General features: G+C 73.0%; 399 protein-coding genes and 10 pseudogenes (2 of these 409 cut by a window edge). 230 read left to right on the plus strand and 179 right to left on the minus strand.

Annotation, left to right across the window (positions count from 1 at the left end; all coding sequences use genetic code 11):
* The 3 genes from OHA89_RS32585 to OHA89_RS32595 all read left to right on the plus strand — a co-directional run.
* A protein-coding gene (locus OHA89_RS32585; RefSeq protein ID WP_266611338.1) for an ABC transporter ATP-binding protein crosses the window boundary here: on the plus strand, positions 1–400 show its end. 1,466 nt of this gene lie to the left of the window's left edge; the window shows 400 of its 1,866 coding nt (coding positions 1,467–1,866); the start codon falls outside the window, past its left edge; the stop codon is at positions 398–400.
* Positions 401–463: 63 nt separating this feature from the next.
* Positions 464–1,333 (plus strand): endolytic transglycosylase MltG, encoded by an 870-nt coding sequence (mltG, locus tag OHA89_RS32590; protein WP_266611339.1) that lies wholly within the window; start codon positions 464–466, stop codon positions 1,331–1,333.
* Positions 1,334–1,474: 141 nt separating this feature from the next.
* A complete protein-coding gene (locus OHA89_RS32595; protein ID WP_406367746.1) occupies positions 1,475–2,338 on the plus strand; it encodes a hypothetical protein in 864 nt (287 codons plus the stop codon).
* A gap of 4 nt (positions 2,339–2,342) precedes the next feature.
* On the opposite strand, the gene OHA89_RS32600 is transcribed toward OHA89_RS32595, so the two are convergent.
* The 4 genes from OHA89_RS32600 to OHA89_RS32615 form a co-directional block, all read right to left on the minus strand.
* On the minus strand, positions 2,343–3,416 hold the full coding sequence (locus tag OHA89_RS32600; RefSeq protein WP_406368671.1) for an FAD-dependent oxidoreductase: 1,074 nt from the start codon (positions 3,414–3,416) through the stop codon (positions 2,343–2,345).
* Between the two features lie 49 nt (positions 3,417–3,465).
* Positions 3,466–4,854: a cytochrome P450 gene (locus OHA89_RS32605; protein WP_406367747.1), complete on the minus strand. Its 1,389-nt coding sequence runs from the start codon at positions 4,852–4,854 to the stop codon at positions 3,466–3,468.
* Between the two features lie 84 nt (positions 4,855–4,938).
* Positions 4,939–5,616 carry an HAD family phosphatase gene (locus tag OHA89_RS32610; RefSeq protein ID WP_266611343.1) on the minus strand — a complete coding sequence of 226 codons (678 nt, stop codon included), beginning with the start codon at positions 5,614–5,616 and terminating at the stop codon, positions 4,939–4,941.
* Between the two features lie 45 nt (positions 5,617–5,661).
* Positions 5,662–6,141, minus strand: coding sequence for an Lrp/AsnC family transcriptional regulator (locus tag OHA89_RS32615; RefSeq protein WP_215146913.1), 480 nt, complete (start codon positions 6,139–6,141; stop codon positions 5,662–5,664).
* Positions 6,142–6,280: 139 nt separating this feature from the next.
* On the opposite strand from OHA89_RS32615, the gene OHA89_RS32620 reads away from it, so the two are divergent.
* Together OHA89_RS32620 and OHA89_RS32625 are read left to right on the plus strand one after the other, a co-directional pair.
* Positions 6,281–7,843 (plus strand): SDR family oxidoreductase, encoded by a 1,563-nt coding sequence (locus OHA89_RS32620; protein ID WP_406367748.1) that lies wholly within the window; start codon positions 6,281–6,283, stop codon positions 7,841–7,843.
* On the plus strand, positions 7,840–9,213 hold the full coding sequence (locus tag OHA89_RS32625; protein WP_406367749.1) for a cryptochrome/photolyase family protein: 1,374 nt from the start codon (positions 7,840–7,842) through the stop codon (positions 9,211–9,213). The genes OHA89_RS32620 and OHA89_RS32625 overlap by 4 nt, the downstream gene beginning before the upstream one ends.
* Before the next feature lie 37 nt (positions 9,214–9,250).
* Here OHA89_RS32625 and OHA89_RS32630 read toward each other — a convergent pair whose 3' ends face one another.
* Positions 9,251–9,961 (minus strand): YoaK family protein, encoded by a 711-nt coding sequence (locus OHA89_RS32630; RefSeq protein WP_406367750.1) that lies wholly within the window; start codon positions 9,959–9,961, stop codon positions 9,251–9,253.
* A gap of 72 nt (positions 9,962–10,033) precedes the next feature.
* Here OHA89_RS32630 and OHA89_RS32635 point away from each other — a divergent pair, with 72 nt between their 5' ends.
* The 5 genes from OHA89_RS32635 to OHA89_RS32655 all read left to right on the plus strand — a co-directional run bounded on the left by OHA89_RS32635 (position 10,034) and on the right by OHA89_RS32655 (position 14,804).
* Complete coding sequence (locus OHA89_RS32635; RefSeq protein WP_215146916.1) at positions 10,034–10,627, plus strand: histidine phosphatase family protein; 594 nt, start codon at positions 10,034–10,036, stop codon at positions 10,625–10,627.
* A 47-nt stretch (positions 10,628–10,674) separates the two neighbouring features.
* A complete protein-coding gene (locus tag OHA89_RS32640) occupies positions 10,675–12,186 on the plus strand; it encodes an APC family permease (protein ID WP_266611349.1) in 1,512 nt (503 codons plus the stop codon).
* 9 nt (positions 12,187–12,195) lie between these two features.
* Complete coding sequence (locus tag OHA89_RS32645) at positions 12,196–12,624, plus strand: universal stress protein (protein WP_215146918.1); 429 nt, start codon at positions 12,196–12,198, stop codon at positions 12,622–12,624.
* Positions 12,625–12,779: 155 nt separating this feature from the next.
* On the plus strand, positions 12,780–13,691 hold the full coding sequence (locus OHA89_RS32650; protein ID WP_266611352.1) for a methyltransferase domain-containing protein: 912 nt from the start codon (positions 12,780–12,782) through the stop codon (positions 13,689–13,691).
* 3 nt (positions 13,692–13,694) lie between these two features.
* Positions 13,695–14,804, plus strand: a complete 1,110-nt coding sequence (locus OHA89_RS32655; protein ID WP_266611354.1) for a terpene synthase family protein — start codon at positions 13,695–13,697, stop codon at positions 14,802–14,804.
* An 8-nt stretch (positions 14,805–14,812) separates the two neighbouring features.
* Here OHA89_RS32655 and OHA89_RS32660 read toward each other — a convergent pair whose 3' ends face one another.
* From OHA89_RS32660 to OHA89_RS32685, 6 genes are all read right to left on the minus strand, one after another.
* Positions 14,813–16,177: a cytochrome P450 gene (locus tag OHA89_RS32660; protein WP_266611356.1), complete on the minus strand. Its 1,365-nt coding sequence runs from the start codon at positions 16,175–16,177 to the stop codon at positions 14,813–14,815.
* On the minus strand, positions 16,174–16,797 hold the full coding sequence (locus OHA89_RS32665) for an ATP/GTP-binding protein (RefSeq protein ID WP_257557812.1): 624 nt from the start codon (positions 16,795–16,797) through the stop codon (positions 16,174–16,176). The genes OHA89_RS32660 and OHA89_RS32665 overlap by 4 nt, the downstream gene beginning before the upstream one ends.
* Complete coding sequence (locus OHA89_RS32670) at positions 16,778–17,137, minus strand: DUF742 domain-containing protein (protein WP_406367751.1); 360 nt, start codon at positions 17,135–17,137, stop codon at positions 16,778–16,780. Before OHA89_RS32670 ends, OHA89_RS32665 begins: the two co-directional genes overlap by 20 nt.
* Positions 17,134–17,541: a roadblock/LC7 domain-containing protein gene (locus tag OHA89_RS32675; RefSeq protein WP_215146923.1), complete on the minus strand. Its 408-nt coding sequence runs from the start codon at positions 17,539–17,541 to the stop codon at positions 17,134–17,136. Before OHA89_RS32675 ends, OHA89_RS32670 begins: the two co-directional genes overlap by 4 nt.
* Positions 17,538–19,070 carry a sensor histidine kinase KdpD gene (locus OHA89_RS32680; protein WP_266611359.1) on the minus strand — a complete coding sequence of 511 codons (1,533 nt, stop codon included), beginning with the start codon at positions 19,068–19,070 and terminating at the stop codon, positions 17,538–17,540. Before OHA89_RS32680 ends, OHA89_RS32675 begins: the two co-directional genes overlap by 4 nt.
* 304 nt (positions 19,071–19,374) lie before the next feature.
* A complete protein-coding gene (locus tag OHA89_RS32685; RefSeq protein ID WP_266611361.1) occupies positions 19,375–20,574 on the minus strand; it encodes a PP2C family protein-serine/threonine phosphatase in 1,200 nt (399 codons plus the stop codon).
* Positions 20,575–20,698: 124 nt separating this feature from the next.
* Between OHA89_RS32685 and OHA89_RS32690 the strand changes: the two genes are divergently transcribed.
* Together OHA89_RS32690 and OHA89_RS32695 are read left to right on the plus strand one after the other, a co-directional pair.
* Positions 20,699–22,696: a WD40 repeat domain-containing serine/threonine protein kinase gene (locus OHA89_RS32690; RefSeq protein ID WP_406367752.1), complete on the plus strand. Its 1,998-nt coding sequence runs from the start codon at positions 20,699–20,701 to the stop codon at positions 22,694–22,696.
* Positions 22,697–22,978: 282 nt separating this feature from the next.
* Positions 22,979–24,475: an FUSC family protein gene (locus OHA89_RS32695; protein ID WP_266612550.1), complete on the plus strand. Its 1,497-nt coding sequence runs from the start codon at positions 22,979–22,981 to the stop codon at positions 24,473–24,475.
* Here OHA89_RS32695 and OHA89_RS32700 read toward each other — a convergent pair.
* Positions 24,465–26,762: a HelD family protein gene (locus OHA89_RS32700; protein WP_406367753.1), complete on the minus strand. Its 2,298-nt coding sequence runs from the start codon at positions 26,760–26,762 to the stop codon at positions 24,465–24,467. The genes OHA89_RS32695 and OHA89_RS32700 overlap by 11 nt on opposite strands.
* A gap of 142 nt (positions 26,763–26,904) precedes the next feature.
* On the opposite strand from OHA89_RS32700, the gene OHA89_RS32705 reads away from it, so the two are divergent.
* From OHA89_RS32705 to OHA89_RS32715, 3 genes are all read left to right on the plus strand, one after another.
* Positions 26,905–27,498, plus strand: a complete 594-nt coding sequence (locus OHA89_RS32705; RefSeq protein ID WP_266611367.1) for a GNAT family N-acetyltransferase — start codon at positions 26,905–26,907, stop codon at positions 27,496–27,498.
* 237 nt (positions 27,499–27,735) lie between these two features.
* Positions 27,736–28,872, plus strand: coding sequence for a nitric oxide synthase oxygenase (locus OHA89_RS32710; RefSeq protein WP_266611369.1), 1,137 nt, complete (start codon positions 27,736–27,738; stop codon positions 28,870–28,872).
* A gap of 55 nt (positions 28,873–28,927) precedes the next feature.
* Positions 28,928–29,998, plus strand: coding sequence for a lactonase family protein (locus OHA89_RS32715; protein WP_406367754.1), 1,071 nt, complete (start codon positions 28,928–28,930; stop codon positions 29,996–29,998).
* A gap of 72 nt (positions 29,999–30,070) precedes the next feature.
* On the opposite strand, the gene OHA89_RS32720 is transcribed toward OHA89_RS32715, so the two are convergent.
* The 3 genes from OHA89_RS32720 to OHA89_RS32730 all read right to left on the minus strand — a co-directional run bounded on the left by OHA89_RS32720 (position 30,071) and on the right by OHA89_RS32730 (position 32,871).
* Positions 30,071–30,985, minus strand: coding sequence for a sirohydrochlorin chelatase (locus OHA89_RS32720; protein WP_215145407.1), 915 nt, complete (start codon positions 30,983–30,985; stop codon positions 30,071–30,073).
* 96 nt (positions 30,986–31,081) lie between these two features.
* Positions 31,082–31,768, minus strand: coding sequence for a uracil-DNA glycosylase (locus tag OHA89_RS32725; protein WP_257557831.1), 687 nt, complete (start codon positions 31,766–31,768; stop codon positions 31,082–31,084).
* Between the two features lie 11 nt (positions 31,769–31,779).
* Complete coding sequence (locus OHA89_RS32730) at positions 31,780–32,871, minus strand: exo-alpha-sialidase (protein ID WP_215145411.1); 1,092 nt, start codon at positions 32,869–32,871, stop codon at positions 31,780–31,782.
* Between the two features lie 213 nt (positions 32,872–33,084).
* On the opposite strand from OHA89_RS32730, the gene OHA89_RS32735 reads away from it, so the two are divergent.
* From OHA89_RS32735 to OHA89_RS32745, 3 genes are all read left to right on the plus strand, one after another.
* Complete coding sequence (locus OHA89_RS32735) at positions 33,085–34,425, plus strand: wax ester/triacylglycerol synthase family O-acyltransferase (protein WP_406367755.1); 1,341 nt, start codon at positions 33,085–33,087, stop codon at positions 34,423–34,425.
* Between the two features lie 80 nt (positions 34,426–34,505).
* Positions 34,506–35,606: an NADH:flavin oxidoreductase/NADH oxidase gene (locus tag OHA89_RS32740; RefSeq protein ID WP_215145415.1), complete on the plus strand. Its 1,101-nt coding sequence runs from the start codon at positions 34,506–34,508 to the stop codon at positions 35,604–35,606.
* Positions 35,607–35,689: 83 nt separating this feature from the next.
* The gene (locus OHA89_RS32745) at positions 35,690–36,052 is read left to right on the plus strand and encodes a helix-turn-helix transcriptional regulator (RefSeq protein WP_266611375.1); all 363 of its coding nucleotides are present in this window, start codon (positions 35,690–35,692) and stop codon (positions 36,050–36,052) included.
* Here the strand turns inward: OHA89_RS32745 and OHA89_RS32750 are convergent.
* Entirely contained in the window at positions 36,049–37,407 is a 1,359-nt protein-coding gene (locus OHA89_RS32750) for an FAD-dependent oxidoreductase (protein WP_266611377.1), read from the minus strand. The two genes, OHA89_RS32745 and OHA89_RS32750, sit on opposite strands and share 4 nt — an antisense overlap.
* 52 nt (positions 37,408–37,459) lie before the next feature.
* Positions 37,460–38,137, minus strand: coding sequence for a DUF305 domain-containing protein (locus OHA89_RS32755; RefSeq protein ID WP_406368673.1), 678 nt, complete (start codon positions 38,135–38,137; stop codon positions 37,460–37,462).
* Between the two features lie 84 nt (positions 38,138–38,221).
* On the opposite strand from OHA89_RS32755, the gene OHA89_RS32760 reads away from it, so the two are divergent.
* Positions 38,222–39,706, plus strand: a complete 1,485-nt coding sequence (locus OHA89_RS32760; RefSeq protein ID WP_257557838.1) for an LVIVD repeat-containing protein — start codon at positions 38,222–38,224, stop codon at positions 39,704–39,706.
* On the opposite strand, the gene OHA89_RS32765 is transcribed toward OHA89_RS32760, so the two are convergent.
* From OHA89_RS32765 to OHA89_RS32780, 4 genes and pseudogenes are all read right to left on the minus strand, one after another.
* The gene (locus OHA89_RS32765) at positions 39,703–40,323 is read right to left on the minus strand and encodes a TetR/AcrR family transcriptional regulator (protein ID WP_257557840.1); all 621 of its coding nucleotides are present in this window, start codon (positions 40,321–40,323) and stop codon (positions 39,703–39,705) included. The genes OHA89_RS32760 and OHA89_RS32765 overlap by 4 nt on opposite strands.
* A 37-nt stretch (positions 40,324–40,360) precedes the next feature.
* The gene (locus OHA89_RS32770) at positions 40,361–41,044 is read right to left on the minus strand and encodes a phosphatase PAP2 family protein (protein WP_266611381.1); all 684 of its coding nucleotides are present in this window, start codon (positions 41,042–41,044) and stop codon (positions 40,361–40,363) included.
* 50 nt (positions 41,045–41,094) lie between these two features.
* Positions 41,095–42,034: pseudogene (locus OHA89_RS32775) on the minus strand (M56 family metallopeptidase).
* Between the two features lie 81 nt (positions 42,035–42,115).
* Positions 42,116–42,637 carry a DUF5134 domain-containing protein gene (locus OHA89_RS32780; RefSeq protein ID WP_257557846.1) on the minus strand — a complete coding sequence of 174 codons (522 nt, stop codon included), beginning with the start codon at positions 42,635–42,637 and terminating at the stop codon, positions 42,116–42,118.
* A 146-nt stretch (positions 42,638–42,783) separates the two neighbouring features.
* Between OHA89_RS32780 and OHA89_RS32785 the strand changes: the two genes are divergently transcribed.
* Positions 42,784–43,323 carry a GNAT family N-acetyltransferase gene (locus OHA89_RS32785; protein ID WP_215145431.1) on the plus strand — a complete coding sequence of 180 codons (540 nt, stop codon included), beginning with the start codon at positions 42,784–42,786 and terminating at the stop codon, positions 43,321–43,323.
* Positions 43,324–43,348: 25 nt separating this feature from the next.
* Here OHA89_RS32785 and OHA89_RS32790 read toward each other — a convergent pair whose 3' ends face one another.
* Positions 43,349–44,041, minus strand: a complete 693-nt coding sequence (locus OHA89_RS32790; protein ID WP_257557847.1) for a glycerophosphodiester phosphodiesterase family protein — start codon at positions 44,039–44,041, stop codon at positions 43,349–43,351.
* A 191-nt stretch (positions 44,042–44,232) separates the two neighbouring features.
* The gene (locus OHA89_RS32795) at positions 44,233–44,862 is read right to left on the minus strand and encodes a PadR family transcriptional regulator (protein WP_257557848.1); all 630 of its coding nucleotides are present in this window, start codon (positions 44,860–44,862) and stop codon (positions 44,233–44,235) included.
* Between the two features lie 49 nt (positions 44,863–44,911).
* Here OHA89_RS32795 and OHA89_RS32800 point away from each other — a divergent pair, with 49 nt between their 5' ends.
* The 6 genes from OHA89_RS32800 (at position 44,912) to OHA89_RS32825 (ending at position 51,080) form a co-directional block, all read left to right on the plus strand.
* Entirely contained in the window at positions 44,912–46,036 is a 1,125-nt protein-coding gene (locus tag OHA89_RS32800; RefSeq protein WP_266611384.1) for an LLM class flavin-dependent oxidoreductase, read from the plus strand.
* Positions 46,033–47,070 carry an alpha/beta hydrolase fold domain-containing protein gene (locus OHA89_RS32805; protein WP_406367756.1) on the plus strand — a complete coding sequence of 346 codons (1,038 nt, stop codon included), beginning with the start codon at positions 46,033–46,035 and terminating at the stop codon, positions 47,068–47,070. The genes OHA89_RS32800 and OHA89_RS32805 overlap by 4 nt, the downstream gene beginning before the upstream one ends.
* Positions 47,071–47,151: 81 nt before the next feature.
* Complete coding sequence (locus tag OHA89_RS32810) at positions 47,152–48,558, plus strand: DUF6421 family protein (RefSeq protein WP_257557851.1); 1,407 nt, start codon at positions 47,152–47,154, stop codon at positions 48,556–48,558.
* A 26-nt stretch (positions 48,559–48,584) separates the two neighbouring features.
* Positions 48,585–49,346 carry an SDR family NAD(P)-dependent oxidoreductase gene (locus OHA89_RS32815; RefSeq protein WP_257557852.1) on the plus strand — a complete coding sequence of 254 codons (762 nt, stop codon included), beginning with the start codon at positions 48,585–48,587 and terminating at the stop codon, positions 49,344–49,346.
* Positions 49,325–50,419 carry a low specificity L-threonine aldolase gene (locus OHA89_RS32820; protein ID WP_374199287.1) on the plus strand — a complete coding sequence of 365 codons (1,095 nt, stop codon included), beginning with the start codon at positions 49,325–49,327 and terminating at the stop codon, positions 50,417–50,419. Before OHA89_RS32815 ends, OHA89_RS32820 begins: the two co-directional genes overlap by 22 nt.
* Positions 50,420–50,477: 58 nt before the next feature.
* Complete coding sequence (locus OHA89_RS32825) at positions 50,478–51,080, plus strand: transglutaminase family protein (RefSeq protein ID WP_266611388.1); 603 nt, start codon at positions 50,478–50,480, stop codon at positions 51,078–51,080.
* Here OHA89_RS32825 and OHA89_RS32830 read toward each other — a convergent pair.
* On the minus strand, positions 51,016–52,254 hold the full coding sequence (locus OHA89_RS32830) for an MFS transporter (RefSeq protein ID WP_406367757.1): 1,239 nt from the start codon (positions 52,252–52,254) through the stop codon (positions 51,016–51,018). The genes OHA89_RS32825 and OHA89_RS32830 overlap by 65 nt on opposite strands.
* 80 nt (positions 52,255–52,334) lie before the next feature.
* On the opposite strand from OHA89_RS32830, the gene OHA89_RS32835 reads away from it, so the two are divergent.
* Positions 52,335–52,886, plus strand: coding sequence for a CGNR zinc finger domain-containing protein (locus OHA89_RS32835; protein WP_266611392.1), 552 nt, complete (start codon positions 52,335–52,337; stop codon positions 52,884–52,886).
* Between the two features lie 106 nt (positions 52,887–52,992).
* Positions 52,993–54,201 (plus strand): alginate lyase family protein, encoded by a 1,209-nt coding sequence (locus OHA89_RS32840; RefSeq protein WP_266611394.1) that lies wholly within the window; start codon positions 52,993–52,995, stop codon positions 54,199–54,201.
* 63 nt (positions 54,202–54,264) lie between these two features.
* Here OHA89_RS32840 and OHA89_RS32845 read toward each other — a convergent pair whose 3' ends face one another.
* Positions 54,265–54,987 carry a 1-acyl-sn-glycerol-3-phosphate acyltransferase gene (locus tag OHA89_RS32845; RefSeq protein WP_215145450.1) on the minus strand — a complete coding sequence of 241 codons (723 nt, stop codon included), beginning with the start codon at positions 54,985–54,987 and terminating at the stop codon, positions 54,265–54,267.
* Between the two features lie 236 nt (positions 54,988–55,223).
* Here OHA89_RS32845 and OHA89_RS32850 point away from each other — a divergent pair, with 236 nt between their 5' ends.
* From OHA89_RS32850 to OHA89_RS32870, 5 genes are all read left to right on the plus strand, one after another.
* Entirely contained in the window at positions 55,224–55,553 is a 330-nt protein-coding gene (locus tag OHA89_RS32850) for a thioredoxin family protein (protein WP_257557860.1), read from the plus strand.
* 313 nt (positions 55,554–55,866) lie between these two features.
* Positions 55,867–56,397 (plus strand): flavin reductase family protein, encoded by a 531-nt coding sequence (locus tag OHA89_RS32855; protein WP_215145454.1) that lies wholly within the window; start codon positions 55,867–55,869, stop codon positions 56,395–56,397.
* 200 nt (positions 56,398–56,597) lie between these two features.
* Entirely contained in the window at positions 56,598–57,383 is a 786-nt protein-coding gene (locus tag OHA89_RS32860) for an electron transfer flavoprotein subunit beta/FixA family protein (protein WP_215145455.1), read from the plus strand.
* Between the two features lie 58 nt (positions 57,384–57,441).
* Positions 57,442–58,404 (plus strand): electron transfer flavoprotein subunit alpha/FixB family protein, encoded by a 963-nt coding sequence (locus OHA89_RS32865; protein ID WP_266611399.1) that lies wholly within the window; start codon positions 57,442–57,444, stop codon positions 58,402–58,404.
* Positions 58,405–58,581: 177 nt separating this feature from the next.
* Positions 58,582–59,880 carry a DUF6986 family protein gene (locus OHA89_RS32870; RefSeq protein ID WP_215145458.1) on the plus strand — a complete coding sequence of 433 codons (1,299 nt, stop codon included), beginning with the start codon at positions 58,582–58,584 and terminating at the stop codon, positions 59,878–59,880.
* A gap of 57 nt (positions 59,881–59,937) precedes the next feature.
* Here OHA89_RS32870 and OHA89_RS32875 read toward each other — a convergent pair whose 3' ends face one another.
* Positions 59,938–60,369, minus strand: coding sequence for a WD40 repeat domain-containing protein (locus tag OHA89_RS32875; RefSeq protein ID WP_406367758.1), 432 nt, complete (start codon positions 60,367–60,369; stop codon positions 59,938–59,940).
* 513 nt (positions 60,370–60,882) lie between these two features.
* Positions 60,883–61,881, minus strand: a complete 999-nt coding sequence (locus tag OHA89_RS32880) for a LacI family DNA-binding transcriptional regulator (protein WP_257559545.1) — start codon at positions 61,879–61,881, stop codon at positions 60,883–60,885.
* A 189-nt stretch (positions 61,882–62,070) separates the two neighbouring features.
* On the opposite strand from OHA89_RS32880, the gene OHA89_RS32885 reads away from it, so the two are divergent.
* Positions 62,071–63,108 carry an NUDIX domain-containing protein gene (locus OHA89_RS32885; RefSeq protein ID WP_406367759.1) on the plus strand — a complete coding sequence of 346 codons (1,038 nt, stop codon included), beginning with the start codon at positions 62,071–62,073 and terminating at the stop codon, positions 63,106–63,108.
* A gap of 7 nt (positions 63,109–63,115) precedes the next feature.
* Here OHA89_RS32885 and OHA89_RS32890 read toward each other — a convergent pair whose 3' ends face one another.
* Together OHA89_RS32890 and OHA89_RS32895 are read right to left on the minus strand one after the other, a co-directional pair.
* On the minus strand, positions 63,116–63,814 hold the full coding sequence (locus OHA89_RS32890) for an MBL fold metallo-hydrolase (protein WP_406367760.1): 699 nt from the start codon (positions 63,812–63,814) through the stop codon (positions 63,116–63,118).
* Between the two features lie 107 nt (positions 63,815–63,921).
* Positions 63,922–65,292, minus strand: coding sequence for a dipeptidase (locus OHA89_RS32895; RefSeq protein ID WP_406367761.1), 1,371 nt, complete (start codon positions 65,290–65,292; stop codon positions 63,922–63,924).
* A gap of 280 nt (positions 65,293–65,572) precedes the next feature.
* Here OHA89_RS32895 and OHA89_RS32900 point away from each other — a divergent pair, with 280 nt between their 5' ends.
* Positions 65,573–66,775 (plus strand): geranylgeranyl reductase family protein, encoded by a 1,203-nt coding sequence (locus OHA89_RS32900; protein ID WP_406368676.1) that lies wholly within the window; start codon positions 65,573–65,575, stop codon positions 66,773–66,775.
* A gap of 173 nt (positions 66,776–66,948) precedes the next feature.
* On the opposite strand, the gene OHA89_RS32905 is transcribed toward OHA89_RS32900, so the two are convergent.
* Entirely contained in the window at positions 66,949–67,407 is a 459-nt protein-coding gene (locus OHA89_RS32905; protein WP_266611408.1) for a nitroreductase/quinone reductase family protein, read from the minus strand.
* Positions 67,408–67,563: 156 nt separating this feature from the next.
* On the opposite strand from OHA89_RS32905, the gene OHA89_RS32910 reads away from it, so the two are divergent.
* Both OHA89_RS32910 and OHA89_RS32915 read left to right on the plus strand, forming a co-directional pair.
* The gene (locus OHA89_RS32910) at positions 67,564–68,262 is read left to right on the plus strand and encodes a TetR/AcrR family transcriptional regulator (RefSeq protein WP_406367762.1); all 699 of its coding nucleotides are present in this window, start codon (positions 67,564–67,566) and stop codon (positions 68,260–68,262) included.
* 178 nt (positions 68,263–68,440) lie between these two features.
* A complete protein-coding gene (locus OHA89_RS32915; RefSeq protein WP_266611410.1) occupies positions 68,441–69,433 on the plus strand; it encodes a spherulation-specific family 4 protein in 993 nt (330 codons plus the stop codon).
* A gap of 30 nt (positions 69,434–69,463) precedes the next feature.
* Here OHA89_RS32915 and OHA89_RS32920 read toward each other — a convergent pair whose 3' ends face one another.
* A complete protein-coding gene (locus tag OHA89_RS32920) occupies positions 69,464–70,207 on the minus strand; it encodes a maleylpyruvate isomerase family mycothiol-dependent enzyme (protein ID WP_266611411.1) in 744 nt (247 codons plus the stop codon).
* Positions 70,208–70,244: 37 nt separating this feature from the next.
* Here OHA89_RS32920 and OHA89_RS32925 point away from each other — a divergent pair, with 37 nt between their 5' ends.
* Both OHA89_RS32925 and OHA89_RS32930 read left to right on the plus strand, forming a co-directional pair.
* Positions 70,245–70,898 carry an alpha-ketoglutarate-dependent dioxygenase AlkB gene (locus tag OHA89_RS32925; RefSeq protein ID WP_257557881.1) on the plus strand — a complete coding sequence of 218 codons (654 nt, stop codon included), beginning with the start codon at positions 70,245–70,247 and terminating at the stop codon, positions 70,896–70,898.
* Between the two features lie 43 nt (positions 70,899–70,941).
* Entirely contained in the window at positions 70,942–72,204 is a 1,263-nt protein-coding gene (locus OHA89_RS32930; protein WP_266611413.1) for an ROK family protein, read from the plus strand.
* 122 nt (positions 72,205–72,326) lie between these two features.
* On the opposite strand, the gene OHA89_RS32935 is transcribed toward OHA89_RS32930, so the two are convergent.
* On the minus strand, positions 72,327–72,875 hold the full coding sequence (locus tag OHA89_RS32935; RefSeq protein WP_257557884.1) for an ATP-binding protein: 549 nt from the start codon (positions 72,873–72,875) through the stop codon (positions 72,327–72,329).
* A gap of 198 nt (positions 72,876–73,073) precedes the next feature.
* Between OHA89_RS32935 and OHA89_RS32940 the strand changes: the two genes are divergently transcribed.
* A complete protein-coding gene (locus OHA89_RS32940) occupies positions 73,074–74,273 on the plus strand; it encodes a PLP-dependent cysteine synthase family protein (RefSeq protein WP_257557886.1) in 1,200 nt (399 codons plus the stop codon).
* A 58-nt stretch (positions 74,274–74,331) separates the two neighbouring features.
* Here the strand turns inward: OHA89_RS32940 and OHA89_RS32945 are convergent, their stop codons facing one another.
* Positions 74,332–74,823, minus strand: coding sequence for an SRPBCC family protein (locus OHA89_RS32945; RefSeq protein WP_406367763.1), 492 nt, complete (start codon positions 74,821–74,823; stop codon positions 74,332–74,334).
* Positions 74,824–74,885: 62 nt separating this feature from the next.
* Between OHA89_RS32945 and OHA89_RS32950 the strand changes: the two are divergent.
* Positions 74,886–77,370, plus strand: a pseudogene (locus OHA89_RS32950) (hypothetical protein).
* Here the strand turns inward: OHA89_RS32950 and OHA89_RS32955 are convergent.
* The 5 genes from OHA89_RS32955 to OHA89_RS32975 all read right to left on the minus strand — a co-directional run bounded on the left by OHA89_RS32955 (position 77,312) and on the right by OHA89_RS32975 (position 83,523).
* Entirely contained in the window at positions 77,312–79,774 is a 2,463-nt protein-coding gene (locus OHA89_RS32955) for a right-handed parallel beta-helix repeat-containing protein (RefSeq protein ID WP_406367764.1), read from the minus strand. The pseudogene OHA89_RS32950 and the gene OHA89_RS32955 sit on opposite strands and share 59 nt — an antisense overlap.
* A 102-nt stretch (positions 79,775–79,876) precedes the next feature.
* Positions 79,877–80,488 carry a hypothetical protein gene (locus OHA89_RS32960; protein WP_266611417.1) on the minus strand — a complete coding sequence of 204 codons (612 nt, stop codon included), beginning with the start codon at positions 80,486–80,488 and terminating at the stop codon, positions 79,877–79,879.
* 229 nt (positions 80,489–80,717) lie between these two features.
* Positions 80,718–81,542 carry an MOSC domain-containing protein gene (locus OHA89_RS32965; RefSeq protein ID WP_266611419.1) on the minus strand — a complete coding sequence of 275 codons (825 nt, stop codon included), beginning with the start codon at positions 81,540–81,542 and terminating at the stop codon, positions 80,718–80,720.
* 55 nt (positions 81,543–81,597) lie between these two features.
* The gene (locus tag OHA89_RS32970) at positions 81,598–82,098 is read right to left on the minus strand and encodes a DUF6643 family protein (RefSeq protein ID WP_215148488.1); all 501 of its coding nucleotides are present in this window, start codon (positions 82,096–82,098) and stop codon (positions 81,598–81,600) included.
* 246 nt (positions 82,099–82,344) lie between these two features.
* Positions 82,345–83,523, minus strand: a complete 1,179-nt coding sequence (locus OHA89_RS32975) for a glycosyltransferase (protein ID WP_266611420.1) — start codon at positions 83,521–83,523, stop codon at positions 82,345–82,347.
* Between the two features lie 96 nt (positions 83,524–83,619).
* Here OHA89_RS32975 and OHA89_RS32980 point away from each other — a divergent pair, with 96 nt between their 5' ends.
* Positions 83,620–84,411 carry a glutamate racemase gene (locus tag OHA89_RS32980; RefSeq protein WP_266611421.1) on the plus strand — a complete coding sequence of 264 codons (792 nt, stop codon included), beginning with the start codon at positions 83,620–83,622 and terminating at the stop codon, positions 84,409–84,411.
* Positions 84,412–84,451: 40 nt separating this feature from the next.
* Here the strand turns inward: OHA89_RS32980 and OHA89_RS32985 are convergent, their stop codons facing one another.
* Both OHA89_RS32985 and OHA89_RS32990 read right to left on the minus strand, forming a co-directional pair.
* Positions 84,452–85,378 (minus strand): ADP-ribosylglycohydrolase family protein, encoded by a 927-nt coding sequence (locus OHA89_RS32985; protein WP_266612553.1) that lies wholly within the window; start codon positions 85,376–85,378, stop codon positions 84,452–84,454.
* An 8-nt stretch (positions 85,379–85,386) separates the two neighbouring features.
* Positions 85,387–85,977, minus strand: coding sequence for a TetR/AcrR family transcriptional regulator (locus tag OHA89_RS32990; protein WP_257557908.1), 591 nt, complete (start codon positions 85,975–85,977; stop codon positions 85,387–85,389).
* Positions 85,978–86,077: 100 nt separating this feature from the next.
* On the opposite strand from OHA89_RS32990, the gene OHA89_RS32995 reads away from it, so the two are divergent.
* The 4 genes from OHA89_RS32995 to OHA89_RS33010 all read left to right on the plus strand — a co-directional run bounded on the left by OHA89_RS32995 (position 86,078) and on the right by OHA89_RS33010 (position 89,961).
* Positions 86,078–87,136: an NAD(P)/FAD-dependent oxidoreductase gene (locus tag OHA89_RS32995; protein WP_266611423.1), complete on the plus strand. Its 1,059-nt coding sequence runs from the start codon at positions 86,078–86,080 to the stop codon at positions 87,134–87,136.
* A gap of 111 nt (positions 87,137–87,247) precedes the next feature.
* Entirely contained in the window at positions 87,248–87,763 is a 516-nt protein-coding gene (locus OHA89_RS33000) for a hypothetical protein (RefSeq protein WP_266611425.1), read from the plus strand.
* A 30-nt stretch (positions 87,764–87,793) separates the two neighbouring features.
* Entirely contained in the window at positions 87,794–89,446 is a 1,653-nt protein-coding gene (gene lnt / locus OHA89_RS33005) for an apolipoprotein N-acyltransferase (RefSeq protein WP_406367765.1), read from the plus strand.
* Positions 89,447–89,475: 29 nt separating this feature from the next.
* On the plus strand, positions 89,476–89,961 hold the full coding sequence (locus OHA89_RS33010; RefSeq protein ID WP_215148502.1) for an NUDIX domain-containing protein: 486 nt from the start codon (positions 89,476–89,478) through the stop codon (positions 89,959–89,961).
* 17 nt (positions 89,962–89,978) lie between these two features.
* On the opposite strand, the gene OHA89_RS33015 is transcribed toward OHA89_RS33010, so the two are convergent.
* Both OHA89_RS33015 and OHA89_RS33020 read right to left on the minus strand, forming a co-directional pair.
* Positions 89,979–90,761 (minus strand): serine protease, encoded by a 783-nt coding sequence (locus OHA89_RS33015; RefSeq protein ID WP_266611427.1) that lies wholly within the window; start codon positions 90,759–90,761, stop codon positions 89,979–89,981.
* Between the two features lie 120 nt (positions 90,762–90,881).
* A complete protein-coding gene (locus OHA89_RS33020) occupies positions 90,882–92,345 on the minus strand; it encodes a hypothetical protein (RefSeq protein WP_406368678.1) in 1,464 nt (487 codons plus the stop codon).
* Between the two features lie 160 nt (positions 92,346–92,505).
* Between OHA89_RS33020 and OHA89_RS33025 the strand changes: the two genes are divergently transcribed.
* Entirely contained in the window at positions 92,506–93,795 is a 1,290-nt protein-coding gene (locus OHA89_RS33025) for an ATP-binding protein (RefSeq protein WP_215148506.1), read from the plus strand.
* Between the two features lie 286 nt (positions 93,796–94,081).
* Here the strand turns inward: OHA89_RS33025 and OHA89_RS33030 are convergent, their stop codons facing one another.
* The 5 genes from OHA89_RS33030 to OHA89_RS33050 all read right to left on the minus strand — a co-directional run bounded on the left by OHA89_RS33030 (position 94,082) and on the right by OHA89_RS33050 (position 99,265).
* Positions 94,082–94,660, minus strand: a complete 579-nt coding sequence (locus tag OHA89_RS33030; protein ID WP_266611429.1) for a hypothetical protein — start codon at positions 94,658–94,660, stop codon at positions 94,082–94,084.
* Positions 94,657–96,279, minus strand: a complete 1,623-nt coding sequence (locus OHA89_RS33035; protein WP_406367766.1) for a serine/threonine-protein kinase — start codon at positions 96,277–96,279, stop codon at positions 94,657–94,659. Before OHA89_RS33035 ends, OHA89_RS33030 begins: the two co-directional genes overlap by 4 nt.
* A 118-nt stretch (positions 96,280–96,397) precedes the next feature.
* Positions 96,398–97,654, minus strand: coding sequence for a Tm-1-like ATP-binding domain-containing protein (locus OHA89_RS33040; protein ID WP_266611433.1), 1,257 nt, complete (start codon positions 97,652–97,654; stop codon positions 96,398–96,400).
* Positions 97,655–97,700: 46 nt separating this feature from the next.
* Entirely contained in the window at positions 97,701–98,180 is a 480-nt protein-coding gene (locus tag OHA89_RS33045; protein WP_406367767.1) for an NUDIX domain-containing protein, read from the minus strand.
* A gap of 65 nt (positions 98,181–98,245) precedes the next feature.
* Positions 98,246–99,265 (minus strand): cation diffusion facilitator family transporter, encoded by a 1,020-nt coding sequence (locus OHA89_RS33050; protein ID WP_406367768.1) that lies wholly within the window; start codon positions 99,263–99,265, stop codon positions 98,246–98,248.
* Positions 99,266–99,427: 162 nt separating this feature from the next.
* On the opposite strand from OHA89_RS33050, the gene OHA89_RS33055 reads away from it, so the two are divergent.
* Genes OHA89_RS33055 through OHA89_RS33065 form a run of 3 tightly spaced genes read left to right on the plus strand, consistent with a single transcriptional unit; the run spans position 99,428 to position 103,388 of the window.
* Positions 99,428–101,791, plus strand: coding sequence for an FHA domain-containing protein (locus OHA89_RS33055; RefSeq protein WP_266611438.1), 2,364 nt, complete (start codon positions 99,428–99,430; stop codon positions 101,789–101,791).
* Between the two features lie 5 nt (positions 101,792–101,796).
* Positions 101,797–102,423 (plus strand): hypothetical protein, encoded by a 627-nt coding sequence (locus OHA89_RS33060; protein WP_266611440.1) that lies wholly within the window; start codon positions 101,797–101,799, stop codon positions 102,421–102,423.
* The gene (locus tag OHA89_RS33065) at positions 102,423–103,388 is read left to right on the plus strand and encodes a serine/threonine-protein kinase (RefSeq protein ID WP_215148522.1); all 966 of its coding nucleotides are present in this window, start codon (positions 102,423–102,425) and stop codon (positions 103,386–103,388) included. The genes OHA89_RS33060 and OHA89_RS33065 overlap by 1 nt, the downstream gene beginning before the upstream one ends.
* Positions 103,389–103,428: 40 nt before the next feature.
* Here the strand turns inward: OHA89_RS33065 and OHA89_RS33070 are convergent, their stop codons facing one another.
* Positions 103,429–104,715: a streptophobe family protein gene (locus tag OHA89_RS33070; protein WP_266611442.1), complete on the minus strand. Its 1,287-nt coding sequence runs from the start codon at positions 104,713–104,715 to the stop codon at positions 103,429–103,431.
* A gap of 93 nt (positions 104,716–104,808) precedes the next feature.
* On the opposite strand from OHA89_RS33070, the pseudogene OHA89_RS33075 reads away from it, so the two are divergent.
* Positions 104,809–106,089: pseudogene (locus tag OHA89_RS33075) on the plus strand (DUF6777 domain-containing protein); the annotation flags it as partial.
* Between the two features lie 299 nt (positions 106,090–106,388).
* Here OHA89_RS33075 and OHA89_RS33080 read toward each other — a convergent pair.
* Positions 106,389–106,631 carry a hypothetical protein gene (locus tag OHA89_RS33080; RefSeq protein ID WP_266611444.1) on the minus strand — a complete coding sequence of 81 codons (243 nt, stop codon included), beginning with the start codon at positions 106,629–106,631 and terminating at the stop codon, positions 106,389–106,391.
* 293 nt (positions 106,632–106,924) lie between these two features.
* Here OHA89_RS33080 and OHA89_RS33085 point away from each other — a divergent pair.
* Positions 106,925–107,275: pseudogene (locus OHA89_RS33085) on the plus strand (response regulator transcription factor); the annotation flags it as partial.
* Here the strand turns inward: OHA89_RS33085 and OHA89_RS33090 are convergent.
* Entirely contained in the window at positions 107,272–107,565 is a 294-nt protein-coding gene (locus OHA89_RS33090) for a hypothetical protein (protein ID WP_406367769.1), read from the minus strand. The pseudogene OHA89_RS33085 and the gene OHA89_RS33090 sit on opposite strands and share 4 nt — an antisense overlap.
* Here OHA89_RS33090 and OHA89_RS33095 point away from each other — a divergent pair.
* Positions 107,564–109,633, plus strand: a complete 2,070-nt coding sequence (locus tag OHA89_RS33095) for a SpoIIE family protein phosphatase (protein WP_266611448.1) — start codon at positions 107,564–107,566, stop codon at positions 109,631–109,633. The genes OHA89_RS33090 and OHA89_RS33095 overlap by 2 nt on opposite strands.
* 10 nt (positions 109,634–109,643) lie before the next feature.
* Here the strand turns inward: OHA89_RS33095 and OHA89_RS33100 are convergent, their stop codons facing one another.
* The 3 genes from OHA89_RS33100 to modA all read right to left on the minus strand — a co-directional run bounded on the left by OHA89_RS33100 (position 109,644) and on the right by modA (position 113,572).
* Entirely contained in the window at positions 109,644–110,459 is an 816-nt protein-coding gene (locus OHA89_RS33100) for a DUF4328 domain-containing protein (RefSeq protein ID WP_266611450.1), read from the minus strand.
* Positions 110,460–110,595: 136 nt separating this feature from the next.
* Positions 110,596–112,563: an ABC transporter permease gene (locus tag OHA89_RS33105; RefSeq protein WP_406367770.1), complete on the minus strand. Its 1,968-nt coding sequence runs from the start codon at positions 112,561–112,563 to the stop codon at positions 110,596–110,598.
* A gap of 187 nt (positions 112,564–112,750) precedes the next feature.
* On the minus strand, positions 112,751–113,572 hold the full coding sequence (modA, locus tag OHA89_RS33110) for a molybdate ABC transporter substrate-binding protein (RefSeq protein WP_406367771.1): 822 nt from the start codon (positions 113,570–113,572) through the stop codon (positions 112,751–112,753).
* A 212-nt stretch (positions 113,573–113,784) separates the two neighbouring features.
* Between modA and OHA89_RS33115 the strand changes: the two genes are divergently transcribed.
* Complete coding sequence (locus OHA89_RS33115) at positions 113,785–114,186, plus strand: RNA-binding S4 domain-containing protein (RefSeq protein WP_406367772.1); 402 nt, start codon at positions 113,785–113,787, stop codon at positions 114,184–114,186.
* A 4-nt stretch (positions 114,187–114,190) separates the two neighbouring features.
* Here the strand turns inward: OHA89_RS33115 and OHA89_RS33120 are convergent, their stop codons facing one another.
* The 3 genes and pseudogenes from OHA89_RS33120 to dhaK all read right to left on the minus strand — a co-directional run bounded on the left by OHA89_RS33120 (position 114,191) and on the right by dhaK (position 116,302).
* The gene (locus tag OHA89_RS33120; RefSeq protein WP_406368679.1) at positions 114,191–114,670 is read right to left on the minus strand and encodes a PTS-dependent dihydroxyacetone kinase phosphotransferase subunit DhaM; all 480 of its coding nucleotides are present in this window, start codon (positions 114,668–114,670) and stop codon (positions 114,191–114,193) included.
* Positions 114,644–115,246 (minus strand): annotated as a pseudogene (gene dhaL, locus OHA89_RS33125) (dihydroxyacetone kinase subunit DhaL); the annotation flags it as partial. The pseudogene dhaL and the gene OHA89_RS33120, both read right to left, overlap by 27 nt.
* 51 nt (positions 115,247–115,297) lie before the next feature.
* The gene (gene dhaK, locus OHA89_RS33130; protein ID WP_406367773.1) at positions 115,298–116,302 is read right to left on the minus strand and encodes a dihydroxyacetone kinase subunit DhaK; all 1,005 of its coding nucleotides are present in this window, start codon (positions 116,300–116,302) and stop codon (positions 115,298–115,300) included.
* Positions 116,303–116,440: 138 nt separating this feature from the next.
* Between dhaK and OHA89_RS33135 the strand changes: the two genes are divergently transcribed.
* Positions 116,441–117,082, plus strand: coding sequence for an alpha-ketoglutarate-dependent dioxygenase AlkB (locus OHA89_RS33135; RefSeq protein ID WP_406367774.1), 642 nt, complete (start codon positions 116,441–116,443; stop codon positions 117,080–117,082).
* Positions 117,083–117,122: 40 nt separating this feature from the next.
* On the opposite strand, the gene OHA89_RS33140 is transcribed toward OHA89_RS33135, so the two are convergent.
* Together OHA89_RS33140 and OHA89_RS33145 are read right to left on the minus strand one after the other, a co-directional pair.
* Positions 117,123–117,401: a YkvA family protein gene (locus OHA89_RS33140; protein ID WP_406368681.1), complete on the minus strand. Its 279-nt coding sequence runs from the start codon at positions 117,399–117,401 to the stop codon at positions 117,123–117,125.
* A gap of 58 nt (positions 117,402–117,459) precedes the next feature.
* Positions 117,460–117,924 (minus strand): MarR family winged helix-turn-helix transcriptional regulator, encoded by a 465-nt coding sequence (locus OHA89_RS33145; RefSeq protein WP_257557981.1) that lies wholly within the window; start codon positions 117,922–117,924, stop codon positions 117,460–117,462.
* A 124-nt stretch (positions 117,925–118,048) separates the two neighbouring features.
* Between OHA89_RS33145 and OHA89_RS33150 the strand changes: the two genes are divergently transcribed.
* The gene (locus tag OHA89_RS33150; RefSeq protein ID WP_266611463.1) at positions 118,049–118,621 is read left to right on the plus strand and encodes a DoxX family membrane protein; all 573 of its coding nucleotides are present in this window, start codon (positions 118,049–118,051) and stop codon (positions 118,619–118,621) included.
* A gap of 82 nt (positions 118,622–118,703) precedes the next feature.
* Entirely contained in the window at positions 118,704–120,509 is a 1,806-nt protein-coding gene (locus tag OHA89_RS33155; protein WP_266611464.1) for a glycoside hydrolase family 15 protein, read from the plus strand.
* Between the two features lie 20 nt (positions 120,510–120,529).
* Here the strand turns inward: OHA89_RS33155 and OHA89_RS33160 are convergent, their stop codons facing one another.
* Positions 120,530–122,623, minus strand: coding sequence for a SpoIIE family protein phosphatase (locus OHA89_RS33160; protein WP_406368683.1), 2,094 nt, complete (start codon positions 122,621–122,623; stop codon positions 120,530–120,532).
* 46 nt (positions 122,624–122,669) lie between these two features.
* Complete coding sequence (locus tag OHA89_RS33165) at positions 122,670–124,151, minus strand: MFS transporter (RefSeq protein WP_266611466.1); 1,482 nt, start codon at positions 124,149–124,151, stop codon at positions 122,670–122,672.
* 115 nt (positions 124,152–124,266) lie between these two features.
* On the opposite strand from OHA89_RS33165, the gene OHA89_RS33170 reads away from it, so the two are divergent.
* Positions 124,267–125,262, plus strand: a complete 996-nt coding sequence (locus tag OHA89_RS33170) for a LysR family transcriptional regulator (protein WP_406367775.1) — start codon at positions 124,267–124,269, stop codon at positions 125,260–125,262.
* A gap of 131 nt (positions 125,263–125,393) precedes the next feature.
* Complete coding sequence (locus OHA89_RS33175) at positions 125,394–126,140, plus strand: class I SAM-dependent methyltransferase (RefSeq protein WP_266611468.1); 747 nt, start codon at positions 125,394–125,396, stop codon at positions 126,138–126,140.
* A 9-nt stretch (positions 126,141–126,149) separates the two neighbouring features.
* On the opposite strand, the gene OHA89_RS33180 is transcribed toward OHA89_RS33175, so the two are convergent.
* Positions 126,150–127,058 (minus strand): alpha/beta hydrolase fold domain-containing protein, encoded by a 909-nt coding sequence (locus tag OHA89_RS33180; RefSeq protein WP_257557988.1) that lies wholly within the window; start codon positions 127,056–127,058, stop codon positions 126,150–126,152.
* Between the two features lie 215 nt (positions 127,059–127,273).
* Here OHA89_RS33180 and tdh point away from each other — a divergent pair, with 215 nt between their 5' ends.
* The 3 genes from tdh to OHA89_RS33195 all read left to right on the plus strand — a co-directional run bounded on the left by tdh (position 127,274) and on the right by OHA89_RS33195 (position 130,559).
* Positions 127,274–128,302, plus strand: a complete 1,029-nt coding sequence (gene tdh, locus OHA89_RS33185) for an L-threonine 3-dehydrogenase (RefSeq protein WP_257557989.1) — start codon at positions 127,274–127,276, stop codon at positions 128,300–128,302.
* Positions 128,303–128,423: 121 nt separating this feature from the next.
* Positions 128,424–129,632 (plus strand): glycine C-acetyltransferase, encoded by a 1,209-nt coding sequence (locus OHA89_RS33190; protein ID WP_266611471.1) that lies wholly within the window; start codon positions 128,424–128,426, stop codon positions 129,630–129,632.
* A gap of 12 nt (positions 129,633–129,644) precedes the next feature.
* Positions 129,645–130,559, plus strand: a complete 915-nt coding sequence (locus OHA89_RS33195) for a LysR family transcriptional regulator (RefSeq protein WP_266611473.1) — start codon at positions 129,645–129,647, stop codon at positions 130,557–130,559.
* Between the two features lie 18 nt (positions 130,560–130,577).
* Here OHA89_RS33195 and OHA89_RS33200 read toward each other — a convergent pair whose 3' ends face one another.
* The gene (locus OHA89_RS33200) at positions 130,578–131,354 is read right to left on the minus strand and encodes an MBL fold metallo-hydrolase (RefSeq protein ID WP_266612558.1); all 777 of its coding nucleotides are present in this window, start codon (positions 131,352–131,354) and stop codon (positions 130,578–130,580) included.
* 8 nt (positions 131,355–131,362) lie between these two features.
* Positions 131,363–132,142, minus strand: coding sequence for a DeoR/GlpR family DNA-binding transcription regulator (locus OHA89_RS33205; RefSeq protein ID WP_257557994.1), 780 nt, complete (start codon positions 132,140–132,142; stop codon positions 131,363–131,365).
* 146 nt (positions 132,143–132,288) lie between these two features.
* Between OHA89_RS33205 and OHA89_RS33210 the strand changes: the two genes are divergently transcribed.
* From OHA89_RS33210 to OHA89_RS33220, 3 genes are all read left to right on the plus strand, one after another.
* A complete protein-coding gene (locus OHA89_RS33210) occupies positions 132,289–133,191 on the plus strand; it encodes an SIS domain-containing protein (RefSeq protein ID WP_406367776.1) in 903 nt (300 codons plus the stop codon).
* Positions 133,188–134,024 carry a class II fructose-bisphosphate aldolase gene (locus tag OHA89_RS33215; protein WP_257557998.1) on the plus strand — a complete coding sequence of 279 codons (837 nt, stop codon included), beginning with the start codon at positions 133,188–133,190 and terminating at the stop codon, positions 134,022–134,024. Before OHA89_RS33210 ends, OHA89_RS33215 begins: the two co-directional genes overlap by 4 nt.
* Before the next feature lie 145 nt (positions 134,025–134,169).
* Positions 134,170–135,360 (plus strand): acyl-CoA dehydrogenase family protein, encoded by a 1,191-nt coding sequence (locus tag OHA89_RS33220; protein WP_406367777.1) that lies wholly within the window; start codon positions 134,170–134,172, stop codon positions 135,358–135,360.
* Between the two features lie 33 nt (positions 135,361–135,393).
* On the opposite strand, the gene OHA89_RS33225 is transcribed toward OHA89_RS33220, so the two are convergent.
* Positions 135,394–135,792: a DUF4440 domain-containing protein gene (locus OHA89_RS33225; protein ID WP_266611479.1), complete on the minus strand. Its 399-nt coding sequence runs from the start codon at positions 135,790–135,792 to the stop codon at positions 135,394–135,396.
* A gap of 106 nt (positions 135,793–135,898) precedes the next feature.
* On the opposite strand from OHA89_RS33225, the gene OHA89_RS33230 reads away from it, so the two are divergent.
* The 3 genes and pseudogenes from OHA89_RS33230 to OHA89_RS33240 all read left to right on the plus strand — a co-directional run bounded on the left by OHA89_RS33230 (position 135,899) and on the right by OHA89_RS33240 (position 140,466).
* The gene (locus OHA89_RS33230; protein ID WP_406367778.1) at positions 135,899–136,840 is read left to right on the plus strand and encodes an oxygenase MpaB family protein; all 942 of its coding nucleotides are present in this window, start codon (positions 135,899–135,901) and stop codon (positions 136,838–136,840) included.
* Positions 136,822–138,859 (plus strand): annotated as a pseudogene (locus OHA89_RS33235) (protein kinase domain-containing protein); the annotation flags it as partial. The gene OHA89_RS33230 and the pseudogene OHA89_RS33235, both read left to right, overlap by 19 nt.
* A 17-nt stretch (positions 138,860–138,876) precedes the next feature.
* Complete coding sequence (locus OHA89_RS33240) at positions 138,877–140,466, plus strand: phytoene desaturase family protein (protein ID WP_406367779.1); 1,590 nt, start codon at positions 138,877–138,879, stop codon at positions 140,464–140,466.
* A 15-nt stretch (positions 140,467–140,481) separates the two neighbouring features.
* On the opposite strand, the gene OHA89_RS33245 is transcribed toward OHA89_RS33240, so the two are convergent.
* Positions 140,482–140,937, minus strand: coding sequence for a nitroreductase family deazaflavin-dependent oxidoreductase (locus tag OHA89_RS33245; protein ID WP_266611487.1), 456 nt, complete (start codon positions 140,935–140,937; stop codon positions 140,482–140,484).
* Between the two features lie 134 nt (positions 140,938–141,071).
* Between OHA89_RS33245 and OHA89_RS33250 the strand changes: the two genes are divergently transcribed.
* Positions 141,072–141,668, plus strand: a complete 597-nt coding sequence (locus OHA89_RS33250) for a TetR/AcrR family transcriptional regulator (RefSeq protein WP_266611489.1) — start codon at positions 141,072–141,074, stop codon at positions 141,666–141,668.
* Between the two features lie 23 nt (positions 141,669–141,691).
* Here the strand turns inward: OHA89_RS33250 and OHA89_RS33255 are convergent, their stop codons facing one another.
* Positions 141,692–144,007, minus strand: a complete 2,316-nt coding sequence (locus OHA89_RS33255) for a family 20 glycosylhydrolase (protein WP_406367780.1) — start codon at positions 144,005–144,007, stop codon at positions 141,692–141,694.
* Positions 144,008–144,329: 322 nt separating this feature from the next.
* On the opposite strand from OHA89_RS33255, the gene OHA89_RS33260 reads away from it, so the two are divergent.
* Complete coding sequence (locus tag OHA89_RS33260) at positions 144,330–145,424, plus strand: mechanosensitive ion channel family protein (RefSeq protein ID WP_266611493.1); 1,095 nt, start codon at positions 144,330–144,332, stop codon at positions 145,422–145,424.
* 25 nt (positions 145,425–145,449) lie between these two features.
* Here OHA89_RS33260 and OHA89_RS33265 read toward each other — a convergent pair whose 3' ends face one another.
* Positions 145,450–147,309 (minus strand): serine hydrolase, encoded by a 1,860-nt coding sequence (locus tag OHA89_RS33265; protein ID WP_406367781.1) that lies wholly within the window; start codon positions 147,307–147,309, stop codon positions 145,450–145,452.
* 150 nt (positions 147,310–147,459) lie between these two features.
* Here OHA89_RS33265 and OHA89_RS33270 point away from each other — a divergent pair, with 150 nt between their 5' ends.
* The 3 genes from OHA89_RS33270 (at position 147,460) to OHA89_RS33280 (ending at position 151,373) form a co-directional block, all read left to right on the plus strand.
* Complete coding sequence (locus tag OHA89_RS33270) at positions 147,460–148,566, plus strand: nitronate monooxygenase family protein (protein ID WP_266611497.1); 1,107 nt, start codon at positions 147,460–147,462, stop codon at positions 148,564–148,566.
* Between the two features lie 14 nt (positions 148,567–148,580).
* Positions 148,581–150,131: an acyl-CoA synthetase gene (locus OHA89_RS33275; protein ID WP_257558017.1), complete on the plus strand. Its 1,551-nt coding sequence runs from the start codon at positions 148,581–148,583 to the stop codon at positions 150,129–150,131.
* A gap of 138 nt (positions 150,132–150,269) precedes the next feature.
* Entirely contained in the window at positions 150,270–151,373 is a 1,104-nt protein-coding gene (locus tag OHA89_RS33280) for a calcium:proton antiporter (RefSeq protein ID WP_266611499.1), read from the plus strand.
* A gap of 27 nt (positions 151,374–151,400) precedes the next feature.
* On the opposite strand, the gene OHA89_RS33285 is transcribed toward OHA89_RS33280, so the two are convergent.
* From OHA89_RS33285 to OHA89_RS33305, 5 genes are all read right to left on the minus strand, one after another.
* Positions 151,401–153,842 (minus strand): penicillin acylase family protein, encoded by a 2,442-nt coding sequence (locus OHA89_RS33285; RefSeq protein WP_406367782.1) that lies wholly within the window; start codon positions 153,840–153,842, stop codon positions 151,401–151,403.
* A gap of 180 nt (positions 153,843–154,022) precedes the next feature.
* Positions 154,023–154,904: an oxidoreductase gene (locus OHA89_RS33290; protein WP_406367783.1), complete on the minus strand. Its 882-nt coding sequence runs from the start codon at positions 154,902–154,904 to the stop codon at positions 154,023–154,025.
* A 69-nt stretch (positions 154,905–154,973) separates the two neighbouring features.
* Positions 154,974–155,837: a YihY/virulence factor BrkB family protein gene (locus OHA89_RS33295; RefSeq protein ID WP_257558022.1), complete on the minus strand. Its 864-nt coding sequence runs from the start codon at positions 155,835–155,837 to the stop codon at positions 154,974–154,976.
* 71 nt (positions 155,838–155,908) lie between these two features.
* Positions 155,909–157,219: a phenylacetate--CoA ligase PaaK gene (paaK, locus tag OHA89_RS33300; RefSeq protein ID WP_266611504.1), complete on the minus strand. Its 1,311-nt coding sequence runs from the start codon at positions 157,217–157,219 to the stop codon at positions 155,909–155,911.
* Positions 157,220–157,380: 161 nt separating this feature from the next.
* Positions 157,381–159,012 (minus strand): acyl-CoA synthetase, encoded by a 1,632-nt coding sequence (locus tag OHA89_RS33305; RefSeq protein ID WP_406367784.1) that lies wholly within the window; start codon positions 159,010–159,012, stop codon positions 157,381–157,383.
* A 176-nt stretch (positions 159,013–159,188) separates the two neighbouring features.
* On the opposite strand from OHA89_RS33305, the gene OHA89_RS33310 reads away from it, so the two are divergent.
* The 9 genes from OHA89_RS33310 (at position 159,189) to OHA89_RS33350 (ending at position 168,739) form a co-directional block, all read left to right on the plus strand.
* On the plus strand, positions 159,189–159,989 hold the full coding sequence (locus tag OHA89_RS33310) for a crotonase/enoyl-CoA hydratase family protein (RefSeq protein ID WP_406367785.1): 801 nt from the start codon (positions 159,189–159,191) through the stop codon (positions 159,987–159,989).
* A gap of 264 nt (positions 159,990–160,253) precedes the next feature.
* A complete protein-coding gene (locus OHA89_RS33315; protein ID WP_266611508.1) occupies positions 160,254–161,216 on the plus strand; it encodes a Zn-ribbon domain-containing OB-fold protein in 963 nt (320 codons plus the stop codon).
* Entirely contained in the window at positions 161,216–162,286 is a 1,071-nt protein-coding gene (locus tag OHA89_RS33320; RefSeq protein WP_266611509.1) for a thiolase domain-containing protein, read from the plus strand. The genes OHA89_RS33315 and OHA89_RS33320 overlap by 1 nt, the downstream gene beginning before the upstream one ends.
* Positions 162,283–163,458, plus strand: coding sequence for a thiolase domain-containing protein (locus OHA89_RS33325; protein ID WP_257558033.1), 1,176 nt, complete (start codon positions 162,283–162,285; stop codon positions 163,456–163,458). Before OHA89_RS33320 ends, OHA89_RS33325 begins: the two co-directional genes overlap by 4 nt.
* Positions 163,459–163,589: 131 nt before the next feature.
* Positions 163,590–163,817 carry a DUF397 domain-containing protein gene (locus OHA89_RS33330; protein ID WP_406368685.1) on the plus strand — a complete coding sequence of 76 codons (228 nt, stop codon included), beginning with the start codon at positions 163,590–163,592 and terminating at the stop codon, positions 163,815–163,817.
* Positions 163,818–163,942: 125 nt separating this feature from the next.
* Positions 163,943–164,350 (plus strand): ACT domain-containing protein, encoded by a 408-nt coding sequence (locus tag OHA89_RS33335; protein ID WP_266611510.1) that lies wholly within the window; start codon positions 163,943–163,945, stop codon positions 164,348–164,350.
* 90 nt (positions 164,351–164,440) lie between these two features.
* Positions 164,441–167,344, plus strand: coding sequence for an AAA family ATPase (locus OHA89_RS33340; protein WP_266611512.1), 2,904 nt, complete (start codon positions 164,441–164,443; stop codon positions 167,342–167,344).
* Positions 167,345–167,378: 34 nt separating this feature from the next.
* Positions 167,379–168,140 (plus strand): maleylpyruvate isomerase family mycothiol-dependent enzyme, encoded by a 762-nt coding sequence (locus OHA89_RS33345; RefSeq protein WP_406367786.1) that lies wholly within the window; start codon positions 167,379–167,381, stop codon positions 168,138–168,140.
* 98 nt (positions 168,141–168,238) lie between these two features.
* Positions 168,239–168,739, plus strand: a complete 501-nt coding sequence (locus OHA89_RS33350; RefSeq protein ID WP_073918350.1) for a hypothetical protein — start codon at positions 168,239–168,241, stop codon at positions 168,737–168,739.
* Between the two features lie 10 nt (positions 168,740–168,749).
* Here OHA89_RS33350 and kstD read toward each other — a convergent pair whose 3' ends face one another.
* Complete coding sequence (kstD, locus tag OHA89_RS33355; protein WP_406367787.1) at positions 168,750–170,543, minus strand: 3-oxosteroid 1-dehydrogenase; 1,794 nt, start codon at positions 170,541–170,543, stop codon at positions 168,750–168,752.
* Between the two features lie 197 nt (positions 170,544–170,740).
* A complete protein-coding gene (locus OHA89_RS33360; RefSeq protein WP_257558039.1) occupies positions 170,741–171,865 on the minus strand; it encodes an aminoglycoside phosphotransferase family protein in 1,125 nt (374 codons plus the stop codon).
* 231 nt (positions 171,866–172,096) lie between these two features.
* Here OHA89_RS33360 and OHA89_RS33365 point away from each other — a divergent pair, with 231 nt between their 5' ends.
* Positions 172,097–173,593, plus strand: a complete 1,497-nt coding sequence (locus tag OHA89_RS33365) for a hypothetical protein (protein ID WP_257558040.1) — start codon at positions 172,097–172,099, stop codon at positions 173,591–173,593.
* A gap of 93 nt (positions 173,594–173,686) precedes the next feature.
* On the opposite strand, the gene OHA89_RS33370 is transcribed toward OHA89_RS33365, so the two are convergent.
* Positions 173,687–175,108 (minus strand): PP2C family protein-serine/threonine phosphatase, encoded by a 1,422-nt coding sequence (locus OHA89_RS33370; protein WP_266611520.1) that lies wholly within the window; start codon positions 175,106–175,108, stop codon positions 173,687–173,689.
* Between the two features lie 511 nt (positions 175,109–175,619).
* Here OHA89_RS33370 and OHA89_RS33375 point away from each other — a divergent pair.
* The 4 genes from OHA89_RS33375 (at position 175,620) to OHA89_RS33390 (ending at position 181,881) form a co-directional block, all read left to right on the plus strand.
* Complete coding sequence (locus OHA89_RS33375; RefSeq protein ID WP_406367788.1) at positions 175,620–177,848, plus strand: molybdopterin cofactor-binding domain-containing protein; 2,229 nt, start codon at positions 175,620–175,622, stop codon at positions 177,846–177,848.
* A 20-nt stretch (positions 177,849–177,868) separates the two neighbouring features.
* On the plus strand, positions 177,869–178,324 hold the full coding sequence (locus OHA89_RS33380) for a (2Fe-2S)-binding protein (protein WP_266611525.1): 456 nt from the start codon (positions 177,869–177,871) through the stop codon (positions 178,322–178,324).
* Between the two features lie 161 nt (positions 178,325–178,485).
* Entirely contained in the window at positions 178,486–179,901 is a 1,416-nt protein-coding gene (locus OHA89_RS33385; protein WP_406367789.1) for a helix-turn-helix domain-containing protein, read from the plus strand.
* Positions 179,902–179,952: 51 nt separating this feature from the next.
* Positions 179,953–181,881 carry an APC family permease gene (locus OHA89_RS33390; protein WP_266611529.1) on the plus strand — a complete coding sequence of 643 codons (1,929 nt, stop codon included), beginning with the start codon at positions 179,953–179,955 and terminating at the stop codon, positions 181,879–181,881.
* On the opposite strand, the gene OHA89_RS33395 is transcribed toward OHA89_RS33390, so the two are convergent.
* Entirely contained in the window at positions 181,811–183,061 is a 1,251-nt protein-coding gene (locus tag OHA89_RS33395) for a helix-turn-helix domain-containing protein (protein ID WP_266611531.1), read from the minus strand. The two genes, OHA89_RS33390 and OHA89_RS33395, sit on opposite strands and share 71 nt — an antisense overlap.
* A gap of 127 nt (positions 183,062–183,188) precedes the next feature.
* Here OHA89_RS33395 and OHA89_RS33400 point away from each other — a divergent pair, with 127 nt between their 5' ends.
* On the plus strand, positions 183,189–183,746 hold the full coding sequence (locus OHA89_RS33400) for a TetR/AcrR family transcriptional regulator (RefSeq protein WP_266611533.1): 558 nt from the start codon (positions 183,189–183,191) through the stop codon (positions 183,744–183,746).
* Positions 183,747–183,777: 31 nt separating this feature from the next.
* On the opposite strand, the gene OHA89_RS33405 is transcribed toward OHA89_RS33400, so the two are convergent.
* Positions 183,778–184,299 carry an allene oxide cyclase barrel-like domain-containing protein gene (locus tag OHA89_RS33405; RefSeq protein ID WP_266611535.1) on the minus strand — a complete coding sequence of 174 codons (522 nt, stop codon included), beginning with the start codon at positions 184,297–184,299 and terminating at the stop codon, positions 183,778–183,780.
* Between the two features lie 176 nt (positions 184,300–184,475).
* The gene (locus OHA89_RS33410; RefSeq protein WP_266611537.1) at positions 184,476–185,780 is read right to left on the minus strand and encodes a M48 family metallopeptidase; all 1,305 of its coding nucleotides are present in this window, start codon (positions 185,778–185,780) and stop codon (positions 184,476–184,478) included.
* A 139-nt stretch (positions 185,781–185,919) separates the two neighbouring features.
* Between OHA89_RS33410 and OHA89_RS33415 the strand changes: the two genes are divergently transcribed.
* From OHA89_RS33415 to OHA89_RS33450, 8 genes are all read left to right on the plus strand, one after another.
* Positions 185,920–186,867 (plus strand): DUF4304 domain-containing protein, encoded by a 948-nt coding sequence (locus OHA89_RS33415; protein WP_406367790.1) that lies wholly within the window; start codon positions 185,920–185,922, stop codon positions 186,865–186,867.
* Positions 186,868–186,961: 94 nt separating this feature from the next.
* The gene (locus tag OHA89_RS33420) at positions 186,962–187,249 is read left to right on the plus strand and encodes a helix-turn-helix domain-containing protein (RefSeq protein ID WP_406367791.1); all 288 of its coding nucleotides are present in this window, start codon (positions 186,962–186,964) and stop codon (positions 187,247–187,249) included.
* Positions 187,250–187,409: 160 nt separating this feature from the next.
* Positions 187,410–187,820, plus strand: coding sequence for a hypothetical protein (locus OHA89_RS33425; RefSeq protein ID WP_266611541.1), 411 nt, complete (start codon positions 187,410–187,412; stop codon positions 187,818–187,820).
* Entirely contained in the window at positions 187,817–188,608 is a 792-nt protein-coding gene (locus OHA89_RS33430) for a transcriptional regulator (protein WP_406367792.1), read from the plus strand. Before OHA89_RS33425 ends, OHA89_RS33430 begins: the two co-directional genes overlap by 4 nt.
* 71 nt (positions 188,609–188,679) lie before the next feature.
* Positions 188,680–189,144, plus strand: coding sequence for a roadblock/LC7 domain-containing protein (locus OHA89_RS33435; RefSeq protein WP_257558061.1), 465 nt, complete (start codon positions 188,680–188,682; stop codon positions 189,142–189,144).
* Positions 189,145–189,219: 75 nt separating this feature from the next.
* Positions 189,220–189,594, plus strand: a complete 375-nt coding sequence (locus OHA89_RS33440; protein ID WP_257558063.1) for a hypothetical protein — start codon at positions 189,220–189,222, stop codon at positions 189,592–189,594.
* Positions 189,595–189,801: 207 nt separating this feature from the next.
* On the plus strand, positions 189,802–193,380 hold the full coding sequence (locus tag OHA89_RS33445; protein ID WP_266611546.1) for a bifunctional glycosyltransferase family 2 protein/CDP-glycerol:glycerophosphate glycerophosphotransferase: 3,579 nt from the start codon (positions 189,802–189,804) through the stop codon (positions 193,378–193,380).
* A 138-nt stretch (positions 193,381–193,518) separates the two neighbouring features.
* A complete protein-coding gene (locus OHA89_RS33450) occupies positions 193,519–194,007 on the plus strand; it encodes a VOC family protein (RefSeq protein WP_257558067.1) in 489 nt (162 codons plus the stop codon).
* A 27-nt stretch (positions 194,008–194,034) separates the two neighbouring features.
* Here the strand turns inward: OHA89_RS33450 and OHA89_RS33455 are convergent, their stop codons facing one another.
* Positions 194,035–194,790, minus strand: coding sequence for an SIR2 family NAD-dependent protein deacylase (locus OHA89_RS33455; RefSeq protein WP_406367793.1), 756 nt, complete (start codon positions 194,788–194,790; stop codon positions 194,035–194,037).
* A gap of 239 nt (positions 194,791–195,029) precedes the next feature.
* On the opposite strand from OHA89_RS33455, the gene OHA89_RS33460 reads away from it, so the two are divergent.
* Both OHA89_RS33460 and OHA89_RS33465 read left to right on the plus strand, forming a co-directional pair.
* Positions 195,030–195,467, plus strand: coding sequence for a hypothetical protein (locus OHA89_RS33460; protein WP_266611549.1), 438 nt, complete (start codon positions 195,030–195,032; stop codon positions 195,465–195,467).
* A 109-nt stretch (positions 195,468–195,576) separates the two neighbouring features.
* Positions 195,577–196,425: a GNAT family N-acetyltransferase gene (locus tag OHA89_RS33465; RefSeq protein WP_266611550.1), complete on the plus strand. Its 849-nt coding sequence runs from the start codon at positions 195,577–195,579 to the stop codon at positions 196,423–196,425.
* 6 nt (positions 196,426–196,431) lie between these two features.
* Here the strand turns inward: OHA89_RS33465 and OHA89_RS33470 are convergent, their stop codons facing one another.
* The 4 genes from OHA89_RS33470 to OHA89_RS33485 all read right to left on the minus strand — a co-directional run bounded on the left by OHA89_RS33470 (position 196,432) and on the right by OHA89_RS33485 (position 198,772).
* Entirely contained in the window at positions 196,432–196,896 is a 465-nt protein-coding gene (locus OHA89_RS33470) for a M20/M25/M40 family metallo-hydrolase (RefSeq protein ID WP_266611551.1), read from the minus strand.
* Between the two features lie 106 nt (positions 196,897–197,002).
* A complete protein-coding gene (locus tag OHA89_RS33475) occupies positions 197,003–197,446 on the minus strand; it encodes a subtilase-type protease inhibitor (protein WP_257558089.1) in 444 nt (147 codons plus the stop codon).
* Positions 197,447–197,843: 397 nt separating this feature from the next.
* The gene (locus OHA89_RS33480) at positions 197,844–198,299 is read right to left on the minus strand and encodes a Crp/Fnr family transcriptional regulator (RefSeq protein ID WP_257558091.1); all 456 of its coding nucleotides are present in this window, start codon (positions 198,297–198,299) and stop codon (positions 197,844–197,846) included.
* Between the two features lie 170 nt (positions 198,300–198,469).
* Positions 198,470–198,772, minus strand: a complete 303-nt coding sequence (locus tag OHA89_RS33485; protein ID WP_257558093.1) for a hypothetical protein — start codon at positions 198,770–198,772, stop codon at positions 198,470–198,472.
* Between the two features lie 357 nt (positions 198,773–199,129).
* Between OHA89_RS33485 and OHA89_RS33490 the strand changes: the two genes are divergently transcribed.
* Positions 199,130–201,862 carry a DNRLRE domain-containing protein gene (locus OHA89_RS33490; RefSeq protein ID WP_266611553.1) on the plus strand — a complete coding sequence of 911 codons (2,733 nt, stop codon included), beginning with the start codon at positions 199,130–199,132 and terminating at the stop codon, positions 201,860–201,862.
* 19 nt (positions 201,863–201,881) lie between these two features.
* On the opposite strand, the gene OHA89_RS33495 is transcribed toward OHA89_RS33490, so the two are convergent.
* Entirely contained in the window at positions 201,882–202,292 is a 411-nt protein-coding gene (locus tag OHA89_RS33495; RefSeq protein ID WP_266611555.1) for a DUF3224 domain-containing protein, read from the minus strand.
* A 119-nt stretch (positions 202,293–202,411) separates the two neighbouring features.
* On the opposite strand from OHA89_RS33495, the gene OHA89_RS33500 reads away from it, so the two are divergent.
* On the plus strand, positions 202,412–203,419 hold the full coding sequence (locus OHA89_RS33500) for a helix-turn-helix transcriptional regulator (RefSeq protein ID WP_406367794.1): 1,008 nt from the start codon (positions 202,412–202,414) through the stop codon (positions 203,417–203,419).
* 46 nt (positions 203,420–203,465) lie between these two features.
* On the opposite strand, the pseudogene OHA89_RS33505 reads toward OHA89_RS33500, so the two are convergent.
* Positions 203,466–203,956, minus strand: a pseudogene (locus OHA89_RS33505) (GNAT family N-acetyltransferase).
* Positions 203,957–204,370: 414 nt separating this feature from the next.
* Positions 204,371–204,823, minus strand: coding sequence for a hypothetical protein (locus OHA89_RS33510; protein WP_266611557.1), 453 nt, complete (start codon positions 204,821–204,823; stop codon positions 204,371–204,373).
* Positions 204,824–204,929: 106 nt separating this feature from the next.
* On the opposite strand from OHA89_RS33510, the gene OHA89_RS33515 reads away from it, so the two are divergent.
* A complete protein-coding gene (locus OHA89_RS33515) occupies positions 204,930–205,226 on the plus strand; it encodes a hypothetical protein (protein WP_257558103.1) in 297 nt (98 codons plus the stop codon).
* Between the two features lie 25 nt (positions 205,227–205,251).
* Here the strand turns inward: OHA89_RS33515 and OHA89_RS33520 are convergent, their stop codons facing one another.
* On the minus strand, positions 205,252–205,692 hold the full coding sequence (locus OHA89_RS33520) for a hypothetical protein (RefSeq protein WP_406367795.1): 441 nt from the start codon (positions 205,690–205,692) through the stop codon (positions 205,252–205,254).
* A 191-nt stretch (positions 205,693–205,883) separates the two neighbouring features.
* On the opposite strand from OHA89_RS33520, the gene OHA89_RS33525 reads away from it, so the two are divergent.
* Entirely contained in the window at positions 205,884–207,197 is a 1,314-nt protein-coding gene (locus OHA89_RS33525; protein ID WP_406367796.1) for an MFS transporter, read from the plus strand.
* 95 nt (positions 207,198–207,292) lie between these two features.
* Positions 207,293–208,018, plus strand: coding sequence for a peptidoglycan-binding protein (locus OHA89_RS33530; RefSeq protein WP_266611563.1), 726 nt, complete (start codon positions 207,293–207,295; stop codon positions 208,016–208,018).
* Positions 208,019–208,026: 8 nt separating this feature from the next.
* Here the strand turns inward: OHA89_RS33530 and OHA89_RS33535 are convergent, their stop codons facing one another.
* A complete protein-coding gene (locus tag OHA89_RS33535) occupies positions 208,027–208,770 on the minus strand; it encodes an SDR family oxidoreductase (RefSeq protein ID WP_266611565.1) in 744 nt (247 codons plus the stop codon).
* Positions 208,771–208,922: 152 nt separating this feature from the next.
* Here OHA89_RS33535 and OHA89_RS33540 point away from each other — a divergent pair, with 152 nt between their 5' ends.
* The 5 genes and pseudogenes from OHA89_RS33540 (at position 208,923) to OHA89_RS33560 (ending at position 213,774) form a co-directional block, all read left to right on the plus strand.
* Entirely contained in the window at positions 208,923–209,999 is a 1,077-nt protein-coding gene (locus tag OHA89_RS33540) for an RNA ligase (ATP) (protein WP_266611567.1), read from the plus strand.
* Positions 210,000–210,331: 332 nt separating this feature from the next.
* A pseudogene (locus tag OHA89_RS33545) lies at positions 210,332–210,982 on the plus strand (glycoside hydrolase family 3 protein); the annotation flags it as partial.
* A gap of 200 nt (positions 210,983–211,182) precedes the next feature.
* Positions 211,183–211,296 (plus strand): annotated as a pseudogene (locus OHA89_RS33550) (hypothetical protein); the annotation flags it as partial.
* 47 nt (positions 211,297–211,343) lie between these two features.
* Positions 211,344–212,654 (plus strand): glycoside hydrolase family 3 C-terminal domain-containing protein, encoded by a 1,311-nt coding sequence (locus tag OHA89_RS33555; protein WP_406367797.1) that lies wholly within the window; start codon positions 211,344–211,346, stop codon positions 212,652–212,654.
* Positions 212,655–212,685: 31 nt separating this feature from the next.
* Positions 212,686–213,774 (plus strand): LacI family DNA-binding transcriptional regulator, encoded by a 1,089-nt coding sequence (locus OHA89_RS33560; RefSeq protein WP_406367798.1) that lies wholly within the window; start codon positions 212,686–212,688, stop codon positions 213,772–213,774.
* Positions 213,775–213,789: 15 nt separating this feature from the next.
* On the opposite strand, the gene OHA89_RS33565 is transcribed toward OHA89_RS33560, so the two are convergent.
* Complete coding sequence (locus OHA89_RS33565) at positions 213,790–215,112, minus strand: ROK family protein (protein ID WP_406367799.1); 1,323 nt, start codon at positions 215,110–215,112, stop codon at positions 213,790–213,792.
* 157 nt (positions 215,113–215,269) lie between these two features.
* On the opposite strand from OHA89_RS33565, the gene OHA89_RS33570 reads away from it, so the two are divergent.
* The 5 genes from OHA89_RS33570 to OHA89_RS33590 all read left to right on the plus strand — a co-directional run bounded on the left by OHA89_RS33570 (position 215,270) and on the right by OHA89_RS33590 (position 220,900).
* Positions 215,270–216,583, plus strand: a complete 1,314-nt coding sequence (locus OHA89_RS33570; protein WP_406367800.1) for an ABC transporter substrate-binding protein — start codon at positions 215,270–215,272, stop codon at positions 216,581–216,583.
* A gap of 10 nt (positions 216,584–216,593) precedes the next feature.
* The gene (locus tag OHA89_RS33575; protein WP_266611571.1) at positions 216,594–217,592 is read left to right on the plus strand and encodes a carbohydrate ABC transporter permease; all 999 of its coding nucleotides are present in this window, start codon (positions 216,594–216,596) and stop codon (positions 217,590–217,592) included.
* Complete coding sequence (locus OHA89_RS33580) at positions 217,582–218,445, plus strand: carbohydrate ABC transporter permease (protein WP_266611572.1); 864 nt, start codon at positions 217,582–217,584, stop codon at positions 218,443–218,445. Before OHA89_RS33575 ends, OHA89_RS33580 begins: the two co-directional genes overlap by 11 nt.
* On the plus strand, positions 218,442–219,848 hold the full coding sequence (locus OHA89_RS33585; protein ID WP_406367801.1) for a GH1 family beta-glucosidase: 1,407 nt from the start codon (positions 218,442–218,444) through the stop codon (positions 219,846–219,848). The genes OHA89_RS33580 and OHA89_RS33585 overlap by 4 nt, the downstream gene beginning before the upstream one ends.
* A gap of 134 nt (positions 219,849–219,982) precedes the next feature.
* On the plus strand, positions 219,983–220,900 hold the full coding sequence (locus tag OHA89_RS33590) for an NADP-dependent oxidoreductase (protein WP_257559555.1): 918 nt from the start codon (positions 219,983–219,985) through the stop codon (positions 220,898–220,900).
* Positions 220,901–220,989: 89 nt separating this feature from the next.
* On the opposite strand, the gene OHA89_RS33595 is transcribed toward OHA89_RS33590, so the two are convergent.
* From OHA89_RS33595 to OHA89_RS33620, 6 genes are all read right to left on the minus strand, one after another.
* Positions 220,990–222,729: a discoidin domain-containing protein gene (locus tag OHA89_RS33595; protein WP_406367802.1), complete on the minus strand. Its 1,740-nt coding sequence runs from the start codon at positions 222,727–222,729 to the stop codon at positions 220,990–220,992.
* A gap of 46 nt (positions 222,730–222,775) precedes the next feature.
* Complete coding sequence (locus OHA89_RS33600; RefSeq protein ID WP_406367803.1) at positions 222,776–223,855, minus strand: DUF1996 domain-containing protein; 1,080 nt, start codon at positions 223,853–223,855, stop codon at positions 222,776–222,778.
* 129 nt (positions 223,856–223,984) lie between these two features.
* The gene (locus OHA89_RS33605) at positions 223,985–226,141 is read right to left on the minus strand and encodes a discoidin domain-containing protein (RefSeq protein WP_406367804.1); all 2,157 of its coding nucleotides are present in this window, start codon (positions 226,139–226,141) and stop codon (positions 223,985–223,987) included.
* A 301-nt stretch (positions 226,142–226,442) separates the two neighbouring features.
* On the minus strand, positions 226,443–229,295 hold the full coding sequence (locus OHA89_RS33610) for a poly(A) polymerase (RefSeq protein ID WP_406367805.1): 2,853 nt from the start codon (positions 229,293–229,295) through the stop codon (positions 226,443–226,445).
* The gene (locus OHA89_RS33615) at positions 229,295–231,046 is read right to left on the minus strand and encodes an RNA ligase family protein (protein WP_406368688.1); all 1,752 of its coding nucleotides are present in this window, start codon (positions 231,044–231,046) and stop codon (positions 229,295–229,297) included. The genes OHA89_RS33610 and OHA89_RS33615 overlap by 1 nt, the downstream gene beginning before the upstream one ends.
* 109 nt (positions 231,047–231,155) lie before the next feature.
* Positions 231,156–231,788 carry a TIGR03086 family metal-binding protein gene (locus tag OHA89_RS33620; protein ID WP_406367806.1) on the minus strand — a complete coding sequence of 211 codons (633 nt, stop codon included), beginning with the start codon at positions 231,786–231,788 and terminating at the stop codon, positions 231,156–231,158.
* 78 nt (positions 231,789–231,866) lie between these two features.
* Here OHA89_RS33620 and OHA89_RS33625 point away from each other — a divergent pair, with 78 nt between their 5' ends.
* Entirely contained in the window at positions 231,867–232,832 is a 966-nt protein-coding gene (locus tag OHA89_RS33625; protein WP_257558139.1) for a YafY family protein, read from the plus strand.
* 23 nt (positions 232,833–232,855) lie between these two features.
* On the opposite strand, the gene OHA89_RS33630 is transcribed toward OHA89_RS33625, so the two are convergent.
* The 3 genes from OHA89_RS33630 to OHA89_RS33640 form a co-directional block, all read right to left on the minus strand.
* A complete protein-coding gene (locus tag OHA89_RS33630) occupies positions 232,856–234,343 on the minus strand; it encodes a hypothetical protein (protein ID WP_406367807.1) in 1,488 nt (495 codons plus the stop codon).
* Positions 234,344–234,404: 61 nt separating this feature from the next.
* On the minus strand, positions 234,405–234,566 hold the full coding sequence (locus OHA89_RS33635; RefSeq protein WP_266611585.1) for a hypothetical protein: 162 nt from the start codon (positions 234,564–234,566) through the stop codon (positions 234,405–234,407).
* A 368-nt stretch (positions 234,567–234,934) separates the two neighbouring features.
* Positions 234,935–236,161, minus strand: a complete 1,227-nt coding sequence (locus OHA89_RS33640; RefSeq protein WP_406367808.1) for a DUF418 domain-containing protein — start codon at positions 236,159–236,161, stop codon at positions 234,935–234,937.
* Between the two features lie 280 nt (positions 236,162–236,441).
* Here OHA89_RS33640 and OHA89_RS33645 point away from each other — a divergent pair, with 280 nt between their 5' ends.
* The 5 genes from OHA89_RS33645 (at position 236,442) to OHA89_RS33665 (ending at position 240,588) form a co-directional block, all read left to right on the plus strand.
* Positions 236,442–237,482 (plus strand): NUDIX domain-containing protein, encoded by a 1,041-nt coding sequence (locus OHA89_RS33645; RefSeq protein WP_266611589.1) that lies wholly within the window; start codon positions 236,442–236,444, stop codon positions 237,480–237,482.
* 78 nt (positions 237,483–237,560) lie between these two features.
* Positions 237,561–238,073, plus strand: a complete 513-nt coding sequence (locus OHA89_RS33650) for an SRPBCC family protein (RefSeq protein WP_215150014.1) — start codon at positions 237,561–237,563, stop codon at positions 238,071–238,073.
* Positions 238,074–238,192: 119 nt separating this feature from the next.
* A complete protein-coding gene (locus tag OHA89_RS33655) occupies positions 238,193–238,864 on the plus strand; it encodes a GNAT family N-acetyltransferase (RefSeq protein ID WP_266611591.1) in 672 nt (223 codons plus the stop codon).
* A 79-nt stretch (positions 238,865–238,943) separates the two neighbouring features.
* Positions 238,944–239,495 carry a hypothetical protein gene (locus tag OHA89_RS33660; protein WP_266611592.1) on the plus strand — a complete coding sequence of 184 codons (552 nt, stop codon included), beginning with the start codon at positions 238,944–238,946 and terminating at the stop codon, positions 239,493–239,495.
* A 154-nt stretch (positions 239,496–239,649) separates the two neighbouring features.
* A complete protein-coding gene (locus OHA89_RS33665) occupies positions 239,650–240,588 on the plus strand; it encodes a class I SAM-dependent methyltransferase (protein ID WP_406367809.1) in 939 nt (312 codons plus the stop codon).
* Positions 240,589–240,634: 46 nt separating this feature from the next.
* On the opposite strand, the gene OHA89_RS33670 is transcribed toward OHA89_RS33665, so the two are convergent.
* Positions 240,635–242,122, minus strand: a complete 1,488-nt coding sequence (locus OHA89_RS33670) for a DEAD/DEAH box helicase (protein ID WP_406367810.1) — start codon at positions 242,120–242,122, stop codon at positions 240,635–240,637.
* A 70-nt stretch (positions 242,123–242,192) separates the two neighbouring features.
* Positions 242,193–242,687, minus strand: coding sequence for a MarR family winged helix-turn-helix transcriptional regulator (locus tag OHA89_RS33675; protein WP_257558165.1), 495 nt, complete (start codon positions 242,685–242,687; stop codon positions 242,193–242,195).
* A gap of 92 nt (positions 242,688–242,779) precedes the next feature.
* Here OHA89_RS33675 and OHA89_RS33680 point away from each other — a divergent pair, with 92 nt between their 5' ends.
* Positions 242,780–243,148, plus strand: coding sequence for an HGxxPAAW family protein (locus tag OHA89_RS33680; RefSeq protein WP_406367811.1), 369 nt, complete (start codon positions 242,780–242,782; stop codon positions 243,146–243,148).
* Here OHA89_RS33680 and OHA89_RS33685 read toward each other — a convergent pair.
* Positions 243,066–244,103, minus strand: coding sequence for a 2-oxoglutarate and iron-dependent oxygenase domain-containing protein (locus OHA89_RS33685; protein ID WP_406367812.1), 1,038 nt, complete (start codon positions 244,101–244,103; stop codon positions 243,066–243,068). The two genes, OHA89_RS33680 and OHA89_RS33685, sit on opposite strands and share 83 nt — an antisense overlap.
* Positions 244,104–244,301: 198 nt before the next feature.
* Between OHA89_RS33685 and OHA89_RS33690 the strand changes: the two genes are divergently transcribed.
* On the plus strand, positions 244,302–244,508 hold the full coding sequence (locus OHA89_RS33690) for a cold-shock protein (protein ID WP_215149998.1): 207 nt from the start codon (positions 244,302–244,304) through the stop codon (positions 244,506–244,508).
* Positions 244,509–244,790: 282 nt separating this feature from the next.
* On the plus strand, positions 244,791–245,534 hold the full coding sequence (locus tag OHA89_RS33695) for a bifunctional 2-polyprenyl-6-hydroxyphenol methylase/3-demethylubiquinol 3-O-methyltransferase UbiG (protein ID WP_215149996.1): 744 nt from the start codon (positions 244,791–244,793) through the stop codon (positions 245,532–245,534).
* Positions 245,535–245,541: 7 nt separating this feature from the next.
* Here OHA89_RS33695 and OHA89_RS33700 read toward each other — a convergent pair.
* From OHA89_RS33700 to OHA89_RS33720, 5 genes and pseudogenes are all read right to left on the minus strand, one after another.
* Positions 245,542–246,119: pseudogene (locus OHA89_RS33700) on the minus strand (TetR/AcrR family transcriptional regulator).
* Positions 246,116–246,469: a DUF1304 domain-containing protein gene (locus tag OHA89_RS33705; RefSeq protein WP_215149992.1), complete on the minus strand. Its 354-nt coding sequence runs from the start codon at positions 246,467–246,469 to the stop codon at positions 246,116–246,118. The pseudogene OHA89_RS33700 and the gene OHA89_RS33705 overlap by 4 nt, the downstream one beginning before the upstream one ends.
* 101 nt (positions 246,470–246,570) lie before the next feature.
* Positions 246,571–246,765, minus strand: coding sequence for a ferredoxin (locus tag OHA89_RS33710; RefSeq protein WP_406368690.1), 195 nt, complete (start codon positions 246,763–246,765; stop codon positions 246,571–246,573).
* Between the two features lie 21 nt (positions 246,766–246,786).
* The gene (locus tag OHA89_RS33715; RefSeq protein ID WP_266611599.1) at positions 246,787–247,983 is read right to left on the minus strand and encodes a cytochrome P450; all 1,197 of its coding nucleotides are present in this window, start codon (positions 247,981–247,983) and stop codon (positions 246,787–246,789) included.
* Positions 247,984–248,113: 130 nt separating this feature from the next.
* A complete protein-coding gene (locus OHA89_RS33720; protein ID WP_215149987.1) occupies positions 248,114–248,452 on the minus strand; it encodes a co-chaperone YbbN in 339 nt (112 codons plus the stop codon).
* A 108-nt stretch (positions 248,453–248,560) separates the two neighbouring features.
* Between OHA89_RS33720 and OHA89_RS33725 the strand changes: the two genes are divergently transcribed.
* The 5 genes from OHA89_RS33725 to OHA89_RS33745 all read left to right on the plus strand — a co-directional run bounded on the left by OHA89_RS33725 (position 248,561) and on the right by OHA89_RS33745 (position 252,656).
* Positions 248,561–248,830, plus strand: coding sequence for a hypothetical protein (locus tag OHA89_RS33725; protein WP_215149985.1), 270 nt, complete (start codon positions 248,561–248,563; stop codon positions 248,828–248,830).
* 71 nt (positions 248,831–248,901) lie between these two features.
* Entirely contained in the window at positions 248,902–249,519 is a 618-nt protein-coding gene (locus OHA89_RS33730; protein ID WP_266611603.1) for a hypothetical protein, read from the plus strand.
* A 152-nt stretch (positions 249,520–249,671) separates the two neighbouring features.
* Positions 249,672–250,028, plus strand: a complete 357-nt coding sequence (locus OHA89_RS33735; RefSeq protein ID WP_215149980.1) for a YciI family protein — start codon at positions 249,672–249,674, stop codon at positions 250,026–250,028.
* A 57-nt stretch (positions 250,029–250,085) separates the two neighbouring features.
* Positions 250,086–251,318 carry an RNA polymerase sigma factor gene (locus OHA89_RS33740; RefSeq protein WP_266612567.1) on the plus strand — a complete coding sequence of 411 codons (1,233 nt, stop codon included), beginning with the start codon at positions 250,086–250,088 and terminating at the stop codon, positions 251,316–251,318.
* 114 nt (positions 251,319–251,432) lie between these two features.
* Complete coding sequence (locus OHA89_RS33745; RefSeq protein WP_266611605.1) at positions 251,433–252,656, plus strand: S8 family peptidase; 1,224 nt, start codon at positions 251,433–251,435, stop codon at positions 252,654–252,656.
* Here OHA89_RS33745 and OHA89_RS33750 read toward each other — a convergent pair.
* The 5 genes from OHA89_RS33750 to OHA89_RS33770 form a co-directional block, all read right to left on the minus strand.
* Positions 252,644–254,122: a condensation domain-containing protein gene (locus tag OHA89_RS33750; protein ID WP_266611607.1), complete on the minus strand. Its 1,479-nt coding sequence runs from the start codon at positions 254,120–254,122 to the stop codon at positions 252,644–252,646. The genes OHA89_RS33745 and OHA89_RS33750 overlap by 13 nt on opposite strands.
* Before the next feature lie 86 nt (positions 254,123–254,208).
* Positions 254,209–255,180 (minus strand): ABC transporter ATP-binding protein, encoded by a 972-nt coding sequence (locus tag OHA89_RS33755; RefSeq protein WP_406367813.1) that lies wholly within the window; start codon positions 255,178–255,180, stop codon positions 254,209–254,211.
* Positions 255,177–257,924: a hypothetical protein gene (locus OHA89_RS33760; protein WP_406367814.1), complete on the minus strand. Its 2,748-nt coding sequence runs from the start codon at positions 257,922–257,924 to the stop codon at positions 255,177–255,179. Before OHA89_RS33760 ends, OHA89_RS33755 begins: the two co-directional genes overlap by 4 nt.
* Complete coding sequence (locus OHA89_RS33765; RefSeq protein WP_406367815.1) at positions 257,921–258,241, minus strand: hypothetical protein; 321 nt, start codon at positions 258,239–258,241, stop codon at positions 257,921–257,923. The genes OHA89_RS33760 and OHA89_RS33765 overlap by 4 nt, the downstream gene beginning before the upstream one ends.
* Complete coding sequence (locus OHA89_RS33770) at positions 258,235–261,249, minus strand: ABC transporter permease (protein ID WP_406367816.1); 3,015 nt, start codon at positions 261,247–261,249, stop codon at positions 258,235–258,237. Before OHA89_RS33770 ends, OHA89_RS33765 begins: the two co-directional genes overlap by 7 nt.
* A gap of 178 nt (positions 261,250–261,427) precedes the next feature.
* Here OHA89_RS33770 and OHA89_RS33775 point away from each other — a divergent pair, with 178 nt between their 5' ends.
* Together OHA89_RS33775 and OHA89_RS33780 are read left to right on the plus strand one after the other, a co-directional pair.
* Complete coding sequence (locus OHA89_RS33775; protein ID WP_215146973.1) at positions 261,428–262,156, plus strand: ABC transporter ATP-binding protein; 729 nt, start codon at positions 261,428–261,430, stop codon at positions 262,154–262,156.
* Positions 262,157–262,251: 95 nt separating this feature from the next.
* Positions 262,252–263,103 (plus strand): hypothetical protein, encoded by an 852-nt coding sequence (locus OHA89_RS33780; protein WP_266611613.1) that lies wholly within the window; start codon positions 262,252–262,254, stop codon positions 263,101–263,103.
* Positions 263,104–263,135: 32 nt separating this feature from the next.
* Here the strand turns inward: OHA89_RS33780 and OHA89_RS33785 are convergent, their stop codons facing one another.
* Complete coding sequence (locus OHA89_RS33785; protein ID WP_266611615.1) at positions 263,136–264,044, minus strand: LysR family transcriptional regulator; 909 nt, start codon at positions 264,042–264,044, stop codon at positions 263,136–263,138.
* Positions 264,045–264,115: 71 nt separating this feature from the next.
* Here OHA89_RS33785 and OHA89_RS33790 point away from each other — a divergent pair, with 71 nt between their 5' ends.
* Positions 264,116–265,021 (plus strand): NAD-dependent epimerase/dehydratase family protein, encoded by a 906-nt coding sequence (locus tag OHA89_RS33790; RefSeq protein WP_266611616.1) that lies wholly within the window; start codon positions 264,116–264,118, stop codon positions 265,019–265,021.
* 27 nt (positions 265,022–265,048) lie between these two features.
* Here OHA89_RS33790 and OHA89_RS33795 read toward each other — a convergent pair whose 3' ends face one another.
* Positions 265,049–265,801 carry a GntR family transcriptional regulator gene (locus OHA89_RS33795; protein WP_266611618.1) on the minus strand — a complete coding sequence of 251 codons (753 nt, stop codon included), beginning with the start codon at positions 265,799–265,801 and terminating at the stop codon, positions 265,049–265,051.
* A gap of 206 nt (positions 265,802–266,007) precedes the next feature.
* Between OHA89_RS33795 and OHA89_RS33800 the strand changes: the two genes are divergently transcribed.
* The 7 genes from OHA89_RS33800 (at position 266,008) to OHA89_RS33830 (ending at position 273,481) form a co-directional block, all read left to right on the plus strand.
* Complete coding sequence (locus OHA89_RS33800) at positions 266,008–267,171, plus strand: ABC transporter substrate-binding protein (RefSeq protein WP_406367817.1); 1,164 nt, start codon at positions 266,008–266,010, stop codon at positions 267,169–267,171.
* On the plus strand, positions 267,171–268,058 hold the full coding sequence (locus tag OHA89_RS33805; protein WP_266611620.1) for an ABC transporter permease subunit: 888 nt from the start codon (positions 267,171–267,173) through the stop codon (positions 268,056–268,058). The genes OHA89_RS33800 and OHA89_RS33805 overlap by 1 nt, the downstream gene beginning before the upstream one ends.
* A complete protein-coding gene (locus OHA89_RS33810) occupies positions 268,046–268,978 on the plus strand; it encodes an ABC transporter permease (RefSeq protein WP_266611621.1) in 933 nt (310 codons plus the stop codon). Before OHA89_RS33805 ends, OHA89_RS33810 begins: the two co-directional genes overlap by 13 nt.
* 5 nt (positions 268,979–268,983) lie before the next feature.
* Complete coding sequence (locus OHA89_RS33815) at positions 268,984–270,090, plus strand: ABC transporter ATP-binding protein (protein WP_266611622.1); 1,107 nt, start codon at positions 268,984–268,986, stop codon at positions 270,088–270,090.
* Positions 270,087–270,752 carry an HAD family phosphatase gene (locus OHA89_RS33820; RefSeq protein ID WP_266611623.1) on the plus strand — a complete coding sequence of 222 codons (666 nt, stop codon included), beginning with the start codon at positions 270,087–270,089 and terminating at the stop codon, positions 270,750–270,752. The genes OHA89_RS33815 and OHA89_RS33820 overlap by 4 nt, the downstream gene beginning before the upstream one ends.
* Positions 270,753–270,819: 67 nt before the next feature.
* Positions 270,820–272,703 (plus strand): serine/threonine-protein kinase, encoded by a 1,884-nt coding sequence (locus tag OHA89_RS33825; RefSeq protein WP_406367818.1) that lies wholly within the window; start codon positions 270,820–270,822, stop codon positions 272,701–272,703.
* Between the two features lie 10 nt (positions 272,704–272,713).
* Positions 272,714–273,481, plus strand: a complete 768-nt coding sequence (locus tag OHA89_RS33830; RefSeq protein ID WP_266611627.1) for a GntR family transcriptional regulator — start codon at positions 272,714–272,716, stop codon at positions 273,479–273,481.
* Here the strand turns inward: OHA89_RS33830 and OHA89_RS33835 are convergent.
* Together OHA89_RS33835 and OHA89_RS33840 are read right to left on the minus strand one after the other, a co-directional pair.
* On the minus strand, positions 273,471–274,034 hold the full coding sequence (locus tag OHA89_RS33835) for a phosphonate degradation HD-domain oxygenase (protein WP_406367819.1): 564 nt from the start codon (positions 274,032–274,034) through the stop codon (positions 273,471–273,473). The genes OHA89_RS33830 and OHA89_RS33835 overlap by 11 nt on opposite strands.
* Positions 274,031–275,161 carry a TauD/TfdA family dioxygenase gene (locus OHA89_RS33840; RefSeq protein WP_406367820.1) on the minus strand — a complete coding sequence of 377 codons (1,131 nt, stop codon included), beginning with the start codon at positions 275,159–275,161 and terminating at the stop codon, positions 274,031–274,033. Before OHA89_RS33840 ends, OHA89_RS33835 begins: the two co-directional genes overlap by 4 nt.
* A gap of 148 nt (positions 275,162–275,309) precedes the next feature.
* On the opposite strand from OHA89_RS33840, the gene OHA89_RS33845 reads away from it, so the two are divergent.
* Complete coding sequence (locus tag OHA89_RS33845) at positions 275,310–276,380, plus strand: DUF2330 domain-containing protein (protein WP_406367821.1); 1,071 nt, start codon at positions 275,310–275,312, stop codon at positions 276,378–276,380.
* Between the two features lie 23 nt (positions 276,381–276,403).
* On the opposite strand, the gene OHA89_RS33850 is transcribed toward OHA89_RS33845, so the two are convergent.
* From OHA89_RS33850 to OHA89_RS33860, 3 genes are read right to left on the minus strand one after another with little or no spacing between them, the layout of a single operon-like run.
* Entirely contained in the window at positions 276,404–277,996 is a 1,593-nt protein-coding gene (locus OHA89_RS33850) for a carboxylesterase/lipase family protein (RefSeq protein ID WP_406367822.1), read from the minus strand.
* On the minus strand, positions 277,993–278,913 hold the full coding sequence (gene surE, locus OHA89_RS33855; protein WP_266611632.1) for a 5'/3'-nucleotidase SurE: 921 nt from the start codon (positions 278,911–278,913) through the stop codon (positions 277,993–277,995). Before surE ends, OHA89_RS33850 begins: the two co-directional genes overlap by 4 nt.
* 44 nt (positions 278,914–278,957) lie before the next feature.
* Positions 278,958–280,220, minus strand: coding sequence for an MFS transporter (locus tag OHA89_RS33860; RefSeq protein ID WP_266611633.1), 1,263 nt, complete (start codon positions 280,218–280,220; stop codon positions 278,958–278,960).
* A gap of 498 nt (positions 280,221–280,718) precedes the next feature.
* Here OHA89_RS33860 and OHA89_RS33865 point away from each other — a divergent pair, with 498 nt between their 5' ends.
* Together OHA89_RS33865 and OHA89_RS33870 are read left to right on the plus strand one after the other, a co-directional pair.
* Positions 280,719–282,269, plus strand: a complete 1,551-nt coding sequence (locus tag OHA89_RS33865; RefSeq protein WP_266611635.1) for a carboxylesterase/lipase family protein — start codon at positions 280,719–280,721, stop codon at positions 282,267–282,269.
* A 44-nt stretch (positions 282,270–282,313) separates the two neighbouring features.
* Positions 282,314–283,321, plus strand: coding sequence for a LacI family DNA-binding transcriptional regulator (locus tag OHA89_RS33870; RefSeq protein ID WP_257558229.1), 1,008 nt, complete (start codon positions 282,314–282,316; stop codon positions 283,319–283,321).
* Positions 283,322–283,402: 81 nt separating this feature from the next.
* Here the strand turns inward: OHA89_RS33870 and OHA89_RS33875 are convergent, their stop codons facing one another.
* Positions 283,403–284,377 (minus strand): alpha/beta hydrolase, encoded by a 975-nt coding sequence (locus OHA89_RS33875; RefSeq protein ID WP_266611638.1) that lies wholly within the window; start codon positions 284,375–284,377, stop codon positions 283,403–283,405.
* 220 nt (positions 284,378–284,597) lie between these two features.
* Here OHA89_RS33875 and OHA89_RS33880 point away from each other — a divergent pair, with 220 nt between their 5' ends.
* Positions 284,598–285,026, plus strand: coding sequence for an ATP-binding protein (locus OHA89_RS33880; protein ID WP_406367823.1), 429 nt, complete (start codon positions 284,598–284,600; stop codon positions 285,024–285,026).
* 15 nt (positions 285,027–285,041) lie between these two features.
* Here the strand turns inward: OHA89_RS33880 and OHA89_RS33885 are convergent, their stop codons facing one another.
* Positions 285,042–287,261 carry an MMPL family transporter gene (locus OHA89_RS33885; RefSeq protein WP_406367824.1) on the minus strand — a complete coding sequence of 740 codons (2,220 nt, stop codon included), beginning with the start codon at positions 287,259–287,261 and terminating at the stop codon, positions 285,042–285,044.
* Between the two features lie 275 nt (positions 287,262–287,536).
* Here OHA89_RS33885 and OHA89_RS33890 point away from each other — a divergent pair, with 275 nt between their 5' ends.
* A complete protein-coding gene (locus OHA89_RS33890) occupies positions 287,537–288,715 on the plus strand; it encodes a sensor histidine kinase (RefSeq protein WP_266611641.1) in 1,179 nt (392 codons plus the stop codon).
* Entirely contained in the window at positions 288,712–289,395 is a 684-nt protein-coding gene (locus OHA89_RS33895; RefSeq protein ID WP_215147002.1) for a response regulator transcription factor, read from the plus strand. The genes OHA89_RS33890 and OHA89_RS33895 overlap by 4 nt, the downstream gene beginning before the upstream one ends.
* Here OHA89_RS33895 and OHA89_RS33900 read toward each other — a convergent pair.
* Genes OHA89_RS33900 through OHA89_RS33915 form a run of 4 tightly spaced genes read right to left on the minus strand, consistent with a single transcriptional unit; the run spans position 289,392 to position 293,121 of the window.
* On the minus strand, positions 289,392–290,456 hold the full coding sequence (locus tag OHA89_RS33900; RefSeq protein WP_406367825.1) for a zinc-dependent alcohol dehydrogenase family protein: 1,065 nt from the start codon (positions 290,454–290,456) through the stop codon (positions 289,392–289,394). The two genes, OHA89_RS33895 and OHA89_RS33900, sit on opposite strands and share 4 nt — an antisense overlap.
* A 33-nt stretch (positions 290,457–290,489) precedes the next feature.
* On the minus strand, positions 290,490–291,350 hold the full coding sequence (locus OHA89_RS33905; protein ID WP_215147006.1) for a DMT family transporter: 861 nt from the start codon (positions 291,348–291,350) through the stop codon (positions 290,490–290,492).
* 56 nt (positions 291,351–291,406) lie between these two features.
* The gene (locus OHA89_RS33910; RefSeq protein ID WP_266611646.1) at positions 291,407–292,219 is read right to left on the minus strand and encodes a RimK family alpha-L-glutamate ligase; all 813 of its coding nucleotides are present in this window, start codon (positions 292,217–292,219) and stop codon (positions 291,407–291,409) included.
* Complete coding sequence (locus tag OHA89_RS33915; RefSeq protein ID WP_215147010.1) at positions 292,216–293,121, minus strand: RimK family alpha-L-glutamate ligase; 906 nt, start codon at positions 293,119–293,121, stop codon at positions 292,216–292,218. Before OHA89_RS33915 ends, OHA89_RS33910 begins: the two co-directional genes overlap by 4 nt.
* Positions 293,122–293,292: 171 nt before the next feature.
* On the opposite strand from OHA89_RS33915, the gene OHA89_RS33920 reads away from it, so the two are divergent.
* On the plus strand, positions 293,293–294,024 hold the full coding sequence (locus tag OHA89_RS33920; protein WP_215147011.1) for a hypothetical protein: 732 nt from the start codon (positions 293,293–293,295) through the stop codon (positions 294,022–294,024).
* A 432-nt stretch (positions 294,025–294,456) separates the two neighbouring features.
* On the opposite strand, the gene OHA89_RS33925 is transcribed toward OHA89_RS33920, so the two are convergent.
* The 4 genes from OHA89_RS33925 to OHA89_RS33940 form a co-directional block, all read right to left on the minus strand.
* Positions 294,457–295,182, minus strand: coding sequence for a zf-HC2 domain-containing protein (locus tag OHA89_RS33925; protein WP_215147029.1), 726 nt, complete (start codon positions 295,180–295,182; stop codon positions 294,457–294,459).
* The gene (locus OHA89_RS33930; RefSeq protein ID WP_215147031.1) at positions 295,179–295,790 is read right to left on the minus strand and encodes a sigma-70 family RNA polymerase sigma factor; all 612 of its coding nucleotides are present in this window, start codon (positions 295,788–295,790) and stop codon (positions 295,179–295,181) included. The genes OHA89_RS33925 and OHA89_RS33930 overlap by 4 nt, the downstream gene beginning before the upstream one ends.
* Positions 295,791–295,952: 162 nt before the next feature.
* The gene (locus OHA89_RS33935) at positions 295,953–296,732 is read right to left on the minus strand and encodes a DUF1996 domain-containing protein (protein WP_406368693.1); all 780 of its coding nucleotides are present in this window, start codon (positions 296,730–296,732) and stop codon (positions 295,953–295,955) included.
* The gene (locus OHA89_RS33940; protein ID WP_406367826.1) at positions 296,732–296,884 is read right to left on the minus strand and encodes a hypothetical protein; all 153 of its coding nucleotides are present in this window, start codon (positions 296,882–296,884) and stop codon (positions 296,732–296,734) included. Before OHA89_RS33940 ends, OHA89_RS33935 begins: the two co-directional genes overlap by 1 nt.
* Positions 296,885–297,009: 125 nt before the next feature.
* Between OHA89_RS33940 and OHA89_RS33945 the strand changes: the two genes are divergently transcribed.
* From OHA89_RS33945 to OHA89_RS33960, 4 genes are all read left to right on the plus strand, one after another.
* Complete coding sequence (locus OHA89_RS33945; protein ID WP_406367827.1) at positions 297,010–297,783, plus strand: DUF1838 family protein; 774 nt, start codon at positions 297,010–297,012, stop codon at positions 297,781–297,783.
* Between the two features lie 370 nt (positions 297,784–298,153).
* Positions 298,154–299,905 (plus strand): S8 family peptidase, encoded by a 1,752-nt coding sequence (locus OHA89_RS33950; RefSeq protein ID WP_406368695.1) that lies wholly within the window; start codon positions 298,154–298,156, stop codon positions 299,903–299,905.
* 261 nt (positions 299,906–300,166) lie between these two features.
* Positions 300,167–301,492: an AAA family ATPase gene (locus OHA89_RS33955; protein WP_406367828.1), complete on the plus strand. Its 1,326-nt coding sequence runs from the start codon at positions 300,167–300,169 to the stop codon at positions 301,490–301,492.
* Between the two features lie 37 nt (positions 301,493–301,529).
* The gene (locus OHA89_RS33960; protein WP_406367829.1) at positions 301,530–302,951 is read left to right on the plus strand and encodes a LuxR C-terminal-related transcriptional regulator; all 1,422 of its coding nucleotides are present in this window, start codon (positions 301,530–301,532) and stop codon (positions 302,949–302,951) included.
* Positions 302,952–302,998: 47 nt separating this feature from the next.
* On the opposite strand, the gene OHA89_RS33965 is transcribed toward OHA89_RS33960, so the two are convergent.
* From OHA89_RS33965 to OHA89_RS33975, 3 genes are all read right to left on the minus strand, one after another.
* The gene (locus OHA89_RS33965) at positions 302,999–303,919 is read right to left on the minus strand and encodes a glycoside hydrolase family 19 protein (RefSeq protein ID WP_266611654.1); all 921 of its coding nucleotides are present in this window, start codon (positions 303,917–303,919) and stop codon (positions 302,999–303,001) included.
* A 164-nt stretch (positions 303,920–304,083) separates the two neighbouring features.
* On the minus strand, positions 304,084–304,497 hold the full coding sequence (locus OHA89_RS33970) for a rodlin (protein ID WP_257558270.1): 414 nt from the start codon (positions 304,495–304,497) through the stop codon (positions 304,084–304,086).
* 171 nt (positions 304,498–304,668) lie between these two features.
* Positions 304,669–304,860: a DUF5302 domain-containing protein gene (locus OHA89_RS33975; RefSeq protein ID WP_215147036.1), complete on the minus strand. Its 192-nt coding sequence runs from the start codon at positions 304,858–304,860 to the stop codon at positions 304,669–304,671.
* Between the two features lie 255 nt (positions 304,861–305,115).
* Here OHA89_RS33975 and OHA89_RS33980 point away from each other — a divergent pair, with 255 nt between their 5' ends.
* Positions 305,116–306,477: an FAD-dependent oxidoreductase gene (locus tag OHA89_RS33980; RefSeq protein WP_257558274.1), complete on the plus strand. Its 1,362-nt coding sequence runs from the start codon at positions 305,116–305,118 to the stop codon at positions 306,475–306,477.
* A 67-nt stretch (positions 306,478–306,544) separates the two neighbouring features.
* Here OHA89_RS33980 and OHA89_RS33985 read toward each other — a convergent pair whose 3' ends face one another.
* Positions 306,545–307,027 carry a hypothetical protein gene (locus OHA89_RS33985; RefSeq protein WP_266611658.1) on the minus strand — a complete coding sequence of 161 codons (483 nt, stop codon included), beginning with the start codon at positions 307,025–307,027 and terminating at the stop codon, positions 306,545–306,547.
* A 211-nt stretch (positions 307,028–307,238) separates the two neighbouring features.
* Between OHA89_RS33985 and OHA89_RS33990 the strand changes: the two genes are divergently transcribed.
* Complete coding sequence (locus tag OHA89_RS33990) at positions 307,239–307,901, plus strand: NADPH-dependent F420 reductase (protein ID WP_257558276.1); 663 nt, start codon at positions 307,239–307,241, stop codon at positions 307,899–307,901.
* A 13-nt stretch (positions 307,902–307,914) separates the two neighbouring features.
* Here OHA89_RS33990 and OHA89_RS33995 read toward each other — a convergent pair whose 3' ends face one another.
* Both OHA89_RS33995 and OHA89_RS34000 read right to left on the minus strand, forming a co-directional pair.
* Positions 307,915–308,424: a DinB family protein gene (locus tag OHA89_RS33995; RefSeq protein ID WP_406367830.1), complete on the minus strand. Its 510-nt coding sequence runs from the start codon at positions 308,422–308,424 to the stop codon at positions 307,915–307,917.
* 51 nt (positions 308,425–308,475) lie between these two features.
* The gene (locus OHA89_RS34000) at positions 308,476–309,993 is read right to left on the minus strand and encodes an MFS transporter (RefSeq protein ID WP_406367831.1); all 1,518 of its coding nucleotides are present in this window, start codon (positions 309,991–309,993) and stop codon (positions 308,476–308,478) included.
* Positions 309,994–310,138: 145 nt separating this feature from the next.
* Here OHA89_RS34000 and OHA89_RS34005 point away from each other — a divergent pair, with 145 nt between their 5' ends.
* The 3 genes from OHA89_RS34005 to OHA89_RS34015 are packed head-to-tail and all read left to right on the plus strand — an operon-like array spanning position 310,139 to position 311,554.
* Complete coding sequence (locus OHA89_RS34005) at positions 310,139–310,591, plus strand: MarR family winged helix-turn-helix transcriptional regulator (RefSeq protein WP_257558282.1); 453 nt, start codon at positions 310,139–310,141, stop codon at positions 310,589–310,591.
* A 16-nt stretch (positions 310,592–310,607) separates the two neighbouring features.
* Positions 310,608–310,979, plus strand: coding sequence for a DUF4180 domain-containing protein (locus tag OHA89_RS34010; protein WP_266611663.1), 372 nt, complete (start codon positions 310,608–310,610; stop codon positions 310,977–310,979).
* A complete protein-coding gene (locus OHA89_RS34015; RefSeq protein ID WP_266611665.1) occupies positions 310,976–311,554 on the plus strand; it encodes a HutD family protein in 579 nt (192 codons plus the stop codon). Before OHA89_RS34010 ends, OHA89_RS34015 begins: the two co-directional genes overlap by 4 nt.
* Before the next feature lie 12 nt (positions 311,555–311,566).
* On the opposite strand, the gene OHA89_RS34020 is transcribed toward OHA89_RS34015, so the two are convergent.
* Positions 311,567–313,381 carry a glyoxal oxidase gene (locus OHA89_RS34020; protein ID WP_266611667.1) on the minus strand — a complete coding sequence of 605 codons (1,815 nt, stop codon included), beginning with the start codon at positions 313,379–313,381 and terminating at the stop codon, positions 311,567–311,569.
* 204 nt (positions 313,382–313,585) lie between these two features.
* Between OHA89_RS34020 and OHA89_RS34025 the strand changes: the two genes are divergently transcribed.
* Positions 313,586–314,251: a DUF4360 domain-containing protein gene (locus OHA89_RS34025; protein ID WP_257558289.1), complete on the plus strand. Its 666-nt coding sequence runs from the start codon at positions 313,586–313,588 to the stop codon at positions 314,249–314,251.
* Positions 314,252–314,348: 97 nt separating this feature from the next.
* Here the strand turns inward: OHA89_RS34025 and OHA89_RS34030 are convergent, their stop codons facing one another.
* The 4 genes from OHA89_RS34030 to OHA89_RS34045 all read right to left on the minus strand — a co-directional run bounded on the left by OHA89_RS34030 (position 314,349) and on the right by OHA89_RS34045 (position 318,967).
* Entirely contained in the window at positions 314,349–315,407 is a 1,059-nt protein-coding gene (locus tag OHA89_RS34030; protein WP_257558290.1) for a LacI family DNA-binding transcriptional regulator, read from the minus strand.
* A gap of 97 nt (positions 315,408–315,504) precedes the next feature.
* The gene (locus OHA89_RS34035; RefSeq protein ID WP_406367832.1) at positions 315,505–317,019 is read right to left on the minus strand and encodes a glycoside hydrolase family 64 protein; all 1,515 of its coding nucleotides are present in this window, start codon (positions 317,017–317,019) and stop codon (positions 315,505–315,507) included.
* 25 nt (positions 317,020–317,044) lie between these two features.
* Positions 317,045–318,490, minus strand: coding sequence for a glycoside hydrolase family 16 protein (locus tag OHA89_RS34040; protein WP_406367833.1), 1,446 nt, complete (start codon positions 318,488–318,490; stop codon positions 317,045–317,047).
* 240 nt (positions 318,491–318,730) lie between these two features.
* Positions 318,731–318,967 (minus strand): hypothetical protein, encoded by a 237-nt coding sequence (locus tag OHA89_RS34045; protein WP_266611674.1) that lies wholly within the window; start codon positions 318,965–318,967, stop codon positions 318,731–318,733.
* A gap of 329 nt (positions 318,968–319,296) precedes the next feature.
* On the opposite strand from OHA89_RS34045, the gene OHA89_RS34050 reads away from it, so the two are divergent.
* Positions 319,297–319,485 (plus strand): acyl-CoA carboxylase epsilon subunit, encoded by a 189-nt coding sequence (locus OHA89_RS34050; protein WP_266611676.1) that lies wholly within the window; start codon positions 319,297–319,299, stop codon positions 319,483–319,485.
* A 50-nt stretch (positions 319,486–319,535) separates the two neighbouring features.
* On the opposite strand, the gene OHA89_RS34055 is transcribed toward OHA89_RS34050, so the two are convergent.
* Positions 319,536–321,173 (minus strand): FAD-dependent monooxygenase, encoded by a 1,638-nt coding sequence (locus OHA89_RS34055; RefSeq protein WP_266611677.1) that lies wholly within the window; start codon positions 321,171–321,173, stop codon positions 319,536–319,538.
* A 275-nt stretch (positions 321,174–321,448) separates the two neighbouring features.
* On the opposite strand from OHA89_RS34055, the gene OHA89_RS34060 reads away from it, so the two are divergent.
* The 9 genes from OHA89_RS34060 to OHA89_RS34100 all read left to right on the plus strand — a co-directional run bounded on the left by OHA89_RS34060 (position 321,449) and on the right by OHA89_RS34100 (position 328,485).
* On the plus strand, positions 321,449–322,549 hold the full coding sequence (locus OHA89_RS34060; protein ID WP_266611679.1) for a SchA/CurD-like domain-containing protein: 1,101 nt from the start codon (positions 321,449–321,451) through the stop codon (positions 322,547–322,549).
* A 59-nt stretch (positions 322,550–322,608) separates the two neighbouring features.
* A complete protein-coding gene (locus OHA89_RS34065; protein WP_215147071.1) occupies positions 322,609–323,052 on the plus strand; it encodes a cupin domain-containing protein in 444 nt (147 codons plus the stop codon).
* Complete coding sequence (locus OHA89_RS34070; RefSeq protein WP_215147073.1) at positions 323,049–324,320, plus strand: beta-ketoacyl synthase; 1,272 nt, start codon at positions 323,049–323,051, stop codon at positions 324,318–324,320. Before OHA89_RS34065 ends, OHA89_RS34070 begins: the two co-directional genes overlap by 4 nt.
* Positions 324,317–325,543, plus strand: coding sequence for a beta-ketoacyl synthase N-terminal-like domain-containing protein (locus tag OHA89_RS34075; protein WP_266611680.1), 1,227 nt, complete (start codon positions 324,317–324,319; stop codon positions 325,541–325,543). Before OHA89_RS34070 ends, OHA89_RS34075 begins: the two co-directional genes overlap by 4 nt.
* A 75-nt stretch (positions 325,544–325,618) precedes the next feature.
* Positions 325,619–325,873: an acyl carrier protein gene (locus OHA89_RS34080; protein ID WP_215147077.1), complete on the plus strand. Its 255-nt coding sequence runs from the start codon at positions 325,619–325,621 to the stop codon at positions 325,871–325,873.
* Between the two features lies 1 nt (position 325,874).
* The gene (locus tag OHA89_RS34085) at positions 325,875–326,354 is read left to right on the plus strand and encodes an SRPBCC family protein (protein ID WP_406367834.1); all 480 of its coding nucleotides are present in this window, start codon (positions 325,875–325,877) and stop codon (positions 326,352–326,354) included.
* Between the two features lie 21 nt (positions 326,355–326,375).
* A complete protein-coding gene (locus tag OHA89_RS34090) occupies positions 326,376–326,717 on the plus strand; it encodes a TcmI family type II polyketide cyclase (protein WP_215147081.1) in 342 nt (113 codons plus the stop codon).
* A gap of 141 nt (positions 326,718–326,858) precedes the next feature.
* A complete protein-coding gene (locus tag OHA89_RS34095) occupies positions 326,859–327,776 on the plus strand; it encodes a MurR/RpiR family transcriptional regulator (RefSeq protein WP_215147083.1) in 918 nt (305 codons plus the stop codon).
* Between the two features lie 322 nt (positions 327,777–328,098).
* The gene (locus OHA89_RS34100) at positions 328,099–328,485 is read left to right on the plus strand and encodes a hypothetical protein (protein ID WP_215147240.1); all 387 of its coding nucleotides are present in this window, start codon (positions 328,099–328,101) and stop codon (positions 328,483–328,485) included.
* Positions 328,486–328,498: 13 nt separating this feature from the next.
* On the opposite strand, the gene OHA89_RS34105 is transcribed toward OHA89_RS34100, so the two are convergent.
* On the minus strand, positions 328,499–328,873 hold the full coding sequence (locus tag OHA89_RS34105) for a toxin Doc (protein WP_266611682.1): 375 nt from the start codon (positions 328,871–328,873) through the stop codon (positions 328,499–328,501).
* Between the two features lie 122 nt (positions 328,874–328,995).
* Positions 328,996–329,811, minus strand: coding sequence for a serine protease (locus tag OHA89_RS34110; protein WP_215147086.1), 816 nt, complete (start codon positions 329,809–329,811; stop codon positions 328,996–328,998).
* Positions 329,812–330,063: 252 nt separating this feature from the next.
* Between OHA89_RS34110 and OHA89_RS34115 the strand changes: the two genes are divergently transcribed.
* Together OHA89_RS34115 and OHA89_RS34120 are read left to right on the plus strand one after the other, a co-directional pair.
* Positions 330,064–330,555 (plus strand): hypothetical protein, encoded by a 492-nt coding sequence (locus OHA89_RS34115; protein WP_215147088.1) that lies wholly within the window; start codon positions 330,064–330,066, stop codon positions 330,553–330,555.
* 50 nt (positions 330,556–330,605) lie between these two features.
* Positions 330,606–330,854, plus strand: a complete 249-nt coding sequence (locus OHA89_RS34120) for a hypothetical protein (RefSeq protein ID WP_215147090.1) — start codon at positions 330,606–330,608, stop codon at positions 330,852–330,854.
* A 41-nt stretch (positions 330,855–330,895) separates the two neighbouring features.
* Here OHA89_RS34120 and OHA89_RS34125 read toward each other — a convergent pair whose 3' ends face one another.
* The 6 genes from OHA89_RS34125 to OHA89_RS34150 form a co-directional block, all read right to left on the minus strand.
* Complete coding sequence (locus OHA89_RS34125) at positions 330,896–331,540, minus strand: response regulator transcription factor (RefSeq protein WP_215147092.1); 645 nt, start codon at positions 331,538–331,540, stop codon at positions 330,896–330,898.
* Positions 331,504–332,748 (minus strand): sensor histidine kinase, encoded by a 1,245-nt coding sequence (locus tag OHA89_RS34130; protein ID WP_266611684.1) that lies wholly within the window; start codon positions 332,746–332,748, stop codon positions 331,504–331,506. The genes OHA89_RS34125 and OHA89_RS34130 overlap by 37 nt, the downstream gene beginning before the upstream one ends.
* The gene (locus tag OHA89_RS34135; RefSeq protein WP_406367835.1) at positions 332,745–333,584 is read right to left on the minus strand and encodes a CPBP family intramembrane glutamic endopeptidase; all 840 of its coding nucleotides are present in this window, start codon (positions 333,582–333,584) and stop codon (positions 332,745–332,747) included. Before OHA89_RS34135 ends, OHA89_RS34130 begins: the two co-directional genes overlap by 4 nt.
* A 141-nt stretch (positions 333,585–333,725) precedes the next feature.
* Positions 333,726–334,016 (minus strand): SHOCT domain-containing protein, encoded by a 291-nt coding sequence (locus OHA89_RS34140; protein ID WP_257558315.1) that lies wholly within the window; start codon positions 334,014–334,016, stop codon positions 333,726–333,728.
* Between the two features lie 142 nt (positions 334,017–334,158).
* Positions 334,159–334,824 carry a response regulator transcription factor gene (locus tag OHA89_RS34145; protein WP_257558317.1) on the minus strand — a complete coding sequence of 222 codons (666 nt, stop codon included), beginning with the start codon at positions 334,822–334,824 and terminating at the stop codon, positions 334,159–334,161.
* The gene (locus OHA89_RS34150; RefSeq protein ID WP_406368698.1) at positions 334,821–336,020 is read right to left on the minus strand and encodes a sensor histidine kinase; all 1,200 of its coding nucleotides are present in this window, start codon (positions 336,018–336,020) and stop codon (positions 334,821–334,823) included. Before OHA89_RS34150 ends, OHA89_RS34145 begins: the two co-directional genes overlap by 4 nt.
* A 237-nt stretch (positions 336,021–336,257) precedes the next feature.
* On the opposite strand from OHA89_RS34150, the gene OHA89_RS34155 reads away from it, so the two are divergent.
* The 4 genes from OHA89_RS34155 (at position 336,258) to OHA89_RS34170 (ending at position 344,527) form a co-directional block, all read left to right on the plus strand.
* Positions 336,258–337,415, plus strand: a complete 1,158-nt coding sequence (locus OHA89_RS34155; RefSeq protein WP_257558319.1) for a hypothetical protein — start codon at positions 336,258–336,260, stop codon at positions 337,413–337,415.
* Positions 337,416–337,750: 335 nt separating this feature from the next.
* Entirely contained in the window at positions 337,751–341,497 is a 3,747-nt protein-coding gene (locus OHA89_RS34160; protein ID WP_266611688.1) for a bifunctional glycosyltransferase family 2 protein/CDP-glycerol:glycerophosphate glycerophosphotransferase, read from the plus strand.
* On the plus strand, positions 341,490–342,971 hold the full coding sequence (locus OHA89_RS34165; RefSeq protein ID WP_406367836.1) for a hypothetical protein: 1,482 nt from the start codon (positions 341,490–341,492) through the stop codon (positions 342,969–342,971). Before OHA89_RS34160 ends, OHA89_RS34165 begins: the two co-directional genes overlap by 8 nt.
* A 50-nt stretch (positions 342,972–343,021) precedes the next feature.
* Positions 343,022–344,527 (plus strand): hypothetical protein, encoded by a 1,506-nt coding sequence (locus OHA89_RS34170; RefSeq protein WP_266611691.1) that lies wholly within the window; start codon positions 343,022–343,024, stop codon positions 344,525–344,527.
* On the opposite strand, the gene OHA89_RS34175 is transcribed toward OHA89_RS34170, so the two are convergent.
* Both OHA89_RS34175 and OHA89_RS34180 read right to left on the minus strand, forming a co-directional pair.
* Positions 344,514–345,446, minus strand: a complete 933-nt coding sequence (locus OHA89_RS34175; RefSeq protein WP_215147116.1) for an endonuclease/exonuclease/phosphatase family protein — start codon at positions 345,444–345,446, stop codon at positions 344,514–344,516. The two genes, OHA89_RS34170 and OHA89_RS34175, sit on opposite strands and share 14 nt — an antisense overlap.
* Positions 345,447–345,471: 25 nt before the next feature.
* Positions 345,472–346,224: a class I SAM-dependent methyltransferase gene (locus OHA89_RS34180; RefSeq protein WP_266611692.1), complete on the minus strand. Its 753-nt coding sequence runs from the start codon at positions 346,222–346,224 to the stop codon at positions 345,472–345,474.
* A gap of 220 nt (positions 346,225–346,444) precedes the next feature.
* Here OHA89_RS34180 and OHA89_RS34185 point away from each other — a divergent pair, with 220 nt between their 5' ends.
* The 4 genes from OHA89_RS34185 to OHA89_RS34200 all read left to right on the plus strand — a co-directional run bounded on the left by OHA89_RS34185 (position 346,445) and on the right by OHA89_RS34200 (position 350,842).
* Positions 346,445–347,407 carry an aldo/keto reductase family oxidoreductase gene (locus tag OHA89_RS34185; RefSeq protein ID WP_406367837.1) on the plus strand — a complete coding sequence of 321 codons (963 nt, stop codon included), beginning with the start codon at positions 346,445–346,447 and terminating at the stop codon, positions 347,405–347,407.
* 102 nt (positions 347,408–347,509) lie between these two features.
* On the plus strand, positions 347,510–349,021 hold the full coding sequence (locus OHA89_RS34190; protein ID WP_406367838.1) for an alpha/beta hydrolase: 1,512 nt from the start codon (positions 347,510–347,512) through the stop codon (positions 349,019–349,021).
* A gap of 123 nt (positions 349,022–349,144) precedes the next feature.
* Positions 349,145–349,954 (plus strand): MBL fold metallo-hydrolase, encoded by an 810-nt coding sequence (locus OHA89_RS34195; RefSeq protein ID WP_406367839.1) that lies wholly within the window; start codon positions 349,145–349,147, stop codon positions 349,952–349,954.
* A gap of 168 nt (positions 349,955–350,122) precedes the next feature.
* Positions 350,123–350,842: a helix-turn-helix domain-containing protein gene (locus OHA89_RS34200; protein ID WP_257558356.1), complete on the plus strand. Its 720-nt coding sequence runs from the start codon at positions 350,123–350,125 to the stop codon at positions 350,840–350,842.
* 64 nt (positions 350,843–350,906) lie between these two features.
* On the opposite strand, the gene OHA89_RS34205 is transcribed toward OHA89_RS34200, so the two are convergent.
* The gene (locus OHA89_RS34205; RefSeq protein ID WP_406367840.1) at positions 350,907–352,361 is read right to left on the minus strand and encodes a nucleobase:cation symporter-2 family protein; all 1,455 of its coding nucleotides are present in this window, start codon (positions 352,359–352,361) and stop codon (positions 350,907–350,909) included.
* Between the two features lie 302 nt (positions 352,362–352,663).
* Positions 352,664–353,473, minus strand: a complete 810-nt coding sequence (locus OHA89_RS34210; protein ID WP_266612574.1) for an endonuclease/exonuclease/phosphatase family protein — start codon at positions 353,471–353,473, stop codon at positions 352,664–352,666.
* 110 nt (positions 353,474–353,583) lie between these two features.
* Here OHA89_RS34210 and OHA89_RS34215 point away from each other — a divergent pair, with 110 nt between their 5' ends.
* Positions 353,584–355,392: a glycoside hydrolase family 3 protein gene (locus OHA89_RS34215; RefSeq protein WP_406367841.1), complete on the plus strand. Its 1,809-nt coding sequence runs from the start codon at positions 353,584–353,586 to the stop codon at positions 355,390–355,392.
* Between the two features lie 9 nt (positions 355,393–355,401).
* On the opposite strand, the gene OHA89_RS34220 is transcribed toward OHA89_RS34215, so the two are convergent.
* Complete coding sequence (locus tag OHA89_RS34220) at positions 355,402–356,706, minus strand: MFS transporter (RefSeq protein WP_266611699.1); 1,305 nt, start codon at positions 356,704–356,706, stop codon at positions 355,402–355,404.
* A gap of 113 nt (positions 356,707–356,819) precedes the next feature.
* Between OHA89_RS34220 and OHA89_RS34225 the strand changes: the two genes are divergently transcribed.
* Positions 356,820–357,869, plus strand: a complete 1,050-nt coding sequence (locus OHA89_RS34225) for an AI-2E family transporter (protein ID WP_266611701.1) — start codon at positions 356,820–356,822, stop codon at positions 357,867–357,869.
* Between the two features lie 30 nt (positions 357,870–357,899).
* A complete protein-coding gene (locus OHA89_RS34230) occupies positions 357,900–359,933 on the plus strand; it encodes a prolyl oligopeptidase family protein (protein ID WP_266611702.1) in 2,034 nt (677 codons plus the stop codon).
* A 44-nt stretch (positions 359,934–359,977) separates the two neighbouring features.
* Here the strand turns inward: OHA89_RS34230 and OHA89_RS34235 are convergent, their stop codons facing one another.
* Complete coding sequence (locus OHA89_RS34235; RefSeq protein WP_257558364.1) at positions 359,978–360,673, minus strand: TetR/AcrR family transcriptional regulator; 696 nt, start codon at positions 360,671–360,673, stop codon at positions 359,978–359,980.
* Positions 360,674–360,801: 128 nt separating this feature from the next.
* Here OHA89_RS34235 and OHA89_RS34240 point away from each other — a divergent pair, with 128 nt between their 5' ends.
* The 6 genes from OHA89_RS34240 to OHA89_RS34265 all read left to right on the plus strand — a co-directional run bounded on the left by OHA89_RS34240 (position 360,802) and on the right by OHA89_RS34265 (position 368,011).
* Entirely contained in the window at positions 360,802–362,499 is a 1,698-nt protein-coding gene (locus OHA89_RS34240; protein WP_266611703.1) for an amidohydrolase, read from the plus strand.
* A gap of 155 nt (positions 362,500–362,654) precedes the next feature.
* Positions 362,655–364,328: an ABC transporter substrate-binding protein gene (locus OHA89_RS34245; protein WP_406367842.1), complete on the plus strand. Its 1,674-nt coding sequence runs from the start codon at positions 362,655–362,657 to the stop codon at positions 364,326–364,328.
* Complete coding sequence (locus OHA89_RS34250) at positions 364,325–365,293, plus strand: ABC transporter permease (protein WP_257558370.1); 969 nt, start codon at positions 364,325–364,327, stop codon at positions 365,291–365,293. Before OHA89_RS34245 ends, OHA89_RS34250 begins: the two co-directional genes overlap by 4 nt.
* Positions 365,290–366,174 (plus strand): ABC transporter permease, encoded by an 885-nt coding sequence (locus tag OHA89_RS34255; protein WP_266611706.1) that lies wholly within the window; start codon positions 365,290–365,292, stop codon positions 366,172–366,174. Before OHA89_RS34250 ends, OHA89_RS34255 begins: the two co-directional genes overlap by 4 nt.
* The gene (locus tag OHA89_RS34260) at positions 366,171–367,145 is read left to right on the plus strand and encodes an ABC transporter ATP-binding protein (protein WP_266611708.1); all 975 of its coding nucleotides are present in this window, start codon (positions 366,171–366,173) and stop codon (positions 367,143–367,145) included. The genes OHA89_RS34255 and OHA89_RS34260 overlap by 4 nt, the downstream gene beginning before the upstream one ends.
* On the plus strand, positions 367,142–368,011 hold the full coding sequence (locus tag OHA89_RS34265) for an ATP-binding cassette domain-containing protein (RefSeq protein WP_266611709.1): 870 nt from the start codon (positions 367,142–367,144) through the stop codon (positions 368,009–368,011). Before OHA89_RS34260 ends, OHA89_RS34265 begins: the two co-directional genes overlap by 4 nt.
* Here OHA89_RS34265 and OHA89_RS34270 read toward each other — a convergent pair.
* Positions 367,971–368,870 (minus strand): endonuclease/exonuclease/phosphatase family protein, encoded by a 900-nt coding sequence (locus OHA89_RS34270; RefSeq protein ID WP_406368700.1) that lies wholly within the window; start codon positions 368,868–368,870, stop codon positions 367,971–367,973. The two genes, OHA89_RS34265 and OHA89_RS34270, sit on opposite strands and share 41 nt — an antisense overlap.
* Positions 368,871–369,100: 230 nt before the next feature.
* Here OHA89_RS34270 and OHA89_RS34275 point away from each other — a divergent pair, with 230 nt between their 5' ends.
* The 3 genes from OHA89_RS34275 to OHA89_RS34285 are packed head-to-tail and all read left to right on the plus strand — an operon-like array spanning position 369,101 to position 374,292.
* A complete protein-coding gene (locus tag OHA89_RS34275) occupies positions 369,101–369,973 on the plus strand; it encodes a hypothetical protein (protein WP_266611713.1) in 873 nt (290 codons plus the stop codon).
* Positions 369,973–372,138 (plus strand): bifunctional serine/threonine-protein kinase/ABC transporter substrate-binding protein, encoded by a 2,166-nt coding sequence (locus OHA89_RS34280; RefSeq protein WP_266611715.1) that lies wholly within the window; start codon positions 369,973–369,975, stop codon positions 372,136–372,138. The genes OHA89_RS34275 and OHA89_RS34280 overlap by 1 nt, the downstream gene beginning before the upstream one ends.
* Positions 372,139–372,144: 6 nt before the next feature.
* The gene (locus OHA89_RS34285) at positions 372,145–374,292 is read left to right on the plus strand and encodes a bifunctional serine/threonine-protein kinase/ABC transporter substrate-binding protein (protein ID WP_406367843.1); all 2,148 of its coding nucleotides are present in this window, start codon (positions 372,145–372,147) and stop codon (positions 374,290–374,292) included.
* On the opposite strand, the gene OHA89_RS34290 is transcribed toward OHA89_RS34285, so the two are convergent.
* Together OHA89_RS34290 and OHA89_RS34295 are read right to left on the minus strand one after the other, a co-directional pair.
* On the minus strand, positions 374,265–374,936 hold the full coding sequence (locus OHA89_RS34290; protein WP_266611717.1) for a hypothetical protein: 672 nt from the start codon (positions 374,934–374,936) through the stop codon (positions 374,265–374,267). The genes OHA89_RS34285 and OHA89_RS34290 overlap by 28 nt on opposite strands.
* A gap of 138 nt (positions 374,937–375,074) precedes the next feature.
* A complete protein-coding gene (locus OHA89_RS34295) occupies positions 375,075–377,129 on the minus strand; it encodes an RICIN domain-containing protein (RefSeq protein ID WP_406367844.1) in 2,055 nt (684 codons plus the stop codon).
* 441 nt (positions 377,130–377,570) lie between these two features.
* Here OHA89_RS34295 and OHA89_RS34300 point away from each other — a divergent pair, with 441 nt between their 5' ends.
* Positions 377,571–377,957 (plus strand): MazG-like family protein, encoded by a 387-nt coding sequence (locus OHA89_RS34300; RefSeq protein WP_406367845.1) that lies wholly within the window; start codon positions 377,571–377,573, stop codon positions 377,955–377,957.
* 67 nt (positions 377,958–378,024) lie between these two features.
* Here the strand turns inward: OHA89_RS34300 and OHA89_RS34305 are convergent, their stop codons facing one another.
* A complete protein-coding gene (locus tag OHA89_RS34305) occupies positions 378,025–378,222 on the minus strand; it encodes a hypothetical protein (RefSeq protein ID WP_266612622.1) in 198 nt (65 codons plus the stop codon).
* 72 nt (positions 378,223–378,294) lie between these two features.
* On the opposite strand from OHA89_RS34305, the gene OHA89_RS34310 reads away from it, so the two are divergent.
* A complete protein-coding gene (locus OHA89_RS34310; protein WP_406367846.1) occupies positions 378,295–381,561 on the plus strand; it encodes an amidohydrolase family protein in 3,267 nt (1,088 codons plus the stop codon).
* On the opposite strand, the gene OHA89_RS34315 is transcribed toward OHA89_RS34310, so the two are convergent.
* On the minus strand, positions 381,558–382,331 hold the full coding sequence (locus tag OHA89_RS34315; protein WP_266611724.1) for an SGNH/GDSL hydrolase family protein: 774 nt from the start codon (positions 382,329–382,331) through the stop codon (positions 381,558–381,560). The two genes, OHA89_RS34310 and OHA89_RS34315, sit on opposite strands and share 4 nt — an antisense overlap.
* Entirely contained in the window at positions 382,318–382,887 is a 570-nt protein-coding gene (locus OHA89_RS34320) for a PadR family transcriptional regulator (protein WP_266611726.1), read from the minus strand. Before OHA89_RS34320 ends, OHA89_RS34315 begins: the two co-directional genes overlap by 14 nt.
* An 87-nt stretch (positions 382,888–382,974) precedes the next feature.
* Here OHA89_RS34320 and OHA89_RS34325 point away from each other — a divergent pair, with 87 nt between their 5' ends.
* Complete coding sequence (locus OHA89_RS34325) at positions 382,975–383,406, plus strand: nuclear transport factor 2 family protein (RefSeq protein ID WP_215147154.1); 432 nt, start codon at positions 382,975–382,977, stop codon at positions 383,404–383,406.
* On the opposite strand, the gene OHA89_RS34330 is transcribed toward OHA89_RS34325, so the two are convergent.
* Entirely contained in the window at positions 383,403–383,582 is a 180-nt protein-coding gene (locus OHA89_RS34330) for a hypothetical protein (RefSeq protein ID WP_215147156.1), read from the minus strand. The two genes, OHA89_RS34325 and OHA89_RS34330, sit on opposite strands and share 4 nt — an antisense overlap.
* Positions 383,583–383,770: 188 nt before the next feature.
* Here OHA89_RS34330 and OHA89_RS34335 point away from each other — a divergent pair, with 188 nt between their 5' ends.
* Positions 383,771–386,167 carry a hypothetical protein gene (locus OHA89_RS34335; RefSeq protein ID WP_406367847.1) on the plus strand — a complete coding sequence of 799 codons (2,397 nt, stop codon included), beginning with the start codon at positions 383,771–383,773 and terminating at the stop codon, positions 386,165–386,167.
* Positions 386,168–386,202: 35 nt separating this feature from the next.
* Here OHA89_RS34335 and OHA89_RS34340 read toward each other — a convergent pair whose 3' ends face one another.
* A complete protein-coding gene (locus OHA89_RS34340; protein ID WP_266611730.1) occupies positions 386,203–386,943 on the minus strand; it encodes a class I SAM-dependent methyltransferase in 741 nt (246 codons plus the stop codon).
* 204 nt (positions 386,944–387,147) lie between these two features.
* Here OHA89_RS34340 and OHA89_RS34345 point away from each other — a divergent pair, with 204 nt between their 5' ends.
* From OHA89_RS34345 to OHA89_RS34370, 6 genes are all read left to right on the plus strand, one after another.
* The gene (locus tag OHA89_RS34345; protein WP_215147162.1) at positions 387,148–387,933 is read left to right on the plus strand and encodes a 3-hydroxybutyrate dehydrogenase; all 786 of its coding nucleotides are present in this window, start codon (positions 387,148–387,150) and stop codon (positions 387,931–387,933) included.
* Positions 387,934–387,996: 63 nt separating this feature from the next.
* Complete coding sequence (locus tag OHA89_RS34350; RefSeq protein ID WP_257558402.1) at positions 387,997–389,409, plus strand: MFS transporter; 1,413 nt, start codon at positions 387,997–387,999, stop codon at positions 389,407–389,409.
* An 88-nt stretch (positions 389,410–389,497) separates the two neighbouring features.
* Complete coding sequence (locus tag OHA89_RS34355) at positions 389,498–391,432, plus strand: helix-turn-helix domain-containing protein (protein ID WP_406367848.1); 1,935 nt, start codon at positions 389,498–389,500, stop codon at positions 391,430–391,432.
* A gap of 101 nt (positions 391,433–391,533) precedes the next feature.
* Positions 391,534–391,830 (plus strand): hypothetical protein, encoded by a 297-nt coding sequence (locus OHA89_RS34360; RefSeq protein ID WP_266611734.1) that lies wholly within the window; start codon positions 391,534–391,536, stop codon positions 391,828–391,830.
* Positions 391,831–391,923: 93 nt separating this feature from the next.
* The gene (locus OHA89_RS34365; RefSeq protein ID WP_266611736.1) at positions 391,924–392,082 is read left to right on the plus strand and encodes a hypothetical protein; all 159 of its coding nucleotides are present in this window, start codon (positions 391,924–391,926) and stop codon (positions 392,080–392,082) included.
* A gap of 228 nt (positions 392,083–392,310) precedes the next feature.
* Entirely contained in the window at positions 392,311–393,795 is a 1,485-nt protein-coding gene (locus tag OHA89_RS34370; protein ID WP_406367849.1) for a UDP-N-acetylmuramoyl-L-alanyl-D-glutamate--2,6-diaminopimelate ligase, read from the plus strand.
* A gap of 9 nt (positions 393,796–393,804) precedes the next feature.
* On the opposite strand, the gene OHA89_RS34375 is transcribed toward OHA89_RS34370, so the two are convergent.
* Together OHA89_RS34375 and OHA89_RS34380 are read right to left on the minus strand one after the other, a co-directional pair.
* A complete protein-coding gene (locus OHA89_RS34375; protein ID WP_257558412.1) occupies positions 393,805–394,425 on the minus strand; it encodes an L-threonylcarbamoyladenylate synthase in 621 nt (206 codons plus the stop codon).
* 34 nt (positions 394,426–394,459) lie between these two features.
* Positions 394,460–394,690, minus strand: a complete 231-nt coding sequence (locus tag OHA89_RS34380) for a DUF6296 family protein (protein WP_215147175.1) — start codon at positions 394,688–394,690, stop codon at positions 394,460–394,462.
* 200 nt (positions 394,691–394,890) lie between these two features.
* On the opposite strand from OHA89_RS34380, the gene OHA89_RS34385 reads away from it, so the two are divergent.
* A complete protein-coding gene (locus OHA89_RS34385) occupies positions 394,891–396,108 on the plus strand; it encodes an MFS transporter (protein ID WP_406367850.1) in 1,218 nt (405 codons plus the stop codon).
* Here OHA89_RS34385 and OHA89_RS34390 read toward each other — a convergent pair.
* Positions 396,084–396,596, minus strand: coding sequence for a pyridoxamine 5'-phosphate oxidase family protein (locus OHA89_RS34390; RefSeq protein WP_215147179.1), 513 nt, complete (start codon positions 396,594–396,596; stop codon positions 396,084–396,086). The two genes, OHA89_RS34385 and OHA89_RS34390, sit on opposite strands and share 25 nt — an antisense overlap.
* A gap of 138 nt (positions 396,597–396,734) precedes the next feature.
* On the opposite strand from OHA89_RS34390, the gene OHA89_RS34395 reads away from it, so the two are divergent.
* Positions 396,735–397,688, plus strand: a complete 954-nt coding sequence (locus OHA89_RS34395) for a DUF5996 family protein (RefSeq protein WP_406367851.1) — start codon at positions 396,735–396,737, stop codon at positions 397,686–397,688.
* Here OHA89_RS34395 and OHA89_RS34400 read toward each other — a convergent pair.
* The 3 genes from OHA89_RS34400 to OHA89_RS34410 form a co-directional block, all read right to left on the minus strand.
* Entirely contained in the window at positions 397,685–398,038 is a 354-nt protein-coding gene (locus tag OHA89_RS34400) for a UBP-type zinc finger domain-containing protein (protein ID WP_406367852.1), read from the minus strand. The two genes, OHA89_RS34395 and OHA89_RS34400, sit on opposite strands and share 4 nt — an antisense overlap.
* A 101-nt stretch (positions 398,039–398,139) precedes the next feature.
* The gene (locus OHA89_RS34405; RefSeq protein WP_406368702.1) at positions 398,140–399,681 is read right to left on the minus strand and encodes a cellulase family glycosylhydrolase; all 1,542 of its coding nucleotides are present in this window, start codon (positions 399,679–399,681) and stop codon (positions 398,140–398,142) included.
* A 46-nt stretch (positions 399,682–399,727) separates the two neighbouring features.
* The gene (locus OHA89_RS34410; protein ID WP_266611747.1) at positions 399,728–400,180 is read right to left on the minus strand and encodes a MarR family winged helix-turn-helix transcriptional regulator; all 453 of its coding nucleotides are present in this window, start codon (positions 400,178–400,180) and stop codon (positions 399,728–399,730) included.
* Positions 400,181–400,282: 102 nt separating this feature from the next.
* Here OHA89_RS34410 and OHA89_RS34415 point away from each other — a divergent pair, with 102 nt between their 5' ends.
* Complete coding sequence (locus OHA89_RS34415; RefSeq protein ID WP_266611748.1) at positions 400,283–401,149, plus strand: SDR family oxidoreductase; 867 nt, start codon at positions 400,283–400,285, stop codon at positions 401,147–401,149.
* A 31-nt stretch (positions 401,150–401,180) separates the two neighbouring features.
* Here the strand turns inward: OHA89_RS34415 and OHA89_RS34420 are convergent, their stop codons facing one another.
* The 3 genes from OHA89_RS34420 to OHA89_RS34430 form a co-directional block, all read right to left on the minus strand.
* Positions 401,181–401,804 (minus strand): class I SAM-dependent methyltransferase, encoded by a 624-nt coding sequence (locus OHA89_RS34420; protein ID WP_406367853.1) that lies wholly within the window; start codon positions 401,802–401,804, stop codon positions 401,181–401,183.
* A 103-nt stretch (positions 401,805–401,907) separates the two neighbouring features.
* Positions 401,908–402,147: a chaplin gene (locus OHA89_RS34425; RefSeq protein WP_266611751.1), complete on the minus strand. Its 240-nt coding sequence runs from the start codon at positions 402,145–402,147 to the stop codon at positions 401,908–401,910.
* Positions 402,148–402,335: 188 nt separating this feature from the next.
* Positions 402,336–403,235: an aminoglycoside phosphotransferase family protein gene (locus OHA89_RS34430; RefSeq protein WP_406367854.1), complete on the minus strand. Its 900-nt coding sequence runs from the start codon at positions 403,233–403,235 to the stop codon at positions 402,336–402,338.
* Between the two features lie 275 nt (positions 403,236–403,510).
* On the opposite strand from OHA89_RS34430, the gene OHA89_RS34435 reads away from it, so the two are divergent.
* The gene (locus OHA89_RS34435) at positions 403,511–404,674 is read left to right on the plus strand and encodes a hypothetical protein (protein WP_406367855.1); all 1,164 of its coding nucleotides are present in this window, start codon (positions 403,511–403,513) and stop codon (positions 404,672–404,674) included.
* Between the two features lie 78 nt (positions 404,675–404,752).
* Here the strand turns inward: OHA89_RS34435 and OHA89_RS34440 are convergent, their stop codons facing one another.
* The 5 genes from OHA89_RS34440 to OHA89_RS34460 all read right to left on the minus strand — a co-directional run bounded on the left by OHA89_RS34440 (position 404,753) and on the right by OHA89_RS34460 (position 409,714).
* Positions 404,753–405,862 (minus strand): hypothetical protein, encoded by a 1,110-nt coding sequence (locus OHA89_RS34440; RefSeq protein ID WP_406367856.1) that lies wholly within the window; start codon positions 405,860–405,862, stop codon positions 404,753–404,755.
* Positions 405,863–406,132: 270 nt separating this feature from the next.
* Entirely contained in the window at positions 406,133–406,531 is a 399-nt protein-coding gene (locus OHA89_RS34445; RefSeq protein ID WP_257558450.1) for a hypothetical protein, read from the minus strand.
* A 126-nt stretch (positions 406,532–406,657) separates the two neighbouring features.
* Entirely contained in the window at positions 406,658–407,620 is a 963-nt protein-coding gene (locus OHA89_RS34450; RefSeq protein ID WP_266611759.1) for an alpha/beta fold hydrolase, read from the minus strand.
* Positions 407,621–407,742: 122 nt separating this feature from the next.
* Positions 407,743–407,991, minus strand: coding sequence for a DUF6059 family protein (locus tag OHA89_RS34455; RefSeq protein WP_257559567.1), 249 nt, complete (start codon positions 407,989–407,991; stop codon positions 407,743–407,745).
* A gap of 124 nt (positions 407,992–408,115) precedes the next feature.
* Entirely contained in the window at positions 408,116–409,714 is a 1,599-nt protein-coding gene (locus OHA89_RS34460; protein WP_266611760.1) for an AMP-binding protein, read from the minus strand.
* Positions 409,715–409,948: 234 nt separating this feature from the next.
* On the opposite strand from OHA89_RS34460, the gene OHA89_RS34465 reads away from it, so the two are divergent.
* The 14 genes from OHA89_RS34465 to OHA89_RS34530 all read left to right on the plus strand — a co-directional run bounded on the left by OHA89_RS34465 (position 409,949) and on the right by OHA89_RS34530 (position 430,971).
* Positions 409,949–411,232 (plus strand): condensation domain-containing protein, encoded by a 1,284-nt coding sequence (locus OHA89_RS34465; protein ID WP_266611762.1) that lies wholly within the window; start codon positions 409,949–409,951, stop codon positions 411,230–411,232.
* Positions 411,229–412,524: an MFS transporter gene (locus OHA89_RS34470; protein WP_406367857.1), complete on the plus strand. Its 1,296-nt coding sequence runs from the start codon at positions 411,229–411,231 to the stop codon at positions 412,522–412,524. The genes OHA89_RS34465 and OHA89_RS34470 overlap by 4 nt, the downstream gene beginning before the upstream one ends.
* 89 nt (positions 412,525–412,613) lie before the next feature.
* Positions 412,614–415,058 (plus strand): ATP-grasp domain-containing protein, encoded by a 2,445-nt coding sequence (locus OHA89_RS34475; RefSeq protein ID WP_406367858.1) that lies wholly within the window; start codon positions 412,614–412,616, stop codon positions 415,056–415,058.
* A 90-nt stretch (positions 415,059–415,148) separates the two neighbouring features.
* Positions 415,149–416,807, plus strand: a complete 1,659-nt coding sequence (locus OHA89_RS34480; RefSeq protein WP_406367859.1) for a carbamoyltransferase C-terminal domain-containing protein — start codon at positions 415,149–415,151, stop codon at positions 416,805–416,807.
* Entirely contained in the window at positions 416,804–418,183 is a 1,380-nt protein-coding gene (locus OHA89_RS34485; protein WP_406367860.1) for a KamA family radical SAM protein, read from the plus strand. The genes OHA89_RS34480 and OHA89_RS34485 overlap by 4 nt, the downstream gene beginning before the upstream one ends.
* Positions 418,180–419,460 (plus strand): pyridoxal phosphate-dependent aminotransferase, encoded by a 1,281-nt coding sequence (locus tag OHA89_RS34490; RefSeq protein WP_266611771.1) that lies wholly within the window; start codon positions 418,180–418,182, stop codon positions 419,458–419,460. The genes OHA89_RS34485 and OHA89_RS34490 overlap by 4 nt, the downstream gene beginning before the upstream one ends.
* Entirely contained in the window at positions 419,457–420,173 is a 717-nt protein-coding gene (locus OHA89_RS34495; RefSeq protein WP_406367861.1) for a maleylpyruvate isomerase family mycothiol-dependent enzyme, read from the plus strand. Before OHA89_RS34490 ends, OHA89_RS34495 begins: the two co-directional genes overlap by 4 nt.
* A 29-nt stretch (positions 420,174–420,202) precedes the next feature.
* Complete coding sequence (locus OHA89_RS34500; RefSeq protein ID WP_406367862.1) at positions 420,203–421,351, plus strand: hypothetical protein; 1,149 nt, start codon at positions 420,203–420,205, stop codon at positions 421,349–421,351.
* Between the two features lie 62 nt (positions 421,352–421,413).
* Positions 421,414–421,695, plus strand: a complete 282-nt coding sequence (locus OHA89_RS34505; protein WP_215150329.1) for an acyl carrier protein — start codon at positions 421,414–421,416, stop codon at positions 421,693–421,695.
* Positions 421,692–422,864, plus strand: a complete 1,173-nt coding sequence (locus OHA89_RS34510) for an acyl-CoA dehydrogenase family protein (protein ID WP_406367863.1) — start codon at positions 421,692–421,694, stop codon at positions 422,862–422,864. Before OHA89_RS34505 ends, OHA89_RS34510 begins: the two co-directional genes overlap by 4 nt.
* A 28-nt stretch (positions 422,865–422,892) precedes the next feature.
* Positions 422,893–424,011, plus strand: a complete 1,119-nt coding sequence (locus tag OHA89_RS34515) for an acyl-CoA dehydrogenase family protein (RefSeq protein ID WP_266611780.1) — start codon at positions 422,893–422,895, stop codon at positions 424,009–424,011.
* A complete protein-coding gene (locus OHA89_RS34520; protein WP_266611782.1) occupies positions 424,008–425,543 on the plus strand; it encodes an AMP-binding protein in 1,536 nt (511 codons plus the stop codon). The genes OHA89_RS34515 and OHA89_RS34520 overlap by 4 nt, the downstream gene beginning before the upstream one ends.
* 108 nt (positions 425,544–425,651) lie before the next feature.
* On the plus strand, positions 425,652–430,283 hold the full coding sequence (locus OHA89_RS34525; RefSeq protein ID WP_406367864.1) for a CHAT domain-containing protein: 4,632 nt from the start codon (positions 425,652–425,654) through the stop codon (positions 430,281–430,283).
* On the plus strand, positions 430,267–430,971 hold the full coding sequence (locus OHA89_RS34530; protein WP_266611785.1) for a hypothetical protein: 705 nt from the start codon (positions 430,267–430,269) through the stop codon (positions 430,969–430,971). Before OHA89_RS34525 ends, OHA89_RS34530 begins: the two co-directional genes overlap by 17 nt.
* A 21-nt stretch (positions 430,972–430,992) precedes the next feature.
* On the opposite strand, the gene OHA89_RS34535 is transcribed toward OHA89_RS34530, so the two are convergent.
* Complete coding sequence (locus OHA89_RS34535; protein ID WP_406367865.1) at positions 430,993–432,102, minus strand: serine hydrolase domain-containing protein; 1,110 nt, start codon at positions 432,100–432,102, stop codon at positions 430,993–430,995.
* A 327-nt stretch (positions 432,103–432,429) separates the two neighbouring features.
* Here OHA89_RS34535 and OHA89_RS34540 point away from each other — a divergent pair, with 327 nt between their 5' ends.
* Positions 432,430–432,834, plus strand: a complete 405-nt coding sequence (locus OHA89_RS34540) for a hypothetical protein (protein ID WP_215150318.1) — start codon at positions 432,430–432,432, stop codon at positions 432,832–432,834.
* 8 nt (positions 432,835–432,842) lie between these two features.
* Positions 432,843–434,963, plus strand: a complete 2,121-nt coding sequence (locus tag OHA89_RS34545; protein WP_406367866.1) for a tetratricopeptide repeat protein — start codon at positions 432,843–432,845, stop codon at positions 434,961–434,963.
* Positions 434,964–435,051: 88 nt separating this feature from the next.
* On the opposite strand, the gene OHA89_RS34550 is transcribed toward OHA89_RS34545, so the two are convergent.
* Positions 435,052–436,017 (minus strand): CHRD domain-containing protein, encoded by a 966-nt coding sequence (locus OHA89_RS34550; protein ID WP_266611790.1) that lies wholly within the window; start codon positions 436,015–436,017, stop codon positions 435,052–435,054.
* Between the two features lie 178 nt (positions 436,018–436,195).
* Here OHA89_RS34550 and OHA89_RS34555 point away from each other — a divergent pair, with 178 nt between their 5' ends.
* Complete coding sequence (locus OHA89_RS34555; protein WP_266611792.1) at positions 436,196–436,669, plus strand: hypothetical protein; 474 nt, start codon at positions 436,196–436,198, stop codon at positions 436,667–436,669.
* A gap of 147 nt (positions 436,670–436,816) precedes the next feature.
* Here the strand turns inward: OHA89_RS34555 and OHA89_RS34560 are convergent, their stop codons facing one another.
* Positions 436,817–438,445, minus strand: a complete 1,629-nt coding sequence (locus OHA89_RS34560; RefSeq protein WP_406367867.1) for a carboxylesterase/lipase family protein — start codon at positions 438,443–438,445, stop codon at positions 436,817–436,819.
* Positions 438,446–438,672: 227 nt separating this feature from the next.
* Between OHA89_RS34560 and OHA89_RS34565 the strand changes: the two genes are divergently transcribed.
* The 13 genes from OHA89_RS34565 to OHA89_RS34625 all read left to right on the plus strand — a co-directional run.
* A complete protein-coding gene (locus OHA89_RS34565; RefSeq protein ID WP_257558502.1) occupies positions 438,673–439,848 on the plus strand; it encodes an ABC transporter substrate-binding protein in 1,176 nt (391 codons plus the stop codon).
* Position 439,849: 1 nt separating this feature from the next.
* Positions 439,850–440,728 (plus strand): branched-chain amino acid ABC transporter permease, encoded by an 879-nt coding sequence (locus OHA89_RS34570; protein WP_266611796.1) that lies wholly within the window; start codon positions 439,850–439,852, stop codon positions 440,726–440,728.
* 86 nt (positions 440,729–440,814) lie between these two features.
* Positions 440,815–441,738 carry a branched-chain amino acid ABC transporter permease gene (locus tag OHA89_RS34575; RefSeq protein ID WP_266611798.1) on the plus strand — a complete coding sequence of 308 codons (924 nt, stop codon included), beginning with the start codon at positions 440,815–440,817 and terminating at the stop codon, positions 441,736–441,738.
* The gene (locus tag OHA89_RS34580) at positions 441,735–442,496 is read left to right on the plus strand and encodes an ABC transporter ATP-binding protein (protein ID WP_406367868.1); all 762 of its coding nucleotides are present in this window, start codon (positions 441,735–441,737) and stop codon (positions 442,494–442,496) included. Before OHA89_RS34575 ends, OHA89_RS34580 begins: the two co-directional genes overlap by 4 nt.
* Positions 442,493–443,200 carry an ABC transporter ATP-binding protein gene (locus tag OHA89_RS34585; RefSeq protein WP_323186041.1) on the plus strand — a complete coding sequence of 236 codons (708 nt, stop codon included), beginning with the start codon at positions 442,493–442,495 and terminating at the stop codon, positions 443,198–443,200. The genes OHA89_RS34580 and OHA89_RS34585 overlap by 4 nt, the downstream gene beginning before the upstream one ends.
* Positions 443,201–443,463: 263 nt before the next feature.
* A complete protein-coding gene (locus OHA89_RS34590) occupies positions 443,464–445,518 on the plus strand; it encodes a SpoIIE family protein phosphatase (protein ID WP_406368704.1) in 2,055 nt (684 codons plus the stop codon).
* A 280-nt stretch (positions 445,519–445,798) separates the two neighbouring features.
* Positions 445,799–446,566, plus strand: coding sequence for an ABC transporter substrate-binding protein (locus OHA89_RS34595; protein WP_266612581.1), 768 nt, complete (start codon positions 445,799–445,801; stop codon positions 446,564–446,566).
* Entirely contained in the window at positions 446,563–447,363 is an 801-nt protein-coding gene (locus OHA89_RS34600) for an amino acid ABC transporter permease (RefSeq protein WP_406367869.1), read from the plus strand. Before OHA89_RS34595 ends, OHA89_RS34600 begins: the two co-directional genes overlap by 4 nt.
* A 37-nt stretch (positions 447,364–447,400) precedes the next feature.
* Complete coding sequence (locus OHA89_RS34605) at positions 447,401–448,219, plus strand: amino acid ABC transporter ATP-binding protein (RefSeq protein WP_266611802.1); 819 nt, start codon at positions 447,401–447,403, stop codon at positions 448,217–448,219.
* Between the two features lie 156 nt (positions 448,220–448,375).
* Positions 448,376–448,579, plus strand: coding sequence for a cold-shock protein (locus tag OHA89_RS34610; RefSeq protein ID WP_073907826.1), 204 nt, complete (start codon positions 448,376–448,378; stop codon positions 448,577–448,579).
* Between the two features lie 197 nt (positions 448,580–448,776).
* Positions 448,777–450,777 carry a hypothetical protein gene (locus OHA89_RS34615; protein WP_266611804.1) on the plus strand — a complete coding sequence of 667 codons (2,001 nt, stop codon included), beginning with the start codon at positions 448,777–448,779 and terminating at the stop codon, positions 450,775–450,777.
* 4 nt (positions 450,778–450,781) lie between these two features.
* Positions 450,782–452,260: a branched-chain amino acid ABC transporter substrate-binding protein gene (locus OHA89_RS34620; protein ID WP_406367870.1), complete on the plus strand. Its 1,479-nt coding sequence runs from the start codon at positions 450,782–450,784 to the stop codon at positions 452,258–452,260.
* Positions 452,261–452,333: 73 nt separating this feature from the next.
* On the plus strand, positions 452,334–452,738 hold the 5' portion of the coding sequence (locus OHA89_RS34625; RefSeq protein WP_215150294.1) for a PadR family transcriptional regulator. Its footprint extends 150 nt past the window's final position; the window shows 405 of its 555 coding nt (coding positions 1–405); its start codon is at positions 452,334–452,336; the stop codon falls past the right edge of the window.

Below are 452,738 nucleotides of genomic sequence, written 5' to 3' on the forward strand. Positions count from 1 at the left end.
GTACGAGACCCTGGTGGGCGAGCGCGGCTACCGGTTCTCCGGCGGCGAGAAGCAGCGCCTCGCCATCGCCCGCACCATCCTGCGGGACCCGCCCGTGCTGATCCTGGACGAGGCCACCAGCGCCCTCGACACACGGACCGAGCACGCCGTCCAGCGGGCCATCGACAACCTCTCCCAGGGCCGCACCACGATCACCATCGCGCACCGCCTGTCCACCGTTCGCGACGCCGATCAGATCGTGGTCCTGGACGCGGGCCGCATAGCCGAGCGCGGCACCCACGAGGAACTGCTGAAGGCGGACGGCCGGTATGCCGCCCTGGTCCGCCGGGACCGGGATGCCGCGCAGCCGCCGGAGGCGGTCGCGGAGGCGGAGGCCGAGCTCGCTCCGGTGAACGTGTGATCGTATGACCGGCGCACGAGTCGGCTGCCGGAAATCTGATGTTTCGCGGGTTAGCGTTCCCGCATGCGTCATGAGTACCGGCCGCCGCAGCGCCGTTCCCGGCTCACCCGCCGGGGCCGGCTGGCGCTCTTCCTCGGCACGCTGCTCGCGATCGGTGCGGCAATCCTGATCACGGTGTTACGGAGCCCGGAAGCACCGCAGAAGCCACGCCAGTTGGTGATCCCCGAGGGCTGGCGGGCCCAGCAGGTGTACGCCGCCATCGACCGCGAGCTGAAGCTGCCGCCGGGATCCACGAAGTCGGCGGTGGCCACCGCCGGGCTGGCTCTGCCCGCGGAGGCCAAAGGCAATCCGGAGGGCTACCTCTTCCCGGCGACCTACCCGGTGACCTCGCAGTCCACCCCGGCCGCGCTCCTCGCGTACATGGTGCGGACGGCGAACGAGAAGCTCGCCACCAAGGCCGTCGCGGACGGCGGCAAGGCCCACGGGATGACCCCGTACCAGACCGCCACCCTGGCCAGCATCATCGAGGCGGAGGCCGACAGTCGCGCCGACATGGGCAAGGTGGCGCGGGTGGTCCACAACCGGCTGGCGAAGTCGATGCCGCTCCAGATGGACTCCACCATCAACTACGCGCTGAACCGCAGCACCCTGGACACCACCCTGAGCGACACGCGCATCGACAGCCCCTTCAACAGCTACGAACGCCAGGGACTGCCGCCCACGCCGATCGACAGCCCCGGACTGGAGGCCATGACGGCCGCCGTCGCGCCGACACCGGGTGACTGGCTGTTCTTCGTCACGGTGAAGCCGGGGGACACCCGCTTCTCGGCGACGTACGAGGAACACAAGAAGCACGTGGCGGACTTCAACCGGATCCGCGCCCAGGCCAGTTCGGGCTCCCGTGCAGGTCAGGAGGGTGACGCCGGGAAATGAGGGGCGGCGGCCCCGGGGGCGGCTCTACGATCGGCGGCCTGCCGGACGCGTGACCGAGGGGGTCGAGCCGTGAAGTGGCCATGGAAAGCGAAAGCGAAAGCGATAGAGAAAGCCGAAGCGAAGGCTGAGGCGCCGCAGAGCGTGCCCGCCGACGAGGCACAGGCGCAGGAAGCCGCACCGCCGGTGGACGCGGCTGCCGTGGCCGCTGCCGCCGCCGAGCGGGCGGCGCAGGAGCGGGTGGCCCAACGCTGGGGCCGCCATGCGGCGGAGTGGCAGCACTGGCTGGCCCGTTCCCCGGTCGGAGTCGACCTGCTGCATTGGTGGTTCGACGAGGCCGACCTGACCGCTCTGGTCGGCGAGGACCGGTTCGTGGAGCGGCTGGGAGAACTGCTCTCGCAGGCCGCGCCGCGCGACATCGCGGCGACGGGGCTCGGCTGCACCCGGCGTGTCGACCGGGCCTGCCGCTTCGCCGAGGTCTGCAGTCAGGATCCCGTCGTACCGCCGGGAGGAAAGATCGAGAGCTATCGGCACGGGGAGGTACCCGGGGCTTGCAGCAGTTTCATCGACTGCTGGACCCGGCACCAGATCGAGGTGGATTTCACCGCCGGCGACCGCCACCGATCGGTGCTCCTGTTCCGCGACAGCCCTGCCGAGGCCCGGCTCTGGGTCAACGGCGTGCGCGTGGGGGAGGGCGAGTGGCTGGACAAGGGCGGTTTCTGGGAGGACGAGCGCTTCTTCACCATTCGGATCGAGGGGCCGACGGACCACCCGCAGCAGGGGCTCGGCCACATCGGTGCCCAGCTCTACAACATCGTCTCGCTGCTGATCCACGACGCGGAGCGGGGCGCCACGCGCATCCTCGTCCCTGAGGACACCGAGAACTGGACCGATCCCGTTCTGGACGTGCGGGACGGGAGGGGCTACGTGTACCCGACCCGGGAGGCCCGCGCGGCCGGCGGCACCCCGGACCGGACGTTCCCGATCGACGAACCGGAGGCCGGCTGAGGGCTCAGCCCACGCGAGCTCCGACCGGCCCCCCGGCCCGTTCGCGGGCCAGCAGCCGGCGGATTTCGCGCACCGCCGCCGCTCCCGCGCGGTTGGCACCGATGGTCGACGCCGACGGGCCGTAGCCGACGAGGTGGATCCGCTCGTCGCGCACGGCCCTGGTCCCCTCGACCCGGATGCCGCCGCCCGGCTCGCGCAGGCGCAGTGGAGCCAGGTGGTCCACGGCCGCCCGGAACCCGGTCGCCCAGAGGATGACGTCCGCCTCCACCCGGCTGCCGTCGGCCCAGGCGGCGCCCGTGCGGGTGATCCGGTCGAACACGGGCCGGCGGTCCAGCACCCCCGAGTCGAGTCCGGCCCGTACGGCCTCGTTCAGCGGGAGTCCCGTCACGCTGACCACGCTCTGCGGCGGCAGCCCCCGGCGGACGCGCTCGTCCACCAGCGCCACCGCCGCCCGGCCCTCGGCCTCGCCGAAGCTGCCGTCGCGGAAGACCGGGGGCCGCCGGGTCACCCAGGTGGTCTCCGCGGCCACCGCCGATATCTCGAGCAGGTGCTGCACCGCCGAAGTGCCGCCACCCACGACGATCACCCGTGCTCCGGCGAACTCCTGGGGCCCCGGGTAGTTCGCGGTGTGCAGCTGCCGCCCGTGGAAGGTCTCCTGACCCGGGTAACGCGGCCAGAACGGCCGGTCCCAGGTGCCGGTGGCGTTGATCAGGACCCGGGCGGACCAGGTGCCGGCCGAGGACTCGACCAGCAGTCGCCCGTCGGCTCCCTCGCGGACCGCCGAGACGTCCACGGGCCGCCGTACGCGCAGGCCGAAGCGCTCCTCGTAGGCGGCGAAGTACTCCCCGATCACCTCGGAGGAGGGCCGCAGCGGATCGGCGCCGGACAGTTCCATGCCGGGCAGGGCGTGCATCCCGTGGACCTTGCCGTAGGTGAGCGAGGGCCAGCGGAACTGCCAGGCCCCGCCCGGACGGGGCGCGTGGTCCAGGGCCACGTGGTCGATCCCCGCCCGGGCGAGGTGGTAGGCGCTGGACAGCCCCGCCTGCCCGGCCCCGACCACCACCACGTCCACGCCCATGCCCACGTTCGCGTCCGCATCCCGCGTCAGAACATTGTTCACGGTTCTACTAACTGCGGGGCACGGCCGGATCTTCCCCGCCCGGCACCGGGCGCAGCGTCGCCCGCACCGGTCCGGTCGGCTGCAGGGTGAGCCCCGGGAACACCCCGGCCCGCTCGCTCCCGCTGTCCAGGTGGAACCGCTGCCCCAGCACCGCCAGTACGAGCACGGCCTCCACCAGCGCGAACCGCGCCCCCAGACACGCCCGCGGGCCGCCGCCGAAGGGGATCCAGGCGTGGTCGGGCACCGGATGCGGGGCATCCGCGTCCCACCGCTCGGGCCGGAAGGCTTCCGGATCCGGGAACCAGCGTTCGTCCCGGTGCATCGACCACGGGCTGGTCCACAGCGCGGTCCCCGCGGGTACGGGGCGCCCGCCGATGCTCGCGCCCTCCCCGGCCACCGCCGAGATCAGCCAGATCGGCGGGTAGATCCGCAGCGACTCCTTGACCACCTGCCGGGTCCAGGGCAGCCGCGCGTAGTCGTCGTACGTCGGCAGCCGCCCGCCGAGCACCCGGTCCAGCTCCCCGGTCAGCCGGGCCCGCGCCCCGGGCGCCCCCGACAGGAGTTGCCAGGCCCAGGTCAGGGTGGTCGAGGTGGTCTCGTGGCCGCCGATGTAGAGGGTGATCGACTCGTCCCGCAGCTCCTTGCGGGACAGCGGGGCGCCGTGTTCGTCGCGGGCCGCGAGCAGCCGGCTCAGCAGGTCGTCCCGCTCGGCCCCGGCGGCCGAGGCCGCCTCGTGCTCCCGTATGACGTGTGCGATCTCCCGGTCCAGGACCGCCACGGCCTCCCGCATCCGCCGTCGCCCGGGCGTCCGCACCCACGGCGGCAGAAACAGCGTCAGCCCCCGGAACTCGGCCCCCAGTTCCCGCTGGGCGGTGGCCATGGCGGCGCTGATGGGCGCCTCCCGGCCGGCGGCGTCGCTCCCGAACAGCGTGCGCACCGCGATCCGCTGGGTGAGTCCGGCCATCTCCCGGTGCACGTCGATCCGGTCGCCCTCGCGCCAGCTCCCGGCCAGCGCATCCGCGCACTCCACCATCGTGGCGGCGTACGAGCGCACTTGGCGCGGCCGGACCGCGGGCTGGACCAGGGCCCGCTTGCGCCGCCAGTCGTCCCCGGTGGCCACGACGACCCCGTCGCCCAGCAACTGGTGGAAGGCCCAGCCCAGTTCCATCGGCTTGAAGGTGCCCTCCACGGCCCCGAGCAGCTCACCGGCGTGCTCGGGCCGCGAGATCAGCACGTTGCGCTGCGGCCCGAGCGCCCACGGCACCCAGTCCCCGTGGTCATCGCGCAGCGACTCGAAGAAGGCCAACGGGTCGCGGGCGAAGGCGGGCAGATTCCCGATCAGGGGCCACTGGCGCGGCCCGCTCCCGGTGCCCCGGGGCAGCGTGGTGGCGGTCACGCAGGCATCCTGGCAGCGACCGCGCCAGGGCACCAGAGGACCGCGAGGCCCGGCGGTGAACGGCCCCCGCCGCCCCGGCGGGCGTCAGGGCGCGGTGCGCGCGGTCAGCCAGTCGTAGGCCGCGTCGGCGGTGAACTCCCGCTGTCCGCCCGGGAAGAGCAGCCCGGCGTCCGCGAAGGCGGCGTCGTGCGCGCGCTCCGCCACGTACGGGATCGCCACGCATTCCATGCCGGCCGCGCGGGCCGCCAGCGCTCCCGGCTCCGCGTCCTCGACGACCACGCAGCCGGCGGGCTCGGCGCCCAGCCGGCGGGCCGCCTCCAGGAACACGTCCGGGGCGGGCTTGCCGTGCGCGACCTCCTCGGCGGAGACCACCGTCGTCAGCAGGGCGTCCAGACCGGTACCGGCCAGCACCGCGTCGATCGCCTCGCGCGAGGAACCGGAGGCCACCGCCATCGGCACCCCCTCGGCGCGCAGCCGCTCCACGAACTTCCGCATCTCCGGGAAGACTTCCGTCCCCGTCCGGGCCAACTCGAGGTAGGCGGCGTTCTGTTCGGCGAGCAGCTGCTCCACCGGCGCCTGGATCCCGTACCGTTCCCGGAGGATCTCCAGCGTCTCCAGGGTGCCGATGCCGATGAAGCGGGAGTGTTGCTCCCAGGTGAAGTCCGGGACCCCGTGCCGCTCCAGAGTGCGGCGCCCCGACTCGTAGTAGTTCGGCTCGCTGTCCACGAGGGTGCCGTCGAGATCGAATATGACGGAAATCATCCGTTGTGTCCGTCCTGCCGGTCGTGTCCTGTCTTTACCATCCTGTCAGGTTTTGCGGGCAGCCCGTCCCACGGCCTCGACCAGCGGCAGCAACCGGTGCGCGACCCGCTCGCGCAGGGCCACCTCGGTGCGGGTGCGGACCACCCCCGGCAGCTGGATCAGCCGCTGGATCACGTCCTCCAGATGTGCGTTGTCGCGCGCCGCCACGCGCGTCAGCAGGTCCCCGCCACCGGTGATCGAGAAGGCCTCGATGATCTCGGGAACGGCCGCCAGCGCCTCGCCCACGTCGTCCAGGTGCCCCTGGGTCACCTCGATGTGCACGAAGGCCAGCACCGGATGCCCCAGCGCGGCGGGGGAGAGCGAGGGTCCCGTCCCGGTGATCACCCCGGTGCGCTCCAGCCGGTCCAGCCGTGCCTGCAGCGTGCCGCGGGCGACGCCGAGGATGCGGGCGTACTCGCGGACACTGGTGCGCGGCTGCTCGATCAGCAGGCGCAGGATCCTCGTGTCGAGCTCGTCCACCGCCATGCCGAGACTGTACCAATGGCCCAGTTCGCCGGATCTTGACCAGGCGGTGCTCCGCGGGGACGCCGCATGGCACTCCCGGAAGCGAGGGGTGAGTGTGTTGTGGGCGGCATTCGCACCGGATCCACGAACGGAGAGAGCCATGACAGGTATGAACTGCCTGGTCACCGGGGCCACCGGCTACATCGGCGGCCGACTGGTGCCCGAGCTCCTCGCCGCCGGACACCGCGTCCGCTGCCTGGCCCGGTCCCCGGAGAAACTCCGTGACCATCCCTGGGCCGGACAGACCGAGATCGTCCGCGGCGACGCCACCGACCCGCAGTCCGTGGCCGAGGCCCTGGACGGCATCGAGGTGGCCTACTACCTCGTGCACGCCCTCGGCGGCGGCTCCGGATTCGAGGAGCGCGACCGCGCCGCCGCCCGCATCTTCGCCGAGCAGGCCCACTCCGCCGGAGTCCGCCGCATCGTCTACCTCGGCGGGCTCACCCCCGCCGGCATCCCCGTCCGCGAGCTCTCCCCGCACCTTCGCTCCCGCGCGGAGGTCGGCGAGATCCTCCTGGCCGGCCCCGTGCCGGCCACCGTCCTGCGCGCCGCCGTCATCATCGGATCCGGTTCGGCCTCCTTCGAAATGCTGCGCTACCTCACCGAGCGGCTGCCCGTCATGGTGACGCCCAGCTGGGTGGGGACCCGCTGCCAGCCCATCGCCGTCCGCGACGTCCTGCGCTACCTCGTCGGCAGCGCCACCATGGCGCCCGAGGTGAACCGGGCGTTCGACATCGGCGGCCCGGACGTGGTCACGTACGAGGAGATGATGCGCCGCTACGCAGCCGTGGCCGAGCTGCCCCGCCGGCTCATCCTGCGCGTCCCGATGCTCACCCCCGGCCTGTCCAGCCACTGGATCGGCCTGGTCACCCCCGTACCGCGGGCGCTGGCCCGGCCGCTCGCCGAATCACTGCGCCACGAGGTGGTCTGCGCGGAGCACGACATCGCGCGCCACGTCCCCGACCCGCCCGGTGCGCCGGTCGGCTTCGACCAGGCCCTGTCGCTGGCCCTGCGGCGGGTGCGGGAGGCCGAGGTGACCACTCGCTGGTCCTCCGCCTCCGTGCCGGGCGCGCCCAGCGACCCGCTGCCCACGGACCCCGACTGGGCGGGCGGCAGCCTCTACACCGACCGGCGGGAGATGGCCGTCGAGGCCTCGCCCGGCGCGCTGTGGCGGGTGGTGGAGGGCATCGGAGGCGAGAACGGCTGGTACTCCTTCCCGCTGGCCTGGTCCGTACGAGGCTGGCTCGACCGGCTCGTCGGCGGAGTCGGCATCCGCCGCGGCCGCCGCGACGCGACCCGGCTCCGGGTGGGTGACGCCCTGGATTTCTGGCGGGTGGAGGAGATCGAACCGGGCCGGCTGCTGCGCCTGCGCGCCGAGATGCGGCTGCCGGGCCTGGCCTGGCTGGAGATGTACGCGGATCCCTGCCCCGAGCCCGGCCGCGCGCGCTACCGGCAGCGGGCGCTGTTCCACCCGCACGGATTGCTCGGCCACGTGTACTGGTGGAGCGTGTCCCCCTTCCACGCCGTGGTGTTCGGCGGGATGGCCCGCAACATCGCCCGCGCCGCCGAACGTCCGGCCGCTTCCGATGCCCCCGCATCCGCCGCGGCCGGAGTACCGCACGACAACCGTCCTGCCCAGCCCGACCCGGAGCGAGATCCATGAACGTCGCGGTGGTCCTGTACACCTCCGACCTGCGCCTGCACGACCATCCGCCGCTGCGCGCGGCCCTGGCCTCCTGTGACCGGGTGGTGCCGCTCTTCGTCCGCGACCACGCCCTCGCGGCAGCCGGATTCGCCCCGCCCAACCGGCAGGCCTTCCTCGCCGACTGCCTCGCCGACCTGGACGCCGGACTGCGCGAGCGCGGCGGCCGCCTCGTGATCCGCTCCGGGGACGCCGTCCGGGAAGTCTGCGCCCTCGCGCGGGAGACGGACGCCGACGAGGTCCACATGGCCGCGGGGGTCAGCGGCTACGCCCACGCCCGCGAGGATCGGCTGCGCACCGCCCTCGAAGCAGAGGGCCGCCGGTTGCACGTGCACGACATGGTGATCACCGCGGTCGCCCCCGGGGCCGTCCTGCCCGCCGGCTCCGACCACTTCGCCGTCTTCACGCCCTATTTCCGCCGCTGGGCCGAGCTGCCGCCGCGGGCCCTCGCCGCGGCCCCCCGCACCGTCCGGCTCCCCGAAGGCCTCGGCTCCGAGCCGCTGCCCGTGCGCGGCGCCCTCACCGGAGTCTCCCCGGGCCTCGCCCGGGGCGGCGAGACGGAGGCCCGCCGGCTGCTGGCGAACTGGCTGCGTTCCGGCATCTCCCGCTACGAGGACACCCACGACGACCTGGCCGGCGACGCCACCTCCCGGCTCTCCCCGCACCTGCACTTCGGCACCCTCTCGGCCGCCGAGGCCGTCCACCGGTCCCGGGCCGTCGGCGGCCCGGGCGCCGAGGCCTTCGTCCGGCAGCTGTGCTGGCGCGACTTCCACCACCAGGTCCTCGCCGCACGCCCCGAGGCGGCCGCCGAGGACTACCGCCCCCGCCACGACCGGTGGCGCACCGGCCACGCCGCCGAGGAGGAGACCGAGGCCTGGAAGGAGGGCCGCACCGGCTACCCGGTGGTGGACGCCGCGATGCGCCAGCTGCGCCAAGAGGGCTGGATGCCGGGCCGCGGCCGGCTGCTCGCCGCGAGCTTCCTCACCAAGACCCTGTACGTCGACTGGCGGACCGGCGCCCGCCACTTTCTGGACCTCCTGGTCGACGGAGACCTCGCCAACAACCAGCTCAACTGGCAATGGGCCGCGGGCACGGGCACCGACACCCGCCCCAACCGCGTGCTCAACCCCGTCCGGCAGGGCCTTCGGTACGACCCGCAGGGCCGCTACGTCCACCGCTGGGTGCCGGAGCTCGCCGGGCTCCCCGCGCCTCACGTGCACGAGCCGTGGCGGCTGCCGGGCCTCGAGCGGGCGCGGTACGACTACCCGGACCCGGTGGTGGGGCTCGCCGAGGGACTCGACCGCTTCCGGCGGGCGCGGGGGACCGGGTGAGCGCCGTGCGCCGCCGACGCCCCCGTGACGACGCGCACTAGCGGGTGTGCAGCCGGGGCAGCGTCCGGTGCGCGAGGGCCACCGCCGACACCACGGCCGCAGCGGGCAGCAGCAGCTCGCCCACGGTCCACCCGGCCCGGATCAGCAGGGCCCCGGTCAGCCCGCCCGCGAACATCGACAGCACCGCCTTGGCCCGAAGCCGCCAGGCTCCCGTCCCGTACCCGAAGGCGCTGTCGTGTCCCAGGGCCGAGCTGCCGATCAGCGAGGTCATGGACCGGGTGACCAGGGTCGTCGGCACGCCGGGCACGTTCACCCGCATGCTCGTCACCGTGCGGATGCCCATCGCCGTCGCCAGCAGCACGGTCACCGTCACATGCGCGGCGGCCGGATGCCCGTACCGCGGCGCCACGTCCCATCCGACGGCCGCACCGGCCAGGATCAGCGCGGCCTCGACGTACAGGCCGAGCCCGACCCAGCGCCACCCCCGGGCCTCCGCGGCCGATTCCATCCGCGCCCCGCACACGGCCCCGGCGGCGAACGCCACCAGCGACACAGCGGACGACACCGCGGGCAGATTGCCCTCCCGCGCGAGCCCGAACGCCAGGAAGAGCACATTGCCCGTCTGCATCGCGGTGAAGACCGGCCCGAGGGCGAGCAGGCTCACCGCCTCGATCAGCCCGGTGACCGCGGTCAGGACGATCAGCAGCCCCGTCAGGGACGGACGCAACGGGTGCGCACCCACCTTCATGAGGCCCGACAGTGACACGCCCACCCCCGGCCCTCGGCGCCGACATGCCGGACAGGGCCTAGGGTCCGGAGGATGAGCGACCTGCTGCTGGTGAGGCACGGCGAGACGGCGTGGAGCGCGAACGGACGGCACACCGGGCTCACCGACCTCCCGCTGACCGCGCGAGGGGTCGAGGAGGCCATCTCGCTGGCCCCCTACTTCCGCGACCGCCACCCGGCGATGGTGCTGACCAGCCCGCTGCGCCGGGCCGTCGCCACGGCGCAGCTCGCGGGGCTCACCGGCGGGGTCACCGACCCCGACCTGCACGAGTGGGACTACGGGGGCTACGAAGGCGTGACCACCGCGGAGATCAAGCGGACCACCCCCGACTGGTCCCTGTGGACCGACGGGGTGCCGCCCGGCGACGAGGCCCACCCCGGCGAGAACGCCGCCCAGGTGGGCGCCCGCGCGGACCGCGCCCTGGCCCGGGTCGCCCCGGTGCTCCGCGCGGACGGCGGCAACGTGGTCATCGTCGCCCACGGCCACTTCCTGCGCGTCCTCACCGCCCGCTACCTGGGCCTGGGCCCCGAGCAGGGCCGGCTGTTCCTGCTGCGCACCGGCACGGTCAGCATGCTCTCCACGGAGCACGGGCTCCCCGTGATCGCGGGCTGGAACACCCGCCCGTAGAGGTCTCCCGCCTCGCGCGGCGGCCGCCCTCGGGCGACGATGCCTACATGGCCGAAGACAGCACGGGCCGCGACGGCCCGCAGGTCGCCGTCCCGGAGCCGGGACTGAAGGCCAACGCGATCGGATTCCTCGACGCGCTGGTCATCGGCCTGAACTCCACCTCGCCCGCCTACTCCCTGGCCGCCGTGCTCGGGCCGATCGTGGCCCTCGTCGGGATCTACGCGCCGGGCGTGATGCTGGCCTCCTTCGTCCCGATGCTGCTGATCGCCGCCGCCTTCTACTACCTCAACAAGGTCGACCAGGACTGCGGGACGACCTTCTCGTGGGTCACCCGGGCCATGGGCCCCTGGGCGGGCTGGCTCGGCGGCTGGGCCATCGCCATGACCGGCGTGCTGGTCATCGGCTCACTGGCGGACGTCGCCGTCACCTTCGGCCTGCTCGCCTTCGGACTCGACGACTGGGCCGCCAACGACGTGATCCGCCAGACCCTCACCGTCGCGGTGATCCTGGCCATGACCGCCATCTGTGTCATCGGCACCGAACTGTCGGCCCACCTCCAGGACATCCTCATCCTCGCCCAGGTCTTCTTCCTCCTGACCTTCGCGGTGGTCGCCATCTACCGCACCTACACCGGCACCAGCACCCTCGAGGAGATCGAGCCGTCCCTCAGCTGGCTCAACCCGTTCGGCGCCGGTGGCGCCGCCCTCACCGGGGGACTGCTGCTCGGCGTGTTCATGTACTGGGGCTGGGAGTCCGCGGTCAATCTCACCGAGGAGGTCGAGAACTCGGCCACGGCGCCGGGCAAGGCCGGACTGTGGTCGACGGTGGTCCTCCTGGTGACCTACGTGTCCGTGGGCTTCGCGGTCGTCGGCTACGCCGGGACCACCTTCCTCGCCGAGAACGCGGCCGAGGAGGAGGCCATCTTCGCCGTACTCGCCCACGAGGTCATGGGCGGCTGGGACTGGGTGGTGCTCCTCGCCGTCTGCACCTCCGCGCTGGCCTCCACCCAGACCACGATCATCCCCGCCTCCCGCACCGCCCTGTCCATGGCCCGCCGACACGCGCTGCCGCCGCCCCTCTCGCACATCCACCCGCGTTTCAGGACCCCGGACGTGAGCACGTGGTGGGTGGCCGGCATCGCCATCGGCTGGTACCTCGTCGTCAACCAGATCAGCGAGAACGCGCTCCTGGACTCGCTCACCGCGCTGTCCCTGCTCATCGCCTTCTACTACGCGCTCACCGGCCTGGCCTGTGCCGTCTACTACCGCCGCCACCTGCTCGAGAGTCTGCACAACCTGCTGTTCATCGGAGTCGGCCCGGTGGTCGGCGCAGCCCTGCTGCTCTGGCTGCTGGTGGAGTCGGTCGGGGACATGTCCAACCCGGAGAATTCGGCCACCGGTGCCTCCTGGTTCGGTCTCGGCCCGCCCCTGGTCATCGGCATCGCGATCGCCGTCGCCGGCGTTCTGTTCATGGGCTACTGGCGGCTGCGGGACGGCACGTTCTGGCAGGAGCGCCGCGGGGTGGTCGACCCGGACCTCGTCCACGGCAGGAAGAGCTGAGGAGGCCCGATGTCCGTCGTCCTCGGATACGACGAGTCGCCCGGCGCGGAGCGGGCGCTGCGCGTGGCGCTGGAGGTCGCCACCGCCTTCGGGGAGCCCCTCGTCCTCGTCTACGGGGCGGCCGCCCCCGGCCCCACCGGCGAGGAGTACCGGGCGCACCGTGAGGCCGTCCGCCAGACGGGCCGCAGCGCCCTGGCGCGCGCCGTCGAGGCCGCCGACGAGGCGGGTGTGCCCTCGGCGGTCGAGGTGGTCGACGACAAGCCCGCGCAGGCCCTGCTCGACGCCGCCCGGCGGCACGACGCCCGGGTCATCATCGTCGGCACGTGGGGCGACAGCCCGATCCGCGGCGCCCTGTTGGGCTCCACCCCGCACAAACTCCTGCACCTGTCTCCGATTCCGGTGCTGTGCGTGCCCACGGAGCACGGCGAGACTCTCTGACGAGTCGCCGCAGTCGACCAACTTGGCCGGAAAACTGGCTATTTCATGTGTCACTATGCTCAATCCCTGAGTGATCAAGGCGTTTTCTCGATCACGGATGGGCAGAGTGGGGCGGCCGATCAACACCCCCACGTGACCGCATGACCGGAGAACCGATGGACAGAAACCTCGTCATCCAGCCCCCCACGGGTGGCCAGGCGTTCGATGAAAGCCAAGTGCGCCTCTACTACAGCCGCAAGACGGCTGACATCCTGCACAAGTACGGGCCGGGACCGCGGGTCCACTTCCACATGGGGCTCTTCGCTCCCGGCGCGACACCGAACACCACCGTCTCCCAGCGGGTGCTCAAGCGCCGCATCGTCGAGTCCCAGGAGGCGATAGTCGAGCACGCGGCCCGCACCTGGGGCGCGTACGCGACCCCGCCCGGCCGCCTCCTCGACATCGGCTGCGGTATCGGCGGCGGTTCCCTCTACTGGGCCCAGGAGCACGGCACGAAGGTCACCGGCCTCACCGTCGCCGCCGACCACGTCCCCGTCATCGAGGACTTCGCCAGGCAGGCCGGTGTGTCCGACCGGGTAACCCCGCTGCTCGCCGACGTCCACACGTTCGGCACCCGCGAGAAGTACGACGCCGCGTACGCCAACGAGAGTTCCGGCTACATGGACCGTGAGCGGCTCTTCGAAGTCGTGGCCAAGTCCCTGAAACCGGGCGGATGGTTCGGAATCCAGGAACACTTCATCTGCCGTCCCGAGTGGACCGAGTTCATCGACGGCTACTACAAGACTCGCCTCGGCACCCTCACCGAGTACATCACCGCCGCCGAGGCCGCCGGCTTCGAACTGGAGCAGGACGAGGACGTCACGGACCGGGTCGCCGAGTTCTGGGTGCAGTCCATGGCCTGGAACACCGCCGAACTGGACCGGGTGGAGCGGTGCGGCGCCCCGTCCGCCTGGTCGCGCGAGCGGCTCCAGGAGTCCACCATCACGCACGGCAAGCTGTTCCGCATCTGGCGCGACCACGCGCTGGAAACCCGGCTCCTGCTGTTCCGTCTGGGCGGGGGCAACTGACCGATGGCACCTCTCTACCGCGAGGACGTCCGCCCCTCCCGCATCGGCTGGCAGCTGCCGCCGTTCTACTGCCCGTTCGAGAAGGACCTCATCCACCCCGCTGCGGGGGAGATCGAGAAGCGGGCCATCGCCTGGATCGACACGTACGGGTTCTACCCGGACGCCACCGAGCGAGCCTGGGGGCTGGCCACCCGCGCCGCCGATTTCACCAGCCGGATCATCCCGTACGGCGACGTCGAGCCGATGCTGCTCTTCAGCGAGTGGAACTACTGGGCCTTCGCCACCGACGACTGGCAGGACTCCAACACCGGTGCGTCGAGCACGGCGTCCGTCGCGGACCACGGCGCCCGGCTGGTCCGCACCATCGAGGCCCCCGGCTCCGGCCTGCTGCCGCGGGGGCCGCACACCGCCGCGCTGGAGGACCTCGCGGCCCGCACCCGGGAGATGCTCACCCCCGTCCAGCTGCGCCGCTTCACCGAGGGCGTCCGCGACTGGGTGGCCGGCGCCAGCTGGCAGACGGCCAACGCCGAGCGGGGCATCATGCCGAGCCTGAACGACTTCGTGGCGGCGCGGATCTCGAGCAACGGCACCCGTTTCACCCTCACGTGGTGCGATGTCGCGAACGGGATCGCCGTGCCGGGCGAACAGCTGTACTCCGCGCCGGTCCAGGCCCTGACCGACGCGGCCGGGTTCATCGTCAGCTGTGACAACGACCTGTTCTCGTACAACAAGGACGACCACCACGTCCCGTGGGAACAGAACCTGGTCAACGTCCTGGCCGCGCAGAACGGGTGCACTCCGGCCGAGGCGCTGCCCGCCGTCTACGCGCTGCGGGACCGGACGGTGACCCTGTTCGTCCGGCTGCGCGAACAGCTCGGCCGCGGCGCGGGCGAGCAGCTGGAGCGCTACCTCGGCTCGCTGGAGCACTGGATCGCGGGCGATCTGGAGTACCACTGCCGGGCGCCGCGCTACGCCAGTCCGCGCAACCGCAACGAACTCCCGGTGGACGGCGCCCGGTTCGACGTCACCTGGAGCGACACGCCCAGCGACACGCGGGTCGAGCCGCCGCCGGTCCCGGCTCTCGCCTGGTGGTGGCAGCAGCTCGACGCCTGACGCGCGGATCAGCGACGCCGGCGGCCCAGCAGCCGGGCCCACCACGAGACCCGCACCGCCGGCCGTTCCCCGGGAAGGGGGGCGGCCGGCGCGGCGGCCGCCGCGGCCGGTGCCCGGGTGGTCCCCGTGACCGAGGTTCCCCGCGGGGTGAACCGCACCGGCAGGGCGACCAGGTGGCGGGACATCAGGGACGCCGTCCACCGCAGTTCGTCCTGGGGGACGGCCAGTTCCAGGTCGGGCAGCCGCGTGAGCAGCGAGTCGATCCCGGTGTCCGCGATGGCCCGGCCGATGTCCTGGCCGGGGCACTCGTGGGGGCCGCTGCTGAAGGACAGGTGGGAGCGGTTGCCGTGGACGGGCACCGTCAGGTCGGGGCGGATCTCCGGATCGACGTTTCCGGGGGCGAGCCCCAGCAGCAGCATGTCCCCGGCCTTGATCTGCGCCCCGCCGAGCTCGGTGTCGCCGGTGGCCCAGCGTCCCAGGATCGTGGTGAACGGAGGCTCGTCCCACAGGACCTGCTCCAGGGCGTCCGGCAGCGTCATGTGCCCGCCGGAGAGGTTCGCGCGGAAGCGGCCGTCGGTGAGCACCATGCGCAGGGTGTTCGCGATCAGGTTGGCGGTCGACTCGAAGGCCGCGATCATCACCAGGCGCAGGTGCTCCACGATCTCGTCGTCGCTCAGCGACGTCGGGTGCTCCGTCATCCACGTCGTGAAGTCGCGGCCGGGCACCGCCCGCTTGCGCATCACGAGTTCGCGCAGCGTGGCCGTCACGTACGCGTTGCTGGCGACGGCCGTCTCGGTGCCCTGGAGCATGTCGCGGGCGGCCTCGACGAGGCGCGGGCCGTACGAATCCGGCGCCCCGACGAGCTGGGTCATCACCAGCATCGGCAGCGGCTCGGCGAAGTCCGCGACGAGGTCGCCCCGCCCGGACTCGGCGAACTGGTCGATCAGCTGATCGGCGAAGCGCTTGACGTACCGTCGCACGCCGCGCCGGTCGAAGCGCTCCAGCGACTCGGTGACCGCACCGCGCAGCCGCTCGTGCTCCGCACCGTCGACCAGGTGGCACACGGGCTGCCACGCCGTCATCGGCGTGAGGGGGTGGTCGGCCGGGACCCTGCCCTCCTGCTGGTCCCGCCAGCCGCGCGGGTCCCGGGAGAACCGCGACGGAGTGCGTGCCACGTCCAGGTTCTCGCGGTGGCCGAGCACCAGCCAGGCCGGCAGATCGCCCTGGACCAGGACGGGGGCCACCGCGCCGTGCTCGGCACGCAGCTTCTCGTACAGGCCCATCGGGTCGGCCTCGGCCTCGGGGCCGTAGAGCCGGTGTGCGGGGCAGCCCGGCGGCGGAGTGGGAGAGGCGGGGTAGGGGGGAGTGGTCACGATATCTCCGGAGTCACGGCGAGGGAGTGCAGATGGCGCATCAGCGTCATCAGGACGTCACGGCTGGAGTCGCGCCGCCGGGCGTCGCAGAGCACCAGCGGGACGGACGCGGGCAGGTCGAGGGCGCTGCGCAGCTCCTCCACCGGGTGCTGGGGCGCGTCGGGGAAGGAGTTGACGGCCACCACGAAGGGCACCCCGCGCTCCTCCAGCCGGCCGATCACATCGAAGCTGACTTCCAGCCGGCGGGTGTCGACCAGGACCACCGCGCCCAGCGCGCCCTCGAACAGGCCGCGCCAGAGGAACCAGAAGCGCTGCTGGCCGGGCGTGCCGAAGAGGTACAGCACCAGTTCCTCGTTGATGCTGATCCGGCCGAAGTCCATGGCCACGGTGGTGGACGTCTTGCGCTCCACGCCCGCCGTGTCGTCGACGCCGACCCCGGCCTGGGTCATCGTCTCCTCGGTGGTCAGCGGCCGGATCTCGCTCACCGCGCCGACCAGGGTCGTCTTGCCGACCCCGAAGCCGCCCACGATCACCACCTTGACCGCGGCGGCGGCCGTGGCCGGCAGTACGTCCTCGCGCCGCGGCCCGGCGGGCGACGCCTCAGAGCTTTCGAAGTCCATCGATCACTGCCTCAATCAATGCCAGGTCGGGGAGTTGGGCGCGGGCCACGGGTGCGCGGGAGAGCACCTGGCCCGCAGTGAGCAGATCGTCGATCAGGACGGTGACCACGCTCACCGGCAGGCCGAGGTACGCGGAGATCTCGGCCACCGAGAGGGGCGCCTGACACAGCCGCATGATCGCCGCGTGCTCCGGCTGCATGCCGGGCCGGGGCCCCGACTTGGCAACGATCAGTGTGACCAGGTCGAGGCCGCTGGGAACTAACGGTCCGCTGCGACCGCCGGTGATGACGTAGAGCCGCTCGGGGCTCCCGTCTTCCCAGTTGTTGCCCGGCTCCCTCACGCGGTCTGCCTGTCGCTGCGCGGCGGGCTGCTGAGGTGCTCTCCGATCCGCGCCACGAGGTCACGCATGCGCTGGCCCATCAGCCCCGCGTCGACGCCCTCGCCGGCCAGTACCGCCAGATAGGCTCCGGCGCCCGCCGCCATCAGGTAGAAGAAGCCGCCGTCCATCTCGATCACGACCAGCCTCATCCGGCCGTTGCTGCCCGGGAGTTCGGAGGCGACCGCGCCGGCCAGGCTCTGCAGTCCGGCACAGGCGGCGGCGAGCCGGTCGGCCGTGTCGGTCTCCGCGCCGTACTGGGCCATCCGCAGGCCGTCGGCGGAGAGCACGATGACGTGCCGGGTCTGCGGAACGCTCTCGGCCAGGTCCTTGAGCATCCAGTCCATATTGGTCTGATACTGACTCATGGCTGTTCCCCCTTGCTCGCCGAGGCCGGCGAGGCGTCTGTGGTCTGGCTGTCCGCGATGTGGCTCCCGGCGGTCCGGCTGTCCCCGGACAGGCCGCTCTGGAAGGCGGCCAGCCACATCCCGGGCTGTGCTTCGGTCCGGTCCGGGACCTCGGCAGTGGTCCGCTCGACGGCGGCGGGCTCGTCGGAGGCCGTGGCACGGGCCTTGCGGCGACGCTGCGGCAGCCCGTTCGGGGTCCGCTCGGTCACGAGGGGAACCTCCTCGGCGAACGCCGGAACCTGCGGGCCCGTGGCCGGCCGGGACGGCTGCGCAGGCGCGGCCGCCGGCTCGAGGGCCGCGCGGGGCCCCGAGGCGGTGCCGATGCCGTGGGCGACGCCGGTCGCGGTCGAGACGGTGGTGATCAGCCCCTGCGGGACGACGAGGACGGCCCGTACCCCGCCGTACGCCGACGAGCGCAGCGAGACCCGGAAGTCGTACGCCTGCGAGAGCCGGCCGACCACGGCGAGGCCCAGTCGCGGGGTCTCCCCCAGGTCGGTGAGGTCGATGCCCTCCTGCGCCTGGCGCAGCATGCGCTCGGCCCGGTTGCGGGCCTCCTCGCTCATGCTCAGGCCGCCGTCCTCGATCTCGATCGCGATGCCCGAGTTCACGTCGACGGCGGTCAGATGGACCTTGGTCTGCGGCGGCGAGTAGCGGGTGGCGTTGTCCAGCAGCTCCGCCAGCGCGTGGATGAGCGGCTCGACCGCCGGGCCCACCACGGCGACCTGCGAGACGGAGTGCAGCTCCACGCGCTGGTAGTCGATGATCCGGGACATGGCACCGCGCAGCACGCTGTACAGCGGCACGGCCTTGTTCCACTGGCGGCCGGGCCGCGCGCCGCCGAGCACGGCGATGGAGTCGGCGAGCCGGCCGATGAGCGCGGTGCCGTGGTCGAGCCGGAGCAGATCGCCGAAGACTGCCGGAGACTGGCCGTGCCGGTCCTCCATCTCCCGCAGTTCCTGGGCCTGTTGGTGCACGATCGCCTGGACGCGGCGGGCGATGTTCACGAAGGCGCGCTGCGCCGAGTCGCGCAGGTCCTCCTCGGCGACCACGGCATCGAGCACCGAGCGCAGCACCGCGTGGTGGGCGGCCCTGAACGCGGGGGTCAGCCCGGGCTGGTAGGTACTGGCATCCTCCAGGGAGGCGAGTACGTCCTCCGGGAACTCGCCCTTGCGCAGGCGCCCCACGACATCGGGCAACAGCGCCTCGGCCAGCCGTACGGTCTCGGTCTGCTGCCGGAACAGTGCCGCCTCCTGCGCCGCGACCGTGGCACGCAGCGCCGCCACCGCCTTGCCGCGCCGGGCGGCCTCACCGCACGAGAGCGCGACGGCGACGAAGGCCGCGGCACCGACCCAGGCCACGGGGGTGCGGGCAGGCGCGGCGACCAGCGCCACGGTGACGGCCGCGAGCGCGGCGGTCAGCAGGGCGGGCAACGCCCATACGACGGGTGAGGTGGGCCCTGGACTTCCGGGCGACGATCCCTCTCGAACCATCAGAACCCTCAAACGATCGAAAGCGAAAGATCATTGGACAACAGCCCGGGATCTTATCCGCTGAACTTGAGTCTCTTGACAACAGGTCATGATGCGGACGTGACGACTCCGTTGGCGTGGTGCGCCGTGACCTGAAATGGATCCGCGCACGACCGGTCGCTCCGGCGGGCCGGGTTCGTCGTCCGCGCCGTCAGAATCCGTGCGACGCTTGCCCGCCACCCCGTGCGCGAGCCCGGCCCGACGCGGCGCGACGCCCCTGCGATTCGGCTGATTTCCATCGGACGGCCGGGACGCCGCCGGGAACTCACGTACCGGCGTGCGGGGATGGCCGGGGGCGCAGGCGTGCGGCCAGGACGGCGACGTCGTCCTCGGCGTGCTGCGCGTCGAGCCCGTCGCAGACCGCGGTCACGATGTCCTCGACGCGTGCCCCGGGTGTCATGCGCAGACCCGCGAGCCTGTCCAGTGAGGTGTCGATGTCCTCGCCCCGCCGTTCCACCAGGCCGTCCGTGTAGAGCAGCAGGGTCTGGTCGGCGGTGATCGGCCGGGCGAGGGCCTCGTAGCCGCCGATGCCCGTTCCCAGCGGCGGGCCCACCGGCACCTCGAGCAGCTCGCCCGTGCCGTCGCCGCTGAAGACGGCGGGCGGCAGGTGCCCCGCGCTCGCGTAGACCGCCATGCCGCGGGCGGGGTCGATCCGTACCAGCAGGCAGGTCGCGGGCCGGCGGCCCTCGTCCGACGCGGACAGGGTGTCCAGCCGGCGCAGCACGCGGTGCGGGGCGAGTTCGGTAGAGGCGACCTCGCGCAGGACGGAGCGGTAGGCGTTCATGTCGACGGCGGCGTCCAGGCCGTGCCCCATGACGTCTCCGACCACCAGCAGGGTGCGGCCGAAGTGCAGCCGGACGGTCTCGAACCAGTCGCCGCCGACCAGGGCGCGCAGACCGACCGGAAGATAGCGGCTGGCGATGTCCAGGTTCGGGTGCGGCCGCCCCGGTTCGGAGACGAGGGCCCGCTGGAGATCGAGTGCCGTCTTCTCGGTGGCCGCCAGCCGCCGCGCATGCCCGATGTGGACGCTCGCGAGCCGCGCCGCGAAGTGCAGCGTGGCCGTCTCGTGGTCGCTGAAGTCCTCGCCGGACCGGACGACGAGAAGCCTGCCGTACGCCTCGCCCCCGCCCGGCCCGATCAGCGGTACCGAGACGAGGTACAGGGGCCGGTCCCCGGCCCGCCCGCTCCACGTCCGCACGGGATGCCCGTGGTCCAGGGCCCGGACCGCACTCGTGGCGTCGGGGGAGGGGTCTCGCAGCAGATCCGTCGCGCCGGCCTCCGCCACCCGGTCGCTCACCGTGCCCCGGCCGGTCAGATCCACGGCGGCGGCGTCACACAGCGTCCGGAACAGGAATCCGGTGAGCTCCCGGCAGGTCCCCCGCTCGTTGCCGGACGTCCCGATCCGCTCCAGAGCCTCTTCCATGGCGCGCAGCCGCGCCTCCAAGCCGTCGCGCTCCGACACCATGCCAGCGTCACCCCCTCCCGGCCGTGCCGCCCGTCGAGGAAGGCATTCCATCACCGTTCCACGTTTTGGTGACGAATCCCCGGGACCGGCGCGGCTCGGGCTCCGGAGGCCTACAGTGACCGCCATGACGGGGGCAGGGGCACGCCTGGTGGGCGGGCGTTACAGGCTGATCGAGCTGGTCGGCCAGGGCGGTATGGGGCGGGTGTGGCGGGGCCACGACACCACGCTGGACCGGCAGGTCGCGGTCAAGGAGGTCCTGCTGCCCGAGGGCATCGCGCCCGGCGAGCGCGAGGAGCTGCTCCGGCGTACCCTGCGCGAGGCCCAGGTGGCCGCCCAGCTCAACCACCCGGGCATCATCACCGTCCACGACGTGGTCGAGCACACGGGTGCGCCCTGGATCGTCATGGAGTTCGTCGCCGGCCGGTCCCTCGGCGCTCTGGTCGAACAGGACGGCAGGCTGCCGTGGGAACGGGTCGCGGCCATCGGCGCGGAGATGGCCGACGCACTCGCGCAGGCCCATGCCGCCGGGGTCGTGCACCGGGACCTGAAGCCCGACAACGTCCTTCTCCAGGGCCGCCGTACGATCATCACCGACTTCGGCATCGCCCGGGTCCTGGACGGTTCCGGCGCGACGAGACTGACGCGCACGGGGATCATCGTCGGCACCCCCCAGTACATGCCGCCCGAGCAGCTCGAAGGCGGGGACGCGGGCGCTCCGGGCGACATGTGGTCGCTGGGCGCCACGCTGTACGCCGCCGTCGAGGGCGCCGCCCCCTTCGCCGCTCCCAGCCTGATGTCGTTGTTCCACGCCATCATGACGAAGCCGCTGCCACCGGCCCGGCACGCGGGCCGGCTCGCCCCGGTCCTGGAGGAGCTGCTCGCCAAGGACCCGGGGAAGCGGCCCACCGCCGCCGCGCTCGCCGAGCGGCTGGCCGCGGTCCCGCACCCGCGCACACAGCCGGACCAGCGCCCCGCCGGGCCGCTTCAGGTGCACCACCTCTCCACCGTCACGGCGCCCGCCCCGCGGGCGAACGCGGTCCACCCGCCGACCCGGCACGAGGCGCCGCCCGCCCGGCCGTCGCCTGCCGCAGCGCCGCGGCCGGCCCCGGCCCCGCCCGCCGACCGTCCACCCCGCACGCCCGGCCGCCGTACCGTCCTCTTCGCGGGCGCCGCCGCCGTCGCCGGCGCCACCGGTGCCGTGTGGGCGTGGAAGGCCGGTTCTTCCGACACCTCCGACCGGCCCGGTATCGCCACCCTCCGCGGCCATACGTACATGATCAACTCGCTGGCGTTCAGCCCCGACGGCAAGACGCTCGCCAGCGCGAGCGACGACAGCACCGTGCGCCTCTGGGACGTGCCGGCACACGCACACCTGGGCACGCTGACCGGCCACACCGACATGGTCTTCTCCGTGGCGTTCCACCCCGACGGGAAGACCATCGCCACCGCGAGCGCCGACAAGACGGTGCGCCTGTGGGACACCGCGTCCCGAAAGGCGGTGGCCACCCTCGGCGGCCACACCGCCCGAGCCCGGGCGGTGGCCTTCGACCCCACGGGGAAGACCCTCGCCAGCGGCGGTCAGGACAACACGGTCCTCCTGTGGAACGTGGCGGCCCGGACCAGGATCAGCAGCCTCGCCGTCCCCGGCGAGGCCGTGTACGCGGTGTCCTTCAGCCCCGACGGGAAGACCCTTGCCGCCTCCGCGGGGCAGGGTCCCGCCGCACGCCGGTGGGACATGAGATCCATGAAGAGCACCGACATCGCCGAGAACGCCGACACCACGCAGTCGATCTCCTTCAGCCCCGACGGGAAGACCCTGGCCGTCTGCGAGCCCTACCGCACCGCCTCGCTCTGGGACGTGGCCTCCGGGACCCTGACCGGCACGCTCGCCACCGTCCACACCGACTTCGTCAACATGGTGGCCTTCAGCCCCGACGGCAGAACGCTCGCCACCGCGAGCGACGACAAGACCGTCCGCCTCTGGGACACCGCCACCCAGCGCAAGGCCGCCACCATCACCGGCCACGGGGACCAGGTGATCTCCCTGGCGTTCAGCCCCGACGGAGCCCTGCTCGCCACCGGCAGCCGGGACAAGACCGTACGGCTGTGGGCTCTGACCTGACCATCCCCGCCGCACCGGTCCGTTGGCTCTCCCGTGGCCGAAGATCGCCGCCTGCCACTGTGCCAATGGCCCAGTCCTCCGAGGCCGTGTTGAGCCAGTGGGCTCCCAGGTGGTTATCTGTGGCGTATCCATGTACTTACGGCGCCGCGCAGCGCCGGACGGCAACGAGGCCGGATCCGGAGCGCGGCGCCTTCGCCGTGCCCGTGCACCGCCCACCACCCCCGGGCGGCTGCGGGCCGGCGCGCACCACTGCAAGGGGGGCGGCGCACCGCCGTGAAGAGGATGTTCGTGGCTCCGGATCCGGGGCGTATGAGACTGCGGAACTCGGCCCGCGCGGTGATCGGCGTCGGCGCCGCCGTGGCCCTCGCGGAGCTGTGCGGTCTCTCCCTGACCGCCTCCATCACCGGGGGACTGGCCGCCCTGCTCGCCCTGTTCACCGTGGTCGACTCGAGCGTGCGCGCCCAGCGCGCCACCACCGCCCTGCTGCCCCTGGCCGGGTTCCCCGTCCTCGCGCTGGCCACCACCCTGCACGGGGTACCCCTGGCCCGGGACGCCGCCTTCCTCGCCGTCGTGTTCGCCGGGGTCTACGCCCGCCGCTGGGGCCCGCGCGGCCACGCCCTCGGCATCTTCGGCTTCATGATGTTCTTCGTCACCCAGTTCCTGCACGCCGTCCCCGGACAGCTGCCCGAGCTGTACGCCGCCGTCGGGCTGGCCCTCCTCGCCGCCGGTGCCGTGCGCTTCGCGCTGTGGCCCATCGAGCGGCGCACCCCGCCCGCCGCCGCCCCGCCCGGGCTGCCGGGCGCCGGCCTCGCCCGGCCCACCACCCGTCAGGCCTTCCAGGCCACCGCCGCCTGCGCCTTCGCCCTCGCCATCGGCCAGGCGCTCTCCGAGGACCGCTGGTACTGGGCCGTGGGCACCGCCTGGTGGATCTTCGTCAACACGGCCTCCCGCGGCGAGACCCTCGTACGGGGCTTCCGCCGGGTCCTCGGCACCGTCCTGGGCATCGCCGCCGGGCTGCTGATCGCCGTACCGCTGCACGGCGCGCCCGCTCCGACCGCCGCGCTCGTCGCCGTGTGCGTCTTCGGGATCTTCTACACCGCGGCCCCCTCGTACTCCTGGATGATGTTCTTCGTCACCGTCATGGCCGGGCTGCTCTACGGGCTACTCGGCGTGCTGCACCCCGGACTGCTGCTCCTGCGCTTCCAGGAGACCGCGATCGGCGCGCTCGGCGCGGCACTCGCCGTCGTGATCATCCTCCCGGTGACCACCCACGGCGCCAACGACGCCTGGATCCAGCGCGCCCTGCAGTGCGTCCGCGCCTCCACCGCGGCCGCTCTGGACCGGCTCGCGGGGGACCCTGCCGCCGACCCCGCCCCCCACGCCGCCGAGCTGGAACTGCTGCTGGGCCGCGTACGGATGGCCCTCGCGCCCCTCGTCCACCCGCTGAGCCCGCTGCGCGCCCGCAAGGCCCGGGCCCGGCAGGTCCTGGCGCTGCTCGACGACTGCGCCCGGGAGGTCCGCGGGCTGGTCGCCGTCGCCGCCGACCCGCAGGCCTCGCACGACGCCCGGCTGGCCGCCGCCTGCTGGCGCGTGGAGGCCGCCGTGCAGGCGCTGACCGCCCGGGACAGCACCCCGGAGCTCACCGCCCCGCCGAAGCCCCGGCCCGTCGCGCCCGCGGAACCGGCCCTCGCCCACCTGCACGGCCTCGAGCACGCCCTCGTCGCGCTCGCCGTCCCGCTGCGGACCGATCCGCGGGCACCCCTGGTCATCAGCGCCTGAGCAGCCCCTCCCCGGCCGCCTCCAGCCCCGCCGGCAGCCGGCCGGCGGTGTGCACCATCCCCAGGGCCTGCGTGGCCCGGGTCAGCGCCACGTACAGGTCGCTCGGCTGGAGGTCGGCCGGCTCCACCACGATCACCGTGTCGAACTCCAGCCCCTTGGCCTGGCGCGGGTCGAGGAGGACGACCTCCCGGGTCAGATCCGGTTCCGCCCCGGCCCGTACCCCCGGCAGCTCCCCGGCCAGCGAAGCATGCAGCTCCCGCGGCGCGATCACCGCGAGCCGCCCCTCGGCCGGCAGCTCCCGCCGCACCGCGTGGGCGACGGCCCCCGCCAGGTCACCCGTCGCCCGCGCCCACGGGCGCACCCCGGTGGCCCGCACCGAGCTCGGCGGGGCGAAACCGGGGTCGCGGGCCCGCAGTACGGACGCCGCCACCTCCATGATCTCGGCGGGCGTACGGTAGTTGACCCCCAGCCGGACCAGCTCCCAGCGCCCGCCCACGTACGGGCGCAGGATCCGCTCCCACGATCCGCAGCCCGCCTCCTCGGCGGTCTGGGCCGGATCGCCGACCAGCGTCATGGACCGGGTCGGGCAGCGCCGCATCAGCAGCCGCCACGCCATCTCCGACAGCTCCTGCGCCTCGTCCACGATGACGTGCCCGAAGGCCCAGGTGCGGTCGGCGGCGGCCCGCTCGGCCGCGCTGCGGTGGTCGGCCTCCTCATGGCGCTCGGCCATCCGCTCGGCGTCGATGATGTCGTGCGCCGCGAGGTACTCGTTCTCCTCGTCCTCGAACTCGTAGGACCGGGAACCCTCCGACAGGTCCAGCACGCCCTGCGCGTACGCGATGCGCCGCTGCCGCTCGCGCTCCTCGGCGGCGCGCCGCGCGCTGTCGTCCTCCCCGAGCAGTTCCGCCGCCTCGTCCAGCAGCGGCACGTCGGCCGGGGTCCAGTCCGGCCGCGCCGACGGCTCGCGCCGGATCAGCCCGGCCTCGTGCGCCGGCAGGTGCGTGGGCTCCGCCAGGAAGTCGGCGACGAGCCGCTCGGGGGTGAGGGAGGGCCACAGCGAGTCGATCGCCGCATGCACGGCCGGACTCATCGCGATCTCCTTCCCGAGCTGGGCGACGTCGTCCGAGCCGAGCAGGTTGGGGCCGCCGTACGGATCGGCCCCCAGCCGGTCGGCGAGCTGCGCCGTGAGCGCGTCGATGATCCGGAAGGCGAAGGAGGGCCGCGCCTGGTTGTGCGGCAGCCCGGTGGCCCGGGCCCGGTCCCGAGCCTCGTACGCCATCGTGCGGTCCAGCAGCAGCGTCCCGTAGTCGTCGTGGTCGATCTCCAGCGCGGGCTCGGGGACCGTGTCGTACTCCTCGCCGGTGCCCGTCGGCACCGTCTCGGGCAGGCACTGCCGGTCTTCGACGACCCGCGCCAGGACCTCGGCCATCGAGGCCCGGCCCTTCACCGCGGCCGCGCCGGGCCGGTCGGTGCCCGTCGCGTGGACACCGGGGAAGAGCTCGCCCGGCGTCGCGAGCAGGACGCCCGTCTCGCCGAGCGCCGGCAGCACCCCGCCGATGTAGCCGAGGAAGGCCGGGCCCGGCCCGACGATCAGCACCCCGCGCTTGGCGAGCAGTTCGCGGTGCGCGTACAGCAGGTACGCGGCACGGTGCAGGGCGACCGCCGTCTTCCCGGTGCCGGGACCGCCCTCGACGACCAGCACCCCGCGGTGCGTGGAGCGGATGACCCGGTCCTGCTCGGCCTGGATGGTGCGCACGATGTCGTGCATCCGGCCGGTCCGGGCGGCGTCCAGCGCGGCGAGCAGCACGGCGTCCGCGTCGGCGCCCTCGTAGCCGGTGCGCTCCGCGTCGGTCAGGTCCAGGATCTCGTCGTGCAGGGCGGTGACGGCCCGCCCGCGGCTGCTGATGTGCCGGCGGCGGCGCAGGCCCATCGGGGTGTGGCCGGTGGCGAGGTAGAACGGGCGGGCCACCTCCGCGCGCCAGTCCAGGACCAGCGGCGTGCGCTCCGCGTCATCCGCGCGGATTCCGAGCCTGCCGATGTGGTGGTCACGGCCGTCGGAGAACTCCAGACGGCCGAAACACAGGCCGTTCTCTCCGGCATTCAGCGCGGAAAGCAGGCCGGACTGCTCGGCGACCAGGACATCGCGCTCCAGACGTGCCTGAGCACCGTTCCCGACCTCGCGCAATGCCCCCTCGACAGCGTGTTCGGCCTGGTCACGCAGGTGGTCGAGGCGCACATAGAGGTCGGTGACGAATTGCTGCTCTTTCCGGAATTCCTCGGTTGACAATTGCACTCCTGCCGCGATACAGTGTCCTCGAAAGCTTCCTCATGTCTTCGTTTTCCGGCGAAGTCATGAACCATTGAATATACGCTCTTCCCTCCCTCGGCAGCCAATTCCGCCGGGGGATTTTTTGCGTACCGTGGATCCCATGACCACCGCACACGGCTCCGCCGACGGCATCGTCTACCGCCTCGCCCGACCCGAGGACGCGGGCGCCATCGAGGCCCTCGACGGTTCTTTCACCACCGACACCGTCTTCGAGGTGGCCGCCTCCGACACCGGCTTCGGCGCCGGCTTCGGCTTCCAGCTCCGCGAGGTCCCCGCGGACCCGCCCCTGTACAAGGAGTTCCCGCCCGAGGAGCACGACGAGCAGGGAACCGGCGGCGGCGCGGGTACCGGCGGGGACGCGCGGACCTACGTGGCCCTCGACGGCGGCCGGGTGTGCGGCTTCGCCGCCGTGGGCTACGCCGCGTGGAACCGGCGGCTGACCGTCGAGGACATCGAGGTCTCGCCCGGCCACCGGGGCCGCGGCATCGGCCGCGCGCTGATGGAGTGCGCGGCGGACTTCGCCCGTGAACGGGGCGCGGAACACCTCTGGCTGGAGGTGAGCTCCGTCAACGCCCCTGCCGTGCACGCCTATCGGCGCATGGGCTTCACCCTCTGTGGTCTCGACACCACTCTGTACGGCGGCACGCCCGCCACGGGGGAGCAGGCGCTCTTCATGAGCCGGCCCTGCCGCTGACCCCCGCCGGCGCGCCGGGCGACCACCGATCCGGGGTCAACTCCCGAGCTGCGGCGGATCGTACGCTCCGTCGGGCCCTGACCGCAGGCCCATCCGTGAAGATCACTCGGAGGAGTGTTCCGGGCTTGCGCTTGACCACGGCGCTGACCTGCGGCATGTACAACGGGTGATTGTTCATTGCACATTCATCCGGCATGTACAGGGTGGATCTGGTCGGACAGGGGGTAACCGCCCGGGATGGAAATACTTCAACAGCGCTCCACCACCGCTCAGGTGTGGGAAGCGGCCGAGGAGTTCATCCGACTCTTCCACAGAGAGGACCGCGATGCCGGTGATCCGCGTGACCGGCTCGCCGCCGTACGGGCCGAGCTCGCGGCGACCGGCACCTACCGGCACACCCCGGAGGAGCTGGTCCACGGGGCCCGGGTGGCCTGGCGCAACAGCAACCGCTGTATAGGCAGGCTCTACTGGAACTCCCTGCGGGTCCGTGACCGCCGGGAACTGACCGACGCCGACGGCATCGCCGCCGAATGCTTCGGGCACCTGCGCGAGGCGACCAACGGCGGCCGGGTCCGGCCCACGATCACCATCTTCGCCCCGGACGCCCCGGACCGCCCTGGCCCGCTGATCTGGAGCGAACAGCTCGTCCGGTACGCCGGCTACGGGGACCACCACTCCGTCACCGTCGGCGACGCCCGCAACGCCCCGCTGACCGAGGCCCTGCTCCGGCTCGGCTGGCCCGGCGGCGCCGGCACCCCGTTCGACCTCCTGCCGCTCGTGGTCCAGGGCGTCGACGACAAACCCCGCTGGTTCGACACCCCCGAGGACGCCGTCCTGGAGGTCCCGATCGGGCACCCCGACGACGAGGGCTGGGCGGACTGGGGGCTGCGCTGGCACGCCGTGCCCGCCATCTCCAACATGTGCCTGGAGATCGGCGGCATCCACTATCCGGCCGCCCCGTTCAACGGCTGGTACATGGGCACCGAGATAGGCGCCCGCAACCTCGCCGACACCGACCGGTACAACCTGCTGCCCGCCGTGGCCCGCCGCCTCGGCCTGGACACCTCCAGCGACCGCTCGCTGTGGAAGGACCGCGCGCTCGTCGAGCTCAACCGGGCGGTCCTGCACTCCTTCGACCGCGCCGGGGTCACCATCGCCGACCACCACACCGAGTCCCGGCACTTCCTGTCGCACATGGAACGGGAGGAGCGCAAGGGCCGGGACGTGGGCGCGGACTGGTCCTGGATCGTGCCGCCGATCTCCGGCTCGGCGACCCCGGTCTTCCACCGCACGTACGAGGACCGGCCGAGCAGCACCTCGTACGTCCACCACCACGGCGCCCAGGAACGGGCCCAGGGACGGGATTTGGTATAGACCTTCTGTTACCGTCGGCTCCGGACGGATCCGGAACGGCGGAGAGGGGCATCCCGTGGACGGCGCGCACAGCACGGACCAAGGCGGCGGACACCGGGCCTACATCGGCTCGTTCACCTCGGGGGGCGGCCGCGGTGTCACCACCGCGGCCGTGGATCCGGCCACCGGAGCCCTGACCCTGCTCACGGCCACCGGCGCCGCCGTCGCGGACCTCTCGTACCTCGTCCTCGCCCGGGACACGGGAGTGCTCTACGCGGTGAGCGAGACCGGGCAGGGGGCGGTGGCCGCCTTCACCCCCACCGCCGAAGGCCTCGCCCCGCTCGGCGCACCCGTTTCCGTCGGGGGCTCCGGACCCACCCATCTCAGCCTGGCCGGGGGCCGGCTGCTCACCGCCAACTACACCTCGGGGGGCGTCAGCAGCCTTCCGCTCGCCGCGGACGGCAGCCCGGGCGGCCCCGCCGCCGTCCTCGCGCACGAGGGATCCGGCATCGACACCGACCGGCAGGAGCGGCCGCACGCCCACCAGGTGCTGTCCGACCCGAGCGGCCGCTGGGTGCTCAGCGTGGACCTCGGCACCGACTCGGTACGGGTCTGCGCCCTCGACCCGGCCACCGGGGAGCTGCGGCTGCACACCGAGACCTTCCTGCGGGCCGGAACCGGACCGCGCCACCTCGCCTTCCACCCGGACGGCGCGGTGGCCTACGTGCTGCACGAGCTGGAGCCGCAGCTGACCGTCTGCCGCTGGAACGCGGCCTCCGGGCAACTGGAACCGGTCGCCGAGGTTCCGGTCGCCTCCGCGGGCCCCTCAGGGGCCGTACGGGCCTACCCCTCGGCGATCGTCGCCTCGCCCGACGGGCGCTTCGTCTGGACCGCGATCCGCGGCACCGACACCATCGCCACCTTCTCCCTCACCGGAGGCGCCGAGAAGCCGGAGCTCACCGGCGTCGTGGGCTGCGGCGGCAGCTGGCCGCGCGATCTCGCCGCCGACCCCGCGGGGCATCGCCTGTACGCGGCCAACGAGCACTCGGGCGACGTCACGTGGTTCGACGTCGACCCCCTGACCGGGCACCCGCGCCGGGCCGGTTCGGTGGCCGTGCCCGCCGCCACCTGCGTGGTCTTCGGCTGACACGCCGAACGCGAGTGCCCCCGCCGTCCGGCGGGGGCACTCGCGTTCTTTGCGGAGCGGAGCGGGGCGGGCTCAGTGCGCAGAGGCGCCCTGGGTGATCCCGAGAGCCGCGGAGTACTGGGCGACGGCGAGCTTGCCGAGCGCCCCGTAGGCGCCGAGCACCTCGGAGGCGGCGCAGTCGGCTTCCTTGCAGGCGGTGTCCAGCAGCCCGTCGGCGGCCTCCGGGCCGATCAGGTACGGGGCGAGCGCGAGCTGCGTGGAGCCCTCGCGGCGCAGCTGCTCGGCGACGGCGGCCACCGAGCCCTCCTCGTCGAGCGCGGCCGCCTTGACCGGCACGGCGAGCCGGGCGGCGAGCAGCATCCCGGTGATCCCGGCGGCCTGTACGGCCTCCTCGCCGCCGGTGGTGGCCAGGACGATGCCGTCGGCGGCGGTGGTCACGGTGAACAGCCGGGCGCGGTCGGCGCGGGCCAGGCCCGCCTCGGACAGGCGCACGTGCAGGCCCTCGGCGAGCAGCGGGTGCGGGCCGAGTACGTCGGCCAGCTCGGCCGCGGCCGAGGAGTCCATCAGCGCCTGGCGGACCCGGCGGAGCAGATCGCCGTCCGGACCGGCCAGCAGCGGGACGACCACGGCGTCCGGGCCGGTCGGCGCGGGCACCTCGTGGCCGGCCGCGCGGGCGAACTCCGCACGCGCGGCACGCTCGCTCGCGACGGCGGTCAGCACGCCGGACAGGGACGGGAACTCGGAGGCGTCGTCACCCTCGAGGAAGCCGATGCGGGCATCGAGGCCCGGCAGCTCGGAACGGCCGATGCTGATGATCTCTTCCGCCAGCCCGCGCGAGGCGGCCGAAGGGGCACCGGGCACGGCGAGCACCAGCGCGGGCGCGCCCTCGGGCGCCACCGCGGGCTCGGGCCGGCGGTGCCGTCCGGTCTGGCGGGGTCGCGGCATTCGTACGGGCAGGCCATTTGCGGGCCCAGTGGGGGAGCTCATGGCGCCGCATGCTACTGGCTTATCGGAACCAGGTGTTCGGGCAGGGCCTTCTCCGGTGGCATCTGTCCGTATTTATCCGGTGAATGGCAGGCAGGTTCAACTGACGGACGGCAAGCGCCAGTCCACAGGCTGTGAACCTTGGTCCACCAGCAGCTGGTTCGTCCTGCTGAACGGCCTGGACCCGAAGAACCCGTAGTCGGCGGACTTGGGGGAGGGGTGGGAGGATTCCACCACCGGCAGTTCGCCGAGCAGCGGCCGCAGGTTGCGGGCCGCCCGGCCCCAGAGGATGGACACCAGCGGCTTGCCGCGCGCCGCGAGCGCCCGGATGGCCTGGTCGGTGACGGCCTCCCAGCCCTTGCCCTGGTGGGCGTTGGACCTGCGGGGCGCGGTGGTCAGCGAGCGGTTGAGCAGCAGCACGCCCTGCCGGGTCCACGACGTGAGGTCGCCGTTGGCGGGCCGGCCGGTACCGAGGTCCCGGTGCAGTTCCAGGAAGATGTTGTCGAGGCTGGGCGGCACCGGCCGCACCTCGGGCGCCACCGAGAAGGACAGGCCCACCGCGTGCCCCGGGGTGGGGTACGGGTCCTGTCCCACGATCAGGACCTTCACCTCGTCGAAGGGCTGCTGGAAGGCCCGCAGGACATTGGCCCCGGCGGGGACGTAGGTTCTGCCCGCCGCGATCTCGGCGCGCAGGAAGTCGCCCATCGCGGCGATCTGCCCCGCAACCGGCTCCAGAGCCCGGGCCCAGCCCGGCTCGACGATCTCGTTCAACGGTCGTGCTGCCACGGTCGATCACTCTACTGGCCCATCGTCGCCGCCCGCACGCACAGCACGTCGGGCAGGTGCTCGGCCAGCAGCTGCCAGGTCTCGCCGTCGTCGTGGCTGGCGTACAGCTCGCCGTTGCGGTTGCCGAAGTAGATCCCCGCCGGGTCGGCGTCGTCCGTGCACAGCGCGTCGCGCAGCACCGTGCCGTAGTGGTCCCCGGCCGGCAGGCCCTTCGAGAGCGGCTCCCAGCTGGCGCCCGCGTCCCGGGTGCGGAAGACCCTGCACCGGTGTCCGGCCGGGACCCGGTCGGAGTCGGCGTTGAGCGGGAAGACGTAGGCGGTGTCCGGCCGGTGCGGATGGGCGGCCACCGCGAAGCCGAAGTCGGAGGGCAGTCCGCCGCCGATGTCGGTCCACCGCGTCCCCGCGTCGTCGCTGCGGTAGACCCCCCAGTGGTTCTGCAGGTACAGCCGGTCCGTGTCCCCGGCGTCCTGGGCGATCTTGTGGACGCACTGGCCGAACTCGGGGTGGGGATCGGGCAGGAAGACCGCCGACACCCCGTCGTTGGACGGCTCCCAGCTGGCCCCGCCGTCCTTCGTCCGGAACACCCCGGCGGTGGAGACCGCCACCGTCACCGCGTCCGGGTCGCGCGGATCGGTGATCACCGTGTGCAGTCCCTCGCCGCCGCCGCCCGGCTGCCAGCTGCTCCGGCTCGGGTGCTCCCACAGCGGGCGGACCAGCTCGAAGGACTCGCCGCGGTCCGCCGAGCGGAACAGCGCGGCCGGCTCGGTGCCCGCGTAGACCACGTCCGGGGCCTCGGGCCCGGCGGGCTGGAGCTGCCAGACCCGCTCCAGCGAGGCGCCGGTGTCCTTGGGGAACTTCACCGCGGCCTCGGCGGGCTCCCGCCACGTCGCCCCGAGGTCGTCGGAGCTGAAGACGGACGGCCCCCAGTGCGAGCTGTCCCCGCCGACCAGCAGCCGGGGCGCCGGACCCCGCCGGTCGACGGCGACCGCGTACACGGCCTGGGCGTTGAAATGGGGCCCGTCGAACTCCCACGGCGCCCCGCCCCGGCGGCGGCCGATGAAGAGCCCCTTGCGGGTACCCACGAGCAGCAGTACGTCGGCCATGGCCGGCACCTCCGGACCTCGTCGTCCATCTGGCATTCACAGCTTTCCGGCCAGTCTGCACCCGCCCACTGACAGCGGCTCGGCGGGCGGCGCGGGGCCCCGAGCTGCCGATTGATACCGATTATTTACGATCGAGAAATGATTGCTGCTTGCCTGTAAGTGTTCGGAATGGGTTGACTTCAGGCCACCGCAGCCGCACGCGAGAGGACCTACGTGGCCACCGAGCACTTGTCCCCGCTCGACCTCGCCTTCTGGCGGATCGAATCCGCCGCCCACCCCATGCACCTCGGCGCCCTCGCCGTCTTCACGGCCGCGGGCCGCCGCGGGGCGCGCGCCGCCGAGCGCGCCGCCGAACTGCTCACCGCCCGCTGCGCCACCGTGCCGGGCCTGCGCCGCCGGATCCGGGACGTGCTGCTGCCGGTCGGCGCGGCCGCCTGGTCGCCCGACCCCCACTTCGACCCGGCGCGGCACGTGTTCCTCCTCCGCACGGACGAGCCCCTCGCGCACACCGCGGCGGGCCCGCTGATGGCGCGGCCCCTGGACCGGGACCTGCCGCCCTGGGAGGCGCACGTCCTGGCGGGGCCCGACCCGGACTCCTTCGCCGTGCTGTTCAAGTTCCACCACGCCCTCGCCGACGGCCTGGGCGCGCTCGCCCTGGCCGCGGCGCTGTTCGACGAGGGTTCGGACCTGCGGCCGCCCGCGCGGCCCGTCCCCGAGCCGGCCCCCGGCTCCGAGCAGCGGGCCGGCTCCGCCCTGCGGCGTCTGCCCGGAGTCCTCGCGGCCCGGGTCCAGGAGGTCGGCCAGGCCCTCGAGATCGGCGCCGCCGTGGCCCGCGCAGGACTGCCCCTCGGGGTCCCGGCGGCTCTCACCGCGGAAGCCTCCGGCACGGGATCGCGTACGGTCGCGGGCGTCGCGCTCGACCTGGACGAGGTCAACCTCGTCCGCAAGGCCGCCGGGGGCACCGTCAACGACGTGCTGATCTCCGTGGTGGCCGGCGCGCTGCGGCGCTGGCTGGAGGGCCGGGGCGACCCCGCGCCCAGCGGACCGGGCCCGCGTGCCCTGATTCCCGTGTCCCGCCGGGGCCGGCCCGGCGGCGGGGGCAACCGGCTCTCCGGATACCTGCTGCGGCTTCCGCTGGCCGAGCGCGACCCGCTGCTGCGCCTGGACCGCGTCCGGGCGGCGATGGACCGCAACAAGGACGCCGGACCCGCCCGCGGCGCGGGGGCCGTCGCCCTGCTGGCCGACCACGTCCACCCGCTCGGCCACCGGCTCGGCGGCCCGCTCGTGGCCCAGGCCGCCCGGCTGCTCTTCGACATCCTGGTCACCAGCGTCCCGCTGCCGGGCCTGACCTTCTCCCTCGGCGGCAGCCGGGTCCGCGAGGTCTACCCGCTCGCCCCGCTGGCCCACGGCCAGTCCCTGGCCGTGGCGGTCTCCACGTACAAGGGGACGGTTCACTACGGCCTCGTCGCCGACGCCGCGGCCGTCCCGGACCTGCCCGCCCTGGCGGAGGCGCTGCGCGCCGAGCTCGACGCGCTTGTACGAGAGGTCTCGTAGTACGAGAGATTTCGTAGTACGGTGAGTCTCGTACTTAGCCGCCGATCCCCGGTGCGCCCGGTGACGTCTGGAGAGCCCTGATGAGTGCTGCCCCCGCTGCCTTCGCTGCCCTGTTCGCGCCCTACACCCTGCGCTCGGTCACGATCCCGAACCGCGTGTGGATGGCCGCGATGTGCCAGTACAGCGCCGAGGCCTTCGGCCCGAACGCGGGCGTGGCGCACGACTGGCACTTCGCCCACTACGCCGCCCGCGCCGTCGGCGGCACCGGCCTGATCATCCAGGAGGCCACCGCCGTCTCCCCGGAGGGCCGGATCTCCCCCTACGACCTCGGCATCTGGAACGACACCCAGGTCGAGGCGCTGCGCCGGATCACCTCCTTCCTCAAGGCGCAGGGCACCGTCCCCGGCATCCAGATCGCCCACGCCGGACGCAAGGCCTCCACCGACCGGACCTGGAAGGGCGGCGCCCCCGTCGGCCCCGAGGCGCACGGCTGGCAGCCGGTCGCGCCCAGCGCCGTGCCCTTCGCCGACGGCCACGCGGTCCCGCACGAGCTGACGGTCGATGAGATCCGGGAGATCACCGGGCAGTTCGCGGCCGCGGCCGAGCGCGCTCTCGCGGCGGGCTACGAGGTCGTGGAGGTCCACGGCGCCCACGGCTACCTGATCGGTGAGTTCCTCTCCCCGCACAGCAACAAGCGGACCGACGCGTACGGCGGCTCCTTCGGCAACCGCACCCGCTTCGCCCTCGAAGTCGTCGACGCCGTACGTGCGGTGTGGCCCGAGGAGCTCCCGCTGTTCTTCCGGATCTCCGCCACCGACTGGCTGGAGGCGGACGGCTGGACCGCCGACGAGACGGTCCGGCTGGCCGCACTGCTCCAGGAGCACGGGGTGGACCTCCTCGACGTCTCCACCGGCGGCCTCGCCCCCGGGGTGACGATCCCGGTCGGCCCCGGCTACCAGGTGCCCTTCGCGGCCCGGGTCAAGGCCGAGACCAGCCTCCCCGCGGCCGCCGTCGGTCTGATCACCGAACCGGAGCAGGCCGAGAAGATCCTGGCCAACGGCGAGGCCGACGCGGTCCTGCTGGGCCGGGAGCTGCTGCGCGACCCGTACTGGGCCCGCCGGGCGGCCGTCGAACTGGGCGCGGAGATCCGTACGCCCGCCCAGTACCACCGGTCCTGGTGACGCGGGAGGCGCACCCGGCCGTGCTCATACGATGACTCTCGTACGATGGAGGCCCGACCAAGCCGAGCGAGCGGAGCAGGGACATGACGGAACGTGACGCGGCCCGTGCCCTCGCCCACCCCGAGGCGGCCGGGATCCGGCTGGAGGGCGTGCTGCACGCGCTCTCCGACCCGGTCCGGCTCTCCATCGTCCGGGATCTGGCCGGCTCGGCCTCGGAGCTGGCCTGCTCGTACTTCGACCTGCCGGTCACCAAGTCCACGACCACCCACCACTTCCGCGTCCTGCGGGAGAGCGGTGTCGTACGCCAGACGTACCGCGGCACCACCAAGCTCAACGCCCTGCGCCGCGAGGAACTGGAGGAGCTCTTCCCCGGCCTCCTCGACAGCGTCCTCACGGCGGCCGCCGCCGAGGAAGCGCGCCTGGACAGGGTCCTGGGCAGGGCCTAAGCGAGCCCGGCCGCGCCCAACAGGCCCTGCCAGTCGGGGATCTTGACCGAGCGGCGGCCCAGGGAGCGGCCCAGGTCGGCCTCGGCGGCCTCTATGGCCAGCCAGCCCGGCCACTCCACGGGGTGCAGGCCCGCCGCGCGCAGCGCGTCCAGCGGGTCGCCGGGCAGCTCGCGCCGGGCCAGCATTCCCGCGTCCTGGAGCAGCGAGGACGCGGTCTCCTTGGCGCAGGGCCGGTTCGTGCCGATCACCCCGGTCGGGCCGCGCTTGATCCAGCCCGCCACGTACTCGCCGAGAGAGGCGCGGCCCGCGCGCACCACCCGGCCCGCCGCGTGCGGGACCGTGCCCTTCGCCGGGTCGAAGGGCAGGCCCGCCAGCGGGACGCCCTTGTAGCCCACCGAGCGCAGCACCAGCTGTGCCTCGATGTCCTCGTACACGCCCGTCCCGGTCACCCCGCCGCGGCCGTCCGGGGCGGTCCGCTCGAAGCGCACGCTGCTCACCCGGCCGTCGGGCCCGCCCAGGATCTCCACCGGGCGCAGATAGAACCGCAGGTCGATGCGTCGCCCCGCGTCGCCCGGACCCCGCTCCGCCCAGCCGCGCAGCACCTCCAGGTTGCGCCGGGCCACCGCGGGCAGCGCCGCGGCCGCGGCCGGATCGCCGTACACCGGATCGAGGGCCGCCTCGGCGGGGTCCACCACGGCGTCCACATCCGGCAGCGTGCCCAGTTCCCGCAGCTCCTTGGTGGTGAACTTGCCCTGCGAGGGACCGCGCCGGGCGACCATCGCCACCCGCCGCACCCCGCTGTCGGCGAGCGCGCCGAGCGCCGGCTGCGGCATGTCCGTCGGCGCCAGTTCGGCCTCGCCCCGGGCGAGGATCCGTGTCACGTCCACGGCGACGTTGCCCGCGCCGACCACGACCGCCGAGTCCACCCCGGTCAGGCCGAAGGTCTCGGCGACGGCGTCCGGGTGACCGCTGTACCAGGACACGAATGCCGTGGCGGAATGCACCCCGGCCAGCTCCTCGCCGGGGATCCCCAGCAGCCGGTCGCGCGCCGCGCCCACGCAGTACACGACTGCGTGGTACAGCTCCAGCAGCCGCTCCGTGGACAGCAGCTCCCCGCCGACCTCGACGTTTCCGAGGAAGCGGATCCGTTCGTCCTCGAGCACGGTGCGCAGGTTGCCCTGCAGCGACTTGATCTTCTCGTGGTCGGGCGCGACCCCGTACCGCACGAGCCCGTACGGGGCCGGCAGCCGGTCCAGTACGTCGACCCGCACCCCGGGCACCTCACGCTGCTGCACCAGCGTCTGGGCCGCGTAGACCCCGCTGGGGCCCGATCCGACGACGGCGATACGAAGCACGGCGGAGCTCCTCCCGCAGGTGGTCCCAGCATGACACCGGGTGCCCCGGCCGTCAGCCCATCGCGCGCATCCGGTGGATCTCGGCGCTCTGCGTGGCCACCACCTCGGTGGCCATCTCCTCGACCGCCACGTTGTTGCCGCCCGCCAGCGCCTCGCCCGCCATCTTCAGCGCGCCCTCGTGGTGTGCGGTCATCAGCTTCAGGAAGAGCCGGTCGAAGTCGGCGCCCGTGGCCTCGGCCAGCTCCCGCAGCTGCTGATCCGTCGCCATGCCCGGCATCGCGCCGTGGTCGTGGCCCTGTCCGCCGGAGCCCGCCGACGGCGCCGGATGGAGCTTCAACCACTTCTCCATCGCCCCGATTTCGGGCTTCTGGGCGGCCGCTATCCGCTCGGCCAGCCGTTTGACCCCGTCCGCCGAGGCCCGCTGCGGCGCCAGCGCGCTCATCGTCAGCGCCTGTCCGTGATGTTCGATCATGCCCTGTACGTAGGCGTGGTCGGCGGCGTTCGGGCTGTCGTCGGGTTTTTCCTTCGCGGCCTGTTCAGGGGTGAGGGTGCGCGCCTTCTCGCCCGGCTTGCCCGGTGCGACGACCACGGACCGGCCGTCCTCGGCCCCGTTCGCCCGGTCGTCCTCCTCCTGGCAGCCGGTGAGTGCCAGCAGGAGGCCGGCGGCCACGACCGCTCCGGTGAATCGGCTCCGCCGTAAGGCCTGGGGCCTACGGGGGTCTTTTGCCATGTCCATGGAAAGGAAGATACTGCCGGGGTCCGGGTTCCGTTCCCCCATCGAGCGGAACCGATCGGACTCCCATGGGAGGGCACAGTGAGCTCGTTCCACAGCACGAGAGTGCGCAAAGGGAGGGTGGGAGCGGCCGTCGCGGCGGCCGGGCTCCTCGCCACGCTTCTGACCGCCGGACCGGCGGCCGCCACCCCCGACCCGGGTGACTTAGTGCCCGGCAGCGGCAGCCGGCAGGACGCGGGCCTCGTCGAGGGCAGGGAGCTCGCCCCCGGCGAGATCCCCGGCCAGGACGAGATCGTGCACAGCGCGAACATCAAACCCCTGGCGAACATCCCCCTCGCCCCGACCGCCACCGTCAATTCCGACCTGGCCTTCCAGGGCAGGTACGCCTACGCGGGCAATTACAACGGCTTCACGATCTACGACATCGCCAACCCGAAGGCACCGAAGACCGTCACCGAGGTGCTGTGCCCCGGCGGCCAGAACGACATCTCCGTCCTCGGCGACCTGCTGTTCCTCTCCACCGACTCCTCGCGCAGCGACGACTCCTGCAACAGCGTCTCGCAGCCCGCGACGGAGAAGTCCTCGTGGGAGGGCATCAAGATCTTCGACATCAAGGACAAGAAGAACCCCAAGTACATCAAGTCCGTCGAGACCAACTGCGGTTCCCACACCCACACCCTGGTGCCGAGCGGCCGCGACATCTACCTCTACGTCGCCTCGTACTCCCCGAACGAGGCCTTCCCCGACTGCAAGCCGCCGCACGACGGCATCTCGGTGGTGAAGGTCCCGAAGAAGGCGCCGACCCAGGCCGCGGTGGTCGCCTTCCCGATCCTGTTCCCGGACGGCGGCAACCCGGGCGGGCCCACCAACCCCGGCGTCTCCAAGACCACCGGCTGCCACGACATCACCGTGCTGCCGTCGAAGAACCTGGCCGCCGGTGCCTGCATGGGTGACGGCATCCTCTTCGACATCAGCAAGCCCGAACAGCCGCGGGTCATCGACCGGGTGCAGGACAACGTGAACTTCGCGTTCTGGCACTCGGCCACCTTCAACGAGCGGGCCGACAAGGTGGTGTTCACCGACGAACTCGGCGGCGGTGGCGGCGCCACCTGCAACGAGGCAACCGGCCCGAACCGGGGCGCCGACGGGATCTACGACATCACCGGCCGCGGAGACCAGCGCAAGCTCGCCTTCCGCAGCTACTTCAAGATCCCGCGCCACCAGGCCGACACCGAGAACTGCGTGGCCCACAACGGCTCGCTGATCCCGGTCGGCGGCGGCCGCGACATCATGGTGCAGGCCTGGTACCAGGGCGGTGTCTCGGTGTGGGAGTTCACCGACTCCGCCCAGCCCAAGGAGATCGGGTACTTCGAACGCGGCCCGCTGACCACCGACAAGCTGGGACTCGGCGGATCCTGGTCGGCGTACTACTACAACGGCCACATCTATTCGAACGACATCGCCAAGGGCTTCGACGTGCTACGGCTCGACGACTGGCGCACCGAGAGTGCCAAGTGGGTGTGGATGGACCGGCTCAACGTGCAGAGCCAGCCCGAGTACCACTAGTGAATCGTTCCGCCGGGCGGCCCGCCGTCCGGCGGGACGCCCAGCTCCCAGTCCAGTCCGTAGCGCTGGAACAGCTCGGCCCGCAGCCGGGCCAGCGGCATGGGCGCACCCGGCAGCAGGACCGCCACCACGGCGCCCATCAGCAGCGCCCGCAGCAGCGGATAGTCCGCGTCCACGTCCGGCGAGCCGTACCGGGTGACGGTGTCCCGCAGCAGCTCGGCGAGGCGCTGCTGCTCCGGGCACTGCACGAAGCCCTCGGCCGTGAGGATGCCCGCCATGTGCGTCCGCATCAGCAACGGCTGGTCCCGGGCCAGCCCGAGGATCGCGTCGATGGCGCGCGCCAGCCGCTCGCGCCCGTCGTCGCTGCGCGGCTCGCGCTCCAGTGCCGCGTGCAGGGTGAGGTGCATCAACCGGTGGACGGCCGACTGCAGCAACTGCCGTTTTCCCGGAAAGTAGTACGAGACCAGGCCGCGTGCCGCGCCCGCCCGGTCGGCGATGTCGCCGAGGGTCGTGGCCTCGTAGCCCCGCTCGGCGACGAGCTCGACCGTGGCCTGGAGCAGCCGCTCCCGGGAACGTCTGCGCAATTCTTCATTGACCGATGCGCTGCGCGGGGACATGCTTACTCCTGCGTTGACTGGCTGGGAGCCAATATACTCAGCGCGCGGGGCCGCCTGCTCTGGGTGACACGGGGGATCGCCCAGGGCAGGCACATCCCCGGCGGGGGCCCGGTACGGCGATGACGAGTGCCACCAGGGCCACGCCCAGCAGCCATCCGCCGAGTACGTCCGACGGCCAGTGCACCCCGAGGTAGACCCGGGTGAAGCCAACCCCGAGCACCGAGACCACGGCCGCGGCCCAGGCGGCGCGCACCGCCCACCGCGGGGTCCGGCGGGGGAGCAGCCACAGCAGCAGACCGCACACCACCGTCGCCGTCATGGCGTGGCCCGAGGGATAGGCCGCGAAGTGCGCCGAGTCCACCGGGTCCGGCCACACCGGACGCTCACGTCCCACCAGCGCCTTCAGACCCTGCTGCACCGCGGCCGCCACGAGCATCGCCACCGCCACCCGCAGCGCCCGCTCCCGCCGGCCCCGCCGCCACAGCAGGACGCAGGCCACGGCGGCCAGGGCCCGCATGGTCCACGGGTCCCACACCCAGTCGCTGAGGATCCGCATCGTGTGGGTGACCCCGGGATGGGCGACGGCATGGCTGTGAAGATCCCGTACGACCTGGTCGTCGTACGCGAGGAGCGGCCGCCACCGCGCCACCACCAGCGCTGTCAGGACGGCCGCGAGCACCGCACAGCCGATGCCCGCCTGCCGCAAGTGATCGCTCCGCATGGAGGGATCCTCGCACCGACCGGGCGTGAGCCCCGACGGCGCGCTACGGCTTAGGCCAGGGCGCTCAGCCCCGGTACGAAGGCCACCAGCAGCGGTACCGCCGGGACCAGGGCGGCCGTCGCCGTCAGCCGGAGCCGGTTCATCGCGGAGAGCCGGGGCGCGGCCGACAGCAGCCGGCGCACCCGCTCCTGGACGTGCGCCTGCGGGGCCGCGGAGGGCCCGAACACCCCGCGGTCCTCGTTCAGTCCGACCAGGGCCAGCGCGATCGTGAGCCGCCCGTACCGCCGCGAGGCCACGTCGTCGGCGGCCAGTTCGACCAGGCGGTGCATCTCCGCCTCGAAGGCCGCGAAGACCGGCACCTGCGGGAACCCCCCGGCCAGCGCCCGCGAACAGTGCAGCAGCCAGTCGTGCCGGGCCGCCGCGTGCCCCTGCTCGTGGGCCAGTACGGCATCGAGCTGGCTCCCCTTCAGCCGGCCCAGTGCCGCCGTCGTGACCACCAGCTGCGGGGCCGCCCCCGGCAGCCACCAGGCGTCCGGCCGCGGGCCCTCCAGTACGACGAGCCGCGCGCCCGTGGGGTCCTCCCCGGGCAGCAGAGGGGCCCGCACCAGCAGTTCGCTGCCCTGGGCGCGCCGCCGGGCCCGCGCCCGCAGCACCTCTCCGGGCCAGCATCGCCGCCGTCCACAGCGCCCCGCCGGCCAGCGCGAGCGCGGTGCCGGCGGCCCAGGGGCCGCCGGAAGCGCCCAGGGCGTAGGCGTCGACCACCCCGTGCGGGGCGGCGGCGAAGAGCCGTCCGCGCACCGCCTGCCAGGCCGCCGCCGCGCTGAGCAGCATCGACAGCCCGAGGCACAGGAGCACCGCGGCCACCACGCACTGCCACACCCACAGCGCCACGACGGGTTCGCGCTCGGGCCATCGGGCCCGGGCGAGCAGCCGGGGCGCGAGCACCGCGGTCAGGGCGCCGAGCATCAGGAGAACGGCGGGGACCATCATGGCCGCCAGCCTATGAGCGCGGGGCTACCTGCGGGTACGGTCGCGGGGCATTGGTGACGCAGGACACGTGTGCCCGGACCGTCACATGGTGAGCAGCATGGCCAACATCCCCATTCCCATGGCCAGTCGGCAGGCCCGGGTCAGCTCGGCCGACTCGGCCGGCGCCACCGGGTACGTCCTTTGCGCGCCGCCGCCGCCCGCCGCGACCAGCCGGGCCCCGCCCAGCAGGACGTACCCCGCGTAGTAGAGCAGCAGCAGTCCGGTGACCAGGGGCAGCCCCCCGCCGTGCCCGTACCCGGCGGCCGTCGTCAGCGCCATGTACGCCATGGCCAGCGAGCCGACCAGGTGGTGCGCGTGGTGCACCCCGCCGCGCAGCAGCCACACCGCGTGCAGGGCGGCGCCGCTGAACACCGCCCCGAGCACGAGCGCCTGCCACCCGTCACGGTCCCCGAGGGGCACCGCCATCAGCGCCATGCCGAACGCCATCACGGTCTCCCCGGCCGCGGCGCCGCCCGATCTGCGCACTTGCCGGAGGCAGTACGCTCCGCTCACTGCGCACAGCACGACGAGCAGCCAGGCGGAGGCGAAGTCGGCGGAGGACATGGCGGAACCGTGCACGGCGGAACCTCCCGGTTCGTCGGCGTCACGGGAAGAGATGCCCCTCTCACACCGCCCTCACTCGGCCCCGGGATACGCTCTCCCTGCCGTACCCGGTATGGCACATGCCACCGCGCAGAACGGAGTCACCGATGTCGACCGCCAACCCCGCCGCCCTCAGCTTCCGCAGTGCCGTCGAGGCGGACGTGACCGAGCTGGTGGCCCTCGTCGAGTCGGCTTACCGGGGTGAGGTCAGCCGCGGCGGCTGGACCACGGAGGCGGACTACCTGGACGGGCAGCGCACCGACCCGGACGGGGTCCGCCAGATCATCGACGCTGCCGACAGCACCCTGATCGTCGTCGAGCGCGCGGACGAGCTCGTGGCCTGCTGCCAGCTCGAACACCGCGGGGACTACGTCTACTTCGGGATGTTCGCGGTCCGCCCCGGGCTCCAGGGCGCGGGCCTCGGCAAGGAGATCCTGGCCGAGGCCGAGCGTCGCGCCATCGAGACGTGGGGCGCCAAGGAGATGCGGATGACGGTGGTGAACGTACGGGAGGAGCTCATCGCCTACTACGTGCGCCGCGGCTACCGGCGCACCGGCGAGCTGAGCCCCTTCCCCTACGGTGACGAGCGCTTCGGCGTCCCGCTCCGCGACGACCTGGCCTTCGAGCTGCTGGTCAAGTCGCTGTAGCCGAACGCCCGGCGCGCCCCGCCCGCTACGCGGTGAAGCGGCCGGTGCTGCGGATCTCCGGGAAGTCGGTCGCCGCGCCGTCCAGGCCGAGCGCCCGCGCGAGCCGCAGCTGGTCGAGGGTGTTGACGGTCCAGCCGGTCACCCGCAGCCCGGACGCGTGCGCCGATTCGACGGTCTCCAGGGTGAGCCGCCGGATGTCCAGGGCGATCGTCGCCGCACCGGCGGCCGTCGCCCGGTCCACGGCGTCCTCGGCGTCGTCGCCGGGAGCGGTCGCCTGCAGCACGGTCCGGACGCCCGGCACCAGCCGCGTGACCTCGACGAGCAGCGCGTCGTCGGAGGAGGCCACCTCCACCCGGGCGGTCAGGTCGCGGCGCAGGAGCAGCTCCGCGAGCACCCCGACGGCGGCCCGGTCCCGTACGGAGACCTGGAGCGGGGTCCGGACCGCGTCCAGGACGTCCTCGAACACCGGCACGTGCTCGCCCTGGCCGGCGTCCAGCCCGCGCAGTTCGGCCAGGGTCAGATCGGCGACGGCCCCCGAGCCGTCGGTGGTCCGGTCCACCTCAGGGTCGTGCAGGGCGACGAGGGCGCCGTCCTTGCTCAGCTGGACGTCCAGAGCGATGACGTCCATGCCGGAACGTTCCGCTCGCAGATACGACCGCAGGGTGTTCTCCGGTTCGACACCCATGACCCCGCGGTGACCGATGGTGAGGAAAGTCAAGGTTCTCTCGCTTCCGTCGACGGCGGCTCCCCGCGCGGACTCGGTGTCCCGACCGGCCGCGCGCGATGAGGACGCATGCTAGTGCGCCGAGGGTGCGAAGGGACCGCCCGTGCAAGGCCCCGGAGAGGCGCACCGGCCGCTTCCCGTCGGGGTTGTGAGCCCCTGCGAGGCCGGTGGCGGTGGCGGCGCCGTCACCCGGGCGTGGGCGCGTCCCCGCCGGCTTGACGGGCCTCGCCGGTCAGATCGGCCAGATCGGTCAGGAGGGCTTCGCCCAGCTCCAGTTCCGCGAGGTGCTGCCGCTCGCTCCAGCGCAGCGCGAGTGCGGGGAAGGCCCACTCCGCGACCGCACCCGCCTGCTCCATGGCCTCCCGTACGGCGGCCAGCTCGGCCCGGGTGCGCTCCAGGTGCTCGCCGACCATCGCGCGCAGCCGCTCCGGCTCGGCCAGGTGTCCGAGCCAGACCCGCAGGAGCAGTCCGTGCTTGAGCACCGGGGGCCCGGCCTCCGCCGTGTCGGCGGCCCAGCCGGCCAGTGCCTCGCGTCCCGCGTCGGTGATGGCGTAGCGCCGCTTGGCCCGCGCCTCCTCGGGCCCCGAGCGCGCGGAAGCCGCGTAGCCGAGCTCCTCCAGGCGGCGCAGCTCGGCGTAGATCTGGCTGATGGCGGGTGACCAGTAGAAGAAGCGGAGCGAGGAGTCCGCCCACTTCTTCAGCTCGTAGCCCGTGCGCTCCCCGGGGAAGGAAAGAAGGCCGAGAACCGCCCACGCGGTCGGCGGCAACTCCTGCCTCCCCGTCTCTTGCTTCTTCGACTTCTGACTACTAGTCATATTCCTAATTGAAGTAAGACCGGGCACGGGACGCAACCCTGGAGGCACCGTGAAATTCTCCGTGATCTTCGAAGCTCAGCTCGCCGACCCGACCGTGGAGCGGGAGCACCAGGTGATCCGCGACTGCGTGGAGCAGGCCGTGCTCGCCGAGCGGATGGGTTTCGACCGGATCTGGGCGGTCGAACACCACTCGCTGAAGTGGTACGCGCACATGTCGGCCCCCGAGATCTTCCTGACCTGGGTCGCGGCCAGGACCAGCACCATACGCATCGGGCACGGCGTCGTGTGCATGCCCTTCAACTTCAACCACCCGGTCCGGGTCGCCGAACGGGCCGCGATGCTCGACCTGCTCTCCGGCGGGCGGCTCGACCTCGGGGCCGGGCGCGGGGGCACCGAGCAGGAGACCTCGCTGTGCGGGGTGGACCGGGAGCGCACCACGGCGGAGGTCGAGGAGGCGCTGCGGATCATCGGCCGGGCCTGGCAGGAGGAGGAGCTGGAGTACCACGGCGAGCTGATCGACATCGACCCGCACCCGATCCTGCCGCGGCCCGCGCAGACCCCGCACCCGCCGCTGTTCCTGGCGTGCAGCCGCGGCGAGACCCTGGTGCAGGCCGCCGAGCTGGGGATCGGGGCCCTGGTGATGGGCTTCGCCGGACCCGAGTCGATCGCGGGGATGCGGGCCGTCTACGACGCCGCGATCGCCGGGCGGGACGGCAGCCGGTTCGTGTCCACCGCGGTCAACGACCACTTCTCGGTGCTCTGCCCGACCATCGTGCTCGACGACCGGGAGGAGGCGCGCCGGATCGGCATCCGAGGCCAGCGGTTCTTCGCCCAGTCCATCGGCCACTGGTACGGCGGCGCGGGCATCCCGGACGAGGCCGTGGTCGCGGGCGCCGACGAGGCCGCCGAGATGCGCAAGGCGGCCGAGCAGGTCGTGGCCCGGCTGCACGAGCTGGACATCCCGGTCCGGCCGACCTCGACGGCCACCTTCCGGGCCGACCACGCCTACGGCAGCGCCGATGACGCCATCGCCCACGTGGAACGGCTGAAGGAGGCGGGGGCCGACGAGATCATGTGTCTGATCCAGATGGGCACCGTGGAGCAGGAGGCCTGTCTGGAGACCCTGCGGCAGTGGGGCGAGAAGGTCATCCCCCACTTCCGGGGCCGGCGATGACCGACCCCCGACCCCGCCCCTCGGACCGGCTCGGCCCCGCCGACCGCCTCGACCCCGCTGTCCGGCCCTACGTCGAAGCGCTGACCGCCGCCTTCCCGGATGTCGGCGGGAGCGTCACCGACGCCGACGAGGCCCGGCGCATTCTGGCGGCCGCGCCCCGGCAGCCGGCGGACCCGCCCCGCGTCGGAGCCGTCGAGGACCGGACGGTCCCCGGCCCGTCCGGAGCCCCGCCGGTCCCCGTACGGATCTACCTGCCCGACCCCGAGGAGTGGCCGGGGCCGCGCCCCACCGTGGTCTTCCTGCACGGCGGCGGCTTCGTCCTCTGTGACCTGGACACCCATGACACCACCGCCCGCACCCTCTCCCGGTCGGCCGGCGCGGCCGTGGTCTCGGTGGACTACCGGCGGGCTCCCGAGCACCGGTTCCCGGCCGCCCTGGAGGACGCGTACGCCGCCCTGTGCTGGGCCGGCGGACACCTCGGCGAACTGGGCGGCGACCCGGGCGCCCTGGTGGTCGCCGGGGACAGCGCCGGGGGCAACCTCGCCGCCGCCTCGCTGCTGATGGCCCGGGACCACCGGAAGTACACGGGACCGGCCGTCGCCCTCCAGGTGCTCGTCTATCCCGCCCTGGACGCCGCCCAGGCCGGCGGGTCGTACCGGACGTACGCCGAGGGCTGCTTCCTGACCGCCGCGCACCTGCGCTGGTTCTGGGAGCAGTACCTGGGCCCTGACGGGGACGGCGGGCATCCGCTGGCCTCCCCGCTGCGCGCGGACCTGACCGGGCTGCCGCCCGCGCACCTGGTGGTCGCCGGGTGCGATCCGCTGCGGGACGACGGACGGGCGTACCACCGCAGGCTGACCGCGTGCGGAGTTCCCTCGGTCCTTGACGCCCATCCCGGGATGTTCCACGGCTTCCTGGCGCTGGCCGGCGTACTGCCACAGGCCCGGGAGGCCATGGCGCGACTGGGCGGAGCCATCGATTCCACGCTGACGAACGGGAAGACTTCCGGTGAAGCGGGGGGTATCACAGGATAATTTCCCGAGATGCCTCTTGAACGGGAGAGCCTCCGCCGCTTACGCTGCCTTGACGTGAGGTTCTCCTGTGGAGGAAGTGACATGACGGAAACTCTTGTGCCGGGTGCCGGCGGTGCCGTGATAACCGCCGGGGCGCGGGTGGTCGACCACCCCGCGTGGCCCGCGCTCAAGGCCGCCGTGGAGGAGATCCGCCCCTGGCAGGCCAATGACGGCTCGATCGACTTCGAGGCCGCCGGCGCCCCCACCCGGGCCGAGGCCGAGTCCGCGGTCGAGTGCGTGATCGAGGGCGTCGAGGCGCTGTCCCCGCTGCTCCCGCACGCCGCGGCCTACCACCAGGCGCTCGTCGCGGACCTGCGCAAGTGGGTCGCCGACGACTTCCGGGTGCCGGACTTCCTCGACTCCCTGCTGGCCTTCCAGCCGGCCGCCGAGCGCACCGACGGTCTGCAGCACCTCGTGGTCTTCCCCATGTACACGCAGAACGGCAACCCGGACCGCAACCTGGAGGCCGTCGCCCTCCGGATGGTGTGGCCCGAGTGGCTCGCCGAGCTGGAGCGAACCCGGTACGACAACCCGCTCTTCCTCGGCATCACCTTCGAGGACTTCACCCCGGGTTACGACACCAACTCCGCCGTGCTCTTCCCGGAGACCATCGCCGTGCGCGAGGCCCCCGAGCGCTTCACCTGGGGCGGCATCTTCTGCGACCGCGAGGCCGCCCGCTACCGCAAGGTCACCGAGGCCGCGGTCGACATCCTGGGCATCGAGCTGCCCGAGGACATCGCCGCCATGGTCCAGGACCAGGAGCGCTGCGAGAAGGCCTTCGTCCTGTGGGACATGGTCCACGACCGCACCCACAGCCACGGCGACCTGCCGTTCGACCCCTTCATGATCAAGCAGCGCCAGCCGTTCTGGATGTACGGCCTGGAAGAGCTGCGCTGCGACCTCACCGCCTTCAAGGAGGCCGTGAAGCTGGAGTCCGAGGGCAACGAGCACGGCCGTGACGTCCAGTACGCCGTCCTCTTCGACCGGATGTTCCGCTTCCCGGTCTCCGGCGACCGCAACCGCAACTACGACGGTCTCGGCGGCCAGCTGCTCTTCGCGTACCTCCACAAGCACGACGTCGTGCGCTGGACGGACAACAAGCTGAAGATCGACTGGATGCGTGCCCCGCAGGTCACCAACCAGCTGTGCGCCGAGATCGAGGACCTCTACCGGGCCGGCATCGACCGCCCGAAGCTGGTCCACTGGTTCAAGGCCTACGACCTGGTCTCGACGTACCTCGCCCCGCACCCGGGGTCCAAGTGGGCCAAGGGCCCCGACGCCCTCGACATGACGCAGCCTCCGCGCAAGCTCGTCGACGACGTGCTTCCGGACGAGTTTCCGCTCAGCATGTTCTATGAGGCGCTCGCCAAGAAGCTCAAGGGCGTGATCGCCTCGACCAAGGGCATCACCGCCCTCAACGCCGAGCAGGCCGAGCGAGTCGCCGCGTGAGCGACCGCCCACAGGAGGCTGTACAGATGAACGGCTCCGGGAACGGCAACGGAAAGCTGCACGGAGCGGTAGTGGCGGTGGCCGGGGCCGGTGGCCCCGCCGGCCGCGCCACCCTGCTCCGCCTCGCCGAGGCGGGTGCCGTGGTCGTCGCGTCCGACGCCGATGCGGCGCGGCTCGCCGAGGCGGTGGACGCGGCGCGCTATGCCCACGGCGGCGCCAGCATCACCGGTGACACGGTGGACCTGCTCGACCTCGCGGCCACCAAGGCCTGGGCCGAGCAGATCGAGAAGGAGTTCGGCCGGATCGACGGGCTGGTCCACCTGGTCGGCGGCTGGCGCGGCAGCGCCTCCTTCACCGAGACCGACCTCGCGGACTGGGCCTTCCTGGAGAAGCTGCTCATCCGCACCGTCCAGCACACCTCGCTCGCCTTCCACGACGGACTGCTGCGCAGCGACCGCGGCCGCTACGTTCTGGTCAGCCAGTCCGGCGCGCACAAGCCGGTCGCCAACAACGCCGCGTACAACGCGGGCAAGGCGGCGGCCGAGGCCTGGACCCTGGCCCTCGCGGACTCCTTCCGTAAGGCGGGGGGCGAGGAAGGCCCGGGCGCGGCGGCTGCGATCCTGGTCATCAAGGCACTGGTGCACGACGCGATGCGCGCCGAGCGTCCCAATGCGAAGTTCGCGGGCTTCACCGACGTCAAGGAGCTGGCCGAGGCCATCGCCGGCGTCTGGGAGCGACCCGCAATCGATGTGAACGGACAGCGTCTGTGGCTCACTCCGCAACCGTGAGAACCGATGCCGGGAAGACCGACGCCCGGCGCCACCACGACCCGGCGGTGCGCGGTTTCGCGAGCGACAACTACGCGGGGGTGCACCCCGAGGTCCTCGCGGCCGTCGCGCTGGCCAACGGCGGGCACCAGGTCTCGTACGGCGAGGACGAGTACACCGAACACCTGCAGAAGATCTTCCGCAGCCACTTCGGGCCGTACGCGCAGGCCTTCCCGGTCTTCAACGGCACGGGCGCCAACGTCGTCGCCCTGCAGGCCATGACCGACCGGTGGGGTGCGGTGATCTGCGCCAAGACCGCCCACATCAACGTGGACGAGGGCGGCGCGCCGGAGCGGATGGCGGGCATCAAGCTGCTCGCCGTCCCGACGCCGGACGGCAAGCTCACCCCCGAGCTGATCGACCAGGAGGCCTGGGGCTTCGAGGACGAGCACCGGGCGATGCCGCAGGTCGTCTCGATCACCCAGAACACCGAACTCGGCACGGTCTACACCCCGGACGAGATCAAGGCCATCTGCGACCACGCGCACGGCCTGGGCATGAAGGTGCACCTCGACGGAGCCCGGATAGCCAACGCCGCGGCCTCGCTCGACGTGCCGATGCGCACCTTCACGAACACGGTCGGCGTGGACGTGCTGTCGTACGGCGGCACCAAGAACGGCATGATGTTCGGCGAGGCCGTGGTGGTGCTCAACCCGGACGCGGTCCGGCAGATGAAGCACATCCGCAAGATGTCGATGCAGCTCGCGTCCAAGATGCGGTTCGTGTCGGTGCAGCTGGAGGCGCTGCTCGCCAAGGACCTGTGGCTGCGAAACGCCCGTCACGCCAACGCGATGGCGCAGCGGCTCGCCGCGGGCGTGCGCGAGACGGACGGCGTGGAGATCCTCTACCCGGTGCAGGCGAACGCGGTGTTCGCGCGGCTGCCGCACGAGGTGTCGCGCCGGCTGCAGAAGCGTTACCGCTTCTACTTCTGGGACGAGGCCGCGGGCGATGTCCGCTGGATGTGCGGCTTCGACACCCAGGAAGAGGACGTGGACGGATTCCTCCAGGCGCTGAAGGAAGAGATGGCGCGCTGAATCCCTTCCGCATAAATCGATAGTCATGCGAAGAATGGCATAGGTATGCTCCTGGATCATGGAACTGATCCAGGAGCAGCCTGACCTCGCCGCCTATCTGGCGGCCGACGAAGCCATAGATCACGAGCATCCGCTGGTGCGTGAAACCGCCGACGCCTTCTGGACCGCCACGGGCGGCGACGCGTACGCATACGCCGAGGCGGTCTTCGAGTTCGTCCGCGACACCATCCCGCACTCCGCCGACTCCGGCGACCTGCGCGTCGCCTGGCGCGCCTCCGAGGTCCTGGCCACCCGCAACGGCATCTGCCACGCCAAGTCCCACGCCCTGGCGGCCCTCTTGCGCGCCCAGGGCATCCCCGCGGCCCTCTGCTACCAGCGGCTCGCCGACGACGACGGCGGCAACCACCTGATCCACGGGCTGATCGCGCTGCGGCTGCCCGGTGGTGAGGGCTGGGCCCGGGTGGACCCGCGCGGCAACAAGCCCGGTGTGGACGCCCGGTTCAGCCTCGACGTGGAGCGACTGGCCTTCCCCGTGCGCCCGGAGCTCGGCGAGGTCGACCACCCCGAGTTGTACGCCGCCCCGCACCCGGCCGCGCTCAAGGCGCTCCAGGACTCTGCCGACCGGCCGCAGTTGTGGGAGAACCTGCCGACAGCCCTGTGACCGCTGCCGCCGGGGCGGGCTTGCGCGCCGCCGTCAGGGCGTGCAGCAGGGCCGCCGCGAGCTGGAGTCCGGCGATCCCGGTCAACAGCGTCCACGCGGGCGCGTCGGCCGCGAACCCCACCAGGGCCGCTCCGGCCGACGCCGCCGTCACCTTGAGCCCGGCGCCCAGGGTGAACACCTGCGTCCGCACCGCGTCCGGGGCGTGCTCCGAGCGGATCCGCAGGGTGGCCGTGAGCAGCGGTCCGTCGCACACCCCGGCCACTGCGAACAGCGCCGCCGTGGCGGCCACCGAAGGCGTGAACGCGGCCGCGGCCAGCGCCGCCCCCGTCCCGGCCAGGGCCCACCGCACCAGCCGGCCCGGCTCCACGGCCGTCATCCGGCCCAGGGTCAGCGAGCCCACCAGGGCGCCCACCGCGAAGGCCGTCATCAGCACACCCCCGGCGCCCGGGCTGCCGAGCCCGGCGGCCAGCAGGACCGAGGTGGTGGTGAGGGAGCCGATGCCCACGAAGGCCAGGGTCGTCGCCGAGGTGACGGCCCGCAGCTCCCGGACCCGCCACAGCGCCGCGAGCCCCGACCCCAGGCCGGCCCGAGGCCCGTCCTGGGGCCTGCCCGCGCCCGGGGCCCCGTACGGGAGGGTCGCGGCGAGCGCGGCCGCCAGTGCGCCGGACGCCGCCAGGACCGCCATCGCCGGAGCCGCCGAGCCCAGTGCCGTGGCCAGGCTGACCGCCGCCGGTGCGGTCACCGAGGCGCCGTTGTAGGTGGACGCGTCCCAGCCGTAGGCCCGGTCGCGCCCGGCGCCCGCCGGGACCAGCCCCGTGACCAGGCTGGACAGCCCGCCCGTCACCATCGGCCCGCAGCTGCCGCCGAGCGCCGCCACCGCGAGCACCAGCGGCATCGGGGCCCGGCCCAGCAGCAGGGCCAGCGCCGCCACGGCCGCCGTGAACCCGGCCAGGGCGCCGACATGGAACAGCCGCGGGCGCCGGGCCCGGGCCGCGGCGGCGCCCGCGAGCGGAGCCGCCAGGACGTGCGGCGCGAGCCAGGCCGTCAGCACGAACGCCCCGTACGAGGCGCTCCCGGTGCGCTCCAGGGCGAGCAGGACCACGGCCATGCCCATGCCCTCGGAGGCGAACCGCGCGGCCAGTGCCGCCGCCAGGTACCGCCCGAACCCGCTCATCCCGACCCCTCCCCGCTGCTGTAACGTGATAACAGCTCAAGACGTTACGTCATTCGGGTGTACAGGGAAAGGATCCGGGCATGGCGGACTCGCGAGGGGGCTTCTCGGCGGCCAGGCGGCTGATCGACCTTGCCGAGGCGGTCCGGGTGGACCCCGAACTGCCGCGCGCCGCACTCGCGCAGCTGCTCGCCGCCCACGGGGAGCGTCCGGCGGACCTCACCGCGGAGACGTTCCCCGAGGCCGGCGCCGCCGAACTGCGGGCCGCCGCCCGGCGGATGGCGGGGGTCCTCGGCGAGAGCGACGAGGACCGGGCCGCCGACGCCCTCAACGCCCTGCTGGAGGAGTGCGCCACCCGGCCCCGGCTGACCCGGCACGACGGGCATCCCTGGCACCTGCACGTGGACCGGGGCGAGGAGGCGGGCTGGGGCGACTGGTTCCTGGCCTCGGGCGCCCTCGCCCTCGCCCAGCTGCTCACCGAGTACGGGCGGATCGCCTGGGGCGCCTGCGCCGCCGAGGGCTGCGGGCGGTTCTTCCTCGCCACCGGGCCGGGCAGCGCGCGCCGGTACTGCTCCACCACGTGCTCCAGCCGCTCGCGGGTGGCCGCCCATCGCCGCCGCAAGCGCGAAGGCTGACCTCTCGAAGAGCGACAGGAAACTTTCTTGTCAGACATCGTTGTCAGCTTGGCATGGGCATGAGTATCTTCGGGCCACCGGAACCCCTCCTACCGGAAGGCCCCCCATGCGTTTCGGACTCCCCGCCGGGCTCGCCGCCCTGGCCCTCGGCTTACTGGTGGCGGTGGTCCCCGCCCCCACCGTCGCGGCGCCGCCCGCTCCCACTCCCGCCGCTGCCGCCGCCCCCGCGCAGTTCGCCCATCCCGGAGTGCTCAACAGCCGCGCACAACTGGACTTCGTACGGTCCAAGGTGCAAGCGGGCCAGCAGCCCTGGAAGTCGGCGTTCGACGCCATGCTCGCGAGCAGGTACGGATCGCTGTCCCGCACGCCCAAGCCGCGCGCCGTCGTCGAGTGCGGTTCGTACTCCAACCCGAACAACGGCTGCACCGAGGAGCGTGAGGACGCCATCGCCGCGTACAGCCACGCGCTCGCCTGGTACATCACCGGGGATGCGAAGTACGCGAAGAAGTCGATCGAGCTGATGGACGCCTGGTCCGCGACGATCAAGGACCACACCAACAGCAACGCGCCCCTGCAGAGCGGCTGGGCCGGGTCGACCTGGCCGCGCGCCGCCGAGATCATCAAGCACACGTACGCCGGCGGCTGGGCGAACCGGACGCGCTTCGCGACCATGCTGCGCGAGGTCTACCTGCCCGAGGTGATCAACGGGAAGCCGAACAGCAACGGCAACTGGGAACTGATCATGATGGACGCCGCCGTCGGCATCTCGGTCCATCTCGACGACCGGGCGAGCTACGACAAGGCGATGGGCATCTACCTCGGCCGTGTCCCCGCCTACTTCTACCTGGCGTCCGACGGCGCGCAGCCCGTCTACCCGCCCCGTTCCAGCATCGACACCCGGAGCGAGCTGATCGGCTACTGGCACGACCAGAGCACCTTCGTGGACGGCCTCGCCCAGGAGACCTGCCGGGACTTCGGCCACACCGGCATGGGCATCGCGGCCACCATGCACGTCGCGGAGACCTCGCGGATCCAGGGGCGCGACCTGTACCCGCAGTTCAAGGACCGGTTCCGGCACGCCCTGGGCTTCCACGCGAAGTACGAACTCGGCGAGCCCGTGCCGTCCTGGCTCTGTGGGGGAAGCCTGACCAAGGGCATCGGCCCGGCCACGGAGGTCGGCTACAACGCCCTGCACACCCGGCTCGGCGTCACGATGGAGAACACCCGCAGGCTCACCGAGGGGCGGCGGCCGGCCGGCACCGAGAACCACTTCGAGGCGTGGGAGACCCTGACCCACGCCGACAACCCCAACTGAGCGGCTACGACGAACAGCGCGGCCCCGTCCCGCAGGGGGCCGGGCCGCGCTTCGACGGCAGGGTCAGCCGGCTTCCTTGACCTGGGCCGCCGTCGGAGCGGTGCCGCCCAGGTGGGCCGGCAGCCACCAGGAGTCGGTGGCGTCCTTGGGCTTGTCCGGGTAGGCGCGCTGCGCCGCGTCCAGCAGCTCCTGCACGCGCTCGCGCACGCGGCGGGTGATCGCCCCGGCGTACTGGTCCGTCGGCGCCTCGATCGGCTCGCCCACCCGCATCGTCACCGGGATGTGGCTGCGCTTCAGGTTCTTCGGGCGGCCCTTGGTCCACAGCCGCTGGGTGCCCCACAGGGCCACCGGAATCAGCGGGACACCGGCCTCCTGGGCCATGCGCGCCGCACCCGACTTGAAGCTCTTGAGGGTGAAGGACTGTGAGATCGTCGCTTCCGGGAAGACCCCGATGATCTCGCCGGCCCGCAGCGAGTCCAGGGCGTGCTGGTATGCCGTCTCACCCTGCTTGCGGTCCACCGGGATGTGCTTCATCGCACGCATCAGCGGACCGGACACCTTGTGCCGGAACACCGACTCCTTCGCCATGAAGCGCACCAGGCGCTTCTGCGGCCGCGCGGTCAGGCCGGCGAAAATGAAGTCGAGGTAGCCGATGTGGTTCGACACCAGGACCGCCCCGCCCTTGCGCGGGATGTTCTCGGTGCCCTTCATGTCGATGCGGATGTCCAGCGCGCGGAACAGTCCGTGCGCGGCGCCGATCACGGGAGGGTAGACGAGCTCAGCCATGGTGGGGAGACCCCGCTTTCTGCCTGGGGAGGTGCTCCCGGCCGGAAGTTACGGAAGCGTAGGTACGCGACCCATGGGGGATCGTGCCCCATAGGCGGGCTGCTGGCCAGCCCAGACGAGTGTGCCCGGAGAGATTCTCGTCACGCCGGGAATGCGGGCCCTTTGTTGGGCGCTCCGATCAGAGTACGAGCGTACGAGGATGGTGCGCGTAAGCGAGGACGGCGACGGGAGCGCGGGTGCTCGGGCACGAGGACGGGCGGGTACGGCTGGGTGCCGCTGAACTGGGCGCGGAGCCGGGGGAGCGGGCGAGCCTGGTGCAGTTCTCCAGCGCCTTCTGCCAGCCCTGCCGGGCGACCCGGCGGATACTCGCCGAGGTCGCGGCGATGGTCGCGGGGGTCGCGCACATCGAGATCGACGCCGAGGACCGGCTGGACCTGGTCCGGGCCCTGGGGATCGAGAAGACCCCGACCGTGCTCGTCCTGGACGCGGCGGGTCGGATCGTCCGGCGGGCTGCCGGGATGCCGCGCAAGGCGGATGTGATCGCGGCCCTGGGTGCCGCCGTATGAGGCCCGGTTCGAGGCCCGGTTCGAGGCCCGGTTCGAGGCGCGGTTCGAGGCGCGGTGGGAGCAGCGCGCCGGTACACGCGCCGTCGCGCGGGCCCGCACGCAGCGTGACGCGCCTGACATCTGACGGATCCCGCTTGACTGTGTACACGGGAGATCGCCACGCTGGCCGTATGCCGTATGAACTCCTGCTCTACGGGCGGGTCCACGTGGACCTCGTCCGCCACGCGAGCGCGCGCTGTCGGGACCACTGAACGTCCCCGGTCCCCGATCCCCTACAGCGCCCGCGTGCTCCGCGGCAGAAGGAAGTACCCCGATGACCGCTCCTGCGGCCCCGACGGCTTCGTCCCACCGATTCGGCACCGGGCACCCCGGCTCGCCCGACCTCCTGCGCTCCGTGTTCCGGCGGCACGCCGCCGGAGTCGCCGTGATCACCGCGGAGACCGGCGGGCGCCCGGCGGGCTTCACCGCCACCTCGCTCAACTCCGTCTCCGCGGATCCGCCGTTGCTGTCCTTCACCATCGGCACCGGATCCTCCAGCTGGCCCGCGGTGCGCGACAGCGACCACCTCGGCGTCCACATACTCGGCGAGCACCAACGGGAGCTGGCGGGCCTTTTCGCCCGGAGCGGGGCGGACCGTTTCGGCCCCGCCACCGACTGGAGCACCGGTCCGCACGGGGTCCCGGTGCTGGACGGCGTGCTCGCGTGGCTGGTCTGCCGGGTGGTGGCGCGGGTGCCCGCCGGCGAACATCGTGTGATCATCGCGGAGGCGGTCGCGGGGGATCCGGCCGGGGAGGGTCGCCCCCTGCTGTACCACCAAGGTCGCTTCAACGCGCTGCGCGACTGAATCGTCCCTGCTGGGGCGGGTCCGGCGGCGTTGGACAGATCACAGTTCACCGAGCTTGCGACTTGGCGGGACCCACGGTGTACTGACGAGTAACATTCCCTTCGGGGCGCGGGCCGCCCCGACCGGGATCCGCCCGACAAGGCGCCTATGCTGCCTGCACAAGGCGGTACCAGAAAAGACGATGCGGTAGGAGAGCCGGCGTGAGCCTGAGGATCGTTGTCTGTGTGAAGTACGTGCCCGACGCCACCGGCGACCGGCAGTTCACCGAGGACTTGACCGTCAACCGTGACGACGTCGACGGCCTGCTGTCGGAGCTCGACGAGTACGCCGTCGAGCAGGCGCTGCAGATCGCCGAAGAGGCCGACGACGCGGAGATCACCGTCCTGACGGTGGGCCCCGAGGACGCCAAGGACGCACTGCGCAAGGCGCTGTCGATGGGCGCCGACAAGGCCATCCACGTCGAGGACGACGACCTGCACGGCAGCGACGTCATGGGCACCTCGCTGGTGCTCGCCAAGGCGATCGAGAAGGCCGGCTACGACCTGGTCATCACCGGCATGGCCTCGACCGACGGCACCATGGGCGTCCTCCCGGCGATCCTGGCCGAGCGTCTGGGCGTCCCGCAGGTCACCCTGCTCTCCGAGGTCAAGGTCGAGGACGGCACCGTGACCGGCCGCCGCGACGGCGACACCGCGAGCGAGCAGCTGGAGGCCTCCCTCCCCGCGCTCGTCTCGGTGACGGACCAGTCGGGCGAGGCCCGCTACCCGTCCTTCAAGGGCATCATGGCCGCCAAGAAGAAGCCGGTGGAGTCCTGGGACCTGGAGGAGCTGGACATCGAGGCCGACGAGGTCGGTCTGGAAGGCTCCTGGACCAAGGTCGACGCCGCGGCGCAGCGCCCGGCCCGCACCGCCGGCACGATCGTCAAGGACGAGGGCGAGGGCGGCAAGCAGCTGGCCGAGTTCCTGGCCGGCCAGAAGTTCATCTAAGAACTTCGGTCATCCCTCTTAGCCCCCAGACACTTCGCAATAGCAGGAGAGCAGTCCCATGGCTGAAGTTCTCGTCTACGTCGACCACGTGGACGGCGCCGTCCGCAAGCCCACCCTCGAGCTGCTGACGCTGGCCCGCCGCATCGGCGAGCCCGTCGCCGTCGCCCTGGGCGCCGGTGCCGAGGCCACCGCGGCCGTGCTCGCCGAGCACGGTGCCGTCAAGGTCCTCACCGCCGACGCCCCCGAGTTCACCGAGTACCTCGTCGTACCGAAGGTGGACGCGCTCCAGGCCGCGTACGAGGCCGTTTCCCCGGCCGCCGTGCTCGTCCCCTCCTCCGCCGAGGGCAAGGAGATCGCCGCGCGCCTGGCCGTCCGCATCGGCTCCGGCATCATCACCGACGCCACCGACCTGGAGGCGGGTGACGAGGGTCCGGTCGCGACCCAGGCCGCCTTCGCCGCGTCGTTCACCACCAAGTCCCGCGTGTCCAAGGGCACCCCGGTCATCACCGTGAAGCCGAACTCGGCTCCGGTCGAGGCCGCCCCGGCCGCCGGCACCGTCGAGGCGCTCGCCGTCACCTTCGGCGCCCTGGCCACCGGCACCAAGGTCACCGGCCGCACCCCGCGCGAGTCGACCGGCCGCCCCGAGCTGACCGAGGCCGCGATCGTGGTCTCCGGCGGCCGCGGCGTCAACGGCGCCGAGAACTTCCACATCATCGAGGCGCTCGCCGACTCCCTCGGTGCGGCCGTCGGTGCCTCGCGCGCCGCCGTCGACGCCGGCTGGTACCCGCACTCCAACCAGGTCGGCCAGACCGGCAAGTCGGTCTCCCCGCAGCTGTACATCGCCTCGGGCATCTCCGGCGCGATCCAGCACCGGGCCGGCATGCAGACCTCGAAGACCATCGTGGCCATCAACAAGGACGCCGAGGCCCCGATCTTCGACCTGGTCGACTACGGCGTGGTCGGCGACCTCTTCGCGGTCGTCCCGCAGCTGACCGAGGAGATCAAGGCGCGCAAGGGCTAACCTTTCAGGTCTGACCTGCGGGTACGTGGTCTCCGGGGCCGTGTGGTGATTCTCACCGCACGGCCCCGAGTCGTTTGTCCAGGACGGCCGGGGGACCATTGACGGAGCGGAACCCCGTGACTAAATTCTGCTATGCGGATCTAAGCTTCCGTGAAGCGGAAAAGAGGAGAGTGCACGATGGGTCAGCAGGAGAAGGTGGCGACGAGCCTCGCAGGCGCGGTCAGCGAGGGCATCAGCGCTTCCCTCGCGCCGGTGGACGCGGAGCTCGCGCGGCACTACCCGGGCGACCCCGGCACCCGTCAGCCCATCCACACCGTCTACGTGCCCGGTGACGTGTTCGCCGCGGACACCATCCGCTCCTGGGGCGACCAGGCCCTCGCGGCGCTCGACGAGCACGCCCCGGACGCCGCCACCTTCGCCAAGGTGCTGGGCATCTCCGACGAGCTGGCCGTACCGGTCTACGACCGCGTCCGCGCCAAGCTCGCCTCCGAGCCGATCGAGGACCTCCGCGTCGACTTCGAGGACGGGTTCGGCGTCCGCTCCGACGAGGAGGAGGACCAGGCCGCGGCCCGCGCCGCCCGCCTCGTCTCCGAAGCCTTCTCCAACGGCACGAACGCCCCGTACATGGGCATCCGCATGAAGTGCATGGAGTCCAACGTCCGTGACCGCGGCATCCGCACCACCGACATCTTCCTCTCCGGTCTGCTGGCGAACGGCGGACTCCCCGAGGGTCTCGTCCTGACCCTCCCGAAGGTCACGTACGCCGAGCAGGTCAGCGCCTTCGTCAAGCTGCTGGAGGCCTTCGAGACGGCCCGCGGCCTGCGCCCGGGCCGGATCGGCTTCGAGATCCAGATCGAGACCAGCCAGTCCATCCTGGCCTCCGACGGCACCGCCACCGTGGCCCGGATGATCGAGGCCGCCAAGGGCCGCGCCACCGGCCTGCACTACGGCACCTTCGACTACAGCGCCTGCGTCGGCGTCTCCGCCGCCTACCAGTCGAGCGACCACCCGGCCGCCGACCACGCGAAGGCCATCATGCAGGTCGCGGCCGCCGGCACCGGCGTACGCGTCTCCGACGGCTCCACGAACGTGCTGCCGATCGGCACCACCGAGCACGTCCACGAGGCCTGGAAGCTCCACTACGGCCTGACCCGCCGCGCCCTGGCCCGCGCCTACTACCAGGGCTGGGACATGCACCCGGCGCACCTGCCGACCCGCTACGCGGCCGTCTTCACCTTCTACCGCGAGGGCCTCGACGCCGCCGCCGCGCGCCTGAAGGCGTACGTCGCCAAGATCGAGGGCGACGTGATGGACGAGCCCGCCACCGCCAAGGCGCTGGCCGGCTACCTGGTCCGCGGCCTGGACTGCGGCGCCGTGGGCGCCGAGGAGGTCGCCGCCCTGACCGGCCTGAGCCGCGCGGAACTGGACGCCTTCGCGATCCCGCGCCGCTCGGCGACCCTGACGGCGACCGCCTGAGCCGTGTAGTTCCGTACGAGGCCCGGCCGGGTACACCCCGGCCGGGCCTCGCGGTGTTCAGGCCCGTCCGACGATCCAGCGACGCAGCCTCCCGTCGGGGGAGAAGGCCAGTGCCCAGGGAAGGGCGTCCAGTTCACCGAGGGCCTGCCGGGTCACCGGATCCCGGAGCAGCACGGATCCCCCTCCCGTCGTCGTGGCGAGAATCCGGCCGTTGGGACTGAACGCCACCCGGAAGAGCGGGTGGCCCATGTCGAGGGGAGGCAGTTCGACTGGTTCGGCGTTGTCCAGCGCCGCGACCAGCGCACGCGAGGCCAGTGAATCCATGGAGGCGGAGCGCCCGGGGACGGCCGTCGGCGAGCCCCGCTCCGGGGTCGGGGGGCGGGACGCCTGCATGACCTCGTCCGGCGGCGGCCCGGCCGAAGGCGCGCCGCGCGGCCGGGCCGGGGCCGTCGGCTGGAGGGCGGCCAGTGACCGCCAGCGGGCCCCCACCCATCGAGCGCTGGCGCGCTGTGCGGTGGTACGGGCACCTCCTGCCCGTACTCGTCGTAGGCGTGCAGGATCCGAACCAACGCCATCAGCGTGTCGAAGCCCAGCAGTCGCTTTCCCCGGAAGGCATCGCTCTGCGTGGCCACCGGAAGCCGGATGCCGTTGCCCGTCTTCGCGGCACGGGCCGCGAGGTCGCGGTAGGAGCGGTTGCCGCGCTCCAACCGCAGACGGCGCAACTCGGCGGCGAGGGAGGCGAGTTCCTCCTCGAACGTGCCGTGCGGATCCATCAGCGTCCCCCCGGGCCGGCTCGCCGCCCAGGTTGGGCGCCGTGGACGGAACGGTCCGGGAATTCTCCGAACGGACCAGAACGGCGGCGGGTCGTACGGCGGTGTTCCACCGAACGCCCGGGCCGTTCCGGATGGTTCACCGGTGATTGGCTTCGCCCTCATCGTCCTGGCCGGGCTGGCCGCCGCCGGCGGGGCCGTGCCCGGGCTGCGCGGGCTGATCCGGTAACGGTCAGGGTGCGGGCGGGAGTTCGCCCGAGCCGCGGGCGATGAGGCGGGTCGGGAGTTCGATGCGGGACGGCGGGAGGTCGGCTCCGGCCAGGCGCTGGAAGAGGCGGTCGGTGGCCACCCGGCCCAGCGCCGCCGGGTCTTGGGCGACCACCGTCACGCCGGGGCGGAGCAGATCGGCCAGCTCGAAGTCGTCGAAGCCGACCAGGGCCACCGGGCGGTCCGACTCCCGCTCCCGGTCCGCGAGGACCCGTACCAGCGTGACCGTCACGCGGTTGTTGCCGGCGAACACGGCCGACACCGCCTCCGGGCCCGCCAGCATCGACCGGGCCGCCGCCGCGACCCGCTCGGGGGCCGTGGAGCCGAGCGACACCCAGGATTCGGCCATCGGCAGACCGGCGTCCGCCATCGCCGCCCGGTAGCCGCGCAGCCGCTCCGCCGACGTGTGGATGCGGGGGTGGTCGCCGATGAAGCCGATCCTGCGGTGACCGCCCGCGATCAGGTGGGCCACCCCGTCCCGGGCTCCGCCGAAGCTGTCCGACAGCACCACGTCCGCGTCGATCCGGCCGGCCGGGCGGTCCACGAACACGGTGGCCACCCCGGCCCGCATCTCCGGTTCCAGATAGCGGTGGTCGTCGCCCGCCGGGATCACGATCAGCCCGTCCACCCGGCGCGCGCAGAGCGCGAGCGCCAACTCCCGCTCCCGGTCCGGGTCCTCGGCGCTGGAGCCGTTGATGAGCAGCGCCCCGTGGGCGCGGGCCACCTCCTCCACGGCCCTGTTCAGCGGACCGTAGAAGGGGTCGGCGAGGTCCTCCAGGACCAGGCCCACGGTGGCGGTACGGCCCTTGCGCAGCACGCGTGCGCTGTCGTTGCGGCGAAAGCCCAGGGCGTCGATGGCCTCCTGGACGCGCCGCTCGGTGTCGGGGGTGACTCCGGCCTCCCCGTTGACCACGCGCGACACCGTTTTCAGGCCCACGCCCGCCCGGGCCGCCACGTCCTTCATGGTCGGCCGGTTTCCGTAACGGGGGTCGGACGGGCGGCGGCTGTGGGGCACGGTGGGGAAACCTCCGGAGATATCGGGCGGGGCTCTGACCTTGAGGATAAGCACTCGGCCGATAGTGAGGTTTCCGTGGCAGGGTGGGACGGGCAAGCCACTGGGGGCTCCGGACGAGCCATGGGGAGAGGGGTAGACGTGATTGTCTGGATCAACGGCACATTCAGCGCCGGGAAGACCAGCACGGCCCGCGAACTGACCGGAATCCTGCCGGACAGCACCCTGTTCGACCCGGAGTTGATCGGCGACGCGCTGCGGGCGCTGCTGCCGCGCAAGCGGCTGGCGGAGGTTGCCGACTACCAGGACCTGCCGAGCTGGCGGCGCCTGGTGGTGGACACGGCGGCGGCGATGCTCGGCGAGGTGGGCGGAGTGCTCGTCGTGCCGATGACGCTCCTCAGGCAGGAGTACCGGGACGAGATCTTCGGCGGTCTGGCGGCCCGGCGGATACCGGTGCGCCATGTGCTGCTGGCCCCTGCGGAAACGATCCTTCGCCAGCGGATCGCGACCCGGGAGGAGCCGGGACCGGCGGCGGAGGTGGACCTCCACGTCCGCCAGTGGGCATACGACCACATCCCCGCCTACCAGCAGGCGCTCGGCTGGCTCACCGCGGACGCGCACGTCATCGACAACGGCGTCCTGAGCGTGCGGGAGACCGCGGAACGGATCGCCGAAGCAGTGCGCACCGAGGAGGCCCCGGTCTGCGACATCGTCCAGACCCCGGAGCCCACGCGGGAGACCGTGGCGTCCGGGGTGCTGCTCTTCGACGAGCAGGACCGGGTGCTGCTGGTGGATCCGACGTACAAGGCGGGCTGGGAGTTCCCCGGCGGGGTCGTCGAAGCCGGCGAGGCACCGGCGTGCGCGGGCGTACGGGAGGTCGCCGAGGAACTGGGCCTCGTACTGGAGCGGGCCCCCGGGCTGCTGGTGGTCGACTGGGAGCCCCCGCAGCCGCCCGGCTACGGGGGCCTGCGCCTGCTCTTCGACGGAGGCCGCCTCCCGGACGGCGCGGCGGCCCGGCTCCGGCTGCCCGGCCCGGAACTGCGGGCCTGGCGCTTCGTCACGGAGGCCGAGGCCGGCGCACTGCTCCCGCAGCACCGCCACGAGCGCCTGCGCTGGGCCCTGCGCGCCCGGGAACGCGGCCGTCCGCTGTACCTGGAGGCCGGCATACCCGTCGGCTGACCGGACCTCAGGACGCGGTGTCGGCCGCGGCTTTCGCGAGCGCGGCCGCCGTGTCCGTCGTCACGGGGTCGCCGTGGCCGAAGCAGGCGACGGCGGGAGACAGCGCGGCCAGGCGCCGGAAGGAATCCACCGCCCTGGCCCGGTCCACGTTGAAGACGCCCAGCATCAGCGGGCCGACGGCGGCGACGCAGTCCCCGGTGAACAGCACGCCGTGGCGCTGGAGGTGGACGCCGATGCTGCCGTCGGTGTGGCCCGGGGCGTGCACCGCGTACGCCCCGTCCCCGAAGCCCAGCGCGTCCCCGTCCTCCACCTCCTGGTCCACCGGGGTGGGCGGGGCCCCGGGCACCACCTTCAGGGCGTGCTCGTACAGCGGGACCTCCCAGTCCAGCAGCACCGGTTCGGGCAAGGGCCGCTCGCCCCGGATCACGGGGGCGTCCAGCCGGTGGGCCAGGACCCGCGCGCCCCAGCGGGCGGCGAGCTCACCGGCCGCGCCGATGTGGTCGCCGTGGCAGTGGGTCAGCACGATCCGCTCCAGCCGCTCCGGCAGCAGCCCGAGGGACCGGATCGCCCCCTCGATCTCGGCGGCGGACTCGATGTTGCCCGCGTCGATCAGGGTCAGGGCTTCGCCGTCCTGCCAGAGATAGGCCTGGCCGATGGGGAATCGGAGCATGTGGAGCCGGTTCGGGAGCACTTCGACAAGATCCATACCGGGAACGTACGGACCCGCGCCCGCCCCGTGCACGCGAATTCACCAGGAGCTGAGTCAGCTCAGCGCGCACTGCGCCCTGAGCTGACTCCGGTACCTCACGAGCGTCAGCCGCGCTTGGACTCCGCGTAGTTGACGAGGAAGAGGGCCTCCGCCACCGACAGGCGCTCCAGCTCCTGCGGCGACACGCTCTCGTTCACGGCGTGGATCTGCGCCTCCGGCTCGCTCAGCCCGATCAGCAGCATCTCCGCGTCCGGGTACAGCTGCGTCAGCGTGTTGCACAGCGGGATCGAACCGCCCATGCCGGCGACCTGCATCTCCTGACCCGGGTACGCCACCTGCATGGCCGCCGCCATCGACGCGTACGCGGGGCTGCTCGTGTCCGCCTGGAACGGCTGCCCCTGGCCCACGACCTCGAGCTCCAGCTTCGCCTGCCACGGGGTGTGCGCCGTGAGGTGGGCCTCCAGCAGCTTGATGGCCGCGGTGGTGTCCACGCCCGGCGGCACCCGCAGGCTGATCAGGGCGCCGGCGCTCGCGTGCACCGACGGCGTCGCGCCGACCACCGAGGGGCAGTCGATGCCCAGCACGGTCACGGCCGGTCGGGCCCACAGCCGGTCCGCGATCGTGCCCGTGTCCTCGCCGATCAGCCCGACCCCGTCCAGCACCCGCGCGTCGGCGCGGAAGTCCGCTTCCGGGTACTGCAGGCCCTCCCACACCGCGTCCGACGCCAGTCCGTCCACGGTCGTCGAACCGTCCGCCGCGCGCAGCGAGTCCAGCAGCCGGATCAGCGCCGCCAGCGCGTCGGGGGCGACGCCGCCGAACATGCCCGAGTGCAGGTTGCCGCCCAGGGTGTCGATCTTGACCTTGATCAGGGTCATCCCGCGCAGGGTGGCCGTCACCGTCGGCAGACCGAGGCGGAAGTTGCCCGCGTCGCCGATGATGACGGTGTCCGCGGCCAGCAGCTCGGGGTGCGCCTCGGCGTACTGCTGGAGGCCGCCGGTGCCCTGCTCCTCCGAACCCTCCACGATCACCTTCACGCTCACCGGCACGCCGCCGTTGGCCTTCAGGGCGCGCAGCGCCAGCAGGTGCATGATGAACCCGCCCTTGCAGTCGGCGGAGCCGCGCCCGTACCAGCGGCCGTCGCGCTCGGTCAGCTCGAACGCGGGGGAGATCCAGGCGGCGTCGTCCAGCGGCGGCTGCACGTCGTAGTGCGCGTAGAGCAGAACGGTCGGCGCGCCCTCGGGGCCGGGCAGGAAGCCGTACACGGACTGGGTGCCGTCCGGGGTGTCGAGCAGCGCCACGTCCTGGAAACCCTCGACGCGCAGCGCGTCCGCCACCCAGTTCGCGGCGGCCTCGCTCTCGCTCTTGGGGAACTGCGCCCAGTCCGCCACCGACTGGAAGGCCACCAGCTCGGTGAGCTCCCGCTTCGCGCGGGGCATCAGCGAGGCGATGGTCTCGGCGATCGGATTCTGGGACATGGGCACGCTCCTTTTGGGTGCGACGTTGTGCTCTGTGTACGCCGCCCGCATCCGCGTGGTGTGCGTATGCCGGGTACGGCGGAAGACAGTCCCGATCCTCGCACAGCAGGGCGAGGCGGCGTCTCGCCGTAGGATTTCCCCGGCATCGGAGCAACCGGGTGATCAGGAGCAGCAGCACATCGTGAGCAGCGACAGCGACGACGTACGCGACGCAAGCGCAGGAAACGCCGTGCGGGGGACGGAAGGCGAGGTGGCCGGGGAAAGCGGGGAGACCGGCGAAGTGTGGGACGTGGTCGTGGTCGGGGCGGGGCCGGCCGGCTCCTCGGCGGCGTACGCGGCGGCGACGGCGGGGCGGCGCGTACTGCTGCTGGAGAAGGCCGAGCTGCCCCGGTACAAGACGTGTGGCGGCGGCATCATCGGGCCCTCGCGCGACGCCCTGCCGCCGGGCTTCGCGCTGCCCTTCAAGGACCGCATCCACGCGGTCACCTTCTCGCTCGACGGGAAGCTGACCCGGACCCGGCGCTCGAAGCAGATGCTGTTCGGGCTCATCAACCGGCCGGAGTTCGACGCCGGGCTGGTCGTCGAGGCCGAGAAGGCCGGCGCGACGGTCCGTACGGGCACCGCCGTGGTCCGCGTCGAACAGCACGGGGCGGCCGTGCCCGACCGGCGCACCGTAGCCGTCGTGCTCGCCGACGGGGAGACCGTCCTGGCCCGCGCGGTGGTCGGGGCGGACGGCAGCGCGAGCCGGATCGGCGCGCACGTCGGGGTCGAGATGGAGCAGGTCGACCTGGGGCTGGAGGCGGAGATCCCCATCCCGGCCACCGTCGCGGAGGACTGGAAGGGGCGGGTGCTGATCGACTGGGGCCCGCTGCCCGGCAGTTACGGCTGGGTCTTCCCCAAGGGAGACACCCTCACCGTCGGGGTCATCTCGGCCAAGGGCGAGGGCGCCGCGACCAAGCGCTACCTGGAGGACTTCATCGCCAGGCTCGGGCTCGCGGGCTTCGAACCGGCCGTCTCCTCCGGCCACCTGACCCGCTGCCGTACGCCCGATTCGCCGCTGTCGCGCGGCCGGGTGCTGGTCGCGGGCGACGCCGCCGGGCTGCTGGAGCCGTGGACCAGGGAGGGCATCTCCTTCGCGCTGCGCTCGGGGCGGCTGGCGGGGGAGTGGGCGGTGAAGATCTCCGAGGCGCAGGACGCGGTGGACGCGCGCCGCCAGGCACTCAACTACGCCTTCGCCGTGAAGGCGGGGCTGGGCGTGGAGATGGGCGTCGGGAGGCGGATGCTGTCCGTCTTCGAGAGCCGGCCGGGGCTCTTGCACGCGGCGATCACCGGTTTCCGGCCTGCGTGGCGGGCCTTCGCCCGTATCACGCGGGGCTCGACGACCCTGGCCGACCTGGTGCGTACGTACCCGTTGGCGCGCAGGGCGCTGCACGCGCTGGACGCCCGGCAGGCGGCCCGGAGCGGCGGCCGCGGGGAGGCGTAGGCCCGCGGCGGGCGTGGTCGCGGTCGCGGGAGGGAGTGGGGGAAGGAACGGGGCGGGAGTGGGCGCCGGTGGGCCGGGGCGGTCCGGAGCTGCCGCCTGCCCGCCCGCCCGGCTGAAGCGCCGCGCCCCCGCCGCCGCGTGGCCCCGCGCGCCCGCATCGCGGAGGCGGGCGGTCAGTTCGACACCGTGATGCGGAAGACGGGGTGGTCGCCCGCGGCTGCCTGGAGTTCCGCGTCGGAGGACTGCGCGGTGACCCCCTGGAAGAAGCGGTTGACCTCCCAGCCCCACTTCTCCAGGTAGGTGCGCAGGATGGCGGCCTTCTGGACCGGTTCGGTGATCTCGGTGGCGGTGAAGGTGCGCACCTTGCGCCCCACGCGCAGTTCGCCGCCGCCCGCGACGCGCATGTTGCGGACCCACTGGGAGTGGCCGCGGGCCGAGACCAGGTACTGCGCGCCCTCGTACGTGTGCGGGTTGACCGGGATCCGCTGCATCTCGCCGGACTTGCGGCCGCGGACCGACAGCTCGGCGCTGCCGGCGAGGCTGATGCCGAGCCGGGCCAGCTTGCCGAAGATCGAGTTGAAGCGGGTGGCGAGCGGGCCGGCCTGGACGTAGTACGGGCTGGACGCGTTCATGGTGGCCTCCGGGGCGTAATCCACTTTGAGAGAGCAGTGCTCTCGCTTGAGATCAGTGTGCACGGATCGGCGCACCAAAGCAAGAGCAGTGCTCTCTAGATGGAGCAGAGCTCCGATTCTTGGGCAGTGCTCCACTCGCATGGCACACTGACGCGCATGAACACCGTGCGAGGGGCCAGGGAACGGGCCCGCATCGAGGTCACCGCCGCCATCAAGGACGAGGCGCGCCGCAGGCTCGCGGCCGACGGTGCCGCCAAACTCTCCCTGCGCGCCGTCGCCCGCGACCTGGGCATGGTCTCCTCCGCCCTCTACCGCTACTTCCCCAGCCGCGACGAGCTGCTCACCGCCCTCATCGTCGACGCCTACGACAGCGTCGGCGCCGCGGCCGAGGAGGCCGACGCCCGCGCCCTCGCCGCGGGAAACCCGCCCCGCGCCCGCTGGATCGCGCTCTGCGAGGCCGTCCGCGCCTGGGCCCTGGAGCACCCCCACGAGTACGCCCTCATCTACGGTTCCCCCGTACCCGGCTACAGCGCTCCCCTCGACACCATCGGTCCCGCCTCCCGCGTCGGGAACGCCATGATCGGCATCGTGCGCGCCGCCTACGAGGGCCACGGCCTGTCCCTGCCGCCGCTCCCGGCCGCCCTGCGCCCCGAAGCCGTCCGGATGACGGCCGACTTCGCCGAGGGCCTGCCCCCGGAGGTCACGGCCGCACTGGTCGCCGCCTGGGCCCAGCTGGTCGGCCTGGTCTCCTTCGAGCTGTTCGGCCAGTTCAACCGCGTGGTCGAGGACCGGGCCACCTTCTTCGCCCATGCGGCCGGCCAGCTGGCCCACGGGGTGGGACTGCCCGCCGTATGAGGTGAACGGAGGTGAACGGAGGCGAATCCAGGAGGCTCGCGACACCGATTCACGCGATGAGGCGATGGTTCGCTCTTCTGTTTGTCCCACGAATGCGGGCGGTTCAGCATTGAAGCGATCGCTGCCCGTCTAGTGTTCCTCGGGTCGAACACCCCCTGCCGCCGCCGGAGGAACGTTCATGCGCCGCGCCGTGAAGGCCCTGTACGCCGTCCTGGTCACCGCGTTACTCGCCGCGCCGTCGCCCGCCGTCACGGCGCCGGCGACGGCGCGCAGCGCGGATCCGGCGCGTGCGGACCCGGGACCCTCGGATCCCATAGCCACGCTTCCACCCGCCCCGGCCCCCACGGTGCCCCCCGTACCCCGGCCGCCCGGCGTGCGGGGCCTGGAGATCGGCGTCCCCGCGTACGTCTGGGCGAACGACGCCATGCTGGCCGGCCTCACCGCCACCGGCCCGGCCGCCTCCGTGGTGGTCCTCAACCCCGGCAACGGCGACGCCCCGTTCGACGCCGCATGGCGGGCCCGCGCCGACGCCCTGCGCGGCGGCACCACCGCCACCGGCGAGAAGACCAAGGTGCTCGGCTACGTCCACACCGACCACGGCAACCGCGACGCCGCCGCCGTCAAGGCCTCCGTCGACAACTACCTCAAGGCCCCGGACGGCCGCCTCCACGTCGACGGCATCTTCTTCGACGTCGTCAGCCGCGACTGCGGCCCCGGCAACAGCACCCGCGACCAGTACGCGGAGCTGCGCCGCTACGTCGAGGACACCCTGCACTCCGTCGACCCGGCCGCCTCCGGCCTCGTCGTCAACAACCCGGGCACGGCCATCGCCGACTGCTACCTGGAACCGGGCCGCCGCACCGCGGACGTCTTCGTCACCTACGAGGACAGCTACGCCGCCTACACCGGCGGCGGCTGGCTCGGCGGCAACGTCTTCGACCCCCTGAACGGCTACCGCGCCGGCACCGAACTCGACCCCAGCGGAACGGCGTTCTGGCACCTGGTCCACGACGTCCCGGACACCGAAGCGATGCACACGACCCTGCGCACGGCCTTCGACCGCGGCGCGGGCTACGCCTACGCGACCAGCGCTGTCATGCCCAACCCCTGGAACACCGGCCCGACATGGGAGTTCCGGAGCCAGACGGACTACGCCGCCACCCTCGGCTAGGGCGTGTCTTTCGGATCTTGCCGGGCCCGCTCAGATTCCGGCCGTCTCGCTCCACAGCCGCGCCAGCGCCAGGTCGCCGGTCACCTCCGGCCCCGCCAGCGGCAGCCGGTTCCACAGGGCCGCGTACAGCCAGGCCGCCTCGCCCGACAGCTCGCAGTCGACCGGGTCGTCCGTGGCCCCCTGCACCGTACGGGCCGGCTCCGGCGACAGGTGCACGGTCCACACCGCACCTGTGTCGACGGCTCTGACCCGCAGCACCCGGGGCTCCGGGGTCCGCACCCGGCTGCGCGGCCGCGCGTGGAAGCCGGTCAGCAGCTCGTCCACCCCGTCCTCCGCGAACTCCGGAGCCACCGGCGAGAACGCGACACCGAGCGCCGCCTCCGCGTCCATCCGGTGCACGGCCGTCTCATGGGCCTGCCGCCGCGCCCAGAACGCCAGCGGCGAGGGCGGGGCCGTCGGGAGGAAGGTCCAGCACTGCACATCGGCCTGGGCCTCGCCCAGGGTCCGGACCAGGGCCGCGTGCCCCTCGCGGAACCAGGCCAGCAGCTCCGTGCCGGTCAGCTCCGGCGCGTCCGGGAACGGCACCGGCTCCAGTCTCCCCTCCCCGACGAAACCGGCCGCCCAGCGGTGCACCGAGCCGGTGTGCCGCAGCAGATCGGCGACGCGCCACTGCGGACAGGTGGGCACGGGGGCGTCCGTACCGGCCCGCTCCGCCAGCTCGGCGAGCAGCTCGCCTTCCCGCTCGAGGGTCTTCACGAATTCGGTGATCTCCATGCGGGAAGTCTGTCAGCCGGCCCGCGACAATCAAGGCATGGACGGGGAACTCTTCCCGCGCGAGCGGACCGTGATCGCGCCCGGCGCCGTGCACGTGCCCGACTGGCTCGGAGCCGCGAGGCAGCGGGAGTTGCTGGCCGCCTGCCGGGAGTGGGCGCGCCCGCCCGCCGGCCTGCGTACGGTACGCACCCCCGGCGGCGGGACGATGACCGCCCGGCAGGTGTGCCTCGGACTGCACTGGTACCCGTACGCCTACGCCCGCACCGCCGTCGACGGCGACGGCACCCCGGTCAAGCCGATGCCCGGCCGGCTCGCCGAGCTGGGGCGCGAGGCGGTGGCCGCCGCGTACGGGGAGCCACCGGGGCGGGAGGTCGTGTACGACATCGCCCTGATCAACTTCTACGACGGCGACTCCCGCATGGGGATGCACCGCGACGCCGAGGAGCGGTCCGGGGCGCCCGTGGTCTCGCTCAGCCTCGGCGATTCCTGTGTCTTCCGCTTCGGTAACACCGAATCGCGCGGCCGGCCCTACCGGGACGTGGAACTGCGCAGCGGTGACCTGTTCGTCTTCGGGGATTCGAGCCGACTGGCCTATCACGGGGTGCCGAAGGTCCTGCCGGGCACGGGCCCGCAAGGGCTCGGGCTCACCGGCCGGCTGAACATCACGCTCCGGGTCGGCGGGCTCGGCTAGCGGGAGGCGTCCGGCACCCTCCGATCATGCGAGGATCGGGTGCATGAACGGCAACGGGGCCCCACCGCGGGTGGGGGATGTGACCACGGTGTCCACGGCTTCCACGAGGACCAAGCTGGAGCGGGGCCGTGGCGCTCTCGGCCCGGCGCTGGAGCTCGTCCACACCGGCCGCGCCCCGACCCGCGCCGTCCTGACGGCCGAGCTCGGGGTCACCCGCGCGACCGCCGGAGCGGTCGCAGCCGAGCTGGAGGCGCTCGGGCTGATCCGGGTCGACTCCCGCCCCGGAGGCGCGGGCGGTACCCAGGGCCGCCCCTCGCACCGGCTCTCCGTGGACGAGAACGGCCCCGTGGCGCTGGCCGCGCAGGTGCACCCGGACGGCTTCCGGGCCGCGCTGGTCGGCCTCGGCGGCCGGATCGTGGCCACCGCCCCCGGCAAGGTCACCGTCTCCGCCGACCCGGCGCAGGTGCTCGGCGCGGTGGTGGAGGCCGGAGCCGCGCTGCTCGCGGAGACCGGCCGCCGCTGCGTCGGCGCGGGACTCGCGGTCCCCTCGGCGGTCGCGGAGCCGGAGGGCACGGCGCTGAACCCGCTGCACCTGGCCTGGCCGGCCGGTGCTCCCGTACGGGCCATCTTCGCGCAGTGCGTGAAAGCCGCCGGGATCGACGGCCCCGCCCTGACCGGGAACGACGTCAACCTCGCCGCCCTGGCCGAGCACCGGCACGGCGCCGGGCGCAGCGCCCAGCACCTGCTGTGCGTGGCCACCGGACACCGCGGGGTCGGCGGAGCGCTGGTGCTGGACGGCCGTCTGCACAGCGGTAGTTCTGGCCTGGCCCTGGAGGTCGGCCACCTCACCGTGAACCCCGAGGGGCGCGCCTGCCACTGCGGCGGCCGCGGCTGCCTGGACGTGGAGGCGGACCCGCTGGCCTTCCTCACCGCGGCGGGGCGCACCCCGGGCCCCGAGGTGTCGCTGCTCCAGCAGGCCCGTGACCTGCTGCGCGACGAGCCCGCGGAGCCGGCCGTACGGGCGGCCACGGAGGAGCTGATCGACCGGCTCGGGCTCGGCCTCGCGGGGCTGGTGAACATCCTGAACCCGGACCGGATCATCCTGGGCGGGCTGCACCGGGAGCTGCTCCACGCAGACCCGGAGCGGCTGCGCGCGGTGGTCGCGGACCGCAGCCTGTGGGGGCGCAGCGGGAGCGTGCCGATCCTGCCGTGCACCCTGGACCACAACAGCCTGGTCGGCGCGGCGGAGCTGGCGTGGCAGCCGGTGCTCGACGACCCGCTGGGCGCCCTGGGCGCCGCGGCGTAGCCCCGGACGGCCCGGGCTGTCGGCCCAGGCTGTCGGACCAGCCCTGTCGGACCAGCCCTGCCGGCCCGGCGCCGTCGGCCCGGCGCCGTCGGCGCGGCCCGGGCGGCTGCGGCGGCCGTGCGCTACCCGGGCCTGGCGCCGACCGACGCCGCCACCGACAGGCCTGCCGAGATGGCGGCCGGGTCCACGGCGACGAGTGCGGTCCGGGCGGGTTCTCGTACGGGCTTGGTCGCGATCCGAACCGGACGTGCCGGAGCCACGGGCGTGGGGGCCGCCGTGAGGGAGAACCACACCACCTTGCCCTGACCGTCCGACTGGTGCCGGGCGCCCCAGGCCTCGCTGACCGCCTCCACGAGCGCGAGCCCGCGCCCGCAGGTCTCCAGCGCGTCCGACGCCGCCTGCCGGAGCACCGGAAGCCGCGGATCACTGTCGATGACGGAGACCGTGAGCCGGCCGAGGCGGAATTCGATCTCGACGGTGCAGGTCTTGTCCGGCTGCGCATGGAGGTGGACGTTGCTGAGCAGTTCCGTCACGCCGAGCGCCGCCCGGTCTATGAGCGGATCGAGCTGCCAGTGGCGCAATTGCGCGGAAACGATCCGGCGGATCTGCCCTATGCGCGACGGCAGGGCCTGCAGTTCGACGACGCAGTGTCTGCGGGAATGACTGATCACGGCTGCGACTCCCCGACATGAGTGTTACGGGTGCTGCACCCTCGGTAATGCTCCACCAGGGTCACTCACGGTGCCCCACAGCGCAACCGAACGCGATCGAAAGCGATCCGCATGGAAACCCAAAGTGACTGTTTGTGCAGGTGAGCGAGGTACATTGCGAAAGCAGGGGGCGAATACACGCACGAAGGAGCACGGCGCATGAGCACCACCGGCACCAGCGGAACGACGGGCCCCAGCGGCACCAGCGACACGACCGGCACCCGCGGCGTGACCGGCACCCGCGGAACGACGGCCACGACCATCGACGTCGACCGCAGCGACGCGGGCTACCGCGCCTGGCTGAAAGAAGCCGTCCGCAAGGTCCAGGCCGACGCCAACCGTTCGGCGGACACCCACCTGCTGCGCTTCCCGCTCCCCGAGGCGTGGGGCATCGACCTCTACCTCAAGGACGAGTCCACGCACCCGACGGGCTCCCTCAAGCACCGCCTCGCGCGATCGCTGTTCCTGTACGCGCTGTGCAATGGCTGGATCCGCCCCGGCCGCCCGGTGATCGAGGCCTCGTCCGGCTCCACCGCCGTCTCCGAGGCCTACTTCGCCAAGCTGATCGGAGTCCCGTTCATCGCCGTCATGCCGCGCACGACGAGCCCGGAGAAGTGCCGCCTCATCGAATTCCACGGCGGCGAATGCCACTTCGTGGACGACTCGATGAAGATGTACGAGGAGTCGGCGGAGCTCGCCGCCCGCACCGGCGGCCACTACATGGACCAGTTCACGTACGCGGAACGGGCCACCGACTGGCGGGGCAACAACAACATCGCGGAATCGATGTACCAGCAGCTGAAGCTGGAACGTTTCCCCGAGCCCGCCTGGATCGTGGCGACCGCCGGCACCGGCGGCACCTCCGCGACGATCGCCCGCTACGTGCACTACATGCAGCACGACACCCGCATCTGCGTCCCGGACCCGGAGAACTCCTGCTTCTTCGACGGCTGGACCAACAACGACCCCCACGCGAGCAGCGATTGCGGCTCGCGCATCGAGGGCATCGGGCGGCCGCGGATGGAGCCGAGCTTCGTGCCGGGCGCCATAGACCGGATGATGAAGGTCCCGGACGCGGCGAGCGTCGCCGCCTGCCGCGCGCTGGAGACGGCCATAGGGCGCAAGGCGGGTGGTTCGACGGGAACCGGCCTGTGGAGCGCCCTGAAGATCATCTCGGAGATGGTGGCCGAAGGCCGTCAGGGCAGCGTCGTCACCCTGCTCTGCGACCCGGGCGACCGCTACCTGGACAAGTACTACTCCGACGCGTGGCTGGCGGCGCAGGGCCTGGACATCGCTCCGTACACGAAGACCATCGACACGCTGCTGACGACGGGGGCCTGGCGCGAGCCCACGGCCTGACGCGAGCGCTCGGGCGGCTGACGCGAGCGCTCGGTCGGGCGCGTTCCCGTCGGCCGGACTACTGATCCGCCCCGCGCCGCCGGACGGTGAGCCGTGCGTCCAGGGCGCGGACCGCCGTGCGGAAGGAGTGGCCCAGGCCCGGGCGGGCGGCGGTCAGGCCCAGTCGGAAGGGGGCCGGGCCGTCCGCCGCGAAGGTCCAGCGGACGTGCGTGCCCGAGCCCGCGGGCGTCAGCCGCCATTCCTCCAACAGGGCTCGGACACCCGGGGCGTTGGTCTCGTCCACCCGGTACGCGTACCGCTTCTCGGGATCCGCCGCCATGATCGTCTCCTGGAAGCGCACCCCGCCCACCAGCCTGACCTCGCGGCCCGCGCCCCCGTGCGTGGGACGGGCCAGGGTGACCGCCCTGAACCACCGCGGCCAGCCCTCGACTTCCTCGGCCAGCGCCTGGTAGACGGCCTCGGGCGGCGAGGCCACCTCGGCGGCGAACGTCAGCCGTACGGGGGCGTCCTCGATGAAGTCCAGCCCCACCGGACGGAGTCGGCGAGCCATGGCGTTACCCCCCTGCGAGGTGTGGAATCGGGTGCGGGCCACCCTAACTGTCTGACCGTCAGATGTCCGCTCCGTGGCCGAAACGCGCGGCATGGGGACTGGGCATACGGTCCGCGGCACGCCATGCTGGAGCCCGCGCCCATCCCGCCCCGCGAGCGGAGGCCGCTGTGCCGCCCAGCCCGACAGACCCGCCCTTCGCCCTCGAACTCCTGGTCCACGGAGTCGCCGGCGCCGCCCCCGCCGAGCTGCTCGGCGACCCGCGCACCGTGCGCGTCACCGGCGACTCCACGGCGGCCGTCTTCCGCCGCACCGAGGACGCCGACGCCGAAGCCCACCCCGAGCGGTACACCGGGCGGCCCGTCCCCGAGGCCTACTGCTGGTCCCGGCTCACCTCCGGCAACGGCGCCCGGGCGCTGTGGCTGCTGCTCCTGCCCTTCATGGTGGCCAACCTCGCCCACTGGGCCCGGCCGGCCATGCCCGCCGCGGACCCCGCAGCGCGCGAGGTACGCACGTACGGGGTGCTCGTACGGATCCTCGCGCTCAGCCTGACCGTGCTGCTGATCGCGGCCGCCTGCGAGGTCGCGCTCGACCTGTTCGCCTGGCAGTGCGCGGGCTCGGGCACCTGCACCGGCTCCCGCTCCCGGCTCGGTTTCCTCGCGCCCGGCGGCGGCTGGTGGGCCCAGCCCGGGCGCCGCCTCGCCCTCGCCGCCGTGGTGCCGGCCGCGCTGACCGGGCTGCTCTGGTTCCTGTCGAACCGGACCTGGAGCGCCTACGAGTCCCAGCCACCGCCGGCCGGAGCCGCCGACCCGGACACCGCGTCGGACTCCACGCCCGCGCTCGGCCGCCCCGGATTCTGGTACGGGCGACGGCTCGTGGCCCGGCTGCGCGCCGCCCACACCGCCGCCGGGCTGCTCACCGTGGCGGCGGCCGTCGCCGCACCCACCGCCCGCCACGACCGCCGCGCCGAAGCCCCCGTACTCGAAGCCGTCGGCTGGGTTCTGGAGGCGCTGCTCGTCGCCGGGGGGCTCACCGTGGCCTGGGTGGTCTGCCGGCGCGGCCGTACCGAGGCCCGGGCCGACCACCGGCTCGACCGGGCCGCCACCACCCTGCTGCCCGGGGCCGCCCTCACGCTCCTCGCCGCCGTCCTCCTTTACGCCTGCTGGTCACGCCCCGGCTGGACCTCCGCCGGGCGGCTCCCCGGGGACTTCGCCTTCGGTGTGCTCATGCTGGGCCAGGGCGTCTGCGTGCTCGCCCTCGCCGCGGTCGCCGCCCGCCTGCACCACCGGGCCCCCGATCCGGCCGCCGCCCTGAACGGCCTGGGCGGGCCCGCCATCGCCATGCTGGGCTGCGCGCTCGGCGGAGTGATGTCCGGCGGGGTCGCGCAGCGCGTCGCCGACTGGCTGGACGGGGCGCCACCCCCGGGATGGCCGGGACGCCGCTGCCCGGGCCGCCCGTGCTGCTGTCCTGGCAGGCCGCCGTGCTGCCCCCGCTGCTCCTCGTCCTGGCCCTGCTCGCCGCCTGGTTCGCGGTGCGCGGAGCCCGGGCCAGGCACAGGCTCGCCCGGACGATCGCCGCCGAGTACCCGGGAGAGGCCCCGACCGGTCCCGGAGCCGCCGGATCGCGGGGGCCCGGGCCGCCGCCGCGCTCACCGACTCCGCGCCGTGGTTCGTGGCGGCCGTCTCCGGGATCACCCTGCTGCTCGGCGCGGGCGCACTCGCCGGAGCCTGGATCGGCGGGCAGGTCCCGGGCGAAGCCGCCCGCGGGAGCGGCCCGTTCCTGGAGACCGCCGCCCGGGCCGCCCAGGACAGCGGCTCCTGGCTCATCGGCTTCGGCTTCGTCCTCTTCGTCACCTGGGGCCGGCGCGCCTACCGGGATCCCGCCGCCCGCCGCACCATCGGCATCCTGTGGGACGTCGGCACCTTCTGGCCGCGCGCCGCCCACCCCTTCGCACCGCCCTGCTACGCCGAGCGCGCCGTCCCCGACCTGACCTGGCGGATGACCGGCTGGACCGGCCGAACCGGCGGACGCCTGGTGATCTCCGGCCACTCCCAGGGCAGCGTGCTCGCGGCGGCGGCCGTCTGGCAGCTGCCGCCGCCCGTCCGCCGCCGGGTCGCCCTGCTCACCTACGGGTCCCCGCTCGGCCGCCTCTACGGCCGCTGGTTCCCCGCCTACTTCGGGCCGGGTCCGCTCACCGCGCTCCACCACGAGATCGACTGCTGGCGCAACCTGTGGCGGGCCACCGACCCCATCGGCGGCCCGGTGCTCCCCGCCGCCCCGCAGGACGTGGACCGCGGCCCGCTCGCCGACCCGGTCGCCTACGGCCGCAGCTCCCGCCACCCGCTGCCCGCGCCGATCCTGGGCCACTCCGACTACCAGGCCGATCCCGTCTTCGCGGCCGAACGCGACGCCCTGCTCGCGCGCCTGGACCCGGCGGCGCGTGCCTCCGGTACTCCTCCGGAGGCAGCCGGTGGACTACCGGGTCAGCGGCTCAGCAAGGCGCCGACTGGGCAGCCAGGGCGGGAAGATCCGCCGGGAACAGCAGGGTGAGCTCGTCCGTGCTCGGCTCCGACAGCTGAGCCACCCGCCCCGCGTGCCGCTCGACCATCGACTCGAAGGTCTGGCGCGCGGTGCGCCCGTTGCCGAAGGCCGGTCCCTTGGGCAGCTCCGTGAAGTACGTCAGCAGCGCCTCGGACGTGCCGTCCCCGAGCCGGTACTCGTGCTCCTCCGCCTGCTGCTCCACGATCCGCAGCAGTTCCCCGGGCCCGTAGTCGCCGAAGGTGATGGTCCGGGAGAACCGAGAGGCCACCCCCGGGTTCACGGTCAGGAAACGGTCCATCTCCGCCGTGTACCCGGCGACGATCACCACCACCGCCTCCCGGTGGTCCTCCATCAGCTTCACCAGCGTGTCGATCGCCTCGCGCCCGAAGTCCCGGCCCGAGTCCTCCGGCGCCAGCGCGTACGCCTCGTCGATGAACAGCACCCCGCCGCGCGCCCGGTCGAAGGCCTCCTGCGTACGGATCGCGGTGGATCCGATGTGCTCGCCGACCAGGTCCACCCGGGACACCTCCACCAGGTGCCCGCGCTCGAGCACCCCGAGGGAGGCGAGGATCTCCCCGTACAGCCGGGCGACCGTGGTCTTGCCCGTGCCGGGGGAGCCGGTGAAGACGAGGTGCCGGCGCACCGAAGCCGCCTTGAGGCCCGCCTGCTGCCGCCGCCGGCCCACCTCGATCATGTCGGTGAGCGCGCGCACCTCGCGCTTGACGCTGTCCAGCCCGACCAGCGCGTCGAGCTGGCCCAGCACCTCGCCGGAGCCCCGGGCCGCAGCCGGGCCGCCGTCCCGCACGTCCTGAACCTCCGCCGACCGCGCCACGGGAACCTCCGCCGCCTGCTGTGCGGGACTCTGCGCCGCGCCGACTGTACGGATCCCCGCCCGCGCCCCGGCGAACGCGCCGCCCGAGGCCGTCTGTGCCACCGGCCGGGTGCCGGACGCGTCGCCCGTGCAGTCCTCGGCGACCGGCCCGTCCTCCGGGAACTCGTACCCCCCGCGCGCACAGCGCTCGGTGTGGCAGCGGGCGAGGGTGGTGCGGCAGCCGTCGAGGATGTGGAACCCGAAGCCGGCACTGCCCGTCACCCGGCAGGCCGTGAAGGTGCCGCGGCCGCCCGCCGACACGTAGAAGCCGGCTTCGGCGGGGGAAGTGACCGTGCACCGCTCCAGGGTGGGGTCGGCGCCCTTGGTGACGATCACACCGGTCTGCACGGCGTCGATGGTGCAGTTGGCGAGGGTGCCGCCGCTGCCGTGGTCGCGGAACCAGGCCCCGGTGGCCGCCTCCCGGATCCGGCAGTCGTCGAGCTGCGCGGTGGCCCCGTCGCTCACCGACACCGCGGTATTGCGCACCTGGGACAGATCGCTGTCCACCACGTCGACGCGCGAACCCCGGTCCAGCACGAACAGTGCGTCCGGCACGTCGTGGACCCGGCAGGAGTCGAGGGAGGCGGTGGCCCCGTCGCTGATCCACACCGCAGGATAGTCGCCCGTGCTGTCGTGGATCTCGCAGGACTCCGCGTCGACCCTGGTGCCCGGATCCCACACCGACAGTCCGTTGCGCCCGAAGCGGCGCACCGTGGTGCGGCTGAGCGTGAGCACCGAACGGGACCGCAGGTCGACCGCGTTCTCGGGGATGTCGTGGATGTCGCAGCCGGCCAGGGTGAGTACCGCGTCGGTGTCGAGCGTGACCCCGTCGGCGGAGGTGCGGTGCACCGAGCAGTCCGTGAGCCGGGCCGTGGCGCGGGCGGCGATCTGCACCCCGCTGCCCTTGATCTCGTACACCTCGCAGCCCAGCGCCTCCAGGCCCGAGCCCTCGCCGGTGACCCCGATGCCCGCGCCCGTGGCGTGGTGGATCCGGCAGCGCTCCAGGCGCGGGCGGCCGCCGCCGCGCACCGAGATCCCGGTCTGTCCGGCGGCCACGACCTCGCACTCCTCGAACACCCCGCCGCCGCCGTCCAGTACGGCGATCCCCACCCCGGTCGGATTCTCCACGGTGCACCGCCGCACGAGGGGCCGGGCCCCGCTGCCGCGCACCTCGATGCCGGCCGCCGACCGGGTGCTCACCCGCAGGTCGGTGAGCTCGGGGGCGCCGTCCTCCACCAGCAGCGCGGGAGCCGCCCGGTCCTGGCCCTCCAGGTGCAGGTCCTGGACCACGGCCGAGGCGCGCACGGTCAGCGCGACCCCGTCGGGCGGGGCGATCCGCACCGACCCCAGCCCGCCCTCGGGCCCGCGCAGGGTCACGGCATGGTCGAGTACCAGGTTTTCCCGGTAGGTGCCGGGGGAGATGGACAGCACGTCCCCGTCGCCCGCGACGGCCAGAGCCGCAGCCAGCGTCGGATATTCACCGGAGCGGCGCCGCCACCGCGAAGCCCCGCCGTGCGTCACCTGGACCGCGCCCTGAGCCATGGTGCTGTCGTGCCCCCACCCTCGTACTCGCCGGGCCGCCGATGCGGCCGGTCTGGTCTGGCCGGTCCACCGTAGCGCGCGCGGGGCCCGTGAGTTGCCAGGTCAACTGCCCGCGCCCGCCCTGCCCCAGTCCGGCCCGGCCGCCGCCCACGCGCGGTCCAGGCGTATGTACCGCCGATGCACGAGCCTTCGTACGACCAGCCGGCGGACCGTCTCGGCCAGCGCGGCTGCCACGAGCGCGGCGGCCAGGCCGACCAGCCCCGCGTGGAGGGCGGCCGCGGACGGGTCGAGAGGCTGCCCGACCAGCCGGCCGCGCGCATCGGTCCATATCCGGAACTGCTCGCCGGGGCGCGGCGGTTCCTCTGCGGCCGGCACCGTCCCCTGATGGCTGCTGCCGTCGGGCGCGGTCCACAAGGCCACGACCTGGGTGCGGTGCGGCGCCGTCTTCTGCGCCGAGGGATCGGCGGACGCGTCCGCCGCCGGCTCCGGGGCCGGCCGGACCACCACCGCCGGAACGAGATGCCGCTCCTGCCGCTGCTCGAGCGCGGCCCGCTGCAACGTCCCGTCCACCTGTATGCCCGCGACGCAGCCGATGGCCGGAGCCAACAGCACCACGCACACCAGCGCGGCGAACGCCACCCACGCCTCGAAGAGATCGGTCGGCCGGCGCAGCGGATTGCGCCGCCAACGCCACACTCCCATTGCTGTCCACACGGTCCCGGCTCCCCCTACTTGCGCCAGCCATCCGTCTGCCTGCGCGTCCCAGCCTCCCGCACGGCCCCGGGACGCGCATTCCGGGACGCGCGAGACATGTGTCACCGGTGCCGGTCCCGCACGGTGTCCACGTGTCCTGACTGATCCAACGGTGTGGTCGCACCGGTGGTTCCAGTCCGGGGGCCGAGCCCCTCGAAGGTGTCATTCCGTACGGGCCGTTCCAGGTGGGTCATTCAAGGACGCGGACCTCGTCGCCGACGCGCACGGTGCCCAGCCGCACCGGCACCAGCTGCCGCCCGAAGGCCAGGGACTTGCCGATCCGCCGGTGCGCCGCCAGGGTCTTCAACGGCTCCTTGCCCCGCTCCGCCGTCCGCTGGTCGGTGGTGGTGACGATGCACCGCCCGCACTCCCGGACCCCGCGGAACACGGCGTCGCCGATCGCGATGCGCCGCCAGCCGTCCTCCGCCCACGCCTCGGCCCCGGCCACCACCACATTGGGGCGGAAACGGTTCATCGGCAGCGGACCCTCCTGCGGATGGTCCCCTTGCGCGATCAGCGCGTTGAGCGCGTCCAACGAGGCCAGGGTCGTGATCAGCAGGGGGTACGCGTCGGCCAGGCTCACCGTCTCGCCCGGCAGCGCGTAATCCGGGTCCACGGGCCGCCGTACGGCCGGATCGTCCAGGTGCACCAGCCGCGCCGGCACCCCGAGGTACGCGCTGAACCAGTCGGCCGCGGCGCTCGCCGCGACCACGGTCTCGACCTTCTTCCCGAACAGCACGACCGGCTCCAACACCCCCGGTCCGGGCACCTCCACGAGCAGCTCCGGCATGCCGGGCGCCGACAACGCGATCCCGCCACCGCTCGCCGGGCGGGCCGCCGCCAAGGCCAGCCGCGGCTGCTGGCGTTGGGTGATCACCGTGCCCCCGGTGTCGACCAGCGCCCAGCGCCGGTCCCCGGACAAGCCCCAGGGCTCCACGGCCACCTCGTCGGGAGCGGTCCCCGCTACCGATTTGACGGGATGGACGTGAAGCGCCTGGACATGCAAGTTCGACATGGGGGCATCCTGCCAGCCGCCCCCTCCACCGCCCCAGCGGGTTTCCGTGCCTCCGTCAGTAGCCGCGCCCCTGGTACGGACGGCCGTACGGGTCCTCGTACGCGGCGGCCGGCACCGGCGCGGGAGCCGCCATCGGGCGCGGGGCGGCCGGACGCATGGCCTCGTACCCGGTCGCCGCGGCGACCGGACGGGGCTGCTGCGGCTGGGGCTGCGGTACGTACTGGCCGCGGGCCATCTGTTGCTGCTGGGGGATGTACGGCGCGGGCGCGTGCTGCAGCGGCATCGGCTGCTGCGTGGCCTGCTGGTACGGGTAGCCGTACGCCGGTGCCTGCTGCTGCGGCATGGCCGGGGGCAGCGCGGGCATGGACGACGCGAGGGCCGGCAGGTACCCACCGCTCGAATACCCGGCACTCGGGGACTCGTAGGCAGCCGGGACGCGGATCGGGGCGATCTGCGGAGTGCCGCGTTCGGCGACGAGGGAGTCGTAGATGGGGGTGTCCGGGAAGGACGGCGCGGAGTAGTAACCGCCGCCATAAGTGGAGCGGGGGGAGGTCATGGGACCTAAGTTAAGCCCACGACTTCACCGGGTCCATAGCGAGGTGTCGTCAATACCGCCCTGACCTGCATATTCGCAGGTCAGGGCCCCACCTTTCACTTGGCGTTCACGTGCACGATTCGCCACTTCCACCCCGTCTTGTTCCTACTCGTACCCACCGGTTGTGCAGTGCACCGACTTGGTGCTGACGCAGCGTCACAAGCCGGTGACCTCGGATGACGGTGTTTCGGGCAGTAGTTCGCCGTTTCAGGCGTCGCTGGGACGGGCATAGGTTCGGCCCTTCCACGCCGCACCGCGCCCCCGGTAGTGCTGCACGGCCGAGTCGACGGTCATCAACAGGTACAGCAGCGCCGTGAACGGAAGCAGCGGAGCGAGCACCACGGGCTGCCGGCAGTACCGCAGCATCGGCACGTAGGTGCCCGCCATCAGCAGCCAGGCCAGCCCGCCGGCCCACGCGGTGGCGGGGTGCCCGGCCGCGAGCCCGGACAGCAGGGCGGCCGGGGGCACGAGGTAGACGAGCACCAGGCCCGCGACCGTCCCGGCGAGCAGGAGCGGCTGATGGCGCAGCTGGGCGTAGGCGCTGCGCGAGACCATCCGCCACAGGTCACCGAGCGCGGGGTACGGGCGCACGCTGTCGACCCGCTCCGCCAGGCCGAGCCAGATCCGGCCGCCGGAACGCTGGACGGCGCGGGCGAGGGACACGTCGTCGATGACGGCCTGGCGGATGACGTCGGGCACGCCCGCGCGGACGGCGGTCTCGGTGCGCAGCAGGACGCAGCCGCCGGCGGCCGCCGCGGTGCGGGCGGTGGGGCGGTTGATCCGGCGGAAGGGGTAGAGCTGGGCGAAGAAGTACACGAAGGCGGGTACGACGAGGCGTTCCCACAGGCCGACGACGCGCAGCCGGGCCATCTGGGAGACGAGGTCGAGGTCGGCGGAGGTCGCGGCGCAGACCAGTTCGCGCAGGCTGTCGGGCTCGTGCGCGATGTCGGCATCGGTGAGGAGGAGGTAGTCGGGTTCGGTGGCGTGCGCGGTGCGGGCGAGTGCGATGCCGTGGCGCAGGGCCCAGAGCTTGCCGGTCCAGCCGGGGGCGGGGTCGCCGGGGGAGGTGACGGTGAGCGCGAGCCCGGGGTGCTCGCGGGCGAGGCGCAGGGCGAGGGCGCCGGTGCCGTCCGTGCTGCCGTCGTCGACCAGGATCACCTCGGCCTCGCCGGGATAGTCCTGGGCGAGGAGGGAGGGCAGGCTGCGGGGCAGCACCTCCGCCTCGTCCCGGGCCGGGACGACGACGGCGACGGAAGGCCAGCGGACGGGGGCGGTGCGCGGGGGGAGTCGGACGTCGGTGCGCCAGAACATGCCCTGGGCGAGGGTGAGCCAGAGCCAGGCGGCGAGGGAGGCGTAGGCCGCGCAGGCGGCGGTGAGGGTGCCCATGGCGGCAGTGTGCCGGGCCCCGCGGAGTGTGTCGCGCATCCGGCCGCCGGTGTCCGCGTGGCGGGTCCGGCGGGGGCGTCGACTAAGGTGGGCGGGGTGAAGATCGCGCTCATGGACTCCGGAATCGGCCTTCTCGCGGCGGCCGTGGTGGTGCGGCGGCTGCGGCCCGACGCGGAGCTGGTCCTGTCCTCCGACCCCGACGGGATGCCCTGGGGTCCGCGGACGCCCGCCGACCTCACCGGACGGGCGCTCGACGTCGCACGGGCCGCCGCCGCGCACCACCCCGACGCGCTGATCGTGGCCTGCAACACCGCCTCCGTGCACAGCCTGCCGACCCTGCGGGCGGCACTCGAGCCCGGGATCCCGGTCATCGGGACCGTGCCCGCGATCAAGCCCGCCGCGGCCGCCGGCGGGCGCGTGGCCATCTGGGCCACTCCCGCCACCACCGGCAGCCCGTACCAGCGCGGACTGATCGGCGAGTTCGCCGCCGGAGTCCGGGTCACCGAGGTGCCGTGCCCCGGCCTGGCCGACGCCGTGGAGGCCGCCGACGACGACGCCGTGACGGCCGCCGTCGCCGCTGCTGCCGCGCTGACCCCGGCCGACGTCACCGACGTGGTGCTCGGCTGCACGCACTACGAGCTGGTCGAGACCGCCATCCGGGCCGCCCTGGCCGAGCGGACGCAGGGCGCCGAGCTGGTCTTCCACGGATCCGCCGAGCCCGTCGCCGTCCAGGCGCTGCGCCGGATCGGCGCCCTGCCGGAGCCTGGTCTGCCCGCCACCGGCGGCCTGACCGTCCTGCGCAGCGGGCGCCTCGGCGCGCTGCCCGCCGCCGCGCTCGGGTACGCGGAGGGGCGGCTGCTCGCGGGCCGGGGTGTCGTCGTCGGCTGACGCCGGTCCCGGCTGACGCCGGTTTCAAGGGGCGCCGGCTTCAAGAGGTGCCGGCGGAAGCGAGCCGCCGGGCGAGCGCGCGCAGATCGTCCGCGTCCAGGACCCGGTCCCCGAACCCGGGCAGCGGCACGTGCAGTGCGGCGCTCCAGTGACCGGGTATCTCCCGCTCCCCGTACCGGGCCCCGGCCAGGGCGCCGGTCACCGCGGCCACCGTGTCGGTGTCGCCGCCCAGGTCCACGGCGGCCCGGACCGCCTCCGCGAACCCGGTGGTCGTCCGCAGGGCCCACACCGCCGAGCCCAGGCAGGGCCACACCGCCCCGTTGAACTCGGTGGCCAGGCCGGGGTGCCACGCGGGGTCGAGCACCCGGCCGTAGCGCTCGCGGTGGTCCGGATGCACCGCGCCGAGCGTGGCGGGGAGGGCGGCCAGCGGATCGGCACCCTCCAGGGCCACCCGGACCAGCTCGTGCAGGATGGCCGTCCCTTCCCAGGCGGCCCGGTCGCCGTGCGTCAGTGCCGCGATCCGCCGGGCGGCGTCCATGGTCCCCTCGCGGCCGGCGCCCGCGAAGTACACGGCCGAGGTGGCCGCGCGCATCAGCGAACCGTTGCCCGCCGCCCGGGCGTTGACCTGGAAGTGCAGCGCCGCGGCGCGGTCCCAGGGCTCGCCGTTGGTCAGTACGTCCTCGGTCTGGAGGCCGATGTCCTTGGGGTGCCCGGCCGCCCAGCGCTGGAACCGGCCGAAGATGTCCGGGAGTTCGAGGCCGCCGTGCTCCAGCAGGGACTCGCCGACCAGGACCGCCATCTGCGTGTCGTCCGTCGCCTCGCCCGGATCCCAGCCGCCGCCTCCGCGCATCTCCTCCCCGCGCTCACCGAACTGCCCCGGCGGACCGAATTCGTACGGCGCGCCCAATGCGTCGCCCGCCGCCGAGCCCAGTACGGCGCCCACGGCGCGGTCGAGTCGGGTCGGCATCGTGGTGGTCACTGTGTCTCCTCGGGGCAGATGGTGGCCAGCAGGCCGCGGGTGAAGGCGTCCAGATCGTCCAGGCCGGCGGCCGCCAGGGTGTCCGGGGCGCCGGCCAGCAGGTGCGGGAGGGCGCCGTGCAGGGCGAGGGTGAGCGCGCGGGCGTGCTCCGGACCGGCCGGCAGCCCGGCGGCGCGCAGCAGGTGCGGGTACGCCGCGAAGTCCCAGGCGGCGATGGGGTCCAGCAGCTCGGCCAGCCAGGGCCGCCGCGTCGCCTCGGTCTGGAGCTCCAGATAGGCCAGCACACGGGCCCGGCCCGGCCCGGCCACATTCCGCAGCAGCCCCGCGAGCAGCGCCGCCAGCTCCTGTGCGTCGGACGGTCCGGGCCCGGCCCCCGCCAGCGCGGCGGCCAGCGCGCGGTACTGCTCCAGGCAGCGTTCGGCCACCGCCCGCAGCAGTGCGTCGCGGGTCGGGAAGTAGTTCTTGGCCGTACCCGTCGGCACGTCGGCGGCCGCGTCGACGGCCCGGTGCGTCAGCCCGCGCCCGCCCGCGTCCGCCAGTACGGCGATGGCCGCGTCCCGCAGCCGGTCCCTCCGGTCCTGATTCACCTTGCCAGCATAACCACGGCCGTGGTACCACGGACGTGGTGGTCGTGGTGGGTCGAGGTCGTAGTCGCAGTCGGGGCGGCGACGGGCGGAGGAGCCGGGCATGAGGAGCAGGAGCAAGAGCAGGGCTGTCGTGGTGGGTGCGGGGGTCGGCGGGCTGGCCACCGCCATCGGCCTGCGGCGCGCGGGCTGGGCGGTGACCGTGCTCGAAGGCCGGACGGCGCTCGAACGCTACGGAACAGCCTTCGGCATCCACCCCACCGCCCAGGCCGCGCTCGAGCGGCTGGGCCTCGGCGAGGCGCTGCGGGCGCACGCCGTCCCGTACCGCGATGCCCGGATCCGGCGCCCCGACGGCACGGTGCTGGCCGCCCTCCCGCTCGAGCGGATCGAACGCAAGGCGGGCCGGCCCGAACTGCTCATAGCCCGCCCGCGCCTGATCGACGCCCTGCTCGCCGAGCTCGACCGGACCGGCGGTGCGGAGATCGTCTACGGGCGGCGCCTCACCGACCCGGCCGGCCTCGAGGCCGACCTCGTCGTCGGCGCCGACGGCATCAACAGCGCGGTCCGCACCGCGTACTTCGGCCGGACCAGCGGCCCCCGCGCGATCGGCTCCGTCGCCTGGATCGGCATCGCCGGATTCGAGACCGGCGTGTACGGCGAGACCTGGGGCGAGGGCCGCTTCTTCGGGATGACCCCCGTCGAGCCCGGCCGCACCAACTGGTACGCCACCGTCCCCGATGCAACCACCGCCGACGAGCTGCGGGACGCCTTCGCGGGCTGGCACGATCCCATCCCTCGGGTCCTGGCGGAGACCGACCCCGCCACCTGGATCCGGTACGAGATGCGCCACCTCCACCCGGCGCTGCCCGCCTTCGTCGCGGCCGGCCGGGTGGCCCTCGTCGGCGACGCCGCCCACGCCATGACCCCCAACCTCGGCCAGGGCGCCTGCACCGCCCTGCTCGACGCCGAGGCCCTGACCCGCGCCGTCGCCGAGATCGCAGCCGTCGGACCGGGCGGGCTGCCCGCAGCCCTGCGCGCGTACGACACCGAGCGCCGCCGCAGCGCCCAGCGGGTCGCCCTCGGCTCCCGGACCCTGCACCGCTTCGTGACCGCCCGCCACCCCGGCCTGCGTGACGCGCTGGTGCGCCTGCTCCCCGGCTAGAGGGTGCGTAGGACCTCAAGTTTGGTTCAGGTCAAGGGCGGGCAGGCGCGCGGTACGTCGACTGGGCGAGAGGCGGTGGCGCGCATGCGGAACGTGAGTACGCTGCTACCCATGACGGGTCACCCCCCGGGTCCGCTCTGGACGGGCCGGGCCTCCAACCGTGTGCAGTGGCTGCTCGCAGCGGCCGGTGCGGCCTGTCTGGCGCTCGGCGTCGAACTCGCCGTCGACAACGCCTGGACCGCCGGCATCGTCCCGCTGCTCATGGCCGTGGTCGGCTGCCTCGCCGCCGGGCTCCTCATCCTCTACGGCACCCTCGCCTTCGTGCACGTGGCCGTCACCGTCGACTCCGAGGCCCTCGAGGTCCGCTGCGGCCACATCGGTGTGCCGCGCCGCAAGATCCGCCTCGCGGAGGTGAGGTCCGCCGAGTTCATCCCCCGGATCAGCCCGCAGCACTGGGGCGGCTGGGGCTACCGCTGGCGCCCCGAGAGGGGCACCGCGGTCATCGTCCGCCGCGGCGAGGGCCTGGAAGTGACGCTCGACGACGGGAAGCTCTTCACGGTCACCGTCGACGACGCCGAGAACGCCGTCCGGGTCATCCGCGTCCACCTGCGTGCCCTCGCCCGCTGACGCGGACGTACACGACGTACACTCCGCCAGATGAGCAGCAGTGTCACCCGCGCGGCCGGGAACGAGCCCGCGGACCCCTCCGCCGAAGCCCGGGCAGAAGTCGCCACGGAGCCCGCGGCGCCCCCCTCCGCACACCCCGCCGCCCCCGCCGCCACCGCGAAGCGGAACGGTGCCTGGCTGGTGCGGGCCCTGTGCGCCGCCGTCGCCGGGGTGCTGCTCTACCTCAGCTTCCCGCCCCGCCCCCTGTGGTGGCTGGCGCCCCTTGCCCTCGCGCTGCTGGCCGGCTGTCTGCGCGGGCGCCGAGCCCGGGCGGGCTTCGGGCTCGGGTTTCTCGCCGGCCTCGGCTACCTGCTGCCGCTCCTCGTCTGGACCGGCGAGGAGGTCGGCCCCGTGCCCTGGTTGGCGCTGGCCGCCCTCGAGGCCGTCTTCATCGGCCTGACCGGACTCGGTATCGCCCTCGTCAGCCGGCTCCCGGCCTGGCCGTGGTTCGCCGCCGCCGTCTGGGTCGCGGGTGAGGCACTGCGGGCCCGCGTGCCCTTCGGCGGATTCCCCTGGGGCAAGCTCGCCTTCGGCCAGGCCGACGGCGTCTTCACCCCGCTCGTCGCGCTCGGCGGCACCCCGCTGCTCTCCTTCGCCGTCGCCCTCTGCGGATTCGGGCTGTACGAAGCCCTGCGCACCGCCCTCGACCACCCCCGCCGGGCAACCGCCGCGCTGGCCGCGCTCACCGTCGTCGCCCCCATCGGCGCCGCTCTCGCCGCCCGGCCGCTGGTCTCCGACGCGGCCGAGGACGGCACCGTCGTGGCCGCCGTCATCCAGGGCAACGTGCCGCGTCTGGGCTTCGACTTCAACGCCCAGCGTCGCCAGGTCCTGGACAACCACGCCAAGCGCACCGAACAGCTCGCCGAGGACGTCAAGGCGGGCCGCGTCCCGAAGCCCGACTTCGTGGTCTGGCCGGAGAACTCCTCCGACCTCGACCCGTACTCCCAGCCCGACGCCTACGCCGTCATCGACAAGGCGGTCAAGGCCATCGGCGTGCCCGTGGCCATCGGCGCCGTGGTGGCCCCCGAGACCGGTCCGCTGCGCAACACGATGATCCTCTGGGACCCGGTGAAGGGCCCCACCGAGACCTACGACAAGCGCAAGATCCAGCCCTTCGGCGAGCGCATCCCGATGCGCTCCGTCGTCCGGCTCTTCAGCTCCGACGTGGACCGGGTGCGCCGCGACTTCGGCCCCGGCAAGGACCCCGGCGTGTTCGACATGGCCGGAAGCGGCATCGGCATGGTCACCTGCTTCGAGGCCGCCTTCGACGACGCAGTCCGCTCCACCGTCCGGGACGGCGCCCAGGTCATCGCCGTACCCAGCAACAACGCCACCTTCGGCCGGAGCCAGATGACCTACCAGCAGCTCGCCATGGACCGGATCCGCGCCGTCGAGCACAGCCGGACCGTCCTCGTACCGGTCACCAGCGGGGTGAGCGCGGTGATCCGCCCCGACGGGACCATCGTGCGGCAGACGGAGATGTTCACCGCGGACGCGCTGGTCACCGAGATCCCGCTGCGTTCCACCGAGACCCCCGCGACCAGGCTCGGACCGCTGCCCGAGTACGCGCTGCTCGTCCTCGCCGCGGCCGGGTTCGGCTGGACCCTGACCCGCCGGATCCGCGCCCGCCGGGCCGCGGCGTAAGGGGCCGGTCGGGGCCGTAGGGTCGGGGGATGACCACACCCGATTTCATCCGCGAGATCCGCGCCACCGCCGGGCACCGGCTGCTCCTGCTGCCCGGCGTCACGGCCATCGTCGTCGACGACCGGGGCCGGGTGCTGCTCGGCCGGCGCTCCGATACCGGACGGTGGTCCGTGGTCGGCGGAATCGCGGAACCGGGGGAGCAGCCCGCCGAGACCGCCGTGCGCGAGGTGTACGAGGAGACCGCCGTGCGGTGTGTCCCCGAGCGCGTGGTCCTCGTCCAGATGCTCGCCCCCATCACCTACCCCAACGGCGACGTCTGCCAGTTCCAGGACATCACCTTCCGCTGCCGGGCGACCGGCGGCGAGGCGCGCGCGAACGACAGCGAGTCGCTGGAGGTGGCCTGGTTCGAGGTGGACGCGCTGCCGCCGCTGGAGCAGTTCGCCCTGGACCGCATCCACCGAGCCCTGCGCGACGAGCCGACCTGGTTCGAGGTCCCGGTCGGGATCACTGAGTAGTCCGCACGGCGGCGGAGTCAGCCGGCGTCCGAGGCCTCGCGGTAGAGCTCCACCGCCTGGTCGCCCATCAGCGCGCTGTACGAGACCTCCGGCACGGTACCGCCGCCCTCGTGGCCGCCGAGCACCCCGGCCAGGGCGCCGTCCACCAGCCAGGGGCTGCCGCTGGTGCCGCCGCTGAGGTCCGGGCACTCGATGCGGCGCTGGGTCTGCGAGAACAGGGCGGTGGTGTTGGCGCAGCGCAGCGGAGCCTCCTCGCTGCGCGGGTACCCGATGACGGTCACCGTGGCGTCGGCCGGCTGCTCCGCGGCGACCGGGAAGCCGCCGACGAGGTCCTCGACCGGCTCGGACCGCCCGCCGTCCACCGGGGCCACGGTCGCGAAGGCGATGTCGTCGTCCGGGTCCTCGCCGTCCGTCCAGCCCGGGGCCACGTACACGCCCGTGAGCTTCCACGTGCCGTACGGGGCCTCGCCGTCCCGGTAGCCCGGTGCGAACACGGTGGTGTCAGGGTCGTCCAGGCAGTGCGCGGCGGTGGCGATGACATCGCGGTCGTCGCTGCGCACCACCGCGGCGGTGCAGAAGTGCCCGCCGTCGAGCCCTCCCGCGAACAGCGCGCCCACCCGGTCCGCCGTGGCGTCCGGCACGGCCTGCGCGGTGACGCCGAGCGGCGGCTCCGCCGCGGCGTCGGGCACGTCCACACTGAGCAGCGCGGCCATCGCGGCCAGCGCCGCCAGGATCCGGGACGCCCGCCGGGCATGAGCACGGCCGACCGCTCGGGGCTGGGGGAGCATGCGGTGGATCATGTCTCGACACTGCCCGGCGAACCTATGTCCGGAGCCCGTTATTCCGTATGAATCAGCTGTGAATCCGGTGCACGCGGTGTGAAGCCCCTGCGGGCGGGCCGGGTGCTGCCCGGACGAGCTCTACCCGAGGCGCTCGTACACGGTCACGCGGCGGCCCCGGACCTGCCGGTCCTCCACCACCGTGAACCGCTCCCGCAGGACGGCGGCCTTCGCCTTGTCGCGCTCCGCCGACGCCGGCTTGGCGACCTTCGCCGCGTCCGTGACCAGCAGCACCCGCCGCTGACCGAGCAGCGCCGCCCGGATCCCGGCCGGATCGGACTCCTCGCCCTTGAGGGTGTCCGAGGCGACGGGGGTGCTCGCCAGGGCGATGTCGGCCAGGCCCGTGAAGGCGTCGGGGGAGACCAGCGCGGTGTCCCGGCGGGCGGCCGGGACGAACAGCACCGCGTCCCCGTCCCGCTTCAGCCGTGCCACCTCCCCGGCCACGGCCAGGACGTCGTCGACCCGGCTCGCCGGGGCCCGCTTGCCCAGCTCCACCGGCAGCAGGGCCAGGGCCGCGACCCCGACCACGCCGGGCACGAGCAGGTCCGCCGCCGTGGGGAAGCGGGGCGCGCAGGCCCGTACGGCAGCGCCCAGCGCGGCGCCGATCAGCAGCGCCAGGCCCACCATGGAGAACAGCACGTACCGGTCCAGGAACAGCGGCTGGACCAGCGACAGCCCGGCCAGCCCCAGCTGGGGCACCGCCAGCAGCGGCAGCCCGACCGCCGCCGCCGACAGCCGCGCCCGGTCGGGGCGGTCCGCCCACGCGCCGAGGCCGCCGATCGCGAGGAGGATTCCCGGCCCGATCAGCATGTGCCAGGTCAGCGGCGGTATCCACGACACCTGGTCGGACTGTCCCCGGCTGAACAGGATCAGCGGCAGCGCCCCCGCCACCGCGCCCGCACCGTACGCCGCCCAGCGCAGCCACACCCCCCGCCCGGCCCGCACCCACCACAGCGTCACGGCGTGGGCGGGCAGGATCAGCAGCGACAGCCAGTTCAGCAGGGCGCAGACCAGCACGGTGATCCCGTACGCCGTCCAGCGCGGCCAGGCCCGCCGCCCGGGCCGGCCGGGCTGCCGGGACAGCAGCGACACCAGCAGCAGGGTCGACAGCCCGGCCCCGGCCGCGACCAGCGCGTACGGCCGGCCCTCCTGGAGGTAGAACTGCACGGCCGGCAGCAGCCCGAGGGCCAGCCCGGCGCCGAGCCCCGCCCAGAACCCGGCGAGGCGCCGCCCGATCAGCGCCACGCACGCCGCGGCGGCGGCGACCGCCAGCACGGACGGCAGCCGCAGGGTCGTCGTACTCGCCCCGAAGACCCCGAAGAGGCCGTGCATCAGCAGGTAGTACAGCCCGTGCACGGCGTCGACGTTCCCGAGCATGGCCCAGATCTCGCCCGCCGGCCGCCCGGCCACCTGCCAGGTCGCCGCCTCGTCCCGCCACACGCTGTCCTGGCGGGAGAGCCCCCACAGTCCGAGCGCGACGGTCCAGAGGAACGGGACGAGCCAGGTGAGATGCCCGCGTCGGGCCGCGGATATGTGGCAAAGCATGAAGGTGCTGGGATCCTCGGTCTGGTGTTCGGGCGGAAGCCACCAGTCTATGGACGACACGGACGGTTTCCGGACCGGCTGTTGTGCACCGCGGAGCGTGATCGCCCGGCCCGCCCGCGCCTAGCCTCGCCGCAGGAGCACGAACGAGGGGCGGTACCCGGTGAACTGGCTCATCCACGACTACCGCGAGAGTGATCTCGCAGCGGTGGTCCACCTGATCGACACCACGGCCGAACTCGGCCAGGAGTCCGTCTTCTCGCTCGCCGAGTGCATCAGCGCCCTCACGGACCGGCAGCCCTGCGTGGTCGCCGTCCACCAGGGCGTGCCGATCGGCGCGGCCCTCGCCTGCGTCACCGGGGAGCGCGCCTGGGTGATGCGCATCGCGATCGCCGCGGGCTGGCGCGGCCGGGGCCTGGCCAGCGCCCTCCTCGTCGAGCTGGAGCGGCGGCTCATCGCGGCCCGCGTCGGCCGCATCGCGTACGTCCTTCCCGAGGAGGACCTGCTCGGCGAGGGGCTGCTCAACGCCGGGTACACCCGGCAGCCGGCCGTCGCCTACTTCGAGAAGACCGAGCCGCTGCACGGACCGGCCGCGGGCCTCCTGGACGACCTCGGCGGCCGCTTCCTGCCCAACGACCTGTGGGCCAAGGTCGCCGGCATGGAGCGGGAGAAGGACCTCATCGAGCGCCGGGTGGTGCTGCCGCTCGCCGAACCGGAGCGGGCCGCCTCGCACGGTGTGCGGCCGCCGCGCGCCATCACCCTCTTCGGGCCGCCCGGTACCGGCAAGACCACCTTCGCCCGGGCCATCGCCTCCCGGCTCGGCTGGCCCTTCGTGGAACTGCTGCCCTCCCGGCTCGCCGACGAGGGCAACCTGGCCGCCGCGCTGCGCGACGCCTTCGCCCGGATCGCCGAGCTGGAACGGGTGCTCGTCTTCATCGACGAGGTCGAGGAGATCGCGCCCGTGCGCACAGAGCCCGCACAGCCCGGCGGGATCCACGGGGTGACGAACGAGCTGCTCAAGCTGATACCCGGCTTCCGCGAGGGCGACGAGCGGCTGCTGGTCTGCGCCACCAACTCCATCCGCTCCCTCGACCCGGCCTTCCTGCGGCCCGGGCGCTTCGACTACCTGATCCCGATCGGCACCCCGGACGCCGGGGCCCGCGCCGCGATCTGGTCCCGCTACACGGCGGGCCGCGCGGACGTCGACGTGGCGGCGCTGGTGGCGGCGACCGAGCTGTTCACCCCGGCCGACATCGAGCACGCGGCGCGGATCGCGGCGCAGGTGTCCTTCGAGCGGGACCTGGAGGCGGTGGGCGTGCGGGGCGCGGCGGCCGCCCAGCTCGGCGCGAGCACGGAGGACTACCTGGCGGCGGTCCGGCAGTGCCGGCCGACGGTGACCCCGGCGATGACGGGCGAGTTCGAGGCGGACATCACCGCCCACGCCCGGTTCTGAGCTCCGTCCCCCGGTTGCGGCGGGGGACGGGACGGCCGAACGGCCGGACGCGAAATGGCCCGCGGTCACTCCCCAAAGCGGCCGCGGGCCTCCCGCGTGGACTTGGCATCCGTGCGGGACGGCCACGCTCCGGTTGGGGTGTTCGCCGGCTGGAACGTGACACGCAGGGGTGCCGGAGGACGTTCCTGAGCGTCCTCGTCAACACCAGCGAGTCAACCAGCGGGCACGGTGCCCCCGCTTCGGCCGGACGGCCACGGCCGCCCCGGCCGAAAGGCCTAGCGGCCCGCTACGGGGAGCAGTGGTACGTGAACTCCACCGCGGCCGTCCTCCGCTCGGGCGAGACCAGTTCGAGCTCGGCCTTCGCGGGGTAGGTGCCCGTGCCCCGGAAGGTCCACAGCAGATGCAGCCGGGCTTCCCGCTGCCCGCGCGGCACCCGCTCGGTCAGCCGTTCGGAGTGCGTGCCGTCGCTGCGCAGCCACCGGTAGGTGAGGGTCCCCGGGCGCCCGTTGGTCCGTACGACGGCCACCACGTCGGCCGCCGCATCGCAGGCCGGGCCCTGGGGATCGGTGCTCACGGCCACGTCCCGGACCTCGATGGCGGGCCCGAAGCGCTGCCACCCGAGGTACGCGAGGACCGCGAGCAGGACGACCGCGGCGAGGGTGTAGCGCCGCCATCCGCCGGATCCGCGGCGCTCCGGCGCCGGCGGGGCGGTCACCGGGAACGGCGCGGGCATCGAGGCCGTCACGCCGGGCCCGAACCGCAGGACCGATCCCTCGATCCGGTCGGGCACGGCCTCCTGCGGCTGCGGAGGACCACTGATCCAGTGGCTGCCGAGGACGGTGGCGCTGTAGTCGTCGTCGCTCATCGGATCTGGCACCTCGAAAGCCATACCTGGTCGGTCTGGGAGCCGTTGCCGGCGGCCGGCTTGGTCGTGACGCGCACGCCCCAGTAGCAGCCCTGGCCGGAGAAGGTGTGCCGCCGGACGAGCGTTCCGCCGCCCGGCTGGTAGGTCAGGGTGTCGGCGCGGCCGTCCGCCGCGCCGAGCACGCCGGACTGGTTGCTGCTGAACCACTCCACGGTGACCGTTACCGGAGCGGTGCCCTTCGCGTCGATCGAGATGCTCGCCTCGCCCACCGTGAAGTCCGCCTGCCGCAAGTCCACCTTGATCGCCCCGACCACCACGGTCGGCCTCGTGGTCGGCGGCTGCGTGGTCGGCGGCACGGTCGTCGGGCCGGTCACCGTCGGCGTGGCCGCTGGGGAGGAGCCCGGGCTCGCCGAAGGCGACGGGGAGGCGGAGGCGGAAGCGGACGGCGACGCGGACGCGGACGCGGAGGACGATACGGACGGTGAAGGCGAGGGCAAGGGCGAGGGCGAAGAGCCCGGCGCGGGCGTGGGGAAGCCGCCGCCCGGGGCCGGGCTGGTCGTCGCGAACGCGGTCACCGCCGCGGCCCCGTCCAACTGCTCACCGGCCGCCTGCGCCGCGAACACGATCATCGCCCCGAGCACCAGGGCCACACCCGCGGCCACGGCGCCGCGGCGGCCCGGCAGCCAACTGCTCGCCGGCGGCGTCAGCGTGGTCGACGCCAGGGCCGTGGTCCCCGACGCCGGAGCGCCCGAGGAGGGGAACAGCAGAGGCAGCAGCGCCGCCAGCGCCGCCAGCTTGCGCTGGCCGCGCTCCTCCCAGTCCGGCCCGTACGCGGCCTGCGCCACGTCCTCCAGCTCCGCGACGAACGCCTGCGCGTTCTCGGGCCGCTGTTCCGGGGCCTTGGCCAGGCCCCGCCGGATCAGCGGGCGGACCGGCTCCGGAGCCTCGCCCTCCGGCACCGGCGCCTCGATGTGCTGGACCGCGAGCTCCGCGAAGTTCTCCCCGCCGAAGGGCTTGTGGCCGGTCAGGCACTCGAAGAACGTCGCCGTCGCCGCGTACACGTCGGCCGCGGGCGAGGCCGGCCGTCCCTGCCACTGCTCGGGTGCCATGTACGCGGGGGTTCCGGCCACACCCGGCGTGGTGCCGCGGTTCGCCGCGATCCCGAAGTCCACGAGGCGTGAGGATCCGTCCGCCGCGACCAGGACGTTCTCCGGTTTGTAGTCGCGGTGGACGACGCCAGCACGGTGCGCGTCGGCGAGCCCCAGCAGGGAGCCCTTCAGCACCACGAGCGCGGCCTCGGGACCGGTCTGCCCGGACTGCTTGAGCAGGGCGCGCAGGGAGATCCCGTCGACCAGTTCCATCACGATGGCGGCGCCGCCCGGCGCCTCCACGTACTCGTACAGCCGCACCACGTACGGGGAGTGGAGAGCGCCGAGGAGCCGGGCCTCCGCCCGGAACTCCCCGACGAACGCGGGGTCCTCGCGCAGCCGGTCGCTGAGGTACTTCACCGCGACCGCCGTGCCCGTCGCCTGATGGACGGCGAGTACCACGCGACCGCTGGCGCCCGAGCCCAGTTCCCGGACCTCCGCATAACCGGGCACTGCCCATGCGCTCTTCATCGTCTGCCCCCGTCCATGACGTCACCGTGCCCAGGCCCCGCAGCCGGGTCGTCCCTCGACCGGCCACCCCCAGGGACACGGTTTCCGCCGTGGCCGGTTCCCGGCCGGTCGGGGTGTCTCAGGCGGCGGCCCGCTGCGCGCAGATCATCGCATGAAGTCGTTTGGCCGCCGAACGGCCGAACGCCGGGTCGTTGATGTGGGTGTCGTAGTCGTGCAGGACGGCGCCGCTGCCCCGCAGACCCTTGCGCAGCGCCGCGAACAGCGCCCGGTCCGCGGCCGGGTCGTGGTACGGCCCACCGGGGGCGCCGAGGGTGGACAGTCCGCGCAGTGGGACGCAGACGGCCGTGGGGCCGGTCGCCACGCGGAGTTTGCCGGCGACCCGGCGCCCGAGCTCGGTGCACTCGTCCTCGGTCGTACGGATCACCGTGATGGACGGGTTGTGGACGTGGACCTGCCGGTGGCGGACCCGCTCGGGCAGGGTCTCCAGCGGGCCGAACTTGACCATGTCCAGCGCCCCCAGGCTCACCACCTGCGGAATCCCGGCCCGGCCGGCCGCGCTGAGCCGGTCGGGGCCCGCGGTGAGGATGCCGCCGCACAGGTCGTCGGCGAGCTCGCTGAGGGTGAGGTCGAGGACGCCCGCGAAGACCCCCTGGCCGGCCAGCGTCTCCAGGGTGCGGCCGCCGGAGCCGCTGACGTGGAAGACGAGTACCTCGTAGCCCAGTTCGGTCAGCCGCTCGCGGGCCGCGTCCACGCCGACCGTGGTCACGCCCGCCATGCTCGCCGCGATCAGCGGGCGGTCGCCCGCCCCCAGCCGGGGCGGGCGGTGCAGGTCCAGGGACGCGCGGGCGAAGGCCCGGGCCATCCCGGCGATCGCCTCCACCGCATTGGCCAGGACGGGCGCCGAGATGCTGTTGATCCCCGCGATGTCCACCACGCTGTACATCATCGTGATGTCCGAGGAGCCCACGTACGGCGCGACATCGCCGGACGCCATGGACGAGACCATCAGTTTGGGTACGCCAAGCGGCAGGGCGCGCATCGCCCGGGTGGCGATGGAGGTGCCGCCGCTGCCGCCGATCGCGAGGACCCCGTGCAGCCGGCCTTCGGCGTGCAGGCGTAACAAGGTCGCCTCCGCGCCCTGGGCCATCGTGGTGACGGCCGCGCCCCGGTCGGCGGCCTCACGCAGTTCCGACAGTTCCGTTCCCGCGGCCCGGGCCACCGCGTCACGCGGCACGTCCGCGGGTACCCGGGGCTCGCCCATCACCCCCGTGTCGACCAGTACCACTTCGACGCCGGCGCGCAGCAGCCTTTCGCGCAGCCAGCCGTACTCCACACCCTTGGTGTCCAGGGTTCCCACCAGCACGACGTTCGTCATGTGTGCAATGTGCAGGCAGGCGGACCCGCTGGCAAGCCGACGCGTTTCAGCCCTTCAGCATCTCCAACAGACGTTCCAGGAAAGGCATCTGAGAGGGAATCAATTTCTCTCGCGCCGTCGGGGGAGCGAACCACGCCACGCGGTCGAGCTCGGGGAACTCCTGTACGGTCCCCGAGTGCGGCGGCCATTCCATGGTGAAGGTCCCGGGCACCATCAGTGCGGGATCGAGGTCCGCCTCCACCGCCCAGATGGTCACCAGCTTTCCGCTGGTCAGCCGTACCTCGCCCAGTGGCAGGTACGGGCCCTCGGGCGGCGGCAGCCCGATCTCCTCGGTGAACTCCCGGCGGGCCGCGTCCCGCGGCGTCTCGTCCGGCTCGTACTCGCCCTTCGGGATGGCCCAGCCCCCGGCGTCCCGCCCGGACCAGAGCGGGCCGCCCATGTGGCCGAGCAGGACCTCGACCCCGGGGTCCGAATCCTCACCCGTTCGGCGGAACAGGAGCAGTCCGGCACTGCGCTTGTGCGTCATGGGCCCATGTATGCCCCGCGCGGCGGCGGGTCATTGGTCGGTGTCCGGCGTTCGGTGTCCGGTGCTCAGTGGTCGTGCGGGCCCTGGCGGTGGACCGGACCGTGCGCGTCCGCGCAGTGCGGATCCGCCGCGTCCTGACCGGCGCGGCCGACCGTGAGGAGCGAGTCCTGTACGTGGTCCACCTGGAGGGTGGTGTGCGTGATCCCGTACTCCTTGGCCAGCAGCCGCTCCAGGTCCCGGCGCACCGCGTGGCAGTCGCCCGCCGGCTCGACGAGCACGTGCGCGGAGAGCGCCGCCTGCCCGGAGGTGATGGTCCAGATGTGCAGGTCGTGCACCTCGGTGACCGGCGGGTGTCCGACCAGCCGGTCGCCCACCGCGTCCGGGTCCACGTGGGCCGGGGCGGCCTCCAGGAGGATCCGGCCGGACTCGCGGACCAGCCCGTAGCCCGCCTTGACCATCAGCACCACCACCACGAGGGTGGCGATCGCGTCGGCCTGCCGGAACCCGGTGGTGAGCACGATCAGACCGGCGACGGCGGTACCGATGAACGCGAACAGGTCGTTCAGGATGTGCTGGTAGGCGCCCTCGACGGCGAGCGAGGAGCGGTTCGCCCGCGAGATGCACCAGGCCGCGGCGATGTTGACGACGATGCCCGCGAGCGCCGTCACCAGCACCAGCCCGCCCTCCACCGGCGGCGGGTCCATCAGCCGCCGCACCGCCTCGTACGCCAGCCAGAGCGCCAGCAGCAGCAGGGTCAGGCCGTTGGCCTGGGCGGAAAGTATCTCCGCCCGCTTGAGGCCGTACGTGAAGCCGCCGCGCGCCGGCCGGGCGGCCAGCCGCATCGCGATCAGCGCGAGGACGATCGAGACGGCGTCGGTCAGCATGTGGGCCGCGTCGGAGATCAGGGCCAGTGAATTGGCCACCACGCCGATGACCACCTCGATGGCCATGAACGTGCCGATCAGACCGAGCGCGATGGCCAGCCAGCGCTGGTCGGCGTCGGCGGCGACGCCGTGGCTGTGCCCGCCGTGGCCGTGCGCGCCGTGGTCGTGGCCCGTGTCGTGCGCGTGGTCGTGCCCGTTCATGGCGTCCCCCGTTTGTTCGGTTCCGTCGCGTGAAGTGAAGCGCACCCCGGCGAGATGGGCAAAGGCTGCAACGGGGACCGTTGTCATTACCCTTAAGGGGACTCTGACCTGCGACGATGCTCGACCGGTGCCGGGTCGATCAGATCGTGGGAAAATCTGGTCATGGTCCAGCGCCCCGGTGTGCCGACCGCACCCGAGCTCGTTCTGGAAACCGACACGGGCTCCATTCCGATGAGCCCGGGCCGGACGTATCACGTTGGCCGGGACCCGCTCTGCGAGATCTGCCTCGACGACGCCCGCGTCTCCTGGCACCACGCGATCCTGCGCCCCGACGACGGCCACTGGACGGTGCAGGACGACCACAGCACCAACGGCACCTGGGCCGACGGCCAGCGCGTCCAGGAGTGGAGCGTCGGCGTCGGCAGCGAACTGCGCTTCGGCAGCGCCGAGGACGGCCCGCGCGCCGTCCTCGTCGGTGCCGCGCCTGCCCCCGCGCCGCATGCCGGCCGGCCGTCCCGGGTCTCGAACCCCGCGCTGACCAGTACCTTCCGCACGCCCTCCGCCGTCCGCCCGCTGCCGGCCCGTACGACCGTCCGGATCGGCCGGGCCCCCGAGAACGACCTGGTCGTCAACGACCTGGTGGTCTCCCGCCGACACGCCGAACTGCGCGGCCTGCCCGACGGCAGCTACCAGATCGTCGACCTGGGCAGCCACAACGGCACCTACCTCAACGGCGCCGCCGTCGCGGTGGCCCCCGTCGCCGAGGGCGACATCGTCGGCATCGGCCACTCGGCCTTCTGCCTGGTCGGTGACCGGCTGGAGGAGTACGTCGACAACGGCGAGGTGTCCCTCGACGTCCAGAGCCTGACGGTCACCGTGGACCACGGACGCAAGACCCTGATGGAGGGCGTTTCCTTCCCGGTCGGCGCCAAGTGCCTGCTCGCCGTCGTCGGACCCAGCGGCGCCGGCAAGTCCACCCTGCTCGGCGCACTCACCGGCCTGCGCCCCGCCGAACACGGCACCGTCCTCTACGACGGCCGCGACCTCTACCGGGACTACGCCGAGCTGCGCAGCCGCATCGGCCTGGTGCCCCAGGACGACATCCTGCACTCCCAGCTCAAGGTCCGCCGGGCCCTCGTCTACGCCGCCGAGCTGCGCTTTCCGCAGGACACCGCCAAGGCCGAACGTGAGGCCCGCGTCGACGAGGTGATCCGCGAACTCGGTCTGGTCGAGCGCGCCGACCAGCCCATCCACAGCCTCTCCGGCGGCCAGCGCAAACGCGTCTCCGTCGCCCTCGAGCTGCTCACCAAGCCCTCCCTGCTCTTCCTCGACGAACCCACCTCCGGCCTCGACCCCGGCATGGACCGATCCGTCATGCACACGCTGCGCGGCCTCGCGGACGACGGCCGCACGGTCATCGTCGTCACCCACAGCGTGCTCAACCTCGAGGTCTGCGACCGCCTCCTGGTCCTCGCACCCGGCGGGCGCATCGCCTACTACGGCCCCCCCGACGAGGCCCTCGGATTCTTCGGCTACGACCAGTGGCCCGAAGCCTTCGAGGCGTTCGAGAACCAGCGCGACCGCGACTGGGCGGGGGACTACCGGGCCTCACCGCTGCACCGCCGCTACGTCGACGTCGCCGCCGGCGGGCCGCCGCCCGCAGGGGAGGTCGGACGGGTCGCCGGCGTCGTGCCGCATTCGCCGCCCAAGGCCCAGAGCTGGGGCTCCCAGCTCTCCACCCTGATCCGCCGGTACTCCGCCGTGCTCAGCGCCGACCGCACCTTCCTGATCATCATGGTCGCGCTGCCGTTCGTCATGGGCGCCATGACCCGCGCGCTGGCCGGCAGCGTCCTCAATGCCGAGACGGCGCTGAACGCCCTGTTCATCCTGTGCGTGGGCGGAGTCCTCATCGGCGCCGCCAACGCGGTGCGCGAACTCGTCAAGGAACGCGTCATCTACCAGCGCGAGCGCGCCGTGGGCCTGTCCCGGTCGGCCTATTTGATGTCCAAGGTGGTGGTCCTCGGCGCGGTCACGATCGCCCAGGCCGTGGTCCTCACCCTGGTCGGCCTCGCCGGAGTCCGCATCAACGCCCCCGGCGGTAAGGGTCTCTTCCTGCCACCGCTGATCGAGATCACCCTCGTCGTCGCCCTGCTGTCCGTCACCGCCATGGTGCTCGGACTGCTGATCTCCGCCCTGGTGAGCAAGGAGGAGGTCACCATGCCGCTGCTGGTCCTGCTCACCATCGTCCAGGTCGTCTTCTGCGGCTCCCTGCTGAAACTCACCGGGGTCCTCGTCATCGAACAGCTGGCCTGGTTCGTGCCGGCCCGGTGGGCCATGGGCGCGATGTCGGCCACCATCGACCTCGGTGCCATCGTGCCCGGCAAGATCACCCAGGACCCGTTGTTCGATCACAAGGCCGACGTGTGGATGCTCGAGGTCGGGATGCTGGTCGGCCTGTCCGTGCTGTTCGCCGTGCTGGTGATCCGGGTGCTGCGCCGCCACGAGCCGACGATCATGCGGAAGTAGCTTCCATGACCAGCCCCGACGCGGTCGAGGATTTCCGGCCCACCCACATCGTCCCGCAGGAGGGCCTGCCCGCGTGGGAGACCCCGGACGTGTCCCACCCCACCGTGCCGCTCGACGCCTTCCTCCCCGTACAGCTGCTGTCCCGGCGCGGCGACTGGGGGGAGGTCCTGTGCGCCAACGGCTGGTCCGCCTGGGTGGACGGGCGGCTGCTGCTCTCCGTACCGCAGCCGCCGCCCACCGCCGGAGGGCAGCCCCCGGGGCGCGCCGAGGACCCCGGGCCGCAGCTCGACCGCGGCGCCGAAGCCCTGGACCGCTACCGGCGGGCCGTCGCCGAACTCGCCGCCGGGCGTACCGACAGCGAGGCCTTCCGCCGGACCGTACGGGGCCTGCGCGCCGGGATCGTCATCGACGGGGAGGCCGTGTGGCTCTACGACGAGCGGGCAGGGCGATGGATGTACGGCGACGGGACCCGCCTGGCGACCTACGCGGCCGTCGCCGGCCCGGGCGCCTCGCCCGGGCCCCAGCCGCCGGCGCCCGACCCGGTCGCGGTCCAGCTCGACGCGGAGCCCGAGCAGTCGGTGGGGCACGCCCCGACCCGCATCGTCGACACGCCCGAGCCCGGGGACGGGTGATGGAGCCGGATCCGGTCGGCGGGCCCCCGTCCGACCTGCGGGGGAAGCAGATCGCCGGATACCTGGTGGAGAGCGAGATCGGGCGCGGCGGGATGGCCGTCGTCTACCGGGCGCGGGACCTGCGCCTGGACCGGACCGTGGCGCTGAAGCTGCTGGCACCCGAACTGGCCCGGAACGACACCTTCAGGCAGCGGTTCGCGTTCGAGTCGAGGGTGGCCGCGGCCATCGACCACCCGCACATCGTGCCCGTCTTCGAGGCGGGTGAGACGGAAGGACTGCTGTACATCGCGATGCGCTACGTCGCCGGGCGGGACCTGCGGGCGATGCTGAACCGCACCGGGCCGCTCCCGCTGGACACGGCCACGCGGATCGCGGGGCAGGTCGCCTCGGCGCTGGACGCGGCGCACGACCACGACCTGGTGCACCGGGACGTGAAACCGGGCAACATCCTGGTCGCGCAGGGCACGGACAGCGACCACCCCGAGCACGTGTACCTCACGGACTTCGGACTGACGAAGAAATCGCTGTCGCTGAGCGGGTTCACGAGCGTCGGGCAGTTCGTCGGGACGCTGGACTACGTGGCCCCGGAGCAGATCGCCGGCAAGCCGGTGGACGGCCGGTGCGACGTGTACAGCCTGGGGTGCGTGGTCTACGAGACCCTCGCCGGCGGCCCGCCCTTCGAGCGGGACGACGACATGGCCTTGCTGTGGGCCCATCAGTACGATCCCCCGCCCCCGCTGAGCTCGCGGCGGCCCGGGCTGCCGGGGGCGCTGGACGAGGTCCTGGCGAAGGCACTGGCCAAGTCCCCGGAGGACCGCTGGAGCACCTGCCTGGAGTTCACCGCGGCCCTGCGCAGCGCCGGCTCGTCCCCCGTCCGTCCGTCGACGCGCGTGGTGCCCGCGTCGCAGGACGCGGCCCCGTCACCGCCGCGGTGGGCGCTGCCGGTGTTCGGACGGCCGGCTTAGGCGTGCGGCTCGGGAGTTGTGGCTCAGGAGTGCGGGTGGCTCAGGAGTGCGGGACCGGGGCGGGTTCGTCCTCGGGGCCGCGGTGGTGGAGGGGGCGGGCCAGGAGAGATCCCAGGAAGCCCGCCACCGCGCCCCAGAGGAGGGCGAGGCCCACCGTGCGCCACAGGACGGGGTTGAGTTCCACCGTGCCGCCGAGGCCGCCCACATCCCCGATGCCCAGGAGGGAGAGCCCGAACTGGGCCTGGATCCGCGCCAGCAGACAGATCATCAGGGTCGCGAGGGCCAGGGCCACACCCAGATGGAGCGCGTGTTTCCAGGGGCGTACGTGCGCGGGGGACCATACGGCCGCCAGCACGCCCGTGCCCAGCAGCAGGACGGCGGCCACCACCACCAGCCACCACGCCCGGGAGTCCCGCTCGGCGAGCGCGGCCACGTCGACCGTGGACAGGTCGGAGCCGCGCAGGACCTGGTCCAGCAACTGCGGCATCGGCAGCCCGAAGGGGCCCTCGACCTTGCCCTCCCAGGCACCGCCGAAGCCCAGGGTCAGTGCGAGCCAGACCAGGTTCGGCAGGCCCAGCAGGATCACGGCCAGGGTCTGGGCGGCATGGCCCTGGGTCGCGGCCACGACCACGCCGACCCCGATGCCGAGGGCGACGTACGCGAGCAGGAGCACGACCGTGGCGAAGGCCGCCGGGCGCACCGCCGCGTGGAAGCGGACCAGCCCGGTCGGGAGCGGTGCGCGGCGCGAGACCAGCAGGGCGACCAGCAACAGGCCCAAGATCCAAAGCAGTCCGAAGAAGAGCGTGACGGGCAGGTCGGCCCGGAAACCCACCGTCGGCGAGGAGTCGAGGAGTTCGCCGATCACTCCAATGGGGGAATCGCCGGTGGAGATGCCGAAGGTCTGCCGGGCGAGGAGCGCGGCGCCGGTCAGGGCGAGGAGCCACAGCAGGATCAACGGGACGGCCCGTCCGATGAGTTCGCGGGGCCGGGCCACCGCCCGGTTGTGCAGGGGGCGCAGGAAGCAGTAGCCGGCCATGAGGGCGCCGGCCAGGCTCACCGAGAGCGGGAGCACCGACAGGCTCGCGTCCGCCCCCGCCAGGGAACCGGCGCTGCCCGTCACCTCTACCGAACCGCCGGCCGCCATCACGACGACCGCGGCGACGACACGGGGGAACGCGCCGCCCGGCAGGTCCCCCGCGCCCGCGCACGCCAGGCCGGCCGAGGCGACCGCGGTCATCACCGCGAAAGCCGCGACCACGGCGACGAGGGCGTCGCGCCATGCCCCCGCGGAGCCCCCGGACGATGGTGATCTCGGTGTCTGGCTCACCCTGCAACCGTGGCACTCTCGGCTTGCGGGCACCACCCGGACGGCGCACACAATGGTCCGCAGGGAACTCACTCCTCCTGCAAAGGAGAGCCCGTGACCACGCAACCCTCCGGCCGACCGCCCTCGTCAGAACGCCCCACCGGGCCGCCATCGGGCCCGCTCTCGGGCGGGCAGCAGGGGCCCCCACCGCCCCCACCACCGTCGGCGCCGCCCGGTGGCGCGGGCGGCCCCGGCGGACCGGCCAAAGGTCCCTGGTGGCGGTCCGTACCCCGGCTCGTCACCGCACTCGTCGCGGTAGCGGCGGCCGTGGCCCTGGCCGTGGTGCTGACCAGGCCCGGCGGCGGTACGGCCGCGGGCGGCGAGGTGTTCCTCCAGCCGGCCGCGGCGTCGGGCCCGGACCCGTTCACCGAGTCGACCGCGTCGCGCGACGCCACGCCGCCGCCGGACAGCCCGCCACCGTCCGGTAGCAGGACGCCGGCCGCCACGGGCGCCACCGTCACCACGGGCACCCGGACCGTCAGCGGGTCCTCGCCCGGGGTGTACGAGGGCACCAAGAACGTCGCCAGCTGCGACGTCGAGAAGCTGATCAAGGACCTGTCCGCGAATCCGTCCAAGAACGCCGCCTTCGCCTCGGCCCTCGGCATCCAGCCGGCGGCCGTCCCCGGCTACCTCCGCTCGCTCACCCCCGTGCAGCTGCGGATGGACACCCGGGTCACGAACCACGGCTACCGGGACGGCAAGCTCAACCCCTACCAGGCCGTGCTCCAGGCCGGGACGGCCGTGCTCGTGGACGACCGCGGGGTGCCGCGGGTGCGGTGCGCGTGCGGGAACCCGCTCGGGCCGCCGGTGGCGCTCAAGGCCAATCCGAAGCGCTTCGGGCAGGTGTGGAACTCGTACCAGCCCGCGCAGGTGGTCGTCATCGCACCGTCGGTGACCGTCGTGAACACGTTCGTGATCTACGACCGCCACAACCGGCACTGGTACGAGCGCGACCGCGGCGACCACCACGGCAAGCACGACAGGCCGGTGCCGCCGCCCGTGTTCCCGACTCCGACTTCGTCGCACCCGACGCACAGGCCGACGCACCCGACGCACACGCCGACGCACCCGACGGGCACCCCGACGTCGACCGTGACGCCGTCGCCGACGCCGACCGTCACGCCCTCGGAGTCCCCGTCGAAGTCCCCGTCCGAGTCGCCTTCCGTGACGCCGTCGACCTCGCCTTCGGAGTCCCCGTCCCAGTCGCCGTCGGAGTCGCCCTCCGAGTCGCCTTCGGCGTCGCCCTCGGAGTCTCCGTCCGAGTCGCCTTCGGAGTCCCCGCCGGAGTCGCTTTCGGCGTCGCCGTCCGAGGCGACCGAGCCCGCGTCTTCGCCGCCGGCGACCAAGCCGCGTTCGGTGGAACCGCAGTCCCTGCCGCCCTCGCCCGAGGTGCCGGTGTCCACGGCCCCGCTGCCGACTCCCGCGCCCGAGGTGCCGACGGTCGCGCCTCCGCCGTCGCCGGAGCAGCCGAACCAGGAGCAGCAGAACCAGGAGCAGCAGAACCAGAACGAGCAGAACCAGAACGAGCAGAACCAGAACCAGCAGAACCAGCAGAACCAGAACCAGCCTGAGCAGTAGCAGCGTCCCGGGCCGCCTCCTCCACGCGGGGGAGGCGGCCCGGCCTGCCGGCGGAGCTACGTACGCCGCTGCCGTCCGGCGAGCGCGTCGCCCGCCGCGCCCACCGCGAGCCCGAGCACCACCATCACCACGTAACCGAAGATCTCGTAGCCCTCGGGCACGAGGAAGCGGACGAAGCCCATGAAGTGGATCCAGTCGAGCCATTCGTGCAGCAGGCCGCTCGCGCCGCCGACGACGAGGACGAAGGAGAGCAGCCCTGACACGGCCGTCACGGGGGATTTCGGTGGGGGTGAGGTCATGCTCCGACGGTAGGCGGGCGGCGCCGGGCGGCGGATCGGCCGTTGGGCGGCGACGGGTGGTACCTAAGTATCCGGTTCGCAGCGCGGAAGCCCGGTCACGGCGGGGTCCGCGTAGATTTCCGGGACATGCGCCGCATCCACCGCATCCACCGCACCCGCCGGGACTGGGCCGCCGACCTGGCCCTCGTCCTCTTCGCCGCCTGTTTCGCGGCCGTCAGTTCGCAGTCCATCCCGGTGGCGGACAGCATCGGCCCCGCGTGGCGGGCAGCCGACCAGGCGGCCGGCGGACTGGCCTGCGCGGCGGTGCTGCTGCGGCGGCGCTGGCCGGTGCAGCTCGCGGTGCCGCCGGGGACCCGGTGCTCTCCCCGGCGGTCACCCGTCGGCTCATCGAGCGGGTCGCGTCCGGCACCGGCCAGGACACCCGGGCGGCCGCCCGGGAAGGGCTGGAGCTGCTGGCCGGGCGCGAGCGGGAGGTGGCCCTGGCGGTCGGGCGCGGCCTGTCCAACGCGGAGATCGCGCGGGAACTGCATCTGGCGCTGCCGACCGTGAAGACGCACGTGTCCCGGATCCTGGCCCGGCTGCACCTCAACAACCGTGTCCAGATCGCCCTGTTGGTCCACGACGCGACCACGCCGGACGGTTAGCCGCCCGGCGAGGGCGGCGTGGCAGGCGCGGCGAGCAGTACGGCCGTCACGGCCCACCAGCCGGAAGAGGCCCGGGCGGGGCGTTCGGCGAGCTCGGGGTCGAGGACGGCCGGCAAGGTCCGCCGGGCGGGCGTCGGGGCGGCCCGCACTGCTGCCGTCGGGGCGGCGGCCGGCTCCGGGTCCTGGTCCCGGAAAGAGCGGGCCGAGGGCGAGCGGGTCCCGGTACGGCCGGACGGCCAGGCGCCGCTCGGGCCCCCGCGCGAGCCCTGGCCGTGAGACGCTGGCTGCATGGCCCAGTGGGGACAGAATCCCGAGGTCGACTGGCCCGCGCGGCCGGATACGAGCCTGGCGCTCAACCGCATGGGCACCTTCGACTGGGACCTCGACAGCGGGCGGATGTTCCTCGACCCGACCGCCCTCGAGGTCCTCGACCTGCGCCCGGACGAGTTCGACGGGACCACCGCCGGACTGCGCCCCCGCATCCCGCCCGCCGACGAGGCCCGGCTCGAGGCCCGCGTCGCGCAGGCCCTCAAGGACGGCCACAGCCACTACGGGGCCTACGTCCGCGGCCGCCGCCGGGACGGAACCCTGGCCTGGATCCACATCCAGGGGCACATCGTGCGGGACCCGGGCGGGCGCCCGTACCGGGTCATCGGGATCCTCCGCGACGCCGCCCACGACCCCGGCGAGCCCGGCGCCGCCGGGGAGCAGGCCGAGGACCGGCGCCGGATGACCGGCGTCGTCGAGCGGACCACGGCCATCCTCGCCCACGCCCGCACCGTCAACGACGTGACCGACGTCCTCAAGGACCCGGAGGCCCTCGGGCACCTGGGCGCCGTCAGCGTGATGCTGGGCGTAGTGGACGGCGCTCGCATCCACCTGGTCGCCGAGGGGCAGCTGGGCTCGTACGTGCCCGAGATCGAGTACACGCGGATCGACGCGCAGTTCCCGATGAGCGAGGCCGTACGCACCATGCAGCCGGTCTACCTCGCCTCACGGGAGGAGTTCCAGCTGGGCTACCCGCAGCTGTGGCCGTACATCGAGCCGCTGTCCGTGCGCAGCGGGGCCTACCTGCCGCTGATCGCCCAGGGACGGCCCATCGGCGCACTCGGGCTGCTCTACACGCGCGACGGCGACTTCACCGCCGAGGAGCGCAACCTGCTGATGGCGCTCGGCAGCGGCATCGCACAGAGCCTCCAGCGCGCCATGCTCTTCGAGCAGGAGCACGACCTGGCGGAGGGCCTCCAGCGGGCCATGCTGCCCCGCCGGATCCCCGAGGTCCCCGGTGCGCGGATCGCCGTGCGGTACCGGTCCGCACGGATGGGGCGGGACATCGGCGGCGACTGGTACGACGTGATCCCGCTCGGCGAGGGCCGCGTCGGGGTGATGATCGGCGACGTGGAGGGGCACGACACGGACGCGGCCGCCGTCATGGGCCAGCTGCGCATCGTGCTGCGCGCCTACATCGCCGAGGGGCACACCCCCGGCACAGCCATGGCGCGGGCCTCGGCCTTCCTGCGCGAGCTGGAGACGGACCGCTTCGCCACCTGCACGTACGCCGAACTGGACCTCACCACCGGGATGCTCCGGATGGTCCGAGCCGGCCACCTCGACCCGGTGGTGCGGCGCGGGGACGGAAGCTGCCACCGGATCCAGGTGGCGGGCGGCCTGCCGCTCGGCCTGCCGCCCCGCGAACAGTCCGGGACCGGCTCCGGGTACCCGGTCACCAGCCTCGAACTGCACCCCGGTGACACCCTGCTGCTGTGCACGGACGGCCTGATCGAACGGCCCGGAGCGGACCCGGACACCGGCATGCGCGAGCTCATGGCCGCGGCCCGCGGCGGCCCGGTCGACGTGGAGGAACTCGCCGACGTGCTGTGCGACCTGGTCGGCGACGCGGGCGGCGGGGACGACATGGCCCTGCTCGTCCTGCGCCGCCGCGGCACTCCCACCGGGCGCGGCGGCGGTCCGCTGCGCCAGCGGCTGGAACCCGGCGATCCGGAGGCCCCGGCGATGGCCCGGCACCTGATCCGGGCGGCCGTGGCCGCCTGGGGAGCACGGGAACGGGCCGACGAGATCGAACTCGCGGCGGACGAGCTGATCACCAATGCCCTGGTCCACACGGACGACGGCGCCGACGTCGGCATGCGGCTGACGGCGGAAGGCCGGATCCGCATCGAGGTCGAGGACACCAGCAGCGCCCTGCCGAGGCGGCGCGAGGCGGGGGACTGGGCGGTGTCGGGACGCGGGCTGCTGCTGGTGGAGCGGCTCGCGGACGCCTGGGGCGTGGAGCCCCGGGGCGGCGGCAAGTGCGTGTGGTGCGAGTTCGCCGTCACCGCCCCGGAGCAGCCAAGCTGAACGCCGGAGGTCAGACGGCGGCGTACGGGCCCTGCACGGCCTTGGTGTTCTGCAGGGCGGTGAGCTTGCGGACGAAGAGGACGGCGAGTACCGCGGCGGCGACCATGATCAGGTCGGAGACGATGCCGACGGCGGAGGCGTCCCGCAGGGCCTCGGGGGTCTCGGCGCGCTTGTACATCTGGGCGAAGACGCGGTCGACGCACGCCGCGACGACCCAGACGACCCACCAGGCCGTGAGGGGAGCGGTGGAGACGTGGCGGTAGGAGCCGTCGGGCCCGAGCTGGATGCTGGCCGTCCAGATCTGCCGCGCGGTCCGGTAGGGGAGGAACAGGTGGCCGACGGGGATGAACCAGGCGCCGATGGCCCAGCCGCGCCCCTGTGTGAAGGCGTCGGGGCGGAAGATCTCGCCGTTCACGCGTGCGCGGTGGAACCAGATGATGAAGACGGTGCCCGTGCCCAGCAGCACCAGGAGCTGGACGCTCCCGGCGAAGGCGGTGAGCATGTCCGACAGGTCGAGCGTGTCGTCCGCGACCTGGTCGGGGTCGGCGATCAGGTCCTTCATCAGCGACCAGGCGAACAGGTTGGAGCCGGCCGAGAACAGGTTGACCGCGGCCGCGACGGACAGCAGCACGGTCAGCGCCGTCGCGAGGCCCTGCGGAGAACGCAGCACGTCACGGGGCGGCGGCGGGCCGGGATACACGGGCTGCCCGGGGTACGGCTGCGCCGGGTAGGGCTGCGCCGGATACGGCTGCGCCGGGTACGGGGCGGCCGCGGCGTACGGCGGCCGGTCGGGCGGCGGCGGTGAACCGGGCGCGCTGAAGGACATGACGGAGTACCCCCCACGGGAACGTGTGACATGCGGATCGCGCCTGCCGACGGGCGCGCAGGCAACCGCCGAAACATATGTCAGCCCGCTGACCTGCGTCCAAACGATTCCAAGGGTCACCGGTGGGCACCAGCGGCTACAGGCGTACGAGCGTGACCTCGGTCGCCTTCACGCTCGTCCACACCTGGGCGCCGTCGACGATGCCCAGTTCGGCGGCCGCTTCGGGGGTGATCTCCGCGACCAGGTCCGGCGCCTCGTCCGGGGCGATCAGCACGCGCAGCCGGCTGCCGACCGCCGTGATCTCCCGTACGGTGCCCGGCCAGACGTTGCGGGGGCTGCCGCCCGGGCGGTCCCGGTGCACGGACACCGCCTCCGGGGCGATGATCGCGAGGGCCTGCGCCCCCTCGGGCAGCGCCTCGGCGACGACAAGGCGGCCCCCGGCGGCCAGGGCCAGTCCGTCCGCCGACGCCATGCCCGGCCAGGCGTTGCGCCCCAGCATCCGGGCCACCCACGGGGAGCGCGGGTGCCGGGTCACCTCGGAGGGCGGCGCGTCCTGGAGGGTCTGCCCGTCGGCGAGTACGAGGACCCGGTCGGCCAGCGAGACCGCCTCGACGGGATCGTGCGTGACGATGAGGCAGACCCCGCCGAAGCCGGCCAGGTGCGTGCGCAGGGTGTGCCGGACGTGGGCCCGCGTCGTCTGGTCGAGGGCGGCGAGCGGTTCGTCGAGCAGCAGGAGCCGGGGGCGGGCGGCCAGGGCGCGGGCGAGGGCGACGCGCTGGGCCTGGCCGCCGGACAGCTGGGCGGGCCTGCGCTCGGCGAGGTGCCCGACGCCCAGCCGGTCCAGCCAGGTCCGTGCCTCGCGCCGGGCGTCGGCCCGCCGCACCCCGTGGGCACGCAGCCCGTACGCGGTGTTGGCCAGCGCGCTCAGGTGCGGGAACAGCGCGCCGTCCTGCGGGACCCAGGCGACCTGCCGCCGGTGCGGGGGCAGGTCGGTGACGTCCGTGTCCCCGAGCCTGAGGTCGGCGTGGGCGCGCGGGGTCAGGCCGAGGAGGGCGCGCAGCAGGGTGGTCTTGCCGGCGCCGTTCTCGCCGACGACGGCGATCGTGGTACCGGGTTCGGCGTCGAGGGTGAGCCGGTTGAAGCCGGTGACGGTGGCGTGCAGGGACCAGGCTCCGGCCGCGGCCGGTAGAACCTCAGCCGGTACGACCTCCGCCAGTACGTCCGCCGCCGGTTCACCGGCGGGCGCGGGTACGGACGGTACGGACGGCTCCTCGGCCACCGGCGGCGCCCCGGCGGGCTTGCGGGGGACGGGAGCGCCCGTCCAGCGGCCGCGCAGCGCGATCAGCACGGCCATGGCGATCGCCAGCAGCAGCAGGGAGACGGAGGTGGCGGCCTCGGGCTCGTCCTGGAGCAGCAGGTACACCTGGAGCGGCAGCGTCTGGGTGGTGCCGGGCAGGTTCCCGGCGAAGGTGATGGTCGCGCCGAACTCGCCGAGCGCGCGGGCCCAGGTGAGCGCGGCGCCGGCGACCAGGCCGGGGGCCACCATCGGCAGGGTCACCGTGAAGAACACGCGGACCGGCGAGGCGCCGAGCGAGGCGGCGGTCTCCTCGTAGCTCTGCCGGAGCCCCCCGAGGGCGCCCTCCAGGCTGATGACGAGGAAGGGCATCGCCACGAACGTCGCCGCGACGACGGCGCCCGACGTGTGGAAGGGCAGGGTGATCCCGAAGCTCTCCTCCAGCCAGGGCCCGAGCAGACCGCGCCGGCCGAAGCCGAGCAGCAGGGCGACACCGCCGACGGTCGGCGGCAGCACCATCGGCAGCAGGACGAGCGAGCGGACGAGTGCCTTGCCCTTGAACTCCACGCGGGCCAGCAGCCAGGCGAGCGGGACACCGAGGAGCAGCGAGAGGCCGAGGGCCCAGAGGGACACCACGAGCGAGAGGTGCAGGGCCTGGACCACGCCGGGGCTGCTCAGGTGGGCGCCGAGCTCGCTCCACTGGGTTCGGGTGAGGATGCCGATCAGCGGCAGCAGCAGGAACGCGACGGCGAGCAGCGCGGGGATCGCGAGGGTCAGCGGTGGCCGGGTGCGGGTGCGGAGTCTGCTCATGGAGGTGCTCGGGTTCCTGGCTCGGGGGCGGCTGCGGGAAGCGTACGCGGGCCTGCCGCGGGCACGGAGAGGGCCTGCCGCGGGCACGGAGAAGGGCTGCCCGTCCCCCCGGACCGGGCAGCCCCTCACACCGCGCGACGGCAGACGGCAGACGGTGGGCGGCAGGCGAGGCCTGCCGCCCGCGGGCCTACGCCTGCTGGAAGCCCGCGTCCTGGAGGATCTTCTGCGCCTCCGGGGTGCTCAGCCAGGCAACGAACGCGGCCGCGGCCTCGGGGTTCTTGGACTGCTTCAGCGCGGCGGCCGGGTAGGAGGCCACCGCGTTCTGGTCGTCCGGGATGTCCACGGCGACGACCTTGTCGCCCGACTTGGCGGAGTCGGTCTTGTAGACGAGGCCCGCGTCGGCCTCGCCCAGCTCGACCTTGCTGAGCACGGCGCGGACGTTGGGCTCCTGGGAGACGGGCTTCACCGTGACGCCCTGCTTGTCCAGGATCTCCTTGCTGTAGCGGCCCACCGGGACCTCGGGCGCGGCGAGCACGACCTTGATCTTCGTGTCGGCGAGGTCCTTGAGGGCGGCGATCTTGAACGGGTTGCCCTTGCCCGCCGCGATGACCAGGCGGTTCTTGGCGATGATCTTGGCGTCGCCGGTCTCGCCCTTGAGGCCGTCCATGGTCTTCGTGTCGGCGGTGACCAGGGCGTCGGCCGGCGCGCCCTGCTTGACCTGCGCCGCGAGCTCCTGCGAACCGGCGAAGGAGAAGGTCACCTTCGTGCCGGGGTGCGCCTTCTCGTAGGCGGCGCCCGCGGTCTTGAAGACGTCCGTGAGGGAGGAGGCGGCGAGGACGGTGAGGTTCGCGGCCTTGGGCTCGGCGGAGGCGGAGCTCGACGCGTTGCCGGAGGAGCCGGCGGCGGGCTTGGTGTCCCCGCTGCCGTTGCCGCAGGCGGCCAGCGGGACGAGCAGGGCGGCGGTCAACGCGGCGGCGGCGGCACGGCGGCGGTTCAGGGTCGGCGACATGGGTGGATGCTCCTCGGTGAGGTCGGCGGCCGGTCTTGTGCCGGGACCGGGGCGGTCCTGTATGCGGCGGGACTGCACGTGCGACAAGGTAGAGCCACCCGTGGCGCATTTGCAATTGGCTTGGGCTCATCTACATGGCAGATGCCATACCCCTTGTGATATCCGCCGAAAGTCCTTCGGTCATTCCGTGCCCGCCTCGCTAAAGTCGGGGCATGGCTGATGAGGCAACGGGAACCGGAACGGGAACGGACATGGGATCCGTGCGGGTGGACGCGTGGATCTGGTCCGTGCGCCTGACGAAGACCCGCTCGACGGCGGCGACCGCCTGCCGGGCGGGGCACGTGAAGGTCAACGGGGAGCGCGCCAAACCGGCGCAGCCCGTGCGCGCGGGCGACGAGGTGCGGCTCTTCCACGCGGGGCGGGAGCGCATCGTCGTGGTCCGCCGGCCCGTGTCCAAGCGGGTGGGCGCTCCGGTCGCCGCCGAGTGCCTGATCGACAAGAGCCCGCCGCCGCCGAGCCCCGTCGAGGCCGCGGTGGTGGGCATCCGCGACCGCGGTGCCGGCCGCCCGACGAAGCGCGAGCGCCGGGAGATCGAGACCCTCCGCGGCCGCTGACTCCCTACGCCTTGCGGTACTCGTACGCCTCGCCCGCGGCCGATTCGACCGCCGGCAGGGGGGCGCCGGCGGAGGCGGCCACCACCGCCGCCACCGCGCCCTCCAGGAACGGCGCGTCCACCAGGCGGGCCCCCGCCGGCAGTTCACCCTCCGCCAGCAGTGACTTCACGGTGAGCACGGAGCTGCCCAGGTCCGCCAGCAGGGCGACACCCGCGCCACGGTCCACCTCCCGCGCGGCCGCGAGGATGCGCTCCGCGCTCGTGCCGAGGCCGCCGTCGACCGTTCCGCCCGCCGCGGCCACCGGGGCCATCGGGCCGCCCGCCGCCAGGCCCCGGGCGAGCTCCGCCACCGACTCAGCGACGGATTCGCTGTGCGACACCAGCACGATGCCGACCAGGCCGGCCTCCGTTTCCGCGGAGGCCGGCCCGGCGCCCGGCGCGGGGGTCGTCAACCCGAGGTCGTCCACCACGTCCGCCAGCGCCACCAGCAGCAGTGCCGACGAGGTCGCGCCCGGATCCTGGTGCCCGATGCTCCGCTCGCCCAGGTAACTGGCCCGGCCCTTGCGCGCCCGCAGCGGTACCGTCGCCAGGGCCCCGTGCTCCGCCGCGTCCGCGGCCGCCCGGTACGAGGTGCTCAGCGCGGTCACCCCCGGGACCAGGGCGTCCAGCATCGTCTTGTCGCCCGGCGCCGCCCCGCCCAGCTGCGCCACCGCGCCCACCCCCGCGTACAGGGCCTCGCGCAGCACCTCGTCGGAGACCTCGGCGGCCTCTCCGAGCTCCTTGCCGGTACGCCTCAGCAGCGTCCCGTACAGCGGCCCCGAGGCGCCGCCGACGGTCGAGATCAGGGTCCGTCCGGCGAGCTGGAGCACCGCGCCCGGCGTCGCCTCCGCCTGGGCCTCCGCGCTCAGGGCCGCCCGTACCGCGGTGAAGCCCCGCAGCAGGTTGCTCCCGTGGTCCGCGTCCCCGATGGGCGAGTCGAGTTCGGTCAGCCGGTCCGCCTCGCGCTCCACGGCGGCCGCCGTGGTCGTCATCCAGCGCCGGAAGAAGTCTGCGTCACGCACCGGATCTCCTCGTGTCGGATCAACCTGGCCGGGCCCACGGCCACCTTACGGTCAGCGGCCCCAGCGCAGCGCGGGCGTCTGCACCGGGGCGTCCCACAATCGCAGCAGTTCCTCGTCGGCCCGGCACAGCGTCACCGAGCATCCCGCCATGTCGAGAGAGGTGACGTAGTTCCCGACGAGTGTCCGCGCCACCGGCACTCCGCGCGCGTCCAGTAGCCGCGCCACGTCGGCGTGGAACCCGTACAGCTCCAGCAGCGGCGTCGCCCCCATGCCGTTGACCAGGGCCAGCACCGGCCCGTCGGCCGGGGACACCTCCGCCAGCTCCTCCAGTACGGCGGCCAGCGCGACCTCGGCGATCTCCCGCGCGGGCATCATCGGCCGCCGCTCCCGGCCCGGCTCCCCGTGGATGCCGACGCCCAACTCGAGCTCCCCGTCGGGCAGGTCGAAGGTGGGGCTGCCCTTGGCGGGCGTGGCGCAGGCGGTGAGCGCCACGCCGAAGCTGCGCGAGGACTCGTTGACCCGCCGGGCGATCGCCGCGACCCGTTCCAGCGGCGCCCCCTCCTCGGCCGCCGCCCCGGCGATCTTCTCCATGAAGAGCGTGGCCCCGGTGCCGCGCCGCCCGGCGGTGTACAGGCTGTCGGTCACGGCGACGTCGTCGTTGACCAGTACGCGCTCGACCCGCCGGCCGTCCTCCTCGGCGAGCTCCGCGGCCATCTCGAAGTTCAGCACGTCACCGGTGTAGTTCTTGACGACGAACAGCACCCCCTGCCCGGAGTCCACGGCCTCGGCCGCCCGCAGCATCTGATCGGGCACGGGTGAGGTGAACACCTCCCCGGGACAGGCGGCGGACAGCATCCCGTACCCCACGAACCCGGCGTGCAGCGGCTCGTGCCCGGAGCCGCCCCCGGAGACCACCCCGACCCGCCCGCCGTCCCGCGCGTCCCGCCGTACGACGACCCGCCGCTCCACGTCGACGTCGAGCTCGGGGTGGGCGGCCGCCATCCCCCGCAGGGCGTCGGCGACCACGGTGTCCGGACTGTTGATCAGCATCTTCACGGTTGTCTCCCAGGAAGCTCGGCCTGAGGAGAAGTCTGGCGCAGTACGGGGCTCATTTCGTGGTGTGCGCCGTGATCGGGGCGGACCCGGCCACGCCGTATTCGTGCAGGTGTTCGGTTTCGGGGTTAGGGTGGGGTCATGCACGCAGTACAGGGCATGGGCCTTCAGGGTTCCCTCTTCGACCAGGGCGACGAGATCCGGCTCGGGCCGCTCACCGGCATCCGGCGCACCGCGCTCGGGGCCGGGGCCTGGGTCGATCACCTGCCCGGCTGGCTGAGCGGCGCCGACGCGCTCTTCGAGCGGCTGGCCGCCGAGGTGCCCTGGCGGGCCGAGCGGCGGCAGATGTACGAGCGCGAGGTGGAGGTGCCCCGGCTGCTCGCCTTCTATGCAGCGGACGAGGCCCTTCCGCACCCCGCCCTCGCCGAGGCCCGCGAGGCCCTGAGCCGTCACTACGCCGCCGAGCTCGGCGAGCCCTTCGCCACCGCCGGGCTGTGCCTCTACCGCGACGGTCGCGACAGCGTGGCCTGGCACGGCGACCGGACCGGCCGCTCCGCTACCGAGGACACCATGGTCGCGATCGTCTCCGTCGGGGATCCCCGGGACCTCGCCTTCCGCCCGCGCGACGGCGGGGCCACCCTGCTGCGGCTGCCGCTGGGTCACGGCGACCTCGTCGTCATGGGCGGCTCCTGCCAGCGGACCATGGAGCACGCGGTGCCCAAGTCGACGCGGGCCGTCGGCCCCCGCATCAGCGTGCAGTTCCGCCCCCGCGGCGTGATGTGACAAGCCCAGGCCCAAGCTCAAGCCCAGGCCCCGGCCGCGGTCAGACCCTGTCGGGCTCCTTCAGCGGCCGGGCCGTCGTCGCGGCGGCAGCCGCGTGCAGCGACCGCAGCGCCAGCATCAGCAGTCCGATGTCGTCCAGGTACACCGGGTCCGGAATCAGGTCCACCGGTGAGACGGTGTAGATCACGGCGACCCAGAACAGGGCCTTGTCGCGCAGCGGGATCCCGGCGTCGAGGAGCAGTCGCCGGGCACTGAGGACCCGTACGAGCAGCACGGCCGCGGCGATCGCGAGTCCGGCCGCGACGACCGCGGCGAGCATGAACCAGGTGTTTCCGTCCACGTGGCCCCTATACCCGCCCTGCGGACCCGCGTACCACTCAGGCCTCCTGTGCGCGCAGGCGCCGGCCGACCTCGCCCAGTCCGTCGGCGAGCGCGTCGAGCTGTTCGGGGGTCAGGACGTCGATGAGGATCTCCCGGACCGTTGTCACGTGCCCGGGCGCCGCCTGGTCGAGCAGGGCGCTGCCTGCCTCGGTGAGGACGGCGAAGACCCCGCGCACGTCGGAGGGGCAGCTGCGGCGGCGGACCAGGCCGGCCTTCTCCATCTGGGTGATCTGGTAGGTCAGCCCGCTCTTGGAGTTGATCAGGCCATTGGCCAGTTCGGTCATCCGCAGCTCGCGGCCGGGGGCCGCGGCGAGCCGTACGAGGATCTCGTACTGGGGGTGCGAGAGCCCGGAGTCGTCCTTCAGCTGCTGGTCGAGACGGCGGTTCACCAAGGCCGAGGCGGCCAGGAATCCACTCCAGGCCCGCTTCTCGCGGTCGTCCAGCCATCTCGTTTCAGCCATGACCCCAGCCTACACGGGTTGTTCCAATTTGAATCAAAGGTTAGGGTCGGTGCTCGGCGGTTCGAATTTGAACAACTCCTGCCCACTCCGTCCCCTCGGGCCGCCCGACCGGAAGGATCCCCCCATGACCAGCCCCTCCGTCGCCACGACGAAGCCGCAGGCCCCCGCACCGGCCGCCCAGCCCGGCTCCGCCGGCCCCCTCGCCCTCTCGACCCCGGGCCACGACAGCGGGCTGCTGCTCCTGCGCCTGGTCCTCGGCCTGACCATGGCCGCGCACGGTTCCCAGAAGCTCTTCGGCTGGTTCGGGGGCGGCGGCATCAGCGGCACCGGCCAGTTCTTCACCGCCAGCGGATACCCCGCCGGTGACGCCATGGCCGTCCTCGCCGGCCTGACCGAGACCCTGGGAGGCCTCGGCCTCGCGCTCGGACTGCTGACCCCGCTCGCGGGCGCCGCCATCGTCGGCACCCTCATCAACGCGATCGCCGTCCACGGCGCCGGATCCTTCTTCGCCCCCAAGGGCATCGAGTACGAACTGCTGCTGGTCGCGGGCGCCGCCGCCCTCGCCCTGACCGGCCCCGGCCGGTACGCCGTCGACCGCTTCCTGCCGGTCCTGCGGAGCCACCGCCTGGCCCACGGCGCCCTCGCCGTCACCCTGGGCGTGGTCCTCGCCGCCGTGCTGCTGCTCGTACGCAGCTAGGACCCCAGGACCCGTCCCGGTGCGCGGGGGTGTCCGGGGCCTGGGCTGATTGGCCCCGGGCATTCGGGGGAAGGGCGCACAAATGACACAACCCATCGAAGACTACGCACTCATCGGCGACCTGATGACGAGCGGTCTGGTCGGTCGCGACGGGTCCATCGACTGGCTGTGCCTGCCGCGCTTCGACTCCGCGGCCTGCTTCGCCAAGCTCCTCGGCGACGAGGAGAACGGCCACTGGCGCATCGCGCCCCTCGACGCCGCCGACGGCGAGCGGTGCACCCGCCGGGCCTACGCCGACGGTTCGCTGGTCCTGGAGTCCTACTGGGAGACCGGGACCGGCACCGTCAAGGTCATCGACTTCATGCCCCAGCGCGAGAGCGCCCCGGACGTCATCCGCATCGTCGAGGGCGTCACCGGCCTCGTCAGGATGCGCAGCACCCTGCGCCTGCGCTTCGACTACGGCCACGTCGTCCCCTGGGTCCGCCGCTCCGACGCCGACCGGGTCGCCATCGCCGGGCCCGACTCCGCCTGGTTCCGCAGCGAGCCGCCCGTCCGCACCTGGGGCGAGGAGAACAGCACCCGCTCGCAGTTCCCGGTCTCGGCGGGACAGCGCGTCGCCTTCGTGCTCACCTGGCACCCCTCGCACGAGCCGCGCCCCGAGCCCATCGACCCGTACGCGGCCCTGGACCAGAGCCTCGCCGACTGGCGGGAATGGACCGGGCAGTGCCGCTACGAGGGCCCCTACCGGGAGGCCGTGACGCGCTCCCTGATCACCCTCAAGGCCCTCACCTACGCCCCGACCGGCGGCATCGTCGCCGCGGCCACCACCTCCCTCCCCGAGGAGATCGGCGGGGTCCGCAACTGGGACTACCGATACTGCTGGCTCCGCGACGCCACCCTCACCCTCGACGCGCTCCTCGCGACCGGCTTCCTCGACGAGGCCCGCGCCTGGCGGACCTGGCTGCTGCGCGCGGTCGCAGGTGACCCCGCCGACCTCCAGATCATGTACGGGATCGCCGGAGAGCGGCGGATCCCCGAGACCGACCTGCCCTGGCTGCGCGGCTACGCCTCCTCCGCCCCCGTACGCGTCGGCAACGCGGCGGTCGACCAGCTCCAGCTCGACGTGTACGGCGAGGTCATCGACTCCCTGCACCTCGCCAGGTGCGCCGGGCTCGCCTCCGAGCACCACGCCTGGCGGATCCAGCTCGCGCTCCTCGACTTCCTGGAGCGCAACTGGCGCCGGCCCGACGAAGGCCTGTGGGAAGTGCGCGGCCCGCGCCGCCACTTCGTGCACTCCAAGGTGATGGCCTGGGTGGCCGCGGACCGGGCCGTAAGGACCCTGGAGAACGACCCCTCGATGCCCGGCGACGTACAGCGCTGGCGGGCCATGCGGGACGAGGTGCACCGCGACGTGTGCGAGAACGGATACGACCCCGAACGGGGCACCTTCACCCAGTACTACGGCTCCCGCGAGCTCGACGCGTCGACCCTGCTCATCCCGCGGGTCGGCTTCCTGCCGCCCGACGACCCGCGCGTCATCAGCACGGTCGACGCCGTCCGGGAGGAGCTCGGCCGCAGCGGCCTGGTCCGCCGCTACAGCACCGAAGGTCCCGCCGTCGACGGCCTGCCCGGCGACGAAGGAGCCTTCCTGGCCTGCTCGTTCTGGCTGGCCGACGCCCTGCACATGACGGGGCGGGGCAAGGAGGCCCGCGCCCTCTTCGAGAGGCTGCTGACGGTACGCAACGACGTGGGACTCCTCGCCGAGGAGTACGACCCCGTCTCCGGGCGCCAACTCGGCAACTTCCCCCAGGCCTTCAGCCACGTCGGCCTGGTCAACACCGCCCTCACCCTGGCCCAGGACGAACCCGCCGGCCGCGGCTCCGGCTGACGACGGACCCGCTGCCGGGACTACGCGGCTCCGCCCGTCCGGAACGCCAGCAGCAGGGCGATGTCGTCCGGCCGGTCGGCGGTGGTGCCCGCCTCGCTGATCAGCCGGTCGGCCGTCTCGGTCAGCGGGGTCGGCAGGGCCGCGGCCAGCGCCGACCGCAGCCGCTCCACCCCGACGTCGATGTCGATGCCCGGCTTCTCCACCAGCCCGTCCGTGTACAGGGCCAGCACCGAGCCCGTCGCGAGGCGCAGTTCCGTGATCGGGTACGAGGCCCCCGGGTCGATGCCGAGCACCACCCCGCCGGCCAGGTCCAGCACCTCCGTCCGCCCGTCGGGGTGACGCAGCAGCGGCTGGGGGTGTCCGGCCCGGACCGCCTGGGCGGAGCCCGACGCCGGGTCCAGCAACACGTAGCAGCAGCTGGCGAACTGGCCCGGGTCCAGGTCGATCAGCAGCTGGTTGGTACCGCGCATCACCTCGTCGGGCGCGCTCCCCGTCAGCGCGAAGGCCCGTACGGAGCTGCGCAGCTGGCCCATGGTCGCGGCGGCCGCCACCCCGTGCCCCTGCACGTCCCCGATGACCAGGGCCAGCAGCCCGCCGCCGGCCTCGACTACGTCGTACCAGTCCCCGCCGATGTCCATGCCCTGGGTGCCGGGCAGGTAGCGGGCCACCGTTTCCACCTGCCCGTGCACCGGCAGCCGGTGCGGCAGCAGGGCGGACTGCAGTCCGGCGGCGAGCGCCGCCTCGCTGTCGTAGCGCCGGGCCCGTTCCAGGGCCTGGGCGATCAGCCCGGCCAGGGCGGTGAGCACCGTACGCTCCTCCGGGCTGAAACCGCGGGGCGTGTCGAAGCCCAGGATGCACGAGCCGACCGGGCGGCCGGACGCGATCAGCGGCAGGAACGCACGGGCACCGACATGGGCGTCCAGGGGGATGCCCGGATAGGCGGCGGCCAGGTGTTCCATCGACTCGAAGAACAACGGCCGGCCCGAGGTCAGGGTCTCCACGCCCGGCAGCCGCACATCGAGCGCGACCCCGTCGAACCGGTCGAGGAAGCCCTGCGGGAAACCGGTCTCCCACGCCAGGTGCAGATGCCGCTCGTCCAGCAGGTAGATCGCCAGCTGGCGGCCGCCGAAGGCCGGCAGCAGCTCCTCGGTGACGACCGCCGACACCTGGCGGGCGGTGACCGCCTCGGTCAGTGCGATGGCCAGGGCCACCGGCCGGTACAACGCGGAGGCCTGGTCGGCGGGGGAGCCGAGGCCCCCTCCCGGATCGGCCGTCGACGTGGGCGCGTAGGCGGGTGTCTCGGTGGCGCCGATGGTCACGGTCACCCCGTCGGCGCCCGGGTACAGGTCCACCGACACCCACTCGGCGGGCCTCTGGCGGCCGCGCCGGGCCGGGAAGTGCACCGGCTCGGTGGACATGAAGACGGCCCGGAAGTGGTCCTCGTACGCGGGATGAGCGAGCCAGGGCAGCGCCTCCCACAGCATCCGGCCGCGCAGCTCGGGGCCGACGATGCCGAGCAGCCTCTCGGCGGCGGTGTTGACGTAGTCGATCCTGCCCTGCCGGTTCACGGACAGCACGGCCTGCGCGAGCCGGTCCACGGTCTCCCCGGCACCCTCGCCGGCGGCGGGCCGCTCCGCGTACAGCGGGTCGCCGTCCCAGATCACCGGATCGCCGGCCGCCGCCAGCTGCGCGAGTTCCCCGGCCAGCCGGTCCGCTGCCTCACGCAGCCGTTCGCGGTCCTCCGGCCCCACCGGGACCCCGGGGGTGGCCGGGCGCAGCACCATCAGTACGCCGAACCGCTGGGTACCGGACGTCACCGGCTCGAACATCGAGGCGAAGGGGAAGGGCAGCCCCGCCACCAGCTGCGGGAAGCGGCGCATGGACGCCTCCGCGTCGGCCAGGTGCACGGACTGCCCGGAGCGGTAGGACTCCGCCGCCGGATAGGGGCGGCTCACGTTCATCCGCCACCAGGGCCGGAACAGCGGCCCCGGGAGCCCCGTGAGCATGGCCATCTGCAGCACGCCCTCCTGGCTGGAGCGCAGGTACACCCCGCCCGCGTACCCGCCGACGGCCGTCACCACCTCGACCGTGGCCCGCGCGAGCACCTGGGCCATGGCATCAGGGGCGGGGCCGGCACTGTCCGGTCTCGCCGTCACACCGTCAGGATGCGCCTTCGGCCGTGGTGGCCGCACCCGGACGCCCGGCCCGGTCCCGCCCGGCGTCCCGGTACCCGGCCACCACCGCGGCCGACGCGAGCAGCAGCACCACGGCCACCGTCCGCAGCGCGGCCCCCATCGCGTCGGTGAAGGCGGCGACCTGCGCCGGATCCGTCGGGTTCCCGTGGAACCGGGAGGCCAGCACCGTGCCGACCACCGCCACCCCGAGGGCGGCGCCGATCTCCCGGGCCGCGGTGTTCAGCCCGGAGCCCAGCCCGGCCTGGTGCGGCGGCAGCTCGGCGACCACCGTCAGCGTCAGGGAGGGCGCGCACAGCCCGGTGCCGACGGACAGCACCAGCAGGTAGAGCGCGTACAGGGCGTACGGGGTGCCCGCGTCGGCGGTGGAGACCAGCAGCAGCCCCGCACCGATCAGCCCGAGCCCGGCACCCACCGGCAGCCGGGGCCCGGTCCGCTCCTGCAGCCGCGCTCCGAACCGGGGCACCAGGGCCATGCCGACGGTCAGCGGGACGATCGCGAGGCCGGTCGCGGCGGGGGAGAACCCCTTCGCGTACTGGAGGTACTGGGCGTTGACGAAGAACAGGGCGAAGAGCCCGAAGAAGCCGGTGCCGATGCCCAGCGCCCCGGCGCGCAGCTTGCGCGAGGCGAAGATCCGCGGGTCGAGCAGCGGGCGGGCGGCGCGCAGCGCGTGGCCGGTGAACGCCGCGAGCAGCCCGGCCCCGGCGCCGAAGGCCGTCAGCACCCGCACCGAGGCCCAGCCGTACGCGGGCCCCTCGATGATCCCGTAGACCACCGCGAACAGCGCCCCGGCGAGCAGCGCCGCGCCCAGGGGGTCGACGGCGGCGTCGGGCCGCGAGGGCGTACGGGGAACCGTACGGGCGACCGCGACGGCGAGCAGCGCGCCCAGCGGGACGACGGCCCAGAACAGGGCCCGCCAGGTCAGGAACTCCCCGGCCAGGCCGCCGCCGACATTGCCCGCCAGGCCCCCGAGGCCCGCGGCCAGCGTCCAGGTGGCCAGGGCCCGGCCGCGGCGCTCGGGCGGGCTCAGGTGAACCAGGACGGACATGGTGGCCGGCATGATCAGGGCCGCGCCGGCCCCGCAGAGGCCCCGGCCCGCGATCAGTACGGCCGGGGTCTGTGCGAGGGCGCTGAGGGCCCCGCCCGCGGCGAACAGTCCGAGTCCGGCCAGCAGGGCGCCCTTGCGTCCGTACCGGTCGCCGAGGGCCCCGGCCGGGATCAGCAGCGCGGCGAAGACGATGACGTACGCGTCGACCGCCCAGAGCAGCTCGCCCGGGCTCGGACGCAGGGTGGACGCGGCGAGCTGCGGGATGAGCAGGTTGACGGCGGCGACCATGCCCTGGGCGACCAGGACGCAGGCGCACAGGACGAGCAGGGCGGGCCGGGTGAGGGCGGTCGGAGCGGGTGCGGGCGGCGCGGCGGGATCCCGCGTCAGGGCATGGCGGAGCACGGCTCCTCCTGGGAGTCGGTGATGAGAGTGGGAAGAGCGGGCGAGGGGTCAAGACCTCTGCTTCACCGTAGAGTTGGGGCGACCTGCTTTCCAGTGCAAGTTGTGCAAGGAATGAATGCGCGTGACGCAATCCGGAACCCGAGCCGGAACCAGAGCCGGAACCCGGGCCCTAACCGGACCAGGATCCGGCTCCGGCCTGGACCTGAATCTCCTCGTCGCCCTGGACGTCCTCCTGGACGAAACGAGCGTGTCCCGGGCGGCCGCCCGCCTGCACCTCTCCGAGCCCGCGATGAGCCGCACCCTCGGCCGGATCCGCAACGCCCTCGGCGACCCCGTCCTGGTCCGGGCCGGGCGGACCATGGTGCCCACCCCGCACGCCCTCGCCGTCCAGGGCGAGGTCAGGGCCGTCGTGGAACGGGCCCGCGCCCTCTTCCTCACCGGCGGGCAGGTGGACCTGTCCACGCTCGCCCGCACCTTCACCGTGCTGGCGAACGACGCCTTCACCGCCGTCTACGGAGCCGCCCTCCTCACCCGGGTGACCCGCGAGGCGCCGGGGGTGCGGCTGCGCTTCCTGGGGGAGAGCCACGTGGACGTCCCGGCGCTGCGCGAGGGCGTCGCCGACCTGGAACTCGGCGTCGTCGACACCCGTTCCCCCGAAGTGCGCGTGGAGCACCTCGCCGACGAGCGGATGCTGGCCGTGGTCCGGCGCGGCCACCCGCTGCTCCGCGGCCGGATCACCGCGCGCCGGTTCGCCGCCGCCGAACACCTGATCGCCTCCCGGCGCGGCCGCCTGCAGGGCCCGGTGGACACCGCCCTGGCCGAACAGGGCCTGTCCCGGCGGGTGGTGGGCAGCGTGGGCACCTTCCCCGCCTCCCTGTTCGTCCTGCGCGAGAGCGACCTCGTAGGACTGCTCACCACCCAGGCCGTACCGCTCGCCGCCGCGCTGGACCTGGAGACCTTCGAGATCCCGCTCGATCTGCCGACACTGCCCTTCGGCATGGCCTGGCACCCGCGTCACGACGCGGACCCGGCGCACGCCTGGCTGCGCACCTGCACGCGCGAACTGCTGCCGGGGCCTGCGGCGACGGGCACCTCCCCGGACACTCCCTAGCACCCGCGATAGGCCGACCGCTTCCCTCGTCCGGGGGACGCACGGGTGTACGGCCCGCGCGGCGGGCGCGCCGCGGGGCACGATACGCACGCGTCCCATCCCCCCGCCGGAAGGCCACCGGAAGGCAGAGCATGCGGTTCCAGTACGACACCCTCGGCGAGCGGTACGCCGAGTCCAGGACCACGGCGGCCTTCTCGGCGGCCGACACCTACACGCTCCACGGAGCCCTGGACGCCCTCGGCGGGGTACGCGGGCTCGACGCCCTCGACCTGGCCTGCGGCTACGGCTACAACACCCGCCTGCTGGCCCGCGGCGGCGCCCGGCGGACCGTAGGGGTGGACGCCTCGGAGGAAATGATCAGGCTGGCCCGCGAGCACGACGCGGAGCAGGACCGGCCGGCCCCCGGGAACATCGAATACCACGTCGCCGACGCCGCCGGCCTCCCCGACCTCGGGCCGTTCGACCTCGCCACCGCCGTCTACCCCTTCAATCACACGCCCGACCGCGCATCACTGCACGCGATGTTCCGCTCCGTCCGCTCCAGCCTGCGCGCGGGCGGGCGGCTGCTCGCCATCGTGCCCAACGCCGGGGCGTTTCCCCGCGTGGACTGGTCGCCGTACGGGGTCCGCATCCTCGACCGGGTCCCGACCGGCGACGCGCCGCTGCTGAAGGCGCACTTCCTCGTCGACCCGCCGCTGCCCTTCGAGTTCCACGAGTGGGCCCACGCCGAGCTCGCCGAGGCGGCCGTCGAAGCGGGCTTCAGCACCATCGGCTGGCAGCCGAACCGGACCCCGCCCGCCGATCACGTGCGCGACGACGCGTACTGGACGGCGTACCGCGCCTGGCCGATCAGCTCCCTGATGACCTGCGTGGCGTAGCGCAAGGGCTCACTGCTCCGCCGCCGACCGGATCAGCTCGACGATCCGGTCGCGCGCCGCCCGCCCCTCGGGCAGCGGCAGCAGCGGGTACACGTGCGGCAGCCCCGCCTCCTCGTGGAACTCCACCTCCACCCCGGCCGCGCGGGCCCGTCGCACCAGCTCCCTGCTGTCCGTGGTCAGCACGTCCCGGGTCCCGGTGAACACCGTCAGCGGCGCCAGCCCCTCGAAGGACCCGTGCAGCGGGCTCACCCGGGGATCGTCGGCGGCCAGGGTCCCGGCGTACAGGCGCCCGGCCTCCCGCAGCCCCGAGCGGGCCAGCATCGGATCGTCCGCCTCGATGCCCGCCTGGTCCGGATGGCTCATGGTCACGTCCAGCCACGGCGAGATCAGCACGATGCGGGAGGGCTGCGCCCCGGTGCGGTCCCGCAGCCGCTGGGCGGCGGCCAGCGCCAGCCCGGCCCCGGCCGAGTCCCCGATGAGCACGGTCCCGCCCTCGCCCCCGCTCGCGATCAGGCCGCTGAGCAGGTCGGCGGCGACCGGGACCGTCCGGTCGGCGGTCCCGCGCGGGGCGAGGATGTAGGCCGGTACGACGACCCGCGCCCGCGCCTGCGTGACCAGGGTCCGGATCAGCGCCCAGTGCGGGCGGACCAGTTCGTTGATGTAGCCGCCGCCGTGCACGTACAGCACCTGCGCCACGGGCTCGCTCCCCTGCGGGGAGACGTCGTACACCGGCCAGGCCCCGACGAAGGTCCGCGAGATGTCCGCGACCCGCCCCAGCGAGCGCGGCGGCAGATGGGAAGCGGGCCGGCGGGCGGACTCGGCCACCCGGGTCCGTACCGCTTCGACGCTCGCGAACCGTCTTCGCCGTCCCGCCGCGATCAGCGCAACCGACAGCGCCCTGCTGCGCAGACTCGGCACGCCCCTCACCTCCCCTTTTCCCCGGGCCGCCCCCGGCCCGGGACCCTACCCCGTCATCGGAGGAGCATAGGCGTGAAGCTGGGCTGTCGACCCGCTTAAGAAAGTCTCGATGGACTGATCACCACGCACCTCGGCAGATTGGTGACCGTCACCGACGCCGTCCGCGCGCCCCCGCGCTCCGCGGCGCCCCCTTCCGCATGCCTGGAGCCACCCCCATGAAGGCACTCGTCAAGCACAAGGCCGAGCCCGGACTGTGGCTCATGGACGTTCCCGAGCCCGAGTACGGCCCCGGCGACGTGCTGATCAAGGTGCTGCGCACCGGCATCTGCGGAACCGACCTGCACATCCGCGCCTGGGACGGCTGGGCGCAGGGCGCCGTCAAGACCCCGCTGGTCCTCGGCCACGAGTTCGTCGGCGAGGTCGCCGCCCTCGGTGCGGACGTCCGCGACATCGAGATCGGCGCGCTGGTCAGCGGCGAGGGCCACCTGGTGTGCGGCAAGTGCCGCAACTGCCTGGCCGGACGCCGCCACCTGTGCCGCAGCACGATCGGCCTCGGGGTCGGCCGCGACGGCGCCTTCGCCGAGTACGTGGTGCTGCCCGCGCAGAACGTGTGGGTGCACCGGACGGCGGTGGACCTGGACGTCGCGGCGATCTTCGACCCGTTCGGCAACGCCGTGCACACCGCGCTGTCCTTCCCCCTCGTCGGCGAGGACGTGCTGATCACCGGCGCCGGCCCGATCGGGATCATGGCGGCGGCCGTGGCCCGGCACGCCGGTGCGCGCAGCGTGGTGATCACCGACGTCAGCCCCGAGCGGCTGGAGATCGCCCGCAAGGCGGGCGCCACGCTCGCGGTGAACGTCGCCGAGTCCTCCATCGCCGACGCGCAGCGCTCGCTCGGCCTGCGCGAGGGCTTCGACATCGGCCTGGAGATGTCCGGCCGCGGCGAGGCGATGCGCGACATGATCGACAACATGACGCACGGCGGCCGGATCGCCATGCTGGGCCTGCCGGCGCAGGAGTTCCCGGTGGACTGGGCCAAGGTGGTCACCTCGATGATCACCATCAAGGGCATCTACGGCCGCGAGATGTTCGAGACCTGGTACGCCATGACGGTGCTGCTGGAGGGCGGGCTCGACCTCAGCCCGGTCATCACCGGCCGCTACTCGCACCGCGACTTCGACGCGGCGTTCGACGAGGCCTCGACCGCCCGCAGCGGCAAGATCATCCTGGACTGGACGGCGTAAGCGCCTCCTCGCCTCAGACCATCTCCCCCCGGCCGGGCCCCGCACACCCTCCCCCCTCCGCGGGGTCCGGCCCCCCTCTCTCCGCCTCCCGTCCGCCTCCGCCGCACAAGGAGAACGCACCATGTTCGAGTCCGTCCGCGAGGACCTGCGCACCACCCTCGACGAGATCCGCGCCGCCGGCCTGCACAAGCCCGAGCGCGTCATCGGCACCCCGCAGAACGCGGCCGTCGCCGTCACCTCGGGCGGCGCCGCGGGAGAGGTCCTCAACTTCTGCGCCAACAACTACCTGGGGCTGGCCGACCACCCCGAGGTCGTCGCCGCCGCGAAGGACGCGCTGGACCGCTGGGGCTACGGCATGGCCTCCGTCCGCTTCATCTGCGGCACGCAGGAGGTGCACAAGGAGCTGGAGGCGCGGCTGTCGGCGTTCCTCGGCCAGGAGGACACGATCCTCTACTCCTCCTGCTTCGACGCCAACGGCGGCGTCTTCGAGACCCTCCTCGGCGCCGAGGACGCGGTCATCTCCGACGCCCTCAACCACGCCTCGATCATCGACGGCATCCGCCTGTCCAAGGCCCGCCGCTTCCGCTACGCCAACCGCGACATGGCCGAGCTGGAGACGCGCCTGAAGGAGGCCACCGAGGGCGGCGCCCGCCGCAAGCTGATCGTCACCGACGGCGTCTTCTCCATGGACGGCTACGTGGCCCCCCTCCAGGAGATCTGCGACCTCGCCGAGCGTTACGACGCCATGGTCATGGTCGACGACTCGCACGCCGTCGGCTTCGTCGGCCCCGGCGGCCGCGGCACCCCGGAGCTGCACGGGGTCATGGACCGGGTCGACATCATCACCGGCACCCTCGGCAAGGCCCTGGGCGGCGCCTCCGGCGGCTACGTCGCGGCGCGCGCCGAGATCGTCGAGCTGCTGCGCCAGCGCTCGCGCCCGTACCTCTTCTCCAACTCCCTCGCCCCGGTCATCGCGGCGGCCTCCCTCAAGGTCCTCGACCTGCTGGAGTCGGCCGGCGACCTGCGCGAGCACCTCGCCGCCAACACCGCGCTCTTCCGTACGAAGATGACCGAGGCCGGTTTCGAGATCCTGCCCGGCGACCACGCCATCGCCCCCGTGATGATCGGCGACGCGGCCGAGGCGGCCAGGATGGCCGAGCTGCTCCTGGAGCGCGGGGTCTACGTGATCGGCTTCTCCTACCCGGTGGTGCCGATGGGCGCGGCGCGCATCCGCGTGCAGCTCTCGGCGGCCCACTCGACGGCCGACGTGGAGCGCGCGGTGGCCGCGTTCGTCGATGCCCGTGCGGCGCTGGTGGCCGACGGGGCCTGAGACAATGGTGGGGTGATCGACCCCCGCCGGCTGCGCATCCTGCGGGCCGTGGCGGACCACCGTACGGTGACCGCCGCGGCCGCAGCCCTGTACCTCACTCCCTCCGCCGTCTCCCAGCAGCTCGCGGCTCTGGAACAGGAGACGGGCCACGCCCTGCTCACCCGCAGCGGCCGGGGCGTACGGCTCACCGCGGCTGGTGAGATCCTGCTCGGCCACGCCCACGAGGTGCTGGCGCAGCTGGAGCGGGCGGAGGCCGAACTCGCGGCGTACGCGGGCGGCTCGGCCGGCGAGGTGACGGTGGCCGCCTTCGCCACCGGCATCGCGGAGGTACTGGCCCCGGCCATCGCCCGGCTGGCGCTGGACCACCCCGGGATCCGGCTGCGGGTACGGGACGCGGAGGGCGACCAGAGCCTGCCGCTGCTGCTGGACGGCGAGGCGGACGTGGCCCTGGCCGTCGAGTACCGGGGCGGGCCGGGGGCGGACGACAAGCGGCTGTCCGTCCTCCCGCTGTACGCGGAGCCCTTCGACGCCGTGCTGCCCTCGGGGCACCCGCTGGCCGACCTGCCCGCGGTGGCGCTGGCGGACCTGTCCGACGCGGACTGGGTGGGCCAGTACCCCGGCAACCCCTGTCACGACGTGACGCTGCTCGCGTGTGAACTGGCGGGCTTCCAGCCCCGGTTCGTCCACTCGTCCGACGACTTCCGCGCGGTGACGGCGCTGGTGGGCGCGGGGGCCGGGGTGGCCCTCGTGCCGCGTTCGGCGCTGCGGGGCATGGACCTCAAGGAGGTCCAGGTCCGTCCGGTCGCCGGCCCGGCCGCCACCCGCCGGGTCTTCGCCGCCACCCGCCGCGGCGGCGAGACCCACCCGCTCATCGCCCCCGTCCTGGCCGCCCTGGTCCGGGAGTCGGAGCGGCTGCCGGCGCACTGAGCTCCGGACTCCCGTCGCTCAGCCGAGCGTGAAGACGGCCCCGGGCGCGGCGTGTCCGACGGGCCCGGCGTAGTGCGCCGAGGCACGGGCCACCGCCTCGCCGGGGGTGAGGTCACGGCCCACGTGCGTGACGACCAGCCGGGCGGCGCGCGCGGCGGCCGCCGTCGTACCGGCCTCCTCGGGCGTGTGGTGGAGGTGTTCGGCCTCGCCCCGCGCCGGACGCCGGGCGCTCTCGGACTCGCACAGCAGCAGGTCGCAGCCCTCGGCGAGGGACGTCAGCGCGGGGCAGGGAGCCGTGTCCCCGGAATAGACCAGCGCCCGGCCGCCGGCCTCGACGCGGACGGCGAAGGCGGGCATCCCGTGCGTCACGGCGCGGCTGGTGAGGGTGAGCGCCCCGACCCGCGTCCGGTGTCCGTCGGACAGCTCGTGGACGGCGAAGGCGGACTCGACGGGGCTGCGCGCGGCGCCGTTGGTGAGGAACCCGGCCAGCCGGTCGGCGGTCCCCGGCGGGCCGAACAGCGGCAGCGGCGCCGCTCGTTCGACGTCGGCGAAGAGCAGGCCGTAGTACGCGGTCAGGAGGTCCGCGCTGTGGTCGGCGTGCAGGTGCGAGATCCAGACCGCGTCCAGCTCGCCCAGCCCGACGTAGCGCTGGAGCGGGCCGAGCGTGCCGCTGCCGGCGTCCATCCAGATGCGGGTGCCGCCGCCGGACACCAGGTAGCCGGAGCAGGGGTTGTCGGCACTCGGATACGGCGTCGCGCTGCCGAGCACGGTCAGCCGCAGCGGATCGCCGTCCATTGCGTCGCTCATACCCGCACCACTTCCACCCCCGCCGCCTCGAACTCCCGGGCCACCCCGGCCGCCAGGCCCGTGTCCGTCACCAGGACGTCCACCGACGAGGTCGCGCAGATACGGGCGAAGGCGCGTACGCCCAGCTTGCTGGAGTCGGCCGCGATCACCACCCGGCGGGCCCGCTCGCACAGCAGGCGGTTGACCGAGGCCTCGTCCTCGTGGCGGGTCGCCGCGCCGTCCGCCGGGTCGAAGCCGTCCACGCCGAGCACCGCCGTGTCCACCGCGAGCTGCCCGAGTACCTGCTCGGCCAGCGGGCCCGTCAGCTCGTAGGACTGCGGGCGCGCCACACCGCCGGTCAGCACGATCTTGAACTGCGGCCGGATCACCAGCTCGCCCGCGATGTTGAGCGCGTTGGTCACCACGGTGAGCGCCGGGGAGCCCTGGGCCAGGTCCGGGCGGCCGGCCAGGGCCCGCGCGACCTCGGTGGTCGTGGTACCGCCCGTCAGGCCGATCACCTCGCCCGGGGTGATCAGGGCCGCGACCGCCTCGCTGATGCGGCGCTTCTCGGCGGCGCGGCGCGAGGTGCGGTAGCGCAGGGGGAGTTCGTACGAGACCCCGTGCAGCACGGCCCCACCGCGCGTGCGGACCAGCAGCTGCTGCTCGGCGAGCTGGTCGAGGTCGCGGCGGATGGTCGCTGCGGACACGCCGAGGGCCTCGGCGGCCGGTTCCACCTCCACCTCGCCCCGCTCCACCAGCAGGTCCAGCAGTGCCTGCCAGCGCTCCTTGCGGGTCATCGGCCGCCCCCTTCGGTGTGCTCCATCGGCTTACCCGCCGACACTAACTCAGGCGATCATCTCGTTGATGCTTGAAGTTGCGCGAAACTGCCAGCTACCTTGCAGGAAAACGCATTCAGACCCGTCTGTCGCACGAGGGAGCCTGCATGAGTCACGTCGCGCACGAGTTGGGCACACAGCCCGAATGCTGGGAGCGGGCCGCCGAACTGGCCCCGGCCCGGCGGGCGGTGCTGCCGCAGCCGGGGGAGCGTACCGCGATCGTCGGGTGCGGGACCTCGTACTACATGGCCCAGGCGGCCGCCGTGTTGCGCGAGGAAGCCGGTCAGGGGGAGACCGACGCGTTCCCCGCCTCGGAGTTCCCGCGCCACCGCCGCTACGACCGCGTCGTCGCCCTCACTCGCTCCGGGACCACCACCGAGGTGCTGGACCTGCTGGCCGGACTGCGGGACGCGGGCGTGCCCACGACCGCCGTCATCGGCGATCCGGCCACCCCGGTGATGACCCTCGCCGACGAACTCGTCGTCCTCGACTTCGCCGACGAGCGCTCCGTCGTACAGACCCGCTTCGCCACCACCGCCCTCACCCTGCTCCGCGCCCACGCCGGACTGCACACCTCCGGTGTGGTCGCCGACGCGCGGACCGCGCTCGCCGAGCCGCTCCCCGCCGAGCTGGCGAGCCGGGGGCAGTTCACCTTCCTCGGCCGCGGCTGGAGCGTCGGCCTCGCGAACGAGGCCGCGCTGAAGATGCGCGAGGCCTCCCTGTCCTGGGCCGAGTCCTATCCGGCGATGGAGTACCGGCACGGGCCCATCAGCGTCTCCGGGCCCGGCACCGTCACCTGGTCGCTCGACGAGGCCCCCGAGGGGCTCGCCGAGCAGGTGCGGAGCACCGGATCCCAGTGGGTGGCGGGCAGGCTCGACCCGCTCGCCGAGCTGGTCCGGGTGCACCGCCTCGCCCTGGCCGTCGCCGCCCACCAGCAGCTGGATCCGGACGCGCCGCGTCACCTCACCCGCTCGGTGATCCTCACCACCGGAGAGGAGGCGGTCCGATGAGCCTCGTCCCCGCCGGCACGCTCGTCCAGAAGGCGGCGGGCGCGGGCCGCGCCGTCGCCGCCTTCAACATCATCACGCTGGAGCACGCCGAAGCGGTCGTCGCCGGAGCCGAGGCGGCCGGACTGCCGGTCATCCTCCAGCTCAGCGAGAACGCCGTGAAGTTCCGCGGCGGGCAGCTGCTGCCCATCTCCCGCGCGGCCGCCGCCTGCGCCGAGGCCGCCGGGGTCCCGGTCGGCCTGCACCTCGACCACGTCAAGAGCTCCGAGCTGCTGCGCCAGGCCTGCGACGCGGGATACAGCTCGGTGATGTACGACGCCGCGCACCTGCCGTATGCCGAGAACCTGGAGGCGACCCGCTCCGCCGCCGACTGGGCGCACGTCAACGGGCTGTGGATCGAGGCCGAGCTGGGCGAGGTGGGCGGCAAGAACGGCGCCGCCCCGCTGGACCCGCACGCGCCGGGCGCCCGTACCGACCCCGACGAGGCGCGCCGGTTCGTCGCCGACTCCGGGGTCGACGCGCTGGCCGTCGCCGTCGGCAGCAGCCACGCCATGACCAGCCGGACCGCGGCCCTGGACCACGCGCTGCTGGCCCGGCTCGCCAAGACGGTGGACGTGCCGCTCGTCCTGCACGGCTCCTCGGGGCTGCCGGACGCGGAGCTCGCGGCGGCCGTCGCGGGCGGCATCCGCAAGGTCAACATCGGCACCGCCCTGAACGTGGCCATGACCGAGGCGATTCGCACCCACCTCACCCCGGCGGACCCCAGGCCCTACCTGACGGCCGCCCGTACGGCGATGGCGGCGACGGCCGCAGCCATGATCAACGCCCTGAACTGACCGCGTCCGCGGCTGCCGGTGCACGGATCCCTTCGGAACTCCCGGCCCTTCCGAATTCCTGGCCCCTTCCGAATTTCTGAAACTGGTTCTACTCTGACCGCCGCCACCACAGCGACCGGCTGGACGCGAGAATCCCGGAGGGGCCGTGCACCTCGAATACACGCCTGAGCAGCAGCAGTTGCGCACCGAGCTGCGCGCCTACTTCGCCCGGCTGATCCCTGAGGACGTCTACGCCCGCTACGAGGATCCGGCCGCGCAGAAGCGGTTCTACCGGGAGACCATCCGCCGGCTCGGCGCCGACGGCTGGCTCGGGGTCGGCTGGCCGAAGGAGTACGGCGGGCGCGGGATGTCCCCGATGGACCAGTTCATCTTCTTCGACGAGGCCGCGCAGGCCGTCGTACCGCTGCCCCTGATGGCGCTCAACACCGTCGGGCCGACCATCATGCAGTTCGGCACCGACGAGCAGAAGGCGTACTTCCTGCCCAGGATCCTCGCGGGCGAGATCGACTTCGCCATCGGCTACAGCGAGCCGGACGCGGGCACCGACCTCGCGGCGCTCAAGTGCAAGGCCGTCCGTGAGGGCGACGAGGAGACCGGCACCTACGTGGTGAACGGGCAGAAGATCTGGACCACCAACGGCGACACCGCCGACTGGGTCTGGCTCGCGGTGCGCACCGACCCGGACGCCCCCGCCCACAAGGGCATCACCATGCTCCTCGTGCCGACCTCCGACCCCGGCTACTCCTGCACCCTCATCAACACCCTCGCCTCGCACGACACCACCGCCAGCTACTACGAGAACATCCGCGTCCCCGCCACCTGCCGCGTCGGCCAGGAGAACAAGGGCTGGCGCCTGATCACCAACCAGCTCAACCACGAGCGCGTCACCCTCGCCGCCCACGGCACGATGGCCATCCGGGCCCTCCACGACGTCCAGCGCTGGGCCGCCGAGACGAAGCTCGCCGACGGCCGCCGGGTGATCGACCTATCCTGGGTCCGCGGCCGCCTCGCCCGCACCCACGCCCGGCTCGACGCGATGAAACTGCTCAACTGGCAGATGGTCAACGCCGTCCAGGACGGCACCCTCACCCCGCAGGACGCCTCGGCCGTCAAGGTCTACGGCTCCGAGGCGCGCAGGGACGCGTACGCCTGGCTGATGGAGGTGGTCGGCGCGGCCGGCTTCCTGAAGGACGGCTCCGCGGGCGCGGTCCTGCACGGCGAACTGGAGCGCGGTTACCGCAGCGCGGTCATCTTCACCTTCGGCGGCGGCAACAACGAGATCCAGCGCGAGATCATCTCGTGGATCGGCCTCGGCATGCCCCGGGTCCGCCGCTGACGGGACGGGTACGGGGCCGGACGCCGCCGGGGGTCAGGGCCGGTCGTACCAGGCGAAGGCCGAGATGCGCCAGCCCTCCGGGGTGCGGACGAACTGGATGGTCTTGGTCCCGCCGCCCTCGAAGGGCTCGCCGTCCAGGATCCCGGACTTGCGGTACGTGCCGAACCGCGAGGCGATGTCGCCCTCGATCTGGGTCCGTTCGGAGGTCTCCCACTCGGAGAACTCGACCAGCCGCCCGCCCGTCAGCAGCCGCAGGCGGGGCTCGACGAACTCGTCCACGGTGTAGACCGTGAACTCCGGGCCCGTCAGGACGATCACGCCGCCCGGGACGACCAGCCGGCGGATCCGGGCCACGTCGGCGGTCTTGCCGCCGCGGTTGTCGAAGGCACCGAAGAACTCGGCGGTCACCGTGTCGATCTCGCTCTTGGGCATGGCGCGACCGTAACACCGTGGTCCGGACGGCGGCCATACCGTCGCCGCCGCTCCCGGACGCCTCGTACGCTGGAGCCACCGGGCAGCTGCGACAGGAGGTACGGGGATGGGAAACACCGCGGCCGTCGACCCCGACCCGGGCCTGTACGGGCCGTCGTCCGTCACCTGGCATTGCCACGGGGACCCGGTGATGTGGATCGCCGGGGTCCGGGCCCTCTACCTCCAGGCCCTGCACCCGCGCGCCGTCCGCGGGGTCATGGAGAACAGCGACTTCAGGAACGACGCCTGGGGGCGGCTGCTGCGCACCGCCGACTTCGTCGGCACGCTCACCTACGGCACCACCGAGGACGCCGAACGCGCCGGCGCCCGCGTCCGGGCGATCCACCGCAAGCTCACCGCCACCGACCCGGACACCGGCGAGCGCTTCCCCGTCGACGACCCCGCACTGCTGCTCTGGATCCACTGCGCTCAGATCGACAGCTTCCTGCACGTCCTGCGCCGCTCCGGCGTCGACCTCACCCCCGCCCAGGCCGACAGCTACGTCGACGAGAACCGGGTGAACGCCCGCCTCGTCGGCCTCGACCCGGCCGCCGTCCCCGCCGACACCGCACAGCTGGCCGCCTACTTCGAGAAGATCCGCCCCGAGCTCGCCGCCGGCCCCGACGCCCGCGCCGTGGACGACTTCCTGCGCGGCCCGCCCGTCCACCCGCTGCTCGTGCCTGGCCGGAATCTGCTGTGGCGCCCGCTCGCCGCCCTCGCCTACGGAACCCTCCCCGGCTGGGCGCACCAGCTGTACGGGCACCCCGCACCCGCCCCACGCACCGTCACCCGGCGCCTGCGCCTCACCGGACGCGTGCTGCGCAGCATTCCCGCAGGTCTGCGCTGGCAGCTGCCCCCAGGTCACATCTTGAAAGCGATGCGCCGCATGGGCCCCGGGAGTCGCCCCTCCCCGTACACACTGCGTACATCAGCGGCCATACTGGACCGGCCGGGGAGGGCGAGGCACGACAACGGGGGCGACTTCAAGACATGGCGGAGTCCAGACTGATCCAGGGCCGGTACCGGTCGCTCGACCTGATCGGTCGCGGCGGCATGGGCGAGGTGTGGCGAGCCCGGGACGAATCGCTGGGCCGACAGGTCGCCGTGAAGTGTCTCAAACCGATCGGGGCCGAGCAGGACGCCCACTTCACCCAGGTGCTGCGCGAGCGGTTCCGCCGCGAGGCCCGAGTCGCCGCGTCCCTCCAGCACCGGGGCGTCACCGTCGTCCACGACTTCGGCGACGACAGCGCCGCCGGGGGCCCCCTCTACCTCGTCATGGAGCTCCTCGAGGGCCGCAACCTCAGCCAGCTCCTGGAGGACAACGAGACCCGCCCGCTCCCCGTGGAGGTGGTCGTCGACATCGCGGAGCAGATGGCGGCCGCGCTCGGCTACACCCACGACCAGGGCGTCGTCCACCGCGACCTGAAGCCGGCCAACATCATGCGGCTCACCGACGGCACCGTGAAGATCTGCGACTTCGGCATCGCCCGACTCGCGCACGACATCGGCTTCACCGCCAAGCTCACCGGCGGCGGCATGGCCATGGGCACCCCGCACTACATGTCGCCCGAGCAGATCGCGGGCGGCGAGGTCGACCACCGCAGCGACCTCTACTCCCTGGGCTGCGTCCTCTACGAGATCGCCACCGGCGCACCGCCCTTCGACCTCGGCGACTCCTGGTCCGTGCTGGTCGGCCACCGCGACAACGCTCCCGTGCCGCTCCGCGAGCACCGGCCCGAACTGCCCGAATACTTCGAACAGGTGGTTCTGGACCTCCTCGCCAAATGCCCCGAGGACCGGCCCGGCGACGCCCGCCACGTGCACCGGCGGCTCGTCGAGGCACGCCTCGGCCCGGGCGGGCTGCCCGCCGCCCAGGCCCCCCTCCCGGCCTGGGCCCACGGGATGACCGCCGGGCGCAAGGCCGGGATCGAAGCCCGCCCCGCGAGCGGCGAGTGGGCCGTGCTCACCGGCTCCTGGACTGCCGCGCGCGAGCGGCGCGCAGCGGATCCTGCGTCCCGCGCCCGCCGAGGACCCCCGGCTCACCGCCTCGTACGGGGTGCCGCGCGTCCCCGGCCCCCGCGGGACCGGCCCCGACGCCCTCGCCGCGGGCCACACCCGCGCCTTCTCCCTCAGCCGGGCCGGCCGCCCCGAGGAGGCCCTCGCCGTGTACGAAACCGTGGCCGAGGGCCGCGCCCGGCTGCTCGGCCCGGACCACGCCGACACCCTCGCCGCGCGCCAGGAGGCGGCGTACGAACTGGGCAGGCTCGGGCGGCACCCGGAGGCGTACGCGATCTACCGCGCGGTGCTCCTGGCCCGCGAGCGCTCCGCGGGGCCGCTCCACCCCGACACCCTGCGCTGCCGCCACAACCTGGCCTGCGCGCTGGGCGCGCTCGGCCGGTTCGCGGAGGCCCACGCCACGGCCGCCGAGGTCGCCGCCGACCGGACGGCCGTGCTCGGCGCCGAGCACGCGGACACCCTGCTGACCCGCTACGAGGTGGCGTACGCGCTCGGCCGCCTGGAGCGCTGGCAGGAGGCCCTGGCGGCCTTCCGCGAGGTCGCCGCCGTACGGGAACGGGTGCTCGGCCGCGACCACCCCGACACCCTGGCCGCGCGCTACGAGGTCGGCATCGCGCTCGGCCGCACCGGGAACAGCGCCCAGGCCCTCGACCTGTTCCGGGCCCTGGTCCGCGACCGCACCCGCGCGTACGGGGCCGCCGACCCGGAGACCCTGCGCGCCCGGCACGTCCTCGGCGTCAACCTGGGCCGTCTGGACCGCTGGGCGGAGGCGGTGACCGAGGCGCGCCAGGTGGGCGCCGCACGGGCCCGGGTGCTCGGCGCCGAGCACCCGGACACGCTGGTCAGCCGCCGCGAACTCGCCGCGGGACTGGGCCGGCTGGGCCGTTGGGATGAGGCGCTGCCCATCTACCGGGACCTGGCCGGGATCCGCGAGCGGGCCCTGGGAGACGAGCATCCCGACACCGCCCTGGCACACGCCGACGAGGCCTACTGTCTGGAGCGGCTGGGCCAGGTGTGTTACCAAGAGCCATGACAGCCATGCGGGGCTCCAGCGGTTTCGGACACGACGTCTACGACGCGGTGATCGTGGGCGGAGGCCACAACGGCCTGGTCGCCGCCGCGTACCTGGCCCGGGCGGGGCGCTCGGTGCTGGTCCTGGAGCGGCTCGGGCACACCGGAGGGGCGGCCGTCTCCACCCGCCCGTTCGCCGGGGTCGACGCCCGCCTCTCGCGCTACTCGTACCTCGTCTCCCTGCTCCCCGCCAAGATCCTGCGCGATCTGGGGCTGCGGTTCGCGGTCCGCAAGCGCGCCGTCTCCTCCTACACGCCCACCGTGCGCGACGGGCGTCCCGGCGGGCTCCTCGTCGGCGGGGGTGAGGCGCGCACCCGCGAGTCCTTCGCGCGGCTGACCGGCTCGGACCGGGAGTACGAAAGCTGGCGGGCCTTCTACGGGACCACGGGCCGGGTCGCCGGGAAGGTCTTCCCGACCCTGACCGAGCCACTGCCCACCCGGGAAGAGCTGCGCGCCCGGATCGACGACGACGCGGCCTGGCGGATGCTGTTCGAGGAGCCCCTCGGGCAGGCGGTGGAGCGGCACTTCGCCGACGACCTGGTGCGCGGCGTGGTCCTGACCGACGGGCTGATCGGCACCTTCGCGGACGCGCACGATCCCTCGCTCGCCCAGAACCGCTGTTTTCTCTACCACGTCATCGGCGGCGGCACCGGGGACTGGGACGTGCCCGTCGGCGGCATGGGCGCGCTCACGGACGCCCTGGCCGAGGCGGCGCGTGCGGCCGGGGCGGAGATCGCCGCCGGGCACGAGGTGCTTCGGATCTACACGGACGGCACCGCGCCGGCCGAGGTGGTGTTCCGTACGGCGGCCGGCGAGGGGCGGGCCGTCGGCCGCACGGTCCTGGTGAACGCCTCGCCGCGGGCGCTGGCCGAACTCCTCGGCGAGACACCGGCGGAGCCGGCCCCCGAGGGAGCCCAGCTCAAGGTCAACATGCTGCTGCGGCGGCTGCCCCGGCTGCGGGACACCTCCGTCGACCCGCGCGAGGCCTTCGGCGGCACCTTCCACATCGCCGAGGGCTACGCGGGACTGGCCAGGGCCCATGCGGAGGCCGCGTCCGGAGAGCTGCCCTCCGTACCGCCCTCGGAGATCTACTGCCATTCGCTGACCGACCCGACGATCCTCGGGCCGGAGCTGGTGGAGCAGGGCTACCAGACGCTCACCCTGTTCGGCCTGCACACCCCGGCCCGGCTGTTCGCACACGACAACCGGCAGGCCCGCGAGGTGCTGCTGACCGCCACCCTCGCGCAGCTCGACGCGCACCTGGCCGAACCGCTCACCGACTGCCTCGCCTTCGACGCGGACGGCCGCCCGTGCATCGAGGCGAAGACCCCGCTGGACCTGGAGCGCGAACTGCGCCTGCCCGGCGGCCACATCTTCCACCGGGACCTGTCCTGGCCGTTCGGGGCCGCGGACACCGCCGCCGGCGGCAGGTGGGGCGTGGAGACCGCCCACCGCAACGTACTGCTGTGCGGTGCGGGGGCGGTGCGCGGCGGCGGTGTCAGCGGGGTCCCCGGACACAACGCGGCGATGGCGGTACTGGGGCACTGACCTCGCGGTGCGCCGTTATTCGCCGCTGATGGGTTCGATGACGACGATCGGGATCTCGCGGTCGGTCTTGGTCTGGTACTCGTCGTAGGCGGGCCAGTGCTTCACCATCAGCGGCCAGTACGCGGCACGCTCCTCGGCCGTCGCGGTACGGGCCGTGCCCTGGAGGGTCCGGGGGCCGACCTGGATGCGGACCTCGGGGTGCTCGGTCAGGTTCCGGTACCAGAGCGGGTGCGCCGGGTCGCCGCCCTTGGAGGCGACGATGAGGTAACGGCCGTCGTCCTCACCGTAGATGAGGGGCGTGCGCACCGGGTTGCCGGATACCCTGCCCACGGTGGTGAGCAGCAGGGTCTGGGTGCCGTTCCAGAACTGGCCCTCGGCCCCGTTCGAGGCCACGTACTGCTTGACGTGGTCGAGCTGCCAGCTTCCGGGCCTCGGGTCGGTCGGGTTGTCCCAGTCGATCTCGGTCGTCATGGCGATTTGCCTGCCTTCGTGTTGAACGGTCAACAAACCTCAACAACGACTGTCAACGCCCGTGGGTACGGTGTTCATTCCGCTTGGGTGGGGGAGTTCGGCATGGATTCACTCTACAGGTGTAGAGTGAATCCATGTCCCTCCCCGAACGCGGAACCGGCCGCAGGACCCTCATCGCGGACACCGCGATCGACCTCGTCGCCGCGGGAGGGCTGCGGGCCCTGACCCACCGGGCGGTCGACGCGGCGGCGGCGCTGCCGGCGGGCAGCACCTCGTACTACTTCCGTACGCGGACGGCGCTGATCTCCGCCTGCTACCAGCGCCTGGCGGAGCTGGACCTCGCCGACTTCGACGGGGAGGGGCCGCCGGTTCCGCCGCCGGACCGGGAGGCGGCCGCGGCGGCCCTCGCCGGACTGCTGTACCGCTGGCTGACGACGGGCCGCGCACGCCAGCTGGCCCGCTTCGAGCTCAGCCTGGAGGCGGCCCGCAACCCGGAGCTGGAGACGGACTTCCACCGGGCGGGCCAGGGGGCGCGGGCCCGGGCGGCGGCGGTCCTCGCCGCACTCGGCGCGGACCGCCCCGAGGAGGCGGCCGACCTGCTGGTCGCCTGGGCCGACGGGCTCCTCTACGACCGGCTGGCCGGGGCCTTCGCCCGCTCCCGCCCGGCGCCGGACCTGTCCGAACTGACCTCCGTCACCCGGCGGATGCTCGACGCGGCCCTCGGCCCCTAGGCCCGGCCGTCAGCTCAGCGGGGTCAGGTGATCTGCCACTGCTGATAGGCCGAGCCGTTGGCCGGCTGCTGGGTGACCAGGGCTCCGTCCGCGCCCGAGGCCGTGGTCAGCAGGAGGGCGCTCTTCTTGTTGGCCACCGAGTAGCCGCCGGTGCCGAGGGCGGTGACCTTCCAGCGCTGGCTGTCGCTGCCGGTGCACGTCGCCTGGACGACGGCCGCGCCCGCGGCGGTCGAGCCGCCGGAGACGTCGGCGCACAGCCTGGACGCGCCGTTGACCAGGGTGTGGCTGCCGTCAGCGTTGAGGGTCAGCTGCCACTGCTGGTTGGGACCGCCGTGCGGTGTCCAGGTGATCAGCTGGGTGCCGGACGTGCCGGAGCTCGCCGGGTCGTCGAGCGCCTTGCCGCCCGCTGTGAGGGTACGGGTGCCGCTCAGCTGTCCGCCGTACACCTCGAACTCGTGGAGCGAGTAGCCGTAGGAGGTGCCCCGCTGGGTGCCGTACACGCGGATGTACCGGCCGGATCCGGTCAGGCCGGTCAGGTCCTGCACTCCGCCGCTGCCGGTGGTCGTGGACTGGACGGTGCGCCAGGTGGAGGCGTCGTCGGAGAGCTCGATCCGGAAGGACTTCCCGTACGCCGCCTCCCAGCGCAACACGACGCGGCTGACGCTCTGGGGGGAGCCGAGGTCGACCTGGAGCCACTGCGGGTCGCTGTAGGCGCTGGACCAGCGGGTGCCGGGGTCGCCGTCGGTGGCCGCTGCCGCCGGGAAGTTCGGCGTCTCCGTGCTGGAGGCGGTGGTCGGACGGCCCAGGGCCAGGTTCCCGGGCTGGGCGAGGCCGGGCCAGGCAGGGTTGTGCCCGACGGCCGCGACGAGGGGGGTGAACGCGGCGTACGTCGTCGCGAGCTTCGGGGATCCCCAGGTCTGCTGGGCCAGTGCGCGCAGCGGGTACATGATTCCGGCGGCTATCTGTTCCTCCGTCTCGGCGGTGGGGTTGTCGCACCAGACGTGGATCAGCGAACCGGGGTTCTTCGCCGGGTCGGACAGGGTGTTGCCGCCCTCGAAGCGGTCCGGGGTCCAGGTCTCGTACATCCACTTGGTGTCGGGCTTCGCGCCCCCGAGCACGTAATAGGTGGGGGTCCAGGACTCGTTGGCCACGACGTGCCCGGCGTCGGCCAACTGCTGGGGAGTGAGGCCGTAGGTGTACCAGTATTCGACGACGATGCCGGGGTGGGGACGGAGGGTCCCGTCGCCGGACTTGATGCCGTCGTTCCACATCCGGGTGGTCTTGCCGCCCGCCCGCACCAGGTCGTCCGCCCAGTTGACGAACCCGTAGTAGGTGTCCTTGGCGGTGGCGTTCGCGCCGTAGTGGGCGCGGGCGTAGCTGAGCAGCTGCGGGTACTTGGCGTAGTCGGTGACGTATTCGTCCGCGCCGATGTGCCAGTACGGGGCCGGGAACAGTGGCAGGTACTCGTTGATCAGGTCCTTGATCAGCGTGTACGAACCGGGCAGCGAGAGGTCGATGAAGTCGGGGCTGACCGCGCCGGAGCTGCTCTTGAGCTTGAGTTCGGGGTGCGCGGCCAGGACCGCGTTCATGTGACCGGGGGTGTCTATCTCCGGGACGATCGTGACGTGGTACTTGCGGCCGAGCTCGACCAGGTCGGCGATGTCCTGCTTGGAGTAGTGGTCGGCGGAGACGATCTCCGGGTGGGTGGAGCTCTCCAGACGGAATCCGAAGGTGTCCGACAGGTGGAAGTGGAAGTAGTTGAGCTTGAGGTAGGCCAGCTCCTTGATGTGCTGCTTGAGCCAGTCGACGGTGAAGAACTTCCGCCCCTGGTCGACCATGAGTCCGCGCTCGGCCTTGGCGGGCCAGTCCACCGCCGTGCCGGCCGGCACCGAGGTGGACCGGTGCAGGAGCTGGAGGACGCTGCGGGTGCCGTGGAACGCGCCGGTGTCGGTCCCGGCCTGGATGGTGAGGGATCCCGCGACCGTCATCCGGTACCCCTCGGCGGGCAGGGCGGCGCCGCCGAGGCTGAGGCCGATGTCACCGGCGGCGGGGCTCCCGGTGGCGACGGCCACGCTGCGCCCGGTCAGCGCCTGCAGGTCCTGCGCGAACGTGGCTGCCTCGTCCGCGAGTTGGGCGGTGTAGGCGGGATCGACGACGATGCGCGTGGCGTCGGTGAAGGTGTACGTACCGGTTCCTGCCGTCCATTGGCGCAGCGCCGGTACGGTCTGCGGCGGCCCGGCGGCCGCCGCCTGGGCGGCTCCGGCTCCGGCGCCGACGCCGGGTAATGCCAGTGCGAACACCGCGCAGGCGGTGGCGATCAGCAATCTGAGCAGACGCATGGCTGCCTCCAGCCGGGTGTGGCCGAGCGGGGCGTGTGGGGTGCACCAGTGCAGCGCAGCGGCGTGTCCATGTCAAGAGATGCTCGAAGGCGTGCCGGAACGCGCAGGATTGTGCAAGATCGCGTTCCGGTGAGACCGGCCCACCTGCGGCGCCCCGCTGCCCATGGGGCAGGATGGCAGCCCGCTTCGCGTGCGCACGCACGTCCGAACGGGGCCCCGCACAGCACGAACTGACAGGTGACGAAGTGACGACACAACACATACGGCGGTCGGCCGCGCCCCTCGCCGTTCCCCCGGCCCGCCGCGGTTCGGAGGGGATCCTTTGAGCCGGGATCTCGTCCTGCACGACTGGGTGGTGGCCGCCATCGCGATGGCGGCGGGTATCGCGGCCGGGTTGCTGCTGCGCGCCGTACTGAAGTGGCTGGGCAAGCACGCGAGCAGGACGGCGTGGACCGGGGACGACGCCATCGTCGACGCGCTGCGCACCCTCGTGCCCTGGGCGGCCGTCATCGGCGGCGCCGCCGCGGCGGCCTCCGTGCTGCCGCTCACCACGCGGGTCACGGGGATCGTGAACCAGTCGCTGACCGCCCTGCTCATCCTCATGGCCACGGTCACGGCGGCCAGGGTCGTCGCGGGGCTCGTGCAGTCCCTGGCGCAGGCCCGTACGGGTGTGGCCGGATCGGCCACCATCTTCGTCAACATCACGCGTGTCGTCGTGCTGACGATGGGCGTGCTCGTCGCACTCGAAACCATGGGCGTGTCCATCGCGCCACTGCTCACCGCCCTCGGAGTGGGCGGCCTCGCGGTCGCGCTGGCGCTGCAGGACACGCTCGCCAACCTCTTCGCGGGAGTGCACATCCTCGCCTCGAAGACGGTGCAGCCCGGTGACTACATCCGGCTCAGCAGCGGCGAGGAGGGTTATGTCGTAGACATCAACTGGCGCAACACGGTGGTGCGCAACCTGTCGAACAACCTGGTGATCATCCCCAACGGCCGCCTCGCGCGTACGAACATGACCAACTTCACCCAGCCGGAACAGAAGTTGTCGCTCCTCGTCCAGGTGGGTGTCGGCTACGACAGCGACCTGGAGCACGTCGAGCGGGTCACGCTCGATGTCGTCGACAGCGTGATGGCCGATGTCTCCGGAGGAGTCGCCGACCACGAGGCCGCCGTCCGCTTCCACACCTTCGCGGACTCCAGGATCAACTTCACCGTGATCCTGGGCGTGGGCGAGTTCAGTGACCAGTACCGGATCAAGCACGAGTTCATCAAGCGCCTGCACGAGCGGTACCGGGCGGAGGCGATCTCCATCCCCGCCCCCACGCGGACGGTCTCGGTCCAGCCGTCGGGGTCACCGTTCCCGCGCCAGCGCGATGCCCCTGTCTCTGCCTCTGCCCCGGTGCCGGCTGAGCGCTGAGGGCCGACCCTGAGGACGATGCCTCCTAGTCCGCCGAGCGGGTCCAGCCGATGGGTTCGAGGCGGGCGGCGTCGGCGGGGCGGTCCTCCGCGAAGAGGAGGCGGGCCGGTTCCGCCACGCGGATGAGGTCCACGTAGACCCCGCGCCCCACATAGCGGCCGGTCGCCGTGTGGCGGAACCGCAGCCGGACCTCGCGGCCCGCCCAGGCGGCCGTGAGGGGGGCCTCCAGCCGGTGCCAGATGCGGCCGGACCAGCCGCCCGCCGAGCCCCGGGGCCAGGTCTCCGGGGCGCCGCCGGTGGACCGCAGCGTGCTGAACGGCAGCGGCTCCCAGTGCTCCCCGTCGGGCGAGGCCTCCAGGTGGAAGGCGCCCTCGCCGGGCACGGTGTCCCACCACACGGCGCAGCGCAGCCGGGCGGCGGCCGTCGCCGGGGTGAGCGGCGGCAGGTTCAGGGTGCCCGAGGCCCCCGGGGTGATCCCGGAGAACCAGGCCGGTCCGCCGTGCTTCGTGCGGACCGGGACGGCGCGGGCGAAGCGGTTGCCGACGGCCACCCGGGGCGCGCTGCCGGCCCGCCAGGTGCGGACGGGGTGCACGGAGTTGCCGAGCAGGATCAGGAAGGAGTCGGTGGAAGGGTCCAGGACGAGGGAGGTGCCGGTGAAGCCGGTGTGGCCGGCGGAGTGCGGGGTGGCCATGGCGCCCATGTACCAGTGCTGGTAGAGCTCGAATCCCAGACCGTGGTCGTCGCCGGGGAAGGAGGTGTTGTAGTCGGTGAAGAGCAGTTCGACGGAGGCGGGGCGCAGGATGCGCCGGCCCGCGTAGGCCCCGCCGTCGAGGAGGGCGCGGGCGAGGACGGCCAGGTCGAAGGCGGTGCCGAAGACCCCGGCGTGGCCAGCGACTCCGCCGAGCGCGTACGCGTTCTCGTCGTGGACCTCCCCCCACACCAGCCCGCGGTCCAGGCCTGACCAGGGCGGGCGCTGCACCTCGGTGGCGGCCGTGACCCGGCGCCAGGAGCGCGGCGGGTTGTACCGAGTGCGGTGCATCCCGAGCGGAGCGGTGATCTCGTCGTGGAGCAGGACATCCAGAGTGCGACCGGTGATCTGTTCCAGGAGCAGCTGGAGCGCGATGAGGTTCAGGTCGGAGTACCGGTACACGGTCCCGGGAGTCTCCTGCGGACGCACCGACCACAGCAGCCTCAGCCGGCCCTCACGCGTGGGCTCCTGGTAGAACGGCGCCCACGAGCGCAGCCCCGAGGTGTGCGTGAGCAGCTGACGGACCGTGATCACCTCCTTGCCGCCCCCGGTGAACAGCGGCAGGTACCGGCACACCGGAGCCTCCAGCTCCAGCCGGCCCCGCTCCATCTGCTGCACGGCCAGGACGGAGGTGAACAGCTTCGTCAGCGAGGCCAGGTCGAAGACGGTGTCCTCGGCCATCGCGATCCGCTCGGCCGCCGGGAACTCCCGCACCCGGTCCGTCCGGCCGTCGTAGTCCGCGTACCGCACGGCGTCGCCCATGGCGCGGTGCAGGGCGATGGTGCGGCCCCGGCCCGCGAGGACCACCGCACCGGCGTAGTAAGGGTGTTCGGGGGAGGGGCCCAGGAACCGCCGCGCCTCGTCCGCCACCCCCTCAAGGTGCCGGTCCAGCAGCCCGGCCTGGCGCGCGGATCCGTACCGCAGCCGCAGCCCCTGGAGCGCGCGCCGCTCGGCCGGGCCGCCCGCCGCCCCGGCGGAGCTGCCGGGCAGCGCGGCGTGCAGCACGAGCACCCCGCCGAGCGCGAGCAGCCGCGCCCCCAGGCGCCGCCGGCTCGGCCCCCCGCCGGGGCCGCCGGCTCCCTCGTGCCCCTTCTCGTCCGCAGTCCCGTCCGCCGTCCCGTCCCCCGTAGCACCCATGTCCGGCCCTCCTCTTCCCGACTTCGCCGCACGCTAGTGGGTATCTGCCCGTCCGTCGGCCACCGCCCGCACCGACCGGTCCGTAAAGAATCTGACACTGCATCAGAAAATCTCTTCCCTCGGCCGCCGGGCTGCGGCATCCTGCCGCCCATGGAGACGGAGCTGAGCAGAAAACTGGGCATCGAGCACGCCATCTTCGGCTTCACGCCCTTCCCGGCGGTCGCCGCCGCCATCACCAGGGCGGGCGGCTTCGGCGTGCTCGGCGCGGTCCGCTACACCGAGCCCGACGAACTCAAGCGCGACCTCGACTGGATGCAGGCACACACCGACGGCAAGCCCTACGGCCTCGACGTCGTCATGCCCGCCAAGAAGGCCGTCGACGGCGTCAGCGAAGCCGACATCGAGGCGATGATCCCGGCCGGGCACCGCGCCTTCGTCCGCGACACCCTCGCCAAACACCACGTGCCCGAGCTCGCCGAGGGCGAGGCCTCCGGCTGGCGGATCACCGGCTGGATGGAGCAGGTCGCCCGCAACCAGCTCGACGTCGCCTTCGACTACCCCATCAAACTCCTGGCGAACGCCCTGGGTTCCCCGCCCGCCGACGTCATCGCGCGCGCCCACGACCACGGCGTCCTCGTCGCCGCCCTCGCCGGCAGCGCCAAACACGCCCGCCGCCACGCCGAAGCCGGCATCGACATCGTCGTCGCCCAGGGCTACGAGGCCGGCGGCCACACCGGCGACATCGCCACCATGGTCCTGGTCCCCGAGATCGCCGAGGCCGTCGCCCCGCTCCCCGTCCTCGCCGCAGGCGGCATCGGCAGCGGCGAGCAGATCGCCGCCGGACTCGCCCTCGGCGCCCAGGGCGCCTGGCTCGGCTCCCTCTGGCTCACCACCACCGAGGCCGACCTCCACTCCCGCGCCCTCACCGCGAAGCTCCTCGCCGCCGGCTCCGGCGACACCGTCCGCTCCCGCGCCCTCACCGGCAAGCCCGCCCGCCAGCTGCGCACCGAGTGGACCGACGCCTGGGACGACCCGGAGGGCCCCGGCGCGCTCCCGATGCCCCTGCAGGGACTGCTCGTCGCCGAGGCCGTCTCCCGGATCCAGAAGTACGAGGTCCAGCCGCTGCTCGGCACCCCCGTCGGCCAGATCGTCGGCCGGATGAACACCGAACGCAGCGTCCAGGCCGTCTTCGACGACCTCACCAGCGGCTTCGAGCGCGCCATCGACCGCATCACCCGCATCGCCGGCCGAGCCTGAGAGGCGTGAGCAGCATGACGGACCGACCCAACGGCTTCTGGGCGCAGGCCGCCGCCGACCCGGAGCGCACCGTCCTGGTCACCCCCGAAGGCGAGGAATGGAGCGCAGGCCGGCTGCACGCCGACGTCAACCGCCTCGTGCACGGCCTGCGCGCCGCCGGTCTGGAGAAGGGGGACGTCTTCGCCGTCGTCCTCCCCAACGGCGTCGAGTTCCTCACCGCCTACCTCGCGGCCTCCCAGGCCGGCTTCTACCTCGTCCCCGTCAACCACCACCTCGTCGGCCCCGAGATCGCCTGGATCGTCTCCGACTCGGGCGCCAAGGTCCTCATCGCCCACGAGCGCTTCGCCGAGGCCGCCACCGCCGCGGCCGACGAGGCGGCCCTGCCCGCGAGCCACCGCTACGCCGTCGGAGAGGTCGCGGGCTTCCGGCCGTACGGGCGGCTCCTCGAAGGGCAGCCCGCGACGCCCCCGGGCGAGCGCACCCTCGGCTGGGTCATGAACTACACCTCCGGGACCACCGGCCGCCCGCGCGGGATCCGCCGCCCGCTGCCCGGCAAGCTCCCGGAGGAGACGTACCTCGGCGGCTTCCTCGGCATCTTCGGCATCCGCCCCTTCGACGGCAACGTCCACCTGGTCTGCTCGCCGCTCTACCACACGGCCGTCCTCCAGTTCGCGGGCGCCGCCCTGCACATCGGGCACCCGCTGGTCCTGATGGACAGGTGGACGCCGCAGGAGATGCTGCGCCTGATCGACCGGCACGCCGCCACGCACACCCACATGGTCCCGACCCAGTTCCACCGGCTCCTCGCGCTCCCGCAGGAGACGAAGGACGCCTACGACGTCTCCTCGATGCGGCACGCCATCCACGGCGCCGCCCCCTGCCCCGACCACGTCAAGCGGGCGATGATCGACTGGTGGGGCCGGTGCGTGGAGGAGTACTACGCGGCGAGCGAGGGCGGCGGAGCCTTCGCCACCGCCGAGGACTGGCTGAAGAAGCCGGGAACCGTCGGGAAGGCCTGGCCGATCAGCGAGCTCGCCGTCTTCGACGACGACGGCAACCGGCTGCCCGCCGGTGAACTCGGCACCGTCTACATCAAGATGAACACCGGCGGCTTCAGCTACCACAAGGACGAGGGCAAGACGAAGAAGAACCGCATCGGCGACTTCTTCACCGTCGGCGACCTGGGACTGCTGGACGAGGAGGGCTACCTCTTCCTCCGCGACCGCAAGATCGACATGATCATCTCGGGCGGAGTCAACATCTACCCGGCCGAGATCGAGTCGGCCCTGCTCACCCACCCGGCGGTCGCCGACGCCGCCGCCTTCGGCATCCCGCACGCCGACTGGGGCGAGGAGGTCAAGGCGGTCATCGAACCGGCGGAGGGCTTCGCGGCGGGCGACGCCCTGGCCACGGAGATCCTGCACCACTGCGAACGGCAGCTCGCCGGTTACAAGCGTCCCAAGACGGTCGACTTCATCGAGACGATGCCGCGCGACCCGAACGGCAAGCTGTACAAGCGCCGGCTGCGCGATCCGTACTGGGAGGGCCACGAGCGCGCGATGTGACGAGGAGTCCGGGCCCGGGCGCGAGCCCGGCCCGAGCGCGCGGCTCGGGCCCGGATTCCCCGTGAGAAAGGCCACGTCAGCGCTTCGCACGCGCGCCTTGCGGCGCACTGGAGGGACAGATCTGGCAAGTTGGCTGATATGAGTACGGCAACGAGCAGATCGCCCCTGACCGACTGGACCGTCCTGGTCCCCGTGGTGGCGCTCGTCGCGCTCGTCTTCAGCTGGGGACGCGATCTGCCCGCACTCGCGGTGGCACTGGTCTCCCTCTGCCTCGCCGGGGCGGTGCTGGCCGCCGTGCACCACGCCGAGGTCGTCGCCCTCCGCGTAGGCGAACCCTTCGGCTCCCTGGTCCTGGCCGTCGCCGTCACCGTCATCGAAGTGGCGCTCATCGTCACCCTGATGGCCGACGGCGGAGACAAGACCGCCTCCCTCGCCCGGGACACGGTCTTCGCCGCCGTCATGATCACCTGCAACGGCATCGTGGGCCTGTCCCTGCTCGTCGGCGCCCTGCGCAACCGCGTCGCCGTCTTCAACGCGGAGGGCTCCGGCGCGGCGCTGGCCACCGTCGCGACCCTCGCAGTCCTCAGCCTCGTCCTGCCGACCTTCACCACCAGCAAGCCCGGCCCCGAGTTCTCCACCGCCCAGCTGACGTTCGCCGCGGTGGCCTCGCTCGCCCTGTACGCACTGTTCGTCGCCGTCCAGACGGTCCGGCACCGGGACTACTTCCTGCCGGTGCACACCGGGCGGAGCCCCGGCGAGCCGGAAGACCACGCCGCGCCCCCCACCGCGCGCGCCGCCCTCATCAGCCTCGGCCTGCTGCTGGTCGCGCTCGTCGCGGTGGTCGGCAACGCCAAGGCCGTCTCCCCGACCATCGAGAAGGGCGTCGCCGACGCCGGCCTGCCCAACGCCGTCGTCGGTGTGATCATCGCCCTGCTCGTCCTGGCCCCGGAGACCCTGGCCGCGGTCCGTGCCGCCCGCCGCGACCGTGTCCAGACCAGCCTCAACCTGGCCTACGGCTCCGCCATCGCCAGCATCGGCCTGACCATCCCGGCCATCGCGCTGGCCTCGGTCTGGCTCTCGGGCCCGCTGCTGCTGGGCCTCGGCCCGATCCACATGGTGCTGCTCGCCCTGACCGTCGTGGTCAGTGCCCTCACCATCGCCCCGGGCCGAGCCACCCTGCTCCAGGGCGGCGTCCACCTCGTCCTGCTGGCCGCGTACCTCTTCCTGGCCGTCAGCCCGTGAGGGCCGCGGCCAGGAAGAGGAAACAGGTCACCGCCGCTCGCGCGGCCACACCACCTTCAGCTTCGGCGAGGTGAGGATGTCCCGCTCGCAGAACCTGGAGGTCACCCAGCGCTCCTGCGAGAACATCCGGGTCTGGTCGGCGTAGTACGGCGAGTTCGGGTTCGCCGACTGGCTGTACGTCAGCAGGGTGCGCGCCACCGGGCAGCGACCGCCGTCCCAGCCGACCGCCTGGACGTGGCTGGACCCGTGCACGACCTCCGGATATCCGCCGGCCGCCGCGTTCCAGGGCGCCTCGATCTTGTTCCAGACACCGAGCGCCTCCGTGCCGCCGCCCACCGGCAGCTTCTGACCGCCGCGGACCACGAACTGGTGCTCGCCCAGCGGGGCGTCCAGCGCGATCCCGGCGGCCCTCAGCTCCGCCACGGCGTCCGCCAGCGCCCGCCCGATCCCGGGCGCCGCCTGGTTGAGCGTACGGGGCGTGCGGACCGGATCGGCGGCCGAGAACGGCACCAGCCACAGGTCCTTGGCCGGGGTCGTCGCCGTCAGCTTGCGCCAGAACCGGTCGAAGAGCAGCGCGCCGCGGCTGGCGCTGTCGGCCGTACGGTCCCAGCCCGCGAGTACCCCGCAGGCCGCCGAGACGTCCACCGTGGAGCCGTCGCTCGCCGTCGCACTGCCGCCCGGCAGGGCCGCGCAGGCCCGCGCCGCGTCGGCCGCCGCCAGGTCACCGGCCGGCACCCGGTTGGCGAACTGCTGCTTCTGCAGCTCGGCCACGGTCAGCCCGCCCTTCGCCGCCATCGCCGCGACGTCCTCGACCGCACCGCGCGTACGCAGGGAGCGCGGGGTGCCCACGTTGCCCCAGATCCGCTCGTAGCCGGTCAGCGGCCGGTCCGCATTGGCCAGCCAGGCACTGTCGTTGGAGTTCTCGGCGTACGGGGCGTCGCGCAGCGTCGGCGCCTTGCCCGGCCCGAAGACCCCCGGCTGTACGGCGTCCGGGTCCGCGCCGAGCGCGCAGTCGCCGCGCGCCCCGTCCAGCACGGCCAGCCCCGAGGCGGGGTACGTGGCCCTGCCCAGCGGCGTGGAGCAGCGGGCCGCTAGCTCGTCGGTGATCCGGGGGAGTACCTGGGACTGGGTGAACAGGGTGCCGCCCGCCGAGTCCGCGGCCACGGTGTTGACCCAGGGCAGGCCCTGGGTGCGCCGCAGGGCGTCCTGGATCCCGGCCACCGAGCGGGCCTTGCCCATGGCGAGGGCGGTGTCGGAGCCGCGCAGGTTCGCCGCGTTGGGATCGTTCAGCGCGTACGCCGTACCGGCCGTCCAGGGCAGCGGCAGGCCCGCGCCGAGGTTCGAGACGACCGGTCCGTATCGGGTCCACCACTGGGTGCGGGTCACCGGATCGCCGCCCGCCACCGGGACGGTGATGCTCCGCCCGGTCATCTTCTCCGGCACTCCGTCGACCAGGTAGGCGGTCGGGTCGGCCGGATCGAGGGTGAGCTGGTGCAGGTTGACGGGTGTGCCGGTGGCCACGGTGTGGCTCCAGGCCACCTTCTCGTTGAAGCCGATGTTGACCACGGTGGTGCCGAGCAGGGAGCCGCCCGAGACGTTCAGCTCGCCCGGGATGGTCTGCTGCGACTGCCAGAAGCGGCGTCCGCCCTGCCAGGGGTAGTGCGGGTTGCCGAGCAGCAGACCGCTGCCGCTCGCCGTGGTGGAACCGGCGAAGGCCACCGCGTTGGAGCCCATGTCGTAGCGGGTGGTGTCGAAGAACTCCCGCGCCGCCTCTGCCGCGGCCGCCGGATCGGCCTCGGGCGGCGCCGCCGTACGGGCGCCCGCGCCGGCCGGGGCCGGAGCCGGGGGCTGGGCGGCGGTGATGCCGTCGATCCCGCGGCCCTGGCCGCCGAGTACCGAGACCGCGAAGCCGCGGGCGGCCACGTCGGTGGCGGTGACCGGGCGGACCCAGGCCGCACCCTTGCAGGCGGGGTCGGTGATCTTGTTCTGGGCGAGCCAGGCGTTGTATCCGGCGGCCCAGCCGCGCATCAGTTCTCGCAGGTCCTTGCTGGGACCGGCCGGAGCGGGCGTGGCCAGCAGCTTCTCGACCGTGCCGGCTTCCCGTACGCCCTTGAAGTACAGGTCACTGGTGAGGTTCCGGGTGGCGGAGGACAGCGATCCGTCGGGCGCGGCGTCGGGGCCGAACCAGCGCGAGCGCTCACCGGCGACGGTCACGAACCCGTCGGCGAGCACGCACACCTGGTCGGCGGCCTGGGCCCAGCCGGTGCCGAAACCGAGGTGCGCGTAGTCGCGGGCGAGTATGTGCGGGATGCCGTTCTCCGTGTACCGGATGACGGCGGACAGACCCCCGCCGGACGGGCCGGCGTCCCCGGTGGCCGCGACGGCCTGCGGTATCGCGGCCGTCGTGGCGAGCAGCGCGGCGCCGGTGAGGGCGACGCGGCGGAGTATCGGGCGGGTGCGGAGCAACATACCTCCCAAGTAGCCTGCGGATGAGCGAGGTTGCCGGTGTGGCGGGCGGTGCGTCCGTGCCCCCACACTCATGCAGGCTGCCTGATGGTCTGTCAACATCCCGTTTGGTATCGAAGCGGCGGCGGACGCGCGGGAGGGGCCGGAACCGGAACCGCCGGAACCCTACCGCGCGAGGCCCGCCTACGGCGCCGGAGGCGATGCGGCGTCGAAGTCCGTGGACCGGCTGACCGGCTCCCAGGTACGGGCCTCCGCGCGGGCGGCCTCCGCGTGTGCCGTGATGAACTCGACCGCGTCGTTGCCCAGGACCAGCCGCAGCGGCGTGACCTCGGCGTCCAGAGCGGCGAGGATCGCGGCGACGGCCTTGACCGGGTCGCCGGGCTGGTGGCCGTCGGTGGCCGGCAGCCCCTGACGCACCGGGCCGATCGCGTCCTGGTAGGCGGGCAGGGCCGCGGTGTGCCGCAGTGCGTTCCCGCCGGCGAAGCCCGTACGGAAGGAGCCGGGCTCCACGATCAGCGTCTTGATGCCGAAGGCGGCGACCTCGGCCGCGAGCGCCTCGGTCAGGCCCTCCAGGGCGAACTTCGTCGCGCAGTAAGCCCCGATGCCGGGGAAGGCGAGGCGCCCGCCCATGCTGCTCATCTGCACCACCGCACCCGACTTCCGTGCCCGCATGTGGGGCAGCGCGGCCCGCGTGAGCGCCGCGGGGCCGAAGAAGTGCAGCTCCATCAGCTCACGGAGCTCGGCGTCGGAGGTCTCCTCCACGGCGCCGACCAGGCCCCGGCCGGCGTTGTTGACGAGGATGTCGATCCGCCCCCAGCGGTTCACGACCTCCGCGACGACCTCCTCGGCGCGCGCGATGTCCGTCACGTCCATCGCGAGCGGTAAGAGACGGTCGGGGTGGGCGGCCGCCAGGGCGGCGAGCGCGTCGGGGCGGCGGGCCCCCGCGACCACGGTGTCCCCGGCCGCGAGTGCGGCCTCGGTGAGCGTACGGCCGAAGCCGGACGAGGCCCCGGTGATCAGCCAGACCCGGCCCTCGGCCGTGGTCTCCAGGTCCTGAACAGACATCATTCCCCCTGCGGGTGAAGGTGGTTGCCAGTGCTGCCCGTCCATCCTGGCACCGCCGGACCCGCCGGGTCAGCCCCCTCCCGGATCATGAGGGGTGTGCGGAGGGGGGTCGTCCGCGTCCAGGTATCCGCTGTGCCGCAGGCGGCGGAGCGTGAGGTGCTCGTGGAGGATGCGGCCGACGAGGGCTCCGCCGTAGACCACGAAGCCGACGCCGACCAGCCAGGACTGAACGACCAGCAGAGTGCCGAAAGGGCCGTAGGTCACGGCGTTCGAGGCGATCAGCGGGGAGAACACCAGCTGCGAGAAGATGCGCAGCCCAAGCAGCCCGATGCTGGTGGCCACCGCCCCCGGCACCAGGGCCCGCCAGCGGACGCGGCCGCCGAGCAGCAGCCGCTGCGAGCCGACGAAGAACAGGAACGTGCCGAACAGGTCACCCAGGGTGCCCAGGATCGTGCCGACGGCGTCGTGTGACGGCGCCGGGATCTCGACCAGCAGCGCGAGGTAGCAGACCAGCAGGGCGAGCCAGACGACGTGCCGCCACATGGTGTGCCACCGGGCCGTCGGCAGGTCCCAGACCTTTTCGTAGCCGGTCTGCACGGCGGAGCCGAAGGTCAGACCGAAGACGGCCAGGGCCGCCAGACCGAAGGCGGTGGTCCGCTCCAGCGCCAGGTCCGCCGCGCTGAACAGCATCTCGACCCGGGCCCGCGAGGACTCCGTCACCCCGAGGGCCTGGCCGAGCCAGCGGCCGAAGCCCGAGCCGCTGCCGGGTGAGGCGGCCGCCACGACCACCAGCAGCGGCACCAGGGTGAGGAACCCGAGGGCCGCGAAGCCCATCGCCCGGTGCATCAGCTCCATCTCCCGGCCGCGGCTCCAGGTCAGCCCCACCAGGGAGCCCTGGAGCCGGTCGTAGAGCTGCCGCAAGATCGAGGTCACGCCTCATGCACTACCCGGGAGGCTCCGACGGCTCCCGGGAGCCACCCCGAATTGGGCCCGAAGGGGTGGTTTCAGCCGCCCTGCCGCGTGTTCCGGAGGTCCACTAGCCGTTTGATCTTGCCCACCGAACGCTCGAGGGTCTCCGGCTCGACCACCTCGACCCGGACGGAGACCCCGATCCCCTCCTTGACGGCCCGGACCACGGTGGCGGCCGCGGCCTCCCGCCGGGCGGCGTCCGCCTCCCGGCGCGCCTCCACCCGTACGGTCAGGGCGTCCATCCGGCCCTCCCTCGTCAGCCGCAGCTGGAAGTGCGGAGCCAGACCTTCCGTACGCAGCAGGATCTCCTCGATCTGGGTGGGATACATGTTCACCCCGCGCAGGATGATCATGTCGTCGCTGCGGCCCGTGACCTTCTCCATCCGGCGGAAGGCGGGACGCGCCGTGCCGGGCAGCAGCCGCGTCAGATCCCGGGTGCGGTAGCGGATCACCGGCATGGCCTCCTTGGTCAGGGAGGTGAACACCAGCTCGCCCGGCTCGCCGTCCGGCAGCACCTCGCCCGTCAGCGGATCGACCACCTCCGGGTAGAAGTGGTCCTCCCATATGTGGAGCCCGTCCTTGCTCGAGGCGAACTCCTGCGCCACGCCCGGGCCCATCACCTCGGACAGGCCGTATATGTCCACCGCGTCGATGCCGAGCCGGTCCTCGATCTCCCGGCGCATCTCCTCGGTCCACGGCTCCGCGCCGAAGATCCCCGTGCGGAGCGAGGTGGAGCGCGGATCGATGCCCTGACGCTCCATCTCGTCCAGCAGGGTCAGCATGTACGAGGGCGTCACCATGATGACCTCGGGCCGGAAGTCCTGGATCAGCCGGACCTGGCGGTCGGTCATCCCTCCCGAGGCGGGCACGACCGTACAGCCCAGGCGCTCGGCGCCGTAATGGGCACCGAGGCCGCCCGTGAACAGTCCGTAGCCATAGGCGATGTGGACGACCTGGCCGGCTCTGCCGCCCGCGGCGCGTATGGACCGGGCCACGACATCCGCCCACGTGGACAGATCCCGCTCGGTGTACCCGACGACCGTGGGACGCCCGGTGGTGCCGCTGGAGGCGTGGATCCGGCGCACCTCGGAGCGAGGCACGGCGAACATCCCGAAGGGGTACTGGTCGCGCAGATCGGTCTTGGTGGTGAAGGGGAACAGGGAGAGGTCGGCGAGGGTGCGGCAGTCGTCGGGATGCACCCCGGCCTTGTCGAACGCCTGCCGGTAGAAGGGCACCCCGTCGTAGACCCGGTGCAAGGTCGCGCGCAGCCGCGCCAGCTGGAGGGCGGCCAGCTCGTCGCCGCCCAGCCGCTCGCCTTCGTCGTGGAGATCCGCGTATGCCGCCATGCCGTCACCTCATCGTGAGTCACCCGACCGATCATTCGGTAGATTGCCAGTGAACTGCCGGGTAAGGCAATGACTCGAACGAGTGATCGTCTGATGTGCGGCTCAAACGCCGGCGGGGCTGGATCGCCCTGTGGGCGATCCAGCCCCGCCGTGGGGTTCGGCTAGGCGGGGGCGTCCGCCTCCGTTGCCACGGTCTTGGCCCAGCGGTAGTCCGCCTTGCCGCTCGGGGAGCGTTGGATGGCGGGCGTGATGACCAGCTGGCGGGGGATCTTGTAGCCCGCCAGGCGGGTGCGGCAGTGGCTCTGGATCTCGTCCAGGGTCGGCTCCGGCGCTCCCGCCCGGATCTGGACCACCGCCGCCACGTGGTTGCCCCACGTCGGATCCGGGACGCCCGCCACGAGCGCGTCGTACACGTCCGGGTGCGACTTCAGCGCCTGCTCGACCTCCTCCGGATAGACCTTCTCGCCACCCGTGTTGATGCACTGCGAGCCGCGCCCCAGCACCGTCACGATGCCCTGTTCGTCGACGGTCGCCATGTCGCCGAGCAGCACCCAGCGCTCCGTGCCCTTCTGGAAGAAGGTCTCGGCGGTCTTGGCCTGGTCGTTGTAGTAGCCGAGCGGCACGTGGCCGCGCTGCGCCAGCCGCCCCGGTTCGCCCACCGCCACCGGCTCGTGCGTCACCGGATCCACGACCTGCGTACGGTCGTTGACCTCGAGACGGAAACCCTTCTCCGGGCCGGAGTCGTCGGTCGCCCGCCCGTTGGACCCGGACTCCGAGGATCCGAAGTTGTTCAGGAGCAGCACGTTCGGCACGAGCCGCTGGAACTCGGCGCGCACCGTCTCGGACATGATCGCGCCGGACGAGGAGACGCTGAAGAGGGAAGACAGGTCGGTCCCGTTCAGCGGGCCGTTCAGGGCGTCGATGAGGGGCCTCAGCATCGCGTCGCCCACCAGCGACACGCTGGAGACCTTCTCCTTCTCGATCGTCCGGAGCACCTCCTCGGGCGCGTACTTGCGGTGGATGACCACCCGCTGGCCGTAGTTGAAGGCGATGAACGAGGTCAGCGTGGACGTCCCGTGCATCAGCGGGGGAGCCGGGAAGAAGGTCAGGCCCGCGCCGCGCGCCGCGACCCGCTCGGCCAGTTCCTCGGGCCGCTTCACCGGTTCGCCCGACGGCTCGCCGCCGAAGAGCCCGGCGAAGAAGAGGTCCTCCGCCCGCCACATGACGCCCTTGGGCATACCGGTCGTGCCGCCGGTGTAGATGATGAACAGGTCGTCGGCGCTGCGGGGCGGGAAGCCGCGTCCGGGTGAGCCGGCCGCCTCGGCGTCCGGGTACGCCACCGGCGCGATCGCGGGCTCCGGAGCCCCCTCGGGAACCGTTCCGACCCGGATCAGGTGGCGGAGCTTCGTGGTCTGCGGCAGCGCGGCCGCGACCCGCTCGGTGAACTCGCCCTCGAAGACCAGCGCGGCGAGGTCGGCGTCGTTGTAGAGGTAGACCAGCTCCTCCTCCACGTACCGGTAGTTCACGTTCACCGGAACCAGCCGGGCCTTCAGGCAGGCCAGCACGGTCTGCAGGTACTCGATCCCGTTGTAGAGGTGCAGGCCCAGGTGCTCGCCGGGCTTCAGTCCGCTGTCCAGCAGGTGGTGCGCGATCCGGTTCGCCGCCGAGTCCAGCTCCGCGTACGTGAGGCGGCGCTCGGCGCCGGTCCCGGGGTGGTCCACGTACACGAGGGCCTCGCGGTCCGGAACCACGTCCACGACGGACTCGAACAGGTCGGCAAGGTTGTACTCCACCGTTCCTCCTGACCCTGGAATGTCCATGGCTGGTCTGCTGCCGGCGGTCATTAGAGCTCCGCCGACCGCAAGTGGGAAGGGAGTCGCCCAAGAAAACTGACTGTGTGTCAGAAAACTATTGAACTGCACCCGCACCTACTGCAACCTGTTCTAGGTCTTGAGACGGGAGGACGGCAATGGGTGGGACAGAACACCTGACCGTGGAACGGCACGGCGCCACGCTGGTGCTCACCATGAACAGGCCCGAGGCGAAGAACGCGCTCTCGCTGCCGCTGCTGGTGGGACTGTACGACGGGTGGCTGGAGGCGGATGCCGACGACACGATCCGCTCCGTGATCCTGACCGGCGCGGGCGGTGACTTCTGCGCCGGCATGGATCTCAAGGCACTGGCCGGAAAGGGGATGGCGGGCGACCAGCACCGGGACCGCCTCAAGGCCGACCCGGACCTGCACTGGAAGGCCATGCTCCGCCACCACCGGCCGCGCAAGCCGGTCATCGCCGCCGTGGAGGGGTACTGCGTGGCCGGCGGGACCGAGATCCTCCAGGGCACGGACATCCGGGTCGCGGGCGCCGGGGCCACCTTCGGGCTCTTCGAGGTCAAGCGGGGGCTCTTCCCGATCGGCGGCTCGACGGTGCGGCTGCCGCGCCAGATTCCGCGTACGCACGCCCTGGAGATGCTGCTGACCGGGCGGCCGTACTCTGCCGAGGAGGCCGCGCGGATCGGGCTGGTGGGGCGGGTGGTGCCGGACGGAACGGCGCTGGAGGCGGCGCTGGAGATCGCGGGGCGGATCAACGAGTGCGGGCCGCTTGCCGTGGAGGCCGTGAAGGCCTCGGTCTACGAGACCGCCGGGCTGACGGAGTCGGAGGGGCTGGCCTCCGAACTCCTTCGGGGGTGGCCGATCTTCGATACGGCCGATGCCAAGGAGGGGGCGCGGGCCTTTGCCGAGAAGCGGCCCGCGGTGTATCGGCGGGAGTAGCCGCCCCCTCCCCCCGGCCCGTGCCGGCCCCGCCCGGCGTCGCGTCTGTGCGCTGTGCGGTGCGGCGCCGTTGCCGGGGCGCTGCCCCGGACCCCGCGCCTCAAACGCCGGCGGGGCTTCAAGATCGGGGCTCCGCCCCGCGCCCCGCGCCTCAAACGCCGGCGGGGCTGGATGTGGCCCCTGGCCCCGGGCCTCGATCGCCGGCGGGGCTGGATGTGGTCCCGCGCCTCGAATGTGCCCCGAACCGAGTAAGGAGAGTCACCTGTGACAGCCCCCGCGTCCCCGCCCGAGGTGCTCCGTGCGCCGCTCGTCGTCGAGTTTCCCTTCACCCGGTCCCTCGGGCCCGTTCAGTCCGCGTTCCTCACCGGGCTGCGCGAAGGTGTCGTGCTCGGGGTGAAGACCTCCGACGGGACCGTGATGGTGCCGCCCGTCGAGTACGACCCCCGCACCGCCGAGGAGATACGCGAGCTCGTCGAGGTCGCCGCCACCGGCACCGTCACCACCTGGGCCTGGAACGGCAGGCCCCGGCCGAACCAGCCCCTGGACACCCCCTTCGCCTGGGTACTGGTCAAGCTCGACGGCGCCGACACAGCCCTCCTCCACGCCCTCGACGCCCCCGGCCCCGAATCCGTGCGCACCGGAATGCGGGTGCGCGTGCGGTGGGCCGCCGAGCGCACCGGGGCGATCACCGACATCGCCTGCTTCGAGCCCCATGACGGCCCCGCCTCCGGGCAGGCCGCCCCGCACGACGGGAACTTCGCGGAGCCCGTCACCGGCATCGTCGCCGAAGCCCGCCTGGACTACTCGTACAGTCCCGGCCGCGCCCAGACCGCCTACATCAGCGGCCTCTCCGAGCAGAAGACCATCGGCGAGCGCTGCCCCTCCTGCCACAAGGTGTACGTCCCGCCGCGCGGCGCCTGCCCCACCTGCGGGGTCGCCACCACCGACCAGGTCGAGGTCGGCCCGGCCGGCACCGTCACCACCTACTGCATCGTCAACATCAAGGCGCGGAACCTCGACATCGAAGTCCCGTACGTCTACGCCCACATCGCCCTCGACGGCGCCGGCCTCGCCCTCCACGGCCGGATCGGGGGGATCCCGTACGACGAGGTCCGCATGGGCCTGCGCGTCGAACCCGTGTGGACCGAAGGCGGCCGCTACCCCGACCACTACCGCCCCACCGGCGAGCCGGACGCGGACTACGACGCGTATAAGGAGCTCATCTGATGCCCCGACCGACGGTCCGATACGCCCGTGACGTCGCCGTCGTCGCCTTCGCCCAGAGCGACCACCTGCGCCGCACCGACGAACTCAGCGAAGTCGAGATGGTCATGCCGGTCCTGCACCAGGTGCTGGCCCAGACCGGCCTGAAGGCCGGCGAGATCGGCTTCACCTGCTCCGGCTCCAGCGACTACCTGGCCGGCCGGGCCTTCTCCTTCACCATGACCCTCGACGGGGTCGGCGCCTGGCCGCCGATCTCCGAATCGCACGTCGAGATGGACGGCGCCTGGGCCCTCTACGAGGCCTGGGTCAAGATCCAGACCGGCGAGGCCGACACCGCGCTCGTCTACTCGTACGGGAAGTCCTCGCCCGGTTCGGTACGCGACGTACTGACGCGCCAGCTCGACCCCTACTACCTCGCTCCGCTCTGGCCCGACTCCGTGGCCCTGGCCGCCCTCCAGGCCCAGGCCCTGATCGACGCGGGCGAGACGGACGAGCCCGCGCTGGCCGCCATCGGCGCCCGCAGCCGTGCGGCCGCCGAGGCCAACCCGCACGCCCAGCTGAGCGGTTCGGTGCCCCAGGGCGACTATCAGGTCCGCCCGCTGCGCACCGGGGACTGCCCGCCCATCGGCGACGGCGCGGCCGCCGTGATCCTCGCCGCCGGGGACACCGCCCGGCGGCTGTGCGCGCGCCCCGCCTGGATCACCGGCATCGATCACCGCATCGAGGCCCACGCCCTGGGCCTGCGCGACTTCACCGACTCCCCGTCCACCCGGATCGCGGCCGAGCGCGCCGGGGTCTTCGAAGCCCCGGTGGACACGGCGGAACTGCACGCGCCGTTCTCCTCCCAGGAAGTGGTGCTCCGCAAGGTGCTCGGGCTCGGCGACGGAGTCGCCGTCAACCCGTCCGGCGGGGCGCTCGCCGCCAACCCGATCATGGCCGCCGGCCTGATCCGGATCGGCGAGGCGGCCGCCCGGATCCACCGCGGCGAGTCCGACCGGGCCGTCGCCCACGCCACCTCCGGCCCCTGCCTCCAGCAGAACCTGGTCGCCGTCCTGGAAGGGGACCCCGCATGAGCAAGACGGCCAAGGAGCCGGTGGCGATCGTCGGGATCGGCCAGACCAAGCACGTCGCCGCCCGCCACGACGTCTCCATCGCCGGACTGGTCCGGGAGGCCGCGGCGCGCGCCCTCGCGGACGCCGAGCTGACCTGGGCGGACATCGACGCGGTCGTCATCGGCAAGGCCCCCGACTTCTTCGAGGGCGTGATGATGCCGGAGCTGTACCTGGCGGACGCGCTCGGCGCGGTCGGCAAGCCCATGCTGCGCGTGCACACCGCCGGTTCGGTCGGCGGGTCCACGGCGCTCGTCGCCTCCAACCTCGTCGCGGCCCGCGTCCACCGGACCGTCCTCACCCTCGCCTTCGAGAAGCAGTCCGAATCCAACGCCATGTGGGGCCTCTCGCTCCCCGTCCCCTTCCAGCAGCCGCTGCTCGCGGGCGCGGGCGGATTCTTCGCCCCGCACGTGCGCGCGTACATGCGCCGCACCGGCGCCCCCGACACGGTGGGCTCGCTGGTGGCGTACAAGGACCGGCGCAACGCGCTGAAGAACCCGTACGCGCACCTGCACGAGCACGACATCACCCTGGAGAAGGTCCAGGCCTCGCCGATGCTGTGGGACCCGATCCGGTACTCCGAGACCTGCCCCTCCTCGGACGGTGCCTGCGCGATGATCCTCACCGACCGGGCGGGCGCGGCCCGTTCGCCGAAGCCGCCCGCCTGGGTGCACGGCGGGGCGATGCGCAGCGAGCCCACCCTCTTCGCGGGCAAGGACTTCGTCTCCCCGCAGGCCGGCAAGGACTGCGCCGCCGACGTCTACCGGCAGGCGGGGATCACCGACCCGCGCCGGGAGATCGACGCGGTGGAGATGTACGTGCCGTTCTCCTGGTACGAGCCGATGTGGCTGGAGAACCTCGGTTTCGCGGCGGAGGGCGAGGGCTGGAAGCTCACCGAGGCCGGGGTCACCGAACTCGACGGGGACCTTCCGGTCAATCCCTCGGGCGGGGTCCTGTCCACCAACCCGATCGGCGCCTCCGGCATGATCCGCTTCGCGGAGGCGGCCCTCCAGGTCCGCGGCCAGGCCGGGGAGCACCAGGTCCCGGGGGCCCGCCGGGCCCTGGGGCACGCGTACGGCGGCGGCGCGCAGTTCTTCGCGATGTGGCTGGTGGGGGCCGAGCCGCCGGCCGCCTGACCGAACGGATCGCGCGGGCGGAGTGCCGGACCGGTCACGGGTGACTCACCGTGGCCTGTGCGGCACCCGCCGCGATGGCTAACCTGGCCCCCGGACGACGTACCGGGAGGAGCACGCACGTGGCCGAGAGCATGACTTCACAGCCCCTGGCCGGCTGGGACAAGCCGGACCTCGATCTCACCGAGGCGCAGTGGCGGTCGAGCAGCCGGGGAGCGGGTGACGTTCAGATCGCCTTCGTCGAGGGCTTCGTCGCCATGCGCAACAGCGAGCGCCCCGAAAGCCCTTCGCTGATCTTCGCGCCGGACGAGTGGAACAAATTCGTGCTGAACGCGCGGGGCGGGGAGTTCGACCTGACGTAACGGGCAGCCGTACGCGCCGTACAAGCCGTACAAGCCGTACAAGCCGTACAAGCCGTGCACGCCGCACCACCGGGGCCGCGAGCCGTCGCCCCGGCGGTGCGGCGGCCCGTGGGTAGGGTGGCCGCATGAGCGGAGAGAGCGACCTGCGGAAACTGCTGAGCGGCATGCGGCCCGAACTGAACGAGGGCCGGTACGTGTTCTGCACCGTCCCCGGTTCCGCCGTGCCGCCGGGGATCGCCCCCGTCGCCACCGTCCTGGAGCCCGAGGGTCTCACCTTGGTCCTGCGCCAGGAGGACGCCGACGCCGCCGGCCTCGCCTACGACTACACGGCCGGCTGGATCACCCTGCGGATCCACTCCGCCCTCGACGCCGTCGGCCTCACCGCCGCCTTCGCCACCGAACTCGGCGCACACGGTCTGAGCTGCAACGTCATGGCCGGCTACCACCACGACCACCTCTTCGTGGCCGCCGACCGGGCCGCCGAGGCCGTCGCCGTCCTGGAGGACCTCGCGACGCGTTCCGCCCAGGACTGAATCTTTCCGACCGCTTTCCCGACGACAGGCTTCCTCCCCATGTGCGCGGGCGTACGCTGATCGCCTGAACAGGCCTGGGGGGTACCAGCCATGACGGACCGTCCGACCCGTCTGAACCACAGACGGCGCACCATGGTCGAACGCGAGGCCGAGCTCTCCCTCGTCGACGAAGCCCTGGAACAGCTCGCCGGGCCCTCGCCGGACACGGGCGGCGCGCTGCTCGCCCTCTCCGGCGCCGCCGGCCTCGGCAAGACCACCCTCCTCGCCGAACTGCGCCGCCGCGCCCACGCCCGCTCCTGCACCGTCCTCGCCGCCCGCGGCGGCGAACAGGAGCAGAGCCAGCCCTTCCACGTCGCCCGCCAGCTCATCCAGCCCCACCTGGCCGGCACCTCCGAACGGGAACTGCGCGCCGCCCTCGGCAGCTGGTACTCCATCGTCGGCCCGGCCCTCGGACTCTGCGCACCCGAACAGGGCGCCCCGCCCGACCCCCAGGGCCTGCGCGACGGACTCGACTGGGTCCTCACCCACCTCGTCGTCCAGCGCGCACCCGTCACCCTCGTCCTCGACGACGCGCACTGGGCCGACCCCGAGTCCCTCGGCTGGCTCGCCGCCTTCGCCCCGCGCGCCGAGCACCTCCCGCTGCTCCTCGTCGTCGCCTACCGCCCCGACGAACTGCCCGCCCACGCCGACGCCTTCCGTACCCTGCCCGGCCGGGCGGGACAGCGCCCGCTGCACCTCGCGCCGCTCACCGCACCCGCCGTCGCCGCCCTGATCCGCGAGGCGGTCGGCGACCACGCCGACGACGCCTTCTGCCAGGAGGCGTGGGCCGTCACCACCGGCAACCCCTTCGAGGCCGTCGAACTCACCGCCAAGGTCCGGGACAAGGGCCTGGCCCCGGTCGAGGCCAGCGCCCCGCTGCTGCGCGACCTCGCCGCCGCCCAGCGCGGCAGCGGGCTCGTCGCCCGCCTCGAACGCCTCGGACCGTCCACCGTCCGCTTCGCGTGGGCCTGCGCCGTCCTCGGCACCGCCATCCCCCGGGAGCTCGCCGCCCGGGTCGCCGCCCTCGGCACCGAAGAGGCCGTGGACGCCACCACGCGGCTGCGGGACGCCCGCATCCTGTCGGCCGCGACGACGGAAGACCCCGACGCCGGGCTGGAGTTCGTCCACCCGCTCATCGCCACCGCCATCTACCGCGCCATCCCCGACGCCCTGCGCGTCGCCCTCCACGGCAAGGCCGCCGCAGCGGTCGTCGACGCCGGACTCGGCCCCTCCGCTGCCGCCCGCCACCTGCTCGAGACCCACCCCGAGAACGACCCGTGGGTGGTACGCACCCTGCGCGAGGCCGCCGGCGAGAACCTCCGGGCCGGCGCCCCCGAGGCCGCCCGCCGCCAGCTCGCCCGCGCACTGCGCGAACCCCCGGACTTCGACGAACGCGCGGCCGTCCTCTACGAACTCGGCTGCGCCTCCCTGCTCACCGAGCCCGCCAACACCGTCAACCACCTCCGCGCCGCCCTCGCCGAACCCGTCGACGACCCCGCGCTGCGCCAGGGCATCGTCATACGGCTCGCCCAGGTGCTGGCGCACAGCGACCGCCTCGCCGACGCCTCACAGGCACTCGCGCGGGAGATCCCGTACACCCAGGACGTCCGCGCCCGGCTGCGCCTGCAGTCCGAGCAGTTCATGTGGGACGCCTTCAACGCCGCCGAGCCCGATTCCCCGGCCCGCTCCCGGCGCCTCGCCCGGCTCGCCGACCGGCTGACCGGGCGCGACCTCACCGAGCGGTACGTCATCGGGCTGCGTGCCTGGGACGCCTGCCTGCGCGGCGAGCCCGTGGACGTGGTCCTGCACCACGCCGGGCGGGTGCTGGAGCGGAACTTCAGCTGGGCCCACGAGGACCGCGGCTTCGAGGTCCCCGTGCTCGTGGCCATGGCCCACATGTACGCCGACCGGCCGGGACGGGCGGAGGAGCTGTTCGAGGCGGGCACCGCCGAGTTCGAGCGGCAGGGCTGGCGCGGGGCGCACCTCTCCTTCGCGTACAGCCTGCGCGCGTACATCCGCTACCGGCGCGGGCGGCTCGCCGAGGCCGAGGAACTGGCCAGGGCCGGGCTGCAGCTCGCCGAGCGCGTGGGCCGCGGTACGCCCGTGCACTGGTACACCATCGCCATCCTCATCACGACGCTGCTCGCCCGGGGACGGACCGACGAGGCATGGGAGCTGGCTCGGGAGCACGAGTTCGGCAGGCCCTTCCCGTCGGCGGTGGTCTTCCCGGACTCACAGACCGTCTACGCCGAACTTCTCCTGGCCCGGGGCGGCGCGAAGGCAGCGGCCGCGGAACTGGAGGAGGTGGACCGGCGGTTGACCCCGCGCGGCATCCAGAACCCGGCGTGGTGCCCCTGGCAGCTGCACCTGGCCCGGGCCGTGTCCGGGGACGATCCGGACCGGGCACGCGCACTGGCCGCCGACGCCGTCCGGCGGGCCCGCGCCTTCGGCGCCCCCTCGGGCATCGGCCAGGCCCTGCGCGTGGCGGCGGAGGTCGCGGCGCCCGAGGACCGGGCCGGACTGCTGCGGGAGGCGGTCGCCCTGCTCTCGGAGTCGCCGGCGGGGTACGAACTGGCCCGCGCCCTGACGGCGCTCGGCACCGAGCTGCGGGACACGGAACTGCTGGCCCAGGCCGTGGTGACGGCGCGGGAATGCGGTGCGGACGGCTTGGCGGAGGAGGCGACGTCGACCCTGCTGGGGCTGGGCGTTGGCGTGCCGTGCGGTTCGTCCCGGGAGGACGGACCGACGGAGGAGGAACTCCGGGCGGCGGAGCGCGCCGTGCGGGCCGACGGCGCCAGCGCACCGGGTGCCGATGCGGGTGCGGGTGGTGATGCGGATGAGGCTCCGGCCTGGCCCGGCGGGGTCCGGGACCTGTCCGCGGCCTGCCGCAAGCTGGGCACCGACCGCTCCGGCCTGCCGACCGCCCTGGAGGCGTTCGCCCGTAGCGCAAGGTGAGAGGTCCCGGCGTCCGGTGGGCAGGGTGAACCGTATGGATCACAGCGACCGGATCTCCTGTTTCCAGAGCGAGGCGGCGGCATTCGAGAAGGCCGTCCGCCGCGCCCTCGACCCGGGTGAGCCCGAACCGGCGGTCCCCTCGTGCCCCGGCTGGTCGGTGTCCGACCTGGTCGTGCACCTGGGGGGAGTCCACCGCTACCTCGCGCACGTCCTGCGCGAGCGGCTCACCACCCCGCCGGACCCCGCCGGCCTCTCCCTCCCGGAGCCGCCGGCCGACCCGGAGGGCCTGACGCAGTGGTTCGCGGAGGGTGCGCGGGAGCTGGTGGACCTCTTGAAGGAGCTGGGTCCGGACACCCCGGTGTGGACCTGGGCGCCGGAGCAGAGCTCGGGATTCTGGCTGCGGATGCAGGTGATCGAGCTGGCGGTCCACCGCTGGGACGCGGAATCCGCCACGGGCGTCCCCGGCCCCCTCGACCCGGACCTGGCGGCGGACGCCGTGAGCCAGACCTTCGAGGTGATGGCCCCGGCCCGCCGCTCCTGGCGGGCGGCGCCCGCCGGCAAGGGGGAGAGGTACCGCTTCCGGCGCACCGACGGCCCGGAGTCCTGGACGGTCGTCTTCTCCGCGGACGAGATCCTGCTGGAGCCCGGCTCCACCGCCCCGGTGGACGTCGAAGCGGCCGGCTCCGCCTCGACCCTCGCCCTCTTCCTGTGGGGCCGCCTCACCGCCCCCGCCCTGAAGATCACCGGCGACGCCACCCTGCTCCCGCACTGGTTCACCCTGGTCCCGCCGGTCTGACGGTCCCGGGCGCGGCGGCGGCAGGGGAGGGCGCGGGGAGGGAGGCCGGATGAGGGCCCCGGGCCGGAAAACTTCGCCCGGCCACGTACCATGGCGGCATGTCCTTCCTCCGCCGCCACCGCGCCGCCACACCCGCCGGCCCGGACTTCGACGTCCTGGCCATGGACCCGGGGGACTGGCCGGGCAATCTCGGGGCCGGGCTGCTGCCCGCGCCCGACGGCAGCTGCCAGGGTGTTTTCCTCCGCTACGACCTGTTCGGCGGACGCGGCCCCGCGATGATCATCGGAAACCTGCCCGAGGGTTCCCCCGCCCGGGACCTCTCCGACGGACAGGTCCCCTTCGAGGTCGCCCAGCTCCTCGACGCCCTGGAGAACGACGAGGACGTCGAGGTCACCGGCGCCGAGGACTGCCCCGTCATGCAGGGCGACAACCTCCTCATCGTCCGGAAGATCAAGCTGTCGGAGTCCCGCATCTCCTGCGTCCAGTTCGACCGCAGCGACAACGTGCTGGTCACCATCGCCAGCTGGGACCGCCCGATCACCGATGACCTCTACGCCCTCCTGAAGCCGCTCCCCGCCGAGCTCTTCCAGCAGGGCTGATGCCGCTCGATCACGCGTCCGCGATGTCGTTCGCCGCCACGTAGCCGAACGTCATCGCGGGTCCGATCGTGGAACCGGCCCCCGCGTAGCTGTGGCCCATCACCGCCGCGCTCGCGTTGCCCGCCGCGTACAGTCCCCGGATCACCGAGCCGTCCGCCCGCAGCGCCCGCGCCCGCGCGTCCGTGACGATGCCGCCCTTCGTGCCGAGGTCACCCGGCACGATCTTGAACGCGTAGAACGGCGGCGCCCAGACCGGCGCCAGGCACGAGTTCGGGTGCACTCCCGGGTCCGTGTAGTAGTGGTCGTACGCCGTGTCGCCCCGGTGGAAGTCGGAGTCCGTCCCGTTCCACGCCTGCGCGTTGAACCGGCTCAGCGTCGCCCGCAGCGCCGCCGCGGGAACCCCGATCTGGCCGGCCAGCGCGTCCCAGGTCCACGCCTTCTTCGCCGCCCCCGCCTCGTACCAGGAGTCCGGGAACACGATCGTCGGCAGGATGTCCTTGAACAGGTACTTGTTGCGGTAGTTCTGATCCACGATCAGCCACGCCGGGATGTGCGACCCCGCCGCGCCCCGGTCCTTCTCGTACATCACGTGCACCACATCGCTGTACGGCGCCGCCTCGTTGACGAACCGCGCGCCGTTGCCGTTCACGATCAGCCCGCCCGGCAGGGTCCGTTCGGCGAGGCAGAAGTACGGCTCCCCGGGCAGCGGGATCGACGGGCCCCACCACGCGTCGTCCATCAGGGCCAGCGCCGCCCCCGCGCGCTGTCCCGCCCGGATCCCGTCGCCCGTGTTCTCCTTCGCGCCGACCGTCCACTGCGTGCCGGCCGGCTGCTGCTGGTACTGCGCCCGCATCTCCGCGTTGTGCTCGAAGCCGCCCGAGCCGACGACCACCCCGCGCCGGGCCCGTACGGTGCCCCGTACGCCCTCCTTCTCCACCACCACGCCGGTGACCGCACCGCCTTCTTGGACCAGGTCCACCAGCGGACTGTTCAACCACACCGGCACCCCTGCCCGCTGGAGCCCCGCGCGCAGTCCGGCCGCCAGGGCCTGGCCCATCGTCAGCGGCTTCTGCCCGAGCAGCGCCGCCTTCGTGCCGCGCGCCAGGCACTCCGTGGACACGGCGAGACCCTTGGCATTCACCGCCGCCAGGTTGAGCCACTTGTAGTCCTGGCTGAAGACCACCATCCCGGCGGGCACCGGCATGTACGCCGGGTTCAGACGGGCCAGTTCGGAGCCCAGGATGTTCCCGTCGATCTGGTCCGGCTCGATGGACCGGCCGTTCGGCAGCCCGCCCGGCAGGGTGGGGTAGTAGTCGCTGTACCCGTCCATGAAGCGGAACCTGAGAGGGCTGTTGGCCATCACGAAGTCCAGCATCCGCGGACCGTTGGCGAGGAAGGCGGCCTGCCGGTCGGCCGGCACCTCGGGTCCGACGACGGCCGCCAGGTACGTCGCCGCCTTCTGCGGGGTGTCCGGCACCCCCGCCCCCAGGATCACGGAGTTGTTCGGCAGCCAGATCCCGGCCCCGGAGCGTGCTGCGGACCCGCCGAAGGTGGGTGCCTTCTCGACCACCAGCACGCTCAGCCCCCGCTTGGCGGCGGTGAGCGCGGCGGTCATACCGGCGGCCCCGGACCCGACCACGACGACGTCGAACTCGCCGAGCGGGGGCCCGTCCTGGGCCCCGTCCGCCCGTGCCGCGGCGGCCGGCAGCACGGTGGCGGCGAGCACCCCGGCGCCGGTCCCGGCGAGGACCGTACGTCTGGACGGGGAGGCTCCGGGGGAGGTGCGTGAAGCGCTTGCGGACATGGGCAGGCTCCAGCGGTGTGGGGAGGAGGGGAGTACTCAGCATGTCTGATGCTGAGTCAGAAAAGGTGTTCGGGGGATCATGTGATGTCAAGGCATCCGGCGCCGCCGCCTCGCTTCCAGGGCGTACGCACCGCACACGAGCGAAGTCCCGTGGCGGTGGGGGCCACGGGACTTCGCGTACGGGGGTGCGGGACGCGTCAGCGGGTGCCGACCGCCGCGCGGACCGCTCGGCGCGCCATACCGGCGTCGTCGTGCAGGCGGCGCAGCAGCAGCCGCTGCTCCTCGCCCGAGGACAGGACGCCCGCCGGCAGGGCCTGGGCCGGGGCGGTCGCCAGCATCGAGCGCTGCACCGCCGTCTCGGACATCCGGATCTCCCGGGTCAGCACCAGCATCAGATTGACCAGGAAGGCGTCCCGGACCGCCGGGCCGGCCGACTGGGCGAGCCGGCTGATCTGGCTGCGCGCGGCCGGGGCATCGCCCAGCACCGTCCACAGGGTGGCCAGGTCGTAGCCCGGCAGGTACCAGCCCGCGTGCTCCCAGTCGAGCAGCACCGGCCCGGCCGGGGACAGCAGCAGGTTCGACAGCAGGGCGTCACCGTGGTTGAACTGCAGCGCGGTGCCCGACAGCTTCACGCCGTGCAGCAGCTTCTGCAGGTCACCGAGATCCCGGTCGGTCAGCAGCCCCAGCTCGTAGTCCCGGGCGATCCGCCGCGCGTAGTTCAGCGGGGTCCCGAACAGATCGGCCGGCGGACGCCACTGGTTGACCCGGCACACCGCGCCCAGGGCCGCCCGCAGGTCGACCCGCGGCGGGGCCTCCACGGGATGCCGCTGCAGCGCCGCGACCCGGCCCGCCATCCGCTCGACGATCAGTACGCAGTTCTCCGGGTCGGCGGCGATCAGCCGCGGCACCCGGACCGGCGGGCGGTGCCGGACAAACGCCCGGTATGACCCTATTTCGTGCCGGTACCGCTCGCGCCATTCAGGTGAGTGGTCCAGTAAAACCTTCGCGACGGCGGTCATCCGCCCGGTGGTGCCCACGAGGAGGACCGACCGGCCGCTGCGCCGCAGCACCTGGACGGGCGCGAACTCCGGACAGATCCGCTGCACCGAGGCGAGCGCGGTGCGCAGTTGCGCCCCCTGCGGCCCCGAGAGGTCGATTCTTCCGCTGAGCGGCTGCGATCCGGCCCCCGGCATCCGCCGAGCCCGTACGGCGCCCTGCGCCGGAGCCGCGGGGCGGCCGGGGTCGAGGTAGGGGCCGCCGCTCGCGGGGAGCGTGCGGTGCGGCCGGACCGGGGCGGACACGGAGGACGTTGCTGCGTACATGGCGTTACGGATCCCTTCGTGCGCCGACGAGTTGCGTACGCCGCCCCGCCGGATCCCGTGCATCACCCTGGGGAGTTCCGCCGGTGAACCGGGGCGGGGAGGCGCATTCCAACCACACACCCAGCCGTGGGTGGCGCATCATCGAGCGTGCCCTGGCGAAGCCTGGCGAATAGTCGCTGGGCATCTGACGGCGGGCTACTGTCAACTCAGCCGAGAACCTGGGGGCTTGACGTGAGCAAAGGTCCAAACACCCGCTTGAACGACCTGTTCGGCCTGGCCGGCTGGTCCAAGGGCGAACTGGCGAGGATGGTCAACAGGCAGGCGGCGGCCATGGGCCACCCCCAACTGGCCACCGACACCTCGCGGGTGCGGCGCTGGATCGACATGGGGGAGACCCCGCGCGAACCGGTGCCCACGGTACTGGCAGCACTGTTCACCGAGCGGCTCGGTCGTGTCGTGACCATCGAGGACCTCGGGTTCGTACGGCAGCGGCGCACCAGCAGACGGCAGCCGGGCGGGGCTCAGGAGAACCCCGACGGAATGCCCTGGGCGCCCGAACGCACAGCCGCGGTCCTCACCGAATTCACGGGAATGGACCTCATGCTCAACCGTCGCGGTCTGATGGGCGCGGGCGCCGTGCTCACCGCCGGCTCCGCCCTCAGCAATGCCATGCACGACTGGCTCCACACCGACCCCGCGCTCGCCAAGGAGGCGCAGCGCTTCGGGGAATCCTTCCAGGCCGACCCCGCGGGCTACGACCGCTACGAGGCCGCCCCGATCGGCTCCCAGGAGATCGAGGCACTGGAACGCTCCGTCGACGTGTTCCGTGCCTGGGACGCCTCCAGAGGGGGCGGGCTCCAGCGCAAGGCGGTCGTCGGCCAGCTCAACGAGGTGGGCGGGATGCTCGCCTACCACCACCCCGACCACCTCCAGCGGCGGCTGTGGGGGGTGGCGGCCAACCTCGCCGTCCTCGCGGGCTGGATGTCCCACGACGTGGGTCTCGAACCCACGGCGCAGAAGTACTTCGTCATTGCCGCGCACGCCGCGCGCGAGGGCGGCGACCGGCCGCGCGCCGGCGAGGCGCTCTCCCGGGCCGCCCGCCAGATGGTCCACCTCGGCAAGCCGAACGAGGCCCTCGACCTGATGAAGCTGGCCCAGTCCGGCTCCGGCGAGCAGACCCTGCCCCGTACGCGCGCCATGCTGCACACCATCGAGGCCTGGGCGCAGGCCGCCATGGGCAAGGGTCAGGCGATGCGCCGCACCCTGGGCGAGGCGGAGGAGCTGTTCGTCTCCGACAAGGGCGACGTACCGCCGCCGAGTTGGATGCAGCACTTCGACGAGGCGGACCTGCACGGCATGCAGGCCCTGGCGTACCGTACCCTCGCCGACCACGACGCCACGGCGGCGCCGATCGCCGCGCGCCACGCCAAGGAGGCCCTGCGGTTGCGCGGCGACGGCTACCAGCGCTCGCAGATCTTCGACTACCTCTCGATGGCCTCGGCCTGCTTCATCGCCGACGACCCCGAACAGGCCGACCGCTACGCCCGTCTCGCCCTGGTGTCGATGAACGAGACCTCCTCGCACCGCACCTGGGACCGACTGCGCGAGATGTACCGGCTGACCGGCCAGTACGCGGGGTACGCGCGCATCGAGGACCTGCGCGAGGAGATCGAACGGGCCCTCCCCGACAGCCCGGCGCCGCGCAGTCCGCGCGGTGCGGACGTGTAGTGCGGGAAGGCGTACGGAGACGAGAAAGGCCGCGCCTTCCGGCGCGGCCCTGAGCCCGAAGGCCCCGGAGGCGAGGTTCCCGACGCAGGCGGTCTACGCGCCGACCCGCGCCACCAGCACGCACGCGTCGTCCTCGCGCTCGCTCTCGCCGAACTCCTCGATCACCATGCGCACACAGTCCTGAGCCGACCGTGCCGCCGAGAACCGCGGTGCGAGCGCCAGCAGCCGCTCCGTGCCGTCGGCCCGGCTGAACTCGATGCTGCGCGGCGTCAGTCCGTCCGTGTGCAGGACGAGTACGTCGCCCACCTCGAGGCGCTCCTCGGCCTGCCCGTACGAGGCTCCGGAGGTCGCGCCCAGCAGTACGCCCTCCGGCGGCACCAGGGAGCGGCCGGAGCCGCGGCGGAACAGCAGCGGGGCCGGGTGCCCGGCCTGCGCCCAGGACAGCACGCGGCGCGCGGGATCGTAGCGGCAGCACACGGCCGAGCCGAGCGCCGGCTGTACGGAGGTCTCCAGGAGCTGGTTCAGCCACCCCATCAGGGGGCCCGGCTCGATGCCGGCCATGGCCATGCCGCGCAGCGCGCCGAGCATCATCGCCATGCCGGAGGTGGCGGTCACCCCGTGCCCGGTCAGATCGCCGACCGTCAGCATCGAGCGTCCGTCGGGGAGTTCGAGGGCGTCGTACCAGTCGCCGCCGATCAGTGCGCTGGTCGCCGACGGCAGGTAGTGCGCGGCGACGTCCAGTGTTCCCGTGCTGTTGTGCGGGAACCGCAGGGAGCCGCGCCACGGGGGGAGCACGGCTTCCTGCAGCTCGACCGCCAGCCGGTGCTCGGTCTGCGCGATCTCCCGCTGGCGCTGGAGCGAGTCACGGGACTCGCGCACCGCCCGCTGGCTTCGGCGCAGTTCACTCACGTCCCGCAGTACGGCCCACATGGAGGCCGTGCAACCGTCGGAGTCGAGTACCGGCTCGCCCCTCATGTGCAAGGTCCGGACCCGGCCGTCGGCCCGGACGATGCGGAACTCGCCGTCGATCGCCTTGCCGTCCACCAGGCAGGCCGTGACCCAGGCGGTGAGCAGCGGCTGGTCCTCGGAGAACAGGGTGGAGCCCAGTTCGTCGAGCGGCAGCGCGCCCGCCTCGGGGGACCGGCCGAAGATCTGGAACAGCTCGTCGGACCAACTGACCTCGTCGGTCAGCAGGTTCCACTCGGCGCTGCCGACCCGGGTCTGTGCCTCGGGTCCGGCTTCGGGCGCCGACTGCGGGAGCACGATGGTCTCGGGCGCGGGCGGCAGGCCCTCCTTGAGCTGACCGAGGTGCTCGCCGAGGTCGTCGAGGTGGTGCACGGCGAGATCGCACAGCGCGCGCTGCCAGCGGCCCTGGGCGTCGTCGTCGTCCACGACGGTGTCGCGGCGGACCGCGTCCACTTCACCCCGGAGGCGGCGGGTCTGTGAGATCAGTGCGTCCACCGACCCCGGCTCGGGCGGCTGCGCGGGACGGTCCGCGAACAGGTGGGACGGCATGAGAACTCCGATACAGGCGCGGCACGGCCAAGTCTGAAGGAAGGACCGGTAACGACTGTTGCACAGGCGGCGACGGCGTGTAAGGCGTTTGGCAACATCCGGAACGGTCTTGCTCATGACATATGCCGCAGGCCTTCCGGCGCGTCTTCCCCGTGCGAACGAATCCGGTCAGCCGAGTTCGGGCCGTCATGATCGCCTCCGGCGCGCCCGCCTCTCCGGTCCCACCCCGGAGGCCTTCGACGAGCCGGAACCGGGGCGTAGGCGACGGCCGGAAACAGGCCCTCGGTGCCCGGTGGATCGATCGTACGGCCGAGGTGTGCGAGCCGCGCACCTCCGTTCGGGTCGGGATCGACGCCCCTGCTGCTGTACCCCCGAACGAATGACCCCGTACTCCGTCCACCGATCCTTCCCTCCGGCTTCCCACCTCACCCCTTGATCGCTACTCTACGTGTCGGTAATGAGCCGGGGGTGGTCCGCTCGAGCGGACCCGCGCAGGGTGGGGACGACACACATGACCGGGCAGAACCACCCGGCGGGGCAGAGCCGCCGCTCCTTCCTCACCTACCTCGTCGCGGCGCCGACGCTCGCCCTCGTCACCCGCGCCGGAGCCGACGCGCTCGCCCCGCAGCCCGCCCACGCCGTGGTGCCGAGCCTGCCCGCCATCGCCGATGTGATCGACCTCGGCGACCTGTTCATCCTGGCCGGCGCGCCCACCTCCGCCCTGCTGGCGCTCGCCGTCGAGGCGGACGGGACGATCCGTTTCCGGCTGCCGCGCGAGGAGGTCGGCCAGGGCCTGACCACCGCCGTGGCCATGCTGGTCGCGGAGGAACTGGACGCGCCCCTCGCCGCCGTTCGCGTCGAACTGGACGACGCGCGGCCCGAACTGCTCTTCAACCAGCTCACCGGCTCCTCCAACTCCATCCGCTCCCTCTACGGGCCGGTCCGCCAGTGCGCCGCCACCGCCCGGGCCCGCCTGGTGGCGGCCGCTGCCCGCCGCTGGAGCCTCTCACCAGCCACCCTGACCACCGCGAACGGTGCCGTCCGCGCCCCCGACGGCCGCACCGCCGGCTACGGCTCCCTCGCCGCGGCCGCCGCCGACCCGGGCCTGGTCGTCCTCGGCGCCACCCCCAAGAAGACGGCGAAGCACACCCTGGTCGGCAAGCCGACCGGCCGCGTCGACGCCCGCGCCATGGTCACCGGAGCCCAGCGGTACACCCTCGACCTCGACGTCCCCGGCGCGAAGCCGTGCGTGGTGCGCCGCCCGCCCACGCTCGGCGGCAGCGTCCGCACCGTCGCCAACCTCGCCGCCGTCAAGGCGATGCCCGGCGTCCTGCACGTGGTGACCGTCCCGACCGGGGTCGCGGTCGTCGCCGAGACCTTCGGGCAGGCCCTCGACGCCAAGGCCGCCCTCCAGGTCACCTGGGGTCCGGGCCCCGCCGACGCGCTGTCCGACGCGCAGATCCGTACGAAGCTGCGCGCCGCCACCCCGCCGCTGCTGGTGCCGCCGCTCCTGACCCCGTACGTGGACGCCGAGTTCGACTTCGCCTTCGTCAGCCACGCCCCGATGGAGACCAACTCCGCCGTCGCCGACGTACGGGAGGACCGCGCCGAGATCTGGTCGGGGCTCAAGTCCCCGATCGTGGCCCGCGAGACCATCGCCGCCGACCTCGGACTGCCGCTGGACAAGGTCACGGTGCACGTGGTCCAGGCCGGCGGCTCCTTCGGGCGGCGGCTCTTCTTCGACGCGGCCCTGGAGGCGGCCCGGATCTCCAAGGCCTGCCGCCGCCCGGTCAGGCTGATGTGGACCCGCGTGGACGACACCCGGCACGGCCGGATGCGCCCCGCCACCCACCACAAGATCCGGGCCACCCACCTGCTCGGCGAGATCCTCACCTTCGAGCACCGGGTAGCCGCCGCCGAGACCGACTTCCGGCACGGTCTCGGCGAGATCATCACCGCCACCGCCGCGAGTCTGCCGCTCGGCATCGGCAACGCGACCCTGGCCCAGACCCTGTTCCTGACCACCGTGAAGTCCCCGTACCACTTCGGGCTCACCACCCAGGCCCTCACCGAGGTGCCGACCGGCATCCCCACCGGCTCCTGGCGCTCGGTGTACTCCGCCAACACCCGCGGCGCCGAGGAGATCGTGGTCGACGAACTGGCCGCCGCGACCGGCCGGGACCCGTACCAGTTCCGCCGCACCTTCCTGAAGACCGCCGCCCAGCGGGCCGTGCTCGACAAGGCCGCCACGGAAGGGCAGTGGGGGCGGCCGATGCCGACGGGATGCGCGCAGGGCATCGCCTTCCACGAGGAGTACAAGTCCCGCACCGCGTGCCTCGTCGAGATCGACACCCGCGACCCGGAGCACGTGCGCGTGACCAAGGCCGTCATCGCCGTGGACGTGGGCCTGCCCGTCAACCCGCGCGGGCTGGAGGCCCAGATGATCGGCGGCCTCACCGACGCCATCTCCACCACCCTGCGCGCCGGACTGCACCTGGACAAGGGCCTCCCGCTGGAGGGCAGTTACAGCCAGTTCCACTGGGCGAAGCAGCGCGACACCCCGCGTGACGTACGGGTCCACGTCCTGCCCGCCACCGGCGAGGAGCCGGGCGGCGCGGGCGAGCTCGGCGTCCCCGCGGCGGTCGGCGCGATCGCCAACGCCTGGGCCCGGGCCACCGGTTCCAAGCCGCGCAGCTTCCCCCTCGACTTCGACGTCGACTTCACCCCCTACCCGCGATAGCCCGCAGCCAGGAGTACGCCGTGCCCTCCCACACCTTCACCGTCAACGGGCAGAGCGTCACCGTGGACGCCCCCGACGACCTGCCCCTGCTCTGGGTGCTGCGCGACATGCTGGGCGTCACCGGCCCCAAGTACGGCTGCGGCGTGGACGTCTGCAAGGCCTGCACCAGCCACCTCGACGGCACCGACGTCCGGCCGTGCGTGGTGCCCGTCTCCGCCTGCGCGGGGAAGACGGTGACCACCATCGAGGGGCTTGCCGACGGGGACGACCTTCATCCCGTGCAGGAGGCCTGGCTGGAACAGGACGTCTCCCAGTGCGGCTTCTGCCAGCCCGGCCAGATCATGGCGGCCGTGGCCCTGCTGAAGCGCACCGCCGCCCCCACGGACGAGGACATCGACGCCATCGCCAACATCTGCCGCTGCGGAACCTACTTCCGCATCCGCGAGGCCATCCGCAGCGCGGCCGCCCGCATGTGAGCGGCGGCGGACCCCGGTGTTTCCCCCGCGGATGCCGGGATCCGGCCGCTCGTGGCCCAACCTATGCCGGTCGGGGGCCGTTCGCAGGGTTCGCTCCGCCCAGTGACGCCGCCGGACGGGTATCGCTGCGCACAGTGTGCGGCAGGTGGTTCAATGCCGCGGTGTCCCGGTCAGACGACGTGCTCAAGGTCCACCGGCTCGCCCACACCGGTGGGTCGGCCGCGTTGCTGGAATGGCTCGCCGGCCGGCTGGGCGGGTGGGCCGGGGTGGTGGACGCCGAAGAAGGGCGCGGGCCGGAGTCCGCCGTGCGCGGAGTCGCCGAGATGAACGCCCGCGGCGTACGGTCGGCCATCCTGCACGGCGCCGGATCCGCCACGCTGCTGTTCGCGCTGGACGGCGGGCGCGCGCTGGCCGCCGTACTGTCCCGGCCGCACCACCCGGAGGCGTCCACGCTGCTCGCGGACGCCGCCGTACCGCTGGCCCTCGTCCTGCGCGCCGAGGAGGCCGCGCGGCGGGAGGCGCGGGCCGCTCTCGCCGAGTCGCGGGCCCGAGAGGCGGTGCTGCACCTGCTGATGAACGGCCGGCTCTCCACCGCCCGCCAGATCGCCGAGGCGCTGGGCCCCACGCTGCCCGAGCCGATGCGGATGTACGTCGTGGAATGCCGGACCGGTCAGCGCGGCGAAGTGACCCGGCGGTGCGAGGAACTGACGGGCGGCCGGGCCTGGATCGTGCGCTGCCCGGTGTACGTACGCCACCTGATCGTGCTCGTCCCGGCGGACCTGGCAGCGGCCTCGGCCGACCATGACCCCCTGGCCGGGGCGCTGGTGGAGGTGGCCCCGGACTGCGCGGTCGGGGCCAGCGGGGAGATGTGCCTGCGCGAGGCCCCGGCCGCCTACACCCAGGCCTTCCACGCCCTGGCCGTCGCCCGCGGCCGGGACGAACGGCACGCCCGGTTCGGGCCGGGTCCCGAGCTGGCGCTCGCCGCCCACGGGGCCGGGGCCGGCTGGGCCGAGGCCCTGCTCGCGCCGCTGCACGCGTACGAGCCCCGGCGCCCCCAGGACCCCGGCGCGCAGGAACTGCGCGCCACCGCCCATGCCTGGCTGAACTTCACCTCGCACGCGACCCGGCTGCTGAAGATCCACCGCAACACCCTGGCCGCCCGGCTCCGCCTGGTCGAGACCCTGCTCGGGCTGGACCTCGCACGCCTCGGGGACCAGGCGGCGCTCTCGCTGGCCCTGCGGCTGACCTCGGGTGCGCGGCCCGGCGGCGCGGCCGCGGCGGCCGCCCCCGATCTCGACGAGGTGCTGCGCGATCCGCGGCTGACCGCCTGGGCCCGGGCCCATCTGCGCCCGCTGACCGGGCCCGACGCCCCGTCGGGCGCCCGCGCCACTGTCCGTACCTGGCTGGCGCACGACGCCCAACTCGTCCCGGCGGCCGCCGCGCTGGGCGTCTCCGTCCCCGGCGCCCGCAAGCGGCTGACCCGTGTCGAGGCGCTGCTGGAGCGCTCCCTGCTGCAGTCCCCGAGCGCCCGGCACGATCTGTGGCTGGCGCACCGGGCGGAGGAGCTCGCCAGGTGACACCGTCACCAAAAGGGGCGAATAGCGCAAAACATCAACGATCATGCCCCAATGAGGCGTATCAATGTGAAGCGCGTTCTGGTCGGTGAACCCCTCGACACCGCCCGGATGGGCGAGACCCTCCTGCCCAAACGGCTCGCCCTGCCGATCTTCTGCAGCGACCCGCTCTCCTCCGTGGCCTACGCCACCCAGGAGATCCTGCTGATCCTCGCCCTCGGCGGCGTCACACTGCTCCACCTCACCTGGTACGCGGCCGCCGCCATCGTCTTTCTGCTCGTGGTCGTCATCGCCTCCTACCGGCAGACCTGCCACGCCTACCCCGGAGGCGGCGGCGCCTACATCGTCAGCTCCGAGAACCTCGGACAGACCGCCGCCCTGACCGCCGCCAGCGCCCTGCTCGTCGACTACGTGATGACCGTGGCCGTCTCCGTCGTCGCCGGTGTCGCCGCGATCACCTCCGCCATCCCCGCGCTGAACGACCACGAGGTCGGCCTGTCGGTTGGGTTCGTGGTGCTGCTGACCCTGATGAACCTGCGCGGGGTACGCGAGTCGGGCCGCGTCTTCGCCATCCCCACCTACGGCTTCGTCCTCGTCATCTACCTCATGTTCGCCTGCGCCGCCGTACGGCTGGCGACCGGCGACACCATCCGCGCCGAGTCCGCCCACCTGCCCATCACCGCGACCGGCACCTACACCGGCCTCGCCGTGGTGCTCCTCGCGATGCGCGCCTTCGCCTCCGGCTGTACCGCCCTCACCGGTGTCGAGGCGATCAGCAACGGCGTCCCCGCCTTCCAGAAGCCCAAGGCCAGGAACGCGGCGACCACCCTCGCCGCGATGGGCGTGCTCTCGGTGACCATGTTCATGGGCATCACCGTGCTCGCCATGACGTACCAGGTGCACGTCGCGGCCGACCCCACCGAACTGGGCCTGCCGCCCGGCACCCCGACCTCCACCGCCCTCGCCCAGATCGGCCGCGCCACCTTCGGCAGCTGGCACCTCCTCTTCTACCTGCTCCAGGCCGTCACCGCGGGCGTGCTGATCCTCGCCGCGAACACCGCCTTCAACGGCTTCCCGATGCTCGCCTCGATCCTGGCCAAGGACCGGTACGCGCCGCGCCAGCTCTTCAACCGGGGCGACCGGCTCGTCTACTCCAACGGCGTCGTGCTCCTCGCGCTCGTCGCCATCGCCCTGATCGTCGCGTTCGACGCCGAACTGACCCGCCTCATCCAGCTCTACATCATCGGCGTGTTCGTCTCCTTCACGCTCTCCCAGGCGGGCATGGTCCGGCACTGGCGGAGGGAGCTCGCCTCGCCCGCCACCCGGCGCGAGCAGCGGGTGCACATCCACCGCAGGCTCGCCATCAACGCGGTCGGCGCCTCCCTGACCGCCCTGGTCCTGGTCATCGTCCTGATCACCAAGTTCACGCACGGCGCCTGGCTGGTCGTCATCGCCATGCCGCTGCTGTTCCTCGGCATGAAGGGCGTACGCCGCCACTACGACCAGGTCTCCCGGCAGGTCGCCATCGCCCCCGGTGCGAAGCCGCGCAAACCCGCCCGCCACCACGTACTGGTCCTGGTCGCCTCGGTGCAGGCCCCCACCCTGAAGGCCCTCGGCTACGCGCAGGCCCTGCGCCCCGACACGCTCACGGCGGTCACCGTCGCCGCGGACGAGGAGGAAGCGGCCCGGCTGCGCGAGGAGTGGGCCGAGCACGCCCCGGGCCTCCCGCTGAAGATCCTGCACTCGCCGTACCGCGAGGTGGTGGGCCCGATCCTGGCCCACGTCGAGGACCTGGCGGCGGACAGCTCGACGGACGTGCTCTCGGTGGTGATCCCGGAGTACGTGGTCGGCCACTGGTGGGAGCAGCCCCTGCACAACCAGAACGCGCTGCGGCTGAAGGCCCGGCTGCTGTTCACCCCGGGGGTCGCGGTGATCGACGTGCCGTACCTGCTGGAGTCGGCGAAGTCCCCGCACGCGCCGTAGCGGAGGCGGCCCGTTGCGCCACCGCCGCGTGCGCCAGCGCCAGTTCCACCACCTGCCGCGGGTCCGCGAGCGAGCGGCCGGTGAGCTGCTCCAGGCGCCGCAGCCGGTTCGAGACGGTGTTGCGGTGGCAGTACAGCCGCTGCGCGGCGTACGTCGTTGAGCCCCGGCAGGCCAGCCAGGTGCCCAGCGTGGTCAGCAGCAGCCGGCGGTCCTCCACGGGCAGCGCCAGCACAGGACCCAGCACCACCGTCCGGAGCCGTCCGGCGAGTTCGGCCTGGGCCGCGACCAGCGCCGCCGGGAGTCCCTCGTCGAGCAGGGCGGTGTGCGGGCCGCCCGACTCGGGGGCGGTGCGCAGCGCGAGGGCGGCCAGCCGGTGGGCCCGGGCCAGCTCGGCCGGCGCCTCCACGACCGGACTGACCCCGGCGCGGACCCCGAGCCCCGCGAGCAGTTCCCGTACGGATTCCAGCGGATGGTGGCCCAGCTCCACCAGACCGCTCTCGCCGCCGGCGCGGATCCGCCACAGCACGCGGGGGGCTCCGGCGGCGCCGGTTCTCTCCGTGGCCGTTTCCGCGGCCCCGGCGGAGCCGTCGGCGGCCACCACGACCACGGCGAAGCGGCCGCGCTCGGGAAGTCCCAGCTGCGCCGCGGCCTCGGATGCCGCGGGGGCGTCGGCGGCGGCCGCGCCGTCCAGGAGGACGTCCAGCAGGGCCGCGCGGCGCTCCCGGTCACGGTCCGCGCGGGCGGCCTCCGTACGCCGGTAGGACTCGGACACGGCGTCCGTCATCTGGTCCAGTACGTCCCACAGCGCGGACGCGCCCGGCAGCAGGCGGGGCAGCGCCGACCGGTCGTGCGCGGCCACCGCCTCGGTGAGGGCCGCCCAGAGCAGCCGCCCGCCACTGCGGTAGGCGCGCAGCAACGAGCTGAGCGGCAGCCCCTGTTCCGCCCGCAGCGTGCCGGTGGCCCGGGCGTCGGCGAGCTCCACCGGCAGGCCGCGGGCGCTGCGGACCAGGCCCTCGACGGCCTGGCGGAGGTTGTGGTGGATCCGCTCGCGCAGCTCGGCCCGGCCGAGCAGGGCGGCGTACGCGGGGTCCTCGGCCAGCGTCCGGTCGGCGAGCCGGTCCGCCGCCACGGCGAGCCGGCGGGCCAGGTCCTCGCGTATCTCCTCGATGATCCGCTCCATGACGGGCAGCCTGACACGGGGGAGGGGGTGGTGGGGAGGGCACGGACCGCCCCCATCCGCTACCTTGTGCGAAGCACTGCACGTGCAGTGCTCACAGGACGTGCCGCACCCACCCAGGGACCTGACCATGCGCCAGAATCCGCAGCGCCGCGCCGTGCTGCTCGACGCAGCCATCGAAGTCCTCGCACGCGAGGGCTCGCGCGGCCTGACGCTGCGTGCGGTGGACGCGGAGGCGGGCGTGCCGACGGGCACCACCTCGAACTACTTCGCCAACCGTGCCCAGTTGCTCGTGCAGATCCTGCACCGCACGCGGGAACGGCTGCTGCCGGACCCGGCCGACGCGGCCGGCTCGCCGGACACCAAGGTGCTGCTCGCCCGGCTGCTGGACCGCGCCCGCCGCGAGCGCAACGTGCACATCGCCATGCTGGAGCTGCGCCTGGAGGCCACCCGGCGCCCCGAACTCCAGGCGGAACTGGCCGGGTTCCTCCGTGCGGAGCTGGAGGCGAACGTCGCCTGGCACCTGGAGACGGGCCTGCCAGGCGACCGCCGGGGAGTGGTGCTGCTCTACCTCGCGATGCTGGGCCTGATGGTGGACGACCTGACCGTTCCGACCCTGCTGGACGACCACCCGGTGGAGCCCCTCATCGAGACGATGGCCGAACGCCTCCTCGAGGAGCAGCCGTAGTACTGCCCTTCTCACCGGGCGGCAGGGTCGGTCAGAGGTAGAGGTCGATCGTGAAGCGCCTCGTGCCCGTACCGATCGTGTCGGCGTGGACCGAGCCACGAGCCCGGTGGTATTTCCCGGTGCCGCCGGTGATCGCGTTGTCGAACGAGGGGGGAGGGCCCGGGTTGAGGATGCCGAAGTACATCCCCTGCACGGTGAGCTGGCCGTCCGGGAGGGTGTAGGTCACGACGCACTCCTCCGCTCCGCCGCTGTCCCCCGGCAGCGCCGCCCGGGTGGTGGTGCAGAAGCCGCCGGTCTCGCCGACCTGGTTGCCGGCCTGATCGGAGAGGATCGAGCGGACGACGGTCCGGTCGCCCTGGGCGGCCGGACCGCCGGGGTTGACGGGGAAGCGAGTCTGCTCCGCGAGCCGGCCGATGAGCGTGATGACCCGGTGCTTGCCCTTGTCGTGGCCGGAGCCGGTGTCCGTCCCGGCGGCGCCGGCGACAGGGGCGCAGGCGAGAAGGGCAACCAGCGCAGTGGCCGTGCCGAGACAGGCTGCTCTGATGGGGCGCATCGTGTGGCTCCTGAGGTTGATGCTCATGGATGGTCAGCTGACGAAACCGTCATGCGATTTCATTCATAACCTCGGCTCCGCCGCCGCCCGGAACGTCCCGGCGCGACCCACCGGCAGATCCGACCGATCGGACCAACCCGGGACGTGAGACGGCCCGCCCGCCCGGGCCTTGCCGGTCAGCCCGCGTGGTCGCGGATCACCCGGCGTGCCAGGACGGCCCGCGCCGGGGCCAGCTCCGCGCTCACTGCGGCCGCCCGCGCCGTGTCGTGGACTACGCCCGCCGGATGCGGGCCGCCCGCGGCCGCGCAGCGGCGGCGCAGGTGCGTCGGCGGGTGGGTGCTGTCCACACTGTGCCCGCGCCGGGCGGCGGCCCGTCGCAGCCGCTCGTACTCCCGCTCCGGCACGGCGCCGGCAAAGGCGGCCACCCGCTCCCACAGCCCCTGCTCCGCCCGGTCGCGTGCCTCGCGCGCACCGCGCCCGCCGCGCATCTGTGCCGCCACCGCCTCACGCCGCAGCTCCGCCTCGACCGAGCCGGAGACGAGGAGCCGGTCCATCAGACCGACGGCGGCCTCCGTGGACCCGGCCCGGGCCGCGCTCACGTCGGCGAGATACTCGGCCCGCTGCGAGGCCCGCAACGTCAGCCGGTCGAGCAGCAGGAGCAGCCCGTACACCGCCCACCGCGGCAGGAAGGTCGCCGCGTTCACGAACCGGTCCAGCAGCTGTCGCGGCTCCGTCGGCGCCAGTACGTAGGACCAGACCGAAAGGGAGTGCAGGGCCCCGGCCGTCACGCGGGCCCGCCGGAGGTCGCCGTTGGCGAAGTGGCCCAGCTCGTGACCCAGCAGGGCCACCCGCTCCTGTGGCGAGAGGATCTCCCAGAGTCCGAGCCCCAGGTACATCACGCGCCGCTGCCGCAGGCCGTAGGTGGTCACCATCGCGTTCGCGGCCGGCTCCACGACCACGGCGTGCACCCCGGCCGTCCCGACCGCGGTCCCGACCTCGTCGATCAGCTCGAACAGCCGCGGCGCGTCCGCCCGGTACAGCACCGGCTCGTCCTTCGGCAGCCGCACCGGGCGTGGCCGCAGGACCGCCGCGAGCGCCAGCAGCAACACGCCGACCACCGGCTGCACCCCGGTCTCCCACCCCAGGACGACCAGCAGCACCCCGGCCACCAGCAGGACCGCGGTCAGCGCGTGCACCAGGAGCGAGACGCCGAAGGCCAGCGCCGTCGTCGCGTCCCGTGCCTGTGGCCCACTGCCGTCCGCCCCGCGCTCCATCTCGGCCGACAGCTGCTCCCCGTACTCACGCGCCAGTCGCCGCCGCACGGCCGCGATCCGCCCGGGCTCCGGGTCCGGCTCACCCGGGTCGACGTTCCAGTCGCAGGCCGCGCACCATTCGACGTACCGCTCGTCCACGGGCACGGTGCCCCCGCAATCCGGGCATTTCCGTGTCGGTGGTGCGGCCACGCCGCCGGCGATCTCCATGATTCCCTCCCCGCCGCGGGCCCCCCTTGGATCCGCGGTCGGGGCAGCATAGAAGGCGGCCCACTCGCCCACCGCACCCGGGCTGAGGTGCGCGGATGTGGTTTTGCCGGGGGCGGCGGGGGTTTGTGACACTGGCGGGGTGAATGCGACCGATCTGTTCCACCAGATGCTGCGCCGGAGGATCGCGCCCGCGTTGCGTGACGCCGGGTTCACCGGGGCCGGGCTGGAGTACCGGCTCCGGGAGGCCGCGCCCGATCACGCGCTGATCGGGTTCCAGCGCAGTGCCTCCGACGGCGACGGGGAGGAGCGGTGCAGGTTCACGGTCAACGTGCGGTCCGTCCCGTACGAGGAGCACGAGGCCCTGCGGCGGCTGCGCCCGGCCCTCGGGAGCAGGCTTTCGGCCAATCGCGTCGGGCCCGTCGGGCGGCACACGCGGATCGGGCAACTGCTCGGCCATCCGCACGACCACTGGTGGACCGTCACCGACGAGCGCAGCGCCGACCGGGTCGCCGACGACGTCCTGGCCCTGGTCCTGCGCCACGCGGTGCCCGCCCTGTGGGCCGGGCTCACCGACCGGACCCCGCTGCACGGCCCGGTCCTCGAACCGGTGCCCGACTGCCTGGACCCGTACTGCCTCAGGACCGGGGGAGGTCCGCGTCCGGCAGCGGGCGCTCCCACACCCCACGAGCTCGAGAACGCCCTCGTCATGGAGATCGGCGAACGCCGGTGCACCTACGTCCTCACCTTCCTCGACGAGGCCAGCGACCGTGAGGCCCGGCTCCACATCGACGCCCCCTGGCGCCTCGAGCAGCCGCTCTTCGGCTGGGTGCGGGTCGGCTACGGACCCGAGGGCGACGTACGCACGGCCCCCTCCGTGGGCAGCTCCCTGCCCACCCATCCCCTGGCCCTGCTCGGTGAACTCACCCTGTGCGGCGTCGACTCGGCCGAGACCATGCCCGACGGGTCCCTGGTCCTCGCCTTCGAGCAGGGCACCCCGCGCGAGACCTTCCTGACCGTCGCCGGAACCCCGCACGCCCTCGCCGTGGACAAGCCCTGGCATTTCGAGGACTGGACCGAGGTCCGGTGATCTTATGCTCGGGTACGCGAGTCAGCTGGTTTTGTGGCTGGTGAGCGACTTTGATGGGTTTGCCAGGCCTCGTACCGGAGCAGGGGGACCACTCATGGGCGCCGACCACAGCCAGGACCACAGTCAGGACCAGGACCACGGCAACGACCACCACGGCCCGAAGGACAGCACACCCACCCTGATCGGTTCCGTGCAGCGCGCGCTGCGCCTCCTGGAAGCGATGTACGCGGAAGGCGGGGCGACGGCCAAGCGGCTCGCCCGGCTCACCGGCATCCCGTTGCCCACCGTTTACCACCTCCTGCGCACCCTCAGCCATGAGGGATACGTCCTGCGCGAAGGCGGGTCTTTTCGGCTCTCGGACGATCTTCCGCTCGCTTCGTGATCAAAAGTCGACGGGTTCCGGCCAAGCTCTCGCGCGCTTCGGCGCATGTTCCAGCGGAAAATGCCAGAACCCCCTTCCGCAGTGTGGAAGTTGAGTAAGTTCCCTCCTGTCGCGCCGTACGACCGTGCAATCCGCACGTCCGGCCGGGAGGGGAGCCCGCGTGCCCGGGATCGACGAATGCCTGCTCGAAGCCATGGCCTTGCCTGGTGCGCGGGGGGCCGCGCTGGTCGACTGGAGCAGCGGACTGGCCCTCGGCACCGCGGGGGAATCGCCCGTGGGAGACCACGAGACCACCGCTGCCGAGACCGCCGAGCTGGCCCGTGCGGCCGCCGAGTACGAGTCCTTCGCACCTGCGGACGCCGCGCCCGGTGACAAGCCCGGTGACGCCACCGGCCAGCCCGTCGAGGACCTGATCGTCACCACCCGCACCGGCTACCACGTGCTGCGCTTCGTCGAGACGAGCTTCGACAGCAGCGTCTTCCTGCACTTGTGGCTCGACCGCGCCGACGGCAACCTCGCCCTCGCACGCCACAGACTCCGCGCCCTGGCGGAGGGGCTGGTGCTCAGATGACCACCCCGACCGTGCCCGTGGCCGCGTCCGCCGCCGTCTCCCCCCTCCTCACCCGGCTCGCCGCCGAACGCGCCACCGGCGCCCTGTTACGCGACCGCGGCACCCTCTTCCTGGAGAACGGCAACGTCGTCCACGCCGAGAGCCCGGCCACCCCCGGCCTGGACGTGCTGCTCACCACCGGCGGCGGTCTCGCCCCCGAGCGCTGGCGCGAGGCCGTGGACCGGGCCGGCGCCCGCCGCCAGGTCGCCCGCTTCCTCGTCGACAGCGGCGGACTCGCGGGCGGGGAGCTCGAGATCTGCCACCTCGCCGCCATCTTCGACGCAGCCTTCTTCGCCCTCTCCCCGGGCAGCGGGCCTTCCCGGTTCCGCCGCGGGGCCACCCACTGGATAGGGTCCGTCCGTTCGGTCCCGGCCGCCGCCGTCGAACGCGAGACCCGGCGCCGCAGGGAACTCCTCGACGCGGTCTGGCCGTACCCCCTGCTGGACACCGCCCCGGTGGTGCCGCGGCCCGCCGCGCCCGGCCAGACGGTCACCCCCCGGCAGCGGATCCTGCTGCGCCAAGCGGACGGCCTGCGCACCCCGGCCGACCTCGCGTGGGTACTGGGCCGGCCCGCCTTCCACACGCTGCTCGACGTACGGCGCCTCGCGGCGGCCGGACTCGTCGAGACCCCGCACACCCCGGCCCCTCCGCCGGCCGCGGAACCCCTGCCCGACTGGATGACCCAGGCCCAATCCCCGGACGTGGCGCTGCTCCGCCGGTTACGCGACGCACTGGAGGCAAGCCTGTGAGGCTCCCGCTGCGACCGGCCCTGCGCGCCGACCGCTCCGAGCGGAGGCTGCCCGAAAGGAGAAAGGCCGACATGAGCACGGTGCCGCCCGAGGCGGAGGCCGAGATACTCGCCGAGCTCCGACGGCTGCGAGCCCGCGTACCCCAGCTCACCGGCGCCCTCGCCGCCAGCGTCGACGGCCTCGTGCTCGCCCAGGACAGCGCCTCCGTCGAGGGCGAGACCGTCGCCGCCCTGACCGCGGCCGCCCTCGGCGTGGCCCAGCGGCTGAGCGACAGCACCGGCCAGGGCGGATTCCGCGAACTGCTGGTCCGCGGCGAGGACGGATACGTGGCCACCTACGCGGCGGGCGAGGCGGCCGTGCTCACCCTGACCGCGGAGACGCGCGTCAACGTCGGGCGCCTCCACCTGGAGGCCCGGCGCTCCAGCCTGCGCATAGCCGAGCTCATAGACCACACCCTCGGGCGGCGGGGTGCCGCCTCGCGGACCGCCCCGCCCCTCCCGCCTGTTCCACCCGCCCCACCCGTCCAGCCCGCTTGACCCCCATACCTGCCGACACCAGAACCCAGCCGGGTCCGGTAACGCCCAGCGAGAAACGAGAAAGAGGAACCAGTCATGGCAAATGTCGAGACCACGCTCAAGGCAGCCACCACCACCATCGACGGCGCACTAGGCGCCGCCCTGGTCGACTACGGCAGCGGAATGGCCCTCGGTACCGTGGGCGGCGGCAAGGACCTCGACCTCGCGGTCGCCGCCGCGGGCAACACGGACGTGGTCCGCGCCAAAGTCCGCACGATGGAGATGCTGGGACTCAAGGACGAGATCGAGGACATTCTCATCACCTTGGGGAACCAGTACCACCTGATCCGCCTCTTGAAGGGCAGGGGTTCCTCGGGCTTCTTCCTCTACCTCGCCCTCGACCGGGGGCGGGCCAACCTCGCGATGGCCCGCCACCAGCTGAAGTCGATCGAGGCGGAGCTGGAGATCTGACCGGGGGGTCTCCTCCCGGCCGCGCCCCGCCGGGCGGCGCGGCAGCGCATCGTCGAGGTGGCGGGCGGCTGAATTCTTTGCCGTCCGCCCCGGCGATCAGCCGTGGTATGCCCGATATCGGAGGAGTTCGTGATTCCGCTAGCTAGTAAGATGCTGTGAGTAGCTGATCATCGATAAAGCACCAAAACGCTGGAGAACCCGCCACCCATGCCCCCGCGCCTGAGCATCGTCGTCCCCGTCTACAACGTCGAGCTCTACCTCGACGAGTGCCTGGAATCCATCGCCGCTCAGACCTTCGGCGACTTCGAGGCCATCCTCGTGGACGACGGGTCCACGGACACCAGCGCCGTCATCGCCAAGGCTTTCGCGGCGAAGGACAAGCGCTTCCGGGTCGTGATGCAGGAGAACGCCGGCCTCGGCGCCGCCCGCAACGTCGGAGCCCGGCACGCCCACAAGGACAGCGAGTACCTGGCCTTCGTCGACAGCGACGACACCATGCCGGACTACGCCTACCAGCGGCTGATCGAAGCGCTCGACGAGACGGGCTCGGACTTCGCCGGCGGCAACGTGAAGCGCTTCCGCTCCGTCGGCATGTCCCAGTCCTGGGGCCACCGGGCCGCCTTCGCCAAGACCCAGCTGAAGACCCACATCTCCAAGTTCCCGGCGCTGGTCACCGACCGCACCGCGTGGAACAAGGTCTACCGGCGCACGTTCTGGGACGAGCACGGCTTCCAGTACCCGGAGGGCATCCTCTACGAGGACGCCCCGGTCAGCATCCCCGCGCACTACTTCGCGTCCAGCGTCGACATCCTCAGCGACTGCGTCTACCACTGGCGCGTCCGCGAGACCGGCGAGCGCTCCATCACCCAGCGCGCCACCGACCCGGTCTCCCTCATCGACCGCGTGAAGTCCGTACGCCTGGTCCGCGAGTCCCTCAAGGCCAAGCAGGGCGCCAAGTACGCCCGCTACCTGCGCGACTACGACTACAACGTGCTGAGCGAGGAACTCCCGCTCATCTACAAGTACGTCGGTGAAGGCGGCGCCGACTTCCGCGCCGCGTTCGTCAAGGAGGTCGGCGGCCTCGTCCGCGAGATCGGCACCGGCCCCTGGTCCGACCTGACCGTCGCCGACCGCCTCAAGGCGTTCCTCGCCAGCGAAGGCCGCGTCGAGGACTTCATCGCCCTCCAGGACCACCAGCGCGACTACCACTACAGCGTGCCGGTCAAGGGACTCGCGCGCCCGCAGGCCGACTACCCGTTCCTGCAGGGCCGCCCGCCGGTCCCCGCCAAGATCCTCACCCTCGGCCCGCGTGAGCGCCGCGTCGTCAGCCGCCTGGAGCAGGCGGCCTGGGCCGACGGCAAGCTGCTCCTGCGCGGCTACGCCCTGCCCGGCCACCTCGGTGCGGAGAGCCGCCTCGGCTCCCGCAAGATGCTGATCTTCCGCGAGGGGGGCAAGCGCCGCCGCTCCGTCGTCAGCGCCCGTACGGTCGCCTCCCCGATGGCCACCGTGAACGCCCCGCACCTCGCGCTGCGGCACGCCGACTGGGCCGGCTTCACCGCCGTCGTCGACCCCTCGATCTTCCAGTCGGGCGGTAAGTGGCACGAGGGGATATGGACCACCTCCGTCGCCGTCACCGGGGCCGGCGGCCTGCACCGCGCCCGCCTCAGGGGCGGTGAGCACGACACCGGCCAGAACCCGCCCGCGCACTGGGTGGCCCCGGACGTCCGGATCGTCCCCGCCATCTCCGGCTCCTTCACCGTCCAGGTGGAGATCGTGCGCGCCCGTGCCCTGGACGTGCGCCCTGCCGGTGACGACGCCGTCGAGATCGCCGGTGAGCTCGCTCCCGCGATCGGCAGCGCCACCACCCTCCAGGCCGTCCACGTCTCCACCGGCGCCGTCCTCACCTTCCCGCTGGAGACCGCCGCGTCCGGCGCCGGCCGGATCCCCTTCACCGCCCGCGTGCCGCTGGCCGACCTGGCCGCCGTACCGGACGCCCCGTGCGAGCCCGGCGAGTGGACCCCGGAGCCCTGGAGCCTGGCCGTGATCGGCGCCGACGGCACCGAGCACCGCCTGGCCCACGACGAGCGCGGCGGCTTCGCCGGTCTGGTCCTGCCCCTGCCGGGCGGGGACGCGGACCGCGCCCTGTTCGCCAAGCGCGGCAACACCGGCCACCTGACCCTCTCCGTGCAGCCCTCGCCGCCGCTGATCGACGCCGTCGAGGCCAAGGACGGCACCCTGAACCTGCGCGGCCGGTTCGTCGCACCCACCGACGAGCCGTACGAACTCGTCCTGCACAACGCGCACGGCGTGGAGTTCAGCTACCCCGTCACGCGCGACGGCGACACCTTCGAGGCCGCATTCGAGCCCGTGCTCGCCGAGGCGTACGCGGGCCGCACCACGCTGCCCGAGGGCCGCTGGTGGCCCACCCTGCGCCCGGCCGCCCAGGGCGGAACGACCGCCGGCCTGCTCGGCGTCGACCGCGGCGCCCCCGTGCAGATGGGCCCCGGCCTGCTCTTCTCCGGACCGCACCCCCTCACCGTGCAGGGCCGCCGGATGCGGGTCGAGACCCGCTTCCACGACCGCATGGTGCTGGTCGCCGACCCGCTGCTCAGCCCGCACGACCGCTCCCGGTACGCCCAGCGCGTCGCCCGTTTCGAGACCTACCCGGCGCAGCGCGCCCTGCCGGTCAAGGACGTCGTCGTCTACGACACCTTCCAGGGCAACGGCGCCGGCGACTCCCCGCGCGCCATCCACGAGGAGCTGGTGCGCCGCGGCGAGAAGCTGGAGCACATCTGGCTGGTCCGCGACGGCCGCGCCGAGGTCCCGGCGACCGCACGCGCCGTGCAGTACGGCAGCGTGGAGTCCTGGGAGCTGCTGGCCCGCGCCCGCTACTACGTGACGAACGACAACGTGCCGCTGCGCTTCGAGCGCCGCGCCGGGCAGGTCGTCGTCCAGACGTGGCACGGCACGCCGATCAAGCAGATCGGCCACGACTTCGTGCACGACTACTACACGAGCCCGGAGATCCTGGAGGGCCTGGAGCACGACAGTGCCCAGTGGACCCTGCTCGCGTCCCCGAGCTCGTACGCGACGCCCATCCTCAAGCGCGCCCTCGGCTACGACGGCGAGGTCATCGAGGCCGGCAGCCCGCGTACGGACGCACTGGTACGGCCCGACGCGGAGCGCATCGCCGAGGTCCGGCGGCGGCTCGGCCTGCCCGAGGGCAAGAAGGTCGTCCTGTACATGCCCACCTGGCGGGAGAACTGCGAGGGCTGGTCGGGCGGCTACAAGCTCGACCTGCGGATCGACCTGGACCAGGCCCGCCGCGAGCTGGGCGAGGACCACGTCCTGCTGGTCCGCGGCCACCACCACGTGGGCGAGCAGGTGCGCGAGGGCGTGCGCGACGGCTTCGTCGTCGACGTCTCCCGCTGGCCCGACGCCGCTGACCTGCTGCTCGTCGCCGATGTGCTGATCTCGGACTACTCCTCCGCAATCTTCGACTTCGCGCTCACCGACCGGCCGATCCTGCTCTTCACGTACGACCTGGCGCACTACAAGGGCACCCTGCGCGGCTTCAACTTCGACCTGGAGGAGAAGGCCCCCGGTCCGCTGCTGGCGGACTCGGCGAGCCTGATCGAGGCCGTACGGAACGCGGACACCGTCGGTGAGCAGTACGCCCAGGCGCGTGCGGCGTTCCGCGAGGAGTTCTGCGACCTGGACGACGGCCGGGCCACCGAGCGAGTCGTCGACCGCATGCTCGCCATGGGCGCCGAGCCCGCGAAGTAGGCCGAACGGGCGAATTCGCCGCCGAACACAGACCGGCCCCGGGCCCACCGATGAAATTCGGGCCCGGGGCCGGTCTGTATGTGAGGACGTACGCACGCCGCACGCGCGCAGCACGCACGCACTCGCATGGAGGCAGCCATGAGCAGCAACGGATTCACCACGTGTCTGTGGTTCGACGGCGACGCGGAGGCCGCCGCCGACTATTACCTGTCCGTCTTCAAGGACGGCAAGATCGGCCGGATCGGCCGCTACACGGATGCGGGCCCCGGGCAGCCGGGCTCGGTGATGATCGTCGAGTTCGAGGTCAACGGGCAGAAGTTCGTCGGCCTCAACGGCGGACCGGAGTTCCCCTTCACCGAGGCGATCTCCTTCCAGATCCACTGCGCCGACGAACCCGAGGCGGACTACTACTACGACGCGCTGACCAAGGACGGCGGCCAGGAGTCCGCGTGCGGCTGGGTCAAGGACAGGTTCGGGGTGTCCTGGCAGGTCATCCCGCCCGGCGCCATCGACCTGGTCAGCGACCCGGACCCGGAGCGGGCCGCCCGCGCCACGGCCGTCATGATGAAGATGAAGAAGCTCGACGTGGCGGAGATGCGGCGGGCGGCCGACGGGTTCTCGGGCTAGAGCGTCACGGGTTCTCGGGCTGGACCGTCACGGGTTTTCGGGCTGGAGCGTCACCCGGTCGGCGGCGATCCGGGCCAGGAGGGCCGGCAGGGCGGTTCCGATCGGTTCGCGGACGATCTCGTCGGCGAGGGAGTCGTACGGGGTCTCCTCGGCGTTCACGATGATCAGCCGGGCCCCCGCCTCCGCGGCCATCCCGGCCAGCGAGGCGGCGGGCTGCACCTGGAGGGTCGACCCGACGGCGATGAAGATCTGGCAGCCCTTGGCCACGGCCATCGCCTGACCCAGTACCTCCGGGTCGAGCCGCTGGCCGAACATCACGGTCGCCGCCTTGAGGATCCCGCCGCACGCCAGGCAGGCGGGATCCGGCTCCCCGGCGGCGACCCGGGCGAGCGCCTCGTCCATGCCCGACCGGGCGCGGCAGGCCGTGCACACCACCGACCGGGCCGTGCCGTGCAGTTCGAACACCTTGCGGGCGGGCATCCCGGCGAGCTGGTGCAGCCCGTCCACGTTCTGCGTGATGACCCGTACCGGGGTCCCGCCGCGCTCCAGCTCCGCCACGGCCAGGTGCGCGGCATTGGGCCGCGGCCGGAGCGCGCCGAGCTCGGCACGCATCAGCCAGGACCGGCGCCGGATCTCCGGATCGGCCATGTAGTACTCGTACGTCACGAGCTTCTCGGCGTCCGGATCACGCCGCCACAGCCCCTGCGGCCCCCGGTAGTCCGGAATCCCGGAATCGGTGGACATCCCGGCCCCACTGAACACTGCGACAAGCGGCTTCCCCATGATCCGACCCTACGTACGTGCCCCGGGTGCCCGCGACCCGATTACCGCGCCACCCTTTCGGATGCTCAGGCGTGTCCCCGTGCACCCGTCTGGGCCTTCCCCGGATCACGTCACCGGGGGCGGTAACCGGTGTGCCCGGGGCCCGGAGGGTCGTTTCTGCGGTGAATCAGGGCCTCCACTGGGGTGAGATCCGGGCCGCGTTCCGGCCCTTGCCCCCGACAGGCGGGTACAAACCCGACATGAAGCTCAAGCCGTACAGCCTTGGCGCCCTGCTGCTGACCCTGCTGGCGTCGGCGACCCTCTCGTCCGTTCCCGTTCCCGCTCTTGCCGCGCCGGTGGCCACCCCGGTCCCGGTGCAACACACCGCCGACGTGATCGGCCGCTTCCTCGTCGGTTTCTACGGCGACCACGGCCCGTCCCTTCGCGACCGCGAGACCCGGGTCTCGCAGCTGCTCAAGGACAAGCAGAAGGAGAGCCTGGGCGCCGACGTCCTGCTCTGCGCCCAGAACGAGCCGCAGAGCATCGCGGTCGGCCCGGTGACCGTCGCCCAGTCGGCCGGGGTCGGCTGGGCCACCGTCACCACCCACTGGGAGGAGGGACTCACCGACACCTTCACCGCCTACGTACGTCTCGACTCCGAGCCGATCCGGGTGGACGACGTGATCTGCGCGGGCTGACATCCGTACACAGGGCTGAAGAATGGCCATGAACTCACCTGCCGCTACGAGTGGTTCGCGGTGCTCCGCCCTCGAACCGGTCCGCTCGGGCATCTGCTACAACATCGGCATGACGGGATTCGAGATCACCGGCGCGAGCGCCGCAGACATGGAGATGATCCGCGGCTGGGCCGACGAGGAGGGCTGGAATCCGGGGGACTCGGACCGGTTCGCCTTCGCGGTCGCCGACCCGGAGGGCTTCCTCGTCGGCCGGCTCGACGGCGAACCGGTGGCCTGCGTCTCCGCGGTCCGTTACGGCGCCGGCTTCGGTTTCATCGGCTTCTACATCGCCCGTCCCGCCTTCCGCGGGCAGGGCTACGGCATCCGGCTCTGGGACGCGGCGATGGAGCGGCTCGACGGGCGGCTCATCGGCCTGGACGGGGTCGTCGAGCAGCAGGACAACTACCGCAAGTCCGGCTTCCGTCACGCCTGGAACAACGTCCGCCACGAAGGCGTACCGCAGGGGGAGGCTGTGGGTGCCGACGGCGTCGAGGTGGTGGACGCGGCCTCGCTGCCCTTCGGGAAACTCGCCGCCTACGACCGGCGGTTCTTCCCCGAGGCGCGCGACGCCTTCCTCTCCGCCTGGACCGCACTGCCCGGCCGGACCGCCCTGGCCGCCGTCCGCGCCGGCCGGATCGAGGGAATCGGCGTCGTCCGCCCGTCCAGCGGGGCCTCCCGGATCGGCCCGCTCTACGCGGCCACCCCCGGCGTGGCGGCCACCCTGCTGCGCGGACTCGCGGAGCAAGCGCCCGGCGGGCTGGTGTCCGTGGACGTACCGGACGCGAACCCGGAGGCCGCCACCCTGTTCGCGGGCCTCGGGCTGGTCCCGGTCTTCGAGACCGCCAGGATGTACACGGGCCCGGCCCCCGCACTCGAACTGGCCGGCATCTACGGGGTCACGAGCCTCGAACTGGGCTGACACACGTCATGCCGAGAGTCTGAGGACCGCGTCGAGCAGGCATTTGCCGCCGAACATCAGGTCGGTGATCCGGGCGTGTTCGTCCGGTGCGTGGATGAGGCGCATGATGTCCGCGTCACTCGCCGAGGGGAAGAATCCGACCACCTTCGTGTCGGGGAAGGCGCGGGCGTCCGTGGCGGCCGGATTGATGTACGGCAGGACCCGCGCACCCGGTTCGTGGGCGGCGAGGGTATCGCCCAGAGCCCGCAGGAGTTCCGGGTCGTCGTGCACGCCGTTGCTCACTCTGCCGTGCAGCAGCGACACCTCGGCACGGTCTCCAACTGCTTTCTGCACCTGCTCCGCCCACCCATCGGGCAGCTCACCCGGCAGCAGGCGGCCGTCCAGCACCCCGGTTTCGAGCCCTCCGAGCACGAATCCGCGCTGCGCCGACTCGATCGGCGCATCAGAATCGCAGGCGGATTCACAGTGCACGACCACCGGTTCCTGATCGAAGCGCAAGCAGGAAGGTGGTCGGCGGTTGAGCCCGGCCGGGCGGCTGTCGACGTGCCGCCCGGCCGGTGCCCGCACTGAGCGGCTGTCAGAAGCCGAACAGCGCGCCGGTGGTGTTGCGCATGCCGCACGGGTTGCCGAAGGTGTACTCGTAGTTCAGCCGGCGGCCCTGCCACACGCCGTCGGCCGTCACCGTCATGGGGTTCCACTCCTTGGTACACGCGGTACCGGGCTCGGGCGCCGCGAGGGCGTCCAACCGGGGCGCGTTCGACCGTAATTCGGCACAGGCGGCGGCCGGGTTCGGGTGCGTCCCGCCCGGTGTCGGTGCACACACCAGCGTCACCGCGCGCAGCACGGTGCCGGTCGCGGTGTCGTCCCCGGCGGTCACCCCGAGTACGAGCGCGGACGGGGCGTACAGGCTTTCCGTGCCGGAAGGGGCGGCTCCGGCCGACCCGGGCCAGGCCAGCGCGGTGAGCGCGGTGAGCGCCATGGCGGCGGAACCGAGCCCGAGACCCCTGGTGATGGACCGCATTTCGAACACTCCCTTGGGTTGTTGTTTCGGATAGCGGACAGAGTCTTGCCCACGCGGGCCGTGAACGCCCGTTCGCACCCCCATTTTTCGTCACCCATCGTGTACGGATGATTGCAGACCGGAGCGGTGTGGCACGGGCTGACCTGTGGGGGAGCGGCTCGCCGAATCGGCTGAACACCGACCGGAGACACGCGCGAAACCCTTGCGAAATCCACCTGCGAGGAGGTTTGGGATCCCTGCCGGGGGCCCTGCCGCACGTCCGCAGCGGCAGCGTGATCCCCTGGGAGGCCCTCGGTGCGAGGGCGCGCGGGCGCACGCGTTCGCGGCCCTGGCGGTGGTCTGCGCCACCCTCCCGGCCGCGGTGTCCCTGTGCTGCCTTGCCGGGCCCGACTTCCGCCTAGGCCGAGGCGCGCGGGGCGTACAGGTCGAGGAGCCGGGTGCGGGTCTGGTGCAGCCGCAGGGCCAGGACCCGCCCGACCCAGTGACCGATCGCGGACCCGAAAGCGGGATCGGCGTCCATGAGCATCCGTACCCTCCCGCCGTCGAACTCGTACGCGCGCACCGGCGTCATCGCCTCGGCGCTCAGCTGCCACACGTACGGCGGGAACAGCCAGGACCAGCCCACCAGCTCACCGGGGCCGAGGTTCTCCACGGGCGCCGGCCGCCGCCCGTGCACGGGGATCTGCAGGGTCACCGTGCCGGAGCGGACGATCCAGAAGGAGTCCGCCCGGGTGCCTTCCTCGAAGATCGCCGCATTCTCGGAAAAATTGACCTCGCGGGCCTGGGACATCAGCCGGCCACGATGCTCGGTGGACAGCACGGCAGCCATCCGGACGGGGGAAGGTGTGCTCACGACGGCCTCCGATCACGACCCCCCACGGCGCACTGATACACCCAGTGTCGCCGACGCACGCCCGATCCAGACCGGATCGGGCGGCGCTTCTTCCGGGCAGCGCGGATCGGCCCGCATGCCGTCCGTCCCGGCGCGGACGCGGATACGGTATGCGCCGCGCCCGCCCCGGGCTACTCCTCGGCGTTCGCCTCCAGACAGGCCAGCTCCATGGCGTCCAGCACCGCCTCGTGGCTGCGCCCGCTCAGCTCGGCGACGTTCTCGATCTGCGCCGTCGCCCAGGCCGCCAGCGTCATCGCGAGCACCCGCAGCCCGTCGGTGCCGTAGTCCGCCAGAACCGCGTCGGTGACGATCATGGCGTCCTCGGGCACCTGCTCCGGCGGCTCCAGGCCCGCGAGGCCGCGCAGCATGGCGAGAGTGCGGCGCGAGATCTCCGGCGTCAGCCTCGCCAGCCGCATGTCCTCTTCTTCGTCCATCCGCCCCACCCCTCCACCCTCCGGTGCCGTGCCCATCACCCTCAGGGCACGGTAGAGGGGACGCGGCCCCGCGCGGGGCAGTTTCGCCAGGGTGGCCACCCGGGGGCCGGGACCGACCGGGAACATGACCGGCGGCCGCCGTCCGGATCCGGACGGCCGGACCCCGGCAGGCGCGGGACGAAGGTGTACGGGCGCGGCGCGATTCGGCATCCGATACGTCAAGTGGGGTGAACCGAGCGCCGATTAACCCTAGGGTGCGCCCGTACGCATGGCCGCGGCCCGCCGTCCGGCGGTTTCCGGCCATGACTCGGCGGCCGCGCGCGATACGGCCGCACAGCACACCGAACTGGGGGGTTCATGCGCACATCCAGACGACTGGCGGCTGCTCTCGCCCTGTCCCTGGCCGGAACCGGCGCAGGCCTGGGCCTCGGCCTCGTCCCGCAGGCGGCGGCCATCACCCCGCCCGTGGCGTTCACCGCGGACGCACTGCCGACCTGGCAGCCCAACGGCGTGGTCTGGGCCCTCGCCGAGGCGGGCGGCAAGGTCTTCGTCGGCGGCACCTTCTCCGCCGTACGCCCGCCCGCGGGCGGCGCCGGCAGCGAGCAGCCGGCCGTGAACTTCGCGGCGCTCGACGCCGCCACCGGCGCCCCGACCTCCTGCGCGCTGTCCTTCACCATCGGCTCCGGCACCGCGACGGTCCGCGCGCTCACCCTCTCGCCCGACAAGCAGACCCTCTACGCGGGCGGCTACTTCGGCGCCGTCAACGGCACCCCGGTCTCCAGCCTCGCCGCCATCGACGTGGCCACCTGCGCCGTGAAGCCCGCGTTCCGTCCCGCCTTCGCGGCCACCGTACGGGCCCTCGCCGTCACCGGCGACACCGTCTACGCGGGCGGCGACTTCCTCAGCGTGGCCGGCCAGCCGCGCGAACGCTTCGCCGCCGTCGACGCGGCCGACGGGGCGCTGAAGCCCTTCACCGCCGACGCCGACGAGCCCGGCCGCGCCGTCGAGGTCACCCCCGACGGCAACCGGGTGGTCCTCGGCGGCGACTTCTTCACCGTCAACGGTACGAACACCCACGCACTGGCCGTCGTCGACGCGACGAGCGGCGCGCTCACCAAGTCCTACCCCGGCTTCATCGAGACCAACTCGGTCGTCAAGGACATTGCGACCGACGAGACCGGGTTCTACACCGCCAACGAGGGCACGGGCGGCGGCGTCTTCGACGGCCGGATCGCACTCAACCTCTCCGACTTCGGCCAGCGCTGGCGCGACACCTGCCTCGGCGCCACGCAGGCCGTGCTGCCGTACCAGAGCGTGCTCTACAGCGCCTCGCACGCCCACGACTGCTCCAGCGTCGGCGAGTTCCCCGACGGCCAGCGCCACCACCTGCTCGCCCAGCCCACCGGCGGCACCGGCAAACTGGGCTGGGCCCCCGACACCAACGACGGCATCGGCGAGGGCATCGGCCCGCGCGTGATGACCGTCGGCTCCAAGGGCGGCGTCCAGTACCTGTGGGTCGGCGGCGAGTTCACCACCGTCAACGGCGCGGCGCAGCAGAGCCTGACGCGTTTCGCTTCCACCGGGGACACCGGCGCGCCCAGCGTGCCCCTCGCAAGTGCCGTCAGCTTCAAGCCCGGTGAGGCCCAGGTGCGCTGGCGCACCAGCCTCGACCTCGACGACAGCGCGCTGACCTACCGGATCTACCGCAACGGCGCGGCCACGCCGATCGCCACGGTCACCGCGGACTCGCTGTTCTTCCGCCGCCCCCAGGCCTCCTGGACCGACACCACCGTGACCCCGGGCCAGACGTACACGTACCGGGTGACCGCGACCGACGCGGCCGGGAACACCAGCGCCCTGTCGGGCACCGCGAGCGTGACGGTCCCGGCCTCGGTGGACGGCTACCCGAACCAGGTGCGCGCCGACGGAGCCCAGCAGTACTGGCGCTACGACGAGTCCGCCCTGCCCTTCGTCGCCGACTCCTCGGACGGCGGAAACCAGAGCGGCGTGCACCTGAACGCCCCCGCCCTGCGCCAGACGCCCGGCGCGGTCTCCGGCGCGAGCACGGCGATCGGGTTCAACGGCACGGACACCCAGGTGTACGGGGACAAGCGCCAGAACGTGGGCAGCACCTACACCATCGAGACCTGGTTCAAGACGAACACCACCCGCGGCGGCAAGCTCTTCGGCTTCGGGAACAACCAGTCGCGCGGCAGCAACCAGTACGACAAGCACCTCTACATGACCAATGACGGCCGCCTGGTCTTCGGCGTCTACACCGGCGCCACCCGCACGGTCACCACCGGCGCCGCGTACAACGACAACCAGTGGCACCACGCCGTCGCCACCCAGGGGCCCGGCGGGATGACCCTCTACGTGGACGGCGTACAGAAGGGCACGCTGAACGTCACCACGCACGAGAACTTCTCCGGCTACTGGCACGCCGGCGGCGACAGCCTCGGCGGCTGGCCGGACCGTCCGACGAGCGAGTACTGGGCTGGCCAGCTCGACGAAACCGCCGTCTATCCGACCGTCCTGAGCTCGGCGCAGGTGCAGAACCACCACGCCCTCGCCACCGCCCCGGCCGACTCGGTGGTGCGGGTGACCGCCTCGGAGGACACGTACGCCAACGCGGGCGCGCCCGACACCAATTACGGGACCTCGAGCTCGCTCGCCGTGCGGGGCACCTCGTTCTACGCGAGCTACCTCCGCTTCAACCTGCCCGCCGCTCCGGCGGGCACGGTGCTGAAGTCGGCCACCCTCAGCGTCAAGACGAGCACGATGAGCGGCGCCGGTACGGCGGACACCGTCTCGGTCGTCCCGGTCACCGGGTCGTGGACCGAGGGCGGGACCACGTACTCCAACCGCCCGGCCCTGGGCGGTCCGGCGCTCGGCAGCTTCGCGGGGATCCCCGACGGCTCGGCGGTGCATACCGCGGGGCTGGACACCCAGACCGTCGCCGCGGCCCTCGGCGGCGGATACGGCCTGGCCCTGAGCAGCGCCGGTACGGACGCCTTGTGGCTGTGGTCCTCGGAGGCGCAGGCCAACGAGGGCACCCCGCAGCTGACGCTGACCTTCGGCGCGCCGTGATGTAGCGCGCGCCCGGAACTCAGGCGAGGGAGTACACGAAGGTGTATTCCACGGAGGAGTCGCCGTGCCGGAAGGTGAACCCGCCGGAGCCCGTCAGTCCGGCGAGATCGCCGGTGCCGGAGCCCGGCACCACCTCGAAGCGGCAGACGGTGCCGGTCGGGTCGAAGCTGCCGCGCTCCTCCAGTACGAAGGTGCCCTTGCGGCCGTCGACGCTGCCGGAGAGCAGTTCCATGCCGGTGTACGTGCCGACGTTCTCCCCGGTGTAGGCGATCGTGTAGGCGCAGGTGGTCCGGTTCGCCTCGACCCCGCCGGTGAAGGAGTTGGCGACCTCGGCGTGGGCGAGGCGCGGGGTGGCCTCCGCGGGGCCGACGGGCTGCTCCTGCCAGTCGGCGAAGGTGAAACGGCCGCCGGTCTCTACGGGCGTGGGCATGGTGATCCTTTCGGCGGGACCCGGAGGGCTCGTCCCCGCCCGGGCCGTTCATCGGTCTGTGCCCACAGGCTGGCAGCCGTACCTGACACCTTCTGTCAGGTAGGGCGACAATCAGTGCCATGCGCGCCGACCGGCTTCTCTCCCTGCTCCTGCTCCTGCAGAACCGCGGCCGGATGACCGCGCCCGAACTCGCCGCCGAGCTCGAGGTGTCCGTCCGTACCGTCTACCGCGACGTCGAAGCCCTCGGCGCCTCCGGAGTCCCCGTCCTCGCCGACCGCGGCCCGGCCGGCGGGTACCGGCTGGCGGACGGCTACCGCACCCGTCTCACCGGCCTGACCGACGTCCAGGCCGGCTCCCTCTTCCTCGCCGGCGCCCCAGGCCCCGCGCGGGAACTCGGTCTCGGCGCCGAGCTGGCCGCCGCCCAGCTGAAGCTCCAGGCCGCGCTCCCCGCCCCACTCGCCGAACGGGCGCGAACGATCCAGGACCGTTTCCACCTCGACGCGCCCGCCTGGTTCCGGGACGCCGACCCCGTCCCGCACCTCGCGCGGATCGCCCAGGCCGTCTGGGACCAGCGGGTCCTGCACACCCACTACCGCCGCTGGGGCGGCGAGGTGCACCGCGCTCTGCATCCGCTCGGCCTCGTCCTCAAGGGCGGCATCTGGTACCTCGTGGCCCGGGCCGTGGACTCCGCGGATTCCACGGAGTCCGCGGAAGCGGTGGAATCGGTGGATTCCGTTCGGACCTACCGGGTCTCCCGGTTCCTGGCGGTGGACACCGCGGCCGACGCCTTCGAGCGGCCGGCCGGATTCGAACTCGCCGCGTACTGGGGGGAGTCCACCCGCCGTCTGGACGCCGTCCTCCACCAGCAGACCGCCGATCTGCGGCTCTCGCCCCGTGGGCAGCGGCTGCTGCCGATGCGGTTCGGCGCGGCGGGCGTACGGGCGCTCGAGGCAGCCGGCCCGGCCGACGCGGAGGGCTGGGTGCGGATCCGGCTCCCCGTGGAGTCCGAGGCCGTCGCGGTCGGCGACCTCCTGCGGCTGGGCACGGACGCCGAGGTCCTCGGCCCGCCCGAGCTGCGCTCGGCCCTCGCCGGCACGGTCGCCGCGCTCGCCGCCCGCTACCGCTGACACCCGCCGCCGTGTTCGGGCCGCCCGAGGGCGGACGTCGTCCTGCTCACCCTGAGCCGAGGGACTCCCAGCGGATCTCGCCGTCCTGGCGGAACGGGGTCGGGCGCAGCCCGCAGGCCGCGGCGACGGCCGCCGAGGCGGCGTGGTCCGGGTGGACGTGCGCGACCAGCAGGCCGACGGGCAGCTCCGTCAGCCAGTCGGCGAGGGCCCGGGCGGCCTCCGTGGCGAACCCGTGGCCCTGCCAGGGGCGCCGACGGTCCAGGCCAGCTCGGCCCGGTCGAGGGCCGCGCCGATCGTGGCCTGGACGGTGCCGACCAGCCGCCCCTGGCCGCGCATCCGCAGCACCCAGTTGGCCCAGACGACCGCCGGGTCGGGGGAGCCGGCGGCGAGCCGCTCGTAGCGGGCGCGCAGCGCCCTGGCCGACAGCGGTGCCCCGCCGGTGAAGGCGTGGAGAGCGGGATCGGCCAGGACGAGGGCCATCTCGTCGGCGTGCGAGGGGTGCAGGGGGACCAGGTCGAGACGCCGGGTGGCGAGCAGGGGCGGCCGGACACCGGACCGGCGGACCTTGCCCGCCGCGCCCGGGCGGGGGACGCCGTCCACGGCCAGGCAGATGCCGAACACCCGGTCGTGCCCGGTCCAGCCGTTCACGCGGCCTCGGTTGTTGCTGATCTGCACGCGCCGGCGGGCGGTGTCCACCGCCGAGACCAGATGCAGGTACACGGAGCCGGAGACGCGGGCCAGGACGATGTCGCCGACCTCGAGCAGCGCCGGGTCGACCGGTGCCACACGGCACTGCCGACGGCTGTGGATCAGGGGCGCCATCGATCCGCCGGCCGGCCGGAACTCCACGGTCTCGCCCCTGCCGATGCGGTCCGCCAGTGCGTCGAGCATGCCCATCCGTCGAGTGTCGTGGTGCGGGGCGGCGCGGGCCACCGGTTTTGGCGGCGGCGGTCAGCGCGGGGGTTCCACCTCGAGGAAGCGGCGGCGGCGGGGGCCCCGGTAGAGGAGGCAGACCCAGCCCAGCCGTTCCAGTGCGGCCGCGCAGGCGGTCAGCCGCTCCTGTTCCTCCTCGGCCGCGCCGCTGCCCTTGGGGCCGGCCCAGGTCACCTCGGCCCGGCCGGGCTCCGGGCCGGCGGCCACCCGATAGCCAGTCCGCGTCGGCAGGCCCTCCGCGTCCGCCGCCGACGGTGTGATCCCCGACGCCTCCAGTACGAGGGCCACCGCGCGGGGCAGCTGCCGCACCTCCCACGGCGCGGGAACCGCCTCGCCCGCCGGGCCGTTGACCAGTCGGCGGATCTGCAGCAGCCCCTCGTAGGCCGTGCGCAGTTCCGCCGCACGCCCGGCGTCCGGCGCGGCCGGGCCGTCGCCGGTCGCGGGCTCGAAACCCTGCCCGGGTACCGCCATCACCCACCACCCCGCCGCAGCGCGTCATCCGTCTGAGTACCTTGTGCCCAACGGCCTGAGTATCCGCCCCGATTCCCCGCCGCGCCGCCGCTGGTCGAATGGGGCCATGATCTCCGAGGCCCCCAGCGGCGCGCCGACCCGCCCGCGCATGCAGCACGTGACCACCGCCGGTTCGGCCCTGGCCGTCGCCCTGGTCCCGCTCGTCGTCGGCGTGCTGCTCGCCAAGGCGATGGCCGCCGACCCGATGACCCCGGTCAACGCCCTCATCGCGGGCGGCGGCCAGCGGGCCGCGCTGCCCCGGGGCGAATGGCGCCGCCGCGGCCGCAGCACCGTGCACCGGCTGCGCACCGCCCGCCGGGACACGGTCCGACGGTGCGCCGGCGTCTGCGGCCGCCGCCCCTGAGACTCCGATTCCCCGGCCCGCGCGGTCAGCGGCCGTACTGGCGCAGGCACAGGTCGACGATGGACGGCGGAACAGCCCCCTCCACCGCCGCGCACAGCTCGTCCAGACCGGGTGGCGGGGCAGGCCGACGCAGCGGGTGGGGGAGCGTGGGCTTGGCCGAGCGCGACCGCCGGGGCGGCGCCGCCGGTTTCGCGGGCCGCGAGGCGGGCGGCCGGGCGGCCCTGGCCGGAGGCCGCCCTTCCGACGGATCCGGACCCGGCGCGTCCGCCGCGCCCGTCGGTAGCTCACCCAGCGGCAGCGACTGCGGCAGGGGCGCCGGCACCGGAGGCGGTGCGTCGGGCGCGTCGGCGGGCGATACGGAACCGCCCGAGGGAACCGGAGCCGAATCCTGCGCGCCGACGGAGACGCAGCCGGCGCTCGCCAGGAGCGCGAGAAGGGAGAGGGGCACGGCCCGGCGTAACTGCATCCGACCACCTTGCCGTACGGCCCGGCCGGCCGGGTCCACCGCCTCACGCGTCCGGGTGACGGCGGCTTCCGGGAATTACCGGGGCGGCCGGAGAATTGGAACGGCAGTGCGGATGACGGGGGAGGCGCGACCCCCGGCGCCCCGTGCTGCCGTGTCCTGCCCGCCGATCAGCCCGTACGGAGTACCGATCCATGACCTCAGCCGCCGCGCCCGGCACCCCCGCGCCGACTCCCGAGCCCGACCACGAGCCCGACCACGAGCCCGACCGTGAGCCCGACCGTGAGCCCGGTTCATCCGCATATGCTGAGAAATCTGATGGGGGGTCTGCCTGGAAGGGCTGGGCGGCCGTCTGCGCCCTCGCGCTCGGGATCTTCTGCCTGATCACCTCCGAGCTGCTGCCCGTCGGCCTGCTCACCCCCGTCGGGGCCGACCTCGGCGTCTCCGACGGGACCGCCGGTCTGATGGTCACCGTGCCCGGACTGGTCGCCGGGCTCTGCGCACCACTCGTCACCGTCGGCGCCGGCCGGCTCGACCGGCGGCTCGTGCTCTGCGTGCTCATCGCCCTCATGGCCGCCGCCAACATCGTCGCCGCCCTCGCCCCGACCTTCGCCGTCGTCCTCGCGGCCCGCGTCCTGGTGGGCGTCAGCGTTGGCGGGTTCTGGGCCATCGCGGGCGGGCTCGCCGTACGGCTCGTCCCCCGGCGCCACGTCGGCCGGGCCACCGCGCTCGTCTTCGGCGGCGTCCCCACCGCCTCGGTGCTCGGCGTCCCCGCGGGGACCCTGCTCGGCGAACTCGGCAGCTGGCGCACCGCCTTCGCGGCGGTCGGCGCCCTCGGCCTCGTCACCCTGACCGCGCTGCTCCTGCTCCTGCCCCCGCTGCCCCCGACCCGGAACATCACCTTCGCCCAACTCCCCGCCCTGCTCCGCTCGAACCGCGGAGTCCGCGCGGGGGTCATCGTCACCTTCCTCGTGGTGACCGGGCAGTTCGCCGCCTACACCTTCGTACGGCCCGTCCTCCGGGACGTCTCCGGCATCGACGCCGAGTACGTGAGCACCCTCCTGCTCGGGTACGGGGTCGCGGGCGTGGCCGGCAACTTCCTGGCCGGGGCGCGCGGGGCGCACCGCACCCTGCTCACGATCAGCGCCTGCCTCACCGTGATCCTCGCCCTGATCGCCGTCCTCCCCGGAGCCGTCGCCGGGACCGCGCTGCTGCTCGCCTGGGGGCTCGCGTACGGCGGGGTCTCGGTGACCCTGCAGAGCTGGATGCTCACCTCGGCTCCGGCCTCGGCCGAGGCCGCCACCTCCCTCATGGTGGCCATGTTCAACCTGGCCATAGCGGCGGGCGCGTTGCTCGGCGGGCTCGCGGTCGACGGAATCTCGGCTCCCGCCGCCCCGCTCGGCGGAGCCGCCCTGATGCTCCTGGCCGCGGGCACCGTCTGGGCCACGTCGGTCCGCCGGCAGCCCGGCAGAACGGATGGACAAGGGCAGACCGGACACCCGGCTTGACCGGGGCCGTCGTGGAGGCAAGAGTGCGCCGGTCGAGAACCACCGCTTGAGCTGCACTTCGGAGATGCCTCAGATGTCCCAGCCGGGGAGACACCGTGTCCCACGACTCCGATGAGAGCGCGGGCATCCCCGACGACCATCTGCTCGTACGTCCGTACGTCGCCCCCTCGGGCGGACCGTCCCGGGCGACGGCCCCCGCCTGGCCGCAGACCGGGCCCCTCGCGTTCCCGGGCCCGGCGACGGCGCCCAGCGGCGCTGCTCCCGCCCCGGTGCCCGCTCCGGCCCCCGCGTCCCCCGGCGCCCGCAGGCGCGGCGGCGGGCGGGGAGCGGCCGTCGCCACCCTGCTCGCGCTGGCCGCGGCCGGCGGGATCGTCCTCCTGCTGAACGGCCCCGATCCGGAACCGCCGGCCCGCTCCGAGCGGCCGCCCGAGCTGTCCGTGCCGGTGCTCCCGGCGCGCGGTGCGGATTCCGGCGGCGAGCCCGGGCCCGGCGCCTCCGCACGGTCCGGCGCGCCCTCGGCCAAAGCCAGTGCATCCGCGTCGCCGGGACCGTCCGGCCCGTCCGCGAAGCCGGCGCCCTCGCCGAGTGCGTCGGCCGTCCGACGCGCGGCCCCCGCCGCGACGCTGCGCATGGGGGACAGCGGGCCCGAGGTGCGCGCCCTGCAGGAACTGCTCTTCGGGCAGGGGTTCACGTACGTCTCGATCACGGGCGTGTACGACGGCCAGACCAAGCGCGGTGTCAGCCAGCTCCAGCGCGACCGGGGCATCAAGGGCGACCAGCCGGGCGTCTACGGTCCGGCCACGGCCGCGGCCTTCGGCTGACGCCCGACTCAGCGCCCGCCGGAGACCCGCAGCACGGCTCCCGTCGTGTACGAGGACTCCGGGGAGAGCAGCCAGGCGATCGCCCCGGCGATCTCCTCGGGCTGCCCGGGCCGGCCGAGCGGGATCCCGGCCGCGGCCCGGGCCGGGCGGTCGGGGTCGCCCATCGCCGCGTGCATGTCGGTCTCGATGATGCCCGGCGCCACGGCGTTGACCCGGATGCCGTCCGGGCCGAGCTCCTTGGAGAGGCCGATGGTCAGCGCGTCGGCGGCGGCCTTGGTCGCGGCGTAGTGCACGTAGTCGCCGGGGCTGCCGAGGGTGGCCGCCGCCGAGGAGACGTTCACGATCGCCCCGCCGCCCGACTCCGCCATGTCCCGGGCCGCGCGGCGGCAGCACAGCAGGTACCCGAGGAGGTTGACCTCGACGACCCGCCGCAGATCCTCGGTGCGGGCATCGGCGAGGCGGCCCAGCGGGCCGGTCACCCCGGCGTTGTTGACCAGCCCCGTCACCGTGCCCAGTTCGGCGCCGGCGATGTCGAAGAGCCGCTCGACGCCGGACTCCTCGGAGGTGTCCCCGCGTACGGTCACGCAGCGGGCCCCGGTGGCCCGTACCCGCTCGGCGACGGCCTCGGCTGCCGCCGCGTCCTGCGCGTAACCCAGCGCCAGGTCGTGCCCGTCGGCCGCCAGGCGCAGGCAGGTCGCCGCGCCGATGCCCCTGCTGCCGCCGGTGACGACGGTGACCGGACGAGGTGACACGGGGGCTCCTGGATGCCGAAGGTGCGTTCGGGGGCGAGGATACGCCAGGCGCCGAGACGGCCCTTAGCATCCCGAAATGCGCTGGACCAGTGGAAATGGCGGCGCCGAGAGTGGTCGTCGCTGCCACATCCGTACGTCCGAGGAGACCTTTCATGTCGACCTTGCGGGTCACCGCCGAAGAGCTGACCGTCCATGAGCATCCGAACGCCGACGCGTTGGAGCTGGCCCAGGTGGGCCTCTACCGAGCAGTGGTCGCCAAGGGCGCCTATCGCACCGGAGAGTTCGCCCTCTACATACCCGAGCAGGCCGTGCTGCCCGCCGAGTTGATCGAGGAGCTCGGGCTGACCGGGCGGCTCGCCGGAAGCTCCGCCGACCGCGTCAAGGCGGTCCGGCTGCGCGGAGAGCTCTCGCAGGGGCTGGTGTGCCGGCCGCGCGCGCTCGCCGACGTCGACCTGGTGCAGGCGGCCAAGGAGGGCACGGACTTCGCGGAGCTGCTCGGCATCACCAAATGGGCTCCGCCCGTCCCGACCACGATGAACGGCGACGTCGAGTCGGCTCCGGACCTGATGTCGTGGGTGGACATCGAGAACCTCCAGCGCTATCCGCACATCTTCGAGCCCGGCGAGCCCGTCGTCCTCACCGAGAAACTGCACGGCACCGCCTGCCTGTTCACGTACGTCGCCCAGGGCGAGCGGGTGCTGGTCTCCTCGAAGGGCTTCGGTGCGAAGGGGCTCGCGCTGAGCGAGGACGAGCGCAACGTGTACTGGCGGGCCGTACGCGGCCACGGCGTACCTGCGGTCGCGGCCGGGCTGGCCGCGCGGCTCGGCGCGTCGCGGATCGGGATCTTCGGCGAGGTGTACGGGGCGGGCGTCCAGGACCTGGCGTACGGGACCGACGTGCGCACCGCCGACACGCCGCCCGGGTACGCCGTCTTCGACGTGTCCGCCGAGATCGACGGGCAGGTGCGGTGGCTGGACCCGGCGGAGGTGCTGTCGGACGGTGAACTGCCGGTGGTGCCGAGGCTGTACGAGGGGCCGTACGAGCTCGGCAGGGTGCTGGAGGTGGCGAGCGGTCGGGAGACCGTGTCCGGGCGGGGCCTGCACCTGCGCGAGGGGGTCGTCATCCGCCCGGCGACGGAGCGGTACAGCCCGGTCGTGGGCGGCCGCGCGATCGCCAAGGCGGTCAGCCCGGCGTACCTGACCCGAAAGGGCGGCACGGAGTACGAGTGACGGGCCTTTGCTGATGTCGTCTGCCGGGCACAACCCAGCCCCGCCGGCGTGTGAGGTGCGGGGTCTGGGGCGGAGCCCCAGTTTCGGGAAGGGGCGGGGTGGGGGAATCGCCCCGCGCAGCGGCAGCACCCCGTCCCGGCGCGGGCGTTGACAGCGTCCGGGGTGGCCCGGGAGCATCTGGGAGAGCGCTCTCCCGGATCCTCCGCGGCGAAAGGGACACCGGCATGGACGGCCGTGACGAGCCCCGGCTCGATCTGCGCGCGGCGGTGCGGCTGCTGACCGGCGCCGATACCTGGCGGACCCACGCCGAACCTGCCGTCGAGCTACGGGAGATGGTGTTCTCCGACGGCCCGGCCGGGGTTCGCGGTCCCGGCTGGGACGAGGGGCGGACCTCCGTGCTGCTGCCCTCCGCCAGTGCGCTCGGCGCGCTCTGGGACGAGGAGCGGGTGCGCCGGCTCGGCGCGCTCCTCGGGGACGAGGCCCGCCGCAAGGGGGTGCACGTCCTCCTCGCGCCCACGCTCAACCTGCACCGCAGCCCGCTCGCCGGACGGCACTTCGAGTGCTTCGCCGAGGACCCGCTGCTCGCGGGCCGCACCGGGGCGGCCCTCATCCGCGGCATCCAGTCCTGCGGGGTGGCGGCCACCGCGAAGCACTACGTCGCCAACGACTCCGAGACCGGACGGCTGACCCTCGACGTCCGGGTCGAGGAACGCGTGCTGCACGAGCTGTACCTCGCGCCCTTCGAGGCCGCCGTACGTGCCGGGGTCTGGGTGGTGATGTCGGCGTACAACAAGGTCAACGGCCGGACCATGACGGAGAGTTCCCTGCTCGCGGATCCCCTGAAGGAGGAGTGGGGCTTCGACGGGGTGGTCGTCTCCGACTGGGGTGCCGGCCGGTCCGCGGTCGCTTCGGCCGCCGCGGCGCAGGATCTGCTCATGCCCGGCCCCGGCGGGCCCTGGGGCGAGGCGCTCCTGGCCGCCGTGGAGCGCGGACTGGTTCCGGCCGCGGCGGTCCGGGACAAGGCGCGCCGGGTACTGAGGCTCGCCGGCCGGGTCGGCGCCCTCGGGCCCCCGCCCCCGCCCCCGCCCCCGCCCCCGGCGGCGGCGGTGCCGAGGAGCCCGACGCGCGGCGCCTGCTGCGCGAGGCCGCCGCCGCGAGCTTCGTCCTGCTCGAGAACCGGGGCGTGCTGCCCCTGGACCCCCGGGCCCCGGCCGCCGTCGCCGTCATCGGGACGCACGCCGACGACCCCCGCGTCCAGGGCGGCGGCAGTTCCGAGGTGTTCCCGCACGCCGTGGTCACCCCGCTGGCCGGGCTGCGGGCGGCACTGCCCCGCAGGCGCGCCTCGTGTACGAGCCGGGCCCGCCCCCGGACGGCAGTGGCGGTCCGGCGCCGCTCGGCGCACGTCATGCCAGAGACCCGGAGACCGGCGCCCCCGGCGTACGGCTGCGCGTGCTCGACTCCGCCGACGCCGTGCTGCACTCCGCGCACCAGCCCTCCGGCCGGGTGCTGGAGCCCGAACTGCCTCCGGGCGCCCACACCGTCGAGCTGGCCGCCGTACTCCACCCGGATGCGACCGGAACCTGGACCCTCGGGCTCGGCGGCTTCGGCGCACTCGGCCTCACCGTGGAGAAAACGCCCGTGCTGGCGGGGGAGTTCCCGCCGGAGACGGATGATCCGGCCGTGGTACACGTGCGCCCGCCCCAGCGGACCGCCCGGGTCCACCTCACCGCCGGCCGACCCGTCGAGGTCCGGGCGCGCCGCCAACTGGCTCCCGGCACGGGCCGGGCCACCGTCCTGACGGCCGCCGGGCCCGCTCCCGACCCCGCCGGGGCACTCGCCGCCGCCGTGGCCGCCGCCCGCGAGGCCGACGTGGCGATCGTCTGCGTCGGCACCACCGATGGCGACGAGTCCGAGGGCCATGACCGCCGCTCGCTCCGACTGCCCGCGCCACAGGACCAGTTGGTGCGGGCGATCGCCCGCGGCCAGCCCCGTACCGTGGTCGTCGTCAACGCGGGCGGACCCGTCGAGCTCCCTTGGCGCACCGAAGTCGCCGCCGTCCTCCTCGCCTGGTTCCCCGGCCAGGAAGCCGGCCACGCCCTCGCCGACGTGCTCTTCGGCCGCGCCGAGCCCGGCGGCCGGCTCCCCACCACCTGGCCCGCGACCCTCGCCGACGCCCCCGTCCGCACCACCCGCCCCACAGGCGGCGTCCTCCCGTACGAGGAGGGGCTGCACATCGGCCACCGGGCCTGGCTGCGCACGGGCACGGGCCCCGCCTACTGGTTCGGCCACGGCCTCGGCTACACCACGTGGCGGTACGAGGCCCTCGGGGTGCCGCGGCCGCACGCGGGCGGCGGCTGCGAGATCCCCGTCGTGCTCCGCAACACCGGCGCCCGGCAGGGCCGCGAGGTCGTCCAAGTCCACCTGTCCCGGCCCGACTCGGCGGTCGAGCGGCCGGTGCGCTGGCTCGCCGGGTGGGCCGCCGTGCAGGCCGGACCGGGGGAGCGGGTGACGGCGTTCGTACGGATCCCCGCGCGCGCCCTCCAGCACTGGTCCCCGGCGGCCCGCGCCTGGGTGACGGAGCCGGGCCGGTTCACCGTACGGGCGGGACCCCACGCCGGTGAACTGCCGCTGCGGGTACGGCTGGACCCCGTCTAGGTCCTGTCTGCCCGGACGTTACAGTGCCGCCATGGACACGGGGCGGGGTACGGGAACGGGCGCGACGGGAGCGGGGACGGGGGCGGGCGGAGCCCCGACCCTGGAGGACGTGGCCCGCGCGGCGGGGGTGTCCCGGGCCACGGTGTCCCGCGTGGTCAACGGCGTCCGGAACGTGGACCCCGCCATCCAGCAGGCGGTCCGGCAGGCCGTCGCCGCGACCGGCTACGTGGCGAACCGGGCCGCCCGTTCCCTCGTGACCCGCAGGTCGGGAACCGTCGCCCTGGTGGTCTCCGGCGCGGGCTCCGGATCTGCCGGCGCGCGGGACGAGTTCGCCGCCCGGGTCTTCGAGGACCCCTTCTTCGGGCGAGTGGTCAGCGGGGTCGTCCGCGTGCTGCGGCCGCTCGGTGTGCACCCGGTGCTGATGTTCGCCGACACCGCGGAGGACCGCGCGGAGGTGCTCGCGTACCTGGCGCAGGGCAGCGCGGACGGAGCCCTGCTGGTCACCACCCATCCCCGGGACCCGCTGCCCGGGATGCTCGCGGCGGCCGCACTGCCCGCCGTACTGTTCGCGCGTCCGGCGGCGGGGGTGCCGCTCGACCACGTGGACCTGCGCCACCGGGAGGGCGGGGCGCTGGCGGCCCGGCACCTGCTCGCGCTGGGGCGCGGCCGGCTCGCGGCGATCGGGGGCCCGGCGGACGTGCCGGCCAGCCGGGAGCGGCTGGCCGGCTTCCGCGAGGCGGCGGAGGGCCGCGACCGGGTGGTCCGTGTCGCCGAGGGGGACTTCACGCTCGAGGGGGGTGAGCGGGCCATGAGCTGCCTGCTGGCCGAACGGCCGGACGTGGACGGGGTGTTCGCCGCCAACGACCTGATGGCGCAGGGGGCCTGCCTGGTGCTGCGCGAGCACGGCCGCCGGATCCCGGAAGACGTGGCCGTCGTCGGCTTCGACGACTCCGGCGCTGCCGCGGCCTGCCGGCCGCGGCTGACGACCGTACGGCAGCCGGTGGAGGACATGGCTGCCGAGATGGTCCGCCTGCTCCTGGACCGCATTGCGGGCACCGCGGCCCCGGAACCGGCCTCGGTGCTGTTCGCCCCCGCTCTGGTGATCCGGGATTCCGCCTGATCGGCAAGACGCCCCTCAGAGAGCCGCCGCGCCGCCCGCGTTGCGGACCTCCAGGGCCGTGCGCCAGCCCGGGGGTTCGGTCCGTGGCTCGGGTGCCGTGCGGCGGCCGCCCGTCGCGAAGAAGGCGGAGAGCGGGAGCGTGGCGGCGCCGACCGTGACCGCGTCGGGGCCCAGGGAGCCCATGGCGACGGTGACCCGCCCGGCCGGATGGCGCAGCGCGTACCGGGTCGCGTGCTCCCGTACCGCCGGGAGGATGTGGGGTCCCAGCATCAGGCCCGCCCAGCCGCCGATCAGGATGCGCTCCGGCTGGAACAGGTTGATCAGGTCCGACAGCCCGGCGCCCAGGTACTCCGCGGTCTCCTCCAGCACCTCCCGTGCCACCGGGTCCCCCGTGCCGGCCGCCGCCAGCAGGGCCGAGAGGGCCTCTTCCTCGTCCACGGAGTCCACCGGTCGCCCGTCCGCAGCGCCTCCCCGTTCCGCCCAGCGCGCCAGCAGGGCCTCGGCCCCCGTGTACGCCTCCAGGCAGCCCAGCGCCCCGCACCGGCAGCGCCGGCCGCGCACGGAGACCGTCAGGTGGCCCCACTCCAGCGGGGTTCCCTCGGTCGTCCCGCCGTCCGGCGAGCCGTCGGTGATCAGGCTCGCGCCGACCCCGGAGCCGAAGAGCACGACGACCGCCTCCCGGGCCCCGCGCCCGGCACCGAACCACATCTCCGCCTGGCCGAGCGTCCGCGCGCCGTTGTCGATGATGTACGGGACCTCCTCCGGCAGGGCTCCGGTGGCGCGCAGCAGTTCCTCCAGCGGCACCGCGTCCCAGCCGATGGTCTGGCCGTGCACCACGGTCCCGCCCGGTGCGTCGCGGTCCACGATGCCCGGTACCCCGACGCCCACCCCCAGCAGCCGCTCCGTGCCGACCCCGGCCTCGGCGAGCACGGTGGCGATGCCGTGCCGGATGTGGTCGACGATCGGGCCGACGTCGTAGCAGCCGCGTGGCAGCAACGGCATCTCGGTACGGGCCAGTTCGGTGAGGGTCAGGTCGAACAGCTCGACGCGTACCCGGGTTTCGCCGACGTCGACGCCGATCATGTGGGCGCTGCCGGGCGCCACCCGCAACAGGGTGCGGGGCCGTCCACCGTCGGAGTCGACGATCCCGGCCTCCTCCAGCAGTCCGTCCGTGACGAGTTCGCCGACGACGTTGCTGACGGATCCGGAGCTCAGCCCGGTGGCGGGGCCGAGTTCCTGGCGGCTCATCGGGCCGCCGAAGTACAGCCGTTGGAGGACGGCGCTCCGGTTTCCCCGCCGCAGGTCCCGCACCGTTCGTCCGCTACGCCCCGTGGTCATCCGGCCCCTTCCGCAGTGATATCGCTCGCAACATACCCTTGCGCGACCCCTTGACGCGACCCTTTCACGAGGCTTAACTCACGTTCTAAATTAAGGCCTGGACGGAGTGCCTCGCGTCGGCCTTCCCCCTGGACCCGCCGAAAGGGACCGAGCCGCCATGCGCAGAACCAGAGCCGCTGCCACCGCCGCCGTCGCAGTCTCCCTGCTCGCCACCGCCTGCGGCGGCGGATCCGCGGACGGCGGGGGCGGTACCAACACCGCCCCCAAGGAGCTCACTTACTGGGCCTCCAACCAGGGGCCCGACATCGCGGCGGACCAGGCGACGCTCGGTCCGGAGCTGAAGAAGTTCGAGCAGCAGACCGGCATCAAGGTCAAGCTCGAGGTCGTTCCCTGGTCGGACCTGCTCAACCGGATCCTCGCCGCCACCGCCTCCGGACAGGGCCCGGACGTCCTCAACATCGGCAACACCTGGTCCTCCTCCCTCCAGGCCACCGGAGCCCTGCTCCCCTGGGACGCGAAGAACTTCGAGGCGATCGGCGGCAAGGACCGCTTCGTGGAGTCCGCCATCGGCTCGGCCGGCGCCGCCGGCAAGGACCCGGCCGCCGTCCCGCTCTACTCGATGTCGTACGCCCTCTACTACAACAAGAAGATGTTCCAGGAGGCGGGCATCGAGAAGCCCCCGGCCACCTGGGACGAGCTGGTCAGCATCGGCCAGAGGCTGTCCAAGGACGGCAAGTGGGCACTGGGCGCCGAGGGTTCGAACCTCTCCAACAACATCCACCAGGCCTTCGTCCTGTCCCGGCAGCACGGAGCCGAGTTCTTCGACGCCGCCGGCAAGCCCACGTTCGACACCCCCGCCAACGTCGAGGCCGTCAAGCAGTACGTCGACCTGATGGCCAAGGACAAGATCATCTCGCCCGGCAACGCCGAGTACGACAAGAACCAGTCCCTCCAGGACTTCGCCAACGGCAAGACCGCCATGGTCCTGTGGCAGAGCGCGGCCAGCAGCTTCAAGGCGCACGGAATGAAGGAGGGCGACTGGGGCGTCGCCCCCGTCCCGGTCCCGGCGGGCGGCGCCCCCGGCAGCGGCCGGAACACCAACTCCATGGTCGCCGGCATCAACATGGCCGTCTTCAAGAACACCGACAACATCGACGGCGCCCTGAAGTTCGTGAAGTTCATGACCAGCGACGAGGAGCAGAAGCTCCTCAACAAGACCTACGGCTCCATCCCCCCGGTCAAGGCGGCCCAGACCGACCCGACCTTCGCCACCGAGGACCTCACCGTGCTCCGCAACACCCTCTCCACCAGCGCCGCCCCGCTCCCGCAGGTCCCCGAGGAGTCCCAGTTCGAGACCACCGTCGGCACCGCCGTCAAGGAGCTCTTCGCCGACGCCGCGGCCGGCCGGCCCGTGACCACCGAGTCGGTCAAGGCGAAGCTCACCAAGGCCCAGCAGCAGATGGCGAACTGAGTCCCGCCCGATGACTTCCGCACCCACCGTCCTGCCACCCGACACCACCACGGAGCGGCCGCGCGGTACGGCGGCCCGCGTGCGCCGCCCCGGCCGCCTGCGCCGCGGCGCCCTTCCCTACCTCCTGCTGTTGCCCGCCCTCCTCTTCGAACTGCTCATCCACCTCGTCCCGATGGTGATGGGCATCCTCATGAGCTTCCGCGAGCTCACCCAGTTCTTCATCCGGGACTGGTCGCGCGCCCCGTGGACGGGCTTCGACAACTACGAACTCGCCGTCGACGTCAACCGGCCCGTCGGCGAGGCCCTCCTCGGTTCGTTCCTCACCACCTGCCTGTTCACCCTGCTCTCCGTGGGCCTGTGCTGGCTGCTAGGCACCGCCGCCGCCGTGTTCATGCAGGAGACCTTCCGCGGCCGCGGCATCCTGCGGGCCCTGTTCCTCGTCCCGTACGCCCTGCCCGTCTACGCGGCCGTCATCACCTGGGCGTTCATGTTCCAGCGGGACAACGGCCTGGTGAACCACGTCATCCACGACCAGCTGGGCATCGGGGGCGCCGAGCACACCTTCTGGCTGCTCGGCGACAACAGCTTCTGGGCCCTGCTGACCGTGTCCGTGTGGAAGGGCTGGCCGTTCGCCTTCCTCATCGTGATGGCCGCCCTGCAGAACATCCCGAAGGACCTGTACGAGGCGGCCGCGCTGGACGGGGCCGGCATCTGGCAGCAGATCCGCCGGATCACCCTGCCTTCGGTCGGCGCGGTCAACCAGGTGCTGATCCTGGTGCTGTTCCTGTGGACCTTCAACGACTTCAACACGCCGTTCGTGCTGTTCGGCAAGTCGGCCCCCGAGGCCGCCGACCTGATCTCCATCCACATCTACCAGTCGAGCTTCGTCACCTGGAACTTCGGCACCGGATCGGCCATGTCCGTCCTCCTGCTGCTCTTCCTCCTGCTGGTCACCGCCGCATACCTGCTCGTCACCAGCCGAGGCCGGAGGGACGCCGATGCCCGCTAGAACGCGCAGCCCGCTCGACCCGCCCCGCACCTTCAAGGTGATCCGGGCCGTCTTCCTGACCCTGCTCTCCGGCTTCGTGCTGCTGCCCGTCTACGTGATGGTCACCAGCTCGCTCAAGCCGCTCAAGGACGTGGCGGGCCAGTTCCGGTGGATACCCACCGGGCTCACCGTCCGGCCCTACGTCGACATCTGGCACACCGTCCCGCTCGCCAAGTACTTCGTGAACTCCCTGATCGTGGCCGGCGCCGCCACCGTCTGCTCGGTGCTCATCGCCGTCTTCGCCGCGTACGCCGTCAGCCGCTACCGCTTCCGCGGCAAGCGCCTGTTCACGGTGACCGTGCTGTCCACCCAGATGTTCCCCGGGATCCTGTTCCTCCTCCCGCTGTTCCTGATCTTCGTGAACATCGGCAACAGCACCGGGGTCGCGCTCTACGGGTCCCGCGGCGGGCTCATCCTCACCTACCTCACCTTCTCCCTCCCCTTCTCCATCTGGATGCTCATCGGCTATTTCGACTCGGTGCCCCGCGACCTCGACGAGGCGGCCACCGTCGACGGCTGCGGCCCGCTCGGCGCGCTGTTCCGGGTCGTGATCCCGGCGGCCGTCCCCGGCATCGTCGCCGTCGCCGTGTACGCCTTCATGACCGCCTGGGGCGAGGTGCTCTTCGCCTCCGTCATGACGAACGACACCACCCGCACCCTCGCCGTCGGACTGCAGGGCTACTCCACGCAGAACGACGTGTACTGGAACCAGATCATGGCCGCCTCGCTCGTCGTCAGCATCCCCGTCGTCGCCGGATTCCTGCTGCTGCAGAAGTACCTGGTGGCCGGACTCACGGCAGGAGCCGTCAAATGACCCTTTCCGAAAGCCTTCCCGTGACCGAAGCGCACGCCGTGGACCGCGCCGTCGACCGCACGGTCGACCTCGCCGCCCTGCCCGCCGACTTCGCCTGGGGCACCGCCACCTCCGCCTACCAGATCGAGGGCGCGGTCGACGAGGACGGCCGCGCCCCCTCCATCTGGGACACCTTCAGCCGCGTCCCCGGCGCCGTCGACGGCGGCCACACCGGCGACACCGCCTGCGACCACTACCACCGCTGGCCGGACGACATCGCCCTGATGCGGCAGCTCGGCACCAACGCCTACCGGCTCTCCGTCGCCTGGCCGCGGATCCTGCCCGGCGGCGACGGCCCCGTCAACACCAAGGGCCTCGACTTCTACGACCGGTTGACCGACGGACTCCTCGCGGCCGGCATCGAGCCCAACGTCACCCTCTACCACTGGGACCTGCCCCAGGCCCTCCAGGACCGCGGCGGCTGGCCCGATCGCGCCACCGCCGAGCACTTCGCCGCGTACGCCGGTCTCGTGGCCGAACGCCTCGGCGACCGCGTCACCCAGTGGGCCACCCTGAACGAGCCGCTGTGCTCGGCCTGGATCGGACACCTGGAGGGCCGGATGGCCCCCGGCTGGACCGACCTCACCGCCGCCGTCCGCGCCTCCTACCACCTGCTGCTCGGCCACGGCCTCGCCGCCCAGGCCGTCCGCGCCGCCCGCCCCGCCGCGCGCATCGGCATCGTCAACAACCTCTCCACCGTCGAGCCCGCCACCGGCAGCGAGGCCGACCGGGCCGCCGCCCGGCGCATGGACGGCCACGTCAACCGCTGGTGGCTCGACCCCGTCCACGGCCGCGGCTTCCCCGCCGACATGCGCGAGGTCTACGGCGTCGACCTCCCCGAACGCCCCGGCGACCTCGCCACCATCGCCGCCCCCCTCGACTGGATCGGCCTCAACTACTACTTCCCGCAGGTGGTCACCGCCGACCCGGCCGGCCCCGCGCCCTTCGCCCGCCAGATCGACCGGCCCGGCGTCCCGCGCACCGGCATGGACTGGGAGGTCGACGCCGACGGCCTGGAAACGCTCATCATGCGCCTGCACGAGGAGTACGGGGACCGGCGCATCCAGATCACCGAGAACGGCTCCTCGTACCCCGACACCGTCGCCCCCGACGGCCGCGTCCACGACCCCGAACGGGCCGCCTACCTGACCTCCCACCTGGCCGCCTGCGCCCGCGCGGCCCGCCGCGGCGCACCGGTGGCCGGCTACTACGCCTGGTCGCTGCTGGACAACTTCGAATGGGCCTACGGCTACGACAAGCGCTTCGGCCTGGTCCACGTGGACTACGCCACCCAGCGCCGCACGGTGAAGACGAGCGGCCGCCGCTACGCCGAGATCATCGCCGCGCACCGCTCCGCCCGCTGACACCCCGCCGCCGAGGGTTCGCCGCCCCGCGCCCGCCCTGCTTCTCGGGCCGGGCGCGGCGTGCGTGGTGGGATGGCTCCGGGGCGGGTCCAGCAGCTCACGGAGAGGTCGGGTACATGCCGCAGGACAACACCATGCGAGGGATGGCGTACGAGACGTACGGAGGAACGGAGGTGCTCAGGGACACCCGGCTCCCGGTGCCGAAGTTCGGCCCGGGCGAGGTCCTCGTACGGGTGAAGTACGCCTCGGTCAATCCGGTCGACTGGAAGATCATGGCGGGCGGGCTCGACGCCCTGATGGACGTCGTGTACCCCGTGGTGCCCTGCTGGGACGTCTCCGGCACCGTCGAGAAGGTCGGCATCGACACCCCCGAATTCGCCGAGGGCGACGAGGTCATGGCCTACGCCCGCAAGGACTACGTGCACGGCGGGACCTGCGCCGAGTTCGTCACCGTGCCCGTACGGGCCCTCGCGCGCAAGCCCGCCTCCCTCGGCTGGGCCGAGGCCGCCGGGCTCCCGCTCGCCGGGCTCACCGCCTACCAGGTGCTGACCCGGCTCGGCACCGGCAAGGACGACACCGTCCTCATCCACGGAGCCGCGGGCGGCGTCGGCTCCTTCGGCGTGCAGATCGCCCGCGCCCTGGGAGCCCGGGTCATCGGCACCGCCTCCCCGCGCAACCACGACCGCGTACGGGAACTCGGCGCCGAGCCCGTCGCGTACGGGGACGGGCTCGCCGAGCGGGTCCTCGCCCTCGTCCCCGACGGCGCGACCGTCGTCGCGGACTTCGTCGGCGGCGTCCTCGACGTCACCCGCAGGGTGCTGCACGACGACGGCCGGCACGCCTCCATCGCCGACCCCACGGTGACCGGCTCGGGCGGCGAGTGGATGTGGGTGCGCCCGGTCGGCAGCGACCTGGCCGCGCTGGGACAGCTCACCGAGAGCGGGCAGCTCACGGTGCCCGTCGCACGCACCTTCCCGCTGGGCGAGCTGGCGGCGGCCTTCGAGCTCAGCCAGGGCGGACACACGGCGGGCAAGATCGTCATCGAGGTCTGAGCACCCCGCTCCGGACCCGCGCAACCGCGTGACCGCGCGCCGCCCGGCGGGGAGAAGGGCGGCGCGCGGAGTACACGGGGCCGCGCCGGTCAGGCGTATGCGCCGAAGTGGAACAGGGAGTAGCCGTAGCCGGTACCGCGCTGGGTCAGGTCCAGCCGGACGTAGCGGCCCGACGCGGAGACGTCGAAGTCGTCGACCCCGCCGTCACCGGACGACGTGGCGTACGCCGTCCGCCAGTTCCGGCCGTCGTCCGAGACCTGGAGGGAGTACGCCTTCCCGTACGCCGGCTCCCACACCAGTTGGGCGTGCCTGAGCTGCCGCACCGATCCCAGGTCCACCTGGAGCCACTGCGCATCGGCCCACCCGCTCGCCCAGCGGGTGTCGCCCACGCCGTCCGTGGCCAGCCGCGGGGTGCAGGGGCAGCCGCCCCAGCCGTCGTTCTGGAAGGTGGAGGCCGTCGTGGGGCGGCCCCGGGCGACGTCCGTACCCGCCACCGGCGGCGGCACCACCTTCACCGAGCGCTGCTCCACGCCCACGTTGCCGCGCCCGTCCTTGACCTTGACGTACAGCTTCCAGACACCGGTCCTCGCCGGGGCGGCGGCCGTGAGGGTGCCTCCGCCCAGGTGCGTGGACGGCACCGAGACCAGACCGCCGCCCCCGCCCCCGCCGTCGGCGTACCGGCCGCTCCACAACACCTCGTAGGAGAGCGGGTCGCCTTCCGGGTCGGTCGCCGGGGCCTGGATGGTCACCTCCTTGCCCGCCGGGACGGCGGCCGGGTCCGCGACCGCGGGTACCTGGACGGTCGGCGGCAGGTTGTCGCCGGCCGTGTTGCCTCCGTAGGCGCGCTTGACCGCGTAGTACGCCGTGCGGCGCTCCCCGGCGGGGATCAGGTTGAACCAGTGGCCGCCGAAGTCGTACTCGGTGCCGTAGTGGAAGACGGTCGCGCCGAGCGCCACGCCCGAGTGGCCGGTGACGCAGTTCCACGCGTGCGTGTAGCCGTCCGCCTTCGCCTGGTCGCCGGGCTCCAGCGGGACGCCGTTCGCATCGTCCGGCACCTCCCACTCCCCGGCCGGTCCGGTCTCGGTGATCAGGTACGGCTTGGTGTAACCGCCCTGCTCCCAGGCCTGTTTGACCCCGCAGACCTCCTTGTAGGAGTTGACGGAGTACAGGTCCAGGTCGGGGGAGTTCCGCTTGTAGTACGTCCACGCCCCGGCCCAGGCGTCCGTGGAGGTCACCGGGTGGTCGGCGTCGATGCGGTGGATCGCCTTCGCCACGTCGTTGACGAAGGTGGTGTAGGCGTTGCGCTGGTTCTCCAGCTCGGTGCCGCCGTAGCAGTTCTGCAGGCCGAGGACCGACTCGTTGCCCACGTTCCACATCAGTACGGCCGGATGGTCGCGATAGGCCTCCACCCAGCGGGAGAACTCGGCCAGCACGGTGTTCTTGTACGTCGTGTCCGTGACGTAGTTCGTGCAGCCGCCGCTGCCCGGGCCGCCGCCCGGCTGGAGCCAGAACCCGGCGACGACCTTGACGCCGTTGGAGGCGGCCGCGTCGAACAGTTGCCGGCTGCTCGCGTCGGTGCCCCAGGTACGGATCGTGTTGGCGCCCAGGGACCTCACGTCGGGCAGCAGCCGGCTCGCGTCGGACGGGGACGGACCCCAGGTGACGCCTTTGACGAGGTATGGCGAACCGTCCACCGTCAGCCGCCAGTTGCCCTGTGAGCCGGTCACCTTGACCACGCTGCCCGCGGCGTGGGCCGGGGCGGTGGGCAGTACGGTCACGGCGCCGGCGAGGAGCGCGGCCGTGACGAGGGAACGCATGCGGGAGGGCATGCGGGGACCTCCTTCGGGTGTGGGGGAGGGGTTCACGGGAGGCGGCTCACGGGAGCCGGTAGTCGGGGCCCAGCACGGCGCCCGCTTCCGGGTGGGTCTCGTCGTAGCCGCGTGCGTTGCACTGGAGGCCGCCGCGGACGCAGTGGTCGACGAGGGCGTTCAGCGTCCGCTCGTCCCAGGCGTTGAAGAAGTCGTAGTGGAAGGAGTGCCCGCTTCCGCTCGACAGTCGGACCTGTGACATGTCACCGCTGACGGGGAAGGCCATCTTGAACTCGACCATGGGAAGCGCGACCGGGTGACTGGCCGGGCAGACGTTGTCGTTGTTCCCGGGCTTCACGACCGGGTAGGCCATGTGCGCCTTGTGGTCGGGGGTGTCGAGGTACCTGCCGTCCCAGCAACTGGGCGACTGCATGCGGATGTTGAGCTGGGTCCCGGCCGGGCAGTTCGCCGGGAACTCGGTGTTCTTGAAGCTGTCGCCGCATTCCCAGCCCTCCACCCAGCCCCGGTGGCCGCGGAACTCGGCCGCCGTCTGGGTCGGGCTGCCGACGACGAAGCGCAGGCCCTTCGGGAAGGGGCGCACGCTCGTGTAGTCGGTGACGCCGGCCTTGTAGTAGATCACCTGCGGCCCGGTCGGCAGCACCGGCCGGTCGCCGTTGTAGAGCGTAGGCATCCAGTACCCGGAGAGGTCGCCGGGAGCGTTGCAGACCGTCCCGCCGGCGCTGAGCGAGGCGGTGGTGCTGAAGGCGTCGGTCGTGGTGTTGCCCAGGAAGGTGTGGTTGTGCGAGGCGCCGGGCCGGCCGGGGAAGACGATCGGGTCGTCCGGGGCGGTGCGGCTGACCGCGCAGTTGGCCTGGAACTCGTGGAAGTAGCGGTCCGGGGGGTTCTCCCAGGACGGAGCGACCCCTGTGACCGGAGGGACGGCCGGGATGTAGCCGTCCCGGTCCGGATCGTCTCCGGTCGCCAGGGGGGCGGCGTTGGTGTGACCCGAGTGACCCGCGCGTACGGCGGATCCGTCGTCGGGGGAAGCCTGAGCCGTCAGCGCGAGGCCGCTGAGTCCGGCGGCCGCGGTCACGGCGAAGGCCGCCGAGACCAGGAGGGCGGACAGGGTCCGCGGTCGGAGTTTCACTTCTGCTCCTCCGGTGGATGGGGGGGCTCGCCCGGTTGGGAGAGCGCTCTCTCACTCGGCCCGGAAAACGCGGGACGGCCGCCGGGCCGCCCCGCGTCCTCCGGGGATCAAGGGTGGATCAGGGGTGTGTCAGGGGAACGAGAGGACGGTCGAGGGAACCGTCGACGTCCCCGAGGTGGGGGCCCCGATGCCGTTGATGACGTGCTCGTACTGGCCGTTGCCGCCCAGCGAGACGACGAGCAGGTCGTGGAACCTCACGCCGGGTTTCACCGGCGCCTGGAAGCCGTGGTCCTGACGGATCGTCGGGTCCACGTTGTAGTAGCAGTAGCTGCCCAGGCCCCAGCCCTCGTGGGTGTTCACGGAGTCGGCCACCTTGTAGGCCGCGTAGCCCTTGACCGGGCCGTTCTGGATGGCGGCCTGGTTGGGCGCGTCGTAGGCCTTCTCGTTCTGGAAGAAGATCGTGCGCCCGCGCTCCCCGTTCCACTCCACGTCGTACTTGTTGAAGTGCTCGACGAACAGCCCGGTGGCCAGGACGTCGTCGCCGTTCACCCGGAACCCGTAGTCGGAGCGGTTGGTCTCCCAGCCCACCCCGTCGCCGTGGTCGGCCCGCCAGATCCAGGTGTGGTCGACGATCGTGTCGTGGTTGTTGATGACCATGCCGAGCGTGGCCTTGCCCGCGCCCGCGCCGCCGACCCGGATGAACACGTCCTGCACGGTGGTCGGGTTCGCCGCGTGGTCCGTCGCGGCACCGGCGGGGCCGACCTCCAGGAGGCTGGGCGAGTTCACGGTGCCCGCGTCGATCAGGAATCCGGCGAGCTTCACGCCGTCCACGTCGGCGACCTTCATCGCCGTCACCCCGTTGTCCGGGACGATCGTGGCGAGGCCGAGGCCCAGGACGACCGTGTCCGGACGGTTGACCTGGATGGTCCGGTCCACGTGGTAGACGCCGGGGGTGAACAGCAGGTGCAGGCCCTGGGCCAGCGCCGCGTTGATGGTCGCTGCGCTCGCACCCGGCTTGACCACGTAGAACCGGCTGAGCGGGATCGAGCTCCCCTGCGGCGCGCCGTTGCCCCAGGAGGTGCCGCGGGCAGCGGTGCGCTTCGCCGGGACGAAGACCTTGTACTCGGCGCCGTCCAGGTAGAGGAAGGGCTTCTCCCGGGAGACGGGAGTGGTGTCCAGGGTGGTGTAGGGCGGGTTCGGATACGACTGCGCCGGCGCGCCCTGGGTCCCGGAGAACACCTGGTTCCAGACGGCGTTGGACCAGCCGCCGATCGAGCTGTCACGGGTGTACCACTGCTGCTGCGAGTAGTTGCCGATCTGGCCGTCGATCTTCGAGTCGGCGATGTAGCCGCCCGAGGCCCAGCCGAAGCCGTCGGGCGCCAGGTTGAGCCCGCCCTTGACGTGCATCCGGCGGAACGGCGCCGCCTGCGAGACGGCCCAGCGGTCGGTGCCGTTGACCGGGTTCAGGGCCAGGTTCTCGGCCGAACGCCAGAAGTTCTGGGTGGCGTTGCCGCCGAACCAGCCGGCGTCGACGGTGACGTCACCGTTGATGGTGGTGTCGTCGGGGCTCAGGCCGAGACCGGAGATGGACGTGTAGAAGCCGATCTGGGCGTTGAGGCCGTTGTACGTGCCCGGCTTGAACAGGAACTGGTAGCGGCCGGAGCCGAACTGGGCCGACTCCTGCTGCCGGAAGACCTCGTCCAGCTTGCCCTGGATGTTCGGGGTGGACGGATCGAAGACGATCACGTTCGGCCCGAGGTCGCCGCCGCCGGGGATGGCCGGGTCGGTGCCGCCGGTGCCGTAGACCTGGAACTCCCAGAGCGAGTAGCCGTAACCGGTGGCCCGCTGGGTGCCGTACACGCGGACGTAGCGGGCGGTGCCCGTGATGTCGTGGGTCTGGACTCCACCGGTGCTCGCGGTCGTCGTGTACGCGGTGGACCAGTTGGAGCCGTCGGTGGACAGCTCGACCCGGTACGCCTTCGCGTACGCCGCCTCCCAGCGCAGCACCACCTGGCTCAGCTGCGCCGGGGCGCCGAGGTCCACCTGTATCCACTGCGGGTCGGCGAACTGGCTCGACCAGCGGGTGCCGTTGTCGCCGTCGACGGCCGCGCCGGCCGGTGTGCCGGCGCCCTCCAGGCTGGAGGCGGTGACGGGCTTGCCCTGCGAGAGCAGTACGGGGGCCGCCTGGGCGGCGGTGCCCGGCAGCAGCACGAGGAGGGCCGCGACCAGTGCGGCGGCGAGCGCCGCGACGGTCAGTCGCGGCGGGCGATCGGAGAGGAGGGGCATGCGGGGTGCTCCTGACGTCATGGATCCGGGGGGATCGAAGCGTGAGTGAACTGCCCGCCGACTGGGCCGTCAAGGGTTTCGGCGTTCATGAACTGAACGCCAAATGCCATGTCAATTGCCCATCAGGCCTGTGAACTTGGAGTTTCTTCAATCCTTGTGAAAAGTGTTGACGAAAAAACTTCGCAGGGCTGTACTGATGCTCTGACCGCTCCGTCCCGCCTGCCCGCTGGACGGTACGGAGCGGTCGGGCCCGGCTTCGGGAAGTGGCCCCGGCTCGGGGCCGGTTGCCGCCTTGTGTTCGTTACTCGTCGACAGCCGCGTGCAGGTCCGGTACCTCGCCGCAGGCCGCCCAGGCCACTTCCACGCCGGGAAGGCCCCTCGGCCACGGCGCGGCCACGGCGGCGAGACCCACCGCGTCGGGCGGGGTCGCGCCGAGCCCGATCGCGTACCGGGCCAGGCCCGGACCCGTCGCGAAGGGGTGCGGCCAGGCGTGCGCGTCCGCGGCGCCCGCCTCCTCCAGCGCACCGAGCAGCGCCCGCAGACGGCCCCGCACCCGGCCCAGCGCCGCCTCGAACTCCCGCTCCGCGGGGGTCCGTACGGTCACCACCGCCCACGCGGCGTGCCGCCGGTGCAGTGGCGGCGCGGCCAGCACCTCGCCGAACGACCCGGGATCCGCGTCCAGCAGCTCCCAGGCCCGGTACAGCTCCCGCCCCAGCAGATCGCGCAGTCCGGGGCCCACCTGGGCCGTGCAGCCGCGCACCGGCTCCGAGGGGGTCAGGACCGTCACCGCGTCCGGACACGTCACCGCAGTCGCGGGCGCCAGGCCGACCGGGTCCCGCCAGTCCCACGCCGCCCAGGTCCCGAAGAACTCGAGCAGCAGGGCCGCCGGAGACAGGCCGGGGGCCTCGCGGACCGTGCGCGCCGCCAGTACCGCCCAGGCCAGCCCCGGCAGTCCGCCGAACGGCGCCGAGTCCAGCCCCCGGGCCCGGGCCCAGGCCTTGACCTCCCGCGCCAGCCGGGCGAAGGCGGCATGGTCGGCCCCCACGAAACCCCGTACCGCATCGGCGTCGCTCACCGCGCTCAGCGCGACCGCGGCCCGCTCGTCCAGCTCCGCCCGGCGCGCCACCGCCTCCGCCGGGGCCAGCGTGCCGGTGGGGACGACCACCAGGTCCACGTCCAGTCCGGCCACGCTCAGCCGCAGCCCCGACACCCGTGCGCCCGTCACCTCGCGCATCCGCACTGCCTCCGGCAGCGCCGCGGCGACCCGCTCCCGAACCTCCGCGATGTCCGCGGTGCCCGGCAGCGCCGCCACCAGGTCCAGGTCCGCTCCCGGCAGCGCACAGCCCATGCGGCGGGATCCGGCCTCCCACACCACCCCGTCGCCCAGCGCGTCCGCGATCCGGGCCGTGACCGAGGCGGCCCGGCCGGGCGCTGCGACCGTGTCCGGGAACGCGGGCTCCGGCAGCCACCGGACCCGTCCCGTGCCCAGTTCCACGACCGCCCGCGGCCGCATCGGCCCGTCCCCGCGCCGTGAGAGCACGGCCAGTTCCCCGACCCGCTCGGACACGCCGCCGCCGAGGCGGGCGGCGCACTGCGCGACCGCACGCTGCGGATCCCGGCTGCGCCCCAGCGTCAGGTGCGGGGTGTAGCCCTCGACGCGGTCCCGGCATCCCGGGAACCGCTGCGCCAGCGCCTGCCGCAGCTCCTGCCACGGCGCCTCGCCGGCCGCCGCCGGATCCAGCCAGACGGTCGCGTCCTCCCGGTGCCCGAAGCTGTGCACGCCCTCCAGCCGGGCGGTGAACGCCGGTGTCCCCGCTGCCACTTCGGCCAGCAGCGGCACGGCCTCGTCGAACGAGGACTCGGGTACGAAGCCGAAGAGCAGGTTGACGTGTGCGGGCCAGCGGCCGGACTGCGGGTCGTGCTCCCGCCGCAGCGCGTGCACCGTGTCCGGGAGGCGGGACGGCAGCCAGGCCACCGCCGTGCGCGCCGTCCCCGGCACGTCGAGCGTCGTGGGCCCGGCGCACCCGAACTCCACCGTCGCCTCCACCCCGTAGTGGTCGGAGATGAACAGCCCGTCCGGGCCCGGCGCATCGCCGCGCAGCGCCGCCCCGGTCACCCGCGAGGCCGGCCCGGAGGCCCTGAGCAGGATCCGGTCCAGCCGCGCCGCCCGCCCCGACAGCGAGCCCACCGCGGCCAGCGGATTGGCCACCGGATCGAAGGTGGGCGTCCCGTCCGCCGCTCCGTGCACCTCGCTCCAGGTGTCCCGCATGCCCAGTGCGGCGGCCGGCCCCTCGGCCCCCGCGCTGCCGTCGTTGAAGTCGCCGAGCAGCGCCACGGCGGCTTCGACGCCGCTCAGCCCCTTGGCGAGCCGGGCCAGTTCGGCCCGTCGGCGGAGCTCCCCGTTGTCGGTGTGGTCGCTGGTCAGGTGGGTCGCGGCGACGACGAGGGGGCCGCTCGCGGTGTCCACCGTCACGGCGGTGACCGCCTTGTGCGGGCCGAGCGCGTGCAGCCCCGCCTCACGCACCGGCAGCCGGCTCAGCACCAGCAGCCCGCACTCGGCGACGTCCCGGCCGCCCGGATCCGTGCCGAGCGTGTACCCGGCCCGTACCCAGTCCGCCGCCAGCAGCATCCGGAGCAGTTCGGGTTCGGCCTCCTGGAGCGCGATGACATCGGCATCGGCGGCCGCCAGATCGGCCAGCAGCAGCGGCCTGCGCCGCGCGGTGGCGATCCGCGGGCCGTCGTAGCGGTCCCAGAGGGTGTTCCAGGTCAGCAGCCGCACCGTGGCGGGTGCCCCGGCCCCGAGGCTCCCCGGGGCAGGCGTCTGCGCCGGCCGCCAGGCGCCGCCGTCCGCCGGATCCCACGCGTGCGGGGTCCGGGCGGTGAAGAACGGCGCCCGCAGCAGGCGCGGGTCGCGCACCCGCCCGGCCCCGGTGGCGTCGATCCGGTCCACTCCCGTGGCCCGGTCCCACACCAGCTCACCGTCCGCCTCGACGAACAGCACGCGGTGCCAGGGGATGTCGCCGCCCGGCACGAAGGACGGCAGCGGCACGCGCTTCGGGGCGGCTCCGCGCTGGAGCAGCCCGAGGAAGAACCGGGCGGGATCGAAACGCGGGTCCCAGCGGACCTGGTGGTAGAGCTCCTCACTAGTGCGCATCACAGCTCCCCGCCCGGCGCGGCCAGCGTGCCGGCCGTGTCCTCGACGCTGCCGCCCGCGCCGATGTACCAGGTCCGGTGCGCCTGACCGGGATACGGCGGGCTGAACCGGTGCAGCTGGGCGTCCAGGACCTGCGGCGGAACCGGATGCGGGCGCACGGCATTGCGCCGCAGCAGCTCCTCCTCGCCGACGAGTACGACGGCATGGGTGACCAGTGCGTCGCGGCGGCGGGCGACCGAGCCCGCCAGCCCGCGCTGCTGGTCGGTGAGCGAGGTGGCGTCCCACAGGACCGTGCCCCCGCGGGCCAGCGCGGCGTCGAGCCGGTCGAGGCCCTCGCTCAGCACCTCCGTGTTGGCCCGCTGGTCCGCGCGCGAACCCCGGGCGGTGCGCAGGTCGTCGAGACTGATGCAGGTGTCCACGCCGGGCAGGGCGCGGCCGAAGGTGCTCTTGCCGCTGCCCGAGGGCCCGCACAGCTGCACCAGCCGGGGAAACGTTCCCTCACGCCATCGCCAGGTCGCCGCCACCGCCTCCTCGGCCGTGGCGATCCGGCCCTGCGCGAAGGCCCGCCGCGCCTCGGCCCAGCAGCGGTCGGCCGCGTCCGGACCGAGCGCGCCCAGCGGCTCCCGGAGCTCCGCGCGCAGGGCGCCGAGCGGGTCGGGGCCGAGCAGCCCCGCCTCCTCGGCGCACAGCGCGGACCACTCCACGCACTCGCGGGCCTGCGCGTCCCCGGCCGTCACGGCGGCGAGCGCGTGCAGCACCCCCGGATCGGCCGCGGCGGCCATCCGGACCAGCCCCGCCCGCCGCTCCGCGTCCGGGAACGGCCGCTGGAGGTACGGGTACAGCCCGACCAGGTCCGAGACCCGCCGCGCGAGCCGCATCCCGAGCGGTCCCGCCGCGAGCCGCGCCGCGATCCGCGCCCGCGGCGCGCGGTGCAGTACACCGGCCAGTACCCCGGCCAGCCGGTCCTCGCCGGTACGGCCCAACGCGTCGATCCGGGCGGTGACTTCGGCGAACACATCGGCCTCGGCGCCCTCGCCGGCCCACGCCGCACCCGTCACCCCGGCCGCGGTCAGCAGCTCCGCCGCATCGGCCTCGGCCCCGGACCGGACCGCCCACAAGGGGGCCGCCGGACCGAGCCCGTTCGGCACCACCGGCGCGAACATCCAGTGCGTACCGGTCTGTACGTGTCCGCCGCGCACCCACTTGGCCACGCACCGGCCGAAGTCCTCGTACGCGAAGCCGTCCACCGTCCGTACGACGTATCCCTCTTGCCGTGTGGTGTCGAGCTTCAGCTTGCGCAGCACGCGCTCGTCGAAGATGCCCCGCCACAGCACGCGCGGAGTGGGCACGCCGAGCCCCCGCAGGAACCGTACGGTCCCGTCCCAGTCCAGGCAGTGCTCCCCGTCCCACACCGAGAACCCGTAGAACCAGCTGTCGAGGTCCTCGTACGCGAGCGAGTGCCGGGCGTACAGGTTCTCCCCGCACACCCGCCGGCCGTCCGGGACGCGCGCGGCGATCCGGCCCTGGAGGCCCTTGACCCACGCCCGGGAGGGGTGGTGCGCCGAGTCGAGCGAACGCGCGTGCAGGCCGTCCGCGTACAGGGTGGTGTTCTCCCCGTCGAGCTTCTCGGTCACCACGACCTCCCGCCCGGCCAGCCCCGCGAACGCCCCCGGCCCGGCCACCCGGACATCGTCCGCCGCGGCCCCGGGAGACCAGGGCAGATGGGGCGTACGGGGGTAGTGCGTGCGCATGATCCGCTCCTGCTCGACGACGTGGTGCCCCGTCACTCTAGGTATCGGGGGCGGCCACCTCCATCGATTATCAGGCGGTCCGCGCCGTGCGGCGGACCGGCCCGCCCGCTCAGGGGCGGCGGCCGGACCAGGCCACCAGCCGGTCGAGGGCGGAGGCGTCCGCGGCCACGGGGACCACCTCGGCGAACGGGATGCGGCCGCCGCGGGTTTCGGCCGGCAGTGCCCGGCGTACCACCTCGACCAGCCGCTCCAGCAGGTCGGTGTCCCAGTCCGGCCGCTGTCCGGTGGCGGTGGCGAGGTCCCAGGTGTGCACGATCAGTTCGTTGGTGTACACGGCCGCGGCGACCACCCCGGGCCGGACACCCATCGGCAGGCGCAGGTCGCGGTCCAGCACGCCCGGGTCCGCCCACACCCGCGCCGCCTCCCGCGCGGCCGGTTCCCAGGCGGCCGCCCACTCACCGTCCGCGAGCTCGTCGGCGAAGGAGGGAACGCTGAAGGGGTCCTCACCGCGCCCGATCACCGAGATCCGCCGCAGCACCCCGACGAGGTGGCTCGACAGGCGCCGGACGTCGAACTCGGTGCAGGGCGTGGGGGAGTCGTACTGTTCCGGCCGGACGGCGGCGAGGGTGCGCCCGGCGAGGGCGACGGCAGCCGCCAGATCCGGACGGGTGTCGACGGCGGCGGAGGCGGACGGGGCGGAAGGGGTGGAAGCGGTGGCGGTGAACTGCTCGGTTTCGGTCATGAGCTCATCCTGGCGGCCAAACTGGCCATCCTCTGGCCACTTTCCCGGAGAGAATCCACTTCATGCGAAACGACCCTCATGAAGGCTGACCGGCTGGTGGCGACCCTGCTCTTCCTCCAGGAGCGCGGGCGCGTCACCGTCCCCGAAGTGGCCGCCGAACTCGACGTCTCGGAGCGGACGGCGCGGCGCGACCTGGAGGCACTGGCCGCGGCCGGGATCCCCGTCTACTCACAGCGCGGCCGCGGCGGCGGCTGGTCCCTGGTCGGCGGCGCCCGCACCAACCTCACCGGCCTCACCGCCGACGAGATCCGCGCGCTGTTCCTCGTCGCGGGCCCCCTGGCCACCACCCCCGAACTGCGCACCGCCCTGCGCAAACTGGTCCAGGCCCTGCCGGCCACCCTCCGCGGCGGCGCCGAGGCCGCCTCGCGGGCCGCCGCCGTCGACGGCACCGACTGGTCGCGCAATCCCGTCACCGCCGACGCCCCCCACCGCGCGGCCCTCCAGCGGGCCGTGGTGGACGGCACGCGGATCCGCCTCGGATACGCGGGCGCCGGCAAACCGGCCGGGGTCCGCGAGGTCGACCCGCTCGGACTCGTGGCCAAGGCGGGGGTCGACTACCTCGTCGCCGGTACGGAGAAGGGGCTGCGCACCTTCCGGCTCAGCCGGGTCACCTCGGTCGAGCCGACCGGCGAACCCGCCCACCGGCCGCCCGGCTTCGACCTCGCCACAGCCTGGCGGGAACTGGCCGGGGCGATGGAGGACAGGCTGTACGCGGTGACCGCCCGGGCCCGCGTCGCACCCGGCGCGGTGGCGCTGCTGGCCCGGCTCTCCGGCGGCCGGCTGCGCGTCGGCGGCCCGCTGCCCGACGGCTGGACGGAGGTCTGGGTCGACGGCCCGGCGCCCAGGGCGCTGGCCGCGCACCTGTCCGGGCTGGGAGCCCGGATCGAAGTGCTCGAACCACCGGAGGTACGGGAGTTGCTGGCCCGGCTGGGCGCCGAACTCGCGGGGCTCTACGGACCGCCCCCGGACGAGGGCCCGGGGTGACAGGCTGGCCAGGGGGCCGGGGCTCAGCCGGACGCCGGTACCGCCGCGGCCAGCCCGCCGCCCGCCGCGAAGTGCAGCCGGTCCAGCCGGGCCGCGTACGGCCAGCCCGCCGCCCGGTAGAAGCACAGGTCGCTCGGGATCGGTACCGCCCGCAGGTCGGCGGCGTGCGTGCCGGCCGGCAGTCCGGCGGCCGCCGCGAGCAGCGGGTCCGCAGATCCCGCCCACTCGCCGACCGGGGCGGGCCGCGGCCACGGCTCCCCGGTGTTGGGGAACAGCCACCGGGTGTCCCCGGTGACCCGGCCGGCGAAGTCCGGGCCGTCCACGGCCTGCCGGGCCAGCCGGGCGAAGGTCAGCAGCAGGTCCGGCAGGGATTCGGCGAGCAGGGCCACCTCCGGGTACTCCCGCAGCGCCTTCGCCTCGGCGGGCACCGAGACGGCGTACCCCCACCGGCCGGTCTCCGGGTCGACGCGGATCTGCAGGAGCGCGGGGCTGTGCCCGTAGCCGATCCGGGCCAGCGGCCAGTACGTGCCGTCGCCGCCCATCATGTGGTGGACCTCCGGGGCCACCTCGTGCTCGGGGGCCCCGGGCAGCAGCCGCAGCGCGGGCAGTCCCGCGATCGCCACCGCGCCGATCTCCCGCAGCACGGACCGGACCTCGGCGGGCACCGGGACCGGCCAGCCGTCCATGGTGCGGTCGTCGACACCCGCGTCGAGGACGACGAAGGAGGGAAACTCGGCGGCCAGAGCCCGTAGTCCGGCGACCGCGCGGTCCGCGGCATCCGCCGGCAATTGGTGCCTGCGTACCGGCCGTCCGAGGAAGTCCCCGCTCACCACACTGCGCAGCAGCAGCGCCCGGCCGTCCCCCACGATCCGGAACTGGACCTCGCTGCTCCCGGTGTCGGCCGTGTTGTGGGAGGTGGAGAAGTACGGTTCCCAGCCCACCGCGCACGGGTAGCCGGGCAGGTCGCGCAGGTCGACGAGATCGGTGAGCGAGTCTCCGCGGCCGACGAGCGCACCGAGCCCGGTGTCCGTCCCCTCGGCCACCTCGACGGTCGGGACGGCCGGCACGAAGTGCTTCGCGGCGGCCCTGTCCGCCACCCCGTCGGCAAGCCGCTCCGTGAACCCGGCGAGCCAGCCGACGAACTCCGGGGCCTCGACCATGACGTCCGGGTCGTCCCCCCACGGACGCACGGCCACGACCGGCCCCCAGCCGCAGGAGCCGACGCCGACGATCAACGAGCCCTCGCCGAAGTCCAGTTCACCGAGGGTCCAGTAGCCGTCCGCGAACACCGCGCGGCCGCGCGGCCCGAAGCGGTACTCGTGCTCCTCGGTCTCCAGCCCGCCGATCTGCCGCAGCACCACCCGGACGTCCTCCGGGACCGGGACGGCCCAGCCGTCCAACTCCGCGTCCGTGAACCCGTCGAACAGCTCGACCTCGTCCGCCCGTACCCGCGCCAGCTCCCGCAGCGCACGGACGACGGCCGCGGCCGCCTCCGGTCCCGCGTCGTTCATGTACCTGCTCCCCGCGTCGTCCGCCGTTCGGCTCCGAGGGTAACCGCCGGTCGGCCCGGTCCTAATGACAGAGGGCCACGATGGAGGGTGACACCGTGCCGCGGGCCGCCTCGCACAGCGGCGTCATGTCGTACGTGCGCTGCGGCGCGGCGGGCCCGGCCGCGGGCTTCGCCGTAGGCCGCTTGCGGGGCTTGGCCGGGGCGGCGGGGCGTGCGGGGCGCACAGGGCGGACGGGGCGTGCGGGCTTGGCCGCCCGGGGCGGCCGCGCGGGCCGCACCTGCCGTACCGCCGCCTCCGGTTCCTCCGGTTCTGCCGGTTCTGCCGACTGAGCCGACGGTGCCGATCCGGGCTCAGGCGAGACCGGCAGGCGGCCTAACGGCCCGGCGGGCGGCGCGGGTTGGAGTGGACCAGGGCGGGCCGCCGCAGTTCCCGGACGCGGAGCGTCCGGCGGAGCGGCGGGATGCACCGCCACGCATCCGGTGGTCATGGCGAACGCGGCAACGGTCAGGGTCAGGGCCCGGCGCATCTGCATCCGCCCACCCTGCCGCACCGCCCGCACCGGAGCCGCCCCCATCACCCGTACGGGTGCGCTCACTTGCTCGCGCTCGCCCGTACTCCGCCGCGGGGCCGGGTCGCCAGGCGGAGGGCGTGTTCCAGGGGGCCGCGGCGGAGGGGCCTGTCGGCGCAGGCACGCTGCCAGGCCCAGGTCAGGGTCAGTGCGGCGGCGCTGAAGGCCAGCCACGCGGACCAGGACCCCGCGCCGTGGGCCGGGCCGGCCAGGACCAGGGCGTGGACCACGTACGCGCTCAGCGCCATGGCCCCGAGCACCGTGAACGGCCGCAGCAGGCGTGCGCCCAGCCGGTGGCGGGCGGCGAGGGCGCACAGGCCGATGAGCGCACAGCCCACGCCCGCGTTGCCGAGCGTCTCCGGCGGCGTCTGGCTGTACGGGTCGGCCAGGAGGAGCCAGTCCCAGGAGGTGCTGGGAATGGCGCCGTACTGCCCGCGCAGCACCTCGTGTACCGGGTCGGCGGCGGTCAGGGCCTCCGGGTGGTGGACGGCGATCGCCGCCAGGAGCCGCTCCCGGGCGCCGAACACGTGGGTGGCGAGCCAGGCGGAGCCGTAGCCCGCCACTGCCGCCGCCGTGCCCCACACCGCCATCCGCAGCGCCACCGTCCGCTCCCGGATGTCGCACAGGCGGGCGAGCGCCATCCCGGCGAGAACGTACGGGAGGTAGGTGGCCAGCGGATACGCACCGGTGAGCAGCAGCTCGCACAGCACCTCGCCCAGCCCGGCCCAGCTGGTCAGACCGGCGGCCTCGGGGACCAGGCCGCGCCCGGAGGTCTCGTGCCCGAACACCGGGCCCAGCAGGAAGGACAGCAGCGGGCCCGCCACCACCGAGACCCCCGCGACGGCGGTGAGCGCCGGCGCGGAGAGCCGGGTGAAGGGTTCGGCGGCGAGGAAGTACACGGCGAAGAAGGCCAGGATGACCAGGATCCCGGGCCACAGCGAGGCCAGGAACAGGCCGAGAACGGCCAGGACGGCGCAGCGGATCAGCAGCGGACGGTAGCGCCCGCTCCAACCGGCGGGCCGCGCCGCCGGGTCGAGCCCGCGCTGGGCCAGGACCAGGGAGAAGCCGGCGAGGAGGGTGAAGAGCGCCGGGGCGCGTCCGTCGGCCGCGACGATCACGTAACCGGCACCTTCGGGCTGCGGGCCGGGGCCGACGTGCACGGCGAACATGCCGAGGACGGCGAGGCCGCGCACCGCGTCCACTCCCGCGAGCCGGCCGGACCCTGCCGTTCCCGCCCCCGGACGGCTCACGCGCCGCACGTCACGCTGGGGCGGCGCGGCAGGCCCGTACGGGAAGCGCGTCGCATGCAGGGGTCTCCTCGGTCCGGTCCGGTGACGTGGTCGGACCGGCGGTTTTCATGCCGCCAGTCCGCTCCCGGAACGTAGCAAGGACTACATAACCAGGTAATAAGGAGGTATAGGGGCGGCAAAGCGGAGGCAGTTCGTCCAAGGGTGCGGGGCCGCCGTAACCAGGTGGCCGCGCCCGCTGTTGCACAGGCCGACGGGGCCACCCACGGTGAACGGAGTTCCGATGCCGCAGCTGACCGACGAGGCCGCGCCCGACAGGTCCGCTCCCGACCAGGGCGGGGCGGCCGGGACCTGGATGACCCCCGAGGAGTACGGCGCCTCGCGCGCCGCGCTGTGGACCGGAGCCGTGGTCCTCGTCACCGACACGGACGGCCGGGTCCTCGTACAGAGCGTCGACTACCGCACCGACCGGCTGCTGCCCGGCGGAGCCGTGGACGCCGGGGAGGCGCCCTCCGCCGCGGCGGCCCGCGAGGTGCGCGAGGAGCTGGGCATCGACGGCCACTACCCGCGAGGACTCGCCGTGGACTGGATCGCCGCCGACACCCCCGGCTACCCGCCCGAGATGCGGTTCCCCGGCGAGATCCTGCACGTCTACGACGGCGGCACCTGGAGCCCGGAGCGGATCGCCGCCGTCCGGCTCCCGGCCCAGGAGATCACCGGCATCGACTTCGCCGAGCCCGCCGACCTGCCCGCCCTGATGGACGCGGGCGACGCCCGCCGCACCCTGTCGGCGCTGCGCGCCCGCATCAACGGCGCGGGCCCCGCCCTCCTGGAGGGCGGCCGCCCCACCGTGCCCACCGCCCTCGACCGGCTGGGCGTGCTGCGCACCCGCCGGATCGCGCAGCACGGCGCGTGGCACGCGGGTCCGGTCCCGGCGCAGCTGCCCGTACGGGACCGCCAGGGCTGGCTGTTCGCCCCCGACGGGCGGGTCCTGCTCCTGATCGCCCGCGCCACCGGCGCGGCCCACCTCCCGCCCCCGACGGCCGCACCGACGGCCGGTGCGTTCCCGCTCGGCTACCGGTACGGCGACGACCAGGGCGCCCACGCCCGCACCGCGGCCCGCCTCACCGGCCTCCCGCCGGCCGCGGACGCGGCGTACGCCCGCCTGCTGGCCACTCCCGAGCAGGTCCGCGAACTGAGCGACTGGGGCCCGGCTGGCGCCCACGAACTCGCGGCGGTGCACACGGCCCGTACCCGCCTCTCGCTTCCCGCACCCACCCGCACCCCGCCCACGGAACTCCCGGAATCGGCGGCCCACTGGTGACCGAGCCCGCCCGGCCGCGGTCGTCGCCATGATCGGGAAATCCGGCGTCCGGCGTCCGCGGTCCCGCAGCATGGGGCCATGAGCGACAGTGCGATCACCTACACCCTGTACATCCAGGCCGATCCCGCCCGGGTCTGGCAGGCCCTCACCGAACCTGCCTTCACCCGCCGGTACTGGGGCCTGAGCTTCGAGACCGACTGGGCGGTGGGCTCGCCGATGGACTGGGTCGAGCGCGGGGCCCGTACCAGCGACCCCGAGCAGGTGGTCCTGGACTGCGTCCCGGACCGTCTGCTGTCCTACACCTGGCACACCTTCACCCCGCAGTGGGCGGCCTCGGTCGGGATCGGCGAGGAGCTGCGGGCCGAACTGGCCCAGGAGCGGCGCACGAAGGTGACGTACGAGATCGAGCCGGTCGGCGACACCCTCGCGCGGCTGACCATCCTGCACGAGGGCTTCCAGCCCGGCGGCACCTTGATCGGCATGTGCGGGCGGGCCTGGCCCATGCTCGCCTCCAGCCTCAAGACCCTCCTGGAGACCGGCGCCCCGCTGCCCGAGCCGGAGGAGGAGCCCCGCGAGACCGACGGCCCCTGACCGCCGGACCCGGAGAGCCGGTCCGTGCGCCGCACCGCACCGGCTCCCACCGGCCCGCCCGAACACGCTTGCCCCGCACCTGAGATCATGTGTACCGAACATGAACCGGGAGCGCAGTCATGGCACTTGAACCCTTCCGCGTCGTCGGCACGCTGGCCGAGATCCTGGACGACGCCGCCCACGGGCGCTTCCCGCCTCCCGACGGGGGGACGACGGTCGTGCCCCAGGAGAACCGGCGCGACGCGGGAGTCATCGCCTTCACCGCCCATTCCGTGGTGTTCACCGACGAGGACCCGCAGTGGGTGCGGGCCACCCTCGCCGCCGTCGAGTGCGACAACCTCGCCGCCACCATGAACGCGCGCTTCCTCGCCGCGCTGCTGGACCGTACGGGGCGCACCACCGACACGATCGACCTGCTCACCGTCGCCGGACCGCTGCCCGGCGAACCCCCTGTGGAACTCCGCGAGATCGCCGACCCCGACCACCCCCGGGTACGGCGGGCCCTGGGCCGCCGAGACGACGTACGGGTCTGGGCGGCGGACGGGGGAGTGCTCATCCTCGGCCGGGGCGTCGCGGGCCGCTGGGAGACGGCGATCGAGGTCGACGAGGACGTCCGCCACCGGGGCCTGGGACGGGACCTGGCCCGCGCCGCCCGCCACCTGGTCCCCGACGGGCAGCCGGTCTGGTCCCAGCAGGCCACCGGCAACGCCCGCAGCGTCCGCGCCTTCCAGGCGGCCGGCTTCCGGCCGGTCGGCGCGGAGGCCCTGATGCTGGCGCCCGCCCGCCGGTAGTGCCCCTGACCGCACCCGCCCCGCCCGGCCCCCGCCCGAGGCCACCCTGACCGTCGGCCGTTGAAGGAGGTCGTGTGGAATGGGTGCCATGGGGAGAGGGAAGAAGAGTCCGCACGTCCGCGAAGGCGCCACGCCGCCCGAGCACTGGCGCTACGAACGCCACCTGGAGTCGCTGGCCGTGGCGCCGGGGGAGTCCGCCGAGGCCGAGGCCGTGGCCGCCGTGCTGCGCGACCCCGACCCGGTGATGGCCGAGAGCGCGGTGGTCACCCACCTGAACCGCCGGGCGGCGCGGCTGCTGTCCGACGAGGGCTTCCCCGTCTGGGCCCAGGCCATGACCGCGGCGCTCGCCGGACGCGCCTTCCCCGAGCGGCGGCTGCGCGAGTGGACCCTGCTCAAAGCCATCACCCACGGCGAACCCTGGTCGGCGGCGGAGCTCACCGCCGCCTCCGACTGGTGCCAGCGCACCGCCGCCCAGTCGCTGACCTCGTACGAGGCCCTGAGCCTGCTGGCCGACGCCGCCCGCACCCGCCGGGTCCGCAACGCCGCCGCCGAACGGCTGCGCCGGCGGGCCGCCGGGAACGGCCCCGCGCCGGGGCCCGTACTGACGCGAGGCGGGTATACCCGGACGTAAGGTGATAAAAGGGCCGATACGGGAAGGTCGGGATGCTGATTCCACGCATACCGCGCTGGACTCTCGTCACAGGCCCGTAACGGGCCTTAGGGTGCCGTTACCCGGCCGGGTGTACGTATTGAACTGCTCCCGTTTCGCTGGAGGATGACGCTCCGTGTCACATGTTTCACAGGCTCCCGTCACCACCCCCGAGGGTGAGCCGACCCCGTCCGTCCCCACCGCGTACAGCGCGGTCGAAGGCTGGTTCTCGGCATCCGACCAGGTGCTCTTCGACTGGTTCCTCACGCGTCAGGACACCGGCGACCCGCTGGCGGGGGATCTCCTGGAACTCGGTGCGTTCATGGGGAAGAGCGCCATCCTCATCGGCGGCCACCTGCGCCCCGGGGAGGAGTTCACCATCTGCGACCTCTTCGGCTCGCCCGTGACGGACGACTCGAACCTCGCCGAGACCCAGAGTTCGTACCCCACCCTCACGCGCCGCGGATTCGAGACGAACTACCTCGCCTTCCACCCGGCGCTGCCGACCATCATCCAGGCCCCGACCTCCGTGGTCGCCGACCGGGTCCGCCCCAAGAGCTGCCGCTTCGTCCACATCGACGCCTCCCACCTGTACGAGCACGTGGCGACGGACATCGAGACCTCGCGGACCGTGACGGCCCCCGGAGGGGTCGTGGCCTTCGACGACTACCGGTCCGAGCACTGCCCCGGCGTCGCGGCCGCCGTCTGGGCCGCCGTCGTCTGCGGTGAGCTGCACCCGATCTGTGTGTCGGCCTCCAAGCTCTACGCCACCTGGGACGACCCCGAGCCCCACCAGGCGGCGCTCCGGGCCTGGCTGGAGGGGCGTACGGACCTCTGGCACGGCATCGACACCGTCGCGGGACGTCCCCTGGTCCGCATAGGCGACCAGGGGGTCGTGGTGCCCACGCCGCCGCAGCTTCTGCACCCCGCACCCCCGGCGGAACCGGCAAAGCCGGCCCCGGTCCCCGTGCGCAGGCCGGGCGCCAGGTGGCGCAGGCTCGCCAAGGACCTGCTGCCTCCCGTCGTCACCCGGGTGATCGTCGCCCGGAACAAGCGGCGCCGCGCCCACGGCTGACCGGCGTGCCCGCGGGCCCCCGCATCCGGGGGCCTGCGGGTACGCGTCAGATGCCCTTGCGCACCCGGGCGGCGCGGCGGGCCTCGGCGGTCTGCCGGGCCTCCATCGTCTTGCGGGACTCCTTGCCCTTCCCCGGGCGGCCCGGCCGGGTGCCGATCCCGCGGAAGCCGAGGTCCGAGCCCGAGGGCCTGCCCTTGGCGTCCGTGGGCGCGGATCCGGCCAGCGGCACCCCGGAAGGGGCCTTCGCGCCGGTGATCCGGCTCAGGGCCGCCTCGCCGGACCGCACCTGGGTGATGGTCGGCCGGATCCGGGCGTCCGCCATCAGCCGGACCATGTCCCGGCGCTGGTTCGGGGCGACGAGGGTGACGACCCGGCCGGACTCGCCGGCCCGGGCGGTACGGCCGCCCCGGTGCAGGTAGTCCTTGTGGTCGGCCGGCGGGTCGACGTTGACCACGAGGTCGAGGTCGTCGATGTGGATGCCGCGCGCCGCCACGTTGGTCGCCACCAGCACGGTGACGGCCCCGGTCTTGAACTGGGCCAGGGTCCGGGTGCGCTGCGGCTGCGACTTGCCGCTGTGCAGGCCCTCCGCCCGAACGCCCATGGCCCGCAGGTGCTTCACGAACTGGTCGACCCCGTGCTTGGTGTCGAGGAACATCAGCACGCGGTTGTCGCGGGCCGCGATCTCGGTGGCCGCCGAGATCTTGTCGGCCGCGTGGATGTGCAGCACGTGGTGGTCCATCGTGGTCACCGCGCCCGCCTGCGGGTCGACCGAGTGCGAGACCGGGTCCTTCAGGTACGTGCGCACCAGCTGGTCCACGTTCCGGTCCAGGGTCGCCGAGAACAGCATCCGCTGCCCCGCGTGGTGCACCTGGTCCAGGATCTCGGTGACCTGCGGCATGAAGCCCATGTCGCACATCTGGTCGGCCTCGTCGAGCACGGTGATCTTCACGCGCTCCAGGTGCACGTCACGCCGTCCGACCAGGTCGCTCAGGCGCCCGGGGGTGGCCACCACGACCTCGGCGCCGGTGCGCAGCGCACTCACCTGCCGTCCGATGGACAGCCCGCCGACCACCGTGACCATCCGCAGCTTCACGGCCTCGGCGTACGGGGTCAGCGCCTCGGTCACCTGCTGCGCCAGTTCGCGCGTCGGTACGAGGACCAGCGCCAGCGGGCGCTTCGGGTCCGCCTGCTGTCCCGCCGTACGGGCCAGCAGCGCCAGGCCGAAGGCGAGGGTCTTGCCGGAGCCCGTCCGCGCGCGGCCCAGGACGTCCCGTCCGGCCAGCGCGTTCGGCAGCGTCGCGGCCTGGATGGGGAAGGGGTCCTTGACCTCCAGCCGGCCCAGGGTCGTCATCAGCTCGGCGGGCAGGTCCAGCTCGGAGAACGAGGTCACGGGCGGCAGCCCCGGCACCTTCGGCTCGTGCATCGTGAACTCACCCTGCGGCCCGGTGCTCCGGGGTGCCTTGGCGGCGGACTTGCCGCCGGGCCTGGCACCGACCTTCACACCGAAACGGCCATGAGCTGACGGGTTCCTCATGCAGGACCTTTCGAGACAGAAAACACGAGACAGAAAGAAGATGGTCAACCGCCCATGGTACCAGCGGAGGCTATGCCTCCGCGGTGTCCGGTTCCCCCGACCGCACCTGCGCGCAGTGGGTCCGGACCTCGACCGCGGCGCGCTCGAACCAATCGGCGATCACGGCGATCTCGTCGGGGGTGTAATCGGCGAACAGGGCGCCGAGCCGGTCGTAGAAGGGCTGGTAGACCGCGACGACTCGGGCGGCGGCAGCAGGCTCGGCCACTACCCGTACGCGCCGCCGGTCGGTGGGGTCGGGCTGCCGCCGCGCGTATCCGGCCCGCTCGAGGCGGTTGAGGACCCCGGTGACGGCGCCGGTGGTGAGATCCACCAGCTCGGCGAGGTCGCCGGCGGCCAGTGGGGTGTCCCCGGCGCCCAGGATGTGGCCCAGGCAGGTCAGGTCGGTGACGTTGAGGCCGAGCCGCTGCGCCACCTCCTGCTGGCCGACGATGCCCAGGGCGACGTACTGGTCCATGCGCGACATGGCCTCCGCGGCCGTGGCCGGGGGGCGGGGCTTGCCCTCCACGGACATACTCCTTAGCATCTAAGTGACTTAGCTCGTGAGGTAAATGAACCTTTCTCCGAGCCTACTGCCGACCCCACGACCTGGGAGAATTCATGAGCGCCCACGGCCACGTCGACCTCGGCCACACGGTGGCGGGCTGGACCGGTACCGGTATCGCCCTGCTCGGCTTCATTGGAGCGGGCCTCGCCGTGTGCGCGGCGTGGATCCCCGGGATCTGGATCGGGCTCGCCGTCGTCGCCGCGGCCGGGATCACCACCTGGCTGCTGCACCTCGCCGGGTGGGGCAAGCCCAGCGGCCCCCGCCCCGAGGCCGAATGGGACTGGCGCACCCGGGACACCACCGCCCGTGCGGGGCACGCCGACTGCCTGGGCTGCCGGGTCAGCGGACCGCGCCGAGGCATCGCAGCAGCCCCTCGGCCTCGATCCGCCGTGTCGTTGCCCGCTGCGGATAGCAGCGCATGAACATGCGGGTGAAGTGCTCCCCGTAGTGGATCACGGTGTCGTCGCCGGGATCCGGCCGCAAGGGCCGGATCCGGGCGCCGAAGCGCGGCTCGTGGAAGTAGGCCAGCGTGTACCGCTCCCGGTCCGCGAGCCGCACCTTGTGCGGGGTGGACAGCAGGGCGCCGCCCGTCAGGAACTGCAGGATGTCCCCGGGGAACACGGTGAGCACCCCGGGTACGGGGGTCACGTACGTCCAGCCGGGGGAGTCCTGGGCGAAGCCCGCCGTGCTCTCTTTGGGGAGCCAGTTCCGCGGCCGGCGCTCCCCGGCGATGGGCGGGCGCACGAAGAGCCCGCCCACCTCGTCCTGGGCTGCGATCACGAGCAGCCCGTAGTCGGTGTGCGCGCCGATCCCGCGCTCCGTCGTCCGGGAGGCCGCCGGGAAGCGCAGCACCCGCATGTGATGCCAGCCGCCCCGCGTCAGCCCGGCCAGCCGGTCCATGCCGGCCGGTCCCGGGCCCCCTTCCAGGCCGGGGCCGAGCCCGAGCGCCACCAGGCGCAGCAGCCGCTCCCCGAGGCCGCCCACCCCGGCGAGATAGGCCTCCATGGCCGCGCGGTAGCCGGGATCGGGCCAGGGCACCGGCCCGTGGCAGGGCAGTCCGGGCCCGTCGGTCAGGTCCGGGGTGATGGTGAAGATCTCCGAAGCGTCCCGCTCGCCCGCCGTGACCTCCTCGCCCGAGGCGATGTACCCGCTGTACGAGGTGTCGTTGACGCACGCCGCCTTCTCCGCCGGAGGCCGGGCGAAGAACCGGCGGCTCGCCGCCATGGCCTCCCGCGTCCGCGCCCGCTGTCCGGCGTCGGCGGCGATCTGGAAGATCCCGTCGCGCTGCCAGGCGGCCGTCATCGCCCGGCCGAGGGCCTCGTCCGCCGCCGTTCCGGTCACCCGGTCCGGCACCTGGAATGTCGCGAAACCGCTCATGTCCGCCCCTCTCGAAGGTGCCCCTCGGCCGCCCCCGAGGGGCCGCCTCCCCCGTTTCACGGACGAGGCGGCCGGAAGTTCGATTACGCGCCACGCCACGGTTGGCCGCGTTCAGCGTGTGCTGTGCGCAACCGTTGGGCAGGATTCGAGACGGCCGCGTGTGCGGCCCGCAGTGGAACGTTGAGAAGGATCAGCCAGATGGCAACAGGCATCGTGAAGTGGTTCAACTCGGAGAAGGGCTTCGGCTTCATCCAGCAGGACGACGGAGGCCCGGACGTGTTCGTGCACTTCTCCGCCATCGAGTCCACCGGCTTCAAGTCGCTGGAGGAGAACCAGAAGGTCGAGTACAACGTCACCCAGGGCCCCAAGGGTCCGCAGGCAGAGCGGGTGGTCCCCCTCTCGTAGTGCCGCTTCACGGGCCCGGCCCGTGATGTGAGCCCCGCCGGTCCGCCCGGCGGGGCTCTCGCGCGTACCGGGCCGGCCCGGCGACCAGGGCGTGTCCATCCGCTCGAACTCGCAGGCCCGCCTGTGCGGGAGCCCGGGACGGAGTCCATATTTTTGTGGTTTCCGCCAAGCCTGACGGCCTGCCAGGTTGGGAGAGACTGCCAGCCGGAGGCAGCGCGGCCCGTCCCGATCGCGGGCGGCCGGGGCCGATGACATGGTGAAACACACGGGGAGGACGACGCGATGAGCGCGCAGCAGCAGTACGACGAGATCGGTGAGGCGTACGAGGGGTTCAAGGCCCTGCCCCTGGAGCAGTACGCGGTGGTGCCCGGCTTTCTGGCCCTGGTCGGGGACGTGAGCGGCAAGTCGGTGCTCGACCTGGCCTCCGGCACCGGCTTCTACAGCCGGGAGTTCAAGCGGCGCGGCGCCACGGACGTGCTCGGAATCGACATCTCCGGCGAGATGGTCGCCGTGGCGCAGAAGCTGGAGGAGCACGACCCGCTGGGCGTGCGCTACGAGGTCGGCGACGTGTCCACGCTGCGGACCTTCGAGCAGCCCTTCGACGTGGTCCTGGCGGTCCAGCTGCTCAACTACGCACCGGACATCGCCACCACGGAGCTGATGTGCCGCAACATCCACCAGAGCCTGAAGCCCGGCGCCGAGCTCTTCCTGCTCAACCAGTCGCCCGACTTCCGCTTCGACGGGCCGACCCCGGACAAGTACGGCTTCCGCAGCGAGCTCACCGGCGAGGAGGCCGAGACCGGACCGAAGGTCCGGACCACGGCGCTGCTCGACCCGCCCGTCTCGTTCGTCGCCAACCGTCCGCGCCGCGAGGTCTACGAGGACTGCCTGAAGGCGGCCGGATTCACTGAGCTGACCTGGGTCCCGGTGGAGGTGTCCGAGGCCGGCGTACGCGAGTTCGGCGCGGACCACTGGGCGGACCTCTACGCCAACCCCCCGCTGGAAATGCTGCGCTGCCGCGCCTGACGGACCCCTAGACGGCCCGGTGGAGGGCCAGCAGGAGCCGCCACAGGTGGTCCGCCAGGCCGGGCGGATCGGCCGCGATGCCGCCGTGGAGCCAGTCCGCGAGGACGCCGGTGAAGGCGGCGGCGACCGCCGAGGCGACGAGATCCGGGTGCGGGGCGCCCGCGGCCGCGCGCTCGGCGCGGGCGCGCTCGCGCAGCTCCCGGTGGAGGCGGTCGCCGAGCGGGCCCCCGCCGCCGGGGAGGAGCAGGGTGCGGTAGAGCGGCGCGCGCTCGGCGGCCCCGGCCAGGAAATCCGCCAGTGCGGCGGGGGGCCGCGCGGGGGGAGCGCCGCCGGGCCGGTCTGCCAGGCGTGCAGGGCGTCGACCGCGGCGTGCACCACATCGGCGCAGGCGTCCACGGCGAGCGCGGTGAGGTCCTCGTAGTGCAGGTAGAACGTGGCCCGGCCGACCTTCGCCCGGCGGACCACCGCCGAGACGCTGACCTCGGCGAGCGGGCTGCCGGCGCACTCCGCGAGCAGGCTCTCGCGCAGCCGCGCCTTCGTCCTGGCCGTGCGCGGGTCCGGTGCGCGCCCGTCCTGCGGGCTCACCCGGCCAGCAGCGCCGCGCCGAGCGCGAGCGCGCCGGGCAGGGCCTGGGCGAAGAGGATCCGCCGGTTCGCGGTCGCGGCCCCGTACACCCCGGCGACGATCACGCAGACCAGGAAGAAGATCTGCGTGGCGAGCGAGTCGATGACGAGGGCCCAGACCAGGCCCGCGGCGAGGAATCCGTTGTAGAGGCCCTGGTTGGCGGCGAGCGGCGCGGTGAGAGCGGCGGTGTCCGCGTCGAATCCGGACAGTGCGCGCCCCGGCGGGCGCTGCCACAGGAACATCTCCAGCACCAGGAAGTACAGGTGCAGGGCGGCCACGAGGCCTATCAGGATCTGAGCGACCGTGTGCACGGGCCGCCTCCACTTCTTGGGGGATGCATCAGGCATCCGAGGGATGAATCCGAGGACCGTATTTCCTGGACAACTGTACAGGAAATACGGTCCTCCGTGACTCAGTCCTCCCGTACGGAGATGGCCGAGACCGGACAGGCCCGGGCGGCCTCCCGGACCAGCGCGCTCCCGGCGCCGTCCTCACGCCCCGGGAGCAGCTCGCCGAAGCCGTCGTCGTCCTGGGTGAACACCCCGGGGGCGGCCAGCGCGCACTGACCCGCGCCGATGCAGACGCCCGTGTCGATGTCGATGTGCAGACGTGCGGTCGACACGACGGATCACCAGGCCACGGGGAGTTCGACCATGCCCTGGATGGTGTCGCCGGGTTTGAAGGGGATCCGGTCCGGCTCGGCCGCCAGTCGCAGCCCGGGCAGCCGCTCGAACAGCGTGCCCAGCGCGATCTCCATCTCCGCGCGGGCCAGGTTCTGGCCGAGGCACTGGTGGATGCCGAACCCGAAGGCCACGTGGTGCCGGTTGGGGCGGTGCCAGTCCAGTGCGTCCGGATCCTCGAAGGCGGAGTCGTCGCGGTTGATGACGGAGGTGGAGAAGACCACCCCGTCGTCCGCGCGGACCGTGACCCCGCCGATCTCGATGTCCTCGGTAGCCACCCGCAGCATCCCGTCCGCGATCGACAGGAACCGCATCAGTTCCTCCACGGCCGTGGACATCAGCGTCGGGTCCGCCCGCAGCTCGGCCAGCTGCTCCGGGTGGCGCAGCAGGGTGAAGGTGCCGAGCGAGATCATGTTGGCGGTGGTCTCGTGCCCCGCGATCAGCAGGATCGCGGCGAGGTCGGCCAGTTCCCCGACGCCGATCTCACCGGTCTCCAGGCGCTGCTCGATCAGCTCGTCGAGCAGGCCGTCCCCGGGCTCCCGGCGTTTGCGCCCGATCAGGTCGACGAGGTACGCGTCCAGCCGGCGGCGGGCGTCCTCCACATCGGCGGATTCCGGGCCGCGCAGCAGCCGCCGTGACTCTCCCTCGAAGAACTCGTGGTCCTCGTACGGGACTCCGAGCAGGGTGCAGATCACCATCGAGGGCACCGGCAGGGCGAAGGCGGCGACCAGCTCCGCCCGCGGGCCCGCGGCGACCATCTCGTCGATCAGCCGGTCCACGGTCTGCTGGATGCGCGGCCGCAGGGCGGCGGTCCGCTTCAGGGTGAAGGAGGGGATCAGCATCCGGCGCTGGGTGTTGTGCTCGGGGTCGTCGAACCCGAGCAGCGCGGCGCGCCGGTTCTGGAGTCCCTTGAACCGCCTGGTGGGCGTGGGGAAGCCCGCGTTGCGGCGGTCGGTGGAGAGCCGGCCGTCGGCGAGCAGGGTGCGCGCCTCGGCCAGTCCGGTGACCACCCATACGGAGCGGCCGTCGAAAAGAGTGACGCGGGAGAGCGGCCGGGCCTCCCGCAGGGGTTCGTAGGCGGCCGGCGGGTGGTAGGGGCAGGTTCGGTCCTGGGGGAAGGCAACGGTCTCTGACGTGAAGGACATGAGCACCTCGCGAGCGATGGTTCCGTTGTGCCGGACTCCATTACATGCCTGAGGCACCTATCCCACCTATGCCACTTTCGGCCAGATCACCCCGAGTTCGCCCACAGGGCCCAGTGGGCGCCCCCGGACCTCAGAGATGGGCGTCCAGGAAGGCCCGGAACTCCTCGCGGGTCATGGGACCGGCCTGGCTCGCGACCGCCTCGCCGTCCTTGACGAGCACGGCGGTCGGGGCGCCGGTCACGCCGAAACGCCTGGTCGGCCCCGGGCAGCGGGTGATGTCCGTACGGACGGCGGTGAACCGCGTCCCGTACTCCTCGGCCAGCTCGCCGACGACCGCGTCCATCGCGCGGCACGCCTCGAGGGCCTTCGGCCAGGTCCCGCAGAAGTAGGCGAGAACCGGCCCCGGCGCCATGGAGAGGATGAAGTCGAACTCCTGGTCCTCCAGTGGCTGGTGTACCCGACGTGCCATGCGTGCCGCTCCTCGCTCCCGGGCCCCCCCGTGACCAGGGAGGCGGCCACCATCATCGCCGCTGCGCCCGGCGGCCGATTGTCAGTGGTGCCTGTGAAGCTGAACGGTATGGACGACAGGATGCTCCGGCGCCGGGTCTACGGCGCCGACCACGAAGACCCCGACCCCGGCCCGCGCCCCGGCCACGTCTACGGCGAACTCGTGGGCGGCCCCCTGGACGGGCTCCTCCTCGACATCACCGGCTGGAGCACCCGGCAGCTCGCCGAAGAGGCCAGGCTGCCCACGGAGATAGGGCGCTACGGGGCGGGCGGCCGCGCCCACTACCGCCGCCGGGCGGCGGACCCCGGCCGCTGGGACTGGGTGGGGGACAGTCGCTGACCGCCGGGGCCGGTCACCACCTGCCGCCGGTGTCGGCGATCATGGAAGTTCGACGTACGAGGAATGGGGCCATGGGGAACCTGGAGATGAGCACCGGCGACATGCGGGCCGTGATCCGGCTGCTGACGGCGGTGGAGCGGACACCCGAACAGGAGCGCGTTCTCGGATTCGCGCGGGAACAGTGCGCGCGGACCGACGCCCGCTTCGAAGACCAGGGCATCAAGCTGGACGTGCCGGTCGCACAGGCACTGGAGGAACTGCTGGAAGGCAGCCCCAGTGCGGACATGGACCCCGCCTACACCTACGCCTTCCAGTCGCTGGTCGCGGTGAACTTCTCCGACACCCACGACCTCGGCTACTGGCGGCGGCCCTCCTGGTTCTACACCGTGGACGAGGAGATGACCCGGCACGGGGTCCCGGCCGACCTCGCGCCCGCCGCCATCCTGTTCGGCGGCCCGCCGATCCGGCTCCCGCACCCGGGCGACGCCGTCCCGTGGATGGGCACGTTCCCGGCGTCCCGGGCCGCCGAGCTGGTCGAGGCGTACGAGGCGGTCCTCGACCGGCTCGACCCGGAAGTCCGCGAGACGGCGGAAGTGCTGCTGGAGCCCATGCGGGTGGAGGCCGACGAGTGGGAGGAGACGAAGAAGGCGGGCCGGACCCAGGACACCGTCTTCTTCTGGCTCCGCTGAACGGGTGAGCGGCTGAGCGGCAGAGCCCCGGTGGTGGCGGCTCCCGAAAATTCTCCGAAGAATCTTCGAGGAGCTGTCGATCCGGGCGTCTCCCGTTCGACGCAGGGGTGAGAGGCAGGGAAAGCCCCCGCCCTCCCGACCGAGGAGTCACCATGCCGCGCTTCCTGACCATGATCCGCATCAACGAGCAGGACCTGCCCCCCGAGGCCTTCCCGCCGGAGTTCGAGCAGCGCATGGGCGCCCTGCTGGAGGAGATCACCAAGGCCGGGGTCATGCTCGACACCGCCGGACTCCTGCCCACCTCCGAAGGGACCCGGCTCAGCTGGTCCGGCGGGAAGATCAGCTACACCGACGGTCCCTTCACCGAGACCAAGGAGGTCGTCGGCGGCTACTCCCTGACCCAGTGCAAGGACAAGGCCGAGGCCATCGAGTGGACCAGGCGGTTCCTGGAGATCCACCCGGCGGAGTGGAACGTCAGCGCCGAGGTCCGGGAGATCCAGGAGATGTGACCGCGCCGCGTTTGCCCTGCCTCGTCACGGCTGCTCTGATGAGTGGCCGTGACGGCAGTGAGTACGGCCCAGGCGGTCGAAGCGGTGTTCAGGATCGAGTCGGCGCGGATCATCGCCGGCGTCGCCCGTATCGTCCGGGACGTCGGCATCGCCGAGGAACTCGCCCAGGACGCCCTGGTCGCCGCGCTTGAACAGTGGCCCGAGTCCGGCGTCCCGGACCGGCCGGGCGCCTGGCTCATGGCCACCGCCAAACACCGCGCGATCGACCTCGTCCGCCGCAAGGAGACCTACGCGCGCAAGCTCGCGGAGGTCGGCCGGACCCTGGAGGACGTACCGCCGCCCGCCGAACCGGCCGAGCTCGCGGACCCTGAGCACATCGACGACGACCTGCTGCGGCTGATCTTCACGGCCTGCCACCCGCTCCTGGCGACCGAGGCCCGGATCGCGCTCACCCTGCGGCTGATGGGCGGCCTGACCACTCAGGAGATCGCCCGCGCCTTCCTCGCGTCCGAGTCCGCCGTCGCCCAGCGCATCGTCCGGGCGAAACGGACCCTGGCCACGGCGGGGGTGCCCTTCGAAGTCCCGTACGGGGCCGACCGCGAGGCACGGCTCGCATCGGTCCTCGAGGTCATCTACCTCGTCTTCAACGAGGGCTACTCGGCCACCGCGGGCGAGGACCTGGTCCGCCCCGCCCTGTGCGAGGACGCGCTGCGGCTGGTCCGCGTCCTGGCGGGCCTGATGCCCAAGGAGCCCGAAGTGCACGGCCTCGCCGCGCTGCTGGAGTTCCAGGCGTCCCGGATGGCCACCCGGACCGGACCCGACGGGGAACCGGTCCTGCTCGCCGACCAGAACCGGGCCCGGTGGAACCGCATGCTCATCCACCGGGGCATCGAGGCCATGCGACACGCGGGCAGCGGCCCCTACTCGGTACAGGCCGCCATCGCCGGCTGCCACGCGGCGGCCGTCCGCTACGAGGACACCGACTGGCCGACGATCGCCGCCCTGTACGGGCGGCTGGTCACACTGATCCCGTCCCCGGTGGTGGAGCTCAACCGGGCGGTCGCCGTCTCGATGGCCCAGGGACCGGAGGCCGCGCTCCCGCTGGTCGACGCGCTGGCGCAGGAACCGGCCCTGCGCGCCTACCACCTGCTGCCGAGCGTACGGGGAGACCTGCTGGAGCGGCTCGGCCGCCCGGCGGAGGCCCGCGCCGAGTTCGAACGGGCGGCCTCGCTCACCCGCAACGAGCGGGAACGCTCCCTGCTCCGCGGGCGCGCCGACCGGCTCCAGTGAGGTGTCAGCTGCCCGGCCGGGCTGTCCGGGACCGCACTCTTGTGCCGTCGGGCGCGGCCGGGGAATCTGGGGCGCCCCCACACCCGGTCGACGAAAGGTCCAGGTGCACCGGAGATGACCGCCACCAGACGCTTCTCGAGGCTGCTGCCGTCCGCCGTCCTGCTCGCCGCCGCCCTCCTGCCGATCGCTCCCCCCGCCTCCGCCACCCCCGCGGGGGAGTTACAGCTCGCGGGCCCCGCCGAGACCGCGGTCCCGGACAGCTGGATCGTCGTCCTGAAGGAGTCCGCCGCCGGTACCCGAACCCTCCCCGACCTCCTGGCCAAGGCGGGCGGCGCACGGCTCGGCCACGTCTACACGAACGCGCTCCACGGCTTCTCCGCGCGCATGGACCAGGCCCGGGCGGCCAGGCTCGCCGCCGACCCGCGGGTGGCCAGGGTCCAGCAGGACACCGTGGTCACCCTCGACGCCACGGCCCCGGCCGGCCCGGCGGCCGTCCAGCCGGGCGCCCCCTGGGGACTGGACCGCATCGACCAGCGCGCGCTCCCGCTCTCCACCACCTACGCCTACCGCACCACCGCCCCCGGCGTACGGGTGTACGTCATCGACACCGGACTGCGCACCACGCACACGCAGTTCGGCGGCCGGGCCTCCGTCGGCACCGACACCGTCGGGGACGGCCAGAACGGCAACGACTGCAACGGCCACGGCACCCACGTCGGCGGGATCGTCGCGGGTTCGGCCTACGGCGTGGCCAAGGAGGCCCGGCTGGTCGCCGTACGGGTCCTGAACTGCCAGGGATCCGCCAGTACCTCGGGGGTCATCGCGGGCGTCGACTGGGTCACCGCGAACGCGATCCGCCCCGCCGTCGCGAACATGAGCCTGGGCGGGGCCGCCAACACCGCCCTCGACGCGGCCGTCCGCGGCTCCATCCGCGCCGGGATCACCTACACCGCCGCGGCCGGCGGTTCCGCCCGGCCCGACGGAGCCTGCGCCAACTCACCCGCCCGGCTGCCCGAGATCATCACCGTCGGCGCGAGCGACAGCCTCGACCGCCGTGCCGCCTCCTCCAACTACGGCAACTGCGTTGCCCTGTTCGCCCCCGGTGTGGCCATCCCCTCCGCCTGGAAGGACGGCGACACCGCCACGGCCACCCTCAGCGGCACCTCGGCGGCCACCGCCCACACGTCCGGAGCCGCCGCCCTCCATCTCGCCTTCCGGCCGGGCGACACCCCCGCACAGGTCAAACAGGCCCTCGTCGCGAACGCCACGACCGGCGCCCTCCAGGGCAGCCCGCCGGTCGTGCCGAACAGGCTCCTCTACACCCTCTACCTGCCGTAGCGGACGGCCACATCGAGCGGCGTCCGCTCGGGCCGGCGCGGCCCGGTCAGCGCGACGGGCCGGCGGAAGCCGCCCGAGCGGGCGATGTCCTGGACCGTCCGGCGCAGCGCCTCCTGGAAGTCGCCCATGGTGCGGCGGGCCGCCGCGGTGTCGACGTAGAGGGAGTTCATGTGCAGCCCGTCGGCATCGCGCTGGAACCACGAACAGGCACCGTTGGCACGCGCCGACCACACGTGGGTCGAGGGCCGCCACTCGTCGTGCCGCTCGGCGCCCCGGCACCTGCGCATGTCGATGTACGAGAAGAAGTTCACCGGGTACGGCCAGGAACGGGCGGCGAACTCCTCGGGGGCGAGCAGCTCCCAGGCCCGTACGAACGGCACGTCGATGTGGCCGATCATCTCGCTGAACCCGGCCCGGACCCCCGCCATGATCTGGGCGAAGTCCCGGCCGGGCGAGGCGTCGAACTCGATGGGCATGGTGTTGACGAACCAGCCCACCGAGTCCCCCCAGCCCTCCCGGCCGCGCTCGCTCACCGGCATGAACCCCCGGTAGACGCCCGGTCCGCCGGCCTCGCGCAGGCATACGGCGACGGAGGCGAGCACCCCCATGAAGGGCTTGCCGCCGACGGCCAGACAGGTCTTCTCGAAGACCTCGGTCTCGGCGGCGTCCAGCAGCGTGGAGGCCTCGTTGACGATCGGGTACATCCGGTCCGGCTCCACGCCGAGGTCGAGCGGGAAGCGGGGGAAGAACTCGCCGCCGCGCGCGATGAACTCCTTCCAGTAGTCCAGGCGTTCGTCGCGGGCGTCGATGGAGAGGTAGCGGCGGCGCTGCTCGTCGGCGAAGTCGAGATAGCTGGGCGCGGCCGAGGGCAGCCCGGTGTCCTCGCCGCGGCACAGGGCCTCGTACGCGGTCAGCACCTCGTGGACGACGATCGGCATCGACATGCCGTCGCACACGATGTGGTCGAAGGCGAGGTAGACCGTCGCGGAGTCCTCGCGCAGCACCGCGCCCATGACGAACAGCGGCCAGGACAACGTGTCGATGCTCCGGGTGAACCGCTCGACGAGAAAGCCCCGCAGCGCCGCGGAGGTCTCGAAGGTCCCCACCGTCTCGGCGTCGAGGGCGAGTTCGGCCGGGTCGAAGGGCTCACAGGCCAGCTCCCCGGCCAGGCGGAGGAACGCGCACCTGAGCACCTCGTGCCGCTGCACGAAGGTCAGCAGGGCCTGCGCCAGGGCCGGTTCGTCCAGCCGCCCGGCCACCTCGAAGGTGACCGCGATCCACGATGCGACGGGGTCGTCGGCGGCCCGGCTCTCCTCGGCGACGGTGAAGTGCTTCTCCTGGTTGAAGGACGCCCTCCTGCCCGACTCGTCGTCGGGGCCGCAGGCCTCCGCGACCGTGGACCTGAGCCGCCACTCGACCACCCGGCCGGGTGCCACGTGGAGCATCTCCAGAGGAAATTGCCGCATTCCGTTCATCCCTTCGCCCCCGAGTCAACCCCGAGGCCCTAACGACCCCTGGGCCGCGAAAGTGACGAAACCATTCGCGGGGCGCCTCAGCCCCCGTCCGCGTCGGAGTCGTCGCGGCGCACCTCGATGTGGTCGGCGGCGAGGTCGACGGCCACGCGCTGCTCCATGCCGAGGGCCTCCAGGAACTTCTGCGGCAGCTGGACGCGGCCGGTGCGGTCCAGCATCACGTACTCGCGTTCGCTCACCGATTCCGCGCCGTGTTCGTCGGTCACGGTGCGGCGCAGCACCTCGCTGCTGGTGCGGCCGTCGCGGATGGCCACCGTACGCCGGACCTCTCCGGCGACGAGCGGATCGTGGGTCACGATGACCACGGTGGCGCCCAACTCCCGGTTCACCGTGCGGAAGGCCTCGAAGATGGCGGCGCCGGTCTCGGAGTCCAGCTCGCCGGTGGGCTCGTCGGCGAGGAGGACCGCGGGGTCGTTGGCCATGGCCACGGCGATGGCCACGCGCTGCTGCTGGCCGCCGGAGAGCTCGGCAGGCCGGCGGCCCGCGAGATCGGTGATCTGCAGGGCTTCGAGGAGGTCGCCGACCCGGGCGGCCGCCCGGCGCCCGGCCGCGCCCCTGGCGGCCCGGCCCCTCAGCTGCATGGGGAGGGCGATGTTCTGGGCCGCGGTCAGGAAGGGCAGCAGGTTGCGGGCCGTCTGCTGCCAGACGAATCCCACCGCCTCCCGGCGGTAGCGCAGACGGTCCTTGGCGGACATCTCGAGCAGGTCGTAGCCGCCGACGGTGGCGGTGCCAGCCGTGGGGACGTCCAGGCCCGCCAGGATGTTCAGCAGGGTGGACTTGCCGCTGCCGGAGGCACCGACCAGGGCCACCAGATCGCCCTGGGCCACGGTCAGTTCGAGCCCCTGCAAGGCCTGTACCTCGACCCCGTCGGTGCTGAAGATGCGCACCAGACGGTCGCAGACGATTGCCGTGTCCGCCCCGGTCATACGGGGTGCGGCGGCGGCCAGGGCCTGCCGGCGCAGCTCTTCGTAGGTCGGCTGCTCGGTGTTCACCGCTGGTCTCCCGCTCTCAGCTCGGTGGAGATCTGTCGTCTGCCGGATATCGCCGCCTCCGCGAGCACGGCCACGGCGACCAGGGCCGCCAGGCCCAGCGCCTGGGTCAGCACGGGCCGCGCGGTGAGCCGCAGCCCCGCGGGCACCTGCGCACCGACCAGCGCGGAAAGGTCCACGGCCGGGCCGAGCAGGGCCACGGCCGCCGCCGCGACCAGCCCGCCGCCGACCGCGGCGACCAGCGCCTGCGGCAAGGCCTCGGCCAGGATCAGCGCCACGCCCTGCCGGGGACGAAGGCCCATGGTGCGCAGCCGTGCGAGCAGCGCGGCCCGGTCGGGCGCGGCCCGCATCAGCGTCAGCAGGACGGCCAGCACGGCGAATCCGGCGGCCCCGGCGACCGCCGCCCAGAACAGCCGTCCGGCCGAGTGCTGGAGCGGGTCGGCGGCGAGGCCGGCGACGGTGGCGGCACTCGTCCGCACCAGGACCTGCTCCGCGGTCGCGGCCGGGGTCCCGGCGCGGACCAGCTCCTCCAGCCGGTCCGCGTCGACGGATCCGGTGGCGAACCACCGGTTGGGGGTGGAGATCCGGGGCGTCAGGGCGACGGCCGGCTGCGCCGGCAGGACGAGGATGGCGGCTCCGCTGCCCGGCAGCGCCGGCGTGCCGTCGATCACGGCAGCGGCCCTGACCTGGAGTTCCTCGCCGCGGACCCGCAGCCGGTAGGCCTGGTCACCGGCCCGCGCGACCAGGTCGCCGCTGAACAGCGCGGGCAGCGGAGTGCCGGGGGCACCCCCGGCGAGCAGCGCCGGGTCGAAGCGGCCGCGCCCGACCGTACGGGCCAGCGCCGCGTACGCCACCGGGTCGACGACGACCACCCTGACCTGCGGGGAGCCCCGATCGGTGCCGAAGAGGAACGCGTCGTCCTCTTCCACCCAGGCGGCGACCGGCGTCCGTACCCCGGGCAGTTCGTTCGCCGCCCGGATCAGCTCAGGCGTCAGGGCTTCTCCCGCGGGCGCGGCGATCTGGGCGTCCCCGCCCACGGCCTGCCGGGCCACCTGGAGCCGCTCGGTGTCCACCGAACCCAGCACCGTGGCACCGAAGCCGCCCGTGGTCACCGCGAGCATCAGGGCGATCAGCGGCAGTACGGAAGGCCGCCCGCGGCCCCCGCCGCCCCGGGCGGCGCGGGCCAGCCCGAGGAAGCCGATCAGGCCCGGGCGCCGGCCGGCCGCCCGGGCCAGCGCCCCGACGAGGGCGGGCAGGAGCCGGGAGAGCAGCAGGGCGCCGGACAGCGCGAGCAGCAGCGGGGCGGCCACCAGCAGCGGATCGAGTCCGGCGGCGGGGGCGACGCCGCGGCGGCGTACCTCCAGCACGGCCGCGGCGGTGGCGGCGAGGACCAGCAGCTCGGCGACGAGGCGGCGCCGGGGGCGCGGCCCGTGCGGCGCGGACAGCAGTACGAAGGCCCGTACGGGGAAGGCCAGCAGGGCGAGCAGCGTCACGGCGGTGGCGGCGACCAGCGAGGCCGTCAGCCGGGGAGTCGGCAGCAGCCGTATGGCGAGCCAGGCGGCGAGCGCGGCGGCCGGCAGCACGGTGACGGCACCTTCGCCGAGCAGGCGGCGAACCAGGGAGCGGCGCGAGCCGCCGCGGGCCATCAGCAGCCGCAGCTCGGCCTCGCGCCGGTCCCCGGTGAGGGCGGCGGCCAGGCAGAACACGACGGCGGCCACCCCTGCGACACCGGCCGGGCCGATCGCGGCGAGCGGCGCTGCGCCCTGCTGCCGGGCCTCGGCCCGCTTGAACAGTTCGGGAAGGCGGGAGCTGATGTGCAGATCGGGCCGCTTGAAGGCGGCGGAGAGTCCGGAGGCGGTGGGGCCGGTGACGAAGGAGGCGATCTCGCGCGAGACGCCCGGCAGCAGGTCGGCCCGCAGGACACCGGTGTCCACGGGAAGCCGCCAGAAGTACTCGGCCCCCTCGCCCCAGGCGCCGATGCGGTCGAGGCCGTCCGCGCCGACGAGGGCGGCGGTCTGCCAGTACACCTTCGGCAGGGAGTCGGTGGTGCGGTTCTGGCAGGCCTTGGTCAGGCACGGCAGGTCGGTCCAGTAGACATCGGCGGGATCGGTGGCGTCGTACAGCCCGACGACCTCGGCCCGGAGCGTCCCGGAGATGCTCGGCGTGGATTCCAGCACGGTGCCGAGCGGGGCCTTGAGGGTCTCGGAGGCACTGCGCGACAGGGCCACCGGGACCGGGGCGCCGGGTTCGCCGCCGCTCGGCCAGCGGCCGGCGACCAGCGAGGTGTGGGCGGCGGCCTCCGGGAGGTGGACCAGGGTGAGCCGGGGGTCGACGGCCTCGGGCCGGTCCAGGCCGGGCGTGGCCAGGTTGCTGGCCTTCACACCGCGCGCCCCGTGGACGGGACCGCTCGCGTCGAGGCGGAAGGCGCCGCCGGTGCGTGCGCGCAGGGCGGCCAGTACGGTGTCCAGGTCCTGCGGGGTCATCCGCCCGCCACGGGAAGTGACGGAGGCGGAAAGGCTCGTCGGTCCGGGGCCCTGGTCGTGCAGGAAGGAACGCAGGGCCTGGTCGGCGCCGCGGTCCACGGCGCGCGGCAGCGCGGCCGCCAGCAGTACGGCGACGAAGGCCAGGGCGGCGCCGAGCAGCACGGTCAGCGGCGCCGCGCGGAGCCGGGTCCGCACCCAGGGAGCGGGGCGGTGCCCGCGCCCGTCGGCGGTGGTCGGGGCCGGGGTCGGGGCCGGGCGGGTCACATCTCCTCCAAGAGGCGCAGCCGGTCGGCGGTGCCCCGGGCGGTCCGGTCACGGCGGCCGCCGATCACGGCCGACAGCAGGGGCACCGCGGCGATCGCGGCGGCCATCAGCAGCGTTCCGACGGTCGGCAGGTCCACCAGCACTTCCGGCACGGGCCGCCGCGCGGCCGGCGTCAGCACGACCAGCGGCACCACCAGGTGGACGATGGCGGCGCCCAGCCCCACCCCGACGGCGGTCCCGAGGCCGACCAGGACACCGTTCTCGGCGGCGGCCGTGCGGCCGAGCCCGCGGCGGGGCGCACCCAGCGCCGTCAGCACGGCGAACTCCGGGCCCGCTCGCGCCCCGCGGCCGCGGCGGAGGCCCCGAAGCCGATCGCCGCCAGCACCGCGCAGGCCACCGCGAGGGCGGCGAGCGCGCTCTGCGGACCGGCGCTCAGCGGGTCCTCCAGCAGCGCGGCGGCCACTTCCCCGCGCAGCTCCACCTGTTGGCCACCGGCCCCGCCGCGCAGCTCGGCGGCGGCCCGCGCCGGAGCGGGGTCCCCGGCGGAGGCGGCGGGCAGCCACCACTCCGCGGGCGGCGGCAGCTCCCGCCCGGTGTCGGACGCCAGCAGCCGCCCGGCGGTGGCCAGATCCACGGCGAGCGCGGTGTCCCCGGCCACCGGCAGCGAGCCGACGGCGGCGGTGATCCGCACCGGCACGGTGGCGCCGCCCAGCGGCACGGGGACCAGGTCGCCGACGGCCGCCCCGACGGCGGCGAGGTAGCCGCGGGTGGCGATCCCGGGCACCTCGGCGGCGGGCGCGGGCCCGGCGAGCAGCCCGATCTGGACACCGCCGAAGGTGTCCGTGCCGCCGCGGTAGCGCAGCCGGAGCAGCGCCGGGCCGCCCGGAGCTTCCTGTGCGGGCAGGAGTTCGGCGGCGGGGGTGGCGCCGGACAGCGGCGGGGCCTTCAGGGTCCAGCCGGGCGGGGCCGCGGGGAGCGGCACGGGCACCGCCGCCGCGCGGGGGCCTCGGCGACCGCGAGGCGACGTACGGTCAGCTCCCGGGAGCGCGGGCTCGCCGGCCCCGGGCGGCTCGGGGCGGCCGCCCGGACCGGCCTCGAGGCCGTACGAGAGCACGAGCCCGGCCAGGCTCAGGGGGGCGGCGGCGGACCCGAGCGGGGCACCGGCCAGCGCGTCGAGGTCCACCGGGACGGTGCCCTCCCCGGATTCGGGGAGCGGGAGCAGGGGCGTGCGGTAGGTCAGGCCGAACCGGTCGCGCAGCAGCAGTCCCAGACCGGGGCGGCCACCCGAACGCGGGGTCTGGGCGGTCACCTCGACCTCGAGCCGGCGGGGGTGACCCGGCAGCTCTATGCCGCCGCCCGCCGAGCCGTTCGCGGCGGCGAGCGGCGTGAACAGCTCGCGCATGGCCCGCCCGTCCCTCAGGTCGCTGCGCAGCGGCACCCGTTCGGCCACTGCGGCGGCGTCCAGCGCGAGCACCTGCCCGGCCCGGCCGCCGGGCAGCTCCTGTTTCGTGCGGACCACCGGGATCACCCGTTCGCCGCCGGGCAGCGAGGAGTAGCGGCCGCCCCGGCCCAGCGGGGCCAGCTCGCTGCCGGAGATCCGCAGGCCCCCGGCGGTGGCGAACTCCGCCTGGTCGCGCTGGGAGGCGGTCCAGGCGGTGTGCTGGCCGAGCGCCAGGACCCCGCTGGACACGGCGAGGACCAGCAAGAGGACCGGGCCGGTGGCCCGCCTCGGCCGGCGGGCGAGCTGCCAGCCGACCAGCGCCGGGCCGAGCCCGCGGCCGCGCGCCGCCAGCCGGCCGCCCAGCCGCGCGGCGAACGGCAGCAGGCGCAGCACCAGCAGGGTGCCCGCGCACAGGGCCAGGGTCGGCGCGGCGACCAGCACCGGGTCGACGCCGAGCCCGCCGGACGCCCCGGCCGGGGCGGGCTCGTGCCCGGCGCCGCTGTACTGGGCGAGCTGCTGGTAGGCGAGGACGGCGAGCGCCACCAGCGCCAGGTCCGCGCCGGACCGGGCGGCCCCGGCGACCAGGGCCTGGCGGCGGCCGCTGCGGCGCAGAGCGGAGGCCCCCGCGCCGCGCAGCACGGCGGGCAGCGCGGTCAGGGCCACGCACCCGAGGGCGCAGGCGGCCGCGACGGGCCACAGCAGCCAGGTCCCGGAGGTGTCCAGGGGGACCCGCGACAGCGGGCCGTAGCCGCTGAGGAGGTCGAGCAGGGGTGGGGTGAGGAGGGGTGCCAGAACGGCGGCGGGCAGGGCCAGGAGCAGCGATCCGGCGGCGCCGAGGGCGCCGAGCCGGGCGCGTGAGGCGCCGCGCGCGGTGAGCAGGACCCGCTCCGGCTCCTGGCGGTCCGTCAGCAGCTGGGCGACCAGCAGAAGTGCGGCCGCGGCGAGGACGGCGAGCTGGAGCGCACCGACCAGCAGGGAGGACCGGGCGACGAGCCGGCCCGACTCCAACTCCTCGAGCAGGACCGGGAGTTCCGTCTTGATCTGGAACCCGGCGGGGGTTTTCACCCCTGCTTCCCCCGAGCCGCCCGCCAGTCCCGCCGCGCGCTCGCGCAGGGCCCCGGCCTCGGCGGCGCGCACGGTGGTGAAGTCGGCGGTCAGGAGCGAGCCGCGGCTGTTCTGCGGAAGACCGCCCGCGGTGAAGGCGGTGTCGTCGACGAGCAGCGGGCCGTAGGTGGTGAAACTGCTGACCTGGAGTTCGCGGCCGCCGAGCGGGTCGAGCCGCCAGTACGGGTCCGCCGGATCGGCTGCCCGGTACACCCCGGTGACCAGCACCGTGAGCGGGGCGCCGCCGTACCGGTCGGCCAGGCGCACCTCGGCGGGCAGCGCGGCCTCGGTCAGCCCGAGCCGGACCAGCGCCGCCCGGGGCACCGCCACCCCCAGGGGGGACGGGCCGCCCGCGGAGCCCGCACCGCCCGCCGCCTGTGGCCACTGGCCCGCGAGCAGTCGTACGCGCCGGCGGTCGAAGGAGGCGAGCAGCGTCAGATCGGCTTCCCTGCCGGGGGCGGCGGCGCCCGGCAGGCCGTACGGGCGGCTGCGCGCCAGGCTCTCGACGCCGACCGGGAGCCGGCCGAACAGCTCGTCCGCGAAGCCCCGTACGGCCGCGTCGTCCTGGGTGCGTGCCGGCGCCGGGTGCTCGCCGGTGACCAGCACGGTGGCCCGTTCCCGGCCCGGCCCCTGGAGGGCCTGGCGCAGCCCGGCATCGCCCACGCCGCGCGTGAAGGCGAACAGCGCCGTCAGGACGGTCGTGGTGATCAATACGGTCAGCAGTACGGCGGCGGCGAGCGGCAATCGCCCGCGCAGCCGGCGCACGACGAAGCCGAGCATGTGCCTGTTCCTCCCCCGACCGGACCACTGGCACCGGATAGCGGACGATGCTGTCAGATTCGAACGCACGGGGGAAGGGACTTGCGCGAAGGATGTGACGGATGAGCAAATTCGAGCAGGAGGTGCCTCGGGCGGCGTCCTCCGTCGGCCGATTCGAGTCCCAGGGGGAGCCCACAACATGACGCAGCACCAGGACGGCACGGCCGCGGACCGGACGCCCATGGTCGTCGTGGACGACGTGCACCGGAGCTTCGGCAGCGGCCCGCGGACCGTACACGCCCTGCGCGGCGTCTCGTTCGAGGTGCGCCGCGGCGAACTCACCGCGCTCAAGGGCCGCTCCGGCTCCGGCAAGACCACCCTGCTGAACCTGGTCGGCGGCCTGGACACCCCGACCACGGGAGCCGTCCTGCTCGACGGCACCCCGCTGGCCGGCCTCGACGAGCCGGGGCTGCTGGCCCTGCGCCGGGACCGGATCGGCTTCGTGTTCCAGTCCTTCGGCCTGATCCCCGTCCTCACCGCCGCCGAGAACGTCGGGGTCCCCATGCGGCTGCGCAAGATCCCGGCCCAGCAGCGCGAGGAACGCGCCAGGACCCTGCTGGCCCTGGTGGGCCTGGCCGAGCACGCGGGCCAGCGCCCCGGCGAACTCTCCGGCGGCCAGCAGCAGCGCGTGGCCGTGGCCCGCGCCCTCGCCAACGAACCCGACCTGATCATCGCGGACGAACCGACCGGCCAGCTCGACTCCGAGACGGGGCGCTCGATCATGCGGCTGCTGCGCGCGGTGGTGCGCAGCGAGGGCGTCACCGCGCTGGTCGCCACCCACGACCCGGCTCTGATCGAACTGGCCGACCGGGTGGTGGAACTGCGCGACGGCCGCATAGCCGATGAACACCGGCCGATGAACCTCTGATCCGATCGGATCTGAACTGATCGGATCGGATCGGGCGGCGCGCGGAGCGGTGACGGTCCCCCGTCCACGGGCGGTGATGACGGACAGTGGGCCGCGTGGATGTGGAAGAGATCATCGACACCCTGTACGCGCTGCCCCCGGCGCGGTTCACGGCGGCCCGGGACGAGGCCGCCGCCCGCGCGAAACGGGCCGGGGACCAGGCCGCGGGGAAGCGGATCGCGGGACTGCGCCGCCCCACGCTCGCGGCCTGGACGTCGAACACGCTGGTCCGTGCGAAGCCGGACGAGGTCGAACAGTTCCGCCAGCTCGGGCAGGCGCTGCGGGCGGCGCACCGGTCCCTGGACGGGGAGCAGTTGCGCGATCTGTCCCACCAGCAGCACGTGGTGATCGGGGCCCTGGCCCGCGAGGCGCTCCGGCTGGCCGAGGAGGCCGGGACGGCCGTGTCCGAGACGGTGGTGCGGGAGGTCGAGCAGATCCTGTACGCCGCTCTCGCCGATCCGGAGGCGGCCGAGGCCTGGGCCTCCGGCCGGCTGACGAAGGCCCCGGCCCTGTCGACGGAGTTCCCCGGTGTGGACCCGGACGCCGTACCGACCGCCCCGCCCGCGCCGTCCGCGTCACCCCCGGAGCCGACCGCCCCGCCCGAACCCCGGGTGACCGCCGCCCGCGCCGCCGCCCAGGACGCGCAGTGGGCGGCCGTGGCGCGGGAGGACGAACTACGGCTGGCCGAGGAGGCCCGGCAGCGGGCCGTCGGGCAGGCGGCGGCCGCCGATGCGGAGCTCGAGCGCGCCACGGCCGCCCGGGACCACGCGTACGCCGCCGTGGCCGAGACCGAGGAACGCCACCGCGAGGCCGACCGGGAGGCCAGAAAGGCCCGCCGCGCGGCGGAAACCGCCGCCCGCCGCCTGCGCACCCTGACGGCCGGGACACCGGAGGACGGGGCCGGCTGACGGGCGGCTCGCCCGCGCGGACAGGAGGCGGTTCACGGGTGGGCTGCCTGGTGGGCGGTGGCGGTCAGGGCTTCGGTCAGGGATCGGGCGTACGGGTGGGGGCGGCGTCGGCGGGGGAGGAGGAGGCCGATGTGGCGGGCGGGGCGCGGGGGTTCGACGCGGATCACCGTCAGTTCCGGGGACGGGGCCAGCGAGACGTTCGGGACCAGTGAGACGCCCACGCCCGCCGCGACCAGGGTCTGCGCGAAGAAGTAGTCGGTGGTGGACGCCCCCACCCGGAGGTCGAAGCCGGCGAGTTCCGCGTAACGGCGCAGGAACGCCTCCGTCTTGAGGCAGCCGAGCACCCAGCGCTCGCCGGAGAGCTCGGCCAGGCTCAGCGAGGACCGGTCCGCGAGCCGGTGCCCGTGCGGCAGGACCAGCCAGAGCGGGTCCTCCATCAGCGGGACCCAGTCGAGCGCCGGGCGCTCGCCCGGCCGCACGGGCGGCGGCCCGTCGAAGTGATAGGTGAGGGCGAGGTCGGCCGCGCCGCCGCGCACCATCGGCACGGCGGCCTCCGGCTCGCTCTCCAGCACCGTCAGTTCCACCTCCGGATGCGCGGCCACGAACCGGGCGAGCGCCGCGGGCAGCAGGTGGCGGCCGCCGCTGGTGAAGGTGGCCACGGTCAGGCGCGGCCGCGGAGCGGTGAGCCGGTCGATCTCGTGGCGGACCTGGTCCAGTTCGGCGGAAATCGCCTCCGCCGCCTCCACCAGCAGCCGTCCGGGCTCGGTCAGGGTGACCCCGCGGGTGCTGCGCACGGCCACGGGGTGGCCCAGGGTGCGTTCCAGCGCGGCGATGTGCTGGGAGACGGCCGACGGGGTCAGCAGCAGGGCGCCGGCGGCCCTGTTGAAGCTGCCGTGCTCCGCCACGGCCCGCAGGACGCGCAGCCGCTGCACATCGATCATCAGTTTTCCTTCATACGGGTTCAGCCGATCACCAGTTCCGCTGGGGACCCTACAACGGCAGAGTCGACCGCATGAACACGATTCTTGTCATCGGCGGGAGCCGGTACTTCGGAAAGTCCCTGGTCACCAAGGCGCGGGACGCGGGGAACGAGGTCACCGTGCTCAACCGGGGCTCCAGCGCCCCGCCCGTCGGTGTCGGCCACGTCGTCGCCGACCGCGACGACGAGGAGGGGCTGCGGACGGCGCTGGGTTCGCGCACCTTCGACGCCGTCATCGACCAGGTCTGCTACACGCCCCGGCAGGCCGCCGTCGCCCGGCGCGTCCTCGCCGGGCGGACCGGCCGGTACGTCATGACGTCCACGATGGAGGTGTACGACCCCGCCACCCTCCGCGGCCGCGCGGCGAACGGCGGGACCCCCGTCACGGAGGACTCCCTCGACCTGGCGGGCACCGGGCTCACGGCGCCGTACGCGGACCCCGCGCACGCCTACGCCGAGGGGAAGCGGCAGGCCGAGGCGGTCTTCCTGCGCGAGCCCGCCTTCCCGTTCGTCTCCGTACGGACCGCCCACGTCCTCGGCGGCGGCCGGGAGGAGTTCACCGGGCGGCTGGCGCACTACGTGGAGCGGATCGCCGCCGGGACCCCGGTCGACGTGCACAAGGCCCCGTACGCCACCTCGTTCATCCATCACCGGGAGATCGCGGACCTGCTGTACTGGGCGGCCGCGCAGAGCTTCACCGGGCCGGTGAACGCGGCCTCCCACGGGGAGCTGGACGTGACCGGGCTCTGCGAGCTGGTCGCCGCGCGGCTCGGGCGGCGGCCGCGGTACCGGGTGGTCGAGGAGGGCGCCGCCGCCTCGCCGTTCTCCTTCGACCGCGCCTACGCCATGGACAACGGCCGCGCCGCCGCCCTGGGTTTCGGCTTCGGCCGGGTCGCCGAGTGGCTGCCCGGGGCGATCGCCGAAGCGGCCGGGCACTAGCCCGGACAGGACCCGGCCGATCGGGAGTCAGCCGTCTCCGGCCCGCCGCTCCAACGGGGTTGCTACCGCCGAGTTGCTCACACTGAAGGTGACGCTCCCAGCCCGGTAGCGGTCGTCGGACCACTCGATCGGGCGGCCCGTCGCGGTCGCGGAGACGTGCCGCTGGCGCAGCAGCGGGCTTCCGCGCCGGACCTCCAGCAGCCGGGCGTCCTCGCTGCCCGCGCCGAGGGCGTCGATGAGGTGCTCGCCGTGGTGGGCGACGATCCCGGAGCCCTGGGCCAGGCTGTCCATGACGGAGCGGCAGTCCGCGGGCAGCGCCTCGACGGCCGCCGCGACCCAGTCCGCGTAGGCGGTCCGCTCCACCATGGTGGGCTCCCCGTCGAGCAGGCGCAGCCGCAGCACGGCCAGGATCTGCGTACCCGGGTCCAGCGCGAGCCGCTCCGCCTCCTCGGCCGTGGCAGGTCTGCGGATCCGGGACAGGAAGCGGCTGTCCGCCCGGTGCCCGACCCCCTCGGCCCACTGGGCGAAGCTGTTCAGCTCGCCGAAGCTGTGCCGGCGCTCCTGGCGCAGGACGGTCCGCCGCGCGCCCTGCCGGGAGCCGATCAGCCCCTCCGCGGCGAGGCTGGCGACCGCCTGGCGGACGGTCCCGCGCGACGCGGACCAGCGCGCCGCCAGATCGCTCTCGGAGGGCAGCTGTGCGCCCACCGGGAGTTCGCCGGAGGCGATCGCCGCGCGCAGCGCCTCGGCGATCTCCACATGCCGGACCGTGCCCGTGCCCATGCCCTTCGCCCCCTGATCGCCGTGCGTCCGATTCCGCTTCCCAAGATCATTCCAACAGGCGTTTCCCGGATTGCCGCCGACATTCTCGTCTCTTCGTCGAGCCGTGCTCCCGCAGACAGCCTCCGTTCACCGTCCGTACAGCGGGCCCGGGCGAACTGGAGCCAACTTGTTCAGACAAGTGAACCCCTTCGTCTCCGGGAGAGACCGTGCTCAGTTCCTCCGCCCGTCGCGGTGCGGCCGTACTGCTCAGCGCCGCCGTCCTCACCACGCTCAGCGCGTGTGGTGCCGCACCTGACCCCAAGTCCGGCGCCGCCGGCGACGCGAAGAGCAAGGTGCAGCCGGGCGCCGCCGCCTCGGTGGCCGACTTCGGTTCCATGGAGGCCCTCGTCGCCGCCGCGCAGAAGGAGGGCAAGCTCAATGTGATCGCGCTGCCGCCGGACTGGGCGAACTACGGCGAGATCATCAAGGCCTTCGAGGCCAAGTACAAGATCAAGGTCAACAGCGAGAACCCGGACGCCTCCAGCGCCGACGAGATCGCCGCCGTCAAGTCCCGCAAGGGCCAGGACCGCGCCCCCGACGTGATGGACCTCGGCATCGCCTTCGCCCGCAGCGGCGCCGCGGAGAACCTGTTCGCCCCGTACAAGGTCACCGCCTGGGACAAGATCCCGGCCGGCCAGAAGGACGCGGACGGCCGCTGGTACAACGACTACGGCGGCTACGTCTCCATCGGCTGCGACGCCGCGAAGATCCCCACCTGCCCGCAGACCTTCGCCGACCTGCTGAAGCCCGAGTACAAGGGCAAGGTCGCCCTCAACGGCAACCCCACCAAGTCCGGTTCGGCCTTCGGCGGCGTCTACGCGGCCGCCCTCGCCAACAAGGGCTCCTTCGCCGACATCCAGCCCGGCATCGACTTCTTCGGGCAGCTGAAGAAGAGCGGCAACTTCATCCCGGTCGAGTCCACCCCGGCCACCGTGGAGAAGGGCGAGACGCCCATCTCCATCGACTGGGACTACCTGAACGCCGGCTACGCCGAGCAGTTCAAGGGCAAGGGCGTCGACTGGAAGGTCGCCGTCCCCACCGACGGCGTCTACGCCCAGTTCTACTCGCAGGCCATCAACAAGGAGGCCCCGAACCCGGCGGCCGCCCGCCTGTGGATGGAGTTCCTGTACAGCGAGGACGGCCAGAACCTCTGGCTCAAGGGGCACGCCCGCCCGGTCCTGCTGCCCGTCATGACCCAGGACGGCACCGTCGACAAGGACGCCGTCACCAAGCTCCCGCAGGTCCAGGGCACCCCCGCCTTCCCGGCCTCCGAGGAGCTCGACAAGGCCAAGGCCACCCTCGCCGAGAAGTGGGACAAGGCCCTCTCCTGATGCCCACCACCCCCTCCCGTACCGCCGGCGGCACCAGCCGCCGGCGGCGCGGCCCCCGCACCTGGCTCGCCGCCCTCCCGCTGCTGGCCTTCACCGGACTCTGCTTCGGCCTCCCGCTCGGCGCCATCGCCTTCGGCGCGGTCACCCGCACCGACCCGGCGGACGGCGCCACCCGGCTGACCGGCGAGCACCTCGCGCGCTCGCTCCAGGGCCCGTACCTCGGCTCGCTCATCGGCAGCGTCCAGCTCTCCGCCCTCACCGCACTGATCGGCGGAGTGCTCGGCGTCCTGATCGCCCAGGCCGTGGTCACCTCCCGCTCCACCGCCCTGCGCAGTGCGGCGCTCACCGCCTCGGGCGTGCTCGCCAACTTCGGTGGCGTTCCCCTCGCGTTCGCGTTCATCGCCACCGTCGGGATCTCCGGAGTCGTCACCCAGCTCGCCGACCTCACGAGCCTCGGCTGGAGCCTGTACTCCTTCACCGGCCTCACCGTGATCTACCTGTACTTCCTGATCCCGCTGATGGTGCTGGTGATCGCCCCGGCGCTGGAGGGCCTGCGCCCGCAGTGGCGCGAGGCCGCCCAGAACAACGGGGCCAGCGGATGGCAGTTCTGGCGCCACGTCGGCCTGCCGGTCCTCGCACCCTCCCTGCTCGGCGGGTTCGTGCTGCTCTTCGGCACCGCCTTCGCCGCGCACGCCACGGCCGCCGCTCTCGTCGGCGGGTCCGTCCCGCTGGTCACCCTCAAGATCGCGGACGCGCTGTCCGGCAACGTGCTCACCGGCCAGGAGAACGTGGCGCTCGCCCTCGGCCTCGACATGATCCTGATCGCCGGCCTGGTCATGGCGGTCTACCTGCCCCTCCAGCGACGGAGCGCCCGATGGCTGCGATGACCCCGACCGCCCCGGACACCGAGGCCCCGACGCGGACCCCGGCGCAGCGCCGGACCGCCTCCCGCCCCCGCTCCGGCGCGAGCCGCGGGACGGGCATCTGGCGCGGAGCCGTGCTCGCGCTGACGGGCGCGTACTTCCTCGTCCCGCTCCTCGCCTCCTTCGTGTTCACCGTGCACGTGCCCGGCCAGGGGATCACCTTCGAGGCGTACACCGAGCTGCTGTCCGCCGACGGGTTCACCGAGAGCCTGCTGCTCTCCCTCGGCCTGGCCGCCGCCACCATCGCGCTGTCGCTGCTGCTCGCGGTGCCCGCGCTGGTCGCCGTCCGCATCGGCTCCCCGCGTCTGCGGCCCGTCGTCGAGATCACGTGCATGCTGCCGCTGGTCGTGCCGCCGATCGCCCTCGTCACCGGCATCACCACCGTGCTGCGCTGGGGACCGGAGCACCTGTCGCGGACCCCGCTCTACCAGACCTTCCTCGCCGTCCAGAACGAGAAGTTCCCCGTCGTCCTGGTCCTCGCGTACACCGTGCTGGCACTGCCCTTCGTCTACCGCTCGCTCGACGCCGGACTGCGTGCCGTCGACGTGCCGACCCTGGTCGAGGCGGCCCGCAGCTGCGGCGCGAGCTGGCCGTACGTGGTCCTGCGGGTGCTGCTGCCGAACCTGCGGGCCTCGATCGCCGGCGCCGCCTTCCTCACGCTGGCCCTGGTGCTCGGCGAGTTCACCATCGCCTCCCTCCTCGGGTTCCAGCCCTTCGCGGTGTGGATCGTCTCGATCTCCGGAGCCCAGGCCCGGATGTCCGTGGCCGTGTCCGTCCTCAGCCTCCTGATCACCTGGCTGCTGCTGCTCGCCCTCTCCCGGGCCGGAACCGCCCCGTCCACCGCCGCGGCCGCGCCCGCCACCACCTCCCGCAAGGAGTCCTGACCCCGATGTCCACCACGCCCACCGCCCTTCCCGCCGCCGGGAAGCCGGCCGCCGATTCCGCGCAGCCCGCGGGCGCGCGCGTCGAATTCCGCGGCCTGCGCCGGGCGTTCGGCTCCACCGTCGCCCTCGACGGCCTCGACCTCACCGTCGAGCCCGGCGAACTCCTGGCCCTGCTCGGCCCGTCGGGCTGCGGCAAGACCACCGCCCTGCGCGTCATCGCCGGATTCGAGCAGCCCGACTCCGGTGAGGTCCTGGTCGACGGAGCGGACATCACCCGGGTCCCGGCCAACCGCCGCGACGCGGGGATGGTCTTCCAGTCGTACAGCCTCTTCCCCAACCTCAACGCCCGCGACAACGTGGCCTTCGGCCTGCGCGTTCGCAAGGTCGGGGCGGCGCAGCGCCGCGAGCGTGCGGCCGAACTCCTCGACCTGGTGGGCCTTCCCGACCACGGCGACCGCTACCCGCACCAGATGTCCGGCGGCCAGCAGCAGCGCGTGGCCCTGGCCCGCGCCCTCGCCCTGCGCCCGCGCGTGCTGCTGCTCGACGAGCCGCTCTCCGCACTGGACGCCAAGGTACGGGCGAACCTGCGCGAGGAGATCCGCAGGCTCCAGCTGTCCCTCGGCATCACCACCGTGTTCGTCACGCACGACCAGGAGGAGGCGCTGTCGATGGCCGACCGGGTCGCCGTCCTGAACGCCGGCAAGCTCGAACAGTGCGCCGCCCCGGCCGAGTTGTACGAGCGTCCCGCGACGCCGTTCGTCGCCGAGTTCGTCGGCACCATGAACCGGCTGCCCGGACAGCTCACCGACTCCGGCCTGGTGGCGGTGGCGGGCGTCCGGCTGCCGGTGGACGGCCCCGTCCCGTCGACCCCCGAAGTGGAGGTCCTCGTACGCCCCGAGAACGTGACGGCGACCGCCGATGCCGAGGGCGAGGCCACCGTGGTCTCCGCCTCCTTCTTCGGCTCGGTGACCCGCCTCCACCTCGAGCTGCCCGGCGGTGTACCGGTCAAGGCCGACCTGCCCTCCCGGGACGCCGGGGCGCTGGTGCCGGGCGCCCGGGCCGCCGTGGGACTGGCCGAGCGGCCCGTGCTCGTCGTGGCCAGGACCGCGTGAGCGTGAGCGCCCTCGGCGCGGTCCTGTTCGACATGGACGGCACCCTCGTCGACACCGAGGTGCTGTGGTGGCGGACCACCGAGGAAGTCGCCGACGGCCTCGGCCACCGGCTCACCGGCGCGGACGCGCCGGAGGTGGTCGGCCGCGCGGTCGAGGACACCGCGGCGCACCTCGTACGGGCCGTGGGCGGGGGAGATCCGGCCGCGATCGCGGCCGAGCTCACCGAGCGGTTCTTCCGCCGGGTGGAGGCTGGGGCGCCCATGCGGCCCGGCGCCCAGCGGCTGCTGACCGCCCTGGAGGCGGACGGCGTTCCCTTCGCCCTGGTCAGCGCCTCGCCGCGGGTGGTCGTGGACTCGGTGGTCGGCGGCTCGCTGGCCCATGTCCCCTTCGCCTTCACCGTGTCCGCCGACGACACCGAGCGGACCAAGCCGCACCCGGACCCGTACCGGGCGGCCGCCGGGCGCCTCGGCCTCGAACCGGGCGCCTGCGTGGCGGTGGAGGACTCGCCCGACGGGGCGGCCTCGGCGGAGGCGGCCGGCTGCGGGGTCCTCGTCGTCCCCTCGCTGCTGCCGGTCCCGGCGTCACCGCGGCGGACCTTCGCGCGGTCCCTGGAGGACGTCACCCCCGCGCTGTTGAGGGGTCGCGTGGGGCCGCCCGTGTGAGACCCGGCCCGGTTGGTTGGGTAGGGTGCCGGACGTCGGGAGAGATCTGCGTGGGAGACATGAGTTGATGAGTGGTCAGCAGCCGGGCCGGGACAGTTCGCCTCAGGTCTTCCAGCCGCTTGCCGGCGACGACCCGACCACCATCGCCGGGTACCGGCTGGCCGCCAAGCTCGGCGCCGGCGGCATGGGCAAGGTCTACCTCTCGTACACCCCCGGCGGCCGGCCCGTGGCGATCAAGGTGATCCGGCCCGAGTTCGGCGAAGACGCCGAATTCCGGCGCCGGTTCACCCAGGAAGTGCAGTCCGCGCAGCGCGTGCAGGGGCTGTTCACCGCTCCCGTCATCGACGCCGACACCGACAGCGCCCAGCCCTGGCTGGCCACCGCGTACGTGCCGGGGCCCTCCCTCGCCGACGCGGTGGTCGCGCACGGGGCGCTGCCCGTCGAGGCGGTGCTGCTGCTGATCGCCGGCATGGCCGAGGCCCTGCACGTCATCCACGGCGCGGGCATCGTCCACCGGGACCTCAAGCCGTCCAACGTGCTGCTCGCCGCGGACGGGCCCCGCGTCATCGACTTCGGCATCGCCTACGCCGCCGACGCGACCTCCCTCACCGGCAGCGGGGTGACCATCGGCACCCCCTCCTTCATGGCCCCGGAGCAGGCCGCGGGGCGCAAGGTGACCCCGGCCACCGACATCTTCGCGCTCGGCCAGGTCGCCGCGTACGCCGCCACCGGAACCCCGGCCTTCGGCGAGGGGACCTCGCACGGCGTGCTCTACCGCATCGTCCACGAGGAGCCCGACCTCAGCGGGGTGCCGGAGCGGCTGACCGAACTGGTCACCCGGTGCCTCGCCAAGGACCCCGAGGCCAGGCCCTCCCTGTCCGAGATCATCGCGCTCTGCCAGGCCGCCAACGCCGAGACGGTGCTGCGCCGCCCCGAGGACTGGCTCCCGGCCCCGGTCGCCGCCGACATCACGGTGCGCGCCGCCGCCCCCGCCCCGGTGCAGACCCCGCCGCCCCCGGCGACCGCCCCGGCCGTGCCGGCGTACACGCCCACCGCGCCGGTGGCTCCGGCCACCCCGCCCCCGGGGTTCGGCCCGCCGCCGCAGCAGCACACGCAGCCGCAACAGCCCCAGCAGCCCCAGCAGCCCCCGCAGTCGTACCCCACGCCCGCGCCCACGCCTGCCCCGGCCCCCGGACCCGCCGCCGCGCAGGCCCACGCGCAGCACTACGCCCCGACGCATTTCCCGGCGCAGCCCCAGCCCCAGCAGCCCCGGCCGTACCCTGGCCAGTTCATGCCGCCGCCCGCCCAGCCCCCGCAGAGCAAGGGCAAGAAGGGCCTGCTCATCGCCCTGGCGGCCGCGCTGGTCTTCGCCGTGGCGGGGAGCGCCACGGCGTACGTCCTGCTGAAGAACAACAAGGGAGGGCAGGCGCAGGGCAGCGGCCCCTCGCAGGACAAGGGCAAGGACGCGGAGCAGGCCGCAGGAGGCCAGACGGGGTCGGCCAAGCCGAGCGCCAAGCCGAGTACCAAGCCGAGTGCCAAGGCCGACCCGACGCCGGCCGACTTCAAGGCGATCAACCTCACCGCCGGCTACCACCTGACCCTCGGGGACGACGACGTCCGGCCCCAGCAGGGTGAGGACGGCGGGTACGAACTCTCCTACGACACCGGCGGATACCTCGACGCGGAGACCTCCGAGGGGAACCTGGTGCTGCTCGATCCGGGGCAGGAGGGCTCCCTCGCCGCCTGCCGCGCCGAAACCCGGTTCGCCAAGAACATCTATCTGACCAAGCTCGCGAAGGGCCGCCAGATCTGCGTCATCACGGGGACGGGGCACATGGGCCTGGTGACCGTGCAGGGGTTCTCGCCCGAGGGCTCGCCGAGCAAGTACATGACGCTGGACGTCACCGTCTGGCGCAACGCCGTCGGCGCCGGCTCCGGCTCGCGCAGCTGAGCCCGTGCCCGTGAACCCGGCACCGGAACCGGCATCCCGGCGGACACCGCTCCACCGGACCGTCGCTGCGGATCTGCGGGCCGCCATCACGGCGGGCGAGTACGACTCAGGCGCCCGGCTGCCCGCCGAGGACGAACTCGCCCGCCGCTACGGCGTCTCGCGCGGTACGGTCCGCCAGGCGCTGGCCGCGCTGCGCAGCGACGGGCTGATCACCTCGCGCCGAGGCACCCGCCGGGTGGTCCTGGCCGGGCCCGGCGGCGGGAGCGGTACGACCGAGCTGCGCAGCTTCACGCGGTGGGCCCGCTCGCTGGGCGAGCAGCCGGGCGGACGTACCGACTCCGTCGTCCGGGGGCGGGCGGACGCCGAGGAGGCGGAGCAGCTGCGGATCGAACCGGGCGCCACCGTCCACCGCGTGCTGAGGCTGCGCACGCTGTCGGGCGCCCCGGTGATGGTGGAGCGTACGACGTACCCCGGGGCGGTGGGGGAGCTGGTGGCCGCCATGCCCGCGGACACCGTCTCGTACTCGGAGCAACTCGCCCTGCACGGCGTGCTGTTCACCGACGCCCACCACACCATCGACCTCGTGCCCGCGGACGCGGACGACGCGCGGCTGCTGGGCTGCCGGGCCGGGGAGTCGCTGCTCCGGGAGCGGAGGCGCTCCACCGACCCGGCGGGGGTCCCGGTGGAGTGGTCCCAGGACCGGTACCTGCCGGGGACGGTGGCCTTCACCGCCCACAGCACGGCGGCCGGTGCGCTGGGCCGGAGGCTCAGGCCCTGACCAGCAGCCGTTCCAGCAGAGGGCGGAAGTACTCGAAGTCCGGGATCGCCGCCTCCGGGTCCTTGGCCTGCTCGTCCCAGCGCCGTACGGCCACCGCGTCGGCCGCGCCGGGCAGTGCCTCGAAGGCGCGCGCCTGGGCCTCGGTCATCGGGCCGCCCTGTACGCGCAGGGTGTGTACGGAGGCCTCGGACAGCAGGTCGAAGTAGCCGGGCTCGGCCGTGCACAGGTAGCGCTTCGCGGCGACGTGCAGCCGAACCGGCTCGGTCACCTCCGGTCCGAACCACCGGGCCAGCCAGTCGGCGCCGGTGTGGCTGTGCCGGTTGTCCAGGCCGTCCTCCATGAGGTCCCGCCCGGTCACGGCTCCGTGGAAGTGCCCGATGTCGTGCAGCAGCGAGGCGGCGACGAGATGCGCCGGGGCGCCGGCCGCCTCGGCGAGGGCGGCGGCCTGGAGCATGTGCTGGGCCTGGGTGACGGCCTCGCCGAAGTACTCGGCGCTGCCCTCGCCCTCGAAGAGCGCGGCGAGGGTGTCGATGGGGCTGATGTCACGGGTCATGAGCGGTCTCCTCCACGGCGCAGGACGGACAGGGTGGACAGCAGGCCGTCGAGGTCGGCGTAGGCGCCCTGGAGGTGGCGGGCGCCGGACTCGGCGAAGGCCGTACGGGCGTGCAGCAGGCGGGTGTTGTCGAAGACCACGCAGTCGCCGGGGGCGAGGCGGAAGTCCAGCTGGAGCTCGGGGCGCAGCAGCAGCTCCGCGAAGCTCCGGTAGGCGGCGTAGAACTCCTCGACGACCGCGGCGGGCTGGTGCAGGGTGCCGATGGAGCGGTTGTTGAACCGGATCTCGCGGATGCGCCCGAGCGGGTCCACGCCGATCAGCGGCCGGTGGGCGCGCAGCTCGGTGCGGGCGTCGGCGAAGGCGAACTCCACGGGCACGCGGGTCAGCACGGCGAAGGCGTCCGGGTCCTCGGCGCGCAGCAGCGCGGCGGCGCGGAAGCCGTCGACGAGTCCGGAATCCCCGCCCCGGGCCTCGTTGCTCAGACAGTGCAGCAGCTGGAGCGTGGGTATCGGGTCCCGGTACGGGTTGTCCGTGTGCGGGGTGATCCGGGCCCCGGTGAAGGCGAGGTTGTTGGGGTCGGCCTCCACCCGCACCTCGAAGAGTTCGCCGTAGTTCGTCTCGCGCACGAAGCCGAAGGTGCGTGCCACGTCGAGGACCATCCGGTCCCGCGGCGGTACGCCGCGCAGGAGGACGAAGCCGAGGCGCACCACGCTCTCCAGCGTCCGCATCCGGACCCGGCGGTCGCCGATGTACGCGTCCCAGCCGGCCTCGGGGATCCGCCCGGCCAGGTCTGCCGCGGCCCACGTCTCCTTGTCCGCCTCGGTCCGGCCGTCGCCCGCGTGGGGCGCGCCGGTGGCGGGTGCGGCGCCGGGCGCGTGGGCGGTCAGCCAGGCCTGCGGGTAGACGGACCGGTGTCCGTCGGGCTCCCACCGCATTTCCAGGCCGGGGCTGCCGTCGGCGGCCGGTACGCCGCTTCGTACCGCGCCGATGGCCAGGCCGTCGGGCAGGTCGGTGATCTGGAACAGCTTCTGGCCGGTGCGCGGATCGCGGCACTCGGCGCAAGGACAGTTGTCGCGCAGCCAGAACGCCGGCGGATGGGCCGGGTGGATGGTCTCCGTCACGGACATCGATGCTCCCGTCAGAGTTGTATATACAACTTTCGAGACGGCATGCTGGCAGCGCCGGATGACCGGAAGGTGTCGGCAAGGTGTCCGCGGGCCCCGCCCGCTCCCGAGGAACCGGATCGGGCGGGCCGTCGTCTGAGACCCCGTGTGGATGAAACGAAGAATTCTGGTCCTGCTGTTCGCCCTGCTCGCGACCCAGTTGGGCTCGCTCGTCAACCCCGCGTGGGCCTGCGGATGCGGTGCGATGATCCCTGAGGGCTACGCGCGGATCGGGGTCGAGAAGGAGACCTCCGTCGTGCGCTGGGACGGCCGCACCGAACAGATCGTGATGCGGTTCGTGGTGCGCGGGGACGCGCCCCGGGCGGCCTGGATCATGCCGGTGCCGGGGCGGGCCACAGTGGACCTCGCGGACGGGGCCATGTTCGGCGAGCTGTCCCGGCTGACCGAGCCGCAGGAGAAGACCCGCCACTACTTCTGGCCGCGCGAGGACGACTGGCCCTTCTCCTCCCGCTCCCGGGACGGCATGGTCGGAGCCATGCCCGGCGCCGGTGCGCCCTCGGTCGGGGTGGTGGGCCGGGAACAGCTCGGCGACTTCGACGTCGCGCGCCTGACCGCGACCGACCCGGACGCGCTGCGGAACTGGCTGGAGGACAACGGCTTCAAGCTGCCGGACGGCCTCGCCACCGAACTGAAGCCCTACGTGGACCAGAAGTGGGAGTACGTCGCCGTCCGGCTCGCCCCGCGACAGCAGGGCAAGAAGCTGCAGGGCACCCTGGACCCGCTGAAGATCCGCTTCGACAGCGACCGGCTGGTCTACCCGATGCGGCTCTCCCGGATGGCGAAGACCCCGCAGTCCCTCGGCCTGTACGTGCTCGCCGACCACCGCATGGAACCCGGCTCCACGATCGGCGGCTCCGCACCGAAGGTGACCTTCGCGGGCACCGTGACCGCGAAGGACGCTCCCCTCGCCGAACTCACCGGCGGCAAGCCGGTGTTCCTGACCGCGATCGATCAGGAGTTCCCGGAGCCGGGCCGCATCGACGGGGACCACGAACTGCGCGCCACCGCCAAGGACACCCCGTACCGCCGCACCGTCTACCACGACGAGCTGCTCACGGTGGGCGACGGCGTACCGGTGTGGCTCCTGACGGTGGCGGCGGCCCTGGTGGTGTCGGCCGCCGCCATCACGGTCCGGCTCCGGCGCCGCCGGCGGACCTCCTAGGACAGGGCCTGGAAAGGCCGGTCCTAGAAGGGCCGGTTCGGCTGGGTCCGCCAGAACGCGCACTGGTGGTCCGCCCCGAACGACGAACCCGGACCGGCCTCCACCGGGCCCAGGGTGAGGACCGGGGCGACCCCGGAGCCGGGGACGACCGCCGGCCAGCGCGCCTGACCCGGCACGACGGGAGAGCCGAAGCGGGCGAAGGCACCCCAGTAGCGCTTCATCCGGGTCGCCAGCGCCACCTGCACCGGGGTCAGCGGCCGTTCACCCATGGTGAAGTCGTGCAGATAGGCCAGCTCGGCACTGTGCGCGTTCGACTGGTCCAGGCCCGGCACCTGCGCCCCGGCCAGCGTCGGCGACTGCGGATCGTCGAACTCGTACGCGTACGTCGGCACCTGGGACGCGAACAGCTCCGCGGTCCACGCCGTGTGACAGGCGAACGTGGAGTCCGTCATGACAGCCGAAAGCGCCAGATAGGGCGAGCCGTGGGCCTCGACCGGATAACGGGCCAGCACCTCGGGCCCCGCGTCCCCGTACCCCGCGAGGACCTGCGCCGTGTACTGCTCCCGGGTCAGCTGCGGCTGCGTCAGCGCGACGAAGAACCGGGCCTCGGAACGGGTGCTGCCGATCAGGACCGGCACCTTGTTCCACGCCCCGCTCCGGACGGCCCGCTCCGGATCGGCCGGCAGCAGGTCGTCGCCCGACGCCGGACCCGGGGTGGGCAGCGTACGGGCCGCCTCGACCAGAGCGGCTCCCGGGGCGCCGCGCAGACACGCGGCGACCCCGGCCGGACCGCCGCACCCCGCCTGGGCGGCGAACTCCCGCGCCAGGGCCTCGGCCCGGGCCCTGTCGGGCGTACGCAGCAGGGTGCACGGCCCGCTCTGCAGCACCGCCCGGTGGAACAGGCCGGCCGCCGAAGGCGCCGCCAGCAGCGCGCACACGGAACCGCTGCCCGCGGACTGGCCGGAGACCGTGACACTGTCCGGATTCCCCCCGAACGCGCCGATGTTCTCCCGGGTCCACCGCAGCGCCGCGATCTGGTCCATCAGCCCGAAGGAGCCGGAGCGCACCTCGTGCTGCCCGTTCAGCTCGGGAATGTCCAGATAACCGAGCTGCCCCAGCCGGTAGTTGATGCTGACCACCACGGTCTGGGTGAGCTCGGCCATCGTCCGCCCGCCGAACTGGGTCCCGGTGCCCTGGCTGTACGCACCCCCGTGCATCCAGACGATCACCGGGAGCCGGGCTCCGGGCCGGGCCGTCCGGGGCCGGTACACGTCCAGGTACAGGCAGTCCTCGCTGACGGCCCGCGGATCACGCAGGCCGAACGGGGAGAACTGCAGGCACGCGGGAGCCTGTTGGCCGGCCTCCCGCACCCCGGTCCAGTGCGACGGCGGCTGCGGCGCCCGCAACCGGGCGTCCCCGACCGGGGGAGCGGCGTACGGGACGCCCAGGAACTCCTGCGCCCCGTCCCGGGCCTGTCCGCGAAGGGCGCCCTGCTCGAGGGCGACCACCGGGTGCCCCGATCCGCCGGCCTGTGCCGTCGCCGGAGCCGTCGGGATGAGCAGGGCGACCGCCAGGGCGAGGACGGCGCCGAGCAGGGGCCCGGTCCGGCGTTTCACGGGCGGAGCCCGGCGATCAGGGCGGAGGCCACGGCCTGGTCGGCCGGGCCGGTGTTCCAGTCGGAGTTCATCGGGCTGACGGCGATCCGGCCCGCGCTGACGGCCTCGATGTCGCCGCCCTTGACCGCGGGCCGCAGCGCCACCTTGACGGTGACCTTCCAGGTGCCGTCGCCGGAGTCGGTGAAGTCCGGCTGGAGGAAGTTCTGCGGATCCTGGAAGGTCGCGGCCACCCCGGCGGCCGTCCCCGTACCGTCCGCGCCGACCACCGGGTGGTTGACGTTGAGGCCGACACCCGCGGGCAGCAGCCGCCCGGACCGGGCCCGCGTCTGCAGCCGGTCGATCAGCTTGACCGCGAAGTCGAGGGTCGGGCCCATGGCGTTGACGGTGGTGACCGGGTCCGGCGCGGTCACACCGCCGGTGCTCAGCGCGATGGCGGGCACGCCGGACTCCAGCGCGGCGACGGCGCCGCCGACCGTACCGGAGTGGGTGGCGAGCCCGCCGACGTTCGGGCCGAAGTTGGTGCCGGAGACAACGAGGTCGGGGGCCTTGTCCGCGAAGACCTCGGCCAGCCCGAAGGCGACGGAGTCGCCCGGCGTGCCGTCGACGGCCCACACCTTGGGCTCGGGGTGCTTCACCGCGAGGGTGGGAGCGCTCATCATCTTCGTGCCGGTGCCGCTCTGGTTGGTGAGCGGGGCCACGATCGTGACGTCGTGGCCGGCCGCGGTCAGCCGCTCGAACGCCTTCCGGATGCCGGGGGCGTTGTAGCCGTCGTCGTTGGTGAGCAGGATCCGCAGCGGGGCGGCGGGCTCGTGCCCCGGGGCGGCGGTCTGCGGGGAGGCGGCCGCGGGCGCCGTACCGGCCAGGGCCGGGGTGCACAGCAACAGGGCGGCCAGCGGCAGAACACGCTTGCGTATCACGGGGATGCTCCTTCGGAGGGGTGGGTGAGGGTGGGTTCGGGGGATCAGCGCACGCTGCGGATCGGGAGGATGGCGAGCGCGCCGATCAGGGACAGGGCCCCGCCGGCCAGGAAGAGCGGGGTGTAGCCGCCCAGTCCGGTGACGATGGCCGAGGCGACGAACGGGGCGATGATCTGCGGCCCGGCGTTCGCGATGTTGAGGACGCCCATGTCGCGGGCGGCGTCCTCGGCCCGGGGAAGGACCAGGGTGACCAGCGCGGTGTCGACGGCCATGAAGCAGCCGAAGGCGAGGCCGTTGAGCGCGCTGAACACGATCATGCCGGTCCACGTCGGGCTCACCACGGGGACCGCCATGACGAGTCCGGCCAGTGCGGCCGAGACGCCCACGAACACCTTGCGGCGGTTCCACCGGTCGGACAGCAGGCCGCCCAGCACGGTCGAGAGGGCCATCGCGACCATCGACACCGGGGTGAGGACGGCCATGGCGGCGGGCGGGGTCAGTCCGGCGGGCAGCGCGATGTGGTCGTCGAGGATGTACAGCTGGTAGCCGACGACCGAGAAGTAGCCGAGGACCATCAGGGCGCGGCCGATGAAGGCCCACCTGAAGTCGTGGTTGCCCAGGGAGGAGAGGAAGGCGGCGAGCCGGGCGCCCTTGGGACGGGCGGCCGCGGCGGCAGCCGCCGCCGTGGCGGACGCGCTGCGCGGGAGATCCCGGCAGAAGGTGGTGAGCGCCAGCGCCGCCACGGCGACGATGGCACCGAAGACCAGGTAGCCCGTACGCAGGTGTTCCGCGGTCTGTGAGGCGACGAGGACGCCGACCGTGCCGCCGATGGGCAGACCCAGTCCGACCAGCGCGGACGCGGTGCCGCGGCGGGCGGCCGGGATGCGGTCGGGCACGATCGCGGTGACCGCGGCCTGGTAGACGTTCATGGTCGCCTGCACCAGGCACCAGCCGATGCCGACCAGGAGCGCGGTGCTCACGCTGCCGAGGAAGGCCAGGGCGGCGAGCGAGGCGAGGGCGCCGCCCAGGATCCAGGGGCCGCGGCGCCCGGTGCGGTCGGAGAGGGCGCCGGCGATCGGGTTGAAGGCGGTGGCGAAGATCGAGCTGACTCCGCCGACCAGGCCCAGGACGGCGACCTTGTTGACGGGGTCGATCTCGGCGATCTGGAGGGGCAGCAGGACCGAGCCCACGCCCATGTAGACCGCCATCATGGCGGAGTTGGCGAACAGCAGCAGGGGCAGCAGCCCGCGCTGGCGGGGCGGTTCGGGGGCCGCGGGGACGGGATCGACGACGTCGGGCAGGGCCATGACGACTCCTCGGGGACGGAGCGGGGAGGTGGCGGGTGCGGGGGCGCCGCACAGGCGGGGAGCGGCGGCGGAACGCCGAAAGACGCGGCGGACGAGCGCGGTTCACCTGATGTTGTTACACGTGTCACCTAAGGCGCTGGACACTGTGTAGCACCCATTTCCGGCCACCGCCAGGGGATGTGCGGGGTCGTGGTGCAGATCGTGACCGCCCGGAGATCCCTTGCTGCCATGACGTGTAACCAAGGCTTGTGCGACGACGGGGTCTCGGCCATACTCCGCGCCGCGGCGCGACGGCCCCTTGCGTCGGCAGGGTCCTGGCGGCGCGTCCGTCGGCGGGGCTGGTGGTGTTCCCGTTGTGTGCGGGACGCTGGTGATGGAGGCGGCGGGTCTTCACTGAAGAGCGCCCCGGGTATCGCGAAGTATTGACGGTCGAGAATTTCACGCAATACTCTCGTGGTGTCGGCGCGCATCCGGCGCGCGACCAGGAAGGACCGGCTCATGGCTCACTCCCCAGGCGAGGACCCGATGGTCGTGGACCTGCCCGCAGGGCGGCTCCGCGGCGCGGCCGAAGGGGGTCTCCTCGTCTTCCGCGGCGTGCCGTACGCCGAACCGCCGGTCGGCGACCTGCGCTGGAAGCACGCCCGCCCGCACGCGGGCTGGAGCGGAATCCGCGACGCCACCGCCGACGGCCCGAGCGCGCCGCAGCTCTACCGGGAAGGCGGTGACCCGGTTCTCGGCGGCCACGGTTCGCCCCCCTTCGACGAGGACTGCCTGACGCTCAACGTCTGGACCCCCGGCGCCGACGGTGCCCGCCGCCCGGTGCTCGTCTGGATCCACGGCGGCGGCTTCGTGTCCGGCTCCGGTTCACTGCCCGGCTACTCCGGCGCGACCTTCGCGCGCGACGGTGACCTCGTGGTCGTGAGCATCAACTACCGCATCGGACCGCTGGGTTACCTCTGTCTCGGCCCCGAGGACGGCGAGCAGGGCGAGCCGGGCGAAGGTGTCAACCACTGGCTCACCGACCAGCTCGCCGCCCTGCGCTGGGTACGGGAGAACGTCGCCGCCCTCGGCGGCGACCCGGACTCCATCACGGTCGCCGGCCAGTCGGGCGGCGCGGTGTCCACCGCGGCCCTCGCCGGGCATCCGCAGGCGCAGGGCCTGATCAAGCGGGTGATCCTGCAGAGCCCGCCCTTCGGGCTGGACCTGCCCGACCCGGACGCCGCCCTGGAGCGCACCGCCGCCTACCTGGAGCTGGCCGGGGCCAAGGACGTGGCGGAACTGCGCACCCTGCCCTGGCCCGCGCTGATCGGAGCGAGCATCGGACTGTTCGCGCGGACCACGCGGTGGGGGTACTGGCCGACCCCCTTCCTGCCCGTGATCGACGCCGACACCCTGCCGCAGCACCCGGCCGAGGCCCTGCTGGGCGGGGCGGCTGCCGGGATCGATGTCATGATCGGCTGGACGCGGGAGGAGGCCAACTTCGGGTTCGCCCTCGACGAGGGGTACGCCGCCGCGACCCGGGACCAGGTCACCGACCGCATCGCGGAGACCTTCGGCGCTGCCGCCGCCCCTTCGGTGTACGCGGCGTACGAGCGGACCCGCCCCGGAGCCGGCCCGCACGACGTGCTCATGGACCTGATCACGGACGAGCTCTTCCGGGTCCCCGCCCTACGGCTGGCCGAGGCCAGGGCCGAGCTGGGCCGGCCCGTCTGGGCCTTCCAGTTCGACCTGCCCACCCCCGCCTGCGAGGGCCGGCTCGGCGCCGCGCACTGTCTCGAGCTCCCCTTCGTCTTCGACAACTTCGAGCAGTGGTCGCACGCGCCCTTCCTGAACGGGCTCGACCCCGCCGTCCGCGACGGCCTCGCGCACGCCATGCACCAGGCCTGGATCGCCTTCGTCCGCACGGGCGACCCGAACCATTCCGGCCTGCCGCGATGGCAGCCGTACGACACCGGGACGCGCACCACGATGCGCTTCGACTCGGTCGTCACCGCCCTCGACGACCTCGCCGGCGACTCCCGGCTCCTTCATCTGACGCGTGTAACCTAAAAGGGAGGTACAAGAGTCCGGCAGAAGGAGCCCCGAGGGACGTCATGGCCAAAGACACGAGCGTCCCCGCGTCCATCACCAGTGCCGACGTGGCGCGGCTCGCCGGGGTGTCACGCGCCACCGTCTCCTTCGTGCTGAACGACACCCCCGGTCACCGCGTCAGCGAGACCACCCGGGCCCGGGTGCGCGACGCGGCCAGGCAGCTCGGCTACGTCCCGCACGCCGCCGCCCGGTCCCTGCGGGCCGGCCGCAGCAACCTCGTCCTGATGCCCGCCTCGATCTCCGCGATCGGCCGCCTCGTCAGCGACTGGGTGGACGACCTGCACAGCGAGCTCGACCGTCACGGATACACGGCCGTGCTCCACGCGGGCCGCTTCGCCGACCCCCTCGACGCCGCCCGGGCCTGGGCCGAACTGCGCCCGGCGGCCGTCGTCGCCATGGACGGCGACCGCTTCACCGGCCAGGCGGCCGAGCTGCTGCGCCGCGCCGGGGTGCGGGGCCTGCTCGCCTTCGCGGCCCACCCCGTCGAGGGCGTGCACACCATCGACTTCGACCACGCCCGGATCGGCGCCGCCGCGGCCGAGCACCTGATCGGCCGGGGCCGCAGCAGGATCGGCGTCGTCATGCCCCTCGAGCGCGGCCTCGGCACGCTCGCCCAGCCGCGCCTCGCGGGCGCCGAGTCGGTCGCCGCCCGCCGCATGGCCACGGTCACCCCGGTGGAGCTGGCCTACACCCGCGAATCCGTGACCGCCCTGGCCCGGCGGTGGCGGAGCCTGCACCTGGACTCCGTCTTCGCCTACAACGACGAGTACGCGGCCCTGCTCCTGCACGCGTTCCAGGCCGAGGGCATCTCCGTACCGGACGAGGTCGCCCTCGTCGGCTCCGACGACCTCGTCCTCTCCGCGCTCCAGCAGCCCGCGCTCACCACGGTCCGGCTGGACCTGCCGTCGGCCGCCCTGATCGCGGACACCGTACACGAGCTGATCGAGACCGGAACGGCCCCGGCGGTACCGGCCGTCGAGGCCGTGCTCGTCCACCGCCAGACCTCCTGAGGACCTGTCCGGGGCGTGTCCGCGGCCGCGCGGCGCCCCGACAGCCGTCGGGGCGCCGCGCGGACACGGTGGTGGGACTACCTACTGGTCGGCGCTGCCCGACGCGGCCGCGGGAGTGAGGTGCCCGGCCAGGAAGGCCACGCTCTCGGCGACGATCCCGGGGACGTCCGGGGAACCGAGGAAGATGTGGTCCGCGCCCTCGACGGGCTGCAGGGTGACCTCGCCCCCGGCGCCCTCCAGCGCCTCGGCGAGCGCCTCGCTCTGGCTGTAGGGGACCAGGCCGTCGTGGGTCCCGTGCACCAGCAGGAAGGGCGGCAGGTGCGGGAGGGCGGCGTACGTCACCGGGCTGGCCGCCCGCGCCGGTTCCGGGTCCTCGTGCACCGGGGCGCCGAGCAGGGCCTCGTACGGGTCGGGGAACTCGACCTCGGACGGCATCGCCGGCATGGGGTGGGCGGCCAGGGCGACCAGGTCGGAGCAGCCGTACCAGTCGACGACGGCCAGCACCCCGCTCTCCCCGGAGGCGACCCCCTCCGTGCCCTCCAGGGCCGGGCCGCCCGGGCTGCCGGGGCCGACGAGACCGGCCAGCGCGGCCAGGTGGCCGCCGGCCGACTCGCCCCAGACGCCGATCCGTTCGGGGTCGATGCCGAGGACGTCCGCGAACGCGCGGACGTAGCGGATGGCGGACTTCACATCGTGCAGCTGGGCCGGGAAGGGCGCTTCGAGGCTGTGCCGGTAGTCGATGGAGACCAGGGCGAGCCCGGCCCCGAGCACCGAGCCGTGCAGCAGGTCGGCGGGCACGGTCGGCGGCGGGTAGCGCCGGTCGCCGTCCAGCCAGCCGCCGCCGTGGATCCAGACGACGGCGGGGAACGGTCCTTCGCCGGCGGGCACCTGGACGTCGAGCAGCCGGGGACGGTAGCCGGGCGTGGTCGCGTACGTGACCCCCTCGAAGCGGCGTACGCCGTCCGGGCCGGTCACGGGCCGTACCGGGGGCCGGTACGGCGGGGGCGGCCAGGTCATGTCGGCGATGTCGAAATCGGCCGGGAGAGATTGCGTCATTGCGGCCCTTCCAGGGTGGGGCGGCCGGGGCGGGCACGGGCTTCGCGACGTTTGTCCGAAATGCTTGCGCGGGCCACCGGGGAGACGTTAACGTGTTACACGTGTAATCACGACTCTAGCGAGGCGTTTCCGCTGACCACAAGCCCAGGGGCTCACCCATTTGGGGATTGGTTACACGAGTCACTCCAGCGGTCGCTCGCCTTCCCTCCGGGAGCACGTCATGCTCACCACCATCGGCGGCTCGGTCCGCAGCTTCACCCACTGGGTCACCGATCCCGCCCCGGCGGCCGTCCCGCAGGTCAGGGCCCGGGTGCGGGCCGTACTCGAAGTCTGGCGGGTTTCCCTCGACGAGTCGGACGCCCTGCTGCTGGCCGTCAGTGAGCTCGTCGGCAACGTCGTCCGGCACGCGGGCGCGGGCCGGATGCGGGTGGCGGTGACCTCCGACGCCGGATGGCTCCGGCTGGAGGTAACCGACCAGGGCGCGTCCCTCCCGCGGCTGCCCGCACCCCGCTCCGAGGTCGACCCGGACTCCGAAGACGGGCGCGGACTGCTGATGGTCCAGCTTCTGGTGGCCGGGATGGGCGGCGAACTCTCCGTGATCGCGGACGAGTTCGGCAAGTCCGTCCGCGTGCGCATCCCGGCGGCCTGATCGCCCGGACAGGACCTACCCGACGGAGACGCGGTCCTCTTGTGGCCTGGCGGCCGCGGGCTCGGCCTGGTGGCGGCGACGGGCGCCGCCCGGGCGGACCGGCCACCAGGTGCTCCGGCCGAGGAGCGCGGCGAGCGCGGGCACCAGCACGATGGACAGGACGAACGCGGACAGGATGATGCCGAGCGCCGTCGCGAAGCCGATCTGCTGGGTGGACGGGTTCGAGTTGACGGCCAGGCTGCCGAAGGAGGCCGCGAGGACGACGCCCGCCGTGGCGATCGCGGGCGCGGTGTGCCGTACGGCACGGGCGACGGCCGCGCGGGCCGGTCCGGGACGTTCCATCTCCTCGCGTATGCGGTCGCTGATCAGGATGTTGTAGTCGGTGCCGAGGGCGACGACGAAGAGGAACAGCACCAGCGGGAGGACGAAGTTGACGCCCGGCTCGTCGAGCAGGTGCTGGAAGAAGAGGGCGGAGGCGCCGAGGGTGGCGGCGAACCCGAGGCCGACGGAGATCATGAGGATCGCGGGGGCCAGCAGGCTGCGCAGCAGGACGAGCAGGATGAGGGCGATCAGCACCGCGGCGACCGGGAACACGATCCGCAGATCGTGGTCGACGGCGGTGGAGATGTCGGCGAAGATCGCGGCCGTGCCGCCGACATGGGCCTCGGTCCCGGTGGGGGCGGCGCCGGCGATCGTGTCGCGTACGGGTCCCGAGACGAGGTCGCGGGCCTGCTGGGTCTGCGGGCCAGGGGTGAGGTAGAGGTCGAAACGAGCGGCCGTGCGGCCTTCGTTGAGGGTGGTCGCGCCGATCCTGCCGACGCCCTCGACCGTGGCGAGGGCCCGGGGCAGGGCCTCGAGCCCCTCTGCGGTGAGGGTCTGGCCGTCCTTCGCGGTGACGTAGACCGTGGCCGGGTCGGACACCCCGGCGGGCAGGGCGCGGGTGATCTCGGCGGCGGTGGCGGCGGCCGGGGTCTCGAGGTTGCCGCCACCCTGGCCGAAGTCCATCCGGATGCCGGCCAGTCCGGCCGCGAGGGCGCCCAGCAGGGCCACGGAGGCGAGTGCGAGGGTCAGCGGGCGGCGGGCGACCAGGGCGCCGAAACGAGAGGCGGCCCCTTCGGCGGGCTCCCGCTTGAGGGCGCGGGAGGGCCAGAACATCTTCCGTCCGGTGGCCGAGAGCAGCGCGGGCATCAGGGTGAGGCTGGCCAGCAGCATGACCAGTACCGACACGGCGATGGCCGGCCCGAGGACGCGGAACTGCCCGAAGGTCGCGATGGCGAGGGTGGCGAACGCGGCCACGATGGTCAGGGCCGCCGACGTGATGGCCGTGCCGACCCGGGCGCTGACCTCGGCCGCCGCCTCGCGGACGGGCTGCTCCGGGCGGGACCGCAGCTGCTCCCGGAAGCGGAAGAGGAGGAAGAGGAAGTAGTCGACGCCGATGCCGATCAGCACGACGCTGATCATGCTCGGCGTGGAGGGGTCCAGCTTGATGCCGGTGAGCGCCGCGCCGCCGACCACCGTGCCCGCCGCCGCGCCGCCGACGATGACCACCGCGAACAGCGGCACGAAGGCGGCCAGGACACTGCGGAACACCAGGATGTTGATCAGCACGATCAGGCCGACCATGACGATCCCGACGACGGTCTGGGTGGTCTTCTCGGCGTCGGCGGTGTCCGTGAGGTCGGCCAGGCCACCGGTGAAGCCGGTGCGCATCCCCGCCTCACCGAACGCCTCCTTGGCCTGGTCGCGGAAGACGCGGTAGACGCCGTGGAGGCCGGGGTCCGTGGAGTTGCCGGTCAGCCGGACGGAGAGCAGCTCGAAGCTCCGGTCCGGAGCGGTCATCGCGGGGCTGACCCCGGGGGTCTGGGAGTGGTCCTCGTTCAGGAAGGCGGGCGGGTCGTCCTCCTTCGGCGCGGGCATCTCCACGCGCCGGCTGCCCAGCTGGCCGGCGACGGCGCCGACGCGGCGGTGGTCGGCCTCGGTGAGGGGTTCGCCGTCGGCGCGGGCGACGAGCACCGTCACCGCGTTGCCGTCGGGCTTCACCCCGAACTTCTCCTCGGCGACCTTCAGCGCGGCGGCCGAGTCGTACTGGGCGGGCAGGAACTCACCGCTCTGGGTCTCGGTGACACGGTAGACGAGGGGCTGACTGAGCACGCTCAGGAAGATGCCCAGCACCGCCCAGACGGCGATGACCTTCCACGGGTTGCGGGTGGAGAACCCGGTCAGGGCGCGGATCACGTTGTTGTCCTCCGGCGTTGGTGGTTCGCCGAGGTCTCCCGGCTGGTGTCCAGCTCATCAGCGCGACGCGGGCGAATCGTCGGGGCGCGGGACGAGACGGGACCCGGGAGCGGGGGCCGGGGCGCAGCGCCGACCAGGACCCTGGTCCTGGGTCGGGATCGGCTCCGGGTCCCGGGGCGGGGCCGCGGACCGGTGCCAGAATGGATCACGAGACGACAGTCAGTCGTGCGCACCGGCAGCGGTCGGCGGGGGCGCTCGCGGGGGAGGACCACACCATGCCGAAAACGCTCACCGCACGGGGAAGTTCCCGTGCCGACGGGCCCTCGCCGGGCGGCGACGCCCTGCCCTGGACGCGCAACGACGCGCTGGTCACCGTCGGGGCGGCCGTCGTGGACCTGCTCAGCTTCTCGCTCGGCAGCCAGGTCGACCACGGGTACGTCCCGCCGGCCGGCTGCGTGCTGCTGGTGGTGGCCGCACTGCCGTTGCTGGTCCGGCGCCGCGCCCCGCTGGCCACGCTCGCGGCGGTCCTGCTGCTCGACCTGGTCTTCAACCTGAGCGTGCCGGTGGGGCAGCACTTCACCGCCACGGCCGTGGTCGCCCTCTACACGGTCGCACGGTCCCGGGGCGCGGCCGTGGTGGCAGTGGCGGCGCTCGTCTCCGCGGTGATGCCGCTGGTGGGGCAGTCATCGCAGCCGGGCACCGTGGACGTGATCGGCAGCGTGGCCAACCCGCTGTTCGTGCTCGTCACCGCGGCCGCGATGAACCGCTGGCACCGTGAGAACGAGGCCAACCGCCGCCTGCTCGCCGACCGTGCGGTGGCCGACGAACGGCGCCGCATCGCCCGCGAGCTGCACGACATCGTCGCCCACCACATCACCACCATGCAGCTGATGGCCGGAGGCGCCCGGGCCAACCTGGCGAGCGACCCCGAGGTGGCCCGGGAGGCGCTGGTCACCCTGGAGGGATCCGGGCGGATGGCGCTGCGGGAGATGCGCCAACTGCTGGACGTGCTGCGGGCGGGAGACGAGGCCGAGGAGGAGCCCACCGCCCCGCAGCCCGGGGTCGGGGACCTGGCGGGGATCGTCGGCGAGACCTGCCGGGCCGGGCTGCCCGTCGAACTGGACGTGCGGGGCGAGGAGCGCCCGCTGCCGCCGAGCGTGGGCCTGACCGTGTTCCGCATCGTGCAGGAGGCGTTGACGAACGCGCGCAAGTACGCGGGCGAGGCGCGGGCCTGCGTACGGCTGACGTACGGACCGCACGGGCTGGCCGTGGAGGTGTCCGACGACGGGGCCGGAGCGGCGGCCGCGCCCGCCGGGTCCGGCTACGGTCTGGTGGGAATGCGGGAACGGGTCGCACTGCACGGCGGCACGCTGGAGGCCGGACCGCTGGCCGGGGGCGGGTTCCGGGTGGCGGCCCGACTGCCGCTGAAGGGCGGGGAAGGGGCGCTGCGATGAGCGGACGGACGACGGAGGCGATCAGGGTGCTGATCGCGGACGACCAGCCGCTGGTGCGGCGCGGGCTGGCCCTGATCCTCGCCCCCGACCCGGCCTTCGAGGTGGTGGGCGAGGCAGCCGACGGCGAGGAGGCGGTGGCCCTCGCGCACCGGCTGCGGCCCGACGTCGTCGTGATGGACATCCGGATGCCGGTGCTGGACGGAGTCGGGGCGACCGAACGGCTCGCGCGGACGCTGCCCGAGTGCCGGGTACTGGCGCTGAGCACCTTCGACATGGACGAGTACGTGGTGGCGGCGCTGCGAGCCGGTGCCTACGGCTTCCTGCCCAAGGACATCTCGCCCGAGGAACTGGTCGCGGCGGTACGGGTGGTGCATACCGGAGAGGCCGCCGTCGCGCCCCGGCTGCTGACCCGGCTGATCTCCGCCTACGTGCTGGCCCCGCGCCGGCCGCAGCCGCCCGCGGCGAGCCTGGGCGACCTCACGCCGCGCGAGCAGGAGGTGTGGCGGCTGATGGCCACCGGACTCGACAACGCGGAGATCGCCGAGGCCATGGACATCAGCGTGTCCACCGTGAAGAACCACATCACCAGCCTCTTCGGGAAGCTCGGCGCCCGCGACCGCGCCCAGGCGGTGATCGCCGCGTACGAGACCGGGCTGGTCGAGGCGGGCAGCCGGAACTAAGCCGTCGCTTCCGGATCCTGCCCCGCCCGCGGCAGGATGATCGTGACCCCCCGCCCCGGGGCCGTGCCCATCGCGGCGAGCGCCGCCGGGGCCGCGTCGAGGTCGATCGTCGAGGTGACGAGCAGGTCCGGCCGCAGCACTCCGGACCGGACCAGTTCCATCATCGGCGGATAGGCGTGCGCCGCCATCCCGTGGCTCCCGAGGATCTCCAGCTCCCAGCCGATCACCCGCTCCATCGGCAGGACCGTCCCGCCCGCGGCCGCCGGCAGCAGCCCGACCTGTACGTGCCGCCCCCGGCGGCGCAGCCCGCCCACCGAGGCCGCGGCCGTGGCGGGCGACCCCAGGGCGTCCAGCGAGAGGTGCGCGCCCCCGCCGGTCAGCTCCCACACGGCCGCCGCGGTGTCCACGGCCGCCGCGTCCACGCAGTGCGCGGCCCCGAACCTCCGCGCCAGCTCCAGCGCCTCGGGCGCCGTGTCCACGGCGACCACCCGCGCCCCGGCGGCCGCCGCGATCATCACCGCGGAGAGCCCGACGCCGCCGCAGCCGTGCACGGCGACCCACTCGCCCGCAGCGACCCGTCCCTGCCCGACCACGGCCCGGAAGGCCGTCGCGAAGCGGCAGCCGAGCCCGGCCGCCGTCGCGTACGACAGCTCCCCGGGAACGGCCACCAGGTTCACGTCGGCGTGGTCGAGGGCCACGTACTCGGCGAAGGAGCCCCAGTGCGTGAACCCGGGCTGCGTCTGCCGCCGGCACACCTGGTGGTCGCCCGCCGCGCACTCGGCGCAGCTCCCGCAGGCGCACACGAACGGCGCCGTGACCCGGTCGCCGACCCGCCAGTTGGCGACGCCGGACCCCACCGCCTCCACCACTCCGGCCAGTTCGTGGCCCGGTACGTGCGGCAGCACGATGTCCGGGTCGTGCCCCATCCACCCGTGCCAGTCGCTGCGGCACAGACCGGTGGCCTCCACCCGCACCACCACCCCGGCCGCCGGCGGACGCGGATCCGCGACCTCCCTGACCTCGGCCGGCTCGCCGTACCGCTCGAACGCCACCGCGCGCATGCAAACCGCCCTCCACTCGAAATGCCCCGCAGGCTACCCGGCGTCGTCCGGGGCGGCGGCCCGGGCCAGGGCGAGCACCCCCGCGCAGATCAGGGCCAGGCCCAGCAGCTGGGGCAGCAGCCACCACTGCGCCCGCACGTGTTCCTCGTACAGCAGCACGCCCAGCGCCACGCTGACGCTCGCGTCCCCGAGGGTCAGCGCGGGCTGCGAGGCGACCAGCGGGCCGCCCTGCATGGCATGTTCGAGCAGGAGCAGCGCGCAGATGCCGCTCGCGGCGAAGGCGTACGTCTCCCAGGTGGTCAGGAACGCGCCGATGCCGCCCTCGTCGAGGACGTGCATGGCGGACTTCATCAGGGCGGCGGTCAGCGCGTAACAGACGGCGGTGGCCGCGCCCAGGCACCCGGCCCGCATCCGCCCGGGCGGCCGCCGCAGTCCGGCCACGGCCAGCAGGGCCACGGCCACCGCGCACGCCGCCAGGGCCAGCACCCACCGGTCGAGCGGTACGTGCGTACGGTTCCCCTCGGGCGAGGCGGCCGCCAGCGCGATCCCCAGCCCGGCCACCACCCCCGCCACGGCGAGCCACAGCGCCCCCGGCAGCCGGGTCCGCGTCACCAGCGAGGCGATCAGCAGCGCGAGCGGCAGCTCCAGTACGAACAGCGGCTGTACGAGGGCCAGCGCGCCCGTGGCGAGCGCGACGGCCTGCCCGACCCCGGCCGCGATCACGGCCAGGATCCCGGCGATCCACAGGGGCCGCCGCAACAGGTCGAGGACGAGGCCGAACCGGAAGCCGTCGCTCTGCGGCACGGTCAGTGCGGCCCGCCGCTGGAGCACGGTCGCCAGTGCGTTGCTGAGCGCCGCGAACAGCGCGAAGAGGACCGGCAGGACGAAGCCCATGCCCCGATCCTCACCGATCCCGCGCCCCGCGCGCCTCCGCGACACCCCGACGGGAGCTAGGGGGTGTCTGACCCTCTGCCGGTGGCCCGGCGCAGGGTCAGCGCCGCCAGGGCCTCGGGGGCGCCCGACTGGCCGCGGACGCCGGGGAAGGCGTTCACGTCCACGATCAGCGGTGTGCCGTCGCCGGCGTCGATGATGTCCACGCCGTAGACGTCCAGCGCGAAGGCCGCGCCGGCCGCCCGCACCAGATCGGCCCAGCCGGAGGGCAGTTCGGCCAGGGCCAGCGGCAGGTTGGGCCCGCGCCCGCCCGGCGAGAGCTCGGAGCGGCGCAGGGCCGCGAAGACCTGGTCCCCGATCGCCCACAGCTTGTGGTCCCAGCCGCTGTTGGGCGCGAAGTCCTGCACCACCACCGGTTCGCCCGGCCACCGCGCCGCCAACTCCCGCAGCCCCGCGGCGTCGTCCACCCGGGCCACCAGGTCGCCCCGGCGGCTGTAACGGCTCTTGACCACCACCGGCGAGGCCAACGGGACGGCGGACCGCGCCCACACGGAGAGGGAGCCGACGCACCGGGTCGCGGCGAACGGCAGCCCGGCCCGCTGGGCGAGCTCCGCCATCGCCGTACGGTCCTGGCACAGCGTGGTCGCCGCCGCCGTGTTGACGACGGACGCGCCCCGCCCCTCCAGCTGTCGTGCGAGATCCAGCGCGTGCGCGGTGCGCGACTTCAGCAGGTACACGTCGGCCGGCCGATCGGGGACGCCTTCCGCCGCGCTCGGGTCCAGCACCTCGACGACGTGCCCGGGTGCCAGCAGGGCGGCGGTGGCCGCCAGCAGCGGATGACCGGGTTCCGGAGTGATCAGACCGATCCTCACGCGCCGTCCACCGCCCCCGCCGACATCTGCGCCGGGATCGACAGTGGCAGGGCGTACGAGCGTGGCGACGGCACCGGCGGGGGCGTGGAACCGCCCGTCCGCGCCAGGTCCAGCACCGCCCGGGCCACCCGCGCGGCCGCGTCCGGCACCTGACGGAAGCTGGGGAAGTCGTTCACGTCGACGACCACGGGCCCGTCGGGCCCCAACAGCACGTCCACCCCGTACAGGTCGAGCCCGTACACCGCCCCCACCTGCGCGGCGATCGCCGCGACCTCGGCCGACAGCGGAACACGGCGCTCCCGCACCGCCGGGTCGGGGTGCAGCGGGGAGCACCGCTCGGTCGCGAACAGCTCCCCGCCGACCCCGTACACCTTGATGTCGGTGCCCGAGTTGGGCACGTACGGCTGGGCAATGAGCAGGCCCTCGCCCGCCAGGACCGGGAGCATCGCCTCCAGCCGCTCCGGCGAGGACACCAGGTGCACGGCCCGTCCGGAGCTCCCGTCGGCCGGCTTGACGACGAGGGGGTACTCGGCCGCCGGTATCTCCCGCAGCAGCTCGGGGCTGGCCGCCGCGTAGGTCGGCGGCAGCGGAAGGCCCCGGGCGCGGCCGATGGCGGCGGCCAGCGCCTTGTCCCGTACGCCCCGGATCGAGCGGGCGTCGTTGACCGTGGTCAGCCCGGCGGCGGCCGCGGCCTCGAGCAGGGTCAGCCCGGGGCCGCCGGAGACCGTCTTGAGCACCCAGGCGTCATGGGAACCCGCGCTCACCGTCTCGGTCATGCACAGCAGCGAGCCGCCCGGCCGCACCACGTCGACCCGGTGCCCCCACGCGGTCAACTGGCGGATCACCTCGTTCGGCATGCCGTCGTGGCGGTAGTGCTCCTCCACCAGGAAGCAGAGCCTCATGGACCTTCCCCATATTCCCCGGACGTCCGCCGATCCCGTCCGGCGAGTTGTGACGTCACAGGATGTCATGAACCGCAATGTGATGATCGGTCCACCTCGGAGGGTCCGGTGGGTCGGGAGGGCGCCGGATATTCGAATGTACGGGCGCCCGGCTCCTGTTAGGTTCATCGCGTGCCGAAGCTGAATCAGATCATCGCAGTCGAAAAGGGCGTCAAGTCCAAGTCCCTCCAGGAGCTTTCGCAGGCTCACCACGACGTCCAGAAGCCCGCCCTGCTGGCCGGCATCTCCCGGACCTACCAGCCCAAGGACGAGGAGGGCGAGCAGCTGCCGCCCGAGTCCACGCGGGTGCAGGTCAAGGCCGAGGACGTGCTGCGCGCGACGGCCGGCACACTGACGCGGCTGTTCGACGTGACGGCGACCAAGGACTGGGCGAACCGCACCGCGGCCGCCGACGTCGTCGTGGACGGCACGGTCCTGCTGGCCCAGGTGCCCGTGCCCTATCTGCTCTTCCTGGAGAAGCAGCTCACGGACATGCACACCTTCGTACGGAAGCTGCCGGTGCTGGACGCGTCCGAGTCCTGGAACCTGGACCCATCCACGGACTCCTGGAAGACGGACCCGGTGCGCACGATCCGCACCAAGAAGGTGCCGCGCAACCACGTCAAGGCCGAGGCCACCGAGAAGCACCCGGCGCAGGTCGAGGTCTACTACGAGGACGTCCCGGTCGGTTACTGGACGACGGTGAAGTTCTCCGGCGCACTGCCGGCCCGGCGGGTGAACGAACTGCTCGACCGCGTGGAGAAGCTCCAGCAGGCCGTCAAGTTCGCCCGGGAAGAGGCCAACAGCGCCGAGATCACCGACCAGCGGGTCGGGGACGCGGTGTTCGGCTACCTGTTCGGGTAGCCCCACGAACTCCCCCTGTATGTCTGCAGGGGGTGCGCGAGAGCGCAAGCTGAAACTGATGTTGAAGCTGAACAGGGGTGTCAGTTGGGGGTTCGAATCCCTCCCCCGGCATTACGCGCCGGGGTGGCCCAAGCCTGGCAGAGGCGGCCCCGTAAATCTCAGATTCTCGCTCCAGTCTCAGTATTCGCCGCCGAACACCGGATCGACCGAGCGTGGACGATCATCGACGGATGGGGGTTCAAGTCCCTCCTGCGCCTCTCCTCGTGGCGCGGTAGTTCAATGGCAGAACACGTCGGTCTCAATATGATCCGCGGCTCTTAAACGCCGCCGGTGTGCGCAATTGGGTGGCAAGCAGGAGCCCGGGAGCTGGACATGCTCCCGGGCTCTGTCACGTCCCCGCCCGCCCCGCTGACCGGGGCGACCGGCTGCCGGCTACACCGGCACGGACACGAACGCCTTGCCCGCCTCGTTCTCGACCAGGACCGCCTTCACGTTCGCCGGATCGACGGCCGCCGAGCCGTCCAGCGACGCGCCCTTGGCCTGGCCGTTCTCCTGGCTGCCCACCACCCAGCCACCCGCGGTGGTGCGCGTGCCGTCCTTGGCGACCACGACCAGTCGGCACCGCTCGCCCGGCGGTACACCCGTGACGGCGGCGTTCACCCGCACCCACTGGGCCGCGGGGGTCATCTGTACGGTCATCCGCGCACCCGTGCCCGGATCGGTCGCGGAAGCCACCTTGGTCCCGGGGACGTGCGACGAAGGAGCCGTCGACACCGTCGGCGAGGGCTGGGGCAGCGCGACCGCCCCCGAATCACCGGCGCCCAGCTGAGACCCGGCCCAGAACACGGCGGCCAGCGAAGCCGCCGCGGCCAGTCCCGCGAGCCCTGCCCGCCGGCGCTGCTCACCGGCCCGCTCACCGCGCATCTGCCGCAGGGTGCGCTGGAGCAACAGGTCTCCGCCCTGCGGCGGCCCGTCGAGGAACGCCTCCTCGGGCACCTCACCCAGCGCCGCCTCCATCTCGCGCAACGCGGCCACCTCCTCCCGGCACTGCACGCACCCGCTCATGTGTTCCTCGACCCTGCGGACCTCCGTGTCGTCCAGGACGCCGAGCACGTACGGGCCGAGCTGTTCTTCCTCCTCGTGCCGCTGCCGGTTCATGCCACCACCTCACGCAGTCCGGCGGGCTGCTGGGGCGGCCTGCCCGATCGTTTGCCTTGTCTGGAACCGCTGTCCCCGGCGCTGTTGTCCCGGAAGACGTCGCGCAGGGCCTTGAGCGCGTAGTGCGAACGCGATTTGACCGTCCCGGCCGGTATGCCGAGGCTGTCGGCGGCCTCCGAGACGCTGAGCTGCCGGTAGTACAACTCCCGCAGCACGTCCCGGTGTTCCGGCGACAGCTGGTCCAGTGCGCCCAGCACCGTCATCGTGTCCACCACGGAATCCGCGTGGTCCGCCTCCACCGGGGGAGTGGCGGCGACCCCGGAGACCTCCGGCGGCCGGGCGGCCTTGGCCCGGTACCGGTCGGTGATGATGTTGCGGGCCACCGTGAGCAGCCAGCCGCGTACCGACCCCTTTCCGTTCACCAGGACCTCGGAGTGCCGCCAGGCCCGGATCAGCGTCTCCTGGACGATGTCCTCGGCGGCGGCCCGGTCTCCGGTCAGCCGGGTGGCGTACGCGAGCAGGGCGTGGCCGTGCTCCTCGTACACCGACTTGATCAATGCCTCATCGGTCGAGCCCCGCCGAGTGCGGGGCCACAGTGGTCCGGCCATCTCACCCTCTCCGTCTTCCTCGCTTACGTGGTGCGGTCGGAACACGCCGCCCGCGCGGACCCGGTTCACGTGACGTGCGTCACTTCCGTGTTGGGCTCGCGTTCGCGCCCGCGTTCGCGCCCGCGTGGCTCTCGCGTCGCGCCCGGGCCGTACCGGCGCCCCTCACATCCGGCAGTCGCGGCCCTCGTTGAGGCAGGCCACGACCCCGGCCATCTGCCGCTCTGTCATCGCGTTCACGAACATGCCGTGGTCCGTCTTGGGGCTGTGCCGCTGCTCGGGAAAGGAGTCCAGCGCCATGGGGGCGCCCGCGGGGACCTCGTAGGAGAGGGAGACGTGAAGCTCGGGCACCGGGAAGGTGCCCCGCGGGCAGACGCCGTCGGCCGCGGGGAACTTCAGGTGCGAACGGTGCCCCTCGCCCGCGGTGTCCAGACCGTTCCAGCAGCTCGGAAAGACCAGGGTGCGCGTGACACGGTCGCCCTCGGGGCAGCGCGGATAGCGGGTGGTGGGCCGGTCCGGAGCGCCCGAACAGCCCCAGCGGGCCCGGACTTCGGCGTCGCTGGCCGCGGTGTAGGCGACGGCGTCCCCGGTCATGCCGCGCAGGAAGCGCGGCATCGCCACCACCTTGCTCACGGGACTGCCGCGGAACTCCACCCGGACCGAGGCCTCCGGCAGGATCGCCCCGGTGTTGCCGTGGCCTGCCGAGCCTTCGTGCGGGCGCGAGCCCGGCCGGTCGGTCCGCCGCAGGACGGGCCAGTAGTACGTCGACCGGTCGCCGCCGCGGCAACTGGTCGCGGCCGCGTCGAGGGAGGCGTCGGTCGACATCGCGTCCGTGGACAGGTTCCCCACGTACGCGTGGGTGTGGTGGGCGCCCGCCCGCAGTCCGGGCGAGACCACCAGGTTGTCCTCGTTGTAGTGGCCCTCCTCGTTGCGGCCGCAGTCCATCACCACCGAGCCGGCCGAACCGTCGCCGGACGGGCGCCCGCCGCCCCCCGGTGCGGACCGGCCGCTCGCGAGGCCCCCAGGACGGCGGCGAGCAGCCCGCCGCCCAGGACCAGGCAGATGACGAGAGTGAGCAGTCGGCGTTCTTTCCCCATGGCGGTCACGGTCGCCGGTGGCGCCACCGACGTCAACCTGGCATCCGGATGGCGAACGGCGCCGCCCGCTCCGTGGCGCGATGCCTGCTTGCCGGTCCGGGCGCCGACCGCGCACAGTACGGCGTATGACACCCGCGATGACGCCCGCCGAGCTGCTGCACGCCTTCGCCCGCACCCGCGCCTCGCTCGACGGCGCCGAGGTGACCTTCTGGTGGTCGGGCGACGTCTACACCTGGGCCCCCGGTGAGCCCCATCAGCGCCTCTTCGGCTTCGAAGGGCTGAATGTCGCCCGGCTCGTCACGGACGGGGAAGGGGGCGGCTACCAGCTGCTGTCCAGGGAAGCCGCCTTCTACCTGGACCCCCTGACCCGGGAGATCCTGGACACCTGGCAGGGCCGGCCGGTGGTCCACGTCTGGAACGATCCTGCCAACCAGAAGTGGCGGCCCTTCCCGGTCCCCCTGACGGAGCTGGGCGACCAGGTCTGCTTCAGTCTGGAGATCCCGCTGGCCTATCCCTCGCCGCTGCCCGTCGAGGAGTACCCGGCCAACTCGGCCGACGACACCTACCGGGCGCTGGAGCTCTTCCAGTTCTTCGCGCCCGCCCATGTGCTGTCCACCGACGCGCCCAGTGTCCCCGCCACGATGTCCTGGACCCGGATGTCGCCCTGGCTGCCCTGGATGGAACAGGGGCAGCGCCCCGGCGGCCTCACCTTCCACTGCCGCGGCCGCAAGCTCGGCTCCTACGCGGAGGTTCCCGAGCGCACCCGCGCTTACATTGCCGCCCAACACCCTGAATTCGCCCGTTCCCCGGACAAATGGTCCGAGCCGAACGAGACCAGCTGGACGTACTTCCGCAAGCTCTTCCCGCCCCGCGGGATCGGCGGCGCCCCTACCCCCTGACGAGCCGCGGGGGGAGGGGCAGGGAGCGGACAAGGGTTTTCCCCGTATCGAGTTCATCGCCGTGTTGCCTACTGTCTGCCCACCGGCGATCTTCCCCTGACCCGGCGGCCGACACGCCAACCCCACATGGCATGATGCCGTCCCACCAGGGGGAATCTTCGGTACCGCCGTTGCCCTGCCCCGCCGTCGAGGCCGGGGCAACGTGGCGCGCGGCGGCGGCCGGGGCGAGTTCGACCAGCTCGCTCCCGGCCCCGCGGCCGCCGGTCACCTCCCACACTGCACTGATCGGCCGCTCCGGCCTGCCCGGAACCGGCCCGCGAAAGGGAACTTCGTGCACGCATCCAGACGCAGGCTCATATCCGTGGTGGCGATGTCCGTCACCCTGCTCGCCGGCTCCGCCACCGCCTCCGTGGCCCTTGCCGCCGACGTTCCGGCGCCGGCCGCCGAGGCCGCCGCCACCGCCCCGGTCGAGAACCTCATCGTCGGATACAAGACCTCCGCCTCGGAGGCCAGTTCCAACACCGCCGCCGCCGACGACGCCGCGGCCAAGGGCAAGAAGGCCGGCAAGAAGGCGAAGTTCGACCGCCGCCTCGGCACCGGAGCGGCCCTGGTCAGCCTCGGCTCGGCCACCGCCCCCGCCGACGCCGCCAAGGTGATGGCCCAGTTCCGTGCCGACCCGGACGTCGCCTACGTCGAGACGGATGCCCGCGCCTACGCGATGGCCACCCCGAACGACACCGAGTACACCAAGCAGTGGGACCTCTTCGAGCCCACCGCCGGCATGAACGTTCCTGCCGCCTGGGACAAGAGCACCGGCTCCGGCGTCACCGTCGCCGTGATCGACACCGGCTACGTCGCCCACTCGGACGTCGCCCCGAACGTGGTCGCCGGCTACGACTTCATCAGCAACTCCACGTACGCCCGCGACGGCGGCGGCCGTGACAGCAACCCCGCCGACGAGGGCGACTGGAACGCCACCGACGGCGAGTGCGGGGTGGGTTCCAAGGCCAGCGGCTCCTCCTGGCACGGCACCCACGTGGCGGGCACCATCGCCGCGGCCACGAACAACGGCAAGGGCGTCGCGGGCATCGCGTACAACGCGAAGATCCAGCCCGTGCGCGTGCTCGGCAAGTGCGGCGGCACGACCGCCGACATCGCCGACGCCATCACCTGGGCCTCCGGCGGCACCGTCGCGGGCATCCCGGCGAACGCCACCCCCGCCAAGGTCATCAACATGAGCCTCGGCGGCTCCGGCGCCTGCAGCGCCACCTACCAGAACGCCATCAACGGCGCCGTCGGCCGCGGTACGACCGTCGTCGTGGCCGCCGGCAACAGCAACTCCGACGCCGCCGGCTTCACGCCCGCCAGCTGCAACAACGTGGTCAACGTGGCCGCCAGCAACCGCACCGGCGACCGCTCCTTCTACTCCAACTACGGCGCGAGCATCGACGTCGCCGCCCCGGGCGGTGAGACCCGCCGTGGCACCGACACCCCCGGCACCGTCACCACCCCCGAGAACGGCATCCTCTCCACGCTGAACGCGAGCACCACCACCCCCGGTGCGGAGATCTACAAGCCCTACCAGGGCACCAGCATGGCCGCCCCGCACGTCGCGGGTCTCGCCGCGCTCGTGGTCGCCGCCAAGCCCTCGCTGACCCCGGCCCAGGTCGAGGCGGCGATCAAGAACAACACCCGCCCGCTGGCCGGCGTCTGCACCGGCGGCTGCGGCACCGGTCTCGCCGACGCGGCCGCGACCGTCAACGCGGTGACCACCACCACGCCCCCGGGCCTGGAGAACGGCACGGACTACACCATCGGTGACAACACCACCGTGGAGAGCCCGATCACCGTCAGCGGGAAGACCGGCAACGCCCCGGCCACCCTCAAGGTGGGCGTGAACATCGTGCACAGCTACATCGGTGACCTCAAGGTCGACCTGATCGCCCCGGACGGCACCGCGTACAACCTGCACAACCGGACCGGCTCGAGCACGGACAACATCAACCAGACCTACACCGTCGACGCCTCCTCTGAGGTCGCGAACGGCACCTGGAAGCTCCGTGTGAACGACAACGCCGGCGGCGACACCGGCAAGATCGACTTCTGGAGCCTCACCTTCTGATCCGTCCGCACCCGGACCGGATCTCCCCCAGCTGACGCTGGGAGGTCCCCCGGTCCCAACTCGGCCTGACGGGCCGATAGTACGGACCAACCCCACCCCGCGGGCCCGCCGATACACCGTGTATCGGCGGGTCCGACGGCTTTTCCCGTCACCTGGCTGATTTCTGCGTCACAATCCGTGTTCACCCGGCATCCGACCTCGTATTGTCGCGTCTCACAGGAATGGCACAGGAGCTGGGGACCGAGAGGCTGGTGGCTGTGCGTGGTGGCGGCGACGGGGAACGCTGACACAAGTGTCGGACAGGACGAACTGGTCAAAGCGGTCGACCGTGCGCTGATCTCGCACGGCCGGGCTCTGCTCACCGGCCCGGCCGGCGCGGGCAAGACGGAGGTCGTCCGCGCGGTCGCCGCTGCCGCCGAGTCCCGGCGCGAGACCGTGCTGCGCCTCGCACCGGAGGCCGCCGACCAATGGATACCCGAGGCCTCCGCCGCGGCCCTCCTGGCCACCGTCCCAGGCGCCGCCCTCGAACAACTCTCCGGGCCCCAGCGCACCGCCATCGCCCTGCTGTGCCGCGAGACGGACGCCCCCCGCGCCGGCCGCGACCACGTCGCGCTGCGCCTCGCCGTCGTCGAGGTCCTCCGTGCCCTCGCCGCCCGCCACCCCGTCCTGCTCGTCATCGACAACGCCCAGTGGCTCGACGCCGAGAGCACCGACCTGCTGCGCTTCGCCCTGCGCCTCACCCCGCCCCGGGTCCGCGTCCTGGTCGCCGAATGCGTCCAGGGCGGCGCACCGGTCGGCGAACCCCTCTGCGGTACCGGCACCCCCGCGATCCGGGTACCCCCGCTCGGCGCCGACGAGATCGCCGAACTCCTCGTCCGCCACGGCCTGCCCGCCCGCCTCGCCGGCCGCATCCACCAGGCCAGCGGCGGCAACCCCCGCCTCGCCCTCGCCCTCGGGCACTCCCTCGCCGAAGCCGCCGGCGCCCGCGACGGCGGCGCCCACCACGCCGACACCCTGCCCGTCTCCGGACAGGCCCGCGAGGTGGCCCGCAGGCTGCTCGCCGAGGCTCCCGCCCAGGCTCGGCGCACCCTGCTGCTCGCCGCCCTGGCCGCCCGCCCCACCACCGCCCTGCTGCGCCGGGCCGGACGCCCCGACGCCGAGGCGGAGTTGGCCGAGGCGGAACGGGCCACGCTCGTCAGGGTGGCGGAGGACGGCAGCGTGGAGTTCACCGCCGGCGCCCTGCCCACCGCGCTCGCCGCCGACGCGGGCTGGCCCGAGCGCTCCGCCGCTCACGCCGCGCTCGCCGAGGCCGTCGACGACCCCGTGCAGGCCGTACGCCACCGCGCGCTGGCCGTGGACACACCCCGACCAGTGGCTCGCCGCGGAGATCACCGAGGCCGCCGCCGTCTGCCGCCGCCGCGGCCAGCGGGCGCTCGCCGCCGAACTCGGCCTGCTCGCCGCCGAACGTACGCCCTCCCACCTGGCCGGGGAGGAACTCGCCCGCCTCGTCAACGCCGCCGAGGACGCCGGCTGGGCAGGCCGCGCCGACCTCGCGCGCCGCGCCACCCGGGCCGTCCTGGCCCGTGACGCCTCGCCCGCCAGCCGGGTCCGGGCCCGGCTCGCCGTGATAGACGCCGCCGGGCAGGCACTGGGCGCCCTCGACGAGACCTTCGCGTACGCCATGGCCGACGCCGCCGGGGACCCCTCGCTCGAGGCCGCCGTCCAGCTGCGGATCGCCTGGAAGCACAACCTCAGCGACGGCGACCCCGTCCGCTCCCGCGACGCCGCGGCCCGGGCCGGAGCCCTGGCCGCACTCGGCGGCGACCAGGTCGCCGAGGCCATGGCCCTGACCGTACGGGCCCGCATGGGCCGCATCCTCGGGGACCCCGGCGCCGAGGCGATCCTCGCCGAGGCGCTCGCCCTGCCCGCGCCCGAAGTGCCGCTCGGCATGCGCAACGCGCCCCAGTACCTCGCCGTGCGGCACGCACTCTTCGACGACCGCCTGGACGACGCCCGCAAACAGCTGATGGTCCTGCTGCCCGCCGTCCAGCGCACCGGCTCCGCCGAGGACGTCTTCGAGGTCCTGCGCAGCCTCACGGAGGTCGAACTGCGCAGCGGCCGGTGCACGGCAGCCTCCGCCCGCGCCCGCCAGGCCCTGGAGCTGACGATCGAGGCGGGCCTCTCGCCGGGCCCCGCCTGGTACGTCGCCGCGATGGCCGAGGCCACTGGCGGCAGCTTCGGCCGCGCCGCCGGATACGCCCGGCGCGGCATCCAGGCCTCGCACGAGGAGCACGACCAGGTCTTCCTCTCCCGCAGCCTGCACGCGCTCGGCCTGGTCGAACTGGCCACCGGGGAGGCAGCGAAGGCAGTCGCCACCCTGCGCCGGGTCGCCGAACTCGAGGCCGCCCAGAAGGTGGTGGACCCCTCGATCCTGCGCTGGCACGGGGAGCTGGCCGAGGCCCTGGTCGCCGCCGACGCAACCGACGAGGCCGCCCGGCTGCTCGACTCCGTACGCAGCGTCGCCCGCGGCCTCGGCCGCACCGGGGTCGTCGCCGCCCTCGACCGGGCCCGCGGCCTGTGCCTGTCCGCACAGGGCGAGGCGGACGCCGCCGTCCAGCTCCTGGAGGCCACGGCGCAGCGGTTCGAGACCCTGCGACTGCCGCTGGAGAGGGGCCGCACGCTGCTCGCGCTGGCCCGGGTGGAACGCCGCCGCCGTCGGCGCGCACCCGCCCGCGTCGCGCTCCTGGCCGCGGCCGAGGTGTTTGAGCGGGCCGGAGCCACGCCGTGGACCGAGCTCGCCCGGGAGCCCGCTGCGGGCGACGGAGGCCGTACGGAGGCGGCGACGGCCGCCGCGCTGACCGAGGCCGAGACCCGGCTCGCGCTGCTCGTCAGCCAGGGGGCCAGCAACCAGGAGGCCGCGGCGAAGCTGTTCCTCAGCGTCAAGACGGTGGAGGCACGGCTGACCCGTATCTACCAGAAGCTCGACGTACGCTCGAGGGCCCAGCTCGCCACCGCCCTGGCCACCGCACTGCGCGCCACGCGCTGAGCCCGCGGGGCGGGGGCGCGCAGTGCGGGGCCGGGGGCGGGAGCCGGTCAGCAACTCAGGTTGTTGCCCGGTGTGACGCCCAGCAGCTGGGTGAAGCTCTGGTACTTCGAGATCCGGCTCTGGACCTGCGCGGGGTTGCCGCCGTTGCACTCCAGGGAGCCGTTGATGGAGCGGATGGTCTCGCCGAAGCCCGCGCCGTTCACCATGGCGGCGTGGGCGGTCATCGTGCCCGGGCCGTTCTGGGTGTTCCAGTACCAGAGCGCCGTCTTCATGGCGATCGCCGGGTCCTGCTCCACGAGGTACGGGTTGCCGAGGAGGTTGATGCCGAGCGCGTCACCGGCCGCCTTGTAGTTGAAGTTCCAGCTCAGCTGGATCGGGCCGCGCCCGTAGTACGCGGCCTGGCCGGCCGGGCAGCCGTAGGGCTGGCTCGCGTCGCAGTAGTGGGGGTAGTTGGCCGTGTTCTGCTCGACGATGTGGACGAGTCCGCCGGTCTCGTGCGAGACGTTCGCGAGGAAGGCGGCCGCCTCGCGTCGCTTGACGGTGTCGTCACCGGTGTTGGCGAAACCCGGGTACGCGGACAGGGCCGCCACCAGGCCGTTGTAGGTGTAGAAGGGGTTCCGGTTCGGGAACATCTGGTTGAACTGGGCCTCGGAGACCACGAATCCGGACGGGTTGCCGGGACCCGGGTCCGTGCCCCCGCCACCGCAGGCGCCCTGGTCGGACCACACGCCCCACTCCCCGGTGGTCCCGGGCGTCTCGCCCTGGGTCCACCACTTGGCCTGCCAGTTGTGCCCGTTGTACGAGGCGCTCATGCCGCCCGTGTAGACGGCGGACGCGGTCCAGCCGCCGGCGCAGGGGACCGCCGCGGAGGCGGGGGAGGAGGGGAGGACGAGGGTGAGACCGAGGCCTGCCGTGACGGTCGCGGCGGCGGCCAGCGAGAGCGCACGGCGACGAAGCGCACGTATCACGTAACTACTCCTTCAGTGGGGGGAGTTGCCGTGGGGGCGGCAACAGTGCCCACTGAAGCGAAATGGTATGGACCTGTCAAGGTCTAGACCAAACGAAACGCGCCGACGCGGCATGCCGCGTCGGCGCGAAACGAGAGACCGGAGGACCGGGAGGGCCCGGGGGATCAGCTGCCGGCGGAGAGGTTGCCGGAGAGGATCGGGATGTTGCTGAGAATGTGCGAGGCCGAGTCGTCGCCCTTCGCCTGGGTCGAGTTCTCGGCGCACTGCTGGTTCTGCGGGTTGGCCAGCACGTTGACGTCCTGGACGCCGACGTTGGCGATCAGCGCGAAGAGGGACTGGGCGTTGACCTTGGCCGGCAGGCCGATGCAGAGCTTGTTGACGGAACCCTGGACCAGGCTCGCCTGCGGGCTCAGCGCGCCCTTGGTCTCCTGGTTGCCGTAGATCTGCGCGGCGCCGTTGCCGTTGACGGTGTTGACGCCGTTGTCGTTGCCGATCGCCATCGCCGGGGTGGCCACAGCGGCGCCGGCACCCAGCACGGAGGCGGTGACCGCGGCGGTGGCCATGAACTTCTTGAGCATGTGGGGGATCCTTCTGTCGCGCTGTCGCATGAGATGGCTGCCCTCGGCGGGGGCTAGCTGATCAACTGCTTCCGGCGCTGGTGGTTATCCCCACTCACCCGTGTGGCTCAATGGCGGAGCGGCCCGGTCCCGCCGCCGTGACGGCGAGACTGAGCTCCTCGTGTCCGAGGGTCAGCCGGTCTTGCGGCGGACCTTCTTGTTCTTGCCGCCGGGGCCGCTGCTGGCACCCTGGACCTTCGCGCGACTCTGGTGCGCCTGCTGGGACTGGGCATTCGCGGCGTTGCGCTCCAGCGCCTCCCGGAACTTTCGCTTGGCCTCCTCGGCCGGGGATTCGTCCTGCGGGGTCTCTGCTTCGTCTGCCATGTGTCCTCCTGGGGGTGGTCAAGCGGTTTCAGTCTGTCAGCTGGTGTGCCCGCTGACCAGCGAGTTCCGCTGGACCGGCTCCTCGGTGCGCGGCCGCCTGGTCACCTCACCTCCAAGGATCGCTTGGAGAGGTCATAAGTTCCGGTGATGGGGGCATAAGGCGATACCGGGTGCTGGGTAAGGATTGCCTTAGTTTAGGGTTCCCATTGATCCATCTGTGATCCACCGTGCTGTCGCTCGAAGGGAACCTTTGCCATGCCTCGACCTCTGCGGGTAGCAATCGTCGGTGCCGGCCCCGCCGGGATCTACGCCGCCGACGCGCTGCTGAAGTCCGAGGCCGCGGCCGAGCCCGGTGTGTCCATAGACCTCTTCGAGAAGATGCCCGCGCCCTTCGGCCTGATCCGCTACGGCGTGGCCCCCGACCACCCGCGGATCAAGGGCATCGTCAATGCGCTGCACCAGGTTCTCGACAAGCCGCAGGTCCGCCTCTTCGGCAACGTCGACTACCCGAACGACATCAGCCTGGACGAGCTGCACTCCTTCTACGACGCCGTGATCTTCTCCACGGGTGCCACGGCCGACCGCGCCCTCACCATCCCGGGCGTCGACCTCGACGGTTCCCACGGCGCCGCCGACTTCGTCTCCTGGTACGACGGCCACCCCGACGTCCCGCGCACCTGGCCGCTCGAGGCGGAGAAGGTCGCCGTGCTCGGAGTCGGCAACGTCGCCCTCGACGTCGCGCGCATCCTCGCCAAGACGGCCGACGAACTGCTGCCGACCGAGATACCGCCGAACGTCTACGAAGGCCTCAAGGCCAACAAGGCCCTCGAGGTGCACGTCTTCGGCCGCCGCGGTCCGGCCCAGGCCAAGTTCAGCCCCATGGAGCTCCGGGAGCTGGATCACTCGCCCAACATCGAGGTCATCGTCAACCCCGAGGACATCGACTACGACGAGGGCTCGATCACGACCCGCCGCTCCAACAAGCAGGCCGACATGGTCGCCAAGACCCTGGAGAACTGGGCGATCCGCGACATCGGCGACCGGCCGCACAAGCTGTTCCTGCACTTCTTCGAGTCGCCCACCGAGGTGCTCGGCGAGGACGGCAAGGTGGCCGGACTGCGCACCGAGCGCACCGAGCTCGACGGCACCGGCAACGTCAAGGGCACCGGCCAGTTCACGGACTGGGACGTCCAGTCCGTCTACCGGGCCGTCGGCTACCTCTCCGACGAGCTGCCCAAGCTCCCCTGGGACGTCGAGTCGGGCACGGTCCCGGACGAGGGCGGCCGCGTCATCGAAGCGGGCGGCCACCTGGCGTCGACGTACGTGACCGGATGGATCCGGCGCGGCCCGGTCGGCCTGATCGGCCACACCAAGGGCGATGCCAACGAGACCGTCGCGAACCTGCTGGCCGACCACGCCGAAGGCCGCCTGCTCACCCCGGCCGCGCCCGCGCCGGAGGCCGTCGAGGCCTTCCTCGCCGAGCGCGCCGTCCGCTACACCACGTGGGAGGGCTGGCACCGGCTGGACGCGGCCGAGAAGGCACTCGGCGAACCCCAGGGCCGCGAGCGCGTGAAGATCGTCGAGCGTGACGAGATGCTCGAGGCCAGCGGAGCCTAGGAAGTGAAGGAAGAGGGCCGGGACCCCTACGGGTTCCGGCCCTCTTCGCGCTGCGCGTGGACGGGCGTCAGCCCCGGACGGACACGATCTTCCGGGTGGCCAGGTCGGCCTGGACGAAGACCTGCGTCGTGTCGCTGCCCCACGTCAGGGTGACCGTGGCATTGGCCTTGCCCATCCCGTTGCCGGTGGAGGTGACCTTCCACTTGAGCGGCACGTTCTGCGCGCGCAGCACGCCGTCCGCGTGGTTCGTCTCCTCCCACGTCCTCAGCTCCGCCTGGAGCGGCTCGGAGAGGTAGAAGGCGCGCAGCCGGTCCGCGGTCTGCCCGTCCCCGTCGTACACCGCGTCGATGTACGCGCCGTAGAAGTCGGCGATGCGGGTGAAGGCGCCCTCGGGGCTGCCCGAGACGGACGGAGCCGCGGCGCTCGCGGCGGCCGGGGGCGCCTTCGGCGCGGATCCGTCCGCGGCGGCGCTGGTGACGAAGGCCAGGGTGAGTACGGCCGTGGCCGCGAGGGTGAGGGAGGCGGTGCGCTGGGCGGTGGGCTTGGACATCGGCTGAGCCTTTCCCCGTGCTGAGTGGCTGCTCTGACCGACGCCGCCCCGGTCCCGCCCGGTTCTCGGAATGCGGGAAATGGCCGGATTGCGACTACGTCGTCCCCCGTCCGGATGAAGTGCGCCTCCGGGCGGAATGCCGCGCCGCCCAGGGGAGTTCGTACCAGCGCGAGACCTGATCCCTATGCGATCCCTATGCACTGGAGAGCTCATGAAGATCGGCATCATCGGCGCGGGAAACATCGGCGGCAACCTCACCCGCCGCCTCACGGCCGTCGGGCACGACGTGTCCGTCGCGAACTCGCGCGGCCCCGAAACCCTGACGGCTCTCGCCGAGGAGACCGGGGCCACCCCCGTCACCGTCGCCGAAGCGGCCCGCGGCGCGGAGATCGTCGTGGTCACCATCCCCTTCAAGAAGGTGCCGGACCTGCCCGCCGGCCTCTTCGACGAAGCCGCCGAGGGCTTCGCCGTCATCGACACCGGCAATTACTACCCCCAGCAGCGCGACGGCCGGATCGCCGGTGTCGAGGACGAGGGCCTGACCGAGAGCCGCTGGACCGAGCGGCACCTCGGCCACCCCGTGATCAAGGCCTTCAACGGCACCTACGCCCAGGACATCCTGGACCGGCACCGCCCGGCGGGCGACCCGGAGCGGATGGCACTGCCCGTCGCGGGCGACGACGAGACGGCGAAGAAGACCGTCCGCGCCCTCATCGAGCAGCTCGGCTTCGACACCGTCGACGCGGGCGGCCTCGACGACTCCTGGCGCCAGCAGCCCGACACCCCCGTCTACGGGCTCCGTGAGGGCGTCGAAGGCGTCACCAAGGCCCTCGCCGAGGCTTCCCCGGAACGCAAGGCGGCATTCCGGGGCTGACGGGGGCCGCGCCCTAGCCCCGCTCCACCAGGCCCCGTACGAAGGCGGCCTGGCCGGCGTGCTGGAGATCGTCTGCCAGCACGCTGACCAGGCGCACCCCCAGGGTGACCGGCGGGTCCCAGCGCTCGTCGACCACCCGGTCCAGGTCCGCGGCGGCGAGTCCCCGTACGAAGCGCACGCTCTGCTCGTGGACCGCGTCGAAGTACCCCAGCAGCAGCTCGCCGGAGTCGACCTTGACCGATCCGGCCTGCCGGGCGGTGTGGCCGTACCCGGTGGACCCGGCGGGCAGGCCCAGGGCGAACCGGGCCGCCCAGCCCTGGGCCTGCCAGACCTGCTCCAGGTCCGCGGCGTCCGCCACGTGGTCGTCCTGGATCCGGGTGAGGTGCCAGACGAGCCAGGTGATCGAGTTCGCCGCGGGGTCGACGCGGGCGTTGAGCCCCTCCGCCGGGAGCCCCTCGACGACCTCGTGCACGATCTCCCGGATGCGTCCGAATCCGTCGGCGATGACGTCCGTAGCCTTCATGCACCCACCATGCAAGGCGCCCCGGCCCGCCCGGCGCGAGCGACACGCGCCTCAGACGGCGGCGTCGGCCTTGTCGGTCTTCTCCGTAGCCGCAGGCTGACCCGCGGCGGTCGCGGTTGCCTTGGCGGTCACGGTCCCGTGCCCGCCGCGCAGGCCGAACCGGCTGATCACGGCGACCAGCGCGAATGCGGCTGCGCCGATCCCGAAGGTGAGGGTGAACCCGGACTCGGCGGGCAGCGCGGGGACGCCCGGCGGCAGGTGCTCGATGGTCTTGGACGCCAGGATGGTGGTCACGATGGCGCTGCCGATCGCGCTGCCCGTGGAGCGGGAGATCGAGTTGATGCCGTTGGCGATGCCGCTCTGGTGGTGCGGGACGCTGGCCATGATCACGGCGGGCATGGCGGCGTAGCCGAAGCTGACGGCCGCACCGACGACCAGACCGGCGCCGATCACCGAGGCGCTGTGCTGGTGGTCCAGGGCGAGCCAGCCGAAGCCGACGGCGCCGAGCGCGGCGGCCAGGCCCAGGGCCACGCGCGGCCCCCGGTGGCGTACGAGCTGGCCGCCGATGGGCGAGGCGAGCAGCGAGACGATGGCTCCGGGCAGCAGGAACTGCACGGAGGCCCGCAGGATCGACGCGTCGAAGCCGTAGCCGGTGAGGGCCTTGGGCATCTGGACGAGGTAGGAGACGCCCAGGAAGTTCGCGAACATGCCGAAGCCGACGAGGATGCCGGCCAGGTTGGCCATGAGCACCGGGCGGTGGACGAACATCTTCATGTCGACGAGCGGCTCCCCGACCTTGCGCTCGACCAGGACCCAGACGGCGGTCATGACGGCCGCGCCCGCGAAGCTGCCCAGCGTGCGGGCGGAGGCCCAGCCCCACTCGTGGCCCTGGGAGATCGGCAGCAGGAGCAGCAGCAGGGCGATGCCCAGGGTCAGGGCGCCCAGGAAGTCGGTGCGGCCGCCGGTCTTGTGGCGGGTCGCGGGGACCAGGAAGAGAACGGCGAGCAGGGCGAGGACCGCGAAGCCGGTCGCCATCCAGAAGGCGTTGCGGTAGTCGGCGTCGGAGCCCGAGGTGAGCAGCCCGGTGGCGACGAGCGCGAGGCCGCTGCCGAACGCGAGAGTGCCGCTGACCAGTGCCATCGCGCCGGGCAGCTTCTGCGGCCGGACCTCCTCGCGCAGCACGGAGAGCGCCAGCGGGAAGATCGCGGTGGCGGCGCCCTGGAGCACCCGGCCCAGGATCAGCAGGGGCAGCGAGGTCGCCAGCGCGGCGATGACGGAGCCGACGACCATGACGCCGAGCACGGCCACCAGGGTCGGCTTCTTGCCGTGCTGGTCGCCGAAGCGGCCCAGCAGCGGGGTGAAGACGGCCGCCGACAGCAGGGTGGCGGTGGTCACCCAGCTCACGTTGGCGGTGGAGGTGCCGAGGTCGTTGCGGATGAGGCCGAGGATCGGGACCGGCAGGGTCTGCATCATCGACACGACCATGGCGGCGAGGCTCAGGGCGAAGACGATGACCGTCTCGTTCCGTCGCCCGGTGGCCGTCGCGGCGGCGGGGGAGGGGGTGCTCATGGCTGGCAGGACCTTCTTCGGGCTTCAGAGCTTCAGGACGCAGATGTTTGACGTCATCAAGTAACTCCGTCGACGGTAGACCTGGATAGTTAAGGTGGTCAAGTAAACAATTGATAATATCAACCATTCTGGGTAGGCTCGAGGCATGTCTGGTAAGAGCGGCACCGCCCCGCACGCAGCCCCCGCCAAGCTCCAGCTGCTGGAGCTGCTCGCCGCCATCGGCACGGCCCAGTGGCGCGACTTCGCGGCGGCCGCCGCCCATTACGGCCTCACCTCCACCCAGGCCAGGGTCCTCGCGCAGCTCGACGGCCCCGTGCCGATGCGCGGGCTCGCCAAGCTGCTGGTCTGCGACGCGTCGAACGTGACCGGCATCGTCGACCGCCTCGAGGCCCGTGAGCTGGTGCGCCGCGAACCGGCCCCCACCGACCGCCGCGTCAAGAACGTGGTGGCCACCGACGCGGGCCGCGAGGTCATCCGCCGCGTGCGGGAGGAGATGCAGGCGACCCACGGCGCGCTCGACACCCTCGACGAAGCCGAGAGCGCGACGCTCTACGCCCTGCTGGAGCGCCTGCGCCCCACGATGGAGAAGGACGCCTGAAGTAGCCTCGACCCCTATGAGCACCCTGCAGACGATCAACAACGTGTCCGTGCTGATGTGCGAGGCCGAGGGCGAGGTCATCGCCGGTGAACGCGAGGCCCTCGACTTCATAGGCGACGCGGGCTACCAGGGTGCCGAGTGGGTGGTCATCCCCGCCGAGCGGTTCGACGACGCGTTCTTCCGGCTGAGCACCCGCGTCGCCGGCGAGATCATCCAGAAGTTCGTCCAGTACCGGGTGGGGATCATCGTCCTCGGAGACATCTCCCGCCACACCGAGGCCAGTTCGGCGTTGCGCGACTTCGTCCGCGAGTGCAACCGCGGGACCCAGACGTGGTTCCTCGCCGATGACGCGGAGCTGCGCGGGCGGCTGGCCGGGGCGGAAGCGTGAGGAGCGGCGCCCAGGTCAGGATCCTGCGGGCGGCCGGTCGCGCTGCCGCCGTCTGGAAGAACGGCGGGGGAGTCACCCGGGAGATCGCGGTATTCCCCGAAGGTGCCGGGATGGACGACTTCGTCTGGCGGGCCAGCCTCGCCGAGGTCGCCGCCGACGGGCCGTTCTCGGCCTTTCCCGGGATCGACCGCACGATCACCCTGGCCGAAGGCGCCGGCATGGACCTCACGGTCGGGGGCGTACGCCGCCTCGTGGACGAGCGGTTCGCGCCGCAGGACTTCCCCGGGGACGAGCCGACCGGCTGCCGGCTCCTCTCGGGTCCCGTCGTGAACTTCAACGTGATGTACCGCCGGGGCGCCGCGGAGGTGGCGACCGCCGTCGTGCGGGGCCGGCTCTCGCGCGCCGTCGTGTCGGACGAGACCCTGCTGGTGGTCGCCCTGGAGGGGGCGGCCACGGTGCAGGTGGGGCGGGGCCCGGCCTTCGCGCTGGCCCAGTACGACGCGGTCCTGGTGATGGGCGACTTCATCGACTACATGGACATCTCAGGGCACGTGGCGCTGGTCTGCTTCCGGTAGCCGTCCGCACGGTCAACGGATCCCCAGCTTCACCCACTTCGCCGAGCTGGGGACGCCCTTCGCGTTGAGCAGGAACAGCATGTAGTACCCGGGCGGCGCGTCGGCCGCGGTCGGCGGCGTCCGGAGCCCGATCGCGGTGCCCCGTACGCCGGTGCGCCGGAGCTCCAGGTGGCGCTGGCTGGTGTTCACCGAGTGCGTGACGGTCGTCGGCGCCAGCAGCACGGCGCGCGCCACGTCCTTCGGCGTCGAACTCGAGACCTCGAAGGCCGTGTCGTGGCCGAGCTCGCCCGCCGGAACCCGGTCGAGGGCCGGCCGCGGGCCGCGGTGCAGGTAGGCGGGCTCGTAGAGCTCGATGCTGCCGTCCATCCCGTCCCTCATGTCGGGGTCGTTGGCGATCTGCTGGAGCTCGTCCCCGGTGACCATCATCCGGCCGTCGGGCATGATCAGGGCGTTGGAGTGGTAGCCGCGGGGCAGCCGCTGCGCCGGGCCGAGCTTCCAGTGGCCGCGCGCGTCGCGCAGCTCGATCTGCCGGTACTTCAGGTCGGCCTTCGGGTTGAACGGCCCGTTGCCGTAATCCCGGGTGTCGAGCGCTCCGTTGACGGTCAGCAGCGTGCCGTCCGGCAGGATCAGGGTGTCGTCCTGGGTACGCCCGAAGGCGCGCGGCTCCTCGATGGTCCACCGGCCGGCGGACAGCCGGTACGTGTGCGGGTCGCGCGGGTCGCCGCCGAGCACCAGGACGGAATCCGGCCCCCGGAAACCCGCCGGGAGAGGCACGGCGGAGCCGTACCCGCGGAAGTCGGCGGGCCGCCGCGGCAGGTCGGTGCGTACCTCCCTGACCGGGTCGAACAGCCACTGCTGGTCGGCGTCACGGCCCAGCCCGTAGATCATCCCGTCCCGCAGCGAGAAGAGGTGCGGGTAGTCGTTGCGGAACGGGGCGTCCGAGCGCAGCCGTTGCGAGGCGAAGTCCAGCGGGATGTCGAACGTCCGCCGGGGCACGGGGTGGCGCAGCGCGGGGAAGCGCTCGACCACCGGGGTGGGGGTGCCCGTACCGCGCTCGGACTGGCCGGACATGATGATCTGGCGGCCGTCCGCCCCGGTCACGACCGAGGGGTACCAACGGCCCACGGACATGTCCCGGTTGCGGTACCAGAGCTCGGTCCACGGGTCGAAGACGAAGGACAGCTTGGCGCCGCTGCCGCCCTTGCCGCCCACGTTGCCGCCGAAGACGCCGACCATCCCGTTGGGCAGGTAGGCGTGCCCGGCGCAGAAGAAGGGTGCCGGGCGCGGGGCGTGGCTGCCGTCGGGCATCAGGACGACGGGCGGTGCCACCTTCTTGAAGGCCTGCGCACCGGTCCCCTTGGCCGGATCCCAGAGGTAGGCGCGGCCCGCGTTGGTCCGGCCGACCGTGTTCGTGGGCCCGGTCTCCTTGGTGGGGTTCTCCTCCGTGCGCTCGAAGGAGAAGAGCAGCACCTTGCCCGTCGGCAGCTGGGCCAGGTGCACGCCGAAGTCGGGGGAGGGGAAGAACTGCGTGAACCGGCCGAACTCCGCTGCCGTGAAGCGTGCGTTGGCCTTGGTCTGGGACTCCCGGAGCGCGGTCAGGCTCGCCGTGCGCTTCGTCTGCGGATAGCCCTGGGTTCCCTTGGCCGCCTCGCGCAGCCGCGCGTGCGCCCGGGCGTGGTCCTCGCCGATCACGGCGGCCTCGGCCGTCTCGGCTCCCTCGGTCCGCTCGACGGGGCGGGGCTGCGGAGCCGGCGACATCGCCGTGAGGGCCAGGGCGGAGGCGATCACCCAGGCCGACACTGCGGCGGAGCGGTGCGGGCGGGACATGGAGCTCCTCTGCGTCTCAAGTTCTGATTCGGCAGATATTAGGAGAAAACGGATCTATCGGGTCGACGTGACGCGACGTGGCGCCATTCGGCCGAGCGAGGTCGCTTGAAGGATCGTTTCTGCGGTGAACCGCTGCGGCCATAGAGGTGAGACCGCGCACCCGTCGGCCCTCCGCGACCGCCGCAGGGGGCTATCCATGTCGACGTGATCAAGTCGCTCCGTACCGGATTCACCGCAGCCGCCGTGACCGCAGCTCTCGTCACGCTCAGCCCCTCGGCCGGGGCCTCCGCCTCGGCACCTTCCGCCAAGGCTCCCTCCGACCAGGTGACCGTGGACGTCGCCTCCGTCAACGGATCGGGCTGCCGTCCAGGCAGCGCCGCCGTCGCGGTCGCGCCGGACAACACCGCCTTCACCGTCACCTACAGCGAGTACGTGGCCCAGGCCGGCGGCGGAGCCCCCGCCGTCGAAGGGCGCAAGAACTGTCAGCTCTCCCTCGTCGTCCACGTCCCCCAGGGCTACACCTACGCCGTGGCCCAGGTCGACTACCGGGGCTTCGGCAGCCTGCAGGAGGGCGCGATCGGAACACAGAAGGCCAGCTACTACTTCCAGGGCATGAGCCAGACCGCCCAGCGCAGCCACAGGTTCAACGGCGCGTTCGAGGACAACTGGCAGGCCACCGACACCACGGGCGTCGAGGCGCTGGTCTTCGCACCCTGCGGCGAACAGCGCAACTTCAACATCAACACCGAGCTGCGTGCCGAGGTCGGAACCTCCGACCCGGCGCAGACCAGCTTCATGGCGCTCGACTCGACGGACGGCGCCATCAACAGCGTGTACCACTTCTCCTGGAAGCAGTGCCCGGTGGACTGACGGGCAGCACGCCGTGTGCCGGGGCACGCCTTCGGGCAGGCCCCGGCATCCGGCATCCGGCATCCGGCATCCGGCATCCGGCATCTGGCATCCGGCCTCAGGCCGACGCGCGCCTGACCAGCTCGGTGGAAGTGATCACCGGGCGCGGTGCGGGGCGTCCCTCCCGGCCCCCGCTCCCCAAGCTGTCCAGCAGCAGCCGCGCCATCAGGCGCCCCATCCCCTCGATGTCCTGGCGTACGGTCGTCAGCGGCGGATCGGCGCTCTCCGCCACCTGCTCTGCGTCGTCGAAGCCGATCACCGCCACGTCCCCGGGTACCGTACGGCCGTGCTCCCGCAGCACCCGTAGCGCGCCCGTCGCCATCAGGTCGTTCCCCGCGAACACGGCGTCGATCCCGGGCCGGCGGTCCAGCAGTTCGGCCATCGCCCGGGCCCCGCCCGCCACGGTGAAGTCCCCCTCGGCGACCAGTGCGGGATCGGCCTCCGGCAACACGTCCCGGTAGCCGCTCAGCCGGTCGGCCGCCGATGTCTGGTCGAGCGGGCCGGCGATGTGCGCGATCCGCTCGTGGCCCTGCGCCACCAGGTACCGTACGGCCGCGCGTGCTCCCCCGCGGTTGTCCGCGTCCACGTACGCCACCTCGCCGTCGGGCTCGCCCGGCTCCCCGGGCCCGGCGGTCCAGCCCGGCCGGCCGCCGTACACCGTGGGCATGCCGATGCGCCGGGTGATCGCCGGCAGCGGATCGTCGGTGTGCAGGGAGAAGGCGAGCGCTCCGTCGACGTGGCCGCCCGCCAGATAGCGCTCGATCCGGTCGTAGTCTCCCTGGTCCTCCACCAGCAGGAGCACCAACTGCATGTCGTGCGCCGTCAGTTCCTTGCTGATGCCGCGCACCTGCCGGGAGAAGAACGGGTCGGAGAAGATCCGTATCTCCGGCTCGGCGATGATCACCGCGACGGCGCCGGTGCGCCGGGTGACCAGGGTGCGGGCGGCGGGGTTCGGCACGTAGCCCAGGTCCCGGATGGCCTCGCGCACCTTCTCCACCAGGTGGGGGCGGACTCCGTCGCCGCCGTTGACGACGCGGGACGCGGTGGCCCGGGATACTCCGGCGCGCTCCGCGACCGCCTCCAGGGTGGGGCGGTCCCCGGGACGTGTTTCCGGCACGGGTGCTCCTCCTGGATGTCCGCGGGCGCTGGCCTCGCCCGGGCAGCAGGGTAACCCGTACCGCCGGGAAGGTGATCACCTTCCCGGCGGACGGACCTCACCAGCCGATGCCGAGGGTCAGCCCGGTCGGCGGTTCGGAGTTGCCGAGGATCTGCACGGAGGACTGGTCGTTGATGTCGTCGTAGGGGAATCCGTAGGCCCGCTGGTTCAGGCCGACGGTGTGGAAGAAGCCGGCGTAGTCGTTCTTCGCCGGTCCGGTGTAGTACGCCGCCGGGCTGTACCAGGCGGTGGTGTCGAGGGCGACGCCCCGGCTGAACGCGGCGCAGAACTCCGCGCCGAGCTGCTTCTCGGTGTCGTTGCCCGAGGCCATCGCACCGGCGCAGGCCATGACGTCGGGCGAGGTGGGCTTGCGCAGGGTGAAGGAGCCCGCGCCGTTCTTGCCGAAGGTGAGGGTGGAACCGGTGACCCGCCCGGAGAAGGTCTCGCCTAGGCGGTTCAGGGTGAAGGGGTGGGTGGTGTAGTGGGCCCATGCCTGGTCGATGGCGGCGGTGAGGTGGTCCTGCGCGGCGCCGCCGGGCTGGAAGAGCTCCGAGGAACGCGGCGCCAGGATGCGGTAGTTGTTCTGCAGCGGCCTGAACGCGGGGCCGACGGAGGACGCGTACCGCTGCATGACCTCGGCGCGGGTGGCGGTGATGCCCCGGGTGGTGTCGTGGCCGCTGGAGGTCTGGCGCAGCCGTGAAGTGATCGGGAAGCCGAACTGGTCGACCTGGGTGGTGTTCCCGCCGAAGGCGACCTGTCCGTACACGTAGGTGTACTCGTACCAGTCGTAGTACACATCGCTGTTGGGGTCGTCGGGGTTGCGCGGATCGGGGCCGCCCCAGCCCTGGTCGTCGGGGGAGACCGGGATGTGCATCGGGGAGCCGAGGGAGAGGTAGATCCGGCCGCCCCGGATCGCGGGCGGGGAGGGGACGGTGCCGCCCACCTGGGCCAGGGTGAAGGACATGTTCGGGTAGTTGACGCCCCGTTTGACCAGGTGGCCGGGGGCGGTGGCGTCCAGGTGGCTGATGTGGGCCATGGTGCCGTCGGGCTTCATGTACGACCACTGGCCCGGGGTCACCTGCCCGAGGACGGTGACGTGGATCTGTGAATCGGCGTACGTGCCCCGGGTGTTGTTCTGGAAGGTGATGGGGAAGCTGCCGGTGGCGCCCCCGCCCCCGCCTCCCCCGGTTCCGCCGACCGTGTGGGTGAAGCGGGGAGTGTCGTAGAGCGGGCCGCCCTTCTCGTAGGTGAACCAGTACGGGAGGGCGGAGCCGGGAGCGAGGCCGCTGACGGTCTGCTCCCAGGTGCCCGCGTTGTTCGTCATCCGGAAGTTCTGCTGGCCCAGGCCCCCGCCCGGCAGGTAGTGGACGTCCACCAGGGCGGCCGGGACGGCGGGCTTGAACCAGATCCGGACGGTGCCGGAGCCCTGGGCCGCGACGCCCTGCGTGTAGTCGGCGGCAGCGGAGGCGGCGGCAGCCCCGGCAGCCGCCGGGGCCAGGGCCGGGGAGCCCGCCAGGGCGAGCAGGACGGCCGCCAGGAGCAGCGGGATCCGCCGCAGGAACGTGGTGTTCACGAGCGCTCTCCTCGGTCCGGGCCGGTCAGTGGCCGAAGTCGAACCAGTTGAGGTTCACGAAGTCGGCGCTCTGGCCGCTGGTGAAGGTCAGGTACACGTCGTGGGTGCCCGTGACCGCGCTGATGTTCGCCGGCACCGTCCGCCAGCTCTGCCAGCCGCCGGTGTTGGCCACGGAGAAGCTGCCGACGGGCGCCGCGGTGCGGCTGTCGAGCCGTACCTCGACGAGGCCGCTGACCCCGCCGGCCGCGCCGGAGGCTACGCGTCCGTAGAACTGCCTCGCGGCCGAGGGGCCGAAGGCGACACCCTTGTAGACGGCCCAGTCACCGTTGCCGAGGGTGGTGAGGTCCTGGCCGCCGCCGGTGTCCGTGGTGTTCTCCTTCGCCACTCCCGCCTGGGAGTCGTACGACTCGGCCTGGATCGGGGCGTAGGCGTCGCGGTTGCCGGCCGGCGGGGTGGTGGGGGGAGTCGTCGGCGGCGTGGTCGGCGGGGTCGTCGGCGGTGTCGTCGGCGGTGTGGTGCCGCCGGTCGAGCGGAGCACGGACACGTAGTCGACGACCATGGGATGACCGGGCTCGGTCGCCGCGTCGGGTCCGCCGCCGAAGGCCGCCGGGAACTCGCCGCCCATCGCGACGTTCAGGATGATGAAGTAGCCGTGGTTCGTGGCGTTGGTCCAGGTGGTGGCGTCCACCTGATCGGCCCGTACCGTATGGAAGTTGATCCCGTCGACGTAGAAGCGCATCTGCTCGGCCGCGGTCGACCGGTCCCACTCCACGGCATAGGTGTGGAAGCCGCCCTGGCAGCTGGTGCCGGGGCAGACGCGCTGCCCGCCGATGCCGGACTTCTCGTTGCAGGGGCCTCCCGGGCTGGTGCCGCAGTGCATGGTCGCCCAGACCTGGTTGATGCCCTGCACGTTCTCCAGGATGTCGAGCTCACCGACGCCCGGCCAGTTCCACCAGTTGCCGCGGTACGGAGCCCCGAGCATCCAGAACGCCGGCCAGTAGCCCTTGGCCGCCGGGCCCGTGACGTTCGGCATCTGTATGCGGGCCTCGGTGCGCAGCGTGCCGCCCGCCGGGGGCTGGAAGTCCGAACGCCGGGTCTCCACGCGCCCGGAGGTCCAGTTGCCGGCCGCGTCCCGCCGCGGGGTGATCCGCAGGTTGCCGGTCCCGTCGAGGGAGACGTTGGCGGGGTCGGCGGTCATCGTCTCTATCTCGCCGGTGCCGAATCCCGCGGGCCCGCCGGGGTAGCTCGTACCGGTGGTGTACTGCCAGTCGGCGGTGTTCAGGCCGGAGCCGGCGGGCCCGTTGAAGTCGTCCAGGAACACCTGGGACCAGCCGGCCGGGGTGGGGGGAGCCGTGGCGCCGGCGGGCAGGACGACCGCCACCGAGGCCGCCGCGACCACCGCGATCGCGCTGAGCGCGGCTGAGACGGCCCGCCGGACGGCGGGCCGATTCCTGTCGGATCTCTGACGCATGGGTGCCCTCTCTGGAGCGCCGTGAGGCGCGGTGCGGGGGGAAGTACCGGGGAGGCGCGCCGTCTTGAGAGCGCTCTCAAGACGCGCCGCTGGACACTGTGCTCCCCGCCCCTTCGGGCGTCAAGGCATCGAACCGGGAAAGGGCCTGCGGGCCAACGGAGTTCATTCTTTGAACGTTCTCGGCGCGGACGGCGGGCCGTGCCGACGGGAACCCACCCGTACGGCCCAACCCGCCGCGCCTCATACGGGCGGACCGAGGACCTCGTGCGCACCGGGGAGGTCGTGGACGGCGGCGGCCGTCCCGGTCAGCGGAAGCAGCCCGGAAAGCGGGCACAGCACCGGCATCTCGTGGTCGACCTCCCACTCGCCGACGGCCGCGGCGCCGCGGCTCTTGCGGCCGCCGCCGGTGTCGGTGGTGCAGACGGCGTACAGCCGTCCGGCGCAGCCCCGGCAGAGCAGGGCGTCGTGGCCGGTCACGGCCGGCCCGCCGGGGGCGGCGCCGCCGCCGCGGCCGTCCCGAGGAGGCCCCGGCCGCCCAACGTGCCGGGTCCCCCGCGCGCTTGTAGCGTCGGTCGCGTCAGGAGTCCTGGTGACCCGACAGGAGTCCGCCGGCCGGTGCGCAACCGCGCGATACGCAGAGTGCGCGGCGTACGCAGATACGGATCACGCCCGCGAGGCGCGCCGAGCCGCCCGAGCGCAGCCCGCGCCGGTGCCGGGACGGCCCGTCCTTCACGCCGTCGCGGGGCGTGCGCACCGTACCCGTACGAGAGGCCGTGCCGATGCCGAACGACGTTCCGATATCGAGCGTGCTGCGTGTCGAGAGGGGCCAGGCCGGCCCCGAGGAACTGGCGGCGATCGCCGTCGTGGTCGCCTGCTACGCGGGCCGCACCGCCCATGCCCGCGCCCAGGCGAAGGGCGCCGGGCAGGAAGCCGGCCGGCGGCGCGCCGCCCGCCCGGACGCCGGCTGCTGGGCAGGCTGCTGGGCCTGCCGCTGAACCCCGTCCGCCGGCCGGGCGCACGGCCGGCGGACAGGGAAGCGAAGTGGTCACCTCCGCTGCAACACCGTCGTGAGGACCTCGAGCAGCGTCGCCGCGGGATCCGCGACGGCGCCCTCGGAGCGCCAGGCCACGAACCCGTCCGGGCGTACGAGCAGCGCGCCCTCGGGGTGCATCCCGTGGACCTCGGCCCAGTCGGCGCCCGTCTCCTGGAGCAGGTCGGCGCCCGGCCCGGAGCCGATGGTGTAGGCGTCCAGCCGGGCGGCCGGCAGCTGCTCGGCCACCCGTTCGGCCGCATCCCGCCACGGCGTCCCCGCGCCGCTGAGCAGTACGAACGAGCGCTCGTACAGGTCCAGGGCGGAGATCCGCTCACCGGCCCTGAGCAGCCACATGTGCGGGGCCCGGGTGCCGGTGTCACCCATCAGGCGCATCGCCTGGGGGATGATCGGCCGTCCCGGATCGCCGCCGATGACCGCGCCGCGCGGGTAGCAGTAGCCCATCGCCGTGGGCAGCACCCCGCTGCCCGGCCCGCCGCCCATGGTGGGCGGCGGCGCGTACCCCGGGTGGCTGTGCTCCGCCGAACGGGCCGACGCCCGCTCGCTCGTGGCCTTCGCCACCGGCAGCCGCTCGGCCTCGTAGGTGTCGAGCAGCTCGATGCCGGCCGCCCCGTCCAGCACCGCGGCGATCTTCCAGGCCAGGTTGTGCGCGTCCTGGATGCCCGTGTTGGAGCCGAAGGCCCCGGTCGGGGACATCTCGTGGGCCGCGTCACCGGCCAGGAACACCCGGCGGCCGGACGAGTACCGCACCGCCACCCGTTCGGCGGCGTGCCAGGGAGCCTTTCCGCCGATCTCCACATCCAGGTCGGGCACTCCGATGGCGTTGCGGATCTGCTCCACGCACCGCTCGTCGGTGAAGTCCTCCAGGGTCTCGCCCCGGTCCGGGTGCCAGGGGGCGTGGAAGACCCACTGCGTCGCGTTGTCGACCGGCAGCAGCGCCCCGTCCGCTCCCGGCCGCATCAGGTAGCAGACGATGAAGCGCAGATCGCCCAGCACCTCGATGAGCCGCTCCGAGCGGAAGGTGACGCTCACGTTGTGGAACAGCTCGCCGTTACCCGTCTGGGGGATCCCCAGCTGCTCTCTTACGGGGCTGCGCGGCCCGTCGGCGGCGATCAGGAAGTCGGCCCGAACGGTGGTGTGCTCGCCCGTCGTGCGGTTCTTGACCAGGGCGGTCACGCCCGTCGCGTCCTGGTCGAAGCTCATCAGCTCGGTGGAGAACCGGATCTCGGCCCCCTGCGCGCGGCTCTGGGCGGCCAGCACCGGCTCGATGTTGTTCTGGCTGCACAGGCACCAGCCGGTGGGGCTGAACTTGCGCAGCGCCCCCGACGGGTCCACCGACTTGATCAGCCACGTGTGGTCGCCGTCGGTCAGTGACCTGGCCTGCAGAATGCCCTGAACGCCCTCCAGAGCGGATGCCGCATGGCGGATCGCGCGTTCGGCCCCCGCCGTGCGGAAGAGCTCCATGGTCCGGGCGTTGATGCCGCGGCCTCGCGGGTGCGGGGAGGTACCGGAGTGCTTCTCGACCAGAAGGTGCCTCACTCCGTGGCGGCTCAGGAAAAGCGAGGTGGACAGGCCCACGAGGGAGCCGCCCACGACGAGAACCGGTACGCGAACATCGGCGTTGTCTTCCATCAGCTGCGGGCTCCTGTTTTCTGTGTGGGGGAGTGGACTCTTTATGCCCCCGATCGTCCATCAGGCCCGGATGATTCGCCGGTTGTCACCCGCTTGATCCGGACATGTAGCGGTACGTCCCCACCCGGATGACGATGAGCGACAGCGGCTCCCCCTGAGATCTGCCGGTCCGCCGTTCCCGACCGAAGCGGCCGCCGGCCCGGGCGGACGCCACCGGTGACGGACGAGGGGTCCGTACGCGATGGATCTCCACCCCCTCATGAAGGAGTGAGTAGATGACAACCACCCTGTCCGAACGGGTGTCGCAGTCAGCCTTCGACGGCTCCATGCTCCGGGTCGTCCTGCTGATGGACCTCCACGAGGGGACCCAGCAGCAGTTCTTCGAGGCGTACGAAAAGCTCCGCAACGACATCGCGTCGGTCCCGGGCCACATCAGCGATCAGCTGTGCCAGTCCTTCGAGAACCCCTCGCAGTGGCTCATCACCAGCGAGTGGGAGAGTGCGCCCCAGTACCTCGCATGGGTCAACAGCGAGCACCATGCCGAACAGGTCAAGCCGCTCGGTGCCTGCGCGCGCGTCATGCGCCCGCTCAAGTTCACCGTCCTGCGCGAGACCGGCCGCGGCTACGACCAGGCGGCCCGGCCGGCCGGAGCCCGGCTCCAGTCCGCGCCCCGCCTCGGCGCCGGCATCGTCCGCCACGCCCTCACCTTCACCGTCAAGCCGGGCAGCGAGAAGGAGGTCGCGGCCATCCTCTCCAGCTACGCCTCCCCGGCGGCCAAGGTCGACGACCACACCCGGCTCTGCCGGACCTCCCTGTTCATGCACGGCAACCGGGTGGTACGGACCGTGGAGGTCCAGGGCGACCTGATGGCGGCCCTGCGGCACGTCTCCGAGCAGCCCGAGGTACGGGCCGTCGAAGAGGCCATCAACCCCTACCTGGAGCAGGACCGGAACCTGAACGATCCCGAGTCCGCCCGCATGTTCTTCATGCGGGCCGCGCTCCCCGCCGTCCACCACATCGCCGCGGCCGGGGAAGCGGACACCGCGGACGTCACGCGCCACGCGCTGTTCTACCCGGCCAAGCCCGGCTGCGGCCAGGCGCTGGCCCGCTTCCTCGCCGGTCAGGACGAGGCCGCCGCAGCGCGCCCGCAGAGCCCCGTACGGAGCAGCAGCATCTTCCAGCGCGACGACATCGTCGTCCGCCTCGTCGACGTGCGCGGCCCGCTCGACGCCGAGCCCGACACCACCCTGGGGGTGCGCGGCCCGCGCAAGGCGGCCGTGCTGGAGCGGCTGACGGCCGGGCCCGCCGAGCGGACCCGCGCCGCTCACCACACGATGAACCTCATCACCGACCGCCGGGCACCCGCGCAGTCCTGACCGCCCCGGTGCCCACCCCCAGCCCGTCCAGGCTCCCCACACGCCAGGAGGAACCCGCCATGACCAAACAGCGCCCACGCATCGTCGACCTCAGCGAGACGCCGCCCAACCGCCGGCGCGGTGGCGACCTGAGGGCCGTGCTCACCCCGACCTCGGTGGGCTCCACCAGCGGCTTCATGGGCATGGCGATCATGGCCCCCGGCGAGTCCATCGCCGAGCACTACCACCCGTACTCCGAGGAGTTCGTGTACGTGGTCGCCGGACGGCTGGAGGTCGACCTCGACGGCGAGGCCCACCCGCTGCGCACCGACCAGGGGCTGCTGGTCCCGCTCAACGTGCGCCACCGGTTCCGCAACGTCGGCGGCACCGAGGCCCGGATGGTCTTCCACCTCGGACCGCTCGCCCCGCGCCCCGAACTGGGCCACGTCGACACCGAAGAGGCCCCGCACCCGGAGGGCACCGCGTGGGAGCAGCCCCCGGACCGCACAGGAGCGGTCTCGTGACCGGCCGCCGGGTGGCGGTCACCGGGGTCGGCGTCGTCGCACCCGGCGGGATCGGCGTCTCGGCCTTCTGGGACCTGCTCGCCAACGGCCGTACGGCGACCCGCGGCATCACCCTCTTCGACCCGGCCGGGTTCCGCTCCCGGATAGCCGCCGAGGTCGACTTCGACCCCGCCGCGCACGGGCTCGGCGAGGGTGAGGCGGCCCGGGCGGACCGGTACATCCAGTTCGCCCTCGTCGCGGCCCGAGAGGCGCTGCTGGACGCGGGACTCGACCTCACCACGGACGAGGCCTGGCGCACCGGCGTCTCCCTGGGCACCGCCGTCGGCGGGACCACCCGTCTGGAGCACGACTACGTGGCCGTGAGCCAGAACGGCGCCTGGTGGGACGTGGACGAGAAGCTCGCCGGGCCCCATCTGCACCGGGCGTTCACGCCCGCCACCCTCGCCTCCGCCGTCGCGGAGCAGACGGGTGCGCGCGGCCCGGTGCAGACCGTGTCCACCGGCTGCACCTCCGGACTCGACGCCATCGGGTACGCCGTGCACTCCATCGTGGAGGGCCGGATGGACGTGTGCATCGCCGGGGCCTCGGACTCGCCCATATCGCCGATCACCGTGGCCTGCTTCGACGCCATCAAGGCGACCTCGCCGAACAACGACGACCCGGCCCACGCCTCCCGGCCGTTCGACGCCGACCGGGACGGGTTCGTCCTCGGCGAGGGCGGCGCCGTCCTCGTACTCGAAGAGCTGGAACACGCCCGCGCCCGCGGTGCGACCGTCTACTGCGAGATCGGCGGCTACGCCACCTTCGGCAACGCCCACCACATGACGGGACTGACCGCCGAGGGGCTGGAGATGGCCCGGGCCATCCAGACCGCCCTGGACCAGGCCGGGATCGACGCGAAGGACATCGACTACGTCAACGCGCACGGATCCGGCACCAAGCAGAACGACCGCCACGAGACGGCGGCCGTCAAGCGGGTCCTGGGCGAGCACGCCTACAAGACGCCGATGACCTCCATCAAGTCCATGGTCGGTCACTCCCTCGGCGCCATCGGGGCGATCGAACTGGCGGCCTGCGTGCTCGCCATGACCCACCAGGTCGTACCGCCCACGGCGAACTACGAGACGCCGGACCCCGAGTGCGACCTGGACTACGTACCCCGCACCGCCCGCGGCCGCAAGCTGCGCAGCGTGCTCTCGGTCGGCAGTGGCTTCGGCGGATTCCAGTCCGCCGTGGTCATGACCCGGCCGAAGGAGGAGGTCTCGTGACCAGCCGTACGGTCATCACGGGCATCGGGGTCGTCGCGCCCAACGGCGTCGGCGCCGACGCCTTCTGGAAGGCGACCCAGTCCGGCCTCAGCGTGCTGGACCGCGTCACCCGGGCGGGTTGCGAGCACCTCCCGCTGCGGGTCGCGGGCGAGGTACGGGGCTTTGACCCCGGCGCGATGGTCGAGGACCGCTTCCTCGTCCAGACCGACCGCTTCACCCACCACGCCCTCGCCGCGGCCGACCTCGCCCTGGAGGACGCCCGGCTCGGCCGGGCCGACTACGAGGCCGACCCCTTCTCGGTCGGGGTGGTCACGGCCGCCGGGTCCGGCGGCGGCGAGTTCGGGCAGCGCGAACTGCAGCGGCTCTGGGACCAGGGACCCCGGTACGTCGGCCCATACCAGTCCATCGCCTGGTTCTACGCCGCGAGCACCGGCCAGATCTCCATCCGGCGCGGCCTCAAGGGACCGTGCGGGGTCGTCGCCAGCGACGAGGCGGGCGGGCTCGACGCCTTCGCGCACGCCGCGCGGGCCATCCGCCAGGGCAGCCGGGCGATGCTCGTCGGGGCGACGGAGGCGCCCCTCGCGCCGTACTCCATCGTCTGCCAGCTGGAGTACGAGGGCCTGAGCACCCGGGACGATCCCGAGCGCGCCTACCGGCCCTTCACCGCCCAGGCCTGCGGGTACGTCCCCGCGGAGGGTGGCGCGATGTTCCTCGTGGAGGAGGAGGCCGCCGCCCGCGGCCGGGGCGCCACGGTCCGCGCCGTGCTGGCCGGCCACGCCGCCACCTTCACCGGGACCCGGCGGCCGGACGACGCGGGCGAAGGGCTGGCCCACGCGATCCGGGGCGCACTGCGCGAAGCCGGCTGCGCCCCGGAGGAGGTCGACGTGGTCTTCGCCGACGCCCTCGGGACGCCGGCGGCGGACGCGGCCGAGGCGGCGGCCATCGCCGCCGCCCTCGGCGCACACGGGCGCAGGGTACCGGTCACGGCGCCGAAGACCGGTACCGGCAGGGCGTACTGCGCGGCGCCCGCCCTCGACACCGCCGCCGCGGTACTGGCACTGGAGCACGGCATCGTCCCGCCGACCCCGAACGTCTTCGACGTGTGCCACGACCTCGACGTGGTCACCTCCGGTGCCCGATCCGCGGACCTGCGCACCGCGCTCGTGCTGAGCCGCGGCCGGATGGGCTCGAACTCCGCGCTCGTCCTGCGCAAGGCCCCGTGAACGGCCGCGTGGTCCCCACGGGGTCCGCGTCCGGCAGGACCCGCTCAGTCCCCCCGTAGGAAGAGAGAAGCCACCATGTCCGACCGACTGACCCTGGAGGAGCTGGCGGCCCTGATGAAGACCGCCGGCATCACCGTCGACCCCGCCCAGCTGGCGAGCAGTCCGGACTCGGCCTTCGAGGAGTACGGCCTGGACTCGCTGGGCCTGCTCGGCATCGTCGGCGAGCTGGAGAACCGGCGCGGGCGGGCGCTGCCCACCGACGCCGACCGCTGCAAGACCCCCGGCGAGTTCCTCGACCTCGTCAACAACAGCCTGATGACAGGAGCCTGACATGCCTGGACACACCGAGAACGAGATCACCGTCAACGCCCCCGTGGACGTCGTGTGGGAGATGACCAACGACCTCCCCAACTGGCCGCAGATGTTCAGCGAATACGCCTCGCTGGAGATCCTCGAGCAGAAGGGGGCCACCACCCGCTTCCGCCTCACCATGCACCCCGACGAGAACGGCAAGGTGTGGAGCTGGGTCTCGGAGCGGACCGTGGACCGCGAGAACCTCACGGTCCGGGCGCGGCGCGTCGAGACCGGCCCGTTCGCGCACATGGACATCCACTGGCAGTACTTCGCGGTACCGGGCGGCACCCGGATGAAGTGGACCCAGGACTTCGCGATGAAGCCGGACGCGCCGGTCGACGACGCGTGGATGACCGACAACATCAACCGCAACTCCCCGATCCAGATGGCGCTCATCCGGGACAAGATCGAGCAGCGCGAACGCGAGAACCGCACGCCCGCCGTCAGCCGAATCTGAAGCGAAAGGCAAGCACCCCGGATGAACCAGACGCATCGCGCCCTCATCGTCGCCCGCATGGCGCCGGGATCGGCTCCCGACATCGCCGAGCTCTTCGCGGGCTCGGACGCGGGCGAACTGCCGCACCTGGTCGGAGTCTCGCGCCGCAGCCTGTTCCAGTTCGGTGATGTGTACATGCACCTGATCGAGGCGGACCGGCCACCGGGCCCCGCCATCGCGCAGGTCACCGACCACCCCGAGTTCCGGCAGCTCAGCGAGCGGCTCACCGCCTACATCAGCCCGCACAACCCCGACACGTGGCGCAGTCCGAAGGACGCGATGGCCCACGAGTTCTACCGCTGGGAAAACCCCGCCGCGAAGTGAACCGAGCGGCCCGGACGGGACCCGCACACCGGTGTGTGCGGGTCCCGCCGCGTGCGGCCCGCGCGCGTGGACCGATCTTCGTCGGCCACGGGGCGTGAGCTATGTTTGAGCGTGAGTGACATAGTCAAGGAGGCCCTTCCGGTGTCATCGGGGCAGCAGGCACGCGCTCAGGCAGCTGCGATCAAGCCGAGCGGGCAGTCGTCGGAGGAGATCCGTCCCCCGGCCGACCGGCTCCTCGCGCTCTTCGACGGCCGTCGCCTCTCCCCGGGCCAGCGCCGGATCGCGCAGTACCTGATCGACCACCTCACCGAGGCGGCGTTCCTGTCGATCACCGAACTCGCCGAGCGGGTCGGCGTCAGCCAGCCCTCCGTGACCCGCTTCGCCGCCTCCCTCGGATTCAGCGGCTACCCCGCCCTGCGCGACGTGCTCCAGCCCATCGCCCTGAGCGCGGTGGCCGGCTCCCCGGACACCCGCGAGCAGATCCGCCGCAACGAGCTGCAGGCGGCCGTCGACGCCGAGATCGAGAACCTGGAGAACGTACGCCGGCTGCTCGCCGACACCAACCAGGTACTGGACATCGGCCGCGAGCTGGCCGCATCGGTGCCGCTGACCGTCCTCGGCCTGCGCATCTCGGTGTCCCTGGCCGAGTACTTCGCCTACGCGGCCCGGCGCATCCACCCCGACGTGCGCCTGGTGACCCGAGGCGGCAGCGTGGCCTACGACGCGCTGCTCCAGTCCAAGGCGGCCGGCGGGACCTGGGTCCTGGCCTTCGCCATGCCGCGGCACGCCAAGGAGACCCTGGCCGCCGTCCGGGCCGCCCGCAGTACGGGGCTGCGCGTCGTCCTGATCACGGATCCGACCCTCGGGCCGCTCGTGGACGAGGCGGACGTGACCCTGAAGGCGGGAACCGGCTCGCGCCTGGTGTTCGACTCGTACGCGGCTCCCGGGATGCTTTCCGCGGCCCTTCTCCAGGCCATGGCCGACGCGGACCCCGAGCGCACGCAGGCGCGCCTGGAGGGCTACGAGCAGGTCGCCGACCAGCACGGATTCTTCCTGTAAGGGCTGGTCGGGGCGGATTTGCGCGGGTGCTGACCAGGGGCATATTCAACCTGGGAGGTGCATGAAATTTTTCATACGCTTGCCTACTCGACGGTATATATGTTTACTGACGGCGGCGCTCCGGATCCACCAGATGCCAAGGAGGAGGACCCCCTCCTGAACGCACGCGCGGCACGACGACCTCCTCACGTCGTGACCACGCGTCGAGTCCCGGCCTTCGGATCCCGCTGGGCGCCCATGGCGGCCTCGGTCAACCCCTGGGCCGAGGCCGCCCACCAGCAACGTCTCGATCAGAGTTCGACACCCCTCGGAAGTGACGAGAATGCCCCTGACGGCCACCATCACGCGCAGCCCGGACTGGCCCCTGCAGGTCAAGGCCCCCGGGACCCACGACTGGGAACGCTCGGCCACGCGCTGGCTGCGCGACCTGCTCCCGGCCCGCTACGGCAGCTATCTGACGCTGACCCGCCACCACGCCCTGCTGGCGCGGCACGTCCAGCTCCAGCTCCAGCACGAGATGCGCGCGGTGCGGGTGGCCCTCCAGACCAGCCGGGCCGAGCTGCCCATGCTGGGCGTCGGCGAGGCGGTCATCGAGAACACGATCCGGATGTACGCCGTGGAGCTGGAGCAGCTGGGCCGCCTGTCCCGCGGCGCACGCCTGGTCTCCGACGCCCTCCTCGTGGGCACCCCCGCCCAGCGCAGGCGCTGACACCTTCCTGGTCCTACGCGGGCTGCCAGGACCGCAGGCGCGCGGCCACGTCGAAGACGGTGGCCCGGAGCAGGCGGATGTCGGTGATCAGGTCGCGCCACTGCTCGTACGAGGCGTCCACCGCCTTGCCGGAAGCCTCGATGTAGGCGACGGCGACCCCGTAGCCGAAGAACTCGTTGGCGTCGGGGAGCGGGCGGAGCAGGACGATCGCCTCGAGGAGGGCAGCCGCGCGCCAGTACGCGTCGGGGGCGTCCACGTCCAGGCTGGGCGTGTTCACCCGGTGCCGGGCGACGGCGGCGACCAGCGCGGAGTGGTCGGCCACCGCCACGTCCTTGAACAGCGACTCCTGCCGCTCCAGCAGCCAGCGGTGATCGATGTGCAGTTCCACGCGTCCGAGTATCCCTGTCCAGGGGCCGGGCGGGGGACTGTTCGCGGAGCACGCCCCCTGTCGCCCGGCTTTGGGGAGCCGGCGGCAGGGGGCGTGCGGAGTCCAGGGAGCCGCGACTACGGCTACGGCTTCGGCAGCACGCAGCCGGGACGGTTCAGGTCGATCTTGTTGCCGGGGGCTATGCAGGGGACGAGGGTGTAGGTCTCCTGTGCGTAGTTGATGCCCTGGCGGACCGTTACGTTGCCGTTCTCGTCGACCTCGCACGGATTGTTGTCCGTGCAGCGGCCGCCGTCCTCGTTGCCCGTGTTGTTGACGGCGACGACCTTGCCGGTCGCCGTGTCGATCACTGGCGAGCCGGAGGTCCCGCCGATGGTGTTGCAGGACGAGGTGTAGCGGACCGAGTCCTTCCAGGTCCATTCGCCCTCTTTGAGGCGGTAGGCGAAGCCGTCCACGGAGCAGCTGTAGGTCCGCTTCCAGTAGCCGGAGACGACCTTGATGGCCGAACCCTGCGTGGGGCGGGTGTCATTGAGGGTGAGCGCGGTGATGCCGTACTGGCTCTGGATCTGGGCGTACGTCTTGGTCAGCTGGTAGACCGAGACGTCCGTGTCGGTCATCGTCGCGTACGAGATCTTGCTGGCGCGCAGCGTGCCGACCTTGGAGCCCGCGGCGTTGAGCAGCGAGAACGAGCGGGTGGAGGGCTGGTCCTTGACGACCTCGCCGGCCGCGGGGAAGCCGGTCTCCAGACAGTGCCCGTTGGACAGGACCAGTGCGGGGTCGTTCGGCTGGGAGGCGGGTGCGCGGACGACGGAGCCGGAGCAGTTGCTGAGGGCGACGGTGCCCGCGTAGGTGACCGCGACGGCCGGTGCGGCGATGGCCGGGGCGCCCGCGGCTCCCACGAGGAGCAGGGCTAACAAGGCGCCGGCGAGAGGCTTTTTCATGTGGGGGTTCCCCTCTGAGGACAATGCGACCGAAGATCCTTCGGTTGTCATGCGCATTGTTGGTATCCGGGCGTCAACCCGCAAGAGGGCGTGGCTGGTTGACGCGACGCCCCTGTGGCAAGGGCCGGCCCGGGTGGGCACGGCGGTGGTGACGGTCCGGTGACTTCCCGATCTCTCTCCGGCACAGGTGTTCCGTAGCGGAGGCTTTGCCTCCTACGGTCTGTGCAGCACAGTTCCGGATCGGGAGGCAGCGTGGAGCGCGAGATCGACATCGACCAGCTGATTGCGGCGATGAAGGCGGTCGACGAGGCGGGCCGGCTCTTCGAGGAGTCGCTCGCCGTGTACGAGGCGCGCGGCCTCAAGCGGACCAGCGACGACTTCAAGGTGGCGGGCGGCTCCGTCCAGACGCTCCAGGGTGCCGAGGAGATGGCCCTCGGAACCCGCAGGTTCCTCACCGAACTCGCCCTGCTCGCCGGTTTCACGACTGCGGGCCTGGAAGACCGCCTGGCCGGACGGGCGGGGACGGCCCGCGCGGGCTTCCGGGGTGTCTCCGGCGGCGGCTCCCGGATGGCCCGGCCGCTGCTCGACCCGACCCTGAAGGGGCTGCGACTGCTGCTGGACGTCGACCTCTTCGAGCCCGCCTTCAAGGAGGAGATAGCGGAGGTGGTGCGGGCCGAGGCGGCGACCTACCCCGAGCCGTCGGCCTTCCGCGTCCCGCGCGCCGCGGCCGGGCGCACCCCCTGAGCGGATCCCCTCGGGGTGCCGTGCCCGGCTGAGGGGGAGAGGCTGGAGACATGCATCATGCACCCGTCGTCGTACACCGGATCTTCCCGTCGGGAGGCCGGCAGGTCACGCTGCGGACCGCCGGCGGCGAGGAGTCCCTCGGGGTGGCCCGCTCGGACCAGGACGTCATCGAGTTCCTCCGGCGGGCCGGGATGCCCGATCCCGACGACGTGGTCCTCGGCGGCTCGGAGCTGCTGGAGTGGGACTCCGACGAGCCCCACGTTTACACCGCGGACCCGCCGACCGACGACCTGCCGTAGGGGGGTGTTCCCCGGGTCTGCGGGGCGTCGCCGTTCGGCCCTCAGCGGCGCAGGTAGGCGAGCACGGCGAGCACCCGCCGGTTGTCCTCGGCGCAGGGCGCGATCCGGAGCTTGGCGAAGATGCTCGCCGTGTGCTTGGCGACGGCGCTCTCGCTGAAGTGCAGGGTGAGCGCGATCGCGGCGTTGGACCGGCCCTCCGCCATCAGCTCCAGCACGTCCCGCTCCCGCGCGGTGAGGCTCGCTATGGTTCCCCGGGCATCGCCGCGCGAGAGCAGCCTGGAGATGACCTGCTGGTCCAGGACGGTGCCGCCCGCGGCGACCCGTCGTACGGCGTCGACGAACTGGCCGGTGTCGGTGACCCGGTCCTTGAGGAGGTATCCGACGCCTCCGTCGTCACCGGCCAGCAACTCGTTGGCGTAGAGCTGGTCGACGTACTGGGAGAGCACGAGGACGGGCAGCCCCGGGCGCCGGCGGCGGGCTTCGAGCGCGGCCTGGAGGCCCTCGTCGGTCAGGGTCGGCGGCAGGCGTACGTCGACGACCGCGACGTCCGGTTCCTCCTCCAGCAGGGCGCGCAGCAGCGAGGGGCCGTTGTCCACCGAGGCGACGATGTCGAAGCCGTGCTCCCGCAGGGTGCGCTCCAGCCCGTCCCTCAGGAGGAAGAGGTCTTCGGCGAGGACAACGCGCACGGAATCTCCAACGTCACGGTGGTCGGGCCGCCCGGCGGGCTGTGCAGGGCGAGGGTCCCGTCGAAGGTAGCCAACCGGCTCCGGACGCCGAGCAGCCCGGTCCCCCCGGCGGGGTCCGCGCCGCCGCGGCCGTCGTCGGTGACGGTCACGCGCAGCCGCGGGTCCCGGCCGCCGTCGTGCTCGACGACGATGTCGACGCGGTCGGCGCCGGCGTGCTTCGCCGCGTTGGCCAGCAGCTCGTTGACCGCGAAGTAGGCGGCCGATTCGACGGGCGCGGCCAGCCGCCCGGGCAGGCGGGCCTCGACCCGTACGTCGAGGAAGCTGTCGAGCGCCAGCGAGCGCAGCGCGTCGCCCAGTCCGCGGTCGGTGAGCACCGGCGGCTGGATGCCCCGGACCAGGTCGCGCAGGTCCTCGAGCGCGCGCGCAGACAGGGCGCGCACTTCCAGCAGTTCGGTACGGGCGGCCGCCGGATCGCGCTCCAGCAGCCGGGTGGCGGAGTCGAGCCGCATGCCCAGGGCGACGAGCCGGGCCTGCGCACCGTCGTGCAGGTCCCGCTCGATGCGCTGCAGTTCGGCCGCCTGGGAGTCGAGGGCGGCCCTGCGCCCGTCGGTCAGCTGCTCGATGCGGTGCGCGAGTTCGGCGCTGCGGGGCGCGCCGAGGCACAGGCGGCTCCAGCGGGCGTGCAGGCGCAGGACGCGCGGTGCGACGGCGGCGCCGAGAGCCATGAAGGCCACTCCCAGCGCCAGCGCCGCGAGCATGGCGGGAGTGCTGTCCACGAGGACGAAGGCGTACCAGTTGCCGTCGCCGAGGTGACGCCAGACGAACGGCTGGACGAGCGCGCCGAAGGCCCCGTACTCGATGAGGGCGAGCGGGACGGCGACCAGCAGGCCCCCGGCCGACGGCTCCAGCCAGGCCCACCTCAGGTCGCGCCAGAAGCCCTCCTCGGCGAGGACGGCGCGGGCCGCGCGGGGGAGGGGCTCCGGCGGGCCGATCCGTACTCCCGACCACACCCCGGCCCGCTCGCGGGAGCGGTCGGACCGGCGGCGCAGCGCGCGGGCGGCGGCCGGCAGCATCCGCCCGCCGAGGCCGAGGGGCAGGAGCAGCAGGGCTCCGACCACCCCCGCCCCCGTGAAGGCCGCGGCCACCGCCGCCAGACTCGCCAGCTGGCACCGCCAGGCGGCGGTCAGGGAACGGGATGTCGAACTCATGTCCTGTGCAGGGTAGCCGCAGCCGAACCGGCCCCGGAAGGTGTCCTCATGACCCACGGCAGGGCCGCGAGCAGGCACGCCGACCCGAAGCAGACCATCGGCAGGACGGCGCCGGACTCCTCGTCCAGGAAGAGCAGCATGCCGAGGTTGACCAGGGTGTGGAAGCCGCCCGCGAGCAGCAGCCGGCGGGCCCCGCCGGTGCCCTCGAGCGCGAGGCCCAGCACCACCGACATGGCCACGGTCGCGGCGAGGAAGGCCGCCGCGTACTGCGGGCGCTGTGCGAACACCGGCACGTGCCACAGCCCCCACAGCACACCCACGGCGACCGAGGATGCGAGCACGCCGAACCGGGTGCGCAGCAGCGGCTGGAGGAGGCAGCGCCAGCCGAGCTCCTCGGCGCACGCCCCCACCAGCTGCGCCACGACGATCAGCGCGAAGGAGTGTTCCAGGGAGCCGGGGCGGGTGAACCAGCCGTCGGCCGCGCCGCCTTGGCCCAGCAGGTAGGCCAGGATCGCCAGCACGGTGATCAGCGGAGCCGTCGCGAGCAGCGCCGCGCCCCGCCCGGCCCCGGACCGCCCGGCCCCGGACCGCCCGGCCCCGGACCGCCCCGCCCCGCGGACGAGCCGGGCGACCCGGTCGCGCTGGACCAGCGCCAGTGCGGCCACCCCGGCGGCCGGTCCGAACTGAGCCAGCTGGATCACCTCGGCGGGTACCCCGGCGGCCTGCTGCACCGCCCCCAGCGCACCCGCCGCCGCGAAGGCCACCGCGAGGAACCCGCCCGCCGTCCCCCACACCCGCTGTGACCGCGCCGCCCCGATGTCCTCGAACGTCTCCATGTCCCGCTCCGCTCCGCGTCGTTGACCGTGTACTCACGGACGACGATGCCGGGCGGAACGAACCCGGTCAGTGCACCTGACCACCGGGCTGGGGTGTACCCAGGTGCACCTGGGTACCCGGGCGGCCGGAGGTGACGGGGCTCAGGCCGCGCCGCCCTTGGAAGCGGGGCCGAACTGCTCGTCCAGCACGGACAGCCGCCGCCAGTACTCGTCCTCGTCGATCTCGCCGGACGCGAAGCGGCGCCCCAGGATCCCGATGGGCGACTGCTCGCCGTAGGCCGCTCCCCGGGCCTGCCACGGCCCGCGGCGGCCGCGCCACACGGTGCGGCGCAGCACGGTCACGGCGCCGATCACGACCGCCGCCCAGATCAGCGGGAAGAACAGGATCCACGGGCCGGGCCCGTCGTACGCGAGGGTGGTGAGGGTGTTCATCTCGGTTCATCTCCTCGGAGGTTCGGAGGTGCGGACGTTTCGTCTCACTCCGAGACTGCCTCCGGGAGCGGCCCGGGTCGTCGTACGGCCGGCTGCACCGCGCCTACGACCAGGGGAGTACGGCGGCGCGCGGGGCCCGGTGTCAGCCGAGCCAGCCCGGCCGTACCAGCCCCGACTCGTAGGCCAGGACCACCAGCTGGGCGCGGTCGCGGGCACCGAGCTTGACCATGGTCCGGCTGACGTGGGTCTTCGCGGTGAGGGGGCTGACGACCAGGCGGCGGGCGATCTCCTCGTTGGACAGGCCCATGCCCACCAGCGCCATCACCTCCCGCTCCCGGTCCGTGAGCCGGCCCAGATCCGCCGCGGCCGCGGGCCGCTTCGAGCGGGCCGCGAACTCCGAGATCAGACGGCGGGTCACGCCCGGGGACAGCAGCGCGTCGCCCTCCACCACCGCACGGACCGCGCGCAGCAGTTCCTCCGGCTCGGTGTCCTTGACGAGGAAGCCCGAGGCACCGGACCGGATCGCCTCGAAGACGTACTCGTCGAGTTCGAAGGTGGTGAGCATGACGACCCTGACGGCGGCCAGCGCCCCGTCCTCGGTGATCCGCCGGGTGGCGGCGAGCCCGTCCAGCACCGGCATCCGGATGTCCATGAGGACGACGTCGGGGCGCAGCTCCCGCACCATCCGCACGGCCTCGTCCCCGTCGGCCGCCTCACCGGCCACCTCGATGTCGGGCTGCGCCGAGAGCAGCGCCCGGAACCCCGCCCGGACGAGGAGCTGGTCGTCGGCGAGCAGTACACGGATCACGGGTCCTCCTGGGACGTGACGGCCTTCAGCGGCAGCCTCGCCACCACCCGGAAACCCCCGCCGGGACGGGGCCCGGCCTCGATCGTGCCGCCCAGGGCGGCGGCCCGCTCACGCATGCCCACGAGCCCGTTCCCACTGCCGCCCGCGGCGCCGCCGGTGGCCGGGCCCTCGTCGTCCACGCGCAGCTCCAGGGCGCGCGGCTGCCATATGAGGCCGACGCGCGCGGTGTGCGCACTGGAGTGCCGTACGACGTTGGTCAGCGCCTCCTGCAGGATCCGGAAGGCGGCCAGGTCCGCGCCGGGCGGCAACGCCCGCGGCGTCCCCTCGGCCGCCACCTCCACGGCGAGGCCGGCCGCCGCGGCCTGCTCGACGAGCTCGGGAAGGCGGTCGAGACCGGGGGCGGGGGCGCGGGGCGCGTCACCGGGGGTGCGCAGGGTGTCGAGGACCTGCCGGACCTCGCCCAGGGCCTCCTTGCTGGCGGCCTTGATGGTGGTCAGAGCCGTACGGGCCTGCTCGGGGTCGGTGTCGAGCAGGGCCAGCCCGACGCCCGCCTGGACGTTGATCACCGAAATGCTGTGGGCGAGGACGTCGTGCAGTTCACGGGCGATGCGCAGCCGCTCCTCGTCCACCCGGCGCCGCTCGGCGGCAGCCCGCTCGACCCGCTCACGGGCCCACTGCTCCCGCCGTACGCGGACCAGCTCGGCGACGGCGAGCATTGCGAGCACCCACGCGGTGATGGCCAGCTCCTGCCCCCAGGGCGCCGGGCCGTCCCCGGCGGGCGGGAGCCACTGGTACAGCCAGTGGGCGATGAGCAGGTGCCCGGCCCAGAGCAGCCCGACGGCCCCCCAGGCGGCTGAGCGGTGACCGGCGACGACGGCCGCGAAACAGGCCAGCGCCAGGCTGACGAACACCGGGCCGTACGGGTACCCGGCGCCGATGTACACCAGGGTGACGGCGCTGACCCCGTACGCCACGGCCACCGGATGCCGGTGCCGGGCCAGGAGCAGTGCGGGCCCGAGCAGCAGCAGAAGCCGCGCGAACGCGTCCAGCCCCACCCGCCCGGGCTGCTCCCGCGCGGCCCAGCCGGAGGCGGCCTGCGCGAAGACGGCGACGAGCAGCACCGAGCGCCAGGCCGGGCCCCGCCCGGTCCGCTCCACCCATCGTCGCCACGGAGGACCGGGGCGCTCACGCCGCATTTCCATACGACCACGCTAGTGCGCGCCCGCCGTCACCCGCGTCACCCCGGCGTAGCGTTCGCGGCGTACTCCCCAGGTAGTACGCGCAGGCCCGACAGGCTAGGTTGCACGGATGCCGGGGCCGTCGTGAACACCCGACCCTGGCATCGAGGGGTTGCCGCGCTGCCGTAAATTGTCCCACGGCCCGCCGGGCCAGGCCGGACAAAAGGGACGATCGCGGGCAGGAGTGAGCAGGACATGGCGCGACGCGGACGTGCGGACACGGACCGAGGGGCCATCTCCGGCGAGCCTGCGGTCCCGGGCTCCGAGATAGCCGCGGCGGCCGACGGCGGACACGCCGCCCCGGGCTGGCTGCGCCTGGGGCGCGACGGCCGGCTGACCGCCTACGCGAGCTGCGCCGAGGGCCTGGTGCGCTGGACGGAGTCGGCACCCGGCTCGGACGTCTGGCACGGGCCCGACCTGTTCCCCGTGGAGGGCTGGGCCGGCCGGTACACGCTGACCCAGGACTCCAACGGCTTCGTCTGGTTCGCCGCCATCCGCCACCGGGACGGGGCGCCGGACGGCCGCGAATTCGTCATAGCGGCCCAATATCAGACAAGTCGGCCGCTGAGCGACTGGCGCGCCGTGGGCAATCCCTTCCCGCCGGGCGACGATTCGGCACCCGCTCCGGGCGCCCCCGTCGTCCTCGCCGACGGATCGGGCTCCCTCCACTACTTCGTCACCCGTTTCGGGGCGGGCATTCGCGCCCGGAGCCAGCGCTCCGACGGGTCATGGACCGCGTGGGCCGACCACGAACTCAGGTGGGTGCGCGGTGCGATCGTGCCGACCGAGCCGATCCAGGGCCGGGTCGGGTTCCTGGCGCCCTTCCGGGGCGGTGCCGTGCAGATGGGTCAGACGAAGCCGGGGGACGGGGCCCTCACCTGGCTGGGCCGGATGGAAGCGGACGCCGTCGAAGGGACGTACAGCTCCTGCGAGACGAGCCCCGGCGTCGCCACCCACTTCTGGCGCGCCCCGGCGGACGGAACCGTCGTCGCCTGCCGGCCGCAGCGGTTCGGCGTGGTGACGACGAGCGGGTTCATGTCCCTGGGCGGCGCGGGCGGCGTCGGCCCGGTCGGCGTCGTCCGTACGCCCATCAACGGTTACGACTGCACGGTCCTCCTCCAGCGCGGCGCCGAGGGATACCCGGAGATCGCGGCCTATCCCACGGAGGGTGAGCAGTACGGGGCCTGGTGGGCCCCTGTCGGAGACCGGTGCGCGGGACTCCCGGCCCTTGCTCTCGACGCCCGCGGCTCGGTCACGATCGCGATGCTCGACACGGATGGCGGGCTGCGGATCGCCCGGCAGGATCTCACGGCCGAGGGGCTCGCGTTCGGCGAATGGCGTCACGTGGGGTGAGTTTCATCACCGGGCCGCCCGGCCCGGTGGCGGGAATTGCTCATTCCGGTCCTTCCCCGCCCAACTGGACAGTTGGCGCGCCCGCTAGGCCCGGGATGCAGTTGCTCATTAACACATGCGAAACATTGCGCGGCCGGGGCGTTTCCGAATACTTGCTCGGCGTCAAACGATTGGCCTAGGCTGCACACGCCCTGTGAGGGCCGCATAAGTGTGCGGCCCGCGTCGGGCAGGACGGGCGAGGCGAGGGGGCGGCGGTGGTCGGGGGCGGAACTGGCTTCGTGTCGCGGCAGGTAGCCGCACGCCGGAAAAAGTGTGGCAATCAAGGAGTTTTCTGAGTGGCCGGTACGCCCCGCCTGAGTGTTGTCGTTCCCTTTCAGGACGTCGAGATATACCTCGAAGAGTGCCTGGAGTCGATAGCCAGGCAGACGTTCCCCGACCTCGAGGTCGTCATGGTCGACGACGGCTCGACGGACTCCTCGACCGCGATAGCCGCGGACTTCGCCCGCCGGGACTCCAGGTTCAGGCTCCTGCGCCAGGAGTCGATGGGACCGGGACATGCCCGTAATGTCGGCATTCGCGCAGCTCATCCCCAGGCGGAATTCCTGGCGTTCGTCGACGGCGACGACGTCATACCCGAGTACGCCTACGAGCTGCTCGTGCGGACCCTCGAAGCCTCCGGCTCCGACTTCGTGTCGGGCAACGTGCAGATGATGAACTCCACCAAGAAGTGGCAGTCTCCGCTGCACAAGGCGCCCATGCAGCGCAGCAAGCGCGGTACCCACATCACCAAGGTGCCGGAGCTCATCTACGACCGGACGGTCTGGAACAAGCTGTTCCGGCGGTCCTTCTGGGACTACCACTACATCGCTTTCCCCGAGGGAGTCATGTATGAGGACTCCTGGGTCAACATGTTCGCCCATTTCCGTGCGGCCAAGGTGGACATCCTCACGGACATCGTCTACTTCTGGCGGCGCCGCGAGGGAGGTGCCGCACCCTCCATCACCCAGCGGCACACCGAATTCAGCAATCTGCAGGACCGGGTCGCCGCCGTGCAGTCGGTCAGCCGGTTCCTCGCCGGACACCGCGCCAGGTCGTACAGCGATCACAAGCGGAAGTACGATCTCGCCTGCCTGAAGTCGGACCTGATGCTGCATCTGAAGGTGCTGCCGGACGCCGACGCGGAGTACCAGGACGCCTTCATGCACTGGGCGAACGAGTTCCTGGACGAGGCCGACGAGGACATCATCGACGAACTTCCCGCCGATGCCCGCGTCAAATGGCTCCTGGTGCGCGAGGGCCGGCTGAAGGAACTGCTCGACGTCGTCGAGTTCGAGCGCAAGGGCGGGCCGCTGCCCGTCCAGCGGCGCCTGCACCGGTACCTCAACTACCCCTATCTCGGCGACCGTTCGATCGGCCTCGACAAGAGCGCCTACCGGCTCGACAAGGAACTGTCGCTGCACGGTTCGCTGACCAGCGCGCTCTGGGACGATTCCGGCCACCTGACACTGCAAGGATCCGCGTACGTCCGCTTCATCAACGTGCACAAGCGGCACATGTCGATGAAGGCGATCGCGCTGCGCAACAAGAAGCAGGGCCGGGTCGTCGTCGCGAAGGCGAAGACCACGTACTACCCGCAGGCCACGGAGCACTCCAACCAGAACCGCTACTGCTACGACTGGTCCGGATTCCAGGTCAGCTTCGACACCTCCCGCCTCAAGCGCAAGGGCCAGTGGGTCGAAGGGACGTGGGACGTGGCCGCCGGCGTGCTGAGCCGCGGGCTGTTCCGCTACAAGGGCATCGCCCGCGGCGGCGCGGGCACCGCCGCCAACCCGCCCTACCAGTACGTCGACAAGAACACCCGCGTCGTACCGCTCTTCCTCCAGGGCAAGCTCAAGCTCCGTGTGGAGATCGTCCGTTGCCGGATCACCCGGCACCGGATCGTCGGCGACAACCTCGAACTCGGCGGTGTCTACCTGGGGCCCAAGCTGCCCGAGTGGGGCAAGTTCCGGGTGACCAGCATGGCCGGCGCCGGGCGTCACGACGCCTGGGTCCACTTCAAGCCGGGCGGCGAGGGCTGGTACACCTTCGTGACCCGCATCCCGGTCAAGGCCCTGGTTCCCGGCCACCGTACGAACTCCGGCGACGGAGTCCCGCAGACCTGGAACACCGGCAGCAACGGCTGGAAGACCACCCTCCACGTCGAGGGCCGCAAGGCGGCCATCTACCCGGTCATGGCGGAGGAGACCGCCGACGGCCACTACCGCCTCCCGGCTCAGCTGCAGACGCAGGCCGCGGACCGCGAGGTCTTCGTACACCGCAACGGCTCCGGCTACGTGGTGATGTTCGAGCGGGACACCCTGCCGCTGGCCACCGCGGCCACCTGGCACCCGGACGGCTCGCTGGAGGTCGTCGTCGGCTACGCGGCGGAGGACATGCTCAGCGCGTCCGAATACGCCGCGGCCCACATCGTCGTCCGCTCCCGGGCGCACGGCGCCGAGCGCGTCGTCCCCATCACCTGGTACGGCCAGGAGTTCCGCTTCGTCGTCACGCCCGCCGCCATGCGCACCCTGGCCGGCGACATTCCGCTGGCCTCCGGCCGCTGGGACTTCTTCCTGCGCCGCCAGGACCCCTCCGCGGTCACCCCGGAGAACCGGTCCAACGACCTCATGGTCAAGATGGCGCAGGAACTGATCCCCACGTTCCCCAGCGAGATGACCGCGAGCGAGCGGCGCTACGAACTGCAGGCGGAGGCCTACGACCGGCTCTCGCTCCTGGTGCACTCGGCGATGCCGGACGAGGCGCGCGGCCCGTACCGCCAGAAGCTGATGCGCACCAAGACCTACCCGGGCGCCCGGCGCAAGTCGCTGAAGCAGGCGGTGCTGTTCGACGCCTTCAAGGGGACCCAGTACTCCGACAGCCCGCGCGCCCTGCACGAGGAGATGGTCCGGCGGGGCGTCGACCTCGAGCACCTGTGGGTCGTGCGCGACGACCAGGTCGCGGTCCCCCCGACCGCCCGCCCCGTCCGCATGTGGTCCCCCGACTGGTACGAGGCCATGGCCAGGGCCCGGTACGTCGTCGCCAACAACCACCTGCCCGACTGGTTCGAGAAGCGCGACGGGCAGGTCGTCGTACAGACCTGGCACGGCACGCCGCTCAAGAAGATCGGGCACGACATCGAAGCCGTGCACTTCGCGGACAAGCGCTACCTGGAGCGCGTGGAGAAGGAGGTGCAGAACTGGGACATGCTGGTGTCCCCGAACAGCTTCAGCACCCCCATCCTCAAGCGCGCCTTCCAGTTCCCGGGCGAGATGGTCGAGAGCGGCTACCCGCGCAACGACGTCCTGCGCCGCGCGGACTCGGGACAGCGGGCGGCCGAGGTGCGCCGCCGCATCGGACTCCCGCCGGGCAAGCGCGTCGTCATGTACGCACCGACCTGGCGCGACGACCAGTTCTACGCGCCGGGCAAGTACAAGCTCGACTTCCGCATCGACCTGGACGACGCAAGGGCGCAGCTGGGCCACGACCACGTACTGCTGGTGCGCCGCCACCCCAACGTGGTGGACCCGGTGCCCGGCGCCGGTGACGGGTTCGTGTTCGACGTGTCCGACTACCCGGACATGGCGGACCTCTCCCTCATCGCCGACGTGATGATCACGGACTACTCCTCCCTGATGTTCGACTTCGTCAACACCGGGCGGCCGATCCTCTTCTTCACCTACGACCTCGACCACTACCGGGACACGCTGCGCGGGTTCTACTTCGACTTCGAGCAGTCCGCCCCGGGTCCGCTGCTGTTCAGCTCCCCGGAACTGATCGGGGCGATCCGCAACATCGACCGGATCCAGCAGGGCTACGCGGCCCGCTACAGCTGGTTCCAGCAGGAGTTCTGCGACCTCGACGACGGCTACGCGGCGGCCCGGCTGACCGACCGCATCCTGATCGCCGGGGGAGACCTCGACCCCGCGCACGCGCAGGCACCGGCCGTCGGCCACGCTCCCGGCCCGGCGGGTCCCTGGAACGGGAGCACCCTCGGCCAGGTGCCACGGCAGCCGGTGAGAAGGATGGATTCCGAGCATGTCTAAGGCAGCGAAGAACGCGCGTCGCGTCTTCACGGGTGTGGATGCCTCCGGGCCGGTTCCCGTCGAGTACCGGTTCTCCCACGCCAGGAACGGGAACCGGCATCTGGTCGTCGTCTTCGCGAACTCCGGCGCGCCCGACGACTACGGGATGTCGGGCGGAGTCCTCGACAAGGTGCGGTCGAACATCCTGTGGATCCGTGACTCCTTCGACGGTGCGAACAGCTTCTACCTGTGCCAGGGGATGGACTTCGGCATCGAGCAGTCGGTTGCCGGGCTCATCGCGCGGGTGATGAACGCGCTGTCGCTGACCCCGGACGAATGCACCATGATCGGCAGTTCCGGGGGCGGCAGCGCGGCGCTCTGGTTCGGGCTGAAGTACGGCTACCGCAACATCGTGAGCAGCGTGCCCGAGTTCCTGATCGGGACGTACGTCACGGAGGCCCTTGCGGACACCGCGCGGCTGATGATGGGGGAGGTGACGGAGGAGAAGGTGCGCTTCCTCGACTCGGTCCTCCCCGACCTGGTGCGCGGCCGGCCGAACCCCACGGCCAACATCTACCTGATCTCCTCGCCCCAGGATGAGCAGTTCACGCGCCAGGTGGAGCCGTTCCTCGCACTGTTGCAGGGGTACGCGCACTTCAACTTCATCTTCAACGACTCCTCCCTGGTCGCCGGCCATCCGAAGGTGGTGGCACACAACGTCCCCGTCATCATGGGTCTGTTGAACCTCCTCGTCGACGGAATCAGCCCCGTGATCGGCGGCGTCCGCTACGGCTACGAGGAGCCGGAGCGCGACACGTCCGGCATCGACGGCTACCTCTCGGCGACCTCGCAGGTGCGGGGGGTCGATTTCCCGGCGCCGGTGGTGCTGATGCCCGCGGCGGAGGAGCGGCTGCCGGCGCATGCGGTCAGGTTCGTGGGGTCCGCTCCGCGTGCGGTGCGGGTCAGCATCTGGGAGAACGGCAAGTTCCAGGGTTCCCCGGCGGTCGCCCCCGACGGCAGCTGGACCTGGCTGCGGGACAAGCCGTGGGGCAAGGGGCGGCACGTGGTGCGGCTCTTCGGGGTGGACGCGAACAACTTCCACTCCGAGCGCAGCGAGGTGGTCTTCACGGTCGCGGACCCGGTGGACGTACAAGATCCCGTGTCCGCGCCGGCCCAGCCCCTCGCGCTGACGGTGACCTCGCCGGGCGCCCATCAGCAGGTGCCGGGCCCGGTCGCCCGGTTCGCGGGCTTCGCCCCCGGTGCGGTGCGGGTGGAGTTCCAGGAGGCCGGGGTGAGCTTGGGAGCCTGCCCCGTGATGGCGGACGGCAGCTGGGCCTGGGAGTCGAACTGGGCCTGGAACGAGGGGCCGCACTTCGTGGAGGCCGTCGCGGTGGGCGCCGGGGGCAATGCCTCGGCCTGGATCTCCGTCCCCTTCGCGGTGGCGGGCGCCTACACCGTCCCCGTGCCCGGCGGCTACCCCGGCGCGAGGCACTGACCCGCGGGGCCGGGTTCGTGCCAGGTCGGTGAGAAGAATGGATTCCGAGCATGTCTAACACAGCGAAGAACGAGCGCCGCGTCATCACGGGTGTGGATGCCTCCGGGCCGGTTCCGGTCGAGTACCGGTTCTCCCACGCCAAGAACGGCAGCCGGCACCTCGTCGTGGTGTTCGCCAACCTCAACGCGCCCGGCGAGTACGGGATGGGGGGCGGGATCCTCGACAACCTCCGGTCGAACATCCTGTGGATCCGCGACTCCTTCGACGGCGCGAACAGCTACTACCTGTGCCAGGGGATGGATTTCGGCATCGAGCGGTCGGTCGCCGGGCTCATCGCGCGGGTGATGAACGCGCTGTCGCTGACACCGGACCAGTGCACGATGTTCGGCAGTTCCAAGGGCGGCAGCGCGGCGCTGCTCTTCGGCCTGAAGTACGGCTACAAGAACATCATCGCCAGCGTGCCGCAGTTCCGGATCGGAACGTTCGTCGTGAGCGCCATGGCGGATTCCGCCCCCGCGATGATGGGGGAGGTGACGGAGGACAAGGTGCGCTTCCTCGACTCGATCCTTCCCGAGGTGGTGCGCGGCAGCGCCAACCGTTCCGCCAACATCTACCTGATCTCCTCGCCTCAGGACCGGCAGTACGCGATCCACATCGAGCCCTACCTCGGACTGTTCCAGGGCTACGGGAACTTCAACTTCATCTTCAACGACTCTCCTCTGATCTCCGGTCACGACAAGGTGACCACGCGGAACATCCCTTCCATGGTGGGGCTGTTGAACCTCGTCACCCACGGGATCGTCCCCCGCATCGGCGCCGTCCGCAACGGCCGCGAGGAGCCGCAGCGCGACACGTCCGGCATCGACGGCTACCTCTCGGCGACCTCGCAGGTGCGGGGGGTCGATTTCCCGGCGCCGGTGGTGCTGATGCCCGCGGCGGAGGAGCGGCTGCCGGCGCATGCGGTCAGGTTCGTGGGGTCCGCTCCGCGTGCGGTGCGGGTCAGCATCTGGGAGAACGGCAAGTTCCAGGGCTCCCCGGCGGTCGCCCCCGACGGCAGCTGGACCTGGGAGCGGGAGAAGCCCTGGGCCAAGGGGCGGCACGTGGTGCGGCTCTTCGGGGTGGACGCGAACAACTTCCACTCCGGGCGCAGCGAAGTGGTGTTCACCGCCACCGACGATGCCGTCGCACCGTCGCCGGTTGCCGGCCCGCCCGGGGCGGTCGCGCCGGCACCGGCCCAGTCGCCCGTCCTGTCCGTGACCTCTCCGGTACCCCAGCAGCAGGTGCAGGGCCCGGCGGTGCGCTTCACGGGTTTCGCCCCGGGCGCGGTGCGGGTGGACTTCCAGGAGCGCGGCACGGCCCTGGGGACGTGCGAGGTGATGGCCGACGGTGCCTGGGCCTGGGCCCCGGGCTGGGCCTGGACCGAGGGCGAGCACTTCGTCGAGGCCGTGGCGGTGGACGCGATGGGCAACGCCTCCGCCTGGACCTCCGTCCCCTTCGTCCTGATGAACGCCTACATCGTGCCGGCCCAGGGCGGTTACACCGCTACGAGGTACTGACCTCTGCGGCGGGACGGCTCACCCGCATCACCAGCGCCCGGTGGTCGGATGCTTTGGTGTCCACGACCTGGCAGGCGGTGCGCGGCAGCGTCGTGAACAGGTAGTCGATCTTCGTCCCGTCCTCGTGGGTGCGGCGTCCCGCCCGGGACACGCCCTTCTGGTCGCATTCCTGGTACGTGGTGTAGGCCTCGGCCGGCCAGAGCCAGCTGGTGGGGCTCCCGCCGACCGGCGGCGCCGAGTTGAAGTCACCGCCGATGATCGTACGGTCGTCCTCGGAAGCTGCCTCGAAGAGCGAGCGGAGCTGGTCGTCCCGGAAGTCCCAGTCGGGGTGCACCGTATCGGTGCCGCGCAGGGCGACATGCCCGTTGCACACGCGGACCCCCTGGGCCGGAACCTGCGCGCACAGGAACCGCCGGTGCAGCCCCGCCGTCGGCTGCTGGGTCGGTACGGCCTTGACCTCGGTGAGCGGGGAGGCGGCGAGCAGACCGGAGCCGGCCTGGCCCCTGCCCTCTCCCGTGCAGCTGACGGGTTCGCTGCGGCCCGCCTCGTCCACGCTGACGTAGGGATCGAACTGACTGTGCCAGTCCTTGCCCAGGCGCCGAGCGGCCGACAGCAGGTCCTCGGAGCAGACTTCCTGGAGGAGCATGACGCGGACACCGCGTGCGTCGGCCAGGGCACGCAGCTGCTGGAACTTGTCGTTCGGGCTGCCCTTGTCCTCGCAGCCCCACTGCTCCACACCGCACATGTTCCACGTGGCCACGGACACCGTGTCCGCCTTGGCCTCGGGAGAGAGTGACGGCGGCATCGAGGCGGTGTGCCCGGACGTGCAGGCCGCCGTGGTCAGCAGACCGAGCGCCGTCGCCACGCGGCCGAAGCGGCGCGATCGACGGCGTATCCCGGTCTCCGTGTGTCTGTGCATGCCGCCATCATTGAGTATGCGCCGGTCAGGCGGTGCATCGGGGGGACCGGAACAGTGCCGTCCAGAGGAAGGGTTCGCCGAAGAACGGGGACTCGGGCGGCTCGTCGCGCATGCGGCGCAGTTCGACCTCCGCGAGGTCGGAGAAGATCCAGCGCAACGACTCGGGCGTGTAGGCGAGGCCGCCCTGCAGGCCGGACTGACGGTAGAAGTCCGCGTCGGGCAGCTCGGAGCCCATCTCGCCGGCCGCGAAGCAGGTGAGGGCGAGATGGCCGCCGGGCGCGAGGACCCGGTCGAGGAGGCCGAGGTAGCTGATGCGGCGGTGCGGCGGCAGGTGGTGGAAGCAGCCGGAGTCGTAGATCAGGTCGTACGGACCGCTCAACTCGGACGCGGTGAGGGCGAAGGCGTCGCCGCAGTGGAAGCGGACGCCGGCCCCCGCCTCGCGGGCGCGGTCCTCGGCCCAGGCGATGGCCGCCGGTGACAGGTCCACGGCGTCGACCTCGAAGCCCAGGGCGGCGAGCCGCAGGGCGTTGCGGCCCGGACCACAGCCGAGATCGAGGGCGCGGCCCGGGGTGATCAGACCCCGGTCGAGGTACGAGACCAGGTTCTCGTCCGGCTTTGCCACGAAGAAGGGCACCGGCTTCGAGCGGTCGGCGTAGAAGCCGTCCCACCAGGACGCCGCGCCGGCCGTCCAGCGGTCGGCCTCCGGCGCGAACAGGCCGTCCAGGAGGCTCAGTACGTCGTCCACCGTGCGGATGTTCCGGCCCGCGTTCTCGTTCATCAAGTCCCCTTTCCCGAGAGGGGAATCGTATCTCCCGGAAGCATGAAAGCCCAGCTCAGAGGTGGTATGGAAGGTGTCTGCGCGACCCTCTGGCGGCCTGCGGGCAAGGCGGCGAGCCCGCCCCCCTTCAGGTGGGGGCGTTCGGCCGTCCACGCGCTCGCCGAAGGCCGTCTCGGGGGCAGTCCTGGTTCTCCCGGGCCGGGTTTCCTAGAGTGGGGGCGTGGTGACGAACGAGGGTGCGGGCGTGAGCGGTGACCGGGTGCTGTACGGGTGCATGGGGCTGGGCGGGAGCTGGGAGGCCGGTCCCTACGGACCCGCGGACATCGATGTCGCCGAGGCGGCGATCGGTGCGGCCCTCGAGAGCGGGATCACCGCCTTCGACCACGCCGACATCTACCGCAACGGCAAGGCCGAGGCCGTCTTCGGCGAGGTGCTCGCGCGGACGCCGGGGCTGCGCGAGCGCATCACCATCCAGACCAAATGCGGGATCCGGCTGGCCGGCAAGGACAGCCCCGGCATGTACGACCTGCGCGGTCCGAACATCACCCGGCGCGTGGAGGAGAGCCTGACCCGGCTGCGGACCGACGTGATCGACGTCCTCCTCCTGCACCGGCCCGACCCCCTGGCGGACGCCGGCGAGATCGCCTCGGCGCTGATGTCCCTGCACCGGCAGGGCCTCGTACGGCACTTCGGGGTGTCCAACATGGGAGCCGCGCAGATCGCCTCCCTCCAGGCCCGGCTCGACGTACCGCTGGTGGCGAACCAGCTGGAGATGAGCCTGTACAGCCGGGACTGGGTCGAGGCCGGGGTCCTGCTCAACACCCCCGAATCGGCGCGCAACGGGTTCCCGTTCGGCACGCTGGAGCACTGCCGCGATCACGGTATCCGCCTCCAGGCCTGGGGAGCGCTCGCGCAGGGACGCTTCACCGGCCGCCAGCAGACGGCCGCCGAACGGGCCACCGCGGAGCTCCTGGCCGATCTCGCCCGGCGCAAGGGCACCACGCCCGAGTCGGTGCTGCTGTGGTGGCTGAGCCGGCACCCGGCCGGGATCGCCCCGGTCATCGGCACCGCCCGGCCCGACCGGATCCGCGCCTGCCGCGACGCGGCGGTCCGCGAGCCCGACCTCACGCACGAGGAGTGGTACGAGCTGTGGGTCACGGCCAGGGGGGTCCCGCTGCCCTAGGGAGTGCCTTGCCGATCAGGCCGGTATCCGGGGGATAGCCCCACCCATGGCCGACCGGCCTGCCGGATGGGTGTCCGGGGCGGGCTCAACAAGGCTTGCCCCATGACGACTTACCCGCGCAAGGCCCTGCTCCTCGGCCTCTCCGCCGCCACCGCGGCCACCGGACTGGCCGTCACCACCGCGGCCCCCGCGGCCGCCCGCTCCGGGGCGGCCGCCCCGGCCCTCACCTGGCATCCCTGCGCCAAGCCGGGCGGTCCCGCCACACAGGAGTGCGCCGAACTGCCCGTCCCGCTCGACTACGCCGACCCCGGCGGCCGGCAGATCACCGTCGCCGTCTCCCGGATCCCCGGCGAGCGCCCGCGGGCCCGGCGCGGCTCCCTCATCGTGATCCCCGGCGGCCCGGGCGGATCCGGCGTCCAGCGGCTGGCGCAGAAGGGAGCCGCGCTGCAGAGGGAGCTGGGCGGGGCGTACGACCTCGTCGCCCTCGACCCGCGCGGGGTCGGCGGCAGCACCACCGCGAGCTGCGAACTCGCCCCCGAGGACCGCTACCTGACCAGCCTGCGGTCCTGGCCCGGCCCGGACGGCGAGATCACGGAGAACGCCGCCCGCTCCCGCCGCACCGCCGAGGCCTGCGCCCGCAGCGGCGGCCCCGTACTGCGCAGCTTCACCACCGCCAACCAGGCCCGCGACATCGACCGCTTCCGCGAGGCGCTCGGCGAGCGCAAGCTCTCCGCCTGGGGGGTCTCGTACGGGGCGTACGTGGGGGCCGTGTACGCGCAGAAGTTCCCGCGGCGCACCGACCGCTGGGTCCTCGACAGCAGCGGAGACCCCGACCCCCAGCGGGTCGCCCGCGGCTGGCTGGCCAACATGGCGCAGGGAGCGGAGGACCGCTTCCCGGACTTCGCGGCCTGGGCGGCCCACCCCGACCGGGACCGGGACGGACTGCGGCTGGCCGCAACGCCGCAGGAGGTCGAGCCGCTGGTGCTCGCGCTCGCGGCCTCGCTGGACCGGGCGCCGCGCGAATCCACCACCCCGGGGCTGCCCCTGACCGGCAACGGCCTGCGCGAGTCGCTGCAGAACGCGCTCTACAGCGACTCCGCCTTCGCTTCCTTCGCCCGGCTCGTCAAGGCGGCCCAGGACCCGGCGGTGGCCCCCGCACTGCCGCCGGAGCTCGCGCAGCCCTTCAGCAACGAGGATGCCGCGCTCATGGTCGGCGTCATCTGCAACGACGTGGCGTGGCCGCGCACGCCCATGGCCGAGTACCAGCGCGCGGTCGACGCGGACCGCACCCGGCACCCGCTCACGGCCGGTCTCCCGGTGAACGTGCTGCCCTGCTCCTTCTGGAAGACCGGCCCCGCGGAGCAGCCGACCCGGATCACCGACGAGGGGCCGTCCGACATCCTCATGATCCAGAGCCGCCGGGATCCGGCGACCCCGTACTCCGGCGCCCTGAAGATGCGCGAGGCGCTGGGCGGTCGGGCCCGGCTGGTCACGGTCGAGCAGGGCGGCCACGGCGTCTACCTCGGCAACGGCAACGCGTGCGGCGACCGTACCGTCACCGCGTTCCTGACCACCGGAGAGCGTCCCGCCCACGACGCGTACTGCGCCGACTGACCACGGCCGCCACCCCGCACCCGCACCCGTCTCCACCCCGTCCCGCGCGCGGTCGCAACCCGGCCGCGCCAGGATGGGGAGGAGGGCCTGTTCGAAGCAGGGCCGTGGCCCGTGGAGATCGCCATGAGCACGCACAAGGTAGGACCCGACAGCACCGTTCTCGCCGATTGCCTGGAGGTGCCGGGGATCGGCTTCCTCCCGGTCAACGCCTTCGTACTGCACTCCGAACAGCCGGTCGTCGTCGACACCGGCCTCGGGCTGCCCGACCGGGACTTCCTCAACACGCTCGGCTCCGTGATCGACCCCGCCGACGTGCGGTGGATCTGGCTGACCCACCCCGACCGCGACCATACGGGCGGCCTCTTCGCGCTGCTCGAAGCCGCTCCCCGGGCGCGATTGGTGACCACCTTCCTGGGAGCCGGGATCATGTCCACCGAGCACCCGCTGCCGATGGACCGGGTGTACTTCCTCAATCCGGGCCAGAGCCTGGACGTGGGCGACCGTACCCTCCACGCCTTCCGGCCGCCGCTGTTCGACAACCCGGCCACCGTCGGCTTCTACGACGACCGCTCCCACACCTGCTTCAGCTCCGACTGCTTCGGCGGCCCCATGCCCACCGCCGACGTGGCCACGGGCACCGACGTCGCGGCCGTGCACGCCGAGGAGCTCGAGGCCGCCCAGCTGCTGTGGGCGAGCGTGGACAGTCCCTGGGTCCAGCTCGTGGACCGGGACAGGTTCCTCGCGACCGTGGAGCCGCTGCGCGCCATGGCCCCGGAGACCATCCTGTGCACGCACCTGCCGCCGGCCGTCGGTCTGGCCTCGCGGTTCATCGACACCCTCGGGGCGGCGCCGGGACTCAGCCCGTTCACGGGTCCGGACCAGGCCGCGCTGGAGCAGATGCTCGCCGGATTCGAACCGGGAGGGCCTGCGTAGGCGGTTGTTGATTGCCTGGTACACATGGTGTGGCACCTTGGAATTGAAGGGTGTAGGGCGGTTACGCCCCGCTGAACATCTGTTACTGTGCCCGCGCTTGGTGTTCATCCATCAATCCGTCTCGCCTCGGGCGCCGAGCGCCCGAGGGTGTTGCGAGGTGTCTCGTACGTGTACAGCACTCCGTTCTCCCCCGCAGAGGCCCGGTCCGCGCGCGCCCGCATGGGCCTGACCGCGGCCCAGGTGGCCCACTCGATGGCGGCCTGCGGGACCCCCGTCCACCCCGACCTGGTCGTGGCCTGGGAGCAGGGCTCCCACGTCCCGTCCGACCGCCAGCTCTTCGCCCTGGCCGACGTGCTGTGGTGCGGGGCCACGACGCTGATGGGCGTCGAGCCGCGGACCCTCGCCGAACACCGGCTGGCCCGCCAGCTCACGGTGGAGCGGCTGGCGTACCGCATAGGCATGGACCCCTCCGAGTACCGCGCGGCCGAGGCGGCGCGGCAGTGGGACGGGGACGCCTGGCAGACCAGGGCGCTGGTGGAGGCCCTGGGGCTGTCGCTGCGCAAGCTCATCGGGATCATGGGCCGGGTGGACGAGTTGGCGGAGCACCTGCGATCGGCCGTCGACGGGCGGTGGAAGGCGCACGTGGAACCGGTCGCGGAGATCGTGGTGGTGGACGCGACCAGCGTGGGCGATGCCCTGCAGACCATGCACGCGGAGTTCTCCGCGTTCTCGGAGCGGTACATGGGGCACCTCGTCGCCCGCAACGCGGACGCCAGGCTCAAGGAGATCGCGGCGGAGCGCGCCGCGTACCTGCGCCGACTCGTGGACCACTTCTGGGAGTTGATCGGCGAGGAGGGCGACGCCCCGCCCTTCCCCGCGGGCGGGTGACGCGGCACGCGGACGGGGACGCGGACCGGGAGGGCGCGGGTGCCCCTCCCGGCCCGCGGCCGGTTCACCGGGCGGCCGCTCCCGGGTGGCGACCGGTGGCGTCGCCTTCCCCCAAGTCCTCCCCGAACTCCTCCCCGTAGTCCTCCCAGTCGATCTCCATCGTGGAGCGGCTGGTGAACACGTTGAAGAGCAGGTTCAGCGTGATCGCCGTCAGGGCGCCCAGCGTGATCCCGCTGTTGAGCACGGCCCGCATGTCCTGCGGCATCCGGTCGAAGAACGGCGCCACCGTGGTCGGCAGCAGCGCGGCGCCCAGACTGACCGCCAGGATCAGGGTGTTGCGCTCCTCGCGCAGATCGGCCTTCCCCAGGATCTGGATGCCGACCGCGGCGACGATGCCGAACATGGAGAGCGCGGCGCCGCCCAGCACCGGATGCGGAACCGAGGCGACCAGGCTGCCCGCCTTCGGCAGCAGCCCCAGCAGGACCATGAACACACCGGCCGCGACGACCACGTACCGGCTCATCACCTTCGACATGCGCACGAGCCCGATGTTCTCGGCGAACGCCACGTACGGGAAGGAGTTGAGGACGCCGCCGAGCACGGTCGCCACGCCGTCGGCGCGCAGCGCCCGGGCCACGGTGTCCGCGTCCACCCGCTTGTCGGTGATCTCGCCGATCGCGTACACGTCCCCGGTGGTCTCCACCATGGTGATCAGGATGACGACGAGCATCGCGACGATCGGCAGCAGCTCGAACCGCGGCATGCCGAAGTGGAAGGGCGTGGTGACCCCGAACCAGGCGGTCTCCTCCACCGCGGCGAAATCGGCGTCCCCGAAGAGCCACGCGACCGCCGTGCCGACGACGAGCCCGAGCAGGACGGCCAGGCTGCTGAGGAACGGCCTGCCGATCCGGACCATGGCCAGGATGAAGAGCAGGGTGCCCAGCGCGTACGCGAGGTTCTTCGGATCCCCGTAGGCGGGGGTGCCGATGAGGTGCGCGCCGCCGGCCGCGTCCTGGAGGGCCACCGGGATCAGGGTGATGCCGATGATGGTGAGGATCGTGCCGATGACGACCGGCGGGAAGTACTTCACCAGCTTGCTGAAGAGCGGGGCGAAGGCGAACGTGGCTATGCCCGCCGTGATCACCGCCCCGTAGACGACGAGCAGGCCGGCGGTACCGCCGCCCGCCCCGGTACCGATGGCGATCATGGGGGAGACCGCGGTGAACGTGACGCCCTGGACCAGCGGCAGCCGGGCGCCGACCTTCCAGACGCCGAGGGCCTGGATGATCGAGGCCACGCCGCAGGTCAGCAGGTCCGCGTTGATGAGGTGGACGAGATCCTCGCGGGAGAGGCCCAGCGCGTTGCCCAGCAGGACCGGGACGATGACGGCCGCCGCGTAGAACGCGAGGACGTGCTGGAAGCCGTAGAGGGCGAGCTTGGGGACCGGGAGCAACTCGTCGACGGGATGAGTCTGCTGCCGGGGGGACTGCCGGGGGGAGTGTCGGGAGATTCTTGCCATCTCTGCCTTGCCTTCGCGAGGTAGGTGAATGAGAGGGCCGCCGCCATCGGGTCCTGGGTGACAGGACGAGGGCAGGCCGGCTCGTACCGAGCCGACGCCGGGCGGTGTTGCCGACACCACGTCGCTCTGGCACTGCACAAATGAGTCCTGGATTGGCAGGACGTCCTTCGATCGACGCAGCGAATCCGTCTGTGATCTTTGGATCCGAAGGGGGACTCGACCGGAGGGCGCTCACCATAGCCAAAGGCCGGGTTTCCTCGCGAGTAACCCCGGGCGGCCGCCCGACGGGCCCCCGACGGGCTCTACCGCTCCAGTCGCAGGTCCGCGACGACGGGGCGGTGGTCGGAGGCCAGGGTGCCGGCGACCGCCGCGGCGTGCACCCGGACGCCCGCCGACACCGCCACGTAGTCGAGCCGCTTCACCGGATGCCGCGCGGGAAACGTGAAAGCGCCCGGTTCGGCGTCCGTCAGCTCCCGCCACAGCGGGGCCAGTTCGGGCGCCGAGGGCGGCGCGTTGAGATCCCCGAGCAGGACCTTCGGCCCCGGCGCGCGGCGCATGATCTGCCGCGTCTCGGCCACCTGGACCGCCCGCACCGAGGGATCGGCACGGTGGTCGAGGTGGGTGACGTACACGCGCAGCCGTACGCCGCCCGCCTCCAGGACGACCTCCCCGAAGCCGGGAGCGGGCGCGGGCCCCAGCCCGGGGTCCTGGGTGGACAGCCGGGTGATCCGGTGGTTCGCGAGGGCCAGGACGCGGAACCGGGACAGTACGGCCACCCCGAACGCCCGGCCGCCGATGCGGTACACCGGCGCGAACGAGGCCCGCATGCCCAGTCTCCGGCCGAGCTCACCCGCCACGTCGAGCCACCGGCTGCGGGCACCCCAGCGGACGTCGACCTCCTGCAGCCCGATGACATCGGCACGCAGCGCGCGCAGGGCCGCCGCCTGCCGGTCCAGGTCGAACACGCCGTCGGCGTCCGCGCCGGCGTGGATGTTGTACGAGACGACGCGCACCGGGACCGGGCCGGGGAACGGGGCCTGGGCCTGGGGAGCGGGCGCGGCCGCGGGCAGTCCGGCGGCCAGCAGCGCGAGGGCGCCGCGACGGGTCGGCATCACCAGGCGACGGTAGCCGCACGGGCCGCGCCGGCCGCCGTTTCCGCCTTCGGGTGGCGGCGGCGTGGCGGCTCCGCCGGGACGACGGGGGATGGCTACCTTCCGGGACCATGAGCCCTCCGCACCGGACGACCTCCCGCCGGGCCTTCCTGTCCGCGGCCGTGACGGGTACCGCGCTCACGATGACGGGCGGGACCGGAGCGGCCGGAGCGGCCGGAGCGGCCGGAGCGGCCGGAGCCGCCGCCACCGGCTCCACGTCCGACGAGGAGCAGCTGCGCCGCCTCCTCGACGGCATGGACCTGGCCCGGAAGGTGGGCCAGCTCTTCGTCACGCGGGTCTACGGGCACCGCGCGACCGCCCCCGACCCGGTGGACCAGCAGGCCAACCGGAAGCTGCACGGGGTCGCCGACGCCGCCGAGCTGATCGGCCGTTACCACGTCGGCGGGATCATCTACTTCTCCCACGCCCGCAACATCCGCGACCCGGCCCAGATCGCCGGCCTCTCCGCCGGGATCCAGCGGGCGGCCCTGGCCCGGCCCGCTCCGGTGCCGGTGCTGATCTCCATCGACCAGGAGCACGGGACGGTGGCCCGCATCGGCCGCCCCGCCACCCTGCTGCCCTCGGCGATGGCGCTCGGCGCCGGCGGATCGCCCGCCGACGCCCGCCGGGCGGCCCGCATCGCGGGCACGGAGCTGGCGGCCCTGGGCATCCGGCAGAACTACGCACCCGTCGCCGACGTCAACACCAACCCCGCCAACCCCGTCATCGGCGTGCGCTCCTTCGGCTCCGACCCGCAGGCCGTCGCCGCCCTCGTCGCCGCCCAGGTCCACGGCTACCGGGCCGCCGCCGTCGCGGCCACCGCCAAGCACTTTCCCGGACACGGGGACACCGCCACCGACAGCCACACCGGGCTGCCCGTCCTGGACCGCACCCGCGCCCAGTGGGAGGCCCTCGACGAGCCCCCGTTCGCCGCCGCCGCCGTCCAGGCCGGCGTCGGCGCGGTGATGACCGCGCACATCGTCGTGCCCGCCCTCGACCCCACCGGCGACCCGGCCACCCTTTCTCAAGCAGTCATCACCGGCCTGCTCCGCGAACGCCTCGGCCACCGCGGGGTCGTCGTCACCGACTCCCTCGGCATGGACGGGGTACGCGAGAAGTACAGCGACGACGAGGTCCCCGTCCGCGCCCTGCTGGCGGGTTGCGACCAGCTGCTCAACCCGCCCAGGCTGGCGCGCGCCCATCAGGCGGTCATGCGGGCCGTCGAGACCGGGCGGCTCACCGAAGAGCGCGTCGACGAGTCCGTGCTGCGGATCCTGCGCCTCAAGCAGCTGCTCGGTCTCTTCGATACGACGCGCACGGATTTCCAGGCCGTCGGGACCCCCGCGCACCGGGAAGCAGCCGACCGGATCGCCGAACGCACCACCACCGTCCTGACCAACCAGGCGGGTTTGCTGCCGCTGTCACCCGCCACCCACCCGCGCCTCCTGGTCACCGGCGCGGACCCTGCCTCGCCGGCGGGCACCACCGGCCCGCCCACCACCGTCCTCGCCCAGGCCCTCGCAGAGCTCGGCTTCACCGCCTCCACCGCCGGAATCGAACGCGCCGTGGCCGCCGCCCCGGGCCACGACGCCCTGCTGGTGTGCACGTACAACGTCACGGAGGCGAGCGCCCAGCGCGGGTTGGTCGACCGCCTCGTCGCGACCGGCATCCCCGTCATCACGCTCGCCCTGCGCAACCCCTACGACATCGCCCACCTCGACGGCGTGACGGCGAGCCTGGCGGCCTACTCCTGGTCCGACACCGAACTCCGTGCCGCCGCCCGCGTCCTCACCGGCGCGGCCGCAGCCCGCGGCCGGCTCCCCGTCCCGGTCCCGCCCCTCTTCCCCCTCGGCCACGGCCTCTCGTACCCGCCGCGCTGACCGAGTCTCCTACAGCACCACGGCCGAGGTGTCCGCCTCCGACCCCGACTCCCGGGACGCCCGGCGGCGCAGCGCGTCCTCGTCGGTGTCCGCGTCGTAGGAGATCAGCTTCGGCAGCAGAGCCGCCAGCACGGCCACCGACGCCACGCAGGCCAGACCGCCGCTCCAGAAGGCCGAGCGGGTGCCGGTCCAGCCGGCCATGGTGCCCGCCCGGACCTGTCCGAGCTGCGGGCCGACGCTGTACGAGAGCACCTCGATGCCGGCGAGCCGGCCCCGCAGCCCCTCGGGGATCGTCTGGTTCCAGATCGTGGCCCGCCCCAGCCCGCTGAGCATGTCGCCGGCGCCCGCCACCGCCAGGCACAGCAGCACCAGCCAGATGTCCGGGAACCAGCCCGCGGCCGCGACCGCCAGCCCCCACACCGCGGCCCCGCACACCACCAGCAGCCCGTGCCGCCGTACCCGCGACACCCAGCCGCTGGTCAGCCCCAGCACCAGCGAGCCCACCGCACCCGCCGCGTACATCAGGCCCAGGGCCCACTCCGCGTCGAGCTCGTCCGCGAGGAACGGGAAGATCGCGTTCGGGAACGCGAAGAACATCGCCGCGAGATCGACGGCGTACGTGCCGAGCAGCACGGGACGGCTCCACGCGTAGCGCGCGCCCTCGGCTATCCCGCGCAGCGAGGGGCGCTCGGCGTCCCCCACGGGCGGAGCCGGCGCGAGCCGCAGGCACAGCAGTACGGAGACCAGGAATCCGGCGACGGTGACCGAGTAGGCCGAGGCGTACCCGGCGTAGGCGACGACCAGGCCGGCCAGCGCCGGACCCGCGATCGCACCGAACTGGTAGCGCAGCCCGTTGAGCGCGGCGGCGGCCGTCAACTGGTCGTGCGGCACGATCCGTGCCATCAGCGAGTCCAGGGCCGGCCGCTGAAGTCCGGTCAGCGCCGAGACACCGGCGGCCACCACGTACAGAGGCCACAGCAGCGGGCTCGGCAGCACCGCGTTCACCAGCAGCACCAGCGCGAGCACCCCGAGCCCGGCCTCGGTCAGCAGGATCAGCCGACGCCGGTCGACGGCATCGGCGAGTGCGCCCCCGTACAGCCCGCAGACCACCAGCGGAACGAGCTCCACCGCGCCCATCGCGCCGACGGCCAGCGGCGAGTCGGTCAGGTGTTTGATCTGGAGCGGCAGCGCGATCATGGCCATGAACGAGCCGAAGAACGTGACCGTGCCCTGGTAGAACAGCAGCCGGAAATCGCGGCTGGAACGCCACGGTGCGAAGTCGGGCAGCACGGCGGCCCAGCGGGAGGTACTCACGAGGGGCCATCGTCGGCGCTCGGCTCCGCCTCGGCAACGGATTATCCGCCCCGGACGGGCCAATCCGAGGCCGCGCGCGTGCCATCTGCGGGCCGCGGTGGCACCCATGGGTCATGCCGCCGGTGTCAGCCTCCCTTCGTACGGCCGCGTCGTACGCCTGGCGTCTGCTGGTCGTGGGCGCCGCCGTCTACGCGGTCTTCGCCGTCCTGGGCCGCTTCCACGAGATCGGCGTGGCGCTATTCCTCGGCCTCGTCGTCACGGCGCTGCTCTCCGTCCCCACCGGGCGGCTGGCACGCGTACTGCCCCGGTCCGTGGCGGTCGCCGTGTGCCTGCTCGGCAGCGCGGCGCTGCTGCTGGGCGTGCTAGCGCTGGTGGGCGCGGCGGTGGCGGGGGAGAGCACCACCCTCGTACGGGAGTTCCGCGAGGGCCTGGGCCACATCGAGCAGTGGCTGGAGCAGCCGCCCTTCAGGCTCGACCCGGGGGCGCTCTCGAACGTGCAGTCCCGCGTCGGGCAGTACCTGTCGAGCCACCGCTCGACCCTGCTCAGTACGGCGCTCAGCGGAGCCGGTCACCTGGTGCAGGTGCTCACCGTCCTCGTCCTCGCCGTCTTCTCCTCCGTCTTCTTCCTGCACGGCGGCGACCGCCAGTGGTCCTGGTTCTGCGCGCAGCTCCCCGAGACGGCCCGCGAGAGGGTGGCGGTCGCCGGGCGGGCGGCATGGCGCACGTTCACCGGCTACACCCACGGGATCGTGCTGGTGGCGGCGACGAACGCGGTCCTCGTCGGAGTGGCCCTGTACCTGCTCGGGGTCCCGCTGGCCGTCCCGCTGGCACTGTTGGAGTTCTTCGCGGCCTTCGTCCCCCTCATCGGCTCCCCGATCGCACTCGGCGTCGCCGCGGTGGTCGCCCTGGCAGCGAAGGGGCCGCTGGTCGCGGGCTTGGTGGTCTTGCTGATCGTGGTCATCGGCCAGCTCGAGGGGCACCTGCTGCATCCGCTGGTGATGAGCTGGGCGGTGCGGCTGCACCCGCTGGTGGTGGCGATCTCGGTGATCGCGGGCGCCATCGCCGCCGGAGTGGTGGGAGCGGTCGTCGCGGTCCCGCTGGTCTCGGTGATCTGGTCGGTGCGCACGGCCCTGCGCGCTGCCAGCCTCGGGCTCTCGCCCTGACCAGTGCCGCACGTCATGCACAATCGGCGGATGAGCGATGAAGACCCGTACCTCTGGCTCGAAGACGTCACCGGCGAGGCCGCCCTCGGCTGGGTCCGCGAGCGCAACGACGAGACCGTCGCCGCGCTGACCGGGACCCCCGGGTTCAAGGTGCTGGAGAGCACGATCCGCGAGGTCCTCGACGACGACGGCCGGATCCCCTACGTCGTCCGCCGCGGCCGCCACCTCTACAACTTCTGGCAGGACGCCGACCACGTACGCGGGCTGTGGCGGCGCACCACGCTGGAGGAGTACGTCAAGGACCGGCCGGCCTGGGAGCCGGTCCTGGACCTCGACGCACTGGCCGAGGCGGAGGGGGAGAAGTGGGCCTGGGCGGGCAGCAGGGTCCTGGGCCCCGACTACCGGCACGCCCTGGTGCTGCTGTCGCGGGACGGGGCGGACGCCTGCGTGGTGCGCGAGTTCGACCTGGAGACCCTGGAGTTCGTCGAGGGCGGATTCGAGGTCGCGGAGGCCAGGACCACGATCGGGTGGATCGACCGCGACCGGGTCTGGATCGGGACCGACTTCGGTCCCGGCTCGATGTCCGGGTCCGGTTACCCGCTCCAGGCACGCCGCTGGCGGCGCGGCACCCCCCTGACGGACGCCGAACTCGTCCACGAGGGCCGGCCCTCCGACATCTCGGCCTCCGGCTGGCACGACGACACCCCGGGCTTCGAACGCGACTTCCTTCACCGTCAGATCGACTTCTGGAACCAGGAGCTGTTCCTCCGCCCCGAGGACGGATCGGCCGCGGAGCCCGAGAAGATCGAGGTACCGGACGACGCCGGCACTTCCGTCCACCGCGAGTGGCTGCTCGTCGCCCCGAAGTCTCCGTGGCTCGGCCACGACGCGGGCACGCTGCTCGCCTTCGACTTCGACGCCTTCCGGGCGGGGGAGCGGGAGGCGGCGGTGCTGTTCACCCCGGACGAGCACACCGCGCTCGCCGGGTGGAGCTGGACCCGCAACCACCTGATCCTCACCACCCGCGCCGACGTCTCCTCCCGGATGGAGCTCCTGACTCCGGGACCGGGACCGGACGGCTGGCGGCGCGCACCGCTGGCCGGGGTACCGCCGCTGTCCACGGCCTCCGTCACCTGCACGGACCCGGACGTGAGCGACGAGTACTTCCTGAACGTCTCCGGCTACCTCCAGCCGTCCACCCTCTACCGGGGCAGCGCGGGCGGGGACGCGGGCGAGAGCGTGAAGCGCGGACCGGCGCTGTTCGACACCGCCGGTCTCGCCGTGCGCCAGCACTTCGCGGTCTCCGCGGACGGCACCAGGGTCCCGTACTTCGTCGTCGGGCCCGAGGACCGGCCCGGTCCCGGGCCCACCCTGATGTACGGGTACGGCGGCTTCGAGATCTCCATGGTCCCGCAGTACAGCGCGGTCACCGGCCGGGCCTGGCTCGCGCGCGGCGGCACGTACGTCGTCGCGGGCATCCGGGGCGGACGCGAGTACGGGCCGGGCTGGCACCGGGCGGCCCTCGGGGCGAACCGGGTCAGGGCCTTCGAGGACTTCGCCGCCGTGGCCCGGGACCTCACCGCCCGCGGCATCACCACCCCGGCCCAGCTGGGGATCGAGGGCGGCAGCAACGGCGGCCTCCTCATGGGCGCGATGCTCACCCGCGACCCGGAACTCTTCGGCGCCGTCGTCGCGCACGTGCCGCTGATGGACATGCTCCGCTTCCACCGGCTGCTCGCGGGCGCCAGCTGGACCGCCGAGTACGGGGACCCGGAGAACCCCGCCGACCGGCCCCACCTGGAGGGGATCTCCCCCTACCACCGGATCCGCGCCGGGGGTCCTGCGTACCCGCCCCTGCTGCTGCTCACCTCGACCCGCGACGACCGCGTCCACCCCGGGCACGCCCGCAAGATGGCCGCCCGGCTGCGCGAGTTCGGGCACCCCGTCCTCTTCCACGAGCACCTGGGCGGCGGCCACTCCGGGGCCACCGACCACGAGCAGACGGCGTTCAACGAGGCGCTCGTGCACACCTTCCTGTGGGAGCGGCTGACCCCGGGCGCCTGAGCCGGCTGCCGGACTCGGCCTAGGTCCTGTCGTCCGGACAGGGCCTAGGCGTCGCGGAGCGTCTCGACCCGCTTCTCGATCGAGGTGATCAGTGCCTCGACCCGGGCCAGGAAGATCTGTTCGTCCGTCACCTCGGCCAGCTCGGTCCTGAGCCGGGTGATGTTCGGGAATCCCATGGCGTCGACCAGGCGGTACTCGCGGCTCCAGGAGGACTCGTCGGCCGCCCTGATGTCCGGGTCGAAGAGCAGGTAGGCGGCGCGCTGGCCGACGAAGGCGAGGAGCGAGTCGCCGACCATGCGGTAGTGGACGGCGGCCTCCGCGCCGTCCAGGCCCGCCTCCATGACGGCGCCGAGGATGAGTTCGACGACCCGGAACTCGTTGGGCCTGCGCGTGGTCCGGCTGGCCATGGTCGACCCGACCACCGGGTACTTGAGCGCGACGTCGAGGGAACCGGCCGCGAGGGCGCGCAGCCGGTCCTTCCAGCCGAGCCCCTCGGGGATGCTGTCGAGCACCTCGCCGAGCGTGCGGTCGGCCACGGAGAGCAGCAGCTCGTCCTTGTCGCGGAAGTGCCGGTAGATCGCCGTGGGGTCGGCGCCGAGCTCCTCGCCGAGACGGCGGACGGTGAAGGCGTCCTCGCTGCCGCGAGCCGCGATGCGCAGGCTCGCTTCGATGATCGCGTCGGGTGTGAGCTGACTGCCCGAGCGCTTGGACCGGGCGGGGGTGTCGGATGACTTCGGCATGGTGCGGCCAGTGTAACGATGTGGAACAGAGCGAGCGCAACACCGTTGACAACAATGTTGCGCTCCCGTTCACTCCTCCTCAACGAACACGCCGTGCGGGTCTGCCCGCCGAGCCGGAGGATGCGTCGATGGCCCACAACAGGCAGCAGCGGACCGGGCAGCGGGCCGATACCGTCTTCGTCGGAGGGAAGGTCTTCACCGGAACCGGACCGGCCCCCGTGGAAGCGGCCGTCGCCGTGGCGGACGGCCGGATCCTCGCCGTCGCCGACGCGGGCACCGTGCGCTCGCTGGCGGACGGGAACACCGAGGTCGTCGACCTCGCGGGCGGTCTGCTCCTCCCCGGATTCCAGGACGCCCACGTCCACCCGGTCGTGGCCGGCGTCCAGATGCTGGGCTGCGACCTCAGCGAGGAGCGGTCCATCGACGGCTACCTGGCCGTGGTGGCCGCCTACGCCAAGGACCACCCCGACGCGGCCTGGATCCGCGGCGGCGGCTGGTCGATGGACGTCTTCCCCGGGGGCACCCCCACCCGCGCCATGCTCGACGCGGTGGTGCCGGACCGGCCCGTCATGCTCACCAACCGGGACGGCCACGGCGCCTGGGCCAACACCCGCGCCTTCCACCTCGCGGGCGTCGACCGCACCACCCCCGACCCGGCGGACGGCCGGATCGAGCGGGAGGCGGACGGAACCCCGGCCGGCACCCTCCAGGAGGGCGCCATGGAGCTGGTGGCCCGCCACGTACCCCTCGCCACACCGGACGAGGCGTACGCCGGCCTGCTCGCCGCGCAGGAGCACCTGTTCTCCCTCGGCGTGACCAGCTGGCAGGACGCCATGATCGGCGCCTTCCCCGGCCACCCCGACAACTACGGCGTCTACCTGCGCGCCGCACGCGAGGGCGCCCTGCGCGCCCGCGTCGTCGGAGCCCTGTGGTGGGACCGCGAACGCGGCCTGGAGCAGATCCCCGAACTGGAGGAGCGCCGCCGCACCGGCCGGGCGGGCCGCTTCAACGCCACGAGCGTGAAGATCATGCAGGACGGCATCGCCGAGAACTTCACGGCCGGCCTGCTGGAGCCCTACCTCGACGGCTGCGGCTGCGCCACCGGGAACTCCGGACTCAGCTTCATCGAACCGGAGTTGCTCACCGAGGCCGTGTCCCGGCTCGACCGCGCGGGCTTCCAGATCCACTTCCACGCGCTGGGGGACCGCGCCGTACGGGAAGTGCTCGACGCGCTCACCACGGCCCGCGCGGCCAACGGCGCCAACGACAACCGGCACCACCTCGCCCACCTGCAGATCGTCCACCCCGACGACATAGGCCGCTTCGCGAGCCTGGGGGCGGCCGCGAACATCCAGGCCCTGTGGGCCGCGCACGAACCGCAGATGGACGAGCTGACCATCCCCTTCCTCGGCCCCGAACGAGCAGCCCTGCAGTATCCGTTCGGGGACCTCCAGCGGGCCGGAGCCCGGCTCGTCGCCGGCAGCGACTGGTCGGTGAGCAGCCCCGATCCGCTGTGGGGCATCCACGTCGCCGTCAACCGCGTCGCACCCGACGAGGCGCCGGGCCCCTCCGGGGCCCACCAGCCCCGCCCGCCGTTCTTCCCCGAACAGGCCCTCACCCTGAGCCAGGCGCTCACCGCCTACACCGCGGGCAGCGCCTGGGCCAACCACCTCGACGAGGTCACCGGCACCGTCGAAGCGGGCAAGTGCGCGGACCTCGTCGTCCTCGACCGCGATCCCTTCGCACACCCCGCCGAGGAGATCGCCGACACCCGGGTGAGCCGTACCTACGTCGACGGCGAACTCGTCTTCGCCGCGACCCGCTGAACGTCCGGACCGCCAAGCCGCCAAGCCGCCAAGCCGCCCGACAGCCGAGCTGCCCAACCGCCGAGCCGCCCACCCGCCGAGCCGCCGGTCCGCAACCGGCCTCGGGCCCGGAGCACCACATACCTCATCAAGCTCACCCCTCAGGGAGCCAGCCGATGTCTTCACCCCGATCGGGATCGCCGCGCCGCCGCCTGGTCCGCCGCATCCACAAGGCCGCCGCGACCGGGCTCGCCGCGGCCGCGGTGCTCGTCACCAGCGCGTGCAGCGGTACCGCGGACAAGGCGGCGGACACCGCCACCGCCTACAAGATCACGGACCGCACACCCGCCCCCGCCGGCGCCGTGGACTCCTTCACCTGGTCGATCTTCGCGGAGCCGGCCACCATCGACTACGCCCACGCGTTCGACTACCCGCCGAACCAGATCCTCTCCAACGTCTGCGAGAGCCTGCTCCGCTGGAACCCCGACCTGACGACCTCGCCCAACCTCGCGGCCTCGTACGCCAACCCCACCCCCACCACCTGGGTCTACCAGATCCGCCCCGGCGTGCGCTTCCACGACGGGACGGAGCTCACCGCCGACGACGTCGTGGCCTCGCTGCGCCGCAACCTCGACCCGCAGACGGCCAGCGTCTGGGCCTACCCGTTCCGCAACGTCACCTCGATCGACCGGACGGGCCCCCTGGAGGTCACCGTCACCCTGGCGCAGCCCGACTCCACCTTCAACAAGTACCTCGCCGCCGGCCCCGGCACCGTGGAGTCCGCCGCCACCCTCGCCAAGTCCGGCCAGGACTACGGCAATCCGCAGACCGGCGCGAACTGCACCGGCCCCTTCTCCTTCGCCTCCTGGACCTCCGGCCAGTCGCTCACGCTCAAGCGGTTCGACGACTACTGGAACCCCGAGCTCAAGGCCAAGTCCGGCCAGGTGAAGTTCGTCTTCCTGGCCGACCCGACCACCCGCGTCAACGCCTTCCAGAGCGGCGAGGTCGACGGCGGCTGGATGGTCCCGCCGAACGCCTACGCCGGGCTGCGCTCGGGCCAGGCCGGCACCCTCTACTTCGGCCGCAACACCACCGTCGCCGACGAGGTCGTCAGCAACCTCAAGGGCCCGCTCGGGGACGCCCGAGTGCGGCGAGCCCTGCTCATGGCCATCGACCGCAAGGGCATCGTCAAGGCCGGGGCCGGCGGGGTCGGCGAGGTCGCCGACTCCCTCATCACCGACAACCTGTGGGCCGACGCCCCCGCCGGGACCCGCGAGGCACTCCTGAAGGACCTGACGAAGTACCCCTACGACCCGGCCAAGGCCAAGGCGCTCGCCGCCGAGGCCGGAGTGTCCGGCCAGAAGATCGTGATCGCGACCAGCCCGCTCGACTCCCAGACGACGATCATCACCCAGGCCGTCGCCCAGGCCGCCACCGCCATCGGACTGAAGCCGCAGATCGACTCCGTCTCCGCCGAGAAGTACACGACCCTCTTCACCGACCCGGCCGCACGCGAGGGCATCGACCTGTTCCTCACCTTCTGGTACACGTCCATCACCGACCCGCTCGACATGTACGGATCCCTGCAGACCGGCGCGTTCAGCAACTACGGCAACTGGTCGGATCCGCAGTTCGACGCCGCCGTCGACCGGGCCATCGGCACGTACGACCCGGCCGAGCACGCCAAGGCCAACGCCGAGGCCCAGGCCATCGCCCTGCGGGAACTGCCCTGGCTGCCCCTGTACACCCAGCCCGTGAGCGTCTTCCTGGGCAAGCGGATCACCGGCGTCCAGCCGTCCATCGCCTACCTCTACTACCCGTGGGCGGCCGAGATCGGAGCCAGGGGATGACGGCCGCGGCGGCCCGCGGCCTGCGGGTCCTGCGCAAACTGGCCGGGATGGCGGCGACCCTGCTGGTGACCTCCTTCCTCGTGTTCTCCTCGCTGTTCCTGGCGCCCGGCGACCCGGCGAGCTTCCTCGTCAAGGGGCGCAGCCCCAGCCCGCAGGAACTCGCCGAGATACGCCACCAGTACGGCTTCGACGAGCCCTTCCTCGTCCGGTACGGAAACTGGCTCGAAGGGGTGCTGCGCGGCGACTTCGGCCGCTCCCACCTCTTCCACCAGGACGTGGCCTCGGTCATCTGGTCGCGGCTGCCCTCGTCCCTGCTGCTGATCGGGGTCTCCGCCCTCATGATCGCCGTGGTGGGCACCGGGGCCGGCATCGTGGGCGCGCTGCGCCGGGGAAGCCGTACCGACCGCACCCTGATGCTCCTGGTGACGGTGGGCGCCGCGGCACCCGCCTTCGTCGCCGCCCTCCTGCTCCGGTCCGTCCTGGGCGTGCGGCTGGGCTGGTTCCCGACGATCGGGAACGGCACCGGCGTACTGGACCGGCTGCACCACGTGATCCTGCCGGCGGCCGCCCTCTCCGTGACCTTCATGGCACTGGTCACCCGCGTGACCCGCTCGGCGATGCTCGACGAACTGCGCCGCGAGCACGTCGAAGTCGCCCTCAGCCGGGGAACACCGCGGCGCACCGTCATCCGGCGCCACGTGCTGCGCAACGCGCTGGGACCGATCGTGACCGTCTCCGCGCTCCTGGTCTCCGGGATGCTGGTCAGCACCGCGATCGTGGAAACCGCCTTCGGGATGTCCGGGGTGGGATCCCTGCTGGTCCAGTCCGTGGACCAGCTCGACTTCCAGGTCGTCCAGGCGATCGTCCTGCTGGTCGTGGCCGCGTTCGTCGTCGTCAACGCCCTCGTGGACCTGGTGCATCCGCTGATCGATCCGCGTCTGGCGGCAGCGGGGAGCGCACGATGAGCGCGCTCGGCACGACCCCGGCCCGCGGTCCCCTCGGCCGGCTGCGTCCCCTCACCCGGCTGCGCACCCTCGGCGGCAGCCCGCTCCAACGGGCCTGCCTGCTCCTCCTCGTCCTGTTCGTCCTCGTCGCGCTCCTCGCACCCTGGCTCGCGCCGCAGGACCCCGCCTTCGGGCAGCTCGGCGACACCCTCCTGGGCCCGGGCGCCGACCACTGGCTGGGCACCGACCAGGGCGGCCGCGACACCTTCTCCGCAGTGATCGCCGGAGCGCGCACGAGCCTCGCCGGCCCCCTCGCCGTCGTGGTGTTCTCCACCGTCATCGGCATCGCCGTCGGCCTGTTCACCGCATGGCGCGGCGGGTGGGTCGACACCCTGGCCGGCCGGGTGCTCGACGTCCTGTTCGCCTTCCCCGCCCTGCTGCTGGCGATCCTCGCGGTGGCCCTGTTCGGCAAGGGGATGACGGCGCCCGTGCTCGCCATGGCGATCGCCTACATGCCGTACACCGCACGCCTGGTACGCGGCCTGGCCGTTCAGGAGAAGGCCCGGCCCTACGTCGCCGCCTATCAAGTACAGGGCCACTCCGCCCTGTTCGTCACCGTACGCAGGATGCTGCCCAACATCGCCCCGACCCTGCTCGCCCAGTCGACGGTGAACTTCGGATACGCCCTGCTCGACCTCGCCGCCCTCTCCTTCCTCGGACTGGGCGTACAGCCGCCGACCCCCGACTGGGGCGCCATGATCAACCAGGGGCAGGCCGCCGTGCTCCAGGGACAGCCGCTGTCCGCGGTGGTGCCGGCCGTCGCCGTGGTCCTGGTGGTCGTCGCCTTCAACGTCGTCGGGGAAGACCTCGGCGACCGGCTCGCGGGGAGGGACTCCGCATGACACTGCTCGCCTACGACGGTCTCACCGTCACCCTGCCCTCGATGGCCCGCCCGATCCTGGACGGCATCCGCCTGAGCGTCGCCGCCGGGGAGATCGTCGCCCTGGTCGGGGAATCCGGCTCGGGGAAGTCGGTCACCGCCCGCGCCGCCCTGGGCCTGTTCCCCGCGGGCGCCGAAGTCGGCGGCCGGGTCCGCGTCGACGGCACCGAGCTGGTCGGGGCCGGCCCCGCGAGCCTGCGCGAGGTGCGGACGAACAAGGCCGCGATGATCTACCAGGACCCCCGGGCGGCCATCAACCCGGTACGCCGCGTAGGGGACTTCCTCACGGAACCGCTGCGGCTGGTCCACGGCTGGTCCAAGGCTCAGGCGAACGCCAGGGCCGTCGAACTGCTCGGCGCGGTCGGCCTGCCCGACCCCGCCCGGCATCTGAACCAGTACCCGCACGAGCTCTCCGGCGGCATGCTCCAGCGCGTCGTGATCGCCGCCGCCCTCACCGCCGAACCCCGGCTGCTGCTGTGCGACGAGCCGACCACCGCCCTCGACGTCAGCACCCAGGCGGAGATCCTGGCCGTCCTGGGACGACTGCAACGCGAACGCGGCCTGGGACTGCTCCTCATCACCCACGACATCGAGCTCGCGGCCGCCGTCGGCGACCGGATCTACGTGATGTACGCCGGCCGGATCGTGGAGTCGGCGCCCGTCGCGGAACTCTTCGCCTCCCCGCGGCACCCCTACACCGCGGGTCTGCTCGGCTCCTCCCCACCCCTCGACGGCCCGGCCGGCCGCCTGACCCCGATCCCCGGCGCCCCGCTGGGACTGCTGGAATCCGCTCCGGGCTGTGCCTTCGCACCCCGCTGCCGGTTCGCCGAGCCGGGCCGCTGCGACCAGTCGCCGCCGGAGCTCGAGCGGCACGGACCGGCCGAGGTCGCCTGCCACCGCGTCGCCGAACTCACCCTCAAGGAGGACAGTTGACCACCGAACCCGCCCCGGAACTGCTCAGGGTGACCGGCCTGCGCAAGACCTACCGCACCGGCGGGACGGAGGTCGTCGCGGTCGACGACCTGTCGTTCTGCCTGCCGGCGGGCGGTGCGCTCGGCATCGTCGGCGAGTCCGGTTCCGGGAAGACCACCACCGCCCGGATGCTGATCGGCCTCGAACGCCCGGACGCCGGCGAGATCCTCGTACAGGGCAGGCCGCCGGCCGCGTCCGTACGGGGCAAGGCGGCCCGGCTCGCGCGGGCCAAGGCCGTCCAGATCGTCTTCCAGGACCCCTACCTCTCCCTGGACGCCCGGATCCCCATCGGCGCGACCATCGACGGCGTCCTGCGCCTGCACGGCCTGCGCGACCGCCAGGCCCGCGCCGACCGGGTCAGGGAACTCCTGGCCCAGGTCGGCCTCGGCGACCGGGAGGCGGCCGCCCTGCCGCGCCGCCTCTCCGGCGGGCAGCGCCAGCGCGCCGCGATCGCCCGGGCCCTGGCCGTCGAACCCGCCGTCCTGGTCCTGGACGAGGCGGTGTCCGCCCTGGACGTGTCCGTGCAGGCACAGGTGCTCAACCTGCTGGCGGACATCCGGCGCGACACCGGCATCGGGCTGGTCTTCGTCAGCCACGACCTGGCCGTCGTCCGCTACGTCTGCGACGAGGCGCTCGTCATGTACCGCGGGCGGACCGTGGAACACCGCCCCGTCGCCGACCTGCTCACCAGCCCCCGGCACCCCTACACCCGGCTGCTGCTGGCATCCGTACCCCGCCCGGGCTGGGACCCCGACTCGATCAGCCGCCGACGCCGCGACGCCCTCGTCACCGCCGCAACGTTGCCGCCACCGGCAGGTGATCGCTAGCGGTGGCCGGCAGGGTCCAGGCGGAGACCACGGTGAGCTCGCGGACCAGGATCTGGTCGATGCGGGCGACCGGGAACCGCGCGGGCCAGCTGAAGCCGAAGCCCGCGCCCGCCGCCTCCTGGGCCGAGCGGAAGCGGCCCGTCACGGGCTCCAGCGCCCGGTCGTCGGTGGTGCCGTTGAAGTCGCCGACCAGGAGCGTGCGCCCGGCCGGGGCGGAGTCCAGCTCCGCGGCCAGCCGGCCCGCGGCCTCGTTGCGGTGGTCGGTGGTGAATCCCGAGCCGAGGCGGATGCGTACGGAGGGGAGATGGGCGACATACACGGTGAGCGGGCCCTCGGGGGTCTCGGCGGTGGTCCGCAGGGCACTGCGCCACGACACGAGCGGCACCGCGGCCGTGTCCCGCAGCGGGTAGGTGCTCCACAGGCCGACCGTGCCCGCCACCGCGTGGTACGGGTGACTCCCGGCGAGCGTCTGCTCGTACTCGCGCAGCGCGGGCTGGGTGAGTTCCTCCAGGGCGATCAGCTGCGCGCCCGAGGCGGCGAGGGCGCGGGCGGTGCCCGCCGGATCGGGATTGGCGTCGTCGACGTTGTGGGTGACGACGGTGAGGTCCGCCCGGCCTTCGGCGCTCCGGTCGAGGAAGGTGCCGGCGTGGACACCGGCCCAGGTGACCGCGGGCAGCAGGACGGCGACCAGCGCCACCCGGGAGCGGCGCAGCAGCGCGGCGGCGAGCAGCGCCACGACCGCCGCGGCGGTCCAGGGCAGGAAGGTCTCGACGAGGCTGCCGAGGTGGACGCCCCGGTCCGGGACCCAGCCGTGCAGCAGCATCAGCAGCGTCACGAGGACGGCAAGGGCGGCGATCATCCGGCCGCGGCGGACGCGGGGGACGCGGGGGAGGACCCGGCGGCGGCGCGGGGCCTTCGGCGTGACGACGTGCACGTTCATGACCCCGAGGACGCTCGCAAGGGGGTTCGAGGTTCTGCCCGTGCCGGAGCCGCAGCCGCGGAAGCCGACTGAACATCCCCAACCAGGCTTGTGCATAAGCCAGTTGTGCCCGGGTCGGGGAGGGTACGATCCCTGCCGTGGGGGGTCACATGAGAGACAGACCGGGCTTCGGGCTGCGCGCCCGCGGCTGCGTGGTGGCGGGATTGTTCGTACTCGCCGGTTGCTCGGGCGGGGGCGGGGGCGGGGGCGGGGGCGCGGATGCGGCGAAGGGCGCCGCGAGCCGCACACCATCCGCCTCACCGGCATCATCCGCCTCGTCCGGCACGGGCAGTGCCCCGGCGCCCACCGCGCCCGGCGCCTCCGGCGTGCCGCTCGTTCCCGAACTGGACGAGTCCAGGCAGCCGAAGACGGCGGCCGAGGCCCGGGCCCTCCTCGGCCGGATCGTGATCGGCCAGGCGGCCTTCGGCCCCGAGGTCGAGCGCGCCACCCCCTTCGAAAGCGACCCCCGCCGCTGGCCCGTCCTCGACCAGGACTGCGTCTGGCAGACGGAAGGCCTGCCCCCCGACGTCCTGGCCACCAGCACCCGCTACTTCCAGATCCCGGCCAAGGACGGCCACGGCCGCGTCCTGATCAACGCCACGGTCACCGTGCACCACGACCGCCAGGAGTCCGGCTGGGAGACCGCCCGCGCCATGGAGGAGGTCCTGCGCTGCCCCGACCAGAAACTGCGCGATGGCGAGGACCTCAAAGGCCTGTGGGGCGGCGCGCTCCACCTGGGCGAGCAGATGAACGGCTGGACGGAGGACGCCTTCACCGAGTCCGGCAAGTACGTCAGCACCGCGCAGGGCGGCGGACCCCAGCCCTACATCTGGTCCCAGGGACAGTTCGGGCCCGTCACACTGGCCGTCGCAGGCAAGGGCGCGGAGGGCTTCGCGGACGCGGCCCTCAACGCGCTCGTCGTCCAGGGCACCAGCAGGCTCATGGTGAACACCAAGCAGGAACTCGCAAAGGCGGCGCCCTGATGGAGCGGTTGCACCCCTCGGACCCTTCCCGGATCGGCGGCCACCGCCTCCTCGGGAGGCTCGGCGCGGGCGGCATGGGCGTGGTCTACCTCGGCCGCACCGACGACGGAGCCCTCGCCGCCGTCAAGGTGATCCGCGCGGAGTACGCCGACGAGGCCGACTTCCGGGCCCGGTTCCGCCGCGAGGCCGACATCGCCGCGCAGGTGGACAGCCCGTGGGCCGTCCAGGTCACCGGCGCCGACCCGGACGCCGCCGAACCCTGGCTGGCCACCGCCTTCGTCGCCGGTCCCTCCCTCGCCGAGGCCGTCGCCGCTCACGGGCCGCTCCCGCTGCGCGCCGTACGCGTCCTGGGCAAGGCCATGGCCAAGGCCCTCGCGGTGATGCACGAGCAGGGACTCGTACACCGCGACGTCAAACCCGGGAACGTCCTGCTCGGCATGGACCGGCCCCGGCTCATCGACTTCGGGATCGCCCGCGGTGGCGAGCACACCGCCCTGACCTCCGCCGACGCCGTGCTCGGCACGCCCGGCTTCCTCCCGCCCGAGCAGGCCGAGGGGCGCCCCGCACTGCCGGCCGGGGACGTCTTCTCGCTCGGCTGCCTCCTCGCGTACGCCGCCACCGCCCGACTGCCCTTCGGCACCGGCGCCGTGGACGCGATGCTCTACCGCACCGTCCACGACGAACCCGACTTCGGCCCGGAGGTCCTGGCCGACCCGGAGCTCACCGCGCTGCTGCGGACCTGCCTCGCCAAGCACCCGGACATCCGCCCCACCATGCGCGAACTGGACGAGGCGCTGACCGAGGACACCCCGCGCGAGGGCACCGACTGGCTGCCCGACGCGGTCGTCGCCACCATCGCCGAGCGCGCCGCCGCCCTGCTCGCCCTGCCCGGCATCGACGAGACCGTCGCCGACCCCGACGCGGCGCCGGCCCCCGGGAGCGACCCGGCGCCTTCGCCGTCCCGCAGGCGTTTCCTCGCCCTCGCCACCGGCGGTGCGCTGCTCGCGGCCGGCGGCGGCCTGGCCGGCTGGCTGACACTGCGCGAGGACGACAAGCCGAAGACCCCGGCCGGGCCCGCGCCCCGGCAATGGCTGATCGGCGTACACGCCGACCTCTCCGGCCCGCAGAAGGCCGCCGGGCAGGCCCAGGAGCGCGGGGTCCGGCTCGCCGTCGACGCCTTCAACTCCCGTGACGACAAGCCCTTCACCCTCGCCGTGGTCGCCGCCGACGACGCGGGCGGAGCCGACCGGTCCGCCGCCGTCGCCACCGGCCTCACCGCCAACCGCGACGTGCTCGCCGTCATCGGCCCGACGGGCAACGCCTCGGTCAGCCCCTGCCTGGAGCTGTACGGGGAGGCCGGCCTGCCCCTGCTCACCGTCTCGGCGCTGGCGACCAGCTTCGGCGTCACCGACCGGCGCAGCTTCTTCCAGACCAGCGCCCTCTCCCTGGGCCAGGGTTCGGCCGTCAACCTCGAACTGGCCGGAAAGCAGGGAGTGCGCCGCCTCGGCGTCCTGTGCGACCGCGCCGGCGACATCGAGGGCTGGCAGGCGATCCTGCACCTGAACCGGACCCTGGCCTTCGTCGCACCCGAGGCCACGCTCTACTCGCGGGTCGTGCCGCGCGGCGCGGAGGACCTGTCCCCGGTCGTCACGGACATGCTCGCCCACGGCATCGACTCCTTCTTCTACGCCGGTACCCCGGCGGGCGCGGCCAAGGCCGCCGGGCTGCTCGCCGCCGCCGGGTTCAAGGGCTCCCGCGCCGCCGACTACACCCTCGCCGGACCCGAGTTCCTCACCGCCTCCGGACCGGCCGCCGAAGGATGGCAGTTCCTCGCCCCGTACACCGGCCCGGAGGCCCCCGAGGTCGCGGACGTCGCCCGCGCGCACCAGGCGGCGTACGGCACGGCCCCCGACGTGTGGACGGCGGAGGCCTACGACGCCACGAGCCTGGTCATCGACCGGCTGGTGACGGCCGTACGCGGCGGCGGCCGCCCGGCCAGGGCCGACCTGCTGACCGCCCTCGGGCAGGGCACCTTCCGCGGTCTGACGAAGGAGTACGCCTTCGACGAGTTCCGGCAGGTGAAGGGCAACATCCACCACCTCCACCGGATCGAGGGCGGCCGGCTGCGCCACGTCGGCCGGTCCACCCCGCTCGCCACGGGATAGCGGCAGATGCACCCCCTCATCCCCGCCGATCCGGCCGCGATCGGCGGGAACCGGCTGCTGGGGCGGCTCGGCTCGGGCGGCATGGGCACCGTGTACCTGGGCCGTTCCCCCGCCGGCACCCTCGTGGCGGTCAAGGTGATCCGCGCCGATCACGCCGCGGACCCCGCCTTCCGCGCCAGGTTCCGCCGCGAGGCCGAGGCCGCGGGGAGGCTGTCCGGGCGCTGGGTCGTCCCGGTGGTCGCCGCGGACCCGGAGGCGCGCGAACCCTGGCTGGCCACCCCCTTCATCCCCGGTCCCGCGCTGTCCGAGGCGGTGGGCGGGTACGGGCCGCTGCCCGCGGCGACCGTACGCAGCCTGGGCGCGCGGCTCGCCCGGGCGCTGGAGCAGGTGCACCGCGCCGGGCTCATCCACCGCGACGTGAAACCCGGCAACGTCCTGCTCGCCGCTGACGGGCCCTGGCTGATCGACTTCGGGATCGCGCGTGCGGCGGGAGCGACCACGCTGACGGCCGTGAACACGATCGTCGGCACCCCGGGATACCTGGCGCCGGAGCTCGCCCGGGCGGGAAGCCCGGCGCCGGACCCGGCGAGCGACGTCTTCTCCCTCGGCTGTGTGCTGGCGTACGCGGCGACCGGGCACGGCCCGTTCGGCGGTGGGCACCCGGCGGCGGTGGTCTTCCGTACGGTGCACGACGAACCCGAACTCGACGGCCTGCCGGACGAGTTGAGGGAGCCCGTCACCGCCTGCCTGGCGAAGGACCCGGCAGCCCGGCCGACGCTCGCGCAGTTGCTCGCCCTCCTCGGCGAAGGGCGGGCCGAGGAGCCCGGGGCGCACACCGAGGACTGGCTGCCGGCCCCGTTGCTCAGGCTCATCGCCGAACGCTCCACCCGGGCCCTGGACCTGCCCGCCCCCGAGCCCACCCGGATCGACGTCCCACCGGCCCGGCGGCCCCTCACCCGCAGGCGACTGCTCGCGGCCGGGGGAGCACTCGCCGCCGTGGGCGCGCCGATCGCCTGGTTCGCCGCGCGCCGGCCGGCCGGCCGGACCGCCTCGCCGCCCGCCGGCGAGCTCCCCACCCACACCCTCGCCCTCCAGGCCGACCTGACCGGGCAGGGCAAGGCCACCGGCCGGGCACACGAACGCGGCATGCGCCTCGCCGTGGACGCGCACAATGCGCGGACGGACGCCGCCTTCCGGCTGTCCCTGCGCGTCGCCGACGACGGAGGCGATCCGGCGCGCGCCGCGCAGGCGGCCCGGGAACTGATCGCGGACCCCGCGGTCGTCGCCTTCACCGGCCCCACCTGGGACGCGCCCGTCGCGGAACTCGGCGCGGCCTGCCTCGCCGCGGACCTCACCCAGCTCCTGGTGTCGGCGAGCAGCCCGGAGATGGCCCAGACCCGCTGGCGGACCCTGTGCGCCACCCGGCCGATCGACGACGAGCTGGGCTCCGCCGTCCTCTTCTACCTCTCGCAGGTGCGGCCCTCGCACCGCACTGCCGTCGTGGAGGACGCCGAAGCGGAGGAGCCCGCCTGGCGGCTCACCCGTGTCCTCCAGCAGAGCCCCCCGGCGCAGGGCTCGGTGAGCATCCACCGGATCCCGGCGGGCAGCTCGGACTTCGCCGGGGCCGTCGGCGCCCTGACCGAGGCCCGGGCCGAGGCCGCCGTCTACGCGGGCACCTCGCCGGAACGGGCCGGCCGGCTCGCCCGGGCCCTCGCCGAGGCGGGATTCCAGGGCCCGCGCATGGGCATCCAGCAGGCCATGGAGCCCGCGTTCCTCACTGCGGCCGGTCCGGCGGCCGAGGGCTGGCTGTTCAGCACGCTGTTCACCGACCCCCTCGCCGTACCCGCCGCCGCCGGTTTCACCGCCGCGCACCGGGCCGCGTACGGGGAACCGCCGGCCCGCTGGGCCACGGAGGCGTACGACGCCGTGGACCTGCTGGTCGCGGCCCTGACCGGTCTGGAGGGTGAGGGGCGTGACCGCGCGGGCCTGTCCCGCCGGATCTTCCGCACGCAGCACCGGGGTCTGGCCAAGCCGCTGACCTTCGACGCGTCCACGCACGTCCTGAGCGGGAGGTACGTGGCCCACCTGTACCGCGTCGAGTCCGGTGCGTTCCGGTACCTGGGTCTCTACCCGGACGTCCGCTCGGATCCCTGAGCCGCGGCGCGCATCCGCCGCACCCGTCGGCGGCGCAGCAGGAGGCCGCCGGCGGCGCCGGCCAGCGCTGCCGCCGCCACGCCCGCCGTCGTCCACCAGACGGTGTGATCGGTGCTCTCGGCGGGCGGCGTGGCGGGAGCCGGGGGAGTGGCGGCGGACGCGGGAGTGGACGCGGGCACGGGTGCCGATGCGGATGCGGATGCGGATGCGGATGCCGACGCGGATGCCGCTGTCGTCGGCGCCGGGGCGCCGGTGGTGGGCGCCGGGTCCACCACGGGTACGGAGACCTGGAGTTCACCGTGACCGAGGGCCGGGAACCCCACGTCGACGGATACCTTCCAGGCGCCGGGCGGCAGGGTCTCGGCGGTGGTCCAGCCTGCGGGGGCGGCGGCGACGTCGCGGATCAGACGGAAGGGCCCCAGCGAGCGGGAGCCGTCGGCGCTGACGGCGTTCACGGTGGCTGCGACGGCCTCGTCGACGGCGTCCCCGTCGTTCTCCCAGGTGACGTCGGCGGTGACATGGCCGTCCCGCTGCCCGGTCACCGCCACCTTCACGGTGTCGCCGTGGGCGTGCGCCGCGGTGGGGGTCAGGAACATGAGGCCGACTGCGGCCAGGAGGGCCGGGAAAGCGATTCGTATGCGCATCGTGGCGGTGCTCCGGGTGGCTGGGGTGAGGGGACCGGCGGACGGCCGCGTTGGTGCGGCCGCCCGCCGGGGGTGGTTCGGCTCAGGGCGTCGGTGACGGTTCCCCAAGCCGGTCAGCAGGTCGGTCGACCGGTCGGGTCAGCCGGCCTTCTGAACGGTCCACGCCTGCGCGGCGCGCCCGTCCGCACGCTGGAGGTCGAGCAGCCAGTTCCCGTAGTAGGGGCGGTTGCTCACGGTCAGGGCGAAGCCGCCGCTCGGGTCCGTGACGGTGACCGTGGCACCGCGGGACGCCAGCTTCCAGGCCTGCGCGCCGTTCGCGCCGCAGGGCTGCTGCGCGACCCACATGCCCGCGGCGGGGGTACCGCCCGGCTGCAGGCACTTGCCGGAGACCGCGGACCGGATGCGGACCTGCCCGCTGCCGGCGTCGTCGAAGTACCACTGCTGCTGGGCGTATCCGTTGGCCCGCGCACCGACGAGTACGGTGCCGTCCGCGCCGCGGCCGCCCCACACCTCGGCGTTCATGCCGGTGCTGCCGTTGCCGAGCAGGTACTTGGCGCCGGGGGTGGTCGCGCCGCCGCCCGCGCCCGCCGTACGGAAGGAGGCGGCCTTGCCCGGTCCGCTGTCACGGCCGGAGGCGTCACGCACGGAGACGGTGACCGTGTACGCGGTGTTGGGCTGGAGGTTGTAGATGCGGAGCGCCTGGGACTGCACCCAGGTCAGGTGCTTGCCGCCCAGCATGACCTGGTACCAGGAGGCACCCTCGACCTTGGGCCAGCTCACCACGACGGAGTCGGACTGGATCTGAGCCGCCGTCACCGTCGGTCCGCCGGTGGGCTTCTTGGTCGGCGTCGGCGTGGGCTTCTTGGTGGGCGTCGGGTTCGGGTTCGGGTTCGGACCCGGGTCGGTGCCGCCCTTGGTGCGCATCAGGAACTGGTTGTCGGCGATGTTCCAGTGCGTGGCGAGGTAGCTGCCCGCCTTCGGACTGGTGTGGAAGTAGTCGTCGTGGTTGCAGTCCAGGATGTTCTCGGACGCCTGGTTGGTGCAGATGTTGCGCATCTGCGGGTAGTACGGCGTGTCCGAGTAGCACATGACGTCGAACTCGTCGGTGCAGTGCGCGCCGCGGCTGGTGTTCGGGGCGCTGTTGTTGACCGCACCCAGGTTGTGGCCGAGTTCGTGCGCGGCGGTGTGCCCGCCCCAGCAGCCGGAGTCCGTACGCCCGTAGGAGGGGCCGAAGTTGCTCAGGTTCGCCTGGCCGGGCCGCTCGTCGCCGTTGAAGGTGCCGATGCCGCAGTAGACCTGGGTGTCGGCGAAGATCATGTACTTGCGGTCGCGGCGGTCGAGGCCCTTGCCGGCGAGTGCGGTGTTGGTCGCGCTGAACTCGCCCAGCGCGGACGCCGGGAGTTCGATGTTGAGCACCGTGGGGGTGCAGTCGGCGGCCGTCACGTAGCGGATGTGCCGGACCCCGCCGGTCTCCTGCGCGCTCGCGGAGTAGATGAGGTCGGCGTCGGCCGCCCACTTGCGGAACGAGGCGACGTACTCGGAGTAGCGGTCCTTGCCCGGGGCGTGGACGTACACGACCTGCACGCGGTTGCCGGTGCTGCCGTCGCCGTCGCACTGGACGGTCTGGCCCGCGGGGCCGGCCGCGACGGCCTGGCCGCCGGCGGACGAGGCCGCGGGAGCCGGCGCCTTCGAGGATGCCGCGGCGGCGTCGGCGGCGGGCGCGTCCTGAGGACGCCCGCCGCCTTCCGTGGTCGCCGGGTCATCGGTCGCGGGCTTGGCCGGGTCGGCCGCGGGGGCCGATGCCTGGACGGCGGGCGCGATGTCCTTGGTGATGTCGACGCCCTTGGGCGGGGCGTCGGGGCCGTGGGTGCAGTGGCCTGCGCCGGTGCGGTAGACGCCGACGCACCGGTCGCCCTTCTGGGCGACCTCGAGGCCGTCGTAGATCATGCCGCGCTCGCCCTCGTTGGCGGGCGCGCTCGCGATGGGCTCCGGCTCCTGGTCGCGGGCGGGTGCGGCCGCCGGAGCCGCGACTTCCGCCGCGGCCTCCGCGGGCGCGGCCGCCTGGGCTCCGTCGCCGAGTCCGGAGTAGGCGATGCCTGCGGCAATCACCGCCGCCGTTGCCGTGGCGGCGGTGAGGAGTATCAACCGCCTGGGTTTGCGGCGGTGTTCGTGCCGTCTGCGTCGTCCTGTCATGGGCACCTCAAATGGAGATCGGAAGACTGGGTGCGCGGAAGCCTGCCAGACGAATGCGCCGGAGAATTCGGACAAACGGGAGGGTGCTTCGAGAAATCGTTCCGTTACCTGTTGATCTGATTTGACGAACCATCAATTTCCAGTAAAACAAGGGTAGTTACGCGCGTCGCTGATGATTGGTCCAGGCCTTCAAGGGGGAGTCGTTATCAAATCGAGATATAGGGCAGGGTCTTATTGACGGGAATTCAGTCAGGTATTCATCCAATAACTACCTGTCGAATTGCCTCCGTTACGACCCGTGAGGAACCGTCTGCATCCCCCTGGTAGCCACCGACAACGGGACAATCGGTGCCGGGTCGTCCCCGGCCCCGGCCCCTGCCCTGACCCCGTCCTCGGCGGGCGAGTCGATAAGGTGCTGCCCCTCTCGACGGAGGTACGACGATGAACCCCGAGACCGAACCGCTCGCCGCATGGGACACGATCACCGCACTCGCCGCCCGTTTCGACGCCTCCGACGCCGAGCAGGGGCTGCGGCCGGAGGAGAGTCACCTGCTCCAAGTGCTCAAGATCGGGGAGGAGTTCGGCGAGGCGGCCCAGGCCGTGATCGGCGCCAAGGGCACCAATCCCCGCAAGGGCCGCTCCCACAGCTGGGAGGACGTCCACGACGAGGTCTGCGACGTCGTCATTACGGGCATGGTCGCCCTGGCCCGGATGCGCCCCGACGCCGCCGCGTACTTCGCCGGGCAACTGGCCCTCAAGTCGGCCAAGTTCCTGCCCGCCCCCGTACCGCCGCTACCTCGGCAGGACACGCGGCGGCCGCCGGAATGACCCCGCCGCCGAGCACGGCCGCGCGCAGGCCCGGAGGCGAGCCGACCGTCGGTGGCCGGCCGGCGGTTCAGGCGTCGATGACGCTCAGGTCGAGGCGTGCGAGGCGCGCGGGGTCCGTGAGGATGTCGAGAGCGATGATCTTGCCGTCCCGCACGGTGAACGCCTGGTCGTGCAGCGGATCCTCGCGCCGCGTGGTCCGCGAACGCAGCATGTCCAGGCACATCCGGCCGGCCACCGTGGTCAGCCAGCCGCCGGCCGTTGCCATGGCGGGGCCGTGATCGTTTGGGTGGCTGACGAGTGGTCGGGCGGTCATCGATGCGTGAGGCGAGTGGTCGGCATGCGGATTGCGCGCAGGACGGTTCTGCAGGCGGCTTCGGCCGGAGCCCTGGCGGCGCTGGCCGGCCGCCCCCCGACGGCCGTGGCGGCACAGGGCAGTCCGGTCTCCCCGGCGGCCGGGGACCCGGTCCGGCTGCGTTTCACCCGCGCCACCAACGGAGCCGCCACCGCCACCGCCTCCGGGGACCGCGTCATCGCCGAGGTCCAGAACATCCTCTGGTCCCTGCCCGCGGACGGATCGCCCGCGACCCCGCTCACCCCGCCCGACCTGGAGCCCGGCCGGCCCGTCTTCTCCCCGGACGGCCGTCAGGTGGCGATGAGCGCCTACCGCGGCGGCGCCTTCCACATCTGGGTGATGCGCGCCGACGGGTCGGGCCTGCGCAGGCTCACCGACGGCCCGTTCGACCACCGCGCGCCCGCCTGGTCGCCCGACGGCCGCACCCTCGCCTTCTGCTCCGAACGCGGCGGCGATCCGGTGGGGGGCAGTCCGTACCGGATCTGGACCGTCTCGGTCGCCGACGGCCTCCTGCGCCGCCTGACGGGCCTGCCGGGGCAGCCCGGCCCCGGCCAACAGGACCAGGACGGCCAGGCCGCCGCGTGGGAGGACTTCGACCCCGTCTGGTCGCCGGACGGCTCCCGCGTGCTGTTCGTCCGCGGCACGCTCACCGGCGAGACCCTGACCGCCCGCACCCTCGCCTCCGTCCCCGCCGGTGCCCAAGGCCCCGTACGGATCGAACACACCGTCACCGACGGCAGCCTGCGCAGCCCGGCGCTCTCCCCGGCCGGCCGCACCGCATGGCTGTCCGCGGCCCCGGGTCCCCGCAAGGCCGAGAGCCTGAGCCTGTACGTGGACGGCCGCCGGGCCGACCTCGACGGGGACCTCGCGCCCGCGCCCCCGCGCTGGATCGGCGACGACCGCCTGCTGATCACCCTCGACGGCCGTTTCCGGGTGATCGAACCCGACGGGGACACCACCGGCCGCGCGATTCCCCTCGACGCCACCCTCGAAGTGCCCCGCCCCCGACGCCGGTTCAAGCAGTACGTCCTGGAGGCCGAGAGGAGCCGCCCGGTGCGCGGCATCCACCTGCCGTCCCTGTCGCCCGACGGCCGCAGCGTGGCCTTCGCCGCACTCAACGCCCTGTGGGTGGCGCCCGTCACCGGCGGCGCACCGCGCAAGATCGTCCAGGCCCCCGCCACCGCATACGTCCAGGGACCGGTGTGGACCCCGGACGGCCGGGCCCTGCTCTACACCGACGACCGCGACGGGCTGAACACCGTACGCCGCAGGGAACTCACCGGTGGCCGCGAGAGCGTCCTCGCCGCGGGCGGCCGCGTCTACGGGGCCCTCTCGCCGGACGGCACGCGGCTCGCCGCGCTGGACCTCGCCGGACGGCTCCTCGTCCGCGAACTCGCGACCGGCACGGAGACCCCCCTGGTCGCCGCCCTCGGCGGCGGTGGCCTGCCCGGCCCGCCCAGCTGGTCGCCCGACGGACGGTACGTCGCCCTGTGCGACCGCAACCGCCTCAGCCGCCGCTTCCGCGAGGGCTACAACCTCATCCGGATCGTCGACACCACCAACGGCTCCGCGCGCCTCCACGCGCTCGCCCCACACGCCTCGCTCTCGGACCGCTACGCCTCCGGCCCCGTCTGGTCGCCCGACGGCCGGTTCCTGGCCTGTGTCAGCGAGTCGGCCCTGTGGCTGCTGCCCGTCGCCCCCGACGGCACTCCCACCGGACCGGCCCGCCTCCTCACCGACGAGCCCGCCGACCACCCCTCGTGGTCCGCCGACTCCCGCACCCTCCTCTACCAGTCCTGCGCCCGGCTGCGCCTGCTCACCCTCGACGGTGCGGGCGCACCCGCCGCGGCCCCCCGGACCGTGCCGGTCACCCTGGCCTACCGCCGCCCCGCCCCCGTCGACACCGTCGTACACGCCGGACTGCTGTGGGACGCCACCGGCTCACCGCCCCGCGCCGACGCGGACATCCTCATCAGCGGCGGCCGGATCACCGCCGTCGAGCCCCACCGGCCGGGCCGCCGCGCGGGGCGCCATGTCGACGCGTCCACCGGCACGGTCCTGCCCGGCCTGTGGGACTCCCACGTCCACCCGTATCCGTATACCTACGGTGCCCGGCAGGGCGCGCTGCACCTCGCGTACGGGGTCACCACCGCGGTCTCCCTCGGCGGCTCCGCCTACGAACAGGCCCGGCTGCGCGAGGACATCCGGGCCGGCCGGCTCGCCGCACCCCGGCTGCTGGCCGGCGGCGAGCTCCTCGACGGCTCCCGGGTCGCCTACAGCATGGGCCGCGCCCACCGCACCCGCGAGGGATTCGCTCGCTCGCTGGCCCGGGCCGAGGCGCTGGACTGGGACTTCGTCAAGACCTACGTCCGCGCCCCGTACGAACTGATGGAGGACGCCGCCCGGTTCGCCCACGACCGGCTCGGCGTACTGGCCGGTTCCCACCTGTGCGCCCCCGGCATCCAGTCCGGCCAGGACCTGACCACGCACCTGGTCGCGACCGAGCGCGCCGAGTACGGCCACGGCGCCACCCCGATGGGCCACACCTACCAGGACACCCTGGAGGTCTACACCCGTGGCGGCTTCGACCTCGTCGCCACCCCCTTCACGGCCCTGCCGATGATCGGCGCCGATCCGGCGCTCGCCGCCGACGCCCGGGTCACCGATCTGATGCCGCCCTGGGACGTGGAGGCCGTCCGGGCCGCCGCCGCCCAGCCGCCGACCGCGGAGCAGAGCGCCGCCCTGGAACGGGAAGTCACCGCCTACCGGCGGCTGCTGGCGGGCGGCGGCCGCCTGGCGCTCGGCACCGACGCCCCGCTCACCCCGGTCGGCCTCCACCTCCACCTGGCCCTGCGCGCCCTGCACCGGTACGGCCTGTCCCCGGCGGAGGCGCTCACCACCGTCACCCGTACTCCGGCCCGGGTCTTCGGCGTGGCCGACCGGCTCGGCACGGTCGAACCGGGCCGGATCGCCGACCTCACCCTCGTGGACGGGGACCCCTTCACCGACTTCGCCGACCTGATCCGCGTACGGGCGACCGTGCGCGGCGGGACCCTGAGCGAACGCGCCACCCTGGAGGGGGCCTTCACCCGGCACGCCGCCCCCGACTCGCCCTCCGGCGCACCCTCCGACTCGCCCTCCGGCGCACCCTCCGGCGCACCCTCCGGCGCACCCTCCGGCGCACCCTCCGGGGACTGGCGCACCGTCCTGCACCAGATGCTCCGCGACGGCTGCTGTACGGGCGCCCCCTAACCCAGCGGCAGGAGTTCGGGCCGTTTCGCGGTGCGGCCGTCGCCGGAGGAGCGGCCGCGCAGGCGGCGGCCGATCCAGGGGCCGAGGAACCCGGCCACCCAGCGCAGTTCGGCTCCGGCCGCCTGGAGGGGGCCGGGAGCCGCCAGTGGCGGCAGGGGGAGGGTCCAGGAGTCGTCGCTGCCGGGGAGGCGGAGGGCCTCGGCGAGGGCTGCGGCGATCCGCTCGTGGCCGACGGGACTGACGTGGAGACGGTCCGCGCTCCACAGCCGCCGGTCGGTGGCGACGGGCTGCGGGCCGATCTCGGCGACCGTGACCCCGTGGCGGGCGGCCGCGGCGCGGATGTGGTGGTTGAGGCCGGACACGCGGGACCCGAGCGGCCGGGCCAGCGGCGCGATCTCCCCGAGGTCCGGGACGGTCACCGTCACCACGTGGGCGCCGGCCGCCGTGAACGCGGCGAACATCTCCTCCAGGTGCCCGGCCACCTCCACGGCGTCGAACCGGGGCCGGAGCAGGTCGTTGACCCCGGCGACGACGCTGACCAGGTCCGGCCGCAGGGCCAGGGCGGGCGCCAGCTGCTCGGCGCGGACCTGGCCGGCCAGGCGCCCGCGTACGGCCAGATTGGCGTACCGGAGCCCGGGGTTGACGGCCGCGAGGTGCTCGGCGAGCCGGTCGGCGAAGCCCCGCAGCCCGATGGTGTCGTCGCCGTCGCCTATGCCTTCGGTCTGGCTGTCGCCCAGGGCGACGTAGCGCAGGTACTCACCGTTCGTCACGCGTGGTCAGCCTTTCCCTCAGAACGGCGGCGGTCCGCATGCACCAGTCACGGTGTCCCTGTTCGAAGGCCACGCCGCGCAGGCACGTCAGGTATCCGCCGATGCGTTCGCCGCGCAGGAGGAACTCCTCCTCGTCCGCGTCGCCGCGCATCTGCCGCAGCAGTTTGTCGAGCAGCTCGATCTTGGCCTCGGCGGAGGACGCCCGCGCTTCGAGCTGTTCGATCACCGGCACGGTGCCGATGCGGTCGGCGGTCTGGACCTTGACGAGCAGATCGTCGCGGATGACCGCGGGCTTCGCGGCGGCCGCGGCGAACTCCTCCAGCGCGGCGCGGCCGGCGTCGGTGACGTGGAACAGGCGCTTGTTGGGCCGGGTCTCCTGGACCACCTCCCGGCCCGCGACCAGGCCGTCCTTCTCCAGCTTGGCCAGCTCGGCGTACAGCTGCTGGGGGAGTGCGGGCCAGAAGTTCGCGACGCTGATGTCGAACACCTTCGCCAGCTGGTACCCGCTGTACTCGCCGTCCAGCAGCGCCGCCAGCACGGCATGACGCAAAGCCATCGCCGCAGCCCCTTCCCTCGCCTCGTCCGTCCGGTGCATCATACTCAAGAAACTGATTAGTCATATTCTTGAGTATCAGGAGGAGTCATGGAGACTGCCGAACGCTTCCGCGCCGCCGTGGAGAAGCGCGATCTCACCGCGCTGGACGACCTGTTCACCGAGGACATCCGGCTCTACAGCCCGGTGAAGTTCACCCCGTTCGAGGGCAAGCCGATGGTGCTGGGACTCTTCGGCGTCCTGCTGCGCGTGTTCGAGGACCTCCACTACGTCGGCTACCTGGAGGGAGCGGCCGAGACCAGCGCCGACGGCGAGGAGGCCCCCTCGGCGATCCTGCCGTTCCGGGCCGTCGTGAACGGCAAGCAGATCCACGGGATCGACCTGCTCCAGCTCGACGAGGCGGGCCGGGTCAAGGAGTTCACCGTGATGGTGCGCCCCCAGTCCGCCGTGCACGCCCTGGGCCAGGCGGTACTGGCCGGCCTGGTGGCCGACGGCCTCGTCCCCGACCCGGCGGCGGGCTAGTTCCTGTTCTCGCCGTCGGCGAGGATCAGGTCGGCGGCGTAGTGCGGGCAGGCCGCCGTATGCCAGGTCACCGACAGCGAGCCCGCCACGGCGCTCAGGGTCCGCGCGACCCCTTCCTTGTCGGTGGCCCGGCAATACGGGCAGACGACGGTCTTGGGGCGCAGAAAATCCAGCATGGTCACGTCCTTCCCGCGGGCAGTGTGCACACGGACTGGTCCAGAAGTATCAAATCCCGGCGCTATCGTGCCGCGATACCCACGAGTACGCACAAACCGTTCTCGACAAGCTTTCGCGGAACTCCGGCCGAGAGACCCTCCCGGCCGCCGCGGAGTTGTCGTCAGTGCTGCCTTGCAAGATCGAAGGCATGAACCTTCCCGTCCCCCTTCCGTCGGAACCCCACAGGTCGGAGGCGTACGCCGACTGGGTGCGCGCCCATGACCCGGGTGCGGAAGCCGCCGCGGTCGGCCTGCTCGCCGACGTGCGCGACCGCATCTCGCGGGCGTACCCGAAGGCGGGACGCGCCCTGGACGGGATGGCGTACCTCGCCCGAGCGCTGCCGCCGGGCCATCTGCCCTGGTTCTGGGACACGATGGCCCACCGGCTCATCTCCTGGGACCTGAAGGCCGCCGGGCGGGCGTACACCCTGGCCCGCACCGCCGAGCGGCAGCACGCACTGCCCGTCGATCCCGCCTGGCGCCGGGAGAACGTGCTGCTGTTCGCCCGCGCCGGTGCCCTCCCGGTCAAGGAGTTGAGCGGCCACCAGGGATGGCTGGCCGCAGAGCTGGACCCCGCGGGCGCGCACGAGCAGTACGTACGGGTCCTCACCGCCTGGGCCGCCTCGCCCGGGGAGCCGCCCGCCGATCTGGCCCGCAGGGTCCGGGCGTCGGTGCGCGCCGCCGGGCTCGACCCGGCCGAGGAGGCGCGGGTGCTGGCCCCGCTGATCGGCGCGGCGCGCGGAAAGGCCGTACCGGACACCCTGCTCGACGCGGTCGGCGCACTGCTGGCCGACCACCCGCAGGACGACGAGGTGAACGCCCGGCTGCTGGAGGTGTTCCCGGAGTCGAGGAACGACGCGGCGGCCTGGCTGTGGCTCCTGCTGCGCTCGGAACGCTGCCGGGCGGCAGGACGGCCGGTGGCCTCCGGACCCCAGCGCGGCGGTCTGGCACGCTTCGTACAGCCCGCGGCGGACCCGGCGCCCGAAACAGAACCCGGCACCGATGCCGCGGACGGGGAGGGCTTCGCCACCGTCACCATCGGCCGCGACGACGCGGCGCGGCTGCCCCGGCTGCTGCACCTGGTCGCGGAGCGGGGACCGCTCGCGGCGCCGCCCGAGGCGCTGGACCTGTTCTCGTGGCGTACGGGAGTCCGGCGCTCGATCGCCGCCCTGGTGCTCGGCGGGCTGCCCCGGCGGCAGGACCACGACGAACACCTGAAGTTGCTGCGCGCGGCCCCGTACAAGGCGAACAAGGACATGGCCCGCGAGTACGGCGACTTCTGCCACCGCCTCGGCGACGCCGGACGGCGTGCGGTGCTCGCGGCGGGCGTGCCCGAGGACCCGGCCGAGCTGTGGGAGCGTGCCGGAATGACGGCGGCGGCCGAACGGATGGCCGCCGTCTGGGCGGAACTGCTCGGCACCACCCCGTATGTGGACGAGGAGCTGGCGGGCGCGCTGGAGGCCGACCTGGGCCTGGGCGACGGCTGGGCGCGCGCCCTCGCGGCCGGCCGGGCATCCGCGCAGGCCCAGATCCCGGGCGGCGCCGGGTTCGTCCTGGTGGGCAGCCGGAGCGGCGGGCTCGCCCTGCACCACGCCGAAGCGGACGGCAGCGCCGGCCGCCGGCTGAGCGTCGGACGGCCCTTCCACGCCGAGCCCGCGTCCGTCGTGGCCTGGGCGCTGACGGAACGTCCGGCCGGTGATCCGGCTGCGCAGGGCGCCGCCGCCCTGTACGACGCCCTGCGGGCGCGGCTGGACGACCCGGGGACGCTGATCCCGCTGTGCTGGAACTCCACGCTGGGCCGGGCGGCGGCCGAGGACCCGGCCTTCGTCCCGTACGAGGGCACCGTGCTGCCCTGCCCTGAGCCGCCTTACCGGGAGGACACCGAGCCGTCCGTGGCGTATGACGACGGGCTGTTCGTGGTCGCGGTGCCGGGCCGTGACGTGTTCCTGCGGCCGGCCGCGCTGGCCGATCCGCAGCGGGTGGACCGGGCGGTGCGCCTCTGCGGCGAACTGGGCCTGCCCGGGGTGCTGGAGGCCGTCCGGCGGATCCAGGCCGTGTGCGGCGAGGGACTCGCCCGGATGGTCGCCCGCGCGTCCTCGACCCCCGTGCCGCCGGGCGGGTACGAGCCGAATCCGGCGCTGAGCGCTCCGCAGCTGGTCGCCGAGGTCGCGGGCGCCCTCGGGGTCGGTGCGGACGCCGCCGCCCTCCACCTCCAGCTGCTGTCCCTGGCCCGGCCCACCGACCGCAACGTGCGCCGCTGGAACGGCTGGACACCCGCCCGCCACAAGGCGGCCCAGGCGGAACTCCTGGCGGCGGGCGCGATCACCACCGGCAGGCGGGCCCGCGCGGGACGGACGGCCTTCGTCCCGGGTGAGTGGGCGGAGTTCAAGGCGCCCCACCTCCCGTTGGAGACCGCCAAACTCCCCGCCCACGTGGTGTCCGCCGACACCTCGGACTTCCACGGCCCGTTCACCCGCCTCCTGGCACCGGCCCCGCCGCACGAACTCTTCGCCCGGGCCTGGGCACAGGCCGCCGCGGGGAAGTGACCCGGCGGCCGGCCGCGCCCGTGGTCAGGCTGTGGTCAGGGCCTGCGGCGTACGCGGAGCACGTCTGCCGTCAGGTCGTCCTCCAGGACGAGGCCGGCCCGCGCGAGCTCCGCGGCCAGCTCCTGGGAGGTCATCGGCCAGAGCAGGAAGGTCTCCTCGGCCCGCCGCAGGATCCGGCCCCGGCGGCACACCAGGTAGGTGTAGTCACAGCGGATCCGGCCGCCGTCGTCGGCGCGCGCGGTGACGTGTCCGCGGTAGCTGTCGATGCCCAGGCGCACCTCGCCCAGTGAGCGCCGGGTGGGCCGGGCCGGGAGCCGGGTGGGCGGGCGGTCCAGGAAGAGCAGGCCGCCCGGCACCAGCAGATCCGCCATCGTCCGCCACAGCGCCCGCCGCTCGTCGGGCGGCAGGCAGGGGATCATCCGGAGACAGACCACGAGATCCGCCTGCCCGGTGAGCGACAGGTCGAGCGCGGAACAGGCGTGCACGGTCACCCGGTCCGCGGCGGAACCGCCGGCCGGGGGGTGCAGGCGGGAGAGGAGCAACGCCCGCATCGCGGCGGCCGGTTCGACGGCGTGGACCGGCACGATCGATGCGTTGATCAGCACCTCGGTGACCAGGCCGGTGCCCGCGCCCACCTCGACGATCCCGATCCGGGCCGCCGCGGCCGGACCGGCGAGCGCCTGGGCGTGCCGGTGGTACGACCGGGCGTGCAGCAGGTCGTAGAACTCGGCCGACGCGGTGTACGCCCCGGTGTGTTCCAACGGTCGTGTGTCCACCGGTCGTGTCTCCACCCGTATGTCCATCGGGCCATCATCGTCGGACGCGGCCCGGCCCACGAGCGCACGATCCGGCCACCCGGAGCCGGCCACCCCGAGCCGGCCCCGGTCGTGACCACTGGCGATGTCAGACACATGCGCGGTGCCGAGTGTGGTGGGTACACACATGGGAGCGGCGCGGGGATGTCGCGCATGATTCCGGCCATGACAAGCGGAATCACTCCCGCGTTCGACGGGACAGCAGGTGTCGGCCTCGCGGGCCGCACCGCCATGGTGACCGGCGCCGGCAGCGGCATCGGGCGCGCCTGCGCCACGGCCCTCGCCGCGGCCGGGGCCCGCGTCCACGTCGTGGACATCGACGCCCGGGCAGCCACGTCCGTCGCCCAGGAGATCGGCGGCACGCCGCACGTCGTGGACCTGGCCCAGGGCCGTCTCGTGGAGGGGCTGCCGGCCGACATCGACATCCTGGTCAACAACGCGGGCCTCCAGCACGTGGCACCACTGACCGAGTTTCCCCCGGACCGCTTCGAACTCATCCAGAAGGTGATGGTCCACGCCCCGTTCCTGCTGCTCCGCCGGACCCTGCCGCACATGCGGGCACGAGGCTGGGGACGGATCGTCAACATCTCCAGCGTCCACGGCCTGCGGGCCAGTGCGTTCAAAGCGGGATACGTGACCGCGAAGCACGCCCTCGAGGGCCTGAGCAAGGTCGCCGCCCTCGAAGGCGCTCCGCACGGCATCACCAGCAACTGCGTCAGCCCGGGTTACGTGCGCACGCCTCTGGTGGAACAGCAGATCGCGGCCCAGGCCGCCGCTCACGGCATCGACGCCGACCAGGTGGTCGGCGAGGTGATGCTCAGCCGCTCCGCGGTCAAGCGGCTGATCGAACCGGAAGAGGTCGCGGCCGTCGCCCTGTGGCTCTGCGGACCCCACACCGGTTACCTCACCGGTGCCTCGATCCCCTTGGACGGCGGCTGGACAGCCGCCTGAACACCGCTCCGCGCACGCCTCCCCCTCCCTCCCGTCCCCAGCCGAAAAGTGGGTTTCCCCGCCATGTCATCCCAGGCATCCAAGGCATCTCCGGCATCTCCCGCATCGAGAGGCGGCATCGGCCGCGTCATCAGCGCCAGCCTCATCGGCACCACCATCGAGTGGTACGACTTCTTCCTCTACGGGTCCGCCGCCGCGCTCGTCTTCAACAAGCTGTTCTTCCCCAGCAGCGAGCCACTGGTCGGCACCCTCCTCGCGTTCCTCACCTACGCGATCGGCTTCGCGGCCCGCCCGCTGGGCGGCCTGGTCTTCGGCCACTACGGGGACAAGATCGGCCGGAAGAAGCTCCTCGTGCTCAGCCTCCTCATGATGGGCGGCGCCACCTTCGCGATGGGCCTGCTGCCCACCCACGCGAGCATCGGCGTCGGCGCACCGGTCCTGCTGACCGTGCTGCGCCTGATCCAGGGCTTCGCGCTCGGCGGCGAGTGGGGCGGCGCGGTCCTGCTGGTCTCGGAGCACGGCGACGACAAGAACCGCGGCTTCTGGGCCTCCTGGCCCCAGGCCGGCGCCCCCGGCGGCAACCTGCTCGCCACCGGCGTCCTCGCCCTGCTGGCCGCGTTCCAGTCCGACGAGACCTTCCTCGCCTGGGGCTGGCGGATCCCGTTCCTGCTCTCCGGTGTGCTCGTGGTGATCGGTCTGTGGATCCGGGTGTCGGTCTCCGAATCCCCGCTCTTCCTCGAAGCCCAGGCCAAGGCCGCCGAACAGGCCGCCGTCGGCGCCAGGGAGAAGCCGCCCGTGGTGGAGGTGTTCCGTACGAACTGGCGGGGCGTCCTCACCGCGATCGGCACCCGCCTCGGCGAGAACATCTCCTACTACATCCTCACGGCGTTCCTGCTCGTCTACGTCACCACCCACCTGGGGCTGTCCAAGAGCAACGGCCTGAACGCCGTCCTGATCGGCTCCGCCGTCCACTTCGTCACCATCCCGGCGTGGGGCGCGCTGTCCGACCGGATCGGCCGCCGGCCGGTCACGCTCATCGGCTCGCTCGGCATGACCGGCTGGGCGTTCGCCTTCTTCGCGATGCTCGACTCCAAGTCCTTCCCGGTCATCGCCGCCGCCGTCACCATCGGACTGCTCTTCCACGGCGCGATGTACGGACCCCAGGCGGCCTTCATCTCCGAGATGTTCGACACCAAGGTCCGCTACTCCGGCGCCTCGATGGGATCCCAGCTCGCCTCCATCATCGGCGGCGCCCTCGCCCCGATCATCGCGGTGGCCCTGCTCGACGACTACGACTCCTCGCTGCCGATCTCGATCTACCTCGCGGCGGCGGCGCTCGTCACGAGCGTGACCGTGCTCGCGGCCCGGGAAACGCGCGGGCGTAACCTGGCCCGGTCGTACGGCGCGACCCCGGTCCCCGTCCCCGGCGGCCGCCGGGCCGAGGCCGGCGCCGAGTTGGCGTCCCCCGGGAACTAGGACAGGTCCCGGACCAGGCACCCCCGACGGTCGCCGCCGCCGCTGTCGTCAGCGGCGGCGACCGGCCCCGCACCACGGAGAGCCCGACATGCCCACCACCGCGAAGAGCCCCGGCGACGGCGAGGCTTGGGCCGTCCTGCGGCAGTTGCTGGATCTGCTGGCCGAGGGCGCGCCGGCCGAACACTTCGCGCGGCCGGCCGAAGCCGCCCGGCAGGCAGGCCTCTCCGCCGCGCGGACGCAGGAGATCGCCGAGGCCACCCAGGTGGCGCTCGCCATCCGCCGAACACTCAGCCAGCACCGCCGCCGCGAGGCCGAACTGGCGGCCCTCTTCGACACCGCCGGCGACCTCGCCGCGCTGCGCGACCTGGACGCCGTACTGCGGGCCATCGTCCACCGGGCCAAACTGCTCCTCGGTACGGACGTCACCTACCTGTCCCTCAACGACGACGAGGCCGGCGACACCTACATGCGGGTGACCGACGGCTCCGTCTCCGCCGCCTTCCAGCAGGTGCGCCTGGGCATGGGGGAGGGCCTGGGCGGGCTGGTCGCCGAGACGGCCCGCCCGTACACCACCGGCGACTACCGGGACGACCCGCGGTTCAAGCACACCGCGACGATCGACAGCGCCGTCGCGGAGGAGGGACTACGGGCCATCCTCGGGGTACCGCTGCGCCTGGGCACCCGCGTGATCGGCGTCCTCTACGCCGCCGACCGCACCGCCCGCACCTTCACACCGGACGAGGTAGCCCTGCTCGCCTCGCTCGCCGACCACGCCGCCATCGCCATCGACAGCGCCCGGCTCCTGGAGGAGACCCGCACCGCACTGGTCGACCTCAACGCGGCCTCCCAGACCATCGAGGCCCACAGCCGGGCCATGAGGCGCGCCGAGGACGCCCACGACCGGCTGACCGACCTGGTGCTGCGCGGAGCGGGCATCACCGAGGTCGCGACCGCCATCGGCACCGTCCTGCAGGGCGGCATGCTCATCCACGACGCGGACGGAACCGAACTCGCCCGGGCCGGCGCGGACCCGCAGCCCCCGCCGCCACAGGCCGTGGCCACCTCCCGGGCGGGAGGCCGCGCGGTCCCCGTCCAGGGCACCTGGGTGTGCGCGGTACTCGCCGGACACGAACTCCTCGGCAGCATCGCCCTGACCGGCCGCCCCGACCTCGACGACGCCGACCGCAGGCTCTTCGAACGGGCCAGCGTCGTCACCGCCCTGCTGCTGCTCCTGCGCCGCTCGGTCGCCGAAACCGAGGACCGCGTACGGGGCGAACTGCTGGGCGACCTCCTCACCCGGGCCGCCGACCCCGCCGGTCTGTCGGCCCGTGCCCGCCGGCTCGGAGTGAACCTCAACCAGCCGCACGCGGTGTTCGTCCTGCACGCCGACACGATCCCCCGGCCGCGGCTGCTGGCCGCGGCCGCCCGCACCGCTCAGGCGCGCAAGGGGCTGGCCGGGCAGCACCACGACGACGTGGTCCTCATCTGTCCCTCCGACACCCCCAGCACCTGCGCCGCCTCGCTCGCCGCCGAACTGGGCCAGGCCGTGGCCGTTCCGGTCACCGTCGGGGCGGCGGGACGCCCGGTGACCGGCCCGCCCGACTTCGCCGAGGCGCACGCGGAAGCGCGCCGCTGCCTGGCGGCCCTGCACGCCCTGGGCCACCGGGGGACCGGGGCCGCCCTCGCGGATCTGGGCTTCGTCGGCCTGCTGCTCGGTGACCAGACGGACCTGGGCGGCTACGTACGCCAGACCCTGGGCCCGCTCTTGGACTACGACGCGAAGCGCGGCACCGACCTCACCCACACCCTGCGGACCTACTTCGCGCTCGGCATGAGCCAGGCAAAGACCCGGGCGGCGCTCCACGTCCACGTCAACACGGTGGTGCAGCGCCTGGACCGCATCGGGCGGCTGCTCGGACGGGACTGGCAGCTTCCGGAGCGGGCACTGGAACTGCAACTGGCCCTGCGCATCCACCAGGTGTCGGCGGCCGGCGAAGACCGGGACGAGGGGATCCGCGTCTAGGGCAGGCCGTGCGGCAGGCCGCCGGAGACACCCCGATACCGATTCGGTTGCGACCGCCCGTCGGCTCGTACCCCACCCGCTCGTGCGGCAGTTGCAGGGTCATGGAAGCCACCACCCCACAGACGTACGCGGTGCTCGACGGCGCGTACTGGCTCGACGCCACCGACGGTGACCGTGCCCCCTGCGTCCACTGCGCGCTCCTGCGCCGCAGCGTCGTGCCCGATGCTCCGGGGGAGCCCGCGCAGGACGGGTCCCACGGCCAGGAGGGGCAAGACGGACTGCTGGACCGGCTCCAGACTGCCCTCACCTGCGGTAACGCGAGCAGGCTGCGGGCCGTCATGCTCACCTGCTCGCTCGGTACCGTCATCGCGGGCGCGGCTGCGACGCTCCGTCGCTGAACGGAGAAGGCCCTCGTCGGCGGCTGCGTGCTCAGCGACTTCCACGACAGCACGGTGGATTTCGGACCGCCCCACCGGCCGTACACTCGGCCCATGGGTCGCACACGTACGACGAGGCAGTGCCCGCCGCGGGCCGCCTTCGCGTTGTGCCCGGTCGCCGCAGGTCCGGCGGCCGTCGGCCCGCACACCACGGCCGACGCCGTGGCCGAGGTGCCCGAGACGCGCCGTATCGCTCTGCACGGCCACGGCTAGCGATCTTCCGCGGATCCGCGCCGGCCTCCACGGCCGGTTCGCCGCTCTTCGCGTACGTCCGCCGCGCCTTCCCCGCCGGGACGACTGCCACGTCCGGCTCCGCCTCCGGCTCTGGTTCCGGAAGGACGGACGGACACAGTCACCACCGCGGTCTTCGGCGTGCCGTCGGAGACCGTCGCCCGGCCGCGGCCCGCACGATCGGGGCCGAGCCGCCTCGAAGGGATCTTTGTGAAGCTGAGCGTTTTGCTGGCCGGGCAGGAGCACCACGTTCTCCGGGGTGACCCGGAGAACACACCGATCACCGCCGGAATCACCTTCGACGTGGAGCGGGTGATGCCGGGTTCGGTGTTCGTCGCGGTGCCCGGCCATGAGGAGGGCGGCCCGGTCTCGGTGCCGGCCGCCCTCGCGCGGGGCGCCGCCGCGGTGCTCGTCGACGGCGGAGCAGGGGATATCCCGGGGCCGACGTGGCCTCCGGGCGCGTGCGCCGTACGGGTGCCGGACACCCGGACGGCCGCCGCGGTCGTGGCCTCCCGCTACTTCGGCGAACCGGGACGGCAGATGGACATGGTGGCGATCACCGGTACCAACGGCAAGACCTCGGTGTCGTACATGGTCGAATCCGTCCTGCGCATCGCGGAGGGCGCGAAGGTGGGGGTGATCGGGACGGCCGGCAGCCGGATCGGCGACGAGCTCATCCCGATGCCGCGATCCGTGCTGACCACGCCGGAATCACCCGACCTCCAATACCTTCTGGGCTACATGCGCGACCGCGGGACCGGGAGCGCGGTGCTCGAGGCCACGTCGATGGCTCTGCTGACCCACCGCGTGGACCGCACCTTCATCGACGTCGGCGTCTTCACCAACCTGACGCAGGACCATCTGGACGATCACGGAACGATGGCGAACTACCGCGATGCCAAGCTGCGCCTGTTCCAGGGGCTGTGCCAACGCGCCGTGGTGAACGTGGACGACCCCGTGGGCGCCCGCATCGTGCCGATGATGCCGGGCGCGGTGACCACGTACGCCCTGGACGCCCCGGCCGACTACCGGGCCACCGATCTCGTCGTGAGCGCCTCCGGCACGCGGTTCACCCTGCACCACGACGGGCGCGCGTATCCGGCCTCGATCCCCGTCCCCGGCCGGTTCTCGGTGGCCAATGCCCTGGGCACCCTGGCGGCCTGCCACCTCCTGGGCCACGACGTGGGCCCCCTGGTCGCCGCCCTGGACCGGATGCCGCCCGTCCCCGGCCGGTTCGAGCGCTTCCGGACCCCGCTCGGCACCTCGGTGGTCGTCGACTACGCGCACTCACCGGACTCCCTGAACAAGGTGCTCACCACGATCCGGGGGTTCGCCCGCGGCCGGGTCATCACCGTCTTCGGCTGCGGCGGGGACCGCGACACGACCAAGCGCGCCGAAATGGGGAGCATCGCCGGCACCAAGTCCGACCTCTGCGTCCTCACCTCGGACAATCCCCGCCACGAGGACCCCGAGGCCATCCTGGACCAGATCGCCCCCGGCCTCGCGGCCACCGGCACGCCGTTCGAGCGGTTCGCCGACCGCCGGGAGGCCATCGCGTTCGCCCTGTCCGTCGCGGGCCCCGCCGACACGGTGCTGATCGCCGGCAAGGGGAGCGAGCCGCACCAGATCGTCGGCGAGGAACTGATCCCCTTCAGTGACATGGCCACCGTGCGCGAACTGGCCCACCCGGGGTGATGAGCGGGGCTACTCGAAGCGGGTGGTGTCTCCCGCCCCCGGGCGGACGATCTCGGCCTCGCCGCTGGAGAAGTCGATGACGGTGGTGGGCTTGGTACCGCAGTCACCCGAGTCGAGGACGGCGTCCACCAGGTGCTCGAGCCGCTCCTTGATCTCCCAGCCCTGCGTCATGGGCTCGTCCTCGTCGGGCAGCAGCAGGGTGCTGGAGAGCAGCGGCTCACCGAGTTCGGCGAGCAGGGCCTGGGTGACGGTGTGGTCGGGAATCCGGACACCGACCGTCTTCTTCTTCGGATGCATCAGCTGACGCGGTACTTCGTTCGTCGCCCGGAGGATGAAGGTGTACGGGCCCGGCGTCGACGCCTTGATCGCGCGGAACACGTCGTTGTCGATGTGCACGAACTGACCCAGCTGCGCGAAGTTCTGGCAGACGAGGGTGAAGTGGTGCCGCTCGTCGAGGTTCCGGATCGACCGGATCCGGGCCATTCCCTCACGGTTGCCCAGCTGGCAGCCCAGCGCGAAGCACGAGTCCGTGGGGTACGCGACGAGCGCGCCGGACCGGATGCTGTCTGCCACGCTGCTGATGGTGCGCGGCTGGGGGTTCTCGGGGTGCACATCGAAGTACTTCGCCATCCACCGAGCCTACCTGGCACCCGCGTCACCTGCGTCACTCGGGCAACGGGCGGGCCTGGACCCCGTGGGCGGGCACCTGCTGACCACCCGACGGGAGCATGCGGACCTCGCCCTGGTCGCTGATCTCCGCCTGGACGATGCCGGTTTCGTCGGAGTAGACGGGGTGTCCGCCGGGGCCGGCGCGCTGCGTACGGCTCACGACCACCACGTCCTGGCCCTCCGCGGCGCCTTCGGGAAACACCAGCTCGTACCGCTCCGCGTGCATCTCGATCCCTCCGGCCGGTCCGGTCTGACATGTGCGGATGGCAGGGCGCCCCGCCGTTTCATCATGCGGGCCCGGGGCCTGGACCGCATCGCCGTACGATCACAGAGGGTGACGCCGGCGCCCGAGGGCTGAAATGCTGCTAGAATGCACCCGTTGGCCTCCGGCGTGCGCCCCCGCGCACACGTCCGAAGGCTTTTTTTATGCCTTCTCCCACCTCCGCGCCCAGCGCGCCCGCCGCCGCCACCACCGGATATCGCGAACTCCTGCGCGACAGCGAGTTCGCCGGACTGTACGCCGGCTTCACTCTGACGGTCGCCGCGACCACCCTCTCGGGCTTCGCGCTCGGCACCATCGTCAACCAGCAGACCCACTCGCCGTTCCTGACGGCCGTGAGCATGTACGGCGCCACGTTCGCGGCGGTGCTCGGCGCCCTCACCCTGATGTCCGTCGCGGACGGCAAGCGTCCGCGGCGCACCCTCGTCGCGCTCCAGTGCCTCTCGCTGGCGGGTGTCGCAGCCCAGGCGATACCCGGCCTGCCGCTGGCCGTCCGGTTCGCGCTGCTGCTGGTGCTCGGGTTCTTCCAGTCCCTGGGGACCGGCACCCGGATGGGGCTGCTCGCCGAGGTGGTGCCCGACTCCGCCTACGCGACGGCCCGTTCCCTGATGAACATCACCGCGGGCGGCATGGCGATCCTCGGCTACGCGACCGGCGCGGTACTGCTGAGGTTCCTGACCCCGCACGGGGTGTTCGTCGTCGCCGCCGTCCTGACCGCACTCGCACTGGCCGTGGTGGCGGCCACCGTACGGGAGCACTCGATCCGCCTCACCCGCCGCCCCGGGTTCCGGCAGACCTGGACCACCAACGCCGCGCTCTTCGCCGACCCCGGCCGACGCCTCCTGCTGCTCAACCTGTGGGTCCCCAACGGCCTGGTCGTCGGCTGCGAGGCGCTGTTCATCTCCTACGACCCGGGCCACGCCGGGACCTTCCTCGCCGCCGGATCGGCCGGCATGCTCCTCGGCGACCTGACCGTCGGCCGACTGCTCACCGCCGACCGGCGACGCCGCTGCGCCTTTGCCCTGCGGCTGCTGCTCGCCGTCCCGTACCTGCTCTTCGCGCTCCACCCGCCGGTCGTGCTCGCGGCGGTCGCGGTGTTCGGCGCCGGTATCGGGTTCGCGGCCACCCTGCCCCTGCAGGAGCGGCTGCTCGAGCTGACCCCCGACCCGGTACGCGGCCAGGTCCAGGGAGTGGAATCGGCCGGCCGGATGACCTGGCAGGGCATCGGCGCCGCGATCGCGGGCGGCATCGCCCAGTACCTCGGCCCCGGCACCACGATCACCGTCGTGGCCGCCGTCTCCGTGGCGATCACGGTCGCCTCCGCCAACGGCGGGACGCGTCAGGCGAAGAGCCAGCGGGTCTGACTGTAACCGCCCTTGCCGAAGCCGAAGGCGGTGCGCGGGGCCACCGCGAAGACCAGGGCCTCGCCCGCTTCCGGATTGACGAACACGCCGTCGCCCACGTCGAAATGCCATTCGGCGCCGTACTTCGCCTCCCAGGCGGCGGCGAGTGCGCGCAGCCGGCCGGGGTCCGTCACGCGCGCCGCCTCGCCCTCCACGACCAGGTCGAAGCCCTCGTGGAGGGTGTTGGTGCCGGTGGTGAGGACGACGTGCGCGTTGCCCCGGAGGTTCTTGGCCTTGCGCTCCTGGGGGCCGGTGCAGAAGTGCAGCGCCCCGTCCGCCCAGACGCCGATCAGCGGCGTGACGTGCGGTCGCGCGTCCCGGCGTACGGTCGTCAGCCAGTACAGCTCCGCCTCCGCCAGCCGGGTGACGGCCTGCGACCAGGGCACCGCGGTCGCCTGCTTGTCGCTGTAGCGCTCGTCCAGCTCGGCGCGCGGTTCCTTGTCGGGCATGGAGTGTCCTCCTGACACGGTCGGCCGTGGGCGAGGTGCCGTGGCCGGGGGCGACAGTCATCATGGAAAGGCGTGCCCGTCCGGAACGCAATGCGGGCACATGCGGGGAACGCGAGGAATACGGGAAAGGGGAACGCGGTGGAGCTGTTCCCGCCGATGCCGCTCGCCGAGTGGCGGGACACCAAGGAGACACTGCACCGGTTCGCCCAGATCGTCGGCAAGATCCGCCTCGCCGCGAGCGTCCGGCGCAATCACTGGTGGAACGTGACCTTTCACCTCACCGGACGAGGGTTCACCACACGGCCGATGGGGCGGCCCGGCCGCGATCCCGTCTTCACCATCGACTTCGACTTCGTCGGCCACCAACTGGTCGTCTCCACGCTGGACGGCACGGCGATCTCCGTCCCGCTGCCGGGACAGTCCGTGGCCTCCTTCCACCATGAGCTCTTCGCCGCGCTGGCCGCCCTCGGCATCCGGGTCGACCTCCCCGTGCCACGGCCGTACGACCTGCCCGACTCCGCCCGGCCGTTCGCCGAGGACACCGAGCACGCCGCGTACGATCCCGCACGCGCCAACCGCTACTGGCAGGTGCTCAGCCAGGTCTCGTTGGTGCTGGAGGAGTTCGCGGCGGGTTTCTCGGGAAAGGTCAGCCCGGTCCACCACTTCTGGCACAGTCTCGACATCGCCCACACCCGGTTCTCGGACCGTCACGTCGACCAGCCGTCCGGCGTCGGCCCGGTGACCCGCGAGGCGTACTCGCGGGAACTCGTCAGCTTCGGGTTCTGGTTCGGCGACGACACCCTCGGCGAGCCCGCCTTCTACTCCTACACCGCCCCCGAGCCGGCGGGGCTGGACGGCGAGCCGCTCGTCCCGGCGGCCGCGCGCTGGGTCGCGCGCAACGGGAGCCATCTGGCCGTGCTGCCCTACGCCGACGCCCGCGCAGCGAGCGATCCCCGGTCCGTCGTCCTCGGGTTCTACGAGAGCGCGTACCGGGCCGGAGCCGGCCGCGCCGGCTGGGACACCGCCGCATTCGCCAGTCCCGGCGGGATCACCGACCCCTTGCTGCGGCCGGCCGGTCCCTACGACGCCTAGTGGAGGTGCTGCTCCCAGTCCGCGGGGACGCTGCCCTCGGGGCCGGGAGTCGGCTGGGAGGCCGGGTGTGCGGTGGGCGGGGCCAGGTCGGGGCCCTCGTAGTACTCCTCGGTCTCCACGTTCCAGTACCAGCTCTCGCCCGGCTCGAAGCTGGTCAGGAAGGGGTGCCCCGCGGCCTTGGCGTGCCGCGTAGCGTGCTGCGCGGGGGAGGAGTCACAGCATCCGATGCTTCCGCACGCGGCACACCGCCGCAGATGGAACCACCATCCGCCGCCGGCCAGACACTCCGCGCAGCCGTCCCCGCTCGGGGCCGCGGTGGGATCGATACCCGGAATCTGTTGCGCTGCCATGCGTCCAGGTTCACACATCGCGGTCGGCCCCGCCCGGGCCCGCGTGCCCGGGCGGGGCCGTGGGAGGCAGGGGAGGCAGGGGGGCGGCGGCTGGTGGAGGGTCAGCCGGTCGGGAAGTTGTCCGCGGTGCGGATGCGGTCGCGGATCCAGACGCCGGCGGGCTTGAGCGAACCGGTTCCGGCCCACGGGCCGTTGCCGTCGCAGGTGCCCGTCTTGAAGACGGCGCCCGTGCGGTTGTCGTCGGAGAAGTTCCAGTTGGTCCAGCTGATCTTCTTGGCCGCCATCAGGTCGAGGTACTTCTGCGACATGGTGAAGTCGTTGCTGCCCTCACCGGCGTAGTTCTGGGTGCCGAACTCGGTGACGAACACGGGGATCCGGTCGGCGGCGCGGGAGAGGGTGTCCAGGTACTCCTCGCGGTGCGAGTACGCGTAGAAGTGGAAGGTGTACATGATGTTGGACGCGTTCACCTGGTTGTTGACGACCTCGGTCTCGTCGGCGCCGTCGGAGACGCCGAAGGAGGACCAGGCGCGGGTGCCGACGAGAACCGGTGCGTCGGAGTCGATGTTCCGGATGACCGGGATGATCTGCTCGGCGTAGGACTTGACCTTGGCCCAGCTCACGCCGCTCGGCTCGTTGGCGATCTCGTAGAAGATGTTGTTCTTGCCCTTGTGGCGGTTGGCGATCGCGCTGAAGAACGTCTTGGCCCTGGCCAGGTTGTAGTTCGGGTCGCCCGGGTCGAGCATGTGCCAGTCGACGATCACGTACATGCCCCGGGCCGTCGCCTGCTCGATGAGCGAGTGGGCGAGGTCGGTGAACTTCTGCGGGTCGGTCTCGTAGCCGTCCTCCTGCACGTACGTGGAGACGCGCAGCACGTCGGCGTTCCAGTCCTTCGCGAGGGCGTCGAGTGAACCGCCGGTGAGGCACTGCGCGTACCACTGGGTGCCGTGGGTGCTCATGCCGCGCAGCTGGACGGGCTTGCCGTACTGGTTGCAGAGCTTGGTGCCGCAGACCGTGAGCTGACCGTTGATGCCCACCGGGGTGGTGCCCGGTACGGGCGGGGTGGTTCCGGCATCGACCGTGAGGTGGTCGACGTTGGGCCCGCCGCTGGCGGTGGTGGCGGTGGCCCGGACGGTGTTGGCCCCGGCCTTGAGGGCGGCGGTCAGGCCGGTGGTGGACCAGGTGGTCCAGGCTCCGGTGCCGTTGAACGCCTTGTTCGAGGCGACGGCCGTGCCGTTGACCGTGATGGTCATCGGGCGGTTGGCGGTGGTGCCGTTGGCGTAGCGCAGGTTGAGCGTGGCCTCGCCGGCCTGGGCGGCGTTGACCGTCCACTCGACGTAACTGCCGCTGATGTTGTCGTAGTTGACGAATCCGCTGCCGGTGAAGCCTGCGTGGTTGGACTCGGCCGCGCCCTGGGAGATGACGGCGCTCTCCGCCTCGTGGGTGACGGGGGCGGCGACCGCGCCCGAGGCGCCGGGTGCGGTGGTGAGGGCTAAGAGCAGAGCGCTGATGAGAGTTCCGGCTCCGGCGAGGGAACGCAGCCGAACACGTGGGGGTCTCAAGGTGTCTCCATCCCGTTGACGATCCGTCGATCGTAAGGAAACTTTCCTAATGGAATGGAATAGCAGCGTCCGGCCTGACGGCACAAGACCCCGTGCGCTCAATCCGAGACGGTCGTCGACCAGCTGCCGGTCAGTGGCCCTTGAGCTTGGCCCACACGGTTTCCAGCGCCTCGATGTCCGCGTCGTCGAGCCGGTCGTCGAAGACCTCCCGCAGGGCCTCGCGCCGGGTGGCGTCGGCCTGGGCGAAGGCCTTGCGGCCGGCGGCGGTGAGCGCGACGCACACTGAACGGGCGTCGGTGGGGGAGGGGACCCGCTCGACGAGGCCGCGGGCCTGGAGCTGGTCGACCACGCGGGAGACCTGGCTGCGGCTGAGCAGGGTCTTGGCCCCCAGGTCGGAGGCGGCGACGGGCTCGCTCTGCCCGTGCAGCCAGAGCATCACCTCGAACCAGGACAGCGGCAGGCCGTGGGCCCGCGACAAGGCCTGGTCGATCCGGGCGGAGAGCGTGGTGCCCGCCCAGATCAGCCCGTAGAAGGCGTGATCGCGAGGGGTGAGGTCACTCATGGTGAGGTCGTTGCGCGCCATGAGTGGAGGGTACCCGCTTGCGTGTGCGTGCACATATCTCTATGGTGTGTGTGCACGCACATAAATTTGCCGTGCGTTCGTCCCGCTGCCAGGAGACCCCTCATGAGCACCGCACACACCACCCCCACCGCCCCCAAGACCGTCCTCATCACCGGCACGTCCTCCGGAATCGGCCTCGCCGCCGCCGTGGCCGCGGCCGAGGCCGGCTGGCAGGTCATCGCGACCATGCGCGACACCGGCAAGGCCGATCCGCTCCGCAGCGCCGCCGCCGCGGCGGGGGTCGCCGACCGGGTCCGGGTCAAGCGCCTGGACGTGATCGACGCCGGCTCCGTCACCGCCTGCATCGACGAGGTGCTCGCCGAGTACGGCCGTCTCGACGCGGTGGTCAACAATGCGGGAGCCGGCCGGGTCGGCACGATCGAGCAGGGCACCGTGGAGGACGTCCGCGCGACGATGGAGGTGAACTTCTTCGGCGTCGTGGAGGTCACCCGCGCCGCCATGCCGCACCTGCGCGCCTCGCGTGGCCGCCTGATCACGGTCACCAGCGTCGGGGGTGTGATCGGCCAGCCGTTCAACGAGGCCTACTGCGCCGCCAAGTTCGCGGTCGAGGGCTTCATGGAGTCGCTCGCCCCGGCCGCCGCGAGCGTCGGCGTCGACGTCACCGTCGTGGAACCGGGCGCGGTGGCCAGCGAGTTCGTCGCCAGCGTGGGCGTGGACGTGCCCGCCATGCTGGCCGCCGCGGGCCCGTACGCCCCGGCGCTCCAGGCCTACGTAGACCACGCGCTGAAGACCTTCGGCCAGGCCCAGACCCCGGCCGAGGCGGCCGCGCCGATCGTCGATGCGCTGACCGCGGAGAAGCCGGCGTTCCGCGTGCAGACCTCCGACTGGGCCCGCGAGTTCGTCGGCGTCAAGCTCACCGACATGGACGGCTCCGGCGTCCAGGCCCTCATGGGCGACTGGCTCCGCTGACCGGCGGACGTGCGCCGACGCCCCCGCCGGCTCAGGGGGACAGGGCGATGCCCAGGGAGTCCGCGCCCATCGTCTTGGGCGTGCTCTTCTGGTAGAAGACGTCGAGTGCCGTGACCCGGAAACCCGCCGCGGTCAGCATGTCGACGGCCTGGCGGGTGAGGTGACACCCGCCGAAGAGGCGCTTGTGCACCGGCTCGATCCGCCGCTGCCAGCGGCGTACGCCTTCGTCCTCCGCCGGGGCCAGCCCGTGCTCCAGGAAGTGGAAGGTCCCGCCGGGCTTGAGGACGCGCCGCACCTCACGCAGGGCCGCGTCGGGATCGGGGATGGTGCACAGCGTCCAGGTGGACAGGGCGGTGTCGAAGGTGTCGTCCGCGAAGGGCAGCGACTGGCCGTCCAGCCCGGCGCGTCGTACCGGGACGCGCGCCGCCCTGACGCGGTCGGCGGCGAGCCGCCAGCCGAGATCGGAAGGCTCGATCGCGGCCACGCCGGTGACGGCCGGCGGGTAGAAGGGGACGTTGTGGCCCGTACCGAAGCCGATCTCCACGACCTCGCCCCGCAAGCCCTCGCACACCCGGCGTCTCAGCGGCCGGGCCGTCTTGGCCCCGCAGGCGGCATTGACGATCCGTGGCAGGACGTGTTCGCCGTAGCACCCCATGACAGCCTCCGTGTCTCGTTACCGGCATGTCGCCGGAGCCGTGAACGGCCCAGCGGGGTGGTGCCGTGCCCCAACACGGCACCACCCAGGGGCTAGAGGCGTGTCAGTCGTTGATGCAGATGTTGCCGGCAGCCGGGTTGAGCGCCCCGATGATGTTGATGGAGTTGCCACAAAGGTTGATCGGGATGTGGATCGGAATCTGGACCAGGTTCCCGGAGAGGACACCGGGGGAGCCGGCCACGAAACCCGAGGCTTCGGCGTCGGCGGACGCGACCGAGGCACCGCCGAGGAGCGCGAAACCGACGGCGAGGGCCAGCCCGGCACTCTTCAGGACACGCGACATGTGAAGTCTCCTTGTACTGACTGGAAGCGCAGCCCGGCTGCGCGCGGCCCCGGACGGGGTCCGCATCATTGCTTCGGCAGCCGGCGGCCCGAGCGCCCGGTATCCCCGCCGGATTCCCACGAAGGAGTGCCCCGGCGGCTGCATTCGGCGGCACGGGAACACACGGCCGTTCGCAAGCTTGACCGGCTTCAGCCCTCTCCCAGTACCGTCCGGATCACGTGCCGGGCGTTGCGCGCCATCGCCGGGTTCGCCCTGCGGTGGTATGGCAGCGCGATCAGCGCCTGCGAAAGCGTCCGCCCCCGGCCGCGGATCCAGGTCGCGTCGTCCACGCCGAGCGCCTCGCGGAAGACCTGCCTGCCCTCGGCCGGCAGCAGGTTCCACGCCGGGAACAGATCGCAGGCCGGATCGCCCACCCCCATGCACCCGAAGTCGATCACCGCGGTGAGCCTGCCGCCGTCCACCAGCAGATTGCCCGGCATCAGGTCGCCGTGCAGCCACACCGGCGGCCCGTCCCGGTCCGGGGCCCGCAGCGCTTCCTCCCACACGGCGGTCGCGGCATCGCAGTCGACGCCCTCCTCCGGTATCCCGCGCAGTTCCTCGATGGCCGCCCTGGTCTCCGCGTCGAGCGAGGCGACCGGGCCGCCGCGGTAGGCCTGCGGCGCGCCGGGCAGGGTGACGTTCCACATCGCCTTCACGAACGCGGCCAGGTCCCGGGCCAGGGGTACGGGCTCGCGCAGCGCCCCCGCCTCCGGGTGCTCGCCCGCCAGCCACCCGTACACCGACCACGGCCACGGATAGCCCTCGGCGGGCACCCCGGCCCCGAGCACCTCGGGGATGGCCGAAGGCAGTCGGGGTGCGAGGCGGGGCAGCCACTGCCGCTCCAGGGACACGTCCTCGGCCCCGCCCTTCCGCAGCGGCAGCCGTACGACCATCGCGTCGCCCAGGCGGAACACGTCGTTGACCGTCCCGCCGGACGGGAAGCGCTCCACCGCCAGCCCCGCCCACTGGGGGAACTGCCCGCCGATCAGCCGCCGTACGAGGTCGTCGTCGACGGGGGGCGGGCCGGCATGGATCTGTGCTGTGCTCATGGACCGCCATCCGATCGCCGGACGCCGGTGGGCGTCAAACGTTTTTTCGGGCGGGCCGGCATCGATCAGGCCATGACGCGCGCCCCGGGCGGTGAGCGCGGGGCAAAGAGGTGACGGCCGTTCGCGTGGATTTGCGGAGGGTCCGAACTCGGGTGCGGGGGCCTGCCGGAATCGGGAGATACCTCTGGTGCCTCCGCCTCAGTTCCCCGCCCCGCCTCCGCCTGCGCGGAGAAGGGAGGGAGGCGGCCCGCTTGGAACCGAGGAGAGGGAAGCGCATGAAGAACCGACTCGCACTCGCCGGATCTGCCGTTGTGGCAAGTGTCGGACTGTGTACGGCGGCCACGCCCGCCATGGCGCAGGTCCCGTTGAACCTCAGCGTCGTCTGTGGTGACGTGGCCGGACTCATCACGGCCATCGGGCAGGCGAACGCGCATACCGACGGGGGCACGGTCAACCTGGCCAAGGACTGCGTGTACCGCTTCCAGGACGACTCCGAGGACTCGGGCACCGCCCTGCCGGCCATCACCGGGAAGATCGGCATCGTCGGGCACAACTCGACCCTGATCCGTTCCGTGCGCGACGGCCTCCCGTTCTTCCGCATCCTCGCGGTCAGCGAAGGCGGCCGGCTCACCCTGAAGGGTGTCAGCGTGACCGGTGGGCACACCGATGGTGACGGCGGAGGCATCGCCAATGAAGGAACCCTGCGGCTGGAGGACAGCAAGGTCGTGGGCAACCAGGCGGGCGGGGAGGGCGGGGGCATCTCCAACGAGGGCGGCGACGTCACGCTCGTCGACAGTGAGGTCCTGACCAATGTGGCCACCTCCTCGGCGGGCGAACCCGGCCACGGCGGCGGCCTCAGCAACAGCGAGACCGGCACCCTCACGCTCAAGAAGAGCATCCTCGCCGGCAACACGGCGGACGAGGACGGCGGCGCCATCCAGAACCACGGCACGCTGACCGTCGACCGCGGCTACATCGCGAACAACGAGGCCCGTGACGCCGACGGCGGCGGCATCAACAACCTCGGCTCCGCGAAGATCAAGCAGACCAAGATCGTCGAGAACTGGGCCGGTATCGACGGCGGTGGCCTCAACAACGGTGTGGACGGGACGCTGGAGGTCCAGAACACGTCCTTCGTCGGCAACAAGGCGGGCAACGACGGCGGCGGCATCAACAACGAAGGCACCGCGACGCTGAAGAAGGGCCGCGTCGAGACGAACTCGGCAGGCCGCGACGGCGGTGGCATCAACAACGAGCAGGTGGCCGGGGCCGACACCGCGCAGCTGACGCTCGAACACACGACGGTCGCGGAGAACCGCGCCGCCGGAGCGGGCGGCGGCATCAACAACCGGGTCGGCGCCGTCGTGACCCTCACGGAGAGCGACATCGACTCGAACCTGCCCACCAACTGTGCCGGCACGGTTCCGGGCTGCTCCTGACAGGCGCGTCGCGGCAGGTGGAGCACATGCAGCTGCCACGGACGAGGGGGAGTGGTCGGATCGGTACATGAACGATCCCTACGCGATTGACGTCCTGGCCGTATCGGCTCCGGCCGGTCTCGCCGAGCGCCGGGCGGCCCGCCGCACGGCGGCCGCCCATGCGGAGAACGCCGAGGAGCTGGAGGTCCTCCTCGACATGCTCGGCCTCCACCCCGACCACGACGCCTCCGCCACGGGCGGGGAGGGCGTGCCCTTGCGTCCCCGGCGCCCGTAGGCCGTACGGGCGCCGGGGACGGGCGCAGGCGAGGCGTTACCAGTAGACGACCACGTAGCCGTCGCCGCCGTCCTCGCCGTCAGTACCGGGCGAGCCGCCGGGCGCGGCCGGGCCGCCGATGCCGCCGGCACCGCCGCCCCGGAGTTCGCGGGCGTGCCGACGATGCCGTCGACGGGCTCCCCGCCGCTGCTGTCGGGGTTGCCGGGGTTGCCGGGCCGGTTCACCCCGCCCTTCGAGCAGGTGCCGTTGCCGCCCAGGCCGGGCGTGCCCGCGACGCCAGGGGTGGACGACACGGCGGCGCCGCCGCCTCCGCCGCCGGTGCCGCCGGTGGCGGAGAGCAGGACGGTGTTGCTCGACGACCGGGTCACGGTCGTGACGGTTCCGGCGGCACCGGCGGTACCCGGGCCCGCGGGTACGCCGGGACCGCCACTGCCGTTGTCGCCTCCCTCGCCGACGTCGACTCCGTACTCGGCCAGCGGAGTGACCTTGACGAGGCACCAGGTGAAGCCGCCGCCCCCGCCGCCGCCGCCGATTCCGCCGTCGGCACCCGTCCGCGGGGCGCTGCCGCCACCTCCGCCGCCGCCCCCGCCGCCGCCCCACGCCTGGACGTACACCTGCGTGACGCCCGCGGGCGCGGTGAAGGTGTTGTCGGAGGTGAACTGAAGCAGGCCGTGGGCGACCGCAGCGCCGGGCGCCGGCGTCTTCTTGTCCTTGCCTTTGCCCTTGTCCTTGCCCTTGTCCTTGTCCGAGGCCTTCTGCTTCTGCGCCGACGGCTTGGGCCCGTCGGCGGAGGCAGCCGGGGCCAGGGCCACCAACTGGCCGGTCAGGGCCGCCGCCGCGGCGACGGAGGCGAGCAGGACCCGCGAGCGCGCCCGGGGCCGGTGAGTCGTCGCCGTCCGGTGGTTCAGGTTCATGAACTTCCTTCCCCGCCGACGCCGTGGGCTGCCGCGGGAGTGTGAGGGGAGATGGGGGAGAACCATGCGTTCCGAGGTCCGGACGGTTCTCCACGCGCCGCTCATCCGACCTGCCGCCCCCCCCGGACCCGGCGCCGGCAGGGCCGGGCCTGTGGCCCAGTCAGGTGAGCAATTCGTCATACCGGCGCAACCGGGAGTGGGGCGATCTCCCGGGCATAGGCCCATCGGCCGTCCTCGGGCGGCGGCCGGCGGCGGCCGGCGCCACCGCCGTCACACGGCGACGAGGGGGCGGCCGGATGCGACGAGGGCGATCTCCGCGTCCACGGTGCCGAGTTCGTCCCGGCGGTCCATGAGGCCGAGCTGCTCCCGGTAGCCGGCCAGCGAGGCGAGGAGCAGGTCTGCCCGCTCGGGCTCCAGCGCGTACATGCGCCGCGCGGCGGCGACGGACTCGGCCCGGAGGGCCAGCGCCGTCTCCGGCCGGTCGGCGAACTCCTGGCGGCTGTAGTCGTACAACGCGACGGCCAGCAGGGGCAGATAGGCCAACGGGCTCACTTGGACGAGAACCCGGAACGCAGCGACCTGCTGCCGGACCGGCAGGGTCCCTGATCCGAGGAGGGCCACCCGGGCTCGCAGTACCGCGTCGTGATTGATCTTCGCCGTGTGATTCATGAGGGAGATTCTGAAAGCCGCACAGGGGTCCAAACAAGGGCATTCGGCTGTGCTGTTCGTCCTACGAAAACACCGTCTGACCTGTCATGATGGAAACGTCTTCACCCCTGGGCCCGCCCCGGAGGCCTACGCCTTCGTGTTGATGCGGCCGGCCGTGAGCCTGATGGCACTGATCGTCAGGTCGGGGTCGTGGACCTGTACGTAGTGGTCGCTGCCGGTGGCCAGGATGTGCGGGGTCTGGGAGCCCAGGTCCACCAGCGTCTGCTGGACGGCGGGCCAGCTGCGCTCCACGGTGGCCAGCAGGGTCTTGGAGGTCCCGGGCGCGGCGGCGAAGGGTTCCGTCTTGCTGAGGACCGCCATGGGAACCTCGGGCAGGGGCTTGGCCGCGGTCACGGCGTCGATCGCGCCGTCGATGTCGACCTTCTCGAATCCCGGTCGCGAGTCGAAGGGCGTACCGGGGTTGTTGAGCAGTTTCACGTACGAGGGCCACTCCGTGCCGAAGAGCTGCCGGATGTTCGTGCCGAAGGCGTCGACGAAGACGAGGCCGGCTGTCTTCTCCGGGTGCCGCTGGGCGTACAGCCGGGTGATCATCCCGCCGAAGGAGTGGCCGACGAGCAGGTAGGGGCCCGGGAGGTGCGCGGCCGTCAGCAGTTTGTCGAGATCGTCGGCCATGGCGGCGAGCGAACGCGTGCCGTTCACCGGCGTGCTGCGGGTGGTGACCGCCGGGGGGTCGGAGTAGCGGATGGTTCCGGGCCGGTCGTATGCGCAGACTCGTGCGAACCTCGCGACGCCCGGGAACACCGCGGGGGAATCCGGCACCGGCGGCCGGGTGTCGGTGATGTTCCAGGTGTCGGAGGAATCGTGGATCCCGGATTCCAGGATGACGGTGGGGCCGCCGCTGCCCTTGCAGCTCAGGTACAACCTGCGGCCGCCGCCCACGTCGACCTGGCCGGAGTAGTCTCCGGTGGCCGGTACGGAGGAGGAAGCGGCAGGAGCACCGCGAAGCGCCGAAGGGCCGCCGCACCCGGGCGCCGTGGCCAGTACCCCGGCGACCACACAGGCGGTCAGGAACGGAATTCGCTGTCGCATCGGCTCTCCGAGTCCCTCGTCGGTTCCCGCCCCCGGTTCCCGCCCCTGGCGCCCGGCCCCGATCATCCGGCAGAAGCGGCCGGAGCCACGGCATTGCCGAAGCGGGTGTCGGGAACCGGACGTCAGCGCACGGGCCACCGGTTCTCGAGGTCGCGGAGCAGGGCGCGTTCCACCGGGCTGAAGGGAAGGTCGGGGCGCAGCCGTTCGGGGTGACCCGGCGGCGGGCCGTCGAGCGGGACGGCCCTGAGGTGGGGCTCGTGCTCGGCGCGCAGTGTCTCCCCGCCCAGGTGGAGGGTGCCGAAGGTGACCAGGCCCTGCCACACCGCGCCCGCCCACCGCCGTGCGAGGGAAGGCCGCCTGCCGGGTCGCATGTCCACTGTCGCCCTCATTCGTCGTACCGATGTTGCTCCCGCAGATGCTTCCGGCCGCCCCTGGGCCCCCGCTCGATGTCGACTCGGGACGCACTCGGGTTCCACCGGAGCCCGCCCGTCGCTCTCACAGCAGGGCCAGCAGCGCCGCCCGGTCGGTCTTGCCGTTGGCGGTGACGGGCAGGGCGGGAACCGACCTGACCTCCTGCGGAACCATGTACGCCGGCAGGGTGTCGGCGCAGAAGGCGCGCACCCGAGCGGCGTCCGGGGCGGCCTCGGCTCCCGTTCCCGGCTCCGGTACGACGAACGCGCACAGCACGGTTCCCTCGGCGCCGCGCTCCTCGGCGAACACCGCCGCCGCGGCCGTCCCGGGGAGCTCCAGCAGGCGGCGTTCCACCTCACCGAGCTCCACCCGGTTGCCGCGGATCTGCACCTGCGAGTCGGTCCGCCCCTTCAGCCGGAAGGCGCCGCTCGGGTCGCGGTAGGCGAGGTCCCCGGTGCGCAGCAGCGCCTGCCCGGACCGCGGCTCCAGCGGATCGGGCGCCAGCGCCGCGCTGGTGGCCCGCGGGTCGTCCCAGTACCCCGAGAAGAGCGCGGGGGTCCGCAGCAGGATCTCCCCGGTGACGTACGGCTCGTCGACGACCCGGCCGGCCGCGTCGACCAGCAGCATCTCCGCGCCGGGGTGGGCGACGCCGATGGACAGGTCCGTCTCGTCCGCGGGCAGCGGCCGGGGGACCTCGGCGAAGGAGGCGGCCATGGACTCGGTGCTGCCGTAGCAGTTGACGATCCGCAGGTCGGGCCGGATCTCCTGGATGCGGCGCAGCTGGGGCAGGGGGAACTTCTCGCCGCAGAACAGGATCGTGCGCAGCGAGCCGAGTGCGACGAGCCGCCCGGCGTCCCGGCGCAGCACGGAAGTCCAGAGCGACGGCACCCCGTTGACCTGGGTGACGCCCGCCTCGCGCAGCGCGGACAGGAAGCGCCGGGGCCAGCGCACCACCTCGGGCTTGAGCGGTACCACGGCGGCGCCGGCGCCCAGGGCCATGCCGAAGTTCAGCAGCGAGAAGTCGAACTGCAGGGGCGAGGTGGAGGCCACCCGGTCGTGCTCGGTGACCAGCCCGGCAGCCAGCATGCCGCGGTAGAACGCCACGACCGCGCGGTGGCTCATCACCACGCCCTTGGGCCGTCCCGTGGTGCCCGAGGTGAAGATGATGTACGCCGGGTCGGTGACCGACCGCTCGGTGCGCCGCCGCGCCCGGGGCGCGGGCGCCCGTTCGGCGCTCACCCCGTCCGCGGTGAAGGTGGCGGTGCCCGTACCCGTGCCGGCGGGCAGTTCCGTGGCCGGGGTCCCGGCGTCCCGCAGGTGCAGCGTCGGATCCGTCGCGGCGACGATCGACAGCAGCCGATCCCGCGGGGTCTGCGGGCTGACCGGGACGAACGCGGCGCCCAGCGTGGAGCAGGCCAGCAGCGCGGCGAGGGCCGCGGCGGAGGCCTCCGCCTCCAGTACGACGCGGTCGCCGACGCCGACCCCCAGCGCGGCCAGCCCGTCGGCGAGGACGCGCACCGCCGTGGCCAGTTCTCGATGGGTGGTCTCCAGCGTTCCGCTATCGGACGGCTCGATGACGGCCGGCCGGTCGGGAAACGTCGCGGCGGCCGCCAGCAGGAATTCGTGGAGGAATTCCGCAGGTGACGCGCCATAAGGCGGGGACAGTCGGTCGCCGTGGTTCATGCGGGTCTCCCATTCGTCCTCACAGTGCGTCAATTGCCGCACTGGACATGCTTCAACAGGTTGTGTAATCGTCTATCCGGCAGCGGAAAAAACTTTCCGCCATGCAGAATTATCGATGCCCTTTCGAGGATCGCCGGAGCATCGCTCGATAAACGCTCGACGGGAACTCGAAAAACGCTAGAGAGCCACTGGAAAACCTCTCGAATAACACCGGAATTGGAGGTCGGTCCCCAAATGTTTCAGGCCATTCCGCTTTCGCTGGGCCAGCTGTCGGTCTGGCACGACATCCGGGATCTGCCCCCGGCCAGACGCCACGAGCCCAACAACGCGGCAGTGTGGACGCTCCCCGCGGACACCGGCGTACGCCAAGTGCGCGGCGCGCTGGGTGCGTTGGCCCGCCGGCACCCCTCGCTGCGCACCCGCTACGACCTGACCGACCCCGACGCGCCGCGCCAGCTGCCGGCCGACGAGGCCGCCACCGTCGCACTCGACCGGATCGAGGCCGACCCGGGCGACGCCGACGCCGTCGCCGCCGAACTCGCCTCCCGCCCCTTCGACCTCGGCTCCGAACACGGCTGGCGGGCACGCCTGCTGACCCACGGGGACACCGCCCGCACGCTGGTCTTCGTCAAGCACCACATCGTCGCCGACGCCTGGGCGCAGGAGCTGCTCCGCGTCCAGCTGTCCCAGGCCCTCGCCGGCGCCGCTCCCACTCCCGCGGCCGGGGCCCCGGCGCCGGGCCCGGCCGAGCTCGCCGCCGAGCAGTTCTCCGAGGCCGGGCTCAGCCGGCAGGCCGCTGCCCTGCGGCACTGGGAGCGGCTGCACTCCGACACGCCCCGCACCGCCCTCCCGCACCGGCCCGACGATCGCGGCACCGCCGTGCAGGCCACCCTCCGCTCGGCCCCCGCCCTGTCCGCCGCCCGCGTCCTCGCCGACCGCGCCGGTGTCTCCGTGGCCTGCGTCGTCCTCGCCGCTTACGCCCGCTCCGTGGCCCGGCTGTGCGCCGACGGACAGGCCGAACCAGAGGCCCTGCACGTCCAGTTGATGAGCTCCAACCGGTTCACCCCCCGCTGGAAGGGCCTGGTCACCTCCATGAACCAGTGGGCGCCCGCCCTCCTCCCGCTGCCGCCCGCCACCAACCTCGTCGGCCTCGCCCGCGCCGCCCACTGGAGCAGCCTCACCGCGTTCCGGCACGGCATGCACGACGTCACCGCCGTGGCCCGGCTCCGTGACCGGGCCGCCGCCCCGGAACCCACCTGCGCCTACAACTTCGTAGCCCTGCCCGACGGTGCTCCCGCCGCCGACGCCACCACTGCGCCCGACCCCGGCGACCAGAGCCCCACCCTCCGCTGGGAGACCCCGTTCACCACCATCGGACCGCGCTGCTACGCCCGCGCCGACGACATCGGCGGCGTGCTCAGCGTCCGGCTCACCGTCCGCGACCTCGGCCGTGACCAGGCCGCCGCCCTCCTGTGGGACCTGCACGCACGGCTGCTCGCCGAAGGGAAGACGGCATGACCGCGCCAACCGCACCCGTACCCGCCCCTGCCCCCGCCCCGGCCGCTCCGCGACCGAGCCTGTGGCGCAACGCCGACTTCCTCAAACTGTGGTCCGGCCAGACCGTGTCCCTGTGCGGCACCTACGTCACCCAGCTCGCGCTGCCGTTCGTCGCGCTCACCGTGTTCGACGCCTCGCCCGCGCAGGTCGGCACCCTGACCGCCGTGCAGTTCCTGCCCGTCCTGCTGCTCACCGTGTTCGTGGGCCGCTGGGTGGACCGCCGCAGGCGCCGGCCACTGCTCGTCGGCGCCGACCTGGTCCGCGCCGTCGCCCTCGCCGCGGTGCCGCTCGCCTGGTGGGCCGACGGACTCAGCCTCGGCCTGCTCTACACGGTGGCGCTCGCCGTGGGCTGCTGCAACGCCCTCTTCGACGTCGCCTACCTCTCGTACCTGCCGAGCCTGGTCGACCGCCGGGACCTGGTCGCCGCCAACAGCAAACTCCAGGGCAGCTACGCGCTCGCCCAGGTGGGCGGCCCCGGACTCGGAGGCCTGCTCATCCGCCTCGCCGGCGCCCCCGTCGCGCTGCTGATCGACGTGGCCTCGTACCTGGTGTCCGCGGTGACCCTGCTCCTGATCCGCACCCGCGAGGACGCCCCGCCCCCCTCCCGCCCCGACGAGGACGGCGGACTGTGGCACCAGCTCGGCGCCGGATTCACCTTCATCCTCCGCGAACCGGCCCTGCGCCTGCTCACCTTCAAGGGCGCCTGGTTCAACCTGTGCGAACAGGCCCTGCTCACCGTCTTCCTGGTGTACGCCGTACGGGAACTCGGCCTCGGCGCCGGGGCCCTGGGCACCTGCATCGGCCTCGGCAGCCTCGGCGCCGTGCTCGGCACCGTCCTCGCCCGCCGCGCCGGGCGGGCCCTCGGCGTCGCACGCGTCCTGGTCGGCTCCATGGCCTGTGGCTGCGCCGCCCCCGCCGTCATCCTCCTGCCGGACGGCAGCGACCTGGGCTCCCTCGCCCTGATCACGGGCGCGTTCGCGGTGTTCAGCATCGGATTCACCGTCTTCAACGTCTACTTCGTCACCCTGCGCCAGACCGTCACCCCGCCCGACCGCCTGGGACGCGTCACCGCCGCCTACCGCACGCTGGCCTTCGGAACCTTCCCGCTCGGCGCCTGGGCGGGCGGCGCCCTCGCCGGACAGCTGGGCCTGCACACCGCACTCGTCGTGGTCTGTGCCGCCTTCGCGGCCGGCTGGCTGCTCTTCGCCGCCTCGTCCCGCGTGCTGAAGCCCCTGACCGTCTCCCTCGACTGAGCACGGACCGAGCACGGACCGGCCACGAACCGAGTACACACCGCGCATCCACAGCCGCCTTGCCGCACCCACCCTCTGGAGGCTCCGCCATGCCCGAACACGTGATCATCATCCACCGGTGGACCGACCGCTACGCCGACTACGCCGCCTACATCGACCACACCGCCCACCGCGTCAGCTACCTCACCACCGAGCGCGCCGTCCGCTCGCTCCCCACCGGCCTGGCGGCCGGGGTGGCCCTGGTGGACAGCACCGAGAACGTGCCGGCGGTCCTCATCCGGGTCGCCGAGCTCGTGGCCCGCAGCGGCCCCCCGACCCGGATCGTCGCCCTCCAGGAGACCGACCTGGACCTCGCCGCCGAACTCCGCGCCGCCCACGGCCTGCCCGGCACGCACCCCGCCGACCTGGAACCGCTGCGCGACAAGCTGGTCATGGCGCGCCGGCTGCACGCCGCCGGGCTGCCCGCCCCCGCCACCGAGCCCGCCCCGGACCCGGCGTCCGTCGAGGAGTTCGCCGCCCACCACGGCTGGCCCGTGCTCGTCAAGCCCCGCCGCGGCACCGCCAGCGCCGCCATCACCCGCCTCGACGACGCCGGGCAGCTCGCCGCGTACCGGCTGCCCGAGGGCACCGAGATGATCGTGCAGCCGTGGCAGCCGCACCAGGTGCTGCACGTCGACGGTGTCTACACCGGTTCCTGCCTCGGCGCCTGGCGGGCCTCCCGCTACCTGAACACCTGCCTGGAGTTCACCTCCGGAAGCGCGCTCGGCTCCGTCGAGATCGACCACGAGGCGACCCTGGAAGCCGTCGGCGCGCTCACCCTCGCCACCGCCCGGGCCCTGTTCACCGGACCCTCCGTCTTCCACCTCGAACTCTTCCGCGACGAGCGCGGCGAGCTCTCCGTACTGGAGATGGCCGCCCGCCCCGGCGGCGCCGAAGTCCCCTTCGTGTGGCGCGAAGTGCACGGCATCGACCTGATGGCCGCCGCCTTCTCCCACCAGACCGGCCTGCCCGACACCTCGGGCACCGCCGTCGACGACCCCTCACAGGTCGCCGGCTGGCTGCTGGTGCCCCCGTCCGAGGCCACCCCCAGCCGGGTCCGCGCCGTCAGCTCCCACCAGGGCGACGGCCCGTACGCCGAGGTCCTCCCGGCCGTCGGCGCCCTCGTCACCGGCGGCGGGTACGAGCACGCCGGAGCCCGCTTCCGCTTCCGCGGCCACAGCACCGCCGAGGTCGAGGCCGCCGTACGGCGCACCGCCCGCACCGCCCGGCTCGAGACCACCGCACTCGATCCCGACGCCCCCGCCCGCATCGTCGTCGTCGGCTGCGGCACCCCGGCCTACCGGTCGTACTCCCTGGACGCCGTCGCCGCCCGCGCCCAGACCGCACTCGTCCAGCCCGCCCCCGCCGACTGGCAGCTCCCGTACGTCCAGGACCGCCACCGGACCGCCGACACCTCGGACCCGACGGCGACCACCGCCGCCGTCGCCTCACTGCTCGCCGCGCACCCCGGCCCCGCCGGAGTCCTCACCTGGGACGAGACGCTGCTGCGCACCACCGCCGAGGTGGCGGCCCGGCTCGGCCTGCCGCACATGAGCCCCGACGCCGTGGACCGCTGCCGGGACAAGCTCACCACCCGCCGCATCCTGGGCGCCGCGGGCGTCCCGTCCGCCGGGTTCCGCCACGTCCGCACACCGGCCGAGGCCCTGGACGCCGCCGAGGCCCTCGGCTACCCCGTCGTCGTCAAGCCGCGCGCCCTCGCCGGGTCCATCGGGGTCACCCTCGCCTCCGACGCCCGCGAGCTCGCCGCCGCCTTCGACCAGGCCGCCGGATCCTCCTTCCCCGGCATCACCGGACTCGACGGAGTGATCGTCGAGGAGTACCTGACCGGCCCCGAGATCAGCGTGGACTGCGCCGTCCAGGGCGGCCGGGCGGTGGTGGTCAACGTCGCCCGCAAACGCCTCGGCTTCACCCCCTACTTCGAGGAGGTCGGCCACCTCGTGGCGCCCTGGCGGCACGAGCCCTGGGCCGACGCCGTCCTGTCCGTGGTCACCGAGGCCCACGCGGCGCTCGGCATCCGCACCGGCCTCACCCACACCGAGCTGCGGCTCACGCCCACCGGACCGCGCGTCGTCGAGGTCAACGGCCGCCTCGGCGGTGACTTCATCCCGCTGCTCGGCGCCCTCGCCACCGGTGTCGACCTGGTCGCCGCCGCCTGCGACATCGCCCTCGGCCGCACGCCCGACCTCACCCCGACCCGGGACCGCTGCGCCGAGGTCACCTTCGTCTACCCGCCGCACGACGGGCAGGTCCGCTCCCTCGACCTCAGCGCCGCCGAAGCCGTGCCCGGCGTCGAACGGGCCGTCGCCCTCGCCGCCCGGGGCACCGAACTCCTCCTGCCGCCGCGCGGCATCGTGCCGCGGCTGGCCGCCCTGCTGGTCACCGGCGACACCCCCGAGCAGTGCGCCACCGCCTCGGCACGCGCGGCCCGCGCCGTACGCGCCGACGTCACCCCGCTGGTCACGGCCGCGGGCTGACACCCCGCGACATCCCGCCGTCTCCCGCCCCACGACAACCCCGTCCCACCAGACCGCACGACCGTACGCACCCGATGAAAGGCGATCACCATGTGGACCCTCGGAGTCAACGCACCTCCCACGGGCTGGCACGACACCGCCGCCTGCCTCGTCAACGGCGAAGGCGAGATCATCGCCTTCAGCGAGGAAGAGCGCATCAACCGCCACCGCCACTCGCTGTACCGCAAGCCCGTCAGCGCCGCCCGCCTCTGCCTCGACCGGGCCGGCATCAGCCCCGCCGACATCGACGTCGTCGCCCTCGGCTGGGACGTCGACCAGCTCTACCCCGGCCGCTTCACCAGCGATGCCGACTTCCTCGCGTACGCCGTCGGACTCGACTTCGGCAGCGATCTCCCCGAGGTCGTCCGCGTCCCGCACCACGCCGCGCACGCCGCCTCCGCCTTCTACGCCTCACCGTTCCGGAAGGCCGGCGTCCTTGTCATCGACGGCCACGGCGAGAACGAGTCCTCCAGCATCTGGACCTTCGAGGACGGCAAGGAGCCCCGCCAGGAACGCTCCTGGGGCCGCACCGCCTCCCTCGGCTACGCCTACGACGCCGCCTCCACCTGGCTCGGCTTCTCCTTCCTCAACGCCGGCAAGACCATGGGCCTCGCCGCCTACGGCCGGGCCGCCGGGCTGGCGGCCGAGCAGCTCGTCGACATCCGGGACGAGGACTTCCGGCTCGCCATAGCCCCGCTGACCGAGGCGACCGGACGGGCCACCGCCGAGGACATCAAGCGGCAGTACGAGGCGCAGGTCGCCGCCTGGCGCGACCGCTACACCCGCATCGTCGGCGCCGACCGCCCGCAGGCGGACGAGGAGAACCTCCCCGACGACCCCAAGGCCGTGACCGTGGCCTGGACCGCGCAGCGCATCATCGAGGAGACCGTCACCCACCTCAGCGCCCTCACCCGCAAGATCGCCGGCGTGGACGAGCTCTGCCTGGCCGGCGGCGTCGCCCTCAACTGCTCCACCAACGGCACCCTGCCCGGGCCCCTGTACGTCCCGCCCGTGCCGCACGACGCGGGCGTCGCCCTCGGCGCCGCCTGGGCCGTCAGCCCGCCCAAGCAGCACACCCGTTCCCTCAGCCCGTACCTGGGCAGCGACATCGGCAGCGCGGCCGGCCTGGACACCAGCGGCCTGCACCGCACCGACCTCGACGTCGACGAGGTCACCCGGCTGCTGCTGGACGGCCGGGTCGGAGCAGTCGCCCAGGGCCGCGCCGAGGTCGGGCCCCGCGCCCTGTGCCACCGCTCCATCATCGCCTTCCCCAACACCGCCGAGGTCAACACCCGGGTCAACACGGTCAAGAACCGCGAGCAGTGGCGCCCCTTCGCCGGCGTCACCCGCCCCGGCTACAGCGCCAGGCTGTGGGAGCAGCAGGAGCACCTCAGCCGCTACATGCTCGGCGCGGCCAAGGCCACCGACCTGGGCCGCCAGGTCGCCCCCGGCGTCGTCCACGTCGACGGCACCACCCGCCCGCAGGTGCTGCGCGGCGACGACGCCCCGCTCGTCGGCGCCGTCCTCGACAACCTCGAACGCCAGGGCGTGCCGCCGGTCCTGCTGAACACCTCCTTCAACGACAAGGGCGAGCCGATCGTCGACACCGCGGTCCACGCACTGGGCGCCTTCCGCGCGATGCAGCTGGACTTCCTCGTCCTCGACGACGCCCTCTACACGAAGGAGACCGGCCAGGGGGCTGCACGGTGACCACGCCAGGAGCCCTCGCCACCGACCGCTTCACCGCGTACGGGCCGCGCCACCTCGACGAGATCGCCGCCCGCTACGGCCTGCCCGACGACATCCGCGAGACCGTCCGCCGCGTCTCCCAGGTGCTGCCGTTCCGGGTCAACTCGCACGTCCTGGAAGAGCTCGTCGACTGGGACCGGGTCCCCGACGACCCGATGTTCCAGCTCACCTTCCCCCAGCGGGGCATGCTCACCGCCGACGACGAGAACGAGATCGGCGTCCTGCTCGCCGACTCCGCCCGCAAACCCGAACTGCGCGCGGCCGTGGCCCGGATCCGCGCCGGGCTGAACCCCCACCCCTCCGGCCAGCGCGAACTCAACGTGCCCCACCACCAGGGCCAACCGGTCCCCGGACTCCAGCACAAGTACCGCGAGACCGTCCTCTACTTCCCCGGCCAGGGCCAGACCTGCCACGCCTACTGCACCTACTGCTTCCGCTGGGCCCAGTTCATCGGCGACGCCGACCTGCGCTTCGCGGCCCCCGATCCCTCCGGTCTGATCGACTACCTGGGGGAGCACCCCGAGATCCACGACGTCCTGGTGACCGGCGGTGACCCGCTCATCATGTCCACCGAGCGGCTGCGCTCCCACCTCGAGCCGCTGCTCGACGTGGAGTCCGTACGCACCCTGCGCATCGGCACCAAGTCGCCCGCCTACTGGCCGCAGCGGTTCGTCACCGACCACGACGCGGACGACCTGCTGCGGCTCTTCGAACAGGTCGTGGCCTCCGGGCGGCAGCTCGCGGTGATGGCCCACTTCAGCCACCCCCGCGAACTCGACAACGACCTGGCCCGCCGGGCACTGGCCCGGATCCGGGCCACCGGCGCCGTCGTCTACTGCCAGGCACCGCTGATCGCGCACGTCAACGACGACGCCGGGGTGTGGAGCGAGCTGTGGCGCGCCGAACTCGCCGCCGGGGCCGTCCCCTACTACCTCTTCGTGGAACGGGACACCGGACCCCACGACTACTTCAAGGTGCCCCTCGCCAAGGCAGTCGGCATCTTCCGCGCCGCCTACCGCACCCTGCCCGGGCTCGCCCGTACGGTCCGCGGCCCGGTCATGTCCGCCACCCCCGGCAAGGTCTGCGTCGACGGCGTGGAAGAGTCCGGCGAGGGGCGCTGGTTCCAGCTGCGCATGGTCCAGGCCCGTAACCCGGCCCTGGTCGGACGACCCTTCCGGGCCCGCTACTCCACCACGGCCGCATGGCTGGACGACCTCCAGCTGCACCCCGACACCCCCGCCGACCTCGCGGACGCGCTGCGCGGCAGCACGGAGAGCGGCACGGAATCCGGCACGGCAAGCGGTGCGGCAACCGACCCGACGCGGGAACCGGCATGACGCAGCCGTCCCCGAACCTGACCCTCAACCACCTCGTGGAACAGCGGCGAGCCGCCGGCGAGCCCCTGGTCAACCTCACCTTCGGGGAGGCCCGGCTGCCCGTCATCCCCGAACTGGCGCAGCAGCTCGCGGCCGGCGCCCACCGCGCCTCCTACGGCCCGGTCGCGGGCGCCGAGGACGCCCGCAGCGCCGTCGCGGGCTACTTCGCGCGCCGGGGTCTGCCCACCGACCCGGCGGACGTCGTTCTCGCCCCGGGCAGCAAACCACTGCTGATGGCCTTGAACCTGGCGGTGGACGGCGACGTGCTGCTGCCCCGGCCCGCCTGGAACACCTACGCTCCGCAGGCCCGGTACGCGGGCAAGGAACCCATCGCCGTACCCGTCCCGGACGTGTGCGGGGGAGTACCCGAGCCCGGCGCGCTGCGCGTGGCGATCCGCCGTGCCCGGGCCGCCGGGCGCACCCCGCGCCTGCTGGTCCTCACCCTGCCCGACAACCCCACCGGCACCCTCGCCCCACCGGACCTGGTCCGCGAACTCGCCGCCGTCGCCGAGGCCGAGGACCTCCTGATCGTCTCGGACGAGATCTACCGCGACGTGGTCCACGACCCGGCCACCCCCTTCCTCAGCCCCGCCGACATCGCGCCCGAGCGCACCGTCGTCACCACCGGACTGTCCAAATCCCTGGGCATCGGCGGCTGGCGCGTCGGCGCCGCCCGCTTCCCCGCGGGCCCCCGCGGCCGCGCGGTCCGCGCCGGGGTCGTCGCCGCGGCCAGCGAGATCTGGTCCACCCTCGCGGGCCCGCTCCAGCAGGTTGCCGCCTACGCGTTCGCCGAACCGGCCCCCATCCGCGAACGGTCGGCCGCCGCGGCCCGCCTGCACGGCGCCGTGGCCCGCGCGGTGCACGCCCGCGCTGTCGCCGCGGGGGCCCACTGCCGGCCGCCCACCGCCGGCTTCTACGTCTACCCGGACTTCGAGCCGCTGCGCGCCCCGCTCGCCCGGCGCGGCATCACCGACTCCGCCTCGCTCGCCGCCCACCTCCTCGATGACGGCGGCGTCGCCGTCCTCGCCGGACACCTGCTCGGCGACGACCCCGCGGCCCTCCGCTTCAAGGCCGCGACCAGCCTGCTCTACGGAGACGAGGAACAGCAGCTGCAAGCCCTGGGGGCCGCGGACCCCACCGCCCTGCCGCACATCGCGGACCAGCTCACCCGCATCGAGGCAGCCTTCACCCGGCTGACCGCGGAGCCCGGGCCCCGCCCGAACAGGAGGCCGTCATGAAGTCCCTGCCGCCCACCCCGGAGACCTTCGCCCTCATCGCCGACGCGGGCAACCGGCTGCTGCGCGACCTCGACCGGCTCACCGACGCCGACGCGGCCGCCCCCTCCCGCCTCGACGGCTGGAGCCGCGCCCACGTACTCAGCCACCTCAGCGCCCAGGTCGACGCCCTGGAGCGGCTGCTGCACTGGGCCCGTACCGGCACCGAGACATCTCAGTACGCCGACCGGAGCGCCCGTGACACCGAGATCGAGGACGGCTCCCGGCAGCCCGCGGCCGCCCTCGTCGAGCGGGTGCGCGGCTCCGCGGACCGCTTCCTGACCACCGTCCGGGAGCTGCCCGACCCCGCCTGGCAAGCCGTCGTCCGCCCCTTCACCGGCGAACTGTGCACCCCCGGACGCATCCTGGTGATCCGGCTGCGCGAACTCGAGGTCCACCACACCGACCTCGGCCTCGGCTACGGCTTCGGCGACATCCCCCGGCCGGCCGTCGACGTCCTCCTGGACGACGTGTCCGGCTACCTCGCCGCGGCCGACGGCACCCCGCCCTGCACCCTCCGCGACGACACGGGAGCCCGGGTGACCGCCTTCGGCTCCGGCGGCCCCGTCGTCACCGGCCCCCGCGGCGCCCTGCTCGCCTGGCTCACCGGCCGCTCGACGGGGGAGGGGCTCACCGCACCCGGCGGCGCCCTGCCGCGGCTGCCCGCCTGGATCTGACGTACCGAACCACCCGGAAGGAGAACCAGATGAACGACCACCCGGCGTCGGCGCCGCTGCCCGAACGCCACGCGCTCGGCTCCGTGCACACCGAACTGCTCGACTGCATCCAGGTCAACCTGGCCGTGCTCGCCGACCACCACCACGGCCCGGACACCCACCTGCGGCTCGGGGCCGCCCTGCGCTGGCACTCCCGCCCCGGACCGAACGGACTGCCCACCGTCGACCCGCCGCTCGACCACCGGATCGCCGAGGCCGAACAGCTGCTGGGCCTGAAGGTCCGCAGCCGTACGCGGCTCACCGGAGCGGAGCTGTTGGCCGCCGTACGGGCCCGGGGCACCACCCACTACGTCGTCGCCGACGCCCACGCGATGCCCTGGCTTCCCTACCACGGCCGCCGCCACATGGACCACAGCTTCCTCCTCGCGCCGGGCCCCGACGGCTTCCACGTCGCCGACGGCTACCGCACCGACACCCCGTGGGGCCCCGCGGCCCCCGGTCACTGGCAGTTCGGCGCCGACGCCCTCGCCGGCATCGAGCACGCCGAGGTCATCGAGTGGGCGCCGCGGCTCCTCGACGCCACCGCACCGCGACCCGAGTACGACGGCGGCGACCCCGCCCCCTACCTCGCCGCCTACGCGGACCACCCCGACCGGGCCGCCGCCCTCGAACAACTCTCCGCCGAGACCTGGCTGCTGGCCCGGGCCCGCGCCCTGCACGCCCGTTGGCGCGCCCGGCTGTCCCTGCCCGTGGACACCGAGCACCTGCGGAGCTGGGACCTGGTCGTGGAACAGTCCTACCTCGCCCACCGCAGGGTGGCACGCGGCCGGACCGAACCGCCCGGCGTACTGGACCGGCTCGCGGCGGCCCTCGCCGCCGACGCCGCCGCGTTCGCCACGCCCGCGCCGCAGGCCGCGCCGGACCCGGAGCTGCGGGCCGCCGTCGCCGCCATCGCCGCCTCCGTGCTCGACGCACCCCGCCAACGGCTCCTCGACGGAGCCGAGTTCACCGCCTTCCAGACGTTCAGCTCCTTCCGGCTCGTCGAGCTGATCGAACGGGTGGAGCGGGAGCTCGAGGTCGAACTCGACGCCGACGACCTGATCCCGGAGAACCTGCGCCGCGTCGACGACCTCTGCCAGATCGCCTCCCGCCCCTGGGCCGCCGCCCCGGCCGCATGACACACGCGCGGGCCGCCGCCCGTTCCCGTACCCACTTCCCACCCGAGGAAAGGACCCTTCCCATGGACCCCCGTTTCATCGAGATCCTCCGCCCCTCCGCCGACGGCGCCACCGGCGCGGCCATCACCCCCGAGACCGACCTGCGCGCCCTCGGCATCGACTCCATGGGCGCGATCGAGCTGCTGTTCACCCTCGAGGACACCTTCGGGATCTCGCTGCCCGACACCGACCTCAACGACGAGACCTTCGCGACCGCCGGCAGCCTGTGGCAGGCCGTCGCCGCCCAGATCTCGCCGGGCCAGAGCTCCCCTGGCCAGAGCTCCCCGGGCCAGGTGGCCGCATGACCACGGCCGTGACCACCGCCCGTACCACGTCGGAGGCCGCCGAAGAGGTCGCCTCAGTCGCCGCCGAGCACGCGGCCCGCACCGACCGGGACGCGGCCTTCCCCGTCGAGGCACTCGCGGCCCTGCGCCGCACCCGCCTGCTCGGCCTGCTCGTCCCCACCGAACACGGCGGCCCGGGCGGCACCCTCCGCGACGTCGTCGAGGTGACCGAGAAGCTCGGCCGCGCCGACCTGTCCGTGGCCATGATCTTCGCCATGCACTGCCAGCAGGCCGAGGCACTGGTGCGCCACGCCCACGAGCCGCTGCGCTCCGCCCTGTTGCCCCGGCTCGCGGCCGGCGAGATCTACCTCGCCTCCGTGACCACCGAGGCGGGCAAGGGCGGCCACCTCCTCACCGCCGAGGCGGCCCTGGCCGAGCAGCAGGGCCGCCTGGAGATCGACCGGTTCGCGCCCGTGGTCACCGGAGGCGCCCACGCCGACGGCTTCCTCGTCACGATGCGCAGCCCCGGTGCCAACTCCGGCCACCAGGTCTCCCTCGTCTACGCCGACCGCGACCAGCTCGAGATCAGCGGCGACGGCGACTGGCAGCCGCTCGGCATGCGGGCCAGCCACAGCGTGCCGCTCCGCCTCACCGGCAGCGTCCCCGGCCACCAGGTCGTCGGCGCCCACGGCGACTTCTCCCGCATCGCCGGCGAGATCTTCGCCCCGTACGCGCACGTCGGCTGGTCCGCGGCCTGGCTCGGCACGGCCGCCGGCGCCCTGTCCCGCGTCCTGCGGCTGCTGCGCGGCCCGGAGAGCCGCGGCCGCTTCGACATCGGCTCCGAACTGCTGCTCACCCGGCTGTCCCGGGCCCGGCAGCGGGTGGACACCGTCCACGCCCTGCTCCGCCACACCCTCGCCGTGGTCGAGGAGGGCACCGAACTGCACACCCCCAGCGGCCAGTTGCTGCTCAACGCCCTGAAGATCACCGCGGCCGAGCAGTGCCACGCCGCCGTTGACGACCTGGTGACCGCGGTCGGCCTGCGCCACGGCTACCTCAAGGACTCGCCGACCCGCCTCGAACAGGCCCTGCGCGACCTGCGGTCCGCCGCCCTCAACTACAGCAACGACCGGCTCCACCTCGCCGACGGCCGCCTCGCCCTGCGCGACACGGGGGTGCGCCTTGTCTGACCTCCGCACGCACACGTCGGACAGCACGTTGGGCAGCACATCGGGCGGCACGCTGGGCAGCACCGTGGAGGCCCTGCCTCCCGAGGCCTCCGGCGCCGAGGTCTGGTCGGCCCTCGGCGCCGCAGGGCACCTGACCGCCTGCTACCGGGACGGCGACCCCCGCCGAGGGCTGCGACCCGCCGCCCTCGCCCGGCTGCTGGCCGCCACCGACGCCCGCTTCGGCATCCCCGCCACCCTCTCGGTGAGCGTCCCGCTCGCCACCACCCTGCCGGTCCTGGCCACCGGCACCACCACCACGGCCCGCCAGGCGCTGAAGGACGCCCTCGCCGGACGGGTCACCACCGCCCTCGCCGCCACCGACGTCACCGCGGGCACCGACCTCACGGGCCTGCGCACGGCCGTCCACCTCGACGGGGACACCGCCGAGGTCACCGGCGAGAAGCAGTGGATCGCCAACGCCACCACCGCCGCCTGGTTCCTCGTACTGGCCCGGCTGCGGCCCGGCCGCCACTTCACCTCCTTCACCTGGGTGCTCGTCCCGTCCGATGCCCCCGGTGTCCACGTCCGCCCCGCCGAATCCGCCCTCTACGCGGCCTCCGGCACCGGACACGTCCGCTTCGACGGCGTACGCCTGACCGCCGGTCACCTCGTGGACCGGGTGGGCATGGGCCTGCCCTCCTTCGCCCGGCACATCGCCACCGAGCGGCTGGCCGGCGCCCTGTGGGGCGTCGCCCTGTGCCGGCGCGTCCTGGCCGACACCCGCCGCCACCTGGCCGGGCGCGCCCACGGCGAGGCCACCCTGTGGGACAACGAGGCGATCCGGCAGCGCTTCGCCGCCTGCCTGGTCCGCACCCAGGAACTGCACGCCCTGTGCGAGCAGCTCGCGGAACCCGTGGCCCGCCGCCACGACACGACCGCGGCCGCCACCCTCAAGGCCGCGGCCGGCGCCACCGTCGGCCAGGTCCTCACCGACTGCGCGCAGTGGTGGGGAGCCGCCGGATTCGCCGACGGATCCCTCCAGCAGACCCGGGCGCAGGCGGCGCTGTTCGGTATCGGCGGCGGCGCCACCGAGGTCGTCCTCGGGACGCTCGCCGACTCCGCCGATCACATCCTCGCCCGCCTCGCACCCGGAGCAGAGACACCATGAGTGACACCATGACCACACCCGCCGGACACCGGACCCTGCACGACTGGTTCGCCGCCTCGGCGGCGGCCCACGGCCCGCTGCCCGCTCTCGAGGCCGCCGGACGCGTCGTCAGCTACGCCGAACTCGACGACCTCGCCGGCCGGATCGCCGCCGCCCTCCTCGAGCACCTCGGCGGCCGAGCCCCCCGCCGGGTGGGCCTGCTCGCCGGGCGCACGCTCGTCGCGTACGCCGGGTACCTCGCCGTCCAGCGTCTGGGCGCCGCCGTGGTGCCGCTCGGCCCGGCCTTCCCGCACGCCCGGCACGTCACCGTGGCCCGCGCCGCCGCCCTGGACGCCGTACTCGCCGACGAACACGCCGCGCCCGGCCTCACCCTGCCCGCTCCCGTACTGCGGCTGACCGACACCGCCCTCGACGCCCTCGACGCGGGCTCCGCACCGCCGCCGGTCCCCGGCGGACCCGGCGACCTCGCCTACATCCTGTTCACCTCCGGCTCCACCGGCGTGCCCAAGGGCGTCCCCGTCCTCCAGCGCAACGCCGACGCTTTCCTGCGACAGGTCGTCCCCGCGCACGACGCGGGCCCCGGCGCGCGGCTCTCCCAGACCTTCGACCTCACCTTCGACCCCTCCGTCTTCGACATGTTCTGTGCCTGGGGCTCCGGCGCCACCCTCGTCGTCCCCGACCGCGCCGAACTGATGACGCCGGTCCGGTTCGCCGCCCGGCGCGAGCTCACCCACTGGAACTCGGTACCCTCGCTCGTCTCGCTCGCCCGCCGGCTGCGCCAGCTGCGGCCGGACAGCCTCCCGGCCCTGCGCCGCAGCGTGTTCTGCGGCGAACCGCTGACCCTGCAACAGGCGGAGGCCTGGCGGCTGGCCGCCCCGCAGAGCACCGTGGAGAACGCGTACGGCCCGACCGAACTGACCGTCACCTGCACCTCCCACCACCTGCCCCGGGAGTCCGGCGACTGGCCGCGCACCTCCAACGGCACCGTCCCGATCGGCCGCCCCTACCCCGGCCTGGAGGCGCTCGTACGGGACGGCGAACTGTGCCTGCGCGGACCCCAGCGCTTCCCCGGGTACCTGGACCCCGCCGACAACGCCGGCCGCTTCCTCGCCCCCGACGGCGCCCCCTGGGACCCGGCGACCGAGCTCGGCGACGACCACTGGTACCGCACCGGAGACCGGGTCACCGCCCTGCCCGACGGCGGCTACCTGCACCAGGGCCGGCTCGACCAGCAGGTCCAGGTCAACGGCTACCGCGTGGAACTCGGCGAGGTCGAGGCCGCCCTGCGCGAACAGGCCGGCGTCACCGAGGCGGCCGTCATCGCCGTGGCGAACGCCGGCGGCGGCACCGAACTCGCCGCCGCCTGCTCCGGCCCCGGGCCCGCCCACGCCGCCGCCCTCACCGAAGCCCTGCGCGCCCGCCTGCCCGGCTACATGGTCCCCGCCACCCTCACCGTGCTCGACGCCCTCCCGCTCAACGCCAACGGCAAGACCGACCGCACCACCCTGCGCACCCTCCTGACGGCCGCCTGAGGGAACCGAGTAGGGAGGAAAGGACGTTGGACGGGGGTGGTGTGACGTACGGTTCACAACAGGTGGCACATGCACGCATGACGCAGAGGTGCGGGGGGCGGCGCGGTCATGTTCGGTTGGGCACTGCTCAAACTCTGGGGCTCGCTGAGGGCCGACACGTTCACGTGGCCGGAGCCGAGGGATCCGGTGGCGGCGGGGGAGCGCATCCGCAGGCTGGGCGCGCTGCCTGCCGAAGAACTCCTGCGCACCATCGACGGGGAGGGCGGGCCGCGGCATGAGCCGCTCTCCGCGGACCTGGTCGCGCTGGCGGCCGGTGCGGGCGTCGGCTGGCACGACGCCGAGACGGCCGGGGCGATGGCGGAGGTCCTGGCGGCCGTCGGGATGGGCCTCGCGGCGTCGGGCGAAGGCCGCGACGCCCTCGAAACGGGCGACCGCATACAGAGCGAAGCCCATGTCCTGCGGGGGATCGCCGCCGACCGGGCCCGGGACAGCGAGGAGGCGCACCGGCAGTTCGCCCGGGCCGACCACCGGGGCAGCGCCGCAGGGCACCCGATCGCGGTGGCTCTCGGGCGCATCGGGATGCTCGCCACCGCGGAGAGCGTCCCGGCGGCCGATGACCTCCAAGGCGCCGTGGACCGGGCGCTGGAACCGCTGGAGGGCCTGGCACCGGGCCCTGCCCTCGAGGAGGTGCGCCGGGCGACGCGGGCCAGGGTCTCGGCGCGGGAGGCCGCAAGCCGTTGGTGGGCGAGCGCGGGGCGGGCCTCGGCGCGGCGCCGCCTGGAGCGCTGGCTGTACCAGCACCGCGACGGCGGCCCGGAGGAACTGGTCCGGGCCCTGCTCCCCGGACTCGCGCGGTCCGTGGCCGAAGAGGACGGCCGGGTCGCGGACCGCGCGCGCGTGCTGGACGAGGCGTTCGCGGCCCACCCCCGGTTCGCCCTGTTCCGGGGGGCGCTGGGACGGCTCTACTACGACGTGGGCAGACCGGCGCTCGCGGTCGAGGTCCTGGAGCCCCTGTACGCGGCGCGGCCCGGGGACAGGTCCACGGCGGTCCGGCTCGCGCTGGCCTACGACAGTGCGGGCAGGGGAGAGCAGGCCGTCCCCGTGCTGCGCGCCCACCTGTCGGAACCGCCCGTTCCGGAGGACGAGGCGGTGCTGACCGTGCTCGTGGGCATTCTGCGCGACCTCGGTTCTCCCGAATACGCGGTGTGGGACGCCCATCTGGCCCGGATCCGCGGGGACGCCGGAATGATCGAGATGCTGCCGACGGCCGTGCGCAGCCGGCTCGCCCAGCAGCCGGCCCCGGCCCGGCTGCTGGCCCGGTTCGAGGACGGCACGCTCACCATCGATCCCGGTGCCGCCTCGCTGTCGCGTTCCCAGATGCAGGCGCACCTCCTCGCGGCGCTCTACGGGGGCAGCCCGAACGGCGGTGAGATGCTGGCCGGCCTCGCCGAGCGGGACCCCGCGATGGGCGCCGAGGTCGCCGGCCTGCTCGGAGTGGCGCCGGACGCGCCGGACGCGCCGGACACGCCGGACGCGCCGGCGGCGGCAGCGGACCGTGCCGACGTGGACGAGATCCTGAGGCGAGGGGACGAGCACTTCCAGCGCCGCGAGCTGACGCAGGCGGAGGCCTGCTACCGGCAGGCACGTGAGCTCGATCCGGACAGCGCCATGGCCCTGCTGTGGCTGGGAGACGTGCACTACGCGCGGCAGGAGAAGTCCGTCGCCCGCGTCTACTTCGAGGAGTCCTTGGCGACCGAGGAGACGCCGATGGCCTGGCGGTTCCTGGGTGATACGCTCGCCGCGGAGCCGACGACGGTGGAACGCGCCCGCGCCTGCTATCAGCGGGCCCTGGCCATGGATCCCGGCTACGGCGGCGCCCGGCAGGGGCTGGCGCGGCTCCCGCCCGCAGCGGAACCCGCGCCCGCGTCCGCGGCCTTGGCCGTACCGTTACCCGAGCCCGCACCGGTCTTCGAACCCGCACCGCCGCCCGGGCCGGCACCGGCACCCGGGCCCGCGCAGGCACCCGTAGCCGCCGAACCGATCCCCGGACCCGCCCGGGCACCCGAACCCGTACCGGAACCCGTGGCCCGGCCGGCACGACCGCGGAGGAACGCGGCCCCGCCCCCGGAGGAGCCCCAACGCGACCCGGCGTTCGAGCGGTTGTCGGCCTCGGGAGTTCTGGCGCACGTGCCCGAGAAGCTCGAAGCGGTCATGAGGGAGAAGGACCCGTCCATCCCGGAGCTGCTGGACAGTCTCGAAGACGACGAGGCCTTCGCACGCTGGCAGGACAGGTGGCTCCCGGAGCACTTCGGTTACGTCTACACGGGGCTGTGGTCACTGGCCTGGCAGTGGAGCGCGAAGGCCGGGAACACCCGCCGGGCACTGCTGATGGCCCAACGCCAGGCGCAGATCGCGGAGTCCTTGGAGAGCCAATGGGGCGGGGACACGGCGGAAGGGGCGGGCAAGGCCCTGCTCGTCACCACCGCCCTGGAGCACGTGGCGTCCATCCTGGGAGACCTCGGGCGGTACGACGAGGCCTACGCGGTCCTGCGCCGGGCCGAAACCTGGCTGGAGACCGACCGTGTCGAACGGGAGCGCGTCGGGCGGCCGCTCGAGGGCATGCTCGGCGGGTACATGGAGGAAGGGAACCCCAGAGTCGAGCTCTACCAGCGGCTGGCCGGGGCGGCCGAGCGCTGCGGCGCGCAGGAGGCCGCGGCAGGCCATCGCAGGCAGGCGGACGAATGGCGCGAGGAGGGCCCGCGCTCCGACCAGGAGCGGATCCTGCGGATGATCTACGAATCGGTGGTCAGCCTGCGGGAGGGTGACGCCGACCGGGCCTTCCGCTTCCTGGACCTGGCGCTCCCGCTCGCCCAGCGTGAAGCGGCGTGGTCAACGGTCAAGCAGATCCTCGCGTTCGTCCACCACTCCCGCGCGAAGGCCCTCTCCGAGCTGGGCCTCGAGCGCACCGCGCTCCAGCACATCGCCGAGGCCCGGGCGTGCAACGCGGGCAACGCCGACCGGCTGTCGGCCGACTGGAGGGTCACCGCCGGGATCCTGGGCAAGCGCCCCGCCCTGGGTGATCCCCTCGAGGCGTACGAGCACGTCCTGCACCTGTCCGGCGTGCCCGGCCGGGACGGTGACCCGCTGCTGTGGCGGCCGCGCCGGGTGCCCGGCGAGCCGGTGCGCATCGAGCACCCCGAACGGGCCTGGGCGGTCATCGGCCCGATGGCCCGCGCCGCCTGGGACACCGGGGAGCCCGAGACCGCCGCGGCCGTTCTCGAACTCGGCGTCGACCTGGCCGACCTGGTGCGGGCCCAGCAGACCGACCCGGCGCTGCGGCGCCGGATCCAGGACGAGCGCGCCGACGTGTACGAACTGCTCACCCGCTACCGGGTCGACGGCTACGGCAGCACGGAGGCCGCGTTCACGGTCTCCGAGCGGCTGCGGGCACGGTCCCTGCTCGATGCCATGAGCACGGCCGAACTCCGCGCGCCCACCGGAGTGCCGGGTGAACTGCTGGCCAGGGAAGCCGCCTTGCTGCGCGAGCGGACCGCCGTGGAACAGGCCCCGCACACCGACTGGGCCCTGCACCACGACATCGGGCGGAAGCTGGCAGCCGTGTGGACCGCCATCGCCGAGCGCTGCCCGGCGGCCGAGGAGTACGTCGCCATCCGCCGCGCGACGGTGACAGCACCGGGCGCCGTCCTCGAGGAACTCGCGGGTGAGCGGGTCGTGGTGGCCTCGTACGCGCAGCTCGGCGACGGCCGCACCGTGCTGTTCACGCTCGACCCCCGCCACGGGCTCGCCGTCACCGGGATCGACGCGGACGGCGAGCGGATGCTCCGCTTCATCGCGGACAACCTCGGCAGCGCGGGCCGGGTCCGCGAGATGGCCATCGACATGCCGGGGCTCTTCCAGCAGGTGCTGAGCCCTCTCGTGGCCCCGCTGAAGGGGCTGACCGCCCCAGGGGACACCGTGCTGATCTGCCCGACGGGCGCCCTGCACAACGTACCGTTCCACGCCCTGTCACCGGACGGCGGCGCCACGCTCCTGGACCGCAACCCCGTCGGCTACCTGCCCAGCGTGTCCCTGCTCCGTACGCTCGGCCACCGCACGGCGGGCAACGGCAGGGGAGCCGTCGTACTGGGAGACCCCGGCGGGGACCTGCCCCACGCCCGCTCCGAGGCGCGGCTGCTCGGTGCGCGCCTGGGGACCGATCCCCTGATCGGCGAGGCGGCCACCAGGCAGCGGGTCCTGCGTGACATGGCCGGCGCGGAGATCCTGCACGCCGCCTGCCACGCCTCGTTCCAGGACGACGATCCGCTCGCCTCCGGCCTGCTCCTCGCCGACGGCGTGCTCACCGGCCACGACATACTCCGGCAGAACTGGCACGGGGTCCGGCTGGCAGTGCTCTCCGCCTGCGAGACGGGGCTGGGCCGCACCGGCCGCACCGACGAGACGCTGGGCCTGAGCCGGGCCCTCCTGTTCGCCGGAGTACGGTCACTGATCATGAGCCTGTGGCGGGTCCCCGATGCGGCGACCGCCTCGATCATGGGCGACTTCCACGACCTCACCCTGTCCGGCGAACGGCCGGACCAGGCCCTGCGCACCGCGATGCTGGCGGCGCGCGACCGTCCCGGCGGAGACCGGCTGGACCGATGGGCCGCCTTCTGCCTCCTCGGCGAATGGCGTGCCCCCCACCCCACAGGAAAGGGAGCGCCGCATGCCGGACACCGCTGAATCCGCCGAACTGTCGGAACAACTGCCGCCGGGCTTCGACCTGGTCGGCCTGGTGGCCCCGACGGTCGAGGAGGACGAGCCCGACCGGGCCTATCAGCGGGTCGACGAGGCGACCGTCAGCCTGCTGCGGCGCGAGACCCGGATCGGCCTGGCCCGCGGCGAGGTCACGGTCGTCGAGACCGGGGACCCGGCCGTCCAGGGATACGACATCCCGCTGATCTGCGTCGTCCAGACCCACCCCGAATGCACGGTGCGCTGGTCGCGGCTGGTGCTCGACCTCTCTCCCTCGCCGGGCGCCACCATCGCGGACATGTCGCCCACCCTGGTGGAGGGCGAGGAGCCCATCGAGATCGAGACCAGCCTGGGAGCGGGCCTCAGCTTCAGCGCGGCCGGCGCCGCCCTCGGCGCCGACCTCACGCCCCAGCTGATCAGACGGCGCACCGTCTACTGCCCGCGCATCACGTCCTCGGGCATCGGATTCACCACCGCCTACTGGGACTTCCACGCCTCCGACCGCGAATTCCTGCACGTCAACGAGGAGTTGCGGCTGCTGGTGCAGGCCCCCGCCGGAACCGCCGTCGACGCCGTGGTCACCATGCGCGCCCGCGTGCTTCCCCGCGGGCTGGGCCGCGTCGTCCGCCTCTCCGGAAAGCTCGCGGGCTTCGAGGGCCCGTGCAGGCTGACGTAGCCATGTCCCACGCGGCGGCCGTCACCTGCACAAGGCGGTGTCGACGAGGGCCTGGGCGTTGTCGACGTGCTGTCCCGTGGGCGCTCCGACGGCGGTGACGGCCACCGCGGCGGCGCGCCCGTCATCGGTGACCGCGTTGCGCGTGGAGTAGCCGGGGATGTCACCGCCGTGGCCCCACGCCAGGCCGCCGCAGCTCAGCGGGGTACTGGTCACTCCCAGCCCGAACCGGACACCGGTCCCCAGCCCGGTGTCGTCGGGCACCTCCACGGTGGTGCGCATCTGGGCGAGCTCCGCGGGCCCCAGGAGCCTGCCGCCGACGAGGGCGGCGAAGAAGCGGTTCAAGTCGCCCGGGGTGGAGATCAGTTGCCCGGCGGCCCATCCCCAGGAGGGGTCCAGGCGTGTGATGTCCTCCAGCGGACCTCCGGGCTTCGCCGCGTGGTAGCCCTGGGGGTGGGCTTCCCGGATGCCCTCGTCACCCACGCCGGGGAAGTAGGTGTGGCGCAGTCCGATGCGGTCGATGACGCGGTGGGTGATCTGCTCGGCCAGCGGGCGGCCGGTGACCTTCTCGACGAGCAGACCGGCCAGGACGTAGTTGGTGTTGCTGTACGACCAGCCGTTCCCGGGTGCGAAGAGCGCCTTGTGGGCCAGCGCCACGTCGAGCAGGGCGCGGGGCTGGTAGTAGGTGTGGCGCCTTTCACCGACGTAGTCGGCGACCATGAAATCGGTGTAGTTGGGCAGTCCGCTGGTGTGCTGGAGCAGCTGGCGCACCGTGATGCGGCGGCCGTCGATGCCCTCGCCCCGGACCAGGTCCGGCAGGTACTCCTCGATCGGGGCATCGAGGGCGATCCTGCCCTCGCCGACCAGCTGCAGTACGACCGTGGCGGTGAAGGCCTTGGTGTTGCTCCCGGCCCGCACCTGCCCGTCGACCGGAACCTTCGCCCCGGTCCGCAAGTCCGAGACACCGGCGGTGTAGTTGCGGGTGCGCCCGTCACGGTCGACGGTGGCCGCCAGGGCGGCGGGGTACCGGTCGTCGCGCACCAGACGCTCCAGTCCCTGCCGCACCGGATCACCCGAGCCGTGGGTCTGCGCCGCCGCGGGGAGCGTGCCGCCCACGGCCAGTGCCGCGGCCATCACCGCCACCATCGTGATTCCCCGCCGTAACCCTGAGGACGAGAGGACGCGAACGGACGGAAGCCGACGTGAACGGTCGGTCATGGGAAACCCTCCTTGTGCACCCTGCCGGGCGCATCGATCATGCGGATGCCCCGAGACTAGGAAGCGGACCCGGTCCGGCACATCGCCCGCGGGTCCGAGGCCCCGGGTCCTGCCCGCACGCCCACGACCAGGACCCACATCCCACCCGGGACTCCTCCTCCGGAGTGAGCCGCCGTCCGACTCCAGCCGGTAGTGAATCGGTATGTGATGCTGGGACAATTACCGTTTGACTGGGGGAGTTTGATGGATCCGGAGATCGCCGCGCTGGCGGCAAGCGCGGGGACGGCGTTGGTCACCGCACTGGCCACGGAGGCCTGGCAGAGCGCGAGTGAGGGACTGGTCGCGTTGTGGCGGCGCGTGCTTCCTGGGCGGGCCGATGCCGTGGAGGCCGAACTCGAAGCGACACGGGGTGATCTCCTCGGCGCGCGCGACGAAGGGGACGAGGAGACCCCGGCCGAGCTGGCCGCGGAATGGCAGGGCCGGCTCCGGCGGCTGCTGAGCGCGCACCCGGAGGCGGCCGACGAGCTGCGCACCCTGCTGGCCCAGGCGCAGCCGCCCGCCGCGCCCGTGATCACCCAGCACGCCACCGCATCGGGGAACAGCCGCGTCTACCAGGCCGGCCGGAACATGAACATCGGTCCGAGGTGAACGGACGCATGGACGGCCGTGCCGGCGGCCACGGCCGGATCTACCAGGCCTCCGGCGACCAGCACATCGTCGAACACCACCACCACGCCCCCTCGTGGTCCGGCCCGGACACGGTACGCAGCCCCGCACTGGGCCGCACCCCGCTCGTACTCCGCGACCGCGTCGAGCTGATGGACACGCTGCGGGCCTCCGTCGCCCCGGACGCGGGCGGCCAGGTCCACGTCCTCCACGGACTCGGCGGCTGCGGCAAGACCGCCGTCGCCTGCGCGCTCTTCGAGCACGCGACCGCGGACGCGGGCGGGGGTCGCATCGGCCTGTGGGTGAACGCCTCCGACACCACCTCGCTGCGCTCCGGCATGCTGGCCGTCGCCGCCGACCGCGGCGCCGCAGAGGGCGAGTTGATGGCCGCGCGCAGCGGACTACGGGCTGCGGCGGACCTGGTCTGGGACCACCTGGACCGGTCCGACCGGCCCTGGCTGCTGGTCATCGACAACGCCGACGACCCCGCCGTACTCCGCGACGGCGGCTGGCTGCGCAGCAGCCCGCGCGGCGCCGTACTGGTCACGAGCCGTCAGGCCTCGAGCCGTTGGTGGCCCGGAGCGGAACTGCTCCAGGTGGGTGTACTGCCGCGTGCGGACGCCGCCCAGGTGCTCCGCGACCTCGCTCCCGGAGCGGGGACGGCCGAGGAGGCGGAGGAGATCGCCGACCGGCTGGGCCGGCTGCCGCTCGCCCTCACCCTCGCCGGCACCTTCCTCGCGCATCAGGTGATCAGCCCCTGGACGCTGACCGAGTACGGACAGCGCCTGGACATCGACCTGATCGACCAGGGAGCCGTGGGAACCGCCGGCGACGCACGCCACCTGGTCAGCAGCACCTGGGAACTCTCCCTCGACGCCGTCGCCGACCAGGGCCTGCCCGAGGCCCAGACCCTGCTCCGCCTGCTGGCCTGCTGGGCGAGCGATCCGCTCCCGCTCTCGGTGCTGGCCGGTCTCGACCTGGGCGCGGACCTCCCGGCCGGGCGCGTCGAGCCGGCGCTGCGGGGCCTGCTGGACCATTCCCTGACCGAGCTCGTGCCGGGCCCTCCGCGCAGCCTGCGGACCCACGGGGTCCTCCTCGACAGCGTGGCCCGCAGTACCCCCGCGGAGCAGCGCGGGAACCTTGCCGCCAAGGCCGCCCAGCTGTTGCTGGCGGTCCTGCCGGAGACACCCGAGCGCGGCATCGAGGCGGCCCCGTTCCGGCCGCTGGCACCCCACGTGCTGGCGCTGCTCCGACGGGTGTCGGAACGGCAGGACGTGGACCGGTCGGTCGTGGAATCGGCGGCGGAGTGCGCGTTGCGGCTCGCCGTCAATCTCCACCGGTCGGGCGATTCCGCCTCCGCGCTGGCGGTCGGGGTCCGGGCCGTGGACCTGGCGAAGGCAGGACTGGGCGACGACCACCCGCTGGTCGTGCGGCTCCGGCAGCGCGTGGCGCGGACACTGCGCCGCCTCGGCCGCTTCGCGGAAGCGGAGACCCTCGCGCGGCGGACCCTCGCCGACTGCGAGCGGCTGTTCGGACCGACCGGCCTGGACACGCTCGAGAGCTGTGCGGTCCTGGCGCTCGTCCTGTGGACGGACGGCCGGGAGGCCGAAGGCGCGGCCCTGTTGCAACGATCCCTGGAGGGCTGGACCGAGGTCCTGGGACCTCTGCACCCGGTGACACTCAGGGCGCGCTACATCATCCTGGAACTCCTCCGCGGTCCGGACCTGGAGCGGGCGATCGAAGGGGCGCCGGCCCTGATCAGGCAGTGCGCCGACACCATGGGGCCGGACCACACGATCACCATGATGGCGCAGCTCAACTACGCGAACGCCCTGTTCTACGCCGGCCGGCCCGCCGCCGCGCTTCCGCCCGCCCGCCAGGCGTTCGCGGCAGCCGAGCGGCGTTACGGGTCCGACTACCAGATCACCCTGGCCTCCCGGTCACTCCTCGCGCTGACCCTCGCGGGCGTCGGCGAATTCCCCGAGGCGATCGAGCTGATGGAGGTGGTCGTGGAGAAGCGGACTCGAATCCTCGGGCCGGATCACGGCTGGACGCGGAACTCCGTGGACAACCTGGCCGACCTCCGTGCTTCCATAGCGCCCACCCGCTGACGATCCCGTCACCGCCCGCCCCCGGCCGTCCTTCGGCCGGGGGCGGGCGGCGGCGGTGGTCGTGATGTGCCAGGGGTGTCGTGCGGGGTCAGCGGAACAGCTGGCCGCGCACCGCTCCGTCGGGGAACTCCGCGGTGTGGATGTTGGAGTAGTAGTCGCGGGGGTTCTCCTGGGCCCGGCGGACGTCGTCGGCGTTCTGCCCCGCCAGACGGCCGGAAACGGCGAAGATCCCGTCGGGCACGGGCTTGTCGAGCAGGTTGAAGACCACGTCGCCGTTCTTGCCGAACGGTCCGCGGTGAATGTGCCCCAGCGTCGGGCTCTTGATGTTGACCCACGCCAGCGAGTAGTCGAGGTTCGTCCCCGAAGGCTGCAGGAAGGTCACGGCGTAGCCGTCGGGGTCACCGACCTTGGAGGTGTCGGTCTTCGGTACTTCCTGGGCTCCGTTGGACAGCGCGCGGAGCTTGCCGCCCTTGAGGATGGAGAGCGGGTTGACGGGGCGGTTGAGGGGCCCGAGCTGGCCGCGTACCGCTCCGCCCGGGAACTCGGCACTGTGCAGGTTGACGTAGAAGCCGGCCGGGTTGGTCTGCAGGCGCTGCGCGAGCGCCGCGTCGGTGACGGACACCTGGCCGGCGGCGGAGTGGACGGTGGAGGGCATCGCACTGCCGAAGAGGGGTACCTTCACCGCGCCGTTCTGCCCCGCCGCGCCCTCGTGGATGTGGCCGAGGCTGGGCACGAGCCCCTTCCAGTTCAGCGAGAACGTCACACGGTCGCCCTTGACCTGCACCAGCGCGACCGCTTCACCGTCCGGGTCGTCGACGCCCGGCCCACCGGTGACCGGTACCTCCTGGTCGCCGTCGAGCCGCGCCACGAGCGTCACGGCCCGGCCGGACGACGGAGTCGTGAACGCGGCGGCCGACCCGGCGGTGCCCGGCGCGGAGCCGTGTCCGCCGTGCCCGGCGTCGGCGTTCGCGGGGATGACGGTGGTGGCTCCCACCGCGAGCACGCAGGCCGCGGTCGCCAGAAGTCGCGTCTTCATCTTCTTGGTCATGCTCATGTGCGTGATCCCTCCCTGAGATCCCGGCCTTCGGTGGCCGGTCACAGGACATACGGATCTCCCAAGCCCCTTGTTCAATATGGAATTTTCTGATTTCGCTTTGAACCATCTGCCGGGAGCGGGTCGTGTGCCACCCGACCAAGCCCCATCCCGTACTGACGGCAGAAGGAAGATGACGATGCGTCCCCTGAAGACCGGTACCGCCGCCCTCGCACCCGTGCTCGTACTGGCCACGCTGGCCCTGACGGCGTGCGGCGGCGCGGAACCCGCGGCCTCGAAGCCGGCGCCCTCGACGGCCGCCGCCTCCGTCCGCGTCTCCGACTCCCCACTCGGCCCGATCCTGGTCGACGGAGCGGGCCGGACGCTGTACGGCTTCACCAAGGACCAGGCCGGCGCGAGCAACTGCGACGCCGAGTGCGTCGCGGTCTGGCCGGCCCTCACCGCGCCGGAGGTCTCGGCGGGACCGGGCACCGAGGCGAAGCTGCTCGCCAAGACCTCGCTGACCGAGGGCGCCACGCAGGCCAGGTACGGGGACTGGCCGCTCTACTACTACGTGGGGGACGCGGTCGCCGGAGACGTCACCGGTCAAGGCCTGGACGGCGAGTGGTTCGCGATCGGCGCGGACGGCAAACTCGTCAAGCGCACCGTGTGAACCGGTGGCACGGAACCGGAAGACGGCCGGGTCCGCTGCAGAAGGCGATCGCGAAGAACGTCGGCGCCCACGAGAGCGCCAACTGACCTCCGGCGCGGGGCACTACGGCCGGCGGCCCGCGCCCCCCGCCGGAGGCCGGCGGGTCGCCTACGAGGACGCCGGCTGGCGCAGGCGCCGCCAGTACCCGGCGAGGTCGTCGGCGGCCGCGGTGACCGAGTCGAGGGCCATCGTGGTGCGCGAGTCCCTCCCGTAGCGCTCCCAGCGCGGCATCGGGTGCTGGTTGGGATCCCCGGTACGGATGAAGGAGATCCAGGACGCGTGCATGGTGGCGGCCAGGCCGTCCCGGACCCCGGGGCGCAGCCCCGCCAGGAACGGCGCCTGCGACCACTTGTCGAAGTTGTTGAACACGAACGGCAGTTCCAGACAGTGCGCCGCCGCCAGCCGGCCGTCGTGCGCGGGCGTCGGGAGGTTGAACTGGTACGCCCAGACCGGACGCCCGCGGGCCGCTCGCCGCTCGGCCAGCGCCAGGGCGGGCATGCGGAACAGGTCGTCGCCGATCAGGTCCATGAGCACGTCCACCGGGCGGGCGCCCGGCCGGGCCTCCTCGTACGCGGTGTACGCCTCGGCCGCCCGGTTCCCGAAGGTGTCCCGCGCTCGCGCGAGCACCTGGTCCTTGGTCGCGGCGGCGTACGGCTCACTGAGCGCGAAGGCGAAGTTGGCCTCCTCCCGGGTCCAGCCGATCAGTACGTCGATGTCCGCCCCGGCACCGCTCAGGAGCAGGTCGGCCGGGTCCCGGTCGAGGGTGACCCCGTCGAGCACCGGCAGGAACGGGGTGGACCAGTATCCCCACTTGCCCGTGCGCCCGAACATCTCGAAGGTGGCGGCGATCAGGCGTGGCCACGGCACGGCCCGTAGTTCCGCCACGTCCTTGGCCCCGAGGATGTCCAGGAAGGCGGCGGTGCGCTGAAGGGACTCGGCGCGGTTGGGGATCTGCAGCCCGAGCGGCGGGCTCTGCAGGATGGCGCGCCGGAACAGCGGGCGGCCCTTGGGGCGGGCGCCGGCCAGTGCGGCGACCGACAGCGCGCCGCCGGACTGCCCGGCGACGGTGATCTGGTCCGGGTCTCCGCCGAACGCGGCGATGTTGTCCCGTACCCAGCGCAGCGCGGCGAGTTGGTCGGTGAGCCAGAAGTTCCCGTTGGCGCCGTCCTCGCCGAAGTAGAGGTAACCCAGCGGCCCGAGCCGGTAGTTGATGGTCACGACGACGAGGTCGCCGTCACGAGCGAAGGTCTCGCCGGAGTAGTTGGGCATCGAGCCGGAGCCGGAGATGAAGCCGCCGCCGTGGATCCAGACCATCACGGGTCGCCTGGCGTTGTCGGCCCCGGGGGTCCAGACGTTGAGCGTGAGGCAGTCCTCGTCGAAGGGCGGCGACCCGTGCGTTCCCAGGACCTGGTCGCCGCCTTCCCGGTAGGGCTGCGGCGCGCTCGGGCCGAAGGCCGTCGCGTCCCGCGTTCCCTGCCAGCCGGGATGGGGCTGCGCCGGCCGCCAGCGAAGGGCGCCGACCGGCGGCGCCGCGTAGGGCACGCCCTTGAACACGGCGAGGCCTCCCTCGATGCCGCCGCGCAGCCGGCCCGAGGGCAGCTCCACGACGGGCGAGGACGCGTCCGCTCGCGGGGCGGCCTGCGCGGCGCGTCCGTCCGGGACGCCGGAGAGCAGCGTGGCGCCGGCCAACACCCCGCCGTTCTTGAGGACTTTGCGCCGCGATGGATCGTCGGTCATGGTGCTTCACTCCCTGACTGATCAAGAGCCCGTCGCCGAATCGGCATTGCGTTATTTTGACGACGGCAAGTGTTACGGCATGCGTGGGGCCGGGGTCAAGGGGCGGGCTTTCGGTGCGATCCGCCATCTCGCGAACTATTGACGAGCGTCGCAGATACGCGATAGACACGTGTCACTTCCGATGCCGCCCGCCAAGGCAGGGCCGGCTGACAACGTACGGAGTCTCCATGGCACGTCGGATTCGTCCCGCCGCTCTGATCGCCGTCACCACAGCCCTCTCGCTGGCCACCGCATGCGGTGGTGCCAGCCTGGGGACCGGCGACGGCGACAAGCAGAACGGGCCCGTGAAGATCGGGCTCCTCCTCCCGCAGTCCGGGATCTACAAGGCACTCGGCGACGACATGAAGCAGGGCTTCGAGCTCTACGTCGAGCAGCACGGCGGCAAACTCGGCGGCCGCGAGGTGGAGATCGTGGTCGCGGACGAGGGGGAAACCGCCGACTCCGGCAAGGCCGCCGCGGAGAAGCTGGTCAAGCAGGACCGGGTGCTGGCAGTGAGCGGCGTGGTCAGCTCGGCCACCATCAACGGGGTCAAGGACCTGTTCGAGACCAGCAAGATCCCGCTCGTCGGATCCAACGCCTCGCCGACGACCTTGACCGGGACCTCCTACATCTGGCGCACCTCGTACGTCAACGACGAGCCGGGCAAGGCACTGGGCAAGCACGTGGCCGAGAAGGCCGGCGGTCCGGTCTTCCTGATCGCCGCGGGCTACCAGGCGGGCAAGGACGAGATCGAAGGCTTCAAGTCCACCTTCCTCCCCGCCGGCGGCAAGATCGCGGGCGAGGAGGTCTACACACCGTTCCCCGGCACGAAGAACTTCCAGCCGTACCTCGCCCAGATCGAGAAGTCCGGCGCGAAGGCGGTCTTCTGCTTCTACGCGGGCGGCGCGGCCGTCGACTTCGTCAAGCAGTACCGGGACTTCGGTCTGGCAGGCAAGATCCCCCTCTACGCACCCGGCTTCCTCACCGAGGGCGGCGTGCTCAAGGGGCAGGGCGACGCCGCCACCGGCATCCTGACCTCGCTCAACTACAGCGCGGACCTGGACAACGCGGCCAACCAGCAGTTCGCGCCGGCCTACACCTCCGCCTACGGGGCGGCCCCGACCACCTACGCGATGGCGTCATGGGACGCGGCGCAGGTGCTCGACAAGGCGATCAAGGCAGCCGGGGGCACGGTGACGCCGGAATCGGTCAACGCGGCCATCTCCACGGTGGGCGACATCGACAGTCCGCGCGGCACCTGGCGGTTCAACAGCGGCGGTACTCCCGTCCAGCCCTGGTACCTGCGCGAGGTCAAGCAGGGCGCCAACACGGTCAGCTCCGAGCTCGGCCGACTGGGCGGCTGACATGTCCGGATGGTTGGACGGCAACTTCGTCAGCGTCGTCGACGGGGTCGCCTTCGGTCTGCTGCTCTTCACGATCGCGGTCGGCCTCTCCCTGGTCTTCGGCATGATGGACGTGCTCAACCTGGCCCACGGCACGCTCTACCTCGCCGGGGCCTACGTCGCCTACGCACTGTCCGACGGGACCCTGCCGGGTCTGCTCCTCGCGCTGCTGGCCGGCGCTCTGGTGGGCACGATGGGCGGGACGGCGCTGACCTTCCTCACCCAGCCGCTGGCCCGGCGCGGGCACCTGGACCAGGCCGTGCTGACGCTCGGCATCACCTTCATCGTCGCCGATCTCCTCGCTGCGGCCTTCGGCGGCGAGGTGCTGCCCACCGACCCGCCGACGGCGCTGCGCGGGACGGTGGACCTCCTCGGCCACGCGTACCCGGTCTACCGGCTCGTGTTCATCGCCGTCGCGGCCGGCCTCGCGCTCGTCGTGTACCTCGTCTTCGAACGCAGCTCGCTCGGAGCACTGGTCCGGGCCACCGTCGCCGACCGGGACATGGTCCGCGCGCTCGGCGTCGACATCCGCAAGGTGCTCTACGGGGTCTTCGCGTCCGGGGCGGCCCTCGCGGCGGTCGGCGGTGTCCTCGGGGCTCCGATCCTGGGCCCCGGGCCCGGAGTCGACGAGACCGTGCTCGTCCTCTCGCTCGTCGTCGTGGTCGTCGGCGGCCTCGGGTCGGTGCGCGGCGCACTGGCCGGGGCACTGCTCATCGGCCAGGTCCAGACGCTCGGGGTGGCGCTGCTCCCGGAGTACGCGCCCTTCCTCCTCTTCGGCACCATGCTGGCCGTGCTCGTGGTCCGCCCGAACGGCCTGGTCTCGTCGGCGGTGCGCACATGAGCCCGTCCAGACCTGCCAGATCCGTCAGATCCGTCAGATCCGTCAGACCTGGCGGACCCGCCACGCGGCGGCTGTCGGCGACCGCCGTGGTCGCCGGGCTCGCGCTGGCTCCCTTCGTCCTCGGCCCGTACGCCGTCGGCACCTTGTCGCGCATCCTGGTGTTCGCCCTGCTCGCCATGAGCGTGAACCTGCTCACCGGCCTCACCGGACTGCCGACCCTCGGGCAGTCGGCGTACTTCGGAGTCGGTGCCTATACGGCGGCGATCGTGGCCACGCGGCTCACCGACATCGGGATACTCCAACTCCTCATCGCCGCCGGGGTTTCCGCCCTGGTCGCCGTGCCGACCGGATGGCTGGCCGTCAGGGCCCGGGGGGTCGTCTTCCTGATGCTGACGCTGGCCATCGGCGAGATCGTCCACAGCGCCGCGGTCAACTGGAAGTCGCTCACCAACGGCACCGACGGGGTATCCGGCATCCCGCCGGTCGTACCGCTGCCCGGCATGCCGGCGCTGGAGCTCGACGGACTGGTCTACTTCTACGTCCTGGCCGTGTTCCTGCTGCTCTTCGCGGCCGTCATCCGGCTGGGATCGACACCGTTCGCCCTCGCCCTGCGCGGAATCCGCGACAACGAGCCCCGGATGAAGGCGATCGGCTACCCCACCCGGCGGTACGCCCTGACCGTGTACTGCGGCGCCGGGGCGCTGGCCGGCGCCGCCGGGGCCCTGTGGGTCTCGGTGCAGCGGTTCGTCTCGCCCGGCGACGCCGGATTCGAGATCGCCGCGCTGGCGCTGCTGGCCGTCGTCATCGGCGGCTCCGGCTCGATGTGGGGAGCCTGCGCCGGCGCCGCACTCGTCTGGCTCACCCGCGACTACCTCGGCAACCTCGAAGCCGTCGCCGGGCGCGGGCCGCTGCTGCTCGGACTGCTCTTCGTCATCGCCGTCTACACACTGCCCCGCGGGCTGGCCGGCGTACGGCTCCCGCCCCAGCTGACTCGGAAGAGGACGGCGTGAGCGAACTCGACCTACTCGAACTGCGCCAGGTGTCACGGCAGTTCGGGTCCTTCAAGGCCGTGGACGAGGTCTGCCTCACCGTACGGGCGGGCGCGCGGCACGCGATCATCGGTCCGAACGGCGCGGGCAAGTCGACGCTGTTCGGCCTCATCTCCGGAACGCTGCCGGCCACCTCCGGATCCGTCCTCGTCGACGGGCAGGACGTGACCCGGCTGCCCGTGGACCGGCGGGTCGGGCTCGGTGTCGCCGCGACCTTCCAGCACTCCAGCCTCTTCCTGCGCGAGACGGTACTGGAGAACGTGCTGCTCGCCGTGTTGCGCCGGACCGGTGCCGGACTCGGCGGCTGGCGCAAGGTGAGCGCCCGGGCCGCGACGGTGAAGCAGGCGCGGACCCTGCTCGAGCGGGTGGGCCTGCCCGCCCGGCACGAGGTCGCGGCGGCCGAACTCTCGCACGGAGAGCGGCGGCAGCTGGAGGTCGCGGTGGCGCTGGCCACCGAACCCCGCCTGCTGCTGATGGACGAGCCGGCCGCCGGGATGTCCCCGGCGGAGACGGCGCGGCTCACCGAACTGGTCGCCGCGCTGCCCGGTGAAGTGACCGTACTCCTCATCGAACACGACCTCGACATGGTCTTCGAGCTCGCCGACACGGTGACGGTCATGCACCTCGGCAGACACCTGAAGACCGGCTCCCCGGACGAGGTGCGGGCGTCCGCCGAAGTCCAGAGCGCCTACCTGGGCAGTGTGGAGGCCGCCTCGTGAAACCCTTCTTCAGCATGCGCGACCTGCGCTCCGGCTACGCCGGGGGCACCGTCCTGGGCGGCGTCGACCTCGACCTCGACGCGGGCGGGATCCTCGCCGTCCTCGGGCGCAACGGGGTCGGGAAGACCACCCTCATGTCCACCGTCATGGGATTCGTCCGGCCGTACGAAGGCAGCATCACCCTCGACGGCAGGGAGCTCGCCGGGGCCCGCGTCGACGTGATCGCCCGGGCCGGGGTGGGCATCGTCCCCCAGGGGCGCCGGGTGTTCGCGCCCCTGACGGTGGACGAGCACCTCGCCATCGCCTCCCGCCGCCCCGCATCAGGGCCCTGGACCCGGACACGGGTCCTCGACCTGCTGCCGAGGCTGGGGGAGCGGCTCGGACACCGTGGCGACGAACTGTCCGGCGGGGAGCAGCAGATGCTCGCGATCGCGCGGGCCCTGCTGGGCAATCCGCGTCTGCTGCTCCTCGACGAACCGTCCGACGGACTCGCTCCCGCGATCGTCTCCCACGTGGGCGAGGTCATTCGCGAGGTGAGTGCCCAGGGGATGTCCGTGGTCCTCGTCGAGCAGAACCTGGGGCTCGCCCTGTCCGTCGCCCAGGACGTGGCCGTCATGCAGAAGGGCCGCATCGTCCACCGGGCCGCCTGCGAGGAATTCCGGTCCCGGCCCGAGGACAGGCGGCGCCTGCTGGGGGTCGACTGACCCGACGGCCGGACGGGAGCGGGCCGACGGCCCGCTCCCGTCCGGCCGCTTCAGGTACGGGCCCGGCGCGCCGACCCTGCCAGGGCCGCCGCGCGGCAGCCGCGGGACACGCCCGGACCGGGCAGTGCGCCCCCGGGTGCGGGGGGGTGGGAGACCATGTGCGGGTGCGGGATGTCCCTGGTGCCGGAAGCGATGTGTCTGGTCAGCGGCAATCGGAGGTGGCGCTGGACGGAGTGGTACGCGCCACAGGCGCGTCCGTCGGCATGCTCTACCTCCCCGGACCGGACGCGCACGTCCTGTACCTCGCAGTGGTCAGCGGGGTGTCCCGGGAGTTCGCCGCCCCCTGGTCCCGGGTGGGGCTGGACGACGCCATCCCGGTGGCCGACGCGGTGCGCGAGGACCGGCTCGTCTGGCTGGGGGGACGGGAGGAGACGGCCCGCCGCTATCCACGGCTCGGGCTGGTCCTGCCCTACGACTTCACCCTCGCCGCCGCGCCCCTGCCCGGCCGCTCCCCGGACGGCGGAACGCCGTCGCCGGGCGGGCTGGTCCTGCTGTGGTCGGGCGCGCACCCGCCGCACCTCGAACCGCACGAAAGGGACACGATCGAGGAGGGATGCCGGCACCTGGCGCAGACCTTGCGTCAGGCCGCCGACGCGGGGCACCCGTTCCACCCGCCGGCAAGCCCCGTGCTGCTGCGCCCGCCTCCCCCTCCCACACCGGGCCCCGTCGAGGCCGCGGCGGTCGCGGCCTTCGTCCGCCGGCTCCCCGGCGGAAGCAGCGCCCTCGATCTCAACGGAAAGATCACCTTCGCCACCCCCGGAGCCGCCGAGCTGCTCGGCGCACCGCTCTCCCACCTGATCGGTGCCCTGCCCTGGGAAGCACTGCCCTGGATGGACACCCCCGCGATCGAGGACCACTACCGGGGCGCGGTGATCAGCCGCCTGCCCCGCTCCTTCACCGCCCTGCGCCCGCCCGACCACCTGCTGCGCTTCGAGCTCCACCCGGACGACACGGGCATCAGCGTCCGCATCACCCCGGCCGACGACCTCCCCGAGCCCCCCGCGGCCCCGCCGGGGGAAGCGGGGCCGACGGCCTCCTTGTTGCCCAGCCGGGCCACCGCGCTCTACCAGCTGATGCACCTGGCGGCGAGCCTCACGGAGGCCGCACACGCCCAGGACGTGGTCGAGCAGGCCGCCGACCAGCTCGTCCCGGCGCTCGGAGCCCAGGCCATGGCCCTCCTCGTCGTGGAGGAACAGCGCCTGCGCATCGTCGGCCACCGCGGGTACGCGGACGGGCTCACGGCGCGCCTCGACGGCCGGCCCCTGACGTCCGACACGGCCGTCACCCGCGTGCTGCGCACCGGCACCCCGCTGTTCTTCTCCGACGCCGACGAGCTCATGGCCGCGTACCCGTCCGCCGAGCTCGAGAAGGGCATGGCCGCCTGGGCCTTCCTGCCCCTGATCGCCTCGGGCCGGCCGATCGGGTCCCTCGTCCTCGCCTACGTCCGCCCCCACCACTTCGCCCCGGGCGAACGCGCCGTACTCACCTCGATCGCCGGGCTGATCGCCCAGGCGCTGGACCGGGCCCGCCTCTACGACGCGACGCACCAGCTCGCCCGCAGTCTCCAGACCGGCCTGCTGCCCCACGCCCTGCCGGACATCCCGTCCCTGGAAGTCGCCGCCCGCTACCTCCCCGCCACCCAGGGTCTGGACGTCGGCGGTGACTTCTACGACCTCATCCACATCGACGACACCACCGTCGCCGCCGCGATCGGCGACGTCCAAGGCCACAACGTCAACGCCGCCGTCCTGATGGGACAAGTCCGCACCGCCGTCCACGCCACCGCGGGAGCACCGCCCGGCGAGGTCCTCGCCCGGACCAACAGACTCCTCACGGACCTCGACCCCGGGCTTTTCACGAGCTGCCTCTACGTCCACATCGACCTCGCCCGCCAGTCCGCCTGCCTGGCCACCGCGGGCCACCCGCCGCCCCTGCTGCGCCAACCCGGCGGACCGGTCGAGGTACTCCACCTGCGCCCCGGTCTCCTCCTCGGCATCGACCCCGACGCCACCTACCCCGCCGCCGAGATCCCCTTCGCCCCCGGCACCCTGCTCGCCCTCTACACCGACGGCCTCGTCGAAACCCCGGGCCAGGACCTCGGCGAGTCCATCACGGCCACCGCGGCACACCTCACCCGCACCCACGACCAGCCCCTCGACCTGCTCGCCGACGACCTCATCCGGCACGCCCGGCGCGCGGCTCCCCGTACCGACGACATCGCCCTGCTCCTGCTGCGGTCTCGCCTCGACCGCGCATGACGGACGCCGGTCACCCGCCGGCCTCCAGGAGAACTCGAGGGCAGCCAGCGCCCCGCTGGGGCCGGGGCGGAGCGGGGCCGCAGCGGCGGCGACGCATCGCGAATGATCCGTCGCGGCGCGCCGCGGGGGGCTTACGATCGCGACGGACGGTCTCGTCCCGCGACCGCAGCCCGCCCCGCACCCGTGGAGGTCAACCGTGTTCCGGACGGCCCAAGGACACCGCACGCACCGCAGCAGCCACCGCATCCGTACGGCAGCCTGCGCTGCCGCCGCCGCGGGAATGTTCCTCGCGGCGGGCTGCTCCTCCGGCGACAGCGGTCCGGGGGAGGCGGCCGGCGGAGTGCCCGTCGTCGAGAAGGGCAAGCTGACCACCTGCACCCATCTTCCCTACCCGCCCTTCCAGTTCGAGCAGAGCGGCAAGGTCGTCGGCTTCGACGTGGCCCTGATCGACCTGGTCGCGAAGAACCTCGGGGTCGAACAGAAGATCCTCGATACGCCGTTCGAGAACTTCAAGACCGGTGCCTTCCTCAACTCGGGCCAGTGCGACCTCGCCGCGGCCGGCATGACGATCACCGACGAGCGCAAGAAGAACGTCGACTTCTCCGTCCCCTACTTCGACGCCACCCAGGCGCTCCTCGCGACGAAGAAGAGCGGTGTCACCTCGCTCGCCGACGTCAAGGCGAAGGGGAAGAAGCTGGGCGCGCAGGCCGAGACCACCGGCGAGAGCTATGCCAAGGCCCAGGGCTTCAACCCGGTCGCCTTCGAGAGCTCGGACGCGGTGCTGAACGGACTGCGCACGGGGCAGGTCGACGCGGTCGTCATCGACTACCCCGTCGTCCAGGGCTGGCTCAAGGACAAGGCGAACGCCTCGGAGTTCGTCCTCGGACAGAACATCGAGACCGGTGAGCAGTACGGCTTCTCGGTGAAGAAGGGCAACGCCGCCCTCCTCGCCGCGATCGACAAGGCGATCACGACCGCCAAGGCGGACGGCACCTACAAGAAGCTCTACGAGCAGTGGATCGGCCCGCTGCCCCAGGCCACCTCGTGACCTCTCGGCTGACCCGGCGCCAGCGGCGCCGGGTATGGCAGGGCGTGCAATACGCGATCTTCGTCGGCGCAGTGGTCCTGATCGCCGTCCTGGCCGACTGGGAGCGCCTGCAGAACCAGTTCGCGCAGACCGACCTGGCCGTCCGCCTCTTCCCGGACATCATCACCATCGCCCTGCGCAACACGGTGGTGTACACGGTGTCCGGGTTCGTCCTCGGCCTGGTCCTCGGTCTCGTCATCGCCATGATGAGACTGTCCTCGGTGACCCCCTACCGGTGGGTCGCCAGCATGTACATCGAACTGTTCCGAGGCCTGCCCGCCCTGCTGATCTTCATCTTCGTGGGCGTGGCGGTGCCGCTGGCGTTCCCCGGGACCGAGATCCCCGGCGGTACGTACGGGAAGGTCGCGATCGGTCTCGGCCTGGTCGCCGCCGCCTACATGGCCGAAACGATCCGGGCCGGCATCCAGGCGGTGCCCAAGGGGCAGATGGAGGCGGCCCGTTCGCTGGGCTTCTCGCACGCCCGCGCCATGGTGTCGGTCATCATTCCGCAGGCGTTCCGCATCGTCATCCCGCCGCTCACCAACGAGCTGGTCCTGCTGTTCAAGGACTCCTCCCTGGTGCTGTTCCTGGGCGTGACACTGGAGGAGCGGGAACTGACGAAATACGGCCGTGACCTCGCGAGCGAGACCGCCAACTCCACCCCGATCCTGGTCGCGGGCCTGTGCTACCTCCTCGTGACCATTCCGCTGAGCATCGTGGTGCGCCGCCTCGAGGCCCGCGGGGACAAGGCCACGTGAGGACGAGATGAGACCCAAGACGGGAAATGCGGACACGATGACCACGGACCGCCCGGAGATCGAGATCCGGGGGCTGCACAAGTCCTTCGGCGACAACCACGTCCTGCGCGGCATCGACCTGGACATCGCCCGCGGCGAGGTGGTGTGCGTCATCGGACCGTCCGGCTCCGGCAAGTCGACGCTCCTGCGCTGCGTGAACCTGCTGGAGGAGCCGAGCGAGGGCCAGGTCTTCGTCGGCGGCACGGAGGTCACCGACCTCGATGTCGACATCGACGCCGTGCGCCGCCGCATCGGCATGGTCTTCCAGCAGTTCAACCTGTTCCCGCACGTGAGCGTCACCGAGAACCTCACCCTGCCGCAGCGGCGGGTGCTCGGGAGGGACAAGGCGCAGGCCGTCGCCGTCGCCCGGGAGAACCTCGAGCGCGTCGGCCTCGCCGACAAGGCGGACGCCTTTCCGGCGCAGCTGTCCGGCGGTCAGCAGCAGCGGGTGGCGATCGCCCGGGCCCTGTCGATGGGGCCCGAGGTGATGCTCTTCGACGAGCCGACCTCGGCGCTCGACCCGGAACTCGTCGGCGAGGTGCTGTCGGTGATGCGGGTGCTGGCGGGCGAGGGCATGACGATGATGGTCGTCACCCACGAGATGAGCTTCGCCCGCGAGGTCGCGGACCGCGTCGTGTTCATGGACGGCGGGGTGATCGTCGAGCAGGGACCGGCCTCACAGGTGGTCGCGCGTCCGCTGCACGAGAGGACCCGCAACTTCCTCAACCGGATCCTGGACCCGACGGCGGTCGAGTCACCCGCTGCTCACGGCGGCACCGAGCCGGGCAAACCGGACGACGGGCGGCCCGCTGAGTGAGGTCCGGGCCGCGGGCGGGCGTTCATGCGGTTATCCGGTCGTCGCTCACAGGTGTAGGGGTGGGGATGCCGGGGGAGAAGTGGCTCAGGCGCCTGTGACCGGGCGCCGCGGTGGCCCGGACCCGGGCCACTCGCTGAATTGAGCAGAGGGATGAGTATGGCCAGCGGCACCGTGAAGTGGTTCAACTCCGAGAAGGGCTTCGGCTTCATCGCCCAGGACGGAGGCGGACCGGATGTCTTCGCCCACTACTCCAACATCTCCGGCAACGGATACCGCGAGCTGACCGAGGGCGAGACGGTGTCGTTCGACGTCACGCAGGGCCAGAAGGGTCCGCAGGCGGAGAACATCGTCCGCGGCTGACATCCCGCCCGGTCGTTCCCGGCGGCGCCCGCACCCGGTGCGGGCGCCGCCGTCATGATTCCGCGCCGCCGCCCGCTCCTTGATCCACGCGTGCGGCCCGACCGGCGAATCCGGACGACACGGGCTATGGCAGCCACCGGTTTCGGATGGCACGCTCGTGTCCTCGAAAGCGGCACCCTGGGGGGGGAACACACGTGATGGAGCCGGGTACGGGCATGGGCCTGCGCGGCCGCAGCGGCATCCTGTCGCTGGTCGACGCCTGCCTGAAGGAAACCCCCGCAGCCGAGCGGCCCCTGACCATGCTGCTCGGTCCGCCCGGCAGCGGCGCCAGCGAGGCGCACAGCGCCCTCATGGAGCACTTCGGGCCCCAATACCCCTTCGCCTTCGTCAACTTCGGCGGAGCACAGTCGCTCCTGCCCCGCTACGCCCTCGGTCTGCTCGCCCGCCAGCTCGAACGCAAACTGCCCCGCTACGGCCGCTCCCACTTCCCGCTGCTCAGCCTCGGTCTGCTCGCGTCCGACCAGGAACTGCGCATGCGCAGCCTCGCCGAAGGCCGGCGCGCGGTGCAACGGCAGCTCGACCGGTTCCAGGAGGAGAACGAGGCCCGGCACGGCGACTACCTGGCCGCCTTCTTCGAAGTGGGCATGGGTGCGGTCGGCATGCCCGAAGGCGCCTCCACCGCCGCCCTCGCCCTGTTCCAGGACGCCCTGCGACGGAGCCGCCGCAGCATGCCGAACCTGCTCGGCGGCAGGCTCGGCAGCCGGCTCACCTCAGGTGCCCAGTGGTACGGACGGCATCCCATGACCCGCAGCGGGGATCCCATGGAGGCCCTCGTCGAGCTCAACCTGTGGCGCCACGAGGGAGACGAGAACGAGCAGGAGCGGCTCGACCTCGTCCTCTTCTCGGCGTTCCTGGAGGATCTCAGACGCAACACCGCCCGCAGCTTCATGCCCCGCTCCTACCTGCTGCTCCTCGACAACTCCCACACCGAATACGGCCGCCGCTTCCTGGACCTGCTGGTGCGCGCCCGGCACGACAACACGGTCGTGGCCGGACACGACAGCGACCCGCTGACCATCGTCGCCAGCTCCAACCGCTGGCTGCCCCGCTGGGGGCCGGCCACCGGGGACTCCTGGCCCTGGCAGCTGCGCGGCCCGGACCGGGCCTCGCTGTCCGACTGGAACACCCACCGGCCGACCCGGGACAGCGAGGACACCTGGTGGTATCCGTTACGCCTGCGCGACCTCAACCTGGACGAGGTGCGCATCCGCATAGAGCTCCAGCTCGGCGGCCACAGCGATCTCGCCCCGCTGACCCGCCTCACCCCCTTCGTGCACCGGCTCACCGGCGGTCTGCCGCGCGCCGTCCACCAAGTGCTCGACGTACTGCGCCAGTCCGGACCGCCGCCGGACTCGGGCCCCCAGCAGGACCGCTGGCTGCGCACCCTCCCCGACCGGCCGCTGCGCAGCGGCGAACACACCGCCACCCTCGCGGACACCGCCCTCAGCCACCTCCTGCGCGACTTCGACGACACCGAGCGCGCGACCCTCGCCGAATGCGCCGCCGCCAGGGACTTCTCCGTCGGCACCCGGCTGCTCAGCCCCGGCGACGCCCTGTTCGGTGAGATCCGCTCCCGCTGGCTGCTGTCCGGACCGCTCACCGTCGTCCCCGTACTCCACCCGTGGCTGCGCCGGCTGCTGCTGTGGCGGCTGGCCGGCCGCCCCGACGCGTGGGACGCCGCGCACGAACTCCTGGCGGAGTTCTACCGCGGTGAGGGGAAGGCGGTGCAGGAGATGTACCACCAGCTCGCCGCCGGGCGGACCGACGAGGTCACCGCCCATCTGACACGGCGCTTCACCGAAGTGCCGGCCGCGCAGTGGATCGCCGAGTTCAACGCGATCACCGCCGCCCCCAACCGCCTCCCGGCGGACCGCGGCCCGCTGGAACTCCTCGCCGGGCTCGGCCCGCGCCGCCCCGAGCGCGTGATGGACGTCGAGTCCGTGATCCACACGCTGGTGACCACCCGCTGGGTGTGGAGCGATCCGCTCGCCGACCCCGCCATGCGACTCAACGACATGATCGCCGACGGCTACACCCAGCTGTCACAACTGCGGAGGAACGACATCGTGGCCCTGTTCAACGAGGCGGAGCGCCACCGTCACTGGCGCGATCCCCAGACGGCCGGCGGGGAGGGCTGAGCCCGTGGTCAGACTCGAATGGCCGCTGCACGTCGTGCGCCGCGTGGCCCTGGCCGTCGCCGTTGCCGTCGCACTGGTGGCGGCCGGCTGGCTGGGCGTCGGCTGGATCCAGGAACGGCTGTCGAGATGCGCCGACGGAGTGGTCGAACAGGGTCCCCGCGACGAATGCGTCGGCGTGACCGACGGCTCCTACGCCTTCGCACCGGACCTCGACGCGGTGGCCAAGAAGATCGAGGAGGAGAACGCCCGGGTCCTCGCCGACGCGGACAAGGAACCGTACGTCAGCGTCGCCTACCTGACCTCCTTCACCACCACCGCCGATGACAGCAACTCCGCCGAGGGCGTCCGGCACGAACTGCAGGGCGCCTATCTCGCCCAGTACCGGCACAATCGCGGCGATCTGTCCGCCACCCCCAAGATCCGCCTCCTGATAGCGAACGCGGGCAGCAAGTCGGCGCACTGGCAGCACACCGTGGACGAGCTGATCGCCCGCAAGGACGCCCCGGACCGGCTGGTCGCCGTGGCCGGCCTCGGCCCGAGCACGAACGAGAACCTCGCGGCCATACGGCGTCTCTCCGAGAACGGGATCGCCATGGTCGGCTCCACCATGACCGCCACGAACATCCAGGGCATCACGGGCTTCGTACGGGTCGCCCCCACCAACGAGGACGAGGCGTACGCGGCGGCCGCCTACCTCAAACGGCGGGGCGTCGGCACCGCGGTCGTCATCCAGGACGTGGCGGAGGGAAACCTGTACGCGTCCACCCTCGGCACGGCCTTCACCAAGGCCTTCCAGGAGGGTGACAAACACAGGCTCGTCGCCGAACGCATGACGTACGACTCCTCCGTCAGCAGCGCCTGGCAGAACGAGCTCCGCTACATGCCCGGCCAGCTGTGCCAGCAACGCCCCCAGCTCGTCTACTTCGCGGGCCGCGGCCAGCACCTCACACACTTCCTGGACGCCCTGTCCAACCGCAGCTGCACCGACCAGAAGTTCACCGTCTTCGCCGGGGACGACACCACCAACCTGACCGCCGAGCAGCTCGCCCACGCCGCCGAGACGGGCGTCGAGGTGCTCTACACCGGACTCTCCCACCCCGACATGTACCGCGCGTCGCCGCAGTCGGTGTCCGCGCCGTCCGCGAAGAACTTCCAGCAGGGCGGGCTGCTCGACCAGTGGTTCCCGCACGACCGCCGGGACGACGGCGGGGCCCTGATGGGCCACGACGCCGTCCTCACCGCGGGCCACGGGATCCAGATGGCCGCCCGCTGGCAGGGCAAGGTCGCCGGCGACGCCGTGGCCCGGATGTTCCACCAGATGGACGGAAGCCAGCAGGTGGCCGGGGCCAGCGGTTTCATCTCTTTCCAGAACAACGGCAATCCCCGCAACAAGGCGGTCCCGATCCTGCGGCTCAATGCCAAGGGCCAGGCCGAGTTCGTCGAGGTGTCCGCGGCGGAGGGCAAGCCCCCGGAACAACAGTGAGGGACGGGTGAGCCGCGTCTCACCGGGGCGGCGGCGCTTGTCTATGCAACGAGTTGCATAGAAAAATCGGGGCATGGCACTCGAGCACGCGATCCTCGTCTCCCTGCTGGAGAAGCCGGGCTCCGGCTATGAGCTGGCCCGCCGGTTCGAGCGGTCCATCGGCTACTTCTGGACCGCCACCCACCAGCAGATCTACCGCGTGCTCAAGCGCATGGAGGGTGACGGCTGGATCGACGTCCGTGACGTGCCGCAAGAGGCGAGGCCGGACAAGAAGGAGTACTCCGTCGCCGCCGCCGGCCGGGCCGCCCTGGCCGCCTGGCTCCACGAGCCGATCCAGCCCGAGGGCATCCGGCACGAGCTCGCCGTGAAGATCCGCGGCGCGGCCTTCGACGATCCGGCCGCGCTGATCCGCGAGGTCGAACGGCACCACCTGGCGCACACCGACCGGCTCACGCGCTATCTCGCGGGGGAGCTGCGC

It is taken from the genome of Streptomyces sp. NBC_01546, assembly GCF_045208355.1.
Lineage (GTDB): Bacteria > Actinomycetota > Actinomycetes > Streptomycetales > Streptomycetaceae > Streptomyces.

Bases quoted from the DNA above. Each gene is read 5' to 3' on its own strand.
- mltG (WP_266611339.1), top strand. From the start codon at position 464: ATGCGTCATGAGTACCGGCCGCCGCAGCGCCGTTCCCGGCTCACCCGC.
- OHA89_RS32600 (WP_406368671.1), bottom strand. From the start codon at position 3,416: ATGGGCGTGGACGTGGTGGTGGTCGGGGCCGGGCAGGCGGGGCTGTCC.
- OHA89_RS32610 (WP_266611343.1), bottom strand. From the start codon at position 5,616: ATGATTTCCGTCATATTCGATCTCGACGGCACCCTCGTGGACAGCGAG.
- OHA89_RS32615 (WP_215146913.1), bottom strand. From the start codon at position 6,141: ATGGCGGTGGACGAGCTCGACACGAGGATCCTGCGCCTGCTGATCGAG.
- OHA89_RS32620 (WP_406367748.1), top strand. From the start codon at position 6,281: ATGACAGGTATGAACTGCCTGGTCACCGGGGCCACCGGCTACATCGGC.
- OHA89_RS32625 (WP_406367749.1), top strand. From the start codon at position 7,840: ATGAACGTCGCGGTGGTCCTGTACACCTCCGACCTGCGCCTGCACGAC.
- OHA89_RS32630 (WP_406367750.1), bottom strand. From the start codon at position 9,961: ATGAAGGTGGGTGCGCACCCGTTGCGTCCGTCCCTGACGGGGCTGCTG.
- OHA89_RS32635 (WP_215146916.1), top strand. From the start codon at position 10,034: ATGAGCGACCTGCTGCTGGTGAGGCACGGCGAGACGGCGTGGAGCGCG.
- OHA89_RS32640 (WP_266611349.1), top strand. From the start codon at position 10,675: ATGGCCGAAGACAGCACGGGCCGCGACGGCCCGCAGGTCGCCGTCCCG.
- OHA89_RS32645 (WP_215146918.1), top strand. From the start codon at position 12,196: ATGTCCGTCGTCCTCGGATACGACGAGTCGCCCGGCGCGGAGCGGGCG.
- OHA89_RS32650 (WP_266611352.1), top strand. From the start codon at position 12,780: ATGGACAGAAACCTCGTCATCCAGCCCCCCACGGGTGGCCAGGCGTTC.
- OHA89_RS32655 (WP_266611354.1), top strand. From the start codon at position 13,695: ATGGCACCTCTCTACCGCGAGGACGTCCGCCCCTCCCGCATCGGCTGG.
- OHA89_RS32665 (WP_257557812.1), bottom strand. From the start codon at position 16,797: ATGGACTTCGAAAGCTCTGAGGCGTCGCCCGCCGGGCCGCGGCGCGAG.
- OHA89_RS32675 (WP_215146923.1), bottom strand. From the start codon at position 17,541: ATGAGTCAGTATCAGACCAATATGGACTGGATGCTCAAGGACCTGGCC.
- OHA89_RS32680 (WP_266611359.1), bottom strand. From the start codon at position 19,070: ATGGTTCGAGAGGGATCGTCGCCCGGAAGTCCAGGGCCCACCTCACCC.
- OHA89_RS32685 (WP_266611361.1), bottom strand. From the start codon at position 20,574: ATGGTGTCGGAGCGCGACGGCTTGGAGGCGCGGCTGCGCGCCATGGAA.
- OHA89_RS32690 (WP_406367752.1), top strand. From the start codon at position 20,699: ATGACGGGGGCAGGGGCACGCCTGGTGGGCGGGCGTTACAGGCTGATC.
- OHA89_RS32695 (WP_266612550.1), top strand. From the start codon at position 22,979: ATGTTCGTGGCTCCGGATCCGGGGCGTATGAGACTGCGGAACTCGGCC.
- OHA89_RS32705 (WP_266611367.1), top strand. From the start codon at position 26,905: ATGACCACCGCACACGGCTCCGCCGACGGCATCGTCTACCGCCTCGCC.
- OHA89_RS32710 (WP_266611369.1), top strand. From the start codon at position 27,736: ATGGAAATACTTCAACAGCGCTCCACCACCGCTCAGGTGTGGGAAGCG.
- OHA89_RS32720 (WP_215145407.1), bottom strand. From the start codon at position 30,985: ATGAGCTCCCCCACTGGGCCCGCAAATGGCCTGCCCGTACGAATGCCG.
- OHA89_RS32730 (WP_215145411.1), bottom strand. From the start codon at position 32,871: ATGGCCGACGTACTGCTGCTCGTGGGTACCCGCAAGGGGCTCTTCATC.
- OHA89_RS32740 (WP_215145415.1), top strand. From the start codon at position 34,506: ATGAGTGCTGCCCCCGCTGCCTTCGCTGCCCTGTTCGCGCCCTACACC.
- OHA89_RS32745 (WP_266611375.1), top strand. From the start codon at position 35,690: ATGACGGAACGTGACGCGGCCCGTGCCCTCGCCCACCCCGAGGCGGCC.
- OHA89_RS32755 (WP_406368673.1), bottom strand. From the start codon at position 38,137: ATGGCAAAAGACCCCCGTAGGCCCCAGGCCTTACGGCGGAGCCGATTC.
- OHA89_RS32765 (WP_257557840.1), bottom strand. From the start codon at position 40,323: ATGTCCCCGCGCAGCGCATCGGTCAATGAAGAATTGCGCAGACGTTCC.
- OHA89_RS32770 (WP_266611381.1), bottom strand. From the start codon at position 41,044: ATGCGGAGCGATCACTTGCGGCAGGCGGGCATCGGCTGTGCGGTGCTC.
- OHA89_RS32780 (WP_257557846.1), bottom strand. From the start codon at position 42,637: ATGTCCTCCGCCGACTTCGCCTCCGCCTGGCTGCTCGTCGTGCTGTGC.
- OHA89_RS32785 (WP_215145431.1), top strand. From the start codon at position 42,784: ATGTCGACCGCCAACCCCGCCGCCCTCAGCTTCCGCAGTGCCGTCGAG.
- OHA89_RS32795 (WP_257557848.1), bottom strand. From the start codon at position 44,862: ATGACTAGTAGTCAGAAGTCGAAGAAGCAAGAGACGGGGAGGCAGGAG.
- OHA89_RS32805 (WP_406367756.1), top strand. From the start codon at position 46,033: ATGACCGACCCCCGACCCCGCCCCTCGGACCGGCTCGGCCCCGCCGAC.
- OHA89_RS32810 (WP_257557851.1), top strand. From the start codon at position 47,152: ATGACGGAAACTCTTGTGCCGGGTGCCGGCGGTGCCGTGATAACCGCC.
- OHA89_RS32815 (WP_257557852.1), top strand. From the start codon at position 48,585: ATGAACGGCTCCGGGAACGGCAACGGAAAGCTGCACGGAGCGGTAGTG.
- OHA89_RS32825 (WP_266611388.1), top strand. From the start codon at position 50,478: ATGGAACTGATCCAGGAGCAGCCTGACCTCGCCGCCTATCTGGCGGCC.
- OHA89_RS32830 (WP_406367757.1), bottom strand. From the start codon at position 52,254: ATGAGCGGGTTCGGGCGGTACCTGGCGGCGGCACTGGCCGCGCGGTTC.
- OHA89_RS32835 (WP_266611392.1), top strand. From the start codon at position 52,335: ATGGCGGACTCGCGAGGGGGCTTCTCGGCGGCCAGGCGGCTGATCGAC.
- OHA89_RS32840 (WP_266611394.1), top strand. From the start codon at position 52,993: ATGCGTTTCGGACTCCCCGCCGGGCTCGCCGCCCTGGCCCTCGGCTTA.
- OHA89_RS32845 (WP_215145450.1), bottom strand. From the start codon at position 54,987: ATGGCTGAGCTCGTCTACCCTCCCGTGATCGGCGCCGCGCACGGACTG.
- OHA89_RS32855 (WP_215145454.1), top strand. From the start codon at position 55,867: ATGACCGCTCCTGCGGCCCCGACGGCTTCGTCCCACCGATTCGGCACC.
- OHA89_RS32865 (WP_266611399.1), top strand. From the start codon at position 57,442: ATGGCTGAAGTTCTCGTCTACGTCGACCACGTGGACGGCGCCGTCCGC.
- OHA89_RS32870 (WP_215145458.1), top strand. From the start codon at position 58,582: ATGGGTCAGCAGGAGAAGGTGGCGACGAGCCTCGCAGGCGCGGTCAGC.
- OHA89_RS32880 (WP_257559545.1), bottom strand. From the start codon at position 61,881: ATGAAGGACGTGGCGGCCCGGGCGGGCGTGGGCCTGAAAACGGTGTCG.
- OHA89_RS32890 (WP_406367760.1), bottom strand. From the start codon at position 63,814: ATGGATCTTGTCGAAGTGCTCCCGAACCGGCTCCACATGCTCCGATTC.
- OHA89_RS32895 (WP_406367761.1), bottom strand. From the start codon at position 65,292: ATGTCCCAGAATCCGATCGCCGAGACCATCGCCTCGCTGATGCCCCGC.
- OHA89_RS32905 (WP_266611408.1), bottom strand. From the start codon at position 67,407: ATGAACGCGTCCAGCCCGTACTACGTCCAGGCCGGCCCGCTCGCCACC.
- OHA89_RS32910 (WP_406367762.1), top strand. From the start codon at position 67,564: ATGAACACCGTGCGAGGGGCCAGGGAACGGGCCCGCATCGAGGTCACC.
- OHA89_RS32915 (WP_266611410.1), top strand. From the start codon at position 68,441: ATGCGCCGCGCCGTGAAGGCCCTGTACGCCGTCCTGGTCACCGCGTTA.
- OHA89_RS32920 (WP_266611411.1), bottom strand. From the start codon at position 70,207: ATGGAGATCACCGAATTCGTGAAGACCCTCGAGCGGGAAGGCGAGCTG.
- OHA89_RS32925 (WP_257557881.1), top strand. From the start codon at position 70,245: ATGGACGGGGAACTCTTCCCGCGCGAGCGGACCGTGATCGCGCCCGGC.
- OHA89_RS32930 (WP_266611413.1), top strand. From the start codon at position 70,942: ATGAACGGCAACGGGGCCCCACCGCGGGTGGGGGATGTGACCACGGTG.
- OHA89_RS32940 (WP_257557886.1), top strand. From the start codon at position 73,074: ATGAGCACCACCGGCACCAGCGGAACGACGGGCCCCAGCGGCACCAGC.
- OHA89_RS32945 (WP_406367763.1), bottom strand. From the start codon at position 74,823: ATGGCTCGCCGACTCCGTCCGGTGGGGCTGGACTTCATCGAGGACGCC.
- OHA89_RS32955 (WP_406367764.1), bottom strand. From the start codon at position 79,774: ATGGCTCAGGGCGCGGTCCAGGTGACGCACGGCGGGGCTTCGCGGTGG.
- OHA89_RS32965 (WP_266611419.1), bottom strand. From the start codon at position 81,542: ATGTCGAACTTGCATGTCCAGGCGCTTCACGTCCATCCCGTCAAATCG.
- OHA89_RS32970 (WP_215148488.1), bottom strand. From the start codon at position 82,098: ATGACCTCCCCCCGCTCCACTTATGGCGGCGGTTACTACTCCGCGCCG.
- OHA89_RS32975 (WP_266611420.1), bottom strand. From the start codon at position 83,523: ATGGGCACCCTCACCGCCGCCTGCGCGGCCTACGCCTCCCTCGCCGCC.
- OHA89_RS32985 (WP_266612553.1), bottom strand. From the start codon at position 85,378: ATGCCGACCCGACTCGACCGCGCCGTGGGCGCCGTACTGGGCTCGGCG.
- OHA89_RS32995 (WP_266611423.1), top strand. From the start codon at position 86,078: ATGAGGAGCAGGAGCAAGAGCAGGGCTGTCGTGGTGGGTGCGGGGGTC.
- OHA89_RS33000 (WP_266611425.1), top strand. From the start codon at position 87,248: ATGACGGGTCACCCCCCGGGTCCGCTCTGGACGGGCCGGGCCTCCAAC.
- lnt (WP_406367765.1), top strand. From the start codon at position 87,794: ATGAGCAGCAGTGTCACCCGCGCGGCCGGGAACGAGCCCGCGGACCCC.
- OHA89_RS33010 (WP_215148502.1), top strand. From the start codon at position 89,476: ATGACCACACCCGATTTCATCCGCGAGATCCGCGCCACCGCCGGGCAC.
- OHA89_RS33015 (WP_266611427.1), bottom strand. From the start codon at position 90,761: ATGATCCACCGCATGCTCCCCCAGCCCCGAGCGGTCGGCCGTGCTCAT.
- OHA89_RS33020 (WP_406368678.1), bottom strand. From the start codon at position 92,345: ATGCTTTGCCACATATCCGCGGCCCGACGCGGGCATCTCACCTGGCTC.
- OHA89_RS33030 (WP_266611429.1), bottom strand. From the start codon at position 94,660: ATGAGCGACGACGACTACAGCGCCACCGTCCTCGGCAGCCACTGGATC.
- OHA89_RS33035 (WP_406367766.1), bottom strand. From the start codon at position 96,279: ATGAAGAGCGCATGGGCAGTGCCCGGTTATGCGGAGGTCCGGGAACTG.
- OHA89_RS33040 (WP_266611433.1), bottom strand. From the start codon at position 97,654: ATGACGAACGTCGTGCTGGTGGGAACCCTGGACACCAAGGGTGTGGAG.
- OHA89_RS33045 (WP_406367767.1), bottom strand. From the start codon at position 98,180: ATGACGCACAAGCGCAGTGCCGGACTGCTCCTGTTCCGCCGAACGGGT.
- OHA89_RS33050 (WP_406367768.1), bottom strand. From the start codon at position 99,265: ATGAACGGGCACGACCACGCGCACGACACGGGCCACGACCACGGCGCG.
- OHA89_RS33055 (WP_266611438.1), top strand. From the start codon at position 99,428: ATGGTCCAGCGCCCCGGTGTGCCGACCGCACCCGAGCTCGTTCTGGAA.
- OHA89_RS33060 (WP_266611440.1), top strand. From the start codon at position 101,797: ATGACCAGCCCCGACGCGGTCGAGGATTTCCGGCCCACCCACATCGTC.
- OHA89_RS33065 (WP_215148522.1), top strand. From the start codon at position 102,423: ATGGAGCCGGATCCGGTCGGCGGGCCCCCGTCCGACCTGCGGGGGAAG.
- OHA89_RS33080 (WP_266611444.1), bottom strand. From the start codon at position 106,631: ATGACCTCACCCCCACCGAAATCCCCCGTGACGGCCGTGTCAGGGCTG.
- OHA89_RS33095 (WP_266611448.1), top strand. From the start codon at position 107,564: ATGGCCCAGTGGGGACAGAATCCCGAGGTCGACTGGCCCGCGCGGCCG.
- OHA89_RS33090 (WP_406367769.1), bottom strand. From the start codon at position 107,565: ATGCAGCCAGCGTCTCACGGCCAGGGCTCGCGCGGGGGCCCGAGCGGC.
- OHA89_RS33100 (WP_266611450.1), bottom strand. From the start codon at position 110,459: ATGTCCTTCAGCGCGCCCGGTTCACCGCCGCCGCCCGACCGGCCGCCG.
- OHA89_RS33105 (WP_406367770.1), bottom strand. From the start codon at position 112,563: ATGAGCAGACTCCGCACCCGCACCCGGCCACCGCTGACCCTCGCGATC.
- modA (WP_406367771.1), bottom strand. From the start codon at position 113,572: ATGTCGCCGACCCTGAACCGCCGCCGTGCCGCCGCCGCCGCGTTGACC.
- OHA89_RS33115 (WP_406367772.1), top strand. From the start codon at position 113,785: ATGGCTGATGAGGCAACGGGAACCGGAACGGGAACGGACATGGGATCC.
- OHA89_RS33135 (WP_406367774.1), top strand. From the start codon at position 116,441: ATGCACGCAGTACAGGGCATGGGCCTTCAGGGTTCCCTCTTCGACCAG.
- OHA89_RS33140 (WP_406368681.1), bottom strand. From the start codon at position 117,401: ATGCTCGCCGCGGTCGTCGCGGCCGGACTCGCGATCGCCGCGGCCGTG.
- OHA89_RS33145 (WP_257557981.1), bottom strand. From the start codon at position 117,924: ATGGCTGAAACGAGATGGCTGGACGACCGCGAGAAGCGGGCCTGGAGT.
- OHA89_RS33150 (WP_266611463.1), top strand. From the start codon at position 118,049: ATGACCAGCCCCTCCGTCGCCACGACGAAGCCGCAGGCCCCCGCACCG.
- OHA89_RS33155 (WP_266611464.1), top strand. From the start codon at position 118,704: ATGACACAACCCATCGAAGACTACGCACTCATCGGCGACCTGATGACG.
- OHA89_RS33160 (WP_406368683.1), bottom strand. From the start codon at position 122,623: ATGGCCCAGGTGCTCGCGCGGGCCACGGTCGAGGTGGTGACGGCCGTC.
- OHA89_RS33170 (WP_406367775.1), top strand. From the start codon at position 124,267: ATGCGCGTGACGCAATCCGGAACCCGAGCCGGAACCAGAGCCGGAACC.
- OHA89_RS33175 (WP_266611468.1), top strand. From the start codon at position 125,394: ATGCGGTTCCAGTACGACACCCTCGGCGAGCGGTACGCCGAGTCCAGG.
- tdh (WP_257557989.1), top strand. From the start codon at position 127,274: ATGAAGGCACTCGTCAAGCACAAGGCCGAGCCCGGACTGTGGCTCATG.
- OHA89_RS33190 (WP_266611471.1), top strand. From the start codon at position 128,424: ATGTTCGAGTCCGTCCGCGAGGACCTGCGCACCACCCTCGACGAGATC.
- OHA89_RS33200 (WP_266612558.1), bottom strand. From the start codon at position 131,354: ATGGACGGCGATCCGCTGCGGCTGACCGTGCTCGGCAGCGCGACGCCG.
- OHA89_RS33205 (WP_257557994.1), bottom strand. From the start codon at position 132,142: ATGACCCGCAAGGAGCGCTGGCAGGCACTGCTGGACCTGCTGGTGGAG.
- OHA89_RS33210 (WP_406367776.1), top strand. From the start codon at position 132,289: ATGAGTCACGTCGCGCACGAGTTGGGCACACAGCCCGAATGCTGGGAG.
- OHA89_RS33215 (WP_257557998.1), top strand. From the start codon at position 133,188: ATGAGCCTCGTCCCCGCCGGCACGCTCGTCCAGAAGGCGGCGGGCGCG.
- OHA89_RS33225 (WP_266611479.1), bottom strand. From the start codon at position 135,792: ATGCCCAAGAGCGAGATCGACACGGTGACCGCCGAGTTCTTCGGTGCC.
- OHA89_RS33230 (WP_406367778.1), top strand. From the start codon at position 135,899: ATGGGAAACACCGCGGCCGTCGACCCCGACCCGGGCCTGTACGGGCCG.
- OHA89_RS33240 (WP_406367779.1), top strand. From the start codon at position 138,877: ATGACAGCCATGCGGGGCTCCAGCGGTTTCGGACACGACGTCTACGAC.
- OHA89_RS33245 (WP_266611487.1), bottom strand. From the start codon at position 140,937: ATGACGACCGAGATCGACTGGGACAACCCGACCGACCCGAGGCCCGGA.
- OHA89_RS33250 (WP_266611489.1), top strand. From the start codon at position 141,072: ATGTCCCTCCCCGAACGCGGAACCGGCCGCAGGACCCTCATCGCGGAC.
- OHA89_RS33255 (WP_406367780.1), bottom strand. From the start codon at position 144,007: ATGCGTCTGCTCAGATTGCTGATCGCCACCGCCTGCGCGGTGTTCGCA.
- OHA89_RS33265 (WP_406367781.1), bottom strand. From the start codon at position 147,309: ATGGGTGCTACGGGGGACGGGACGGCGGACGGGACTGCGGACGAGAAG.
- OHA89_RS33270 (WP_266611497.1), top strand. From the start codon at position 147,460: ATGGAGACGGAGCTGAGCAGAAAACTGGGCATCGAGCACGCCATCTTC.
- OHA89_RS33275 (WP_257558017.1), top strand. From the start codon at position 148,581: ATGACGGACCGACCCAACGGCTTCTGGGCGCAGGCCGCCGCCGACCCG.
- OHA89_RS33280 (WP_266611499.1), top strand. From the start codon at position 150,270: ATGAGTACGGCAACGAGCAGATCGCCCCTGACCGACTGGACCGTCCTG.
- OHA89_RS33285 (WP_406367782.1), bottom strand. From the start codon at position 153,842: ATGTTGCTCCGCACCCGCCCGATACTCCGCCGCGTCGCCCTCACCGGC.
- OHA89_RS33290 (WP_406367783.1), bottom strand. From the start codon at position 154,904: ATGTCTGTTCAGGACCTGGAGACCACGGCCGAGGGCCGGGTCTGGCTG.
- paaK (WP_266611504.1), bottom strand. From the start codon at position 157,219: ATGGCGGCATACGCGGATCTCCACGACGAAGGCGAGCGGCTGGGCGGC.
- OHA89_RS33310 (WP_406367785.1), top strand. From the start codon at position 159,189: ATGGGTGGGACAGAACACCTGACCGTGGAACGGCACGGCGCCACGCTG.
- OHA89_RS33320 (WP_266611509.1), top strand. From the start codon at position 161,216: ATGCCCCGACCGACGGTCCGATACGCCCGTGACGTCGCCGTCGTCGCC.
- OHA89_RS33325 (WP_257558033.1), top strand. From the start codon at position 162,283: ATGAGCAAGACGGCCAAGGAGCCGGTGGCGATCGTCGGGATCGGCCAG.
- OHA89_RS33330 (WP_406368685.1), top strand. From the start codon at position 163,590: ATGACTTCACAGCCCCTGGCCGGCTGGGACAAGCCGGACCTCGATCTC.
- OHA89_RS33335 (WP_266611510.1), top strand. From the start codon at position 163,943: ATGAGCGGAGAGAGCGACCTGCGGAAACTGCTGAGCGGCATGCGGCCC.
- OHA89_RS33340 (WP_266611512.1), top strand. From the start codon at position 164,441: ATGACGGACCGTCCGACCCGTCTGAACCACAGACGGCGCACCATGGTC.
- OHA89_RS33345 (WP_406367786.1), top strand. From the start codon at position 167,379: ATGGATCACAGCGACCGGATCTCCTGTTTCCAGAGCGAGGCGGCGGCA.
- OHA89_RS33350 (WP_073918350.1), top strand. From the start codon at position 168,239: ATGTCCTTCCTCCGCCGCCACCGCGCCGCCACACCCGCCGGCCCGGAC.
- kstD (WP_406367787.1), bottom strand. From the start codon at position 170,543: ATGTCCGCAAGCGCTTCACGCACCTCCCCCGGAGCCTCCCCGTCCAGA.
- OHA89_RS33360 (WP_257558039.1), bottom strand. From the start codon at position 171,865: ATGTACGCAGCAACGTCCTCCGTGTCCGCCCCGGTCCGGCCGCACCGC.
- OHA89_RS33370 (WP_266611520.1), bottom strand. From the start codon at position 175,108: ATGCCGTCCCACCTGTTCGCGGACCGTCCCGCGCAGCCGCCCGAGCCG.
- OHA89_RS33375 (WP_406367788.1), top strand. From the start codon at position 175,620: ATGACCGGGCAGAACCACCCGGCGGGGCAGAGCCGCCGCTCCTTCCTC.
- OHA89_RS33390 (WP_266611529.1), top strand. From the start codon at position 179,953: ATGAGGCGTATCAATGTGAAGCGCGTTCTGGTCGGTGAACCCCTCGAC.
- OHA89_RS33395 (WP_266611531.1), bottom strand. From the start codon at position 183,061: ATGGAGCGGATCATCGAGGAGATACGCGAGGACCTGGCCCGCCGGCTC.
- OHA89_RS33400 (WP_266611533.1), top strand. From the start codon at position 183,189: ATGCGCCAGAATCCGCAGCGCCGCGCCGTGCTGCTCGACGCAGCCATC.
- OHA89_RS33405 (WP_266611535.1), bottom strand. From the start codon at position 184,299: ATGCGCCCCATCAGAGCAGCCTGTCTCGGCACGGCCACTGCGCTGGTT.
- OHA89_RS33410 (WP_266611537.1), bottom strand. From the start codon at position 185,780: ATGGAGATCGCCGGCGGCGTGGCCGCACCACCGACACGGAAATGCCCG.
- OHA89_RS33420 (WP_406367791.1), top strand. From the start codon at position 186,962: ATGGGCGCCGACCACAGCCAGGACCACAGTCAGGACCAGGACCACGGC.
- OHA89_RS33430 (WP_406367792.1), top strand. From the start codon at position 187,817: ATGACCACCCCGACCGTGCCCGTGGCCGCGTCCGCCGCCGTCTCCCCC.
- OHA89_RS33435 (WP_257558061.1), top strand. From the start codon at position 188,680: ATGAGCACGGTGCCGCCCGAGGCGGAGGCCGAGATACTCGCCGAGCTC.
- OHA89_RS33440 (WP_257558063.1), top strand. From the start codon at position 189,220: ATGGCAAATGTCGAGACCACGCTCAAGGCAGCCACCACCACCATCGAC.
- OHA89_RS33445 (WP_266611546.1), top strand. From the start codon at position 189,802: ATGCCCCCGCGCCTGAGCATCGTCGTCCCCGTCTACAACGTCGAGCTC.
- OHA89_RS33450 (WP_257558067.1), top strand. From the start codon at position 193,519: ATGAGCAGCAACGGATTCACCACGTGTCTGTGGTTCGACGGCGACGCG.
- OHA89_RS33455 (WP_406367793.1), bottom strand. From the start codon at position 194,790: ATGGGGAAGCCGCTTGTCGCAGTGTTCAGTGGGGCCGGGATGTCCACC.
- OHA89_RS33460 (WP_266611549.1), top strand. From the start codon at position 195,030: ATGAAGCTCAAGCCGTACAGCCTTGGCGCCCTGCTGCTGACCCTGCTG.
- OHA89_RS33465 (WP_266611550.1), top strand. From the start codon at position 195,577: ATGACGGGATTCGAGATCACCGGCGCGAGCGCCGCAGACATGGAGATG.
- OHA89_RS33475 (WP_257558089.1), bottom strand. From the start codon at position 197,446: ATGCGGTCCATCACCAGGGGTCTCGGGCTCGGTTCCGCCGCCATGGCG.
- OHA89_RS33485 (WP_257558093.1), bottom strand. From the start codon at position 198,772: ATGGACGAAGAAGAGGACATGCGGCTGGCGAGGCTGACGCCGGAGATC.
- OHA89_RS33490 (WP_266611553.1), top strand. From the start codon at position 199,130: ATGCGCACATCCAGACGACTGGCGGCTGCTCTCGCCCTGTCCCTGGCC.
- OHA89_RS33495 (WP_266611555.1), bottom strand. From the start codon at position 202,292: ATGCCCACGCCCGTAGAGACCGGCGGCCGTTTCACCTTCGCCGACTGG.
- OHA89_RS33500 (WP_406367794.1), top strand. From the start codon at position 202,412: ATGCGCGCCGACCGGCTTCTCTCCCTGCTCCTGCTCCTGCAGAACCGC.
- OHA89_RS33510 (WP_266611557.1), bottom strand. From the start codon at position 204,823: ATGGCGGTACCCGGGCAGGGTTTCGAGCCCGCGACCGGCGACGGCCCG.
- OHA89_RS33515 (WP_257558103.1), top strand. From the start codon at position 204,930: ATGATCTCCGAGGCCCCCAGCGGCGCGCCGACCCGCCCGCGCATGCAG.
- OHA89_RS33520 (WP_406367795.1), bottom strand. From the start codon at position 205,692: ATGCAGTTACGCCGGGCCGTGCCCCTCTCCCTTCTCGCGCTCCTGGCG.
- OHA89_RS33525 (WP_406367796.1), top strand. From the start codon at position 205,884: ATGACCTCAGCCGCCGCGCCCGGCACCCCCGCGCCGACTCCCGAGCCC.
- OHA89_RS33540 (WP_266611567.1), top strand. From the start codon at position 208,923: ATGTCGACCTTGCGGGTCACCGCCGAAGAGCTGACCGTCCATGAGCAT.
- OHA89_RS33560 (WP_406367798.1), top strand. From the start codon at position 212,686: ATGGACACGGGGCGGGGTACGGGAACGGGCGCGACGGGAGCGGGGACG.
- OHA89_RS33565 (WP_406367799.1), bottom strand. From the start codon at position 215,112: ATGACCACGGGGCGTAGCGGACGAACGGTGCGGGACCTGCGGCGGGGA.
- OHA89_RS33570 (WP_406367800.1), top strand. From the start codon at position 215,270: ATGCGCAGAACCAGAGCCGCTGCCACCGCCGCCGTCGCAGTCTCCCTG.
- OHA89_RS33575 (WP_266611571.1), top strand. From the start codon at position 216,594: ATGACTTCCGCACCCACCGTCCTGCCACCCGACACCACCACGGAGCGG.
- OHA89_RS33580 (WP_266611572.1), top strand. From the start codon at position 217,582: ATGCCCGCTAGAACGCGCAGCCCGCTCGACCCGCCCCGCACCTTCAAG.
- OHA89_RS33585 (WP_406367801.1), top strand. From the start codon at position 218,442: ATGACCCTTTCCGAAAGCCTTCCCGTGACCGAAGCGCACGCCGTGGAC.
- OHA89_RS33590 (WP_257559555.1), top strand. From the start codon at position 219,983: ATGCGAGGGATGGCGTACGAGACGTACGGAGGAACGGAGGTGCTCAGG.
- OHA89_RS33595 (WP_406367802.1), bottom strand. From the start codon at position 222,729: ATGCCCTCCCGCATGCGTTCCCTCGTCACGGCCGCGCTCCTCGCCGGC.
- OHA89_RS33605 (WP_406367804.1), bottom strand. From the start codon at position 226,141: ATGCCCCTCCTCTCCGATCGCCCGCCGCGACTGACCGTCGCGGCGCTC.
- OHA89_RS33610 (WP_406367805.1), bottom strand. From the start codon at position 229,295: ATGCGCACTAGTGAGGAGCTCTACCACCAGGTCCGCTGGGACCCGCGT.
- OHA89_RS33615 (WP_406368688.1), bottom strand. From the start codon at position 231,046: ATGCGCACGCACTACCCCCGTACGCCCCATCTGCCCTGGTCTCCCGGG.
- OHA89_RS33620 (WP_406367806.1), bottom strand. From the start codon at position 231,788: ATGACCGAAACCGAGCAGTTCACCGCCACCGCTTCCACCCCTTCCGCC.
- OHA89_RS33625 (WP_257558139.1), top strand. From the start codon at position 231,867: ATGAAGGCTGACCGGCTGGTGGCGACCCTGCTCTTCCTCCAGGAGCGC.
- OHA89_RS33630 (WP_406367807.1), bottom strand. From the start codon at position 234,343: ATGAACGACGCGGGACCGGAGGCGGCCGCGGCCGTCGTCCGTGCGCTG.
- OHA89_RS33645 (WP_266611589.1), top strand. From the start codon at position 236,442: ATGCCGCAGCTGACCGACGAGGCCGCGCCCGACAGGTCCGCTCCCGAC.
- OHA89_RS33650 (WP_215150014.1), top strand. From the start codon at position 237,561: ATGAGCGACAGTGCGATCACCTACACCCTGTACATCCAGGCCGATCCC.
- OHA89_RS33655 (WP_266611591.1), top strand. From the start codon at position 238,193: ATGGCACTTGAACCCTTCCGCGTCGTCGGCACGCTGGCCGAGATCCTG.
- OHA89_RS33660 (WP_266611592.1), top strand. From the start codon at position 238,944: ATGGGTGCCATGGGGAGAGGGAAGAAGAGTCCGCACGTCCGCGAAGGC.
- OHA89_RS33670 (WP_406367810.1), bottom strand. From the start codon at position 242,122: ATGAGGAACCCGTCAGCTCATGGCCGTTTCGGTGTGAAGGTCGGTGCC.
- OHA89_RS33680 (WP_406367811.1), top strand. From the start codon at position 242,780: ATGAGCGCCCACGGCCACGTCGACCTCGGCCACACGGTGGCGGGCTGG.
- OHA89_RS33685 (WP_406367812.1), bottom strand. From the start codon at position 244,103: ATGAGCGGTTTCGCGACATTCCAGGTGCCGGACCGGGTGACCGGAACG.
- OHA89_RS33690 (WP_215149998.1), top strand. From the start codon at position 244,302: ATGGCAACAGGCATCGTGAAGTGGTTCAACTCGGAGAAGGGCTTCGGC.
- OHA89_RS33695 (WP_215149996.1), top strand. From the start codon at position 244,791: ATGAGCGCGCAGCAGCAGTACGACGAGATCGGTGAGGCGTACGAGGGG.
- OHA89_RS33715 (WP_266611599.1), bottom strand. From the start codon at position 247,983: ATGTCCTTCACGTCAGAGACCGTTGCCTTCCCCCAGGACCGAACCTGC.
- OHA89_RS33720 (WP_215149987.1), bottom strand. From the start codon at position 248,452: ATGGCACGTCGGGTACACCAGCCACTGGAGGACCAGGAGTTCGACTTC.
- OHA89_RS33725 (WP_215149985.1), top strand. From the start codon at position 248,561: ATGGACGACAGGATGCTCCGGCGCCGGGTCTACGGCGCCGACCACGAA.
- OHA89_RS33730 (WP_266611603.1), top strand. From the start codon at position 248,902: ATGGGGAACCTGGAGATGAGCACCGGCGACATGCGGGCCGTGATCCGG.
- OHA89_RS33735 (WP_215149980.1), top strand. From the start codon at position 249,672: ATGCCGCGCTTCCTGACCATGATCCGCATCAACGAGCAGGACCTGCCC.
- OHA89_RS33745 (WP_266611605.1), top strand. From the start codon at position 251,433: ATGACCGCCACCAGACGCTTCTCGAGGCTGCTGCCGTCCGCCGTCCTG.
- OHA89_RS33750 (WP_266611607.1), bottom strand. From the start codon at position 254,122: ATGCGGCAATTTCCTCTGGAGATGCTCCACGTGGCACCCGGCCGGGTG.
- OHA89_RS33770 (WP_406367816.1), bottom strand. From the start codon at position 261,249: ATGCTCGGCTTCGTCGTGCGCCGGCTGCGCGGGCGATTGCCGCTCGCC.
- OHA89_RS33775 (WP_215146973.1), top strand. From the start codon at position 261,428: ATGACGCAGCACCAGGACGGCACGGCCGCGGACCGGACGCCCATGGTC.
- OHA89_RS33785 (WP_266611615.1), bottom strand. From the start codon at position 264,044: ATGATCGATGTGCAGCGGCTGCGCGTCCTGCGGGCCGTGGCGGAGCAC.
- OHA89_RS33790 (WP_266611616.1), top strand. From the start codon at position 264,116: ATGAACACGATTCTTGTCATCGGCGGGAGCCGGTACTTCGGAAAGTCC.
- OHA89_RS33795 (WP_266611618.1), bottom strand. From the start codon at position 265,801: ATGGGCACGGGCACGGTCCGGCATGTGGAGATCGCCGAGGCGCTGCGC.
- OHA89_RS33805 (WP_266611620.1), top strand. From the start codon at position 267,171: ATGCCCACCACCCCCTCCCGTACCGCCGGCGGCACCAGCCGCCGGCGG.
- OHA89_RS33810 (WP_266611621.1), top strand. From the start codon at position 268,046: ATGGCTGCGATGACCCCGACCGCCCCGGACACCGAGGCCCCGACGCGG.
- OHA89_RS33815 (WP_266611622.1), top strand. From the start codon at position 268,984: ATGTCCACCACGCCCACCGCCCTTCCCGCCGCCGGGAAGCCGGCCGCC.
- OHA89_RS33825 (WP_406367818.1), top strand. From the start codon at position 270,820: ATGAGTGGTCAGCAGCCGGGCCGGGACAGTTCGCCTCAGGTCTTCCAG.
- OHA89_RS33835 (WP_406367819.1), bottom strand. From the start codon at position 274,034: ATGACCCGTGACATCAGCCCCATCGACACCCTCGCCGCGCTCTTCGAG.
- OHA89_RS33840 (WP_406367820.1), bottom strand. From the start codon at position 275,161: ATGTCCGTGACGGAGACCATCCACCCGGCCCATCCGCCGGCGTTCTGG.
- OHA89_RS33845 (WP_406367821.1), top strand. From the start codon at position 275,310: ATGAAACGAAGAATTCTGGTCCTGCTGTTCGCCCTGCTCGCGACCCAG.
- OHA89_RS33860 (WP_266611633.1), bottom strand. From the start codon at position 280,220: ATGGCCCTGCCCGACGTCGTCGATCCCGTCCCCGCGGCCCCCGAACCG.
- OHA89_RS33865 (WP_266611635.1), top strand. From the start codon at position 280,719: ATGGCTCACTCCCCAGGCGAGGACCCGATGGTCGTGGACCTGCCCGCA.
- OHA89_RS33870 (WP_257558229.1), top strand. From the start codon at position 282,314: ATGGCCAAAGACACGAGCGTCCCCGCGTCCATCACCAGTGCCGACGTG.
- OHA89_RS33875 (WP_266611638.1), bottom strand. From the start codon at position 284,377: ATGACGCAATCTCTCCCGGCCGATTTCGACATCGCCGACATGACCTGG.
- OHA89_RS33880 (WP_406367823.1), top strand. From the start codon at position 284,598: ATGCTCACCACCATCGGCGGCTCGGTCCGCAGCTTCACCCACTGGGTC.
- OHA89_RS33890 (WP_266611641.1), top strand. From the start codon at position 287,537: ATGCCGAAAACGCTCACCGCACGGGGAAGTTCCCGTGCCGACGGGCCC.
- OHA89_RS33895 (WP_215147002.1), top strand. From the start codon at position 288,712: ATGAGCGGACGGACGACGGAGGCGATCAGGGTGCTGATCGCGGACGAC.
- OHA89_RS33900 (WP_406367825.1), bottom strand. From the start codon at position 290,456: ATGCGCGCGGTGGCGTTCGAGCGGTACGGCGAGCCGGCCGAGGTCAGG.
- OHA89_RS33905 (WP_215147006.1), bottom strand. From the start codon at position 291,350: ATGGGCTTCGTCCTGCCGGTCCTCTTCGCGCTGTTCGCGGCGCTCAGC.
- OHA89_RS33915 (WP_215147010.1), bottom strand. From the start codon at position 293,121: ATGAGGCTCTGCTTCCTGGTGGAGGAGCACTACCGCCACGACGGCATG.
- OHA89_RS33925 (WP_215147029.1), bottom strand. From the start codon at position 295,182: ATGAACCGGCAGCGGCACGAGGAGGAAGAACAGCTCGGCCCGTACGTG.
- OHA89_RS33930 (WP_215147031.1), bottom strand. From the start codon at position 295,790: ATGGCCGGACCACTGTGGCCCCGCACTCGGCGGGGCTCGACCGATGAG.
- OHA89_RS33935 (WP_406368693.1), bottom strand. From the start codon at position 296,732: ATGGACTGCGGCCGCAACGAGGAGGGCCACTACAACGAGGACAACCTG.
- OHA89_RS33940 (WP_406367826.1), bottom strand. From the start codon at position 296,884: ATGGGGAAAGAACGCCGACTGCTCACTCTCGTCATCTGCCTGGTCCTG.
- OHA89_RS33945 (WP_406367827.1), top strand. From the start codon at position 297,010: ATGACACCCGCGATGACGCCCGCCGAGCTGCTGCACGCCTTCGCCCGC.
- OHA89_RS33950 (WP_406368695.1), top strand. From the start codon at position 298,154: ATGTCCGTCACCCTGCTCGCCGGCTCCGCCACCGCCTCCGTGGCCCTT.
- OHA89_RS33970 (WP_257558270.1), bottom strand. From the start codon at position 304,497: ATGCTCAAGAAGTTCATGGCCACCGCCGCGGTCACCGCCTCCGTGCTG.
- OHA89_RS33975 (WP_215147036.1), bottom strand. From the start codon at position 304,860: ATGGCAGACGAAGCAGAGACCCCGCAGGACGAATCCCCGGCCGAGGAG.
- OHA89_RS33980 (WP_257558274.1), top strand. From the start codon at position 305,116: ATGCCTCGACCTCTGCGGGTAGCAATCGTCGGTGCCGGCCCCGCCGGG.
- OHA89_RS33985 (WP_266611658.1), bottom strand. From the start codon at position 307,027: ATGTCCAAGCCCACCGCCCAGCGCACCGCCTCCCTCACCCTCGCGGCC.
- OHA89_RS33990 (WP_257558276.1), top strand. From the start codon at position 307,239: ATGAAGATCGGCATCATCGGCGCGGGAAACATCGGCGGCAACCTCACC.
- OHA89_RS33995 (WP_406367830.1), bottom strand. From the start codon at position 308,424: ATGAAGGCTACGGACGTCATCGCCGACGGATTCGGACGCATCCGGGAG.
- OHA89_RS34000 (WP_406367831.1), bottom strand. From the start codon at position 309,993: ATGAGCACCCCCTCCCCCGCCGCCGCGACGGCCACCGGGCGACGGAAC.
- OHA89_RS34005 (WP_257558282.1), top strand. From the start codon at position 310,139: ATGTCTGGTAAGAGCGGCACCGCCCCGCACGCAGCCCCCGCCAAGCTC.
- OHA89_RS34010 (WP_266611663.1), top strand. From the start codon at position 310,608: ATGAGCACCCTGCAGACGATCAACAACGTGTCCGTGCTGATGTGCGAG.
- OHA89_RS34020 (WP_266611667.1), bottom strand. From the start codon at position 313,381: ATGTCCCGCCCGCACCGCTCCGCCGCAGTGTCGGCCTGGGTGATCGCC.
- OHA89_RS34040 (WP_406367833.1), bottom strand. From the start codon at position 318,490: ATGCGTCAGAGATCCGACAGGAATCGGCCCGCCGTCCGGCGGGCCGTC.
- OHA89_RS34055 (WP_266611677.1), bottom strand. From the start codon at position 321,173: ATGGAAGACAACGCCGATGTTCGCGTACCGGTTCTCGTCGTGGGCGGC.
- OHA89_RS34060 (WP_266611679.1), top strand. From the start codon at position 321,449: ATGACAACCACCCTGTCCGAACGGGTGTCGCAGTCAGCCTTCGACGGC.
- OHA89_RS34065 (WP_215147071.1), top strand. From the start codon at position 322,609: ATGACCAAACAGCGCCCACGCATCGTCGACCTCAGCGAGACGCCGCCC.
- OHA89_RS34080 (WP_215147077.1), top strand. From the start codon at position 325,619: ATGTCCGACCGACTGACCCTGGAGGAGCTGGCGGCCCTGATGAAGACC.
- OHA89_RS34085 (WP_406367834.1), top strand. From the start codon at position 325,875: ATGCCTGGACACACCGAGAACGAGATCACCGTCAACGCCCCCGTGGAC.
- OHA89_RS34090 (WP_215147081.1), top strand. From the start codon at position 326,376: ATGAACCAGACGCATCGCGCCCTCATCGTCGCCCGCATGGCGCCGGGA.
- OHA89_RS34100 (WP_215147240.1), top strand. From the start codon at position 328,099: ATGCCCCTGACGGCCACCATCACGCGCAGCCCGGACTGGCCCCTGCAG.
- OHA89_RS34110 (WP_215147086.1), bottom strand. From the start codon at position 329,811: ATGAAAAAGCCTCTCGCCGGCGCCTTGTTAGCCCTGCTCCTCGTGGGA.
- OHA89_RS34120 (WP_215147090.1), top strand. From the start codon at position 330,606: ATGCATCATGCACCCGTCGTCGTACACCGGATCTTCCCGTCGGGAGGC.
- OHA89_RS34130 (WP_266611684.1), bottom strand. From the start codon at position 332,748: ATGAGTTCGACATCCCGTTCCCTGACCGCCGCCTGGCGGTGCCAGCTG.
- OHA89_RS34135 (WP_406367835.1), bottom strand. From the start codon at position 333,584: ATGGAGACGTTCGAGGACATCGGGGCGGCGCGGTCACAGCGGGTGTGG.
- OHA89_RS34140 (WP_257558315.1), bottom strand. From the start codon at position 334,016: ATGAACACCCTCACCACCCTCGCGTACGACGGGCCCGGCCCGTGGATC.
- OHA89_RS34150 (WP_406368698.1), bottom strand. From the start codon at position 336,020: ATGCGGCGTGAGCGCCCCGGTCCTCCGTGGCGACGATGGGTGGAGCGG.
- OHA89_RS34155 (WP_257558319.1), top strand. From the start codon at position 336,258: ATGGCGCGACGCGGACGTGCGGACACGGACCGAGGGGCCATCTCCGGC.
- OHA89_RS34165 (WP_406367836.1), top strand. From the start codon at position 341,490: ATGTCTAAGGCAGCGAAGAACGCGCGTCGCGTCTTCACGGGTGTGGAT.
- OHA89_RS34170 (WP_266611691.1), top strand. From the start codon at position 343,022: ATGTCTAACACAGCGAAGAACGAGCGCCGCGTCATCACGGGTGTGGAT.
- OHA89_RS34175 (WP_215147116.1), bottom strand. From the start codon at position 345,446: ATGCACAGACACACGGAGACCGGGATACGCCGTCGATCGCGCCGCTTC.
- OHA89_RS34180 (WP_266611692.1), bottom strand. From the start codon at position 346,224: ATGAACGAGAACGCGGGCCGGAACATCCGCACGGTGGACGACGTACTG.
- OHA89_RS34190 (WP_406367838.1), top strand. From the start codon at position 347,510: ATGACGACTTACCCGCGCAAGGCCCTGCTCCTCGGCCTCTCCGCCGCC.
- OHA89_RS34195 (WP_406367839.1), top strand. From the start codon at position 349,145: ATGAGCACGCACAAGGTAGGACCCGACAGCACCGTTCTCGCCGATTGC.
- OHA89_RS34205 (WP_406367840.1), bottom strand. From the start codon at position 352,361: ATGGCAAGAATCTCCCGACACTCCCCCCGGCAGTCCCCCCGGCAGCAG.
- OHA89_RS34210 (WP_266612574.1), bottom strand. From the start codon at position 353,473: ATGCCGACCCGTCGCGGCGCCCTCGCGCTGCTGGCCGCCGGACTGCCC.
- OHA89_RS34215 (WP_406367841.1), top strand. From the start codon at position 353,584: ATGAGCCCTCCGCACCGGACGACCTCCCGCCGGGCCTTCCTGTCCGCG.
- OHA89_RS34225 (WP_266611701.1), top strand. From the start codon at position 356,820: ATGCCGCCGGTGTCAGCCTCCCTTCGTACGGCCGCGTCGTACGCCTGG.
- OHA89_RS34230 (WP_266611702.1), top strand. From the start codon at position 357,900: ATGAGCGATGAAGACCCGTACCTCTGGCTCGAAGACGTCACCGGCGAG.
- OHA89_RS34235 (WP_257558364.1), bottom strand. From the start codon at position 360,673: ATGCCGAAGTCATCCGACACCCCCGCCCGGTCCAAGCGCTCGGGCAGT.
- OHA89_RS34240 (WP_266611703.1), top strand. From the start codon at position 360,802: ATGGCCCACAACAGGCAGCAGCGGACCGGGCAGCGGGCCGATACCGTC.
- OHA89_RS34245 (WP_406367842.1), top strand. From the start codon at position 362,655: ATGTCTTCACCCCGATCGGGATCGCCGCGCCGCCGCCTGGTCCGCCGC.
- OHA89_RS34250 (WP_257558370.1), top strand. From the start codon at position 364,325: ATGACGGCCGCGGCGGCCCGCGGCCTGCGGGTCCTGCGCAAACTGGCC.
- OHA89_RS34255 (WP_266611706.1), top strand. From the start codon at position 365,290: ATGAGCGCGCTCGGCACGACCCCGGCCCGCGGTCCCCTCGGCCGGCTG.
- OHA89_RS34260 (WP_266611708.1), top strand. From the start codon at position 366,171: ATGACACTGCTCGCCTACGACGGTCTCACCGTCACCCTGCCCTCGATG.
- OHA89_RS34270 (WP_406368700.1), bottom strand. From the start codon at position 368,870: ATGATCGCCGCCCTTGCCGTCCTCGTGACGCTGCTGATGCTGCTGCAC.
- OHA89_RS34275 (WP_266611713.1), top strand. From the start codon at position 369,101: ATGAGAGACAGACCGGGCTTCGGGCTGCGCGCCCGCGGCTGCGTGGTG.
- OHA89_RS34280 (WP_266611715.1), top strand. From the start codon at position 369,973: ATGGAGCGGTTGCACCCCTCGGACCCTTCCCGGATCGGCGGCCACCGC.
- OHA89_RS34285 (WP_406367843.1), top strand. From the start codon at position 372,145: ATGCACCCCCTCATCCCCGCCGATCCGGCCGCGATCGGCGGGAACCGG.
- OHA89_RS34290 (WP_266611717.1), bottom strand. From the start codon at position 374,936: ATGCGCATACGAATCGCTTTCCCGGCCCTCCTGGCCGCAGTCGGCCTC.
- OHA89_RS34295 (WP_406367844.1), bottom strand. From the start codon at position 377,129: ATGACAGGACGACGCAGACGGCACGAACACCGCCGCAAACCCAGGCGG.
- OHA89_RS34300 (WP_406367845.1), top strand. From the start codon at position 377,571: ATGAACCCCGAGACCGAACCGCTCGCCGCATGGGACACGATCACCGCA.
- OHA89_RS34305 (WP_266612622.1), bottom strand. From the start codon at position 378,222: ATGGCAACGGCCGGCGGCTGGCTGACCACGGTGGCCGGCCGGATGTGC.
- OHA89_RS34310 (WP_406367846.1), top strand. From the start codon at position 378,295: ATGCGGATTGCGCGCAGGACGGTTCTGCAGGCGGCTTCGGCCGGAGCC.
- OHA89_RS34320 (WP_266611726.1), bottom strand. From the start codon at position 382,887: ATGGCTTTGCGTCATGCCGTGCTGGCGGCGCTGCTGGACGGCGAGTAC.
- OHA89_RS34325 (WP_215147154.1), top strand. From the start codon at position 382,975: ATGGAGACTGCCGAACGCTTCCGCGCCGCCGTGGAGAAGCGCGATCTC.
- OHA89_RS34330 (WP_215147156.1), bottom strand. From the start codon at position 383,582: ATGCTGGATTTTCTGCGCCCCAAGACCGTCGTCTGCCCGTATTGCCGG.
- OHA89_RS34335 (WP_406367847.1), top strand. From the start codon at position 383,771: ATGAACCTTCCCGTCCCCCTTCCGTCGGAACCCCACAGGTCGGAGGCG.
- OHA89_RS34345 (WP_215147162.1), top strand. From the start codon at position 387,148: ATGACAAGCGGAATCACTCCCGCGTTCGACGGGACAGCAGGTGTCGGC.
- OHA89_RS34350 (WP_257558402.1), top strand. From the start codon at position 387,997: ATGTCATCCCAGGCATCCAAGGCATCTCCGGCATCTCCCGCATCGAGA.
- OHA89_RS34355 (WP_406367848.1), top strand. From the start codon at position 389,498: ATGCCCACCACCGCGAAGAGCCCCGGCGACGGCGAGGCTTGGGCCGTC.
- OHA89_RS34360 (WP_266611734.1), top strand. From the start codon at position 391,534: ATGGAAGCCACCACCCCACAGACGTACGCGGTGCTCGACGGCGCGTAC.
- OHA89_RS34365 (WP_266611736.1), top strand. From the start codon at position 391,924: ATGGGTCGCACACGTACGACGAGGCAGTGCCCGCCGCGGGCCGCCTTC.
- OHA89_RS34375 (WP_257558412.1), bottom strand. From the start codon at position 394,425: ATGGCGAAGTACTTCGATGTGCACCCCGAGAACCCCCAGCCGCGCACC.
- OHA89_RS34380 (WP_215147175.1), bottom strand. From the start codon at position 394,690: ATGCACGCGGAGCGGTACGAGCTGGTGTTTCCCGAAGGCGCCGCGGAG.
- OHA89_RS34385 (WP_406367850.1), top strand. From the start codon at position 394,891: ATGCCTTCTCCCACCTCCGCGCCCAGCGCGCCCGCCGCCGCCACCACC.
- OHA89_RS34390 (WP_215147179.1), bottom strand. From the start codon at position 396,596: ATGCCCGACAAGGAACCGCGCGCCGAGCTGGACGAGCGCTACAGCGAC.
- OHA89_RS34400 (WP_406367852.1), bottom strand. From the start codon at position 398,038: ATGGCAGCGCAACAGATTCCGGGTATCGATCCCACCGCGGCCCCGAGC.
- OHA89_RS34410 (WP_266611747.1), bottom strand. From the start codon at position 400,180: ATGGCGCGCAACGACCTCACCATGAGTGACCTCACCCCTCGCGATCAC.
- OHA89_RS34415 (WP_266611748.1), top strand. From the start codon at position 400,283: ATGAGCACCGCACACACCACCCCCACCGCCCCCAAGACCGTCCTCATC.
- OHA89_RS34420 (WP_406367853.1), bottom strand. From the start codon at position 401,804: ATGGGGTGCTACGGCGAACACGTCCTGCCACGGATCGTCAATGCCGCC.
- OHA89_RS34425 (WP_266611751.1), bottom strand. From the start codon at position 402,147: ATGTCGCGTGTCCTGAAGAGTGCCGGGCTGGCCCTCGCCGTCGGTTTC.
- OHA89_RS34430 (WP_406367854.1), bottom strand. From the start codon at position 403,235: ATGAGCACAGCACAGATCCATGCCGGCCCGCCCCCCGTCGACGACGAC.
- OHA89_RS34435 (WP_406367855.1), top strand. From the start codon at position 403,511: ATGAAGAACCGACTCGCACTCGCCGGATCTGCCGTTGTGGCAAGTGTC.
- OHA89_RS34440 (WP_406367856.1), bottom strand. From the start codon at position 405,862: ATGAACCTGAACCACCGGACGGCGACGACTCACCGGCCCCGGGCGCGC.
- OHA89_RS34445 (WP_257558450.1), bottom strand. From the start codon at position 406,531: ATGAATCACACGGCGAAGATCAATCACGACGCGGTACTGCGAGCCCGG.
- OHA89_RS34450 (WP_266611759.1), bottom strand. From the start codon at position 407,620: ATGCGACAGCGAATTCCGTTCCTGACCGCCTGTGTGGTCGCCGGGGTA.
- OHA89_RS34455 (WP_257559567.1), bottom strand. From the start codon at position 407,991: ATGCGACCCGGCAGGCGGCCTTCCCTCGCACGGCGGTGGGCGGGCGCG.
- OHA89_RS34460 (WP_266611760.1), bottom strand. From the start codon at position 409,714: ATGAACCACGGCGACCGACTGTCCCCGCCTTATGGCGCGTCACCTGCG.
- OHA89_RS34465 (WP_266611762.1), top strand. From the start codon at position 409,949: ATGTTTCAGGCCATTCCGCTTTCGCTGGGCCAGCTGTCGGTCTGGCAC.
- OHA89_RS34470 (WP_406367857.1), top strand. From the start codon at position 411,229: ATGACCGCGCCAACCGCACCCGTACCCGCCCCTGCCCCCGCCCCGGCC.
- OHA89_RS34475 (WP_406367858.1), top strand. From the start codon at position 412,614: ATGCCCGAACACGTGATCATCATCCACCGGTGGACCGACCGCTACGCC.
- OHA89_RS34480 (WP_406367859.1), top strand. From the start codon at position 415,149: ATGTGGACCCTCGGAGTCAACGCACCTCCCACGGGCTGGCACGACACC.
- OHA89_RS34490 (WP_266611771.1), top strand. From the start codon at position 418,180: ATGACGCAGCCGTCCCCGAACCTGACCCTCAACCACCTCGTGGAACAG.
- OHA89_RS34495 (WP_406367861.1), top strand. From the start codon at position 419,457: ATGAAGTCCCTGCCGCCCACCCCGGAGACCTTCGCCCTCATCGCCGAC.
- OHA89_RS34500 (WP_406367862.1), top strand. From the start codon at position 420,203: ATGAACGACCACCCGGCGTCGGCGCCGCTGCCCGAACGCCACGCGCTC.
- OHA89_RS34505 (WP_215150329.1), top strand. From the start codon at position 421,414: ATGGACCCCCGTTTCATCGAGATCCTCCGCCCCTCCGCCGACGGCGCC.
- OHA89_RS34510 (WP_406367863.1), top strand. From the start codon at position 421,692: ATGACCACGGCCGTGACCACCGCCCGTACCACGTCGGAGGCCGCCGAA.
- OHA89_RS34520 (WP_266611782.1), top strand. From the start codon at position 424,008: ATGAGTGACACCATGACCACACCCGCCGGACACCGGACCCTGCACGAC.
- OHA89_RS34525 (WP_406367864.1), top strand. From the start codon at position 425,652: ATGTTCGGTTGGGCACTGCTCAAACTCTGGGGCTCGCTGAGGGCCGAC.
- OHA89_RS34530 (WP_266611785.1), top strand. From the start codon at position 430,267: ATGCCGGACACCGCTGAATCCGCCGAACTGTCGGAACAACTGCCGCCG.
- OHA89_RS34535 (WP_406367865.1), bottom strand. From the start codon at position 432,102: ATGGCCGCGGCACTGGCCGTGGGCGGCACGCTCCCCGCGGCGGCGCAG.
- OHA89_RS34540 (WP_215150318.1), top strand. From the start codon at position 432,430: ATGGATCCGGAGATCGCCGCGCTGGCGGCAAGCGCGGGGACGGCGTTG.
- OHA89_RS34545 (WP_406367866.1), top strand. From the start codon at position 432,843: ATGGACGGCCGTGCCGGCGGCCACGGCCGGATCTACCAGGCCTCCGGC.
- OHA89_RS34550 (WP_266611790.1), bottom strand. From the start codon at position 436,017: ATGAGCATGACCAAGAAGATGAAGACGCGACTTCTGGCGACCGCGGCC.
- OHA89_RS34555 (WP_266611792.1), top strand. From the start codon at position 436,196: ATGCGTCCCCTGAAGACCGGTACCGCCGCCCTCGCACCCGTGCTCGTA.
- OHA89_RS34560 (WP_406367867.1), bottom strand. From the start codon at position 438,445: ATGACCGACGATCCATCGCGGCGCAAAGTCCTCAAGAACGGCGGGGTG.
- OHA89_RS34565 (WP_257558502.1), top strand. From the start codon at position 438,673: ATGGCACGTCGGATTCGTCCCGCCGCTCTGATCGCCGTCACCACAGCC.
- OHA89_RS34570 (WP_266611796.1), top strand. From the start codon at position 439,850: ATGTCCGGATGGTTGGACGGCAACTTCGTCAGCGTCGTCGACGGGGTC.
- OHA89_RS34590 (WP_406368704.1), top strand. From the start codon at position 443,464: ATGCTCTACCTCCCCGGACCGGACGCGCACGTCCTGTACCTCGCAGTG.
- OHA89_RS34595 (WP_266612581.1), top strand. From the start codon at position 445,799: ATGTTCCTCGCGGCGGGCTGCTCCTCCGGCGACAGCGGTCCGGGGGAG.
- OHA89_RS34605 (WP_266611802.1), top strand. From the start codon at position 447,401: ATGACCACGGACCGCCCGGAGATCGAGATCCGGGGGCTGCACAAGTCC.
- OHA89_RS34610 (WP_073907826.1), top strand. From the start codon at position 448,376: ATGGCCAGCGGCACCGTGAAGTGGTTCAACTCCGAGAAGGGCTTCGGC.
- OHA89_RS34615 (WP_266611804.1), top strand. From the start codon at position 448,777: ATGGAGCCGGGTACGGGCATGGGCCTGCGCGGCCGCAGCGGCATCCTG.